We start from the raw sequence: 461373 nt of genomic DNA, 5'->3' as shown, positions 1-461373 counted from the left end.
CGTGCGGGCACTGTTCCTATTGCGCGCGGGGGATGGGGAACATGTGCGACTTGGGTGCCGCGCTCATGATGGGACCCCAGATCGACGGCACTTACCGTTTCCATGCCAGGGGTGAGGACGTCGGCCAGATGTGCCTGCTGGGCACGTTCTCGGAATACACCGTGGTCCCCAAGGCGTCTCTGGTCAAAATCGACCAGGGGACACCGCTGGACAAGGCGGCGTTGATCGGGTGTGGTGTGACGACCGGGTACGGGTCGGCGGTGCGCACCGGTGAGGTGCGTGCCGGGGATACCGTGGCGGTGATCGGAGCCGGTGGCATCGGCATGAATGCGATTCAGGGTGCCCGCATCGCGGGCGCGTTGAACATCGTGGCTGTCGATCCGGTGGCGTTCAAGCGTGAACAAGCCGGCGGTTTCGGTGCGACGCATGCCGTTGCCACGATCGACGAGGCCTGGTCACTGATCAGTGACATCACCCGCGGCAAACTCGCCGATGTCTGCGTCTTGACCACCGATGTCGCCGAAGGGTCCTACATCGGCGAGGCGCTGTCCTTGGTCGGTAAACGCGGCCGTGTGGTCGTTACCGCGATCGGGCACCCCGAAGACACCTCGATGTCGGGTTCACTGCTGGAATTGACGCTGTATGAAAAGCAGATCCGCGGCGCTCTGTACGGTTCTTCGAACGCCGCCCACGACATCCCGCGGCTCGTCGAGCTCTACAACGCCGGACACCTCAAGCTGGATGAGCTGATCACCCGTGAGTACACCCTCGATCAGATCAACGAAGGCTACGCGGATATGCGATCGGGCCGCAACATCCGAGGACTCATCCGATTCTGATAAAGCAGCCGAAGCGCGGGAGCGCGACCACGGGAGCAAGCGAGCTGAGTACAACGGTTGAGTGCTGCGCGTCTGTGGCTCTTACCGTTGACGTGTTGATGCAGGACTAGCGATCGAAAGTCAATGTGCCCCATCGCCATAGGCTGTCGAGATGCGCGGCTGAGGTTGGCTGCGGTCACGCGTGTTGGTGTTGGCACCTACTGTCAGCCGGGAAGCCGTGATGAAACGTAGCTTTTGACGAGTCTCAACAGTGCTACTGACAAGGAAGGAAGCGGCGATGACGAGGATTCAAGTTCCCTATCCCCATAGGAGGGGAGGGCACTGTGGTTCCGGTGCGCTTCGTGACCTTACTGAATGGGCCCAACTCGGATGGGGGACAGAAGCACTCAGTGAAGGATTGGTCTTCACCCTCGGCGGAGTCTTGGACTTCTCGTACGTCCGCTCTACGCAGTTGTTCCCCCAGGTGTACCTGGTAGGACGAGGAAGCGACCTGGAACAGGATTACCTCTCCCGGGTTGGCGCAAAGTTCGTCGTGCGATCGACCGATGACCCGGACGTGGGATGGGCATTTGTGACCGACGAAATCGACAAAGGTCGACCCGTCATGGTCTGGGCTGACATCGGCGAACTTCCTTACCTGCGCGTCCGATTGCACATGAGCCGTCACGACATTGTCATCACCGGATACGATGACGAACAACGGGTCGCCTATGTGGTCGATAATGACCGCGAGACAACCCAGACGGTGGCCTACGACGACCTACGCCGGGCGCGGTCCTCGGTCGGGTTTCCCACACCTACCCGGCACACCACATATCACGTCGACTGGCCAGAGCGAGTGCCAGACCTTGGGCCGATCGCGGCCGCTGCACTCGCCGCGAGCGCAGCGTTCATGCGCGGCGGTGCCGTAGGTGCGCCGCTACTGCGCATCGAGGCAGCTGAAGTCGAATCTTCCGGTTTGAAGGGTGTGCAGGACTTCGCCGATGACGTAGGGCATTGGCCAACGCTGTTCGATGACGATGCCCTGACCGCGGCATTGTTCGGGCTCGGGGCGTTCATCGAGAAAGCCGGTACCGGCGGCGGGCTCTTTCGTACGCTGCAGGCAGACGGTTGCCAGAACATCGCCGATCTCCTAGATGACGCCGCCACTGCCGAAGCGGCTGCCGCGGCCCGACATGCTTCCAAAGCGTGGTCTACGCTTGCGGCCGCAGCCACGGATGCCGGCACATCGCTACGGAGTCGTAGTCTAGCTGCGGCCAAAGTCGCCGCGACGATCCCGGACGCCGAAACGCGCCTCGTCGAAGCCCTCGAAACGGCCAGTCGATCCGTTGGCACTGTCGATACCGGCATCGAAGCTCATCTGAAAGGCTATCTGTGAGTGGCACTTCAAATCAATCGAGTTTCCTGAAGACTACTGGTTTCTCGATTGGCAGCATGACGATGTTCAGCGCTTCGCCCAGAACGCGGTCGGTGACGTTCGTGACCCTTGTGCAGAAGGCGAGGTTGACCGTCACCGCTGTGGGGGACAGGATTTGGTATGACCCCTATAGCACCGACGACGACCCCGAGCATTATCGGGCGAGCTATGCGGCGACAGCGTCGAGGGCGTATTGCGGGGCAGGACCAAATGGCTGATAGTGACGGAACTGGAAGGTGTACCGCAGCGATGATCTCGGCGGGCTAACGAGTCCTTTACATACTGTCTTCGGGCGATCAGCCCAGCCGACGTCGGCGCAGTTCTTCAGTCGCATGGTGGTCCATGCACTGCGTGGTCCTATTTAGGAGGATTTCGTCATCGACGAGCAAGCGGAAGAAGATTCGGCCATCGCGTGGTGGCATAACTTTCAGAATCGTGTTATCGCCGCCGACGGCGACTACCTCGATGCGCACCATCCGTGGTGCCTTGGTTGCGGCACAGACAATCCGCACGGTCATCGCCTGCGAGCGCGTCGGCGTGGCGACGGGGTGGGCGCCAGGCATATCTTCGACGGCCGACATCGCGGCGCACCCGGGATCGCACATGGCGGCGCAGTCATGACGGTTCTTGACGACACGGTGGGCATGCTGCTCTACGTCGTCGGTGAGATGGCCGTCACCCGTAAGCTCGACACCGAGTTCTTCGCGCCGGTATTGCTGGGGGTTCCCTACGAGGTCAGCGCGGAGCTCGTGTCCAGAACCGGCCGGAAACTCGAAGTGCGGACAGAATTGCGCGAGGAAGCCACCGGCCAGCTGGTCGCGTCCGCGTCCGGGTTATTCGTCGTCGTCACGCTGGATCACTTCACTAGCTCCATACAGAAGGCGTCGTCAATACGCTGCACTGCGCGACCACCCTGGGAAGGATGACTCAACCCGTAAATCTGCTCATTTTTCAACCGGCGCAGGCTGCTCAGGATTGAACCGGGGCCGACAGGGGGTTTGCTAAGCAAACGCGTACTCGACCACATCGTGGTGTACCAGCCTTCGGTAGCGTGACGCCGCAGCGTGTCGGCGAAAATACCGCCGGTCTCATCTGTTGTGGCCCGCCGGGGAGTTGATATCGACCTGGATGTGCGAAGCGGCCGGGTCAGGTTTCTGGCCGAGGGTATACAGGCCAAGACTGCCGAGAAAACCCGCACAATGCTCGATAAGCACTTCGGTCGATAGGTTTAGTTGTCCGTCTATCCAGCGACGGAGAATCTCGAACAGGCCCCCGACACCGTAGGTAGCGGCGAGATCTGCGACCTGAATCACCTCGCTGGGTATATCGAGATGCAGGCGGGCCTCTCTGAGGACGAGCTCCGCAAATTCGGACATCAGTTCGCTTCGCAGCTGCCGAAGCAGGGGTTCAGCGCCCGATTCGACAAACAATATGCGGGCCATGCTGGGATCGTTCTCGATCATCTGAACCAGGGCCTTTATCGGAGCGTAAGCGAGTTCTTGAGGAGCAACGGTGTCATCCGGTATCGCCTTGGTGATCACGGCTTGGAAGGTGGTGGAGATCTTGGTGAACATCGCACGCAGGAGCGCGTCTCTGTCGCGAAACTGCTGGTAGAAGTACCGGCTCGTCACTCCTGACTCCGTACACACAGCGGTCACGGTGCACGCGGCGGCTCCCTGCTTGCCCATGAGCGCGACCGCGGCGTCAATCAGCAGTGCGCGGCGCTGCGCATCGCGTTGAGTTGCGGACAGCCCGCCATAAACACGTGCTGGACTCATGCCCTACATTCTGGCAGTCTCATGTGACAAGGCCTAAAGTCAGATCACGCAACGGAGGAAGGACCCCGTCAAGATGCCGGAAGATCGAGCCTCGACCAAGAGCCGTGTATTGCCAAAACCCCGGCGCGTTCGTTTCCCCATGCCCACCTCCACGAAGCGGCGACACTTCGTGGATGGCGACCTGGTGATGAGCCATTTCATCTCGGTGCTTTCTGCGACCTTCCCGGAAGGGGAAGACTTCTTCATCCGCTCGGTCAAGTATTTCCAGAGTTCCATCGACGATCCCCAATTGCTGACAGCGGTCAAGGGTTTCATCGGGCAAGAGGCCACACACCGACACCAGCATCGGCTCCTCAACGAACGGCTCCAGGCCATGGGTTATCCGACCGCGCGGATCGACCGCCACGTCGCACGCCTGATCAAGCGATTGGAGCGGCGCTTTTCGCCAGAAATGCGGCTGTCGATGACCTCTGCATTGGAGCACTACACCGCGACGCTCGCTGAAATCATTCTCACCAGCGATGACGCGCAGAAGCTCATCGGACAGACAGAGGTTCGACCGATTCTGCTGTGGCATGCGTTCGAGGAGTCGGAGCACAAAGCCGTCGCCTTCGACGCCTATCGGCTGATTGGAGGCACCGAGCGCACCCGCGTACGGGGCATGCGGATCGCCTCTGCAATTCTGTTCGGCGAACTCATTCTGCAGACTGCGCTGTCGATGGCCTCTGACAAGGCCTCGTATAACCCGGTCACGTTGGTGCGTAGCCTACGTCGCTTCAGTCGCACCCCGATGTTCACCGCCGATGCGCTGCAGCGATTCCGTTCGTACAACCGCCCCGGCTTCCACCCTGATGATTGGGACAGCACCGCGGTCCTGGAGCGATGGAGCAAGGAACTGTTCGACCAAGACGGCTCACAGAAGGTCATCGCTCAGCCGGGGTAGCAAAAGTGCGTGAGGAGGGCGACGCAGAAAGACACTGTTTCTGCGTCGTTCCTCCAAACAATCGACAGCGCGCCTGTCGTCACGGATTGGATGCCCGGTGGCGGGTCAAGGCGACAGTCATACAGACAAGTGCAGTCGGCCTCGAAACTCACGGAAAGGTTAAGCCTCAGCCGCTGACGACGTAGCGTTGAGCCAAGGTTTCAGCCAGTCGGCTCGTGTGCGCGACCACTTCCTTTTCGGTCACCGCGAGCAAACCGGAGTGCCAGGCCGTGATGACTTCGACGAACCCCCCCACCGCAACCAAAGTGTCCATACGAAGGGCCGTCTCGTCGGCGTCTTCTCTGAGATGTGGCCGGCTTGCCTCGACGACCAACTGCGTTGCCTCCTGCAGCGCCACAGCGCGGCGATCTTGCAGCGGTGAGCTACCTACATGCTGAGCGAGGAGGATGTGCGCCCGGCCAGGATCGCGTGCGATCCGGTCGACCACGATGGCGATCGCCGCGGTGATGGTTTCGATCGGCGGCCGATCCACACGCTCGTCGAAGAGCGCGGAAACCTCGCCGAGCATGTCATTGCGAACGCCATCCCACGCTGCGACGAGAAGATCCTCGCGCGTCTTGAAGTCCTCGTAGAAGTATCGATCGTTGAGCCCTGTCCGGGCGCACACGCCGCGCATAGTCACTGCGGCCCAACCGCTCTCACTCCAAATCTCGGTCGCAGCCTCGATCAATTGCTGCCGTCGCTCTGCTCGACGCTCAGCACCGGTCCGACCACCCCAGCGCGTGTTTCTCGACCGCACATCAAACATCTTGACAAAACGTCGGGCTCACGACCAAACTGGTGGCATGCGACACCAATGGTGGCTGATGCCCCCAAATCAATGGTCTCCCGCACCGGAAATCAGTGTCGCGATCCGAAAGGCAAGCAGATGAGGTTCTTGCCGTTCGGTAGTTCACCAGGTAGAACCCACCGCGCCCACGCAGTAGTCACAGGCGCAGGGAGCGGTATCGGCCGCGCGTTCGCCGTTGAGCTTGCACGCCGAGGTGGACGTGTTGTGTGTGCGGACAAAGACCCCATCACTGCGAAAGAGTCGGCCGAGTTGGTGAGGCAGGCCGGCGGCGAGGGTTTCGACGTCGTATGCGACGTCACCGACCTTGAGCAGGTCCGTAACCTCGCTGATGCCAGTGAAGACTGGTTTGGCAAGGCGGCGAGCCTGGTGATCAACAACGCCGGAATCGGTGCGGGCGGCAATCGCATCGGCGCTACGTCGGTCGAGGACTGGAACGCTGCGATTTCTGTCAACCTTTGGGGTGTTATCTACGGGTGCGAGACTTTCGTTCCCCGGCTCCGGAGCAACGGCCGTGGCGGAGTGATCAATGTGGCGTCCGCCGCGAGTTTCGGCTCGGCGCCCCGAATGGGGGCATACAACGTGAGTAAGGCCGGAGTGCTCGCTCTGTCCGAGACCTTGGCGGCCGAACTGAGCGGTACTAACGTCAATGTCACAGTGCTTTGCCCCACCTTCGTCAAGACGAACATCGCCAAAAATCCTCAGATTGAGGAGTCGGCGGCGAAACTCGCGACCAACCTGATGAGGTGGACCGGCATTTCGCCGGATCAAGTGGCTCGAACGACCTTGAACGCGCACGATCGCGGACAAATCTATGTAGTGCCCCAACTGGACGCGAAAATTTTGTGGCAACTGAAAAGAGCTTTACCCGGTCAGTTTACGCGGGCGTTGGGGCTGGTGGAGCGCGTGGCCTCATGGAACGATCCAGCCGAACAGAGGGAGCAGTGAAATGGCGTTCGCATATAGCGACATGCTCGAGACGATCAAGAACAAGCAATGGGCTCTCGCCGATATCGATTGGGGCGCCCCTGGTGCGGAGTTGATCACCGACGAACAGCGTCCCAAACTCAAGCAATTCATGTCCGACGTGGTGTGGATTGAGCATGTCGGAGCGCGCGCCTTTGCTGCGATGGCCCCGAAGGCGCCCTTCGAAGCGCTCGGAGACATTTACCGTTACTTTCACGCCGAGGAGCAGCGTCACGCCAACGCCGAACTTGCTCTGATGCGTCGCTGGGGCATGATCGAGGAAGGCGAAAAGCCTGTACCGAATAAGAACATCCGTCTCGTGATCGAGTGGCTAGATCGGTACGCTGAGGCTCTTCCTCTGACTGTCATCGGCGCCGCGATTCCCGCACTGGAGACCGCGCTGGACGGGGCCCTGCTGAAATTTCTCCTTGATGAGGTCGACGACCCAATTTGCGGGGAAGTATTCAATAAGGTCAACAGCGACGAATCGCGGCACCTTGCAGTAGGTTTTCAAGTCCTGAATGACCTCGGCGCCAGTCCCATGCGAATCCATGCAATCCAAACGGTCGGCGCTGTGATGGACCCCCGTATTCTCACTGGCGCGTTGCTGTATATACCGCTTCTCACGCGCATGTTGATGAATCTCAACGCGATGGGGCTATCCGAAGAGAAGCTGTACAACGCGGTGACGCGATATGGCAATGTCGGGGACCGCAGTGAGCACACGCGGAGGGTGCCTGGATATCACATCTTGAAGGCCCACATGTCCTCCTCGATCAAGCGGTCCCAACCCCTTCACTTCGTTTCCCAGCGCTTAGGCAATGCGATCGACATCTTCCCCGTGCAAGTACTCGGGCGACCGCCTTCATGGACGGATGAACTGACCTATGAACCGGTCGCTAAATGACGGACACGGTAACGACTTTGATCGTCGGCGCCGGCTTCGCGGGTATCGGTACGGCGATGAGAATGCTTCAAGCGGGCGTTAACGACTTTGTCATCTTGGAGCGATCACATCGCGTCGGGGGCACCTGGCGTGACAACACTTACCCCGGCGCCGCCTGCGACATTCCGTCATTGCTGTACTCCTACTCGTTCGAGCCGAACCCAGGCTGGACTCGCGCATACTCGGGGAGCGCAGAGATCCTCGCCTATATCGACGCGATTGTCGCGAAATACGATCTTGGGAGGTTCATTCATTTCGGTGCGGACGTGAGTGCACTGGAATTCGACGAGGATGCCGGAGAGTGGGTTGTCGACACGACCGGCGGCAGGCGGTATCGGGGCCGTTCAGTCGTGATGGCTAGCGGACCACTTGCTGACGCCAGTTTCCCGGATATTCGTGGCATCGAGTCGTACGAGGGGAAAAAGATTCACAGTGCTCGGTGGGACCACTCCTATGACATGAGCGGTAAGAGGGTGGCGGTTATCGGGACCGGGGCGAGCGCTGTGCAGATCGTTCCCGAATTGGTCCAGTTGGCGGCGTCGGTCAAGGTGTTTCAGAGGACGCCCGGCTGGGTCCTACCGAGGGTGAATTTCCGGCATCCGGCCTGGGCGCGTTCGACTTTCAAGCGCATGCCGGCAACCGAACAGGCCCTACGAGGTGCGTGGTTTTGGGCGCATGAGGTCATGGCCGTGGGCATGGTTTGGGATACCGCTGCCACATCTGTCATCCAAGCGGCCGCGAAGGCGAATCTGCGTCGGCAGGTGAAGGATACCTGGTTGAGACGTCAGCTAACACCGCAGTTCAGACCTGGGTGCAAACGCATGCTTATGACTAACGACTATTACCCTGCTCTCCAGGCCGATAACTGCAAACTCGTCAGCTGGCCGATCGCCACACTGGCTCCGAACGGAATTCGAACCGCCGACGGCATCGAGCATGAGGTGGACTGCATAGTATTCGCGACAGGCTTCGATGTGTGTAAACGCGGTACGCCATTTCCGATCCTGGGGCGCGACGGGCGAAAACTCGAAGACGCGTGGTCTGAGGGGAGATTTGCCTACAAGAGCGTGAGTGTGGCCGGGTATCCGAATTTGTTCTTCACTTTCGGGCCTAATTCCGGTCCTGGCCACAACTCCGCTCTTCTATATATGGAGGCGGCAATCGATTACATCGTAAAAGCGATCGAGCTCTTGCGCGACCAAGGTAACGGAGTCCATACCCTGGATGTGAAAGAGAATAGCCAAAACGCGTACCACTCCAATATTCAGCGGCGGTTACGACGCACGACATGGAACTCGGGTTGCAGCAGCTGGTATTTAACAGAGGATGGCTATAACGGCACGATGTATCCGGGCTTTGCGACTCAGTTCACCAGGGAACTGTCCCGTCTGGATATGCGGGATTACGATATCACTCGGCGTGACGATGCTGACCTGAAGTTGACACAAACACGCTGAACTGCAGCAGCGGATAGGGTAAACATCAAAGCGCACGTGAGGAAGTAATGGGTTCTGAGTCTGGGCAGCACTACGAAATTGTAATAGTCGGAGCCGGGTTTTCTGGGATTGGTACAGCGATCAGCCTGTTGAAGGCCGGATTTGCGGACTTTCTTATAGTCGATGACGCCGATGGCGTCGGCGGTACATGGCACTGGAATACGTATCCGGGAATAGCGGTCGATATTCCGTCCTATAGTTACCAGTTCTCTTATGAGATGCGAACATCCTGGTCACGTACTTACGCTCACGGGGATGAGTTGAAGGCTTATGCAGAGCGGTGTGTAGAAAAATACGGACTCCAAAATTACATCCGGTTCAACACGACTGTGGACGAAGCCTGTTTCGACGAAGGCGCCGCACTATGGCGGCTGAGCTGCTCCTCTGGTCAGAATCTGACCGCGCGTTTTGTGATAAATTGCTCTGGCGTTCTCAGTCGGCCGAAGTGGCCTGATATTCCAGGAGTGCGCGACTTCGCCGGCGTGACGCTGCATACGGCCAGATGGGACCATACGAAAGATCTCACCGGTAAGCGGGTGGCGGTGATCGGGACTGGGGCATCTGCGGTGCAGCTGATTCCCGAAGTCGCGAAGATCGCATCAAGTCTGACGGTCTTCCAGCGAACGCCGATTTACTGCTTGCCGAAGCCGGATTTCTCCATACCGAGCTGGGCCGCGACAGTGATGCGGTTGGTGCCAGGGGCACAACTGATGACGCGCACTGCGAGTCAGGCGTTCGTCGAGTTCACATTTCCCATCGCAGCTCATTTTCACTCGTTGATCCCTGTGTCGGACCTCATGGAAGAGGCGGCGAAACGCTATATGCGTCGGGCGGTCGACGATCCGGTGACTCGAGACCAACTCATTCCTCGCTATTCGTTGGGTTGTAAGCGACCGAGTTTCCACAATTCCTATCTCGCAACGTACAACCGTCGCAATGTTTCGCTCGAGACCAGCGGCATCACCCATGTCGACCATGCCTCGGTTCACACTGAAGATGGCAAGAGTTATCCGATCGATGTCATGGTCTTGGCCACCGGGTTCAAAGTGATGGAGTCGGGCAATATGCCGACTTATGTGCTGAAGGGACGCGGTGGAGTGGAGCAGTCTGCCTGGTGGGATGAGCACCGCCTCCAAGCCTTCGAGGGTGTGAGCGTCCCAGGGTTCCCGAATCACTTCAATATCTTCGGTCCCTATGGTTACAACGGCTCCTCGTACTTCACACTCATCGAGGCGCAAAGTCGGCATATCGTCCGCTGTCTTCGTCGTGCGCGCACGCTGAAGGCTGATTACGTAGAGGTCAGACAGCAGGCGAACGATCGCTACTTCGGTGACATGGTTAGCCGCCGACATCGACAGGTTTTCTGGCAGCCGAGCTGTTCCAATGCCAACAGTTACTATTTCGACAAACACGGCGATGTTCCGTTGCGTCCGTCAACTACCCTGGAGACTTACTGGCGTAGCCGCACCTTCCGGCTCTCCGATTACCGATTTGAACGTCGCGCAGAATCCGTTGGCGCACGGTGACCAACACTGATGCGGCGGACCGGCGCCCCAGTCTTGCAAGTCATTTCGTGGCAATGACTTCGCGAAACACACTGCGTCCGCTGTCGCAACTCATCCCGTCGAGCGCCCACGGCCTCGCGGTGATGGATCGCGTACTCCGGATGGCGCTTGTGGGATCGCGGCCCCGCCGAAGCGTGGCGGTTCGCACAATAGATACCGAGTTCGCCGGGAATCAGATACGCGGGGATTGGATCACTTCTCCTGCAGTCGATCCACACGCGGTTCCGTTGCTCTACATTCATGGCGGCGCCTACTCCATGTGCTCACCGGCTACCCACCGCGGCCTGCTCGGTGAACTTGCCTCCGCGAGCGGTCGGCCCATCTTTGCGGTGAGGTATCGGCTAGCTCCACGCTATCCCTTTCCCGCTGCCGCCGACGATGCACTGAACGCATACCGCTGGCTCGTCACAGGGCAGCCTTCGGCTTCCGGCGAACGCGGTGTTGCGGTGGCCGGGGACTCGGCGGGCGGCCAGCTCACGATGGCCACCGCCCTTGGCGCACGTAGTGACGGACTGCCGCTGCCGGATTCGATGCTTCTCATGTCTCCGGTCCTGGATCTGACATGTGAACTCGCGAGGGCACGCGAACTTCGCCGCCGTGATCCTTTCGCCTCTGCTCGGTCCGCGGCCCGCGCTCTTGACCTGTACGTGGCTGGTGCAGATCACCGCAATGAGCGAATCAGCGTGCTCGACGCAGACCTCAGGTCCATGCCACCGATCCTGATTCAGGTAGGCGGAAGAGAAATGTTGATCGATGACTCGAGGCATCTTGCCGACCGCCTCCGATCGGCCGGATCAAGCGTTGAGATACAGGTGTACCGGGGACAGATCCACGTGTTCCAAGCCATGTTCCGAATCCTGCCCGAGGCTCGTGAGGCGATCCACCGCGCTGGAAACTTCCTGAAAGCTTCGGCCCACCGGTGAAAGTGTTGGGACCGTGGATGCTCCACTGCCACCGCGCCATCAACTGCTTCTTAGCTGTCTCATGACAGGCGGCTTTGCGAGGGATCCTCGAGGACACGATCCGTCGATAGTGATCATCGGGGCCGGCGTCGCGGGTATCGCCATGGCCCATCAGCTGAAGAGGGACGGATTCACCAACTTCACCATGGTGGAAAAGGCTGCAGACATCGGCGGCGTCTGGCGCGACAACACCTATCCAGGAGCGGCTTGCGACGTGCCGTCAGCGTTGTACTCACTCTCGGACAAGCCCAACACTCGTTGGTCGAGACGTTATGCAGAACAGCCCGAGATACTCCAATATCTTCGCCGACTCGTCCTGGCCGACGGAATGGACCTGCATTTGCGCACGCGGACCGAAGTCGTCGAGATGACCTTCGATGAACAGGCCGGCCGTTGGCGTTTGGTGACCGGATCCAGCGAGACGATCTGGTGCGATGTCGTGATTTCGGCCGTGGGGCAGCTCTCGCGACCTCATACGCCGAATATTGCCGGCGAAGACACCTTCGAGGGGCCGCGTTTTCATTCGGTGTCAATGGACAGCTGAAACTGCCCGTGGGTGGACATGAGAACTGCCCGTAGGTGGCCAGTAAGAACTGCCCAGTGGCGGACACGAATCTGCCCATGAGGGTGTGTCCGCCGCCGGTGGTTGTGGCCGTTGTTAGCTCAAGGGTTTGACTCCCTTCCCGTGCAGGGCTTGGGCCAGCCGCACGGAGTCTCCGCTGGTCTGGCACAGGTGCGCGTGATGCAGCAGCCGGTCCACGGTGGCTGTCGCCAACGTCTTGGGCATCAGCTCATCGAAGCCACTGGGGTGCAGGTTTGATGAGATCGCCACCGAGCGCCGTTCATAGGCGGCTTCGACGATGCGGTAGAGCCCTTCAGCGGCATCGGCGCCGACTGGCAACAGTCCAACGTCGTCAATCACCACGAGCTCGGCACGTACGATCTTGGCCACGGCCTTGCCCAACGAATCGTCAGCGCGGTGCGCCCGAACTAGGATCCCGATCTGCTCGAGGGTGAACCACGCCACCGGCATCCCGGCCTCGATGACCTTCTGCCCCAACGCTTCGAGGAAGAATGTCTTGCCGGTGCCAGCGGGCCCGCAGACCACCAGGTTCTCCCTACGACGCACCCACTCCAGGGTCTGCAGCGCCTGTTGGGTCGGTAACGGGATCGACGACGCATTCGGGTCCCACACGTCAAATGTCTTTCCGGTCGGGAAGCCGGCGGCTTTGCGGCGGGCGGCCAGCATGGATCGGGCCCGGCCGGCGGCTTCCTCGGTCAGCAGCGCTTTGATGACCTCGGTGGGGTCCCAGCGTTGAGCTCGGGCGGTGGCCAGCACGTCGGCGGCGATCGCGCGGGCGTGCGGCAACCGCAGCCCACGCATCAGCGCTTCGACGTCGGCGGGTAGCGGCTTGGTGGTCGTGGTGGTGGTCACGCGATGCCTGCCTCGTCAGCGTCGATAACGGTGCGCCCGAACAAGTTCCACCCGCTGGTGCCTTGCGCCAGGGAGGTGTCTTCGTCGGCGCCGCGGCGGGTGGGGTCCATGCCCTTGCTGGCGAGGATGGAATCGAGGTCGCCGGTGGCAAAGCGGCCGTGCACGGCGGCATGACCGAGCGCCCAGTCGACATCGGCGCGGCCGGCCAGCGCGGATAGTTCGACCGCGTGGGCCATCTTCTGCAGGATTCGTTCGGTGCCGACGGCGGCGGCTTCTTTGAGCCACACCGCCGCACCCGGCCCCAGCGCCAGGAACGTCTGCTCACTGACGGTGCGGGCCCGCACCCGGTAATCACCGGGCACCCTGTCCCGATGCTCAGGGAAGTGGTCATCGTTGATGGCGGGGCTACCGGGGGTGGCGCGGCGGTGCCGGGCCACCTCCACTGGGCCGCCGTCATCAAGGGCGCAGATCACCACCTCATCGGTGCTGTCGTGGTCGCGGATCCACACTGTCTGGCCCAGAAGGATTGCGGGCAGCGAGTATTGGCAGTGGTCGAAGGTGACCATCGGGGTGTTGTCGGGAACCCGGCGGGTCACCCCCAACGCGGCGGTGTGGGGCAGGTCAGGGACCGCGTGCAGGGCCGGGCGTTCCTGAGTGAGCATCTCGGCCGGCCGGCGTCCCGTGATTCGGTGCACGCGGGCGTTGATCTCGGTGGTGAACCCGGCGCATGCGGCTTCGACGTCGGCGAACGAGTCGTACTGCGGCAGCAGGTTGGTCTGGGTAGGGACGATGTCGGCTTTGGCGAGTTTCACCGCGTTCTCCACTCCACCCTTGGTGGCTGGGTCGGCGGGTTCACACGTCAGCACCGAAATGCCGTAGTAGCGGCCGAAGGTGACCGCGGCGCGGTTGCGGACCGGAACTCCAGCGATGTGTCCAGTTGTGACGGTCTTCTCGTTGTCGGTGAGCAGGTAGGTCGGAGCACCGCCGATGACGCGGAAGATCCGGTCCAGGCCGGCGAACACACTGGGCGCAGTGCGGTCGCGCAACGCGATCACCACCCGATAGCGGCTCCAGGCCAGCCAGGCCACGAGAAGCACGATCTTGCGGCCGGCGACAAGGGGGCCGTCGGCGAAGTCGTACTGTAGCCATAGTCCGGGTTCGGTAATCCAGGGCCGGTGCACGCGTGTATTGCCCAGTCGCCATTGCGCTTTGATCTCCGCCAGCGCGCGGCGGGTAGTGCGGTCGGTACCGGTGTAGCCCAACGCCACCAACTTGTCGTGGGCTTTGTCGCCGCGGATCTTGCCCTTCGAATCAGCCACCCAGGTTTCCAGCAGGTCGCGCCAGTCGTCGATCATTCGGGCCCGCCGCGTGGCCGGCGGCAGGCCGGCGTCGCGGTCTTCGACCGCTTTCTTCACGGTGTGGTGCGAGCACCCGCACAGCTCGGCCGCGGCGCGGTAGGAGCCGGTCAGGTCGTAGGCATTGAGTATTTCCATGAGTTCTCCGTCAGACTTCAAGTAGGTCTCTCCTGGGGTTGTCGGGTCGACTAGGCATCGACATCGAAACCGCAGGAGAGGCCGCAACGGCGCTGACGCGCCGAACGGCATCAAGTAGGTCTGGGCAGATTCATGGCCGCCTGCGGGCACTTTCGTGTCCGCCGGTGGGCAGTTCTTATTGGCCGCGAATGGGCACTTTCATGTCCGCCAGTGGGCAGTTTTTCATGTCCGCCGACAATTCGGCGCGTTGGGACCATTCGGTATCGCTGCGCGGCAAGGAAGTAGCCGTCATCGGGACAGGCGCAAGCGCGATACAGTTTGTGCCACGGATCGCACACGAGGCACAGCGCGTAACGCTGTATCAGCGCACGGCGCCTTGGATTTTGCCGAAGTGGGACAGCAGGTACGGACGTCTTCACCAACAGCTGATTAAGGTTCTGCCGCTGTGGCTGCGTCTTGAGCGTTTCGCGGTATGGCTGATTTTTGAAGTGCTCGCAGTGACGTTGGTCGACGCGAAGCCCTTGTCACGCATTCTCGGCGCGGTCGCCCGCTACCACCTCCATCGGCAGGTTGCCGATCCAATGCTGCGCCGGCAACTCACGCCATCAGATGCGCCGGGGTGCAAGCGGGTGTTGTTCTCGAATGATTACTACCCCGCGATTGCCAACGGTGAAGTCTCGTTGGTGACCAACGCGGTTGCGAAGCTTTGCGACAAGGGAGTCGTGACCGACGATGGCGTACTCCATCGCGCGGATGTCGTCATTTACGGAACAGGTTTCCGCGCTACCGACTTCCTCGCCCCGATGCGTGTTCGCGGCTGGGGCGGAGTGACTCTGGACGAGGTGTGGGGGACGCAGGCGCACGCATACCTGGGCATTACAGTCCCGATGTTCCCGAATCTCTTTCTCCTCTATGGCCCGAACACGAATGTCGGTTCCGGGTCGATCATTTACATGATCGAGTCTCAGGTCCGCTATGTCGGTGCCCTCATCAAGATTTTGGCGAGTGACCCAGGGCGTACGGTCGACGTCAGGCCAGACATCGAGCAAAGCTACAACACACGATTGAGCCGGCGGCTGCGAAGGTCGGTGTGGGCGCTTTGCGCGAGCTGGTACACGACCTCGAGTGGCGCGATCCCGACGAACTGGCCTGGGCCTACATTTGCCTACCGGATCCTCACCCGCAAACCACGCAGTCACGATTATCTATTCAGGCACGTTGAACGCCTTCAGTTAGACGGCCCGAGTGAGAACCGCGCGAGGCTGCGCAGATGATCCGGGTCGCAGGCGGTGTCTAACATTTCACTGTTAACTGTTCGAATATTGACATTCAGCACATCTATGTAAACTATTACCAGATACCCGTGCAGCAGAGCGCCCAGGAGGCATCGTGGCTAATCAGCTTCTCGCAATCACGCGTCACCCCAAGGAGCGGTTGACGTCTGTCCTGTTGGCGCCCGCCCCCCGCGTCGTCGATGACAAATGGCGACAGTGGAGTCGGGACTGGAGAGTCCGGGAACTTGCGCCGGCCCCCGCCGGATCTGGGCTGAGAGCCGTCCTAGGGGACGCTGGACTCCCGTTGCTGGGGCACACTGTCGACTACATCCGATTTGGTTCAGAATTCAGTCGGGAGCGTTACGAACGTTTGGGCTCGGTGTCGTGGATGGGCGCATTCGGTACCAAAATGGTGGTCATCGCCGGTCCAGACGCAACGCGTGAGGCGTTCACAAGCGAAGCCAAGGCCTTTTCTCAAGATGGCTGGTCCTTCCTGATCGATGCTTTCTTCCATCGCGGGTTGATGCTCATGAGCTTCGACGAACATTTGATGCACCGGCGCATCATGCAGGAGGCGTTCACGCGTCCTCGCCTGACCGGATATGTCGGGCAGGTGGCCCCGTGCGTTCGCGCAGCCGTGCCCGCGTGGCCGACCGGTCCGTCGGTCCGGATCTACCCGTTGTTGAAGAATCTCACCCTCGATATTGCCACGGATGTCTTCATGGGTGGCCGCGGCAAGGACGAGAGCGCTGCTGTCAACGAGGCGTTCGTGTCCACTGTTCGCGCGGCGAGTTCCTTTGTGCGAGTTCCACTCCCGGGCACCAGGTTCCGCGCCGGCGTGCATGGGCGGCGCGTGTTGGAGGACTACTTCTCCCGACACCTGCCGGCCGCGCGTGCAGGCGAGACCGACGATCTATTCGCCGCCCTCTGCCAGGCGACCACAGAAGACGGTGAACGGTTCTCCGACGAGGATGTGATCAACCACATGATCTTTCTCATGATGGCCGCCCATGACACCTCCACGATCACCACCACTGCTGTCACCTACTTCCTCGCTAAACATCCTGAGTGGCAGGAGAAGGCAGCGGCGGAGGCGCGGTCCTTCGGTCACGATTCGCCAGATATCGACGAACTGGAGCGGATGACGGTCCTCGATCTGATCCTCAAAGAAGCTCTGCGTCTGCTGGCGCCCGTTCCGCTGGTGATGCGCAAGACCGTCCGCGATGTCGCCATCGACGGCTATCACATCCCCCGTGAAACCTTGTGCGCAATCACACCCGCCGTAAATCACTTCGACCGCAGAATATGGAGCGACCCGGACCGTTTCGATCCGTCGCGCTTCGATGAGCCCCGGCGCGAGGACCAACAGCACCGATTCGCCTGGGTGCCGTTCGGCGGGGGGGCGCACAAATGCATTGGGATGCAGTTCGGCACACTCGAGGTGAAGGCAATCCTGCACCAGATGTTGCGTACCTACACTTGGACGGTCCCAAACGACTATCACGTGCGTTGGGACAACACCTCGCTGCCCATTCCCGTGGACGGACTGCCTGTGACGTTGCGGCACCGATGAGCGGTGAGAACTCGCCTTACCTGGAGCCCACGGAGTTCCTCGATTGGCAACATGAATCGGTACGCGACTTCGTTGCATCGGCGACCCGCGGCGCGGTCGACGACACCACGAAGGCCATAGCCATCTTCACTGCGGTCCGCGACTCGATTTGGTATGACCCCTACACCGTGACCGATGACCCGCATGCGTATCGCGCCAGCACCATCGCAACTGCAGACCGCGCTTACTGCGTCCCGAAGGCGGTGCTCTTGACGGCGGCCTGCCGAGCAGCAGGCATCCCAGCGCGGCTGGGGTTCGCCGATGTCCGAAACCACCTTCAGACCGAGACATTGCGTGAGCGGATGGGCGGTACCGACGTCTTCGTCTACCACGGATACAGCCTCATGCATCTCTGCGGTGTCTGGGTCAAGGCAACTCCGGCGTTCAATCGCGAGCTATGCGCACGGTTCGGCGTCCCGCCAATTGATTTCGACGGGCGCACAGACGCCCTGCTGCACGGGTTCGCCGGTGACGGCACACAACACATGGAATATCTGAGGGATCGAGGCGCCTTCGACGATCTACCGCTGGCAGAGATCCTGCAAGCGCTCAGAACCCACTACGGGACGCTCATAGGCGATGCGAGTCGCCATCCAGACCTGTTCGCCTGAAGGGCCGATGCGTAATGCACAGCACGATGCAAGACGTCCAGCTCACAATCTCGGCAATTGTCCGCCATGCCGCCTCCATTCACGGAAACAGCGAGGTGATCACCCCCGACGGAATTGGATACCGAAGTATGTCCTACCGTAGCGTCCTGGGGCGAGCGGGCCGACTTGCCAATGCGTTGCGCGGGCTCGGAATAACGGCAGATCAACGGGTGGCCACTTTTCAGTGGAGTAACCAAGAACATCTCGAGGCCTACTGCGCGGTTCCCTCCATGGGCGCGGTGCTGCACACCCTCAACATTCGTTTGGCTCCAGAGCAACTCGCGTACATCGCCAACCATGCCAGCGATCAGATCATCCTGGTGGATGCGTCGGTTGCGCCATTGTTGGCTAGTGCGCTACCAGCGATGGAGTCGGTGCATACGGTCATCGCCACCGGGGGCGGCGACCTCGCTCCGCTGCAGCGATGCGGGAAGACGGTGTTGCGTTACGAGGAGATCCTGGCGCAGCAACCGGAGACTTTCGATTGGCCCGAGATCGATGAGCGTTCCGCCGCGGCCATGTGCTACACCAGCGGGACTACTGGAAATCCCAAAGGTGTTGTCTACAGCCACCGTTCGACCTACCTACATGCACTGACCGCCTGCACGTCGAACGCCCTGGCAGTGAGCGAGGCCGACCGTATCCTGGCCATTGTCCCGATGTTTCACGCCAATGCGTGGGGACTGATCTACGCGGCGTTGATGTCTGGTGCGGACTTGGTATTACCCGATCGCCATCTGCAAGCCGCGCCGCTGGTGTCGATCATCGAAGAGACTCAGCCGACTATCGCCGGTGCAGTGCCGACGATCTGGAACGATGTCGATCGATACCTGGAATCGAATCCCGCCCGGGACATCTCCTCACTTCGGCTGGTTGCCTGCGGGGGATCGGCAGTCCCCGTCTCGCTGATGCGGGCATTCGAAGACAAGTACAACGTGCCTATCGTGCAGGCATGGGGCATGACCGAAACCTCGCCGCTGGCTACCGTCGCACGCGCAGCGCACGGAGTAGGCGAGACCCGTGCGTGGGAGATGCGCGAAAGCCAGGGTCGGCCGATGTGCGGTGTCGAGATCCGGTTGCGTGACGACCACAAGAAGACAGTGCCGTGGGACGGTCGATCAGCGGGTGAAATACAGGCGCGAGGCCCGTGGATCACCGGCGCCTACTTCGGCGACGATGATCCGGACAAGTTCGACGGAGGGTGGCTGCGCACCGGCGACGTCGGCCGGATCGACCCGGACGGGTATCTCACGCTGACCGATCGTGCGAAGGACGTCATCAAGTCAGGTGGAGAATGGATCTCCTCAGTCGAGCTGGAAAACACGCTGATTGGTCACCCGGCGATCTACGAGGCTGCGGTGGTGGCAGTTCCCGACGACAAATGGCAGGAAAGACCGCTCGCCCTGGTCGTGGTTCACCGTGGAGCCGAGGTCGACATCGACCGACTGCGCGCGTTTCTGTTGGACAAGGTCGCCAAGTGGTGGATCCCGGAGCGGTGGAGCTTCGTGTCTGAGATTCCCCGAACAAGCGTCGGGAAATACGACAAGAAGGCCATACGCGCGCGTCACTCCGCCGGCGAGTATCAGATCGAAACGTCCTAAGAAATCAAACCCATTGATATTGAACAGCCGAGAGGGAATCCTGTGACAGCATCAATTTCTCCCTGGATGAGCGCCGAATTGCTCGAGCTTCGTGACCTTGCCGCGAAGTTCTTCTCGACCGAATTGGCCCCACATGCGCAACGTTTCGCAGACCAGCACCAAGTTGACCGAGAATTGTGGCACAAAGCCGGCGAACTAGGCCTGCTCTGCATGTCCATACCCGAAGAATACGGCGGGGGAGGCGGCACATTCGCGCACGAAGCCGTCGTACTCGAAGAGCAAGCCCGAGTCGGGGACAGCTCATGGGGCGCAGGGCTGCACAGCGGAATCGTCGCGCACTACATCCTCCAGTATGCGGCCGAAGAACTACGGAGGCAGTGGCTGCCCAAGATGGCCTCAGGCGAAATGATCGGTGCTATCGCCATGACGGAGCCAGGGACCGGTTCTGATCTGCAGAGTGTCAAGACCAAAGCAATTCTTGACGGTGACGAGTACGTGATCACCGGCGCAAAGACCTTCATCACCAACGGTCAGCAAGCCGACCTGATCATCGTCGTCGCCAAGACAGATCCAAGTCAGGGCGCCGCCGGCATCTCGCTGATCGTCGCCGAAGCCGATCGACCCGGATTCCGGCGCGGCAAGGTCCTCGACAAAATCGGCCAACGCGGACAAGACACCTCCGAGTTGTTCTTCGACGACGTAAGAGTGCCCCGCTCGCACCTCCTGGGCGAGACCGAGGGTCAGGGTTTCATTCAGCTGATGACGCAGCTACCTCAAGAGCGGCTCATCGTCGCGGTTGGGGCGGTCGCGGCGATGGAACTTGCCGTGGAGCAGACACTCAAATACACCCGTGAGCGGGAAGCGTTCGGACGGCCCGTCTTCGGCTTCCAGAACACGAAATTCATCTTGGCCGAAGCTGCAACCGAAACGCGCATCGCACGAGTATTTTTGGACTACTGCATCGACCTACACCTCGCGGGCCAACTCGACGTCCAGACCGTCGCCATGGCGAAATGGTGGACCACTGAGCGAGCGATGAAGGTGCTCGATGACTGTTTGCAGCTCCACGGCGGATATGGGTACATGACCGAGTACCCCATCTCGAGATTGTGGGTGGACCAGCGCGTGCAGAAAATCTACGCCGGCACAAATGAGGTGATGAAGGAAATCATCTCGCGTTCCCTATGACCCTGAACGATTAGCCACCTGCACATTACTCACCTGGGAGGATTGATGGCATCTACAGAGGTGCCATATCGCCACGAAATGGGTGGACATTGCGGATCGGGTGCCCTTCGGGAGTTGATACCAGATGCTCCTATCTTCAGGCAATGAGTTCTTCAGGCAATGAGTTCGTTGGTTCTTCTGCTGGGTTGGCGGAGGGCGTGGTAGATCTCGCGGGCGATGTACGCTTGATGCAGCGCATGATCTCGTTCTTGGTTTTGCCTTCGGCCAGGCGGTGAACGAAGTAGTCGCGGGTGGGCTGGTGACGGCGCATGCGCACCACCAGGATGACGTGCAGGGCACGGTTGGCGTCGCGATTGCCTCCCCAATTGAGCCGGTGGCGGATCGTTTTGCCGCTGGAGGCTTCCAGTGGGCTGACCCCGCAGAGTTTGGCGAAAGCGGCGTCGCTGCCGATCCGAGCGGGGTTGTCGCCGAGGGCGGTCAGCAGCGTGGCAGCGGTGTCGGGCCCGACGCTGTAGCTCGGGTGCGGCGGTGGCGGTGATGGTGTCGACGTGGCGTTCGAGTCGGGCGGCTGCGGTGTCGAGCTGGTGGCAACGTGCCGCCATCGACTTGATAGCAGTAAAGAAAGTTCTCACATCGCAGGCCAGCGGCGGTCAGGCGGGCGTTGGTCGCGCCTGCTGCCCGCGGCGTCTCGATGCGGCGAGGAGCGAGGACAGTCCTGGCTTGTCGTGGTGCCAGGATGCCGTGGCCGTTGAGATGTACAGCGCTCGTCGTCGTGTGCAAGCTTGTGTGGCGGCGGACGGAGGGCGAAGCGTAGCGAGCGGCGCGGACGGGAGCGCCAGCGGACGGGAGCAGAGGGAGTGTAGCGAAGCCCGCAGGTAGCCGCCGGTTCCTCGCGGGCTATGGCGGCCCGGGCTCCGCTGAGCATCAGTTGCGGGTCTGCGCCATGGCGATGGGACTCGTAGGATGGCGGTTGTGAGCGGGATGCTGGCGCAGCGTGCACGGCGAGAGGCCGAGACGCGACTGGTGGGGCAGCTGCGGCGGTTGGCGCATGTGCGGGGTGTCGCGACGACTGCCGAGCGGCTGAGTCGGCGGTTCGATGCCCAGACAGCGGACTCTTTGGTGGCAGCGGCGTGGCTGCACGATATCGGCTACGCACCGTCGTTGCGCCGGACCGGGTTTCATCCGCTCGATGGCGCAGAGTTTGCCCGGGCGGCGGGTTTTCGGGAGCTGGTCGCCTCCCTGGTGGCGTTCCATACTGGGGCGCACGCGGAAGCTGCCGAGCGCGGCTTGTCAGGTTTAGCGGCGTTCAGCGATCCGCCCAGCGATGTTCTGGATGTGTTGACCTTTTGCGATCTGACGACCGGGCCGGACGGGGCGCCGGTATCACCGCGAGATCGATTGATCGAGGTGTTGGGCCGCTATGGACCCGAGGACCCGGTGCACCGCGCGGTCGACGCGGGGCGCGACGAACTGTTGGCGGCGGTCCGACGGGTACGCGATTGGCTGTAAACCCAGCCGGTTAGCCGAGGTAGGGGCTGTCGCGGTGTTGCAGGTAGTGCTCGATGCGCAGTCGCATCGACGGGTGCATGTCCAGATTGGGGATGTCGTCGGGATCGGTCCAGGCGATGTCGGTGCTTTCGTGATCGATGGCCAGGGTACCGCCGAGAACCTTGGTGGTGAAGGACAGAGAGAACTGTTGGCGGACTTCGCCATCGGTGAACGCGACGACATGCTGCGGGTTGGTGTAGACACCGACAAGGCCGGTGACTTCAATGTCGAGCCCGGTTTCCTCTTTGACTTCCCGGACGGCGGTGTCGGCAATCGTTTCGCCGATGTCGTGTCCGCCGCCGGGTAGCGCCCACAGGGTGTTGTCGCGGCGTTTGATCAGCAGGATACGACCCTGTTCGTCGGTGACGATGGCCGAGGCTGACGGAACGACGCTGTTGGGCAGCGGGGCGTTGGGGTCGTTGTAGTAGTCGGTTCGCATAGGGTTCAGCCTTTCGCGCTGAGCGGTCTGGCGCGATCCCAGACCTGGGTGAAAGCGTCTTCGAGGGTGGCCCAGAGCCGTGGTTCGTGGTGGCGCGACAGCACAAGCACGGGGTTGTTGCGCCCGGGTGAGCCGTAGATGTGGAAGTTGACGATCATGGCGTCGTCGACCCGGAAGATCGACGTGTAGAGCGTGGTGTCGTGGGTGCGGATATCCAGCCCCGGGGTATCGGCATGCGGGGCGAGCAACTCCACGGACGTGCGGCAGCGGGCGATGACGGCCTCGCCGATGCCTTCCTCCTTGCCGCGCAGGATCGTGGTGGCAGTGTCAGGATCCCCGACGAGAAACCGCACCGCCACACCGCGGGCGGCGGCGTCGAGCAGAATGTCGAGGAAGCCGTCGAGGGTGTCAAACAGGAACGTGGCCGCCAGGACGAGGATGTCGATGCCGGTGGTGGCGTCGCCGAAATGCTGCTGCCACGTCGTGATCGGCAGCTGGGTGCGGCTGGCATACAGCGTCGCGGTGAACGGACCACCCAGCGACGTCGTCGCCAGCGCGCTCGCGGTAGGGGCAGGATACTGGTTGGGCCACAGGTTGTGCGGTGTGCAGCCAAGCAGCTTAGCGGCGCGGCGGGCGTTGTCCTCGCGGACGTTGTAGTCGATGTTGGCCAGCCAGCGGCGCACCGTCTTGATATCCACGCCCACCGCAGTGGCGAACCTCTGTGGGGAGAGTCCCTTGGCGTGCAGCCGTTGGGTGAGGCGATCGTTGGGGATCGTGGCGGCCTCGGCGTCGCCGTCCTGATCGCCCGTCGTCTCAGCGCACATCTTTCCGTGTCATCCCTGTCCATCCTCAGCGCGTGGTTCCTAGTTTGCCATGCGACTGCCGCCGCCCCGCGGCGGTGATGCCCGTCCGATGCCCACGGGCATGTCCCTGTCGTGTCCGAAATGTCTGCGGCAGTGTCGGCAATGCCTGCCAACGTCCCTCGCTACGTCCGCGATGTCCACGTGAACTGAGCCCAGCGCCGCAACGGGCGCAAACAGATCACGAAAGGAACAGCGGGACAATGCGTTTAAGAATCGACACATCAGGCACACGGTTCATCGTCACCCGAGCGGCCGAGCCGCGGCTGAACTTCGAGACCGGCAGCCCAAAAGTGGACACCGCCACCGGCGTGCCACTGTATGCCGCGCAGCTGTTGGCGTTGGATGACACCGGTGGTGAAGTGCTCAACGTCACCGTCGCCGGGGATCCGAAAGTGACAGTCACCCAACCTGTTTCAGTCGCGGGTCTGGTTGCTATCCCTTGGGCTCAAGGTGATCGCAGCGGCGTGGCGTTCCGTGCCGACGCCATCACCCCCACCAACCCCGCGGCTGCGCCGAGCGATCAAGCGTCCCGCGCGCAGAAATAACCCCATTTGCTGGGGCGCGGCGCTCGTGGGTGTCGCGCCCCAGCACGTGAGCTGCTATCGACCATTCACTCACCAGAGGGACGCCTGTCATGGCATCAAACTACAAAAACAGCAAGAACTCTCAATCCAACGACGACGACTGGATCACCGACCTCATCCTCTCACTGTTCAAAGCGGCCGGGTATCTGCTGTGGTGGGCGGTCCTGTTCCCGGCCATCAGCATCCCGATCATCGCCAGCGTGGCGATGGCCATTACCCATGGCTCACGCGCGGGTCTGATCATCGGTATTGCTTTCGCTGCCGCGTATGCGGGCTGGGCGTGGCTGGACCCGCGATCGTTTCACGGATGGGTCACCGAGCCGGTGCGGCGGCGCTGGTTGACCTGGTCGCGCTACACCCGCACCTGGCAATCGGTGTGCACCCTGCACGGCCTGACCGCCACACTTGGCGAACGCACCTTGGTGCCGACCTTGCAGTCGGTGCGCATCGGCAAGACGACCGACGTCCTGGCGCTGCGAGTGGTCACCGGCCACTCCCTGGCTGATTGGCACAAGCAATCCGAGGCGCTAGCCGCCGCCTGGCGTGCCGACCGGATCGCCATCCGCGCGACCGCGCCCGGAGAGCTACGCATCACCCTGATGCGCGGCGACGTGCTGGCCGACCCGATTGCCCTGCCCATGCCCACGACGGCGACTGCGGTGGATGTGGGGTCGGTGCGGGTCGGGATCACCGAAACCCGCCACTGGTGGCACCTACCTCTGCTTGGCCACCACCTGCTCGTGGCTGGCGCGACCGGCGCGGGGAAAGGTTCAGTGTTGTGGTCACTGATCGCTGGCCTCGCCCCCGCCGTGAAAACCGGACAAGTGCGGCTCTGCGTCATCGACCCGAAAGGCGGCATGGAACTGGGCGCCGGAGCACCCATGTTCACGGTGTTCACCCACGACGCCACTGGCACCACCCTGTACCTGCTGCGGCAACTAGTGGAGGTGATGCACGCCCGCGCCAATCGGTTACGGGGCAAGACGCGCATGCACACCCCGACTCCGACTGAGCCGTTATTCGTGGTGGTGATCGATGAGATCGCCGCGCTGACTGCGTATGTGACCGACCGCAAGGTGCGCAGCGAAATTGAACAGCTGTTGGGCCTGCTGCTCTCCCAAGGCCGGGCCGTCGGCATTTCGGTGGTGGCAGCGGTGCAAGATCCGGCCAAAGACACCCTGCCGGTGCGGCAGCTGTTTACCGTGCGAATCGGGTTGCGGTTGACCGAAGCCACCCAAACCACCATGGTTTTGGGCCAGGGCGCCCGCGACGCGGGGGCCGACTGCGATCACATCCCCGACACCACTCCCGGTGTGGGCTACATGATGATCGATGGCACGGCCCAACCGGTGCGGGTACGGGCATTTCACGTCGCCGACCACGACATCGCCACTCTGGCAGCACGATTCCGGCCACCTCGTGCCGCGACCCGAACCAACCAGTCCAACAGCGGGCGCACCGACACCGCCCGGGGTCAACGGTGACTACTGCAACGACAGCCCCCACGCTGGTGTTGCCCGGGGTTCCCGGCTCGATCGACACCAATGCGGTGGTGGATCAGATGGTGCGCCGCGCGTCCTCGACGGGGTTCGAATCGTGGTGGCGGCGCGCGGAATCTGTTGGCTTCTGCGCCCACCCCATCCAACTCAGAGGTACCGACGAGATAGGCCGCGATCGGGTGGTGTGGACACGGTGCAACAACCGCCGCGCACAGGTATGCCCATCGTGCTCAGACCTGTACGCCCGCGACACGTGGCAGCTCGTGCACGCTGGCACCGCCGGCGGCCACCACAACATCCCCGCAGCAGTGGCCGATCGTCCGCAGGTGTTCGTCACCCTCACCGCACCTAGCTACGGGCCTGTTCACGCCGCCGCGCGTGCAGGCGACAAGAAGCAGCGTGTGTGTCGCGACCACCACCACACTGGCGGCTACCGCCGATGCCCGCATGGAAAACCACTGTGGTGCAGCACAACCCACGGCGAAGGTGATATCTATGCGGGACAGCCGATCTGCGCGGACTGCTACGACTACACCGGGCATGTCCTGTTCACATGGCACCTGCCCGAACTGTGGCGACGCTTCACCATCACCCTGCGACGCACACTGCGCCGAGAGCTACGTGCTTCGGGCGCCGACCCGGATGCGGTGCAGGTCAGCTTCATCAAAGTCGTCGAACTGCAAGCCCGGCTCATCCCGCACATTCATGCCCTGATCCGCCTCGACCCGCCCGACAGCGATGACTCTGGCGGTCATGACTGGCATGCGCCCCTTGCGGCAACCGAACTGGCCACCATCATCCAACAGGCCGTTCGAACCGTGGCCGTGACGGTCACCGACTCATCCTCAAATACAGCGACACGGGTGATCAGGTTCGGCACACAAGTCGACACCCAACCCATCGACAACCGGCACGCCGGCACGGACGGCTCTGCTGTGCAGGAGGATTCACCACACGGCGGGGTTCTTCCAGGCCGCCGCGTAGCTCGCTACCTCGCGAAATACGTCACCAAATCCTTAGCTGACGTCGGGATCAGCGCGCGACGCATCTCCACCGAGGCCATCGCTGACCTCGATGTCTGCGACCACGTTCGGGCGATCCTGACCGCCATCAGCCAACTCGCCGATAAGGGACTGGCCGGTGTCGGTCGGTGGCTGCACACCCTGGGCTACCGGGGCCACATCACCAGCAAATCCCGCCGCTATTCCACCACGATGACCGCGCTGCGCGAACGTCGCGCGGCCTGGACCCGTGAACAACGTTTAAAAAGCACTGCGCACCAACATGATCTCGGCCTCGACTCCACCGATGGCGATGATCTGGTGGCATGGGAATTCGATCGTGCCGGCCCCACCAGCCTCGGCGACCGGACCCTCATCTACTCCGCGGCCGTCCAACACATCCACACCCGCCGCATCGGACTGATCGAAGTCCGTGGCCAAGCCCGCAATCAACAATGGGATCCGCCAGGGGGAAGCGATGGCTGACAGGTCCCGAGCAGCACGTGCTCGCTCCGGGTGTGACGCTCGTCCCGATGCGCCGACGGTGTCAGAGGGGGGTGTTGAAATTGTTGTGCCCAACCAATATCGACTTCCGTCCGAGGCCAACCGCGCGCTGGTACACGTGATAATGGCTGTGCGGGACCGGATGCTTGGATCAGGGAGGGGAGTGGCGTGAGCCTGAGGTTCGCCTTCTATGGCCGAGTGAGCACGGAGGACGCTCAAGACCCGGAGGCGAGCCGCAGCTGGCAGAAGCGGCGTGCCATGGACCTGATCACTCCGCACGGCGGATTCATCGCCGCCGACTACTTCGATGTGGGACAGAGCCGTTCACTGCCGTGGAAGCGCAGGCCAGAGGCGTCACGTCTGCTTGCTGATGTCGCTTGTCGGGACCGTAGCTTTGATGCCGTAGTGATTGGGGAACCCGCCCGTGCGTTCTACGGGCCGCAGTTCGCGCTCACCTTCCCTGTCCTCACGCACTACGGAGTTGGCCTGTGGGTACCCGAGGTCGGCGGAGCGGTCGATCCCGGCTCCGAGGCACACGACCTGGTGATGACTCTGTTCGGCGGCATGAGCAAGGGAGAGCGCGCTCGAATCCAGATGCGCGTCCGTACGGCGATGTCAGCACTCGCGCACGACACCGCCAGATATCTCGGTGGTCGACCACCCTACGGTTACCGGCTCGTCGATGCCGGCCCGCATCCAAACCCTGCCAAGGCCAATCTTGGGCAGCGGCTTCACCGCCTCGAACCCGACCCCGCGACATCTTCGGTCGTCGAGCGGATCTACCGCATGTACGCCGACGGAGCGGGCCTGCGCTATATCGCGCAACGGCTCACCGACGATGGTGTACCGTCACCGAGCCAGTACGACCCGGCACGGAATCGGCATCGTGACCCACGAGGATGGTCCCATTCGGCGATCCGCGCGATACTCGACAACCCGGCGTACCGCGGTATCCGTGTTTGGGGCAAGCAGGAGAAATACGAGGTTCTGGTCAACCCCGATGATGTCGCTGCGGGGTATGAGACTCGTATGCGGTGGCGTGATGAGGCCGACTGGATCGCACCAGAACGCCGCACGCATGAAGCGCTGATCCGTGACGAACTAGCGCAGGCTGTTCGTCTTCGGATGCAGGCGCGGCGGGGTCCCGGTCTTGTTTGCAGCAGAGAGTCAACAGTGCCATATGCACTGCGTGGGCTGCTGTTCTGTGCCGCATGTGGACGGCGGATGCAGGGCGCTGCCCGCGCCGGGAAGCGAACAACACGCATCCTCTACCGTTGTGAGCTCGGTAAGTCGCGTTCGGTACCCGCGGACCTGAGTGATCACCCGCGCACCGTCTACCTCCGTGAAGATGAGGTGACTGCGCGACTTGACGAATGGATCGCCACCCTGGCCGATCCGGCCGACTTGGCACGCGGGCAAGACGCGGACCCGGTAGCAGGGGCTGGCTACGCGGCCTTGCGGCGCCAGCTCAGCGAGGCGAATGCGAAGGTTGCTGCTCTGGTTACCGCCGTGGAGTCTGGTGTGGCCGTTGAGGATTTGACTGTTGCATTGCGCCGCCGCACCGCCGAGCGCGACGAGCTGAAGGTCCGTCTTGAGCAAGCGGAGCGACCTCGCGTCATGACTGCCGCACAAATCAGCGAGTTGGTTGAGGAATTGGGCGGGCTGTCAGCAGTGCTTGGTGAGGCAACCGGGGCGGAACGCGCTCAGGTATACGCAAGCCTGGGCCTGCGCCTCGACTACGACCCGCATCTTCAGCGAGTCACGGCGACTGCCGACTTAAGTCGTGTCGCCGGACGTGTCCGAGGGGGGACTTGAACCCCCACGCCCATTAGTAGGGCACTAGCACCTCAAGCTAGCGCGTCTGCCATTCCGCCACTCGGACTCGACCAACCTCATGAGTTGGCAGCTAAGGCTATCGGATCGAGTCGCGTCGGCCCAATCGGCCTCGACCGACGCGCCTCACCGTCATCTCGCAGGCGTGGTAGGAAAGGTGACTGTGACCGGTGCGAGCGAGGCTGAGCCCAACAACCCTTTCAATCCGGCAGACGACGTGGCCGAAACCGTCAGCAAGCTGATCAGGTTCGACACCAGCAATACCGGCGAGCTCGAGACCACCAAGGGCGAGGCCGAGTGCGCCCAGTGGATCGCCGAGCAGCTCGCCGAAGTCGGTTACCAGACGGAGTACATCGAGTCCGGGGCACCCGGGCGGGGCAACGTGTTCGCCCGCCTGCCCGGCGCGGACCGTACCCGCGGCGCATTGATGATCCATGGGCACCTCGACGTGGTCCCCGCCGAACCGGCCGATTGGAGTGTGCACCCGTTCTCCGGCGCCATCGAGGACGGCTACGTCTGGGGCCGCGGCGCGGTCGACATGAAGGACATGGTCGGCATGACGCTGGTGCTGGCCCGGCATTTCCGGCGCGCCGGCATCGTGCCGCCGCGGGACCTGGTGTTCGCGTTCGTCGCCGACGAGGAACACGGCGGCAAGTACGGGGCGCAGTGGCTGGTGGACAACCGCCCGGATCTGTTCGACGGCGTCACCGAAGCGATCGGCGAAGTCGGTGGGTTCTCGCTGACCGTGCCCCGACATGACGGCGGGGAGCGTCGGTTGTACCTGATCGAGACCGCCGAGAAGGGCATCCAGTGGATGCGGCTGACCGCGCGGGGACGGGCGGGACACGGGTCGATGGTGCACGACAACAACGCCGTCACCGCCGTTGCCGAAGCTGTGGCCCGGCTCGGCCGGCATCAGTTCCCGCTGGTGTGCACCGACACCGTCGCCCAATTCCTGGCCGCGGTCAGCGAGGAGACGGGGCTGTCTTTCGACGTCGCCTCACCCGACCTCGACGGAATGATCGACAAACTCGGCCCGATGGCGCGGATGCTGAAGGCCGTGCTGCACGACACCGCGAACCCCACGATGCTCAAGGCGGGTTACAAGGCCAACGTGGTGCCGGCGACAGCCGAAGCGGTGATCGACTGTCGGGTGCTGCCCGGGCGCCTGGCGGCGTTCGAAGCCGAGGTGGACGCCCTGCTGGGGCCGGACGTGACCCGGGAGTGGATCAGAAGCCTGGGCTCCTATGAGACGTCGTTCGATGGCGATCTGGTGGACGCCATGAACGCCGCCGTACTGGCGCTGGACCCGGGCGCCCGGACGGTGCCGTACATGCTGTCCGGCGGTACGGACGCAAAAGCGTTCATGCGCTTAGGAATTCGCTGCTTCGGCTTCAGCCCGCTGCGGCTGCCGCCGGACCTGGACTTCACCTCGCTGTTCCATGGCGTCGATGAGCGGGTACCCATCGACGCGCTGAGGTTCGGCACCGAAGTGCTGGCGCACTTTCTCACCCACTGCTGATGACACGAGAGGACTGACAATGACAGTGCCCAACCCCTACGACGCGCTGCCCGACCTGCCGTCGTTCACCCTGACCTCGGAATCGATCACCGACGGTCAGCCGCTGTCCAACGCGCAGGTCAGCGGGATCATGGGGGCCGGGGGTGAGGACGTCAGCCCGCAGCTGAGCTGGTCGGGCTTCCCCCCGGAGACGCGCAGCTTCGCGGTCACCGTCTACGACCCCGACGCTCCGACGGCCTCCGGGTTCTGGCACTGGGCGGTGGCCAACCTGCCCGGCGACGTCACCGAGTTGCCCGCCGGCGCCGGAGACGGCGGCGAACTGCCGGGCGGCGCGCTCACCCTGGCCAACGATGCGGGGCAGCGTCGCTACATCGGCGCCGCGCCGCCCCCGGGACACGGCCCGCATCGCTACTACGTCGCCGTCCACGCCGTCGATGTCGACAAACTGGATTTGCCGGAGGACGCCACCCCCGCTTACTTGGGCTTCAACCTGTTTCAGCATGCGATCGCCCGGGCGGTCATCCACGCGACCTACGAGCAGACGTAAGCAGCCAACCGGTGCGCGCGTGCGTGCTGGTCCTCCCCGGCGGCAAGGTGCGCAGTAACGAGCCGTCACGATGGTGGCAGCCGGCCAATCTCCGGATGGTGTTCATCGCGCGCGCACTACGACGCCGACTCGGTTCCGACGTCGTCGTGCGACGAGTCCAGTACCGGCTGCGCGGATGGAACAGCCCGCAGCGCGACCCGGTGCGCGACGCCGAGGACGTGCTGCGCCGCTGCCGACACCGATGGCAGCCGGAAAGCGTTGTGCTGGTTGGGCATTCGATGGGCGGACGGGTCGCCGCGCAGCTCGCTGCCCAGGGCGGCATCGCGGCCGTGGTGGCGCTGGCGCCGTGGTGGGCGGGGGACAAGGGCGACCTGATTCCCAAGGGCACCCGGCTGCTGGTCCTGCACGGCACCGCCGACACCAGGACGGACCCTCTCACTTCCTACGAACAGACACGGCGGGCCGTCCGGCGCGGGCTGGACGCTGAGTGGGTGGGTGTCGCGGGAGCGGGACACGCGATGGTTCGCCGGTGGCGTCAATGGCACGGCCGCACGGCCGATTTCGTCGCCGAGTCCCTAGCCCGAAATCATCGCCGCGGGCGGTCCGGGCAGCAACAATGAGGAGGCGCCCGTCCGCGCCCGTCCGCGCCCGTCGGCGGGTGGGCGGGGACCGGCCCTAGGTAGAAGGCGCCGTCGAGGAAATACGTCTTCGGATAGGTGTAGCCGGGAATGGTCCACAACTGGCCACCCACCACCAGGGTTTGGTTGACCGGATTAGTCGATGCAATGTCGATGGGAACGGTCGGAATATCGATGGCGACGTGGGCGCTGATCTGGCCCTGGTTGTTGCCGGTGACGAAAAGGCCGTTGCTGTAGTTGCGCCGGATGAAGGCGCCGGTGTTGACACTCCCCGTGTTGTAGTAGCCAGTGTTGTAACTGCCCGCATTCAGCCCGCCGGTATTGACGCTGCCTGCGTTGTAACTACCGGTGTTGGTGCTGCCCGCGTTGACGAAGCCGCAGTTGTAGTTGCCGGTGTTGGCGATTCCGGTATTGGTGCTGCCGGCGTTGAAGAAGCCTGTGTTGTAGTTGCCGGTGTTCCCGATTCCGGTGTTGGTGCTGCCCGGATTCGCGACGCCCCAGTTGCCGGTGCCGGAGTTTCCGATGCCGACGTTTCCCGTGCCGGAGTTGAACAGGCCGATGTTGCCGGTGCCCGAGTTCAGTAAGCCGAGGTCGGCGTTACCGGAATTCGACGCTCCGAAACCGATTTCGCCGTTGCCGGTCAGGCCGACGCCGATGTTGCCGGTGCCGGTGTTGGCGATCCCGACGTTGGTGTCGCCGGAGTTGGCGATGCCGAGGTTGGCATTGCCGACGTTCCAGCAGCCTCGGTTTCCGCTGCCGAGGTTTGCCGGGCCGATATTGCGGTCGCCCAGACCGGCCAGGCCGCCGTTGTCGGTGCCAATGCTTGCCAAGCCGCGGTTTGCGTCGCCGATGTTTGCGCTGCCGAGGTTGGCGCTACCGATGTTCGCCGATCCGATGTTGAAGTTGCCGATATTTGCCCGACCGATGTTGCCCTGGCCCAGGTTCGCGAAGCCGAGGTTGGTAACGCCCCGATCGGTTGCCGCGGCAGGTCCGAGATGTGGTGGCGACAGGGGAGTCAGCGCCGAGGCGATTGTCGAAGCCTCGGCGTGATAGGCGAATAGTGCGGACACATCCTGCGCCCACATCCGTTCGTATTCGGCTTCGGTGGCGGCGATAGCCGGTGCATCGAGCCCAAGAAGGTTCGAGGTCACGAGTCGGATCAGTGCGGCGCGGTTGGTCGAGATGATCTCCGGGTGCACGGTCGCTGCTTGTGCTGCTTCGAAAGCGCCGGCTGCCAGTCGTGCTTGACTGGCGGCTTGATCGGCGTGTACCGCCGCCCTGCTCAGCCAGCCCACATAGGGCGTCACAGCGTCCTGCATCGCAGCCGCCGCTGCACCCTGCCAGGACGAGCCGGCCAGGCAGGCGGTCAGCATGGGCATTGCCGCTGCGCAGGAACGCAATTCAGCGCCAAGAGTCTGCCAGGCGGCCGCGGCGTTAAGGATAGGGCTGGGTCCGGGGCCGGCAAACATCCGCCAGGAATTGTGCTCGGGCGGAAACCTGGCCAAGTCCATCACATCTCCCTAAGCCGAAACAGCTGGTCCGCGCCGCATCAGGGCCGTGCAGTCAGATGGCTGCGGGGTAGGTCGTCCCGCCCTGCGATGAGTTAGCTACGCCGACCGGGATTCACCGACATTGGAAGGGAGTTGCGGGTTATCCGCAAACGGCTCGCGTCGAGGTTTCGATATCGGCCGCCCCACCGCGCGCTCGTCTATCAAGTTGCTTCCCTGATGCGAAAGCGACTTTAAAGCAATAACTTTCGGACTCGGTCGTCCATCCGAGGGGGTGGTCGCGGAATTGAAATGCCGTGTCATCCTCCCCCAAGGGGGGGAAGAAAATTCATCCGCCGAATCCACCCGCTGCCCGAAGTCGGAGCGGCGGTAGTCACGCGAAAGCCGTAGCTGAGCTGTGGCCCTGCCAGGCAATCCCATTACCGCGACGGATCCAAGCGATGTCGTTCATGTCGGCCAACACAGCAGCTTTGTCAGCGGCAGCAGCCGATGTCGTCGGTATCGGCTGGTCCCCACGCTCGGCACACGAGGCAGGCGCGGTCCCGACGATGTCGGTGTTGGCCGCGGGCACCGATGAAGTCTCGACAGCGGTGGCCGCATTCTTCGCCGACCATGGCCATGCCCGTCAACTGGTGAGCTCTCGACTGATGGCGTATCAGGACGAGTTGGTGCGCACGCTCGATGCCAGCGCCCGAGCGTATGGGGCACGGCGGCAACGGCGGACTGAGGGTACGGCCGGCGCCGGAGGTGCCGGCGGGGCGGGGACCGGCGACGGCGCAGCCGGCAGCGGTGGATTGGCGAGGGCGGCGGTGAGGGCGGCCGTGGGGGCAACGGCGTTAACGGCAACGGCGGTAACGGCAACGGCATCCCCACCAATCGCGGTGCCGGAGGCAACATCGGCGGGACCGGCGGCGGCGGGGGCTGGGGCGGCGACCGGCGGAGACGGTGGCGGTGGGAAGAGTTCCGGCCAGGTCGGCGGCCGCGGTGGCGAAGGCAACCCCGCCGACCCGCCGGTCGGCAGCACCGGCGGCTCCGGCGGTTCGGGCGGCGCGGCCGGCGCCGGTGGAATTGGTGGCGATCGAGCGACGTCGATCGCGTAGTGGCGAGGCCCGGCCTAACCCGGCGGCGTCTCCCGGTCGCCCACCGCCGACCCGACGGCCTGGCTCAGCGATGCGAACCCACCCTCGTGCAACCGGCGGGCGATGCCGTCGTGAATCTCCTTGGCCCACAGGCCTCCGCCGTAGATGAACCCGGTGTAGCCCTGCAGTAGCGAGGCGCCCGCGGTGATCCGCTCCCACGCGTCGTCGGCGGTTTCGATGCCGCCCACGCTGATCAGTACCAGTCGATCGCCGACCCGGTCATACAGCCTGCGCAGAATCTGCACCGCACGGCGCGCTACCGGCGGCCCGGAGATGCCGCCGGCGCCCAGCGCTGCCACGCCTGGGGTGCGCAAGCCGTCGCGCGAGACCGTGGTGTTGGTCGCCACGATGCCGGCCAGGCCCAGCTCCACGGCAAGGTCGGCGATCTCGTCGACGTCCGAATCGGACAGGTCCGGGGCGATCTTGACCAGCACCGGGGTGCTCGACGCTTCGGCGAGCACCGCCGCCAGGATCGGCCGCAGCGACTCGACGGCCTGCAGGTCGCGCAGTCCCGGGGTGTTTGGTGAGCTGACGTTCACCACCAGATACGACGCCAGGGGTGCCAATAGTCTTGCGCTCCAACGGTAATCGTCAACAGCCTGGCTGGGCGGAGCCATCTTGGTCTTGCCGATATTCACGCCCAGCGGGATATCGGGGACATGCATGGCCAGCCGTGCCGCCAGCGCGCCGGCACCGTGATTGTTGAAGCCCATGCGATTGAGCAGCGCCCGATCCTCCGACAATCGGAACAGCCGCGGTGTTGGGTTTCCCGGCTGGGCGTGCGCGGTGACGGTGCCGATCTCGGCGTATCCGAAACCCATTGCGCCCCAGACTGACAGCCCCGTTCCGTCTTTGTCGAACCCGGCGGCCAAACCTAGCGGTCCGGGAAAGTTCACCCCGAACACCGTGCTGGCCAGCACCGGGTCGGTCGGCCCCAGCCACCGGCCCAAACGCCGGCGCACCGGCGCTGCCGCCGTGGCGCCGCGCAATCCCGCAAACACCAGGGTGTGGGCGCGTTCGGCCGGAACCGTGAACAGCAGACTGCGCAGCAACCCATACATCGATGTCACGATTCCGGCTGTTCGGGCAATCGGTTCTCCATGCGACTCTTCTTGCGACGCAACAACACCCGTCTGCTCCCGTCGGTGTAGAGGCGCACCCTGGTCAACTCCCAGCCGCGGTACTCGGCCTCGATGGAAAGACGGGTGGACGCACTGACCCGCGTCACGTCGGGCGGCAGCCGCAGCGGCACCCACTCGTAGTCGTCGGACATGTCGGCTTCCCACCCGGCTGGTAGCCGGCTCCAGCGCGGCGCGGGCCCGGAGTTCACGGCCTGCGCCCCGCATGCTCGATGATCTGCACCCCGGCGCCCGACCCCGACACCACGTACAAGGTGTCCGACGCCTCGTCGAAGGCCAGCGAGTTCGGTTGCTGCACGGTTGGGTAACGCACCTTTTCCACGGGTATGCCGGTGCTCAGATCGTAACCAATGACGGTGTTGGACGCTGTCTGGGACACCCAGGCCAGGTCTCGTGACCCGACCAGACCGTACGGGGCCTGCCGCACCGGGAACGCTTGTCGCAAGATCAACGGGTCCACCCCGTACACCAGCAGTTGGCCCCCGCGGGTGTCGGCGACGAGCACCCGCCCCTGCGGGTCGGCGGCCAACGTGGTGGCGCCTTCGCCGGCCCGTAGCGACTGCGCGGCCCGGCCGTCGGGTCCGATTGTGGTCACCGATGTCTGGCCGCGATCCAGCACCACTGTCGTATTGCCTTGGGTGACAAGGGCATCCACGCGCGCAAAGATCTTGTTGCGGTTGGCGACCGTGCCGTCGGCGGCCAGTGAATACACCGCACCGTCTGCGCTGCCCAATACCAGCCTGCCGTCGGCGCGGCGCGCGATGGCGGTGAATTCGTGACCACCGTCGACCGTTGTCGCGATGCTCTGGCCGGTGCCCAGATTGACTGTGGCGTAGCCGTCGCGTCCCGAGAGATAGACCGTGCCCTGCCCGTCGCCGGTCAGGGCGGTGGCCGGACCCGGCAGGCTGATCACGCGCGCAGCGCCCTGCGTGCCGAGTACCGCGATGCTCGCCGGTCCTGCGGTGTCATCGGCAGGGGAGAGGACCACCAGCTGCCGGGAGCCGGCGTCGAACAGTGCGCTTTGTGGGCGCCCGCCCAGGGGTCGCACCGCCCCCGCGGGATTCCGGGCCGGTGGAGAGACGGCCGGCCGGGCGGGTTCGATCGTGGGCGGCGCCGAACTGAGCGGGTTCGTTGAACACCCGGAGACCGGCGCAATCAGAGTCAGCAAACTAAAGATGGCAACAAATGCCTGATGAAGACCGTTCCACTTCGCCGTGAGCAATCCGAATCTCCCATAGTTTCCGCCAGCACGTCAAATTCTAAGGAACGTCATCGCGCTCAATCTCGCCATGTTCGACGTATAAAACGGTGCAGCGGAGGTATTCTCACCGCATGACCGTCACCGCTGACCGGCATACCGCAGACCAAGAGTTTGCGGTCGAGGACATAACGCCTGGCATTTTCGCCAGTGGTTATGGACAAGTCGGAGATGGGCGCAGTTTTTCCTTTCACATCGAACACCGCTCACTCGTTGTAGAAATTTACCGGGCGGGTTTGGTTGCACCGGTTCCGCAGGCTGAAGACGTTGTCGCTCGCGCCGTGCGCAGCGTGCTGGACATCGACCTCACCGATGAGCGCAGCTTAGCTGCCGCGGTGCGCGACTCGGTGGCTCGCGCGGTGCCAGTCGCGCGTTAGCGCGACCGCACCGCGGCCGGGTGGCGGCCACACCGGGTACGGTCGTCGTCGTGTCTGCGGTAGCACCGATGTCCTGGGGGCAAGTCATTGTTCTGTCCGTGGTGCAGGGTCTGACCGAGTTTCTGCCGGTTTCCTCCTCTGGGCACCTGGCCATCGTGTCGCGGCTGTTCTTCAGCGCCGACGCCGGCGCGTCGTTCACCGCGGTGAGCCAGTTGGGCACCGAGGCCGCGGTACTCGTCTACTTCGCACGCGACATCGTGCGCATCCTGCGCGCCTGGTTCAACGGGTTGTTCGTCAAGTCGCACCGCAACGCCGACTACCGGCTGGGCTGGTATGTGATCATCGGCACCATTCCGATCTGTGTGCTCGGGCTGCTCTTCAAAGAGGTCATCCGCTCCGAGGTGCGCAACCTGTGGGTGGTGGCCACCGCGATGGTGGTGTTCTCCGCGGTGATCGCGCTCGCCGAGTACATCGGCCGTCGCAATCGGGACATCGAGCAGCTGAACTGGCGAGACGCGATCGTCGTCGGCTCCGCCCAGTGCCTGGCGCTGGTGCCCGGGGTGTCGCGCTCGGGCTCGACCATTAGCGCGGGCCTGTTCCTCGGGTTGGAACGCGAACTGGCCGCTCGCTTTGGTTTCCTGCTGGCGATCCCGGCGGTGTTCGCGTCGGGGTTGTTCTCCCTGCCCGACGCGTTCAAGCCGGTCACCGAAGGGATGAGCGCCACCGGTCCGCAACTGCTGGTGTCCATCCTGATCGCGTTCGTCATCGGCCTGGCGGCGGTGACCTGGTTTCTGCGTTTTCTGGTGCGCCACAACATGTTCTGGTTTGTCGGTTACCGCGTGATCGCCGGTGGTGCCGTTCTGATTCTGCTGGCGACCGGGACGTTGGCCGCCACATGACCGTCCTGCTGCTGCGCCACGGCCGGTCCACGTCGAACACCGCCGGAGTATTGGCCGGCCGCTCCGAAGGTGTCGACCTCGACGACAAGGGTCGCGAGCAGGCCGCCGGCCTGATCGATCGGATCGGTGACCTTCCCATCCGCGCGGTGGTCTCCTCGCCGCTGTTGCGATGCCGTCGCACCGTCGAACCGCTGGCCCGCGCGCTGTGCATCGCGCCTGTGATCGAGGACCAGCTCGCCGAGGTCGACTACGGCGAGTGGACCGGCCGCAAGCTCGGCGAGCTGGTCAACGAGCCTTTGTGGCGGGTGGTGCAGGCCCACCCCAGCGCCGCGGTCTTTCCCGGTGGTGAGGGCCTGGCACAAGTTCAGGCACGCGCTGTCGCGGTCGTTCGCGAACACGACCGGCGGCTGAGCGAACAGTACGGCGGTGACGTGCTGTGGGTGGCCTGCACCCACGGCGACGTCATCAAGTCACTGATCGCCGATGCGTACGGCATGCACCTGGACAGCTTCCAGCGCGTCAACGCCGACCCGGCCTCGGTCAGCGTCATCCGCTACACGGCGCTGCGGCCGTTCGTGCTCCATGTCAACCACACCGGTACGCGGCTGTCGGCGGGCCTGCGGGCCGCGCCCGCCGCCGAGACCAAGGAGCCGCCGACCGGCGACGCGGTCGTCGGCGGCTCGACAAATTAGCCGAGCCCGTGCTCAGCGCTCCGACACGCCCGGCCGTCGCCCGGACCGGCGGACGAAGCGCACGGCGGCGGCACTCGCACGGTATTTTGGAAGTGCCATGGCCCGCGCAATCCACGTATTCCGCACACCCGACCGCTTCGTGGCCGGGACCGTCGGGCAGCCCGGAAACCGCACGTTCTACATCCAGGCCGTGCACGATGCCCGGGTCGTCTCGGTCGTCTTGGAGAAGCAGCAGGTAGCGGTTCTCGCCGAACGCATCGGCGCGCTGCTTCTCGAAGTCAACCGTCGCTTCGGCACCCCGGTGCCCCCGGAGCCCACCGAGGTCGACGACCTCAGCCCGCTGATCATGCCCGTCGACGCCGAATTCCGGGTCGGGACGATGGGGCTGGGCTGGGATTCCGAGGCGCAGACCGTGGTCGTGGAACTGCTGGCCGTCACCGACGCGGAGTTCGACGCTTCCGTCGTGCTCGACGACACCGACGAAGGGCCCGACGCGGTACGGGTGTTCCTCACCCCGGAATCGGCACGACAGTTCGCGACCAGGTCCAACCGCGTCATCTCGGCCGGTCGCCCGCCGTGCCCGCTGTGCGAGGAACCCCTGGACCCCGAGGGCCACATCTGCGCGCGCACCAACGGCTACCGGCGCGAGGCGCTCTTCGGGTCCAGCGATGACGCCGAGGAATGACCAACACGAGATGCTGCGCGACGGCGAGCTGACTGTCCTGGGGCGGATCCGTTCGGCGAGCAATGCCACCTTCCTGTGTGAGGCAACGCTGGATTCGCAATGCGTGCACTGCGTCTACAAGCCCGTCTCCGGCGAGCAACCGTTGTGGGACTTCCCTGACGGGACGCTGGCGGGCCGCGAACTCGCGGCCTATCTGGTGTCGCGCCAGCTGGACTGGAACATCGTGCCGTACACCATCATTCGCGATGGTCCGGCGGGGCCGGGAATGTTGCAGCTGTGGGTGCAGCAACCCGGCGACGCCGCCGACTCCGAGCCGCGGCCCGGCCCCGACCTGGTCGACCTGTTCCCGACCGGCAAGCCGCAGCCCGGCTACCTGCCGGTGCTGCGCGCGTATGACTACGCCGGCGACGAGGTCGTCCTGATGCACGCCGACGACCGTCGGCTGCGTCGCATGGCGGTGTTCGACATCCTGGTCAACAACGCCGACCGCAAGGGCGGCCACATCCTCTTCGGCCTCGACGGGAACGTCTACGGGGTCGACCACGGAGTCACCCTGCACGTCCAGGACAAGCTGCGCACCGTGCTGTGGGGTTGGGCGGGCAAGCCGATCGACGACTCCACCATGGAGTCGGTGGCAGCCCTGGCCGATGCGCTGCGCGGCCCGTTGGCCGACGAACTCAGGGGCCACATCACCAGCGCCGAAATCGCGGCGCTGATCCGGCGTACGCAGGCGCTGCTGGCCGAGCCCGTGATGCCCGGACCCGACAGGCATCGCCCCATTCCCTGGCCGGCGTTCTGAGCGGGCGCACACCGTCGGCGATACTGGGGCGGTGAACCCGGCCGCGCGTGACCAGACCGACGCCGCGCTGGCCGCTGATCTCGCCGCCGAAGCGGGGGAGTTGCTGCTCAAGGTGCGCGACGAGGTCGGCTTCGACTATCCGTGGGAACTCGGTGACGCCGGTGACCGGCTGGCGAACTCGCTCATCTTGCGCCGCTTGCGGGCCGAGCGGCCCGGCGATGCGGTGCTCAGCGAGGAGGCGCACGACGACCTGGTCCGGCTCAAGTCCGACCGGGTGTGGATCGTCGACCCGCTCGACGGCACCCGCGAGTTCTCCACCCGTGGGCGCGACGATTGGGCGGTGCACATTGCGCTCTGGCAGCGAGGTGCAATCGGTCGGCCGCAGATCACCGACGCGGCGGTGTCGCTACCAGCCCGCGGCAATATCGTCTACCGCAGCGACACCGTCACCTCCCTGGTGGACCTGGCCGCTGCCGGCATCCCCGGCGTTATCAGGATCGCCGTCAGCGCCACCCGGCCGCCGGCGATTCTGTACCGGATCCGGCAGATCCTGGACATCGAACTGGTGCGCATCGGCTCGGCAGGCGCCAAGGCCATGGCGATCATCGACGGCGTCGCCGACGCCTACCTGCACGCCGGGGGGCAGTGGGAATGGGATTCGGCGGCGCCGGCGGGCGTGGTGCAGGCGGCGGGGATGCATGTGTCGCGCCTGGACGGGTCGCCGATGATGTACAACCAGCTCGACCCGTACCTGCCTGACTTCGTCATGTGCCGCGCCGAGCTGGCGCCGATCCTGCTCGACGCCATCCGCCAGTCCTGGTGGTGATCCTCAACGGCCGAATCGACGGCGCCAGTCTTTCGCCGACAGTGCTCTGACGATTTTTTCCACCGCGCGGCCCTTCCTGGGGCTGTAGGGATACCACAGCAGCTCCTTTTTCATGGCGACGCGGTCGGCGACGATGCTCTTGGTGCGGCAGTACTTGCGGATCCCCTCGGCGCCGCCCGAGCGCGAGCCGAGTCCGGATTCGTGCCACCCGGCCATTGGGACACCGAACTGCAACAGGCCGGTGATCACGTTGTTGATGTTCACCGTCCCGGTATTCCATTGCCGGGCAAGTGCGTTGGCTTTGCTTTTGTCGCGAGTCCACACGCTGCCCGACAAGCCGAGTTTCGAGTCGTTGGCTTTCGCTATCGCCTCGGCAGCGTCACGCACCTTCATGACCGGCAGGGTCGGTCCGAAAGTCTCCTCACGCATGCAATCCATCGTGTGATCGACGTCGACGAGCACGGTCGGCTCGTAGAAGAGGCCGGGCCCACCGGCCGACTTGCCGCCGATGAGCACCCTGGCTCCCTTGCTGACGGCATCGTCGACATGGCGAGTCACCATGGCGAGCTGCTGTGCGGTGGTCATGGCGCCGATCTCGCAGGAGTAGTCGTGGGCGGCGTCCATACCCTGGCGCAGCTGCGCTGTCCTGGCCACCAGCTTCTGCACGAACTCGTCGTAGACCGGCGCCTCGACGTAGACCCGCTCAACCGAGATGCAGACCTGACCGGAGTAGGCGAAGCCGCCCCAGACCGCGCCGTCGACCGCTCGGTCGATGTCAGCATCGGCGCAGACGATCATCGCGTCCTTGCCGCCAAGCTCCAAGTCGCATGGGATCAACCGCTGCGCGGCGCTCACAGCGATGCGTCGGCCGGTGTTGACCGAGCCGGTGAACATGACGTAATCGACCACGTCAACCAGCGCCGCACCGGTTTCGCCGTAGCCGAACACCACGTCGAGCACGTTCGGGGCTCCGATCTCTTTCCAGCCGTCGACGACCATTTGCCAGGCGAGCGGCGCGAACTCTGAGGGCTTGGACAGCACGGCGCAACCCGCCATCAATGCCGCTGGGATGTCGAGAAGCGGCACCGAAAGTGGACCGTTCCACGGGGTGATCACCCCGACGAGTGGGTACGGCTCGTAGGCGATCGTCAGCTTCTTGGCCGCGTTGGCCGCGCCGTAGGGTCGCACCGCCCGTTCTGCCAAGAAGGCGTCGGCGTTGTCGATCCAGTAGTTGATGATCTGCACGGCGGCGATCTCGACGCCGGCATCCGCCCACGACTTGCCCGTTTCCAGTTGCAGCAATGTCAGCACCTGGTCACGGTGGTCCAGCATCCAGTCGCGCCACCTGCCCAGCCAGTGGGCGCGGCCCCCGACACCGAGATGTCGCCACGCGGGCTGGGCGTCGCGCAGCCGTGCCGCCGCCGCCTGTACCTGATGGGGCCTCGCCACCGGGACGCTGCCGAGCGCTTCCCCGGTGGCCGGACAGGTGACTGCTACCTCGTCGGGTTCATAAGGCTGCTCTCGGTTTGCGACGCTCGCTCGATCTGAGCGACGAGTGATGTCGGTCGTCATCGGTTCTCCTGTGGTCGCCGTGCGAGTCGATGATCCTGCACCGCGCCCACAGACATCATCGGCAAAACCGCGTAGGTTTCCGGCTGAAGGCAAACGGAAAGCGGTAACCAGCCGTGCGCGGTGGCGGATTCGGAAGGTGCTAGCCACGCCGACCGTCCCGAGTCGGCGCGCACGAGCGAGACGTGGACTCGGCTCTGACGAGGTGGAGCGGTGTGAGTAGGCGTAGGCCGACCGGAACGGTGACCGTGCTATCGGCTGACCATATTGCGTCCCAACGAGCCAGCCGTGTCTTTGCCGAGGCCGTCGCTGACCACGACGGTGTGCAACTGCCCGACCCGGACGTGGAGCCGGCCCTGACTGCCGTTTCGGTGGCGGCCTTCGCCCGCGCCAGTGATGCGGTGGCAGCCGCTCTGCGGTTGGGCGCTTCGGCGAAACTTCAGGTTCGCATCGGGATACACACCGGCGAGGTTCATCGTTGCGACGCAGGTGAATACGCCGCGCCGACCCTGCGGGTCGCTGCGCGGCTGCGCGACCTCGCCGGTGACGGCCAGGTGCTGATATCCGCAGCCACCGCGGCGTTGGTGCAGGATCGACTACCTGACGCGGCGTGGCTGAGCGATGTGGGCGCTCACCCGCTCGCGAACTCTGCCAGGCCAGAGCGGGTGGTGCGGCTGTGCCACCCCGAACTCGCCGACGAAGCCCCGCCCCGCGTCGCATCGAATCCGCCCATGCCTCGGCAACTTCCAGTTCAAACGAGCAGCTTCGTGGGTCGTACCACGGAGCTTGCCGAGGTGAGGTGTTTGCTGCAGACCCACCGCCTGGTGACGTTGACGGGCGCGGGCGGAGTGGGAAAGACCCGGCTCGCGATCGAGGTAGCCGCACAGGTAGCCGACAGGTTCGGCGACGGGGTTTGGTTCGTGAACTTGGCACCGATCCGCGACCCGGGCATGGTGCCGATGGTGATGGCGCGCGCACTGGGACTACCCGACGCGCCGGACAGCTCGACCACAACTGCGATATTGGCTAAATTCATCGGCGAGCGCTGTGCGCTGGTGATTCTGGATAACTGCGAGCACCTGCTCGACGCGAGCGCATCGCTGATCGCCGCGCTCGCGTCCGCGGGAGGCAGATCGAGGGTGCTCACGACCAGCCGCCAACCGCTGGGCGCAGCCGGCGAAGTCAGCTGGAGGGTGCCGTCGCTCGCGCTGGGCGACGAAGCGGTCGAACTGTTCTCCCACCGTGCCGCTGAGGCTCGCGCGGGGTTCACGGTGACCGCTGAAGATGCCGAAAGTCTGGCCGAGATCTGCCGCCGCCTCGACGGCATACCACTGGCCCTGGAGCTGGCAGCGGCCCGGGTACGGGCGTTATCGCTGGCCGAGATACTGGACACGTTGCACGATCGCTTCCGGCTGATCACCGGCAGCGCCCGCGCAATCGTCGGCCGCCACCAGACGTTGCGTGCGTCCGTGGATTGGTCACACGAGCTGCTGACGCATCTCGAACGAATCCTTTTTCGCCGCCTGTCGGTGTTTCACGGCGGCTTCGATCTCGGCGCCGTCCAGGCGGTCGCATCGGGAACCGACTTGCCGCGCGGCGAGGTCTTGGAACTCCTGATTCTGCTTGTCGACAAGTCGCTCGTGCTCGCGGACCACGGTCGGCGACAAACTCGCTATCGGCTCCTGGAAACGGTGCGGCAATACGCCGCGGAGAAGTTGGGCGAATCCGGCGAGACGAACATGCTGCGCGAACGTCACCGCGACCACTTCACCACGCTGGCGACGGTGTCACCGGAGCCCGGACACCGTGACGACGAGCGGCTGATCGAGTGGGCCGACGCCGAAATCGACAATCTCCGTGCGGCGTTCACGTGGAGCCGGGAAACGTCCGACGTCGAGTCGGCGCTGCGATTGGCCTCCTCGCTGCAACCGCTGTGGCGCGGGCGTGGTCGCGCCGACGAGGGACGTGCCTGGTTCGACGCCATCCTCGAGAAAGGCGAAGACGATCCGGACCGGGCGCTGTCGGTGCGGGCCCGAGCGCTGGCCGACAAGTCTGTTCTGACCGCCTACACCAGTGGCCACGACAGCCTGGCGCAGGCGCAGCAGGCCCTGGCGATCGCTCGCGACCTCGACGACCCGGCGCTACTGGCGAATGCGCTCACCGCTTGTGGCTACAACACCGCCCACCAGGCGCAGATCGCTCAGCCGTATTTCGCTGAAGCTACCGCGATCGCACGGACTATGGACGACCGCCGAATACTTGCCCGCTGCCTCACGGTGCAGGCTTACGGAGCGGTCATGGCGGGAGATCCGAAGCAAGCGGGGATCGCCGCCGCAGAAGCAGGCCAACTCGCCGAAGAGATCGGTGACCGGGTCGAGTCGCGCCGGTGCCGGACGTGGCTTGCCTGGTCGATGATCATGCGCGGGCAGCTGGACCAGGCTGCCGCACAGCTGCGCGAGGTGCGGGTGGAGGCTGAGATCGCCCAGGACAAGATGTATGTGGTGCTGAGCCTGATGGGTTTGGCCCATGCACTTGCCTACCTGGGTGATGACCGTGCAGCTGGTGATGCCGCTCGCGACGCCGTCGCCGCCGCGGCGGAGCTCGGGGGACTGTCCGAGAGCGCGGCCGGTGTAGCCCTGGCCGTCGCGGCCATTGCCGCGGGTGATGTCGAGACCGCACGGGACGCGGCCGATTTGGTCCGACAGCGCATCGGCAGCAGCGGGCAGGGACCGATCAACGTTGTGCCGATCGCGCAGGTCGCCTACCTCGGCGGTGACCTGTCGGCCGCCCGGTGGTGGGCGGACAAGGCGGTGGCGACGACCGCGGGCTGGCACCGGCTGCAGGCGTTGGCCACTCGTGCCGTCGTCGCGCGGTCGGAAGGTGATTTCGAACAAGCCGGACGCGACGTCGACGAGGCATTGGCCTACGGCGCGGAAAGCGAGGCGATGGTAGGGATTGCCCACGTGCTCGAATGCAAAGCCGAGTGCAGTGCAGAAGACGGCAACTACCGGGACGCGACGCGCATGTTCGCTGCGGCGCACGCCCTGCGTCGGCGAATCGGTGAAAATAGCTTCCCGTTGCGCCGTGCCGACCACGAATCTTTTCTCGCCGAGATTCGAACATCAATGGGTAAACTGGACTTCGATGCCGCCTGGGCTGCGGGCGCCAATTCCCCGATCGCCGAGGTGATCTCCTACACACTCCGGGGTCGGGGCGGGCGAAAACGCCCGACCATGGGGTGGGCGTCGCTGACCAGGACTGAGCGCGAGGTGGTCCGGCTGGTGAACGAGGGACTGGCCAACAACGACATCGCAGGACGGATGTTCATCTCGCCGCGCACGGTGCAAACTCATCTGACACACGTCTACGCCAAATTGGGCCTTGCCTCTCGCGCCCAGCTCATCCGGGAAACGGCGCGTCGGGATGGCTAGCCTCGTGCCGCTTGATTGCCCGACTCCTTCTCGCCCCGCTGCGCGGGGCGCATCGTCGCCGGGCTTAGGTCGGATTGCCCGACTCCTTCTCGCCCCGCTGCGCGGGGCGCATCGTCGCCGGGCTTAGGTCGGATTGCCCGACTCCTTCTCGCCCCGCTGCGCGGGGCGCATCGTCGCCGGGCTTAGGTCGGATTGCCCGACTCCTTCTCGCCCCGCTGCGCGGGGCGCATCGTCGCCGGGCTTAAAGTCGACGCATGCGGTCGTGGTCTTCTCCGCCGGTCCTGGCGTTACCCGGACGCGGCCCCGAACTACGGCTGTACGACACTTCTGACCGGCAGATCCGCCCGGTTACCCCCGGCAGCAAGGCCACCATGTACGTGTGTGGCATCACGCCGTACGACGCGACGCACCTCGGCCACGCCGCCACCTATCTCACGTTCGATCTCGTGCACCGCCTGTGGCTGGATATCGGCCACGACGTGCACTACGTCCAGAACGTCACCGACGTCGACGATCCGCTGTTCGAGCGTGCCGACCGCGACGGTGTCGACTGGCGCGAGCTAGCCGACCGGGAGGTGGCGCTGTTCCGCGAGGACATGACGGCGCTGCGGGTGCTGCCTCCGCACGAGTACGTCGGGGCCACCGAGGCTATCCCCGAGATGGTCGAACTCGTCGAGAAAATGGTTGCCTCCGGGGCGGCGTACGTCGTCGAGGGCGAGTACCCGGACGTCTACTACCGCGCCGACGCTACCCAGCAATTCGGCTACGAATCGGGTTACGACCGCGAGACCATGTTGGACCTGTTCGAACAGCGTGGCGGCGATCCGCGCCGGCTGGGCAAGACCGACGGACTCGACGCGCTGCTGTGGCGTGTCAACCGGCCCGGCGAGCCCAGTTGGCCGGCGCCGTTCGGAGCCGGCCGGCCGGGGTGGCACGTCGAATGCGCGGCCATCGCGCTGAGCCGCATCGGCAGCGAACTCGACATTCAGGGCGGCGGCAGCGATTTGATCTTCCCGCATCACGAGTTCACCGCCGCGCACGCCGAATGTGTCAGCGGCGAACGCAGATTTGCCCGTCATTACGTGCACGCCGGGATGATCGGCTGGGACGGGCACAAGATGTCCAAGAGCCGGGGCAACCTGGTCCTGGTGTCTCAGCTGCGCGCCCAGGGCGTCGACCCGTCGGCGGTGCGCCTCGGTCTGCTGGCCGGGCACTACCGTGCCGACCGCTTCTGGAGCCAGCAAGTGCTCGACGATGCGCACGCCCGCCTGAACCGCTGGCGAACCGCCACCTCGTTGCCTGCCGGTCCCGATGCCGCCGACGTCCTGGCCCGGGTCCGCCGGTATCTGGCCGACGACCTTGATACGCCGAAAGCGCTTGCGGCGCTGGATGGTTGGACGACTGACGCGCTCGAGTACGGCGGCCACGACGAGGCGGCGCCCAGGCAGGTGGCCACCGCGGTCGACGCGCTGCTCGGAGTCGCGCTGTAAGTCCGCGGTGGTACCTTTTGCGCCATGACATCGGTGCAGGGCAAGGTCGTTCTCATCACTGGCGCAGGGCGCGGGATTGGCGCCGAGGTAGCCCGTCGGCTGCACAACAAGGGCGCCAAGCTGGTCCTGACCGACCTGGGCGAAGCCGAGCTCATGTCGATCGCAGCTGAACTCGGCGGAGACGGCCGGGTGCTGACCGTCGTCGCCGACGTACGCGACCTGAAGGCCATGCAGGCTGCCGCCGACCAGGCCGTACAGAAATTCGGCGGCATCGACGTGGTGGTGGCCAATGCCGGCATCGCCAGCTACGGCTCGGTGCTGACGGTCGATCCCGAGGCGGTCAAGCGGGTCATCGACGTCAACCTGATGGGTGTCTTCTACACCGTTCGCGCCGCGCTGCCGTCGATCATCGACCGCCGCGGCTACGTGCTGATCGTGTCGTCGCTGGCCGCCTACGCCGCCGCTCCGGGAATGGTGCCCTACGACATGTCCAAGGCGGGCAACGAACACCTGGCGCACTCCCTGCGGCTGGAGGTGGCGCATCTGGGCGTCACCGTCGGGTCGGCCCACATGTCCTGGATCGACACGGCCCTGGTGCGCGACACCAAGGGCGATCTGCCGGCGTTCGACGAGATGCTGTCCAAACTGCCTCCGCCGCTGAACGGGACCACCTCGGTCAACAAGTGCGCCGCGGCGTTCGTCAAGGGCATCGAGGGGCGCAAGATCCGGGTGTACTGCCCCAGTTGGGTGGGTGCGATGCGCTGGCTCAAACCGCTGCTGTCGACCCGGATCGGGGAGGCGGCGATCCTCAAGACCGCAGCCGAGATCATGCCGAAGCTGGACGCCCAGGTTGCCGCGCTCGGCCGTTCCACCAGCGCATACACCGAGGAGCTGGAGAAGTCATAGCCGAGCAGCCGTCGTGAAAGTCGTCGTTTGCGGCGCGGGGATTGCCGGGCTGGCCGCCGCAGAACGCATGTCCTCCCTCGGCGCCGAGGTGGTGCTGCTGGAACGCGCAGCCGGGCCCCGCGCCCACGGCTATCTCATCGACTTCTTCGGCGCCGGCTACGACGCGGCCGAGGCGATCGGACTGCTGCCCGCGATCCGCGACGTCGGCTACAACTTTGACGAAGCCAATTTGGTCGACGAACGGGGTCGCTGCCGCGCCGCCGTGTCCTACGTCAAGATCGACCGGGCGTTGCGCGGTCGACTGTGCAGCGTGATGCGACCTGACCTGGAAAAGGTGCTGCGCGACAACCTGCCCGACAATGTCGAACTGCGCTATGGCGCCGCGGTGACCGGGGTCCGCGATCACGACGACGGCGTGACGGTGACTCTGGACTGCGGGCAGACGCTGGACGCCGATCTGCTGATCGGCGCCGACGGAATCCACTCCACCGTGCGCGCCCTGGTGTTCGGTGACGAGGCGCAGTACCTGCGTTATCTCGGATTCCACACCGCCGCTTTCGTATTGGACGCTGCCAGCATCCGCGAGGCTGCTGGTGACGACGTGGCCCTGACCGACACCATCGACCGTCAGATCGGGTTCTACTCCTTGCGCAATGGCAAGGTGGCCGTCTTCGCCGCGCATCGCGCGCCGGATCGGCAGCTGCCCGAGGACACCCGGGCGGCGCTGCGCGCCACCTATGCCGACATGGGCTGGGTGGTGCCTGAAGCCCTGCAGCGATGCCCGCCGCCGGAGGAGATCTACTACGACGAGGTGGCGCAGATCGTCATGCCGCACTGGCACAAGAACCGCGTGGTGCTAATCGGCGATGCCTGCTCGGCGGTCTCCCTGCTGGCCGGCCAGGGTGCCTCACTGGCGGTGGGCGCCGCCTACGTGCTCGCCGAGCAGCTGCGCCGTACGTCATCGGTGGAGCGGGCGCTGGACTTCTACGAGCAACTGTGGCGCCCGGAGGTCGAGGAGAAGCAGAAAGCGGGTTGCGACGCGGCCAACCGGTTCCTGCCCTCGTCGCCGTTTCAGCTATGGACGCGCCGGACCGCGCTGCGTCTGGCGTGGCTACCTTGGGTCAGCCGGCGGATCACCGCGGCGTTGGTGGGCCCACCCTCTCCGGTGGTTGCCATGCTGCGCACCGGTGCGGAGGAGCTTCCTTAGTCGCGAGTGTCCACGTCGCGAGTGCCCGATTCGCGAGCGCCCGCAAAGTGCCGCCCCCACTGGCGTGTCGTTGGCAACACGCGGGCGCTCGTCAGCACTACCGGTGCCAACCCGCCAAACCGCACCAGCCAGCCCCGCTTACAGCCCGAATCCCGGCCGGCGCCGTCGCAGATACCGCTCGAACTCGGCGGCCAGCGCGTCACCGTCGATCTTGCCCAGCGCTTCGTTGACATCCACCGCCGCGTCGCCGTGCTGCTCGAGCGACTGCACGTATTCGGCCAGTTCCTCGTCGTCGGCGGCCATCTCAGTGATCTCCTGCTCCCACGCCTCGGCCTGGGCCGGCAGGTCACCCAGCGGCACCTCGACATCGAGCACTTCCTCCACCCGCCGCAACAGCGCCACCGTCGCCTTCGGGTTGGGTGGGTGCGACACATAGTGCGGCACCGCCGCCCAGAACGTCACCGCCGGGATACCGGCCGCCACGCAGGCGTATTGGAAGACCCCGGCGATGCCCGTCGGACCCTCGTAGCGGGTCTCTTCCAGGCCGAACAGCCGCGCCGATTCCGACGAGTACGCCGCGCCGGACACCGGCACCGGCCGCGTGTGCGGCGTGTCGGCAAGCAGCGCCCCGAGAATGACCACGGTGTCGACGTTGAGTTTGTCGATGACGGCCAGCAGCTCGTCGCAAAAGGTGCGCCAGCGCATGTTCGGCTCGACCCCGTGCATCAACACCACGTCGCGGTCGCTGTCGGGCGGGCGGCAGTGCGATATCCGCATCGCCGGCCACTCCAACTCCCGGGTGACGCCGTCGACCTGACGGATGACAGGACGGTTGACCTGGTAGTCGTAGTAGGCCTCGTCGTCGATCTCGACGATCGGCAGCGCATCCCAGATAGCAGCCAGGTGGGTCACTGCGTCGCTGGCTGCGTCACCGGCATCGTTCCAGCCCTCGAAAGCCGCCACTACGACGGTGTTGTGCAAGTTGGGCAGTCTGTCGTCGTCACCCGGCCCACGATCCGGCAAAGTCACCCAGTAAGCCTACGGCGTGGCGCGCGGGCGCTGGACGGCGCGCCGCTGCGATGACCCGGCGAATTTGCCACGACGGTCGCGATTCGCGGATCTGCCGCAACCCTGGTGGCAATGTCAACGAGGGCCGGAAGCCACGGGCGGGCCGACTATCCTTGGCATGTGACTGAAGCCGCCGGTCTGAGCCTCGACGAAGTCGACATCCGCCACCGACGCGGTCGAGACGAAATACCTGCGGCTGCAATTTGGTTAGCTTTGGTAACTACAACATGACCGACCCGATCCGCGAGCTGGCGCCTGGGGGCACCGCGACCAGCAAGCGGGCCCGGTCAAGGTGGGCGTCCGAATGTCGCGCGACGACGTAGACTTTTCTGGTCGAGAGGCGTTGCAACGGTTATCCGGGGACCTCGGTCCCCGAATAACCGCCACGCTCGACAGAGTCAAGGACGCCTTCCGTTATGGAAGGAACGTACGTGAACGCCTCTCTGAATGCTCCGGCGTCAAGCTTCGCGACGGACATCCGCCCGGACTGCACCGAGGAACTGACGGCTGCGCTGCGCCAGCGGATCATGGTGATCGACGGCGCGATGGGCACAGCGATCCAGCGGGACCGGCCGGACGAGGCAGGCTATCGCGGCCAGCGGTTCAAGGACTGGGCGAGCGATCTGGTCGGAAACAACGACCTGCTCAGCCTGACGCAGCCGCACATCATCGAGGGAATCCACCGCGAGTACCTAGAGGCGGGCGCGGACATCTTGGAGACCAATACCTTCAACGCGAACGCGGTCTCGCTCGCGGACTACAACATGCAGGAGCTGGCGTACGAGTTGAACTACGCCGGAGCCGCCCTGGCCCGCAAGGTTGCCGACGAGTTCAGCACCGCCGAGAAGCCCCGTTACGTGGCAGGCGCGCTGGGGCCGACGACGCGGACCGCGTCGATCTCGCCGGACGTCAACGACCCGGGCGCCCGTAATGTCTCCTACGACCAGCTGGTCGCCGCCTACCTCGAGGCCGCCAACGGCCTGGTCGACGGCGGTGCCGACATCCTCATCATCGAGACGATCTTCGACTCGCTGAACGCCAAGGCGGCGGTGTTCGCCGTCGAGACGTTGTTCGAGGACCGGGGACGCCGCTGGCCGGTGATCATCTCGGGCACCATCACCGATGCTTCCGGACGGACGTTGTCCGGTCAGGTCACCGAGGCGTTCTGGAACTCGATCCGGCACGCGAAACCCATTGCGGTGGGGCTCAACTGCGCCCTGGGTGCGCCGGAGATGAGGCCCTACATCGCTGAAGTGGCACGGATCGCGGACACCTTCGTCTCCTGCTACCCCAACGCCGGACTGCCCAACGCCTTCGGCGAGTACGACGAGTCCCCGGAGCGGCAAGCCGGCTACATCGCCGAGTTCGCCGAGGCCGGCCTGGTCAATCTGGTCGGTGGTTGCTGTGGAACGACGCCGGCGCACATCGCCGAGATCGCCAAGGTCGTCGAGGGTAAGCCGCAGCGCGAACTGCCGGAGATTCCGGTGGCCACTCGGCTCTCGGGCCTGGAGCCGCTCAATATCACCGACGACTCGCTGTTTGTGAACATCGGTGAGCGCACCAACATCACCGGCTCCGCCCGGTTCCGCAACCTGATCAAGGCCGAGGACTACGACACCGCGTTGTCGGTAGCCTTGCAGCAGGTCGAGGTAGGCGCGCAGGTCATCGACATCAACATGGATGAGGGCATGATCGACGGCGTCGCCGCGATGGACCGGTTCACCAAGCTGGTCGCGGCAGAGCCGGACATCAGCCGCGTCCCGGTGATGATCGACTCCTCCAAGTGGGACGTCATCGAAGCGGGCCTGAAGAACGTGCAGGGCAAGCCGATCGTCAACTCGATCTCTATGAAGGAGGGCGAGGAGAAGTTCATCCGTGAGGCGCGGCTGTGCCGCAAGTACGGCGCGGCCGTGGTGGTGATGGCGTTCGACGAAAAAGGGCAGGCCGACAACCTGGAGCGCCGCAAGGAGATCTGCGGGCGCGCCTATCGGATCCTGACCGAGGAGGTGGGGTTCCCGCCCGAGGACATCATCTTCGACCCCAACTGCTTCGCGCTGGCGACCGGCATCGAGGAGCACGCGACCTACGGGATCGATTTCATCGAGGCATGCGCCTGGATCAAGGAGAACCTTCCCGGGGTGCACATCTCCGGCGGTATCTCCAACGTGTCGTTCTCGTTCCGGGGGAACAATCCCGTGCGTGAGGCGATCCACGCGGTGTTCCTGTTTCACGCCATCAAGGCCGGACTGGACATGGGCATCGTCAACGCCGGTGCGCTGGTGCCGTATGACTCGATCGATCCCGAACTGCGGGACCGCATCGAGGACGTGGTGCTGAACCGTCGTGAGGATGCCGCCGAGCGGCTGCTGGAGATCGCCGAGCGGTTCAACAAGTCCGAGAAGTCCGAGGACCCCGCCGCAGCGGAGTGGCGCAGCCTGCCGGTCCGCAAACGGATCACGCACGCCCTCGTCAAGGGCATCGACGCGCACGTCGACGAGGACACCGAGGAACTGCGGGCCGAGATCGCCGCCGCGGGTGGTCGCCCGATCGAGGTGATCGAGGGCCCGTTGATGGACGGCATGAACGTCGTCGGTGACCTCTTCGGCTCGGGCAAAATGTTCCTGCCTCAGGTCGTGAAGTCGGCCCGGGTGATGAAGAAGGCCGTGGCGTATCTGCTGCCGTTCATCGAGGCGGAGAAGGAAGAGTCCAACGTCTCCGCGAAGGACACCAACGGCACCATCGTGATGGCGACCGTGAAGGGCGACGTCCACGACATCGGCAAGAACATTGTCGGGGTCGTCCTGCAGTGCAACAACTACGAGGTGATCGACCTCGGGGTGATGGTGCCCGCGAGCAAGATCTTGGAGGCGGCGAAGGAGCACAACGCCGACATCATCGGGCTGTCCGGCCTGATCACGCCGTCCTTGGACGAAATGGTCAACTTCGCCGTTGAGATGGAACGCGAGGGCCTGGAGATCCCGCTGCTGATTGGCGGCGCGACGACCTCGCGCGCCCACACCGCCGTGAAGGTGTCGCCACGTCGCAGCGGTCCGGTGGTCTGGGTCAAGGACGCTTCCCGCTCGGTGCCGGTCGCCGCCGCGCTCCTCGACGACAAGCAACGGCCGGCCCTGCTGGAGGCCACCGAGAAGGACTACGCATCTCTTCGGGAACGGCACGCCCAGAAGAACGAGCGGCCGATGCTGCCTCTGGAGAAGGCCCGCGCGAACCGGACGCCGATCGACTGGGACGACTACACGCCGCCGGAGCCCGCTCAGGGGCTCGGCGTGCGGGAGTTCGCAAACTACGACCTCGCCGAACTGCGCGAGTACATCGACTGGCAGCCGTTCTTCAACGCCTGGGAGATGAAGGGCAGATTCCCTGACATCCTCAACAACCCGGCCTCGGGTGAGGCCGCCCGCAAGCTGTATGACGACGCCCAGGAGATGCTCGACACCCTCATTAAGGAAAAGTGGCTGACGGCCAACGGGGTTATCGGGTTCTTCCCGGCGAACGCGGTCGGGGACGACATTGAGGTCTACACCGATGAGACCCGCAGCCAGGTGCTGACCACCTTGCACAACCTGCGCCAGCAGGGCGCGCACCGCGACGGCATCCCGAACCGGTCGCTGGGTGACTTCGTCGCCCCCAAGGACACTGGTCTGGCCGACTACGTCGGCGCCTTCGCTGTCACCGCGGGTCTGGGCAGCCAGGAAAAGATCGCAGAGTTCAAGGCTGCCCTTGACGACTACAGCGCGATCCTGTTGGAGTCGATCGCCGACCGGCTGGCCGAAGCTTTCGCAGAACGGATGCACCAGCGGGTCCGCAAGGAATTCTGGGGATTCCAGCCGGACGAACACCTGGACAACGACGCGCTCATCGGTGAGAAGTACCGGGGCATCCGTCCTGCCCCCGGCTACCCGGCATGCCCGGAGCACACCGAGAAGGTGACGCTCTGGAAGTTGATGGATGTCAAGGAGCGGACCGGCATCGAGCTGACCGAGTCGATGGCGATGTGGCCCGGCGCCGCCGTCAGCGGTTGGTATTTCTCGCACCCCCAGTCGCAATACTTCGTGGTCGGCCGGCTGGCTCAGGACCAGGTCGCCGACTACGCGCGGCGCAAGGGCTGGACGCTGCAGGAAGCCGAGCGCTGGTTGGCTCCCAACCTCGGTTACAACCCGGAGGACTGAGCTCGACGGTTCAGCGGCAGCGGACAGGCAGGTGCAGGGGCCCCCGGATGACACGGGACGGGAAGTAGCTCACGTCACCCGCGATTGTGAGATCCGGGTAGCGCGCGTAGAGCGCCCGTAGCGCGATCGTCCCTTCCAGCCGGGCCAGGCTGGCGCCTAGGCAATAATGCGCTCCGGCGGCAAAGGACAGATGCTCGTGGGAGTTGGGCCTGCCGATGTCGAACGCGTTGGGGTCGGCGAACACCGCCGGGTCGCGGTTGGCCGCCGCGAGGAGGGTGACCACCGGGGTGCCCGGGTGCAGCTCGTGACCTGCCAGCGTCGTTGACTCCCGCGCCAGGCGAACGCTGTACTGCGCGGGCGCCTGCAGCCGTAACACCTCCTCGACCAGCCGGCCCGCGCGATCCACATCCGCCGTGAAAGCCGCACGCTGCGGGGGGTTTTGGGACAGCGCCACGACGGCGTTACCGATGATGTTGGAGGTTGTGACGAAGCCGCCGATCAGCAGCGCCTGGCAGGTGGCGAGCAACTGGACCTCCGTGAGCAGGTCCGCTGCCACCGCGTCGATCAGGCTGCTGATCAAATCTTCGCCGGGATGACGGGTGCGGTCGGCGACGACGGCGGCGAAGTACTCGGTCATTTCCGCGAGCAGACGGTGGATGCGGCGTCGGTCGCGCAGGCCGCGCGCGCCGTCGATCGTGGCAGCGAATTCCACCCCCCACCGTGCGAACAAGAAGTGGTCCTGATGGGGCAAGCCGAGAAGTTCGGAAATCACCCTGCTCGGCACCTGAATCGCGAACTCGTCTATCAGGTCGACCGGTTCACCACAGTCGAGCCGATCAAGCTGCCGGTCGACCAGGTCTTCGACGAACGCACGCCGGGCCCGCAGGACTTCCGGGCTGAAATGCGGTGCCACGAGTTTACGCAGCCTGGTGTGCTCGGGTGGGTTCGCGGCGGCCAACGAGTCGTCGAGCGGATGCGCCAACACGCCGCTTCGCTGCCAGGGCAGGGGTTTGAGATTCAACCGCACCGCCGATGTCGGTGCGGCAACGAACTTTTCACTGCGAAGCACCTGATTGCACAGCGGGTGCGAAGCGGTCATGCACAGACCACTCCGGCCACGAACCAGATCGCCTTTCGCGCGTATCCGCTCATATCGCGCGTGACCGTCGCAGCCCCGCGGCATGCCCAGCACCCGCGCAATGGGATCGCCGAGCGCGGCCGCCGCGAGCAGTCGCAGTCGCGATCGATACAGCCGCAGGATCGCCGGCGGCCCGGTCAACGGAAGTGACCCGGCGCGTCTCGGGTCGGCTCGAGTCTGGGTGCCCGGACGATGTTCTTTTCCACCAGCTCGCTCCGGATACGTTCGCGCAGAACGTATTTCTTGATCTTGGTGCCCGACATCGGCCATTCGTCGACGAACCGGACGTACCGGGGTACCCGATAGGTGGCGATGTTGCCCAGGCAAAAGTCGATGATCTCCTGTTCGGTCGCCGTCGCTCCGGGTTTCAATTCGAGGTATGCCGCGGGGACTTCGACGTAGTAGTCGTCCGGAGCGGCGACGACTGCGGCGATGTGCACCGCGGGATGGCGCAGCAGGAAACCTTCCACTTCGGCTGCGGATACGTTCTCACCGCCCACCTTCAGCATGTCCTTGAGTCTGCTGACGAAAGTGATTCTGCCGTCGCCATCCATCATGGCTACGTCGCCGGTGTGGAACCACCCGTCGTCGTCGAATGACCTAGCGGTGAGTTCGGGATCGTGCAGATAGCCGTCAAAGCAGTGGGGACCGCGGAAAAGCAGTTCGCCCTCGGTGTCGGCCGGCACGTCTCGGCCGGTGTGCGGGTCTACGACACGACACTGCATGCCCGGTAGCGGGTGTCCGCCGGTGGTCATGCGCTGCTCCGGGGTGTCGGTCTGCTGGTTCAACGCCAAGAAGCCGGCGCATTCCGTCATTCCGAAGCACGAGACCTGCACCGCGGTGGGAAGCCGACTTGCCATGTCGCGAAGCCGTTCCGGCACCCCCACCGCCATCACCAGCCGCAGGTTGGACAGATCCCGCGCGGGGAAGTCGGGCTGGCTCAGCACGGGAAGCCAGATGGTCTCGAAACCGGGCAATGCGACGGTGCAGCGTTGGGATTCCAAATGGTCCAGAGCGGTGGCCGGGCGAAAGAAGCCGACGTGGCAGCAGCAGCAGCCGGCGTAGAGGCAGGTGATCACAAAGGTGATGCCACCGACATGGAACAGCGGCAACGCATTCCACACCCGGTCTTGCCCGGTGAGAAAGAACCGGGAGTCTGCGGTACCCGTGGCCACACCGAGGAACGCTTCGTGGCTCAGCATCGCCCCTTTGGGGCTGGCTGAGGTGCCGGAGGTGTATATCACCATGGCGGTGTCGTGCACCGTGACCTTTTCTTGTCGACGGCGCACCGACCCCGCCTCGATCCGGTTGGCTCCGGCCTGAAAATCCCTCTCGGACAATAGCCCTGGAGACGCATCCGGGGAGCCGAGCGATACGATCTGGAGGCCGGGCGCGATACCGGGCGAAGCTGCCACGGCCGCGAGCAGCGCCGGTTGAGTGACCAGTAGGCGCATCCGCGAGTGCGTGATCACCTCGGTCAGTTCGTACGTCTTGAACCGGGTGTTGATCGGCACCGGCACGGCGCCGATCTTCATCGCGCCGAACAACACCGCGATGGAGTCCGGCGAATTCGGCAACAAGATACCGACGGTCTCGCCGGGCTGCACTCCCAGCGCCAGCAATCCCCTCGCGACCGCGTCGGCGCGTTCAGCCAGGCGGGCGTAGCTTACCGTCGCATCCGGGAAGGCGAGGGCGTCTCGATCGGGGTGCTCGGCCGCTCGCAAGTCCAAGAGATCGCACAGAGTGATGGCCTGGTGCTGCTGACGTCCGTTGGCGTCGCCGTGATGTCGCACCACTGCTCCTCAACCCGTCTTCGGCGAAAAAACAAGGCCAGGCTAGCACCGTGCGAGACAGACATCGATGCTTCTCGCGTAGGTTCAAACCGCCGCCCTAGGTTGTATCCTGGCGACGATCGACACACCGCGTGCCAGAGGAATCCGGGATGTTCTCGACGGCTGTTGGGCTTCGCCATGTACCCATTGATCGAGTGGTCGCAGATGCGGTGGACTATTTCCGGCATTGTCTGCAACCTGACGGTTCGATTGCGGACGACCCTGCTTCGGCTATGTTCCGGGAATGGGACACGGTCAACGCCCTGAAGGCGATTGCGCTGTGGCAGGACATCATCCACCTCGAAGTGGTTGACATCGTCGAACCTGCACTGAAATTCCTTGCAAAACAGGAGAAACCGAGTGGAATGCTGAGTTGGGGCGGTGCCGAGATCGCATCGGACCGGTACTGCACCGAAACGAGCAGTGAGTACGTCACGGCGCTGACGCTGCTCGGCCGAACTGATGAGGCGCGGGTCAAGGCGCTCTTTCTGCGTGAACGACAACGGACAGACGGGGCGTGGGAGGAAACGCACAGCCATATCCCGAGAGCATTCCAGTTGGAATCCTCGGTAACCGGATTCGCATTGCTGGCGCTCGATGGTCTGGATATCGAACCGATGCACCTCGACGAAGCGCTGAATTTCCTTGTGAGCAAGCAGCACTACGAAGGCCATTTCGGAATCAACTGGTATTACTACGCGTCGTATTACTACCTGCTGCGGCCTACGGTGGCGGCTCTGATGAGGTTCGCCGGTTATCCGCAGGTCGCCGCGGCTCGCGATTTTGTGTTGGCCCGGCAGCGGCGCGACGGAAGTTGGTTCAGCCGGGCCGACGGCGCGGGCCAGACGGCGTCCACCGAACTGCACACGGCGCTGGCTCTCGGTACCCTGGCCTGCGCGGGTGTGCGTGCCGACGCGCCCGCCGTGGGCCGCGCTGTCTCCTGGCTGCTGGAGCGCCGTCGGGCCGACGGGTCGTGGTGCGGTGGTGACTATCCGTATCCGAAGACGGACGGCTACCGGGAGTTCCAGGCACCGCAGGACATTTTCACCACGGCACAGGTACTGGTAGCCCTCCGGGAGCTTGAGTCATCGTGAGCGCGACGGCCGACGAGCCGGTAGCCATCATCGGGATCGGCTGCCGACTGCCCGGGGGTATCACCGACCACCAGCTACTGTGGCAGGCCCTCGGGCAAGGCGTCGACGCGATCGGGCCGATCCCCGCCGACCGGTGGGACACTGACCGCTTCTACTCGGCGAGCCCACAACAGCCGGGCCGGATGAACACCCGATGGGGCGGCTTCATCGATCACGTCGATGCGTTCGACGCGGCGTTCTTCGGCATATCGCCGCGCGTCGCCGAACAGATGGATCCTCAGCAACGCCTGTTGCTCGAAGTCTGTTGGGAAGCGCTCGAGGATGCGGGCATCGTCCCCGCTGATCTTGCGGGTGGGCGAACCGGCGTGTTCGTGGGCGCCTGTAGCCAGGATTACGGCGGTTTGCAATCAGCGCCGGCAGAACTGCAGGGACTCGGACCCCATTCGGCCACCGGCACATTCATGAGCATCCTGTCCAATCGATTGTCTTACACGTTCGACCTGCGCGGGCCCAGCATGACGATCGACACGGCCTGCTCCTCGTCCCTGGTTGCCGTACACGCCGCGGTACAGAGCCTGCGCTGCGGCGAAAGCGAACTGGCCGTTGTCGGTGGCGTAAACCTCATGCTGACACCACAATTCAGCATCGCCCTGAGTCAGGCCGCGATGCTGTCGCCGGACGGTCGGTCGCGCGCGTTCGATGCGGCAGCCAACGGTTATGTACGCGGTGAGGGTGCCGGCATCGTGGTGCTCAAGCCGCTCAGCCGGGCACGCGCGGACGGTGATCGGGTGTATGCGGTGATCCGGGGGAGCGCGGTCAATCAGGATGGACGTACGCAGGGAATCACGGTACCCAACGGACAGGCACAGGAAGAGAACTTCCGGGCTGCGTTGGCGGCCTCCGGAATTGCGCCCGCCGAGGTGGGCTACATCGAGGCACATGGCACCGGCACCCCGGTCGGTGATCCGATCGAAGCCAACGCACTCGGGCGGGTGCTGGCTACCGGTCGCGGAAGGGACGGACCGGCGCTGTTGGGGTCGATCAAGACCAACATCGGCCACTTGGAGGCCGCCGCCGGTATCGCCGGTCTCATCAAGGCAGCCCTGTGCGTGCGCTATCGGCGAATCCCTCCCAGCTTGCACTTCCGCAGCGCCAACCCCGATATCGACTTCTCCGGGTTGCCCATCGCCGTCGCCACGAGTCCCCAACCGTGGCCCGATTGCCATTCTCGCGCCGTCGCCAGTGTCAACTCGTTCGGATTCGGTGGCACAAACGCCAACGTCGTCGTGACCGAAGCCCCCGATGAAGGCAAGCTACCGCCGACGACCCTGCCCCGGCATCCGCGCGTGTTGACGATCAGCGCCCGCACCGAGGAGGCCCTCGACGCCCTAGCCGCGAAGTACGCCGAACTGTTGCAGACGGGCTCACCCGACCTGGAATCGCTGGGTGCGGCGACAGCGTTGCGACGCGGCCACCACGAGCACCGGATGGCCGTGGTGGCTATCGACGCCGCTGAGGCGGCTGCCAAAATCGAAGCGGGGCATGTCGTTCGCGGACATGCGCCGCGCAGCGGCAGGAAGATCGCGTTTCTGTTCAACGGCCAAGGTCCGCAGTGGTACGCGATGGGGCGCGTGCTGCTGGAAACCTCGTCCGTGTATCGGGCAGCAATCCAGGACTGCGACCGGCTGGCCGGCCAGTACCTCGACTGGTCGATCTTCGACCTGTTGACTGCCGACGAATCCTCGTCACGGGTGGCAGAAACCCAGTGTCTGCAACCGGCCATGTTCGCGGTGCAGGTCGCCCTGGTCGATCTGTGGCGATCCTGGGGGGTGCACCCCGGTGCCGTGCTTGGGCACAGCATGGGCGAGATTGCCGCCGCGTACGTTTCGGGAGCGCTGAGCCTGTCCGATGCGCTGCGGGTCATCTGCACCCGGGCCCGGATTCAAGAGAAGGCCGACGCTTCCGGCGGAATGATGTATGTCGCTCTGCCCGCAGCCGAAGCACGCGAGCTCTGTCTGCGTCAGCCCGACGAGCTGTGGGTGGCGGCGGTCAACAGCCCGCGCTCGACCACCCTGTCGGGCCGCAGAGCGGCCTTGCAGGCCGTGGCAACCGAACTCGACGACCGCGGCGTCTATACCAAACTGCTGCAGGTGAACTGCGCCTGCCACAGTCCCGACATGGATCCGTTGCGCGACGAGTTGCTCGAGTCGCTGGCCGGGCTGCAGGGCAACGAGACGACCATTCCGATGTACTCGACTGCCACCGGCGGCAGGATCGACGGTCCCAAACTGAGCACCGACTACTGGTGGGACAACTTCCGCAATCCGGTGTTGTTCGAACAGGCGGTCCGCGCACTGGTTGCCGACGGCTACCACACCTTCGTGGAAGTCGGACCGCACCCGGTGCTGGCCAACTCCCTCAACGAAATCACCACCGGGGCAGTGGTGGTGCCGTCACTGGTCCGGCATAAGGACGACTGGGAGAGTTTCCTCAACGGATTGGCCACGCTTTACACCACCGGCAACCCGATCGACTGGCGACAGCGCTATCCAGGACGAGCCCCTGTCCTGGACTTGCCGAGGACGGTCTGGACGCGTCAGTCATTCTGGAACGAGAGTCCGCTGTCCCGCCGCGATCGTACTGCTGGACAGGAACATCCGATGCTCAGACGAGTCGATGGTACGCGGCCGTCCTGGGAGATCAGTTGGGACGACCACCGGTTGTCGTGGGTTCGTCACCATCACGTGCTCGGATCGGTCATCGCGCCGGGGGCCTGTTACGTCGAAGCCGCGCTGCATGCGGCGCGCGAACTGACCGGAAGACCGTGCGCCTTGGAGTTCGTAGAGTTCGAGCGGGCCTGTGTGCTTTCCGACGAACCCCAGGTGTCCAGGCTCGAACTCGACCCTGGACAAGGAGTCTTCGAGATTCACCAGCGCGCACTGCGCGGTGACGGTTGGATACGCAACGTCCGGGGGAGATTCCACCCGGAAGCCGCGGGGCGAACCGAAGAGTACGACGTCGGGGCGATCTTGAGTCGCTGCACGAAATCCTATGCGGCAGTGGACATCTACAGTCAACTCGCCGACAAAGGGTATGCCTATGGCCCGGCGTTCTGCGGAATCGACCGGTTACACGTAGGAATCGGTGAGGCACTGGCCCGCATCCGGCTACCGCGAATATTGCGAAACCATCTGAGCGGGTATGTCTTGCATCCTGCCGTCCTCGACGCCTGTTTTCAGAGCGCGATACTGCACCCGTCGCCTCACCGGCCCGATGAGCTGCTGCCGATCAGCTACTTACCGACAGGAATCGAGCGGGTCCGTCTTCACCGCGACGACGCAATGCCTGCGTGGAGCTACACCCGGCCCCGCCGGCGCGGCGATACTTTGGTTGTCGACATCTACCTGCTGGATGAGCGGGGGGAGTTGCTCGCAGAATTCACCCCGCTGACCGGCAGGGCGGTCCCGCGGTCGGCGGCACCCGGCCGCCGTATCGACGATGACTTCTACCGCTTCGTCTGGCAGCAATCCGGGACGTACACACAACCGCACTGCAGCGCATTGACATTGGGGCCCGCCGATCTGGCCGACGAGCTCGACCGCAATGCGCGCAGGTTCGCCGCACGCCTCGATCGACACGTCTACGCCACCGAGTATCAGCGGGACGTACGCGCCCTTTGCGCCGCGTATGTGACTGGGTGTCTTGACCGCATGAACCCGACCACCGAATTCACGGTGGCGGACCTCGGCCCGCTGCTGCCCAGGTATCACCGCGCCTTTCGCGGCATGTTGCGACTTCTCGTCGAGGACGGTTCGCTCACTGAGCGGGCGGGTCGGTATCGCCGGACGCCGCGCGCCGACTCCGATTCGCCAGAGCGCCAGGGTGACCCGCGCAAGCTCTGGGCCGAAATGTTCAACCGCTATGCCGAATGCGCGTGGGAGTTGCTGTTGTTGCAGCGCACGGGAAGTCGGCTGCACGAGGTGCTCACCGGTGCGGTCGACCCGTTGGAACTGCTGTTCGGGTCGGGCGCGGCAACGGACATCGAACCCATCTATCACAGTTCGCCGATCGCCCGGCTCTACAACATGTTGGCCCGCGACACTACGCAGCGGCTCGCCGAGAGTGCCGATCCGCGCCGAACGCTGCGCATCCTGGAAGTCGGCGCGGGCACCGGTGGGCTGACTGCAGCCCTGCTGCCCGTACTGCCGCCGCAGCGCTGCGAATACGTCTTCACCGATGTGTCGGCGGGATTCGTCGCAACCGCGCGCGAACGCTTCCGCGACTACGATTTCATCGACTACCGGGTGCTCGATCTCGAAGACGAACTGCCGGCAGAGGCATTCCCCCCTGGATCGTTCGATCTGGTAGTGGCTGCCGACGTCGTGCACGCCACCACCGACCTGCGGAGCACCCTCGCCCGGCTGCACAGAGTGCTCGCGCCGGGAGGTGCGCTGCTGCTCATCGAAGCCGCTCCGGACACTGCCTGGCTCGACCTCACTTTCGGTCTGACAGCAGGGTGGTGGACCGCCAGCGACCTGCACGTGCGGCCGGACGGTCCGCTGCTGGATCCGGATGCATGGCAGGAGCTCCTCCGCGACAACGGTTTTAGAGATGTCGCCGCTTTCGGGGATCCGGACCATGCCGGTCCTGGTTCCCAAACACTGCTGCTGGCGCGGCGGCCTTGGGACGCCGTAGATCAGCAGCAGGGCACACCCACTTCGAGACCCGTCGGAAACTGGCTGATTCTGACCGGCACCGATCCGGTGGCGGGGGAGCTGGCTGCCCGAATCGAGTCAGACGGTGGCCGGGCCGTCTTGTCGGACATCGTTTCTGACGAGCTTGTCGAGACGGTGAAACCGGTCGGGATCGTCGACGTGCGCGGTGCCGCCGAGCTGCCGCTGGACCAGGCGTTGACCGAGGCGTCGGTGCAACTCGTCGATCTGCTTCAGATCGCTCGACGCACCGATGACTCCGATCGGCCGCGAGTGTATGCGCTCACTCGCGGGGCACATTCCTTCCGCAACGACCACGTCAACCTCTTCGGCTCGCCTGCGTGGGGGCTGGTCGCTACGGTGCGCCTTGAGCTACCGCAATTGCGTTACGCGGTAATCGATCTCGATCGTGAACCGTCGCCGGAAGACGCGGACGCGATATGGGCGGAACTGTGCAACTCCGACGACGAACGTGAAATCGCGCTGCGCGCCGGTACTCGGTTCGTCCGGAGGCTGGTTCCCGCGGCAGTGAAGCCAGCAACGGTGTCCGCTGCCGACGTGGCGCCCGGTATCGGATTCGAACTCACCGCGGCCACCACGGGATCATTGGACGACCTGCACTATGACACGGTCAGTCGCCGTAAGCCCGACATCGGTGAGGTGGAGATCGAGGTGGCGGCCACGGGTCTGAACTTCCTTGACGTGATGACCGCCCTGGGCCAGGTGCCGCCGCTGGAATCCGCCGTAGGCTACCGGTTCGGCATCGAGTGTGCAGGAACCGTCACCCGGGTCGGCGCCGGCGTGTCCGACATCGCTGTGGGTGATGAAGTGGTGGCGATCAGCGCACTGCAGGGATCCGCGGCTGGATTCGTCACGCTGCCGACTACCGGGGTGGTCGCCAAGCCCGCGAACCTCAGTTTCGAAGCGGCATGCTCAGTGCCCATCGCGTTCCTCACCGCCTGGTATTCCTTGGCCAAACTCGCCCGGCTGGACGCCGGTGAACGGGTTCTGATTCACGCGGCGGCCGGCGGCACCGGGATGGCGGCCGTGCAGATCGCACGCCATCTGGGTGCCGAGGTGATTGCGACAGCAGGCAGCCCGGAGAAGCGCGAACTGTTGCAGATGCTCGGTGTCCAGCACGTATTCGATTCGCGCTCATGCGATTTCGCCGACCACATCAGGTCAGTCACCGCCGGCGCCGGGGTCGATGTCGTGCTGAACTCCATCGCGGGGGAGTCGGTGTCACGCAGCATCGCGTCCTTGGCGCCCTACGGCAGATTTGTGGAGCTCGGTAAGCGAGACCTGTTGAACGACAGCCGCCTCGGGCTGCGTCCGTTCCTGAACAATCTCGCGTATTTTAGCTTCGATCTGCGTCAGTTGATGGTGGACCGGCCCGCGGATGTCCACCGCGAGCTGGCGATGCTGATGGGACGCTTCGCCGCCGGCGACCTGCACCCGTTGCCCTACCGCGTCTTTCATCCGTCGCAGACCACGGCGGCGATGCGGCACCTGGCGGCCGCTCGGCATGTGGGCAAACTCGTTCTGGCGATGGCTGAGCGCGATTTCCCCGTGGTGCGGGCCCCGGAACCGCCGTTCGGGCACGAAACCTGGTTGATCACCGGGGGCCTCGGAGGTTTCGGCCTGGCAATGGCCGAACACCTGGTGGATGGCGGGGTGCGCCACGTCGTGTTGGTGGGGCGTGGCGGCGTGCCGGACGAGCAGTGCGCTGCCACGATTGACGACTTACGGCGACGCGGGGCCCAGGTCGAGGTCGAGGCGGCCGACGTCAGCTCGCGCGCCTCAGTCGCTGCGCTTATCGACCGGATCGAGGGCGACCTGCCACCACTGCGTGGGGTGCTGCACTGCGCGATGGTTCTCGACGATGCCCTGCTCGCCGACCTGGACTCGGCTCGCATCGCTAAGGTGTTGGCGCCGAAAGCAATTGGTGCCTGGCATCTGCATGTACTGACCTCACATCTGCCGCTCAAGGCGTTCGTACTGTTCTCGTCTGCGACATCGATGATCGGCAATCGAGGCCAGGGCAACTACGCGATGGCCAACGCCTTCCTCGACCATCTCGCCCACGCCAGGTCGGCTCGCGGACAGTGTGCGCTCTCGGTGAACTGGGGGGCCGTCTCCGACGTCGGCTATCTGGCCAGGCATGAGGAGGTCGGCCGGATCGTCGCGATGACCGGAATGCGATCGTTGACCTCGACCCAGGCGTTTGCTGCCATGACGACGCTGTGGGCCACTCGCCTGCCGCAGATCGGTGTGTTGCCGATGGACTGGCCGCAGTTCTTTCGCCATTACGGCCTGGACCCTCGCAGCCAGCCGGGGTGGGAGCACATCGGCGACCCCGGCCCAACTTCGCCAGATGCCTCCGGGAACACCGGATTCCGTGGTCAGCGGCTGGGCATTGAGCCGGGACAAACTGGCGGTGAGTCGGTGGCGGGGGCGATCAAGGCTCGTGTTGCCGCGATGCTCGGCATTCCCCGCGACGAACTCGACGACGACATGCCGCTGACGGACTATCTCGATTCGCTGCTTGCGGTCGAAATCGGCGCGTGGCTGGAGCGTGAGTTCGGGACCAAGATCACCATCATGGAGTTGATGCGTGGACCGAGTGCCAGCGAACTCTCGGCGTTAGTGATGACCCGCCTGAGCCTCAAGTAGTCGGCATCAGGTCGACGACGTTTCCGTGTCCAAGGTGCCGGACAGGACCGGGACGTCGCCTCGCTCGGGAACCGACGTGACGAATACGCACCGAGACCCGTCGGCCCACATGCGGGTGCGCAGGAGGTCACCGGGGAATACCACGCGCAGAAACCGCGCCGAGTAACGGTGCACCCGAGTCGGATCGTCGGCCAGCAACGTCCGCACCAACGCACCGCAGACGATCCCGTACGTGCAGACACCTTGGAGGATCGTTCGAGGGAAACCCGCCGCCTCCGCGAACGCCCGGTCGGTATGCACATTGTTGGTCATCCTGCTGCCGTGAATGTATTTGTGGTATTCGATCGCCTGGTCGGACACCGTCTGAATGTCGGCCACGGCGGTCGGCTCGCACGGCGGTACCGGGTGCGCGGCGTATGCATTGGCACCGACGGGAGTGCCCTCGACCCGGGCGTGGATGCGAGAAGTCGCGCTGATCAAGGGAGCGCCATTGCTATCCACGAGCACCGCCCGTTGGACCAGGACCGCCGCCCCCGCACGATCCTCGATGTCGACCACTTCGCCACAGGACTGTGAGCGGCCCTGCGCCGGGATCGGTCGGTGCACCACCACTTCTTGCTCTTCGTGCAGCAGATTGCCGCGGTTGAGTTGGATTCCCGGGAAACAGATCTCCGGTGGCTGTGGGCGCAGGAAGTCCGGCGAGGCCACCCCAAACACCCCCGGTGCCGTCATGGCGAAGGTGGGCAGGACAGCGTCGCCGGCGTCGAACCGGCACACAGCGCGGTGGTAGCCGCTCACATCCGTGGGTGACCACTGAAACCGCTGTTGCGGCCACCGCAGGCCGATGGCGGTGTCGCGATCGATGAGCATCGTTGTCAGTCCCCTAACCTCGTCCATAACCTACGCGTGAGGCGATCTCGGCACCCTGGCCCGTGGGGCCGACCAGCCGGGCGGCGGACGGCATTCGAGTAGCCCCGCACGGCATTCGCCGGCACATGAAACAATCGCTGGTCGTGAAGACCTTCGAGGAGCTGTTCGCGCAGCTCGGTGAACGTGCGCGTACCAGGCCGGACGGTAGCGCCACGGTGGCCGCACTGGACGCGGGCGTGCACACGCTGGGCAAGAAGATCCTGGAAGAGGCCGGCGAGGTGTGGTTGGCGGCCGAACACGAACCCGACGAGGCGCTGGCCGAGGAGATCAGCCAGTTGCTCTATTGGACGCAGGTGTTGATGATCTCCCGGGGGCTGTCCCTCGACGACGTCTACCGGAAGCTGTGAGCATGTTGCGAATCGCGGTGCCCAACAAGGGGGCGCTGAGCGAGCCGGCGTCGGAGATCCTTTCCGAGGCCGGCTACCGCCGTCGCACCGACCCCAAAGATCTCACCGTCATCGACCCGGTCAACAACGTCGAATTCTTTTTCCTCCGACCCAAAGACATCGCCATCTATGTCGGTTCGGGCGAACTCGATTTCGGAATCACCGGCCGTGACCTGGTGCTGGATTCCGATGCGCCAGTGCGTGAACGGCTCGCGCTGGGCTTCGGGTCCTCTAAATTCCGTTTTGCCGGTCCGGCCGGACGGGATTGGGCGGTGACCGACCTGGCGGGTAAGCGGATCGCCACCGCATACCCGAATCTTGTGCGAAAAGATCTGGCTGCCAAGGGGGTTGACGCGACGGTGATCAGGCTCGACGGTGCGGTGGAGATCTCGGTGCAACTCGGGGTCGCCGACGCCATCGCCGATGTCGTGGGTTCGGGTCGCACGCTAAGCCTGCACAACCTGGTGGCATTCGGTGAGCCGCTGTGTGATTCGGAGGCCGTGTTGATCGAACGGGCGCAGAATCAATCCAGCGCCGCGCGCGATCAATTGGTCGCCCGGGTCCAAGGTGTGGTTTTCGGCCAGCAGTACTTGATGCTGGATTACGACTGCCCGCGTTCGGCACTGGACCAGGCCACGTCGATCACGCCCGGACTCGAGTCGCCGACCATCGCTCCGCTCGCCGATCCGGATTGGGTGGCGGTCCGGGCGCTGGTACCGCGCCGCGGTGTCAACGGGATCATGGACGAGCTGGCCGCCATCGGGGCCAAGGCGATTCTGGCATCCGACATCAGGTTCTGCCGTTTCTGAGCCTGTGCCTGGGCCGTTGCTGTGTTAGCGTCCCGCTGGGACAACCGTGCTTCCTGCGGTCCTTCCCACTATCGTCGCCAGGCTGTACGTCTGTCCCAGGAGGGATCGCTGTGACGCAGGTTCTCGTACTTCTTCTCGCGCTCTTGATCGGGGTTGTCGCCGGGTTGCGGTCCCTGACAGCTCCCGCCGCGGTCTCCTGGGCCGTCTTTCTCAGCTGGCTCAACCTGCACGGTACCTGGGCGTCGTGGGTGGGCAACCTGGTGACAGTGGTGATCCTGAGCCTGCTTGCCATCGCTGAACTGGTCAACGACAAGCTGCCCAAGACCCCGCCGCGTACCGCGCCGCCGGTGTTCGCCGTGCGCCTCATCATGGGCGGGTTCGCCGCCGCGGTCATCGGCACCGCCTGGGGGCACAAATGGGCTGCCCTGGGCGCCGGCATCGTCGGCGCGGTGCTGGGCACTGTGGGTGGCTACCAGGCCCGCCGCGCGCTAGTCGCCAAGAATGGCGGCCATGACCTGCCGATCGCGCTGTTGGAAGACGCCGTGGCCGTCCTCGGCGCGTTCGCCATCGTCGCCGCGGCGGCCGCTCTGTGACTGGGGCGCAGCAGTTCGACGCCATCGTCGTCGGAGCCGGCCAGGCTGGACCGCCGCTCGCCGGGCGGCTGAGCGCGGCGGGGCAGCGGGTCGCGGTCATCGAGCGCCAACACGTCGGCGGGACCTGCGTGAATTACGGATGCATACCGACTAAGACGTTGGTGGCCAGTGCCCACGCCGCACACCTGGCCCGTCGGGGTGCCGAGTACGGCGTCGCGACCGGACCGGTCACTGTCGACATGGCGAAAGTCAAGGCCCGCAAAGACGACATCATGCTCAAGGACCGCCGCGGCGTCCAAACATGGCTGGATCGCATGGAGGGCACCACCTTCTTTCGCGGGCATGCCCGCTTCGAGGACCCGCACACCGTGAGGGTCGGGGACGAACTGCTCCGGGGTGACCGTATTTTCCTCAACGTCGGTGGCCGAGCGGTGATCCCGGACATCCCCGGCCTCGCCGACGTCGACTACCTGACCAACGTGACGATCATGGATCTGGATACGGTGCCGGAGCATCTCGTCGTCGTCGGCGGAAGCTACATAGCCCTGGAGTTCGCGCAGATGTACCGGCGGTTCGGCGCACCGGTAACCGTCGTCGAGCGGGGTCCACGGCTCGCCTCCCGTGAAGACGAGGACGTCTCGGCCACCATCCGGGAAATCCTCGAAGGTGAGGGCATCGATGTCGTCACGGGTGCCAATGACGTGCGGGTTACGAAGGTAAGCAACGGCTTTGAACTAACTCCGCATTCCGGAGCCGATCCCGTGCAGGGCAGCCACCTGTTGTTGGCGGTGGGGCGCCAGCCCAACACCGACGACTTGGGCCTGGGGGCGGCCGGAGTGCAGACCGACGCCCGCGGCTACATCGTGGTCGACGATCAGCTCAAGACCAACGTCGACCACATCTGGGCGCTAGGCGACTGCAACGGCAAAGGTGCCTTCACCCACACCTCCTACAACGATTTCGAGATCGTCGCGGCCAACCTCCTCGACGAGGATCCGCGCCGGGTCAGCGACCGTATCACCACCTACGCCCTGTACATCGACCCACCGTTGGGGCGCGTCGGGATGACCGTCGACCAGGCCCGCGCTGCCGGCCGCAAGGTGCTGGTGGGCAAACGGCCGATGACCCGAGTCGGGCGCGCAGTCGAAAAGGGTGAGACGCAAGGCTTTATGAAGGTCGTCGTCGACGCCGAGACCGACGAGATCCTCGGCGCCGCCATCTTCGGCGTAGGCGGCGACGAGGCCGTGCACTGCGTCCTGGACATCATGTCGGCCAAGGCGCCGTACACCACGCTGTCGCGCACCATGCACATCCACCCGACCGTGAGTGAGTTGATCCCCACGGTGCTGCAGGAGATGTCGCCGCTCGACTAGCCACCGTCGCTGGATGGACATCGCCGCGTGTAAAGCGAAGGGCTTTGCCCGGCAATCGAATTAGGGACGCGGGGGAGGTTTCGGCTGGCCCGCGCGTGGAACCACTCTTTGCGACACCGAGAAACGTTTATGGCTAGCTGCCGCGAGGAGATGTTCGATGAGTGATCCCAATCCGGCCAACCAGGCGCGAAAGGGCTTGGTTGATGCGGCGAAAGGCAAGGCGAAAGAGGTAGTCGGGGCAATCACCAATAACGATTCGCTTACGGCAGAAGGGCAACTCGAGCAGACGCAGGCCCAGGAGCGCAGGGAAGCCAACACCGTTGCGGCGGTCGCCGACGCCGAGGCAGAACAAGCGCGGGCTGCGAAAGCCAAAGCCGAGGCCAAGGCTGATCAAGAACGTATCGAAATGAACGTGCAGACCGCATCGGCCAAGAACACCATCGCCGCGCAAGAGGCAGAGCAAAAGCGGGCTGCCGAGCAGGTGGCCCAGCGGTCCGCTGCGGCGCACCAGGCGCAGGCCGATCTTGACGCAGAGCGAGAAGCCCAGCAGGCAAAGGCCGAAGAACGGCAGGGGATGCAAGACGCGGCCGAGGACGTAGCCCAGGCGGCTGCCGAGTTTCGCAGCGACGCCCAGGCGGCGGCCACCGACCAAACCGAAGCGGAGCGCCTTCGGCGCCACGCCGAGAACGTCTCAGACAACGTCTAGGAGTGCAACCATGACAATTTCCGAAGTGCCATTCGCCGTACTGCGCTTCCAATATCAACTTGCCCGTTATCCGCTGCAGGTCGTAGAAAATCGATTCGTTAATCGCATTCGGGCCGAAGCGCCCGCGCGCCTGTTCTACGAGCGTGCACTGGGCGTGCTCGACACCACGGTCGGCAATGCGCTACGCGATCCGGAGTTGGTCAGGCGCGGCACGGCCCTCGTGGAGCGCACCGACGCGCTTGGTCGGGCCGTGACGCTTGAAGCGCGGGCGGCGATCCGCAATGAGCAGGCGGACGCCAAACTCGGCCAGGCCCGCGAGCAGGCGGTCGAGGATCAGCGGCAAGCGCGCGCGGCCACGGTTCAGCAGCTCGACGAGGTGCGTGACGCCGCGCAGGATCGCAAACGCGAAGCGGCGGAGTCGGCAAGCAAGCGCATCGAGGCAGCCAAGAAGCGCGCCGAATCGGTCGCCGCCAGCCGCACGCAGGCCGCCGAGTCGGCTAGAGACCGGGTAGCGGAGCGAACCGACACCGTCGAGACGGTCGCCTCGCGCGCCTCCGAAGCGAAGTTGGAAGACGCCAGTGCGAAGCGCAGCGAGGCCGCCGCGAAGCGCGGCCAGGCGGATCGAGTCGAGGATCTGGCCGACGCCGAGAAGCAGAAACGCGAGGAAGACCGGGCCGGCGGGTCCACCTGAGCCGGAAACGCCCTACGCTGCCGGCTCGGTCGGCCGCGAGGCCGCCTGGCGTGCATACTCCGGCCAGCCCGGGTAAGGCGGGGGTGTCCCGCCGAAAGCCGGGCAATGCGCGTGGTGCGGGCACCAGTCGCACAAACGCGAGGGACTGGGCCGGAAATCTCCGCTCTGGCCGGCTGTCTGAATTGCGCGCCAGATCGCCATCAGCGTCTTCTCGAACCTCACCAGTTCGTCGTGTTCGGGCGCATAGTCGAGTACCTGGCCGTCGGCCAGATAGATCAGCCGAAGCCGGGCAGGCAGTACGCCCCGAGAACGAAGCAGCGCGATCGCGTAAAACTTCATCTGGAACATCGCCTTGAACTCGGCAAGAGCGCGTGCGGCCGGCGGCGCCTTGCCGGTCTTATAGTCCACGACGCGCACTTCGCCGGTGACCGCGACGTCGATCCGGTCGATATAGCCGCGCAATAGCGTGCCGTCGGCGAGTTCCACCTCTACCCGTTGCTCACAACTTTGCGGCTCGAACCGCGTCGGGTCTTCCAACCGGTAGTAACCGGACAGCAGGGCTCGCGCATCGGCAAGCAGTTCGGTGCGCAGGTCCGGGTGCAGAACGTCGGCCAGCCCGGGCTCGCCGGCGATCACCCGCTCCCACGCGGCGTCCAACAGCGAGTAAGCGGTGTCGGGTACTCGTTGCGGAGCCGGCAGCCCATAGAGCTGCTCGAGAGCGGCGTGCACGACCGAGCCGCGCAGCTGCGCCGTGGACGGCGGCTCCGGCAACCGGTCGATGGCGCGGAACCGGTACAGCAGCGGGCACTGTTTGAAGTCAGCGGCTCGCGACGGCGACAGCGCCGGCCGCGGGCGCGCCTCCGGTTGGTCCGACATACTCGCAGCCTAGGACGGGACTACGACAAATCATGGACAACCCCGGCCAGCACCGGCGGCGAGTCGGCTGGCACGCTATACGCCGTGTCAGCAACCGGTCCGTTCACTGTCGGCGAGCGTGTCCAGCTCACCGACGCCAAGGGCCGCCACTACACGATCACCCTGACGCCGGGCGCCGAATTTCACACCCATCGCGGGCGGATCGCGCACGACGCCGTGATCGGCCTCGAACAGGGCAGTGTCGTCAAGTCCAGCAATGGCGCCCTTTTCCTGGTGCTGCGGCCGCTGCTGGTCGACTACGTCATGTCGATGCCCCGCGGGCCGCAGGTGATCTACCCCAAGGACGCCGCGCAGATCATCCACGAAGGCGATATCTTCCCCGGTGCCGCAGTGTTGGAGGCCGGTGCCGGATCCGGCGCGCTGACCCTCTCGCTGTTGCGGGCGGTCGGGCCGCAGGGTCGGGTGGTCTCGTACGAAGCGCGCGCCGACCACGCCGAACACGCGCGGCGCAACGTCTCGAACTTCTATGGCGAGCCGCCGGAGAACTGGCAGCTGATCATCCATGACCTCGCCGATTCCGCACTGCCGGACGACTCCTTCGACCGCGCGGTGCTGGACATGCTGGCACCGTGGGAGGTGCTGGACGCCGTGTCGCGGCTGGTGGTTGCCGGCGGTGTTCTGCTGATCTACGTCGCCACCGTCACGCAGCTCTCCAAGGTGGTCGAAGCCGTGCGGGCTCAGCAGTGCTGGACTGAGCCACGGTCCTGGGAGACCATGCAGCGCGGCTGGAACGTCGTCGGTCTGGCCGTGCGGCCCCAGCACACGATGCGCGGGCACACGGCATTCCTCGTCGCGACCCGCCGACTGGCTCCCGGCGCTGTCGCCCCGGCGCCGCTGGGCCGCAAACGCGTGGGCCGGGACGGCTGATCAGTCGTCGCTTCGGTGCAACCCGCGCCGCACCGACAACAACTCGAACTCTGGGTGCGCGGCAACCAGGCGCTCGGCCGCATCGAGCACATCTACCGCGTGGGCGCGGTCACGCGACACCATGGCGACGCCGATCCCGCCCCTCCGGTGCAGATCGTGCGAATCGGTTTCGGCCGCCGACACGCTGAACTTGCGCTGCAACTCGGCGATGACGGGCCGGATCACCGACCGCTTCTGCTTGAGGGAGTGCACATCGCCGAGCAGCAGGTCGAATTCCAGCCAGCCGATCCACATCAGGGCGTCGGCGAGGCCGTTACCGTGGGTCCGGCCTCCGGACTCGGAGACGTAGGGGAGCCCGGTGGCGGGGCCGGTGGGGCGGGCGCGGGGGACGATGTCGCCGAACTTCTGGAGTTCTGCAGAGCCAGCAGCATCTCCGCGGTCTTGCGCGACAGCTGCCAGCCTGCGGGGCTCGACGTGAACTCCATAGGGAAGGTGAATTCCCGGCGGTCCGGGTTGGCGGTGGTCACGACCACGGTGGCCATGACGCATGACGCATCGGTCGCCGACCACGCGACGTTGTTCGCGGTGAACCTCATCGGCAGGTAGCCGCCGTCGCGTGCGGCGTTGGTGAACCTGTCCAGCGCCGCGGCTGCCTCCGGCGTCGAGCCTTGCACGAGGTTGAGCTTGTTGCTGCCCGGAACGGCGGGGTCGGTGAGGCGGGCCAGCACATCAGTGAGCGCTTCGGGTGGCGGCAGGGGAGCGGTGGGCGGCGCCGCAGCGGTGATGGACGTGGGCGGTGGTCCGGGTGTCTGAGCCGAGTCCAGCTGCCGCGCGGTGTTGTTGTGCGAACAACCTGTCACCATCACCACCGCCGCGGTAGCGGCGGCGCCGAGTGTTACACAGACGTTGCCGGGCATCCGGAACACGCTCAGTAACGGGCGGTGAAGCAGATTGCGTTGCACGTCACATAGGGGCCCGCGAGAGGTGCGGAGGCGGCGGTCAGAACGCCTGTGGCTAGGGATTTCACGGTCACAGAAGTCCTTTCGCTCGGCCCGAATAGAAGCCGAGATTACCAGCGTGACCCAACTTGTAACTTTCAAACGGCATTTGACTGCCCACATCAATCGCGGTTGACCGGTAGCGTTGAGGGTATCCGCCACACCTATTCCTGGTGCGGGAAAGGAGCGCAACATGGGTGAATCAGAGCGTTCTGAAGCCTTCAAGACCTCACGCGATATCCCCTTGTCCAGCGACGATGCTGCCGAACTCGAACAGCTGCGGCGCGAGGCCGCGGCCCTGCGCGAGCAACTCGACAACGCGGTTGCCCACCAGGGCTCGACGCGTTCCGCGCGCGACGTGCATCAACTCGAGGCCCGAATCGACTCGCTCGCGGCCCGCAATTCTAAATTGATGGACACTCTTAAAGAGGCCCGTCAACAGCTATTGGCGCTGCGCGAGGAGGTCGACCGGCTGGGACAACCGCCCAGCGGATATGGCGTCCTGCTCGGCACGCACGACGACGAGACCGTCGACGTGTTCACTTCGGGCCGCAAGATGCGCCTGACGTGCTCGCCGAACATCGACACCTCCGTCTTGAAGAAGGGCCAGACGGTCCGGCTCAACGAGGCGCTGACGGTGGTCGAGGCGGGGACCTACGAGTCGGTCGGCGAGATCTCCACGCTGCGCGAGGTGCTCGGTGACGGCCACCGTGCCCTCGTGGTCGGACACGCCGACGAGGAGCGCATTGTCTGGCTGGCCGAGCCGCTGGTCGCCGAGGACCTGCCGGAAGGCCACCCTGACTCCCTCAACGACGACACCCGGCCGCGCCGGCTCCGCCCGGGCGACTCATTGCTGGTCGACACCAAGGCCGGCTATGCCTTCGAGCGCATCCCCAAGGCCGAGGTCGAAGACCTGGTGCTGGAAGAGGTTCCCGACGTCAGCTACGAGGACATCGGCGGCCTGACGCGGCAGATCGAGCAGATCCGCGACGCCGTCGAATTGCCCTTCCTGCACAAGGAGCTCTACCGCGAGTACGCGTTGCGTCCACCCAAAGGTGTGCTGCTCTACGGCCCGCCCGGTTGCGGTAAGACGTTGATCGCCAAGGCCGTCGCCAACTCCCTGGCCAAGAAGATGGCCGACTTGCGCGGCGACGACGCCCGCGAGGCGAAGTCGTACTTCCTCAATATCAAGGGCCCCGAGCTGCTCAACAAGTTCGTCGGCGAGACCGAGCGGCACATCCGGCTGATCTTCCAGCGGGCCCGCGAGAAGGCATCCGAGGGGACCCCGGTCATCGTCTTCTTCGACGAGATGGACTCGATCTTCCGCACCCGCGGAACCGGCGTCTCCTCCGACGTGGAGACCACCGTGGTGCCGCAGCTGCTCTCGGAGATCGACGGGGTGGAGGGGCTCGAGAACGTCATCGTGATCGGCGCTTCCAACCGTGAGGACATGATCGACCCGGCCATCCTGCGGCCCGGCCGTCTTGACGTGAAGATCAAGATCGAGCGACCGGATGCCGAAGCCGCGCAGGACATCTTCTCGAAGTACCTGGTCGAGACGCTTCCGGTGCACGCCGACGACCTTGCCGAGTTCAACGGCGACCGCGGTGCCTGCATCAGGGCGATGATCGAGAAGGTCGTCGAGCGGATGTACGCCGAGATCGACGACAACCGGTTCCTGGAGGTCACCTACGCCAACGGTGATAAGGAAGTTATGTACTTCAAGGACTTCAACTCCGGGGCGATGATCCAGAACGTGGTCGACCGCGCGAAGAAAAACGCGATCAAGTCGGTGCTGGAGACGGGCCAGCCGGGTCTGCGCATCCAGCACCTGCTGGACTCGATCGTCGACGAGTTCGCCGAGAACGAGGATCTGCCCAACACCACCAACCCCGATGACTGGGCGCGGATTTCGGGCAAGAAGGGTGAGCGGATCGTCTACATCCGCACCCTGGTCACCGGGAAGAGTTCGAGCGCGTCGCGGGCCATTGACACCGAGTCGAACCTGGGGCAGTACCTGTAAGTCGGCGAGGGACGCCTGTCGGTGCGCGCGGCTGGCGTCGCGCGCATGCGGCTACGTTTCGGAACACATGATTTCCACCTACGCCCAGCTCCGCCGGTCGGGTAGTCGGCATCAAGGCAGTGGACTCATTCGACATCGAGGTGGTCGAACCGTGGGTGCGCCATGTGGACCGCGGTCTGATGATCGCGCATCAGCGCGCTGAGGCTAAGACGCTGGCGGAAGGCTGCCGTGAAACATCGGAGCTGGATGGCGGACAGCTAACTCACTAGGGAATAGCTGTTGGTCAGGTCGTCCTGCAGCACCTCGGCAGCCTGCGTGGTGGTGTCTACGCGCAGCGTCTCGGGAAGCACCCTGGTGTGGTAGGTCCAGCCTGCCGGCAGATTGAGCCGATCGCCGAGCTTGGGGAGGTCCGCGCGCGACAGCGTGGGGTCGACGACCTGACTCCACGTCTGCATGACCCACTGCCGGCCGTGCGGGTCCTGCAATTCGTAGACCTCTTGGCCAGCGTCGAAGACGAAGACCGTGTTGCGGCTGACCTGATTGACCGTGTAAGGGTTCGGGTTCATCGACGCCAGCAGGACCGTGGCCTGCAGCATCATGTCGATACCGCCGAAGTTCTTGATGATCTGCGGGCCCTGCGGCGTTTTTTCGATGCTGTTCATCAACCAGTAGCGAGGGCCGTTGAGCAGCGCCGTGGCAGCGCCGTGTTCGGTCGCGATGGCATGAGCGTCCAAGGCCGACCACAGCTCGGCGGGGCAGTCGTTGAGCGGAAAACTGTTGTAGACGGTGGCTTGCGGACCTGCCTCGCCGGGCGTTACGAGAAGCACTTCCCCGTAACGTTTTCCGGAAAGGTCACCCGCTTCTGGCTGGGCTGACGAGGGAGTTTGAGGGGCTGACACCAGGGTGAACCTAATCACCCAGGTCAGCGGCGTCAACAGTGGTCACCGGCGCGGCGACCATCCGGGTTCGGTAGCGGTTGCGCGCGGTCAGAGTGGCGTGCAGATCACCGATTAGGGGGTCAACGAAATTGGAGCGGTAATCGTCGTCGCCGGCCGCCCGGGCGCTGATGTACATGAACGTCAACGCGCCCAGGAAAAGGCACAGATGGATCAGCGAATCGGGGACCGGGACGGTCAGACCCAGCAGGGTGGAATTGCTGTCCGTGGTGCGGGCCCACTCCTGGAGCAGAGCGGGTGTCAGCACGATGAGGCCGAGAGTCACATATATGCCGGCCGTCAGCGCGGCGACCACGGCGATCTGGGCCAACTGCGAAGCGGCCAGCACGAAGACAACATTGATGCGCTCGAGCCGGCTCAACGCTGGAATGGACGGCGGATCCGGCATCGTCTCGAACGGCGTGCCGGCCAGGCGTTCGGAGTCTTGGGACACCGCCGCGGGCGATCGCAGCATCGGTTTGACCCGCTCGGTGGTCGCCGAGACCACGAAGGCTGCGGCGATGCAGATGAGGAAGAACATCGCCAGCCCCAGACGATCACCGCTGATGGTCGCCGACATGAGCCAGACGTTTCCGTTGAAGAACACGAGCGTGGTCAGCAGGACCACTGGCAGGGCGCGAACCGCCAGACCGCCGATCGTGGTGAGGTGCGAGAGCGTCATGCGTGTTGCCCAGCCAACCACCGATCCGACGCCGAAGCCGGTCAAGACCATGAGCACCACCGCGGTGATGATCGCGTTCGGAAGATGCGACGGGTCGCTCTCGATGACGATGACGACCCCGACGACAACAATCGCCGCCGTCGCCGCCAGCGCGCGGTCACGACGATCAGCCAGGCGTGACACTAGCCACCCCACGACCACCATCGCCACCGGCGCGAATCCGATTAGTCCGAGCAGCGTCCATTCCTCGGGCGTGGGCTTGTCGTCGATGACGACGTCTTTGCCCTTTGTGATGAACAGGATCGGCAAGGTCCAGCAGTGCAGGGTTGCGTAGGCCGCCAACATCGGCGCCGACCTTGACCACAGGCGTCGCCATCTGCCCCGCCTCGTCAGCACCGACGGCAGACCGCGTTGCAGAAACCAGCTTTCAGCCTCGTCGGTTACCGTCGCCCGGCGTGCCGGCGAGCGCAGTGAAGGCCTCATGGCGGCTCACACTAATGGTGGGCGGCCGCGCCGATTTCGTCGCGAGCTACCCGCTGCTGATCCGGGGCCACAGCGGGACCGTAGTCTTAACTCATGCAACGGATTATCGGGACGGAGGTCGAGTACGGCATCTCATCGCCGTCCGACCCGACCGCCAACCCGATCCTCACTTCGACTCAGGCAGTGCTGGCTTATGCCGCCGCCGCCGGCATCCAACGCGCCAAGCGAACCCGCTGGGATTATGAGGTCGAGTCGCCATTGCGCGACGCGCGCGGCTTCGACCTGAGCCGCTCGGCCGGCCCGCCACCGGTGGTGGATGCCGACGAGGTCGGCGCGGCCAACATGATTCTGACCAACGGTGCGCGACTCTACGTCGACCACGCGCACCCGGAGTACTCCGCGCCTGAGTGCACCGACCCGATGGACGCGGTGATCTGGGACAAGGCCGGCGAGCGCGTGATGGAGGCCGCGGCGCGGCACGTCGCCAGCGTGCCGGGAGCCGCGAAGCTGCAGCTCTACAAGAACAATGTCGACGGCAAGGGCGCGTCCTACGGCTCGCATGAGAACTACCTGATGTCACGGCAGACGCCCTTCTCGTCCATCATCGCCGGGCTCACGCCCTTCCTGGTGTCGCGCCAGGTGGTGACCGGTTCCGGTCGGGTCGGCATCGGTGCATCGGGGGACGAGGCCGGCTTCCAGCTGTCCCAGCGTTCGGACTACATCGAGGTCGAGGTCGGGCTGGAGACCACTCTTAAGCGCGGCATCATCAATACCCGCGACGAGCCGCACGCCGACGCCGACCGTTACCGCCGGTTGCACGTCATCATCGGCGACGCCAACCTGGCCGAGACGTCGACCTACCTCAAGCTCGGCACTACGGCGCTGGTTCTGGACCTGATCGAGGAAGGCATCGATCTCGCCGACCTGGCGCTGGCCCGGCCGGTGCACGCGGTCCACGCGATCAGCCGTGACCCCTCGCTGCGGCAAACCGTGGCCCTGGCCGACGGCCGGGAGCTGACCGGGCTGGCGCTGCAACGGATTTACCTCGATCGAGTGGCCAAGCTGGTCGACAGCCGCGACCCGGACCCGCGCGCGTCCCACGTGGTGGAAACCTGGGCCGAGGCGCTGGACCTGCTCGAACGTGACCCGATGGAGTGCGCTGAGCTGCTGGACTGGCCGGCCAAGCTGCGGCTGCTCGAAGGGTTTCGGCAGCGGGAGAATTTGAACTGGTCGGCTCCCCGCCTGCACCTGGTGGACCTGCAGTACTCCGACGTCCGGCTGGATAAGGGTCTGTACAACCGGCTGGTGGCACGTGGGTCGATGAAGCGGCTCGTCACCGAACAGCAGGTGTTGGCGGCGGTCGATAACCCGCCCACGGACACCCGGGCATACTTCCGTGGTGAATGCCTGCGCCGGTTCGGGGCCGACATCGCGGCGGCGAGCTGGGACTCGGTGATTTTCGATCTGGGAGGTGACTCGCTGGTGCGGATTCCGACGCTGGAGCCGCTGCGGGGAAGCAAAGCGCACGTCGGTGCGCTGCTGGACTCGGTGCACAGCGCCGTCGAATTGGTGGAACAACTGACCAGCTGAGCCGGGAAACGTCGGTGCTGACCGGTAGGGTAAAGAAAAGCCATCGGGCGACCGGACACACGCCCGCGGCGCATGACGAAGCAGGAGGCGGCGATGGCGCAGGAGCAGACTAAACGTGGCGGTGGTGGCGGCGACGACGACGACATCACCGGCGCGGCGGCCGCAGGCCAGGAGCGTCGCGAGAAGCTGACCGAGGAGACCGACGATCTGCTCGACGAGATTGACGACGTCTTGGAAGAGAACGCCGAAGACTTCGTGCGGGCTTACGTCCAAAAGGGCGGACAGTGACCTGGTCGTTGCCCGATCGCCTGTCCATCAATTCAATACAACCCGGATCCGTAGACCTGTCGTCCTTCGCCGACTTCCTGCGTCGCCAGGCACCCGATCTGCTGCCCGCGCGACTCAGCGGCCCAATGGTGGGTGACCAGCTTCCGCACGGCACCACCATCGTGGCGCTCAAGTACCCCGGCGGTGTGTTGATCGCCGGTGACCGCCGCTCCACCCAGGGCAACATGATCGCCGGCCGCGATGTCCGCAAGGTCTACATCACCGACGACTTCACCGCGACCGGCATCGCCGGCACCGCCGCCATCGCGGTCGAATTCGCTCGCCTGTACGCGGTCGAACTCGAGCATTACGAAAAGCTGGAAGGCGTACCGCTCACCTTCGCCGGCAAGGTGAACCGGCTGGCCATCATGGTCCGCGGCAACCTACCGGCCGCGATGCAGGGGCTGGTGGCGCTGCCACTGCTGGTTGGCTACGACATCCACGCCGCTGACAGTGACTCGGCCGGACGCATCGTCTCATTCGACGCCGCCGGCGGCTGGAACATCGAGGAAGAGGGATACCAGTCGGTGGGTTCGGGGTCCATATTCGCCAAGTCGTCGATCAAAAAGCTGTACTCCCAAGTCGCCGATGCGGACTCGGCGCTACGAGTCGCGGTGGAGGCGCTCTACGATGCCGCCGACGACGACTCGGCCACCGGAGGACCGGACCTGGTCCGCGGTATCTACCCGACTGCGGTCACCATCGACGCCGACGGCGCAATGGAGATTCCCGAACGGCGGATCGCTGAGATAGCCCGCAGCGTCATCGAAAGTCGTTCCCGTGCGGACACTTTCGGCCCTGACGGCGGTGAGAAGTGAGTTTCCCGTATTTCATCTCACCTGAACAGGCGATGCGCGAGCGCAGCGAGCTCGCCCGCAAAGGCATTGCCCGCGGCCGCAGCGTCGTGGTCTTGGCTTACTCCGGTGGCGTGCTGTTCGTGGCGGAGAACCCGTCGCGGTCGCTGCAGAAGATCAGCGAACTCTACGACCGGGTGGGATTCGCCGCGGCCGGCAAATTCAACGAGTTCGACAACCTGCGGCGCGGCGGAATCCAATTCGCCGACACCCGGGGATACGCCTACGACCGCCGCGACGTCACCGGCCGGCAGTTGGCCAACGTCTACGCCCAGACGCTGGGCAGCATCTTCACCGAACAGGCCAAGCCCTACGAGGTGGAGCTGTGTGTGGCCGAGGTCGCACACTACGGCGAGACCAAAGCGCCTGAGCTGTACCGGATCACCTACGACGGGTCGATCGCCGACGAGCCGCACTACGTGGTGATGGGCGGTACCACCGAGCCGATCATCAACGCGCTCAAGGAGTCGTACACCGAGAACGCCGATCTGGCCGACGCGCTGCGGGTCGCGGTGAACGCGTTGCGGGCCAACAGTTCCGACAGCGCGACCAACGGCCAGCCCACTCTGGGCGAGGCCAGTCTCGAAGTCGCGATTCTCGACGCCAACCGGCCGCGGCGCGCATTCCGCCGGATCAATCGCGCCGCGCTGGAATCACTGCTCGAGGAGACAGATTCCGGCGCCGCCGAGACCGAGGCCGCGGAGAGCGTTCCGGAGCCCGAAAGCCCCGCCAAGCCTGCAGAATCTGAGGGCGACTCGTCGTCCTAGGCTGGCACGGCCGACGAATTTGGAAGCGCTGACGCGAGTAGCTGCATAACATCTTCGCTGCATCGGTACGGCAGCAGGCAACGCCTGCTCGGAGACGCAGCAGGTGAGGTTGACTTGCGGTACGGCGAAATGAGAATGCGGTTGGTGGCGCTCGTTGATGCGCAAGTCGCGCGCGAGCAGGGCCGTCGCCCTATCGGGAGTGTGGCCAGCCTCGATGACGAGCAGCTCGCTGATGAGATCAATCGACTCTGCGCGGCCCTGCGTCTGGGTGCAGAAGAGAGCGTCGAGCTCGTCGAGAATCTTCGTGCGCGAAGCCGTGAAGGTGAGCCATGCGGGATCAAAGACGTCGATCCACATACCGAGGCCGTGCACTCGGCGACGTGGCATGCGTCCAGGTTCCACGTCCCGCCGTGGCGGTGGAGAATCCGCGACAAATGTGTTGTGCGGTCCTGCGATGTCGTGGGTTCGGTGCGCTTCAAAGCGCGCAAGACGGCGGCAGGCGTCTTGTCATCGATCGTGCTGCTGTATGCCGTGCCGTTCATCCTGTTGGTGGGCACGGCCGCAGCCACCGGGTACACGCTGCCTGGCGCTGAGTATGAGAAATTCCGCGCGATGATGGTGCTCCCGCTGTCGCTGCTTGCGGTGGCTTACCTGCACGCCCAGGTCCGACAGCGGCTCGCTGCCCAGCGCTGCGAGGTCAACCGCGACGGGACGATCACGCTGATCCGCAATCGGCGGGAGCGGCCGTTCGACGTCGCCGCTTACCCATACGTTCGGTTGCGCCGCTTCGTGTGGGGCGCCCCCCGTCGCCTGGTCCGTCATGTGCCGGGCATGTTGATCATGCGGCGCGATGGCCCGGTGACGTTTTGGAATGCGCTGAGCACCCACATCTATCCACGGTTCAACGACGAGTGCGTCATTGTGTTCTTCCAGAACTGGTGGACGGCAGACGGGGGCTGGGTCGCCCCAGATGCCATGGGGGAGGTTTTTCGCCAAGCCTGCATTCGTGCCGGCCGTAGACCGGTATTCGAGACCGAGATGGATCGAAGCGACTGGGAAGTACGCGACTGATCGCCGATCGCCAGCTACGGGTGGTCTGATCGCCGCCAGGTGCTCGGCAACATCGGGATGGTCGGCCCACCGCCGAAATCATCGTCGTCAAGGCTCGCCAAACCGGTCGCTTCAGCGACGGCGTCCTTGCCGACCGTGCCCGCCAGTCCGAGCCGGTGGGCACCCTGATGCGACGCGGCAGTCCCCGGTGGCTCCTCCCACTCCGGCTCCACCTCGACTTCCATGTCCATGAACTCGTCGCCGTACTGGCGTTGGGTCATCCGCTGCCGGTGCATTGCACGTGCCCGCCGACGGTTCGCCGCCTTGGATTGCGCCGCGGCTGATGCGCTGTCCGGTTCAGGAGCCTTCTTCTTTGCAGCGGCGCTCGCGCCGGCGGACATTCCTGAACCGAACCCGATGCCGGGTGGCCCCACCACGTAGGGAGGGGTGAAGCCGGCACCGGTGGCCGGCGGCGACAGTAGCCCCGCGCCGCCGGAGGCCGGAGCCGGGGCGGGGGTCGTGGTGGGCGCTGGGGCGGAGGCGGGGGCCGTAGCCAAAGCCGGTGCCGGAGAATTCATGGCCGCGACCGGCCACGAGTGGGGCGCAGCCAGGGTGGGTGCCGGCGCGGCTGCGGCGACCGGTTGCGGAACACCCGCCAATCCGGCCAGTCCCGCAAGCCCACCGGTCGCCACGGCCGGCAACGCCATGGCGCCGCCGGCCGCGGCTAGCAGGAGCGGGGACTGGCTGATCGCCGTGCCCAATTGGGCTATGTGGGTGGGCCAATCGAAGATGGCGAGGGCCAACATGTACTGCACAGCCTGCGCCGGATTCTGTGACATCTGCATGGAGTCCCCGATCAGCTCGAGGCCCCGGGCGAGATACCACATGGGTTGGGTGGCATCGGCGTAGTACTCGTAGTCGAGGCCGTTGAGCATTCCGGCGGCGGGATCCCAATAGACGCCGAAGTTTTCCAGCACATCGGCGATGAAGGTGGTCACGACGTTAGAGACCAACGGATTGCGGATGAGTGGGTTGATGCCGAAGCTGTTCAGGATCGGTTCGAGCGCATTGAGCGCGATCCGCACCGGATCGAGCGATGCCGCCGGCTGGGCTTCGGCTGTCGAGCGGAGGATCTGCGGAGGTGGTGCTGATGGCGGCGTCGATGTGACCGCTGCCCCCGCAGTGGCTTCATAAACGGTCATTGTGGTGGCCGCCTGGATCCACATCCGGACGTAGTCGGCTTCGTTGAGCGCGATCGGGATGGCGTTGATACCGAAGAGGTTGGTCGCGACCAGTGCCGCGTGCGTGACGTGGTTGGCGGCCAACTCGGGCAGGGTCGGCATGACGGCCAGCGCGGCGGAATACGCGATCGCGGCAGCCTCGTGCTGAGCGGCCCTGGCCAAGCTGTCGGCGCTGGTTTGCAGTAACCACGCCGCATAGGGCTCGTGCGCGGCCGTCCACGATTCCGCGCCGGATCCCTCCCACGCCGGCCGGGTCGCGGACATCAGTGCGCTGATCTGATCCGCCGCGGCTGCGTATTCGACGCTCAGGGAATGCCACCCTGCCGCCGCCGCCAGCAGTGGACCTGGACCGGGACCCTGGCCCAAGAGCGTCGAGTGAACCTCTGGCGGTGCTGCCATCCATACAGCCGCCGTCATTCAGCCAGCCCTCCGAGGACTCATCGAGCAAGTTTTCGGACAGCCTAACTTTTATATTCGTAGGTTCGACACCAGGGTCGGCCTCTAGTCGGCGCTGATCGCCAGCAGGGCGATGTCGTCCTGCGGCCCCAACTTGGGGATCAACGTGGCCAGTTCGTTGATCAGCCCCGTGGCATCGGCTCCGGCATGTTCGGCGGCGAAGGCGGCCAGGCTGTCCTCGTTGAACGGGTTCGCGCCGCGCCGGGCCTCCACGATGCCGTCGGTGTAGAAGAGCAGGGTCTGGCCGGGACGCAGAACTACGTCGCAGGTGTGGAATTTCGCATCGGCGCGTAGGCCGACCAGCGTTCCTTCGTCGGAGCGCACCTCGACCGCCGTCCGGTTCGTGGGATCGAGCAGCAGTGCCGGCGGGTGCCCGCCGGTGGCGATCGTGATCGAGAAGCCCTCGTGGTCCGATCGTCGTTGCAGGGTTCCGAACAGGACCGTGCAGAAGCGGCGCGGGTGCAGCTCTCGCAGCAGGACCGAGTTGAGTTCGGCAAGCCCCTTGACCGGGTCGCGGTAGTGCAGGGCCGCGGATCGCAACGTATACCGGATCAGCGACGTCACCACAGCTGCGTCGACGCCGTGGCCTTCGACGTCGCCGATGAAAAATGCCCACCGACCCTCACCGAGTGCGAACACGTCGTAGAAATCCCCGCCCACCCGACGAGGCGAGGCCGGGTGATAGTGAGCAGCCAGCGAGGCGCCCTCGACGGTCGGCAACATCGGTGGGAGCAGAGTCCGCTGCAGGACCGCCGCATACTCCTCGGTCAGGTCTCGGTCGTATTCCGCGATGTTGCGATCCCTGATCGCGACGTCGCGGTCCTGACGCGCGTCATCGCGCTCCCGTTGGGCGGTGTCCCGGGCCTGCTGGGCGTGGTGGCGCTGGAACCGGGCGTCGTCGCGGGCGTCCTCGGCGGCGCTGCGCAGACCCCGTTCCACCCCGAGCGCGTCCAGCGAGGCCAGACGCAGGTCGAGCTGCTCCATGACGATCGCCGCCAAGTCCTGCAGTACCGAGAGTTGCACGTCTGACACCGCGCGTGCCTCGGTGTCCATCACGGCTACCGTTCCCAGGCTGAACCCGTCGAACGTCACGATCGGGGCGCACGCGTAGAACTGGACCCGGTGCGCGCGCACGAATCGGTTTTCGGCGGTGCGGCTGTCTGATGTCGCGTCCTGCACGACGTACGGGGTGGTGTCCATGACTGCCGATGCGCACAACCCCTCGTCCCGCGGTATGTGCGCCATGTCCGACAGGCCGTGCGTGGCCATGAAGTAGATGTCGTTCTGGCCTACGATCGACACCGTCGCCATCGGCATCCCGAGCGACCTGGCTGCAAGACCGGGTATCCGGGCCACCAGGCGGTCGGGTGGCATGTCGAGCACGCGATAGCGCTTAAGTGCTTGTACGCGCAGATTCTCTGAAATGGTTCGTCACATTCCGCACCGGAGGACCAGTTCTGACGCCCCGGGAGGCCCGACAGGGGGGCACGGTCATCATATCCAATACTCACCCCTCGAGCCGGTGACCGCATGACCTGTCACCATCTGAGGGCGTGGCATGCACACCACCGCAAATCGACAACAAGTACCCTCGATTACGTGCAGCGACGAATTATGGGCATCGAGACCGAGTTCGGTGTCACCTGCACCTTTCACGGGCATCGCCGACTGTCTCCGGACGAGGTGGCCCGCTACCTTTTCCGGCGGGTGGTGTCGTGGGGTCGCAGCTCTAATGTCTTTCTCCGGAATGGCGCACGGTTGTATCTCGATGTGGGCAGCCACCCCGAGTACGCGACCGCGGAATGCGACAGCTTGGTTCAACTGGTCACCCATGACCGCGCCGGAGAGTGGGTCCTCGAAGACCTACTCATCGACGCCGAGCAGCGGCTTGCCGACGAGGGCATCGGCGGTGACATCTACCTGTTCAAGAACAACACCGACTCGGCGGGTAACTCCTACGGCTGCCACGAGAACTACCTGATCGTCCGGGCCGGCGAGTTCTCCCGCATCTCCGATGTGTTGTTGCCCTTCCTGGTCACCCGCCAGCTCATCTGCGGGGCCGGCAAGGTGTTGCAAACCCCCAAGGCCGCCACGTTCTGCTTGTCCCAACGTGCCGAACACATCTGGGAGGGTGTCTCCAGCGCCACCACGCGCAGCCGACCGATCATCAACACCCGCGACGAGCCGCATGCCGACGCCGAGAAGTACCGGCGACTGCACGTCATCGTCGGCGACTCGAACATGTGCGAAACCACCACCATGCTCAAGGTGGGCACCGCGGCGCTGGTCCTGGAGATGATCGAGGCCGGGGTCGCATTCCGAGACTTCTCGCTGGACAACCCGATCCGCGCTATTCGCGAGGTCAGCCACGACACCACCGGTCGCAGGCCGGTCCGCCTGGCCGGCGGCCGTCAGGCGAGTGCTCTGGACATTCAGCGTGAGTACTACAGCCGCGCCGTCGAGCATTTGCAGACCCGGGAACCGAACGCGCAGATCGAGCAGGTGGTCGACCTGTGGGGCCGCCAGCTCGACGCCGTCGAGAGCCAGGATTTCGCGAAGGTCGACACCGAGATCGACTGGGTGATCAAGCGCAAACTCTTCCAGCGTTACCAGGACCGCTACAACATGGAGCTGTCCGACGCGAAGATCGCTCAACTCGACCTCGCCTACCACGACATCAAGCGCGGTCGTGGCGTCTTCGACCTGCTGCAGCGCAAGGGTCTGGCGTCTCGGGTGACCACTGACGAGGAGATCGCCGACGCCGTCGACCGCCCGCCGCAGACGACCCGTGCCAGGCTGCGTGGCGAGTTCATCAGCGCCGCGCAGGCCGCCGGCCGCGACTTCACCGTTGACTGGGTGCACCTCAAGCTCAACGACCAGGCGCAGCGCACCGTGTTGTGCAAGGACCCGTTCCGGGCCGTCGACGAGCGGGTCAAGCGACTGATCGCGAGCATGTAGCCCTTAACCTGAACCAGATGCCCATCAACAAAGTCGAGCGACTGGTCAACCTGGTCATCGCCCTGCTGTCCACACGGGGCTACATCACCGCCGACAAGATCAGGTCCAACGTCGCCGGGTATGCCGACAGCCCGTCCGCGGAGGCGTTTTCCCGGATGTTCGAGCGCGACAAGAACGAGCTGCGCGACCTCGGCATCCCCCTCGAGGTCGGTAAGGTCTCCAACCTGAACCCGACGGAGGGCTACCGCATCAACCGCGACGCCTACGCGTTGCCTCCCGTCGACCTCACCCGGGAGGAAGCCGCCGCGGTGGCGGTCGCCACCCAGCTCTGGAAATCACCCGAGTTGATCACCGCCACCCAGGGCGCGTTGCTTAAACTGCGCGCGGCGGGCGTGGATGTGGACCCGGACGCCCCGGTGTCCATCGCGTCCCCGGCCGGCGTACCCAGCCAGCGGCATTCCGAAGAGGCGCTGGGAATCCTGTTGTCTGCCATCAACTCTGGGCAGGCAGTGCAGTTCCCGCACCGGTCGTCGCGCTCCGCGCCCTTCACCATACGCACCGTCGAACCGTGGGGCGTCATCACCGACAAGGGCCGCTGGTATCTGGTCGGTCATGACCGCGACCGCGAGGCCACCCGCACCTTCCGGCTCTCCCGTATCGGCCCCGAGGTTACGCCGATCGGGAAGTCTGGCGCGGTCACGGTGCCTGACGGTGTCGACCTGAAGCGGATCGTGGCCGACGCGGTCGCCGAAGGTCCCACCGGAGCGCTGGCCACCGTGTGGGTTGCCGACGGGCGGGCCACCGCACTCCGCCGCGCCGGACAAACCATCGGCCGGCGTCAATTGGCCGGCCGCGACGGCGACGTGCTCGAGCTGGACATCGGATTCAATGACCGGCTGGCGCGCGAAATTGCCGCCTATGGGGCCGATGCGATCGTGATGGAGCCGGCGTCGCTACGCGAGGATGTGGTGGCCAGACTGCGGGCGGCGGCTCAGGAGCCGCGCGCATGACACCCGTGTCCGACCGGCTCGTCCGGCTGCTCAATATGGTGCCCTATCTGCAGGCCAACCCGCGTATCACCAAGGCCGAGGCGGCGACCGAACTCGGCGTTTCCGAAGAACAGCTGCAAATCGATCTCGAACAGCTGTGGATGTGCGGCCTGCCTGGTTACGACCCCGGTGATCTCATCGATTTCGAGTTCTCCGGCGACACGGTCAACGTGACGTTCTCCGCGGGCATCGATCGACCGCTCAAACTGACGTCGCCGGAAGCCACCGGACTGCTGGTAGCACTGCGGGCCCTGGCCGACATTCCCGGTGTGGTCGATCCGGAGGCGGCGCGCAGCGCGATCGCCAAGATCGCCGCGGCGGCCGGTGCTGCGGGGCACCACGACGCGGGAGCGGCGGTCGACGACCCAGCCCCGCTGGAAAGTCGCGCCGCCGCCACAGTGCGCTCCGCGGTCCGCGACAGGCGGGCGCTGACGATCGACTACTACGCCGCATCGCATGACACCCTCACCACCCGCGTCGTCGACCCGATCCGGGTCCTACTGGTCGGCGACCACAGCTACCTGGAGGCATGGTCCCGCGAGGCCGAGGGGGTTCGGTTGTTCCGCTTCGACCGCATCGTCGACGCCACCGAGCTGGGCGAGCCGGCGGCGCCCCCGGAACCGGTGCTGCAGTCCCCGCCCGACACCTCGTTGTTCGACGGCGATCCGGCGCTGCCGTCGGCGACCTTGCGGCTGCACCCGTCGGCATCGTGGATGTTCGAGTACTACCCGCTGCGGGACCCACGGGAGTTGCCCGACGGGTCCTGCGACGTGACGATGACCTACGCCTCCGAGGACTGGATGACCCGGCTCATTCTCGGTTTGGGATCGGCCGTGCAGGTGCTGGCGCCGGAGTCGCTCGGGCAGCGGGTGCGTGCGGCGGCGGTGGCGGGCGTCGAGGCATATCAGGCGGCGCAAAGTAGTTCTGAGCAGCTCTGAGGCCCTAGGGGCAGCGGCGCGCGGCGCTGGAACCCTTCGCTTGTACCGGACAGGTCCCCCTGCTGCGGTAGCATCGGGTGAACGTCTGGAGGTAATCAAAGTGGGCAGTCTTCAACCGTGGCACTGGCTGATCCTCGCTGTCGTGGTGATCGTCTTGTTCGGTGCCAAGCGGCTACCCGATGCGGCACGCTCGTTGGGCAAGTCGCTGCGCATCTTCAAGTCCGAGGTCCGTGAGCTGCAGAGCGAGAACAAGACCGACTCGTCGATTCAAACCCCCGCTGCGGCACCCACCCCGGTGCAGGCTCAGCGTGTCGAGCCGCCAGCCCCGGCCGAGCAGGGCCACACCGAAGCGCGGCCGGCGTAGCCCGTCCGCACTTCTGACCGAATGTCGTGAAAGGTCCCAGGGTTTCAGCGCGCGCTTTTGGTCCTCTCAAACGACTCAACCCGCGTAATCGGCGCAGCCGAGTCAACCCCGATGGGACGATGTCGCTGGTCGATCATCTGACCGAGCTGCGTACCCGGTTGTTGATATCGATCGCCGCGATCTTGGCCACCACGGCATTCGGTTTCGTCTGGTACTCGCACCCGATCTTCGGGCTGGAAAGCCTTGGTGAGTGGTTGCGGCACCCGTACTGCGCGTTGCCTCAGTCGGCGCGAGCGAGCATCAGCGCGGACGGGCAGTGCCGGCTGCTGGCCACCGCGCCGTTCGACCAGTTCATGCTGCGGCTGAAGGTCGGGATGACTGCCGGGATCGTCTTGGCCTGCCCGGTGTGGTTCTACGAGCTGTGGGCGTTCATCACGCCCGGGCTCTACAAGAAGGAGCGCCGCTTCGCGGTGGCGTTCGTGATTCCGGCCGTGCTGCTGTTCGTCGCCGGGGCCTTCCTCGCGTACCTGGTGCTGGCCAAGGCACTGGGCTTCCTGTTGACCGTCGGCAGCGACGTGCAGGTGACCGCGCTGTCCGGCGACCGGTACTTCGGGTTTCTGATCAACCTGCTGGTGGTGTTCGGCGTCAGCTTCGAATTCCCGCTGCTGATAGTGATGCTCAACGTGGCCGGCATGCTGACCTACGAACGGCTCAAGTCTTGGCGGCGCGGTCTGATCTTCGCGATGTTCCTGTTCGCCGCGGTGTTCACGCCAGGCTCCGATCCGTTCTCGATGACCGCGCTGGGTTTGGCGCTGACGGTGCTGCTGGAATTCGCGATCCAGATCTCCCGGATACATGACCGGCGGAAGGCCAAGCGGGAAGCCGCGGCGATACCCGATGACGAGGCATCGGTCATCGAACCACCTTCGCCGATACCGGCGCCGTCGGTGATCGGCGGAACTCATGACGACGTCACCTGAGATCGGCCTGCCCGAGCTGGCCCGGTTCGCGGCCGAGCTGGCCTTTCCCCTCGACGCCTTCCAGCGGCGTGCCTGTGCGGCACTGGAAGGCGGTCACGGTGTGTTGGTGTGCGCGCCCACCGGTGCCGGCAAGACGGTCGTCGGTGAATTCGCCGTGCACCTGGCGCTGGCCGGCGGCGGCAAGTGCTTCTACACCACGCCGTTGAAGGCGTTGAGCAACCAGAAGCACACCGACCTGACGCTGCGTTACGGCAAGGACAAGATCGGGCTGCTGACCGGTGATTTGTCTGTCAACGCCGAGGCCCCCGTGGTGGTCATGACCACCGAGGTGCTGCGCAACATGCTTTATGCGGATTCGACAGCGCTACAAGGTCTTTCGCACGTAGTGATGGACGAGGTGCACTTCCTGGCCGACCGGATGCGTGGCCCGGTCTGGGAGGAGGTGATCCTGCATCTGCCCGATGAGGTGCGGCTGGTCAGCCTGTCGGCGACGGTGAGCAATGCCGAGGAGTTCGGCGGCTGGATCCAGACGGTGCGCGGAGACACCACGGTGGTGGTCGACGAGCACCGTCCGGTGCCGCTGTGGCAACACGTGCTCGTCGGCAAGCGGCTGTTCGACCTGTTCGACTACCGCTCTGACGGTTCGGGCAACGACAAGCCGCACGTCAACCCTGAGTTGCTGCGCCATATCGCGAATCGCCGGGAAGCCGACCGGATGTCGGACTGGCAGCCGCGTCGGCGCAACCCCGGACGTCCCGCCCGTCCGCGTTTCTACCGGCCACCGGCTCGGCCGGATGTCATCGCATCGCTGGACTCAGCCGGGCTGTTACCCGCCATCACATTCGTGTTCTCCCGTGCCGGCTGCGACGCCGCGGTACAACAGTGCCTGCGCTCGCCGCTGAAGCTGACCAACGAACAGGAACGGGCACAGATCGCGGAGGTCATCGAGCATCGCTGCGGCGACCTGGCTGACGCTGATCTGGCGGTGCTGGGTTATTACGAGTGGCGTGAGGGGCTGCTGCGCGGCATTGCCGCCCACCATGCCGGAATGCTGCCGGCGTTCCGCCACACCGTGGAGGAGCTGTTCACCGCGGGGTTGATCCGGGCCGTGTTCGCCACCGAGACGCTGGCACTGGGCATCAACATGCCGGCCCGCACGGTGGTGCTGGAGAAGCTGGTCAAGTTCAACGGCGAGCAGCACGTGCCGCTGACCCCGGGGGAATACACCCAGCTGACCGGCCGTGCCGGCAGGCGTGGAATCGACGTCGAAGGGCACGCCGTCGTGCTGTGGCATCCCGACGTGGAGCCGTCGGAGGTGGCAGGACTGGCATCCACCCGCACCTTCCCGCTGCGCAGCTCCTTCGCACCGTCGTACAACATGACGATCAACCTGGTGCATCAACTCGGGCCGGAACAGGCCCATCGGCTGCTGGAGCAGTCCTTCGCTCAATACCAGGCCGACCGGTCCGTCGTCGGTTTGGTGCGCGGCATCGACCGCGGCAAGACGATGCTCGACGAGATCGCCGCCGAATTGGGCGGGCACCAGGCCGCGGTCCTCGAATATGCCCGGTTGCGGGCGCAGATCAGCGAACTGGAGCGGTCCCAGGCCCGGGCGTCGCGGCTGCACCGTCGCCAAGCAGCCAGCGACGCCTTGGCCGCCCTAAAACGCGGCGACATCATCAACATCAACCACGGGCGGCGCGGTGGCTTGGCCGTGGTGCTGGAAACCGCACGCGACCGCGACGATCCGCGACCTCTGGTGCTGACGGAGCATCGCTGGGCGGGCCGGATCTCGTCGGCCGATTATTCGGGCGCGACTCCGCCGGTCGGGTCCATGACGTTGCCGAAGCGGGTCGAACACCGCCAGCCGCGGGTGCGGCGCGATCTCGCCTCCGCGCTGCGCTCGGCCGTCGAGGGTTTGACCATTCCTGCGGGCCGCCGCTCCAAAGAGGATGCGCACTATGACCCGGAGCTGTCTTCGTTGCGCGATCAGTTGCGCCGGCACCCCTCGCACAATGCGCCCGATCTGGAGGAGCAGGTCCGTCAGGCAGAGCGTTACCTGCGCATCGAACGCGACAACGCGCAGCTGCAGCGCAAGGTGGCTGCCGCCACCAACTCCCTGGCGCGCACCTTCGACCGCATCGTCGGCCTGCTCACCGAGCGTGAGTTCATCCAGGGACCGTCATCGGATCCCCACGTCACCGACGACGGTCGGTTGCTCGCGCGGATCTACAGCGAGAGCGATCTGTTGGTGGCCGAGTGCCTGCGCACCGGCGCATGGGCCGGGCTGAAGCCGGCTGAGTTGGCGGCGGTGGTGTCGGCGGTGCTGTACGAAGCCCGCGGGGCTGACGGGCCGGGTGCCCCGTTCGGCACCGACGTCCCGACGCCGCGGTTGCGGCAGGCACTCGGACAGACCGCGCGCCTGTCTTCGGCATTGCGCGCAGACGAGCAGACCCACCGCATCGGGCAGAGCCGCGAACCCGATGACGGTTTCGTCCAGGTGATCTACCGCTGGGCGCGCACCGGTGACCTGGCGGCGGCGTTGGCGGCGGCGGAGGCGTACGGCTCCGGATCTCCACTGTCAGCGGGTGATTTCGTGCGCTGGTGCCGCCAGGTGCTCGACCTGCTTGACCAGGTGCGCAACGCGGCGCCCGACCCCGACATGCGGTCGACCGCCAAGCGCGCTATCAATGACATTCGGCGCGGCGTCGTCGCAGTTGACGCCGGGTAGGCTAGGCCGGAGCTACGGTTACATCCGGAATGCGTACAGGGGCCACCGGGGGCGACGGTGGCGAGGACACATCAGACTGAGGAGCAACGATGAGTGGACCGCAGGGGCCAAACCAGTCATGGCAGCCGCCAGGGGGTTCCTCGGACCCGACCATGGCGGGCTCGCCGTGGCAACAGCAACCCGGTGGTCAGGACGCGACCTGGCATGCCCAGTCGTACCCGGCGGCGGAGTACCCCGGATACCAGCAGCCGGCTGAGCCTGCATATCCGCAGCAGTCACCCGGGTACGGCTCGGACTTCGGTTCGCAAGCCACTCAGTACGGCGCCACGCCGCAGTACGGTCAGCCGCCCCAGTACGGTCAGCCGCCGCAATACGGTCAGCCGCCCCAGTACGGTCAGCCGCCGCAATACGGTCAGCCGGGCCAACCGGGTCAGCCGGGTCAGCCAGGTCAGTACCCGCAGCAGCCTTACGCCCCGGCGCCGCAGGGGCCTAAGCGTTCCAAGGCGTTCCTCGGCGCTGTGATCGGTGGGATCGCGCTGCTGTTCGTGATCGTCATTCTGGTCCTCGGTTTCGTGGTGCCCGGGTTCTTCGTCACCACCAAACTGAACGTCAACAAAGCCAACACCGATGTGCAGTCGATCCTCACTGACGAGACCAACGGTTACGGCGCCAAGAACGTCAAAGACGTCAAATGCAACGGCGGTTCGGACCCGGTGGTGAAAAAGGGCGGCACCTTCGACTGCACCGTGAGCATTGACGGCGCGAACAAGCACGTGACCGTGACGTTCCAGGACGACAAGGGCACGTACGAGGTTGGCCGGCCCCAGTAGTCACAGGACGTCGAGCGCTTTCTGCAGCCTCGAGATCGAGGACCCGACGCCGTACCGGGTGGCCAGGTCGGCCGTACGCGTGGGGTTGGCCGCGTGCAACGGGAGCTTGTCGGTCGGTCTGGAAAGGGTGACGGGCGCGTCGGTGGCCACTCGCACCACAGTTCCGGCGGCCTCGATGTAGTCCGCAGCGGACTTCAATTTGGTCCGTATTCCCTTGGCCATCTTCGACTTCGGATCCTCGGCGGCCGCCACGATCTGCTCGAGCGAGCCGTGCGTGGCGAGCAGGGTGGCTGCGGTCTTTTCGCCGACGCCGGGCACGCCCGGCAGACCGTCGGACGGGTCGCCGCGCATCAGCGCGAGTTCGGCATAGGCAGCGCCGGCCCTGTCGACGGGCACCCCGTACTGCTCGGCAACTTGGGCCGGTCCGAACAATGTGGCCTTGGACAGGCCCCTGCCCAGGTAGAGGACCCTCACCGGCACCGGTTCGTCGGCGACCACCTGCAGTAGGTCCCGATCGCCGCTGACCACGACCACCGGGTCGTTGCGTTCCTGAGCGGCCAGGGTTCCCAGCACGTCGTCCGCCTCGAAACCGGGTGCACCGGCCGTCGGGATCCCGAAGGCGTCCAGCAACTCCATGATCATCTCGACCTGCGGAGTGAGGTCGTCGGGCACCTCCTCTACATCGGGCTCACCGTTGGGTTCTTCCTCGGCCACCCGGTGCGCCTTGTACGACGGGATGAGATCGACCCGGAACTGGGGGCGCCAGTCGAGGTCGAGACACACTGCCAGCCTGGTCGGCTTGTGCTGCGTGATCACCACGGCCATCGAGTCGATGAACCCGCGGACGGCGTTCACCGGCCTACCGTCGGGGGCCTTGATCGAGGACGGAACCCCGAAGTACGAGCGAAACCACATGCTGGCGCCGTCCAACAGCAACAGGGGTGCGGGCATGCCGGTAATCCTGCCAGGCCGTCCGGTTAGCCTGGCTGCCATGGACGCTGACCGATTCGAGGCCACGGTGTATGCCCGACGGCTAAGTGCTGCCGCTTCGCTGGCTGCCCGGGCCGGCCTGGCTGGTTTGGTGATTACACCGGGCTACGATCTGCGGTACCTGCTCGGGTCACGCGCGGAGACTTTTGAGCGGTTGACGGCCCTGGTGGTGCCTGCTGTCGGTGACCCGACGGTGGTGCTGCCACGGCTGGAGTTGGCGTCTTTGAAGGACTCGGCGGCCCTTGAACTGGGTCTGCGCGTGCGGGACTGGGTCGACGGGGAAGATCCTTATGCGTTGGTGGGGGCCGCGTCGGGTGGCTCTGGTGTCACGGTGGCCGTCACCGACTCCATGCCGGCGCTGCACTTGTTGCCGCTGGCTGCCGAGCTGGGCGTGATGCCGGTGCTGGCGACCGATGTGCTGCGTCAGCTGCGGATGGTCAAGGAGTCGGCTGAGATCGAGGCATTGCGCGCAGCTGGGGCTGCAATTGACCGGGTACACGCACGGGTGCCCGGGTTCCTGGTGCCAGGCAGGACTGAGGCCGACGTCGCCGCCGATATCTCCGAAGCGATTGTCGCAGAGGGGCATTCTTCGGTCGCGTTTGTCATCGTCGGATCCGGTCCGCATGGCGCAGACCCGCACCATGGCTACTCGGACCGAGCGTTGGCGCAGGGCGACATCGTCGTCGTCGACATCGGCGGTTCGTATGCTCCCGGATATCACTCGGATTCGACCCGCACATACAGCATCGGTGAGCCGAGTCCTCTTATTGCGCAGCAGTATTCGATTCTGCAGGCAGCGCAACGCGCGGCGTTCGATGCGGTCCGTCCCGGTGTGTCGGCATCTGAGGTGGATGCCGCGGCGCGCGATGTACTGGCCGCAGCGGGCCTTGTGGATTATTTCGTACACCGTACCGGGCATGGGATCGGGCTGTCCGTGCATGAAGAGCCCTATATCGTGGCAGGCAACGATCTGCCGCTGGCCGCAGGTATGGCGTTTTCGATCGAGCCCGGCATCTACTTCCCGGGCCGCTGGGGTGCTCGAATCGAGGACATCGTGGTGGTGACCGCCGACGGTGCATTGTCGGTCAACAATCAGCCGCACGATCTTGTCGTAGTGCCGGTGTCCTGAGCGATTCTCCGTGGGGCCCGCTAAGTCCCAATAGTCACTACTGTCACGGGATTTCTCGGGCCAACCGGGTCTGGAACGTGATAGCGCATGCGGTATCAGTGGTCGCCAGTTTTGGCGGCGAGAAACCAAGCGAGGTGATAATTGGCGGCCGCCTTGTCGCCAGCGACCAAAGCATCGATAGCGGCGAGCAGTTGCCAGTTGCCCACGTCATGGGTGTCGACGTTGTCGGGATAGCTGTCCAGCACCCTCTTGCTGGTTTCCCCGAGGTGTTCGGTCAGCAGGTCGATCTCGGAGTCCAGAACGCCGGTGCCGGCTGAGGCGGCTTTCGCGAGGGTGTGGGCCAGCCGAGGTAGGCCGTCGCGCCATTGAGTGGCCTGGCTGAGCTCCCAGCCGAGATCTTTGACGTCGGGGGCTGATCGGGGTCGCGTCGATGTCGGGATCGGATCACCGTCGTCGGACAGATGGTGAAGCGGGGTGTAGCTGGCGGTAACGGTGGCGGCGCCGAGTAGGGCTTCCAAGTCGGCGCAGCGGCGTGCCGGCGGAAGCAGGCTCACCGCTGACGGCAGTTCGATTCCGGGCGGGATCCAGCCGCCTGCCAGATCGGTGACGAGAAGAGTGGTGTTATCTGTGTGGTCTCCGGCCGCCCAGGCCAGGCGAGGCTGCTGGCGTGCGACGGCGGTAACCAGGCGCTGCAAGCGTTTTCGCGCGGTGTTGTCGGCCGAAGCTGTTCCTAATGCGGCGCCGGTCGCAGTGGCTGCGACGGCTTGGGTTCCAGGCGTCGATGGTGGGGACGGGGGAGTGGACGAGGTCGTCTGACGTACGACTGCGGGCTGATTCGCGGCGGACTGGCCGGCGGACGGCGTCACCGGCGCGGAAGTGGGTGTGGCCGGCGGCGGTAGCGGTGTGTTCGCTGGCGCCGGCGGGGTGACCGCTGTCGAGAGCGGTGGGCGTAGGTCGGAGCCGTAAGTCGGCAGCGGGCCCACGGGCTGCGGCGGTTGGGGCGGCGAAATAGGTTGCGGTGCTGCAACTATCGGGGTCGGCGGTGGCGCTTCTGGAGGAGGTGCATGGTGGGTTGGCGGCGGAGCATCAGTCACCGGCACGTGCACCTGCGAATTGACGGTTGGGGTTGGGATCGTCTGCGCGGCATGGGAAATCGGCGGCTCGGTCGACGTTATCGGAGTCGATGGCACGGCATGCGCGGCTGCGGATAATGGCGCGCCAGATTCCATGCCTTTGTTGAAGCTTTGAGCGAGTTCGGTGGGGGAGATGGGTGGGGTGGGGGCGCCTGAAATTGAGGGTATTGGCGCCGCCCTGGAAGGGGCGAGCGGTGCAGGCGCTTCCACAGAGGTCGCTGCTGCGGAGGGAATCCTAGGGTGATCAGGAACAGATACTGGCGTACTAGCCCCACCGCCTTGAGAACCTAGCAGAGGTAACTGTGCGAGCGATTGCCGTGCCGCGGAACCTATTCGCGGTCGCGTCGAGCTATTGATGGGAATTTCTGAACCCACGTTGGGATTACGCGAATAGGCTTCCATGTGAACAGAGTTCGACCCTGAGTTGAGGTTGGCCTGGACGGTGCCCCTGTTCTTGCTTTCGACTGCTTGTGTTGGAGCCGGCGAGTTGGGTTTAGTCGACTGATTGTCTGGGATGCCGGCAATATCTGAAGGTTCCCGCAGCCTCGTACTTACCTCGCTTTCTAATTTCTCTGAGCTGTATCTTCGCCTGAAAAGTTCGGGAATATCGACCCCCTTGCCACGGGCGAATTCGCGAGCTGACTGACCTAAGCCTTCGGCGGTCAATATCTCTTGCATTGCGTCGATAATATTGCTGCCGTATTTGGCCGCAGCGAGGCTTGCCAGCGCTCTATAATGTTGAATTAGTGAGGAGATTTGCGCCACCTTTAGTTGCTCCGGCACTTCAGAATGGGCAACCTCTTCTATGGCGCGGTTTCCTTCATCGGCCAAAGCGGTCAGATCATTTCGAAGATTAAGAATGTTTTCGTAAGCAGTATCGTAAGCACGTCTTTTGACGTTATTTTTTTGAGATAATTGGAGGGCTTGTCTTTCTCCGCTCTGAAATGACTGGTGGAGATCATCGATTGTTATTCCACGTTGGTCAGCGAGCGAAGATAATTGTGCATTGTGGAGTAAGTCTGCAAAATTCACATAACTAATATAGGCTCTGTCGCGGTTCGCTCGACCAAGCCGAAGTGCCTCGAGGTCGTGGTTCGTAGGCCACTGCTCGCCCACTATGAGTAGCGACCATTTCCCCGGGGGAAATTCACTCACTTGCACAACCTGTCAATATCTAGAGAAGGCTGTTCTGCCGCACGTCGTAACGGCTCTATCTCTGATTCATCGACCTCCGCCAGGTAGTTGATGGCGATTGCTTGATAGAGGCCTGCCAGCTTGCGAACCGACTCCGCTAGATCAACCGCAGTTGCCGGCGCCTCCTGCAGCGTGGAGCTTATGTACCGGCTACCGACTTCGAGCGCCTGTCGGGAACTTGTCGCGACCGCGAGAATGGCTGTGGGGTCTGCTCCGCCATCTCGGCTACCCGTCGCGGCTAGGGCCTTCCGAACCAGCCCATAAGCAGCGCACACCTTCGACTTCGCATCCGCGACCTCCTGACTTGAGTACGTCGGCGCCGGAGGAGGCTCGTTCTTCGGTGGCGGCCGAAACCACGCACCGATGGCGATACCGACCGCGACTAAAGCAATGCCCACCGACACCATCGCCAGCCCGCGTGGCGGGCGGCTCGCTGCTGGTTGCCACTGCGGTGTTGGAGGCTGTAGGGGAGGCACATTCGACACGCGTGGATAGTATCGTTCCTGCAAGAATTCGCCAGTCAGACTTTGCCACACGCTCGACTAAAGGTCTTGAACATTGCCAAACGCCGTTGACGAGTTAGCTGAACACCTTGTCAGCGGACCTCGTCATCTCGTTTGACTTCGGGCAGCGCTATCCGTCGAGTCGCTACCGGCTTGCCGTCGACATGTTTCGTTACCGTCGGCAAAGGCGGCGGCGCAGTGATGCGTCCCTGCACGGGTGCCCCGTTCTTCACCGTCGGTCCCACGATGCGCTTGGTGTCAGGCTTGGTCTCACCACTCGCACCACCTGCGCCGTGCATGCCTCCCGGCGGCATCATCGGCATTGCGCCCATCGCCCCGCGCTGGGCCGGCGCCGACTCTTGTGCGGCCGCCGGCATCGACGTGACGGCCTGCGAAGAGGCAGGCACGGTGCCGGCCGAGGGCGTCGGCGGGGGTCCCAGCATCGCCGTCGGTGTGGTCCCCTCGATACCTCCACCTCCGCTGCCACCACCACCGCCGCCAGCGGAGAAGTCACCACCTCCGCCACCCAGGTCGCCTTCGGCGCCGACGAGCTCTTCGGGTGCCTCGTGGGCCGCGCCTGCGCTTTGCTGCATCATGCCCATCCCTGCCTGCATGGCTTGCTGACCGGCCTGTGCAAGCTGCTGGGGGATTTGGCTCAATGGTTGGAGCACGCCCCCGAGGGCCCCGGCGATGCCCCCGGCGATGCCGGAGGCCATTTGCGGCATCTGTTGCAGCATCTGGCTCATATCGCCGGAACCTCCGACACCGGCCAGCTGCGCGGCGGCCTGCTCCTCGTTGGCCGGAAACTTCGCCAGCGCATCGGACGTCTTGGCTTCGCGCTCGTCATGTCCGGCCAGTGCCTCGCCATAGTCGCCAGGGTCGCCAGCGTTAGCCGCGGCGCCGAGGGCGCGTAGCAGTTGGCTGATGCTCGAAGATCCGGTCGCCAACTGATCGGGCGTGATCATCGGCGGCGGCGGTATCCCCAACACCTGTGACAGCTGGCCGAGGATGATCCTCAGCTGGTCGTCGTCTCCGCTCATCGCGTCCTTCCGAATGCCTAAATCGCGTCAGGGGCGGTAAACCAGTGGCGCGTAAGGCCTCTGGGATGCTATCTCCGTTCGAATGACTTAGTTATTCACCGTGCGCAAGACGCCACCTCACTCCTGTCCGCTAACGGCTTGAGTCTTTGGCGAACTGATTGTAGCGATTCATCATGTCCTGATCAGGCATGAATGGCCGGCCGGCAGCACTACCGGAATCCTGCGCGAACAGGTCGGTCAAGGCCTCGTTAAGAGCATGATCGTAGTGAGCGGACGTCAGATTCGGGTTTCTGCTAGCCAATTCGTCCGGCGTACCGATCCTGCCATCGATCAGAAAGTTCGGCTCAATGGTCACCTGCTGCCCGGACGCTATGACGGCATTGAGGATCTCGCGGTCGGCTGCACCGATGGACATGTAGGGCATGGAGTAGTCGCTGGGGGATGATGCGGTAGGGGCCGGTCCAAGGAAGTCTTTTTCGGCAACGATGGCCAGCACCCCGAGTCCGGTACCGATAATGGACCCGCCATCGGGTACTAAGCCCACCACCCCGGTAATTGCCCTGGCGGCGGCTTCGTAGGCGGACTTGCGATGGTCGTATGCAGTCTGCTGTGCCGCGTCCTGGCTCAGGGTGTGGTTGACCGTATCGGCCCGGGTTGCGCTGTCGATACCCAAATTGACCAACCCACGCAACGTCATGGCGTTGTGCAGGTTTTCGTTGTAGCTGGACAGATTCGTTGCGTGCGTTGCTAATTCCCGGGCGTAAGCTGCCTCGGCAATCAGAGCCTCGCGGTCGGCAGCGCCGTTGAAGTAGTCTGATGCCTCTTTGTCGGTGCTGAGAACCGAGAAGACACGCTTTGCGAAAGGCATCTTGCCGCTTTCCAGTTCATTAGGCGAGTCGTGAAAATCGCCGAAAACTGCCGAACCACCAGGAATTCCGGCGATGTTGCTTATGTAGGGTGTGAGTCCGTGCGCCATGCTCCGAACTAGTTGTGGGTTCACCTCGCCCATCGAGTGACCGCCGCGAAGACTCAGCAAGTCGGCGCCGTGCTCTCCCAGATACAACCCATAGCCCTTGGCTGTCTCGGCGGCAAGTTTCGCCTCGGGTCCGCACGCAGCACCTTCTACCCAGTTGAAAAGTGAGGCGGCACTCTTGCCGCCGTCTGACCAGAAGTGACGAGACATGTTGTCAAGAAATGCCTTTCCTTCGGAACCAGTTACCATGTCGTGCACCACCGGGTGATCCGGCGATACCGCCCTAAAGATGTTCCCGACGACCGAGCCCATGATCTCGTCCGTCGATTGGTGGACATTGGTGATTTCGAGATCACGCTGCCACGGGAGGAGGTCCATAACTTTGGCAGCGTGGCGAATCATTCGCCTATCGAGGTCTGTATTCACCTGGAACGCCGGATTGCCGGCTTTCATGATTTTCGCGATCACGTCAAGCTGCGGAAGGTATGCGGGCCAGGCCCAGTTCAAGCCCTGCAGATTTTTCGGCAGTTGAGCCTCACCACCTTTCACCATGTCGGTCCCCTGCACGGCACCAGGTTTGAGCTCGGTCCGTGGGAACGCAAGCGCGGGGTTACTCATCAACTGCCACGAGTTGGCAATCATCTCTCGCTGGTCACCGAGGCGTTGCTCGGCAGTCGACAGGGCATCGATCGACATCCCGTGCTGTTGAGCCTGCAACTGGCTCAACGCTGATGCCTGCTCCGGCGTCAGCGGCGCCTTTCCGGCCAGCTGTTCGGCGGTGATTGAGTTCAGCACAGCATTAACCCGCGATGCCGCCGACTGGTCACCGGCAAGTGCGGCGTGCACGTCCCGTTCGGCCTGGATGGGCGATTCGGGCGTCGCAGTCTCCGGGCCGTCTAGTGCTGCAACCGCCCCGTCGTAGCCACCCTCTACCCGCATCCGAGTCTTCACTCGGTGCAACAAGTCTGAATACATCTCTCGGATGTGTTCAATCTCGCGCAGTGCCGCGGTCGTGGCTCCGATGGCATGCTGCTCGAGGTCGTTGATGACGTCGTCGAGCGCCATTTCCTGCGTCAAGGGCAGGCCGCGTGAGTTCAATAGCGAGTGAGCCTCGCCAAGCTGCCGGTCGATGGCCTCCAGTTGAATCTCCAACATGTGGACCCGGCCGGCGGCCGCTCGCTGCGACTCCGCCAGCACCGCCGCCACCGATTCCAGGTCGACGGCGATCTGCGGTAGCTGCCCTGCCTGCACGCCCAGCGAACTTGTCGCGCGCTGCACCTCGGCCGCGTCGTTGATCGGGTTATCACCGTTCTCGCGGTTCCATGCCGCCTCGAAGCGACGACGCGCTTCGCTGAACGCCGACTCGGCCTCGCGCGTGAGCTGTCCCGCGTCATGAAAAGCCTTGGCCAGTGCCGCGATCGGCGCGGGTCGACCGCGTTGAAGGCTTCCATTGATTGCCCACGGGTCGCCCCCGGCCTCGTCGACCAGAAGCACGAGGCTTATGTAGCGGAGGTGCACCACACCGCCCGCACGCTCGCGGCGTTGATCTTGTCCATGTCGATGAACTCCGCCGCTGCCAGCAAGGCGCTGTCGCTCACGTCACCGAGGAATTCCCTGTGTCGCAGCAACAGCCGTGTATGCAGAACCTGGACCGACCCGGTGAGGGCATGAAGAGTCTCCGCGGCTGCGAAGTCGCCGAACATCTGCGGCAGTAACTCCATCCTCGAAAGCTGTTGCGCCGCTTGGTGTGCGTGGTCACCGGCCCGTTGAGTTTCACTACCGCCCCGGTGCAGAAGAGCAGGGTCGACGAACACGATTGCCCCTTTCTGGTCATCAGATCCTGGCGACGCTAGCCCGACGGCCACCGACCCGCAATTCACGCGCGCGCCCCCGCTGTCGCTGCAAGCCGGGCAGTCGCAGTGCCGTCCGTTCTAGAGACTAGAGATGCAGAAGGGGTCTATGGGAAACCAGTAAGTCAGAGTGGCCGAAGTTAACAAAGTGATTTCAACACTCGCACGGTTCGACAACATTTCTCGTCCGAGCCACCCAGCCGTGTCAATCTTTCGCGCATGTCAAGCGCCCCATGCGCCAGGTGGTTGAAATCCGCCGTCGTGATTTGTGCGTTCGTGCTGGCCCTGGCGTCGGCGCCGCCAGGGACCGCCGACGTCAACGATGTGCCGACTCCACCTTCTCCCACGGCACCCTGTAATGCCATCAGCCCCTTCGCATTTCCCTGCGTCGGCACCGGAAAGTTCACCGACGCGGTCGCCGCGGAATGTCGCCGCGCCGGGGTGGCCGACAACCTGTGCCAGGTGCCGTTGTCCGCCAAGGTGACCCAAGCGGCGACCGTCGCGTACCTGCAGTCGTGGGTACACCGCACGGCGCAGTTCCAATACGCCCTAGGAGACCCGGTGCCATTCGGAAACGCGCAATGGGTTGGCACCCACAACTCGTTCAACAGTCTGGCCCACGAGTTCACTCCGTCGCACGCGGATTCCAATCAACAGCTGTCAATGACACAGCAGCTGGATATCGACGCACGCAGTATCGAACTGGATCTTCACTACATTCCTCAGATCGGCCAGCTCGGTGGACGCGAAGTCAGCGTGTGCCACGGACGTCCCCCGGAACAGGCAAACCTTGGCTGCACCACGGAACCGCTACTCACTCAAGTGCTTCCGTCGATCGCGGATTGGCTGAACTCGCATCCTTCCGAGGTAGTGCTGATCCTCGTCGAGGACGCTTTGAAGGATCCGAAAGCGTACGCATCGGCTCTCGATACGTTGGAGCGTCAGTTGCGGCGCCCCAATGGCACCAGCCTAATTTTCCATCCCAACCCGGCCGACATCACCCCGACCGGTTGTGCCGCTTTCCCTCGCACCGTCTCGCGAAACGACGTCCGTTCCGCAGGCGCCCAGGTCGTGCTGGTAAGCGGCGGCACCTGTGTTCCGGTGTGGGGCAGTACCGTCTTCAACTGGCGGGGCGAGGAGGTGGAGAGCGGCTCGACGTTCGACTACCAGCCCTACCCGAAATGCGATGCGACGTACGGCCCCTCGGTCTATGCCACGAGCATCGTCCGCTACTACGAAGACTCCACGTTCATCTCGGCCCTCATTAACCCAAGCCGACCTCCTACCGACCCAGAAGCTCTCACACCACCCAAAGCGCAGTCGATGACGAACTGTGGCGTCAATCTGTTCGGCTTCGACCAACTCCTGCCCGAGGATGGTCGCATCCAGGGGACGCTGTGGAGTTGGGCGCCGGACGAACCGCACGCCGGCGTTGGCAACTGCGCCCTGCAGGGCACGGACGGCCGTTGGGTGGCGGCGCCGTGCGGCGCGGCGCATCCCGCGGGTTGCCAGAACGCTTCCGGAACCTGGGTCGTGACCGGCCCGGTGACGTTCGCCGGTGCCCCGGCGGCGTGCCCGCCCGGCTTCAGCTTCGGACTCCCACGAACCGGCGTGCAGAATTCCGGCCTGCACAGCGTTGCCGGGCCGGCCGGCGGGGCATGGGTGAACTACACCATCCCGTGAGTCGGCGTCGCGAAAGCTAGCCCCGGTCCAGCAGATCCGACGAGCCCAGTACCCGCTCGATCTGGACCTCGATTACTACCCGCCGGGGATTGGCGCGGGGCGTCCGATAGCGCTGGGCATAACGAAGCTCGGCGTCGCGCACCGCGTCAAGTTCCTTATTCACCAACGCCCGGCCCTCCAGAGAGAGCCACCGCGCCCCGTCCACCTGGCTGAGCACCGCGACTCCGGCTCGCTCAGCGTTGAGAGCCTTCTGAGAACCTCCGGTGGTGATCACCCGGGCAATATGGGTCTTGGGGTCGAAAGTGAAGCCCACGGCCACTACATGCGGGGAGTTGTCGGTGCGCAGCGTGGTCAACATGGCCAGATGGCGTTCGGAAAGGAACGCCAGCGCATCGTCGGTGAGACGGGTCGTGGTCTTGGCCATCGCCCTTCACGCTAGCGCAGGTCATAATCACAGCCGTGGACGACACCCGCGTTGGTCCGCTGGTAATTTTCGGCGGTCGCAGCGAGATCGGCATTGAACTCGCGCGGCGGCTGGCGCCGGGAGCGATCGTGGTGCTGGCGGCGCGCAACTCCAGCCAGCTGGAGCACCAGAAGTCCGCGCTCCTCGGCGCGGGAGCCGAAGCCGTGCACACCCTGGAATTCGACGCTGATGACGTCGCCTCGCACGGCCCACTGGTGCAGGCGCTCATCGCCGACCACGGTCCGATCGGCACCGCGGTCCTGGCCTTCGGGATCCTCGGGGACCAAGGCCGCGCCGAACACGATGCAGCCCACGCCGTCGAAATCGTGCACACCGATTACGTCGCCCAGGTCAGTCTGCTCACGCATCTGGCCTCGGCCATGCGCTCCGCTCGACAAGGGTCCTTAGTGGTGTTCTCTTCGGTTGCCGGGGTGCGGGTGCGCCGCGCCAATTACGTCTACGGTTCGGCCAAGGCGGGCCTGGACGGTTTCGCCAACGGGTTGGCCGACGCACTGCACGGAAGTGGGGTGCGGTTGTTGATTGCGCGACCGGGATTCGTGATTGGGCGTATGACGGAAGGAATGACGCCGGCGCCGCTGTCCAGTACCCCCGAAGAAGTCGCCGCCGCCACAACGCGGGCGCTGGCCAAGGGGCGACGCACTGTCTGGATACCATGGGCGCTGCGGCCCATGTTCTTCACACTGCGGCTGCTGCCGCAGCGCATCTGGCGCAGGATGCCCCGATGATCATCGTGGTCGGCATCGGCGCAGACGGCACGCCTGGGCTTTCCGCGGCATCCAAGTCCGAATTACGAAGTGCTACCGTAATTTACGGCTCGAAGCGGCAGCTCGAGCTCGTCGACGACACCATTGAAGCGCCGCGACGGGAGTGGCCGTCACCCATGTTGCCGGCACTACAGGCGCTGTCGGCTGACGGCCCAGACATTCACATCGTCGCCAGCGGCGATCCGCTGCTGCATGGCATCGGCGGCACACTGGTCCGCCTGTTCGGCGCGGACAAGGTCCGTGTTCTGCCGCACGTTTCGTCGATCACCCTGGCCTGTGCCCGACTGGGCTGGAACGTCCACGAGACCGACGTGATCAGCCTGGTCACGGCTGAGCCGCACACCGCGATCCGCCGCGGCGGACAGGCGATCGTGCTGGCGCGCAACAAGGACACACCCAAGGCGCTGGCGACGGCGCTGGACGCCTATGGACGCGGCGACTCGGAGTTCACCGTGCTGGAACTTCTCGGCGCACCAAACGAGCGCCGCCGCGGCGGCACCGCACGGCAATGGGCGCACACGGCACCTGGCGACATCGACGATCTGAATGTGATCGCGATTCGCTACCTGCCCGAAGACCGCACGGCGTCGTTGCCCGACGACGCGTTCATCCACGACGGGCAGATCACCAAACATGGCGTCCGGGCGCTGACGCTGGCGACCCTGAACGCTCGGCCGGGCCAGCGATTGTGGGATGTCGGCGCGGGTGCGGGCAGCATCGCCGTCGAGTGGTGCCGCAGCGCGCCTGGTTGCACCGCGGTGGCGTTCGAAAACGACGAACGGCGCCGGCTCAATATCGGCTTCAACGCCGCGGCCAGCGGCGTCAGCGTCGAGGTGCGCGGCGCAGCGCCAGATCACTTCACCGGAGCGGCGCACCCCTCGGCAATTTTCGTGGGCGGTGGTGTAACCCGCCCGGGACTGCTCGACGCCTGCCTGGATCACTTGTCCGCAGGCGGGCGCCTGGTAGCCAACGCGGTGACGGCTGAATCCGAAGCCGTTCTGGCGCAGCACTATGCCTTGCGCGGCGGCAAGCTCCGGCGGTTTCAGCATTACCAGGGTGAACCGCTTGGCGGCTTTACCGGGTGGCGACCGCAATACCCCGTGACGCAGTGGTCGGTGACCAAGCAGTGACGGTTTACTTCATCGGTGCCGGCCCGGGCGCCGCCGATCTGATCACCGTGCGCGGCCACCGGCTCCTGCAGCGCTGCCGGGTGTGTCTCTACGCGGGCTCCATCATGCCCAAAGACCTGCTCGCGCAATGCGCCTCCGATGCCAAGATCGTCGACACCGGGCCCCTGACGTTAGATGAGATCATCACCGAGCTCGCCCAAGCCGACGCGGCCGGCCACGACGTGGCGCGGTTACACTCCGGCGACCTGTCGCTCTACAGCGCACTCGCCGAACAGTGCCGGCGCCTGGACGTCTTGGGTATCGACTATGAGATCGTGCCGGGGGTAACGGCTTTCTCCGCCGCAGCCGCCGCGCTGAAACGGGAACTCACCGTCCCCGGCGTTGCGCAGACTGTCACCCTGACCAGGGTGTCGACCCTGTCCACCCCGATGCCGCCCGGCGAAGACCTCACCGTGCTCGCCCGATCCGGTGCCACCCTCGTCCTGTACCTGGCCGCTGCGCAGATCGACAATATCGTTCCCAAGCTGCTTGGTGGCGGCTACGGCCCCGAAACACCTACAGCTGTAGTGGCTTTCGCGAGCTGGCCGCAGGAGATCGTGCTGCGCGGCACCTTGGCAGATATCCCCGGGCAGATGCGCGAGGCGAAGGTCACCAAGACTGCCGTCATCATCGTCGGTGACGTGCTCGGCGCCGAAGGGTTCACCGACAGTTATCTGTACTCGATCGCACGGCGGCGGGGAGGCGCACACTGATGCGGGTGCTGCTGCTCGGCGGCACCGCTGAGGGGCGGGCGCTGGCAAAAGCCCTTCATCCTCAATTCGACATCGTCAGCTCGCTGGCCGGCCGAGTCCCCGACCCCGCCTTGCCGGTGGGTCCGGTGCGTATCGGCGGATTCGGTGGAATCGACGGGCTGCGCCGGTGGTTGCAGGACGAACGCATCGAGGCCGTCGTCGACGCCACCCATCCGTTCGCGGCAACCATGACCGCCCACGCCGTGCAAGTGTGCGCCGCACTGCATATTCCGCATCTGGTGCTGGTCCGCCCGCCGTGGGACCCGGCCGCGGCCACAGTCGTTGCTTCAGACCTGGACGCCGCGAAAGAAGTAGCGCAGCAGCGTTATTCGCGGATTTTCCTGACTACCGGACGCTCTGGGGTGAGCGTATTCGCCGACAGCGATGCGTGGTTTCTGATCCGCGCCGTCACCGCACCAGAAGACCAAGTCATGCCACGTCACCACCAACTCCTGTTGTCCCGTGGACCCTATGCATACGACGACGAGCTGAGGTTGCTTGAGGCGCACCGCATCGACGCGCTGGTCACTAAGAACAGCGGCGGTGAGATGACCCGCGGCAAGGTGGATGCCGCTACGGCACTTCATGTTCCGGTGATCATGGTGGCCCGACCCCCGCTGCCGCAGGGAGCCAGGACGGTCGACACCGTGGCCGCAGCTGCACGCTGGGTCACCGAAATCCGCTGAACGAAGATCCTCGAAACCGCGGTAAAGCTGAACGTGACGGCCGAACGGGTGTGACTTGCACAACTAAGCGCCCGGACTGGAACACGGCTGCGCCGAGAGCTGTGTGTGATACTGCGGCGTGGCTTTGCGGGAGAACGGCGGATTCGGGCGACGTGAAATGCTGGCAGTGGCGGCACTGTTGCCGTTGGCCGGCTGTTCTCCGTCGGGCGCTGACAAACACGCCGCGGCATCGACATCCACGTCGGTGCAGCCGCGGGACCTGTCGGCACAGTTCGCCCCGCTGGAGCGGCGTTACGGTGGCCGGGTGGGCGTGTATGTGCCTGCCAGCGGCACGACGGCACCGATTGCCCACCGGGCCGACGAGCGGTTCGCGTTCTGCTCCACGTTCAAGGCGCCGTTGGCGGCCGCGGTGTTGCACCAGTATCCGCTCGCCCATCTCGACATGACGGTCAGTTTCACCAAAGCGGACATCAACTCGACCTCACCGGTGACCGAGCAGCATGTCGACACCGGAATGACCGTCGGACAGTTGTGCGACGCTGCCGTCCGCTACAGCGACGGCACCGCGGCCAACCTGTTGCTCACGCAGGTCGGCGGACCTGCGGGGTTCACCGATTACCTGCGCAGCCTGGGCGACAACACCAGTCGGCTGGACCAGCTCGAGCCCGAACTCAATCGAGACCCGCCGAACGACGAGCGCGACACGACCACTCCGCAGGCAATCGCCGTTGTGGTCCGGCAACTCGTCCTCGGCGACGCACTACCGCCCGACAAGCGGACGATGCTGACCGATTGGATGGCCCGCAACACCACCGGTGCCAAGCGGATCCGCGCCGCGTTTCCCGCCGACTGGAAGGTGATCGACAAGACCGGTTCGGGCGACTATGGACGGGCCAATGATGTCGGCGTGGTGTGGTCGCCGGCCGGTGTGCCGCACGTCGTCGCGATCTACACCGACATCATCGGCGGCGGATACGACGCACAACCCAACGAGGCGTTCGTCGCCGACGCCGCACGCATCGTGGCCACGGCTTTGCAGAGCTAGCCCGGATAGCGTCGCGGCGTGAACACCCGATCACCGGAATCGCTTGCATGCCACTGGGTCTGGGACGAACCGATGATCAGCAGGCAGCGCATGTCAACATCGGCGGGGTTCAGGTCGGCCAGCCGCACCACCCGCACCTCCTCATCCGGTCCGGACACGTTGCGGCCGATCACCACCGGCGTGCCCGGTTCGCGATGGCCCAGCAGCAGATCCCGCATCGCGCCCACCTGCCAGGTCCGCGACTTCGATGCCGGGTTGTACACAGCTAGCACCAAATCGGCGGCCGCCGCAGCCGACAGGCGCGCGGCGATGACGTCCCACGGCTTGAGCCGGTCCGACAGCGAGATCACCGCATAGTCGTGCCCTAGCGGCGCGCCCACCCGGCTGGCCACCGCCTGAGCGGCCGTCATCGCCGGTATCACCCGAACCTGCACATCCGGCCACTGTTTGGCCTCCTCCAACACCGCGGTGGCCATCGCGAACACGCCCGGGTCGCCGGAGGACACCACCGCCACGGCGTTCCCCTGCTCGGCCAGCGAACACGCCAGCCGGGCCCGGGCCGGTTCGTCGGTGTTGTCGCTGGCGTGACGGCGTTGCCCGTCGCGCACCGGAACCCGATCCAGATACCCGGCGTAGCCGATCAGGTCTGTTGCCCCGGCGAGTTCGCGTCGGCTCTGCGGTGTCATCCACTCTGTGCCGCCGGGCCCGAGACCCACCACGGCAACCGTGCCGGCAACCCCCGATCGGCGCCGTCCACCCGGCAGCATGGCCAACGAAAAGTACGGCACGCCGGTCTCGTCGACCTCGGCGGCGGGCAGTACGCGCTGGCCCGGGGTGCTCGCCCGCTCCACGTAGAACGTGTCATCGAGCTGCCCGCTAGCCGAAAGCGCTTCGCGTACATTGCGATAGGAACGGCCGAGTTTGAGGATGACCGCGGCGTCGGCATCGGCAAGCCGGCGAGTCAACTCGGCTACCGGCAGCGTGCCCGGCAACACCGAGAGCACCTCGTCGCCGGCCACCAGGGGAGTGGCGACAGCGGCTGAGGCGGCGCTCACCGACGTCACGCCCGGGACGATCACGGCTTTGAATCGCTGCGTTAGGCGGGTGTGCAGATGCATGTAGGAGCTGTAGAACAGCGGGTCACCCTCGGCCAACAGTGCCACGTCGCGACCGGCGGCCAGGTGTGCGGCGATTCGTTCGGTGGCTGCGACGTAGAAGTCCTCGAGCGCACCGGAATAACCGCCGGGATGGTCGGTCGTCTCGGTGGTCACCGGGTACACCAGGTGCTCCTCGATCTGACCCGGCCGTAGATACGGTTCGGCAATGCCGCGCGCGATGCTGCGGCCGTGACGGGCGCTATGGTAGGCGACCACGTCCGCTTCGCCGATGAGCCGGGCGGCCTTGACGGTCACCAGCTCCGGATCACCGGGCCCCAGCCCGACCCCCCATAACGTGCCCGTCATTCGCGTTCGGTCGCTATCGCGTTGACGGCTGCGGCGGCCATGGCACTGCCGCCGCGACGGCCCTGCACCAGCAGATACGCCATCCCGCGCGGGCGTGCGATGAGTTCCTGCTTGGATTGGGCGGAGCCGACGAAACCGACCGGTCCGCCCAGCACGGCCGCCGGCGGCCGAACGCCGTCGTCGACGAGCTCCAGCAGGCGGAACAGTGCGGTCGGTGCGTTGCCGATGGCGACGACCGCCCCATCCAGCTCCTCCGCCCATACGTCCACCGCGGCGGCCGAACGGGTGGTTCCTTGCTCGACGGCCAAACCGGCCGCGCGCGGATCGGCCACCAACGACACCACCTCGTTGCCGGCCGGCAGCCGCGCCCTGGTGATCCCGGCGGCCACCATCGACGAGTCGCACAGCACCGGCGCGCCTGCCCGCAAAGCGGCACGCGCCCTGGTGACGACGTCGTCGGTGAAGGCGACGTGGTCAGCGACGTCGACCTGCCCGCAGGTGTGGATCAGGCGGACCACCACGCGTTCGACATCGGCGGGAAATCGGCTGAGGTCGGCTTCGGCGCGGATGGTCGCGAACGACTGCCGGTAGATCTCCGCAGCATCGCGGATGTAGTCGAGCACCCGCTCACCTTAAGACCTCAGCAGCCGGTAACCCGTGCCGGTGGCGACCAATACCTCACCGGACACCGGGCTGCCGCATGCGCGTTCACACCCGACGAAGTGCCGGTGCACCGGGTGGTCGGCGTCGAGCGCCTGCGCTGCATCGGCCCGGACGTCGGCGGCGGAGTGGGCGCAGCCGGGGCTGCCGGTGCACGCGCTGACGGACAGCCACGGGGAGTTCTCGTCGAAGATCAGGCCCAATGGCGCCAGCACCCGCAGCACGGTATCGGCGACCTCCTCGCTGAGGTCACACACCAGCACCGACCGCCAGGGCGTGATCACCAGGGGCGCCTCGATGGCGGCCAAGAATTCGGCGACCCGGGCGGGAAGAATTCCGAGCGGCACGGCCGCTCCCAAGGTGACGCGGCCGTCGTCCTGCGGAATCCAGCCCACCGGCGCCCTGCCGGAGGGAGGGAATTCGGCACCCGGAACGGCCCCCGGCGCCAGATCACCGGGGTTGTTCAATTCGGTTACCCGCCAGGCATTTCCCCGCACATCGAGAAATCGCAGCGCCGCGTCGACCAGGCTCTGACAGACGTCGGTGACCCGCACGCCCGAATCCCGGCCCGCCAACAGCAATACCGGGCCGTCGGGGAACACGTGAACGCCCACATCGGCGTGCAAACCCGAGACGTCGCCGCGGCCATCGTCGAGACTGAACCAGAACCGGCCGCCCAGTTGGGCCAGTCGGGGTTCGGCGCAGATCGCCGCGTCCAGTTCACCGATCCACGGTCGCAGGTCGACATTGCCTCCGACGCGGCCGGATAGCGGCGACGCCACGATGTTGCGTACGCGTTCGTGGGTGGCCGACGGCAGCAGTCCAGCCCCGGCGATCGCCTCGGCGACTCGCACGACATCGGCGACGGCCCGCAACTGCACATTGCCCCGCCCCGTGAGTTCTAACGTCGCCGACCCGAATTCACTTGAGATGCGTGCCAGCGTCGCCAACTGGCCGGCAGAGAGCATGCCGCCCGGCACTCGCACCCGCACCAGCGCTCCATCCGCAGCTTCATGCACCTGCAACGCTCCCGGGCAGGCGTCGGAGTCGCGGATTCTGGCCACCCGTCCAGGCTACTGACCGGCAAGCAGCCCGGCGGTACGGCCAAACCCAGCGTGACCGATCGGGGTTTGACGACCCGCCCCGCGGGCACACCGATGCCTGTGCGAACGGTGGAGTATGCCCCAGGGCGCCTGGCCGATGTCTTCGGCGATCCGGCGCGACCGACGATTCTGGTGTGGCATGGCATGCAGAGCGACGCCCGCGCCGCCGTCCGGCCGCTGGCCGCGACATTGGCCGATTATGGCGCCGCCGTGGTGGTGCCGGACTGGAATTCTCACGCCGACGACGGCGGACGCGCCGACCTGCTGCGATCGGTCGACTTCGCCCGCGAGCGGGCTACGGGCGCAATCCTGCTCGTCGGATGGTCCTTGGGTGGCGCTGCCGCAGCGGGCCTGACCCTGGATGCGCAGCACCACAACGTGGAGATCTCCCACACTGTGTGCCTCGCCGGAGCCTTCATGGCGAACGACCCGATTTCCGGAATACCGGTGACAGAACTCGTGTCCGCTGACCACATCGGCGCGCCGTTCACCTTGTTGCACGGGTTGGCTGACGACGTGGTCCCGGTCAGCGCCAGTCGCAGGTTCGCCGCGGCGCTCGAGAACGTCGGCTGGCCGGTGGACCTGCTGGGGCTGACGGCTGATCACGGGACGATCGCCGGTGCCGAGTATGACGCGGTCGCTGACCGCTACGTGTCGGGTGACGGCGACCAGGCGCAACGGGTGACGCGGGAGGTCGCGGCGCGCATCGCAGTGCTTGCCCGCCCCGAAGTTTAGTAGTCGACTACGCTAAGAGCAGGTCTCGATCCGCCCCATGACTTCGCCGAGATCCTCTCTTACGCAGCCGAACTGGTGCCAGAGGTGGTCAACGGCGTTGGGTCGGGCCGAGCCAGTCGGCGACGTCGTGCACCATCGGGTGACCTGCAATCGTTGGCGGCGCTAGGACAGGATGGACCAAACTTTCGACGGTTTGCTGGTTCTCGAAGACGCGGTGTGCGGCTTCAACCCGATTTAGGGCATGACGGTCGCCGCCATCGAGGCCACGGTCTGCGGGACTGCCTGCAGCGCGGGGGCCGCGGCCTGACACGCCGGTTCACCGGCGCCGCCGCCAAGAAGGTGCGTGTGGCCTGGCAGACCGCCGCCCGTGTGGATCCAGATCAACAACGCTTGCCGACAACCGGGTGATGACGGCGGCCGAACCCGCGAATCTCTGGGTACGCCGGCCCGATCGGCGTAACGTGCACGTCAGCGAAACACGGGGAGGCTGTCGTGAAGCAGCGTGCACTGAAGGTCGCGATCATCGGCGCCGGAATGTCCGGTATCTGTATGGCAGCCAAGCTGCAGGACGCGGACATCGAATCGTTCACCATCTTCGAGAAGGCCGACGACGTCGGCGGCACGTGGCGCGACAACACCTATCCCGGGCTCACGTGTGACGTTCCGTCACGCTACTACTCGTATTCGTTTCGACCCAACCCGAATTGGTCGCACTGGCTACCACCGGGAGGGGAGATTCAGCAGTACTTCCAGCAGGTGGCCGACGAACGGGGCATTCGTCCGCACATCCGGTTCGGCAGCACCATCACCCGGGCCGAGTACGACGACGGGAAGTGGCGGCTCACCACCCCCGACGGCGAGCAGACTTTCGATGTCCTGGTCACCGCCACCGGAGTGCTGCGGGTGCCGCGCTATCCGGACATTCCCGGACGCGACACCTTCGCCGGGCCGGCGTTCCACTCCTCGCGCTGGGATCACTCGGTATCGTTGCCGGACAAGCGGATCGGCCTGATCGGGACCGGTTCCACCGGTGTGCAGATCACCGCGGAGCTGGGCGGCAAGGTGCGTCAACTCAAGGTCTTTCAGCGCACCGCGCAATGGATCTACCCGTTGCCCAACCCCCGCTATTCCAAGCTTACCCAGAAGATGCTGACACGATTCACAGCCCTGAACCGGTTGCCGTACCTGTTCTGGGGATGGTTCTTCCGTTTGGTGTTCGGCCGCGCCCCGATCCAGCCGGGCTGGCAACGCCGGCTCGCCACTGCCGAATGTCGGTGGAACCTGCGGCTTTCAGTGCGGGATCCAGAGTTGCGCGCCAAACTCACGCCGAACTACCAGCCGATGTGCAAGCGGCAGGTGATGGCCGGGCGCTTCTACCGGTCGGTGCAGCAGCCAGGTGTCGACATCATCACCGAGCCGATCGACCACATCGAGGCGCGCGGCATCGTCACCGCCGACGGCATCCTGCACGAATTGGATCTGCTGGTGTTCGCCACCGGGTTCGACGCCCGGGCCTATGTGCGGCCGATGGAGATCATCGGTGAAGGTGGGCTCACTTTGGACGAGGCCTGGGCCGACGGTCCGAGGGCCTACCGGTCCATCGCGGTACCGGGATTCCCCAATCTGTTCATGATGATCGGACCGCACTCGCCGATCGGCAACCAGTCGCTGATTCCGATCGCCGAGGATCAGGCGGACTACGTCATGTGGTGGATCGAGCAGCTGCGCGCCGGCCGGGTCGTTGCCGCCGCGCCCTCCGAGGCAGCTACCAAGCAGTACAACGAAGACATGAAAGCCGCTATGCCGCAAACGATCTGGGTCAGTGGCTGCAACAGCTGGTATCTGGGCAAGGACGGGTTGCCGGAGCTGTTCCCGTGGACGCCGGAGACTCACCATGAACTGCTGCGTCACCCCGAGCTCGCCGATTTCGACGTGCGGACAGCCTGAACGTCGACTACAGGCGGCGGGGGACGCTGCCCAGTTCCCGCAACCAGCCCTTACGGGCCGCATCGTGCCATTTCAGCGCTGCGGGTATGGCGCGCCAACCCTGTCTGATGGTCGCGCGCACCGCGCGGTAACTGGTCTCGTCGACGCCGGACCAACCAATCCCGAACCGCTCGCGCACAATTGGCGGCAGGCCACCGAAGATCACCAGGCGCATGGGCGGAGCAAGCGCGGTGCGGACGGGCATGGTGGGCAGCAGAGCGTCCATGATCGGTTTCAGCAGGGGAGTGCTCGGATAGTCCGGCGAGGCACTCATGTCGGGGATCGCCGTGCGCTGGATGAACTCGATCAGAAAGTCCGACGCCGCGTTCGGCTGCAGCACCTCGGCGCAGTAGCGCTGATATTCCCGGTTGAACTCGATCAAAGTCGGGGGCAGCACCGATTCGGAAATGCCATATCGTCGATACCATTCGCAGCCCTCTTGGTAGAGCTGCTCGCGCTCGCGATCGGTGAGCCGGTGCACATCCCAGTACTCGGCGAGTCGGTGCACCATCACCTGGAAGGTGGCGTGCGCCCACCAGTACGTCTCCGGCTTCAACGCGTGATACCGCTGCCCGTCGGGCAACTGCCCCTTGATCTCCCGGTGGAAATCGCGCACCCTGTGTCCGGTCTCGTTCGCTTCGGCTCCGTCATAGATGGTGCCGAGAATGCCTGGCAGCGAACGGAACACCCGGTCGACCGGATCGTCGAAGAAGTTCGAGTGGTCGATGAGACCCTGGCCGATGGCGGGATGCATCGTCTGCATCAGCCCGGCCGTACCGCCCTCGAAGGCGATCCGCATGTCACCCGCCCAGCGCCACAACAGCGACGTCGGGCCCAAATCGATGCGTGTGCTCACCACAGGCTCACGCCAGTCCGGTCCGCCGGGTATAGACATCGTGCTGGTCGCGTTGTAGGTCGCTGGTGAATACCCGCCCGGAACCCAGGGCACGGCCGAGCGCTTCGGCGACACCCAGCGGCATGAGGCGCTGCGCCCACACCGTAAGACCCAACGAGCGGGGTATAGCGACCCGCGGGTGCGGCTTTTCGATCACGCCGACGACCGCCCGTGCAACGTCTTCGGGTTCGGCGTTCTTGAAGCCTTTGGCATGCCCGACACCGGCGACCATGTCGGTGTTGGTCAGCGTCGGCATGATCACCGTGAAGTGCACGCCCTTGCCCCGGTTCTCCATGCGGACGGCGTCGGTGTAGCCGAGCACGGCGTGCTTTGTGGCGCAATAGGTTGCGATGCCTTCGGTGGGGAGCACGCTGCCCAGCGACCCGATGTTGACGACGTGTCCGCGGCGCCGGGGCAGCATCCGTTGCGCCGCAAGTTTGGTGCCGAGGATGACGCCGTGGACGTTCACGTCGAAAAGGCGCCGGGTGGCGTCGTCGGCTTCTTCGACCGCGCTGCCCACCGTGATCACGCCGGCGTTGTTGACCACAACGTCCAGTGGCCCGAGTCGGTTCTCCACTGTGTCGAGGAACTCGGTGAACGAGGGCCGATCGGTGACGTCCAACTTCAACGCCAGCGGCAAACCCAGCCTGTCGCGCGCTTCGTCGGCGGCGGCTTCGTCGATATCGCCGATGGCCACCTTGGCGCCCACGCGGTGTAGGGCGGTGGCGATGGCCAGGCCGATCCCGCGCGCGCCTCCGGTGATAGCGACGACTTTTCCGGCAACCGAGGATGTCATCGCTTCACGCTACCGATCGCTGGATCTAGCCCAGCAACCCGCGGGCGCCGGCGTTGCCGGCATGGCCGGACTGGCCCGGGACATCGGAGAGCACGTTTAGGGTGCCTCCGGTCGAGCCCAACGGGACCGCTATTGACACAGAAGCGGTGGTACCTGGCTGTAGTGGTGGCACGACGGAAGGCGTATAGGAGAAAGCTCCAACGCCAAACAGGTTCACGTTAGCCGTGCTGCCGAGATTGTTGGTGACGGAGAACGTGAAAGCGACGGGGCTACCCCCGCCGGGGATTTTGACGAGGGCCACTCCCGGACTGCCGGCTCCGCCCTGGCCGGCAGCTCCGCCTGCGCCGTACAGCCAACCGCCGCGTCCGCCATCACCGCCGTCACCGCCGGCCAGCGCCAGGTCGGCCAGACGGATAGTTTGTCCGAGAAGTGGCGTGGTGTACGTTCCTCCGCTACCGCCCCGACCACCCGCACCACCGGCACCCCACAACCCGGCGGCGCCACCGGCGCCTCCGGCCCCGCCGTTGACACCCTGTGTGCTCGAACCGAATGCCGGGGCGGCGGCGCCCCCGGCCCCGCCGGCCCCGCCGTTGCCAGACAGATATCCACCTGCGCCGCCCGCTCCGCCGCGCGCGCCCACTCCGCCGGCCCCGCCGGCGCCGCCGTTGCCGATCAACCCCGCGGCACCGCCGGCGCCACCGGTCACCCCGGCGGTGGTCGCGGAAAATCCGTTGCCGCCATTGCCGAACAACAATCCACCCGCCCCACCGTTAGGACTGGCCGCCGTGCCGTCGGCGCCGTTGCCGATCAGCGGGCGTCCCAGCAGCGCGTTGGTGGGCGCATTGACGACACCCAGCACGTTGTCGAGCATGGTCTGCAGTGGTGAGGCATTAGCCGCCTCCGCGGCCGCATACGAGCCGGCCGCGGCGCTCAATACCCGGACGAACTGGTCGTGAAACGCCGCTGCCTGGCGGCTGAGTACTTGGTAGGCCCGCGCGTGGTCGGTGAACACCGAGGTGATAGCCGCCGAGATTTCGTCGGCGGCTGCGGGCAGCAGTTCAGCGGTGGGGGCCGACGTCGCCGCATTGGCTCGCGTCAGCGCCGATCCGAGATCGGATAGATCCGTTGCCGTTGAGGTCAACAGGTCCGGGATTGCCCACAGGTTCGACATCACTATCCTCCGTCGTCATTGACGCCTCGGTGAATCGGATGAATGTGCAGATTACGCCGGGTTGGGCCTGATGTCTGTGGGTTGGACGCAATTTGTTCCACGACGTTGAGCCGGTACCGCGGCGCCGGTCAGCTCAGCCGCCTATTCGATTGCGCTACAACAGGTTTCGAATCCAGGTCGCAGCGCGGGTAAAGTTGCGACGATGGTTGCCGCCCGGTCGAACGAGCGGATGCTTGCCGGGGTCGCCGCCGCATCCGTCGCACTCGGTGTCGCCCAGCTCGCGAGCATCCCGTTCGGCGGGCAGGCAGATGCGCGCACCGCCGTCGGCTCAGCCGTCGTCGACCTCACGCCGGGGCCCGTCAAGGAGTGGGCGATCCAGACACTCGGCACCCTGGACAAGCCCTTCCTGGCCGTCGTTGTGCTTGTGGTGATCGCGACTCTGGCGGCGATCGCCGGCACCCTCGAAACTCGGCGCCGACCGCTTGGCAGCGCGGTGATCGCCGCGGGCGGTCTTCTCGGGTGTGCGGCCGTGCTGTCGCGGCAAGGTGCGACCGCACTGCACACCATCCCGACTATCGCGGGCGCCGCCTGCGGCGTGCTGGTCCTGCGGATGCTCACCCGTCGACTCGAACCCGGCACCGATGCCCCGGACGAGGGCACTAACCGGACGGATGCCGGCAGGCGCAGGTTGATCGTTCTGGGCGTGCTCGGATTCGGAGTGGTCAGCGGCGTGGCCGGTGCGGTAATCGGTCGGCTGGCACATTCGGTGGCTGCCGACCGCAGGACGTTTGTGCTACCCACACCGAGGTCATCGGTACCTCCCGTACCTGCAGAGGTTCAACCGAAAGGTGTTGCGCTGCCGCGCTTCATCACACCCAGCACCGACTTCTACCGGATCGACACCGCACTCGTTGTTCCTCAACTCAGTCACGGCGACTGGCGGCTTCGCATTCACGGCATGGTCGACCGTGAAAGCACGTACAGCTTCGACGACCTCGCCCGCTTCGACATCGTCGAAACGGTGGCCACGCTGACCTGCGTATCAAATCCTGTTGGCGGGAAATTGATTTCGACGGGGATCTGGACGGGTTACCGGGTGGCGGATCTGCTGGCCGCCGCCGGGGTGCACAAGGACGCCGACATGGTGCTTTCGACGTCGGTCGACGGGTTCACCGCCGGCACGCCGGTGCAGGCGCTCACCGATGGCCGGGAAGCGCTGCTGGCCGTCGGCCTCAACGGTCAGCCGCTGCCCGTCGAACATGGCTATCCGGCCCGCCTGGTGGTGCCCGGACTCTACGGCTACGTGTCGGCCACCAAGTGGGTCGTCGATCTGGAGCTGACCCGATTCGACAGAGCACAGGCTTACTGGACGCGGCAGGGCTGGGCGGCGCAGGCGCCGGTCAAAAACGAGTCCCGGATCGACGTGCCGAGAAGCGGTCAGAAGGTGCCGCTCGGGCCGGTGGTGTTCGGCGGGGTTGCCTGGGCGCAGAATCGCGGGGTGCAGGCTGTGGAGGTCCGCATCGGTGACGGGGAATGGCGGCCCGCTGAACTGGGCGCAAGCTATTCCAACGAGACCTGGCGGTTATGGAGCTTTCCGTGGCTCGCGAAAACCCCTGGCAAGCAGACCATCACGGTCCGGGCGATCGACAACACCGGGGCTGTCCAAACGGAACAGCAGACTGATCCCGTGCCCGATGGCGCGACCGGCTGGCACACCGTCAGCTTCTCCGTAACGGAGAAGTAGGGCTATTTGGATGACAGTTTCCGCCAGCTGAAGACGGCAACGCCGGCGCCGATCAGGGCCGTGATCGGACCGATGACGGACCACGTGGTGGTGTTGCTCATCGGGCTGCCGCCGAGCACTCCGAAACCCTGCAGACTCCAGATCAGGCCGAACAGAGCGATGATCAACCCGACCGCGAAGGTGACGACGAAAGCCCTGCTCATACCCGAACCCTACTGCTGATTCGGAAGCTCGACGGCGCTGCTGTACGAATGAAGGGTGGTTGAGCCAACCGTCCTGCTGCTGTCGACATCCGATACCGACCTGATCAGCGCCCGGTCCAGTGAAAAGAACTATCGGTGGGCCAACCCGGCGCGGCTGTCCGATGTCGAACTCCCCGACCTGTTGGCCGAAGCCTCGATTGTGGTGGTGCGGATCTTGGGGGGCTACCGCGCCTGGGAGGACGGCATCGAGACCGTGCTGGCCAGCGGCGTGCCCACCGTGCTGGTCAGTGGCGAGCAGGCCGCAGACGCCGACCTGACCGGTCGCTCTACGGTCGCGGCCGGCATCGCGGTGCAGACGCACATCTACCTGGCTCACGGGGGCGTCGACAATATCCGCCAATTGCACGCGTTCTTGTCCGACACGGTGCTGATGACCGGGTTCGGGTTCACGCCGCCGGTGGCCACCCCTACCTGGGGGGTGTTGGAGCGTCCGTCGGTTCCGACGACGGGTCAGACGATCGCGGTGCTCTACTACCGCGCCCAGCAGCTGGCCGGTAACACCGCCTACGTCGAGGCTCTGTGCCAGGCGATCGAACGGGCCGGCGGGCGTGCGCTGCCGGTCTACTGTGCCTCGCTGCGCACCGCCGAGCCTGAGCTGCTGGACACCCTACGGTCGGCCGACGCCATGGTGGTCACCGTGCTGGCGGCCGGGGGAGTCAAACCCGCGGCGGCGTCGGCCGGGGGAGATGATGACAGTTGGAACGTCGAACACCTTGCAGCGCTGGATATTCCGATCCTGCAGGGACTGTGCCTGACCAGTTCCCGAGCACAATGGAGTGACAACGACGACGGACTGAGTCCACTCGACGTCGCCACCCAGGTCGCGGTGCCCGAGTTCGACGGCCGCATCATCACAGTCCCGTTCTCGTTCAAGGAGATTGACGACGACGGATTGATCTCCTACGTCGCTGACCCGGAGCGCTGCGACCGGGTGGCGGGCCTGGCGGTCCGACACGCGTGGTTGCGGCGCGTCGCTCCCGCAGACAAGCGCGTGGCGCTGGTGTTCTCGGCCTACCCCACCAAGCACGCGCGCATCGGTAACGCCGTCGGCCTCGACACCCCAGCCAGCGCGATCGCCTTGCTGCGGGCGATGCGCGACGCGGGTTACCAGGTGGGCGATCTGCCCGGCGTCGAATCCGGCGACGGCGACGCGCTGATCCACGCACTGATCGAACGGGGCGGACAGGACCCGGACTGGCTCACCGAGGCGCAGTTGGCCGGCAACCCGGTCCGGGTGTCGGCTGCCGGCTACCGCGAGTGGTTCGCCACCCTGCCCACCGATTTGACCGACGCGGTAACCCGGCACTGGGGGCCCCCACCCGGAGAGCTGTTCGTCGACCGAAGCAACGATCCCGACGGCGAAATCGTCATCGCCGCAATGCAATCAGGCAATCTAGTGCTGATGGTGCAGCCGCCCCGCGGATTCGGCGAGAACCCCGTCGCCATCTACCACGACCCCGACCTGCCGCCCAGTCACCATTATCTGGCCGCCTACCACTGGTTGGATGCCGGCTTCGGATCACACGCCGTCGTGCACCTGGGCAAGCACGGAAATTTGGAATGGCTGCCAGGTAAGACGCTGGGCATGTCGGCGGCCTGCGGGTCGGACGCCGCACTGGGCAACCTGCCGTTGATCTACCCGTTCCTGGTCAACGACCCAGGCGAGGGCACCCAGGCCAAGCGCCGGGCGCACGCGGTCCTCGTCGACCATCTCATCCCGCCGATGGCCCGCGCCGAAACCTACGGCGACATCGCACGTCTCGAGCAGCTGCTCGACGAGCACGCCAACGTCGCCGCGCTGGACCCCGCCAAGCTGCCCGCCATCCGCCAGCAGATCTGGACGCTGATCCGGGCCGCCAAGATGGACCATGACCTCGGCCTGACCGAACGTCCGGAAGAAGACACCTTCGACGACATGCTGCTGCACGTCGACGGTTGGCTGTGCGAGATCAAAGACGTGCAGATCCGCGACGGCTTGCACATCCTCGGTCAAAAGCCAACGGATGAGGGCGAACTCGATCTGGTGCTGGCCATCCTGCGAGCTCGCCAGCTGTTCGGCGGCGCGCATGCGTTGCCGGGTTTGCGGCAAGCGCTCGGGCTGGCCGAGGACGGCACGGACGAACGGCTATCCGTCGACCAGGCGGAGGCCGCGGCACGCGGGCTGGTAGCGGCGCTGCAGGAAACCGGCTGGGACCCGGCGGCGGTCGACGGTCTCACCGACGACGCCGACGTCGCAGCGGTGCTGCGTTTTGCGGCCACCGAGGTGGTGCCCCGCCTGGCCGGCACTGCATCCGAGATCGAGCAGGTGCTGCGGGCACTCGACGGTCGGTTCATCCCGTCGGGACCCTCGGGATCGCCGTTGCGCGGACTGGTCAATGTGCTACCCACCGGACGGAATTTCTACTCCGTCGACCCGAAGGCGGTGCCCTCCCGGCTGGCCTGGGAAGCCGGCGTGGCGCTTGCCGATTCGTTGCTGCAACGCTACCGCGCCGATCACGGGCAGTGGCCACAGTCGGTGGGCCTGTCGGTGTGGGGCACCTCGGCGATGCGCACCGCCGGCGACGACATCGCCGAAGTGCTTGCGCTGCTTGGGGTGCGGCCAGTCTGGGATGACGCGTCCCGACGTGTCGTCGACCTCGCCGCCATTCCGCTGGCCGAGCTGGAGCGCCCGCGCATCGACGTCACCGTACGGATCTCCGGATTCTTCCGGGACGCCTTCCCGCACGTCGTCACCATGCTCGACGACGCGGTCCGGCTCGTCGCAGCGCTCGACGAGCCGGAAGAGGACAACTACGTGCGCGCCCACGCGCAGGCCGACCTCGCCCAGCACGGCGACCAACGGCGCGCCACCACAAGGATCTTCGGCTCCAAACCGGGCACCTACGGCGCCGGGCTGCTGCAGCTGATCGACAGCCGCAACTGGCGCGACGACGCCGACCTCGCGCAGGTGTACACCGCCTGGGGGGGATTCGCCTACGGCCGCAACCTGGACGGCCGCGAAGCGGTCGACGACATGAATCGCCAATACCGCCGAATCGCGGTGGCCGCCAAGAACACCGACACGCGCGAGCACGACATCGCCGACTCCGACGACTACTTCCAGTACCACGGTGGCATGGTCGCCACCGTACGTGCGCTCACCGGCCAGGCTCCGGCCGCCTACATCGGTGACAACACCCGACCCGACGCCATCCGGACCCGCACCCTATCGGAGGAGACGACCCGCGTATTCCGGGCCCGTGTGGTCAACCCGCGCTGGATGTCCGCGATGCGCCGGCACGGTTACAAAGGTGCGTTCGAAATGGCCGCGACCGTCGACTACTTGTTCGGCTACGACGCGACGGCCGGCGTGATGGCCGACTGGATGTACGAGCAACTCAGCGAGCGCTATGTGCTGGACCCGGAGAACCGCAAGTTTATGGACGAGTCCAATCCCTGGGCGCTGCACGGCATGGCGGAGCGGCTGCTGGAGGCGGCCGGTCGCGGTATGTGGGCCGAGCCGCAGCCCGACACGCTCGACGGACTACGCCAGGTCCTGCTGGAGACCGAGGGCGACCTGGAGGGTTAGCTCGCGCAGGGTCGCTTCACACGAAATCGGAGCCGCCGTCCACGTTCACCGTCGCACCCGTGACGTAGCCGTAGCGCTGAGACGCCAGATACGCCGTGATTGGCGCGATCTCCTCGGGCAGCCCGGCCCGGCCGAGGTGCCATCACGTCCATCGCGGTCGAACCGGCAATGCCCAGATCCATCAACGAAATTGTTTGCTAAAGGTCCACACCCAACCCGCCCACACAGAACCGCACAATGCGGTCGCGGAGGTCCCCGGGGCTGGCAGTCACCTGACGTCCGGTGACGACGGTTGACAGAACGCACGTTGAGTGAAAAAGATTTTCGTTTAGGAGGTGGTGCGCGGAGATGTCAACGGCGCGCCGCGGCACTAGGTTGACAACGTGACCCCCTCCTTCGCCGACCTGGCTAAAGCGCAATACATCCTGCTCACCACCTTCACCAAAGACGGCCGGCCCAAGCCGGTTCCCGTCTGGGCCGCAGCCGACGGCGACCGCCTCCTGGTCATCACCGAAGGAAAAGCGTGGAAGGTCAAGCGGATTCGTAATACGCCACGGGTGCAACTGGCCATCTGTGACATGCGCGGCCGCCCCAAGAGCGATGCCGTCGAGGGCACCGCAGCCATCCTCGACAAGTCGCAGACGAAGCTCGTCTATGACGCGATCGTCAAGCGCTACGGCATCATCGGCAAGATCTTCAGACTGTTCAGCACGCTACGCGGCGGCATGGAGAACAACGTCGGACTCGAGCTGCGCGTGGCATAGTCGCAGTTCGAGGCGGCGAGCTAACCCGTCTCGGCGCCGTAACGCTGCCACCACTGGTAGAGATCGCCGAGGTCGGGCCCGCCGTTCACCGTGGCCAATAGCAGCTGCGAGTCGCGGGTCCACGCGATGACGGCCTGGTCCTCGACGGTGCCGCAGACGATCTTGCCGCCGGGGCTGGCCAACTGCGGTCCGTAGTTCCACGTGCCCGGTGAGGCGTTTCCGCCCGGGCAGGACGTCACGAACATGTTCTCGGCGCTTGTGAAAAAGTCGGCAGTCAGCGCGTCGGAGGAGTCGTAGAGCGTGAAGCGCGCATAGTCCGGCGTCTCGGAGTGCAGATCATCGGCGCAGTCCAGACTGGCGACGGCGGCAGGAAACGCATTGGTGGCCCGCTTGCACGAGGAAGCGGTGTAGCCGGGCGGCAGCATCGAGACGATCTGCTGCTCGGCGGGGGTGAACTGCTCGGCGCCGGCCTGCCCGGGCACGAGCCCGGCAGCAGCCAGGGCAACCGAGCAGGCTGCGGCGGCCCACCGCATCGGCGTCATCCCAGGTGCTCGCCGAAGAAGGCGAACACCCGCCGCCAGGCGTCTTCGGCGGCCGCGTCGTCGTAGCCGAATCCGGTGACACGCAAAAGCGGCTGGGCGGGCAGTTGGTTGGCGAAGCTGTGCCCGGCGCCGGGGTAGGACTTGATGTCGGCGGTGATGTTCTTGGCCGTGGTCACTTTGCGCAGGCGCTCGGCCGCGCCGATGCCCAGCGGGTCGCGGCGGCCGAAGCTCGCCACAATCGGGCACGCGCCGTCCAGCGTCTCACTGAGCTTGCGCGGCAGCGGGGTCCCGTAGAACGGGGCCGAGGCGCCAAACCCCTTGGTGGACAGCACAAGCGCGAACTGTCCGCCCATGCAGAAGCCGGCGATGCCGACGCGTCCGGAGCATTCGGGTAGGCCGAGCAGATGCTCCCGGGCCGCCATCACGTCGTCGATGGCGGGGCCGTGCTTGGTCAGCACGTCGCGCATCACCCGGGTGATGCACCGCGCCCGGCCGCCCCGCGCATACAGGTTCGGTGTGAGCGCCACATAGCCCGCTCGAGCCACACGTTCGGACACCGCCTCGTTGTCCGGCCCGTAGCCGATGGCGTCGTGGACTATCACCACTCCCGGCCACGTTCCCTGCCCGGCCGAGGGAACATTCAACAGCGCATCAATCGGTCCAGCAGGCGTGTTCAGCTCAATCGTCGTCATAGCGTCATCTAACTGCAGCCGCGCCGCGACCGTTCGAGGAACTCCTGGGTGCGACGCGGACGTTTGCCTGTCATGGTTGGACGGCTGTTTCTCATCTATGCCGTCGTCGAGCTCATGGTCACGATCGGGCTGGCGGCGGCAATTGGCGTCGGCTGGACCGTGGCGGTCCTGGTGGGCACCCTCGTTCTGGGGCTGGGCCTGGGTGCCCCGATGGGCGGATTCCAGCTCACCCGGCAATTCATGCAGTTGCGATCCGGTGTGCAGGAGCCGCGCAACGCGCTGAGCGACGGCGCGCTGACCGCGATGGCAACCGGGCTGGTCGTCATTCCCGGCTTGGCCACCACCGTGCTGGGGCTCTTGCTGCTGGTGCCGCCGATCCGGGCGGTCGCGCGTCCTAGTCTCACGGCGGTGGCGATGCGGGGGTTCTTGCGCCGCGTTCCGTTGATCGGCGCCACGCCGCCAGGCGTGCCGCGCCAGGACTACATCGACGGCGAGGTGATCGACGTCATCGACGGCGAGCCGCCGACCCTGACCCGCGCTCCGGGCACCGCTCAGCCGCCCCGGTAGCAGTCCGCACGCCGACCCGCCATCTAGGGTTTTGCCGTGACGTCTACCACGCTGCTCGTCAACGGCCGGGTGCACAGTCCCAGTCATCCCGACGCCACCGCCATGGCGGTGCGCGGTGATGTGATCACCTGGTTGGGCAGCGATGAAGTGGGGCGCAACCAATTTCCCGACGCCGATGTGCAGGATCTCGACGGCGCGTTCGTGGCGCCCGGATTCGTGGACAGCCACGTCCATGTGACGGCCACCGGCTTGGCCCTGAGCGGGCTGGAACTGCGTGCGGCCGGTTCCCCGGCGCAGCTCCTACAGATGGTTGCCGACCACGCGGCAGCGCACCCGGGGCGGCCGGTGTGGGGCCACGGCTGGGACGAGTCGACGTGGGCGGAGAACACCGCCCCCAGCACCGAGGACCTCGACGGGGTTCTGGGTGACCGACCCGCCTATCTGACCCGTATCGACGTACATTCGGCGTTGGCGTCCTCCGGTTTGCGGCGGCTCGTCCCCGGGCTGGCCGCGGCGGCGGGGTTCGCCGCCGAACAGCCGCTGACCGGTGACGCGCATCACCAGGTGCGCGCGGTCGCCCGCAGCCTGCTGACGCCCGACCAACTGACGGAAGCCCGCCTCGCGGCGCTACAAGGGCTGGCCGCGGCGGGCATCGTCGCGGTCCACGAGTGCGCCGGACCGCAGATCGGCGGGCTCGACGACTGGCTCGCTCTGCGCAACCTCGACCACGGCGTCGAAGTGATCGGCTACTGGGGAGAACCGGTGACCACCGCGGAGCGCGCCCGATCCCTGATGGCCGAGACCGGCGCCCGTGGGCTGGCCGGTGATCTGTTCATCGACGGTGCTCTGGGATCGCACACCGCCTGGCTGCACGAACCCTATGCCGACGCGCCCGGCTGCACCGGCACCCGCCATCTCGACCCGGAAACGATCGAGGCGCACGTCCGCGCTTGCAGTGAAGCCGAGGTGACCGCAGGCTTCCACGTCATCGGCGATGCGGCGGTCTCGGCGGTCGTGGATGCGATCGAGCGGGTCGTGGATGACCTCGGATTGGCCGCCGTCGCCCGATGCGGACACCGGCTGGAGCACCTGGAGATGGTCACCGCCGACCAGGCCGCCAAGCTGGGAGCATGGGGTGTCATCGCCAGTGTGCAGCCCAATTTCGACGCGCTGTGGGGTGGGTACGGTGGAATGTATGCGCAGCGACTCGGTCCGGACCGGGGCAGCCGGCTCAACCCGCTGGCGCTGTTAGCATCGCAAGGCGTGCCCCTAGCCTTCGGTTCTGACGCGCCCGTCACCGGTTTCCAGCCGTGGGCCACGGTGCGCGCCGCGGTCCACCACCGCACCCCGGGAAGCGGGGTGTCGGCGCGGGCCGCGTTCGCTGCCGCAACCCGCGGCGGCTGGCGGGCCAGTGGTACCCGCGACGGCCTCACCGGCAGCCTGGTTCCCGGGGCTCCCGCCTCCTACGCGATATGGGACGCCGGCCCGCTCGACGTCAGCGCACCTCGCGACGCCGTCCAACGCTGGTCGACCGACCCGCGGTCCCGGGTCCCCGCGCTTCCCCGCCTAGACGAGAACGACACCTTGCCGCAGTGCCGCCAGACCGTGCACCGGGGTGCGGTCATCTATGGCTGACGGCACGCCAGGCGCGGAGCAAACAACAAGTGATGTGCTGGGTGAAGCACCCGAAGATTTGCCAGCCGCTCGGCCCGGCGCTTCGGCCCGGCTGCGGCAATCGGTCCGCCGCGGGTTTGGGCGAGCACCGGCAGTCTGGGATCGGCTGCGCCCCCGGCTGGGGCGACTGTTCGTCACTCTCGCGGCCGGTCTGCTTCTGTACGCTAGCTTCCCGCCGCTGAGTTGGTGGTGGGCCGCCGTCGTCGCGATCGCATTGTTGAGCTGGGTGCTCAAGAATCCCGCCACCACACCGGCCGGTGGGCTCGGCTACGGCTTCCTGTTCGGTCTGGCGTTCTATGTGCCGCTGTTGCCGTGGATCGGCGCGCTCGTCGGCGACATGCCCTGGCTGGTGCTGGCGACGGCTTCGGCCTGCTTCCCGGCGTTGTTCGGGCTGTGCGCGGTCGTGGTGCGGCCGCTGCCGGGTTGGCCGATCTGGTTCGCGGTGCTCTGGGGTGCCCAGGAGTGGTTCAAATCGATTGTTCCGTTCGGTGGTTTTCCGTGGGGTTCGATTGCCTTCGGCCAAGCCGAGGGACCGCTGCTGCCATTGGCGCAACTCGGCGGTGTGCCCTTGTTGTCCTGTGCGGTGGTGCTGCTGGGTGCCAGCGTGACGGCGATCGCGCTGGAGATCGGCAAGTGGTTCACCACCGGAGGCAGCGCCGGGCCCGCCGACTACGCAGCCGAACCACCGGCCGTCCTACTGCCCGGCATCAGCATCTGCCTGGTGTTACTGGCCGCCACCCTCGTCTGGCCGCAGGTGCGGCACGCCGGCGCAGGGTCCGGCGGCGAACCCACCGTCACCGTAGCCATCGTGCAGGGCAACGTGCCGCGTCTCGGGCTCGAGTTCAACGCACAGCGCCGCGCGGTGCTGGACAACCACGTCGGTCAGACACTGCGGCTGGCCGAAGACGTGCGCGCCGGGCTGGCCCCGCAGCCCCGTTTCGTCATCTGGCCGGAGAATTCCTCGGACATCGATCCATTCGCCAACGCCGACGCCGGCCAGGAGATCTCCAAGGCCGCCGACGCGATCGGGGCCCCGATTCTGATCGGCACGCTGCTCGCGAAGCCGGGTCAGGCGAAGGACAACCCGGAATACACCAACACGATGATCGTCTGGAACCCGGGCACCGGACCCGCCGATCGGCACGACAAGGCGATCGTGCAACCCTTCGGCGAATATCTGCCCATGCGGTGGTTTTTCCGCCATCTCTCCGGCTACGCCGACCGTGCCGGCTACTTCGTCCCTGTTCCGGGTACCGGGACGGTGCGCATCGCCGGCGTCCCGGTCGGGGTGGCCACCTGCTGGGAAGTGGTCTTCGACCGCGCGCCGCGGAACTCCGTCCTCAACGGCGCGCAATTGCTGACGGTGCCGAGCAACAACGCCACTTTCACCAAGACGATGAGCGAGCAGCAACTGGCGTTCGCCAAGGTCCGCGCCGTCGAGCACGACCGGTACGTGCTGGTGGCCGGCACCACCGGGATCAGCGCCGTCATCGCACCGGACGGGGCGGAGTTGAAGCGCACGGATTTCTTCGTGCCCGACTACATCGACACTCAGGTCCGCCTCAAGACCAGGGTGACGCCGGCGACGCGCTGGGCCCCGATGTTGCAGTGGGTACTGGTCGGGGCAGCTGGCGCGGTGGTTCTCTTCGCGATACGGCACAATAGTTCTTCCTCCGGCTGGTTCCCACGCCTCGGGCGCTTTCGGTTGCGAAGGCGGTCGGGGCCGGCGGAGGAACCTGATGATTCCGATACGCCGTCAGCTGAAACGGACGACGGGAAAGTGGCGAACGAATCAACGAACGCACACGTTGAGACTGCGAACGGCACCCCGTCCGACGAGGGTGAGCGGACCCCTATCGGGCGAGATGAAGGAGCTACATGACCACCGGCCAGCCTGCGCACGAGGGTGCGGGTAACAGCCCCAGCCAGCGCGTCCTGGTGATCATCCCCACCTACAACGAGCGGGAGAACCTGCCGCTGATACATCGGCGCGTCACTGCCGCCTGCCCCGATGTTCACATCCTGGTCGTCGACGACAACAGTCCCGACGGCACCGGGCAGCTCGCGGACGAGCTGGTGGCGGCCGATCCGGAGCGCATCCACGTGATGCACCGCACTGTCAAGAACGGCCTCGGCGCGGCCTACCTGGAAGGTTTCGCCTGGGGACTGGGCAGGGGCTACTCGGTCCTGGTCGAAATGGACGCCGACGGCAGCCATGCGCCCGAACAGCTCTACCGATTGTTGGAGGCCGTCGATGCCGGGGCCGATCTCGCAATCGGCTCACGCTACGTGCACGGCGGCGCCGTACGGAACTGGCCGTGGCGACGCTGGGCGCTGTCGTGGACCGCCAACACGTATTCGCGCCTGGCCCTGGGCGTCGGGGTGCACGACATCACCGCCGGTTACCGGGCCTACCGCCGCGAAGTGCTCGAGACGATCGACCTGGCCAGCGTCGACTCCAAGGGCTACTGCTTCCAGATCGAGATGACCTGGCGGACCGTCAACACCGGATTCGTCGTCGTCGAGGTGCCGATCACCTTCACCGAGCGCGAGATCGGTGTGTCGAAGATGAGCGGCTCCAACATCCGCGAGGCCCTGGTCAAGGTCGCGCAGTGGGGCTTTGAAAGCAGGCGCGACCGCACCCGGTCCAGCCGCGCTCACACGTGAGAATCTAGCCGCGGCGCTTCGACCGAATCAGCTCCAGGCGCTCCTTGAGCAACTCTTCGAGTTCCTCGACCGAGCGGCGCTCCAGCAGCATGTCCCAGTGCGTACGCGGCGGCTTGACCTTCTTGGGCTCGGGCAGGTCACCTTCGATCAGGGTGCCTTCCATGCCGTTGCGGCACAGCCACGTGCCGGGAATCTCGGCGTCATCGGCAAACGGAACCTCGAACTCCTCGCCGTTCTCGGTGCGGTACCGGGCAATCTGGCGCGGTGCCAGGTCGTGGTTGCGGTCGGTCTCATAGCTCACGGCTCCGAGGCGACTACCTCGTAGGACACGATCAGCCATTGGCGCTGCTCCTTTGGGTCCGGCGAGCTTCTGCTGCTCCCGTAATTCTGGATCTGTCTAAGCAAACGTTAAGGCCGTCTGCACAAGTTCCCGGTTAGGCACGGTCGTGCGCGGTGCGCGACGCGACTGTCCATGATACCGGGATCACGGCCGGTATCGGACTAAAGTCGTCAGGCGTGAGTCGTCGCGTTCGTCCCCAGCCCTGTCGCTGGTGTGGTCGTGATGTCACCGATGTCGGAATGGGCCGCCGCCGCCAGTACTGCCGGCAATCGTGTCGGCAGCGAGCCTACGAACAACGGGCGATGATTTCCCGCGGCGAAGCGGCCGCGCTTCCCGCTGACGCGGTGGTGCTGTCGGCGGAGGAGGCGGCCGACCTGTCCGATCGCGTCTACCAGGTCAGATGTGCGGCCGAGGACGTCGTCACCGCGCTGGACGAAGGCGCGGCGGCGAGGGAACTGCGTGAATTGTGCGACGAGCTGCTGCGTGCTGCCAGGGCCGCCGACGGCTGGCGTCGCGTGGGAGTCTGAGGCGCACGCGGCACGCACGGCCCGGCCGGACCGGTACAGTCGCGAAATGGACGGCGGGCCGGGTGTACAAGGGAGTACAGAAGGCTCACGGTACGCGGGGTGCCCGTCCGTTCTCCTGCAAGCTGCTGGGAGTATTCGACGTTTTTGAAATCCTGCCGAAGTTGGCGATACTCACCAGCGAGATTCTTGGGTCGGAATGCTGCACCAAGCGGTCGCTTCGCGCAGCACCTTCTATGACTCGGCGAGAGCCGCATCCGGCGGGTCAGAGACGACCAAATTAGGCGAGGGGTTAGTAATGAGTGATCAGCTCCAGCATGCGACCGAAGCATTGCGGAAAGCGCTGGTCCAGGTCGAACGCCTGAAAAAGACCAACCGCGCGCTGCTGGAGCGGACCAGTGAGCCGATCGCCATCGTCGGAATGTCGTGCCGGTTCCCCGGGGGCGTGGACTCCCCGGACGGCTTGTGGCAGATGGTTGCCGAGGGCCGCGATGTCATCGCGGAGTTTCCGACCGATCGCGGCTGGGATGTCGGTCAACTTTTCGACCCGGACCCGGACGCGGCGCACAAAACCTATGCGAACACCGGTGGCTTCGTGGACGGCGTGGCCGACTTCGACGCCGCCTTCTTCGGCATCGCGCCGAGCGAGGCGCTCGCGATGGACCCTCAGCACCGGATGCTGCTGGAGCTGTCCTGGGAGGCCCTTGAGCGCGCCGGAATAGATCCGGGCGGCTTGCGTGGCAGCGCCACAGGTGTGTTTGCTGGAATCATTGCTCAGGGCTATGGGATGTTTGCTGAGGAGATCGAGGGCTACCGGCTTACCGGTATGACGTCCAGCGTCGCCTCCGGTCGGGTGTCCTACGTGCTGGGCCTGGAAGGGCCGGCGGTGTCGGTGGACACCGCGTGCTCGTCGTCGCTGGTGGCGCTGCACATGGCGGTGCAATCACTGCGGTCGGGAGAGTGTGACCTGGCGCTGGCCGGTGGTGCGACGGTCAACGCCACCCCGACGGTCTTCGTCGAGTTCAGCCGTCACCGCGGCCTCGCTCCCGACGGCCGCTGCAAGGCCTACGCGGGCGCCGCCGACGGAGTGGGTTGGTCTGAGGGTGGTGCCATCGTTGTGGTGGAACGACTTTCGGACGCGCGGCGGTTGGGGCATCCGGTGCTGGCAGTGGTGCGGGGCACGGCGGTGAACCAGGACGGCGCCTCCAACGGATTGACGGCGCCGAACGGTCCCTCCCAACAGCGCGTGGTGCGCGCGGCGCTGGCCAACGCCGGTTTGTCGGCCACCGACGTCGATGTGGTCGAGGGCCATGGCACCGGCACCACGCTCGGTGACCCGATCGAGGCGCAGGCGCTGCTTGCCACCTACGGACAGGGACGCACGGAGGCAGGACGGCAACCGCTGTGGCTGGGATCGATCAAGTCGAACATGGGGCACACGCAGGCCGCGGCCGGTGTGGCGGGCGTGATCAAGATGGTGCAAGCCATGCGTCACGAGCTGTTGCCGGCGACCTTGCACGTCGACGAACCGTCGCCGCACGTGGACTGGTCGGCGGGTTCGGTCGAGTTGCTCGCTCAGGCCCAGCCCTGGAAAGCAGGAGCCGCCGGTGCCCGCCGCGCAGCGGTGTCGTCATTCGGCATCAGCGGCACGAACGCGCACGTGATCATCGAGTCGGCGCCGGTCGAACAGCCCCACGAGGCTGTGCCGCGGCGCCCGGCGGTGCCGTGGACGATCTCGGCCAAATCGGCCTCGGCGCTCACGGCCCAGGCCTCCCGCTTGGCCGAATACATAGGCGGGCGTGACGATCTGGATGTGGCCGACGTCGCTTGGTCGTTGGCGGGCCGTACCTCGTTCGAGCATCGGGCCGTCATCGTCGGGGGAGACCGTGAACGGCTGCTGGCCGGATTGGCCGATCTCGCGGCCGACGAGCCGGGGGAGTACATCCGGGGCGCGGCCCAGCCCACCGGGAAGACCGTCTTCGTCTTCCCCGGCCAGGGGTCGCAGTGGGCTGGCATGGCCGTCGAATTGCTGGACTCCGCACCGGTGTTCGCTCGGCAGATCGAGGCCTGCGCCGCGGCCTTCGCCGAATTCGTCGACTGGTCGCTGATCGACGTGCTTCGTGGCGCACCCGGTGCTCCGGGGTTGGACCGCGTCGACGTCGTCCAACCCGTGCTGTTCGCGGTGATGGTGTCGCTGACCGAGCTGTGGCGGTCGATCGGCGTGCGCCCGGACGCCGTCATCGGTCACTCGCAGGGCGAGATCGCCGCGGCCTACGTCGCTGGGGCGCTGTCGTTGCGCGATGCCGCCAAAGTGGTGACGCTGCGAAGCCAACTCCTGACCGGGTTGGCCGGGCCGGGCGGAATGGTGTCGATCGCTTGCGGTGCCGAACAGGCGCGAGAGCTGTTGGCGCCGTTCGGTGATCGCCTCGACATCGCTGCCGTGAACGGACCGGCGGCGGTCGTGGTATCCGGTGAGGTGGCCGCACTCGACGAGCTCAGCGCCGCCTGTGTCGAGCGCGAGCTCCGAGTGCGCCGGATCGACGTCGACTACGCCTCGCACTCCGTCGAGGTCGAAGCGATTCGCCGCGATCTCGCCGAGGTGCTGGCCGGACTCGAACCGTCCTCATCGCGCATCGCCTTCTTCTCCACCGTCACCGGAAGTCGTTTGGATACCGCCGGTTTGAACGCCGACTACTGGTATCGCAACATCCGTCAGACCGTGCAACTCGACCAGGCGGTACGCAGTGCCTGCGAGCACGGCTACCGGGTGTTCATCGAATCGAGTCCGCACCCGGCCCTGATCGCCGGCATCGAGGGCACCGCCGCCGCCTGCGACACCGAACCCGTCGTGGTGCCCACCCTGGGGCGCGAAGACGGTGGACTGCAACGGTTCCTGTCCTCGGCCGCCACCGCATTCGTCGCTGGGGTAGCCGTGAACTGGCGCGGTCTGCTGGACGGCGCCGGGTTCGTCGAGCTGCCGACCTACGCTTTCGACAAGCGCCGATTCTGGCTTTCCAGCGAGGGGAGCGTAGCCGACGCCTCTGGTCTTGGACTCGAGGCCAGCGAGCATCCGCTACTGCGTGCGGTGGTGGAGTTGCCCGACTCGGGCGGCGTGGTCCTGACCGGTCGGCTTGCTCCGAGTGTGCAGGGATGGCTGGCCGATCACGCCGTCTCCGGCATGGTGGTGTTTCCCGGCACCGGCTTCGTGGAATTGGCGATCCGCGCCGGCGACGAGGTCGGTTGTTCGGTGGTCGACGAGTTGACTTTGCGGTCCCCGCTGGTGATCCCGGCATCGGGATCCGTTGCGGTACAAGTGATCGTGGGAGCGGCGGCCGACGACACCGGGCAGCGTGCTGTGTCGATCTACTCGCACACTGACGTCGACGGCGGTTCGGTATGGGTGTGTCATGCCGAGGGCACACTGAGCCGTGGAGCCGTGGAGCCGAGCGCCGACCTGTCGGAGTGGCCGCCGAAAGGCGCCGTCGCCATCGATCTTTCCGGTGGCTACGAGCGACTGGCCGAGCACGGGTACGGATATGGGCCGGCGTTTCGCGGACTGACCGCGTTGTGGTCGCGCGGGCCGGAGCTGTTCGCCGAGGTGACACTGCCGGATCCGGCCGGGGGTTCGGCCGCCTACGGGGTGCATCCCGCGTTGCTCGATGCCGCCCTGCACGCCGCGGTATTGGCCAACCCGGCCGCCGAACTCGTGCTGCCGTTTGCCTGGCAGGGCGTGACGCTGCACGCCGCGGGCGCCTCGGCGGTGCGGGCGCGGATCGCGCCCGCGGGCGACTCCGCGGTCTCGGTCGAACTGGCCGACGGCTTGGGGCTGCCGGTGCTCTCGGTGGCTGCCATGGTGGCTCGCCCCGTGAACGAAAAGCGGCTTCGAGCAGCGCTTTCCGGCTCGGGTCCGGACCGGCTGTTCGAACTCGTCTGGACACCGGCGACATCCACCGGCGCTGCCGCGACGTCCTATGAGATCTTCGAATCGGTTGCCGGTGACGAAGATCCGGTGACGGCAAGTTACGAACGCACCCACCGCGTCTTGGCTGCGGTGCAGTCGTGGCTGACCGACCATGAGACGGGTGTTCTCGTGGTGGCGACCCACGGGGCCATGGCGCTGCCCGGAGAGGACGTCACCGATCTGGCCGGCGCGGCGGTCTGGGGGCTGGTGCGCTCGGCGCAGACCGAAAATCCGGGCCGCCTGGTGCTCATCGATTCCCTCGTGGCATTGGATGATTCGGCTGTGGCCGCAGCGCTGGCCGTCGGTGAGCCGCAGTTGCTGCTGCGGGGCGGACAGATCTACACCCCGCGGGTCCGGGGCAGCCGCGCGGTCGATCACATCCTGGAGCCGCCGGGCGACGGACCGTGGCGGCTGGGCCTGAGCAGTGCGGGCACCTTCGAAAACCTTCGCCTGGAGCCGGTGCCCAACGCCGAGGCACCGCTGGAGCCTGGTTACGTGCGTGTAGCCCTGCACGCCATCGCGGCCAACTTCCGCGACATCATGATCACGCTGGGGATGTTTACCCACGAAGCACTGCTGGGTGGCGAGGGCGCCGGCGTGGTGGTCGAGGTCGGACCCGGGGTCACCGAGTTCGCGGTCGGCGATTCGGTGTACGGCTTCTTCCCCGACACCAGCGGCACCCTGGTCCCCGGTGACGTCCGGCTGCTGTTGCCGATGCCGTCGCACTGGTCATACGCCGAAGCGGCCGCCATCTCGGCGGTTTTCACCACCGCCTGGTTCGCCTTCATGGACCTGGCACCCGTCAAGCCGGGGCAGCGGGTGTTGATCCACGCCGCCGCCGGTGGGGTGGGCATGGCTGCCACCCAGCTGGCCCGGCATCTCGGTTTGGAGGTGTTCGGCACCGCCAGCAAGGGCAAGTGGGACACCTTGCGCGCCATGGGTTTTGACGACGACCATATCTCGGACTCGCGCAGCCTGGATTTCGAGGAGAAGTTCCGCACGGTCACCGGTGGCGCGGGTATGGACGTGGTGCTGGACTCGCTGGCGGGCGAATTCGTCGATGCCTCACTGCGTTTGGTTGCTCCGGGTGGCGTGTTCCTGGAGATGGGCAAGACCGACATCCGTGACCCCGGAGTCATCGCGCAGCAATACCCGAGTGTGCGCTACCGCGCCTTCGACCTGTTCGAGCCCGGCCGGCCGCGGATGCACCAATTCATGCTCGATCTCGCCGAACTTTTCGACGCGGGTGTGTTGCGTCCGTTGCCGGTGACCACGTTCGACATCCGGCGCGCGCCGGCGGCGCTGCGCTACCTCAGCCAGGCCCGCCACACCGGCAAGGTGGTCATGACATTGCCGGGCCTGTGGGCCCGCGGCACGGTGCTCATCACCGGTGGCACCGGCATGGCGGGTTCGGCGTTGGCCCGCCATGTCGTGACCCAGCACGGCGTTCGGCATCTGGTGTTGCTCAGCTGGCGCGGCCCGGACGCACCCGGTGCCGCCGAGCTGGCGGCTGAACTCGAGGCCGCGGGTGCGCAGGTGCAAGTGGCGGCATGTGACGCTGCCGATCGCCCGGCGCTGGCCAAGGTGATCGCCGACATCCCGGTGCAGCGGCCGCTTTCCGCGGTGATTCATGCCGCCGGCGTGCTGGACGACACGGTGGTCACCTCGCTGACACCGGACCGGATCGATTCGGTGCTGCGAGCCAAAGCGGACGCCGCGTGGAACCTGCACGAGCTCACCCGCGATCTGAATGTCTCGGCCTTCGTGATGTTTTCGTCGATGGCTGGCTTGGTGGGTTCGTCGGGACAGGCGAACTACTCGGCGGCCAACTGCTTCCTCGACGGACTGGCGGCACATCGTCGGGCGCACGGGTTGCCGGCGATATCGCTGGGCTGGGGACTGTGGGATCAGGCCAGCGCCATGACCGGCGGGCTGGACGAAGCCGACCTGGCCCGGTTGGGGCGCGAAGGCGTCCTGGCCCTGTCGTCGCAAGAGGCACTGGAACTTTTCGACACCGCCCTCATTGTCGATGAGCCGTTTTTGGCGCCCGCCCGGATCGACCTAGCGGCGTTGCGCGCCCACGCCGTAGCTGTACCGCCGATGTTCCGCGACCTGGTCAACGCACCGACCCGGCGCCAGGTCGACGAGTCGCTGGCCGCGGCGAAGTCGAAATCGGCGCTTGCGCACCGGTTGCACGGGCTACCGGAAAACGAGCAGCACGCCCTGCTGCTGGACCTGGTGCGCTCCCACATCGCCACGGTGCTGGGCAACGTCGCCCCCGAAGCCATCGATCCCGATAAAGCTTTCCAGGACTTGGGCTTCGACTCCCTGACCGCGGTCGAAATGCGTAACCGGCTGAAATCAGCCACCGGGCTCTCGCTGTCACCCACCCTGATCTTCGATTACCCGACCCCCAGTGGCCTGGCCACCTACATCCGTACCGAACTCGCCGGATTGCCCCAGGAGATCACCCACACCCCGGCCGTACGCGTGACCGGTGAGGATCAGATCGCGATCGTGGGCATGTCGTGCCGCTACCCCGGTGGGGTGTATTCGCCCGAGGACCTGTGGGACATGGTGATCCAGGGCCGCGACGTGCTTTCGGATTTCCCGGCCGACCGCGGCTGGGACCTGGCTGGTCTGTACAACGCCGATCCCGACGTGGTCGGCACCTGCTACACGCGAACCGGGGGATTCGTCGACGGCGTCGCCGACTTCGACCCCGCTTTCTTCGGGATTGCACCCAGCGAAGCACTGGCCATGGACCCGCAACAGCGCTTGTACCTCGAATTGTCCTGGGAAGCGCTGGAACGGGCGGGCATCGAGCCAGGCTCGCTGCGGGGCAGCGCGACCGGAGTGTTCGCCGGGGTGTACACCCAGGGCTACGGCATCGGCGCCGCCCAGGCCGCGGAGGGCTTCCGCTTGACCGGACAATCTTCCAGCGTTGCCTCGGGCCGGGTCGCCTATGTGCTCGGGCTGGAAGGGCCCGCCGTGTCGGTCGACACCGCCTGCTCGTCGTCCCTGGTGGCGTTGCACATGGCGGTGCAGTCGCTGCGGTCGGGCGAGTGCGACCTGGCGCTGGCCGGCGGTGTCACGATCAATGCGACCCCCGACATCTTCGTCGAGTTCAGCCGCATGCGGGGCCTCTCGGCCGACGGCAGGTGCAAGGCATTCGCCGGCGCCGCCGACGGCACCGGATTCTCCGAGGGCGGCGGAATGCTGGTGGTGGAACGGCTTTCGGACGCGCAGCGACTCGGGCACCCGGTGTTGGCGTTAGTGCGTGGGTCGGCGATCAACCAGGACGGCGCGTCCAACGGCCTGACCGCCCCCAACGGTCCCTCCCAGCAGCGGGTGGTGCGCGCCGCGCTGGCCAACGCGGGTCTGTCGGCGACCGACGTGGATGCCGTCGAGGGTCACGGCACCGGCACGATGCTGGGCGACCCGATCGAGGCGCAGGCGTTGTTGGCCACCTACGGCCAGGGACGCGCAGAGCCGTTGTGGCTTGGATCGATCAAGTCGAACATGGGCCACACGCAGGCCGCCGCGGGTGTGGCCGGGGTGATCAAGATGGTGCAGGCGATGCGTCACCAGGTGTTGCCGGCCACGTTGCACGTCGACGCGCCCAGCCCGCACGTCGACTGGTCGACGGGATCGGTGGCGCTGCTCACCGAGCCGCGGCCCTGGCCGGCCGAAGCGGTGCGAGCCCGGCGGGCCGGGGTGTCGTCGTTCGGGATCAGCGGCACCAACGCCCACGTGATCATCGAATCCGGTCCCGCCGCACCGGCCGTCGAAACTCGCGGGCCGAAACCGGCGGTGCTGCCGTGGGTGGTCTCGGCCAAGTCCGCCGCGGCCTTGCGTTTCCAGGCCGGACGGATTGCCGAATACCTGGGCCGGCGCGAGGAACTCGATCCCCTGGACGTCGGCTGGACATTGGCCGGCCGATCGTCGTTCGAGCACCGCGCCGTGGTCGTCGGTGGCAGCCGGGACGAGTTGCTCAGCGGGTTGTCCGAGCTGGCCGACGACGATCTCGGTGCCGTCATCCGCGGTGTGGCGCAGCCCGGCGGCAAGACCGTGTTCGTCTTTCCCGGCCAAGGTTCCCAACTGCTCGGTATGGGTATGGGTCTTCATGCGACGTACCCGGTGTTCGCCGAGGCGTTCGACACCGTTGTCGGCGAACTGGACCGACACCTGCTGCGACCGCTGCGCGAGGTGATGTGGGGTCACGACGAAAGTGTGCTCAATACAACGGAGTTCGCGCAGCCAGCGTTGTTCGCTGTCGAAGTTGCGCTGTTCCGCCTGCTGGAATCCTGGGGCGTGCGGCCCGATTTCGTGATGGGGCACTCCGTCGGTGAGCTGTCCGCGGCGCACGTCGCCGGGGTGTTGTCGCTGGAGAACGCCGCCGTCCTGGTCGCCGCCCGGGCACGGTTTATGCAGCGGCTGGAGGCTGGCGGGGCGATGGTGGCCGTGCAGGCCACCGAGGAAGAGGTGCGGCCGCTCCTGACCGCTGAAGTCAGCATCGCCGCGATCAACGGTCCGGCGTCACTGGTGATTTCGGGTGCGCAGGAGCAGGTGCTCGAGGTTTCCGAACGCCTGCGGGTGCAGGGCCGACGGGTCCACCAACTGGCCGTCTCCCACGCATTCCATTCACCGCTGATGGATCCGATGATCGACGAGTTTGCCGCGGTCGCGGCCGGGTTGCCGATCGCGCAGCCCACCATTCCAGTCATCTCGAACCTGACCGGACAACCGGTCGGCGACGACTTCGCGTCGGCCGCCTACTGGAAGCGCCATGTCCGGGAAGCGGTACGGTTCGAAGACAGCATCCGCTACGCGCAATCGGCCGGTGCGACAAGGTTTTTAGAGGTCGGTCCGAGCGGCGGTCTGACTGCGTCGATCGAGGAGTCGTTGCCCGACGTCGCGATCACCACCAGTTCCGCGCTGCGTAAGGACCGGCCCGAAGCCGCGACCCTGATCAACGCGCTGGCTCACGTTTTCGTGGCCGGCACCCCGGTGGACTGGCGGGCGGTGTTGGGGCCGGCGAACTTCGTCGAATTGCCGACGTATGCCTTCGAGCGACGCCGGTTCTGGCTCTCCAGCGCCAGTACCGCCGTCGACGCCGTGGGCCTGGGTCAGGCAGCCGGTGAGCACGCGCTGCTGGGTGCGGTGGTCGACCTGCCGGCCTCGGGTGGTGTGGTGCTGACCGGCCGACTGTCGGCCGCGACGCACGGCTGGTTGCGGGACCACGCGGTCGGTGGCGTCGCGATCTTCCCGGGCGCCGGTTTCGTGGAGCTGGCCATCCGCGCCGGAGACGAGGTCGGCTGCACGACGGTCGAGGAGCTCACGCTGGCCGCTCCGCTGATCCTGCCCGAATCCGGTTCGGTCGCCGTGCAAGTCGTCGTCGATGCCGCCGACGAGTCCGGTTCCCGTGGCGTTTCGATCTTCTCGCGGGCCGAGAGTGGCTGGCTGCTGCACGCCGAAGGACTGGTGAATTCTCAAGCGCCGGAACCGATCACGGAGCTGTCCAGCTGGCCGCCGGTAGGTGCCAGCCAGGTGGACGTCACCGGCACCTACGAGCAGCTGGCCGAGCGCGGGTACGGCTACGGCCCGGCCTTCCAGGGACTGACCGCGATGTGGCGTCGCGGTGACGACCTGTATGCCGAAGTGAACCTCCCCGACACCGCGGGGCTGTCGCCCGCGGGATTCGGGGTGCACCCGGTGGTGCTGGACGCGGCGCTGCACGCCCTCATCGCGGGTGCCGACAGCGATCTGGGACGCTCCGACGGCGTACTGGTGCCCTTCGCCTGGCAGGGCGTGTGCCTGCACGCGGCCGGCGCGTCGGCGGTGCGGGCTCGCATCACCCCGACCGGGCCGTCGTCGGTGTCGGTGGAGCTGACCGACGCGCTGGGGTTGCCGGTGCTGTCGGTGGCCTCGATGGTGGCTCGTCCGGTGACCGAGCAGCAGCTCAGGGCTGCCCTGGCCGGATCGGCCGGCGACCGGCTCTTCGAGGTGAACTGGTCACCCGCGCCATCGTCGGTGACGACGGGCACCCCGCCCTACGAGGTGTTCGAGTCGCAACCTGTCGCGGGCGACACTCTGGCCGGTGTGTACACGGCCACTCACCACGCGCTGGCAGCCGTGCAGGCATGGCTGGCCGAGCACGGCTCCGGGGTGCTGGTCGTATCGACGCGGGGCGCGATGGCGCTACCGGGTGAGACCGTCACCGATCTGGCCGGCGCCGCGGTATGGGGCCTGGTGCGCTCGGCTCAGACGGAGCATCCCGGCCGAATCGTATTGGTGGACACCGATGTGGCCATCACCGACGACGAAGCGGCCGGCATTCTCGCCGTCGGCGAGCCGCAGGTGCTGCTGCGCAACGGCACCATCCACATCGCGCGCGTGCACGGCAGCCGCGCGGTGCGCGGATTGTTGGCGCCTCCCGGCGACGTGCCCTGGCGACTGGGCATGAGCAGCCCCGGAACCTTCGAAAACCTGCGCATGGAGCCCATTCCGGACGCGGACGCCCCCCTGGGACCGCGGCAGGTACGCATCGCGACCAGCGCCATGGCCGCCAACTTCCGCGACGTCATGATCGCGCTTGGCCTCTACCCCGACGAAGCCGCGGCGATGGGGGTCGAGGCATCGGGAATGGTCATCGAAACCGCCTCTGATGCCACACTGTTCGCGGCCGGTGACCGGGTGACCGGATTGTTCCCCGAAGGCACCGGGGCCGTGGCGACCACCGACGAGCGGTTGCTGATCAAGATCCCGGCCGGATGGTCGGACACCGAGGCGGCCACCGCGCCGGTCGTCTTCGCCACCGCGTACTACGCGCTGAAAGTCCTGGCCGACGTGCAGCCCGGACAGCGGCTGCTGGTGCATGCCGCCGCCGGCGGTGTGGGCATGGCGGCCGTGCAGCTGGCCCGGCACTGGGGTGTGGAGGTGTTTGCCACCGCCAGCAAGGGCAAATGGGACACTCTGCGTGCCATGGGCTTTGATGATGCTCACCTCGGCGACTCGCGCAGCCTGGACTTCGAGGACCACTTCCGCACCGCCACCGGCGGACGCGGCATGGACGTCGTGCTGGACTCGCTGGCCGGCGAATTCGTCGACGCGTCACTGCGGTTGGTTGCCCCGGGTGGGATTTTCCTGGAGATGGGCAAAACCGACATCCGCGACGCCGACGAGGTCGCCGCGCTCGGCGTGCGCTACCGCGCCTTCGATCTGTTCGAAGCCGGGCCCGACCACATCCGGTCAATGCTCGGCGAGCTGGCCGCACTGTTCGAAACCGGCGTCCTACAACCCTTGCCCGCCACTGTGTTCGACGTGCGTCGGGCGGCGGCCGCGTTGCGCTACCTCAGTCAGGCGCGCCACGTCGGCAAGGTCGTGATGACCATGAACTCCGGCGTCGGTGACGGCACCGTCCTGATCACCGGCGGAACCGGCATGGCCGGCTCGGCGCTGGCCCGGCACCTGGTGCACAAACACCAGGCGCGACACCTCGTCCTGGTGAGTCGTCGCGGCCCGGAGGCCCCGGGCGCCGACGAGCTGACCGCCGAACTCGCGGCGGCCGGCGCTGACGTGCGAGTCGTTGCCTGCGACGCGGCCGACCGGGCGGCGCTGGCCGAGGTAATGGCCGACATCGAGGGACAGCGTCCGCTGTCGGCGGTGATCCACGCGGCGGGAACGCTCGACGATGCGGTGGTGACGTCGTTGACCCCGGAACGGGTCGACGCGGCGATGCGGGCCAAGGTGGATGCGGCGTGGAACCTGCACGAGTTGACCCGCGACCTGAAACTGTCGGCGTTCGTGATGTTTTCCTCGATCGCCGGGCTGGCCGGCGCGTCGGGTCAGGCCAACTACGCGGCCGGCAACTCGTTCCTGGACGCGCTGGCCCTGCACCGGCGGCAGCACGGGCTGCCGGCCGTTTCACTCGGTTGGGGGCTGTGGGATCAGGCCAGCAGCATGACCGGGGCGCTCGGCGCGGCCGATCTCGCCCGGTTCGCCCGCGACGGGATCGTGGCGATGGGTTCGCAGGAAGCGCTCGAATTGCTCGACACCGCTTTGGTTGTCGACGAGCCGTTCCTGTTGCCGGCGCACATCGACCTAGTGGCGCTGCGCGCCAAGTTCGACGCCGGAACGTTGCCGCCGATGTTCGTCGACCTGATTAACGCGCCCGCGCGGCGCCAGGTCGACGACTCACTGGCCGCCGCCAAATCCAAGTCGGCGCTGCTGCAGCGCTTGGAGGGGCTGGACGAGGAAGAACAGCACGCCGTGCTGCTGGACCTGGTGCGCTCGCACATCGCCACGGTGCTGGGCAACACGACGCCCGAAGCCATCGATCCCGACCGGGCATTCCAGGAGCTGGGCTTCGACTCGCTCACCGCGGTGGAGATGCGTAACAGGCTCAAAGCCGCTACCGGGCTGGGGCTTTCGCCGACGCTGATTTTCGACTACCCGAACTCGGCGGCGCTGGCCGGTTACTTCCACCGGGAGCTGATCGGCGCGGCACACACAGACACGCAGCCCGCCGCGGCGCCCGGCGAAGAGGAGTTGCGGCGCGTCGTGGCATCCATTCCGGTCAAGCGACTGCGCCAGGCCGGCGTGCTGGATCTGCTGCTGGCGCTGGCCAACGAGCAGGACGGCGACCGCAACGGCGCTGCGGGGACACCGAACGACGCGTCGAGCGCCAAGGACCTCGCGGACATGGACCTCGACGATTTGGTCAACGCTGCGTTCATGGATGACGACGAGTGAGAATCGCCGTCACCGGTGCCGCCGGCGTGCTCGGCCGCGGCCTGGTTGCCAGACTGCTGAGCCAGGGCCACGAGGTTACCGGCATCGCCCGCCGTCGTCCGGAAAGCTGGCCCAGCGCAGCTCGTTTCGTGGCAGCCGACATCCGGGACGCGGATGCGGTCCGGGATGCGGTCGCCGGAGTCACCGTTGTCGCACACTGCATCCCGGCGCGGGGTTCCGACGATATCCTGGGGGCCGCCAACCTGCTGGACGCCATGTCCGACGCCGGCAGCGGGCGGATCGTTTTCACGTCCTGCGCGCAGGTCTACGGCCAGCAGCCGCAGCCGGCCACCGAGGACGACCCGCTGGACCCGACGACGCGCGAGGGGCGGTGTGCGGCCCGGGTGGAGCGGATGCTGGCCGATTCCGGGTTCGAGTGGGTGGCGATCCGTCTCCCGCTCGTCGTAGGCCGCAGTGTCGACAACCGATTGCGTGCCTTCGCCGCACTGCCGGTGGTGCTGCGCGGGCCCGCGGAACGCCGCATCCAGGTTGTACACACCGACGACGCGCTCCGGCTGCTCGACCAGGCCGTGCTGCAAGACGAAATCATCAGCGGGGCAGTGAATCTCGCCGCTGCCGGAACGCCATCGGTTCGACAGGTCGCGGCGGCGTTGCGGCGCCCGTCAGTGCCGATCGGCCCTGAGCTCGCCGTTCCGCTGATGGACACCGGCCGGCTGCGCGACGAGTGGCATCTCGAGCCGGCCTGGACGGCGCAGGAATGCCTCGAGGACTTTTCGCTCGCAGTGCGCGGCCGAGTTGCATTGGGCGACCTCGTGCTGGCGCTGCCCTGGCGGCTGGCCCCGGTCCAGGACCTGCCCGCGGTCGACACGCCGGCCGACGACGGGGTCGAGCCGAAACTGGCCGGCCCCGAAGGGGTGAACGGTGAGTTCGACACCCCGATCGACCCGCGCTTTCCCACCTTCCTGGCCACCAACCTGTCCGAGGCACTACCTGGTCCCTTTTCCCCGTCGTCGGCCTCGGTGACCGTTCGTGGCCTGCGTGCCGGCGGTGTGGGCATTGCCGAGAGGTTGCGGCCCGGCGGGATAGTGCAGAAGGAAATCGCGATGCGCACCGTCGCGGTGTTCGCCCACCGGCTCTACGGAGCGATCACCTCAGCTCACTTCATGGCCGAAACCGTGCCGTTCGCCAAGCCCGCGACCATCGTGAGCAACAGTGGATTCTTCGGTCCCAGCATGGCCTCCCTCCCGATCTTCGGTGAGGAGCGGCCGCCGTCGGAAACCAACCCGATCCGACGGCGGTTGCGCACCATCCGCAATATCGGCGTGTTCGGGGTCAATCTGGTGGGTTTGAGCGCGGGCTCCCCGCTCGACACTCACGACTACCGCGCCGATATCGATCGTTTGGAGCAACTGGTCGGCGACGATGTGACGCGATTGGATGACCGCCGGTTGTCGAGCTTGATCCTGCTGGCTCGCGACCATGTGGTGCACGGGTGGTTGCTGGCCTCGGGATCGTTCATGTTGTGCGCGGCGTTCAACGTGTTGTTGCGCGGATTGTGTGGGCGCGAGACCGCTCCGTCGGCCGGTCCGGAATTGGTCAGTGCCCGATCAGTGGAGGCGGTGCAACGACTGGCATCGGCGGCTCGGCGTGATCCGACCGTGCTGCGGGTGCTTGCCGAACCCGGTGAGCGCCTGGACAAGCTGGCCGTGGAGGCGCCGGAGTTTCACCGTGCGGTGTTCGACGAACTGGCGCTGATGGGACACCGTGGTCCGGCCGAGGTCGAGATGCTGTCGACCAGCTACGCCGATGATCCCGAGTTGCTGATCCGGATGGTCACCAAAGCCTTGAGCGCCCCGCCGGCGCCCGAACCACGACACGCTCCGATTCCGTTGCGCGCCAAGCCTGTTGCCCTGCTCGCCGCACGACAACTGCGCGACCGTGAGGTGCGCCGCGACCGCATGGTCCGGGCGATCTGGGTGCTGCGCGGACTGCTGCGCGAGTACGGCCGCCGGCTGACCGCATCCGGGGTCTTTGAATCCGTTGACGACGTGTTCTATCTGTTGGTCGACGAACTCGATGCGTTGCCCGCCAATGTGTCTGAGCTGGTGGCGCAGCGCCGTGCCGAGCAGCGCCGGCTGGTGGCCGTCGTGCCGCCCACGGTGTTCAGCGGCCACTGGGAGCCGACCGCTTCCTCGCCCGCCGTGCTGGCCGGCGGGGACACCCTGCGTGGCGTCGGGGTCTGTGGTGGGCGGGTACGCGGCCGGGTCCGGATTGTGCGCCCCGAGACCATCGACGACCTGCAACCCGGCGAGATCCTGGTCGCTGAGGTCACCGACGTCGGCTACACGGCCGCGTTCTGCTACGCCGCGGCGGTAGTCACCGAACTCGGGGGGCCGATGTCGCACGCTGCCGTAGTGGCCCGCGAGTTCGGCTTCCCCTGTGTGGTGGACGTACAGGGCGCCACCCGGTCTTTGCCGCAAGGGGCGCTGGTCGAAGTCGACGGCGCCACCGGCGAAATCCGCGTGCTGGAGCCCTGACCGCGATACCCTGTGCTTCACATCCGGCGGGGCCGGGGGAGGTGCGCAATGTCGTCTATGTTCGCGATGCCGGAGATAATGGACTCTGCGGCAACACAGTTGACGTCGATCGAATCAGCGGTCAACGCCGCCAACGCAATTGCCGCACCATGCATCGCGGAGATTCTTCCCGCCGGCGCCGATGAAGTGTCTGCGGCCGTCGCCTCAATCTTCGGCCGGCATGCGGTGGGCTATCACGCGGTGAGTGCGCAGGCGCGCCTCTTCCACACCCGGTTCGTGCAGGCCCTCGCCACCAGTGCGACCTCCTATGCCGGTGCCGAGGCCGCGGGCGCGGCTGCACTGGGCCCCCTCAACGACCTGCTCAACCTGATCAACCTGCCTACTCAGCTGTTGTTGGGGCGCCCGCTGATCGGCAACGGCGCCGACGGCGCCGCAGGAACCGGCGCGGACGGCGGGGCCGGGGGCCTGTTGTTCGGCAACGGTGGGTCCGGCGGATCCGGCGGCGGTGTCCACCCCGCGGGCGGAAGAGGCGGTGCGGCTGGGTTGTTCGGCAACGGTGGGGCTGGTGGCCAGGGTGCCACTGGCGGCGTCGGTGGCACCGGGGGCAACGGCGGCTGGCTATTCGGTAACGGTGGGGCAGGGGGAGTCGGCGGCGCCGCGCCGGCCGGAATCGGAGGTCTCGGCGGCGCGGGTGGTCAGGCGATTCTGCTGGGCGCGGGCGGGATCGGAGGAGCCGGTGGCTTGGGCTCCAACGGTGGGGGTACCGGCGGCGCCGGCGGCTGGGGTGGATTGTTGGCCGGCAACGGGGGAGCCGGTGGCGCCGGCGGCATCGCAACCACCAGCGGTAACGGCGGCGCCGGCGGTGCCGGTGGCAATTCCTGGTTGATCGGTGATGGCGGAGCCGGCGGCCAGGGAGCTGCAGCGACGGCCCCGGCCGCGACGGGCGGGCTGGGCGGTACCGGAGGCGGCGGCGGCGCCGGTGGGCTGCTGTTCGGCAACGGCGGCAGCGGCGGCGCAGGCGGATCCAGCGCGGCCGGCGGCACCGGCGGGACAGGTGGTTTCGGTGGCAGCGCCGGACTCATCGGGGCGGGCGGCACCGGCGGATCGGGTGGCCTGGGCGGCGGTCACTTCAGCGAGACCGGTGGTGTCGGTGGCAACGGCGGCGCCGGCGGGTGGGTGTTCGGCAACGGCGGTGCCGGCGGGGCAGGCGGCGACGCGCTTTCCCAGGCCGCGGGCGCCGGCGGTGACGGCGGTTTGGGCGGCAACGGCGGCGGCGCGCGATTGTTGGGCGACGGCGGCACGGGCGGCGCGGGCGGAGCCGGAGGGCGGGCGGACGGTGCCGGGGACGCGGGCGGAGACGGAGCCCGTGGCGGCCGCGGCGGAGCCGGCGGCTGGGTCTTCGGCAACGGTGCAGCGGGTGGCCGCGGCGGCGCCGGGGGAGCAGCCGCGACCGGTTCCGGTGGGGCTGGGGGCGCCGGCGGCGACGGCGGGTCCACCACCTTGATCGGCGACGGCGGCGACGGCGGGGGCGGCGGCACCGGTGGGCCGGGCACACCCGACGGTGCTGCCGGAGCGGGCGGCAACGGCGGGTTGGGTGGATTGTTGTTCGGTAGCAACGGCACCCCCGGCTGAGCCGAAAAACTCAGAGCGGCCAGCTGTTCGGCTCGGGCACGTAGCACAGAGGGTGGGCGCCGGGGGGTAGCGGCTGGCGCTCGTCGCTGAATATCGCGTCGATCATCAGGGCGACACAGTGCCGCCAGTGACTAAGCATTTCGCAATCATCGCGGGGTCCGTCACGGGCAGCTGAACGCCAGGCCCACACCGTCGGGCGGGGGCACCGACCGCAGGCATCCGTACGGTTGAACACCCGCGGCGCTGAACCGGACCGCCGACTGATGCGCGTAGTTGACACACACCGGGCCACTCTGGTCGGCGCGGCAGCGAAAGTCGCCGAAAGACAACGAGTCTCCATCGGCCAATGTCGTTCCGGTGCCGGCCAGAAACGATCCCGGATCGGCACGGGCGGATCCGACTTGCAGGTGGGTGCCGTCGAAGTCCACCCAGCCGCCCTTCCATTCGCCGTAGGCGGTGTCCGGTCGGGGCGGGGGATTGGTCAGCGCGATCAGGCACGACAGCAGACCGGCGGTGTGCTTGGCATCCGTCGTGCATTTCGCTTTGCCGCCGTTAGCGCTGAACGCGACATTCGCGTCGAGTTGGTAGCGCGCCGGGTCAGCGGGGTGAGCTGCCTCCACCCAGGCGATCACGGCCGCGACCGGGGCACCGGCAGCCGGGGCGCCCGATGCCGGCGATGGCGGCGCCGTCTGAGTGGCGGTCGGGTGCCCAGAATTGTTGCCACCAATGTGCGCGCACCCGGCAAACAGTAACGGGATTGCGACGAGCGCGGCGATCCGCATCCCGTCAGGCTAGCCGCCGTACACCGCTTTCAGGCGCTGCGCGCGCCGTCCCCTCGGTGCGTCGGTTAACGTCGAAGTATGCATGAGCGCATCGTCCGCGCCCGCACCACCGCCGGTACCGTCGAAGGCTTCACCCGCGACGGGGTCAATCGCTGGCGTTCGATCCCCTATGCCAGGCCGCCGGTGGGCCCATTGCGCTACCGTGCGCCGCAGCCCGTCCAGCCCTGGTCAGGGGTGCGGCACTGCCACGGTTTCGCCAACTGCGCGCCGCAGCAGCGCCGCTACACCATGCTCGGGGTGGGTCGCTATCAGCCTATGAGCGAAGACTGCCTGACCCTCAACGTCGTGACACCCGAAGCCGGCGCATCCGAGCCTATGCCGGTCATGGTCTTCATCCACGGTGGTGGCTACATCCTGGGCAGTTCGGCGACGCCACTCTACGACGGCGCCGCGCTGGCCCGCCGTGGCTGCGTCTACGTGTCGGTCAACTACCGGTTGGGCGCGCTCGGTTGCCTGGACCTGTCGTCGCTGTCGACCCAGGACGTCACCATCGACGGCAACCTCTACCTGCGCGACCTGGTGATGGCGCTGCGCTGGGTGAAGGACAACATCGCCAATTTCGGCGGCGACCCCGGCAACGTCACCATCTTCGGCGAGAGCGCCGGCGCGCACATTACGGCCACGCTGCTGGCCGTGCCCGAGGCGGCGGGGTTATTCCACCGGGCGATTTCGGAAAGTCCGGCGGCCGGGATGACGCGTTCGACGGAAGTGGCCGCCGAATTCGCCACGCGCTTCGCCGAACTGCTCGGCGCGCGCAGCAGGGACGCCGCCAACGCGGTCATGCGGGCGTCGGCGGCCCAACTGATCCAGGCCCAGCACCGGCTGATCGACCAGGGCATGCAGAAACGGCTGGGCGCCTTCCCGATCGGTCCCGTTTTCGGCGACGACGTGGTGCCGATCGATCCCGTCGAGGCGATGCGTTCCGGGCGGGCGCATCAGGTACCGCTCATCGTGGGGACCAATGCCGAAGAGGGGCGTCTGTTCACCCGTTTCCTAGGCATGCTGCCGACCAACAAGACTATGGTCGAAGCGCTGCTGGCCGAAGTGGAACCGGCTGCGCGCGAACGTATTACCGCCGCCTACCCGAAGTATCCCAAACCGGAGGCATGCATCCAGCTGGGTGGCGATTTCGCATTCAGCACGGCGGCCTGGCAAATCGCCGAGGCCCACACCCACCACGCTCCCACCTACCTGTACCGCTACGACTATGCCCCGCGGACACTGCAGTGGTCGGGCTTCGGCGCCACCCACGCGACCGAACTCTTCGCGGTTTTCGACATCTACCGGACCCGGTTCGGGGCACTGCTGACCGCGGCGGCCGACCGGGGTCCCGCGCTGCGGGTCAGCAACGACGTGCAACGACGGTGGCGGTCGTTCAGCAGGTCTGGCGTGCCGGGTGAGGACTGGCCGGTCTACACCCACGACGAACGTGCGGTAATGGTCTTCGATCGCAAGTCGCGCATCGAGTTCGACCCGCACCATCATCGCCGATTGGCCTGGGACGGCTTCACCCTCGCACGCTGACCTGGCACGCTGACCCCATGGTTTCCAACACCGACCAAGCCATCGAGCGGCCCAGCGACCTCACCCCCGAGTGGCTGACCGCCACCGTTCGCGCCGGCGCAATTTCGCAGTTCACCGCCGAGCGCATCGGCACCGGCCAGATGAGCGAGTGCTACCGCATCGGGTTGACGTACAGCGAACCGGAAACCAAGCCCCGCCCGTCGTCGGTGGTCCTGAAGGTCGCCGCGACCGATCCGGTGAGCCGGCAGACGGGACTGGCGCTCGGCCTCTACGAGCGCGAAGTCCGCTTCTACCACGACATCGCCCCGCGCCTGGGCGGGGCGGTCGCGCCGTGTTATCACGCCGCCATCAACGTCTCCACCGGCGTGTTCGACCTGCTGCTCGATGACGCCGGGCTTGCCACGGTGGGCGACGAAATCGCCGGCGCTACAACCGAACAGGCTTTCCTCGGGGTCACCGGGCTGGGTCGGCTGCACGGCCCCCTGTTAGGCGACATGGCGTTCGCTGACATGCCGTGGCTGAATCGGGAATCACCGCTCAATCAGGCGATGATCACACCGCTGTACACCGCTTTCATCGAGCGGTACGCCGATCACATCGCGCCGGCGCACCTCGCCGTCTGCGAGCGCCTGGTATCCGCATTCGACGGGTACCTGGCTGAGGAGGCCACCCGCGGCGGCATCCAGGGCTTGGTGCACGGGGACTACCGCCTGGACAACCTGCTGTTCGGGGCCCCGGGCGCCACCCGGGCGCTCACCGTGGTGGACTGGCAGACGGTCTCCTGGGGCCCAGCGTTCACCGACCTCGCCTACTTCGTGGGCTGCGCCCTGCCGGCTGCGGAGCGCCGCGAACAGTACGAGGGGTTGTTGCAGGCCTACCACGAGGCGCTCGGGCCGCAGGCTCCGGTGAGCGTCTCCGATGTCCGTGACGGGGTGCGGCACCAGAGCTTCTTCGGGGTGATGATGGCGATCGTCTCGTCGATGCTGGTCGAGCGTACCGACCGGGGTGACCGGTTGTTCATGACGATGCTGGAGCGGCACTGCCAGCATGTGCTGGATATTGACGCGCTGGCTATTCTGCCGGACGCCGCCGCCCCGGAGCCGCTGCGGCCGGTGCCGGAGGACGAAGGAGCTCACCCGCCCACCGACGAGCCGCTGTGGAGCGAAAGCTGGTACGCCGACTTCGTCGATGCCGCAGAAGGATTGGGCGGCTGGTTCCGCATCGGGCTGATACCGAACCAGCAGATGGCGTGGATACACGCGCTGGTGTGCGGACCCGACGAGCCCACCGTCGTCGTCGACTACCAGATACCGATGCCGCCGGATGCCTGGACGGCGCAGGCTGACGGCCTGCAACTCGCTCACCACAGTGAGTCGCCGCTACGGACCTACCGGGTCGATATCAAGGCCAAAGGCCAGTCCTACCAAGACCCTTCGGCCCTGCTGCGGGGCGCGGCGGGCGAGCCGGTCGATCTCGCGATGAACCTGGTGTGGACCACCGGCGGCATCCCCTACCAGTACCGGCTGACCACGCGCTATGAGATCCCGTGTGCCGTCTCGGGCACCGTTACCGTCAAACATGCTCGCTACCAGATCAATTCGGTGCCCGGGCAACGCGATCACTCCTGGGGCGTGCGGGACTGGTGGTCGATGGACTGGATGTGGACCGCGTTGCACCTTCAGGGCGGAACTCATCTGCACGGTGTGCGGATCCAGATTCCGAACACCCCGGCGTTCAGTATCGGTTATGCGCAGGACGGCGCCGGCAAGATCATCGATCTGACGACGGTGGACATTCGGGAAGCCTTCGGCGCCAACGGTTTACCTGAGAACCAGACGCTGGAACTCATTCCCGCCGAGATCACCGCGGACGTGCGGATTCGTGCGCACGCACCGGTCCGGCTGGTCGGCGCGGACGGGCGGGTGAGCCACTTTCCGCGCGCGTGGGTCGACGTCACCACCACCGACGGCCGAACCGGCACCGGCTGGATGGAATGGAATCGCAGTCAAGTCGAACCTCGGTGAGCTCGCGCGGCGCAGTCGTGGTGATCGGGGTGTCCGGGTCGGGCAAGTCAACCGTCGGCGCCGCGCTGGCCCGGCGGTTGCGCGTGCCTTTCGAGGACGCCGACCATTTGCACCCGCCCGCCAGCATCGCGAAGATGGCCTCCGGCCAACCCCTGACTGACGACGACCGTTACCCCTGGTTGGCCGCGGTCGGCCAGTGGCTGGCAGCGCACCCCGACGGAGTGCTGAGTTGCTCAGCGCTCAAACGCGCATACCGGGACGTGCTGCGCCGCTACAGCCCGTCAGCGCAGTTCCTGCAGCTGCGGGGTCGACCCGAACTCATCGCCGCCCGCCTGGCCGCCAGGCCCGGTCATTTCATGCCAGCGACTCTGCTCCAGACGCAACTCGACACACAGGAGCCGCTCGGCGCCGACGAACCCGGCAGCGTTATCGACATCGACGACCGCGATGTGAACGCCGTCATCGATGCCTTCCTGGCCAGAACCGCCTAGCGTCCCCAGCGCTTGCGCGTGGTGCTGAGCTGGTCGTCGAGGCGGTCGCGCGCCGTCTCCGCCAACTCGTTGCCACGGGTCACCGCCGTGTCGGCGAACCGGCTGCCGCGGTCACGGGCGGTTTCGGCGAGTTCCAGGCCACGCTCGCGGGCGGTGTCGGCCAACTTCTCGCTCCGCTTGCGGGCGAGTTCGGCGTAGTCGGCACCGCGGTCGGCGGCCCGGTGGGCCAGCTTTTCACTGCGCTTGCGGGCCTTCTTGGCGTAGGGCCTACTCTTCTCGGCCGCGGTGGTGGCCAGTTCACGGCTGCGTTCCAGGGCGGCTTCGGCGTAGGGGGCGCTGCGTTCGGCTGCGGTGCTGGCCAGCTCGCGACCGCGTTCCAGAGCGGCCTCGGCGTAGGGCGCGGTCTTCTCGGCGGCAGTGCTGGCCAGTTCGCGGCCCCGCTCGGCACCGGCCTGCAGCCCGTGCACGATCTTTTCACCCAACTCCGAGTCGAGCACCTCGTGCGAGGACCCCGGCAGCGCGCCGGACACCTTGCCGGAAAGTCGCTCGGCGGCACGGCGCCCTCGCCAGCCCAATGACGGCTTGCCCGCAGTGTCGGCGGACGCGATGAGCAGCCCACCCAGCAAGCTCACATCGGCCAGGAATGCGCGCCGCTTGTCGGCCTTGAGCTGCGGGTCGGCTTCGTTCCAAAACATATGTGTCCCAAGGTTTCCCGGGATCACCGTCAGCGCCAACGCTGCCGACGCCAAGCGGGGCAGCTTGCCGGCGGCCAGCAGCACCCCACCGCCGATCTGCACGGCAGCGTTGATCTGGGCGAACGTCTCGGCGTCCGCAGGGATGTTGCTGCTCACCGAGTCCGGCAGCGACTGCAAGCCGCTCACCGTCGGTTGCGCGGCCTGAGCCGCGGGTTTCGGGTTGAGCAGGGCGTCCACTCCCTGACCGATAAACACAGCTGACAACATGGGTCGGGCGATTCTGCGGATCAACATGGGCGCTGTGTTCCCCGGCCGGCCAGCACACAAACCCGCCGGATCCTCGGTAATTCGGCGATAGGGTGTACGGCGTGCGGGCGTTGATAATTGTCGACGTGCAGAAGGATTTCTGCGAGGGTGGGGCACTGCCCGTCCCCGGCGCGCGCGCGGTGTCCCGGTCGATCAGCGACTATCTCGCGGGCGATCCCGGCAGCGCCGGGGTGGAGTTCGCGTCCGAACTCGACACCGAGCCCATCGAAGCCGTCTTCCGCAAAGGCGCCTACGGCGCGGGCTACAGCGGCTTCGAGGGCGTCGACGAGAACGGGATGTCCTTATCGGACTGGCTCCGGCAACAAGGGGTCGACGCGGTCGACGTGGCGGGTCTGGCCACGGATCATTGTGTGCGCCGCACCGCACATGACGCGGCCCGGGCCGGCCTGGTTCCCCGGGTTTTGCTGGATTTGACGGCCGGTGTGTCGGCCGCTGCGATCGACCACATGCTTCACAAGACGCGTAACGCCAATATCGAGTTGATCGGAAAGCACCCATGACGACATCCCACCGGGACGACCTGCTGGCCGCGGTAGAGCGTTCACCGCGCGCGGTTTCGGTGCATGACCGTGACGCGTGGGTCCGGGTGTTCACCGACGACGGCCGCGTCGAAGACCCCGTGGGATCGAGCCCACACGTCGGGCACGACGCCATCTACCGTTTCTACGACACGTTCATCGGGCCGCGCGGCATCACCTTCCACCGTGATGTCGATATCGTTTCGGGTCCCACGGTGCTTCGCGATCTTGAACTCGAGGTCGCGATGGGCGATGCGGTGACCATGTTCATTCCGGCGTTCCTGCGGTATGACCTGCGAGAGGTAGGCGGGGAGTGGAAGGTTGCGCACTTGCGCGCCTATTGGGAGTTGCCAGCCATGATGGTGCAGTTCCTGAGAACCGGATCCCGGGCGTTGGGGCCGGGTGTGCAACTCGCCAAAGGCCTGCTGGGCAATCAGGGTCCGCGGGGCGCCGTCGGCTTCATGACCGGGTTTCGCCGGGTGGGCGCACGCCACAAGAGATTGGTGGAGGGCTTTCTGCGGGCGGTTGCGCGGGGCGACGACTCTGCCGCGCGTGAGCGGTTGTCGCCCGCTGCCGCAATCACTTTGGGTGACAATGACGCACTGGACCTGGCTGGACTCGGTGAGCATCTGCACGGTGCCGACTGGGCCAAGGTGATCGGCGCGGGATCCACCGTGGCGGTATCGGTGGCCTCCGATCACGGGCGTGGCATCGTCTTCGCCGATGTGGCCTGGCGCGGCAACGAGATCGACGCGGTCCGCTACTTTCCCGCGTGCTCAATGCGTCGCGATAGCGCTGGTCAGAGCAGCGACAGCAGGCCGTTCTGAAGTCGCCGTCCTGAGAATTCACCGGGATAGTGGCGCATCCCAGGCAGCGCACAGGAGTGTCGGCTATGAAGAACATCAGACACCGCCATGGGAGTGCGGCAACGGGCCGGTTCCGGGAGCACCATGATCGAGAAGCCGTTTGGACGGCGCAGCCTGCTGCAGGGCGCAGGCGCGCTGGCCCTGTCACCCTGGTCTGGGGCTTGCGCTTCTGACGCCGACGACGCGCTGACCTTCTTCTTCGCCGCGAATCCCGACGAAGTCCGGCCGCGGATGAGAGTCGTCAACGAGTTCCAGCGCCGGCACCCCGACATCAAGGTCCGGGCGCTGCTGTCGGGACCCGGCGTGATGCAGCAGCTCTCGACTTTCTGCGCGGGTGGAAAATGCCCGGACGTGCTGATGACGTGGGAACTCACCTATGCCGAGCTCGCTGACCGTGGTGTGCTGTTGGACCTGAACCCGCTACTGGCGCGCGATGCCGATTTCGCTGCCCAGCTCAAGGCGGACAGCATCGACTCGCTCTACCGGACCTTCACCTACCCGGCCGGTCCGGAAGGCGGCCAGTACGCCTTCCCGGAGCAGTGGTCGGGAAACTATCTGTTCTATAACAAGGCCCTGTTCGACGCCGCCGGAGTGCCCCCGCCGCCGCGCACCTGGCAGCAGAGCTGGAGTTTCACCGAATTCCTGGATGCGGCAAAGGCTCTCACCAAGCGTGAGCGCTCGGGCCGGGTCACGCAGTGGGGATTCGTCAACGCCTGGGTGTCTTTCTACTCGGCCGGCCTGTTCGCAATGAACAACGGCGTGCGGTGGTCGTCCCCGCGGACCGACCCCACCCACCTGAACTTCGACGACGACGCGTTCATCGAGGCGGTGCAGTTCTACGCGGACCTGATCAACAAGCACAAGGTGGCGCCCGGCGCGTCAGACCAACAGTCGATGTCCAACGCCGACCTCTTCTCGGTGAACAAGGCCGCGATAGCCCTGGGCGGGCACTGGCGCTACCAGACGTTCGATCGGGCCGACGGCCTGGATTTCGACGTCGCCCCGCTGCCGTTGGGACCGCGCGGGCACACCGCCCGCTCGAACATCGGGGTCACGGGCCTTGCCATCGCGGCCACCAGCAAGCGCAAGGAGCAGGCGTGGGAGTTCCTCAAGTTCGCCAGTGGCCCCGCCGGCCAGGCCCTGATCGGTGAGTCTCGACTATTCGTTCCCGTCCTGCGGTCGGCGATCGGCTCGCCCGGGTTCGCCGACTCACACCGTAGGGTCGGCAACCTCGCGGTGCTCACTGACGGACCGGTGGTGTCAGAGGGCCTGCCGATCACACCGGCGTGGGAGAAGGTGGTTGCCCTGATGGACCGCAACTTCGGCCCGGTGCTGCGCGGTGCACGGCCGGCAACCTCACTGTCCGGCTTGTCGCATTCCGTCGACGAGGTGCTGCGAAATCCGTGAGCGCGGTCGACGCACCCATCCCGGCGAGAACCCGACCCTGGCGCCGACGAGCCTGGGCCGGACGGCTTTTCGTTGCACCGAACCTGGCCGCGGTGCTGCTCTTCATGCTGTTTCCGCTGGGTTTCTCGCTCTATATGAGCGTTCAGGAATGGGACGTGTTCACTCCGGCCAAGTTTGTCGGTCTGGCCAATTTCCGTCAGCTGTTCACCTCGGATCCGCTGTTTCTGATCGCGATGCGCAACACGGTGATCTACAGCCTGGGCACCGTGCTGCCGACCGTGCTCATCAGCCTCATTGTCGCCGGTGTGCTCAACCGAAAAGTCAAGGGTATCGGCATCTTTCGCACTATCGTGTTCCTACCGCTGGCAATTTCATCGGTGGTGATGGCGGTCGTCTGGCAGTTCGTGTTCAACACCGACAACGGGTTGCTCAACATCATGCTCGGCTGGGTCGGGATCGGTCCGATTCCGTGGCTGGTCGAACCGCACTGGGCCATGGTGGCGTTGTGCATGGTGAGCGTCTGGCGCAGCGTCCCGTTCGCCACCGTGGTTCTGCTGGCGGCGATGCAGGGCATTCCGGAAAACATGTACGAGGCAGCCAGAATCGACGGTGCGGGCGAGGTCCGGCAGTTCGCGTCCATCACGGTGCCATTGATCCGCGGTGCGATGTCGTTCGTCGTGGTCATCTCGATCATCCACGCGTTTCAGGCATTCGACCTCGTCTACGTTCTTACCGGCGCCAACGGCGGACCCGAGACCGGTACCTACGTGTTGGGCGTCATGCTCTTCCAGCACGCGTTCTCGTTCCTGGAATTCGGTTACGCTTCCGCACTGGCGTGGGTGATGTTCGCCATCCTGCTGGTGCTCACGGTGCTGCAGCTACGTATCACCCGCCGGCGCGCGTGGGAGTCCTCCCGTGGTCTCAGCTAAGCGCGCCGTTCTGCGTGCCGCGGCGTCCTACGCGGCGTTGATCGTCGTTGCCTGGTGCGCGCTGTTTCCCATTCTGTGGGCGATCTCCGGATCGTTGAAGAAGGAGGGCGAGATCGGCGACGCCCGGCTGCTGCCGTCCAGTCCGAGCTGGTCCAACTACTCCACAGTATTCGACCTGATGCCGTTCTGGCGGATGTTCCTCAACACCGTGCTGTACGCCGGCTGCGTCACCGGCGGCCAGGTGATGTTCTCCTCGCTCGCCGGATATTCCTTCGCGCGGTTGAATTTTCGCGGCCGCGACACCCTGTTCCTGTTGTATCTGGGCACCTTGATGGTGCCGTTGACGGTGACGGTGATCCCGCAGTTCATCGTGATGCGGACGCTGGGGTGGGTCGACACACCCTGGGCTATGATCGTGCCGGGTTTGTTCGGCAGCGCGTTCGGCACGTACCTGATGCGGCAGTTCTTCCGCACTCTGCCGACCGATCTCGAGGAGGCAGCGATTCTCGACGGATGCTCGCCGTGGCAGATCTACTGGCGCATTCTGCTGCCGCACGCCAGACCGGCGGTGATGGTGCTGGCCGTGCTGACCTGGGTCAGCGTGTGGAACGACTTCCTGTGGCCGCTGTTGATGATCCAGCGCAACAGTCTGGCCACCCTGACCCTCGGCCTCGTCCGGTTACGGGGCGAATACGTTGCCCGCTGGCCCGTGCTGATGGCGACCTCCATTCTGATCCTGTTGCCGCTGGTGATCATCTACGCTCTCGCCCAGCGTTCGTTCGTCCGCGGCATCGCCGTGACGGGGATGGGTGGTTAGCCGCAATGGCTTCGGTGAGTTTCGAGCAGGCGACACGGCGCTATCCGGGTAGCGATCGGGCCGCTCTGGAAAGCCTGGATCTCGTCGTCGGCGACGGCGAATTCATGGTCCTGGTCGGGCCGTCGGGATGCGGCAAGACGACATCGTTGCGGATGCTGGCGGGACTGGAAACGCTGGACTCCGGACGCATCCGGATCGGCGAGCGCGATGTGACGAACCTCGATCCCAAGGACCGCGACGTCGCGATGGTCTTCCAGAACTATGCGCTCTATCCACATATGACGGTCGCGCAGAACATGGGCTTCGCGCTCAAGGTGGCCAAAACGCCGAAAACCGAGATCCGCGAACGGGTGTTGGCGGCGGCGCGCATGCTTGATCTGGAGCCGTACCTGGAACGCAAGCCGAAAGATCTCTCCGGTGGGCAGCGCCAGCGGGTGGCGATGGGACGGGCAATCGTGCGCCGTCCGCAGGTGTTCCTGATGGACGAACCCCTGTCGAACCTGGATGCCAAACTGCGCGTGCAGACCCGCAACCAGATCGCTGCCCTACAGCGCCAACTCGGCACCACCACGGTGTATGTCACCCACGATCAGGTCGAAGCCATGACCATGGGCGACCGCGTCGCGGTGTTGCGGGACGGGGTGCTGCAACAATGCGCGGCGCCCCGTGAGCTCTACCGCAAACCGGACAACGTGTTCGTCGCGGGTTTCATCGGTTCGCCGGCGATGAATCTGTTCACTCTCCCAGTAGTTGGATCGGCTGTCTCGCTGGGTGACTGGGAAATCCCGCTGCCGCGCGAGATCGCCGGGACCGCTTCGGAAATCGTCGTCGGCGTCCGACCCGAACATTTCGAGCTGGGCAGTGTCGGTGTCGGTGTCGAGATGGAAGTGGACGTGGTCGAAGAGTTGGGCGCGGACGCCTACCTGTACGGCCGCATCACCGGGGCCGACACGGTGATCAGCAAGCCCATCATCGCCCGGACCGACGGCCAGGACCCGCCGTGCAAGGGCAGTCGGGTGTACCTGCATCCGCAACCCGGACACCTGCATTTCTTCACCACCGACGGACACCGAATATCGTGATGGACAACCAGTTTCGTGCGTAGTCGCGGCGTGCCGCGCAGGTGATCCGGGTGCCGGCTCCCTAGTATGGCCGGGTGGTTGATCGCTATGGAACAGATGTCCTGGCCGGCGGTGGGCGGCGCAAGCCTCGTTCGGTAGAGCACCCGGTAGAGCTGGGTATGGTCGTCGAGGACGCGCAGACCGGGTACGTCGGCGCGGTGGTCCGCGTCGAATACGGCCGCGTCGACCTCGAAGACCGGCACGGCAAGACCCGGGGATTTCCGCTGGGCCCCGGCTATCTGCTCGACGGTCAACCGGTGATTCTGACTCCACCGCGTCGATCGGCGCCCCCGGCCCCGGCCCGTACAGCGTCCGGATCGGTCGCGGTGCGGGGCGCTCGGGCCCGGGTCGCCCGCGCCGGGCGGATCTATGTGGAGGGCCGCCACGATGCGGAGCTGATCGCCCAGGTCTGGGGCGATGACCTGAAGATCGAGGGTGTCGTGGTCGAGCATCTCGGCGGGGTCGACGACCTGGTGGGCATCGTCAGCGAGTTCCGGCCCGGCCCGGGATGCCGGCTCGGCGTGCTGGTCGACCACCTGGTGCCCGGGTCCAAAGAGTCGCGCATCGCCGAGGCGGTGCGCAGAGGTCCCGGGGGAGAGGACACCCTGGTCGTCGGGCATCCCTACGTGGACATCTGGCAGGCCGTCAAGCCGCAGCGGCTCGGCCTGCAGTCCTGGCCGACCGTGCCGCGGCACATCGAGTGGAAGCACGGCATCTGCCGGGTGCTGGGCTGGCCGCACGCCAACCAGGCCGACATCGCCGCAGCGTGGCGGCGCATCAGGTCGCAGGTCCGCGACTGGAACGACCTGGAACCGGCGCTGATCGGCAGGGTGGAGGAGCTGATCGATTTCGTGACGCAACCATGTGACTGAGGTCACCGTCACGTTCTTGGAAGTGCCCGGCACTAACTCTCTGACCAGATCTTCGGGCAGCCAAGGAGGAAGTGCATGACCGACGCGCTCGTCATCGACGCTGCAGGTCTCGACCGGCTGTCTGGTAACGCCAAGGCCGACCCCGCCACCGGCAAGAAGACGTTCAAGGCCAGGACCGTACTCTGGCCGGCGACGCCGACGACGCGACCCTGAACGAGTTCCACGACAACGCCGTCGTATGGTCGCCCGTGGTGAATACATTCACGCGTCCGGTAGCTGTCGACTCCGTTCTTTCCATCGGCTAGGCAGGCACAATGACCAAGACGACCGATGCCGCGATCGGCTTGCTTGATCCGGAATTGTTATCAGACCTGCGTGCCCACGCCGGCGCGCTGGACCGGCGAGGCCACCGCCCGCCGTAGGTTCGCGGGTCTGGGAGCCGCGGGACTGCTCGGTGTCGGCGCGCCCGGCAATGCCGACGGCCGGTTACCCGAGATGGCCGACGTGATCAGGCTGATTTCCGGGCAGTGTATGAGCACCGGGTTCTCGGTCTGAGACAACCGCATGACGGTCGAGTATCTACTCACTGCCGCAACGCCGTTCAGCCTGGCGGTCGCCGCGCCGCTGTTGGCCGGGACCTCGGTGGGGGTGACCGGAATGGCGGCGGCCTTCAAGACGTTGGCGGGTTGCGGTCAACTGGAGCTCACCGCTTCGCCGGTGCCGGGCGGTTACCGGATCAGTGGTCCGATCCGGTGGGCCTCGAACCTGCACGACGATTCGCTGCTGGTCACTGCGGCCGCTACCGACGACGGCGCGAAGGTGATCGTCGCGTTGCCGTTGAGCAGTCCCGGGGTCACGGTGGGCGAACACTTCACGTTGTTGGCGATGGATAGCACCGCCTCGTCCTATCTGGAATTGGCCGACGTTTTCGTTCCGGACAGCCAGGTACTGTCCACCGACTTCGAGGCGTTTCTCGGTACGGTGCGGCCCACTTTCCTCGTCCTGCAGTCGGCCATGTGCGTCCGTCTGGCTGAGACGACGGTGCGACAGGCCAGGATCGGGTTGACCGGAGTGAACGCGGTTTTCGCTGCCGAGGTCGACGACATCGCGGACCGGCTGGTCTGGGCGCACACCATGTTGGCCCGCTTGGCCGCCGCGGTCGGCGGCCGGCGCGCGCCCAGCAAGAAGGAATTGCTGACATTGCGGCTCACGGTGGCCGAGATTGCCAGCGCCAGTGCCGCATTGGAGGTTCGCACCGCCGGTGGCAAGGGGTATGCGAGCAGGACGCCCGCCAGCCGCCGCTACCGTGAGGCGGCGTTCATCCCGGTGCAGTCGCCGTCGGGAGCCCAGTTGCGCTGGGAACTGGGCGGATGCCCTTGACGCCGTTGGCGTCTTTCGAGGGTACCGGACCCGAGCATCTGGTTGGCGGGATGCCGTTGGCGACCTGGTCCGCGACTACCACCGGCCCATGGTGAATTTCGCTTGCGCCATGGTGAATTCACCCGCGGTGGCCGAAGGGGCGGTGCAGGAGGCGTGGGTGCAGGTGCTCAAGTCCGGCCATGCGTTCGAGGGGCGCTCGTCGGTGCTCACCTGGTTGTTCGGCATCGTCAGGAACAGCGTGTCGTGACATCGGAATCGCCAGTGGCGGATTCGGGAGCACGAAGTCTTGGCCACCGAGGACGCCGATCCGTTGGCCGGGCGGATGCATCCGCCCGGCCACCCCGACGCCGGGCATTGGAATGTGCCGCCGTCGAGGCGGTTTCTCCCGGAAGAGCGCACTGTGGCAAGAGAATTGGTGGGATATCTGCGTGCCGCGCTGGACGCCCTGCCGGCGCGGCAACGACAACTGATCATCCTGCGGGCTCTCATCGGCATGTCGTCGGAAGAGGCATCAGAGGTGCTGGAACTCTCGCCGGACGCATAGCGGGCATTGCCGTACCGCGCGCGGGGGAACCTTCGTAATCAACTGGAAAAGCGGTACCAACGATGACCGTCCACGATTACACCGTTCCCGCGATCGATTGTGTCGAGTTCGTCCGGCTCGTCGACGATCTGGTCGATTCACACCCAGGGGAGTGGGGCGCGATTGTGGCCAAACACATCGAGGACTGCCCGCCGTGCTTGGTCTATCTGCAGCAGATGCTGGACCTTCGGGTCCTGCTGAATCATGTCTTTGACGGCGAAAGACTCACTGAAGGGCAGATTTCCGGGGTTATCGCCTCGATCGGCGATCTCAGGAATGGCGGTGCGTGAGCCGAAAAGTGTGCTCATCAAACGAAGACTTCCCTCAATCCTGCCCGCGGCTCCCGGCGTCGTCGCTAGTCTTCCGCTAACTCGCAGGAAAGGTGTTGTTGCAGTGATGATTCGCGTTCTGCTGGCCACAGCGGCCGCTTTCAGTATGCTCGGCGTCGGCGGGATGATCGCCGCGCCCGCAGCACAGGCTGATCCGCCTTACGCCAATTGCAAGGCGGCAGCTGCCGACGGCCGGTACAACATTCCCAGGGGTGACCCGGCATATGCGCCCAAGCTGGACCGTGACAACGACGGAATCGCCTGCGAGTCACACTAATACAGCGCATCTGCAGCGCTGTGCCGGGTCGTCCACTCAAAGGTGAGACCGGCTTATCCACAGTTGGCGTTTTCTCCACAGGTTGGCTTGGCGTGACGGCCGTGGTCGGCGTCGGCCGCTATGATTCGAAAATATGTTCGATAAGTTGTCGGAGGTTGACGATACTGCCGTGGTGGACGCCATGGCCGCGGCGACCCGCGATGAGGCGCTGGCCGCCGCTCGCCGGTTCGCCGCGATCGCCGAACTGGTGGCCCGGCGCGCGGTGGGCGCGACCGATCAAGCGCGCTGGTCTTGTGACAACTGGGATGCCATTGCCGCCCAGGTCGGAGCAGCGCTGAACATCAGCCACAGTCTGGCCTCCCACCAGATGTATCAAGCACTGGCCCTGCGCACCCGCCTACCCGCCGTCGGAGCGCTGTTCGCACAGGGCCGGCTGAGTCTGCGGCTGGTCATCGCCATCATCTGGCACACCGAATTGATCAAAGACCCCGTGGTGTTGCGTCTCGTAGACGCCGTGTTGGCTAATGACGCCCTGAGCTACGGGCCAATGTCCCAGCCCAAAACCGCCCGGGCCATTGATGCCATCATCGGGCGCTACGACCCCGCCGCGGTCCGGCGCGCCCGCAGCGGCGCGCGCTCACGCGAGGTGGTCATAACCGCCTCCACCGATGGTTCGGGTACCGCCCAGCTGTGGGGCACCCTGCTGAGCACTGACGCCGTCATCCTGGATCGCCGACTCAGCGAGATGGCCCACCAGGTCTGCCCCGCCGACCCCCGTACGTTGGCCCAGCGTCGCGCCGATGCGCTGGGCGTGCTGGCCGCCGACGGCGACCAGCTGGCCTGCCAATGTTCCGATCCCGATTGTCCCGCCCGCATCCCCGACGCTCGCGCGGCCGCGGTAGTCATCCACGTCGTGGCCGAATCCACCACCGTCTGCACCCCACCCGACCCGCACCTCAACGGCGAGCAGCCCCAGCGGGTGGACCGCGAGAACCCGCTACGCCCGGCGCCTGACCCCGAGCCGGCCGGGCTCAGCCGGCCTTCCGCCCAGATCCTGGGCGGACCCGTCGTGCCGGCGGCTCAGCTGGCCGCGCTGATTGCCGCCGGCGCCAAGACAGCCCCGATCGACTGCTGCCCCCGACCCAGCCCGGGCTACCGGCCGTCGGCGGCATTGGCCCGCTTCATCCGCGCCCGCGACATGACCTGCCGCTTCCCGGGCTGTGACTGCCCCGCTGATGCCTGCGATATCGATCACGCGATCGCCTACCCGTTCGGGCCCACCCACCGCACCAACCTGCGCTGCCTGTGCCGAAAACACCATCTGCTGAAAACCTTTTGGAGCGGAACGCGCGGCTGGCGCGACCGCCAACTTCCTGATGCCACTATCATCTGGACCGCACCCACCGGGCACACCTACACCACCCGCCCCGGCAGCAGGCTGTGCTTCCCCTCCCTGTGCGGCCCTACCGAGCCGATCCCGGCCACCTCCACACCACCGGCGGACGGCCCCCGGGGACTGATGATGCCCATCCGCCGTCGTACCCGTGCCCAACACCGCCAGGCCCGCGTCAACGCCGAACGCGCCCAGAACCTGGCACACCTCTCCGCCCCGAAATTCACCCTCCAAGCCCCCCGACCGCTGCGCCCATCCGAGTCCGACGAACCTCCGCCCTTCTAGTTGGTGTTTCGAAATCATCTGTGCGCCTTTAGGCCCTACACCGACGGCACCGAGCCTCGTAGGATGGGGGCTGCAACGGCAAGGAGCATGAGATGTCAGCGGAAACAACGAAATACGGAATAGTGGTGGCTGTCGATGGCTCGGAGGAATCTGACGCGGCCATCAAATGGGCAACCAGCGAAGCAGCTTTGCGCCGGGTGCCGGTCACCTTGCTGCATGTGGTCGCCCCCATCGTCGTCGGCTGGCCGGTCGGACAGCTCTATAAGGACATGCCGGATTGGCAGAAGGACATCGCGGACAGCGTTCTTGCACACGCCCGCAAGACGGCGTCGGAGAGCTTCGAGGGATCTGAACCACCTGAGGTACGTACCGAATTAGCCTATGCCAATGCGGTTTCGACACTCATCGAAGCCTCAAAACAGGCGCAGCTGGTCGTAGTGGGGAGCCAGGGAATCGGCGCACTCGGCCGCCTACTGCTGGGCTCGGTCAGCTCGGCGCTCGTCCAGCACGCCCACTGCCCCGTGGCTGTTGTTCGAACTGGAGAAGACGCCCTACCCGACGCTGGCAAAGCGGTGGTCGTCGGCATCGACGGGTCCCCGGCGTCGGAAGCCGCGACGGCTCTGGCGTTCGAGGAGGCCTCCCGCCGCGGCGTCGAACTGATTGCCCTGCACGCGTGGAGTGACGTCGGAGTGTTCCCGGCGCTCGGGATGGATTGGCAGGACAGGGAAAATCAAGGGCAAGAGGTACTCGCTGAACGCCTCGCCGGGTGGCAGGAACAGTACCCGGATGTCCATGTGCAGCGCTCTCTGGTGTGTGACACGCCGGCGAAATGGCTGCTCGAGGCTTCCGAGCAAGCGCAGCTGGTGGTTGTCGGAAGTCGTGGTCGCGGGGGATTTCCCGGCATGCTGCTGGGCTCGGTGAGCTCTGCGGTGGTCCATTCCGCCAAAGTGCCGGTGATCGTGGTTCGTTCATAGGCGACAAGGGCCTTTGGTCCCTGCCGACAAGTGGCTTTCGACCGACGCGATTGGCGCCGATCGCTTTATAGCGTTGACGTATGACCCATGTGATCGGCAAGGAATGCTTGGACGTGGCTGAGAAGTCTTGCGTGCAGGAATGCCCCGTTGACTGCATTTACGAAGGCGCCCGAACGATGTACATCAACCCGGAAGAGTGCGTTGACTGCGGCGCGTGCAAACCGGCATGTCGGCTTGACGCCATCCACTGGGAAGGCGATCTACCTGACGACGAGCTGCAGTTCCTCGCCGACAACGCCGCCTTCTTCCAGCAGGTTCTCCCAGGGCGGGATGCTCCGCTGGGCACGCCCGGCAGCGCAAGCGCTCTCGGGCGTATCGGCGTCGACACGCCGATGATCGCGGCGATGCCGGCCAACTGCGCCTAACCGGAGGTAGGACGAAATGACCGCAGCATCAACAGGAACGGACGGGAGCCTCGGCGTCCTCGTCGGTGTGGACGGCTCACCCGCCTCCAACGCTGCTGTCGTCTGGGCGGCGCGGGACGCCGAACTGAAGAACCTCCAACTGACCGTCGTGCACATCGTGAACACCGACGTGGCGACGTGGCCACCGATGCCATACCCGGAGACCTGGGGGGTTTGGCAGGAGGATGAGGGTCGCAAGGTGTTGGCCGAGGCGGTCAAGATCGCCGAAGAGGCGGTGTTGACCGACCGCAAGCTGAACATCAAAACCGATCTTGTGCACTCCACCCCGGTGTCCGCGATGATCGAAATGTCCAAGGACGCGGCCATTTTGGTACTCGGATCGGCCGGCCGGGGAGCGGTCGCGCGATTGTTGCTCGGTTCGGTGAGCGCAAGCCTGGTTCGTCATGCAAGTTGCCCGGTAGCGATCATCCACGACGAGGATCCGTTGATGCCGCACCCGCTGAGCGCCCCGGTGCTGCTGGGCGTCGACGGATCACCGGCTTCCGAGGCTGCCACCGCGGTGGCGTTCGATGAGGCATCGCGCCGAGGTGTCGAGTTGATCGCACTGCACGCGTGGAATGATCTCGAAGTGGTTGAGCTACCCGGCTTGGACTGGGACAAGGTGAAGGCGCAAGCCGAAGTCACTCTGGCCGAGCGCCTGGCAGGTTGGCAGGAGAGCTATCCCGACGTGAGGGTCTGCCGCGTGGTGGTGTGCGATCGACCGGCGCGCCAGCTCGTCGAGCGCTCCGAGTCGGCGCAACTCGTCGTCGTCGGCAGCCATGGTCGCAGTGCCCTTTCCGGCATGCTTCTCGGCTCGGTCAGCAACGCGGTCGTGCACTCGGCCCGGATGCCGGTGATCGTCGTACGCGCCTAGCGCGGTTGAAAATCAGCCACTGGGGAAACCCAGGACCCATGGCTGAATACCGAGTTATCGACCCGCGGGGCGAGGTCGTTGCCACCAAAGAGATCGAAAGCGCCGACGACGCGCATGCCTGGTTTGTGGACTCCCGTGCCGACAACTCCGAACTGGGGTGGCGGATGGAAGTGAACGCCGACGGCGAGTGGGCGTTTTTCGACGACACCGAAGGTGCGTCGAGCTAAGGCACCGACACGCGCGTATGCGCTGTCAGCAGCAATTGATCGAACTCCGGCTGCGCTGTAACGGCGTGCCGAACAGTCCGGAAATCCTCGGCAATCTGCTCGGCCAGCGGCCGCAGCTTGATGTTGGATTCCTGGGACAGCCACTTGAGAAGGTTGAACGCCGCGTCACCGTCGATGCCGTAAACCAGCATCAGCATGCCTTTGGCCTGCTCGATCCCGGCCCGGTTCTCGGCGATCTCCGCCAGCCGTTCGGTGACGACGTCTTGATCCGGCGACGTCGAGACGTCGACGTAGAAACCATGCGTGCCGACCACAGCCCCGCCATCGTCGACGATACGGTCGCCGACCACCACCACGTGGTGGACCTGGCCGCCGGTGTCGATGATGAGGTGGCGAGTGCTGAAGGCATTGTGGGTGTGCAGGATGTCGTCGATGGTCGCCGCGACCTGACCACGATCATCGGGATGCTTATGGGAGAGCACGAGTTCGGTGGTCGGCGTGACGCTGCCGGGCGCGTACCCGTGCATCTGCTGGACTTGTTCTGACCACTCCCAGCGTTGGTCGGCGAAGTAGAACCGAAACGAGCCCACCCGCTGTGGAGCCCCGCCGGCCAGGGCTTCTTCGACCGCGGTGGTTTGGCCGTCGAGATGCCAGGTCATCGTCTGAGGGCCTCCTCGGGATTGGGTCGCCGTAGGCAACCTCGGTGTGAGACCGGCGGCCGTGGCACCTACAAACACCGCCACGGCCGCCGCGGTTCACCGCCGCTCAGGCATTGACGGCTTCGCGGCTCTCACTGCGGCCGACGGTGATCTTGCGGGGCTTCGCCTTCTCGGCCACCGGAACCCGCAATCGCAGGACTCCTTCGCGGTACGAGGCGGTAATCCGATCGGTGTCGAGATTGTCGCCGAGCACCAACTGGCGGCTGAACACTCCGCGAGGCCGTTCAGCGGCCAGCATCTCCCGATTGGGGTCTGCCCCCGGCCGTTCGGCTCGAACTGTGACCACGTTGCGTTCGATGTCGATGTCCAGCGAATCGGCTTCAATGCCCGGCAGGTCGAATTCGACGACGAATTCTTCCCCTACGCGCCACGCGTCCATCGGCATCACGGCCGGCCGTGCGGCTGTCCCGAGCACTTGCTGGGCGAAACGGTCCAGTTCACGGAACGGGTCGGTACGCATCAGCATGGCAGTCACCTCAATACTCCAATCTTCCATTTCAAAGCGCGATTTCCTATGTCTCATAACATAGATTTGTTATAACACTGTCGACATGTCGGTGCAAGTGTGGTACACAATTTTTCCAGCGACGACTGAGGAGATTCGCGATGACCGTTCGTTCTGGCGACGCAGAACCGCCGTCTGATCAGGGCGTGTACGGGATCTCGGTCGCCGCTGAACTCTCTGGCGTCGCAGTGCAGTCACTACGCCTCTACGAGCGGTACGGGCTTGTCACGCCCGCCCGCAGTGACGGGGGGACGCGGCGCTACAGCGCCGACGATTTGGCTCGACTGCGACGCATCAGCGCACTGGTAGAGGCGGGGGTCAACCTCGCCGGTATCGCCCGCATCCTCAGCCTCGAGGATGACAACGCTGAATTGTCGGCTGCCAACAGCGACCTTCGATCGGCAAACCGATCACTGCGGGGTGCCGTCAAACAGGCTGCTGCAGAGGAGAACCCGAAGAATCCAGCGCGAAAGTCCGCGGCCCGCAAGGGTTAGGTGCCGGCACGGTTCGGGCGAGCACCATCCGCAGCGTATTCAGCTTCAGCTCGGCGGCCGGGGGTGGTGGTAGTCACGCAGCGCATCCAATATCGGGCCGCGGACTGGTCGATCCGGGTCGCGTACCCGGTTTACCGGTCCATATGCCGGGTATGGAGTTGCCATGAGTGATCAGCCGCTGCGCGCCATCGGTCTGGTGTGCAGCCTCAAACCCAGTCCAGCTGCGTCGAGCAGCGCGCTGATCGCCGAACAGGTTGTCGGCGAACTGAACAAGGCGAACGTCGAGTCCGAACTCATCCGATGCGTCGACCACAACATCGCTCCGGGCGTCGAGGCCGACATGGGCGCCGGAGACGAATGGCCCGACATTCGGCGGAAGGTACTCGATGCCGACATCCTGCTCATCAGCACGCCGATATGGCTCGGACACGCGTCCAGCGTGACCCAACGCGTGTTGGAGCGCCTGGATGCCGAGTTGTCCAACACCGACGACCACGGGACGCCCGCGATGGTCGGAAAAGTGGCCCTGGTCAGCGTGGTCGGCAACGAAGACGGCGCGCACAAGGTCGTGGCAGATCTTTTCCAGGCACTCAACGACATCGGGTTCAGCGTCCCGGCGCAGGGGTGCACCTACTGGAACGGTCCCGCGATGCAGGGCACCGACTACAACGACCTCGACCACGTGCCCGACGAAATCGCCTCGGCCACTGCGGCGGCAGCCCGCAATGCGGCGCATCTGGCCCACGCGTTGCGGGCACAGGGCTACCCGCCATACGAGGCGTAGAGCGTGTCGCCCTAACGTCCCCAAGGAGTTCGATGACCGAATTGACCGCAGAAAAGAACGGCGCCAGCGTGGTTGACCGCGCTCGGCGGGAAGCCGATGAATATCGCGGCGAGAATCCCCGCCCACTGGGCGGCTATCTCGCCGTGCTGGTGATCTACAGCTCGTTGGTGAGCGCGACGACACTGGTGGCGGTGCTGACCGGACGCCGGTTGCCCGTGCGTTGGCGGGTGCAGGACCTGATCACCGTCACGCTCGGCACCCACAAGCTGTCCCGAACGCTTACCAAAGACGCCGTCACGAGCCCCTTGCGCGCGCCCTTCACCCGGTACACCGGTACCGCCGGACCCGCCGAGTTGCACGAGGAGACGCGCAACGACACCCAGTTCCGGCACAGCATGGGCGAGCTGCTGACCTGCCCCTTCTGCCTGGACATGTGGGTGGCAACGATTCTTGTGATCGGCCTGGTGTTCGCGCCCCGGTTCACCCGCCTGGTCGCCGGGACATTCACCGCGCTGGCCGGAGCGGACTTTCTTCAACTCGGCTACGCGATAGCCCAACAGTGGGCCGAGAATCCCCCCGGCTCCTGACCCGTGAGGTGATGTCATGCCCAAGACAACCAAGAGCGGTGCCGCAAAGAAGGACGAATTGCCCAGCACGCTCAAGCGTTCCAGCGCCAAGGCGCAACGAACCTTCGCCAAGGCGCACGATGCGGCCGCCGAGCAGTATGACAGCGAGGAGCGGGCCCACCGTGTCGCTTATGCCGCGGTGAAGCACAGTTTCGAAAAGGTCGGCGACCATTGGGAAGCCAAGGACGAGAAAGGTCCATCCGACGCGCGGGCCGAACGCGGCGGCCTGGGCAACCCGCTGCCCTCGCAGGAAGGTGTCGACGCCAACGCCAGCAAGAAACATCTGCTGCAGATCGCTCGTCGGCTGGACGTGCGGGGCCGATCGACGATGACCAAATCCGAACTGGTGGAAGCGATCAAGAAATACAATCGCCGTGCCCAGCAGCGTTGACGAGCCGGGTGCCCAGCGCTTCCTGCCGGCCGATCGGCGGCTGAGTTCGCTCAAGCAAGGAGCGAGTGACTGCCGGGGTTGCGCGTTGTTCGAGGACGCCACGCAGACTGTGTTCGGCAACGGCAAACCCGACGCTGGGCTGATGCTGGTCGGGGAACAACCAGGGGATTGTGAGGACCAGCAAGGACTTCCGTTTGTCGGACCGGCAGGCAGCTTGCTGACGCAGGCACTGCACGACGCCGAGATCGACCCGACACTCACATACCAGACCAACGCCGTCAAGCATTTCGTTTCAATTTCAAACGGGTGGGCAAGCGGCGAATACACGCCAAGCCGGGCCGCATGGAAGTTGTCGCGTGTCAGCCGTGGTTGATCGCAGAAATCGAATCGGTGCAGCCCCAGGTAGTTATCTGCCTCGGCGCCACCGCGGCACAATCGTTGTTGGGCGGCGCTTTTCGCGTCACAGCCCACCGTGGCGAGTGGCTGCGGTTGCCGGCGCCCCTTGAGATGGCGTGGGAGCCGATGCTGATGGCGACAATCCACCCGTCGGCGCTGCTGCGCGGCCGCAGTGAACGGCGCAGAGAGAATTACGAGTCGTTCGTGGGTGACCTCCGCACTGCGAGTAGCGGGCCAGCGGCAATGTTTCGGGATAATCAGCCTGGGTAGTCGAACCTGATGAGCCTACGCAGCGAGGAAAACGCCCAGGTAGACGGGACGACGGCGGTCACGAAGGCCGACGCCGGCCAAGGGCGGGCCCGTCGCGGTGTGGTCAACTGGATACTGGCCGCGCTGACCGTGCCGGCGGCCGCTCTGATTATGATTTTCGCGGTCGGCGCCGCGATGAGCGTGGCGGCGTGTAGCACGGCGCAGTGTCCGAGCCTCGGCCCCGGCGGCGTGCTCTACGGTTTGCTTTTCTACGGCGCCCCCGTCATCGCCGGCTTGACGGTCATCGCCTCGTTCTTCACCGCTCTGCGGCGCCGAGGCTGGATCGTCCCCGTGGTGGCCCTGGCCCTGCTGGCGGCCGACTTCGCAGCCATCGCGATTCTGTTCTGATGTCGACCGCCACCAGGTATGCGTCCGCGGTGTTGTTCGACATCGACGGCACGCTGGTTGACTCCAACTATCTGCACATCGACGCCTGGCAACGCGCGTTCGCCGAAGTCGGCATCGACGTCGAGACATGGCGTATCCACCGATCCATCGGTATGGACGGTTCGACGTTGGTGAAATCACTGTCCGATGACGCGCCAGAGGACGCTCAGAAGCAGCTGAAAGATCTGCACTCCCGCTACTACCGGGAAGTCGCGTCGTTGCTGCGGCCGCTGCCCGGGGCCCGCGCGTTGCTGCGCCGGGTGGCCGATCTGGGAGTCAAAGTGGTGCTGGCCACTTCGGCGCCGGACGACGAATTGAAGTTGCTGCGTAAGGTGCTCGATTGCGACGAGCTGGTCGCGGCGGTGACCTCGTCCGCCGATGTGGATACCGCAAAGCCCAAGCCCGACATCATCGAGGTCGCGCTGGAACGTGCCGGGGTTACCGCGCAGCATGCGGTCTTCGTCGGCGACGCGATCTGGGATGCCGAAGCCGCCTCACGTGCGAAGGTGGTGTGTATCGGGGTGCTCAGCGGCGGAGTATCCGCATCCGAATTGCACGATGCCGGAGCGGCACAAGTTTTCGACAACGCCGACAAACTGTTGGCCAATATCGGGCAGACCCGGATTGCGGAGTTGGCGGTGCGGGGCTGACCACCTGCGCCAGCCACCGGCGCACGCGAATGGGCCCAGACCAGATTCGGCCTGGGCCCATTCGCGCAAAAGCTACCGAAAGCTACTGATTGGCCTTCTGGCGCTGTTCGGCCGCCTCGGCGCCGCCACGAGCGGCTTCGGCTTCTGCTTCCTTCTTGGCAGCGTCACGCTGGGCATCGGCCTTGTCCTGCTGGGCCTGGCCCTCGCGCTTTACGTCGTCACGGCCCGTCACTGCGCCGATGACTTCCTTCGCCTTGCCCTTGACACCCTCGACGACGCCTTCGATGCCCTCTTGCGGGCCACTCTTGTCCGACATGAAATCCTCCTGCATGAATTGCTCATATTGGCGACCTCGCGCTGTATTCGAACGCGCTCAGCCAGCAGGGTGCGAGAGCAACTTCTGCGTTGTCTCGTTGAATCCCCTGCAGCCACAGTGTTTCCGAACAGCCGAGCCCTCAAACCTGTGGGCTGGGTCACCCCGCAGACCGAAGTTCGTTTAGTGGCTTAGATTTTCTTTCACGGCCGAACGGATAAATGACGGACGCTGCGACTCAGCGTTGCTGCAGTCGCTAGGACCGGGGCTACGTCGCGACCGGCGGACATCACGGTGCGATCCGGACGAATGAAGGCCACCGCGGCCCGCCCATGACGCAGCCACACGTCGAGTTGGCCTCGCGGGTCTGCGTGGATGACGGCGATGTCGCGCGCGCTTAGCTGTGTTTCAACGGCTGTTTCCAACGGAATGCGGGTGACCAACGCGAAGCCGGACCCAGCGATGTCGTCCAGGCGTTTACCGTTGTCCAGCAGCGCATTCGGGCACATTTTTCCGGCGAGTTGTCCGGGCCGGCGGGTGCTGTGCACCAGGGCAGAGCGGCGCAGAGCCGGCGTGGTGGAGTCGACGATCTTCTTGCGCAATCCCGGAATGACGCCGACACGCGGCAATACCGTGCGTCGGGTCGCATCACCGAGCCGGCCGCCCCCGGTCATCGCCCAGCCAACGCTGAGCGCCAAGCGAATCAGGGCCCTGCAGTGCGGTTTACGTTCTTGCTGATACGTGTCGAGGGTGTCGGCGGGAAGGGTACCGTTGCGCACCGCTGCGATCTTCCAGCTCAGGTTGAACGCATCGCGCAACCCGGCGCACATGCCCTGGCCGATGAATGGGGGAGTGAGATGTGCGGCGTCACCGAGGAGGAAGATGTTGCCGCGGCGCCACCGATCGGCGATCTGGGCACGGAAGGTGTACTCCGTGACACGTAACAAGGTCATTTCGCTGTCGGCGAGATGCCGGGTCCACGGAGCGATGAGCGGGCGCAGCGTGTCCAGTGTGTCGAAGTCGCAGGCGCTTTCGCCTTCCAGCAGGCGAAACTCCCAGCGGTAGCGGGAATCTCCGATGCGCATGTAGGTTCCGGCACGAGCCGGGTCGCACATCTGATAGACACCGTCCCACTGCCGCAGGTCTGCATCGGTAGCGACATCGACCACCAACCACCGCTGCTCGAAGTTCAGATCCCGCATAGTGGAGCCTATTTGAGCTCGAACGATGCTGTTGGCGCCATCGCAGCCCAACAGGTAGTCGGCATCGATCTGGTGAACGGTGCCGTCGGTCCGGTCGGTGAAAGTGACGCGTGCACCACTGCCGTGGGCTGCGATCGCGGTAACATCCGCATTTCCGCGTAGTTCGGCGTTCGGGTAGCGCTCGAGGTTGGCCCGCAACAGCGTCTCCAACTCCGGTTGGTCGAACATGTTCGCCTGCGGGTAACCGTGCACGTTCTGGTTAGGGTCACGGTGAAATTCGGCCAGCACGTTGAAGTGATCGTCCAGCAGCCGCAGTCCGAGCGTCGGCCGCGAGATCGCCGCGAACTCCGCGGCAATGCCCAAGCGCGCGATGACCCGGTAGATCTCGTCGTCCAGGTGCACAGCACGCGGCTGCGGATATACCCCGGGCCAACGTTCGAGAATCAGGCTGTTGACTCCGTACTGCGCCAACAGAGTAGCGGCAGTGATGCCGGTTGGACCGGCGCCCACGATGACGACCGGGATATGACGAATCTCCTTGGCGTTCATGCGTATCGCACGGTGTTGCGCTGCATCCCCAGGTCGATGGCCCCGTCGTCGGTGGCTACCGAGGCCTCGACGACGTCACCGTGCTGCAGATACTTCGGATTGCCGGATTGACGCTTGAAGAAGGCCTTCCACTTCACCGCCGGCGGCATCAGGTTCCCGATGATTTCCAGCGGCTTCGGCGGGGCGCTCAGCGCGGTGCCGACCGGCGTCCCGGTGAGTATCAGGTCTCCCGGCGCGAGTTCCTGGAACTGAGCGAGCGACCGCAGCGCCTGTAGCGGGCGGTACAGCATGTCACCCTCGACGAGCGCGTTCTGCCGCTCCTCACCGTTGACCCGCAGCCGCAGGCGCAGATCGCCGAAGCGCTTGAGCTCATCGGCGCTGAGTAGCACCAATCTCGGACCGACTGGTGTGAACGTCGGATAGGACTTTGCTTCGTAGAACTGGGTCTGCGGCAGCTGGATGTCACGTGCCGACACGTCATTCGTGACAACCAGACCGGCAATGAAATCGGCGAGGTTGGCGTCGGAAATCTTGGTGCCGACCGGAATCGGGCGCCCGATTACCAGCCCGATCTCGACTTCGTAGTCGAGTAGCCGAACATGTGCGGGCTTGACGATGTCGGCGGAGGGACCGCAGATCGAGGCGGATGCCTTGCGGAAGAACGTCAGCGGAATCGATGCTGGATCCATCCCCGCGTCCTTGACGTGTGACCGGAAGTTCGTCATCTGCGCGACGACCCGACACGGTCGGGTCAGCGGCGCGATGAGATCCAAGGTCTCGACGGGCACCACATCGCTGGCCAGGGCTGCGGCCTCGATCGCGGCGTGGTCGGAAAGCAGTTGCGCGGTGCTGGTCGCGGTGGTGGCGATCCTGGCGGCGCCGGCGGCGGTCTCGACCCACCAGCCGTCGTCGGTGTGCAGTACGGATATGGTCATGCGGAAGGCACTTTCAGTAGGCCGCGCAGGCGGGTGAAGTCGAACTCATTACTTTGGCGGAGCGCACCGATCATCGAAACCACCTCGTGGCGTGCTGATTTGGGGTCGGTGCCGAGAAAGTCTCGGGTCGCGGGGGGTCCCCACTGGGCCAAACCCGAAGCGGTCAACGGCGCCCAGCCCGGTTCCAGGGTGTTGTCGAACATGTCGCCGTCGGTGAAGTGTTCGACCAGGAAACCGTCCGGGTCACGCCAGTAATCGAAGATTTGACTGCCTTGAATGTGTCTCCCTATTCCCCACGAGCGCACATAGCCCCGATCTTTGAGGTATTCGCCGCCGGCCGCCAAGGCATCGAGGTCGCTGACCTGATATGCCGAATGCAGGTAGCGGTTAGAGGGGCCCAAGGCCAACGCCAGGGTGTGGTGATCGGCCGGGGTCGACCCACGATCGCATCGGATGAAGCTCATGGTCGGGCCGCGCTCACGCTGCCCTGCGAAGTACTGGAAATCGCTGACGATCATCCCGAGGTTGTCGAGGTACCAGTTCAGCGATCGCAGATACTTCGTCGACTGCATAACCAGGTGCCCCAGTCGCTGCACCTGTGCCGGTGCCCGGCTCGGACGCTGAGGGTCGTTGATTCGCAGAGTTTTTGAGCCGAAGTTGAACATCGGCGGCTGTTGACCGGGCAATTCCGGCAGTTCGTGCATACCGGCAACCACCCGCACCCGCGTGCCCGTGGGGTCCCGCAGATCGACCGACAGCCCACCGATGGCTTCCGGCAGTGGACGGGTAGCGGCACCGGACTTATCGGCAAGGCGCAGCACGTCCACCTCTTCGCAGGCTCTGAACGCCACCGCGGTGAATCGCGAGCGCCGGCCGCGTCGCACGATTACGCACGGCGCGCCCGCGTCGGTACCGCGTAGCGCGATCTCGTCGGCTCCGCGATGGGCGGTCTGGAACCCGAATGCCTGCGCGAACGCCTCGCAACGGGTGAGGTCAGGCTTCTCGAACTCCAGCCACGCGAGGTCGGCGACTTTGATCACCGGGTTTCGGGATCGGCCGCAATGGTCGTCGGGGCGGCCACCTTGCTCGCTGTGCAAGTCGTGGTGCGCATCCGCGGGGGATCCGATCACATTCATCACCGTCTCTCATCAGTAACTGACGAAATCGTCACATACTTGGATGTCGCAAGTCAACTGTTCTGACGAATTCCTCAAATCGGAGGCATACTGCTCTAGTGACGATGTCAGGTGAGGGCCCCAGCCGCCTGGAGCGGCGTAAGCATCGCACCCGCTCGGCCCTCATCAAAGCCGCGCAACGACTGATCGCCGAGGGCAAGGTCAACGTGCCCGTGCTGGAGATCACCCAAGCCGCAAACGTGGGAATGGGGTCGTTCTACAACCACTTCGAGAGCAAAGAGCAGCTCTTCGAGGCTGCGGTGGCCGACGTGCTGGATGCGCACGGAGCGCTGCTTGACCGGCTGACCGAAGCGATTGAAGATCCGGCGGAGACGTTCGCAACCAGCTTCCGGCTCACCGTCTGGCTTTTCCGTCAGCGGCCGCGGGAGAGCGAGATCCTGCTGGCCAACGGCGTGGAGTTGTTATGGTCGGATCGGGGTCTGGCGCCTCGCGCGCTGCGAGATATCAAGGCGGCCGCGGAGGCCGGGCGGTTTGACACCGACGACCCCGAGTTCGCATTGGCGATGGCCGGCGGTGCGCTGCTGGGCCTCGGTGCGTTGTTGCGCAACGACCCGGAGCGTGACGGCGCGCTGGCGGCGGACAAGGCGACCGAAAACGTGTTGCGGTTATTCGGACTCTCCGCCGAGGAGGCGCACGCCGTCTGTCAGCGGTTGTTGCCGGACTTCGCCGCCGATTAGCGGTCGCGCGCATGGTCGGTAAAAGTGACATAGTCAAGGCCCCGCATGAGCGTCGAAAGGATCGGGCATGCCCACGATCACCACCAACGATGGCGTCGAAATCTTCTTCAAAGACTGGGGGTCTGGTCGGCCTTTGGTGTTCAGTCACGGCTGGCCGTTGTCGTCCGACGACTGGGACGCTCAGCTGTTGTTCTTCCTGGGGCACGGCTACCGGGTGATCGCCCACGATCGGCGCGGACACGGGCGGTCGGCCCAAGTTGGCGACGGACACGACATGGATCACTACGCCGACGACCTCGCCGCGGTGGTGGAGCATCTGGATCTGCACGACGCGGTGCATATCGGGCATTCGACCGGAGGCGGCGAGGTGGTGCACTATCTGGCCCGCCATGGCGAGAGCCGTGCCGCGAAAGCTGTTCTCATCAGCGCGGTTCCGCCGCTGATGGTCAAGACCGAGGCCAACCCCCTCGGCCTGCCCAAGGAGGTGTTCGACGACTTGCAGGCACAGTTGGCCGCGAATCGTTCCGAGTTCTACCGAGCGCTGCCATCGGGCCCCTTCTACGGATTCAATCGGCCCGGTGTCCAGTCCTCTGAAGCCAGCATCGCCAACTGGTGGCGTCAGGGGATGATGGGTGGCGCCAAGGCGCACTACGAAGGGATCGTGGCATTCTCCCAAACCGACTTCACCGCAGCGCTGGGGAAGATCGCCGTGCCCACACTGGTGATGCACAGCAAGGATGACCAGATCGTGCCCTATCAGGCTGCAGGCCCGTTGTCAGCCAAGCTGTTGCGCAACGGAGTTCTGAAGACCTACGAGGATCTGCCGCACGGGATGATCACCACGCACGCCGACACGATCAATGCCGACCTCTTGGAGTTTCTGCAGAGTTAGCGCTCAGCGAGCCCGGGCCAGCTGTGCCCTGGCCACGATGACCGGCACGTGCGTCAACAGCGCCAGACCCGCGCCATCGGAACCGGGCAGCATTTCGGCGAACCCGCTGCTGCCACCGCTGCCGACCACCACGAGCTGCGCTGTCCTGGCACCATCCACCAGTTCGGGGGTCGGATCGTCGCGTGTGACAGCCTGTTGGACCGCGACATCCGGATAATGTTCGCTCCACCCGGCCAGCAACTCCGCCGCGCCCTCGTCGTCGAGTGCCTGCACGGCAATGAGCCCCACTCCCCGGATCGCGGCTTCGTTGAACGCGATCGCGATCGCCGATTGCGCTTCCGGCGAGCCGTCGTTGCCCACCAGCACCGGGGCCGCGAGGCTTTCTGAAGTCAGTCGGACGTCGTCGTGGACGACGACGACCGGGCAGCGTGCGTGGTGGATCAGTGTCGAGCTGAGCGAACATAGCTGACGTCGCTGCGGTGCGCCGGCGCCCAGGCAGCCCACCACCACCAGCTCGGCATGCTCCGACAGGTCGGCCAAGGCAAAAACTGCTGTAGCGCAGGGCATTTCGCACCGCACGCGGACCTGTGTGCCGACGATCCGCAGGGCCTCGTCGAGCACGAGTTGTCCGCGCTCACGCTGGCTGCGTGTCCGGGCGGCGTGAACCAGGGTGAGCGGAACGTCGCGCAACGCCGCGTCGTGGGCGGCCCACTGGATCGCGATATCGGAACCCGGCGAGCCGTCCACGCCCACGACGATTCCGAGATGCGTACTGCGGTTCGCCATGCCACCGCTCCTTCCGCTTCGCCTCGGAGGTTAGGTAGCCGACGACGTCCGCGGATGGGCCATAGGTCACTGATGCAATGGTCTTCTGGCCCTAACGCCGACCAGTGCCGATCCGGTAAATAACAGCAGCGCACGAACCCATGGAAACCGGCCGTCGGGGGCGAAGCCGTCGGCGGCAAAGCATGCCAGGGCATAAGTCGTCAGGGCCGCTCCGGTCAGCAGCACCAGGGCGGTCCAGCTTTCGGGGACTGGCGCAGTGAGCATGGGCAGGGGCGCGGCAAACAATCGTCGACCCCAGAACAACAACGCTATCTCGACCGCCGTGACCACGACCAGGATGCCGATCCACTCGATGCGGAAGAGCCACCAGGCCGCGGTTCCCTCCGCTGGCTGCGGAAACAGCCCAGCCGGGTAGCCCACGACGGCTACCAGTACGACAGGCACCATGTGCCACAGGTACAGCGCCATCACGTTGTCGTTGACGATGGACACCACCCGCCGCAATCGCGGGGGTCGGAGGGCTCGGTTGAGGGCTGGAACCAGGGCCGTGCCGATCCCTATCTGTGCGCAGCCGAAGGCCAGCAACGCGACAGTTGGTGGCGTTGTGTTCTGCACCTGCTGGCCGGGAACGCCGATCATGCTCACCGGGTAATGCCCCCGGCCGACCAACAGGGCCAGCGCGATTCCCGAACCCGCGGCCAGCACGACAGGCCTGAGTCCGGCCAACTGGCCAGACTGCCAAGCGATTCCGAGTTGATAGAACGCTCCCCAGCACAACAGGTAGTTCAACAGACCGACGTGTGGCACGTGGTACACCACGGTGGCGACGTCGACGACAACTGCCCCGACGCCAAGTGCGACAGGTGCCCACAGGCCGCAACGGCGTTGCGCGGCAAGCGCGATGGGTGTCGACGACACCACTACGACGTAAACCGCGAGAAACCACAACTGCATGGCCACGGCCCAACCCGCATACTGCACCACGGCGCCGGCCATACCGGTGATGCGCAGGACGGCCACTACACCCAGAATCACTGCGACGTATACCGCCGTGGGGCCCAGGACCCGCGCCAGCCGGTGCCGCAGCCAGTCCTCGCGCGAGATGTCGTCGCGGCCGCGCCGGTGCTCCCACGACACCGCGGTGGCATACCCGGCGACCATAAAAAACGTCGGAACGGCTTGGAAACCCCACGTCAACCATTGCGTCCAGGGCTGGTCGACAAGCGGATTCTGGCGGCCGAAGCGTCCGTCGCGGTAGGTCACCGACGACGCCAGCCAATGCCCCAGCACGATCAGGATCACCCCTGATGCCCGCAGGAAGTCCACCGCGACATTGCGTGCCGGTCGAGTGGCATCCCGATGGTCCATCAGCGCGAGGGTACCCGGCTCAATGACGGCATGAGACCAGCGCGGCTCGCAGATCTGACAGTCGGGCGACTCGGACTTGGCGCCATGGGGATGTCGGGGGCGTACGCCGGCGCCGGTAGCGACGACGCCGAGTCGATTCGCACGGTGCACCGCGCCCTCGATCTCGGCGCGACGTTGATCGACACGGCAGAGGTGTATGAACCCCCTAGATGAACGAGGAGCTGCTCGCCCGCGCGTTACGCGGCCGCCGAGACGGCTGGTGCTGGCCAGCAAGTCCGGCATGATTTCGCACACCGGCCGGCACCGGCCGCGACAGCAGTCCCGCCAATATCGTTGCCGCACTTGATGGGTCATTGTGACGGCTGCAGACCGACCACATCGACCTCTACTACCAGCATCGCCTGGACCGCGACACCCCGATCGAGGACACGGTCGGAGCTCTCGCGGAATTGGTGCGAGTCGGCAAGATCCGGTACATCGTTCTCCCGGAGGTGGGCGCCCAGGCATCCGGCGCGCCCACGCCGTGCACCCGATCACCGCGGTGCAATCCGAATACTCGTTATGGACGCGCGACCCCGAAGACACGGTGCTGCCCGCTCTTCGCGAACTGGGCATCGGGTTCGTCGCCTACTCGCCGCTTGGACGGGGCTTTCTCACGGGGACCATACGGTCCACCGAAGGGCTTCCGGACACCGATTACCGCGTGACGAACCCGCGCTTCGCCGCCGGGAATTTCGAGCACAAGCTGCGCAGCGCCGGTGAATTGCGCGCTATCGCCGGCGACGTCGGCGCCACGCCGGCGCAGGTCGCGTTGGCGTGGCTGTTGGCGAAAGGACTCTCAATGACGATGTCAAGCCGCCGATTCGGTGATTGGGGGTGAGTCGGGTTGCCAGGTGCGGTTGTCGCGGATGAGGGCGTAGAGGACGTTGGTGCGGCGTCGCGCCAGGCAGATGGTGGCCGGGATCGGTCGTTTGGCTTCGTCCCGTTTGCGCTGGTAGTAGGCCTTCGAGTGCGGGTCGCAGCGGATTGCGGTGAGCGCGGACATGTACATGACCCGGCGCAGTCGGCGGCTGTAGCGCTTCGGGGTGTGCAGGCGTCCGGTGCGTTTTCCCGAGTCGCGCGAGACTGGGGCCAGCCCGGCCCAGGCGGCGAGTTGGTCGGCCGATTCAATCGGGGCGGGATCACCGACCGCGGCCAGGAATTCGGCGCCGAGCCGAAATCCCATGCCGGGCATGCTGGTGATCACGTCGGCGAGTGGATGGCGGCGAAATCGGCCCTCGATGTGCGGCCAGTCCTTTCAAGCCGCACCACCAGGCCGGCAACCAGACATGCAGCCACACCCGACCCACCCGGGTCACAGCACAACGTAACAACACGAAGTAACTGCACCTACGAACTTAAGGACCTGCCATCGTTCCCATCCCGGGCGCCAAGCGCGTTGTCCGCCTTGAGGAGAACGTCGGAGCCGACGCCGTCGAACTGTCCGCCGGGCACATGGCCCGGCTCGACCGTCTGACGCCGGCAGCAGGCGAGCACCACAGCGCCGCGCAGCTGCAATGGATTGACCGCGACTAAATCTTGCGCACCAGGGCCACCGCGCGCACGTCTTCGCCGACGGTGAAGTCGATGCGCACCGCGTCGCCGCTGCGTTCGGATCGGATGGTCAACGGTTCGCCGTACTTGATCGGGCTGCGGTACTCCAGCACGGCCCGATACGGGTTGTTCTCCAATTCGGGGAACTGCGCCAGGATTTCGTGCACGCCGTGCCAGTAGATGGTGTTGTTGACGTGTTCGAAAAGGTCGATGTCTGTGCGGCGCAGCGGAAATGGAGTGTCGGTGCCGGTTTGGACGTGTTCTGTCACCCACGGCCGCCACTTGAGCCGGTGATTGTCGGTGGTGCTGCCGAAGCGTTCGACGCAGTGGTCGGTGAGCCGCGACGGGGTCAAGGTGTCCTTGTTCATGCAGATCCAGAAGCCCTGCGTCTCGATGCGGCCGCCCCGGTCACCCTCGAGCTGCACCCGCATGTCGCACCACCTACTGGACAGCCCCGCGCACCAGCGGCGGAAGGTGATGTCACTGGGGATTTCGATCGGTTCCAACACGTCGATCACGGTGCGCAGCACGATCCAGTGCGGGTGAACTTCGGCCAGTTCCGCATCGGCCAGATGCTCGGCTCCCACTTCCTGGATGTAGCGGGCGACGCCATCCAGGCGCAGTCGGCGCTGCTCGTCGATATCCGAGGTGGCCAGCCGCCAACCAGTTTGGTAGACGTAGCCCTCGTCGGGAACATCGACAAGCGGTGCGTCGACCTCATGGTTGTGCGGCAAGGGGTCTCCTTTTCATGCGTCACTGAGCAGCTTTTCTAGCTGCTCGCTGGCCGTGTCCAACTTCTTCTGGAACATCGACACGACTCGATCGCGCAGCCGCGGCTTGTGCGACAGCGGTGGCAGCAGCTCGGCGAGCAGGTTCAGCCGCGCTGAGCTGAGCCAGTCCGTCAGGTCGGGATCATCGAGCCAACGTGCGAAATTACGCAGGTCCGAGTGCGTCAAGCGCAGCCAGTCGACATCACGGTCCGGGTGCGGAATCGGTGCGCAGAGCTCGTTTTTCAGCGCATCTCCGTCGTAGGCGAACTCCACGTGGGCGATGAACGCGGCGCTGAACACCTGCTGACAGCCGCGCACCGCCTGCAGGGTCAGTTGGTCGCCATCGAAGACCGGTACGGCGGGCCGTTCGGGTGCCCCGTCAGCGGTGCAGTCGATGTAAAGGGCCGACGGCGAGGTAGTGACGGACCCCTCGTCCAGCACGATTGCGGTCGGCTCGATGCGCTGGACGTGACCCATCCTGACCACATCGTCGATGCGGCGCAGTTGCTCGAACTCGGGTTCTGACACAGTCGCGCAGCGGTACATCCGGGGGCGGACCGAGGGGTCGAGGCGCAGCAACGTGCCGGCCGCTTCCAATCGGTCGAACAGGTCCTCGATCGAGGTGGCGGCCTCGATCGCTTCCAGGGTCGCGCCGTAGTTGTCGCGGAACCGTTTGATGAAGGTGGGGCCCGGCTGCAGGGTTGCCCGGTCCATCAGCCAGGAGTCGCGCGGCTTGATCCAGGTCAGTCGGTCGGGATCGACGTCGTGCCGCAGCAACCACAGGCACACATCCATGCCTGTCTTGCCCGCGCCGACGATCACGTACCGGTCCCGCGCGGCGAACTTGGGCAGGTCGTTCGGGGGAATGCAGTCGATCCCCGGGGCGACGGCATAGGGTGCCGGCCGCATGGACGGGACGATGGCACGCAGGTAGGTGGAGTCGACGACGCGCCGGCGGACGTTGACGACGTACTCGGCGCCGGAGAGGGTGCGAAACCGGCCGCCGCCGAGGTACTCCGACATCGGAAAGTACTCGACGCGACCCGTCGGCAGGAACTGCTGCTGCATGACCGCGTCGAAATAGGCGCAGACCTCTCCGACCGGCGCGAGTTCGTTGAGCCCCTGATTCCAGCCCACGATGTCGATGGTGTTATTGCCCAGTGGCCGTGAGTTCACGCCGTAGTACGCCGAGGGCTGATGCAGACGTACGAACGGGTAGGCGGTGGTCCAGTGTCCCCCCGGTTGATGGGCCCGGTCGACGATGACGACCCGCGCCTCCGACTCGGTGAGGACGGTGTCGCTGAACGCCATCCCCATGGCACCGGCGCCGATGACGAGGTAGTCGGTGTCCAAGCTGTGGACACTCATCGCGGCTGCTCTTTCATGCGCCCACGATAGTGCCTGGAATTAGGCAAGTATTCGGCTACCCACCCGGTAAGTTCGCTGGGATGGGAGCCGATCTCACCGTCGCAGTGGCCGACGGTGTCGCCCTGCTCACCCTGGACCGGCCGGAGCGGCGCAACGCCTACACCGCACGGATGGGCGCGCTGCTCAATCAGGCATACCGGGACTGCGACAACGATGACGAGGTGCGTGCGATCGTGCTCACCGGCGCGGGGGACACGTTCTGTGCGGGGGCCGACTTCGCCGCTCCGACAAACCCTTTCGATTCGCCGTCGGGTGACGCGTTCACCGCGTCGCCGACCGAGCCCGCGGCATTCGAACTGCGCACCCCGGTGATCGCGGCGGTCAACGGCCATGCCATCGGGATAGGACTGACCATCGCACTGCAAGCCGACATCCGGATCGTCGCCGAGGACGCCAAATATGCTGTGGCCCAGGTGCGGCGGGGTGTCCTGGGAGACTGCATGTCGCATTGGACGCTGCCACACCTGGTGGGCGGCGCCGTTGCGGCGGAGTTGCTGTTGACCGGCCGCACCTTCGACGGGCGGGAGGCGGTCGCTCTCGGGGTGGCCGCCCGGGCGTTGCCGGGACCGCAGGTGCTGGATTGCGCGATGACGATCGCGCGCGACATCGCCGTCAACGTGGCGCCCATGTCGGCGGCGCTGAGCAAGCGGCTGCTCTGGGACGCCATGGGCAACGGGTACACGGCCCGCCAGGTCGCCGACCTGGAAACACAGTTGCACCATCGGGTGATGGGGGCGCCGACGCGCGCGAGGGCGTCCAGGCGTTCCTGCAACGCCGCCCGCCACGCTGGACCGGGTCAGTGGCACGGGAGTGGCAACCGCTGCCCGAGATGGGGGGCGACCGATGACCAGCTGGAGGAGCCGGGCGATGCCCGCACTGCTTCGCCTCACCGGGAGGCACCGACCGTACGCAGGTGCGGACGCCGCCCTCGCGCACCTGCAACAGCGCGCCGCGCATCCTCAACCCTTCGGCCCGCCACCGCGGTTGCGGCCCAAGGTGGACATCAGCTTGCAGCATCGGTCGAGTTGGCCGATCTACACGTTGACACCCCTGGCCTCGACACCCGAACTCACCGTGATCTATCTGCACGGCGGTGCATGGGTCAACGAAATCACCAGTCAGCATTGGCAATTGGCAGCGCAGATCGCGCACCAGGCGGGCGCCACGGTGATCGTTCCGATCTATCCCTTGCTGCCGTCGGCCACCGCGGCCGACGTGGTACCCGCGATCGTCGAGATGGCGGTCCAGTACGCCGATGTCTACCTGGCCGGCGACTCCGCCGGCGGCCAGATCGCTCTGTCCGCGGCGCTCTTGCTGCGCGACGGACACGGCGTGGCCCTTCCCGGGACCGTGCTCATCTCGCCGGTACTCGACCTGTCGCTGCGCAACCCGGCCATCGCATCGGTCGAGCCGGCGGACCCGTGGTTGGGACGCGAGGCGCTGCAGTTCTTCGCCGACCGCTGGCGCGGCGACCTCCCGCTCGACGATCCGCGGGTCAGCCCGCTCGCCGCGGATCTGACCGGACTGGGCCCGCTGACCGTATTCAGCGGCACCCGAGACATTCTGAATCCCGATGCGCGACTGTTGGCCGAGAAGGCCGCAGCCGCGGGCGTCGACATCGAGTATCACGAGCAGGCGGGCTTGCTGCATGTGTACCCCTTGACCCCCACCCCGGAAGGCCGTGCCGCGCGGCGGATTATCGTCGAGCGGATCGGTGGCGCAACCGAATCGACGAGGAGGTAGTCGGCCATGGGTATCCCCGACCGTCAGCAGGCCATGGTGATGAACGGACCCGGCATAGCACCGGTCGCCGTGGAACGCCCCGTCCCCGAACCCGGATCGGGACAGGTGTTGGTCAAGGTCAACGCCTCGAGCCTGAACTTCCACGACAACGTCAACCTGATGGGTCTGCTACCCGGGCCCTGGCCACGGGTGCCGATGAGCGACGGAGCGGGCGAGGTGGTCGCCGTCGGCGCCGACGTCGCAGACCTGCGTGTCGGGCAGCGGGTGATGGGCGCCTTCAACCCCGGGTGGCAGGACGGTCCGCCGACACCGGAGAACAAGCGCGAATTGCCGGGCGACAGCTGCGACGGGTGGTTCCAGCAATACCGCGTCGCCGAGGCCACCGGTGTGGTCCCGACACCCGAACATCTCAGCGACGTCGAGGCCGCCACGATCCCGTGCGCGGCGGTGACGGCCTGGGCCGCCCTGACGGAGGCCAGTATCGGTGCGGGCGACGTGGTGGTGACGCAGGGCACCGGTGGGGTGTCGCTGTTCGCCGTGCAACTGGCTGCCGCGCTGGGAGCCACCACCATCCTGACGTCGTCGTCGGACGACAAGCTCAAGATCGGGTCCGCTTTGGGCGCAACGCATCTCATCAACTACCGCACCACCCCGGGGTGGGACGCGGAGGTGAAGCGGCTTACCGACGGCCGCGGCGCCAACCTCGTTGTGGAACTCGGGGGACCCGCCACCCTGGCGCAGTCGCTGCACTCGACCCGGATGGCCGGAACGATCGCGGTGATCGGTGTACTCAGTGGATTCGACATGACGCCCATCGCGGTCGGCGAAGTGATGCTGAACAACCTGCGCATCATCGGGATCACGGTCGGCAGCGTGCGCACTCACCGAGAAGTGTGCCAGGTGATCGCCGAGTCTGAAATAAAACCGCACATCAGTCACGTCTTCGGCTGGGAAAAGCTCGATGAAGCGCTGCGGGTGATGCGGGCCGGCGCACATGTCGGCAAGATCGCCCTCACCATCCCGTGACCCCCGAGCAGCGGTACTTCGACCTCGGCAGCTACCACCGCCGGGTCGAGACCGTCGCTCCGCAGGCACAGCTCTGGTTCGACCGCGGCCTGGTGTGGGCCTATGCCTTCAACCACGAGGAGGCGGTCCGCTGCTTCGAGCGCGCCTTGCAACACGATCCCGATCTGGCCATCGCACGGTGGGGGATCGCCTATTCGGTCGGGCCCAACTACAACAAGGCTTGGGAAGCCTTCGACCCGGTTGAGCTGGAGTCTTCCCTGTCGCGTGCCCGTGCGGAACTCGCGAATGCCAGTCAGGGCCGCGCCAGTGCCGTCGAACGCGGGTTGGTCACCGCTTTGCAAGCCCGCTTCCCGTCCCACGACCTCGACGCAGGGCGCCTTGCCTACGCCGATGCGATGGCGGCGCTGGCCGCGGCCCATCCCGACGACATCGACGTGCAAGCCCTGGCCGCCGACGCGCTGGTCAATGTCACGGCCTGGGCGCTGTGGGACACCACCACCGGCGCGCCCGCCGAGGGCTCGCGCGTGCGGGAAGCCCGGCGGATCCTCGAGCACGCGCTGGCCCGCCCGCAGGGGCGTACCCACCCGGGCATCCTTCATCTCTACCTGCACACCATGGAAATGTCGCCGACGCCCGAGGTGGCCCTACCGGCGGCGGACCTGCTGCGTGGCCTGGTTCCCGACGCGGGTCACCTGCAGCACATGCCGAGCCACATCGACGTATTGTGCGGCGACTACCGCAGCGCGGTCTTGGCGAATAGTGCTGCGGTACAGGCAGATCGGCATTTCGTTGAGCGCGAGGGTCCACTGAATTTCTACTCGCTTTACCGTGCGCACGACCTGCACTTCATCGTGTACTCGGCGATGTTTCAAGGCCAGTCGCAGATCGCGTTGGGTGCCGCCGACGAGCTGGCCGCGCAGCTGACGCCTGAGTTGTTGCGGATCCAGTCTCCGCCGATGGCCGACTGGCTGGAGGCGTTCGTTCCGTTGCGAACCCACGTGCTGGTGCGATTCGGTCGGTGGGACGAACTGATTGCTCAACCACTGCCGGATGACCCAGACCTCTACTGCACCACCGCGACGACCGTGCACTACGGGCGCGGTGTCGCGTTTGCGGCCACCGGGCAGCTCTCCCGGGCGCACGCCGAGCGCGCCGCCTTCGCCGACGCCTATGCGCGGATCCCGGAATCTCGGTACGTGTTCAACAACACCAGCCGTGACATTCTCAAGGTCGCCGAAGCCCTGCTCGATGGTGAAATCGCCTACCGCGAAGGATCTTTCGACGAAGCCTTCGAACATCTGCGACGCGCAGTGCAGCTCGACGACGGGTTGCCCTACGACGAGCCGTGGGGCTGGATGCAACCCACCCGGCATGCCTACGGAGCGCTGCTGCTAGAGCAGGGCCGCGTCGAAGAGGCCGCCGCGGTGTACGCCGCCGACCTCGGTCTGGACCCGACGCTGGCGCGGTGTTGCCAGCACCCGGGCAACGTATGGAGCCTGCATGGCTATCACGAGTGTCTGCGACGGCTCGGGCGTTCCTCCGAGGCGACCATCGTCGGCCGGCAGCTCGGCCTGGCCGCCGCGCGTGCCGATGTGCGGATTCAGGCGTCCTGTGCGTGCCGACTCGACGTCGTGTCCTGCTGCGACGACTGAAGTGGAACTCACCATGGTTTCGCGCAGTTGACGTTTGCCGGTGGCGCTGCCGGGGCAGTTCTCATCGATGCCTACCGATGCCGACCAGCTGAGTAAAGACCCCACACCCGACAGCGCCGAGGATAATGCGTTCTTTCCCTCGCCCTATTCGTTGAGTGAGTACACCCAACCGAAGACCGATTTCGACGGCGTGCAGCACCCGAAGGCCTACACCGGCGGGCGGTGGAAGGTGCTGATGATCGCGGCCGAAGAGCGCTACGTGCTGTTGGAGAACGGCACGATGTTCTCCACCGGCAACCATCCCGTCGAGACACTGCTGCCGCTGCATCACCTGATCGAGACGGGTTTCGAGGTCGACGTCGCGACGGTCGCCGGTTATCCGGTCAAGTTGGAGTTGTGGGCGATGCCGAGCGAGGACGAGGCCGTGCTGGGCACCTACGAAGCGCTTAAGCCGAAGCTGAAGCGGCCCCTGAAACTGTCCGATGTGGTTGCAGATGCGCTCGGTCCGGATTCGGACTACCTCGCCGTGTTCATCCCCGGTGGTCACGGCGCGATGGTCGGCCTGCCCGAGAGTCTCGCGGTGGGCCAGACGCTGGGGTGGGCGCTGAAGAACGACAAGTTCATCGTCACGTTGTGTCACGGCCCCGCCGCATTGCTGGCGGCCGCGCAGGACAACCAGGAATCGCCCTTCAAGGATTACTCGGTATGTGTTTTCCCCGATGCGCTCGACGCCGGTGCGAACATCGAAATCGGTTACCTGCCAGGACGATTGACATGGCTCGTCGCGGAGGAGTTGGGCAAGCAGGGGCTGCGTATCTGCAACGACGACATGACCGGCAAGACGCACCAAGACCGAAAGCTCATTACTGGTGACAGCCCGCTGGCCGCGAACGAGCTCGGCCGCATCGCCGCCGATGCTCTGCTGGAAGCGGTTCGGTGACTGTACTGCTCTAATGTTCTGCGCATGACAGAGGAGTCAGCGCGCAATTTCGTCTCGCTGCCGGACGGGACGCAAGGCCCACTCTCCGCCCCCGGTGGACGGCTGCTGATCACCGGCATCGACGCCGCCGGCCGGTCGTGCGCGGCGCAGGACGGCCCGGTCACGCTGAATGGTTTTCCGGGGTACGAGGGCATCCTGTTCGCCGTGCTCTACGCGACGCCGTCTGCCCCCGCGATCTCCCCCGGGGGGCGGGCCGCCGACGCGCTCGACCTCGGGGTCCCGCCCAGCTCCGTCAACTGGAAGTTGATCGATTACGGCCCAGGCGTAGCGTTTTCGATGCACCACACCGACACCGTGGATCTCGACCTCGTGTTGTCCGGATCAGTCGAACTGGTCCTGGGCGACGGGGCGCATCCGTTGCAGGTCGGCGACGCGGCCGTCGTCACCGGCGTCGATCACGCCTGGCGGACCGGACCGGACGGGTGTCGGCTCTCGGTCATGTCGGTCGGGGTGTCCGCGGAGACCAGCTCGACCGCCACGTAGCTGGAACTCAGCGCCGGAGTCTGGGATAGCGGATCCACGGGTTCGCCGTCGATCAGCAGGTTGCGGTTCACTCCGAAGACGTGTGGTGCCGCCGCGCCCCGCGGGTCGAAGACCCGCGACCCCCAGCCGTGAGCCATGATGAGGAGCCCGCGCCGGGGCCGGTCGCTCAGCGAAGCCCGCACCTGCACCGCGCCGACGGGGGAGTGCACCCGCACCTGGTCGCCCTCGCCGATGCCGCGATCGGCCGCGTCGGCAGGGTGGATGAGCACGGCGCTGCCCTTCCCGCCGGGGTGCAGGCCCGGCAGGTCGTTCAGAAACGAGTTCATCGAATGCCGGTGGCGGCGGTTGCCGAGCTGGAACGGGTAGCCGTCAGGTGCCTCGGGTGGCGGTGCGGCGAGCAGCTCGCGGGCGCGGGCGACCAGGGCCGCGGGCGCGATGTGCACCCGCTTGTCGGGGGTGCGCAGCGCGCGGGCGAAGTGGCCGTATTCCCGGGGGCCCAGCACCATGCCGTGCTCGCTGGCCACCACGTCACGCCATTTGAGCTTGTGGCCGTTGACTTTTCGTGACATCGCGATCAGCAGCCGGTTGATCCAGCGCGGGGAGAATTCCAGTGCCGGGCGTCGGGTGACGCGGGCCAGCCGGCGACTGGTCCTGATGAACGCGTTGACGCCCTTCACCCCGAACAGCGGCCGATCCATGGCAACGGTCAGGTCGACGAATATCCGCCATGCCTCGCGCGATCCCTCGGGCGGTTCGACGGCGCGCCGGCCGTAGTGCACGTACGGCTCGTCGTGCAGATTGCTGGTCAGCGCGAGCAGGTCGTCGCGTTCCAGCCAGTGCACGCTGGGGAGCAACCAGTGCGCATGGCGGTGGCTTTCGCGCTGCACCATGTCGATGACCACCAGCAGGTCGAGCTGTGACAGGGCCTGATCGAGGGCGGAACCGTGCGGACCCGACACCACGGGGTTGCCGGCATCGATGAGCAGAGCGCGAATCTGTCCGGGGCCGGGTGTGGTGATCTGGGCAGGCAGCTCGCTCAACGCATGGGCGCCGGCCACCATCGGGCGGCCGGTGACCCGGCTGCGGTGATCGGACGGCTTGATGGCGCCCGCCAGCTTCAACGCGTCCAGATAGCCGGGTTCGAAGCGCCGGCCGCCAGGGCGGTCCATGCGTCCGGTGATGACATTGAGCACCTGGCCGAGCCATTCGCCTACCGTTCCGGTCAGGTGCAGCGAGACTCCGGTCCGCGTCACCACCATGGCGGCTGGCGCGGTGGCGAAGTCCCTCGCGGTGATTTCGATCTGCCGGCGGGGTACATCACATCGGCGGGCCAGGTCGTCCAGCTGGGCTTCGGCGACTAGCTCCCGAAGTGCCGTCATCCCGGTAGTCAAGTGCGCGCAATCCGTTCGGTGTTCGAGGCCTTCGTCGATGATGACCTTGACCATCGCCAGCAGCAGTGCCCAGTCCTGGCCCGGGCGCACCGCGATATGGATGTCGGCTTTGTCGGCGGATTCGGTGCGCAGCGGATCGACCACGACGATCCTGGCGCCCCGCCGCTGCCGCGTCAGTGCGCGCTGCCACCCGCCGGGTGCGCTTTCCAGCCAGTTCCAGGCGCTCACCGCTGGATTGGCGCCGACCAGGAGGAAGTAGTCGCAGTGGTCGATGTCGGAGACGGGCACCATGATCGACGACCCGTACATCGCCTCCGCGACGAAGTGCACCGCATTCTGGTCCACCGATCCCACCGCGTAACGGTTCTGGGTGCCCAAAGCATCCAGCCAACCGTTCAGGAACATGAGATTGGACGCCGAGTATCCGGCCGGATTGCCGTAGTAGGCCCCAACGGCATCGGGCCCGTCGGCCTCGATCAACGCCGTCATCCGCGCGGCGATGTCCGACATCGCCTCGTCCCAGGTCGATTGGACATAGCGATCGCCCACCCGCCGCATCGGAGACACAATCCGGCGCGGATGTTCGACCAGTTCGGCGGCATTGCGGCCCTTCGCGCAGAAGTCACGCCAACTGTGCGGGTTATGCTTGTCAGCCGAGATCTTGATCACTCGGTTGCCCTCGACGTGGACCTCGATACCGCAGGATGCCAGACAGTAGCGGCAGAAGGTGAACACCGTCTGAGCGTCCCCCGCGGGTTGTCCCATGCTCCGAGCGTTACACTCTTGTCCATATTTGTATAGCTCTGATGGGGGACTAGGTGGCCGTTTCACCGTCCAAGATGATCGATGCGCGTATCGCGGAAATGGGTGACTGGCGCGCCAGGACGTCGGCCCATCTTCGGACGCTGTTCAAGCGGGCCGATCCCGTTCGAGCTGACGCCGCGCACACCGTGTCAGAGCAGGGCGCCAAATGACCGGCAAACCGCGAGACATCCGCGAGTTGCTCGGCGATGCCGACGCCTACCGTGACGAGCTGTACCGGCGCTGGACGGGTCTGCTCAGCTACCGCTACATCGGGCGCAACCACTCGTCGATGAACCTCGGCGAAGCCGACAACACGGTGACGATTCGCCGCGACATGCGCAACGAGGCGGGCGGCATCATGGTTGCTCCGCTTGCGATCTCGTCGCCGGAGGGCTGTCAGACCGACATGGTGGCGGTGCCGAACCCGGTGATCGCCTCGGTGCAGATCGTCGATCCCGGTTACGACGTCAGGCGAATCGAGATCGTGGATTCGGGCATCGTCCACCAGGGCCGCATGATGGGCTACGGACGGTGCAAGATCGTCGACGCCGACAACCCGGATCGGGTGATCGCCTTCAACGAGGGCCAGGGCGCGATCATCGGCGTACCGCCGGAAGGCCTTGACCGGATGGATGTTTCGGGCACCGAGCTGGTCGTCGAGGATTCGCCCGACCTGCCGCCGTTGTGGGGCGCTTTCGGCGCCGCCAAGCGCGCGGACGGGCATTGGATGTTGCCCGCGTTGAGTGCCGAATACGCCTCACCGGACGCGGCCCTGCACATCGGGCCGCAACACGTCGTGCTGGAGACCGCGGCGACCGATCTCGCCGCCGAGCTCGCCGGGACGCGCCGGCTGCAGGTCGTCAGCTGGCATGTGATGTTCATGTCCCGCGGCAAGGTGGGACCGTTCCGGGTCGAGGGCACCGCGCATGCCGGCAGGTCTGGACGGGTCGGCGTGCGCATGTTGCTGCACGACGAGGGCAATACCGACAAGGCGGTCACGTCGGCCGCGGCGGTTTTTGACGTCGTGGGCTGAATCCTGTCGCCACTCGCGCGTCAGGCCGTGGTCAGCGTATCCGTTTTGGCAGCGTCCTCGCTCGGCTTCGGCCACGGTGACGGCTTCGGTCGCTGCCGCACGCGTTGCGGCCACCAGAACCACTTGCCCAGCAGTGCGGCGATCGACGGTGTCATCAGTGACCGGACCACCAGCGTGTCGAACAGCAGACCCAAGCCGATGGTCGTGCCCACCTGGCCGATCACGATGAGCTCGCTGACCGCCATCGTCATCATCGTGAAGGCGAACACCAGTCCCGCCGAGGTGACCACCGACCCGGTCCCGCCCATGGCTCGGATGATGCCGGTGTTCAGGCCGGCGTGGATCTCCTCCTTGAACCGGGACACCAGCAGCAGGTTGTAGTCCGCGCCGACGGCCAGCAGGATGATGACCGACATCGCGAGCACCATCCAGTGCAGTTCGATGCCTATCAGGTGTTGCCAGATGAGCACCGAAAGCCCGAAAGATGCACCGAGAGAAAGCAATACCGTGCCCACGATCACCGCCGAAGCCACCACGCTCCGGGTCAGGATCAGCATGATGATGAAAATCAGGCACATTGAGGCGATTCCGGCGATCAGCAGGTCGTAGTTGCTGCCTTCCTGCATGTCCTTGAAGGTGGCCGCGGTGCCGCCGAGGAGGATCTTGGAGCCCTCCATCGGGGTGCCCTTCAGGGCCTCATAGGTGGCTTTCTTGATCGCGTCGATGTGCGAAATGCCTTCTGCGGACATCGGATCGCCGTCATGGCTGACGATGAACCGCACGGCGTGGCCGTCGGGGGAGATGAAGTTCTTCATGCCCTTCTTGAACTCGGGGTTGTCGAACGTCTCCGGCGGCAGGTAGAACGAGTCGTCGTTCCTGGACGCGTCGAACGCACGCCCCATGGCCGAGGAATCGCGCTGCGCCCGCTGTTGCTGCTCCAGCAGACCCTTCTGGGTCGAATACATGGTCAGCATCATCGTCTTCATGTTCTTCATGTTCTGGATCATCTCGGGCATCAGTGCCACCATCTTCGGCATCAGCGTGTCGAGGTGATCCATCACCGGCATCAGGCTCTGGATGTCGTCGGTCATGGTGTCGACACCGTCCAGGGCATCGAAGACCGACCGCAACGAGAAGCACACCGGAATGTCGTAGCAGTGCTTCTCCCAATAGAAGTAAGAGCGGATCGGCCGGAAGAAGTCTTCGAAATCGGCCATGTGGTCGCGTAGTTCGGCGACGTCGATGGTCATCGCATGCATCTTGCCGACCATCACGTGCATGTCGGCGGCCATCTGCGTGGTGATGCTCTGCATCTGCTCCATGCTGTTGATGGTCGTCTGCATCTCGTCGGATTGCTTGAGCATGTCGGCGATCTGGTCTTCTTGATACTTCTGGGTCATCTCCTGGGAGACGCCCTGCATGCTGATCTGGAACGGGATCGAGGTGTGCTCGATCGGCTTGCCCTCGGGACGGGTGATGGCTTGCACCCGACTGATTCCGGGCACCCGGAAGATCGCCTTCGCGATCTTGTCGATGACCAGGAAGTCGGCGGAGTTGCGCAGGTCGTGATCGCTTTCGATCATCAGCAACTCGGGATTCATCCGGGCCTTCGAGAAATGCCGGTCGGCGGCCGCATAGCCGGCGTTGGCCGGCAGGTCCGCGGGCAGGTAGTTGCGGTCGTTGTAGTTGGTCCGGTACCCCGGTAGCGTCAGCAGGCCGACCAGCGCGATCCCGATCGTCATCACCAGAATCGGGCCGGGCCAGCGCACGACGGCGGCGCCGATCTTGCGCCAGCCGCGAATTCGCTGGGCGCGCTTGGGTTCCAGAGTCTGGCGGAAGCGCGAGGCCACCGCGATGACCGCGGGCCCGAGAGTCAGGGCGGCGAGGACCACCACGACCATGCCGATGGCCAGCGGGACGCCGAGGGTCTGGAAGTAGGGCAGGTTGGTGAAGTGCAGGCAGAAGGTGGCGCCGGCGATGGTCATGCCCGACCCCAGCACGACGTGCGCCGTGCCGTGGAACATGGTGTAGTACGCGTCTTCGCGCGATTCGCCGACCGCCCTGGCTTCCTGATATCGACCGATGAGGAAGATCGCGTAGTCGGTCGCGGCCGCGATGGCCAACGTGACCAACAGGTTTGTGGCGAACGTGGAGAGTCCGATGATTTGGTGGTAGCCGAGGAAGGCCACCACGCCTCGGGCGGCGGCCAGCTCGAAAACCACCATGCCGAGGGTGAGCAGCACCGTGACGATCGACCGGTAGACCATCAGCAGCATCGCGATGATCACGACGAAGGTCGCCGCCGTAATCAGTTGCAAACTGCGATCACCGGCCAGGTGTTGGTCGGCTTCCAGGGCCGAGGGACCGGTGACGTACGCCTTGACCCCATTGGGCGGCTTGACGCTGTCGACGATGTGCTGGACAGCCTCGACCGAGTCGTTGGCCTTGGTCTCACCCATGTTCCCGACGAGATAGACCTGCACGTAGGCGGCCTTGCCGTCGCTGCTCTGGGCGCCGGCCCCGGTAAGCGGGTCGCTCCAGAAGTCCTGGACGTGCTCGACATGCTGTTTGTCCGCCTCGAGCTTGCGGACTATCTGGTCGTAATACGCGTGTGCGTCGGCGCCGAGCGCGTTTTGGCCCTCCAGCACGATCATCACCGAGCTGTTGGACTTGTACTCCTTGAACACCTCGCCGACCCGCTTGGTCGCGATCACTGACTGCGCGTCATCCGGGCTCATCGAGACAGAGCGCATCTTGCCGACCTCGTCGAGCTGCGGGACCACCGTGTTAAGGACGGCGATCAGCGCGATCCAGCCGATGATGACGGGCACCGCGAATTTCCGCAGGAAGCGCGGAATCGCAGGACGCGCCGCGTGTCGGGGGATAGGAGCGGTGTCGGTGTTGTCCGGCCGTCTGTCTTCGAGCGCGGTGCTCATGCTGATTTCACCAGGCAGGAGGTCAGTGCGTGCACGCCGTTGGAAATTTTCTCGTCCTTGACTTCGTCGTCGACGGTGATGCGGCAGCCGAGGTAGTCGCCGTCGCTCTGCGCCGAGATGTTGGGAAACACTGAGGGGGCGGTGGTGCTCAAGACCAGGGTCCAGGGCAGCGGCGCGTCGTCGAGGCGACGTGGCTCCGCACTGAGGTCCAGGTAGTTCACGTTGGCGCGGGCCGCCGACCCGAAGATCTCGTACTTGACGACCTTGGGCTTGAACGGTTTCGAGTCGTCGACCTTCGGGCTGGTCAACGTGTCCGCGTTCTCCGCGGTGAAGAATGACTTGACCCGGTGCACGGTGAATCCGCCGATCGCCACGACGGCCACGATCAACAGCGGCAACCAGGCGTTCCGCACCAACTTCGCCATCTGCACCTACGCGATCCCTTCCCGGCTCGGCGATCCGATCTGTTGATTCGAGTTGCGTTGCGCTGCAGAAGGTCTGAACCTGAGTCGGCTCGGCCGTGCGTCTTGCAGCCCAAAACGGCCCGACCTGACGTGGGCGGATATCCCGATACACCGAGGCATAGCCGAGTTCCGCCGCCGGACCATGGATACATGATCTGCACTTTTTGCAGATCATGCAAGTTCATGTGTCTTCGGTCACGCCGTTCACTTGGTGAAGATGCTGTTGACCAGGGCGGCGGCCCGCTCGACGTAGGGCATCGGCGTGTCGTCGGCGTCCTCGGGTTTGCCGCTGGACCAGCGCTCGATTCCCGAACGCACGGCCGTCAACGCCAAGGCGGAGATAAGTGCCGGGATCTCGTCGTCGGGCGGCATGCCTTGGCGTTTGGCGACGATCTCGGTGAGCTGGCTCTGAAATCGCTCCAGCTCGGCGAGGAAAGCCGCCAGCACGGCGGGCGTGGTTTGGGCCAGGTCGAGCATGCACACGGCCTGCTCGCGTTGCGGGGGCATGTCGCGTAGATGGTGCGCGGCCAGCGTGATCAGATCCGCCAGGACCACCGAGTAAGGCGCGGGGCCGGCGGCGACGAACTCATCGGCCAGTTCGGCCGGCAGATCGGAGGGGCCATAGGCGATGGCCGCCTCCTTGTTCGGGAAGTAGTTGAAGAACGTGCGGGTCGAGATGCCCGCCTGAACGCAGATCTCCTCGATGGTGACCTTGTCCCAACCCCGTGCCTGCGCCAGGCGCACGGCGGCTCCGCGGATGTCCGCGCTGGTCTGGCGGCGACGACGCTCGCGCAGGCCCATGTGATTCGCCATGTGCACATGTTTGCACAGACTGCAGACTTTGCACGCAAATCGAGGTGCAGCCCACCTCGGGTCAACGTTTGCCCCAGTCCCACGGCGGCGTCGTCAGCAAACTCTGTCCGGTGATTCGCGTCTCGCCGAAATCCTTGTACAGCTCGATCTCCGTCGCGCCGTCGAGGAGCTCTCGCAGCGAATCCGAATGGGTCACCACCACAACCTGGGTGTGCTCGGCGGCGACCCGGATCAGCGCCGCCAACGGGCCGACGAGGCTGGGGTGCAGCGAGGTCTCCGGTTCGTTGAGCACCATCAACGAGGGCGGTTGCGGGCTGAGCAGCGCTGCGGCCCATAAGAGGAATCGCAGTGTGCCGTCAGACAATTCGGCCGCGCGTAGCGGGCGGAGCATGCCACGCTGCTGTAGTTGGAGATCGAAAAGGCCATTGCTGACGTCGACGTCGAGGGTGGCGCCGTCGAACGCGTCGGCGACGATCCGGCTCAGATCGTCGAATCCTGCCTCGATGATCGTCTGAATGGCCGCAGCCAGGTCGCTGCCGTCGTCGGAGAGGACGGGAGTGCGGGTGCCCACTTGCGGTTGCCGGGCCGGCGCAGCGGCATCGACCCGGAAGCCGTCATAGAACCGCCAACCGCGGAGTCGTTCGCGCACGGCCGCGAGTTCTGGGAGTGCTTGTGGGTGAGCGTATTCCGTGAGCACACTGCGGTAGGCCGGTAGCGTCCGGCACAGCTCGTCGAATCCGGAATCGCCGCTGACTTCCGCGAAGTCGCGCGTTCGGCGCACCAGGGTGGTGGCGCGCCGCAGGATCGGACCGGCGAAAATCGCCTCCCGCTTGATCTCCGGGTCGCGGGAGAAGGCGGAGCGGTAACCGGCCATCTGCGGTATCCCTAGATCGACAAGATAGCCGAAATCGTCTGCGGCGAAACCGAGTTCGAGCGACAGAGGACGGGTACGGGCGGTGCCCTGGGCTTTTCCCTGTTTGCGGGCTCCGCCCAATTGCTCCGGACCGGCCCATAGCACCGACTCCAGCCCACCCTCCCGGGCCAGCGACCCGATGACTTCGCCGCGCCCGCAATCGGCCAGCAGGCGCAGTGCGCGATAGACCGACGACTTGCCGGTGCCGTTGGCCCCGGTGACCACGGACAGCGGGCCCACGGGCAGCACGATGTCGCGCAGCGAGCGGTAGCCGCGTACGGCGATCGTCTGCAGCATGGGGCCGACTCTAGCGGCGGGGGGTGACAGGGGTGGAATTAGCGGTCGCGAAACGGAATCCGCAGATTATGGGGGTGGTTGGTTAACAACAGTGGTGCCGACGCCGCCGGGGCTGTAGCTGGTGTACATCGGTTGGAGATAGAAGGGCAGGTATCCGGTGTTCATTAGCCCTGATGTTATTACCGTTGGGCGGTAATCGTTGGTGTTGTAACGATACAACTCTTGCGTCATCGCTTGGTTCGCGTACACGACGATCTCGGTATTTGCTGGCAGGCTGCCGGCGCCACCGATCACCGATGAAGGCATGGTTCCATACACGCCCCCGGAATCGACGATCGACGGTACGGCTACTACGGGATTGGCGCCGACCTGTACCCACAGGGTGGTGATCGGAGAGCCTGTCATCGAGAAGTTGACCGGTCCCGGGTTCGGACCGAATTCGAGCGTCCCGCCCTTCATATCAATCAGTGCCCCTTGGCTGAGGTCGCCTGGCAGGTACTGGTTCGGGATGCTGGGGCCCGGGCCCACGGCGTTCGGGCCGAGACCCCAGACGCCGTCCACACCGGCTGACGCGAAGTAGGCGTCGAAGGGGGTGACGAACGGGTTCTTCAAGAACTCGGTGAAGTAGGCCGAAATCGCGAACGGTGATGTCGGAATCGAGAACAGCACGACGTTCACGGCCGAAGGCGCACTGACGATGCCGTTGCCGAAGTCCACGGAGGTGGGGTAGCTGGCAAAGATGTAGGTCAGGCCGCCGCTGTAGCCGCTGATGTTGATCCCGTGCGGGATGCCCAGCTTGAGAAGCCCTGGTAGCCCGCCGATGTCTTTGATCTGCATGACCAGGCCGGCGGATCCCGTGTCGACCAGGATCGGGCCGCTGCCGTAGCCGTTGACCGAGAGATTGACCACCGGCTCGGTGGTCATGACGGTCGGCATGGAGATGGTCCTGCCGTCCCAGCCGGCACCGCTGAAGCCCTGACCGCCCCAAATAGCGCCACCGTGGCCGCCGGTGCCGCCGTAGCCGAGCGGCAACGTTGGACTATTTCCAAGCCCCCCGGCACCGCCGTTGCCTCCGGTACCCAGTAAGTAGGAGACACCGCCGGTTCCGCCGTTTCCGCCGGTACCCGCCATGTTCGCACCGCCCGCGCCGCCCCAACCCCCATTGCCGAACAACCAGCCGCCATTGCCGCCGGCCCCACCAACGGCGCCAGTCCCGCCAGTGCCTCCCGCGCCGCCGTTACCGATCAGCCCGGCCGAGCCGCCTGACCCGCCGGCTGCTCCGGCCAGAGTCTGCGAGAACCCATTGCCGCCGTTGCCGTACAGCAAGCCGCCGGCTCCGCCGTTAGGCGCCGCCGCCGTGCCCGCCGCGCCGTCGCCGATCAGCGGTCGTCCCAACAGCAGCTGGGTGGGCGCATTGATGATGCCGAAAACGGGGTCGAGCACGGACGCGGCCGTCGCTTCGGCACTCGCATACGCGCCGGCCGAATTACCGAGCGACAACACGAACTGCTGCTGAAATGCGCCGAGCTGCCTGTTCAGCGCCTGATACTCCTGGCCGAAGCCGGCGAACAGCGTAGCGATTGCGGTCGAGACCTCGTCGGCCGCCGCGGCCGCGAGACCCGTGGTCGGTAGGGCGGCCGCCGCATTGGCCGCACTCAGCGCCGAACCGATGTGCTCCAAGTCGGCCGCCGCCGACGTGACCCAATCGGGAGCCACGGCTAGAAACGACACGTCGCCCCCTAAACGTCAGTCACCGGTATGTGCGCCCCAGCGTATCGACTTCCCCGCCAGCCTTCCGGGCTTTTGGCACACCGGTTCGTCATCACATCGAATACTCACACGGATGAGTCGCTTCCGCAGCGTGGACACAGTTTGTCCCGCGACATGGCGGTGGTGGTTGTGCGCTGTCGGCCACCCGCGACCGTAGCGGCAATCTCGGTGCCGACCACCGCTGACCACCGCCGACCACCGCCGCCGTAGCGCGACGCGATGTCAGAGCGCCGCGAGGATCGCTTCCACGCGGTCGCGGGCATCGCCGAACAGCATCGCGGTGTTCTCCCGGAAGAACAGCGGGTTCTGCACACCGGCGTAGCCCGAGGCCATCGATCGCTTGAAGACGATAACGTTGTCGGCGTCCCAGACGGTCAGAACAGGCATGCCCGCGATGGGGCTGCTCGGGTCTTCGGCGGCTGCCGGGTTGACGGTGTCATTGGCGCCGATCACCAGGACCACGGCGGTGTCGGAGAAGTCGTCGTTGATCTCGTCCATTTCCAGCACGATGTCGTAGGGCACCTTCGCTTCGGCCAGCAGCACGTTCATGTGGCCGGGCAGACGTCCTGCCACCGGGTGGATGCCGAACCGGACGTTGACGCCGCGGGCGCGCAGCTTGCGGGTCAGATCGGCGACAGCGTTCTGGGCCTGCGCGACAGCCATGCCGTATCCGGGCGTGATGATCACCGAGTCGGCCGAACCGAGCATCTCGGCGGCCCCTTCGGCAGTGATCTCCCGATGCTCCCCGTAATCCTTGTCGTCCGCGGGGCCGGCCTCGATGCCGAAGCCCCCGGCGATCACCGAGATGAACGAGCGGTTCATCGCCTTGCACATGATGTAGGACAGGTACGCACCGGAGGAACCGACCAGAGCGCCGGTGATGATCAGCAGGTCATTGCTCAGCAGGAAGCCGGATGCGGCCGCGGCCCACCCCGAGTAGCTGTTCAGCATCGAGACCACGACCGGCATGTCGCCGCCACCGATCGATGCGACCAGATGCCAGCCCAGCAGCAGGGCGAGCAGGGTCACCGCGGCGAGCAGCCAGATGGTCGGGTTGATCACGAACCACACCGTCAGGGCGGCGAAGAGCACCAGTGCGCCGACGTTGAGGAAGTTCTTGCCCGGCAGCATCATTGGTGCGGATTTGATCCGCGCCGAAAGCTTGAGGTTGGCCACGATCGAACCGGTGAAGGTCACGGCACCGATGAAGACGCCGATGACGACCTCGGCTGAGTGGATTCCACCCAGGCCCTCCGCGCGCAGGGTGGCGGCCTCGGCGCCGCCGGGATTGTGCTCGACGAACAGGTAACCGTTCCAGCCGACCAGCACCGCCGCCAGACCGACGAACGAGTGCAGCAGCGCGATCAGTTCGGGCATGCCGGTCATCTCGACCACCCGGGCGCGCCACAGGCCGATCGCGGCACCGACCGCCACGGCGCCGACCAGCAGCGCCACCCCAAGCGACTCGATGTGTCCGTTGATGGCCAGCGCGATGGTCGCGACGAGCGCGACGGCCATGCCGAAGATGCCGAAAGTGTTCCCGGCCCGCGATGTTTCGTGCTTGGACAGCCCGGCGAGCGCAAGGATGAACAGCAGGGCCGCGACGACGTATGCCGCTTTGGCGGCGGTTTCTATCGTGAACAAGGGATGATCCTCCGTTTGGGTGCGCAGGCTCAGCTGCGGGAGAACATGGCCAGCATGCGTCGCGTCACCGCGAAGCCGCCGAAGATGTTGATGCTGGCCAGCAGGATCGCCGCACAGGACACCACGGTGATCGGGAGGTTCTCTTTTCCGATCTGCAGCAGGGCGCCCAGCACGATGATTCCGGAGATCGCATTCGTCACCGACATCAGCGGGGTGTGCAGGGCGTGATGGACGTGGCCGATCACGTAGTAGCCGATCACAATGGCCAGCGCGAACACCGTCAGGTGCACCTGCAGGGCGGCCGGTGAGATCGCGATCAGGCCGAACAGCACCGCGGCGGCGATGAGGGTGGTCGTCAGCCGGCGCTTGTTGGACATCGGCTGCTTGGCGTGCGACTCCTTGGCCGGCGTGGCAGCCGCCGCGACGGCGGGTGCGGCGGAGACCTGGACCGGCGGCGGAGGCCAGGTGGATTCGCCGTCACGGACCACGGTGATGGACCGCTGGACCACGTCCTCGAAGTTCAGGACCAACTGTCCGTCCTTCTCGGGGGTCATCAGCTTCAGCAGGTTGACCAGGTTGGTGCCATAGAGCTGGGAGGACTGAGCGGGCAGCCGTCCGGCCAGGTCGGTAAAGCCGATGATGGTCACGTCGTTGTCGGTGACGACGAGCTGGTCTTTGACCGTGCCCTCGACGTTGCCGCCGTTGGCGGCGGCCATGTCGACGATGACGCTGCCCGGGGTCATGGCGGCCACCATGTCCGCCGTGATGATCCGCGGCGCGGGTCTGCCGGGGATCAACGCGGTGGTAATGATGATGTCGACGTCCTGGCACTGCTCGGCGTACAACTGGGCCTCACGGGCCTTGTAGTCGTCGCTCATTTCCTTGGCGTAGCCGGTGGCGGATACTTCGGCTTCGCTGTCGTCCACCGAAATATATTCGCCACCAAGTGATTTCACCTGATCCGCGACCTCTGGGCGGGGGTCGGTGGCGCGCACGATGGCACCCAGGCTGCCGGCTGCCCCGATCGCCGAGAGCCCGGCCACTCCCGCGCCCACGACGAGCACCTTGGCTGGCGGCACTTTGCCGGCGGCGGTCACCTGACCGGTGAAGAACCGGCCGAAGGCGTGGGCCGCTTCAATCACCGCCCGGTAGCCGGCGATGTTGGCCATCGACGACAGCACGTCCAGCGACTGGGCCCGCGAGATGCGTGGCACCGCGTCCATGGCCAGCACGGTGATCTTGCGGGTGGTCAGTTTCTCGACCAACTCGGGGTGCAGGCCGGGGGAGATGAGGCTGACCAGGGTCGCACCATCGCGCACGGCCGCGATTTCGTCGTCGTTCGGGGCGTTGACCTTCAACACAACGTCGGCGGTCAATGCCTGCTCTTTCGACCCGATATCGGCGCCTGCCTCGACGTAAGCGCTGTCCAGGAAGCTCGCGGCGGTCCCGGCCTCGGATTCGACGACCACCGAGTAGCCGAGCTTGATGAGTTGCCCGACGGTCTGCGGTGTGGCGGCAACACGCGTCTCACCGGGGAGAGACTCACGTGGTATTCCGATGATCACTTGCTTGAAGTCCGTTCGGTCGGTTGAGCGCCTAGGGGTGCGCGTTTGCGTTCACAAATCGCCGCAAAGCCTACGGCACTGGTAGCCAAACCTAAGAAAACGGCTAGGGTGACCGGGCCGACGAACGCTCCGGCTAGCCTTGCCATGACCTGTTGCCGACGTCGGGAGCGCGTGTTGTCTGCGATACCTGTGATCGCGCTCACCGGTCATCTCGGCGCCGGCAAGACAACCCTGCTGAACCATTTGCTGCGTGCCCCGGGCACGCGAATCGGGGTAGTGGTCAACGACTTCGGCGAGCTCAACGTCGACGCCGCACTGGTCGCCGGCCAGGTCGACGAGCCCGCCTCGATCGCCGGAGGATGCATCTGCTGCCTGCCCGACGACGGCGGGCTCGACGACGCTCTGGTCAAGCTCGCGGATCCCGCCCGTCGGCTCGACGCCATCATCGTCGAGGCCAGCGGGCTGGCCGATCCGGTGTCGATCGCGCGGATCATCGGCTTCAGCAAGTTGTCTGGGGTCCGAAGCGGCGGCCTGGTCGATGTTGTCGACGCTGTCAACCACTTTGACACCGTCGATCGCACCGAGCTGCCTCCCGTGCGCTACGGCGTGGCCTCGCTGGTGGTGGTCAACAAGCTCGACCAGGTGCCCGAAGAACAGCGGCCAGTGGTGTTGCAACGCGTCAGGGAACGTGTGGCGCAACGAAACCCAAGGGTTCAGGTGGTGGGCACCACGGGAGGCCGCATCGATCCGGCGCTGCTGTTCGACTCGCTGCAATCGGCCGAAGAAGTGGGGCAACTTTCGTTCCGAGAGTTATGGCTCGACACCGAGCACACCCACGACCACGTCCACGCTGATGCCGTCACCGTCACCAGTACCGGATGTGTCGACCTCGATGCGCTGTTCGACCTGGTCGAACAGCCGCCCGACGGAGTATTCCGGCTCAAAGGTGTGGTGGCGGTGCGGCACGGGCGGTCGACCCGAACCTATGTCCTTAATCTCGTCGGTAGTGGCATCCACATTGCCAAGGCGCCGCCTCGGGCCGTCGGGAACTCTCTGGTGGCAATAGGCATGCATTTCGACGTCCCCGTCGTGCGCGCCGAACTGGTCAGAGCTCTACGACCGGTCACTGCTGCGGCGTCAGAGACGGCGCTGCGGCGGCTACAGCGATACCGGCAACTCAGCTGCTGAGTCTGGCTGGGTTGTGATCGGGCAAGATACGGGGCGATGTCATCCTCTCTCGGCGACGTGCTTGCCACGCTGAAGCTCGCGCGCGTCGATCCGTGGCTCTTCGTCGGCCGGCAACTGCCCGCGCCGGCCAACCACATCCTCGGTGGACACATTTCGGCCCAGGCGTTCCTGGCGGCGAGTCACACCGCGCCGGGCCGCACGCCACACAGCGTGCACACGTATTTCCTCCGCCCGGGCGACGCCCGCCGTACGGTGGATTTCGAGGTGGTGAATCTACAAGAGGGACGGACCTTTTCGGCGCGCCGGGTTACCGCGCGCCAGGACGGGAAAATTCTGATGGAGGCGATGTCGTCGTTCAAGGTCGCCGATCCCGCGTCCGCTCAGGTGGTCTACCAACCGCCGATTCCACCGGCGCCCGCGCCGGAGACGTTGCCTTGGGTGCCCCCGCACCTCGCTGAGTCCGATGAGAGTACCCGGGGACGCTGGGCCAGCCTGCGCTGGTTCGAACGCCGCCTCGTCGATAGTAAGAACGAGCCTCCGGCGCGGTCGGCGATGTGGTGGCGACCGGACGGCGCGGTTCCCGACGATCGGGTGCTGACCGCGAGCCTGGTGGTCTATCTGTCGGCGGTGACGTTGACCGAGCCGGCATTCGCCGCGCATGGGGGAGTTGGAGAGTCTTCGCAGCGGGACCATTCCGTGTGGTTCCACTCACCCGCCGTGTTGTCGGATTGGCTTCTGTTTGACCGCTCTTCGCCGAGCAGCGCGGACTCCCTCGCGCTGGCCAACGGAACCATGTTCAACCGCAACGGCGACTTGGTGTGTACCGTGCGACAGGAGATGTACTTCCCGCCGCAGCGGGTTTAAGAAGACAGAATCGTCACACTGGCCGCAATGTTCTGTGTGCTACTGGTGAACCGGTCGAATTCCTCTCTGCTGAGCGGGTCGCCGGAGAGAACGAGGTCGATCTTCGGCTGATCTGCAGTCTCACTGACCCGGACATCGACCACCCGCCGGAAAGCTTCGGCGAGCGCGATGATTTCGTTAGTGGTCCGCGAAACGTCCACCGAGCTTTGCCGAGACGTCATCATCGCTCGTCCTTCGGTTTGTGAACGGGTGAGCAGCGCCGGGTGATTGAGAATTTCGGCCCCTGTCGCGAGAAACTTTTCGCACCATGCCTTTCCGACCTTGCCGGCCCATTCCGGGAGCGCGATCGTCGTGGCGGTGTGTGGAAGATCCAGTGCGGCTTGGATCATCGGCCCGAGAACATCGCCGAACGCCGCCGCGTATCGCGGTCCGGTGTCGTCGGCGGGCGACAGCCAGGGCGCTAGCAGCCTCGTCAGGTCTCCGGCGGCTGCGCACGCCGCGAGGTATTGCCCGATGGCCAGTGGCGCGACGGGCCGACTGGCGACACCGGCGCGTTCGAGGGCCGTCGCACCCTCGCGGGTGTTGCGCCGTGCTTCCGTCTCGCGGAGGTCGAGCGAGCAGGATGCCACTCGTCGATAGTCGGAAGCCACCTGTTCCAGGAAGAGTTGCGACGTCATCGCGGGGTTTGCCCGGTCGTGGGTCTGCGTGCCAGACGGCAGGAGCGGAAGTGAGAAACGATCAACGCGGTCCAGTTGACCATCCCAGGCTAGTGATGCCGCCGAAACGACACGAACCATTTCCGCTTCGCGCGGGTCACGCGTCGAGGGTGGGTGCTTGACCATCCCGGCCCGCAATCTTCGCACCTCGTCTTCGAGTGTCCGCGGTATCCGTTGCTGCGCCATCAGATTCCCAAGATAGTGGCCACCGCTGCAGCCAGCTCCGCCAAACCCGCTCTGAGGAAGTCGAGTTGATCTTGATCCGTTTGGTCTGCCTTGTCACTCAGTGCGTCTGACGCGACGCGCAGGACAAGGACTCGCTCACACAAACCCAGCGACCGCATCGCCGAAGCGATACCGAAGGACTCCATGTCGACGAGTACCGGCATGGTCGCCATGTGAGAGTAGAGGGCAAGCGCCAAAGAGTACGACCAGTTCTCCTTGGCGTAGACCGCACCGCCCGATGACGAATTCAGCGGCGCCGGTGCCACACCTGGGGAAATCTTGATGACCTTGTCGGTGGCGAGAACGTGAGCGTCCGGGACGTCCAACCCCCACACGGAACCTGGAGCGCCTGCTGAGCCGGCCCGCAGCTCGATCGCTTCCAGCGGAGCTTGTTCGGCGGGTTGCGTGCGGACGATCCACTTGTTCTGCAACTTGACGACTTCGCCCTCGGCGGCGGCGGCCACCACCCCCAGCGACAGGTATGACACTTTCTCGGCCCGAAACACCTGGCCAATCAAGTCGGGGTCTACCGTTCCGCAGCAGCCATAGAAGACGTAGTAGTCGGCGCGATTGTCTCGGGTCGCCCTGCTCAGTGCGGCCGCGGCAACAACGTTCCCTTGGGCGCTCAGCGCATGGTGCTCCAGTCTGGCCGTGCGTCCGTCAGACAGGCGGCCCTGCAACGCCGCCTCGGCCGGTCCGGTCGGAGCCCAGACCGTTGTTCCGAAAATCGGTAGGTCGACACACAGGCGTGCCAGCAACTCCGCCACGGCCGTCGCTTCGTTTCGGGTGAACGTGAATATCGCCACCGTCACATCGGCCACGGCGTCATCGTAAACCCGCAGGAACAGCCGTTTGCTGGTGGACTCCGGGGGTTAACCTAGAACGAGCACGCTCGAATACGGCTACCCGATACCGAGCAGAAAAGGGGGCAGCCAACTGATGATTCGCTCGATCGCCACAGCCGCCTTGACGATGGCAGCCTGTGCGTCGTTCCCGCTCGCCCCGACGGCTCACGGCGACGTGCGCACCGTCCCGATCCCGAATTCGCCGTGCGATCTGCCGATCTCGAGTGGCCTAATCATCTGGCAACACGGACCCGGCATGCCCGACCGCGCCGTCTTCGCCAATCAATCCGACACTTACAACTGCCGGCCGACTTTGGAAACGTGGCGGGCCGCTCAGCCGACCGGCCCCGGTTACTGCTCCAAGATCGCCTGGTCCGCCGACAATCCCGGCTACGTTCCCAGTGTTACGCCCGCCGCGCCGTTGAAGAAGGTCATCGACCAGGTGGGCGATTGCGAGTAGGTGCGCCGGTGGCCAGCGCAACCGCTTGTCGACGCCGACGATCGCTCTGCCGGCCATTGCGACCACGAAGGTGCGTAGCCGGGCCGATCGGAGGCGTGTCCAACTACGCGGTCGCTCCGGGCCTTTCCTCTTCGGTGAGGTCATCCATCGCATGGCGTGCGCGACGGCCGGTGTGCACACCGCCGTTGATATGGACGGTTCCTCCGGTCGCCTGATGTCGTCGTTGCCAATCGGCAATCGCCTGATGTGCGGCATGGTCGAGGTAGATAACCGACATGGTGACCGTGACGGCCGTGCCCTCCGGGATGGCGGCCAGCACCTTGGTCAGCCGGGGTAAGGACAAGAATGTACACGCGCCCTCAACGCCTACGCGCCAATCGTCGCCATCGCGTTCGGCGTGGATCCTGAACCACATCACCTTCCACGCCGTCAACGCGATGGCCAGCGCGAGTCCGATCAGCACGCCCTGCATGAGGTTGAGAAAGACTACGCCGGCGACGGTCACCACATAGACCGCCAGGTCGCCGTTGCGCACGGCGGTTTCGATATGAGCCGGTTGCAGCAGTCGGATACCCACGAAGACGAGCAGTCCGGCGAGGGCGGCGGACGGGATCTGTTGGATCAGACCGGAGAAGAACAGGGTGAAGACCAGGATCCAAACGCTGTGCATGACCGTCGCGGCGCGGGTTCGGGCGCCCGCCTGGACGTTGGCGGAGCTGCGCACGATTGCTGCGGCGACCGGGAGCCCGCCGATCATTCCGGACGTCATGTTCGCGACGCCCTGTCCGGCCAATTCGCGATTGAAGTTGGTGGGCTTACCGTGATGCATCCTGTCGATCGCGACGGCTCCCAGCAGGCTCTCGACGCTGGCGATGAAGGCAACCGTGACGATGCTGATCGCTACCGCGCCCCAGTTTCCTTCGGGCAGGGCCGGCAGCGCGACTGCATCCAGCGGTGAGCCGGTGAGTTTGATGCGGTCCAGTTCGAACGGAAAGATCAGCGAGATGATGGTTGCCACGGCGATGGCCACGAGGGGACCGGGAATAGCGGCCACTTTGGGTGGCGCCCAGTGCCAGGCAACCATGATCGCGATCACCAGGACGCCCAGAAACACGCCCGGCCGTTCTGCGTCGGCAATCTGTGCCGGCAGCTGAACGATGTTTTCCCAGGCGGTACTGTGCGACTCGCCACCCAGCAGGACGTGCGTCTGCTGAAGGGCGATGGTGATGCCGATGCCGGCCAGCATCGCGTGTACGACGACGGGCGAGATTACCAGTACTGCCCGGGCAATCCGGCTGAGTCCGAGGATGAGTTGCAGGACACCAGCGGCCACGGTGAACAAACACGTCACGCGCCAACCGAATTGCGTGACGAGGCCGGCGGTGACGACCATCATGCCGTTGGCCGGACCGCTGACCGCCAGCGGCGCGCCACCGATGAGTCCGACGACGATCCCTCCGACGACGGCAGAGATCAGACCCGAGAGCACCGGCGCGCCCGAAGCGATCGCGATTCCGACCGAGAGTGGGAGTGCGATCAGAAAGACCACTAGGGAGGCGGGCAGGTCATGCTGCAGGACGGATCGCACACGGTCGCTTCGTGACGTCTGTGGCCCTTGGCCGCTGGCTTGATCGCCGTGCTGCTCGATGTGCTGAATCGGTCGCTCCTTTGTTCCGTAGGCGTTCCGTCGCAATGGCTGAGGAGCCGTCCCGGTATGGCAACCACCGTTGTGCCGATCGCGCCCACGTAACTCGTTTGCGCACAAGCGCAAACCAAGCGGACGTCGCTGGCCGCGTGGCTACTAGGCGAGGGAACGCTTGGTTAGTAGCCAGAATTATCTGAGCGACGCAGGTGGTCAAGCGGTCACGCCAGGCACATGACATACGCAAATGTTTCGGAGCATCGCCGTTCCGCCTGGCAGCCACGATTGCGGCGTCCGGACGCGGGTTTTGACTGTCGGGGGTACGCCCAGCCCGGTGGCGAAGGTAGTCATCGGGCGTTGCTCGAAAAGATCTGCGCCGCAGATCCATTCGTCACAGTGACGTTTTGATGTCGCGAGTGCGCTTGGCTGCGGCAGCACATACCGGTTGACTAAAGGGGGCTGGGGGGCGGTCGGTGCCCGTGGGCCGGTCCGTCGGCCGTCGTCGACATCCGTGTAGCCGAGCGGCCGTGGCAGTGCCGAGACGACTGCTCGGGTGGCCAGGGCGGCGCGGATGGCATCCAGTCGCGATCGTTGCACCTGCGTCAGAAGCCCTGCGCTGCAGACTAATTCGTCACAGTGACGTATTGCTGGTGGCGCGGAGGTGATAGGAGGCAGGATCGCCTGACTGTTGGGTCCGGGTTCGCCGGCGGTCGGCTTTTGGCGGCTGGGGCTTCGCCGGCGGTCGGCTATTGGCGCCTGGGCGAGTTCGGGCGCCTTCCGAGGAATGAGTGCCACGCAATCGGGCCGCCCGTAGGTCGCACGACATGCGACCGAGCCGTGGAGCACCGGTGTTGCCTGGAGCTCGGCTCGAGCCCTTCCGTTCGCCCAGGACGCGCCCTTTGCCGATAAGCGACATTATGTCAACTAAACGCCGCATCTCTCAACTTGAGCACCTATGCCGCCGCGCGTCTGCGTTGGGTTGATGAAGCTGGCGGACTTCAGATCGAACTGAGTCGGGGATCAGGGCGCACATGGTGGGTGGCATCGTCGATAAGAACTCCCGGCTGGGCGCGGCACACAGGGTCAATGGCGTCGATAATCGAGCGCACCGACATCTGCGTAACGGGATTGGGGGGGCCGAAGATCTCGTACTCGATCTGGCTCCGGAGCCGGGTACTGCTGTTGCGAGCTTCGATTGTGTAGCCGATCAGTCCCTGCTTCCAACCCTCGAATGGAAGATCGTCACCTCGAAAAGCGTTAGGGGCACCCAGGAACCACACTTCTTCGTTCGTGGCAACGAGATCGTTCCTGACGAATGCGTTGGTCGTCAGATGTAGTGCGCCGACGTTTCCTGGCTCCACAGTTATCTGCGGTAGCTGCAGTCGGTCGGCGACCGGGCGACCTACAAGCCGGCTTTCGGTGCGTATCTCTTCGTTGCTGACACCGCGGATGGCGAAGGCCAGGTTGGCCACGAGGTCCGCGTAATACATATCGCCGAATCGAGCAAGCATGTTGTCGTCGCTAAGTGATTCCGGTGACCCACCGAAGCCGATGGCCCCGAGTCCTCCCCACATATCGGCCGGCGCGAGGGAGAAATCGAGAGCCTCAACAACGCGAACGTGATCGACTGTTCCCAACCCAGCCGCTAGCGTCAACGCGACCCGCTCGGTCATGTACGACGGGTGGACCCCGGCGCCGTACAGTGATGCGCGTCCGCGCACTGCGGCTTCCTGAAGCTTCGCCGGGGATGGGCGGTGCACAGACGTCCAGTTTGGCCGCGCCACATTGTGATACGCGACGGTTGCGATGACGTTCTTCCCGGACAGCAACATGGCAATCACATCGTTGTCCAGTCCCCCGACAACCGCTGATGCGGCGCACGTCAACAGAACCACGTCGGCGTCCGAGGCCAAAAGATCATCGGTAGACCGGGTGGCAAGTACACCGCACGGGCCGACTCCAGCGAGTTCGCCCGCGTCCCGGCCTTCCTTACCGTGACTGAAAACCTTGACCCCCACTAGCTCTAAATGGTCGTCAGCCAGCACCGCGGCGATGGCGGCGGCGCCCACTTCGCCAGGTCCCCAGACAATTACACGGCGGCGAGTTCCCACGGCACCTCTTTAATAAATAGTTGTGTGGATACGAACAAATATAACAAGATGGTGACCTGGGAGGAACACCCGCAGCAGCGAACAGGGTGATCTCAGGAAGGTTGCAGGGTCCGCGCGAGTTTCGTCAGCCACGCTGCAAGAGTGCTGCCGAGGTCGAACGAGGCAGGGTTCACGATCCATAGGTACGCATAGCCGATAAGGGTGGACAGCAACTCCGTGCTGAGTTCATCAGGTGACACGTCCGCAACGATTGTTCCGTCCGCCTGCCCAATCCGGATAGCGGCCAGGAACTTTGTCGTGGACTTGTTGAGCCACTCTGTCACTCGTTTGCGTAGTAGATCGTCGGCTTGAACCGCCTCGAAATTCAACACGAACATTGCTCGCAGCAGGACCGGATCGGTGATGGCGAAATCACGAAGCGCGCGAATGGGTTCAAGCAGCATGTCGGCACCACTTGTGCCACCGCCAGGAGCGGCTGTAAGCCGGTCCTCGTAGAGCGTTTTCAAGATGGAATCGACGAGCGCTTCCTTTGTGCCGAACCGAACCCGGACCATGTCTCGGCTGTAACCCGCCCGAAGCCCGATTTGCTGGGCGGTCGTTGCTCCGTAGCCTTGCTCGGCAATCAGCGCGACTGCCGCCGCAGCAAGACGTCTCGACGACTCCTCGACCCGATCCTGTTGCGTGCGCCGGGGTCGGGTCGTCATCGTTGAAGGATAAATCCGGAGCAAGCAACCTCGCGCCACCGACGCCTCGGCGCTTCATCTCATCAATCAGAAGGCTTGCGAGTACGCCCCTCACCCGGCCCAGCCGTAGGCTCGCGGCGTGCACAACGTGACCCTTGCCAGCGCCGCCTCAACGGCAGCGCTCACAGTTGGGCTGGCGGCCTATGCCGCGTTGATTTTGGCCGGCATCGCGGTAGCGCTCTACGACCTACGCCGGCACCGACGCGGCCGGGCGATCGCCGCCGTGGTGATGGTCGGCGTGCTGACCGTGGTGAGTCTGGTTATCGCGATCGTCAGCAGTGTCGCGTAAACCGGTTCAACGCGTGACGGCGAACGAATGGTTGGCGTCGTCAAGCCGCCGGGCAGACAGGAATCGGTGACGATCCGCCGCCTACCAACCCATCGTCAAGATCGCGCCCGCGGAGAGGCCCATCAGTGTCATGAGGGAGACGAAAATCATGGTGATCGCCGCGCGCACGATCTCATCTTCGGTAAGTCGCCAGCGCGGCTTCAATTCGACGGAAACTGTGTCCCGCCTAGAGCCAATTGCGTTGATGCTTGCAACCGCCGAGATAAAGTCGTCATGCTCGTAGGCCGCGTATTTCTCGATTGGGTCAGACGTGCCGATCGTGGTGTTCATTTGACAGCCCCCAAGGCTTGCGGACGCCGATAGGCGTCATGGTGGGTCGAGCGCTCAGGTCAGGCGTTCTCGTACGTCCAAAGATAAGAGCGCGAAATCGCGATTGCGGTAACGATCCCTAACGGTCACAGCACAGAGTCATGACCGGTGCCAGCCATGCTCGGCTGGTGGCGCAGAGGAACATTTGTACCGTCTGTCGTTCATCCGAGGCCCGCTCGCCTGCCTGAGCACCGACAATCCGTTGGCGGATCCCCTGATCATCAGTGCGGCCCTCCGGTACGCTCCGGCGGTGGACACCGAGATCCCGCCGACCGGCCCGTCCGGCATGTTGCGCACGCACGAGCCCCCACCTGCCCAGCTAGTGATCGACGGTCGCTACCGGTTCGGCACCTACAACGGCCCGATCGCGCGGATCAACCCACTCGACGTTGTCACCGTCACCGGAGCTCGCGGTCGCCTGCTGCGCGTCGCCCGCAATGCCCGGCTCAAGGAGTGGGAGGCGTTCCAGCTCGGTGACGACGCGCTCTTCGTGCTTGGGGCCGTCTACGACACGAAGTCGATCTCGCTGGTGCAAGTGCTGGTCGTCGACAAGCAGGCGGCCACGATCCGTCGGTGGGAGCAGAGGGTGCCGACCTCGATGGTGCATGTTGCTCGCGGCCTGGACCACACCCGGTCCCACGGTCACGTCGGACGCTTCTCGCTCCAGCTGACAAACGAGATGGACTCGGGCCTGGTCGCGGTAGACGCCAGCCACCCGGGGCGCGGCGCACTACCGCCGCTGGAGCTGCACGGCGCCGGGCGCTGCGGCCCCGGTGAGGCGGGACACCTGGTGATCTGCCATCCCTTCGCCGACGACCGTGCGCTCTACTCGCACAAAACGATGATGCCGTTCGCCGGCACACTCCGCACCGGCGCCGAGGTCACCGTGTTCGACCCCGAGCATTCGTTCATGATCCTCGACGACCACCACGGGGACTACCCCTCGCCGATGCAGTACGACTGGGTGACGGCAGCTCGCTGCGGCGAGGGGGGCCGGGTCGAGGGCTTCAACCTGACCAACAATCAGGTGCGCGACCCGCAGCGCTATAACGAGAACGCCGTCTGGCTCGGCGACCGAGTCCATCGCCTACCTGCCGTCCACATGGAACGTCCCGACGGGCCCTGGGGTCCCTGGATTGTGCGCGATTCCGACGGGTCGGGGCAGGTCGATGTGCGGTTCACGCCGACTGTCCGCTCCGAGCTGCACGCCGGCCCCCGCCGCTTGCTCGCCGAGTACTACGGCCCCTTCGGCTGGTATGAAGGACGCATCCACACCGACGACGTCAACCTTTCGGTCGACGGCATGTTCGGCATGGGCGAGCAGAAGCTCATCCGCGTCTGAAACAGCCGGAAGGCCCGGAAATGCCCAGCCTTTCGCGTGGGACCGCTCAGGAGGCGTACTGGTTGGTCGGTGTGATCGGTCCCCAAACGCCGTTGGAGACCAACTCCCCTACCAGTTGCTGGTACTGCTGAGCCGGGATGAATTGGCTGCGTGTCAGGACGTAGCCGCTGAACCCCGTGGGATCGCTGACCAGGACCCAGCTGTAGTCGGGGGCGCGCGCGACGATGATGTAGTTACCGGTCGGGGCGCTGAGGCTGAACGGCAGTTTGAACGGCGAGAAGCTGACGTCCAGCGCGGTGTTGGTCGCATTGAGCGGCACCGCAGAACCGGTGATCGCCGACAGCGGGCCGCCGTTGAAGAAGTAATTCCCCGAGTTCTGAACGCGGATCGTGCCGTCGGGGTTGAGGCTGTACGTGGCCTTGGTGTTCACCAGACCGAGCGAGAAGAACTGCTTGACGCTGGCCTGTTCGTAGTAGGTGCCGGCGAACAGGGCGGGATCGACCGGCACCGAGGAGGGTACCGGCCGCGGTCCGAAGATCGGCGGGAGGTGTAGCGCCGCGGTGGCCGCCTGCAGGCGGCTGACGATCGCGCTCTCGGCGGCCGCGTATTGCTGGCCGGCGTTCGTCAGCGCCTGGGCGAAGAGGTTCTGGAACGACGCGGCCTTGGCGCCGACCGCCGCGAAGGCCTGCCCATGACCGGAGAAGAACTGGGCGATTGCGGCGGACACTTCGTCTTGGGCCGCGGCCGCCACCGAAGTGGTCGCCGGTGCCAGCGCTGCGTACGCCTGGTCGAGCGCCGCGCCGACACCCGCTACATCCTGTGCCGCGGCCACCACCACATCAGGCAACACATTCACCGATGCATTCATCACAGACAATGACTTCCTCTGCCATCGATGAGACCCTCAGACTGCATCAGGGTAGCGGAGGCCGCCGGGAACTGTCCGCGGTTCTGATCAGGCGCAGCGCAACGACAAGGGCGGCTCATGTGATGAGCCAGCTCCGATTAGCAGCGCTTGCTACGCCCGCTTGAGCTGGGCCATGGCCTCCTTGAGAGACTGCGCAGCTGCGCGGCCGGCCCGGCGAGCCTTTTCGTTGTTGCCCTCAGCGGCAGCCCTCGCGCGCTCTGCCTTCATGAGGTTTGCCGCTGCTTCGTCACGGCGCGTCCGGGCCGCGTCACGTTCGGCGCGTCGGTCAGCAAGCACGCTGTCGGCGTGCGCCGCTGCCTGCTCAGCGGCGGTGACCGCCGGATCTGCACGCCGTCCATCGCGGCGTGCGCGGTGCGCAGGCTATCCCCAAGCTCGGCCAAGCGACTCCGTGCCTCCCGACGCCCGATCACCAACCGGGTGACGATCCACGCCGCTGGGGTGGGTTTTACGGGCTGCTGAGATCCGTTTGGCCCGCAGCGGTATCGCCGCGCCGTCTGGCCGCTGCGGACAACTTTGTGCGTTCGGCGGTGAACTGATCCGGCGGGACCCCCTACAGGGCTTCCAGCTCGTCGTCGGGCATGAGGCCATGATCTCTCGCGTTCGAGTGAGCAATACAAGGGTTTGAAGCTCATGCCGTTGGCTAACTCACTCGCGGTGAGTTCCAACATGCCTTCCGGCCGGCGCCGCCGCTCTTTACTGTCCGAGCTTGTCTTGATCGGCGTGCTCGGCGCCACGGTGACGGCATGCTCAGCGCTCCATTCCCTGCGCGACCCGCCGACGGGTCCGGCGCGGGTGACGATCACGCCGAGTCCGGACGCGCATGACGTCCAACCGGCGACACCGGTGCAAGTGAAAGCCGACACGGGAACGCTGGTCAAGGTGGAGATGGTCAACGACGCCGGCAAGCCGGTCGACGGCGTCATGACACCGGACAGCACCGTGTGGAAACCGACGGGTCCGCTGGGTTACGCACACACTTATTCCCTGACCGTCTCCAGTCGCGGGACCAACAACGTTGAGAGCTCACAAGTTTCGTCTTTTTCCACGGTGCGGCCGTCCAACCAGACCAAGGTTTCGTTCACCATGACGTCAGAGGCCGCGTTGCGGGAAGGCGGCACCTACGGGATCGGGACAGTCCTCGTCGCGCACTTCGACGAGCAGATCACCGATCGTGCCGCCGCCGAGCGTCAGCTGGTTGTGAACACCAATCCCGCCGTGCCGGGATCCTGGTTTTGGGTCGACTCGCAGAACGCCCACTGGCGCCCCGAGCACTACTACGCGCCAGGCACCACGGTGACGGCCGATGCCAAGATCTACGGCATTGCGTTGGGCGGTGGCATGTTCGGGCAGGAGGACAGCCGGGTGTCATTTCGCATCGGTGATGCGCACGTGTCGATCGCTGACGATACGACCAAGCAGGTGAGCGTGTTCGACCACGGGAAACTGGTTCGGACCATGCCCACCTCCATGGGTATGGGCGGCACCGAGACCGTCGGCGGGCGGACCTTGTCGTTCTGGACTCCACCGGGTGTCTACACCGTGCTCGACAGGGGCAACCCGATCGTCATGGATTCCTCGACCTTCGGGTTGCCGAAGAATTCCCGGCTCGGATACCGCGAGACGATCAATTACGCCACCAGGATCAGCATCGATGGCATCTATCTGCATCAACTTGATTCGACGGTGTGGGCCCAGGGCCATACCGACACCTCGCACGGCTGCTTGAACCTCAACGGCGAGAACGCCAAATGGTTCTACGACTTCTCCGTGCCAGGCGATGTCGTGGAGGTGCACAACACCGGTGGGCTGCGGCTGAAGATCGAGCAGAACGGCGATTGGACGCTCAGTTGGGACGAGTGGCGCAAAGGTAGCGCACTGCCGCGCTCCTCGTAGCCGGCACCGCCGTTGCGGCGAACGCTTCGCGGGCGCGCGTTAACATTTGCCTCGTCGAGTGATTGCTCGAGAAGGCAGAGGAGTCCGGTGACGCGTCGAGGAAGGTTTTTCTTCTCGATATGGTCTGCGCTCTGGGTCGCGATGTCAGCGACCGCCGTCCATTTACCCGGGGGGCTGGCCAGAGCCGGCATCGGCGAGTTTTCCTACCCGTTTTCCTGTGCGCGGGCCTCGTTGACGGCAGATTTCGCCGCCCGCGACGCACTTCCCCAGTCGCGCGAGCCAGCTGCCGATTGGTACCGGACGGACGCTGCGAGCCACTACCTGAACGGCGGGTGGGGACCAGCAGCCGACACGTTGCCGACACCGGCAATCCCCCAAGACGCTCAATGCGATTCCACAACGTGGAAGCAGGAACGGATTGTCGCCGCTGCCATGCGCTACACCTACGCACCCGGCAATCCACTGGGCCTGCAGTACCGTCACCACCACATTCCTGGTTGGGATCCGCCAGCTTCGACATATACCGGTGCGCCCGCCGACAATCCCGATACCGATGACCCGAATGGGCCAACGGCCTGGGCTCCCGGGAAAGGCTTGGACTGCTCGAATTTCGCCGCCTGGGTCTACAACTACGGACTAGGAATCAAGTTCGGCGGCGACATCCACCGGCAAGCGGACGGAACCGCAGGTCCGATGGGCCGGCGCATTTCCAAGGACGCTTCGTTTCAGCCCGGGGATCTGGTCTATCTGCATCCCAACGGAGATGCCGGCCATGCCTCACACGTCGTGATATTCATCGACGACCAACACATCCTTGACAGCCGAGTCAACGCGCAGAATCGGATCGGGGTTCAGGTCCGCGATCGAGTGGGCTGGTACCGGGAAGCTGTTCTCGGTGCGTGGCGACCCATCGGCTGAGGCCATCGGCGGCGCCGGAACGCAGTGCGCAATTGTCTCTAGGTGCAGGCAAATTGACCGTTGAAAACGCAGTTCGACGGTGCCGTATACGTGCCACTCAACACGCCCCGCATGCCGCCGGTAGCCGTACCACCGGGGGCGATCACGCGATTCCAGTTTGCGGGGGTGATGACCCAGTGCGTGCCGGATTGGGTAGCAGTGCTGTTCCAGGTGTGTATGACGGACTGTCCCGCCGGCATGTCGAAATCAAGCCTCCAATCCGACAGCGGCGTCATGCTCATGTTCGTGATTGTGAAGCTGGCGATGAATCCGGTCTGCCAGGTCGATGTCACCCGCAGCGACGCCGCGACCGCGGCTGCATGAGCTACAGGCGTCACGGCGAACCCGGCGACCGCAACCATCAGCGCCGAAATGGCCGCGTGCAGCGCTGAGCGCCATCGCTTCACGCGATTAACCGGACTGGCCATAGCCGCCACGCTAAGACCGGCAACCGCTTTCGGGTCCTCGCGGCACGGGCAAGCTGCCGTACCTTTGCAGAACCGAAACCGTCATGAAATCTCTCGCCGGCTCGGCAACCGGGAGCCCGCGGCTGAGCGGTCGTCGCCACAGGCAACTTCAGTTCACGCCACATTTCGTAGGATTCGCGGGTTACCGACACCACGAAATCTGAGTTGCTGCGGAGCCAGTGCTGGTTGTTCGCGACCGGTTCATCCCTGTTCGCGGTCGGTACGGCTCCGGGATTCGCCTTGGTCGGTGGCGCTGGCGTGACCAGCCTGCTGTGGCTCCGATGGGCACCTGTCGAACTGGTCGCCTGCTACCCCTGATGACCCGACCACCGGTGGCTCCAGGCGCGTAGCCTCGCCTCCGTGACGGTTCGAGTGCAAGGCGGCTCCGGACATACCCCGTCAGCAGCGGAGGCAGCGCGCACCGTCGCTGCCGCCTCGAATGCGGCGACGCTGGCCACGCTGACAGCCGACGGCGACCCGTGGGCGTCGTTAGTGGCTTACGGGCTCCTCGGTGGCACGCCGGTGCTCTGCGTGTCCGACCTTGCCGAGCACGGCCGCAACTTGGCTGGCGACCCGCGGGCAAGCATGTCGATCGTCTCGGCGACCACCGATGACGACCCACTGGCCGGCAGCCGCGTCACCCTGGCCGGGATGGTAACCCGTCCCGCGGCCCGGGAAGTGGACGCGGCTCGGCAGGCATACCTGGACGCCGTGCCGGCCGCCAGTTCGTATCTGGATTTCAGCGACTTCACGCTGTGGCTGTTCACAGTCCAGCGCGTGCGCTGGGTAGGCGGATACGGCCGCATGGCCTCGGTCACCGGTGCTGAATACGCCGCTGCCTCGCCGGATGCGGTAGCGCTTGGGTCGGCCCGCGCCGTCGCGCATCTCAACGCCGACCACTCGCAGGCTTTGGTGGCGATGGCTCGGGCTTTCGGGGGCTATCCGGACACTGTGTCCGCGGTGTGCACCGGCATCGATCGCTACGGCGTGTACCTGACGGTGCACACCGGTGGCGGTAAGGCTCGCGCCCGCGTCGCGTTTCCGGCACCGTTGGACTCGGCCGATCAATTACGTTCGGCGACAGCCGACTTGGCACGCGCTGCGGACGGCGGCTGATCGTGGGCCTGTCCCTCGCTGGCGCTTGGGACAATGATCCACATGGCTGAACAAAGTCTCTGGATGCAGAAGGTCGCAGCGGATCCCGGACACTCGCACTGGTATGTCGAACGCTTTCGCTCCCTGGCGCGCGCCGGTGACGATCTGGTCGGCGAAGCTCGCCTGGTGGATGCGTTGGCCCCTCGCGCCGCCCGTATCCTCGACGCCGGCTGCGGCCCGGGCCGTCTCGGCGGGTATCTGGCGTCGGTCGGCCACCAGGTGGTCGGCGTCGACGTCGACCCGGTTCTGATCGAAGCGGCCGAGCAGGACCATCCCGGTCCGAGCTGGTTGGTAGCCGACCTAGCCGAACTCGACCTGCCCGCCCAGGGCATCGATGAGCCCTTCGACGTCATCGTCTCGGCCGGCAACGTCATGACGTTTCTCGCGCCCAGTACCCGGGTCGCCGTGCTGGCACGATTGCGTGCCCACTTGGCCGGCGGCGGCCGAGCGGTGATCGGCTTCGGCGCCGGTCGCAACTACGCGTTCGGCGAGTTCCTGGACGACGTCGCCCAGGCGGGATTCACACCGGACCTGTTGCTGTCCACCTGGGACTTGCGACCCTTCGGTGACGACTCGGAGTTCCTCGTCGCCATCCTTCGGTGAACTACCGGAAACGACTCTGTAGCGTGGCACCGGTGAATCTTCCCCGGGTGCCTTCGGCCTTGACGTTTGTTGCCTGTGTCGGTGCTTTTCTGACCATGACGGCGTGCGGCTCCCCCACGAATACGTCTTCGTCGTCGGCGAGTTCGTCGTCGATCTCCGATCTGTACACGCGGCCCTCAATGGCGGCCACGCCAGCGGTCGCCGGCGCCTGCCCGACTGTCGCTCCGCAGAACGGCGGCACACCGGAGTGGACGCTGGCCGGAACCACCGGCAACGTTGCCGTCACCGGGTCCACGGACGCGACTGCGCCGCAAGTGACGGTGACTGCACCATTCAGCGTGGCGCAGACTCAGGTGCACACCTTGCGCGCCGGCGATGGGCCGGTCGTCTCGAACACCGCCCGGGTTTCGGTGTGCTACATGGGTGTCAACGGTCGGGACGGGTCGGTGTTCGACACGACTTACGAACGTGGTGCGCCCGTCGATTTTCCGCTGACCGGGGTCGTGCCCGGCTTCCAGAAGGCCATCGCCGGCCAAAAGGTGGGGTCAACCGTCGCGGTTGCCATGACGTCCGCGGATGGCTATCCCGAGGGTCAGCCCAGCGCCGGCATCCGCCCGGGTGACACGCTCATCTTCGCCATCAAGATCCTCAGCGCCTCAAGCTGATTGCGCCCGTCAGCCAGGCAGATCCACCCGAAGCGCCAGGTGTTCATCGAGGATCCGGCGTAGCGCCGCGTCCATCGGATGAGCTGTCGCGAGGTCGCGCTCCAACCTGTTGTCCACCAGAACCGTTGCCTCGTGGGGTATTTCGGCAGTGTCGACTTGGTCGACGAACGGGTCGAACAACCCGTGCGGGGTGGCCAAGTAATACAGCTCCCGCCGAGACTCGGTCAACCGGGCGGCGTACATCAGTCCATGTTGGGTCGTGACGAAGAGCTCTGAAGCGATTCTCGCGTTCGGTGCCTCTGCCCTCCCCCACGCGGCTGCGGCGCTCCTGCTCTGCGCCAACCTGTCCGGTACGTCGTCTGTCAGCGCGAGTAACTTCTCGACAAGAGCGCGGCCCTTCCGCGGATAGGCGTCGATAGCGGGGATGAAATACCGGCGAAAGATCTCGCCGAAGAAGTCGTACAGTTGCTCGCTCATCGCGGCTCCCCAGATTCAAACGGACACCCCAATTGTGCGCCGTCGTGTCGGCTGGGTACAGGTTTTCCTTGAGACGGCCCCGGCCGAATCAGGCGCAGGGTGCGTCGCCGGGCGTGTAGTACGGCACACCCTCCCGCGTGTAGCACGGCGGCCGGCCCTGCCAGCGCTGCCGCGCCTCGTCCAGCGCGTCCGCTGCGGCGATGCTGCCGATCGGGCAGTCGGCGAGGTTGACGGACGCCCCGTTTTCGCCGGCGGGGCAGATGTTCGCGTTGGCCGAGGGCGCGACGGCCAACTGCAACGCCGCGGCGGTGGCGGTGGCCAGGAATGCAACCGTGAGCTTGTTCACGGCGGTAACTCTATCCAGCGTGCGCTCAATTGCGGAGTGCATCGCGCAGGCGTCCACCCGCCCGGTTCAGCCGGGTGGCGGCCTCAGTGACGTCGACGCGTGCCAACAGCGCGACTATCGCGGTCTTCACGTGACCCCCCGCGGCGTCCAGAGCAGCCGCCGCGACATCCTCGTCGACCTCTGCCGCGTCGCGGATCATCCGCACCGCACGGCGTCGCAGCTTTTCGTTGGTCACCCGCACGTCGACCATCCGGGGTCCATATGTCTTGCCCAGTGCGATCATGACGCTTGTCGAGAGAGCGTTCAGCACCACCTTCTGCGCAGTACCCGCGGTGAGACGCGTGGACCCGGCCAGCACCTCGGCGCCGGTAAGCACCTCGATCATCAGCTCGGCGGACGCTTCGCTGCCCGGGTTGTTGACGACAGCGACGGTCAGCGCGCCGAGTGACCGCGCGTAGTCGAGCGCTCCCAGCACGTACGGGGTGCGGCCCGAGGCAGTAATTCCGACGAGCGCATCGGCGGCAGCTAGATCGGCGAAATCGGTCGGGTTGAACGCGTCTTCAGCGCCCTCGATCGGATGGGTCAAAGCCGTTGGCCCGCCGGCGATCACACCGCGCACCAGGTCGGTGCCGAACGTCGGTCCGCATTCGGCTGCGTCCAGGACGCCGAGCCGTCCGGGCGTCCCTGACCCGGCATAGATCAGGCGACCGCCGCCTTTCAGTCGGGCGGTGATCGCCTCGGCTGCCGCTGCGATCTGCGGGACCGCGGCTTCAACCACGGCGTGCGCATCACCCTCGGCGCGGATGAGTAGGGCGACGACCTCACCGATGGGCCGGATGTCGAGGTCGTGCAGGCCGGGTCGTGCAGCCTCGGTGCTGAGGCTGTCGAGAGCGTGTCGGGCGGCGCCCACTTGCAGGCGTATCACATGCGGTTCATGGATCTTTCCCAGCAGCAGAGCACCATCGAGGGCGTCTCCGGCGGCGGGCAGCACGTCGAGTCCCGCACGTAACGCCGCCACCTCCCCGAGTCCGCCGACCATCGCGACGGGTCCAGCTCCGGCGCCACGCACGGCTGCGGCGAGCGCTTCGACAGCAGCGCTGACGATCGCCCGCGCGGTGGCGTCGTATGTCGCGGCCAGAACATCGGGCGCGAACGCTGCCAGGGCGGCTGCATCGGTGAACTGTGCCGGCCAGGACTGCGGTTCACCGAACCGTGCACGGGCAGCGTCCAGGAGGGTGGTCGCCGGCCCGCGGCCGTCGCTGGCGCGCAGCGCAGCCCGCAGCCCTGCGCCGCCGATCCACGCGCCACCTCCCTCGTCGCCCAACCATGGTCCCCAGCCGTCAGCGGTACGCAGGGTGCCGTCGGCTCTGATGGCGAGCGCTACGACGCCGGTGCCGACGACCAAGACGACGCCCGGCTGTCCCTTCAGAGCACCGGCGTGCGCAAGCACAGCGTCGCTGGTGACCGTGACGCGAGTGGCCTGTAGCGAACTCAGCAGCGAAATGCCCAACGCACGCGCCGCATCTGGTGCCGCCAGTGCCCCGGCCGCACCGACGACCACCTCGTCGACCGGTCCGAGTTCGCGGGCGACGGTGCGGACCGCCGACTCGGCGGCCAGTACCCCACCGGGCACCGCGAGCCCTGGTGCACCTGGCCCAACAGCCCGACGACCATGTGCGGCCGCTCGGCACGACGTCTTGCCGAGGTCGACGGCGAGGGTCCCCGCACGGTTGGCTTGCTGCCTCATGTAGATTCCTGCCTCCGTTGCTGTGGCCGAGCGAATCCGTAAGCGCCGTAATAGGACTCGACGACGCGACATTGTGGATCGGAAATCAGCTCAGGCCATGATCCGCCACTTCGCTGCTCTCGGCTATTTTTCCTGGCGATCTTCGGCGGAATCAGGCCGAATTCGCGTTAGGCTCCACCACGTCACGGTCACCGTCGATCAGGAGCCCGCTATGAAGGACGACGACGAGGAACTGCAGCGCGATATCGAGCGAGATGTCCGTCGCTTGAGCGAATTCAGTACCTTCGAGAAGTTTTCCGATGCTGACCTGGAGCGCCTTGTTCGCTCCGCGCACCACACGTCGCAGTCTGGGCCCTGGCCTTTGATCCGCGAGCAGACGCCGTCGGACGCCTGTTTCATCCTGCTCAGCGGCGAGGCCGGTGTGTATGTCGGTACGGACCGGGTGGCTGTGGTCGGTCCTGGCGAGGTGATTGGCGAATCGGCGCTTCGCCGTGGGCAATTGCGTTCCGCAACCGTCACCACCATCGGCCCGTCCGAGGTGTTGCGTATTGACCGCGATGATCTCGCGACACTGCTGAAGGAGTTGCCCGCGCTCCGGGACATGATGGACGAGACCGCTGCCCGGCACGTGGCGGCCGCTCCGCCGGCCAAGCCCAAGCCGTCGCATTCGAAATTGAACGTCGCTGTTTCGGCCGAGCTGCTCGATCGGTTCGAACAGGCCGCCAAAGCTGCCGGCGTGGGGGTCCCGGCCGCGACAGAGGACGCACTGTCCCAGTGGATCGAAAAGAACAGCAAGGCTTAGCCGGAGCGCACCGCGATACGGCATTCTGGCCGCAATTATTCTGGGCAGGTGCCCTGCAAGGTGGACCCGCAGCCGTCAGCGGGGCGGTGGCACGTCATCGGGCTGACGGGATACCTTGCCATGCTCGGCATCTACGCTGCCGGGGGTGGGACCCGGTTGCGCTGGTTTCTCGCCGGCGCGGCCGTTCTCGGTGGTCTGGTCTTGCTCCTCGGCTGGTTGCTCGGCTGGCAGGACCGACGCAGGTTGCTCATCGGGTGGTCAGTAGTGTCGTTGATCGTCACGATTGTCGCCGGAATGATGGATTCCCACGCGACCCGCGACTTCCCCGGCACCATCACCATTGCTTTCGCCTTCATCGGCCTCACTTGTCCGCGGTGGTCCTCATTAGCGGTCGTTCCGCTCGGCGTGGTGGCTTTAGTGGTGGGTGGCGGCAAGCAGCTTCCGGCGGACCTGGCGAAGGTGGTCTTGACCGCAATCATGTGGGTGCTGGTCGCCGAGGTTCCGGCTTGGCTCATCGCTCGACTCGAAGCGCAAAGCGCGCTGCTTGAGCAGATCGCACAGACCGACGCGCTCACCCAACTACTCGACCGGAGCACGCTCGGCCGCCGACTATCGTTGCATGCCGGTGAGTCGGCTGTGGTGTTGCTCGACCTCGACCACTTCAAGCGATACAACGACCATCACGGGCACGACGCCGGGGACGAACTCCTCGTCGCGTTCGCCGACGCCCTGCGTTGGTCCGTCCGCAAGGATGACATCGTCTTCCGTATTGGCGGCGACGAGTTCCTGCTCATGCTGATCGGTGCTGACCGTCGTGAGGCCGAGCAGGTTGTCAGGCGGCTCCGGCGCTACTGGGCCGATTCTGGCGGGCGGGTAGGGTTCAGCGCCGGCATCGCCTCTGGTGAAGGCGATTTGCTGCGTCTGGCGGATGAACACATGTATGCGGCCAAGAGGGCTCGTGGGCTGCCGGCCGACTGATTGATTCACCGGCTGATGCGAAAACGCTTCAGCCGCGCCGTGGCTCCGGACACCAATTCGATTCGGCTCCTTGGCACATCAAGGTGGGTGGCCAGTAATCGAGTGACTGCTTCGTTGGCTTTGCCGTCGACCGCTTGCTCACGGACATAGATGGTCAGTCCGCCGTCTGCCCCGACCTCGACAAGCGGGCCCTTACGGCTGCCCGGCTTGACCTTGACGACGACCGACTCCGTCATCCGCGTAAGGCTACGTCCTCGGCCTGGATGAGCCGAGGCGGCGCAACCTCCGCGGCGAAGCGTCTGGCTGAGAGAAACCTTAAGACACCTGAGAGGAACCTTACGGCTACGTGAGCAGATCGTATGTATTAGTAAATCGCATACGAAAACGCATGTAAATCGGTTCGCCATCGGATAGATTCGCGCATCACAAGCGAAAGCGGCCTCGCGACCGGCCGACAGCGGCGAGAAAGGCACAGGTAGATGAACTTTTCGGTGTTGCCCCCCGAGGTCAACTCGATGCGCATGTTCAGTGGAGCCGGCTCCGTGCCGATGCTGGAGGCTGGGGCCGCGTGGAACACGCTGGCTGCAGAGCTCGACTCCGCGGCGGAGTCTTTTTCTTCGTTGACTTCGGCGCTGGCGGCCGATGCCTGGCAGGGGCCGGCAGCTCAAGCGATGATGGCCACCGCTACCCCGTATGCGGGGTGGTTGAGCGCGGCAGCAGCGCAGGCCTCGGGTGCCGCGGCGCAGGCGCAGGCGGTGGCAGGTGCGTTTGAAGCGGCCTTGGCGGCAACGGTGCATCCGGCAGCTGTTGCAGCGAATCGTTCCGGTTTGGTGAACCTCGTGTTGTCCAACCTCTTTGGACAAAACGCGCCCGCAATCGCGGCTGTCGAGAGCCTCTACGAGGAGATGTGGGCTCAGGATGTCGCAGCGATGGTCGGCTATCACGCAGAAGCAGCGGCGGCCGCTGCGCAGCTGGTTGCACCGGCGGCGGCGGCGTTGCCGAACTTCGGTTACGGCAATGTCGGCGAGGGCAATATCGGGTTCTTCAACAAAGGCACGTTGAATGTCGGGTGGGGCAATGCGAGTCCGAACTTCACTCCGACCGACCCGATCAGTTTGTTTGGCGGGATCGGCATCGGCAACACGGGATTGGACAACCTTGGGGCGTTCAACACCGGCAGTGTGAATATCGGGATCGGCAATGTGAGTCCGCACTTCGTTCCGAGCAATCCGTTGAGCAATTTCGGCTCTCTAGGAATCGCCAACAACGGGATGCAGAACGTCGGGATCGCCAATGTCGGTACCGGGAATATGGGTTTGCCGGTCCCGCTGTTGGGTCTTCTTGGCGTGGGCAATCAGGGCAGCTTCAACCAGGGTCTGTTCAATACCGGTAACCACAATCTGGGTATCGGGCTGACCGGGGATCATCTGGTTGGCATCGGCCCGTGGCACATCAGCGGTACTGCGCTGCCGGCCGCGGCGGCGGCGGCGTTGCCGAACTTTGGTTACGGCAATGTCGGTGAGGGCAATATCGGGTTCTTCAACGAGGGCACGTTGAATTTCGGGTTGGGCAATGTGAGTCCGAACTTCACCCCGACCGATCCGATCAGCACCTTCGGTGGGTTCGGTATCGGTAACAATGGCCTCAACAATGTCGGGTTGACCAACATCGGCGCGGACAATGTCGGGGCCTGGAACAACGGCCGCCTCAACTTGGGTCTGGTCAACAGCGGGGTCGGCAACTCCGGTCTGCCGTTGGGTGCGTTGCAGTTGCTGGGCATCGGTAACGAGGGCAGCTTCAACCAGGGTCTGTTCAATACCGGTAACCACAATCTGGGTATCGGGCTGACCGGGGATCATCTGGTTGGCATCGGCCCGTGGCACATCAGCAGTACTGCGCTGCCGGCCGCGGCGGGGGCGGCGTTGCCGAACTTTGGTTACGGCAATGTCGGTGAGGGCAATATCGGGTTCTTCAACGAGGGCACGTTGAATTTCGGGTTGGGCAATGTGAGTCCGAACTTCACCCCGACCGATCCGATCAGCACCTTCGGTGGGTTCGGTATCGGTAACAATGGCCTCAACAATGTCGGGTTGACCAACATCGGCGCGGACAATGTCGGGGCCTGGAACAACGGCCGCCTCAACTTGGGTCTGGTCAACAGCGGGGTCGGCAACTCCGGTCTGCCGTTGGGTGCGTTGCAGTTGCTGGGCATCGGTAACGAGGGCAGCTTCAACCAGGGTCTGTTCAATACCGGTAACCACAATCTGGGTATCGGGCTGACCGGGGATCATCTGGTTGGCATCGGCCCGTGGCACATCAGCAGTACTGCGCTGCCGGCCGCGGCGGCGGCGGCGTTGCCGAACTTTGGTTACGGCAATGTCGGTGAGGGCAATATCGGGTTCTTCAACGAGGGCACGTTGAATTTCGGGTTGGGCAATGTGAGTCCGAACTTCACCCCGACCGATCCGATCAGCACCTTCGGTGGGTTCGGTATCGGTAACAATGGCCTCAACAATGTCGGGTTGACCAACATCGGCGCGGACAATGTCGGGGCCTGGAACAACGGCCGCCTCAACTTGGGTCTGGTCAACAGCGGGGTCGGCAACTCCGGTCTGCCGTTGGGTGCGTTGCAGTTGCTGGGCATCGGTAACGAGGGCAGCTTTAACCAGGGTCTGTTCAATACCGGTAACCACAATCTGGGTATCGGGCTGACCGGGGATCATCTGGTTGGCATCGGCCCGTGGCACATCAGCAGTACTGCGCTGCCGGCCGCGGCGGCGGCGGCGTTGCCGAACTTTGGTTACGGCAATGTCGGTGAGGGCAATATCGGGTTCTTCAACGAGGGCACGTTGAATTTCGGGTTGGGCAATGTGAGTCCGAACTTCACCCCGACCGATCCGATCAGCACCTTCGGTGGGTTCGGTATCGGTAACAATGGCCTCAACAATGTCGGGTTGACCAACATCGGCGCGGACAATGTCGGGGCCTGGAACAACGGCCGCCTCAACTTGGGTCTGGTCAACAGCGGGGTCGGCAACTCCGGTCTGCCGTTGGGTGCGTTGCAGTTGCTGGGCATCGGTAACGAGGGCAGCTTTAACCAGGGTCTGTTCAATACCGGTAACCACAATCTGGGTATCGGGCTGACCGGGGATCATCTGGTTGGCATCGGCCCGTGGCACATCAGCCGTTAGTTGCGCCGTTTCAGTTCGGAGATGAGATTAGCCAAGGCGAGGATCCGCTGGGCGTCGCGCACGTGCAGGTTTTCGATCATGCGACCGTTAACCGTGATCACGCTGCGCCCAGCGGCTCGCGCCTCCTCGTAGGCCGCTACGACCGTGCGGGCATGGGCGAGCTCCTGCTCGGACGGCCCATACGTGTCATTGGCCGGTGCGATCTGCGACGGATGGATCAAAGTCTTTCCGTCGAAACCCATCTCCCGCCCCTGCCGAGCCTCAGCGGCGAAGCCGTCGGCGTCGGTGATGTCATTGAACACGCCGTCCAGGACCGCTTTCCCGCCCGCTCGGGCACCCAGTACGGCCAGTGACAACGCCGGCATCACGGGAGCGCGTCCGGGTACGTGCTGGCCATGCAACTCGTTCACCAGATCATTGGTGCCGACCACCAGGGCCGCCAAGCGCTCGCTCGCCGAGGCGATTTCGTCAATGCGCAGGAACGCCCTGGGAGTTTCGACCATCACCCACAGCTGCAATGAAGCCGGGGCATCCAGCGCGCGCAACGTACCGACTAAATCCTGAACCTGTTGCCCTGTCTCGATTTTCGGCACCAATATGCCGTCGGCGTTGGTGCGCGCTACCGCGGCTAGGTCGTCGGCGTGCCAGTCGGTGTCCACGCCGTTGATGCGCACCACGACTTCCCGGGGCTGGTAGCTGCCGGACACAACGGCCTCACACACCCTGGTCCTCGACTCGGCCTTGGCGTCGGGGCCGACGGCATCCTCGAGGTCGAAGATCAGCACGTCCGCCGGGAGCGTTCTCCCCTTTTCCAGCGCCCGGCTCTTGTTGCCGGGTAGGTAAAGAGCGGATCGACGTGGGCGCAGTGTCGGAGCCATGGTGCCGTCCATCATTTCATCTGGCGTCGCCGGCGCCCTGCTAGGTCGGCAACCCGCAGTTACGCTGAGCAGGTATCGACATGCCCAGGCGGAACGGGAGCAGCGGATGTCAACATTTGGTACGGCGCGCGCCGATGGGGACAGCTGGGACCTCGCGTCCAGCGTGGGGGCTACCGCGACCATGGTGGCGGCCGCCCGGGCGCTGGCCTCCCGGGAACCCGATCCGCTGCTCGACGATCGATTCGCTGAACCGCTGGTGCGCGCCGTGGGACACCCCTTCTTCACCCGCATGCTGGACGGCGAAATACCTCTCGAAGACGACGAGATGCCGATGACCTTCCAGCAGCGCCGTGAGCAGATGGCGGTGCGCACCCGGTTCTTCGACGACTTCTTCAGCGCCGCAACCGGGGACGGTATACGCCAAGCCGTGATCCTGGCCGCTGGACTCGATGCCAGGGCCTATCGCTTGACCTGGCCGGAGGGCACGGTGGTTTTCGAAGTCGACCAGCCCGAGGTCATCACCTTCAAGAGCCTGACCCTGACCCAGATCGGTGAGGAACCTGCCGTCGAGCGTCGAGCGGTAGGGATTGACCTCCGAGAAGACTGGCCTACGGCCTTGCGCGACAACATGTTCGACACCAGCGAGCCGACCGCCTGGATCGCTGAAGGCCTGCTCCCCTATCTTCCGCCGGAGGCCCAGGACCGGTTGCTGGCCAACATCACGGCACTCAGTGCGCGGGGCAGTCGGCTGGCGACGGAGAACATCAGCGACATGAGCGTCTTCACCGACGAACGTGCCCGGAACATGCGCGCCAGTTGGCGCAAGTACGGACTGGACATCGACGTCGCCGAACTGGTGTGGCTTGGCGAGCGCAGGCAGGTTGCCGAGCACCTGACCGCCAGTGGCTGGACGGTCACTCGTTACCCGACTGAGCAGCTGTACGCCCAGCACGGCTTTGCGTTGCCGGACAACGAGATTCTGGCGAAGTTTCGCGACGCTGTCAGCTATGTCAGCGCCGAATTGAACTGACTGCCGAGCCATATCTCGCCCAGCGGTGTTGGGTTCTGGCTAGAAGTGGGCATCCCCTCCAGCGATAAGTCAAGAGACCTGGAGGCCGGAGCATGAGCACTGTCCCGTCAATCACGCTCAACGACGGGAACCCGATCCCGCAATTGGGCTTCGGCGTCTTCCAGATCGAGCCAGATCAGACGGCCGCGGCTGTGCGGGCCGCACTCGAGGTGGGCTATCGGCACATCGACACGGCGCAGATGTACGGCAATGAGAAAGAGGTAGGCGAGGGCGTCCAGGACACGGGGCTGGACCGCGGCGAAGTGTTCATCACCAGCAAACTCAACAACGGGTATCACCGGCCGGATGACGCGCGTCGGGCGTTCGACGCGACGTTGTCGGCGCTCGCATCGGACTACGTCGACCTCTTCCTGATCCACTGGCCGCTGCCGACGCTCTACGACGGCGACTTTCTCTCCACGTGGAATGCGTTGCAGGAATTCGCTGCTGATGGACGCGCCCGCAGCATCGGAGTCTCAAACTTTCAACCCGCTCATCTCGATCGGCTGGCTGACGGCGCGCAGACCGTGCCTGCGGTCAATCAGATCGAGGTGCACCCGTACTTCGCCAACGATGACGTGCGCGGCTACGGCAAGGCCCACGGCATCGCTACCGAGGCGTGGTCTCCGATCGCCCAGGGCAGGGTGCTCGATGACGAGGTGATCACCGGCATCGCCAAGGCGTTCGGAAAGACGCCGGCACAGGTGGTGTTGCGTTGGCACATTCAGCGCGGTGACATCGTCTTTCCCAAATCTGTCTCCGCCGAACGGGTGAAGTCGAACTTCGAGCTCTTCGACTTCGAGCTCTCTGATCACCACGTCGCATCGATCAGCGCGCTGGATCAGGGCGAGAACGGCCGCATCGGTCCACACCCGGACAAGTTCGACTACGTCCCGGACTGACCGAGGCGTGCGGCGGCACTAGGGCTCAGCGCGGCGCTCACGCCACTCCCGTTCGAACGGCAACCGCCACGCATTCGGAGCGATCAACTGATGGATGGCGTTAGGGCCCCAGGTGCCGGGCTGATACAGCTTCGCCGGCGGCGGGTCGTCCAACAGATCTTGTGATCGCTCCCAGAGCGATTCGATCCCCTCGGCGGTGGTGAACAGCGTGTGGTCGCCGCGCATCGCGTCCAGAATCAGCCGTTCGTAGGCCTCCAACACGTCTGCCGCGGTATCGATCTCCTGCGTCGAGAATTGCATGGACAGCTTGTCGAGTTTCATTCCCGGACCCGGCCGCTTTCCGTAGAACGACAGCGAGACTTTCGAGTTGTCGGCGAGGTCGAATGTGAGGTGATCGGGTCCCTGTGTGCCAACTCCAGATCCGGGCGGGAACATCGTTCGCGGCGCCTCTTTGAAAGCAATCGAAATGATGCGGATACCCTCGGCCATCTTCTTGCCGGTGCGCAAATAGATCGGCACGCCGGCCCAGCGCCAGTTGTCCACCCCCACCTTGAGCGCAATGAAAGTTTCGGTGTCGGAATCCTTTGACACACCGTCTTCCTGGCGGTAGCCGCTGTATTGTCCGCGCACCACATTGGCCGTCTTTATCGGCAGCATCGACCGGAACACTTTGTTCTTTTCTTCGCTGATCGCGCGGGGTTCCAGCGCGGTGGGCGGTTCCATCACGACGAATGCCATCACCTGAAGCAGATGGGTGACCACCATGTCGCGGTAGGCGCCGGTGTTCTCGTAGAAGTTCGCTCGCTGGTCCAGGCCGAGGGTCTCGGGAATGTCGATCTGAATGTGGTCGATGAAGTTGCGGTTCCAAATCGGCTCGAACAGCCCGTTGGCGAAGCGAAAAGCCAAGATGTTCTGCGCGGCCTCTTTGCCCAGAAAATGGTCGATGCGGAAAATCTGGGATTCATCGAAGGTGTCGTGCACGAAGTCGTTGAGTGCCACCGCGCTGTCGTAGTCAGTGCCGAACGGCTTCTCCATCACTACTCGCGAGCGATCGACGAGATCCGCTTCGCGCAGCATGTCGATGACGTCGTGCGCCGCTTTCGGAGGGACCGACAGATAATGAAGGCGCCGCACGTTCTCGCCAAGCGTGTCTTCGGCTTTCGCCACCGCATCGGCGAGTGCCTGCGCTCCCGCATCCTGCGGGACGTAGGCGAGAATCTTCGCGAATTCCTCCCACTGCTCAGAGGTGAGTTTGTGGGTGCCGAACTCGTCGATCGCGTTCTTGGCGATCTCCCGAAATTCGTCATCGCTTAGGTCTTCGAGTGACGTGGCAATGATCTGAATATTCGGTGCCAGTTCCGACTGGTCCAGGTGCGCCAGCCCGGGGATCAGCTTGCGTTTAGCCAGATCGCCTGTCGCGCCGAACAACACGATGACGTGGGGTTCCAATGGAGCGTTGTCGCGGTGGTGCGGACGCGCCTCGGGCGCCGGGTATGCGATAGTCTGCGGGTTCTTGGTGGCCACTCTCGCGATACTTCCATCGTGCGGCCCGATCTGCACGTGCTGGTCCGCGAATTCATCCCGCGCCGCTGCCCGCAAAGCGTTGCCGGTGCGGGCCCGGGTGGCGTCGCCTTGCCTGTGCCGCACTCAACTGCGTTCGCGCGCTGCGTCAATCGCCCGATAGATGCGTTGTTCGCTGACCGGACGCGGGGTGCCCAACTGCTGGGCCCACAGGCTCACCCGCAACTCCTCGATCTGGCGGCTGATATCGCGGATGTCGCCCGCATTCGTCCGGGTAGCCGGCAGCGCGCGCAGCAGCTGGTCGAATGCGTCCTGCACGGCCTGTACTCGCGCCATCCGTTCTCGATCTCCCTGTAGCCCCTGCGGCAGCCTCTCGAGTCGGCGTTTGATCGCCGTCAGGTAGCGGGCCAGGTCAGCAAGGTGGGCAGCCCCGGCGGCTGTCACAAATCCAGGTGGCAACAACCGGTTGAGTTGTGTCCGCACGTCGGAGATGGCTTGCGCCTGAGTGGCCGGCGGCTGGGCGGGCAACAGGAGCTGCACTTCTTGGGCCACGGACAATACCTTGGCGATGCGACCCACGACGTCGACGGTCGTCGGAACCAGTTTCGCCGCTATTTGATCGCACAGCGCCGTGAACGCATCACGCGTCCACACCGCCTGCGGTGTGAGCGTGTCCGCCGCCGCGTCAGCGCAGTCGTCGAGAAGGGCAGGCAGCGAACCGTCCGGATTGGTTCCGAGGATCAGGCGGGTTCGCGGATCAAGCTGACGCTCAACAGCTTTAACCGGTGACGGCACACTGAGGCGGATCAGCCGGCGCAGTCCCGGACCCATCGCGCTCCGCTGCTCGGCGGCCGTGGCGTACACCCGAAGGTCGACGGCGGCACCCGAATCGACGAAGGCGGGAAAGCCTCTGACGGATCGTCCTTCGACGGCGCGCTCGACGACGGGTGGCAGTTCTGCCATGTCCTCGGGCCAAGAATGTAATCTTGTCCGCTCGAGCTCCCCAGCGACCGCATGAGCGACGGCTCGTCGGGCCGGCGTTGCAAGGCGCTCCTGCAGGGCATGCAGATCCTTCCCGCGTGCCACCTCGGTCCCGTCCGCAGACTCGACGGCAAACGTCACCCGCAGATGCGGCGGTAGCGTGTCCAGGTCGAAAGCCTCGACGGGTACCACAACACCCGTGCGCCTGCGCAATTCACGCTGCAACGCGTTCAGCAGCGGCTCGCCGGACGGGTCGATGCCGAGCAGCACGGCCCGCGCGGTGTCGGGGGCGGGAACGAAGTTGCGTCGCAGATCTTTCGGCAGTGAGCGGATCAGGGCGGTGACCAGTTCCTCGCGCAGTGCCGGTACCTGCCAGGCGAATTCGTCACCTCCCAGGCGCGCCAAGACGTCGATCGGGACGTGCACCGTCACACCGTCATCGGTCGCCCCCGGCTCGAATCGGTAGGTCAGCGGTAGTGCGGCATCACCGGTCCGCCAGGTGTCCGGGCGATCCTTGCTTGCGGCCGCCTCGTCCGAGCGCAACAGGTCATCGCGCGAGAAGGTCAGCAGCTCCGGGGTCCGGTGCCGCTGCTTCTTCCACCACGCGTCAAAGTGTTGCGCGGACACGACATCAGCAGGAATACGTGCGTCGAACCACGCATGAAGGTCGTCGTCACCGACGAGCAGGTCGCGGCGACGAGCCCGCTCCTCGAGCTCCTCCAGTTCCGCGCGCCGTCGCGCGTTGTCGCGGAAGAAGTGGTGACGAGTCTGCCAATCGCCTTCCACCAGTGCGTGTCGGATGAACAACTCGCGCGCCACCACCGGCTCGACCTTGGCGTACCCGACTCTGCGGCGCGCGACCAGCGGCAGGCCGTACAGTGTCACCCGCTCGTAGGCCAGCACTTCACCACGTTTTGTTTCCCAATGTGGTTCGCTGTAGGTGCGCTGCACCAGCTCACCCGCGACTCGCTCGACGACCTCTGGCTGAATGCGCGCGGCGGTCCGGCCATAGAGTCGGCTGGTCTCCACTAATTCCGCGGCGACGACCCATTGCGGCGGGCGTTTGGTCAGCACCGAGCCGGGCGCGAGTACGAAGCGCGCATTGCGCGCGCCCAGATACTCGCGGGTGTCCTCGCGGCGCATTCCCACATGTGACAGCAACCCTGCCAGCAGCGCCGCGTGAATCCGCGCCGGGTCCGCCGTCTCGTCAGACTCCCTGATACCCAGATCGCGGGCGATGCTCCGCAATTGGCCGACCAGGTCCTGCCACTCGCGGATCCGCAGGTAGTGCAGGAACTCCTTGCGACACATCCGTCGAAAAGCGCTGCCCGACAATTCCTTTCGCTGATCTCGAAGATAACGCCAAAGGTTGAGGTAGGCGATGAAGTCGGAGCTCTCATCGGCGAACCTGGCGTGGCTCTGGCGCGCCGCCTCTTCGCGGTCGACGGGCCGCTCCCGCGGGTCCGGGATGGTCAGCGCCGCGGCGAGCACCAGGATTTCGCGCACGCATCCTTCGCGGTCGGCCTGCAGGATCATCCGGCCGAGACGTGGGTCGACGGGCAGCCGCGCCAGTCGACGGCCAAGATCGGTGATCGCGCCTTGCTGGTCGAAAGCGCCGAGTTCCTGCAACAGCTGCACCCCGTCACGGATGCTGCGCTGATCAGGTGGATCCAGAAAGGGAAATCTTTCGATGTCCCCAAGTTGCAACGCCGCCATCTGCAGGATCACCGAGGCGAGGTTGGTCCGGAGTATCTCCGGCTCGGTGTAGCGCGGGCGGGTAGCGAAATCCTCCTCGGAGTAGAGACGGATGCACACCCCCGGTGCCACCCGGCCACACCGGCCGGCTCGCTGGGCGGCCGATGCCTGCGAAACCGGCTCGATGGGCAGTCGCTGTACCTTCAATCGCCGGCTGTACCGCGAGATCCTGGCGTTACCCGGGTCCACGACGTAGCGGATTCCCGGCACGGTCAACGACGTCTCTGCCACATTGGTCGCCAGCACTACCCGGCGACTGGTGTGCGGCGCGAAGACCTTGTGTTGCTCGGCGGTGGGTAGCCGCGCGTACAAAGGAAGCACTTCGGTGTGTTTTAGACCCGCCAACGCCTCTGCGGTGTCCCGAATTTCGCGCTCTCCGGATAGGAACACCAAGACGTCGCCCGGCGGCTCCGCATGCAGCTCGTCGATAGCATCGGCGATCGCTTCGATCTCATCGCGCGTCTCGGTTCGAATGATCTCGTGATCGGGATCGTCGGGATCATCCTGCGCGCCAACCGAAACGGGCAGCTCCAGCGGCCGGTACCGGATCTGCACCGGATAGGTCCGTCCAGACACCTCCACGATGGGAGCCCCTGCGAAATGCGCGGCGAAACGCTGCGGTTCGATGGTGGCGGACGTGACGATCACCTTCAACTCGGGCCGGCGGGGCAGCAACGCTCGCAGGTAGCCCAACAGAAAATCGATGTTGAGACTGCGTTCGTGGGCCTCGTCGAGAATGAGCGTGTCGTACTGCAGCAGGCGGCGGTCGCGCTGGATTTCGGCGAGCAGGATGCCGTCGGTCATCAATCTGATCAGGGTGCGGTCGCTAACCTGATCGGTAAAGCGGACGGTGTACCCCACGACGTCGCCGAGTGGGCTGTGCAGTTCGTCGGCGATGCGTTGCGCGACGGTCCGGGCGGCCAGCCGACGGGGCTGCGTGTGTCCAATCGTGCCGCGCACGCCGCGGCCGAGATCGAGGCAGATCTTGGGTAACTGGGTGGTCTTGCCGGAGCCGGTTTCTCCGGCGACGATGACGACCTGGTGGTTGAGTATCGCTTCGCTGATTTCCTGGCGGCGCTCGGTGATCGGGAGGTCGGGGTAACTGATCGTCGGCACGGCGGCTTGGCGGGCGGCCACCAGCGATTCAGCGGCAGCGACCTGCTGGGCGAGCTGTCGCAACTTCTCCGGCCTGAAGCCGCCGCGAACATTCTGCAGACGCCTGCGCAAGCGGGCGGCGTCGCGAATCGTCAACTCGTCGAGGCGTCTGCGCAACTCGCTGACGGTCGGATCGGCCACTCGGGCCAGAGTAGTGGTCGCCCCAACCGGGCTAGGTTGGTCTCATGGGTCGGAAAATTGCGACAGCGGACGAAGTGGGTTTTGCCGAATTGCTGGAATTCGTCCGGCCGCGACACCGGATGGTACTGACCACCTTTCGTACGGACGGCTCGCTGCAGAGCTCGCCGGTAACCGGTGGAGTCGATGCGCAGGGCAGGATTGTCATCGCGAGCTATCCTCAGCGCGCGAAGAGCGTCAACATCCGACGGACGGGCAGAGCAAGCGTCGTCGTGCTTTCCGACGAATTTAACGGCCCCTACGTACAACTCGATGGCGGCGCCGAGGTGATCGATGCGCCTGCTGCGGTTGAACCCCTCGTCGATTATTACCGGCCGATCGCCGGGGAGCACTCGGACTGGGACGAATATCGCCGCGCGATGCGCGACCAGAACAAGTGTCTGCTGCGCGTCACTGCCAACCGGTGGGGACCGGTGGCCACGGGTGGCTTCCCGCCGGAGTAGCGCGATGTGGCCGCTATCTATCCCGCTGGTAACACCGGTGGCCGGCAGACGTTGGCTGCCGGGTCCCACCACCAACCGTTGTCGCAGGCCAGTGGTTGCGGCCCGACGCCCAAGGGCCGGCAGACGTTGGCGGTCGGATCCCACCACTGGCCCGCATCACAGTTGAGTGGTTGTGGCCCAACACCCAAGGGGCGGCACACCTTACCTGTGGGATCCCACCATTCGCCGTCGGCGCACTGCGCCGAACTGACGGCGGGTGTCGCGATCGTCATAACCGCCATCGGCGCAAGCATCATGGCGGCGACGGATATCAGCCGGTAGATGATCGTCCACATTGCACACCTCGAATCGCACGGGCAAATCTAGTGCCCGTCTTCCCCGTCCCGGGGTGATGCCAAACTCAGCAACCGCAGGAAACCGACCGGTTCGTTGAAACCTTTGAGCGCAACCGTCTCATGGCGCTGCGGTATGTCGGCCAGAAATTCCTGGACCGCAGGATCCGAAGCGATGGCTTCTGACAGCACGATGTCCTCGCCGGCACTCTGACCTTGCAGGCGCGCCGCCATATTGACGGTGGAGCCGAAGTAGTCCAGGCGGTCATTCAACGTCACGACCACACTCGGGCCGGCATGGACGCCCACTTTCAACACCAGATGCTCGGCGCCGTGCGCGGACGCGGCGATCTTGGCCTGCATGGCCAGCGCCGCGCGCACCGCCTGGGCGGGATCGTCGAACGACGCCATCACCGCGTCGCCGATCGTCTTGACGATCGCGCCGGCATGATCACGCACGATCTCGGCGAGCAAGGTGAAGTGTTCCCGGACCAAGTTGTACGCGGTGGCATCACCAACCCGTTCATAGAGCTCAGTCGAGCCACGCAGGTCGGTGAACAGCAGCGCGACCTGGCTGACGCCGGCATCGTCACCCGGGCGCAGCGTCGCCTCGGCGAACATGTCTCGAAATGCCTGCAACGAGATCACTTCCGGTGCCGTCAGGGCCTGCCGTGTCCACGATCGTTCTTCGATCAACGCCGCAAGTTCGTATCCTGTCTCGTTGACGAACGTCACGGTTCCCGGCTCGTCGTTGCCGTCCGGCTCCGCGAGCAGCTCCACACCGGTGGCCGTGATACGCAGATCGGGAAAGGCGTCGGCAGCGTATTCGACGTCGACGACGGCGCCCGGATGTAACGTGCGTCCACGATAGGAGCCGGGAAGCAGGTCGATTGGCACGGTGCGTCGCTCCCCCGGGCTCAGTAAGACCTGCACCACCACATGCGCGGTGCTCATCGGTCCGGAAAGGCAGAATTCGCCCTCCCGCAGCGGGCGCACCGTCGGTGACGGTGTGAATGTCAGCTCGACGTTGCGTTCGAAGTCGCGGTCGTAATCGATGTTGCACGACGAACAGTGCGCACCGTGTGGTAGGTCGGCCAGCGATGGGACGCTGACCTTGGCGCCCCGGCAATTGGGGCACAGCAGATCCCACTTCATGCAAAGCAGACCGCTCTTCACGGCGGTCAGACACGCCTCGGTGGCTGCGCGCACCGGCACCCCAAGCTGGCCCGCCAGGACCTTGGGTCGCAGCCGGTTGAGATCGGCCGCCATGGCGTGCAGCACCAGCTCGGCCAGGCGGTCACCGAGCCCGTTTCCGTACGCGCTGCGGTCGATTTCGCGTGCGATCGCGGTGGCTCGTTCGCGCGCACCCGGTGGCAGCATCGGCTCTGGCAACACGAACGGTGTGAGGCGGTCCGCAGCATCGTCACCCCGAAGATAAGCGACCGCCTCCAGGACGCGGCGGCGCACGTGCTCACCGGCCTGCGCCGCAAGTCGAGCGCCGAACAGGCGGCCTGCCATGTTCAGCGGCTCCCATTCGAGTGCATAGGAAACACGCGAGCCGCCGCAGCCGTCCGGTTCGACATCGAAGTCCGGGCCGAAGCGCCGGAACGGGCCCTTGCTGAACACGCGTGACTGGCGAAAATGTCGACCCGAGACCCACTCGTACGGCTTCTCTTCCCACTCCAGCGTGAAACCCGCTGCTTTACCCCGCCCACGTCGCAGGACTGTGCCGTTCGGTTGGGGCGTCTCGTCGAGTGTGTAGGGCGGCAGACCCAGGGCCTCGTTGAACCGGTTGGTGTCAGCCAGCACCGGCCAGAGTTGATCCGGCTGCAGGTCAAATGTCCAGGTCCACGTGCGACGCATCGATTGGAACTCTAGACCGGGCGGATCAACTTCGGGATGCCGAAGCGGCCGGAAAAATCAACAACGAATACATATGAGTATAGAATGCTTGACTGTATACGATACGTTGATGTAGCTTTTGAAGGGCCCGCGGGGACCCGCGCCCGCATCGATCCGCAGTCGAACCAACTCCCCTCACCTCACCGAGAGAACTCGATGAAAGTACAAAGTGCGCCTACGACCGAATGGTTTTCCGTGGTAGATAGCAAATTGTCGCCGCAGATCCGCGAGCTGATCCGCCAAGGAGCCTGGATCGCTCTCAACCCAACCCCAGAATGGCTGGAACAGCTCGACCGGGCATCCGTGGCCGGCAACTCCGCGATCGCCGGAGATCCGACCCTGGCCGCAGCGGTCAGTTCGTCCAATCGTGCGAACCTCGTGCACTTCGCCACCAGTCACTTGCGTGACCCCGGTGGCGTCGTGTCGGCGTACCTCGGGCCTGAGCCGTTGCGGATGGCTCGCATTCTGGTGCGCCGGGGCCTTGGCGCTTCGGCGCCCGACATCTACCGCATCGGCCAGAACGTGGCTTTGCAGCGCTGGATGGACATCGTGTTCGACCTCACGTCCGATCCGCATGAACTCAGAGAGCTACTCAATGTGATCTCGCGCTCAGCGAGTGATTTCGTCGACTTGACGCTAGCCGCGATCGCGCGGCAGATGAAGCTGGAGCACACCGAACTGGCCCAGGGGGCGATCGTCGAGCGGCGCAAGATCGTCGAATTCATCCTCGACGGCGAGTCCATGAACCACAAACGGGCTGAAGCGCGACTGGGGTACGCGCTCAGCGGATCTCACACCGCCGCCATCCTGTGGTGTGACGAGCCTGACGGCGATAGCCGGCTGATGGACCGGACGGTTGCCGCATTGGGGCAGGTTGTCGGATGCCCACAACCATTCGCGGTGGTCGCCAGCGAGGCGACTCGCTGGGTGTGGTTCAAGGATGTCGCCGAAATCGACGGTGAAAAGGTCCGTAGAGTGCTCGACGAAACTCCCAGGCTGCGCCTCGCGATCGGCGCCGGTGCGCGAGGCGTCGACGGTTTCCGCAACAGCTATGAGCAGGCCCTCACCGCGCAGCACATGATGGTGCGGTTGCGGTCACGACAGCAGGTAGCGCACTTCGAAGACATCCAGATGGTCGCGCTGCTCACCCAAAAGCAAGGTCAGGCAGATGCTTTCATCAGCCATACGCTCGGTTCCCTCGCCTCGGCCGGCTCGGTGCTTCGGGACACGTTGCTGACGTACATCAACGAGCAGTGCAATGCCGCCCGCGCGGCCCAACAGCTCTACATCCACCGCAACACCCTGTTGAGCCGGCTCGATGCCGCCCAACGACTGCTGCCGCGGCCGTTGGAACGCACCACCGTTCGCGTCGCGGTTGCACTCGAGGCGTTGAAGTGGTTCGGCAGCCGCGACCAGGACTCCACCTTGACGGCTGATTGAGCCGCGGCACGCGAGCACGCCGTCGGCGACCCCAGCCGCCGGCTACGGTCTTGCCGTCGGTATGCCAGGATCTTGGGCATGACCGCACGCTGCCTCGCACGAATCTCCGGTGTCTTCGTCATGACGACGTGGGCTCTGCTGAGCGTGCCACTCGCCACCCCGGCCACCGCATCGGCCGACCCCTGCTCCGACGTCTCGATCGTGTACGCCCGCGGCACTCACCAGGAGCCGGGGCTGGGCAATGTCGGCCAAGCCTTCGTGGATTCGCTCACTTCTCAGCTGGCCGGCCGTTCGGTCGAGGTGTACGCGGTCAATTACCCCGCCAACGACGACTACCACAACAGCGCAACCAGCGGTGCTGACGATGCGAGTGCTCACGTCCAGAGCACGGTCGCCAGTTGCCCCAGCACCAAGATCGTCATGGGTGGGTACTCGCAGGGTGCCACCGTGATCAATCTGGCCACCACCCAGATGCCGGCGCCGGTTGCCAACCACGTCGGCGCGGTGGCCTACTTCGGCGAACCATCCAGCGGTTTCTCTAGCGCACTGTGGGGCGGCGGCCCGCTACCGACGATCAGCCCGCTCTACAGCGGCAAGCTAATCAGCCTGTGCGCTACCGATGACCCGATCTGCACGGGCGGCGGCAACATCATGGCGCACGTCTCCTACATCGAGAACGGTATGACGACCCAGGCTGCGACCTTCGCGGCCAACCGGGTCAAGTAGCGACGCTGACCGAACATCCCAGCTGGGCGATCAGCCGGGCGGCCGGCGTCGCGTTCGGCGGCGCGGGCTTTTCCGCTAGGAAGGCGTCGGACCGGGGCAACGTGCCCTTTGCCCCGCGTCCAGCGTTGGCCTCCGCTCGTCTCAGCGCGGCAGCAGGCGTTGCTTCTGCTCGGTGAACTCTTCGTCGGTGAGGATGCCGGCGTCGCGGAGCGACGCGAGTTCACGGAGTTCGGCGGCGATGCTGGTGATCGGGCCGCCGGGCAGCGTCGGCGGCGGCGCCGCACTTTCCTCCGGTACCTCAGCCGCCGCCGTCGTCCCGCGCTTAGCGACCCCGACGCGTTCCTTCGTGCGAGGGCCGCCCGACCCGCCGGTGCCGATGGTGCCGGCCATAGCCCGCCCAGCCATCCCGGCCACCGCCATCTGGCCGAACAGCGCGCCGGCGCCCTCTGCCGCGGAAGCCTCTGCCGCGGCAGAGGCGCCGGCGGCAGGCGACGTCAGCGCCGCCAATCGGAAGCCGGGAGCGGCGGTGGTCCAGCCCGGGGGGACCGACAGTCCGCCGACCGATCCAGCCTCGCCGAGGCCCGCCGACACGGGCGAACCGAGGTTGGTGATCACCGGGAAGTCGGTCGGGGGCGCGGCTGCGGTGCCCGGCCACCCTTGGACCCCGGCCCACCCGCTGATGATGTCGTCGGTGTGGATACCCACGTGGTAGCCGGCGACATCGTACGGGAGGGCAGACGTCGCAAGAACTCCGTCTATCGACCCGCTGACGAGACCCGCGCCGAAGTCGAGGAGGGTCACGATGTCGAACGGCGAAATAGCTGCGGCCGGAGCCGGGGTCGCCAGGCCGGCCAACGCGTCGGGCACCGCGGCGAGCGCCTGCTGGGCCGAGGAGACGGCGCTCTGCACCTCCCCGGCGGCTGTTCCGGCGGCCTGGCTGACCGCGGCCGCTTGCGCTGACAACCCGCCTGAATCGGTGGTGGCGGAAGGACCGGCGAACGGCGTCAGCGTGGTCGCGGCCGCCGATGACGCCGCATAGCTCTGCATGGCCGCCGTGTCCTGTGCCCACATGTCGGCGTACTCGGTTTCGGTGAGTGCGATCAAGGGCGTGTTCTGGCCGAAGAAGTTGGTCGCGATCAGCGTCATCAACAGGCTGCGATTGGCCAAGACAACCGGCGGTGGGACCGTCTCGGCGAACGCGGTCTCGTAGGCGACAGCCGCTGCTTTGGCCTGATCAGCGGTGTGCTCAGCCTGGAGAGCGGTGACTCGGAGCCATGCGATGTAGGGTGACGCGGCCGCAGCCATTGCAGCTGCCGCCGGGCCGATCCACGGACCGGCGGTCAAAGCCGTGATCACCGACTGGTACGCGCTGGCCGTTGAATACAGCTCGGCTGACAGGTCGTCCCATGCCACGGCGGCCGCCACCATCGATCCAGAGCCGGGGCCGGCGTACATCAGCGTCGAGTTGATCTCTGGGGGCAACAACGCGAAGTCCATCACGCTTCCTCCGATCGGGTGTGGTCGGCTGGCCACCTCACTGTGGTGCATTCGATGCACGCTCGGCCCGAATCCCCCGGGGCCCGTGAGCGGACATCACCGCGTAGCGCGACTTCAGACAACGGCTCGCTGTCTGCTGTTTGCACAGCCTTTACCAATAAAGCACACATTCAGCTCATCGCCGAAATGGCGGTCCGCCGGGCCGCACCCGCGGAGTTACCTCTCGAACTCGAGATAGTGCCGGATTTCCTCGGCCGCGGCCTCCAAGTTTCGCGCGACCAGGCCGCGTCCGAGCCACTCGCTGAGCCGGGCGATTCCGAGACCGGTGGTAGAAAACGTCAGGGTCAGGGTCAGGCGGCTGCCGTCGCCGTCGGGTTCTACCAGCGCAGCGAAAGAATGTCGCGTCCCTTGCACCGCCCGCCACTTCAGTAGGCTGCCCGTCGGCGGTGTGATCAGCACGCGGCCGCCCAGCTGGATGGTGCCACTTTCCATGTACACGTCCCACAGCTCGCCGTCATCGCGCGCTTTGACGAATCGACATCGGCTGAAGGTGGACACCTTGGGAAAAAGACCGTGCGGGTCGGTGACGAACGTTCCGCTGACGTCGAGCGGACAGTCGATATGTCGGGTGACGGTGACGGTCTGGGTCATATCACCGGACCATGGGGACGATCGTCTTGCTGGCCAGCTTGGACAGTCCGACCTGCATGACGCTGGTGACATAGCCCAGGGCCCGGTCCCAATCCGGCTCGTCGCCAAATCTGGCGCGCACGTCGATCGGGTCGAGCACCTGCATGCGGATCTTCGCCGGAAGGGGAAAGTGCGGCAGCGGCAGTGGGGACAGTCCCCACGGAATGCTGAGCGTCATCGGCATGCTCTTTACGCGAGCCAGTTTGTCCAGCCGCAGCAGCTGGGCGGTGCGGCGACCGTCGTTGAGCACTATCAAGGTGTCATGGCCGCCGGTCGCCACCACCGGCACGATCTTCACGTTGCACTTGTGAGCAAGCCGCAAGAAGCCTTTGCGGCCTGAAAAGATGATCTTGTTGCGGTCGCGCCAGGGGCGTAGGGCCTCCACGTCCCCGCCCGGGTAGACCAGGGCCGAGCCGCCACTGTCGAAAATGCGCTCAGCGAAGGAATTGGCAGCCGGGACCACGCCGAGCTTGCGGGTCAGTTCGCCGATGACCGGCGCGGCCGTGACGGTGTCGTGCGCCAGTGCGTAGAGGGGACGGCCCTCGACAGTGAAGTAGGTGTTGTAGGCCAGCAGGAAGACGAAGGTGTCCGGGGTGGCTCCCCCGCCGCTGTGATTGCCCACGAACAGCACCGGCTCGTCCGGCACGTTCTCGAGGCCGTGCACCTCGGCTCGGAACCACACAGTGGAGGCCAACCACAGCGGAGGCAGCACTGCGCGAATGAACTCCGGGTCGCGATGACGAAGTTCTTTGGGAAGTCGTGGCCGAGTCATCACGATGAGACTAAACCGATTTGACGTGTTTTGACCGCGGTTGAGACCCCGCGGGTTCGCGCTTGCGCCGGTGATTGTCGTAGCTTGAGACGAGCCTGTCTCAGGCTCGACCGGTTCAGAACGGTAGCCGGGTGTGCGGCGCGGGTGCGATGGCCCGCCGCGTTGACAGGGCGTGGGGATCAGTCGGGGGTGCGGTTTGCGTCAATTAGCTGGCCGAACTATAATCTGGACACATGTCCAGTTTGCTGTCCTGCCGTTCGACAGCGCGTTGACAGCGATGAGATTGGCGCCTTTCTCCTCTCTTGCTGGTCGATCCCTGGCGGCGAAGGGTTGAATATGCGAATTGCGCTGCTGTCTTACCGGAGTAAAGACCATTGCGGTGGGCAAGGTGTCTACGTGCGGCACCTCAGCCGCGGCCTAGTGGACCTCGGCCACGAGGTCGAGGTGTTCTCGGGCCAGCCCTATCCAGAATTGCTCGATCCGCGGGTTCGGCTGACGAAGGTCCCCAGCCTCGACCTCTACCGCGAGCCGGACCCCTTCCGGGTGCCCCGGCCGAGTGAAATCCGCGACTCCATCGATCTGCTCGAACTGGCCACCATGTGGACCGCTGGATTTCCCGAGCCGCGAACCTTCACCCTCCGGGCAGCGCGGTTATTGGCGGACCGGGCTGGCGATTTCGATGTCGTGCACGACAATCAGAGCTTGGGAAGTGGGCTGCTGACCATCGCCGCGGCCGGCATGCCGGTGGTGGCTACCGTGCACCACCCCATCACGCGCGACCGTTTGCTCGATCTCGCTGCCGCGCAGTGGTGGCGAAAACCGTTGGTGCACCGTTGGTATGGGTTTTCCAGCATGCAGAAGCAGGTGGCGCGCCAGATCCCTGACCTGCTAACGGTTTCCTCGTCGTCGGCGTCCGACATAGTTGCGGACTTCGGCGTCTCGCCCGGGCAATTGCATGTGGTGCCGTTGGGGGTGAACACGGAACTGTTCAAGCCGGGCTCATCGCCACGGCAACCCGGCCGGGTGATGGCGATCGCCAGCGCGGACACTCCGCTCAAGGGCGTCAGTACCCTGTTGCACGCCGTTGCCAAACTGCGCACCAGCCGAGACCTCGAATTGCGGTTGGTCGCCAAAGTCGAAACCAACGGCCCGACCCATAAGCTCATCGCCGAGCTCGGCATCTCCGACATCGTCCACATTGCCAGCGGACTACCCGATGCCGAGCTGGCCGCGCTGTTCGCATCGGCCGAAGTGGCGTGTATTCCCTCGCTCTACGAAGGTTTTTCGCTGCCTGCGGTCGAAGCAATGGCGAGTGGGACACCCATCGTCGCCAGCCGAGTGGGTGCGCTGCCCGAAGTCCTGGGAACAGATGGTGCCTGCGCCGAGTTGGTGGCGGCCGCTGACGTCGACGCCCTGACTCACGCGCTTGGAAAGCTCCTGGATTCACCGGAGCGCCGACGCAGCCTGGGCGCGGCCGGGCGCAGCCGTGCAGTCAACGTGTTCAGCTGGGACGCGGTGGCCGCCCAGACCGTACGTGTCTACCAGCAGGCGATTCAGCGGCGGGCAGCCGAGGGCGGGCCGCAATGCTGACAGTCGATTTCGACCGGCTCGGAATCGGGCCCTCGACCAAGGTCATTGACGTGGGTTGTGGCGCGGGTCGGCATGCCTTCGAGGCATATCGACGAGGTGCGGATGTGGTCGCATTCGACCAGGATGCCGCCGAACTACGATCGGTGGACACCCTGCTGCGCGCAATGGCCGAGGCCGGCGAGGCTCCGAAAGCGGCCTCGGCGAAGGTAGTTCGTGGCGACGCACTCAATCTCCCCTACGCCGACGAAACTTTCGACTGCGTGATCGCCTCGGAGATCTTGGAGCATATTCCCGAAGACGATGCGGCCATCGCTGAGCTGGTCAGGGTGCTCAAAGTCGGCGGTGTTCTGGCGGTCAGCGTGCCGCGGTGGCTACCGGAGCGGGTGTGCTGGTTACTGTCCGAGGAGTACCACAGCAACGAGGGCGGCCATGTGCGGGTTTACCGGGCCAGTGTGCTACGCGACAAAATCACTGGCCGCGGAATGGATTTGATGCACACGCATCATGCCCATGCGCTGCACTCGCCGTTCTGGTGGCTCAAATGCGCGATAGGGCCATCGAACAACGACCATCCGGCCGTGACTGCCTACCACAAGCTGCTGGTGTGGGATCTCATGCAGCGGCCGAAAATCACCCGGTTGGCGGAGAGCGTGCTGAATCCGCTAGTGGGCAAGAGTGTCGCCATGTACTTCACCAAGCCCGGATCGGTGCAAAGTCCTGCTGTGCAAGGGTATTCAGTTGCTTTGGGATGACAATGCGCCGGGTGTCGCCGGGGTTCTGACCCCCGAGCAGTGCCGGCAGACGGCGATCTCCATCGCGGCCGCCCAGGAATCGTCGGGCGCGATCCCCTGGTTTGCCGGCGGGCACACCGATCCGTGGGACCACGTGGAAAGCGCCATGGCGCTTACCGCGGCGGGTCTGTTGGAACCCGCGCGTGCCGCCTTCGACTGGTGCCGTCGAATGCAGCGGCCGGACGGCTCGTGGCCGATCCAGATTCGGGCCGGCGTCATCGAGGATGCCAACAGCGACAGCAACTTCTGCGCCTATGTCGCGACCGGGGTGTGGCACCACGTGTTGGTCACCGGCGACGAGTCGTTCGCGGCCATGATGTGGCCGGTGGTGCAGAGGGCGATCGACTTCGTCATCGACTTGCAGGTCGGCTATGGTGAAATATGTTGGGCTCGAAGCGAAGCCGGGCCTCTGGCGGAAGCGTTGCTGACCGGGTGCGCCAGCATTTTCCACAGCATCCGGTGCGCGCTGGCACTTGCTGCCCTCATCGGGGAACCGCAACCGGAATGGGAACTGGCGCTGGGACGGTTGGGTCACGCTATCGTCGCCCATCCTGAAGCGTTCACCGAGAAGGACCGCTATTCGATGGATTGGTACTACCCGATCCTCGCGAGCGCGTTGCGCGGGCCGGCCGCCGCGGCGCGAATTCGGCAGCGCTGGAACGAGTTCGTGGTGGGCGATCTGGGCATCCGCTGTGTGGTCGACCGGCCCTGGGTCACCGGAGCGGAAACGTGCGAACTGGTGATGGCCCTGGACGCCATCGGTCACCGTTCAGCGGCGTACCGGCAATTCGGCGCGATGCAGCATCTGCGTGACGGCGACGGGTCCTACTGGACTGGTTTGGTGTTCGCCGACGGCAAGCGCTGGCCGGAAGAGCGCACCACATGGACGGGTGCGGCGATGATCCTGGCAGCCGACGCGTTGTCCGGCACCACGCCGGGCAGTGGGATATTTCGCGGACACGCGCTGCCATCGGGTCTGCAGACCGATTTCGACTGCGAATGCGTTACAGCCGGACCTGGCCGTTAATCGACCGGCTCGCCGGCCTCGCCGCCGGTGCGTTCCAGCACCCGCAGCGAACCGGTCGCGCCGACCTCCCGGAACTGGCCGGAAGCTAAAGCGCGACAATAGATTTGGTACGGCGCGCGACCCCCGTCATCAGGGTCGGGAAACACGTCGTGAATAACCAGACCACCACCGGCGACCACCCACTTGGCCCATCCCTCGAAGTCGCGCGCAGCGGCGGCCTCGGTGTGACCACCGTCGATGAACAGCAACTGCAGTGGCGAGCGCCATCCGCGGGCAACGATCGGTGATTTGCCCACGATCGCCACAACGTGGTCGTCGAGTCCGGCGGCGTCGAGGGTACGGCGGAACGTCGGCAACGTGTCGAAAAGCCCGGTCACCTCGTCCACGAGCGAAGAGTCGTGAAACTCCCAACCGGCCTGATGCTCTTCGGATCCGTGATGGTGGTCGATCGTGTAGACCACGCTGCCGCGCTGCAGCGCGGCAGCGCCGAGCAGCAGGGCGGATTTGCCGCAGTACGTGCCGATCTCCACGCCGACACCGCCGTCGAGATAGCGCAGCGCGGCGGCGTACAGGGTCTGCCCTTCGTCGCCGGGCATAAAGCCGCGCACCTGCTCGGCAAGCGCGAACAGGCGCGCGGTGGAGCCGGTGTCGTCATCGCTCATCAGCTGAACCTATCGCTCGCCGCAGGCGTGGTCCAAGGCTGGTCGGCGTCCTTGCTGGCGTTAATGAGACAGGGGTCCTTCTGGACAGCCGTCCGGCTGTCCAGAAGCCCTGTCGGTCAGCCGTGCGGGGCCTCGGAGATCTTGCTGTCCGGCTTGCCCAAAGTCTGGCAGTACGTCTGTGCCGAGAGACGGGTCGCGCTGATCTCCAGCGAGGTGGGCTCGGCGCCGCTCTTGTCTTTGAGCATCTTGCTGACCTCCTCGCTCTGCTTCTTCTCGTCCTGGGTGGTGAAGTCTTTGCACTTGGTGTCGCCACCGGTATTGATCACCTTCGACGCCGAACATCCGCTGAACATCAACGCGGCGATGACAATCGCGGCAGGTGCGAGGGGTTTCATCGGTAGCCCTTTCTGAAGTTGGGAGACGTAGCTATCTATAGACCGCAGCGTGCATTCTCAAACACCGGTGGAATTGCCCCCGGATCGAGGACGGTTACTTTTCCAGCGTGAACTGATTGACGTCGATATAGCCGGTGCGGAAATGATCGGCGCAGCCGGTCAGATATTTCATATACCGGTCGTAGACCTCTGGTGACTGAATTGTGATGGCCTCGTCCCGGCTGGCCTTGAGCGCTGCGGCCCAATGATCGAGGGTCTTGGCGTAGTGCTGCTGCAGCGATTGGCGTCTGGTCAGCCGGAAACCCGCCTTTTCCGAGAAGTCGGCGACGATCTCGGTATCCGGCAACCGGCCACCCGGAAAGATCTCTGTGACAATGAATTTCGCGAACTTGATGTGACGCATCGAGATAGGCAGGCCGCTCTGGGCGAGTTGCGCACGGGTCAAACCGGTGATTGTGTGCAGCAGCATGACACCGTCAGTCGGTAAGAGCTTGTAAGCCAGCGAAAAGAAATCCTGGTAGCGGTCGTGGCCGAAGTGTTCGAACGCCCCGATCGAGACAATGCGATCGACGGGCTCGGTGAATTGTTCCCAGCCTTGCAGCAACACGCGGCGACTGCGCGGGGTATCCATTGCGTCGAACGTCTTCTGCACATGCGCGGCTTGATTCTTGGAAAGGGTCAGGCCGATGACATTGACGTCGTACTTGTCGATTGCGCGGCGCATAGTGGCGCCCCAGCCACACCCGACGTCGAGCAATGTCATGCCGGGCTGCAGTCCGAGCTTGCCTAGCGACAAGTCGATTTTCGCGAGCTGAGCCTCCTCCAGCGTCATGTCGTCGCGCTCGAAGTACGCGCAGCTGTACGTCTGGGTCCGATCCAGGAACAGCCGAAAGAAGTCATCGGACAAGTCGTAATGTGCCTGCACGTCGTCAAAGTGCGGCTTCAAGTGCTGAGACAAGCGAGAAATGCCTTTCGTGGCGCCTGAGCTCCGAAGGGAGTCCGGCATGCCCGACGCCGGCGGCTACCTGGTTACCCGTCGGACCGGAAAGAAAACACCGCCCCGCGTGATTCGAGTTCGACGATGAGTTTCGGGACTCCGGTGAGTCACACCTATAGACCGACCGAACACATCAACAGACAAGCGTCAATACAGAAGGTGGATCTCATGCACAAGGCCATGCCGCCGATCGTCGACCAACAGACCTGGCGCGCGGAGCTCGATGCCCTGCGAAGGCGCGAGAAGGCTGCCACTCGGGAACTGGACGCGATCGCCGCCCAGCGGCGCCGATTACCGATGGTGGCGTTGCCCGACTACATGTTGATCGGCGCCGACGGGCCGATCCGCCTCGCGGACGTGTTCGACGGCCGCTCGCAGCTCGTCGTCTATAACCACATGTGGTCCCCGGGTGCTGAGTGGCAGTGCAGCGGCTGCACCGGATTCACGTCGCAGTTCACTCGGCTGGAGTTTCTCGACAACTACGACGCGCGGTTCGTCATCGTCACCAGCGGATCCATCGACGAGGCGCTCGCGTATCGCCGCAGGGTCGGAAATCGGATGCAGTGGTATTCGTCGTCGGAGAGTTCCTTCGGCACGGACATGGACGCACCGCCCGGCGGCGGCTTCGCGGTCAACGTGTTCTTGCGCGATGGTGACGCCGTCTACCGCACCTGGCACACTAACGGTCGCGGAACCGAACAGCTCAGCCACTCCTTTGCGCTCATCGACATCCTGCCCTTCGGGCGCCAGGAGGAATGGCTCGATTCACCGCCCGGATGGCCGTCGAAGCCCACCTACTCCGGGTGGCTGGACTCGCTCGACATCGCCAGCGCCTACGGACCGAAGGACCAAGAACAAGAATGAGTAGCGAATGCTTCGTGGCTACCCGGACCATCTCCGCCACGCCGACCGCAATCTTCGCCGTGCTGTCCGACCCGGCCCGTCACCGCGACACCGAACCCACCGACTGGGTTCGTGACGCGGTGAACCCCGAACGCATTACCGGCGCCGGCCAGATCTTCACCATGAACATGTACCTCGAGGCGGCCGGCGGTCACTATGTCACGCACAATCTGGTCACCGAATTCGACCCGGACCGTGTCATCGCGTGGATGCCGGGCCGGCTTGACAACGCGGGCAACCATGCCGGCGGTGGCTGGTTCTGGCGGTACGAACTCGCCCCGGTCGCTAACCGCACGGGCGTGACGCTCATCTACGACTGGACGGCCACGCCACAGGCGTTCCGTGACCAGATCGGCGGGATGCCGCCGTTTCCGGAGGATTACCTCAGCGCGTCGCTGGCCAGTTTGGAGCGCTCGGTCACGGATTGACGCCGAGGCTTCGTGAAAATTCGGTGAACGCGTCGCGCACCGCGGCGGGTTGCTCGATCCAGGGAAAGTGGCCCGCCTCGGATATGACCCGCCAGAGCACATTGTTGTGGTGAAACCGCTCGGGCTGCCACAGCGACTGCGTGACGATCCGGTCCGCCGAGCCGCTGAGGATCAGGGTCGGCAATGTGGTGGGCCACCAGGCCAGTCGGTAGTCACGGTCGAAATGATCCGCTGACCACCGCACGGCGTCGACGTTGAATGGCATCCGGCCCAGGAGTTCGGTTCCGGCGTCAAGACTGTCGGCGGTGAAGTTCCACGGCGCCGATCGGAGCGCAACGTCGCGCAGGTGTTCGTCGGTGGCGTCCGCCTCGTATCGGGCGGCCGCAAGGTCTAAACCCGGCAACGGGTCATTGGCGGTCATCTCTTCGTAGACCGAGATCCACGATGCGTCGGGAGCGGTGCTGATCAGCACCATGCCCGCGAGCAGCCCGGCCAACGCAGGAGTCGCCAGCAAATATTGGCCGCCCGTGGAATGTCCGACATAAACCGGATGCTCGACGGCCTGAGCCGCTTCGATTAGTACCTGTGGCCACCGCCGGTAGGGATCCGCCGTGGCGCCGGGAGCGTTCCTGTTCGAACCGTCGCCGGGCAGGTCGACCAGCCACGAGCATCCACACGCCGCGACGGCGTCGACCAGTTCTTCCAGCGACTCCGATCCGATACCCGGACCGCCTGGGAGGAAGAGCCAGTTCAGCGGGCCTTCACGACGCCCGTGGAGTCGTAACCGGACGCCCGACGGCGTCCAGTGGACATGCTGAGCAGCCATGGACTCCCCGGCGTTCGGTGACTGGGTCGGTCTCAAAATTACCTGCGCTGGTAGTGCATTTGGCTTCCGGCAAACTCTTGACTGACTCCAGATAAGTGCGGAGGATTGGCATGTGTCCTCGGATCACGCCGAGCAGTTGCGAATGGCCGATTTGCGGGTAACGCGGCCGCGGATTGCAGTGATGGAGGCGGTTCATGCCCATCCGCATGCCGACACCGACACGATCTTCTCCGCCGTACGAGTCGGGTTACCCGACGTGTCCCGGCAAGCCGTGTATGACGTGCTCAATGCGCTGACTGCGGCCGGTCTGGTGCGGCGTATGCAGCCCTCCGGCTTGGTGGCACGGTACGAATCGCGGGTCGGCGACAATCATCACCACGTCGTGTGCAGATCCTGCGGGGTCATCGGCGATGTCGATTGCGCCGTCGGGGATACGCCGTGTCTGACGCCATCAGACGACAACAACGTGTTGGATGGGTTCGTCCTCGACGAGGCCGAAGTCATCTACTGGGGCCTGTGCCCCGATTGCTCGAGTACTGATTCCCGATCACACCCGTGATCACAGCCCGTTTCAGATAACCCGGAAGGAATGCTGTGTCGTCCGATACATCCGAGAGCCGACCTCCGCACGCCAACGAGTCGGCGAGCACCAGCGAGAGCGAGAACCCGGCCATCCCGTCGCCCACTCCGAAGTCCGATGCACCTCGCACCAACCAGGACTGGTGGCCCAACCAGGTCGACGTGTCGAAGCTGCACCCGCACTCGCCGCAGGCCAATCCCCTCGGCGACGATTTCGATTACGCCGCGGAGTTCGCCAAGCTTGACGTCGATGCGCTCAAGGCGGATCTGGTCTCCGTGATGACGACTTCACAGGACTGGTGGCCGGCCGACTACGGCCACTACGGCGGCTTCTTCATTCGCATGAGCTGGCACGCGGCCGGCACGTACCGCATCTTCGACGGACGCGGCGGCGCCGGACAAGGATTGCAGCGGTTCGCACCGCTCAACAGCTGGCCGGACAATGCCAGTCTGGACAAGGCGCGCCGGCTGTTGTGGCCCGTCAAGAAGAAGCATGGCAACAAGATCTCCTGGGCCGACCTGCTGGTGCTGGCCGGCAACGTGGCCCTGGAAGACATGGGCTTTCAGACTTTCGGGTTCGCATTCGGCCGCGAGGATGTCTGGGAACCCGAAGAAATCCTCTTCGGCGAAGAGGACGAATGGATGGGCACCAACAAGCGCTACTCGGGCGAGCGTGACCTCGCGCAACCCTACGGCGCCACGACGATGGGGCTGATCTACGTCAATCCCGAAGGACCCGAGGGCAAGCCGGATCCGGTCGCCGCGGCCCGCGACATCCGCGAGACGTTCGGCCGGATGGCCATGAACGACGAGGAGACCGCCGCGCTCATCGTGGGTGGCCACAGTTTCGGCAAGACTCACGGTGCCAGCGCCGACCCCGTCGGCCCCGAGCCCGAGGGTGCCCCGATCGAGCAGCAGGGGCTGGGCTGGAAGAGCACCTTCGGCACCGGCAGCGGCAAGGACGCCATCACCAGTGGTCTGGAAGTGGTGTGGACGCCGACCCCGACGAAGTGGGACAACAGCTTCCTGGAGACCCTGTACGGCTACGAGTGGGAGCTGACCAAGAGCCCCGGCGGGGCATGGCAGTTCACCGCGAAGGACGGAGCCGGCGCGGGCACCATTCCCGACCCGTTCGGCGGTCCGGGGCGCAACCCGACCATGCTGGTCACCGACGTGTCGCTGCGCGAGGACCCGATCTACCGGCAGATCACCCAGCGCTGGCTGGAACACCCCGAGGAGCTCTCGGTGGCCTTTGCCAAGGCGTGGTACAAGCTGCTGCACCGCGACATGGGACCGCTCAGCCGTTACCGCGGGCCGTGGATTGCCGAGCCGCAGTTGTGGCAGGACCCGGTCCCGGTGGTCGACCACGAGCTGGTCGACGAAAGCGACATCGCGGCGCTGAAGTCCAAGGTGCTGGCGTCGGGCCTGTCGGTTCAGCAACTGGTCAAGACGGCGTGGTCAGCAGCGGCCAGCTACCGCAACACCGACAAGCGCGGCGGCGCCAACGGCGGACGGCTGCGGCTGGAACCGCAGAAGAGTTGGGAGGTCAACGAGCCCTCCGAGCTGGACAAGGTGCTGCCGGTTCTCACCCAGATCCAGCAGGATTTCAATGCCGCCGCCGGTGGCAAGAAGATCTCGCTGGCTGACCTGATCGTGCTGGCCGGCTCCGCCGCCGTGGAGAAGGCGGCCAAGGACGCGGGTTATGAGATCTCGGTGCACTTTGCGCCCGGCCGCACCGACGCCACCCAGGAGAGCACCGACGTAGAGTCGTTCGCGGTGCTCGAGCCTCGCGCAGACGGGTTCCGCAACTACTTCCATCCCGGCGAGAAGGCTCCGCTCGAGCAGTTGCTGCTGGATCGGGCGTACATGCTGGGCGTGTCCGGGCCGGAGTTGACGGTGCTCGTCGGTGGGTTGCGTGCGATCGGCGCCAACCACGGCGGTAGCAAGCACGGTGTGTTCACCACCCAGACCGGCAAGCTCACGAACGACTTCTTCGTCAACCTGCTCGACATGGGAACCGAGTGGAAAGCGTCGAAGAACTCCGAGAACGTCTACGAGGGCCACGACCGGGCAACCGGCGAACTCAAGTGGACAGCTACCGCGAATGACCTTGTATTCGGCTCGAACTCGGTGCTGCGCGCGCTCGCCGAGGTATACGCCCAGGATGACAACCACGGGAAGTTCGTCGAGGACTTCGTCGCGGCGTGGGTCAAGGTCATGAACAACGATCGCTTCGACCTGCAGTAATCCGCGTCAGCCAGGACGCCCCGCGAGTCGTGCGCTCGCGGGGCGTTCTCGGTTCACGGGGCAGCAGTGACGACGATCGACTCGGTGCCGGTCTGCCAGGCCGCGGCGAAAGTGGCGAGCGAAACTTGTTCGTCCGCGTGATCGGCCCCCGGGTCATTGAGATGAACGACGTCGGTGTTGGTGTCGATACCGGTGACGACCAGGAAATGGTCAGCTGCGGTGCGCTGGTCGCTGGTGTTCCAGATGACGGCGGAATTGACCCAGGCAATGATCTTGCGATTCTCGGTGAGGTACCGCCTTAGCGCGGGCAGCCCGGTCTGATCCGGATGCGTCGTGGCTTCGGTCATCACCGACTTGATGCCGTAATGCTTGAGAAGCACCACCTCGTCGGCCATTTCGATGCCGCCGGTGCCGTTCGCGTGGCTCGGGTCGTTCACCGGTGCATAGATGGGACCGGGGTTGGTTCCCGACGGTGTGCTTACCGCCAGCGCGATCACCTGTTGTTCGGTCGGCGCATGACCGGTGATCTCGCCGACTACGTCCGCCACCGAAAGCAGCCCACAGTTGTCCTCGAGCGACTGGGGTTGCCAGTATTTGGCGGCCGCGGCGGGATCGCCGTAAACCCCCGTCCGGGTCGTGGTCGTCGATGGGGTTGCCGGCGAAGGCGTGATGGTCGACGCGGCGACGGTTATCGACTCAATCTGCGGCGGCGCCTTCGCCAACGGAGGTGCCGAACCGCAAGCCGACAACGCGACGATGCCGACTGCGCCGATCAGTGCTGCTAGCGGGCGAGATCCCATTGCCCGTAGTCGGCCGCCAGGACGTCGTCGATGTCAATCTGCGTCCCGGCCAATAAGGGACCGTTGACCACTCCCTGGTACAGCACCGCAGCCGGTTCGCGCTCTCCGTTGGACCAGGACCTGGTCTGCCAGGCCCACCGATGACCCGGCGTGGTCGAGTTCCCGATCACGTTGTCGCTGATGGCCCAGCCGCATGCGCGGGAATGCCCGTAGATCCCGGTGCGGCTCACGCCGAGCACTGAGTTGATGCCCCGAAACCACGGCAGCGCAAGGCTGTTCCAGGTGCCTTGGTCGATGTTGTCGTCCACGCTGAAGAAAATCGGCGCCGAAGTTCCTCCCCCGGCCGCGTTGTGCAACGCCAGGGCGGTCTGCGCATCGGCAACCCCGCCGTCGTAGCCGCGGGTGAAATCGGAGGGCGCGGATCCGCCCGGCTTGCCGTACTGGAAATTGCTGACAATGTGCAGACCCGCCGCGCGCAGGGAATCGGCGTACTGGCGGGTGATCGGCTTCGCCTCGAAGTTCATCCCCGGACGCGACTCGGACACATAATTCACCACGCCCTCATAACCGGCCGCCTTGATCTCCTCAGCCGGGATTCTCTGCAAGGCGAAGTCGATCAACTGACCGCTGCCGGCTGACGCTCTGGGCGCTTCAGCCGTGGCTGCGAGCGCACCGAGCAATACCGGCGCCAGGGCATAGCCGAACACGGCGCGTCGGGACAGGTGACGAGGGCCACCGGATGAGGCAGATTCGGTCACCGCGCGATGGTAGCAACCGCGCGTTGGGATCGTTGAGAATTCAATCCGACCCCAGCTGGTGGTGCTGTCGGCGATCGCGCCGCACGACCTGGCAGCGGGCCGGGGGTATCTGATGATCATGGGTGTGCGTGTGGAGTTTATCGAGACGTCGAGTCTGGTCGACCGCAGTTATGTGGTGGCCGACGACCACGCGGCTGTGGTCATTGATCCGCAGCGCGACATCGACCGGGTGACGCAGGTGCTCGGTGAGCGCTCCGCAAGCATCACCGATGTTCTGGAAACGCATCTGCACAACGACTACTTAGCGGGAGCCGGGTCCGCCCGCGTCGCGCAGCTGTCGTTCGGCCTTTGCGGTGCGCGGGCCCGACTTGCACACCAGCACAAGATATTCGGTCAGATGAGGAGCTATCGCGGACAGGTGTCGGTCAAGCACATCGAGCGGGACGCTAGCGGAACCGGCGATGTGCGCGGTCTCGAATTCGGCCGGGGTACGCACATCGACAACGCGCGGCGGGGCGGGCGCGTCGAGCCGGCGGCCTAGCTCGGAGGCGGTGATGGTTGCCACGACTGATGTGCCCATGCCGATACCGATTCCCGCTGGCGGGCATTCCGGGGTCGTTTGAATCGTGGCGACCCTTAGTACGGTAGTTCTCTGCGTACGATCAGCCGTGCCGCCACTGGCCTCGGGACACGAGCACCTCGCGCAGCAGATCGGCGCGATCGGTGATGATGCCGTCGACCCCGATATCGAAAAGTGCAGCCATCTCCGTCGGGTCGTCGACCGTCCAGGCATGCACCTGACGGCCCATCTCGTGCGCCGTGCGCACCAGGCCCGGTGTGATGACAGGCACCGCTCCGAGTCGTGACGGTAGCTGCACGCAGTCGCTGTCGCGCATGAGCCGCCAGGCATATCCCTGATCGCGCGGTGCCCGGGCTGCTAGGACCGCCAGGACTGCGCCCGTTCCGGCCGCGCTGGCCACCCGCCTCGACAGCAACCGCAAAGCCCGCCGGCGGCGGCGCTCGGAGAACGATGTCACCAACACTCGGTCGTGCGCGTTCATCCGCTCGATGACGTCGACGGTGGGCTGCACAGCCGACGCGACCTTGATATCGATGTTGACTCGGATACTGGGATGGGCAGTCAACAGATCTTCCAGAGTGGGTATCGACTCCCCCGCGCCCAGGTCTGCCGTACGCGCCTCGCGCCAATCCAATTCGTCGATCGCGCCCCCCACGCCGCAGGCTTCGTCCAATCGCCGGTCATGCAGGACCACCGCAACGCCGTCGCGGGTCGCACGTACGTCGGTCTCGATGTAGCGAAACCCGAGCTGCACCGCCGCGTGGAATGCGGCCATGCTGTTCATCGGGTACTTGAACGAAGTAAAACCCCTGTGCGCCATAGCGATTGGGCCGACTTCGCGAAGAAACTCCACTGCCGGGGTCCCGTCATCGTTCACCAGGTAAGTATCGCTGCCGGCGGGCGAAAAATCAGGTGCCGGCAGTACAGATCGAACATGGTTGTAAGGGGCGCGCGGCCGCAGATCACTCGCTACCATGATGTGCTGTGCGCCAACTAGTTACCCGGAAATCGGCAGAACGCGGTCTAGCGGCGATCGCGACGTGTGCCGCGTTGCTCTTCGCCGTTGTGGTGCTGCCGGCAGGCACTCCCGGTGTGGCAGGGTATGCGATCGCCGCCAACTGCCCACAAGTGGAAGTCGTCTTCGCCCGCGGCCGATTCGAATCAGCGGGACCGGGCGCCCTCGGCAATGCGTTCATCAATTCGCTCAGCTCCAAGATGGGCGGGCGGAGCATGGGCACCTACGCTGTGAAGTACCCGGCCGACACCGAGGTCGATATCGGCGCCAATGATATGAGCCGACACATCCAATACATGGTGAACAACTGCCCCAACACCCGTCTTGTGCTCGGTGGTTACTCACTCGGTGCGGCTGTGACCGATGTGGTTCTCGCGGTGCCGATGTCAGCATTCGGATTCGACAGCCCCCTACCCGAAGGCACCGACCAGCACATTGCCGCGGTCGCCCTGTTCGGCAATGGGAGTCAGTGGGTCGGACCGATCACCAACTTCAGCCCCCTTTACAACGACCGGACCATCGAACTCTGTCACGGCGCAGACCCGGTCTGTAACCCCGCCGACCCCAACACATGGAAAGAGAACTGGCCGCAGCACCTGGCTAACGCGTACATCCAGGCTGGGATGGCCAACCAGGCGGCGGATTTCGTCGCCGGCAGGCTGTAGGCGCGGCGCTACCTGTGCCGGAGCGGCCGCCGTGCGGGACGGCCCCGAAGCCGGTGAAGATCCGCGGTCGGTAGGTGTCCCCATAGACCTGCGACGGCGGGCAGTGCGCGCTGCGAGATCACCATTCGCTGGATCCGTCGGGCGACCACCAGCACGACCAGGCTGGCTGTGAGCCTGCCCAGGGCGACTCGCGAGGTCCGCTTCCGCCACGACGGCTGCCGGGACCCGCTGCGTCGGCCCAGCTGAAAGCCGGTGCACAGGGCCGCTATCAGGGCGAGCCCAACCAGCACCGTCATAAGAGAAGAGCCTGCTTCGCCGCCGTCGCGATTCGGTCACGCGAGAGATACACCTCAGCCAATAAAGCTGAACGTCCCCGCAGCTGCCCGGGGCTGCGGCGATGCCGGGATCCGGATAACAATCATGGTGAGAATTAAGCCGGGTACCGGCCTCCCGGGTCTTGGAATTCCACAGCTGGGAGATATGTTCACGGTGAATTTAAAGGTGGGAGGCCGACATTCATATGATTAGCCAGCGCAATAATATTTAGTCGATCTCCATGGTCGTGGTAGCACGGTCGGCGCGGCGGCCGTCGGCGGCGGGTCAAGCGGCGTGCCCAAAAATTGGCAGTCCTCCTTTGTGGCGCGGCGATCTACGTTTACGCGGATGGGCAGCTGCGGACGAGAGGGCCGACCCGCGACGCCCGCGCTATGGGAAATGCATTGTTAGACAGATCTTTTCGCTCTATCGACAGTATCCGGACGAGCATCCCGGTAGGGCCCACCCCTACACCGAGGCGGCGCTGGGCGGTTGGCGCGTCGTGAGTGCGGCGATTATGCGGCCCCTTACTACACAGATGCTGCGCAGATCCTATGAAGTTGGTGTGACTAAAAATCAAGGTGAATGTTGGCTAAACATCAAGATCAGCGTCCATTCGGTGGGGTTAGCCGCATTGAACCCGCCATGGAACGGTCAATACCGTACGAGACAACGGCAACACGTTGACGTGTGAGAGCCGACCCCACAGCTTGTTCGGAGGAGACTATGTCTTTCGTACGCACTTATCCAGAGCACCTGGCAGCTGCGGCCAGCAACCTGCAGTCGCTCGGTGCGGCTTTGAACGTGGGCAATGCCGCTGCCGCCGCCCCTACGACCGGCGTCGTGCCCGCCGCGGCTGACGAGGTGTCGATCCTGACGGCAGCCCAGTTCGCCACGCACGCCGCACGTTTCCAGGAATTGCAGGCCAAGGCAGCCCAGATTCAGGCGGCGCTGGCCGCGACGCTCGGGACGAGCGCTGGTTCCTACGCAGCGACTGAAGCGGCCAACGCGGCTTCGGTCTGAGCAGTCACAAGAGGTTAGGGGAATAGACGCCAATGGCTGACTACGGCCTGTTGCCGCCCGAGATCAACTCCGGGCTGATTTACGCCGGCCCGGGGGCGGGCTCGTTGCTTGCCGCTGCCGCTGCATGGAGCGGGCTGGCCGCCGACCTCCAGGAGGCTGCGTCGGGTCATCGGTCGGTGATCACCGCATTGACCAGCGGTCCGTGGCTGGGACCGGCAGCCGCTTCGTTGACTGCCAGCGTCAGTCCGTTCCTCACCTGGCTGGAAAACAGTGCCGAGCAGGCTGCGCAGGCGGCAAGCCAGGCGACCGCTGCGGTGAACGCGTATGAAACAGCCTTTGCCGCGAGCGTTCCTCCCCCACTGATCGCGGCCAACCGTGCCTTGGTGCAGGAGCTGATCGCCTCTAACCTGCTCGGGCAGAACAGTTCGGCGATCTCCACCCTCGAGGCCCAGTACGCCGAATTCTGGGCCCAGGATTCCGGGGCGATGTACACCTACGCCGGCAGTGCTGCGGCCGCCACCAAACTATCGGAGTTGCCCGCACCGGCTGAGGTAGTGGATCCCATGGGGTTGGCCGACCAGGCCATCGCAGTCTTCAAAGCGCAGTACAACACCGGCTATACCAACGTGATGAATGTGGCGTCGCAGATCAACCCCAGGGTCTCCGATGTGCTGAAGACGTTGTCCAGCCCGATCAACGGCACCGCGATCGACCAGTTCCTGGTGGCGAATACGCCGTTGGACGACGTGGTCGCGTTGTACAGCAAGTACCTCTCTCCCTACGTCAACTCGCTCGCCGCGATGATCCAGTCGACGCAGTCTTTCGGCCAGGTCAGCAATGGTCTGACCGCCATGGCGAACTTCGCGAAGCCGGCGGCCTCAGCGGCCAAGGCGGCTGAAGGCGCTGCGTCGGCCGCGGGCGCGGCCGCGGCCAGCGCCGGGCAGGCCGCGGCCGGTGCCGCCGGCAATCTCGGAGGCGTGGCAGCGGGTTTGGGCAAGGCGATTCCGATCGGCGGCTTGTCAGCGCCGGCGAACTGGGTGCCGTGGCAGGCCACCACCAATCCGGGGATCGCCACCGCGATCCCGGCGGCCGCCGAGGGCAACAGCTTTCCGATGGCGCCGCCGTTCGGGCAGTTCTTCAACGGCGGTTACGGCCGCAATCAGCCGACCTACGGTTTCAAGCCTTCGGTCATGGCCAAGCCCCCAGCCGCCGGCTGACGGCCGCTACGCGAAGCAATGGTGGATTACGGGGCGTTGCCGCCCGAGGTTAATTCGGGCCGCATCTATACGGGTCCGGGGGCGGGGCCAATGCTTGCCGCCGCGGCGGCATGGAGTGGACTGGCGGCTGACCTGCAAACCGCAGCGTCCGGCCATCGGCTGGTGATTTCCGAGCTGACCAGCGGGCCATGGCTGGGCCCCGCGTCGGTGTCGATGCTGGCGGCGGCGACTCCCTTCGTCGTCTTCCTGGACAGCAGTGCGGTCGAAGCCGAGCAGGCGGGAAGTCAAGCCTTTGCAGCGGCCGCCGCCTATGAGGCCGCGTTCGCGGCCTCGGTCCCGCCGCCCGTGATCGCCGCGAACCGCGCGCTGCTGGCGGTACTGGTCGCCACCAACATCCTCGGGCAGAACACCCCGGCGATCGCGGCGACCGAGGCGATGTACGCCGAATTCTGGGCCCAGGACGCCGCGGCGATGTACAACTACGCCGGTAGCGCCGCGGCGGCGACCCAGTTCGGGGAGTTGCCCGAGCCGGCCGAGGTGGCCGAACCCTATCAGCTGGCCGACCAGGCCGTCGCGGCATTCAAAGGGCAGTACAACAACGTTTTCACCAACATCATGAACGTGGCCGGGCAGCTCAACCCCCGAGTCGCCGATGTGCTCAAGACCCTCTCGACGCCGATCAACAGCACCGCTATCGACCAGTGGCTCATCGCCAACACGCCGTTGGACGACCTCGTTCCGCTCTACAGCAAGTACCTCTCGCCCTACGTCTCGGCCGTCACCGCGGTATTCCAGTCGGGGCAGGCGTTCGGGCAGGCCAGCAGCGGCATGATCGCCATCACCAACTTCATGAACGGCCTGGCGCCTGCGGCCAAGGCGGCTCAGGGCGCGGCTCAGGCCGCCGGCGCCGCGGCGTCCAGCGTTGGGACGAACGTGGGAAGTGTGACGGCAGGTCTGGGCAGGGCGGTTCCGCTCAGCGGATTGTCGGTGCCGGCCAGCTGGACCTCCGCCGTGGGCTCGGCGACGGGTCCGGGCGCGACGGTGATCAGCAACGCCACCGGGATTCCGGCGACGTTGGAAACCACAGCTACGGGTGCAGCGGGCAACACTCCGGTGGCCCCACCGTTCGGGCAGTTCTTCAATACCGGCAACGGTCGCAAAACGCCCGCGTACGGGCACCGGCTGACCTTCATGACCAGGCCACCGGCGGCCGGGTAGGGCTTGTGAATTTCCACCGGCCTCGTCGTGGCTGCTAGGGTCCCTTGCTAATGCTCGAATTTGATCGCCGCCGCATGCTTGTGATGACGGGCCTGATGACCGGTGCGGCCGCCATCGGTGCAGTCTCCCTTCCATCGGCCGGTGCGGCTCCGAGCGGCGCGGCAGGTCCCTACCTGTTCCACGACGAGTTCGACGGGCCGGCAGGCTCCGCCCCCGACCCGGCGAAATGGACGGTGTCGAAGGCGCGCGAGACGATCAAGGACCCGACCTATTGGGAGCTCCCGGAGCACGTCGGGCAATACCGCGACGACCGGCAGAACGTCTTCATCGACGGGAACTCCAACCTCGTCATCCGCGCCGCCAAAGACGGCCCTACTTACTACGGCGGCAAGGTTTTCAGTCCCTGGCAAGGTGGCATCGGCCACACCTGGGAAGCCCGCATCAAGTTTGATTGCCTCACCCCGGGTGCTTGGCCCGCGTTCTGGTTGTCCAGTGACGCACAGGGCGAAATCGACATCGTCGAGTGGTACGGCAATGGCAGCTGGCCGTCCGCGACTACCGTCCATGCGAAGGCCAACGGCTCGGAGTGGAAGACGCACAACATCGCCCTGGACAGCGCATGGCACACCTGGCGGGTGCAGTGGGATGACGCCGGAATGCGTTTCTGGCAGGACTACACCGACGGCGCGCAACCGTACTTCACCGTTGCGGCCAACTCGCTACCGGACTGGCCGTTCAATAACCCCGGTTACCAGGTGTTCCCCATTCTCAACCTGGCGGTCGCCGGTTCCGGCGGCGGTGACCCGGGACCGGGCCACTATCCCGCGCAGATGCTCGTCGACTACGTGCGGGTCTGGTAACCACTACAGTTCGGGCATGACCGCCGCCCCGGGGCCGCTGATCACGCGTTACGCCCAGCGTTTCTGCCGGGTGCATGCCGACCGACACTCGGTGTCTTCCCCGTTGGGGGCCTGGTTGCTGCTGGCTCTGGCCGCCCCACTGGCAAAAGGCCCCGTCCGCAAAGATCTCGAAGACATCCTGGGCGTCGACGTCAGGAGCGCACGACGGGCATTGGACGAGTTGCTCGGCGACATCCCGGAGGTCATTCGCAGCGCGCTGGCAGTGTGGGGAGTGCCATCGTGGCCGGGCGCCCTGCCCGCCGCGGTGGAAACTGGACCGGTGCCGACGCAGGCACAGGCTGATGCATGGGCGCGCGATCACACCGACGGAATGATCGATCGCTTCCCGGTCGACGTGTCGGAGATGACGGCGGTGCTTGCCAGCGCCCTGGCGACTCGTATCGCCTGGCTGCGGCCCTATGACGTCACCGATGCCGCCGAATTACGCTCACCCTGGGGCAACCAGGTCGCTCAGGCGCTCAGCGGCGTAGACGGGTACCTCACCGACGTCGCGGGATTGGGTCCGACCGCGGTGCACACCGCCGTCGGGGGCGTCTACCTGCAGGTGACGTCGGTCATCGCCCGCGAAGACGCCTCCTCGGAGGCCGTCCTTGCCGCAGCCCACGATATCGCGCAGCGACAAGCCACCGGATCGACGGTGCGGCGCCAGTTGCTCTCCGATCTACCGCTGGGCGACGGTCCGTTCTGGACGATCACCGAGGACCGTCGCCCGGGCGGCGATCAGGTGCGGGTGGTGATGCCGGCGTGGAAAGCGTCGTCGAACCTCGAGCTGACCAGTGATCCCGGCCTCGGGTTCGGCGCGGCGGGACGGGCGCTTGCCGAGACGTTGCAGGCGGTGCCGGATATCGAGGCTCGCCAATCGGCGGTGGCTCGCTATAACCGCTGGGGATTCGAAGCGGCCGCGGTCACCGCCGTCTCGCTGCGCAGTGCGATGATGCCAATCGGCTTGTCGCGCACCGCCACAGTGCGCTTCGGCCATCCATATGCCGTGGTGGCCAGCGTCGGCAAGCGTCGCGCCCGGCGCGACCCCTGGGCCGGGGTGCCGGTCTTCGCCGCCTGGGTCGCTGAACCCGCCGACGTCGACTCCAGTCCTCCGCGCTAGCCGGGCCCTATTCGGGTCTCTGCCGCCACTCGCTGATTTTGCGTCCCAAGGAATCGGCTGCATTCGTCGCAGCCCGGCCGACCCCGTCGACGATTCCACCTAATCCGTCGCGGATGCCCTGAATCAGCGGGTCGTCGGACTGGTCGAAACCATCCTTGTAGTGCCGGGCGGCTTCGCTGAAGTCATCGGCGAACGAGGCGCCGTCGTCGTCGGATCGTCGCGGGTACTCCCCCGACAGCACTTTGGCGTAACCGCCGGTGTCCACCCACTGGGTCAGTGCGGCGGCCCGCAGCACCGAGAAAGGGTGTGTCTGCAGCTCCAGATTGAGCAGCTTGAGCACGCCGTCGCGCATGTCCCCCGACCTTTCGTACTCTCGCGCCTGAGCGAGGAACGCCTGCGAGTCCAGCTTGTCCAACCGACTGCCGCCCGCGAGCTTCATCTCCACCCGTATCGCGGTGTCCAGGTCTTGGCAGCACAGCAACCCGGCGCGGTCGCCGGACAGCTCCGACTTGCGTTGCCATTCCAGCAGCGCGGCCACGATGGCGCGTAACGCCCACCCACCGATCGGCATGAAACCGAATGACCCCGCCAAGCGCATGAGGTGCATCATCATCGTGCGGTAGACCGCGTGCCCGGAGAGCGCGTGGCCGAGTTCGTGGCCCACCACAAAGCGCATCTCGTCATGGGTCATCAGGTCATACAGGCCGGAGGTGATCACGATGAACGGCTGGTCCATCCCGATCGTGAAGGCATTGGCCAACGGAGACTGCGTGACGAAGAGTTCGGGCTTTTTTGGCGCATCCAAGACGTCGACGCACTCCTGAAGCAACGCGTCGAGGTCGGCGAACTGGCGCGGGCCCACCCGCGCGCCACTGGCCAGGTACAGCAGGCGGTGTTGGCGTTCGCGCAGCATCCCGGAGAGCAACTTCAGCATCTGGTCGAAGCCCTTGAGCCGGCGCAGCGCCGACAGGGCGGTCCGGTCGGCGGGATGTTCCCAGGCACGCGAGCTGATCTCTGGGAAATCGGCCCGGGTCGTGGCAGGTGGGTGTGACATGGCGGTCCCCTTATTGTCCGTCTCAGGATAGGGGGACGACGCTCGCAATATAGGGCAGCAAAGTTCCGCGTGCGGTGGCGGCGCGCGCGGACGATTAGCTATCGGATCGGGAGTTGAATAGGCCGAACTACGGTGCGGGAACGTTATGCAGGAGCGTCAGCGGTCGAGTACATCTCGAGGCTGCGACGACCAGCGGAAATCGAACCGCCCGCGGCGGCCGCCCGCTGCCTGCCGATATATGCGGGATGCCGGCGCATCGCCTCGTGGATTTGACGTTCTCGCCGGTGCGCCGCCATCCAGACCGGATGGGATTGGAGATAAATTACGTTAGCCTCTGATTGCTTCGCCACGATTGTCAACTCCTCTCCGACTTGCTGCGCAAAAGCTTCAACCGTGTGGTTTGCAGCTCTGTTCCTTCAGGATGCCCAGCAAAGCTGTGACCTAACCGTGTCCCAAGATGAGAATTTGCCGTGAATTCGAAACCGGACGATGACCTGCGTCACATACCGCCCGCACCGTGTCACCGGGCCAGGAGTGTGACTGCGCTCCAGGGTCTTCGGCCGGGACGGCGCGGATCGGGCTGCGGTAGCCAGGCGGTGGCACGCATCAACGTCGGCAAGCGATGAAAACGGCGCGCGGCGGAAAATAGCGATTCGGCGTTCACGACGCGCCAACCAAGGTTTTCGAAGTACGCCAAGCCGTTCTCGGGGGCGAATTTAAACGGTGCGTTCTGCAACAAGCCGGCCATCTTCCGATTCATCATCTGTTTGAGGCCCGGACCCGCGAAATCCAGCATCCACCAGGACACCTCATGCCGTTTGATCGCGCCGGAAAGCGCGACGACGTCATCCTCACCGAGGTACATCAGAAGTCCCTCGGTAAGCACCAGCGCCTTAGCGGCTCCGTCGAGAGCTTCGTCGAGGAAGGTGTCGCGCGCACTCGCGTCGGCGAGGTCGACGGCGGTCCGAGTCAGCCGGCATCGGGGTTCCTGGTCGGCGAGCAGTCGCGTCTTCTCTTCCAACAGTGCGGGCAGGTCGGCCTCCACCCAGGTGAGGTTGGTGGGCAACGGCAAGCGATAGGGACGGGTGTCCAGCCCCGCGGCAAGGTTCAGCACACGGTCGCAGCCGTCGGTGATTGCTCGCAGAATCGCCTCGTCGATGATTTTCGTGCGCGCGACCAGCCACCAGCCATTGCGTGTCGACCGCGGGACGTGGGCCACGATCGCCTGGCCTTGCTCGCCGGCGAGCCGCTCGGCGAGGGAGTCGTGGAACAGGGCATCCGGCCGCGCGGACTCGGTGGCACGGTGCAACGCCGTCCACCGCGCGGTGTCGGAAACATGAGTGATGACGTGTTCGTTGCCTGCCATACGAGCGTTATAGCACCGGCTACCGACAGCGCCGGTTCGGCCGTATCGGGCCGATCCGCGGTCGGGTACGGTTCGCACATGGCTGACCGAAACCGCCGCTTTCTCCTGCGTGAACGTCCGACCGGGCGCATCGGGCCCACGACCTTCGAGCTCAGCGAGGAGCCGGTCCCTGAGATCGGTGAAGGCGAGGCGCTCGTCCGTGTCGACTGGATTTCGCTGGACCCGACCAACCGCATGTGGATCACCGACGCGCCGACCTACCTCCCGCCCGTCGGAATCGGCGAGGTCATGCGGGCGGGCGGTATCGGCGAGGTGGTCGCGTCGAACAACTCGAACTATCCGGTGGGTCAGATCGTGCAGGGCCTGCTCGGCTGGCAGGAATATGTGGTGGCATCCGACCAGAACCCGTTGATGCCGGTCCAGGTCGCCGAGGGGGTGTCGCCCAGCGCGTACATGGGTGCGCTCGGCATGACGGGACTGACCGCCTGGATCGGCATCCGCGACATCGCCAAGCCCAAGCCGGGCGAGACCGTCGTGGTCTCGGCGGCGGCCGGCGCGGTTGGTTCAGTGGCCGGCCAGCTGGCCAAGGCCGACGGCGCGCGCGTCGTCGGGATCGCCGGCGGCCCGGATAAATGTGCGTTGCTGACCGAGCAACTCGGCTTCGACGCCGCCGTCGACCATAAGGCTGACGACTGGTACGCCCAATTGGTCGCGGCCACCCCCGACGGCATCGACGTCGACTTCGAGAATGTCGGCGGGCAGATCATGGACGCCATCTTCGCCCGGCTGAACATCAACGCGCGCGTCGCGTTGTGCGGCCTGATCTCCGGCTACAACGAGGCCGACCCACCGCCCGGCCCACGGGCGTTCGGCAACCTGCTCATTCAGCGCGCCACGGTACAGGGATTCATCGTGCTGGATCACTTCGGTCGTGCGCCGGAGGCGATCGGCGAGATCGCCGGGTTGATCGGCGCCGGCAAGCTCAAACCGCTGGAAACCGTAGTCGAAGGTTTCGAGCAGTTGCCGACGGCCATCAACATGCTGTTCGACGGCAAGAACGTCGGCAAGTTGATGGTGAAAATCGCCTAGCTGCGATCCCCTGCCGGACGGCTCAGGTAACCCCCTATGAAGTCGTGTAGCGCCGGTGCCAGATCGGAGACCGCCGAGCCGTGCAGCTTGGCGAGCAGGATTAACCCCTGGTAGTGCGCGAACAGGGCGTGGGCAAGTCGATCCGGATCGACGTCTGCGCGCAGCGTGCCGTCGGCCGCGGCGTCTCGGCAGATGGCTGCGAGATGATCCTCCAACGCCGCGAGTCGTGCGGCCAGGTGGCTGCGTACCGCCTCATCCGTGGTTGACAACTCGGCGGCCAGGTTGCCGAACGGACAGCCGACGAACCGGCCGAACTGGCTGTGCAAGCCCGACTGGATACCGGCGATCGCGTCCGGAATAGCCGAGAGTCGCGCAGCCGGGGTGGCCTCCGTGGTCGCGGTCAACCGCGCCTGAAACACCGCAAGATGCAGGTCCACAACCGCCTTGGCCAGGTCGGCTTTCGACGAGAAGTAGTGGTAGAAGCTGCCCTTGCGGACGTCGGCCGCCGCGCAGAGTTCCTCGACACCCACGTCGTGATAGCTCCGTTCGAGAAACAGGCGTGCGGCGGTCGACACGATGCGGCCGCGGGCATCCGAGGTGCGGGGCATGGTGTGAGCGTAAGTGATAGTTGACTGGTCGGTCAAAAATAATCTACCGTGAGATTCGGCTCGCCCACGAATGGAGACTCCGCCGATGAATTCGACCAACCCAGAGGTTTTTCGCACACCCGATTCTCGTTTCGCCGACCTGCCGGGGTACGGCTTTGCGCCGAACTATCTCGAGGTCGACGGGCTGCGGATGCACTACCTCGACGAGGGGCCGCGCGACGGTGTCCCCGTCGTGTGTTTCCACGGCGAACCCAGCTGGGCCTACCTCTACCGCAAGATGCTGCCACCACTGGTCGCGGCCGGGCATCGAGTGATCGTGCCCGACCTGGTCGGTTTCGGCCGCTCCGACAAGCCGACCGACCGACGGTGGTACACCTTCGACCGCCACAGCGAGTTGATCGCCAAGGTCCTGGGGGCTCTGGACCTGCACCATGCCACCGCGGTCGTCCAGGACTGGGGCGGCCCGATCGGTCTGCGATGGGCGACGGAGAACGCCGACCGGGTGGGGGCGCTGATGATCATGAACACCGGACTGTTCACCGGCCACGTGTCCAAGGGTTTCATGGCGTGGCGCAACTTTGCCGAGAAGAACCCCGATCTGCCAGTCGGTTTCGTCATCCAGGGCGCCACCACGACCCAACTGTCCGATGAGGTCGTCGCCGCGTATGACGCGCCGTTTCCCACCACCGAATCGAAGGCCGGGGCCGCTCAGTTTCCACTGCTCGTTCCGATCACCGAGGACGCGCCGGGCGCTGACCGGATGCAGGCAATCGGTGATGAACTCTCGCGCTGGAGTAAGCCTGCGGTCGTTGCCTTTTCGGACTCCGACCCGATTTTTCCCTATCCCAGGGCGGGGCAGTTGTTCTGCGATCTGATCCCGACGGCCGGCGAGCAGGTGCGCATCGAGGGCGCAGCGCACTTCCTGCAGGAGGACCGTGGTGAGCAATTGGCGGAGGTGCTGCTCTCCCGGCTGACGGTGCGCAACGGGTAGGTCTCAGAGCGGTGCGACGACCAGGACGTTGGCGAAGTCGTCTGGATCGACGCGCACCGGCACCTGCGCGTCAACCGTGATATGCGGGGCGGACGAGAGTTCCAGGGACACGCGGCGGGTGGCGCGGTAGGGGTCCTTGTCGGGCAGTCGAACGTCCAGCTCGACTTCGTGCCACCGGCCCAACGAGGTGGTCGCGACGTTTTCGCGGATGCCCACAATGGTGGCGACGCCCGCTATCCCGTCGCGCAGCAGCCGTTCCCGCTCCTTGTTGAGCGCGGTGAGTTCGGCCAGTGTGTCGGCGGCCTGCCGCTCGTCGGCCCGGCTGACCCGCTCGCCCGCGCTGGCCTTGCGTACTCGTTCGAACCAACTCACGGGGTCAGCGTACGGTTACCACGCTGAGGACGTCGACAGCCCCTGCTAGACCGCCGTTCGTCGAGCTGTATCCGGTGGGTGATTGACGACGAAATTGGTTGGGGACGAGTAGATTTCGGTGCTGATGAGGCAACCCGGCGCCCAGATCGCAACCGGTCCTGACCCGCCCAAGACCCGGTGGGTTACCCGATGAAGTGCGCAGCCGCAGGCCGATAGTGCGAATCGCCACGCTGATCGATTAGCGTGCCCTCATGTTCCGCATGACCGTTGAGGGTGTCTTCGCAATCAAAGGGCGTGGCACGGTGGCGACCGGCCGAGTCGAGTACGGGCAGCTGAGCGTTGGCGATCAAGTACGGATCAACGACGGTCCCCCGGTGCGAGTCGATGCGATCGAGGCCTTCCGCAAGAAGTTGGACACGGCTGCGACGGGCGACAACATCGGCATCTTGTTCCGCACGCTCGCAACGAGCGATCTGGCCGCGGGTGACGTGCTCACTTCGGGCGGGGTATACCTCGCTTAGCACCAATGTTGCGGTGTTGCAACAGCATTCCGCACAACTCGACAGGCGGCTGCTGGCCCATCCGCCCAGGGTCGACGGTTATCGCGCGAAAGTATGGGCAGTCCGGCGACGCTGCCCTTAATCTCATCACCATGGTGCCCCCCGATGTCGGCTGACGAGCAGGACGCAGCCGCAGTTCCCCACCTGCACCGCGACCTGTCCAATCGCCAGATCCAACTGATCGCAATCGGCGGCGCGATCGGTACCGGCCTGTTCATGGGCTCCGGACGCACGATCACACAGGCCGGGCCGGCGGTCGTCGTGGTCTACGCGGTTATCGGATTCTTCGTGTTTTTCGTGCTGCGCGCGATGGGCGAATTGCTGTTGTCGAACCTGAACTACAAGTCGTTCGTCGACTTCGCGGCCGACCTGTTGGGACCGGCGGCCGGCTTCTTCATCGGGTGGTCCTACTGGTTCGCCTGGGTTGTCACCGGTATCGCCGAAATAGTCGCGATCGTAGGCTATTCCAAGTATTGGTGGCCGAATCTACCCGACTGGATCCCGGCCTTGGTGACCGTCCTGCTGGTGTTGGCCGTCAACCTTTTCAGCGTGCGCAATTTCGGGGAGATCGAGTTCTGGTTCTCCTTGATCAAGATCGCGGCGATCTTGGGGCTGATCGTGGTTGGCATCGTCCTGGTCGCCACCGGCTTCGTCTCGCCGCACGGCGACCGCGCAGCGGTGGCGAATTTGTGGCAGGACGGCGGGTTCTTCGCGACCGGGTTCATGGGTATGGTCGGCGGCTTTCAAATCGCGTTCTTTGCTTTCGTGGGTGTAGAACTGGTCGGCACCGCGGCGGCGGAGACCGCTGATCCACATCGGACCCTCCCGCGGGCGATCAATGCCGTTCCGATGAGGGTGGCGATCTTCTACATCGCTGCGCTGCTGGCGATATTGGCCGTGGTGCCTTGGCGGCACTTCGCCAGCGGTGAGTCGCCCTTCGTCACCATGTTCGCTCTGGCCGGTCTGGGTGCCGCCGCGTCACTGGTGAACTTTGTGGTGATCACCTCCGCGGCCTCATCGGCGAACTCGGGGGTTTTCTCCACTGGCCGGATGCTATTCGGTCTGGCTGACGAGGGCAGCGCGCCGCCGATGTTCCGCCGACTCAACCGCGGTGGTGTGCCGGGGTCCGCTGTGTTGTTGACCGCTCCCCTGTTGCTGATGTCGGTTCCCCTGCTCTATGCGGGTGGTTCGGTGATCGGCGTCTTCACGGTCATCACAACGGTCGCATCGCTGCTGTTCATGTTCGTGTGGGCGATGATCGTGGTCAGTTACCTGGTCTACCGTCGGCGGCATCCCCGGCGGCACGCCGATTCGCACTACCAGATGCCGGGCGGCGTGGTGATGTGCTGGGCGATCCTGGCTTTCTTCGGATTCGTCATCTGGACGTTGTCGACCGATCGGGAAACCGCTGTGGCGCTGGCCTGGTTCCCGGCGTGGTTCCTGCTGCTGGCGGTCGGCTGGTTGCTGGTCCGACACCGCCCCGGCCACGCGGAGCAATATCGGATGTTCCAGGCTGAGATGAATCATCCGCAGATAGGAGTGCCCGAGCATGGTTGATCGTCCTGATGTTTCTGGAAACACCGCGATTATCCAGGAGTTCCGCGCGAACGGCGGAAAGGTCGGTGGTCCGTTCGAAGGGGCCACGCTGTTGTTGCTGCACACCACCGGCGCCAAGTCCGGCAAGCAGAGGATCAACCCGGTGATGACATTCGACATCGACGGCAAGCTGCTGATCGTCGGTTCGTACGCTGGCGCCGACGTGGACCCCGCATGGTTACACAACCTGCGCGCCAACCCGGTCGCTCACATCGAGATCGGCACCGACGCCTACGACGTGCGCGCTCGCGAACTGACGAACGACGAACGCGACGCCGTATACCCGCGGATTGTCGAGCGGGCGCCGGGGTTCGGCGGTTATCAGTCCAAGACCGACCGGGTGATCCCGGTCATTGAATTGCAGCGCTGCTGAAGTTCTTGGGATCGGTAGCGGAGCGGCATCTGTGTACTTCGTGTAACGACGACGCCACCAAGGCGGCGCGCCACGAAAGGAAGACCGCACATGAACATCGTCCCCGCCGGCATCCAGGCACAGATCAACCGTGTTGACCGCCAGTGGAGCCTGTGGATCGGAGTCAGCCTGGCGCTGGTAGCCGCCGGTTCCGTTTTTCGCTTGTTCTGGATGCTCTACATCTCGATGGCATTCGGCATGTTTGCCGGGGCGATGATCGTCAACATCGTCTTCTCGCTGGTCTTCGGCGCTGCGGCCGCCATCGGGGCGATCGGCTTCCTGAACCGCTACCGCAAGGACACCGAAGCCGAACGGCTCTGACGAGTCGATTGATGCGAATGGTCCCGAGTGATCGGGGCCATTCGGCGTTTCGCTGGGACGTTAGGCTCGCGTCAGTGTCAGGGTGGGGTTGCCGCATGTTGCGGTGGTTGGATCCTGATCACCTGGTGTCTGGCTCATAGGCTCGCTGCCGCCGTGGTTGGGGTTCATGCGTTTTGTCGGCATCAGGTGTGAAGGACCGGCCGGCGTGACTTGATGGGAGCGTGGCAACCGCCCCCACTGAGGTTTGTCCGCCGACCGGCCCAACCGTCACCTCACAGTGAAGGAGGCATCCACCATGGTTGTTGTTGGAGTTGGTGTACACAAGCGCACCCATACGTTTGTTGCGGTCAACGAGGTTGGGCGCAAGCTCGGCGGAAAGGTCGTCAAAGCAACGACGACGGGTCATGCCGAGGCGGTGATGTGGGCCCGCGAACGGTTCGGGGCCGAGGTGGTGTGGGCGATTGAGGATTGCCGGTACTTATCGGCCAGGTTGGAGCGCGACCTTGTTGGCGACGGTTGAAAGTCCGGCCACTCGCAACGGTTGAAAAGTAGGCCACCCAATCAGATTGGATGGGTGATCTCCTTGGAAGACTGGGCGTTGATCCGGCATCTTCATCGCAGCGAGGGTTTGTCGCAGCGGGCCATTGCACGCCAGCTCGGCATCGCGCGTGACACGGTGGCCGGGGCGCTGGCCGGCGATGGTCCACCGAAGTACGAGCGAGCTTCGGCGCCGTCGGCGATCAGCGAGGTGGAGCCGCGGATCCGGGCGTTGCTGTCGGCCTATCCGCAGATGCCGGCGACGGTGCTCGCCGAGCGGGTCGGGTGGACGGGTTCGATCTCCTGGTTCCGCGAGCGGGTCCGAGCGATCCGCCCGGAGCACCTGCTCGCCGATCCGGTTGACCGCCTCGACCATCCTCCGGGGCGAGCGGTTCAGTGCGACCTGTGGTTCCCGGCACCCAGGATCGCGGTCGGGTTCGGCCAGGAGGCGATGCTGCCGGTGCTGGTGATGGTCGCGGCGTTCTCCCGGTTCATCGCCGCAATGATGCTGCCCTCGCGTCAGACGATGGACCTGGTGGCCGGGATGTGGCAGCTACTCTCGGGCAGCTTCACCGCGGCACCCCATGAGTTGTGGTGGGACAACGAGGCCGGGATCGGACGCCGCGGTCGGTTGACCGATCCGGTCACCGCGTTGATGGGCACGCTCGGGTCGCGGCTGGTGCAACTCAAACCCTATGACCCCGAATCCAAGGGGATCGTGGAGCGAGCCAACCGCTATTTGGAGACCTCGTTCCTGCCGGGGCGCAGCTTCACTTCGCCAGCGGACTTCAACACTCAACTGGGCCAATGGCTTCCGACCGCCAACGCCCGTCGGGTGCGGGTCCTCGATGGTCGTCCGGTCGACTTCCTCGACGGCGATCGAGCCCAGATGCTGGCGTTGCCGCCCGTGGCGCCGGTCACCGAGGCGGTGACCTCGGTGCGGCTGGGGCGCGACTACTACGTGCGGGTGGCCGGCAACGACTACTCCGTGGACCCGCATGCGATCGGACAGCTCGTCGAGGTGAGGACCACCTTGAATCAGGTGGTGGTGACCCGAGCGGGGCGCCAGCTGGCGGCTCATGACCGCTGCTGGGCGGTACGACAAACGCTGACCGATCCCACCCACGTCGCGACTGCCGCAGCATTGCGTCGACAGTTCCAAACCGGCCCACCACCGGTGGTCGGTGATTACCTGGTCCGTGATCTGGCCGACTACGACCGCGCGTTCGGTGTCGACTTCACCACGGCAACAGTCACTTCCGACGGGGAGGTGGCGTGATCATGGCCGAGGATCCGATCAAATCCGTCCTGCATTACGCCCAGGCCCTTAAGGCGCCGCGCATCCGCGACGCCGCCGCCCGGCTCGCCGAGCAAGCCCGTGACGCCAACTGGACTCATGAGGAGTATCTGGCGGCGGTGCTTTCCCGGGAGGTCGCGGCCCGGGAAGCCTCCGGTGCGGCGACCCGCATCCGCTCGGCGGGGTTTCCGACGCGCAAGTCGTTGGAAGACTTCAACTTCGATCACCAACCGGCCTTGAACCGGGACATGGTCGCCCACCTAGGCACGGGTGCGTTCCTGGCCAGGTCCCGCAACGTGGTGCTGCTCGGCCCACCGGGAACCGGCAAGACTCACCTCGCCATCGGATTGGCCATCAAAGCCGCCCAGACCGGGCATCGCATCGCGTTCGCCACCGCGGTGGACTGGGTCGCTCGCCTCAAGGCCGCCCACACCGCGGGGCGACTGCCCGTCGAGTTGGCCAAGTTGCGCCGCATCGGCCTTCTCGTCGTCGACGAGGTCGGATACATCCCCTTCGAACAGGACGCCGCGAACTTGTTCTTCCAACTGGTCTCCAGCCGCTACGAACACGCCTCGCTGATTCTGACCTCGAACCTGCCCTTCGCCCGCTGGGGCGACGTGTTCGGAGATCAAGTCGTCGCCGCGGCGATGATCGACCGCATCGTCCACCACGCCGACGTCCTGACCCTCAAAGGCTCCAGCTACCGGCTCAAAGACACCGGAATCGACACCCTGCCCTCCGCCAGAGCCGACAACACGGCACAATAACCACCGACCACGTGGCCTACTTTTCACCGTCGTCTGTGGCCTAGTTTTCGACCGTCGTCAACAGACCTGATGGGCTTTGGCCAGAGGGTGGTGCGGGTACCGCCGAAGTTGATGGCTCAGACTCGGGCCAGTGCGCGCACCCAGGGCAAGTTGGACCCGATCGACGCGTTAGCAGTCGCGCGGGGGTGTTTGCGTGAACCTGACTTGCCGGTCGCCTCCCATGATGAGGTCTCGCGCGAGTTGAAGTTATTGGTGGATCGCCGGGAAGTCCTTGTGGCGCAACGCGCGGCGACGATCAACCGGCTGTTGTGGCGGGTGCACGAGCTACCTGACCGGAACCTTTCACTGCGCTCAGGTGGCACTTCCGGACATGGTCGCCGCACGCTGGGGCGGATAGTGATGATCTCCTCGTCGAGCGCGCAACGGGATCCCCGTACATGGCGCACTACGCAGCGGCCAAAGGCGGAGTTATCACCTTGACCAATTCGCTCGCCAACGAATACGCGGCGAAGGGAATCACCGTCAACAACGTGCCGCCGTCGAGCATTGACACGCCTATGTCACGGCAGTCGCAGGCCGAAGGCAAGCTAGGTTCGACCGCCTGTTCACTGCACAGCGCGTCGCGTAGCGTCGCCGCCATGGCTGATGACACCCAGTTCGTCGACGCGAACGGACTGCGCTTCGCGTACCTGGCAGAGGGTTCGGGGCCGCTGGTGCTGATGTTGCACGGGTTCCCGGACACCGCACATTCCTGGGACAATCTGCGACCCCGGATCGCGGCCAAGGGATACCGTGCGGTCAGCCCTTTCATGCGCGGATACCGTCCGAGCGAAATTCCGGACCGCGATCCCGATCAGGAGACCTTGGCGCGCGATTCCCTCGCCTTGATCGATGCGCTGGATGCGCGGGAGGCCATTGTCATCGGCCACGACTGGGGTGCCTCGGCCGCCTATGGTGCCGCCGCGCTCGGACCCGAGCGGGTGCGGAAGCTGTTCGTGATCGGCATCCCGCACCCTGCGGCGGTCAAGCCGTCGCTGAAGAAGATCTGGGGTGTTCGCCACTTCGCCGCCTATAAGCTCCCGGGCGCGCCTAACCGATTCGCGCGCAACGACTTTGCCGCACTGCCTGCCATCTATCGGCGGTGGTCGCCGACCTGGCGTCCCGATCCCGGCGAGTTCGCCGCCGTCCGGGCCAGTTTCGCTGATCCGGCGAGTTTGAAGGCGGCCTTCGGCTACTACCGGAAGCTCTCCCCTATCCCGTCGGCGTCCCTGAAGGCGAAGATCACGGTGCCCACCGTCGTATTCGCGGGATCGGACGACCCGATCGTCGAGCCGTCAGATTATCGATTCGCCGCGCGGATGTTCGAGAGTGAGTACACCGTCGAAGAACTACCCGGTGGGCACTTCATGCACCGGGAGCACCCCGAGGAATTCGCCGACCGGCTGCTACGCCATCTATGACTTGGCGCTGACCAATTCGGGGTGGAACTTCGCCGTCATCCGGCGCAAGCCGTCCTGCCAGTCGACGGTGCTGCCGGTCCCGATGAGTTCGCGAAGCCGGCTTACGTCGACGGGATTGCCGCGCAGGGCCTGGGGACTCTCGTCGAACACCGGCTCGCGGCCGGTCAGCGTCCCGAGGTAGGCGCACCATTGCTGAATGCTGACGACCTGATCACCGGCCCAGTTGACCGTCGTCGCCGGAACCGTCGCCACCGCAAGCAATTTGGGGATGGTGGCGATGATGTCGTCCTGGTGGATCGGGTTGTAAAGCGCAGGTTCGCCAGGCGGCACCGGGATCGGGATGCCGGCCAGCATCATCTCCATGTGGTAGTACATCCACCCCCCGTTGTCGCCGTAGGGAACGTTCAGGCGGGCGATCGTAGTAGGTACTCCCAGCACGCGCGACATCGAACGGGCGACAGCCTCCCCGGCAATCTTGGAGATCGAGTAGGTGGGGAACAGCGGTTTGTGGTTGTCTCCCAGCGCAGTGCGCTCGGTGCGCACATCGTCGTCGGGCGGGTCGTATACCGCCGCCGATGAGCAGTGCAGAAAGGCTTGCGCGCCGCGACAATGCGCCATCAAGAGGCCCACCGCGTCGGCGTTGGCCGCCAAGTCCTTCTCCCACCTACCGCTCTTGGCGACCGCAAGGTTGAGGACGTAGTCGAAATCGGACGGCAAGCCGTTGAAATCTCCGTCGGCCAGGTTGACCGTCGCGCAGCGCACGCCCGCTTGCTCGAGGCGGGTGCGCGCCGCGGCGTCGGTGAACCGGGCCGCGCCCCAGACTTCGTTGTCAGCTGCCAGGGCGACGGCAACCGGGGTGGCAACCTGTCCGGTCACCCCCGTGATCAGGATCTTCGAGTCGCGCATCCGCTGATGGTATCGGTGGGCAGGCGCCGCAGCGGCGGGTGCGCACGCCACGGTTTTGCGCATTGTGCTCACGCTGCATGGTAGAGTCCCCGCATGCCCATCCGGGGTCGCATCGACTTGCGGCTCGCCAGTCGGGTGCTGTTGCTGCAACTGGTCCTGGTCACTCTGACGTTGATAGTGGCTTTCGGGCTGTTCGCTGAGTTCAACCGCCATCGCCTGGACCTCCAATACGGCGAGCACGCAATGGATATCGCCCGTGTCGTGGCCTCGTCCCCTACCGTGCTCAACAACATCGGGCGCTACGAGAACATCCCGCTGACCCCGACCGTGACCGCGCCGTCAGCCCTGGTGAATGAACTGGCGACCGGGCCTCTGCAGTCGGTCGCGTCGCGCGTTGAGCAGCGCACCCACGTGTTGTTCGTAGTCATCACAAACACTCAGGGCCTCAGACTCGCCCATCCCCATCGCGACGAGTTGGGGCTGCGCGTCAGTACGGATCCCTCCAAGGCCCTTAGCGGCCAGGAAGAGGTGGTTCATCAGGCGGGCACGCTAGGACGTTCGATCGTCGCCAAGGTGCCGGTGGTGGAGCCCGGGACAAATCGGGTGCTGGGCATGGTCAGCGTCGGTATCTCCACAAAAGAGTTCGACGAACAGTTCTCCAAGAATCTGCGGGTGCTGGCCCCCCTGGGTGGGGCGGCGCTGTTGATCGGTGTGGTGGGTTCGGTGGCGCTCGCGCGGCGGTGGCGAGGGATGACGCTGGGTCTGCGCCCGGCTGAGATGGCAGAACTGGTGCGCACCCAGGCAGCAGTGCTGCACGGCATCGGTGAAGGGGTGCTGGCCGCAGACGAGACGGGCAGCATCACCTTCGTCAACGACGAAGCATGCCGGTTGTTGGAGATCGGCACCGACCTGGGCGGACGCATCGATGAGATTGGTTTGACGCCAAGGGTTCTGGATGTGTTCCACGCGGCCGATTCGGCGCCGACATTGGCCACCGTCGGCCAGCGCATCGTGGTGGTCTCGGCGCGCAAAGTGCAGCGCGACGGACGGCCGCTGGGCACCGTGTTGGTGGTGCGCGACCGCACCGACGTCGAGTCACTGACTCGGCAACTGGATGCCGTGCAGGTCATGAGCACAGCGCTGCGTGCCCAGCGCCACGAGTTCGCCAACCGGTTGCACCTGCTGAACGGGCTGTTGCACACCGGTCATGTCGAGGAGGGGTTGCAGTACCTGGAGGAGTTACTCGGATCCGGCCCGCTCGGATCGGCATTGCCAGGCATCGACGCCATCCGTGACACCCACCTGCAGGCGTTCCTGGGAGCCAAAGCCGCGGCCGCCCGGGAAGCCGGTGTGACGCTCAAGATCGGCGAGAACACGTGGGTGTCGGGCAGGCTGGAACTCCCCGTGGATGTCACCACCGTGGTCGGGAACCTGCTCGACAATGCGATCGACGCGGCCCGAACCGGTGAGAATTTAGCTAGAGAGGTTGAAATCGAACTTCTGCAGGAGGGTTCGACCTTGCATGTCACGGTCGCCGACAGCGGTGACGGCGTCGCGCCCGACTTCGTCGCGAAATTGTTCACCGAGGGCACGTCAACCAAACCTGACTCCGGGATTCCTGGTGGGCGCGGCATCGGACTTGCCTTGTCGCGCCAGATCAGCCGATCTCTGGGTGGTGAGCTCCGGTTGTCGAGTCCGGGGAGTCCGGCCGCACGGGAGGGGTTGATCGGTGCGGAGTTCATCGCCCGTCTGCCAGGGGTGATGACTGAGGAGGAGCAATGGGTGGAACAGAACTGACGGTTCTGGTGGTCGATGACGACTTCCGTGTCGCCAACATGCACGCCGGAATCGTTGACGCGATGCCGGGTTTCGCAGTATCTGCCACCGCCAACACCGTGGTGGCCGCACGTCAGGCCGCACCGGTCGACCTGGCACTCGTCGATGTCTATCTGCCCGACGGGTCCGGCATCGACTTCATCCGCGAATTGCGCGGTGACAGCATGGTTCTGACGGCGGCGACGGAAGCCGACACCATCCGCGCCGCAATGGCGGCAGGTGCGGTGAGCTATCTGGTCAAGCCCTTCGCCACCACCGAACTGGCCGCGCGGCTGGCGGGCTACGCGCGCTATCGCAAGATCCTGTCCGCTCCGAATCTCACTGCCGCTGACGTGGACTCGGCTCTGGATGCGCTGCGTCCCAAAGTGGTTCCGGCTCAGTCACCCACCACCGTGGCCTCGCCGACGAAGAAGCTGGTGCTGCAGGCTCTGCAAGCATCAGAGGTGCCGATGTCCGCGGCCGAGGTAGCTGCCGCCATCGGTATATCGCGGGCAACGGCGCAACGCTATCTGGCGTCGCTGGCCACCACCGGCGAGGTCAGCGTGGGGTTGCGCTACGGGACGACGGGCCGGCCGGAACAGGAGTTCGCCGCAGGCGATCCGGCGGCGCGACCGCGACGGTGAACCCTGTTTCCGGCCGAGCCCGGGCCACCGATGCGCTGTTGGGATGGGTGCGGGGCGAGCACGTCAAGCGGCCTCGTCGAGCGGTCCGGGGCGCGGCCAGCCGCAGGTGGGGGTGAGTGCGAACTCTCGCAGCGTGCCGAGCAGGTCCTGCCGCAGAACGCCATTCGAGTTGAACCGGTCTGGCTGATACGCAAGTACGGAGATGAACATGCGGCCGTACACGCGTCCGGAAGCCAGCGCCAACCGTCCGCCGGTGCTGTGCATCATCGATGTCGTCACACCGGGAAACAGCGACATCATCGCGAAACTGTCGGCCGGTGTGCCGTCGGCGCGGGTCACATCAGGGTCGATGGCGCCGAGGTTGGATGCGACGACGGTGCTGGGCGTACCCGCGGCCACCCCGACCAACCGCTTGACCAGTCGTTTGGGCAGGAACGGCACCAGCGGCATCAGGGCCCACCGCTCGTTGGGAATCTCGTTGTGGCGGAGCAGTGCTTCCTTGATCGTCGCGCGGATGTCGCGGAGATCGGTCGTCGTCGGCACCCGAGGGACGGTGATGTCGGCGTTGGTCACCGCGTTGGCGCGGGTGTCCCCCGGGGTGCGCTCGTTGACGGGCATCGCCAACACCAGGGAGCCATCGGCGGCGACTCGTCCCGCACGCTGGGCCAGCCGGGCCGCCACGGCGGCGAACAGCGCGTTGCTGGTGCCGCCGAGCGCGTGCGCGCGGGCATCCCACTCGTCACCGTCGAGAAAAACCGTCGTCATCGGCATCGCGATTGGTTCGTCGCGCACGACGAATCGGCCGGGTGATGGCGACGCGGAACCGCGTTCCCGCCAGGCCATCCGGGCGACTGCACCGACAGCGCGACCGGACGCCGGGAGGTCGCGCACCGTTTGGCGAAGGTCGGCCCGCAGCACCCGCGTGCGCCGACGCGAACGGGCTTCGGGCCAGCGGACGGCGTCGTCGCGGCCGGCAGCGGCGTCGGCCAACGCTTCGCACAACCCCAGCCCGTCAGCCAGGCAATGGGACAGCACCAGGCTCACTCCGGCGCCGCCTTCTGCGAACGGAAGTACCGCAAGGCGCCACGGCGGCCCGTGCTCGGCGTCCAGTCGCAGGTGGGCCTGCTCGACGAGCCAGGCGTCGAACTCCGCGCGCGGGCGGGCCTCCGCCACGATCTCGATGTCGGCGAAGCGTTGCGGACTGACCCAACGATGGCGGCCGAAAGGCAGAGGTGAGGGCTCAATGCTGCGCCGTAGCCGTCCCTGCTGTAGGTGGTGATGAAACATCCGGAGGCCGTCGACGTCGATCGTGTGGTGGTAATCCCAGGCGCACTGCAGCAAGCCGGTGGCTCCGGTGGCTCGTTCACCCAGGAACATGGCCTGGTCGGCCAGATCGATCACGTTGTCGGCAGCTCCAGGAATTGGCGATCGCTTTATTCTGGCGAGGCGGAATGCGCCCATTGTGTACTCCTTTTCGAGGGGTGATCGCGGACTATTCTGCGGCCCACGGATTTGACATCGGAAGCGCGCTGACAATGACGGCCTGCGCGGCTGACTGGTCGGCATCCGTGTAGGTCTGCGCGATCTGTGTCAGGGCCGCACCGGTCCGTATCAGCTCTTGCTGAGCGGCCCTGTGCAGCTCCAAAATCGAGCCGGCGTCTTGCTGAAAAGAAGCCGCTGCCAGCATCGATACTTCGTCGGAACCAGCGGGTGCCAGGCCGGTGATCGATTGCTGCGCGTGGTCTCCGGCCTGCAGGCTGCTGATGCCGATCTGGACGACCTGCGCGCCGATGTCACCGACGACCGGATCAAATGTCATGGGTTGCATTGGCTAACTCCTCTTCTGTGCAGTGCCGAATTCCCCCGCGCCGCGAAAATCGGCAGGAACTGCTTGCCGCGTTGCAAATTGCGTCATTGGTTGAGACCGAACCTAGGACGAGAGGGTGGACATGTCGCGGTTGTGGGCGATAGTCGGAGTAAGCGACGATTTCGCAGTTTTGCGCATTGTGCTCATCGCCGGTTCGGCCGCGGCAGAAAGTGCTTCGGGACCCTCGTCAGGGACCTTAGAATTGAGATGTTGTCCAGCGCGGTGGGACCGGCGAGGTCGCCGCGGTAGGCGCGCACAAACACAGGAGCAGCACGCAAATGGCAATGGATTCCATGTCGCATGATCCGGCCGCAGGTGACATCGGTTCGCAGCTGGTCGACATCGGTAGCCAGGGTCTCAGCGCCGCATCGACGGCGGCCATGTCGGTGTTGACTGGACTGATACCTGCCGGCGGTGAAGAGGTGTCGATGCAGGCGGTGATGGCTTTCGCGCAGGAGGCAGCGACCATGCTGGCGTCGAACACCGCAGCTCAGGAAGAGCTGATGAGGGCCGGCACCGCGTTGACCGACATCGCCCGGATGTACGGCGAATCCGACGACTCGGCGGCCGGCGCGGTGATGTTTAGCGCCGCCACGATGTCCCGGTTCGGCTCGGCCGGCGGGTCGAGCATGAGCGGTGGCGGCCTGGGTGTCGCCGCACTGCAGGGCCAACTCGGCGCAGCGGCGGGCAATCCGGTGCTGGCCGGGTTCACTTCCGAGGCGGCGTCGTCGTCAATGGCTTCCACGGCCGCCAGCGCGGGCTCGTCGGCGATGAGCGGTGCGGCACCGCTGGGCAGCGGCATGAGCGGTGCCGGAGCTTCGGGTGGGGCTTCCAAAGCGAGCCTGGCGTCGGCCACCGCGCCGGCTGACGACCAAGACGAACGTCAGCACGACGGCGAGGACGAGCAGGCCCGCGAGCGGCTGCTCTGACTTCGGCGATGTCGAGGCATCTACGCTAACGCGTGACACTCGACGTGAAGGAGCGCTGTTGTGACCGACGAGCCCGAGATGGCCACTGTCCTGCGGCAGATGAAAGTCCCCGAGAGAATGCGAGGCAGTCAGGCGCTGCGGGACTTTCTGCTCATCTATGTCGACGATGAGGAGTCGATTGCGGCCAACCCGGAACGACTCAAGCAGTTGAACGGATTGATGATCCTGTCGCAGCTCGAGATCATCAATGCCCTGGGTGCACTGGAAGACAGCGCCCAGAATTACAGCCGGAGAGCCCGCAGGCGGCGGTGGTTCTGAGGCTTCGTCGATCCGGGAGTCGTACCGTGAGGTGTGCGATGGATTGTCGACGGAATGAACGTGATCGGGAGTCGTCCCGACGGCTGGTGGAAAGACCGCCAGCGCGCGATGGTGGTGCTGACACAACGGCTTGACCAGTGGGCGCAAACCCAGCCCGACGCCGTGACGGTGGTGTTCGAGCGCCCGCCGTCAACGCCGATCCGCTCGACGCTGATCGAGGTGGCCTTCGCGCCGCGAGCCGCGGCGAACTCGGCCGATGACGAGATTGTCCGGCTTGTGCAGGCCGACCACCGACCCGAGCAGATCCGGGTCGTGACATCAGACAGGGCGCTGACCGAGCGTGTTCGGCACCTGGGGGCCACGGTGATCCGGGCTGAGGGGTTCCGCGACCTGATCGACCCGCGCGACGCCAAAACCGGAGAGCACCATGCCGATTGACCAGACGAACCGGCTCTGTGCCCTGGCCGACATCGACATTCCGATCATCCAGGCGCCGATGACCTATATCGCCGGCGCGCAACTGGCCGCGGCGGTGTCCAATGCCGGGGCGCTGGGCATCATCGAAACCACGTCGGAGCAAGGACGTGCCGATGTGCAGCGGGTTCATGAACTGACCGACCGGCCCGTCGGGGCTAACATCGCGCTGCTGTTCAATCGCGACCCCGCCGTCGTCAACCTGTTGGTTGACAACAATATTCGCTTCGTGACCACTTCAGCAGGTGACCCCTCGCTATTCACCGCCCGACTGCACGATGCTGGAATCTGCGTCTTCCATGTGGTCGGGACTTTGGCGGCGGCGAGGAAGGCGGTCGACGCCGGCGTGGACGGCTTGGTGGTCGAAGGTGTGGAGGGAGGCGGATTCAAGAGCCGCTTCGGAGCGTCGACGATGGTTCTGCTGCCATTGGTAGCGGCCCACGTGGACGTACCGATCGTGGCGGCGGGTGGCATCTGCGATGCCCGATCGATGGCCGCCGCATTGGTGCTCGGGGCCGACGGTGTGCAGATGGGCACCCGCCTGCTGGCCTCCGCCGACTCGCCGGTACACGGCAACCTCAAGCAGGCAGTCGTTGGCGCAGACGAGACGTCCACGGTGCTACTCCCCCTGGATGGCAGGCGAATGATGCGCGTGATCCGCACCTCTGCCGCGGAAAAGCTGGACGGCACCGCGTCTTTCGAGCAGGGCGCTGCGGCGCTGCAACGAGTGCAGCGGCTCTACTTCGACGGCGACATGGACGCCAGTGTTGCCAATGCCGGACAGGTGGCCGGACGGATCGACGACCTTCCACCCGCCGCCGACATCATCGCGCGCATGTGGAGCGGATGTCGGCAGGTGCTGGCCGCCACCGTTGATCGGCTGCCTAGCTCGGCCGGGAGTTGACGTCGAACAAGACGGTCTCGCCGTCGACCTTGGTGACTCGCATGTGTGCCGTGTAGGGCGTGCCCTCCGGCCCGGTGAAGTGACAGTCGAACTGCTGGCCCACTTTGGCTTCGACTCCTGACGGGCAATTTACCTCCGTCGGACGGAAGCCCGTCTGCTTGGAGACGACGTCGATGACCGATTGCGCGGCGCCCTCGGGTTTCACCGTCGGTTTGCCGCATGCCGATAATGACAGCGCCGACAGCCCGGCGAGTGCCGCTGCGGCGAGCCGGGTACCGGTCGAATGGGCGAAGATCATCTCGCTGCTCCTCAAGCTGACGGTTGGGCCTGTTCGACGAAACCTGGCCCTGAACGTAGTGGAGTAACGGCCTGCTCTCGGCGCTTTGCAGGGATGCGCCGTTATCTTCCCTCCGGTTCTCAAATCCGAAGGGATGCAATCCTAACGCAGTGGGTCTATCGGTTTGGTCGCGAAGTAGTGGTGTGTCTGCGCGGCCCAGCGGACGAACTGGGAGACGGGTACCACCTGCCCCCAGGAGGTGCGGGCCTGGCCTGCACCGCCTTCGAGGTCATTGAGGGTGGTGGTGACGATGATGCGCCGTTGTGGGTGCGGAGGTCGTTGGTGGCGAACACGGTGTGGAGGGCGGTGATCGTGGCGTCGCGGCTGCGTTGGGGTTGGCTGCGGGTGTCGGTGTCCCGTCGGGGGCAGCCGGCTCCGGGGGCGGTTCGGCGCAGAGTTCTCCTTGGTTGGCGCGCACCAACTCGGTGAGGGGACAGCGCCTCGATGGTCAACGCGCACAACCTGTCTTGGACGTCATCGGCCGCGTCGAAGACCTCCACGATCTCCTCGCGCGTGCCTGACGCCATACCAAAAAAATCTTGCGAGAGACCACCGACAAGTTCGGATCGTCACGAAACAGCGAATCCGTTGACATCACATGCGATATCAACTTCCAGAGCCGAGCGCCACCCGGCTCACGTTACGGAGGTGACTCTTGGGACGGCCCTGCGGCCGTGCTGTTCGCTGCTGTCTGCATCTGGACGAAGTCCCTTGAAATCTCGGGTGATATCAGGCTCCGGAGCCTTCATGCACCCGGCTCACGTGACGCATGTGCGATTTCACTCCGGCGGGATTCCGGGTGGCGGGTTCACCCCGCGCAGTATCCACGGGAACCAGTCGACGGCGTATTCGATCTCGTCGGTGGCGTCGTAATCCGGGCGGGGATCGAGAGGAACATTCTCTTGCAGTGCCACTACCGACGGCGGCTTGAGCGGTGTCGCGGCCGGGACAGCGGGTTGTCCGTAGACCGCTACCACGACGGTCCGGTCGGGGCTGTTCTCTGACCACACGCCGATCTGACTGTTGGCGCAATTGGACATGATCGCGAAATACGCTGGCTCGTAATACCATTGATTGATCAACTCGACACCGCTGATCGCCATGGCGGGATTGATTGCCACCGTTTCCGCGACCTTACCGCGATAGCCGGCAGCGGCGGCCCGGTCCTGGGGTCCGGACCCGTCGGAGCCGATGTCGCCGTTGAGGTTTCGGTTGTTCAAGACGTCGAGTGAGTGCCGCTGAGCGGCCAGCTGCAGTTGCGGACTGATCTTCACATCGTTGGTGCAGCCTGCCTGATGTTGAACGGTGAACACATTGGCGACCACGCTGTCATTGAGGCGCTTGTTGTCCGCGTGGGCCAACGGCACCCCCGACACGGCACCCAACGATATCGCGGAGATCGTGAGCAGCATTCGCCTCATGTCAGCCTCCAATTCGGTAGTCGGCTGCGGAGTGACGTAACTGCCAGATCAGAGCCGGACACAACTCGTTCACGGCCTGGTTCAGCAGATACGACGCCTGGTATTCGTCGGTGGTGCTGAAGTCGGACTTGACGTCGCCGATCAGCGAGGCATAGCTGCGTCCCCCAGATATCTTGTCGCACAATCCATTGCCATACTGGAGCGCATCGTCGGCGGTGGCGAAGTCGTAGCCGGGACGCATGGTTACGTTGACCAGATAGGCCACCGCGTCCGCATGGGCTCGCGGCGCCGTGCCAGCGACGAGTAACGAGCCCAGGAACAACACCACCGAACCAAAACGGCGCATCGCAACCACCTCAGACCGGATCGAATCGCGATATCAGCCAACGGCCGTCGCGCTTGTCGAGGGTGACCCGAACGTTGGACGCGGTGCTGGTCGGGGCATCCTGGCCGACCACGACGGTCTGGCTCACGAAGAGCAGGACCACGGCATGGTCGGCTGTCGCCGACACCGACGCGGCGCCCGGAACGGTCGCCACGGCTGAGATCTGCTTCTGCTTGGCACCCGGGATGACGACGTCGTGGGTCAGTTGGGTGTAGGCATTCAGAAACGTACCCGTCAACCGGCCGCGCGCGGCGTCAAGATCCTGTTGCACGGTGTCGGGTCGGTAGGACAAGAGTGCGATGGTGCCTTCGCTGGCTGCGCGGATGGATTCCGCCCGGGCCACCGCCGCGTCGCGGGCGGACATGTCTTGCCATTTCAGCCAGCCGGAGGCCGCTGCCAGCGACAACGCCAGCGCCGGCAGCAGTCCGTAGGTGAGCACCCGCGACCACCTGATCGCGTTCACGCCACGAATCCTACGTGGGAAACCTTCAGGTGATCACCGATCCTGGCAACTGCGATGCGCATTCGCCAGATGCGCGGAACCGGTTCGGGTTCGCCCGCATTGGATGTCTGCACCGACACCTCCACCAGCGCCTGCGCCGAATCAGCGGTCTGCGACTCCAACCCCGCTTCGGTGACGGTTCCGACCGTGCTGGCCTTGGCCTGTTGCAGCACCTCGATGAATGGGCCTGATCGCCTGGCGAAGTCGTTGTAGAACTCGCCCGTTGCCCCGTCGAGGACCCGGTGCACGTCAGCTTCGGCATGGTGCCAGTCGATGGTCGTCAGGTTAAGCGCACCCTGCCTGGCCACCTGGAGGAACTGAGCGCGTTGCGACTGCGCCTGTTGCGACTGGTGGACCCGGAATCCGAGCCAAGACGTCAGCGTCGCCAAACCCACCAGTGCGACCACGCCGAACACCGTTGCCCATCCTTGGGCCGAAATCGAACGTCGCGGGCGTGGGGCCGCAACGGTGTCCTCAGCCGCAACGGATTCGGGCCTCAGCTGCCCGGCGGCAGCAGCATCGATTGCCATGTCTTGTCCTTCGGAGCGGGTTGAGCCAGATCGGACCGGGTGTACTGGCGTCCGTCCGGCCCGGTGTACGTGCCGGTGGCGGGGTCGTACTCGGCGGCGGCGATCGGCGGGGGCACGGGTGCAGCCGCGGGCGGTAACTGGGGGATTCCCTGGCCGGACAATGTGGCGTTGGGGTCGCCTTTCCAGTTGAAGCCGTCGTTGAGCGGCACGTACTGCTCGCTGCTTTCGCAGAGCTTTACCGTGGGTGCCCGCTTGCTAGGCACCGTCTCGCATGGAATGTTCCGTGCACCTCGCACATTGAGCATCGAGTCCTGTGGCACCCGGCAGTACAGGTCGCCGGCCGGCCGGCCCGGGTAGTCCTCGAATGTCGGGACCCGCTGCTGCTGAGCCGGAAGGAAGCCGGTGGTGCACGGTGGCGGCAGGTTCAGGTTCAGGTTGAAGCTCAGATACTGCCCCCGATATGCCTGCTTGGTATTCAGATTGGCCAGTATCCCCGCCTGTTCGGCCTCGATCGATCGCGGGAAGACGACGAGCAGTTGTTCGATGTCGTTCTGGTAGGTGAGCGCCACCTGGCCGATGCTGACCAGGTTGGCCAACAGGATCGGCAGGGTCGGTTGTACGCGATCAATCAACTGTCGTACTTCTTGAAGTGCCGGACCACCGTGGTCGATGACTCCGGCGAGGGCTCCGTCGTGCGCCTGCAAATCCGCGGTGACCGCGGCCAGCTGTGACGCCCAGTCCGCAATCGCCTCCGAGGTGTGGGTCTGGGATTCGAGCACCCGCGGCGCGCGGTCGATCAGCGCCAGCATCGGGTCGAGATTCGTGCGGGCGTCGCTCGCCAGGGTCGTTGAACCGGTAACCAGCCGGGACAGTTCGGGACCCAGACCCCCTACGGCGGTGTATGACTCGTCGACGACGGTTTGCAGGTTGTCCCGCGGGATCGCCGCTATCGCGGAGTTCGCGGCGCTGAGTAGGCCGTTGATGTCAGGCGGCACCGAGGTGTTGGCCAACGTGATGACGTCACCGTCTTTCAGCGGCGGTGAGGTGGCGTTGCGCGGAAGCAGCTCGACATACGATTCGCCGATCGCGGTGTGGCTGTGCACCTCCGCTTTGAGGTCGGACGGGATATCGATGCCCGATTTCAGCGACAGCACTGCTTCCACCCCGGCATCGGTGAGCCGCACGGCCTCCACCCGGCCCACTTCGAAGCCGCGGTAGGTGACGTTGCCGGTGCCGTACAAGCCCCCGGACTCCGGTAGCTGCATCGTCACCGTGTACCGCCCGACGCCGAACAACATGGCCGGCAGTTTGACGAAGTGCAGGAATGTCACGGCCAGCACGCTCAGCGAGATCACGCCAAAGACGGCCAGTTGGATGATGATTCGTCGCGGTAGGTGCAGCATTCAGGGTCCCTGCTCAAAGTGATAAGGGGCTGTCAGCGGGTTGCCGGGCGTGCCTCGGAAGCCTCCGGTACATGGGCTGGGGAATTGGCCGATGGTGCGACCCCATTGCAGCTCGAGCTGTGTCAGATGGCACTCCCACCGGGTGCCAGTGAAGATTCCCTGGTCGATCCGGCTGAGGGTGAGGTCGACGATCGCCGTCAGATTGGCGTAATCGCCGCGCTGGAAGTTCTGGAACGTCTCGTTTGGGAACGGGAAGGTGCCCAGCAGGGACAGCGACCGGGTCAGGCTCGGACCGGCGTTGGCCAGCGACTCCAAAACCGGCCCCAGTTGCGATAATTCGCTGACCAGGCTCGCTTTGGTCGTGTTGACCGCGTCTGCGGTCAGGGCGCTGAACTTACTCAACTGGTCAGCAGCCTCGACGAGCTTGCCGCGCTCCTCGTTGAGGACCGTCAGTGCGTCGGGGATGGTGGCCAGTGCCCGGTCCAATATCGGTTGCTGGGCGGCGAACTTAGCGACAAGCCGGTTCAAACTCTCGGTGGCGCCGATGATGTCGTCTGACTGGTCGTTGAGGTAGGCGGAGAACCTGTCCAGCTGCCCGATCAAGCTCCGCACGTCGTGTTCGCGACCGCGGAACGCAGTACTCAATGCCTCGGTGATGTCCTGGATCTGGCCCAGCCCGCCGCCGTTGAGCACCAGCGACAGCGCGGCCAGCGTCTGCTCGGTGCTCGGATAGGCGCCGCCACGGGACAGCGGAATGACTGATCCGGCGCTCAACTTCCCCTGTGGCGCCTCGGTTTTCGGTGGTGCCAGCTCGATGTGGTACGAGCCCAGCAGGCTGGTGGTGCCGATCTTGGCTGTCGCGTTTGCGGGCAGACGGACGTCACCGTTGAGCTGCATGGTCACCAACGCGTGCCAGCCTTGGCGTTCGATCTTGGTTACGTGGCCGACCGTCACGTCTGCTACCCGAACCCGCGAATTCGCCTGAATGTTGTTGACGTCGGGCAGTTGGGCCGACACCAAGTAGGAGCCGGGGCCGTTGCCTTCGGTGCCGGGCAGTGGCAGTGAGTTCAGTCCGTGCCAGCCGCAACCGGAGACTCCGGCCACGACCGTGAAGGCTGCCACCAAGGCCACGAGCCGTTTCACGAGCCACCGCCGGGGGGCAGCAGCAGTCCCGGCAGGCCGGCCGCGGGGTCGGGATGCACCGGGGCGCCAGGTGGCACGAAGTCAGGGCGCATCCAGTCCTCGCTGTAGGTGATCTCGTTGGGTCTGGCCTGCGCACCCACGAAAAGGTTTTCCCCCAGTGGCGGAAAGTTGTACTGCCGGTTCTTGACGATCGGCGCCATGTACTGAGCGCAGAGTTTCGCCGCCTGTTCGCCCCCCAGCCGTGAGGCCGCCTGAATCGCCCCGCACAGGAACGCGATGGGATTGGCCATGTTGGATCCGGCCAGTGCGCCGGTCAGCGATCCATTGGCCGGCTCGAAGATGTTGTTGAAGTTCTGCAACACGGTGGGGCTGATGTGCAGTGTCTGCTTGATGTCGTCGAGGCTGGCCACCAGCATCTGGGTGATCGACGAGAGTTTGTCCGAGGCAGTGCCGATGGCCTCGCGGTTGTCCGCCGTGAAGCTCCGGACGTCGGCCACGACGGCGTTGAGGTCCTCGGCCGCCGCGGCGACTTTGTGGGGATCGTCGGCCAACAGGGACGAGACCGAGGCCAGGTTCTGGTTGAGGCGCTCGAGCAGGTCCGCACTGTCGTGCAGCGCCGTCACCAAGGTCGACAGGTTCTTCAGGGTGGCGAAAATGTCGTTGCTGTGATCGCCCAGGGCGGAAACCGCCTGAGAGAGTTTGATGATGGTGTCGCGGATGGTGGCACCCTGGCCCCGGAGGTTGTCCGCCGCGGTGTTGATGAGTGCGCCCAACGTGCTGACGCCCCCGGGCCGAGTGGGTTTGAGCAATTCGGTGAGCCGCTGCAGTTGGATCCGCAGGTCGTCCCACTCGACCGGCACCGCGGTACGGTCCTGCGGGATGACCGCGCCGTCGGCCATGGTGGGCCCGCCGGTGTACGGCGGCGTCAACTGAATCGCCCGGCCGGTCACCAATTGTGGCGACAGGATCGCCGCCTTCGCATCCGCCGGGACCTTGTGCCGGGGGTCGAACCAGAACGTGATCTTGGAGCGCAGCGGTTGTGGTTCGATCTTGACGATCTTGCCCACCGGCACGCCGCGGATGCGGATGTCGTCTCCTGCGAACAGGCCGCTGCTGTTGTCGAAATAGGCGACCACGACCGATCGCCCGGGCTCCCCCGCAGTCCGCATCGCCACGATCACACCTGCGACGAACGTCAGGGCGAGGGTGGTCGCCAGCACCGAGCGGGCCCGCCGCAGTTTCGTTGTCACGGAGTACCTCCCGCCGGCTGCTGCGCTGGTGGGCCGGGAGGCGGACCGCCGGGCGGCGGGGCCGGCGGCTCCGGACGGTACGGATACCGCGGGTCACCGGGGTTGCCGGTGATGGCGTCGGGCACAGTCAACCGTGGTTCGCCGCCCTGCCCGGTTCGCGGGTACGGGACCGGCAACGCCGGGGTTCCGGGCTGACCGGTCGGAGGGTCGGTCAGTTGCGACGGCAGCAGGGTGGCCGGATCCAAACCGAGGTCGGAGAAGGCGGCGCTGATGAACGGCTGAACAAACTGGCCCGGTAGGAGATTGACCACATAAGCCTTGAAGAACGGACCCGAGGACAGTGATTCACCCAGTGACATCACGTAGGAGTTCAGCAAGGGAATCGCCTGCTGCAGGCGTTCTTTGCGGTTCTCGACGATGGCCAGCACCCCGTTGAGCTTGTCCAGTGCCGGCCGCAATTGCTGCCGGTTCTCGGCGATAAAAGCCTGCAATTGCTTCGACACCGCGGACATGTTCGTCCAGATCTGATCCAGCGCCGCACTTTGGGTCCGCAACTGTGTGAGCACCGCGTTCGTGTCGCGCACCAGATCCACGATCTGGTCGGTGCGCTTGGCCAGTACTGCGGTGGCTTTGGCGGCATTGTCGAGCAGGCCGCGCAGCTGGGCGTCCCGCTCGTCGAGAGTCTGCGCGAGTCGGGCCACTCCCTTGACAGCGTTCCGGAAATCCGTCGGTGTGTCGGCGAAGGTCTTCGACAGCATGTCCAGCGAGGCGGACAGCTGGCTGGTGTTCAGCCCGCTGATCGTGGTGGCCAAATCTCCCAGTGCATCCGGCAATTGGTAGGGCGACATGGTCCGCTCGATGGGGATCGGACCGGTGAGCCGGCCGTCGCCGCGGGGCAGCACATCGAGGAACTTGCTGCCCAGCAGACCCTTGGTCTTGATCGCCACCTCGGTGCGCTCGCCCAGCCGGATGTCGTCCTCAATATTGAACGTGACCAGGACGCCGGGCCCGTCCAGCTCGATGCTGGACACCCTGCCCACCGGGTAGCCGGACACCTCTACGGTGTTGTCGGTCCGTAGCCCTCCCGCGTCCGCGAAGTAGGCGGAGACCGTCCTGCCGTGATCGAAGAACGGCAAACGCTGGTACTCCAAGGCGCCCACCACCGCTGCGGTCACGCCGACAATGCCCACCGCGCCGATGACGAGCCGATTGCGTTCGGCGAAGCTTCTCATTTTGGCGCGCACCGTCCCGTAGGCTGGCCGGCCACCTTGACGTAGACGGGTTGTCCCCCTTTGCCGTTGACCTTGAGCACGATGTCGCACAGATAGAAGGCGAAGAAGTCGCCGTACATGCCTTGGCGCACCAGTGCCTGGTACCGGTCCGGCAGGGTGTTCAGCAGATTGTCGAGATAGTCGTGGTCGGCCAGCGCTATACCGGCGACCCGATCCGTCTCCTGCACGACTTTGGTGAACGGCTTGCGGGCCTGTGACAGCAGGTCGGCGATCGATCCGGCCGCGGCGTTAGTGTAGGCCACCGCATTGGAGATGTCGGTCTTGCGTTCGGCCAGTCCGTGCACCAGCTGCGACAGGGAGAGCACTGCCTGGTCGAGCCGATCGCTCTGGCCGCCAAGCGAACCCAACACGACGTTGAGGTTGTCGACGACCTGCCCGATCAGCTGATCGCGGTCGGCCAGCGTGTTGGTCAGGACCGCGGCCTGGTCCAGGAAAGAGTCGATGGTGGGCCCCTGCCCCTGGAACGCTTGTAGTAGTTGTTCGCTCAGCGCGTTGACCTGATCGGGATTCAGCGCCCGGAACAGCGGTTTGAAGCCGCCGATCAGGGCATCCAGATCCAGGGCCGGCTTGGTGCGCGCCAACGGAATCGTCTGGCCGGGACGAAGTGCGGCCAGACCGCCGGGTCCTTCCTCCAGGGCCAGGTAGCGGTCTCCGAACAGGTTGTCGTAGCGGATGACGGCTTGGGTGCCTTCGGTGAGGGTGACCGAATCCTCGGCGGTGAATTCGACACGCACGGTCGCATCGGGGTTGATGGAGATCTTGGTGACCTTGCCGACCTCGACGCCGGCGATGCGAACGAGTTTGCCCTGCCGCAGGTTTGAGACGTTGGTGAACTCGGCGTAGTAGGTCTTGCCGGCTGCGAACCGCACCTCACCGAAGACGGCGACCAGCACGAAGGCGGTCAGCACGCAGATTGTCAGGAAGACACCGAGGCGCAGGATGACCCCTCTTAGATTGTCCCGCATGGTGTTTCCCCTGCTTTGGTGCTTACTCGGTTGATCATGGCGGGCCCGGTTCTGCCGGTGGCACCCCTGGCCAGAGCGGCACACCCCCAGGGCCGTAGAGCGCCGCCCCGTAAGGCGGGCCACCCGGGTTGGGACCGATGGCCGGGCCGGGGAGGCATTGCCGGATCGACGGCGGCTCGGGTACGGCGCGGGTCACCGGGAAGTAGTCGGCCCAACAAGGATGTCCGAGACCGGGATTGGGCCGGATGTCGATGCCGGTGCCCCATCCGGTATTGGTGACTACTTCGCGTACCGGGAAGTTCTTGCTGGCGTCGGGTAGTGACCCGCACCCGGGCCTGCCGCCGGGACCGCCCTTGGCGGCGACCAACGGCAGGTTGTCCGGGTATGCATACGGATCATTGCCCAGCAGCAAGGCGACGTCGAGTTGGAGGGTGCGGCCGTCACCACCACCCCACGCCTCGTAGCCGCCGTTGTTGAGATACCACGTGACACCCTGCAGGAAGCAGGTGTACTCGGGGCTGTATTTGCCCAGCAGCCGGGTCGTCGGCTCCAGCAGATTGACCGATGCGGCGAGGTTGTCTCTACTACCGCCCAGCAGGGTGGTGCCGGAGCTGGACAGGCCAATGACGCTGAGTAGCAACGAATCCAGCTCTTTGGCGTGGCCGACCACCGTGGTGCTGGTGGTGCTCGCGGCATCCATGATGGTCAAGATGTCCTGGGCGGCCGCGTTGTAGGTGTCGGAGAAACTTCGTAAGGACTTCCAGTCCCGGCGAATGGTCTCGCTACGGGCGTTGAGCGCCGTCAACACTTCGTTGAGATCGGTGGTGGCCCTGCCGATCCGTTCGCCCTGGCCTCGTAAGGCGTCGGCCACCGCGGTCAGCACCGCGTTGAGTTTGAGCGGGTCGATCACGTTGAGCAGGCTGACCACGTTCTCGAAGACGGTGTTGATCTCGGTACTCACGTTCTTCGAGTGCACAACCGCCCCGGCCGCCAGTCGCGCGCGACTCGGCTGCTGCGGTACCACCAGCTCAACGAACTTTGCGCCGAATGCGGTGGTGGCGCTGATCTGCGCCTCGACATTGGCTGGGATGTAGCGCATTTGATCAGGGTCAAGCTGCAGCGCCAGCCGGGTCCCCGACCGGTCATCGGCGATATGGCTGACCCGGCCTATTTGCACGCCGCGCATCATGACCTTGGCGTCGGTGTCCATGACCAGCCCGGAGCGGTCCGCGGTCAACGTGACCGGTACATACGAGCGCAGTGTTCCGTCGAAGGACACCGCCGTCACGACCACGACGATGCCGATGGTGGCCAACAGGATCAGCGTCCACCACCCGTCGTGCAGACGGTGCCGACCTGGACCACTGCTCATGTCGACTAGCTCGCCAGGTGGAAGTTCGGGGACTGGCCGTAGATGGCGAGCGTCATGATGACGATGGCGATCGATGCGATGACCATCGAGGCCCGCACCGCGCGCCCGACGGCCTCGCCCACCCCGGCCGGCCCGCCGTGCGCGTTGTAGCCGTAATAGGTGCACACCAGCATGATCACCAGGGCCACGACGACGACCTCGAACGACGACCAGAGCACGTCAGTAGGCCGCAGGAAGGTGTTGAAGTAGTGGTCGTAGACACCGGAACCCTGCCCGTAGACCGCGGTGGTGCCCAACCGGGCGGCCAGATAGGCCGTCATCAACCCGACGCAGAACAGCGGCACGGCGACGATCACTCCCGCCAGTACCCGGGTGCTCGCCAGATAGCTGACGCTGCGGATGCCGATCACCTCCAGGGCGTCGATTTCCTCGTTGATCCGCATCGCTCCGAGTTGCGCGGTGGCCCCGGCGCCCACCGTGGCCGCCAGTGCGACCATCACGGTTCCCGGCTGGATCTCCCGGGTGTTGAAGAATGCGGACGCAAACCCGGTCAGCGCCTCTACCCCGACCGAGGCGAATTGGTTGTAGCCCTGCACCGCAACGATCGCACCGGTGGTCATGGCCAGGAACCCGACGATGACGACCGTTCCGCCGATTACCGCGAGAGTGCCCACGCCCAAACCCATCTGGGCGATCACGCGGAGCAGTTCGCCGCGGTAGTGCAGCACCGCATCGGGAATACCGGTCAGTGTGCTGACGTAGAACCGCATCTGGGATCCCAGCCGATTCCATTCGGCAGCAACGCTTTGCGTCATCGTCATGGCTTCACCTCATGACACCATGAACGGCATGCCGACGGCGGTGACGATGATGTTGATGACGAACAGGACGATGAAAGCGAACACCACCGTCTCGTTGACGGCGCGACCGACACCGGCGGGACCCCCGCCGACCGACATGCCTTTGTAGCAGGCGATCAATCCTGCCATCAGACCGAACAGTGTCGCTTTGATCATCGAGATGACGACGTCGATCGTGTGGGTCAGCGTGGTCAGACCGCTGACCCAGGCGCCGGCCGAGACATGCATCAGGAACACCGAGCAGAAGAAGGCACCGATCAGACCGGTCGCGGTCACGATCGAACTCAGGGCCAGCGAGATGGTGGTGGCCGCCAAGACCCGCGGAACCGCAAGCGCCTGAATGGGATTGATGCCCATCACCCGCAGCGCGTCGAGTTCCTCACGGATGGTTCGCGCACCGAGATCGGCGCACATGGCAGTGGATCCCGCGCCGGCGACAACCAGCACCGTCACGATGGGAGCGCTCTGATCCACGGTGAAGATCGCGCAACCGGTGCCGGAGAAATCGGCGGCGCCGATGTCGGTCAGGAGGACATTGAAGAGGAAACCCGAAATCACCGCCCACGGAATGGTCATCAAAATTCCTGGGAGCGTGGACACCCGAGCGACGAACCAGCACTGCAACAGGTACTCCCGCCAGGCGAACGGGGGCCGGACCATGGCCATGAAGGTGTCCAGTGACATCGCGAAGAAGTCGCCGATCGCGCGGACCGGTGTGGCTGCTCGGCCGACCGCAATCACCATGTCGCCGCGCACCACCTGACAACGACTCTCTGTCGTCGCGTGCGGTAGGTCACGCTGGCCCCCGGGACAAGTCGAAGTGGATGGGTGACATCCGCGAGGGTACGCGGGGCGACACCATCATGTCCATAGACGATACGCAAAACTACACGTGTCGATGACGTAAATATCGATGCAAATAGCCACTTATGTGTGATGATGTATCTAGCTAGTATGGTCGATTCGTGACGGTACTGGCCAGGCTGCGGCGTGGCGGGCGGCCGCGTCACGGCACCAGTTGCAGCGCCCCCGAGGGGCACAGGGTGACGGCGTTGCGCGCCCGGCGCTCCTCTCCCGCGCGCACGTCCGGAGAGGCCACGACGACGATGCCGTCGGCGTCCTGGCTGAACACCGCATCGGCCGTCATCACGCAGATGCCGGCGGACATGCAGATCTCGCGGTTGGCCGTGACTCTCATGCGCTGAAAGCCTCGAGGGCGAGCGCGGAATTCGCGAAATCGCGAAAGTACAGCCAGCGGCCCTCGCGCAGCGTGATGATGTGCGCGAATTCTGTCTCCCACTCGTGACCGGTGGTACGGCGGCGGAAACGCTGCCGGCCCCAGGTCGCCAGATCGTCACCCTGCGCGATGAACTTCCACGGCGCCATCTCGATGATCTCGATCGCTTGTCCCACCTTGTCGAGGAACGTGATCGCCTCCTCGATGCCGTGGTAGTCGCCGGCATACGGGATCCTCGCGGTGCCGTAATAGCTGATGCGCACGTCGGAATCCAGATGTGCCAACACGGTGGGCATATCACCCAGCGGCACTGCCCGGTAGATCGCCTCGGTCGCGGCGATGTTGCGTGACTCGTTCATGAAAGATGAAGGGGCAGGCGGACATAAGCGTGAGTCAGCAGGCTCGCGGTCTGCTTTGTGCCCGGATCATCGGTGAGCGCGATCCGCTGATAGCGGTCCAAGACGGCGTTGAGCACCGCCAAGACCTCCAGCCGCGCCAACGACGCGCCGAGGCAGAAGTGCACGCCGTGTCCGAGGGAGAGTTGCTGGCGGATGTTGGGACGGTCGATGTCGAGGCGTCCGGGGTCAGGAAACACTGCGGGATCGCGATTCGCCGAGCCGAAGAACAGCGCCACCCAGTCGCCTTTGCGAATCAGCTTGCCGGCCACCTCGACGTCGCGGGTCGCAATGCGGAAGAGCCGCTGCGGCGGCCCGTCGAGCCGAAGCTCTTCTTCCACGAACAGATTCAGTAGCGTGCGGTCGGCGCGAATCCGCGCGGTGAGCTCGGGTTCGCGCGCCAGCGCGTGCAGCAGATTGCCGATCAGGAACGTCGTCGTTTCGCTGCCGGCGACCACGAGTGTGACGCAGAACCGGACGATCTCCGCCGGGGTGAGCCGCTGCCCGTCCACCTCGGCGCGTAGCAGCGCGGCGATCAGGTCCTCCGCGTCCTCGACGTCCTGACTGCTCGGGCATCCGGCTCCTTCTTCGGCCAGATGTTCGGTGCGCTCGGCCAACCGCGCCGCGAAGGCCGCCACCATCTCCTCGTTGCTGGCGATGCGTTCTTGTGGGGTCAGCGACGACGACAGCATGAATGCGTTGGCCCAGCGCCGGAACCGCACGTGGTCGCCGTCCGGTAACCCCAGGAGTCGCACCATGGCCCGGGTGGGGATCTCGGCGGCGAACTCCATGACCTCGGCGGCGCCGCCGTGGGAAGCCTCGTCAAGGTCGGCCAGCAGGCGCGGGACCAGCTCCGTGAGCCAGGCCTCCAGTCGCTTCACGCGGCGTGGAGAGAACGCCTGGCTGACCAGCTTTCGTTCCACTTCGTGCTGGGGTGGATCGGTATTGACCAGCATCAGGCTCGGTGCGGACGAGGCCTCCTGCAGCGGATCCCGCGACGAGAAGGTGGCGCTGTCGCGTGCGGCCTGGAATACCTGGTCGTAACTGAACAGCGCCCACGCGGTGACGGGTTCGTCGGCGCCGGGCACGGTCCCCGGCGGCCAATCCCGATATCCCGCAACCGGTGAGAATCCCCTGAGCCGGTCATAGAGCGGATAGGGGTTGGCGATGCCTTCAGGAGTTGTGAGCAACTGCAGGGCTTCGCTGGCTTCGCGGGTTTCAGGCGCGGAGTCGGTGTTCGAGACGGTCGCAGATGACATGTCGACCACCCTGGACCCGTGCCGGCAGCAAAGCGATCCCCCGATGGGGAGGACTCCTGCCCCCAGACGAGAGCAATTTGGATTTTCCGCCGCACTGCGGTAGCCCTGGGAGGACAGTGAGCAGGTGATGGTTGTCAGCGATACGCCCGATCCCGCCTCGTTCGCGACCTTGGCCGACGGAGACCACCCAGGTTGGGCATCCCGTCCGGTCAGAGAAACCAACGCCGCACGCCAGTACCGGGAAGCCTTTCAGGGATGCGCGGTGGATCCGACTGACGACCCGATGGCGGTGGTGGCCGAGGCCATCGACGCCAAGGCGGCCGTCGTGCGAGCCGCCCTGGAGTCTCTCGGCGACGTGCGTGCGCTCAACGCGCTCGAGGCGGTGCTGGACCTGTCCTCGCTGGAACGCGACCTGCTCGAGGACGGCGCCAAGCGGCGCACCTTTGCCCTGCTTCAGGTCCAGGAAGGCCTGAGCAAGCTGCGCGCCGTCGAGGATGTCGCGGCGATCGTCGACCGGGCACCGCGAGAACTGGTCGAGTCGTGCGGATTCGACCGCGCCGTGCTGTTCCGCGTCCACGAGGGCCGGATGGTGATGGAGTCCGCATATTTCGGTGACGACCGTGCCGGCGCGGAGAAGATGGTTGCCTTTGCCCAGTCGGTGGCACCGCCGCTGGACCATATGTTGTTGGAAACGGAGATGATTCGCCGGCACGCGCCCGCCATCGTGCGGGACGCCCGCACCGACCCGCGCGTCAACCGTCCGATCATCGATTTCTCGCTCACCCATTCCTACGTGGCCGCGCCGGTCATGCCCACCGGGAAGGTCATCGGCTTCCTGCACGCCGACCGGCTGCACTCCGGTCGGGTGGTTGACGAGATCGATCGCGACACGGTCTGGGCTTTCGCCGAGGGCTTCGGTTACGCCTATGAACGCACGGTGCTGGTGGAGCGGATGCGCCGCCAGCACGCGGAGGTGCGGCGCGCCCTGGCTTCCGCAGACGAGGCCGCCCGCGCCCTGCAGGACGCCGACCTGGATCTGCGCAAGATCGAGCCCGTCGAACGTGGTCCTGCCGCAAGGTCACTGGCCGAGGTGGAGACGAAGGTGATGACCGTTCTGACCCGCCGTGAGATCGAGGTGCTGCGGCTGATGGCGGCCGGCCGGACGAACCAGCAGATTGCCGACGAACTGGTGATCTCCTCGGGCACGGTGAAGTCACACGTCAAGCGAGTGTTGCGGAAGCTGCATGCGACGAACCGTGCGGAGGCGGCCTCGGCCTACGTGCGCCTCGCGACAGTTTCCGAATTAGGTTGACAGTCAACGCGTGAGCGATATCGCCGATGGGTGTGTCGCCAGCGGCGTCACCTCAATGTTCAGGAAGGGAAAGAGCGGCAAGCTGGACAGCAGTTGATGCAGTTCGTCAGCCGATTCGACATCGAAGATGGAGTAATTGGCGTATTCGCCGACGATGCGCCAGAGGTGTGGCCACTTGCCTGCCCGCTGCAGCTGCTGGGAGTACTCCTTCTCCCGCTCCACCAGGGCTGCCCGCCGCTGCGGGTCGAGGTTGTGCGGCAGGTGCACATCCATGCGTATGTGGAAAAGCACTGATCCTCAGACCTTCTCGGGGTCGAGGACGAAGTCGTAGACAACTCTCTGCGAACCGTCGGCCTGGGCCTGGGGCTCGAGCATCAGCTCCGGCTTGACGGCGGAGGCGATGTCGTCGCCGTTGTGCGGATCGTCGGGGAAGTACAGCTGCGTCGTCAGCCGCTGATGGCCGACGGCCGAAACCATCACGTGCAGATGCGCCGGGCGCCAGGCGTGCCAACCCGCGGCGGCGATCAACTTCCCGCAGGATCCGTCGGTCGGGATCTGATACGGAGCGGGCCGGATGGTGGTGATCTCGAATGTCCCGTCCGGATCGGCGGTAAAGGTCCCTCGCAGGTTCCACTCGGGCAGGTTCGGCGCGAACCGGGAGTACCGGCCGTCGGCATCGGCGTGCCACAGTTCGATGTCGCCCTGCAACGGGGTGCCGTCGACGGAGCTGATTCTTCCTGTCCAGTGCACCGGGGTGCCCTGCTCATCCTCGCGCATCGGGATAGCTCCGCGCGCACCGCATTTGGGAGAGCCCGGCACATAGTAGGGGCCCTCGATGGTGCCCTTGCTGCCGCTGCGATGTTCGGTGGCGACCTCCTCGACGACATGCTCGATCCAGACGTCCAGGAACAGCGGCCATTCGCCATCGGACCCGACGTCGATCAGCCACGCCTTGAGGGCGTCATACTCGGCGTAGGTCACCCGGTGTCGGCGGATGGTGTCGTGCAGCGCGGAAAGTGCCTCGCGCGCCAGCTCGCTCACCCGATCCTTCGGTGTGTCCGCGACTGCCGCGAAGGGTGACTTGTCGGTGCGAAATCGCTCCGTTGCCGATGCGCCCGACGCGGCCGCGGTCGGTTCCTCAACGGTGATCATTTCCTCCGGCACCTTTCTGCGCGGTAGCACTCATCGGTCCGTGCGGTAGCGGTCGAGCTTGTCCGGATCGATATCGACGCCCAGGCCCGGCCCTGCCGGCAGATGCAGCTCGCCGTCTCGGATGCACAAGGGTGCGACGAGCAGGTCGTCGGACATGTCTAAGAAGTTGGACAGTTCACCGGCCCGTCGTGAGGTCAGCTCGAACGCGGCGCCGAAGCTCACGGCGCATGCCGTGCCGAGCTGACCGTCGAACTGGTTGCCGATCACCACCTCGAGGCCCAGTCCTTCGGCGAGGTGATGAACACGTTGGGAGCCGGTGAAACCCGTGCGGGCCGTCTTGATACTGATAGCGGTCGCCGACCCACCCAGTACCTCGCGGGTCACGTCGGCCGGCGTGGGAACCGATTCGTCGGCGATGAAGGGCACGTCGATGTGCTGCAGCAGCCATCGTCGGCCCAACACATCGTCGGCCGGGCACAGCTCTTCGGCGAAGAGCAGGTCCAGGTCGGCCATCTCCTTCATCGCGCGCAGCGATTCCGAGGCCGTCCATCCCCGGTTGCCGTCGACGTAGAGTGCAACGGTGTCGCCGAAGCGTTCGCGCAGCGCTCGCACCACGGCGGTATCCACGGCGACCGGTCTGCGTCCGACCTTCACCTTGAAGGTGGTGATGCCGTATTCGTCGACCATGCGCTCCGCCTCGGCCACCGTCGCCGAGGGCGTGTCGAACCCGAGTAGGTGGCTGACCCGCATCCGGTCGGTGAATCCGCCCAGCAGCGCGCTCACCGGTAGGCCGACGCTCCGCCCCAGTGCGTCCCAGGCCGCCATGTCGATCGCCGCTTTCGCCGTCGGGTTGCCCACGGTGCGTGCGAGCCGGTCGGTGATGACCTCGCGTTCGGTCAGCGTCAGTCCCAGGATCTGGGGCGCGAAAACACCCCGGACGACCGCGAGGATCCCGTCTTGCGTCTCGCCGTAGGTGTAGGGGCGCGGCGGCGCCTCTGCCACGCCTACGACGCCTTCGTCGGTGTGTATCCGGACCAGCACGTGCTCGGCGGTCCGCACCTGTCCCGAGGCGAACTTCACCGGTTTGACATAGGGGATCGTGAACGGGATCGCCTCAACGGCAGTGATTTTCACCGCTCAGTCCCGGTCCGTCGACGGTAGGCGCCGGATTTGTCCATGACAAAGACATAGGCAGCCGGATATTCGTCGTCAATATCCGTCGATCAATGGCCTAGTCAGGACTAGCCAAACGCCCAGTGTGACCGCGGCTACCCGATGCGATGGTGCAGACCATGTCCGCGAGCCGCTCCGTGATGCAGGTGGCCTCCGTCCTGGCCGATGCGGTCGTCGATGATCCCGGGGCTGGGGTGTTCCGCGTCAACCGCCGAATCTTCACCGACGAAGACGTTTTCGAGCTGGAGATGAAATACATCTTCGAAGGCAACTGGGTCTATCTTGCCCACGACAGTCAGATTCCCGACCCCGGCGACTACTTCACCACCCACATCGGTCGTCAGCCGGTCGTCATCACCCGCGACAAGGACGGCCGGCTGCATTGTCTGATCAACGCCTGCGCACATCGCGGCGCGATGATCTGTCGCCGCAAGACGGACAACCGGATGACGCTGACCTGCCCGTTCCACGGATGGACGTTTCGCAACGACGGAACGCTGCTCAAGGTCAAGGACCCCGACGATGCCGGCTATCCACCGACGTTCAACGTCGGCGGTTCGCACGACATGACCAGCGTCGCGCGATTCGACGATTACCGCGGATTCCTTTTCGCCAGCCTGAGTCCCGACGTTGTCGGCCTTGCCGAGCATCTGGGCGACGCCGCCAAGGTGATCGACATGCTGGTCGACCAGTCCCCGGACGGATTGGAGGTGCTGCGCGGCTCGTCGACCTACGTCTACGACGGCAATTGGAAAGTGCAGGCCGAGAACGGAGCCGACGGCTACCACGTGACCGCGACCCATTGGAACTATGCCGCTACCACCAGCCGGCGCACCGTCGGACAGTCTACGAACGACACCAAGACGCTCGACGCGGGCAGCTGGGGCAAGTCCGGCGGCGGCTACTGGTCGTTTCCGCACGGCCACCTGTGTCTGTGGACCTGGGCCGCCAACCCCCAGGACCGGCCACTGTGGGACAGCCTCGACACCCTCAAGGCCACCTTCGGCGACGCCAGAGGCGAGTTCATGGTCAAGGGCTCACGCAACCTCTGCCTGTATCCGAACGTTTATGTGATGGACCAGTTTTCGACCCAGATCCGGCATTTCCGCCCGATCGCGCCGGATCGGACCGAGGTGACGATCTACTGCATCGCGCCGAAGGGAGAAGCCGCGGCCGCACGGGCGCACCGCATCCGTCAATACGAAGACTTCTTCAACGCGTCGGGCATGGCCACACCGGACGACCTGGAGGAGTTTCGTTCCTGCCAGCTGACATTCCGCGCCCGGGCCGCCGAGTGGAACGACCTGAGCCGTGGTGCGGCGCACTGGCTGCGCGGCCCGGACGAGGTAGCCACCTCCCTCGCCATGCATGGTGTCATCTCGGCCGGGATCACGAACGAAGACGAAGGCCTCTACCCCGTCCAGCATGGTTTCTGGCTGGAATCGATGCGCAGAGCCCTCGACAAGGAACTGGAGCGGTCTCCATGACGACAGCGCGCTCCACATCAGAGGCGTCCACCCTGATCACGCAGAACGCCATCGAGCAGTTCCTCTACCGCGAGGCTCGCTATCTCGACGACCGCGAATTCGAGAAATGGCTGGACTGCTACGCCGAGGACGTCGTGTACTGGATGCCCGCCTGGACAGACGACGATCAACTGGTGGACGACCCGCAACGGGACATCTCGCTGATCTACTACCCGAACAAAGGGGGGTTGACCGACCGGGTCTTCCGCATCCGCACCGAGCGGTCCTCGGCCACGTCGATACCTGAACCACGCACCAGTCACAACATCACCAATGTGGAAGTCATCGAGCGTCGGGGACCGCTCGTCGATGTCCGATTCAACTGGCACACCATGTATTTCCGCTACAAGACAGTGGACGTCTACTACGGGACCTCCTTCTGTTCCATAGACTTCTCCGGAACGAACCCGGTCATTCGGCGCAAGACGGTGGTGCTCAAAAACGACTACATCCACCATGTGGTGGACATCTACCACGTCTGAGGTGACCGCGGTGTCAGCACCCGCTTTCTCGGTGGCGCTCTCGTTCGAAGACGGTGTCACCCGGTTCATCACCTGCCGAACCGATCAGACGGTGGCTGACGCCTCCTACCAGCAGCGGATCAACATTCCACTGGACTGCCGCGACGGCGCCTGCGGGACCTGTAAAGCTTTGTGCACCAACGGCAGCTACGACGGCGGCAACTACCTCGAAGACGCGTTGTCGCGTGCCGAAGCCGCCGCCGGCTACGTCCTGCCGTGCCGAATGCGGCCCCGGTCCGATCTCGTGATGCTGATAGCCGGCACGTCCGGATCCGCCAAGACGGCGGCCACCACCTACGCCGGGACCCTGGTCCGGCTGGAACCGATGTCGGCCACCACGGTCAAGCTCGGGATCGACATACCCAACCGCGACGAACTGGCGTTCCTGCCGGGCCAGTACGTGAATATCGCGGTACCGGGCACCGATCAGACGCGGTGTTACTCGTTCTCCAACTCACGTCGAGACCACCGACTCACCTTTCTGGTGAAGCTGACGCCCGGCGGAGCGATGTCGGAGTACCTGACGCATCGTGCCGGTATCGGTGACACCATCTGCTTCACCGGTCCACACGGTTGCTTCTTCCTGCGGGAGAGTGGCCGCTCAGTGCTCCTGCTGGCCGGCGGCACCGGCCTGGCGCCGATCCTGGCGATGTTGCGCACCATGGGCGCCACCGGCGACGCGCGCAGAACACATCTCATTTACGGCGTGAGCACCGACGACGACCTCGTCGGCCTGGACGAGATCGGCGAAATCGCTTCGGCGTTATCGACGTTCACGTGGGACTACTGCGTGTACGATCCGGCCAGCACCGCACCGAACAAGGGACCCGACCGCGGCCTCGTCACCAGTCTGATTACACCCCGGCATCTCGACGGCGGCGACGTCGCCATCTACCTCTGTGGTCCCCCGCCGATGGTGGAGGCGGTGCGTGCATATGTCACGACCGCACACGGCGCGCCACCGGACTTCTATTACGAGAAGTTCACGCCGGCGCTGCCGCCGTCCAGTGCACTCGACCGCGACGATCCGCACCTGTACGAGTCGAGGGCCCGGTGCATCGCCGGTCAATTGGTGTTCCGGCCGAGGCGGCCGTGAGCCAACAGCCGTTCCTCACCCCGGGCCGCTTTGCCGGCAAGGTCGTCGTCGTCACCGGCGCGGCGCAAGGCATCGGCGAGCGCACCGCGCGGCGGATCCATGCCGAAGGCGGCGCACTGGTGCTGGCCGATCGGTCCGAATTGGTCACCGAAGTCGCCAGCGAGTTGACTGCGGTCACCCGCCCGGTGGCCTCTGTGATGACGGACCTCGAGCGCTACGAGGATGCTCAAGCGCTGGCGCACCAGGCTATTCGGGCCTTCGGTCGGATCGACGTCCTGGTCAACAACGTCGGCGGGGCGATCAACTTCAAACCGTTCACCGAGTTCAGCGCCGCCGAGATCCGCGCCGAGGTCGACCGATCGCTGATGACGACCTTGCATGCATGCCGCGCCGTGCTGCCCACGATGGTCGAGCGCCGACGCGGCGTCATCGTCAACGTCTCGTCCGCCGCCACCCGGGGCATCCACCGGATTCCGTATTCGGCCGCCAAGGGCGGAGTCAACGCGCTCACCGCATCGTTGGCCATGGAATACGCCGACGCGGGCGTCCGGGTGGTGGCCACCGCGCCCGGCGGCACGACGGCGCCGCCGCGGCGGATCGCGCGCGGCACGCCGGCACCGGCGAACGCCGCCGAGCAAGCCTGGTTCGACGCCCACATCGAGCAGACGATCGCTTCGTCACTGCTGAAGCGGTACGCAACCCTGGACGAACAGGCCGCGGCGATCTGCTTCGTGGCGTCCGACGAAGCTTCCTACATCACCGGCACCGTCCTGCCCGTCGCGGGTGGAGACATCGGCTGGCCGCAATGACGCCACGACCGGAGCGGTCAGACCAGCAACACATACGATGATGGACGTGACCGTCGCGCCCGTCGCGTTCGTCGGCCGCGCAAGCGAGTCCGACGATCTGTCCCGGCGCTTGACGGCCCGCGGAACCGACGGCCTCGAGGTCATCGCGGTGACGGGTCAGCCAGGTGTCGGCAAGACCGCGCTACTGCGCCGGTTCGCCGATCGGCAGCGAAACAGCCGGTGGGCCGCCGCGACCGCCTGGGAGAAATCACTGGCAGGGGGTGTGCTGGCCCAGCTCTCCCAGACATCCCCACCTTCCGACCCCGTGGCCGCGGCCGCCGCACTGGTGCGCGACCTGGCCGGCCAAGGTCCGACCCTGCTCGTCATCGACGATGCCCAGCACGCCGATGTGCTCTCCCTGCAGGCACTTTCGACACTGACCCGACACCACCGGGACCTGCCCTTGCTCATCGTGGTGATCAGCGACGGCGATGCATTGTCGGTGCCGGACCTGGCGGGCGGCGAGCTTCGACTGGCGGGGTTCTCCCCGACTGATGTCAACGACCTGGCGTCCGCATACGGCCGAATCCTGCACCCCTCAATGGTCGACCGGCTGACCCGCCACACCAACGGGAACCCTGGGCATATCCGCGCCCTGCTCGACGAGCTGCCGCCGGAGAGGTGGGCACAGCTGGACGCGGAGCTGCCCGCACCCAGGCAGGTGACGAGGCGGGTGGCCGGGCAGTTGAACGAAGCCGAATCCGATGGGCGAACACTGGCTCTCGCGCTGGCTGTGCTTGACGAGCGGGCGACTCTGGCCGATGCCGCGCGGTTGGCGGACCTCGGTCAGCCCCTCGCAGCGGTGGAAGCGGCCACCCGCGCAGGACTGCTCACGGCGGGCGACCCCCTGCTGCCCCGGCTGCGTGACGGTCTCACCCGCGCCGCGGTGCTCGATCTGGCCGGACCGCAGGCGGTCGCCAACGCCCATCAGCGCGCGGCCGACATCGTCACCGAGCCTGCTGCACGGTTGCGACATCGCGTCGCGGCCACGCCGCTGCCCGATCCCGTGCTGGCCGACGAGGTCGACGCGCTTGCCCGCGAATGCGGCGCGGACGGCGCCTGGGGGCTGGCCGCCATCCTGTTCCGCGATGCGAGCCGCCTGACCGCCGACCCGCTGCTACGCGATCGCCGCCTCGTGCATTCGGTCGACGCCTTGGTGGCTGCCGGGGATTGCGTCGGTGCCGGCACACTCGTGCCTGCGGTCCAAAGCCTGCGCGAAACACCTCTGCGCAATGCGGTTTTGGCTTACCTGGCGATCCTGCGGGGCAGGGCGACCGAGGCGGAACTGAGACTGCAGCGGGCGTGGGACATCGTCGACATAGATCGCGAGCCCGAAACGGCCGCGTTCATCGCCCAGCGGCACGTGCTGCACGCACTCGTGCACTGTCAGGGTGATCAGGTGGTGGAGTGGGCTGATCGGGCGGTCCGCTTGGCCGGCCGCGATTCTTCGGCGGGAGTCGAGGCCGCCGCGATCCGCGGTCTCGGCCTCCTCGCCGCCGGCCACCCGGAGCGGGCGGTCACCGCCTACGAGGACCTGAGGACACGGGTGCGCCATGGGGCGCAGGCACAACGGGTGGTGATGGGCCGCGGTTGGGTGCAGTTGATGTGCGACGACATCGAGGGGGCACGATCGAGCCTCGAGAGTGCTGTGGCGTCCGCCCCCCTCGGCGGCTCGACGCGAATCACGTTGTGGGCGTGGTCGTGGTTAGCCCGGGCGCAATTCGTGATGGGCGAGTGGGACAACGCCCTCGGCAGCGTCGCGCAGGGCCGCGCGCTGGCCCGGTCGAGTGGGATCGTTTTGACGACACCGCTATTGGAGTGGACGGCCGGCCAGATCGCCGCCTTGCGCGGGGATTGGGCGGCGGCGGAGTCGGCGGCGCGTACCGCCTCGGCGAACCGTGGTGAGTACGAGATGATGCGTATTCCGACACTGCTGCTGCGCGCTCAGATCGCGGAAGTGCAGACCGATTACGACACTGCCCGTCGGGTGCTGGAGCCGCTGAACCAGATCGCCGTGGGCACCTCACTGCAGGAGCCGGGTTACTGGCCTTGGGCCGACACGTTCGCAAATGCCTTGGTGCTCAACGGCGAACTGGAGGCCGCCGACGCTTTCTTGCGGCCCCATGAACAGCGCGCGCGGACACGCAGGCACCGCAGTTCGCAGGCCCGGCTGGGTTGTGCCCGAGGCCGGTTACTCGGTGCGCTCGGCGACATCGCCGGAGCCCGAGACGTTTTCGAGGTGTCTTTGACGCTGCTCGATGGGCTGGCGCTGCGCTACGACGCTGCGCGGGTGAATTTGGCCTACGGGCAGACCCTTCGGCGGGCGGGCAAGCGCCGCGCCGCCGACGCCGTGATCGGCACCGCGCGCGAGCATTTTGCCGCGCTGGGAGCCGTCATCGACGTCGCCCGGTGCGATCGCGAACTGAAAGCCGGCGGACTCCATCAACCTCGGGACCTGCGGGACAGCGCCGAACTTACTCCGCAGGAGGAGGCGGTGACGGTGTTGGTGGCCAGGGGGCTGTCGAATCGCGAAGTGGCTGCCGAGTTGTACGTCTCCCCCAAGACCGTCCAGTACCACCTGAGCCGTGTCTACGCGAAGCTGGGGGTGCGGTCGAGGTCGGAGTTGGCGGCGCTGCGGCGCTGACGGTCATCGGTGTTGCAGATGGTCGACGATGGCCGCCGAAACCTCGGTGGGTCGTTCGGCATTGGCCAGATGCGCGGCGCGGTTGAGGACCAGTAGCCGCGAGTCGCCGAGCCCGGCGACGATCTCCTCGAGTCTGGCAGGCGGGGTGGCCGGGTCGTCGGCGCCGGCGACGGCCAGCGTCGGCGCTCTGACGCTCGACAGCGCTGCCCGCAGGTCGACCGCGGAGATCGCTTCGCAGCAGGCCGCATATCCTTCGGCAGGCGTTGCCGCAACCATGCTTTCGTGCGCGGCGGCAACCGCGGGGTGAGCTCGCAGATAGTCGCGGGTGAACCAGCGCTGCACGACCGACGGCGCCACCGCGCCGGTCCCCTGCGCGCGCACCAGGGCAGCTCGCTGGGTCCATGCGCTAGCGGGTGCAAGCTGCACCGCGGTGCACAGCACGACAATTCGATTGACGCGTTCAGGGTTTCGCGCTGCCAGATTCAGTGCGGTCATGCCGCCGAGCGACAAGCCGACGAGATGGGCGCGTTCGATGCGGAAGCGATCGAGCAGCGCGACGACGTCGTCGGTGAGGGCTTCGATGCAATAGGGACCGTCGGGTACTGGTGAGGCGCCGTGGCCGCGGGTGTCATAACGCAACACCCGAAAGTGACGTTCGAGGGCGCCGATCTGGGCGTCCCACATACGGTGTGTCGCTCCCAGCGAGTTCGACAGCACCACGGCGTGGCCGTCGCGGCGTCCGCTGTCGATCGCACGTACTTCGACCGCGCTCATCCGTCGCGCACACTCGTGATTATGTCCATGAGCGATATGTAATATTGCAACCCAACTCGTAAGTAAACTCCGATGTAATAGCCGATTTACGCCGTTTGATGTATCTTAACAGTTCGATGATGTTGATCACGGTGAGCGCGGCGCGGCGCGAGGAGGAGCGATTCGGATGACCGACACCAAAGAAGCCAGCGAGCAGGTCGTCCGTGAATTCCTCGGGTCCTGGGAAGCGCGCAGCCTCGACACTATCTGCAGTGGTTTCGCCGACGATGCGGTCTACCACAATGTGCCGGTGGCGCCGATCGAGGGCATCGCCGGGATTCGGGGGATCTTCGAGGCCTTCCTGGACGCCTTCGCCGATGCCAAGCTCGATATCGTCACGCTGGCTGCTGAGCCCGGTCGGGTGCTCGTCGAGCGGGTCGACTACTTCACGATGAACGACGGCCGCAAGGTGGTGCTACCGGTCACCGGCGTGTTCGAGGTGAAGAATGGAAAGATCACGCGCTTCAGCGACTACTTTGACCTCGCAGACTTCGAGAGACAAAGCGGTATGAAGCTGTAGGTAGTTGGCCAATTGTGTGGCTCCATAGCGCAAGGAGGGGGGCGAGTTGACGCAGACGTCGCTTCCACCCGTTAAGCGCCGGCCGAAAGACCGGAAGCAGCAGATTCTCGAGCAGGCCGTCGGGCTCTTCATCGAGCGTGGCTTCCATTCGGTCAAGCTGGAGGACATCGCCGAGGCTGCGGGAGTCACCGCGCGTGCGCTGTACCGCCACTACGACAACAAACAGGCGCTGCTCGCTGAGGTGATCAGAGCCGGGCAGGATCAGTACCAGAGTGCCCGTCGTCTCACCGACGGACAGGCAGAGCCCGAACCTCGACCGCTGCACCTCGAACTGCCCAACCTCATCGCGGCCGCCGTCGAATCCCGCTCCTTGATGGTGCTGTGGCAGCGCGAGGCGCGTTATCTCAACGAAGACGACCGCGCGGAGGTCCGGCGCCGCATCAACGCCATCGTCGCGGGCATAAGGGACAACGTACTTTTGGAGGTGCCTGGTCTCGGCCCCCAGCATGCCGAGCTGCGAGCATGGGCGGTGTCGAGCACGCTCACCGGGTTGGGCGGGCACAATCTCACCCTTCCGACCGACGAGCTGGAAAGGTGTCTGTCTCAAGCTTCGATGGCCGCGGCGCGGACTGCGCCCGTGAGCGAATTGGCGCCTCTTGACCGGGCCGCCGACGACAACAGCGCCGACGTGCTTTTCTCGCGCTACGAGACCTTGCTGGCAACCGGTGCGCGGCTGTTTCGCGCTAAGGGCTACCCGGCTGTCAGCACAAGTGAGATCGCAAGGGGTGCGGGTATTGCAGGTCCCGGGCTCTACCGTTCCTTCTCCTCCAAGCAGGCGATCCTGGACGCGCTGCTGCGCCGCCTCGATGAATGGCACAGCCTCGAGTGCATCCGCGCGATACGTGCGGATTCCGAAGCGGCGCAACGGTTGCGGTGTCTCGTGGAGGGGCACGTCAGGCTCAGCCTGGACGCGCCCGACCTGGTGGCGGTTTGCGTGACCGAATTGCCGCACGCCTCGGCGGAAGTGCGCGACAGCTACTTGAGGAACAAGGCCGACCGCGAATCGGTCTGGGCCGACCTGATCACCGCGCTGAACCCGGCGACGACGACCATCGAGGCGCGGCTGCTGATCGCGGCCGCGATCACCCTGATCGAAGATGTTTCCCGCACTTGGCATCTCACCCGCTACGCGGGAGTCGCCGACGAGATCACCGCGCTGGCCCTGGCGATTCTGACGAGTCGGACCGAATCCGGCTGAGTTTCGGCCGATTTCCTGGTCACCCGCGTACGGGTCGCGACTGGTGGTCAGCGGAGGAGGTCGGCAGCAGCGCCCTCATCATCACGGACGGCCGCATCAGGGTCAGCGGCGCACGCTGCAGGTGCATCACGTCGATGAATTCCCGGGCGACCGCTGCGTCGTGCCAAGTCATTTCGGTGATCCCTGCCGAAGTAGCAGCTTGGGAGTTCGAGACCAAGTACGACGTGGCCTCGATCTGGGGCGCCGAAGCGATCGAGCGTGCCGACGAGAAGACGTGCGACAACCGCGGCAGCTACCTCATCCCCGGCGCGGGCCACTGAATTCAACAGGAGAAGCCCGGTGAGACCAGTCGGCTGCTCCTGGACTTTCTCGACCGGTTGCCATGACGGGCCGCTACCACAGGGCAGCGATGGTCCCGCCGTCGGCGATCTGCGTGGTGCCGGTGACCATTGATGCGTCGTCGGACAACAGGAACGCCACGATGGCGGCCATCTCCTCCGGGGCAGCCATGCGGCCCTGCAACCGGGCGATCAACGCCAGCGCACCGCCGTCGCCGAGTGCTTCGTCGAACATCGTCATCGCGGTCTGCTGCATCGGGGTGTCGACGAATGCCGGTAGTAATGCATTGGCGCGGATATTGTGCGGGCGCAATTCCGCGGCGGTGACGCGGCTGAGATGACTGATGGCAGCCTTGGACATGCCGTACGCTCCCGCGCCGTTGACCGCGATATGGCCGGCCAGCGACGACATGTTGACTATCGCTCCCCCGCCGCGCTCGATCATCCTCGGCGCGGCGTGTTTGGTGCACAGCCACGCACCGCGCAGGTTGACCGCCATGACGCGGTCGAAATCCGCCAGGGTGGTGTCGATGAGCGACGCGAAATGCACGACGCCGGCATTGGCGACCAGCTTGTCCACCCCGCCGAAAGCCGCGGCACACGCCGCGACCATGTCGACGACTTGGTCCTCGTCGCTGACATCCACCTCGCAGCCCACCGCTGCGGGTCCGATCTTGGCTGCGGCGGCGTCAGCGGTCTGCCCGTTGATGTCCGCGCACAGTACGTTGCAGCCCTCGGCCGCCAATCGCGTCGCGACCGCGAGACCGATGCCGGCGCCTGCGCCGGTGACGATCGCCGCCTTGCCGGCCAGGTCTGGATGACTCACCGATCTCCTCACGAATAGTGTTGCACCACTGGGCGGTCAGCCGACTCAGCCGGCCGCTGCCCAGGTGGCATCCGGTAGTGGGGACTCAATCCCGCTCTGCCGGATGGCTCCGAACAGCACCAGGCCGAATCCTGGCACGTCGTCGGAAAGCCGGATGGCGTACACGCCGAGATCCCGCAGCATCCATGTCACCGTCTCCGAGGTGAACTCCTCACGCGCGGAACGGCCGTCGAACAGTCCACAGGCCCGCGGTGCACCTGACGGCCGTAGATACAGGACCATTCCACCGCCCTGGGCCGCCATCCGGGACAGGGCATCCCGCAGTTCGCTGCCGCACCGGCAGGCGCATGATCCGAACACGTCACCGGTCAGGCACTCGACGTGGATGTGCAGCGGAACGGGAACCCCGGCGCCCGCGATTCCGACGATCACGGCCAGGTGCTCACCATCACCGTGGGTGTTGCGGAAGCCGATGACACGGGCAGATCCGGCCCAGGTGGGTATGACCGCCTCCGTCAGGCGAATCACCTGTGGTTCGGTCCGGCGTCGATAGGCCACCAGTTCGGGTATCGAGACCACGGCGAGCCCGTGTTCGACCGCGAACTCGATCAATTCGCCGCCGCGGGCGACCAGCACGGGATTGCGACGCGAGACGATCTCACAGAAACCCGCCGCCTGGCCGCGCCCGGCCAGGCGCGCCAGGTCGGCAGCGGCTTCGGCAGCGCCGCGTTGGCCCAGCACGCCATCGGGTCGGACCTGCACCGGGATCACGTGGCCGGGACGGTGCAGGTCCGCTGCAACGGTGGCAGCCGAACCCAGTGCCGCAATGGTTTTCGCCCGGTCCGATGCCGAGATACCGGTGCCGGTTCCCGAGACATCGACGGACACACAGTCCGGGCTGTCACCGTGACACATAGGCGGGAGTTGCAGTCGCGCACACTCGTTGCCGGGCAACGCGACTCGTAGGAATCCCGACGTGTGGCGGATGGTGAAGTGAAGCAGGCCCGCAGTGGCGGCATCGGCGGCGAACACCAAGAAACCGTCCCCGTCGGCGCCGTCGGTGACGACGACGGCCTGTCCGGCGGCGATCGCGGTGACGGCGCGCCGCACCCGCACGTCGGTGGTCTTCATGCGCGCTCCCGGGGGCTGAGTCGGCGAAATCGGCTGCCGTGGAAGACTAGCGGTGAGGTTTCGGGATCGGCGTGCAGCGAACAGATTTCGAGTAGGGCGATGAAGTGGTCGCCGGCCGGGATCTCGTCGCGCAGCCGGCAGTCCAGCCGGGCGCTCGATCCGTGGACGACCACGGCGCCGCCGGGCAGCTCCGTCCAGGCCACCTCCGCGAAGCGGTCGCCGGTCTTGCGGGACAGGCTGATGCACACGTCGTCGTGGCCCTCGGCGAGCACGCTGACACCGAGGTAGCGCAGCGGCCGCAACCGCGGCCACGTCGTCGAATCGTGCTGAATGCAGACCGATACCAAGGGCGGGTCGAGGGAGACCGGCGTGAAGGAACTCGCCGCCATGCCGACTGGCACGCCGTCAGCCATCGCGCACAATGCGACAACCCCGGACGGAAAGCAGCCGAACGCCCGTCGCAGCTCGGCGCCATCGAGACGATCGGTGGTCGCGACCATGATCAGCGGACTCCGTCGAGGAAGTTCAGTAATAGCCGGTTGGTCTCCTCGGGTGCTTCCTGCTGAATCCAGTGGCCGACATCGGCGACCAGGTGAGTGCCGTGGTAGTTCGACATCACTTCCTCAGCGCGTTCGACGGCCTCAGCTCCCCAGGTGGTGCCGACGTCGTATTGGCCGCCGATGAACAGCGCGGGTGGGGTGAGCGGTGTGCCTTCCTGGTCGGCAAGGTCGTGCCAGTCATTGTCGATGTTGTGGTAGAAGCTCAGCGGACCCCCGAAGCCGGAGCGCTCGAATTCCGCTGTATAGAAGTCGAGATCGGCATCGGTGAACCAGGACGGCATGGTCTCGGGATAGACGAACGCGTCCTTGAGTTTCGCGCCCTCGGCCATGCAGAGGGGGCCGGCGCGGATCACGTCGATCGGGTTCATGGAAGCAAGGACGCCCGCGTCCATTCCTGCCTCAATGGCGGCCTTGGTCGCCGCGATCATCCCCTCACCGGAGACGGTGTAAGTCAGGCCCAGCAGCCAGGTCCGAACGTCCTCTTCGATTTCGGCGATGATCCCGTCCTGCGCGGAGAAGTAGTCCTGATACCAGATCCGGCCTTCACCGGCCAGTTCCAGGTGGTAGTCGTTGGGGCGGTGTTCGCCGAAAGGGCTGCCCGGCAGCCCGATTACACCGCGACCGGCGAACGGAACGCTGATGCCGACGACACCGGCGCACCGCTCTGGATGCAGCCAGGCAAAGGTCCAGGCGACCGGTGCGCCCCAGTCGTGCCCGACGACGAACGCCTTGTCCTGGCCGTATGCGTCGACGACGCCGACGATGTCGTCCACCAATTGCTTGATGCGGTACGCGGAGTTCAGAAAATACTTCGACGAACGTCCGTAGCCCCGCTGGTCGACGGCAACCACGCGGTAGCCGGCGGCAGCCAACGCCGGAATTTGGTGGCGCCACGAGTACCACGACTCCGGAAAGCCATGAATCAGTATGGCCAACGGCGCGTCATCCGCTGCCGGGCTCTCCTCCACGGCGTGGATCCGGGTGCCCCGGCAATTCAGGATCCGATGAACCTGCGACATGGTGGCCTTTCTTCTAATGCCGGTCTTCTAGTGCCGGTCGACGCCTGCGCTTACCAGTTCGTTCGCGGGCTGCGCGGGTATCACGCGATTTTCGTAGTTGCGGGCGATCAGGGTCTTCTGCCCGGACAGCCGGGTCCGTGCCCACTTGCCGATGACGCGGCCGGCGATCCCGGGTTTCATCAGCGCCAGGGGCGGTTTGACGAGATGGACCACGGCCAGGAACTCGCGGTAGGCGTCCAGGTCGTCGTGCACCAACTCCAGCAGGCGATCCATGTACCAGGTGAGCACCCCGAAGTAGAACGGACGTTTCCGGTCCACGTCCTTGATCCAGTTGAACCGCAAGTTCTGTTCGCGGATGACGAACCAGGCCGTGTCGGCCATCTTGGCGATCGACCGGTAATAGCGGCGAGGCAGGTCTCGGTGCGCGGGACCGTACCTGGCCAGCAGCAGCTGCATCTCCCGAACTTCTTTGAGCGCCAAACTCATTCCCAGACCCGACACCGGGTCGGCGCTGGTGTAGGCGTCACCGACGGCCAGCAGGGCACGCGGCAGATTGCGCTTCTTCTCGTAGTGCAGCCGCAGCATGTTCGGATACCGGAAGTTGTAGATCGGTGACGCCGGTTCCAGGCCGTCGATGTTCTCCCCCACCACCGGTGAGGGCATCAGATCGGCGAATTCACGGAACTCCTTGGCTGTCCGCGGCGGTGAATAGCAGTTGTATGCCACCAGCGAGGTGGACAATACGGTGCGCGAGCTGTCGAGGTAGTACTGCGCGGCGTAGGTGTCCTCGAACGGACGGTACGCGTAACAGATGACCATAACCTTGTCGTGCCATTGACGCTCGGGCGGAACGTGGTGCTGCATCGTCGAGTAGAAGCAGTTGATGATGTCCTGCTCCACTTCCGGCGCGCCGATGCCGATGCGGTCCAGGAACTCCGGGACCCGGGTGTTCTTGCCGGAGGCGTCGACGACGAACTCGGCGGGTATCACCTCGGCTTCGGGCCCGACGGCAACCCCGATGACGGCATTGTCGTCCCGGTCGAAAACCAGGTCGGTGACCTCCGACTCGTATCGGAACTCGATGCGCGGTTCGTCGTCAAGTCGGCGACGCACGCACCATTCGAGTAGCGGCCTTCCAGCGCAGACGATCTCGATGTCGCTCGTCCCCGGCTTCTTCCACGCACCGCCCAACCGGATCCGGTACTGGGCGGCCATGTCGACCTTGAACGCGCCCTCGCGGACCATGTCGTCGACGATGCCGGGAAAGAAGCGCTCCAGTTCGATCTGCCCGGCGGTGAGCAGGTGGTGCAGATGCCAGCCCTGGGCGGCACCGGGCCTGCCCTCGCGCCGGCGGTGTGGGTCGTCCTTCTCGAGCACGACGACGCGCTCGAACGTTTCGCTGCACACCTTGGCCGCGGCGATGCCGGCGATGCTGCCGCCGATGACGACGGCGGTACCGCGGCCGCGCCGGCGTACCTCGCCGATGTCCATCCCGGTGTAGTCGACGCGTGCCGGGGCGCGCCGGCACGCGGCGCCGCTGGGGACGAACTTCTCGTAGTACAGGCCCACCCGTTGAAAACCGTTGTTGTCCAACCATTTCCGGGTGGACTCGACCATCGCTGCGGGACCGCACAGGTACACGTCGGCGTCACCGCCGGCCAGCATCCGCTCGTCGAGCAGATCGGTGACCAGCCCGGTGCGCCCATCCCAGGATGTGTCTGCGTTCGTCACGATGACGTGTAGTTCGAGCCCGGCGATCCGGCGGCGCAACGCCGTGAGCTCGTCGAGCTTGCACAGGTCCTCGGCGGACGTCACGCCGTAGAGCAGATAGACGGGCTGGCTGGTGTCGGCGTCCAGGCTGTCGGCCATCGCCAGGATCGCCGACAAGCCGGTGCCGCCGGCGACCAGGATGACCGGTCGCACGATCGGACGCAGATAGAAGCTGCCCTTGCTGCAGCGCATGGCGATTCGGTCGCCTGGCTTCGCCCGATCGCGAAGGTAGTTCGACATCACACCGTCGGGCAGCAGCCGGATGATGAATTCGAGTTCGGTGCGGCCGTCGGGATGGGCGTAGGAGTAGTTGCGCCAGGTGTCGGTGCCGGGCACCTGCAACTGCGCAAACTGGCCGGCCTTGTACCGCAGCGCGGCGCCGAAACCCGAAACGTCGACCCGCAGGATGGCCGTACTCGGCGAGACCAGGTCGACACCGGTGACGACACCGTCACCCGAGACCAGTAGCGCGGCGTTGTCGTCGGCCGGGTACTGCAATTCGATGCGACAGTCCGACGTGGCGAAGGTCTGGCAGGTCAGCACCTTTCGCGCCGAGCGCTCCACGTCGGACAGTCCCTCGGTGCGACCCATGTCGTAGGTGCCGGAGACGCAGCTGGCCACGCAGGTTCCGCAGATGCCGCTCTGACATTCGTTGACGATGGCGACGCCGTGCTCTTCGGCGGCATCCAGCATGGACTGGTCCGGCCGCACCGGCATCGTCCTGGTGGTTCCGTCCGAATAGCCGACGGTGACGTGGCGAACCGACATGGCGGTGCCCTTCCTCGATTGTGCTAGACGACCAGGGCCACAGGCTTCTTCGCGATGCGGGCGTTGAGTCTCGGCATGACCTCCTCGGCGAGCAGGCGTAGCGACTCTTTCCACGGCCCGGGGTTCTCCCGGTAGTCGAATCCCAGTACCAGCAGGTGCCCGAAGCCGCCGACCTGGTCGTAGGTGGCTTCGAGTTTGTCGACCACCGTGTCCACCGAACCGACCACGAAGGTGTTCTCCGCGAGGTACTCGGCGGTCACATCATCGTCGGCCACCGACGGATGGTGTTTGTAGAACTTGGTCATACCGAACATCCGGAACGTCGGCAGCGTGTACTCGCGCATGGCCCGGCCCATCGCGCCGTCGACGGCATAACGGAACGCCTGCTCATCGGTCTCGGCCACCAGCACCTCCCGCACCAGCCGCCAATCGCGACGATCCGGGGTACGGCCGCTGCGCTCGGCCCCCTCTAGCACTGCGTCCCAATGTGTAGCCACATATTCGGTGTTGAGGTCCAAACTCATTGGCAGGTAACCGCGTTCGCCGGCAAGCTTGAGCGTCTCGGAGCCTGCGCTGAACCCGGTGACACCGATCGGCGGGTGCGGACTCTGGAACGGCTTGATGTGCCGTTTCATCAATCCCTCGAACATGGGTGCAATTCCGTTGGCGTTCCAGTACTTTCCGCGATGCTCCCAGGGCTCGTCCTCGGTCCAGATGCGCAACATGATCTCCAGCGCCTCCCGCGTCATCTCGCGGTGCTCGCCGTTTTTGCCGTCGACGTCGTACAACGCCCAGTCGCCGGGGATGCCGCTGGCGCCCACGCCCAGCATGAAGCGACCCTGGGCGAGATGGTCGAAATAGGCCACCCGGTGGGCCAATTCCACCGGGTGGTGATACGGCAACAGGTGGGCCCCGGGTGCGAGTTTGATGTTTTTGGTCCGTAACAACGCCTGGGCCAGCAGCAGATCGGGGGCGCAGATCGGCTCCCACGGCACGGTGAAGTGTTCGCCGACCCAGGCTTCGACGTACCCGAGCTGATCGGCCAGTTCGATGATGTCCAGATCCCACTGGGTCGCGTCGTACAGAGTGCGCTCCGGTGGATGGGCCGGCATGAGGAAGATTCCGATCTCCATCGTTCACCCTTCTTGTTCGTGTGTAGCCGGGCCGGGATTCCGGCGCGCTGCGGTTGCCTCGTCTCTAGGTATAACACAGTACTAGCAAGATACTTCGTTGTACACAAGATGCTTCTTGCTTGGTAATTCTCCATGGAGAGCACGGCAATGACGCGTATCGGCTATGGACATAATGGTGACCGCCCGCGTAACCTCGCACAGGTCACCCGTTCTGCGCGCCGTCAGCAGCAAGGAGTCGCCATGAGTGTCACCGGGGTCGGTCCGGTGGATCACCGGTCCAATGGGGAACGTCCCGCGCGAGACTTCCGATTCATCCGCTACGAGACGATTGACGATGGGCTGATCGCGATCATCACACTCGACCGTCCGAAGCAGCGCAACGCGCAGACCCGCGGGCTGCTCGTGGAGTTGGGGGTCGCTTTCGAACTCGCCGAAACCGACGACAGGGTGCGGGTCGTGATTCTGCGGGGCGACGGTCCCGCGTTCTCGGCCGGACACGACCTGGGCTCGTCCGACGACGTGCGCGAGCGCACGCCTGGGCCTGACCAGCACCCCACCTACCAGTGCAACGGTGGCACCTACGGCGGGGTGGAGTCCCGTAACCGGCAGGAGTGGCACTACTACTTTCACAACACCAAAAGATGGCGAGATCTACGCAAGATCACCGTCGCCCAGGTGCACGGGACGGTGTTGTCGGCGGGCCTGATGCTGGCCTGGTGCTGCGATCTCATCGTCGCGAGTCAGGACACGGTGTTTGCCGACGTGGTGGGCACGCGGTTGGGCATGTGCGGTGTGGAGTACTTCGGTCATCCGTGGGAATTCGGACCCCGCAAGGCCAAGGAACTGCTACTCACCGGCGACTCCATCGGCGCGGATGAGGCGCACGTGCTCGGGATGGTCTCCAAGGTCTTCCCGCCCGACGAGTTGGTCGGCAGCACAATTGAATTCGCACGCAGGATCGCGAAAGTGCCCACCATGGCCGCACTGCTGATCAAGGAGTCGGTGAACCAGACCGTCGATGCGATGGGTTTCTCTACCGCGCTCGACGGTTGCTTCAAGATCCATCAGCTCAATCACGCCTATTGGGGCGAAGTCACGGGCGGAAAGCTGTCCTACGGCACCGTCGAATACGGGCTCGACGACTGGCGCGCCGCGCCGGAGATTCTGCCTGCGGCCAAGAACCGCCCTTGAGGTAGACCGCCGATGGATATCACCTATCCGCCGGAAGCCGAAGCCTTCCGCGAACGGATCCGCGGTTTCCTGCGCGAGCACCTGCCCGCCGGTTGGTCGGGTCCGGGTGCCCTGGCGCCGACGGCACGGGATGAGTTTGCGCGGCAGTGGCGGCAGTTGCTGGCGGACAATGGCCTGGTCGCTGTCTCCTGGCCTAAAGAGTATGGCGGCGCGGGTCTCTCCGCGATCTCGCAGGCCGTCCTCGACGAGGAGTTCGCCCGTGCGGGCGCGCCGGAGGGGCTGGAGAACGATCTGCTGGGAATCCAGTTGCTGGGCAACACCCTGATTGCTTTGGGCTCCGAAGAGCAGAAGGCGCATTACCTGCCACGCATTCTCAGCGGTGAGGACCGTTGGTGCCAAGGCTTTTCCGAGCCGGAGGCGGGCTCGGACCTGGCTTCCGTGCGAACCAGGGCGGTGCTCGACGGTGGCGAGTGGACGCTCACCGGCCAGAAGATCTGGACCTCGGCGGGGCCCACCGCGAATTGGATCTTCGTGCTGGCGCGCACGGATCCCGATGGGCCCAAGCACGCCGGCCTGTCCATGCTCCTGGTGCCGATGGACCAGCCCGGTGTCGTGGTTCGCCCGATCGTCAACGCGGCCGGACATGCGTCATTCAGCGAGGTGTTCCTGACCGGTGCCCGCACTCCGGCCGCCAACGTGATCGGGCAGGTCGGCGATGGCTGGCGGGTGGCGATGACGCTGCTCGGGTTCGAGCGCGCCTCACAGGTCACTACCGCCGCCATCAACTTCGGGCGTGAACTCGACCGGCTGTGCGAACTCGCCCGAGACCGTGGGATGCATGGAAATCCGTTGATCCGCGATGCTTTGGCGTGGTGTTATTCGCGGGTCCAAATCATGCGCTACCAGGGTTACCGCGGTCTGACCGCGCTGATCGCCGGACACCGACCCGGCCCCGAGGCCGCGATCAGCAAGGTCGTGTGGAGCGAGTTCTTCCAACGCTATACCGAGCTCGCGATCGAGATCCTGAGCCTGGAGGCGCTAGGTGGTCAGGGTGCCGGTAACGGCGCAGCGCTGATCGTGCCCGCGGTCGGCACACCCAACTCGGCCGCGTGCTGGCTGGACGAGTTGCTCTACGCGCGCGCCGCCACCATCTATGCCGGCAGCTCCCAGATCCAGCGCAACGTCATCGGGGAGCAGTTGCTGGGTCTCCCGAGGGAACCCCGCCAGGACCCTCGGCGCGAAGTGAAGATCTGACATGGATTTTCGTTACAGCACCGAACACGACGACTTCCGCGCCTCACTGCGCGGCTTCCTGCGTGACCGGACGCCGCAGTTGCGCTCTGCCGACGGCCACGACGATAGGCTCTGGCGGAACTTGTGCAGCGAACTGGAGTTGCCCGGTCTGCACGTCCCGCCGGAGTACGGCGGCGCGGGTGCCGGCCTCATCGAGACCGCCATCGCCTTCTGCGAACTCGGTCGGGTGCTGGCGCCGGTTCCGTACGCGTCCAACACCTTCGCGACGGAAGCGATCCTGCGCCTGGGCGACGAGGAACAGCGCAGGGCGCTACTGCCCGGCCTGCTCACCGGTGAACAGGTTGCGGCTTTCGCGCCTGTGGGCCAGGAAGTGGTGGAGGTCGGAGGGGACGGCCGGCTGACCGGCGCATGCAGTCCGGTGTTACACGGTCATGTCGCCGACCTGTTCATCGTGCCGGCCTCTCGTGCGGGTGACGTCAGCCTGTACGCCGTGCGGGCCGCCGCGCCAGGGGTCTGCATCGAGCGACTCCCCTCGTTCGACCTGACCCGGCCCGTGGCCAGGGTGCGGTTCTCCGAGGCCCCCGGCGAGGCGCTGGTCGCGGGCGGTCCCGAAGCCCTCGACCAGGTCCTGGACGTCGCCCGGGTGTTGCTGGCGGCCGAGATGCTCGGTGGGGCGGAAGCCTGCCTCGACATGGCGGTCGACTATGCCTGTCACCGAATGCAATTCGATCGGCCGATCGGATCGTTCCAGGCGGTCAAACACGCGTGCGCCGACATGTTGATCGAAATCGACGCGACCCGCGCTGCGGTGATGTTCGCGGCGATGAGCGCCACCACCGGCGACGAGTTGCACCTCGCCGCGCCATTGGTGAAGGCACAGGCCGCCGACACCTTCGTGCAGTGCGCCGGTGCGGCCATCCAGATCCACGGCGGTATCGCGTTCACCTGGGAGCACGACCTTCATCTGTACTTTCGGCGTGCCACCACTTCCGCGGCGCTGTTCGGCAGCAGCGCGCAACACCGCGCCCTGCTCGCCGACCGCGCAGGTCTCTGAGCGGTGGACTCCTACGCGGCCGGCCCGGTCGACGTCCCGCTGCTAGAGGAAACCATCGGTGCCAACTTCGAGCGCACCGCTCGAATGCACCCCGACATCGAGGCTCTCGTCGATGTGCCCAGCGGGCGGCGCTGGACTTATGCCGAGTTGGATGCCGACATCGACCGGCTGTCAATAGCCTTGCTGGCCAGCGGCATCGAGCGTGGCGACCGGATCGGCATCTGGTCACCCAACTGCCCGGAGTGGACGCTGCTCCAGTACGCCACCGCCAAGATCGGGGCCATCCTGGTGACCATCAACCCGGCGTATCGCAGCCACGAGTTGTCCCACGTGCTGCGTCACTCCGGCACGCGCTTGCTGGTGTCGGCCTCGGCGTTCAAGACTTCGGACTACCGGCGCATGGTTGACGAAGTACGCTCTGAGGCAACGGATCTGACCGATATCGTGTTCCTGGGCACCGGTGACTGGGAACGCCTCCACCGGCGGGCGAACGGATCGCACAGCGAGCGGCTGCGCGCCAGGATGGCCCGCCTGCGGCCGACTGATCCGATCAATGTCCAATACACCTCGGGCACAACGGGTTCACCCAAAGGCGTCACCCTGTCACACCGCAACATCCTGAACAACGGGTTCTTCGTCACCGAGCAGATCGGGCTCGGACCCGGTGACCGGTTGTGCATTCCGGTGCCGTTCTACCACTGCTTCGGCATGGTGATGGGCAACCTCGGCTGTACCAGCCACGGCGCCACCATGGTGATCCCGGCGGCAGGTTTCGATCCTGCGGCGACGTTGCTGGCGATTGAGCAGGAGCGCTGCACCGGCGTATACGGCGTGCCCACCATGTTCATCGCCTTACTCGGGCACCCCGACCTGGCCGAGCGCGATGTGTCGTCGCTGCGCACGGGAATCATGGCCGGCGCCGCCTGTCCCGTCGCGGTGATGAAGCGCTGCATCGCCGAACTCCACATGGCGCAGGTGTCGATCGCCTACGGCATGACCGAAACCTCTCCGGTGTCCTGCCAGACCATGGTCGACGACGACCTGGAGCGCCGTACTGAGACTGTCGGGCGGGTGCATCCACACGTCGAGGTCAAGATCGTCGATCCCGGCACCGGCCGGATCGTGGCAAGAGGACAGTCCGGGGAACTGTGCACCCGCGCCTACTCGGTGATGCTGGGGTACTGGCGCGACGACGAGCGGACCCGTGAGGTGATCGACGACGGTGGGTGGATGCATAGCGGTGATCTGGCGGTGATGCGTGACGACGGCTATTGCGAGGTGACCGGGCGGATCAAGGACATGATTATTCGCGGTGGGGAGAATCTGTCACCGCGGGAGATCGAGGACTTCCTGCACACCCACCCCGATGTCGAGGATGTCCAAGTGGTGGGCGTACCCGACGACAGGTACGGCGAAGAGGTCTGCGCGTGCATCATGATGCGCCCCGGCCGGACGCCGCTGGACGCCGACGCGGTGCGGGAATTCTGTGCAGGGCAGATCGCGCATTACAAGATTCCGCGCTACGTCCACGTCGTCGACGGGTTCCCGATGACCGCGACCGGGAAAGTCCGCAAGGTCGACTTGCGTGTACATGCGGCCCGAGCGATGGACTCGAGAGCGGATATGTCAAACGGTTAGACAAGTGAAGCTGGTGAAAAGGGGTGTACAGCAATGTTTTTCGCCCACAGGTACTTCCCGCCGCAGCGTTTGCGCGCTAACCTCGCTGCCATTGCGATATTTCGCCGGCCTTGGAGCGAGCCATGAGTGACAGGAACAGGGTGCGCACGATCCGCGTAGTGCTGGCCCTCTTGATGACCTTGATGGGCGGCATCATGCTGGCCGGTTGCCCCGTCAGCGCGCAGCCTCCTCTTGCGCCGCGCGCGGCAGACACGGTGGTCGTGCCTGCCGGTCTCCCAGGTCACAACAGCTAGCTACCCCAGGGCGGCGATCGCCGCGTCGTAGTCAGGCTCCTGGGCGATCTCGGGGACCAGCTCGGTATGCGCGACCTTGCCGTCGGCGCCGATCACGACGACCGCCCTGGCCAGCAGGCCGGCCATCGGCCCGTCGACGATGGTGACGCCGTAATCCTCGCCGAAGCTGTCCCGGAACGCCGATGCCACGCCGACGTTCTCGATGCCTTCGGTGCCGCAGAACCGCTTCTGCGCGAACGGCAGGTCGTTGGACACGCACACCACCGACGCGCCGCCGTCTGCGACGCGCTCGTTGAAGGTCCGCACGCTGGCGGCGCACACCGGCGTGTCGATCGAGGGAAAGATGTTCAGCAACACGGGCTTACCCTCGAACTGGTCGCTGCTGAAGGGGCCCAGATCGGCGCCGGTCATCGTGAAGGCCGGAGCCGGAGACCCGACGGCGGGAAGCTCGCCGACGGTATTGATCGCATTTCCGCGCAAAGTTATCTGTGCCATAGCCACAGTCTGCCAAAGGCGCTGCCGGCATCCCGCGGCTAGGGGTCATGTCCTGATTCGTGGGGTGCATGGCCTGGACGACATGAGCCATGGTGGCCAACACTGTGAGCATGGCTCGCACAGTGGTCATCGTCGGCTTTCCTGGGGTCCAAGCACTCGACATGGTGGGCCCGTACGAAGTCTTCACCGGTGCCTCGCTGCTCACCGAGGGCGGTTACGAGGTGTTCGTGGCCGCGCCTGGCGGGCAGCCGATCACCACCGCGACCGGCCTGGGTTTCACCGCGGTACCGCTACCTGACCCGCGCGAGCGAGTGGACACCGTGGTGCTGCCCGGTGGCTTCGGCATCGAAGCCGCGCGGGCTGACGCCGAGTTGCTGGACTGGATCAGAGCGGTCGCCCGCACCGCCCGCCGCCTCGTCACGGTGTGCACGGGCGCATTTCTGGCCGCCGAAGCAGGATTGCTGGACGGACTTCGCGCCACCACTCATTGGGCCTTCGCCGAGCAGCTGGCCGCTGAATTTCCCAACGTCGACGTCGATCCGGATCCGATCTTCATCCGTAGCGGCGAGCGGATCTGGACCGCCGCCGGTGTCGCCTCGGGAATCGACCTCGCGCTTTCCTTGGTTGAGGACGACCACGGCACCGAGGTGGCCCAGACGGTCGCACGGTGGCTGGTGCTCTACCTGCGACGCCCCGGCGGACAGACTCAGTTCGCCGCGCCGGTGTGGATGCCGCGCGCTAAACGGCCCTCGATCCGCGATGTCCAGGAAGCCATCGAAGCCGAACCTGGCGGCTCGCACAGCATCGACGAACTTGCCCGGCGGGCCGCGATGAGTCCGCGACATTTCACCCGGATCTTCACCGAGGAGGTCGGCGAGGCGCCCGGACAGTACGTCGAGCGTGTGCGCACCGAAGCCGCCCGCCGTCAGCTAGAGGAGACCGACGACACGGTGGTGGCGATCGCCTCCCGCTGCGGCTTCGGCACCGCGGAAACCATGCGGCGCAACTTCATTCGACGGGTGGGCATTCCACCAGACCAGTATCGAAAAGCGTTTGCCTAGAAAGGAAAACCCCATGACGCAGATCGCATTCGTGGCCTACCCGGGATTCACCGCGTTGGACATGATCGGCCCCTACGAGGTGTTGCGCCAGCTGCCCGACGCAGAGGTACGGTTCGTCTGGCATGACGTCGGGCCGATCACCGCCGACTCCGGCGTGCTGATTCTGGGGGCGACCCATTCATTCGCCGAAACCCCTTCCCCCGATGTCATTCTCGTGCCTGGCGGGCCCGGCACTCCGGTACACGCACGCGACGAGAAGCTGCTTGACTGGCTGCGGCGGGCCCAGCAGAACGCAACTTGGACCGCCTCGGTGTGCTCGGGTTCGGTCATTCTCGCGGCCGCCGGGCTGCTGCGGGGCAAGCGAGCCACTTCGCACTGGATCGCACTGCCGGCGCTCAAAGCGTTCGGCGTCACGCCGGTCGATGACCAGCGGATCGTGCACGAGGACAACATCATCACCAGCGCCGGGGTCTCCGCCGGACTCGATCTCGCCCTGTGGCTGGCCGGACAGCTCGGCGGTGAAGGCCGCGCGAAAGCGATCCAGCTGGCCATCGAGTACGACCCCGAGCCCCCCTTCGACTCGGGCCATATGTCCAAGGCGTCGGCGACCACGAAGGCCGCGGCTACCGCGTTGCTGTCCAAGGACAGTCTGAAGCCGGCAAATCTCAAGGCCACCACCCTGCTGGCCTGGGAGCAGGCGTTGGCGGCGGCGCGTTCGCGCCGGCGCAAGCGGCCGCCCGTCAGCGCTTAGGGGCGGGAATCGCGTCGGTGGCCAGCTTGCCGCCGGCCTGCATCCACGCTGCGACCACGCGCGGTGCGTCTCGGTTGGGGTTGTAGATGTCCTCCTCACTGGAGAACAGACCATCACCGGCGTAGACCAGCCGGGTCCAGTTGGGAAACCAGAACGGCTTCCCGCCCGGGTCACTCGGGTGGTCGAGCAGGTTCTTAATCATGATGACGACGGCGTCGTTGTCCTCGTCGTACGCCGTCCAATCCGACGGAAACCGCATGTGCGGGAACGGCGCCATCACGTCGACGATCCACTGCCGCACTTCCTCGCGGCCATGGAAAACGCCATAGTGGTGCTCGGTGTAGACGACGTCCTCGGTGAAGAGGTCGGCGAACGGGCGCCAGTCACCCGAAGCGCTGCAGCCCTCGACGACGGCGGTGTAGTTCCGGACGGCCTCTTCGATCTCTGCTTTGGTGAACCTGCCCATACCGGACACACTAGAGGCATGAGCGTGTTGGATCTGTTCGACCTGCACGGCAGGACGGCCCTGGTGACCGGGGCATCCAGTGGTATCGGCCGCACAGTAGCGCTGGCTTATGCGGAAGCCGGTGCCGAAGTAGCGCTTGTGGCAAGGCATTTGGATGCGCTGCAGGCGCTTGCCGAGGAAATCGCCGCGGCCGGCGGCACCGCCCTCCCGATCGTGTGTGACGTGACCCGGCAGGACCAGGTGGCGGCCATGGTCGATCGGATGACCGCGCAGTTGGGCGGGATCGACGTCGCGGTGTGCAACGCCGGCATTGTCTCGGTGACACCGATGCTGGACATGTCGGTGGAAGAGTTCGAACGGGTCCAGAACACCAACGTGACCGGCGTCTTCCTCACCGCTCAGGCAGCGGCCAGGGCGATGGTCGCACAGGACCGCGGCGGATCCATCATCGCTACGGCATCGATGTCCGGCCACATCATCAACGTCCCGCAGGAGGTGGGTCACTACTGCACGTCCAAGGCGGCGGTGATTCATCTGACCAAGGCGATGGCGGTGGAATTCGCGCCGCACCGCATCCGGGTCAACAGCATCAGCCCCGGCTACATCATGACCGAACTCGTCGAGCCCCTCGCCGAATACCACCGGCTCTGGGAGCCGAGGATTCCCATGCGCCGCATCGGCCGCCCGGAAGAACTCAGCGGGCTTTACCTGTATCTGGCCAGTGCGGCTTCCAGTTATATGACGGGTTCGGATCTGGTGATCGACGGTGGCTACTGCCTGCCCTGAATTCCGCTGCGCGCGTTGCGGGGAAGTCGCCGGCAGCGTGCGGTTCGTGACACCCGCTGACGCGGTGGCCGAAGCGTCGCCGGCTCTGCAGGCCCTGACCGAGTTGGATGTATTGGAGCGGCCCGACGATCAGGCCGCACTGGTGGTGCACACCTTCTTCGGGGTCGCCAGCCAGGCTGTGTCGGCGGAGCGCATCGGGCCGGTGAGCCACGCGATCGCTGAGGCCGACGCGGCGGCGTTGTATCGCATCGCCTACAGCTACGCGCCATTCCACTGCCCGGACTGCGCCGCGTCTTACTGCGGCGCGCACTGGAATTGGCGAAGATTCGAGGACGACCCGTACAGCGGTGTCGAAGGTGACTGTCCGAGCGGGCACTTCCACGTGCTGGCATACTGATCTGTCACTGGTTGAACCCTCGGCCGCGACGTGAATCTCATGACACCACCGCGGCGTGTCCCGTCGTGGGTTTCGCCCTCGGCGGGCAATCAGTCAACCGGGCAGGGCCGACCGAAATAGGTTTGCACACCGGGCGAATGCAGGGCGCGCAATCGGTCCCCGACAGGCTGGATCCCGGCGGCATCGACCAGTTCGTCGTGCAGTTCCGAGATTTCGGCCGCCCGCAGCGGCCACTCGTCGTGTTCGTTGGGGACCCACCAGGTTCGGCCGGCCTTGCGGGTGTGCGCACCCCAACGAGCGGTAAGCCAGACCTCCAGCGGTGTCGGCTCGACGACGTCGCCGACGGTGACCGTCATCAGGCTGCGCAATCCGCGCCGGGGCCAGCGGCGCACACTGTGGTAGGTGACCTGCCGACCGGCCCGCGTCATCCGCATTTTCGCCCAGGTGTACGGGACACCGAGCCCGATGCGGGTGACGGGCACGACGGCCAACCGTGCCGTCTCCAGCGACCGGAACAGCACGCCGTGCCGCCCGGAGTCGTCCACCGAGTACAGCCGGACGTTGGTCTCCAGGAAGCGGCCGAAGTACGGAAGGGGCACTGCAGTACCGAGTTTGGTGTAGGACATCGCGAATGGAATCAGCCCGACGTAGGTGGTTCCGTCGGCGAAGACATCGGGTCGGGTGCCGGGCGGGTAGAGATGCGCGATGGTCTCCGGCGCCACCGGCCAGTGCACGAAGGTCACGTCGCTCCAGTACTGGTCGAAGGTGACAGGACGGCGCAACGGCGGTGGCGTCACCGGGTAGCCGGACAGGACCGACTCCCGGTCGGCACCGGACCCCGGCAAGTCAGGAAAGACGGTCACCGCACCATCGTGGCACGGAGGCCGGGCCTACGGTGAGCCGGTTTGCAGCGCTTATCATTGCGCGCCGCCTACGACCCACTGCCGCGCCAGGTCCTGCTCACCGGCGGGAAAGTGGCGGATCTCGGCGGAGACGAAGTGCGACGCCAGATGTTCGGCGGTATCCCCGCGGTGCGAGTCGGTCACCACCGCGACCTTCTTGATGTGCCGGTGATCATCTCGAACCAACCGTGCCATGTGTCGCCCTTGACACCGGCGGATAAGAGGCCAAAGTCATCTCTATGTGGGCGCGTATTCGTCTGTCGCGGATCCGACGGCGGCATCTTGGGGCGCTGGCGCTGGCCGGATGCCTGCTCGCGCCGCCCGGCCACGCGGCAGCCCATCCCAGCTGTGCCAACGGGCAGCCCGACGCACAACCCGTGGGCAAGGGTCAGCAAGTCCTGGTGGACTACTTCGCGGCGGTGAACAATAAGGACTACCTCACGGCGTGGGGGTACCTGGGCCGGCAGGTACGTGCCGGCTACGGCGCGACGGCACCAGAGCAGGACGCTGACGGCCTCGCCCGCTTCTCCTCGGTCATGCGTCAGCATGTGAAGTGTGTGCGTGTGACCGCGATCGCCAACGCCCCGAGGAGCGACCCTGACGTGTCGGCATCGCTCGGAATCCAGTGGTACCGAGTAAGTTTCGACGCCGAGTACCTTGCCCGATTCGAGGCGGGTGCGGGAACGCTGCCACCGTTCTATAAGACGCAAGCCGATCCTCATGACGGGGCGGGGCCGCCGCCGCTCATCATCAGTCAGGCGACCAGTCCCTGACGCTTTAGGCCCAGTGTCTGGCCCCAGCTGACCGTTGGCATCACGTCAGAGGGCATTAGTCCCTATCCGGGCCGGCAACACGGTTGTGGAATTGGTTCCAGACAATGTGAAGGGACTGCCCATGACCACGACCGAGATCTCGACGACCGCTGTGGGGATGCCCCGCATCGGGGACCCGGCGCCGCAATTCACCGCCGTCACCACGCAGGGGCCGATCAACTTCCCCGCCGACTACGCCGGCAAGTGGGTCATCTTTTTCTCTCATCCGGCCGACTTCACTCCGGTGTGCACCAGTGAATTCATTACCTTCGCCTCGATGCAACAGCAGTTCGCGGCGTACAACACCATGCTGGTGGGATTGTCGGTGGACGGGCTCTACAGCCACATTGCTTGGTTACGCACGATCAAGGAGAAGATCTCGTTCCGCGGTATGCACGACGTGGACGTCACTTTCCCGCTGGTCGAGGATGTCTCGATGGAGGTCGCGAAGAAGTACGGGATGATCATGCAGGGTGAGGATTCCACCAAGGCGGTGCGTGCGGTCTTCGTCATCGACCCCGAAGGCAAGATCCGTGCTGTCATCTACTATCCGCTGAGCCTCGGACGCAACTTCGACGAGTTGCTGCGGGTGATCAAGGCGCTGCAGACGGCCGATCACTTCCACGTTGCGACGCCGGCCGACTGGCGCCCGGGCGACCGGGTGATCGTGCCGCCGGCGGGTTCCTGCGGCACCGCCAAGGAGCGGATGGAGGGCCACGCCGACGGTATCGCGTGCGAAGACTGGTTCTTCTGCACCAAAGAGATCAGCGCCGAAGAGGTCGAATCCGCGATCCGGGTGGGCGAGCACGCACGAATGGGCTGATCTTCGGACTATTGCCGTGGCAGGCTGTCCGTCGTGACGGTGGCAGATGCGGCAAAGCTGGCATTTCAGATAAGTCTGTTCGTGGTCATCCTGGGTTACGGGTTGACGGCGGAATTCGGCGACGTCCGGTACGTTCTGCAGCATCCGGGACTGCTGGCACGCTCGCTGCTGGCAGTGCTGGTCGTTGCGCCCGCGCTCGCAGTGCTGCTGGTCAACGTCGTGGATGTGCACCCACAGGTGGCGATTGCGCTTGTGACACTGGCTATTTCGCCGCTGCCACCGCTGTTGCCGCGGCGCGGGGCGAAGGCTGGCGGGCAAGTTCAATTCGGGCTGGGCCTGGTGATTGTCCTGGCTGTGCTCGCCGTGCCGGCGCTGGCCGTGGCCGGGAGACTGCTGGGCGATGTGTTCGGTAAGCAGTACGTCACCAATCCGTGGTCGGTAGGGGAATTGATGCTCGTCTCAGTGTTGCTGCCGCTAGTCGCGGGAATGGCGATCGGAAAGTTCTGGCCAGCACTGGCCGAGCGAATCGGGGGGCCGATTGAGCGCGCGCAACGCTGGGCATTGCCGGTGGCGATGATCGTGTTGTTGGTTGCAGCGGCTCCGCAGATGTGGAAGCTGATGGGTGACGTCACGGTGGTCGCCATTCTCATTTTTGTTTTGGGCGCCTTCACAATCGGACATGTGCTGGGTGGCCCCGATCGAGAGTTCTCGGCGGTCGTGGCCTTCGCGAGCGCCTGCCGTCACCCGGCGACAGCACTGACCATAGCCTCAGCGAATTTTCCCAATGCCGACGAACGCGGGGCCGTCGCGCTGTACGGCGTCGTGACGGCTCTGGTCGGTGTTGCGTACACACGGTGGCTGAGCCGCCGTGCCCGCGCGTCACCCGGGTGATTGCCACCATGCCTTGCCGGCAGCGACACGATGCATTGCGCGTATCTTCAGGCGCGCCATGGGTTCGGATCGTGCCCATCCTGTTCGGTGAAGTGGCTGCCATCGCGGCGTCGACAGCGAAAAATCCTGCAGCGCAAGCGAGCAGCAAGCGAACGATTGCGCCGACGCGGCTCGGCTGGCGCTCCCCCGTCTCGCACGGGCGACTACCAGTCAAGGGCAAGCTCCATCAGCCGCTGATCCCTGACACAGAGTTGCAGTTGAAGTTCGCCGGCGACACCGGCACGCCAACCCCCGCCCCGCCAGCCGGAACGTTGTGACCAGCCCTCGCTGACTACCCACTGATCACCGATACCGAGCCGCTGTTGAGGTTGGTGACGTACACCGCTCCCGTGACGGGGTCAATGGCGATTCCGCTCGGAGTGGTGCCCACGCCGATGGTCGCGCTGACGGTGTTCGTCACTGGGTTGATGACCGATACCACGCCGTTGTTGACGTTGGCGACGAAGACATAGCCGGTCGCTGGGCTTGCCGCCAGAGCCTCAGGCGTGTTCCCGACCCCGACGGTAGCGGTGACGGTGTTGGTCCCGGGATTGATTACCGACACCGTGCCGGTGCCGCTATTGGAGACGTAAATGTTCCCATTCGGGTTAACCGCTATGCCGGTCGGAGACTGACCTACGGTAATGGTCGCGGTGGTGGAGTTACTCGTCGGATCAATCACCGACACCGTGTTGTCAGAGAGGTTGGTGACGTAGACATTGCCGCCACGGCTCGCCGCGATCCCGTTCGGGAATTGGCCCACGTTGGCTGTGGCGATGACGTCGTTGGTAGCGGGGTCGATCACCGACACGGTGCAGCGCTCTATGGCTCGTTACGGCTTTGGTCGGCTATTGCGGAGATATGGTGGCTCAGCCGCTGTGCTGAGCAGTCCCATGACCTCTACACGATCCCGAAGCCGCGCAATGCTTTGAACCCGAACCAGATGCCGAAAACCAGCCCAACGAACACGACGATGGGCCGACTATTGTCCTGCAACCACCGCAGCGCCCGGTCCAGTGCGGCGCGTGACCGGTCGCCGAAGATCGCGGCCGCGCCGATGATGATCAGATTCGCGCTGGTAGCCAGCAACACGAAGGCGACGTAAGTAGCCATCTTGGCGGGGTGCCCCAGCTCCGCGCTGCCGATCACCCCGATCGCCGCCAGGGTGAACACCCACGCTTTCACCGACACCGTGACGACACCCGCCCCGACGAAAAAGGCCTTCGTGGGTGTCGCCGACATCAGCATCGCCATCCACTTGGGCGGTGGTGCGTCGGGGTCGTCGTCGCTGAGCAATTCCCGGGCGGCGGTGACCAGGAAAAGCAGCGCGACGACCAGGAGAACGGTGGACACGACCCAGTGGTAGGAGTGTTTGGACTCAGTGTTGCGGGCTCCCCAGTGCAGAATGGTGCCGAAGATGAGGCCCTGCACCAGCCTGGTGCAGACATGACCGGAGATCCAGGCGCTGGCGGCCCGGAGGCGTGCGGGCGTGCCAAGCAGCATGAGTGTGATCATGATTTCGATCGGTTCCAGTGCGCCGCCGAGAATCAGCGGGATAAGGCCGCTCCACACCGCTACTGCGATCCCATCGCCGATCGCATCTCCGCCTCGCTCAGCGCCGCCGCAAGATCGGCGGGCCGCGGGTCGATGGTGGCTTCGATTCGGTCGATATGCCCGGTGAACCGGAAGGCATGCCCATACGGCGCGACCGGTGAACCGCTATCGGTTCCGACGTCGAGTGTTTCGCCGCTCATCGAGAAGCGGAACGGGACGGTGCGCTCGACGCGGCCATCGGCCACGACGCGCTCGTTTAACAGCAACGAAATCGTTGCTCCGTTGCCCAGTCCCCCACCGTCGTAGTCGAACGAAACACCGATGACGGTCGGGCCTTCGGGTATCGGGTCCATGGCGGTGACTGTGGTGACTTCATGTCCGAGATAGTTGTAGGTGAACATCGGAACGCCGTACTGCAGATACAAGCTCCACCCGGACATCGCGCCACCGATGCAGATCACCACTCCTTGTGCCCCGCCGGCAGGGATCACCACGTGGGCCCGCAATCGAAACGATGTGCTGGTGTAACTCAGCGTCGATGTCTCGGGAATTCGTACATGACTCGGGTAATACGTCACAGACGCGCGGTCACCCAACAGGTTCGGCCGGTTGGTGGGCAGGGCCCGGGCCAGCGTGGCGTCGCTGAGTGGGTACACGTCGTATTTGCGGGCCTCGGAGTCGAATACGGACTGCAGTTGGACCAATTTTTCCGGGTACCGGGCGGCGAGATCGACCCCCTGGCTGAAGTCGTCGGCGAGATGATAGAGCTCCCAGCGTTCGGTCTCGCCGAACGGATGCTGCCCGGTGCGCACCCAGGGCAGCCGACCGTGGAAACACGACGCGATCCAGCCGTCGTGGTAAATCGCGCGATTGCCGAAAATCTCGAAATACTGTGTCGTTCGGCGGCTTTCGACATCCGGGTGATCGAAGGAGTAGCGCATGCTGACGCCCTCGACGGGCTTTTGCGTGACGCCGTTGACGCGCGCCGGCATCTCGATGCCGGCCGCCTCCAGAATGGTTGGCATGACGTCGATGACGTGGTGAAACTGGCCGCGCTGCTCCCCCGCCGCGGTGATTCCTCGTGGCCACGAGATGGCGAACCCGTTGCGGGTGCCGCCGAAGTGCGATGCCACCTGCTTCATCCACTGAAACGGGGCGTCGAGGGCCCAGGCCCACCCCACGTTGTAATGGTTCTCGCACCGGGCCGATCCGAAGTCGTCCAGATGGGCAAGCAGCCACTCCGGATCCTCCGGCAGACCGTTCTGAAACGACGGGGAACTCCAGGCGCCGTGGATCGTTCCTTCCGCCGACGCGCCGTTGTCACCGCAGATATAGATGAAAAGTGTATTCTCCCACTGCCCAAGGTCGTCGATGGCGTCGATGACCCGTCCGATCTGTGCGTCGGTGTGGGCCAGGAATCCGGCGTAGACCTCCATCAGCCGACGGGCTACCGGCTTGTAGCGGTCGTCGTATTCCGCCCACGCCGGAATCTGGTCCGGCCTCGGGGTCAGCCGGGTACCGGCCGGAATGATGCCCAGCTCGATCTGCCGCTCATAGATGCTCTCGCGCAATGCATCCCAGCCGTCATCGAACTGGCCTGCGAACCTGTCGGACCACTCCGGCCACACTTGGTGGGGGCTATGCGTGGCGCCCGGCGCGAAGTAGAGGAAAAACGGCTTACCGGGTGCCGAGGTCTGTTGGCGCTGGATCCAGTCGATAGCCCGATCGGCGAGATCTTCGGTCAGGTGGTAATCGTCGCGGCCCAGATAGGGCTCGACGGGTGTGTTCTGGTCGAACAATGCTGGCTCGTACTGCGACGTGTCACCGCCCATGAAGCCGTAGAAACGTTCGAAGCCCAACCCGGTGGGCCAGCGGTCGAATGGTCCGGTCGGGCCCAGCTCCCAGGTTGGCGTGAAGTGTGCCTTGCCGAACAAGGCCGTGTTGTAGCCGTTGTGCCGCAGGATCTCTGCCACGGTGGCGGTGCTCTGCGGCAGTACGCTGTCATAACCCGGGAAACCATAGGCAATTTCGCAGATCGTACCCATGTGTGCGCTGTGATGGTTGCGCCCGGTCAGCAGCGCGGCGCGGGTCGGCGAGCAGAGCGCCGTAGTGTGAAACTGGTTGTAACGCAACCCGGTTTGGGCCACGCGATCCAGCGCGGGCGTTGGCACGGGACCGCCGAACGTGCCGGACGCCCCAAACCCGACATCGTCGAGCAGGACCACCACGACGTTGGGAGCGCCTTCGGGTGGGTAGGTGATTGTCGGCTTGACTGGGGTCGAATCCGCCACCGACGGATTGATCACCCCGGCGAACGGTCCGGCTGTCCGCGGCAGATCCACCACTGTCCCTCCTTCTTGCCCGATGGCGTGGATCGTCTCACGAGGACGGCCGGATCGAAGAGGATTCCGCTTTGCCGGTGTCGCCGCCGGGTCGCGCTTGCTGATGCACGCCCAGGGTGCCGTCGAGGTATTCGGTACGGCACGCCACCCGCGCGAGTTTGCCGCTGGTGGTGCGAGGAATGGCGCCGGCCGGCAGAAAACGCACGTCAGCGACCGAAAGCCCGTGCCGAGCGAGCACCGCAGCGCGGATGGCCTCGATTGCGGGTTGCGGGTCGGCCCGGCTGGTGCCGGTGGCGCGCTCGGCAATGACGACCAGGCCCTGCCCGTCCTGCTGCGGGACCGCGAACGCGGTCACGTATCCCCGGCGCACCAACGGTGACGCTTCGGCGACCGTGGCCTCGATGTCCTGTGGATAGTGGTTCTTGCCGTCGACGGTCACCAGGTCCGCGATCCGTCCGGTCACATAGAGCTCGCCGTCGAGGTACACGGCCAGGTCACCGGTGCGCAGCCAGTGGCCGTCGACCTGGGCGCCGGTGGCGTGGCTGCCTTCCTCGAGCGTCGCACTCAGCTTGGCGCCGAACGTCACTCGCGTTTCCTCGGGCCTCCCCCAGTAACCGTGACCTACGTTGTTGCCTTGCAGCCAGGGTTCGCCGACGCGGCCGTCGGGCAGTTCGGCACCGGTTTCGGGATCGACGATCACCGCCCACAGGCTGCGGGCGACCCGTCCGCACGACACCTGCACGACGGCATTGGGCGCATCGGCCGGGACCGGCACCGCGCGGCCGGTGCCCAGTTGCTCGCGGTCGAGGTAGATCACCGATGTCTCGGCGGCGTGGTCGATGGTGGCGATCATCAGCGTCGCCTCTGCGATGCCGTAGGACGGCTTGAACGCCGTGCGCGGCAGTGCGTAGGGGGCGAACGCCTTGTTGAAGTTGGTCACCGCGTCGATACTGACCGGCTCGGAACCGATGATCAGCACCACGTTGGTGAGGTCGATGTCGTCGCCGGCCGCGGGCAGCCCCCGCTGCGCCGCCCACTCGTAGGCGAAATTCGGTGCGGCCGTCACCACTTGGCCGACCCGCGAGCTCTCCGACAACGCCTGGATCCAGCGCAGCGGACGGCGCACGAACGCCGTCGGCGACATCAGCGTGGTGTGGCCGCCGTACACCGTCGGGAAGCCAATCATCGACAGACCCATGTCGTGATACAGCGGCAACCAGCTGACGCCGTGAGTGTTGCGGTTCAGCAGGTCGATCGAGAGGATCATCTGCGCAAGGTTCGTCGCCACCGCCCGGTGAGTGATCTCCACTCCGATGGGCGGCCGGGTCGCTCCCGAGGTGTACTGCAGGTAGGCAACGGCATCCATGTCCAGGTGGACGGGCGTGAACTGGCGCTCGGGCGCGTCGGGAATCCGGTCAATCAGTAGGACTTGCGGCCGCTGCAGTTGCGGCATTGCAGTCAGGAACTGCTCGATGGCGTCCTGGGCCGGTGTCGTGGTGAGGATGACGGTCGGTTGCGAATCGCGCAGCGCCGTTTCGAGGCGTTCGGCGTGGCCGGGCAGTTCGGGCGCGAACAACGGCACGGCGATGGTGCCGGCTTTGATCGCGGCGTAGTAGCCGATGACCCAGTCAATGCTCTGGGGCGCCAGGATCGCCACCCGGTCACCAGGGCCCGCGACTTGCTGTACTTGCGTGGCCACGGCCCGCAACCGGACTCCGAAGTCAGCCCAGGTGATCTCGTCGGCGTGGACCTCGCCGGAGCCGCCGTAGTTCAGGAAGCGGTAGGCGGTGGTGTCACCGACGTAGGTGATGTTGCGGTCGATCAGCGAGATCAGTGTGGTGTCCGGCGGAAGGACGATGTTGCCGTTCGCGTCCAGGCAATCCTCAATCTGCAGCAGCCCGCCAGGTGCCGCGGGCGTCCCCGTGCCACGATTCATGCGCGCATTCTATAAACCGCTCGCCGGCGGTTCGGGCAAGCGCGCTGTGGTGGCGGCCACGCTCCGGCCGCACCCCGTACTCCCTGTCAACACACCACGCGAGGTGGTGTTTGTCATCCTTTCCGGCCATCCTGAACGGAGGTAGTCTTGGGTCGCTTTTCATGCGGAAGATCCAGGCCGGAAGGACACTCCGATGAGCACTGCAGCGGATCGAGCGGCTCAGCTTGCGCTGGTTTCCCGACTCAAAACGATCTACCCCGAGGTATCGGAGTGGCCGGCCCCGGACGAGATCACCCACGACCATTGGCTGGCCTACATGAAGACCAGCCACGACGTCGGCGGAGAATTCGACCACCCACACGCCTACGAGAACAAAGAAGAAGAGCAGTGGGAGCTCATGACCTACGTGCTGTGCGAAGTTCTCGCCTGGCGCGGTATCTGGGTCTCCGAGGAGCGGCGGAGGCTGGCCAATGTTGACGTTGGTCGGGCGGTCTACCTAGGGCTGCCCTACTACAGCCGCTGGCTGTGGTCGGTGGGACGAGTGCTCATCGAAAAGAAGCACATCACCTGGGGCGAGCTGACCGATCGGCTGGCCGAGGTGCAGGACCGGTACGCCGGCGGGCTGCAGGGTCGCCTTCCGGATGCGCAGCCGAGGTTCGAAGGGGACGGCGCCGGCGTCGAACGCAACGAACATCACCTCGCCGCCGCCGGTATCGGTGATCCGCAGCGCTTTGCCGGCCAGGCCGGAAAGGCGCAGTTCGAGGTAGGCGATCGGGTCAGAGTGCGGGAGTGGCCGGCGATGTTCTATACCCGCACGCCGGAGTACGTGCGCGGCGCGGAGGGGATCATCGCCGAGGTCTCGTACGAGAGTCCGGCCCCCGAGGACGAAGCTTGGGACCGCGAGGATGCCAGACCCGAGTGGTTCTACATCGTGCGGTTCAACCAGTCGCGGCTCTGGGACAACTACACCGGGCCGCCGAACGACACCCTGCAGACCGAGATCCCCGAGCGCTGGCTGCAAGCCGCCGATTGAAAGAAGCCCGATGACTGCACACGAGCACGAGCACCAACGCACGGTCAAGCCGATGGTCGACGAGATCACCGACTTCGAAGTTCTGGAAATCGCCCTGCGCGAACTGTGTATCGAGAAGGGATTGTTCACCGCGCAGGAACATCGCGTCTTCACCGAGTACGCCGAGCAGATCGGTCCCGCACCCGCGTCCCGGCTGGTGGCCAAGGCCTGGCTGGACCCCGCCTTCAAGGACCTGGCGGTGACCGACGCGGTGGCTGCGGCCAAGGAGGTCGGCGTCGACTGGTTGGACCCCACCGGATTCGGCACCCCTAGCGACTTCGTGGCGTTCAAGATCCTCGAGGACACGCCGCAAGTGCACCATGTGATCGTTTGCGCGCTGTGCTCCTGCTACCCACGCCCCATCCTGGGCAACTCTCCCGAGTGGTACCGGACCCCCAACTACCGCCGTCGCCTCGTGCGCTGGCCGCGCCAGGTGCTCTCGGAGTTCGGTCTCACGCTTCCTGACGACGTCGAGGTGCGCGTGGAGGACTCGAACCAGAAGCACCGCTTCATGGTGATGCCGATGCGCCCGGAGGGCACCGACGGCTGGACCGAGGATCAACTCGCCAAGATCATCACCCGGGACTGCCTCATCGGCGTTGCGCTGCCCAAACCCGGGGTGACCAACAATGTCACGCCATTGGTGCGCCGGGCCGTCCGCCCGATGAAAGCGTGATGGGATGACAAACGAATCCAGCTGTTCCACAACCGATTTCGCTGTCCTTGATGAGATTGCGCAGCGCCGCCAGACCTGGCCGGTCATGGCGGCCAAGTACGGTGTCGAGAATCCGCTGCCGCCGTGGAAGACGAGCCTGGACGGCCTGTGCGACGCGCTGGACCGGGCCTGTAACACCGATGGACCGGCTGCCCTGACCTTCAAGGAACGCCGTGCCGAGGAAGACGAGCTGTCGTCCGACCGCTTCGCCGATTTGCCGTTCCCGGAAAATCAACTGGTTTCGCTGGCCTACTCGCTGCTGGCCCGGGGCCTCATCAGTGAGGAGGATTTGCGCGAGCGGCTGAACACGGTGCGCGCCCGGCTCGAGGCATGATCTGATCGACTGGGAAACTCGTCGCCGACGCGCTAGATTCGGCGGCGGCCCATTGAGGCCTTCGAGTTCACGGACGCTTGTCTGCACCCACGTCCGGCATTGACCACAGGAGTATCCGTGGACACAGGCGAGCACCCAGTCATCAGCCGCCGGGCCGCACTCGATCGGGTGTACGCCTACCGGAAACGGGCCCGCGCGCGCTCGATTCCGGTGCGCGCGTCGCTCGCCGTGCTCGGCGGTCTGCTGTTGATCGCGTCGGTCCCCCTGATCGTGTTGCTCCCCGAGGCGGGCATCCCCGCACTGCTCGTTGCCTTGCGTCTGATGGCGGTCGAAGCAGACTGGGCCGCAAAAGGCTACGCGTGGACCGATTGGCGATTTACGCAGCTGCTGCACTGGTTTCACGGCCGGTCGCGACCTACTCGCTGGATGATCATGGCCGTCCTGCTGCTGATCGCTGCGGCCCTGGTATGGCTGCTGATCTACGAGCTGTGAAGTAACCGGAGATGGCGACCGAAGAAGAACCCCCCGAGGTCAAGGCGCGCGGCTTCATGCAGCGGCTGACCGCTGTCTGCGTGCGCTATGTCGAACGCTTCATGCCGGACCCCTACCTGTTCGCGGTCATCCTCACGGTCGTCGTGGCAGCGCTGGTCGCGCTACTCGTCCGCGGCGCGACACCCGGCGGCATGGTGAAGGCCTGGTACGGCGGAGTCTGGGGATCGCAGAACATCTTCACCTTCGCGTTCCAGATGGTGCTGATCCTGGTCACCGGCTACACCCTGGCCGAGGCGCCGGTGATCAAGCGGGCCATCACGCGCATCGCCGGCAGGCCGACGAATCAGGTGCAGGGCGCGCTGCTGTGCTTCGGCGTCAGCGCGGCGTTGTCGCTATTGAACTGGGGGCTAGGACTGGTGGCGGGTGCTCTGGTGGCGCGTCAGGTCGCGAAGCGTTTGGCCGCAACGCATTTCGGCTATCTCATCGCGGCCGCGTTCATGGGTTTCATCGTCTGGACACAGGGCTTGTCGTCGTCGATCGCGCTGGCGAACACCGACCCGAGTAGCCCGCTCAACGTGATACACAAGATGACCGGGCAGCATGTGGGGCTCGGGCTGACCATATTCCAGCCGTACAGCTGGGTGAGTGCGATCGTGCTGCTCGCGCTGCTCGCCGCCGCGATCCGCCGGATGGAACCGGCGCACTGCTTGGCGTCCGATCCGGCGATCTTCGTCGACGAGCAGCCCGTCGTGGTCGCCGTCGCCGGAAAGCGCAGCTTCGCCGAATGGCTGGAAAGCCAATGGATCCTCAACGTCTTGGTGTTCGGCGCCGGAATGGCGTACTTCTGGCTCAGCGGATTCGCGCTCAACATCTCCTCCATGGTGATGTTGTTCACCGTCACCGGTGCGCTGCTGCATCGCACGCCGATACGGTTCATCCGCGCGTTCTCCGAGGCTGCGAAGGTGTCGGGACCGCTGCTGCTGCAGTATCCGCTCTATGGCGGGATAGTCGGGCTATTGGCTTATCTGCCAACGCAATCGGGCAAGGCCCTGCAGACGGTGCTGGCGCAGGCGCTGGTGATCGGCGCCAACGAGTACACGCTGCCGTTTCTGACCTTCCTGGGTTCGGTTGTCATCTCGCTGTTCGTGCCGTCGGGCGGCGGCCACTGGGCGGTCCAGGGGCCCGTCGCGGTGGACTCGGCGCTTGCCCTCGGGCAACGCTCCCCGGCTTATCTCGGGCTGATCTCCATGGCCGTCGCGGTCGGTGAGTCAGTCGCGAACATGATCCAGCCGTTCTGGCTGCTTCCCTTGCTGGCCATCGCCCGGCTCAACGTCCGTCAGGTGATGGGATTCACGGTCATCGCGTTCGTGATCGGGCTCATCGTGTCCGGCGCCGCGGTCCTCATCGCCCCGCACGTGATTTGAGGTGCCGGTGAATTCGGCTGACTACATCGACGCCCTGCGACGCGACGGCGACCGCATCATTGATGTGGCCCGGGCCGGGCTGCCGCGCGTCGTGCCCAGTTGCGCCGGGTGGATCATCGCCGATCTGGTGTGGCACGTCGGCGTCGTCCATACGTTCTGGCGTCAGGTCGCCACGGGCGTCGTGGCCGGGCCGGAAAACTTCGGCGAGCCTGCGCGGCCGGGCGAGCGGGATCTTGTGCAGTGGTTCGCTGATGGTCTCGAGGAGACCGCGAGCACGCTCGCCGGAATCGACGCCGAGAGCCCCGCCTGGACGTGGGGCCGTCGTCACAATGTGGGCTTCATCCAGCGCCGGGTCGCTCACGAGACCTCCATTCACCGCTGGGACGCCGTCGGCGCGCTGGGACTCGACGAGGCCATCGAGCCGTGGTTGGCTGCGGACGGTGTCGCGGAGTTTCTCGAGGAGGTACTGCCGGGGATGTCCCGCGACCTGGAGGGGCCGTCCCAGACGATAGCGTTGCAATGCAGCGACATTGACGCCAATTGGACGGTCCGGGCGGGTGGCGGCGCCTGTCAGCTGCTGACGAGCTCTGACGATGCCCAGGCCCGGGTGCGCGCGGCCGCGTCCGACCTGGCGTTGTTGTTGTGGGGGCGCCGCCGGGTGGAGCAGGTGCGGGTGGACGGCGAGGTACAGGCTGTCCAGCGCTTTCTGGCCCGGGCGAGTTTCTGACGGCGGTGCTAGGTGCGCGCCACGCCGGTGCCAACGCCGTCGCGAGGCACCTGCGCGTAACCCCGTGGGCTACTCGCCGGCGGCGGGCTCGTAGTCGCCCGAATCCTGGTACGTGGCACCGAAATGCGGCACCTCCAGCGGGCCGTCTTTCTTCGCGGCGTTGACCGCGCTGGTCAGCAGCGGGGCCAGTCCCGCGAACGAGCCGACGTCGAACAGCAGCAGCGTCAACAGGCGGTTGTGCACATAACCGAATGAGCTGCCCGAGGCCGGATCCGCCCAACCGACCGTCCCGCCTAGGCCGATATGGCCGTAACCCTCCAAAAACCCTGGCACCGGCGACGATTGGTAGCCCTGGTGGTACGTGAAGGGCAGGCCCAGATTCAGGTCCGGCCACAGCTCCGCCTTGCCCTTCATGCCGGCCACCGCCTCCGACGACAGCAGCCGGGTGTCGTCGATGACACCGTCGTTCGCCAGCACTGAGTAGGCCTTGGCCAGCGCCCGTGCCGTCACCACACCGTTGACCGCCGGCAGTTCACCGTCCAGGAACGGCATGTCGTCCTGCAGCATCCCCATGATGCCCGGGAAGTAGATGGAGCCGAGCAGCCCCGAGAACGAAAGTCCGGCCACCTTCGGTGCGATGAAGTCCAGCAGCGGCGTCGGGATCTTCGACTGCGGCAATAGCGTCTGCGCCGCCTTCGTCGGCGAATCGGCCGGCGGCCGGCCGAGGTGCAATCCATCGGTGTTCAGTGGGCGGGCAAGCTCTTCGCGGAACAGTTCGCGCATGCCTTTTCCGGTGACGGCGCGGGCCAGGCCGGACAGCAGCCAACCATAGGTGATCGCGTGATAGGCCGTCTTGCCGTGAGCGTGGTCAACCGGGGCGGCCGCCAGCCGCTCCTCCATCTGGAGATGGTCCATGATGGTGTCCTTGTCGACGCCCTTGAGGTGCGACAGGCCGGCCCGGTGGCGCAGCACGTCGCTGACCGTGATCTCGGATTTCCCGTTGGCGCCGAACTCCGGCCAGTACTCGGCGACAGGCACGTCGTAGGCCAACAGTCCGCGGTCGACCAGCATGTGAATGATGGTGGCCGCCAGACCTTTTGTCGCGGAGAACACCATGGCGCCGGTGTCTTCGGTCCAGGGCACCTTGCCCTTGCGATCGGAGTAACCGGTCCAGACGTCCACGACCGGCTTGCCGTCGATGTACACCGAAAGACCGCCGCCCCCGAACATCTTGCCCGGGTAGAGCCCGGCGAACGCGCGAATGACATTCAAGAAATGCGGATCGGACGCTCCCTGCACGCCGGACGGGAGGCCATTGTCGGTGGTGAGCACGGTCGGTTTCGCCATACCGTGCATGATTGCAGCCCCGAGCGCGCCCAGCGCACCGGATCGACATTTTTCTGTTCGCGCGCCGCTACATCCAGATGCGGCTCAGTGCGTCGGCCACGGCTTCCGGGTCTTGCGTGTCGTTGTTGCAGCTGACCGCCACCGACGTGCGCCGGTCGCTGCTGACGCGAAACGCAGTGACGAAGCCGGCCCACGCACCGTCGTGATCGAGCATGCCGTTGGCCAGCGAGTAGATGCCCGCGCCGTAGCGGTCTCCGCCCCCCGGCTCGGTCTGCACCGAACCGGACAGTTGTGCATCGAGTAGGTTCGGGCCGCCCACTTTCCCGGTTCGGTAGTTGTCGGCCCAGCGGGCCAGCTGGCTCGGGGTGGTCTGGATGCCGCCGTCGCCGACCTGCTCCCACTTGGAGTCGGCGACCTGATAATCGGCGCCGCCCTCGGGTTCGGTGTACGACAACGCCTTGTTCGGAATTCTTGCGACGGGGTCCATCACCATCGTCAGGTTCAGCGGCGTGAAGATCTCTGCACTCAGATAGTCCGGCAGTGTCTTGCCCGACAGCCGGTGCACGACCTCGCCCAGCAGTAGGTAGTTGGAATTGGAGTACTGGAAGCGGGTGCCGGGCCTGAACATCAGCTCCGGCGCGGCGACCAGGGCCTGCAATGCCTGTGCCTCGGTGGTGCGGTCGGCGTAGCTGAAACCCTGTTGCTGCAGCAGTCCGATGTAGTCGGGGATCCCGCTGGTGTGGTGCATCAGCTGGGTGAGAGTGACATTGGTGGCCCACGGCGGCATCTCTGGCAGGTACTGGGCCAGCGCGTCGTCCATCGACAGCTTTCCCGCGGCTGCCAGCAACAGGACCGCGGTAGCTGTGAATTGCTTGGACACCGAGCCGATGTCGAAGACCGTCTCGGCGGTGATTTTCGCTCCGTTGGCGAGGTTCGCCAGCCCGGCTACCCCGGTCCAGGTGACTTTCCCCTCGACGCCGACCGCCGCGGAGCAACCCGGCCCGTCGGGTTTGACTGCGGTGTCCAGGACGTTCTGGCTGGTACTTGCCTTCACGGTTGAGGTGGCGGAAGTGGCGCCGCCGCCCGCGGCAATGGGCGGGGTGTGCGGATCAGTGCACGCGCCGAAGGCCAGCGTCGCCAGCATCGGCAGTGTCACCCACCGGAAGACCGAGGCCATGCGGCGGGTCGTGGTGAGAAGTGCCGAGGTGGACGGGCGCAGCCACAGCTCGGCATGAGCTTTGGCTCGCACTCGGTGGCTCATTCTTTCCGCATCACATGTCGCCGGTATCCCCGGGGCCTCTCCTTGGTGTTCGAGCGCCGACGCGCTCGGATGGCGGCTAGCTGTCGGAGCGCAGCAGCCGTCCGACCAGTGATCGGTTCGGGTCGGCTTCGCGCTCTGCCAGCATCAACTCGATGCCGTGCTCGACCGCCGCGGCGGTGCGCTCCCGCACCTTGCGTGCCGCGTTGTCGTTGGCTTCCTGCCCGTGCAAATGTGCGGTGTCGATCGGGTCGCCGAACCAGTAGTACTGGCGTTCGGGCCGGGGCACCGGGGACAACCCCACCCCGCGCACCAGCATTGGCCCATCGGGCGTGCCGAGCAGCTTCTCGGCCAGGAACTTCGTTGGCGCCAGTAACGGGGAGTCGTTGTCCAAGACGATGTCAATGCCATGTTCGGCCCCCACCGACGCGAATGGAATGATTGGGTAGCCAAACTGAATTGCCAAGCGCGCGAAGCCGAGTCGGTTCTTCCACACTAGCTTGTACTGCTCGTTCTTGCGCTTGGCGACTTCTCGACCACCGCCGGGGAACACCATCACCAAGTCTCCGCGTCGCATCAGTTCTGACGCGTTTTCGCGGGTGCCATCAACGACGCCCATGCGGGTGAGAAGTTCGCCCCAGCCAGGAATTTTGAAGTGCGCGTGATCGCCCAGGGATCGGACCATCCTGCCCCGCTCCCACAGTTCGGCGGCAAGCAACGGCGCGTCGACCACGCCGAGCGTGTTGTGGTTGCCCACCAGCAGGGCGTGCTCGGTCGGCACATTTTCTATTCCGTAGACCTTGGGCTTGATCACTTTCCGCAGCGGCTTGATCAGGTTCAGCGCTGTATCAATGTCACCTTTGGTGGGGGTGGGTGGCACGGTTATGGTATCGGAGTTCGGCACACGGAGAGTATGCCTCCGTCAACCGTATGGTGGCATCACTTTCGCTAGTCATATCCCCGGCGGGGCGGGCCTGTTCCTGCCGGGTAGGGTACCCGGCAGCACATTCTCGGGGTAGTCGTCACGGTGGGAGTCACGAATGTCGGGTCGCAAGTTCACGTTCGAGGTAAAGAAGACGACTAGTGCACCTCCCGCGACAGTGTTCCGGTTGCTGGCCGATGGTGGCAACTGGTCGTCCTGGGCGAAGCCGATCGTCGTTACGTCAAGTTGGGTACGCCAGGGTGACCCGGCTCCTGGCGGTGTCGGCGCGGTCCGGAAGCTGGGAATGTGGCCGGTCTTCGTGCAGGAGGAAACCATCGGGTATGAGCAGGATCGTCGGCACGCTTACAAGCTGGTCGGCCCGCGGCAACCGGTCACCGACTACCAGGCCGAAGTAGTCCTGACCCCGACCGCATCGGGCGGGACCAACATCCAGTGGAGTGGCTCGTTTATCGAGAAGGCGCGCGGCACCGGGCCGACTGCCCGCGCAGCGCTGGGCAGTGCGGTCAAGTTTTTCGCCGGCCAGCTGGTGAAGGCAGCCGAACGGGAGTCGGTCCGATAACCTACGCGCGCAACGCTTTCGCGCTAACTCGAGCCCAGTTCGTCCTGGTACTTTCGGGTCATGTGTGCGATCGCCTGCAGCTGGGTGGCAGCCAGGTCGTCGCGTATCTGACCAGCCCGGGTCGCCGCGTCCAGAGTGGGCTGCGCCTGCCCCTGGAAATGGGGCATTACTTCCGCGGCAAATAGTTCGGCGGACCGTCTGGTCGCCGCCGGGTTGGCCCATTCGTGACCCATCTGCAGCATGCAGCCGAAACCGCCGGACTGATCCCACAACCGCTGCACCTGCTCTCGGGCGCGCTCTGGCGTACCGATCACCCCGGCGCCGTTCTCGTTGATCATGTCGATCATCTCGTCCAGCTTGTCCCCCGGCATCGTCATTTGTGGGAACGCGGCGACCTTCTGGAAGTAGCGAAACCAGGGCTCGATGCCGAACTTCACGTCGGCGCGGGCCTGTCGGTCGGTCTCGGCGATGTGCATCGGACCCACCAGGCTCCAGTTGCTGCGATTGACGCGCGTGCCGAATGCCTGGGCTCGCTCTTCCACTATGCCCCAGTGGTACGCCAGCGCGTCGAAACCTTCTATCGTCAGCGTCGCGCCGATGGAAAGCAGGCCGATACCGTGCTTGCCGGCCAGCCGCGCGCCTGTCGGAGAGGCGACCGCCGCGACCGCCAGTGGGATGCCACCCGCGGAATATGGGGCAAGTTGCAGCTTCGCGTCATGGAGTTGGTGGGTGGCGGTCTTGGCCGAGACGGTTTGCCCCGCCAGCAGGCGGACGACGATGTCGAGGTTGGTTTCGAGCAATTCGCGGGTGTCGGTGGGAGTGAGGCCGATCATGGACGAGTCGGTGGGCAACGAACCCGGTCCTACCCCGCCGATAATGCGACCGTGGGTGAGGTGGTCGAGCAGCATCAGCCGATCCGCAACCCACAATGGGTTGTGGTAGGACAGCGATATCACGCCGGTACCGAATCGAATTCGCTTGGCCCGCTGCGCGGCTGCGCTGATGAACACCTCCGGTGAACTGATGATCTCGCTGCCGGCCGAATGATGCTCGCCAATCCACGCCTCGTCGAAACCGAGTGCGTCGAGATGCTCGACAAACTCGAGGTCACGTTGCAGGGCGAGGGTGGGGTTGGTGCCGGCGCGATGAAACGGGGCGATGAAGTACCCGAACCTGAGCTTCGCCATTGGGGCTCCCTTGTGATCGGCGATGTCCGAACGATAACCCCAGCGATAGCAGGTGAGGACTGGGTGGTCCCGGTCCTCACCTGACATATCGGTCGTCTGAAATCTCGGTCAGTGTGCGATCACGGGAAACTGCCGCAGATGTTGCCGACGCAGCCGCCGCCTCCACCCGGTCCGCCGCCGCCACCACCCACCCCGGGAATCGTGCCGCCACCACCGCCCGGTCCGCCGCCGCCGGTAGGTCCACCGGGAACGCTGCCGCCGCCACCGCTGGGGCCGCCTCCGCCGGTCGGGCCACCGGTGCCGCTCGGGTTGGGCGCGCCGCCGGGCGCCGTTTCCGAGGGAGGCGCGCCGCTGGACGGGGCGGTGCTTGGCACCGTTGTCGTCGTCGTGCTGGGGGTGGTGCTGCTGCTCGGTCCCTTATTGTCTCCGCCGCCACAGGCAACGGCCATGACGAGCATGGCTCCACCGCCGAAAACCGCGAAGGCAGTCCTAGCTCCAGTTCCCATCAGCCAATCTCCACTCTCGTGTTGCAGGGGTGCTTCGGGCGATTACCCCTTAACCTGCGGGTGGAAACTGGTCCGAATCTCAATGGACGGCTCCCGTGGGTGCCCGCCGCGCCTGGCAGTACGGCACGGCGGGCGCTGGTACCGACTGATGAATGGCGCTAAGCCGGCGGACACCCGACCGGTTGCCCGCGGTGCCGCCTACGGGGTGGACAGTTTTGTCGGGACGAGGCAGCGGCGGCGTTGACCGTTGCGCCACAATTCGTGTCGGCGGGATCAACGACCTTGCTGCCTTATATAGCGGAGTTCGTTATCTGCCGGCCCGATTTGTTATTGCACAATGACTGCGCATCTTGGTCGCCGCTGCTGGAGCATTGGCTTGGACGCGGTCAGGCGGCTTTCGCTAGTTTCCGTGTATTTTGACTACAGCGCTATTTCAGGGTTTTTGACACGCTAAGCGGAGTTCGGCCAGCGTCATGGCGGTTTAGCCTCCCGACAAGCCGACTATCTTTCGGTGGATTCAGCTTTAGTTACGGGTCGCTTATGCCCTTTATGGGAATCCGAAAGATGTTGTGTGAGTAGTTAACTCCCGCTACCGGTGTCTGCGTGATTGACATCTGCGGTGGAACCGCCGCTTCACGTTATGCTTGTAAAGCGATTGGTCATCAGTGGCGCGTTTGTTATCACGATTAGATAACGATTCTATCGATTTTTGATAAACTAGCCATTCTGTCTCGGTAACCCATGTACGTTGTCGGCTACTACATCAGCCTTGACGGCTAAGCGTGGGGTCGGGGGCCTTCCGGTTGTCGTCAGCCGCGATGGGCGTGAATGCCACATATTCAATCTTGCTGTGCGCTGCCATGAGAGAGGTTCTTGACGGTGAATTACTCAGTACTACCCCCCGAAATCAACTCGGCACTGATCTATGCTGGCGCCGGTTCGGAGCCCATGCTGGCGGCTGCGGCGGCCTGGGAGGCCCTTGCTGATGAATTAGGTTCGGCTGCAGAGTCTTTCGGCTCCGTCACATCCGGGTTGGTCAACGGGGCCTGGCAGGGTGCAGCGGCAACAGCGATGGCGGCGGCTGCCGCCCCGTACGCGGGATGGCTCCGTGCTGCCGCATCGCAGGCCGGTCAGTCGGCGACCCAGGCGGGCCTCATGGCTGCTGAATTCGAGGCGGTCCGGCTGGCGGTAGTCCCCCCGGGCTTGGTAACGGCCAACCGTAACCAGTTTGTGTCCCTGGTGTTGTCTAACATCTTTGGCCAGAACGCCCCGGCCATCGCGGGCGCGGAGTCGCTCTATGAGGAGATGTGGGCGCTGGATGTGTCGGCCATGTCCGCCTACCATGCTGGTGCCTCGGCGGTGGCCTCAGCGTTGTCGCCGTTCGCGCAACCGCTGCAGGGGCTAGCCGGTCTCCGCGCTCAGATCGCCGGCGTGGCCGCTGGTGTCCCTGCCGCGGCAGCGACGCCGACAATGACCGCCAATAGATTGCTCACCGTCAGTCTGGGACTAGCCAACATCGGCGGGGGAAACGTTGGCAATGGAAACTTTGGCTCCAACAACGTCGGCGGCGGCAACCTCGGAACCTCGAACCTCGGCTGGGGCAACTCCGGCGCGTCAAACTTCGGGTTCGCCAACCTCGGTGGCGGCAATGTTGGCTTGGGAAACCTGGGCAGCAACAACTTCGGGTTCGGCAACGCCGGCATCGGCAACTTCGGCTTCGGCAACAACGGCAACGGCAACATCGGCATCGGACTGAGCGGCACCGGCCAGATCGGCATCGGCGGGCTGAACTCGGGCGCCGGGAACATCGGCCTGTTCAACTCCGGCAACGGAAACGTCGGGTTCTTCAACTCCGGCAACGGGAACTTCGGCTTCGGGAACTCGGGCGGCTTCAACACCGGGCTGTGGAGTTCGGGGGCGGGCAATACCGGTTTGTTCAACGCAGGCTCCTTCAACACCGGTGCTTTGAACGTCGGCGACGCGAACACCGGCACCCTCAATGTCGGTAGCTTCAATTTGGGCAACTTCAATCCGGCGCCGTCGAATACCGGTTCCTTCAATATCGGAGCCGCAAACACCGGTTTCTTCAATGCTGGCAATATCAACACCGGCATCATGAATTTCGGCGATATGAATAATGGCCTTTTCAATACCGGCCAGATGAACAACGGCGTCTTCTACCGCGGCGTCGGGCAAGGCAGCTTTAACTTCGCGATTACGACGCCTGATTTGATGCTGCCGCCCCTCGAGATCCCGGGCACCACCATTCCAGCGTTCAACTTGCCAGCGTTGAGTGTGCCTTCGATTAATGTGCCGCCGATTACGATTCCGGCGGGCACGGTGTTGGGTGCGTTTGACTTGCCGGCGCTGACGGTGCCGGCGGTCAATGTGCCGCCGATTACGATTCCGGCGGGCACGGCGTTGGGTGCGTTTGACTTGCCGGCGCTGACGGTGCCGGCGGTCAATGTGCCGCCGATTACGATTCCGGCGGGCACGGCGTTGGGTGCGTTTGACTTGCCGGCGCTGACGGTGCCGGCGGTCAATGTGCCGCCGATTACGATTCCGGCGGGCACGGCGTTGGGTGCGTTTGACTTGCCGGCGCTGACGGTGCCGGCGGTCAATGTGCCGCCGATTACGATTCCGGCGGGCACGGCGTTGGGTGCGTTTGACTTGCCGGCGCTGACGGTGCCGGCGGTCAATGTGCCGCCGATTACGATTCCGGCGGGCACGGCGTTGGGTGCGTTTGACTTGCCGGCGCTGACGGTGCCGGCGGTCAATGTGCCGCCGATTACGATTCCGGCGGGCACGGCGTTGGGTGCGTTTGACTTGCCGGCGCTGACGGTGCCGGCGGTCAATGTGCCGCCGATTACGATTCCGGCGGGCACGGCGTTGGGTGCGTTTGACTTGCCGGCGCTGACGGTGCCGGCGGTCAATGTGCCGCCGATTACGATTCCGGCGGGCACGGCGTTGGGTGCGTTTGACTTGCCGGCGCTGACGGTGCCGGCGGTCAATGTGCCGCCGATTACGATTCCGGCGGGCACGGCGTTGGGTGCGTTTGACTTGCCGGCGCTGACGGTGCCGGCGGTCAATGTGCCGCCGATTACGATTCCGGCGGGCACAGCGTTGGGTGCGTTTGACTTGCCGACGCTGAACATTCCTTCGGTTAATCTGCCGTCGATTACGATTCCGGCCGGGACGGCGTTGGGCGCTTTCACTCTGCCGACGCTGACGGTGCCGGCGGTCAATGTGCCGTCGATCTCGATTCCGCCGGGAACCACAATCGGCGCGTTCAATCTTCCGGCGATAAATACTCCCCCGATAACCATAAGTGGATTGTCGACAAATCCATTCACCACTCCGAGGATCGTCGGGACACTAAGTACCGGAACCATATTCCTACCGGTGGCTCAGATCGACAACATTGTTATATTTATCCCCAATAACATAACGTTCTTGCAAACTGGGGTGGCAGGCGTATTCCCGCAGATCGGTGGGGGTACAACTAACGGCGGTAGCACTCCGTCCGCAGGCGGACCGCCCGCATACATACGAATCGGTGGCGGTTTCATCAGCGGCTTCGCTGTCCCGTACGGAATCGAGCCAATCAACGTGCCGGGATTGAGCCTGCCCACCATCAACATTCCGGGCATCCGCATTGAGCCGATCGCCCTGAGTGGCTTCACCCTGCCCGACATCACCACGCCGGCATTCAGCACACCGCCACTGACGATCAACCCGATTGGCGTGGGCGCGCTGGCCCTGCCCGACATCACCACACCGGCATTCAGCACACCGCCACTGACGATCAACCCGATTGGCGTGGGCGCGCTGGCCCTGCCCGACATCACCACACCGGCATTCAGCACACCGCCACTGACGATCAACCCGATTGGCGTGGGCGCGCTGGCCCTGCCCGACATCACCACACCGGCATTCAGCACACCGCCACTGACGATCAACCCGATTGGCGTGGGCGCGCTGGCCCTGCCCGACATCACCACACCGGCATTCAGCACACCGCCACTGACGATCAACCCGATTGGCGTGGGCGCGCTGGCCCTGCCCGACATCACCACACCGGCATTCAGCACACCGCCACTGACGATCAACCCGATTGGCGTGGGCGCGCTGGCCCTGCCCGACATCACCACACCGGCATTCAGCACACCGCCACTGACGATCAACCCGATTGGCGTGGGCGCGCTGGCCCTGCCCGACATCACCACACCGGCATTCAGCACACCGCCACTGACGATCAACCCGATTGGCGTGGGCGCGCTGGCCCTGCCCGACATCACCACACCGGCATTCAGCACACCGCCACTGACGATCAACCCGATTGGCGTGGGCGCGCTGGCCCTGCCCGACATCACCACACCGGCATTCAGCACACCGCCACTGACGATCAACCCGATTGGCGTGGGCGCGCTGGCCCTGCCCGACATCACCACACCGGCATTCAGCACACCGCCACTGACGATCAACCCGATTGGCGTGGGCGCGCTGGCCCTGCCCGACATCACCACACCGGCATTCAGCACACCGCCACTGACGATCAACCCGATTGGCGTGGGCGCGCTGACCCTGCCCGACATCACCACTGTGGCGTTCAGCACGCCCGCGCTCAACATTCCCCCATTTGGTCTTGCGGCGTTCAACACACCGCCGATTACCATTCCAAGCATTCATCTGCCCAGCACCACTATCGGTTCGTTCGCGTTCCCGCCGGCACCGGGCTACCTCAATACGACCGCTAATCCGTCGTCCGGCTTCTTCAATTCCGGCGCCGGGGGCAATTCTGGGTGGGCCAACAACGGCGCTGGTGTGTCAGGCTGGTTCAACTCCAACGGTCCGGGCCTGCTTGGCGGATCAGGCTTCCAGAACTACGGTGGCCAGATCTCTGGATTCAACAACCTGGGCAGCGGCGTCTCCGGCTTCGCCAATACCGGCGTGCTGGACCTCGCGGTACGCAGCTTCGTCTCCGGCCTGGCCAACATGGGCAACAACCTGACCGGCATCTTCTTTACCGGTACGACGTAAACCGGCTCTTCCGGAATTGGAGTGCAGGTGAGCGTAGCGGATCGCCACGATTGCAGGTCGTGTCGGTGAGCTGAAACGGGCCCCGGCAGGCAGAGGATGCAGGTTCTCACACCATTGCAGACCTGCCACCGGGGAGCCCTGTGCCTGACTCTACGTCCTTGCCTGCCGCTGTTGTCGCCGACACGATCGTGCGGACCGTGGAGTTGGGGGTGACGATCACCGACGCCGCGGTCGACGGTGAGGCCACGGTGGTGTTCTGCAACCTGCTCGACGATGGCCAGCGGAAGTGCCCCGGGTGTGGTGTCGATGGTGTCTACCGCGACACCGTGATCCGCCGGGTCACCGATGTGCCGGTGGTCGGCCACCCGCTGCGGTTGCAGGTCCGGGTTCCGCGCTACCGATGCGTGGCCGCCGACTGCGACCGAGAAGTGTTCGCCCACAACACTGATCGCCTCGCACGGCGCGGATGGTCGACTACCCGGCGCTGTGCCCGCTACATCTGCCAGCGGTTGATGATCGACCGGGCGACCGTGGCCGCGGTGGCCCGCGAGTTGGGATTGTCGTGGGACACGGTCAACTCGATCGCCATCGATGCCACCAGGACGATGGTGGCTGCTGACAACGGCCGGCTCGACGGGGTCCGGGTGATCGGCGTGGACGAACATCGCTGGTCCCATGTCCGCCGGACCGGCGAGGACGGCTATGTCACCGTCATCGTCGATCTCACCGCAGTGCTCGAGGGCACCGGCCGCGCCCGGCTGCTCGACCTGGTCCCGGGGCGTTCGGCGGCTGCGCTCAAGACCTGGCTGGCCGAGCGCACACCGGCCTTCCGGGACCGCATCGAGGTGGTGGCCATGGACGGATTCGGCGGCTACAAGACCGCTGCAGCTGACCAGGTTCCCGAGGCCACCTCGGTGATGGATCCGTTCCACGTCGTTGCGCTGGCGGGCCTGAAGTTGGACTTGTGCCGCCAGCGCGTCCAGCAGCAGACCTGCGGGCATCGTGGTCGCACCGGTGACCCGCTCTACGGTGTCCGCCGCACGCTGCGCACCCGCTACCCACTGCTCAACACGCGCCAAAAGACCCGGCTGGAAGCCGTTTTCGCCGACGAGAACCACATCGGCGTCGAGATCTGCTGGGCTGTCTACCAGAAGATGATCGCCGCCTACGCGCACCCCGACCGGCCCCGCGGCAAAACCATGATGAACGCAATCATCAACTCTCTGCGCAGCGGCGTTCCTAAGCCGTTGGAGGAACTGGCCCCGTTCGGGCGCACCTTATGGCGTCGCCGCGCCGATGTGCTGGCCTACTTCGACCACCACGCCTCCAACGGCCCCACCGAAGCAATCAACGGCCGCTTGGAAGCCCTGCGCCGCAACGCCCTCGGATTCAGAAACCTCACCCACTACCGAATCCGCTCACTGCTGCACTGCGGCAACCTCTCCCAGCAGATCGATGCACTCTGATTCCGGAAGAGCCCGTAAACCGGCTGGTACGTGAACAGGGTGAACGTCGGCACGTGGTCGGTCCACGCCGGGTTGACATGGTCTCTCGTTGCGGCGTCGGGTCGAGCGGTCGACCCTAGTCCTCTTTGAGGACCAGCCGGCGCAGCGCCACCTGGTCGGGGTTCAGCAGTTCCTCGATACGCGGCTTATTGACGTCGGCGACGATGATCTCCCCGACCTCTTGGTAGACCTCGGTGAAGATGCCGTGGGACTTCATCTTCTCTGTCTGGTACTGGTTGTCTTCGGTCGGCGTCACGTAGTAGACCGCGTCAGCCTTGAACCGGTGTACCAGCCACAGGTGGATCAGGGTCATCAGCCGCTTCTGCCGCAGTTTCTCGGCGAACGTATTCTGGTCGCGTACTTGCAGGATGCTGCGGCCGTGCCGGTCCTTGATCGGGTCGACGACGACGTTGGCCAGCTGTTCCCCAGGATCCGAGCCCTCGCCGTAGATCCCGAGTTCCAGCACGTCCGAGCCGGCGCGGCGGGGCCGCAAGGTGACCCGCAATTTCTCGCCCAACTGGTAGTGCTCGCTCCACAGCGCCAGCCACTCTTCCAGCAGCTTCTTGGGCACCTCGGTTTGCACCAGATGCTGATGCTGCGTGGAGCCCTTGCCCATCGACTTCGTCGTCGCCGTGCGACCGGACGACGCGGCCAGCGCCGCGTCGCTGCGTGGTCCACCGACCAGGGTCTGCGGCGTGCGGTAGGGCGATTCGACCAGGCGCATCTTGCGCTGCAAGCGAGCCAGCGCCAGCATGCCGTCCTGCCGGAGGTTGGTCGCGAACTCTTCGGCTGCCACACCGTCGATCTGGTGCCCGCCGTAGGTGATGAAGTTGAAGACGAAACCCATCTTGCCCAGCTCGACCGGGAACTGGCGCATCTCGTCGTCGGTCATCCCGGTGGTGTCCCAGTTGAACGACGGCGAGAGGTTGTAGGCGAGCATTTGGTCGGGGAACACGGCGTGGATCGCCTCGGCGAACTCGCGTGCGTCGGCCAGGTCCGCGGTCTTGGTCTCCATCCAGAGGATGTCGGCGAACGGCGCGGCGGCCAGGGACTTGGCGATCGCATAGGGGATGCCGCCGCGGATCTGGTAGTAGCCCTCCGGGGTCTTGGCCAGCTCGCAGTCCCAGCTGGCGTCGGCGCCCAGTTCTTTGGCTTTGGCCCGCGCGGCGTAGAGCGACGCGGTGGCGGCGAACTCCCGCCATTCCGCGGGTCTCATGCCCGACGGTTCACCTTCGCTCTCGCCGAATTCGAGTTTCTCGGCCACCGCCTCGCCGTAGGTCATGACGCCCGCGGCGTCTTCCCAGGCGGCGACGAACTTCGACTCCACTTCGTCGTAGACGTCGTCGATCGACAAGTCTGCGCTGTCGCGCCACTTGTTGATGGCCTCGGTGACGAGGTCGAGAATCCCCTGGCGTTCCAGCCAAGCATTGGCGGCCGCATATTCGCCGTCGCTGAGCGCATACAGCAGGTGGCCGTTGATCTCCTCGACGCCCTGGTCGTAGAAGCGCCGCATCATGGCCAGGAAACAGCTCTTATAGGACGGGATGCTCAGGTTGGTAGCGCCCAGCAGGAACGGCTGGTCGCGCTCGTCGCCGCGGCTGTCGATCAGGTTCGCGGCCTCGGCGTCGGTGCGTGCCACAATGATGCCCGGAACCCGCATGACGTCGAGCTGGAAGCGGGCGGCGTTGAGTCGCTTGATCTGCTCGTCGGACGGCACCAGAACCTTGCCGCCCTGGTGACCACACTTCTTGGTGCCCGGACGCTGGTCCTCGATGTGGTATCCGGGCACGCCGACCTCGACGAAACGGCGAATCAGGTTGCGCACGTGTGGATCTCCACCGTGGCCCGTGTCGGCGTCGGCGATGATGAACGGCCGGAAGTCGTACTTGGTGGCCGTCGCACGCTGCCGCTCGCTCATGTTGAGCCGTTGGTATTCCTGGTTGCGGTCGGCGGTGAGCAGGGCGCGCACCAGCACCGCGGCGTCGTCGGGCACCTGGCTGAGCGGGTAGCTGGCCAGGTCGGGTCCCGGGTCCTCGGTGGTGGAGCCCTTGGCCGAGGTCGCCCAGCCGCCGAGGTAAATCCCCTCGATGCCCATCCGCTTCATGCTCACGGCCTGGCCCGGTGAATAGGGGCCGAAGGTGGTGATGCTCTTCTGTTCGGCGTACAACTCGCGCAGACGCTCGTAGAAAGCGGCGGCGGCTTCCCGCGCCACGGTGTAGTCGGTGGGGATCGTCCCGCGTTGCTCGACGACCTGTCGAGCGGTGTACAGGCGGGTGATGCCGTCGAACCGCGAACTCTGGAAGTACCGCTGGGTGGCGGCGACGTCTTGCTCGAACGGTGATTGGACCGCGTTGTCCGTTTCAGCGATGGCCATAGCCTTCCGCTCCTCCTAAGCCCCGGTTCCCCTGACGCAGTGAGTGTATGCCCAATAGACGTGAGCTAGATCACCGGCCGAGGCCCTGGACTATCCGAACTCACCCGACGCTGACGGCGGAGCCTGGCGCGCCGCCCGCCAATACGGCTGACCAGCCGTCCAGTCCTGACTGAAGCCCTTCTCTCCCAACGATTTTTGTATTCAAAGCGGCCGTGCTACGGCCAGGCGGCAAGAGCCTCGTCTGGACTGCCGGACCGGCGTAGCGTCGTATCCGTGGCTACGGAATTGCGCTTTGACCGGTGGTATCTCCCGTTGGCGAGGGCGGTTGGACTCGGACCCAAGAACACAGAGTTGCGGATCGAGGGCGGCAACCTGCACGTCAAGATGGGCTGGGCCTTCACGGCCGACATTCCTGTGACGTCGATCAAGACCGCCGAGCCGAGCAACGAGCGGGTATTCACCGCCGGGGTCCACGTCATGGGCTCGCGCTGGCTGGTCAACGGGTCGGGCAAGGGTCTGGTGCAGCTGACGATCGATCCCCCGGTGCCGGCCAAGGTCTGGTTCAGGGCGATCACTCTGAAAGTGTTGGTGCTCAGCGTCACCGACCCCGACGCGTTGATCGCCGCCTGTACCGTGGCCCGGTAGCCGTCGCTCACCGGCACCTCGCCCGCAGCCAATCCTGTTGGCGTCGGACGAACTCGGCATCCACCACGCTCCCATGGCCGGGCACGAACACGGCTTCGGGTCCGCCGATCGCCAGCACCTGGTCCAGGGTGTCCGGCCAGGCCGCAAGATCGGAATCGGCATCGATCGCGGGGTCCGCGGATTCCTCGACCAGGTCACCGGTGAAAACGACGGTCGGCTCACCGGCATGGCGTGCGGGCACCACGACGACCAGATCGGAGCGCGTGTGGCCGGCGCCGAGGTGAGCAATCGTCACCGTGCGGTCACCGAGATCGACGGTCGCGTCCGAGATGCCGTGTGCCGGCACGCGCAGGCCCGTGATCGCGGCGTCGACCGCCCCGGCGTCCGCGCCGTAGGCCAGCGCGTCGGCGCGCAGCTGATCAGTGGCCGACGACAGGTAGTCGACAACATCCGGCGCACAATAGATCCGGGCCCCGGTGAACTCCGAGGAACCGAGAACGTGGTCAAAGTGTTTGTGGGTCAACACGACATCAGTTACGGGGCGAGCCGCAAGCCGGGCCACGTCGGCGCGCACGGTGCGCGCCTCCTCCAGAGTGGTCCCGGCGTCGACGAGTAGCGTCGCCGTGCGGCCGCAGACGAGGCCGACCGTCACATCGCAGAAGGCCAGCCGACAACGATAGACCCTGTCGCCCAGCACTTCCCAGTGGCGATACATCAGACCGGTCGCAGCACAGCCGAGCCATACCAGTGGCAGACGAACAACGCGAGTTGGACGTCGGCCCGATTATCGAGCGGCCGGCCGCGGCGCGTCACCGCGCGCTCGACCCGACTCCGCAGTTCATTGAAGCTGACGTTGAGTTCGCGGGCCGCGGCCTCCTGCGCGCAACCACGGTGCAGGAACAGCCGCAGGGTCTCACGCAGGACCGCGCCGTCATCGGTGTCGGATGCCAGGTCTCCGAGGACATCGGCTACCCACCCTCGGATCTCACCGATATCGGTGTCGGATTGCACGTCGTCCCTCTGCATCGCGACTACGCTGGCGACGCATGCGCGAACGCCTTCAGTCGCCGTACGGGCGTCGTCGGTCACGTGTGGAACGTTAGATGGCGGCTGCCCGGGCGGCCATCCGCAGTGTATTAAAGAGCGATGTTCGAGGACGCGAACCAGGAGCAGGCGCTCGGGATCCTTGCTGCGGCGCATCGTGTCGTCCGGCACGTGCGCGATCCGGATGATCCGCGCTCGGGGCGCGGTGACGGCGTCGTCGTCGCCGCCGGCCGCTTGCTGTTCCGCCCAGCAGTCGACGTCGAGCCGGCCGCCCTGCCCCGGATCGAACCTCAGGACCTGGCCCGCGCGGTCGGATCGAACCGTGACCTGGCAGAACACGCGGCCGCCCTGATCGCATGCGCGTCACTGGCCGACGGACAAATCTGCCCGGAGCGGCTACGCAAGGTGGTCGAGTATGCACATGCCATGCATGTCCGGACCGGCTGGGTGCGTGACATCCTGCAGGTGGCGCGCGGGCGGCTGGCCTGGGCGATGGCGGACATGGCCAGACGCAACGTGTCTACTTTTCCGGGCTGGGCGCGTCCGGATGACACCCTGCCGCCGATGCTGCCCTACGAGGCGCAGACCGACGCCGACAAGCGCCTGGCGGCACGCTTTCTGGCGCTCGAGGAGTTGCCTGCAAGCACCTTCGGCCATCAGTTCTGGGCGCACTTCCGTCGGCACGGGTTCGCATTTCCCGGTGAGAAAGAGGCATTCACAGGACTATTCGCCGTTCCGCACGACGGCTTGCACGTGTTGTCGGGGTACAGCACCTCGATTCAGGGCGAACTGCTGGTGAGCACCTTCACCGGTGCGATGCACCGCCGTGATGCCCTGCGCGCTCATATCCTGCCGGTCATATTCGAATGGCATGTGGGTCACGAGGTCAACGGCATCGGTGCCCGTCAAGGCGCACTGGACCCTGACAAGTTTCTGGTCAGCTGGCAGCGCGGCGACGCGACGACCGCCGACGTGCTGTCGCCGAACTGGGATTTCTGGGCCGCCGCCGCCCGCGAGCTCGACGAACTGCGTGCCGACTACGGTATTGCGCCCTTGCTGCCTGCGCACGCCGCGGTAGGCGAAGAGGTGACCGTCGCTGCCCGGGCCGACCCGACCGCGAAGTAATAAAAATGTCGGAAGAAGTTGACATGTCGGGAAAACCCGACATATATTGTGCGGGTGGCCAATCCCGACCGCATCTGTGATCGCATCTTCACCGCGTTGGCAAACCCGGTGCGGCGCAAGCTCCTTGAAATCCTGAGCTGTCAGTCCCTATCAGCCGGGGAACTCAGCGAGCGGTTCGAGCTGAGCCGTCCGGCCGTTGCCGAACATCTCAAGGTGCTGCGCGACGCCGGGTTGGTCGCCGACGAGGCGCAGGGTCGCCGCCGCATCTACCGGTTGACCGCCGAACCGTTGGCCGAACTCGGCGACTGGTTGCATCCGTTCGAAAAGCTCTGGCGGACAAGGCTTGCCGCGTTGGCCGAAAAGACGGACAACGAGTAACTCATCCGGTGGTCGCAGACCGCCGCCACGAAAGGACTCTTAATGCGCGCAGTGGTCATCACCAAGCACGGAGACCCGTCGGTACTGCAGGTCCAGCAGCGGCCGGACCCGCCGCCGCCCGGCCCGGGCCAGCTGCGGGTTGAGGTGCGGGCCGCCGGCGTCAACTTCGCCGACCACCTCGCCCGAGTGGGACTGTACCCGGACGCGCCCAAGCTGCCGGCGGTCGTGGGTTACGAAGTCGCCGGCACGGTGACCGCCGTCGGCGACGGTGTCGATCCGGCTCGGATCGGCGAAAGGGTCTTGGCGGGAACGCGTTTCGGCGGCTACGCGGAAATCGTCAACGTCGCCGCTGCCGACTCGGTAGCACTGCCCGACGCGGTCAGTTTCGAGCAGGGTGCCGCGGTCCCGGTGAATTATGCGACCGCGTGGGCCGGGCTGCACGGTTACGGCTCGTTGCGCGCCGGCGAGCGGGTGCTCATCCACGCCGCCGCAGGTGGCGTGGGCATTGCTGCCATCCAATTCGCCAAAGCCGCCGGCGCCGAAATCCACGGCACCGCATCTCCGGGCAAGCACCGCAGGCTCGCCGAACTCGGAGTGGATCATGCGATCGACTACCGTCAGGACGGCTGGTGGAAGGGCCTGGGACCCTACGACATGGTGCTGGACGCACTGGGCGGCACTTCGCTGCGTCGCTCCTATCATCTGCTGCGTCCCGGCGGACGGCTTGTCGGCTACGGGATTTCGAACATGCAAGAGGGTGAGAAGCGTTCGCTGCGTAAGGCCGCGCCGCACGCACTGGCGATGCTGCGCGGGTTCAACCTCATCGACCAGCTCTCGGACTCGAAGACCGTCATCGGGCTCAACATGCTCAAGTTGTGGGACGACCGCGGCTCCCTCGAGCCGTGGATCACACCGCTGAGCAAGGCGCTGCACGACGGGACGGTGGCGCCGGTCGTGCACGCGGCGGTCCCGTTCGCCGAGGCGCCGGAAGCGCACCGGATCCTGGCGGCCCGGGAGAACATCGGCAAGGTCGTGCTGGTTCCGTAAGCAGATGGTTTCATCCGGTGCCGGCGCGGTTATGTTTGCGGCATGGCTGTCACCGAATCCCGCGAGGTCGTCATCGAGGCGACGCCCGAGGAGATCATGGATGTGTTGCTCGACATGGAGACGCTGCCGGAGTGGTCTTCGGTGCACAAGACCGTCGACGTCCTCGAGCGCGATGACCAGGGTCATCCGCTCAAATCGCGGCAGGTCGTCAAACTCGTCGGGTTCACCGAAGAACAGGTGCTGGCCTACATGGTGCACGACGACGGGGTGAGCTGGACCTTGGTGGAAGCCAGGCAGCAGAAGGCCCAGGACGGGCGTTACACCCTGATTCCCGACGGCGACTCCACCCGCGTGCGTTTCGACCTGACCGTCGAATTGAGTGCGCCGGTGCCTGGCTTCTTTGTCAGGCAGGGTGCCAAAGCCCTGATGGACACCGCGACCAAGGGGCTGCGCAAGCGCGTCCTGAAGGTGAAGAAGGGCGCCTGAGAAGCTACGTCGCCGAGCCCGCATCCTCGAGGGCTTGGTAGGCGGCGTTGTATCCCGGCGTGAAAGTGATGCCGGGTCCGCCGTGGCATCCCGCACCGCCGAGGTAGAGACCGGCGATCGGGATCGGGAAATCGAGAAAGCCCCTGGGGCCGGGACGGTTTGGCCCCATCAGGTCCGGGTGCAGCAGCCCGTGACAGAAATCCCCCGCCGGGGCCGCGAACATGGTGCTCATGTGATAGGGCGCGAACGTGATGTGGCGGAGCACGATGTCCTTGAAGTTCGGGGCGAATCTGGTGATCTTGTCGATAACCCGTTGCGCCATCTCATTCTTGAGATGCCCATGCTGGTCGCGGGCGACTTCCACCGGGAAGGCGTACGCGTAGGCGCTGGCGGCGTGCTTGCCGGGCGGGGCGAGGCCCGGGTCGTGCACTGACGGGATCTGCATGCCCATCGACGGGTTGTCCGGGACGATGCCGCGCCGACTGTTCTCCCAGTGCCGCTGTTGCTCTTCCGGTGAGCCGAAAATGCCGATCGACATCTGCATGCCCTCCTCGTTCAGCAGCTCATAGGGCGCCGCGAACTCCGGCAGGCCGTCGAGGGCGAAGTGCATCTGGATGAACGAGGCGCGGTGGTCTCGGTCTGAGACGCGCGAAACAAGTTCGGCAGGTACATGTTCCGGGTCGATCAACTCGATCAGAGTGAGATCGGGCGCGAGATTGGACACCACGATCGGCGCGGTGATGGTCGAGCCGTCCCGCAGTCGAACGCCGGTCACTTTGCCGCGATCGACGAGTATCCGCTCGACCTTGGCGCGGAACCGGATCTCACCGCCGTGGGAACAGAAGAGCCCGCGCAGATGCTCGGTGAGTGCGCCGATGCCGCCCTTGAGTTTGGTCATCATTGGGGCGTTGTTGTCGGGCACCGCCAGGGCGAATGCCAGGCAGGTCGCGCTGCCCGGCGTGTAGGGACCCCGGTAGGTGGAGTTCACCGCCAGGAAGGCCAGCATGCCGCGCATCACCGCGTGCCTGTCCTGGTCGGGCAGATAGCGGTCGATGACGTCCATCGCCGAGCCGAACAGCATCTCGTGGATCGCCCGACGCTCCGCCTGGTTGGCCGCACAGGCGTACATCTCGTCGAGCGTCTTCGGCGGTTTACGAACATCGAAGCGGCCCAGCGCTTTCGCCGGCCCCTGGCTCCAGCCGACGAGTTCGGCCATTCCGGTGACCGCCTCGAAGCCGTGCTTCTCCCCCAGATGGGTCATCAGTTGCATCGGGTCGCGGTAGAAGACCAACGGTTCTTCGCCGTTTTCGCCGATGTTGGTGGACATCACGTCGGGTTCGACGGTGGGCAGTCTGTCCAGGCCGAGATCTTTGGTGATCTGGCTGGCCGTCGGGAACTGTACGGAACCGGCGATCTCGTAACGGAACCCGTCGATCAATTCGACGGTTGCCGCCATGCCCCCCGCGTAGGTGTTGGCTTCCAGGCAGACCGTGCGCAGTCCCGCCCGTTGCAGAATCGCCGCTGCGGTCAATCCATTGTGCCCGGCGCCCACCACGATCGCGTCGAAATCCGTCACCGTCCGACCTCCTCACCGAGACCCGCCCGGCAAGAATATGTCAGTACTGACAAAATTTGAAGATGTCAGCACTGCCGTCTTTGGGTCGGATACCATCCGTGTGGACATGAGCGCCCCGATGAACGGTCACCAGGTGCGGCGCCGGTCGACGCATGAGGCGCTTCGGCTGGCGGCGCTGAAATGCTTTGCGGGTAAGGGATTCGCCAACGTCACCGTGACGGAGCTGGCCCGCGAGGCGGGCGTCACCCAGCGCACCTTCTTCCGGCATTTCCCGACCAAAGAGGCGGTGCTGTTCCAGGACTACGAGACACAGCTGGAATGGCTGGCCGAGGCGCTGGCCGGTCGGCCGGCGTCGGAGCCGCTTTTCGACGCGGTGCTGGCCAGTGTCGGCGCCTTCCCGCACGATCTCGAAGTGGTCCGCCAAGCCGCGACCGCCCGCGCCGAGTTGATCAGTGCCGAGCGCATCGCCGGGCACCTACGGGTCGTGCAAGCCTCATTCGCCGCCGTGCTGACCGAATTCGTCCGGGCCCGGCATCCCGAAGTGCCCGACATCGACCTGGTCGCCGACGTGGCCGGCTCCACGCTGGCGGCGGCTCTTGTTGCGGCAGTGGAACACTGGGGCCGCGACGGCTGTCTTGGCGATCTCGGCGAATTGGTGGCCAAGAGCCTGGAACTGGTGCGCTCCGGGTTGGCGCCGCTGGCCTGATGGGCGTCAGCGGCGTTCGCCGGTGGCCAGGCGCTCCAATGCCTTGCGCAACGCCTCGTCCCGCTCGCCCCTGCTGAGTTCCATCAGCGCTGTCTCGGCGATCGCCGCAACGAGCAATACCGCGATCGATTGCGCTGAGGTCCAACCCAGTGCAGTCAGGTCGGGCAGCATGAGGGATGCGGCGTTCGCGTTGCGGTCGGCGACTAAGTCACCGAGGCTGGCCTCGGTGCGCGACTGGACCAGCAGCGCCTTGGTGGCCGGTTCGGCCAGACAACCGTCGAGGTAGGCATTCATTCCGGCTCTGAGCCGGTCTTTGCCGGGCGGAAGGTCTGCCGTGGCCGCGGCGATCAGTTCCTCCAAGCGAAGATGGAAGCGGGTATGGAGCGCGCGAATGTAATCGGACCGGCTGGTCCAATGCTGATAGAAGCTGCCCTTGGCCATGTTCGCCTCGCCGACAATGGCGTTGACGGAAATTCTGGTCAAGTCGGCGGTCCCTAACAGCCGCTGGCCGGCATCCAGCAGTGCAGTCCGGCCTGGCTCAGGCGATCTCACGTCGCGAAGCCTCCCATGGTGACTCTTGTCAACCTCCTTGTGGAAGCGTTCGGTGTGACCGACCAGTCGGTCAAGCACGACGGGAGATTGCCATGACCACTGTCCACACCAGGGCGGGCCGCGTCGCCTGTCGCGAACTCGGAAGTGGGCCAGCCATTTTGCTCTTGCACGCAACGTTGCACGATCGGCATGATTTCGACCCGATCGTCGACCGGCTCGCCCGGCATTACCGCACCATCGCCGTGGACTGGCCGGGGCACGGGGAATCGGATTCAGTGGCCGCCGGCGCCGCACCCACTGCTCCACTATTCGCCGATGTACTTGAAGACGTGGTCGACGGTCTCGCTCTTTCGCGCGTACTGGTTGTCGGAAATTCGGTCGGCGGGTTCGCCGCGGCGCGGCTAGCGATCAATCGCCCCGACTGCGTCGCAGGCCTGGTCCTGGTTAATTCCGGTGGGTTCGTTCCGTGGGATCCTCTGTCTCGTAGCTTCTGTCGCTTGATGGGCACGCCAGCCATATTCCGCCGCGCCGCGCCGCTGTTCGTTCGGAGTTACATGAAAGTCAGGACCGACAGCGACCGCCGGATCGCCGAGCGCGCGATCGCACGCGCTGAATCAGTCGACGGTGCCCGCGCCGCGGCGTCGCTGTGGCGTAGCTTCGCGACGCCCGAGCACGATTTGCGCAGCCGTGCCGCCGAGCTGACTGCGCCGACGCTGATCGTCTGGGGCGGGAGTGATATTGCGATACCGCTGCGCGCCGGGCGAGCTACTCAGGAGTCCATCAGCGGATCCCGTTTCGAGGTCCTCGATACCGGGCACGTCGTGTTTTCCTCGGATCCCGACGGCTTCCTCGCCGTCGCCGAGCCGTTTCTGGGGGCGGTCAGCTCTCGGAGGTGAGGGCGGACCCGCAACGAAGGCACAACGATGACACTCAAGACGCGCCTGACCGATTTCCTTGCCATTGAGCATCCGATCCTGTTGGCGCCGATGGCCATGGTCTCCGGTGGCCGGCTGGCCGCCGCGGTCACTGCCGCGGGCGGCCTGGGGCTCGTCGGCGGCGGCTACGGCGACGCGGCCTGGCTGCGTTCGGAGATCGGCGACGCAGACGGTGCCCGCGTCGGATACGGCTTCATCACTTGGAGCGTGGCGCGCAACCCGGAGCTGCTCGACATCGTGCTGGCCCAGCGGCCGCCGACGGTCATGCTGTCATTCGGCGAGCTCGAGCCACTCGGGGACCGCATCCGCCGGGCCGGTGTTCCGTTGACCGCGCAGGTGCAGACCCTGGCCCAGGCGCGGCGGGCGCTGGATGTCGGAGCAGACGTCATCGTTGCCCAGGGCGCCGAGGCGGGCGGGCATGGGATGAGTGCCCGCTCGACCTTCACGCTGGTACCGCAGGTCGTCGACCTGGTCGCCGAACGTGCGGCGTCGACACTGGTGGTGGCGGCCGGGGGCGTCGCCGACGGTCGCGGACTGGCCGCAGCTCTTGCGCTCGGCGCCGACGGGGTCTTGGTCGGCACCAGGTTCTGGGCATCCGCCGAAGCCCTGGTGTCAGCCGCGGCGCACCAAAGGGCTATCGCGGCCGACGGCGACGAGACGCTGCGGACAAGCGTCTTCGACCTTGTGCGACAACGTGATTGGCCCGAGGGCTACGATCTGCGGGTGGTGAGCAATGCGCTGATCCGCCGCTGGCATGCCAACCCGGACGAACTGCTCGCACGGCTGCCGGAGGCCATCACCGCTTACCGAAAGGGAGTCGCCGCCGAGGATTTCGACGTCGACACCGTGCTGGTCGGTGAGGCCGTCGGGCTTATCCACGACATTCGGCCCGCCGCCGATATCGTGGCGGCGATGGTCAGTGACGCGGCGCGAATCCTCAACCGAGACAACGCCTAAGAACGTTCGAGGATCAGATCCGCGAGTCGTCGGCGGTCGACCTTGCCGGTCGCGTTGTAGGGAATATCGTCGACTAGAGCCAGTCGTTCCGGCAGCTTGAAATAGGCGATCATTTCCCGGCAGTGGGCGCGTAGCTCGTCGAGTGTCACGGCTGCCCGGGCTACCACCGCGGCGCCCACCCGCTGTCCGAGTTCGTCGTCGGATATTCCGGCGACCGCGACGTCGCGGACCGCCGGGTGGGAACGCAACGCCTCCTCGACTTCGATAGGCCCGAACTTCTCTCCGCCACGGTTGATGGTGTCGCGCAGCCTGCCGCTGGGGAAGATGTAGCCGTCGGCGTCCACCCGGCCCAGATCGCCGGTGCGTAGCCAGCCCGCCACGGTGTTGACCGGGGAGTTCACCCACAACTCACCGACAGCCCCCGGCTTCACATCGGTGCCGGTAGCCGGATCCACCACGCGTACTCCGACCCCGGGCAACGGCCGGCCGACCGATCCCGCCCGTGCCGGATCGTAGTGGTCTTCCGGCGTCAGGTTGGCGTAGGTCCCCATCGTCTCGGTTTGGCCGAAGACGTTGGTGAACGCGACATGCGGCAGCTGGGCGATTGCTTTGCGCATCAACGCGCTCGGCGCTGCCGCGGCGCCGTACGTGATGGCGGCCAGCGACGACAGATCGGCGGCGGTGAAGTCAGGATGATCCAAAATCCGGTGCAGCATTGTCGGGACCAGGAACATGCCGGTGACCCGATGCCGCGCGACGAGGCGTAACCATTCCCCGGCGTCAAACCGCTGTTGCACCACCAAGGTGTTGCCCGAGTACAAGCTGGCGAGCAGTCCCAGGGAACCCCCGATGTGAAAGTAGGGCACACACATCATCACCGGTGTGGGTGGGATGTCCGGTGCGAACGGCCGCGATGTTCTGCTCAAACGCGCCGCCAGTTGGCGACTGCCGATCTCCACGGTCTTCGGCAACCCGGTCGTACCGCTGGTGAACAGGACCATGGCCGCGCGATCTGCCTGCGCCCCGGCGGTTTCGGCCGTCACCGGCGCGTCGGTCTCGATGAGTTCGGCGGCTGTCAGCGTCGTCACCGACGCGGGTAGCCGGTCAACGAACGTCTCCCCCGCCACCGCCACCGAACAGCACCCGGCGTTGGCCAGCAGCGCACGCACCTCCGCGGGGGTCAGCGCGGGGTTCATCAATGCCGCGGCGGCCCCGAGGCGCGCCGCTGCGAGAAGTGCGGCGATGGACAGCAGGCTCGCGGTGTCGACGACCGCCACCCGGTCGCCAGGGATGACCCCGGCGGCCGCGAGCCCGCCGGCGCACCGGCGCACGGCGTCATCAAGGGTCCGGTAGCTGATCTGGTGGCCGTCGATGATCAGGGCGGTCCGCTGCGGATCGGCGACCGCAGCGGCGTCGATGATGGTGCCGAGATTCATGAATCCTTAGTACAGGGGCGACCAGGAGGAGGTGCGCAGCAGCCGGCTGGTCCACTGGTCGCGCAGGTCCAGTGCGTCGTGCAGCCAGGTCCCGGGTGTCCGGTACTCCGCCGGAATATGGCTTCGGAGCAGGTCGAGCAGCGCTTCGGGCCGGCTGATCCGCTGCATCAGGATGACTTCACGGCGCAGATGGCTGCCGAGTGCCGGCTGGAAAGAGGCGTCCATCTTCAGCATGGAGGACGGCTGCTCGAGGCTGCGGGCGTACACCTCGCCGCACCGGACGATGTACTCCTCGAACTTGTCCTCGTAGGGCCACATGGTGTCCTCCATGTACAGGCTCATGTCATGCTCGCGGCCGTCGACGGGAACCTCGTCGAAGGCCACGTCCTGCATCGGCGACCAGGGCAGCGGAACCAGCAGTTTGGCGTCGACGCCGTGGCGCAGTTCGTCGGCGTGGTGCATCCAATCCCGCAGATCGCCCTGCTGGACCCGCTTGGTTAATCGCTCCCAGGCGGCTCCGTCGCGCACCGCCGTCACGGTAATGACGGTGTAGGCGGGTCCACTGCCCTGCGCCTGGTTGGTGTACCAGAGCAGTCGCGCCTCGTCGGCAGCGGCCAGCATCGGCATCCAACCATCACGAAATGCGGCCTCGAACTCGTCCTCGGAGCGGCCTCGCACCGTATGGACTTCGTGCATGAAAAGCAACGACCAGGACCTCCCACGCGGCGCTCGCTTCTGAACGCCCGCTCGCTCATCTACTGGCAGGACGTTAATTGCAGCGAATCGTCCTGTCCACGTGGGTCCCGACGCGAGCGTCAATTTTGCCTGGCGCGTGTTGCGGTCCTTCCAGTGTGTCGCGGTACGTTCGAACAGGCACGGCTGGTGAAAGGGACGGGATGGATATCGCTTCAGTGGACGAACTGCTCACCACTACCCGAGCGGTACGCAAACGTCTCGACCTCACCCGTCCGGTGGGTCGCGAGGTCATCATGGAATGCATCCGCCTGGCGATGCAGGCGCCCACCTCCCAGAATGCGCAGGACTGGCGCTGGGTCGTGGTCACCGATCCCGGCAAGCGCGCCGCGATCGCCGAGATCTATCGCAGCGTCGGTGCCGACTATCTGGTACATGCGGAAGCCAACGCCACCGATCCGCAGACCCAGCGGGTGTACCGCAGCGCGCTGAGCCTGACCGACACGCTGGCCAAGGTCCCGGTGCACGTCATCCCATGCCTGTTGCAGTCGATCGACGAGAGCAATCGACTTCTTGCGGCGTCGGCCTGGGCGTCGATCATCCCGGCCGGCTGGAGCTTCCTGCTGGCCTTGCGATCGCGCGGTCTGGGATCGGTGTGGACGACGATGCACCTAGCCAAGGAACGCGAGGTCGCCGACTTGCTCGGTATCCCCAACACCGCCACACAGGCCGCACTGTTCCCCGTGGCGTACACGATCGGGACCGAATTCCGGCCTGCGGCGCGGCCGCCCGCGGAAACGATCACTTTCTTCGACGCATGGGGCGACGACTGATGCAGTCCTACACGGTGCGTTTCCACGTCGATGCGCCACCGGCAAAGGTGTGGCGGGTTTTGCATCCTCCGGTTCCGCCGAATTCGCCGCGGCCGCGGGTGCTGACCTGGCCGACGGGCAGCATGGAAATACTCAACGAGGGCGACGAGGCGGGTGAAGGGCTGGTTCGTACCTGCATCTTCCCGGTGCCGAAGTATCTGCTGTCCGGCGGCCGGGGACGGTCATGGGAAACCGTCACCGAGGCGAAGATCAACAAGGTGTCGCGCTATATCGCCATCGGTAAGCCGTTGTGGTCCCGGGCCGAGGGCTACCACCAGCTCGAGGAGCAGCCGGACGGCACCACCGTGCTGACCTTTCACGAGACTTACCACGCCCACAACCCGGTGTTGCGTTTTCTGCTGGAGCGTCCGGTGCACGCCCGAATCTCGCGCGACAACCTCGACACCTACGAACATGCGCTCGGCTACGCCGGCGCCGTGCGCCGCCTGAGCTGACCGCCGCACCGACCCGCACCGAACGGCACTGACCGGTGTTAAAAAGACCAACATGGAATCGGCCTCTGAAATGCTGAAATCAGCAGTCACTGGCAAATCCAAAAAGCGGACGTATCCCGTGCCTGCCACTGGATGACAGCATCTGCTTTCGACGCCGAAATTCAGTTCTAGAACTCCATTTTGGACTAATTGATCGCAATGAATTGCTGCGCGTCTTTGGAAAGTAATGCAAAAATTTCCGTCGCGGCCAGCGAATACACCCGCAGTTTCATCGCGCGTCAACGGCGAGGAGTTGTCATCGTGACGGTACGGTCCCACGTGCACCCGCTCCGGCGCATCGCCGGCAGCGAAACCGTCCGGTCGGAGACGTTGTCTGCAGGGCGGCGTGCCGAACTGCTGGACCGGATGTACGACGTCTACACCCAGACGATGCACGGCCACACCCGCGAACAGTTCGAGCAGCACCTGTTCGGCGCCGGCGACCTGCGCCTGACTCTGTACCGCGGCGCTTCTGGCGAGTTCGCCGGTTTCGCCTATATCGGCATCCAGTGTGTGGAGCACGCCGGCCGACCGGTCGCCGCATTCTCGGCGGGCGGATTCTTCCGGCCGGGGTACCACGACGGCGGCGTCTCGGGGATGGCCTTCGGGCTGCGAGAAGCGTTGCGGTTCAAGCTACGGCGGCCGGGCACGGCACTGGGCTACCTGGCTCGCACGTCGTCACCCGTTGCCTATCGGCTGTTCACCCGGACGATGCCTCGGGTGTATCCGAGCCGTGGCCGGCCGATCCCACCCGACATCGATGCGCTGGTTCGCAAGCTCGCCGCCGGGCGCGGATACCGACCGATCGGCGCCGACCCGTGGATCGTGCGGTCCGATGCCGTCCCCCGCAACGCGGCGGGAATGAACCGGTTCGAGAGCCATCCCGACGTCCGGTTCTACCGCGAGCTCAACCCTCACCACGATGAGGCGCTACTGGTGTGGATTCCGCTGACGGCGGTGACCATGCTCGGCGGTCTGTGCCGCCAGGTCCGACTGCGTCTGTCACGGTGAGCGCCCCTGCGCCTGCGCGGTTGCGCGCCCGTCGGCTGCTGTTGGCCCTGGGTGCCGGCGCGCTGTACGGCGGTTGGGCTGCGGTCGCCAATTGCGCCGAAGGCCCCGCAGTGGCGTTGCGCGCAGCGGCGACGCAACTGTTGTTGAGTACCTTTGCGGCATTGGCGTTGGAGTTGCTCATCGAGCGGATCTATCGGTCGGCCCGCACATCCGGGCAGGGTTTCTGGCTTGCCGCTACCGGCGCGTCGACGTCCGCCGGCTCGGCGCTGGCCGCGGGTCACGGATTGATGGGCACTCCTCACATCGCACGAACGATCGCGCCGTCAGTCGTTATCGGCACGGTGTTCTGCTTCGCCTACGCTCGCACGTTGATCGCGGGCCGGGACTCTTCGGTTGACGGTTCGAAATGAGCTCCTCAGCCCGGTAAGCTCGTTACTTATGGGCTCTAAGCAAACGGCGGCGCGGGTCGCGGCCGCAGCGCTGATCGTCGCAGGCTGGCTCGGATTGGCAGGTATCGCCACCGCAGATCCCGAGCCGACGCCTTCGCCGGCTCCATCCCCTGCCCCTGCCGGGGCGCCGGCACCCGCAGGAGTACCGAAGACGACCATTGACCACGACGGCATCTACGCCGTCGGCACCGACATCGCCCCGGGTACCTACAGCACTGCTGGACCCGTAGGCAGCGGCACCTGCTACTGGAAGCGGACGGGCAACCCGGACGGCGCACTCGTCGACAATGCGATGACCAAAAAACCACAGATCGTCCAGATCGAGCCCACCGACAAAACCTTCAAGACCAGTGGTTGCCAGCCCTGGCAGCCCACCAGCGACGCCCCGCCGCCCAACGTTGCGGGTCCGCAGGTGCAAGCCGGGCTGGGGATTCTCAACGGCCTACTCGGGCCGCACTGACCCTGATTCAGGCAGGTGGGGCAAGAGCCGCCTCGACGGTGCTGTACATCGGCAGCAACCGGCGCAGTCCACACGCAGCAATGGTGCGGGCCACGATCGGTTGATTGCTCACCAGGCGCAGGTTGACGCCACGACGACGACAACGCACCGATTCCTGGGCAAGCACCGCGTATGCGCACGAACCCAGGAAATCCAGCTCGCGGATGTCGATCACGAATGGACCCGGGGCAATCGATATGGCTGCGCTCCTGTTGATCAACCGCTGCCAGATCACTTCGTTACTGGCGTCGATATCGCCGCCGACATGAACGACCACTGCCGACCCGGTGCATTCGGTGACCGCCCGCAAGCCGCTGTTCGGATCGCCTAGTTGGGAACTTAGCCGCGTAGTCGAAGGACCTGGCGATGATCCGATCGCGACAGTGTTCATGCGGCAGTATCCCGTCCTGGTGAGGATCTCGCGAGGAGCTCGTATGGAGTTCGTGCCGAGAGACAGCGTAATCGGTGGGCGGTGTCAGCAGGCGGTCTTCGTAAGCACGGTGCTACTTAGCATATGTGCAACAGGGCCTGACAACATAGGATGTCCGCGCGAAATTTCCCGATTGCCCGGGTGCGTTTATTGGCGGCGCCGGCTGGCCCGGCGGGTCAGTAGCGACAGGATCCAGCTAACGATCGACAATAGGATTGCCGCCCAGATTGCGGTCCACCAGAAGTGGTCTATCTGCAGACCCCAGTGGGTGGTGTCCTTGGTGATCTGCGCCGTGATCCACAGCATTAACGCATTGATCACGATGTGGAACAGTCCCAGGGTCAGGATGTACATCGGAATCGACAGAATCTGCACGATCGGTTTGACGATGGCGTTCACCAATCCGAAGAGCACCGCGACCACGAAGATGATGCCGATCCGCTGCAGCGTGCTGTTGCCGCCGACGAAGGTCAAGCCGGGCACGAAAAGGGTGACGACCCACAAGGCGAGTCCAGTCAATGCTGCGCGTACCAGAAAAGCCACCATGGGCAGATCCTGCCACCGACGGGTGCTTCGGGTCGTCTGATTCAGACTCGTCTACTTCGGCCCCGTCTAATTGAGCCCGTAGAAGCGCTGGGCGTTGAGTCCGCCGATCTTTTCCCGCGATTGCCTGCTGATATCGCGTCGCTGCCGCAACCGCTTCGTGCTTTCCGGCCACTCCCCGTCCCAATGTGGGTAGTCGCTGGCGAACATGATGAAGTCGTCACCCAATACGTCGATGACGCCCGGCAGGATCGGCTCTTCCGGTTCGCAGGTCACCCAGATGTTGCCGGCTCGCAGGTAGTCGTGCGGGTCACGGCGCCAGCCACCCTCGATCCAGTCACCGCGCTTCTCGTAATGCTCGTGCAGGCGATCGATGAAGAACGGAACCCACCCGGCCCCGGCCTCCAGAAACGCGACCCGGAGTCCGGGGTGACGATCGAACACACCGCCGGACACCAGCGCCGTCATCGCCGTCATCTGATCGAACGGAAAGCTGATGCAGTGCACCTGGATGTAATTGGTGAAGCGATCGACGCCGATCTTGGGCAGGTGTATGCCGGGCGCGCCGTGGATGCCCAGCGGCATGTTCAGCTGCACGGCAGCGGCGTAGAAACGGTCAAGGTCGGGGTGATCGAGATTGCGGGTTTTCAGCGCCGGAGGGACCAGCGTCGCGACCAATCCCAGCTCCTTGGCTTCGACCATGATGTCGACGGCCACCTCGCCGTGTTCGATCGGCGTCACGGCCACACCGCGCAACCGGCCATGCGTCGGTTCACAGAAATCGGCGATCCACTGGTTGTAGAGGCGCGCGAAACCGGCGGCGAATACCGGATCTTCGAGGCTGGGCACGCAGAGCCCGAGGCTGGGATAGAGCACCATGGTGTCCAGATGATCGCGGTCGGCGTCGGCGAGCACTCCCTCAGCCGTCGAGCAATTGATGCCCGGCGCCCTGGTGATGCCGTGCTCGGGCGGGCATCCGGCGCCCGGGCCGGTGTCTTCGGGATAGTTGCGGCCTTCGATCGTCAGCCGCGGCCGTCGATCGTTGCTCAACTGCACACGATCCGGCCAGCGTTTCAACGCCTCAAAAGCAAGAGTCGAGTTTTCGGCGACGTGTCCATCGGCATCGATGATCCGCATATGTCCGGAACATACCCGCATGCGCGGCGGACTCGCGATATCGCGACACGTAGGCCACGATGCTCTCGTGACGAGACAGCGGTTGACCAGCGACCAGCGCAACTCCTTCTTGGCAGCTTTCCTGGGTTGGACGATGGACGCCTTCGATTTCTTCATCGTCGTGCTGGTTTACGCCGACATCGCCGAGACGTTCCACCGCAGCAGGACTGAGGTCGCGTTCGTCACGACGGCGACACTCGTGATGCGTCCCGTCGGCGCGTTGCTGTTCGGGCTGTGGGCTGACCGGGTCGGCCGACGGCTGCCCTTGCTGGTCGACGTGCTGTTCTACTCGGTGGTGGGGTTCCTGTGCGCGTTCGCGCCGAATTTCACCGTGCTGGTGATCCTGCGACTGCTGTACGGCATCGGCATGGGCGGAGAGTGGGGGTTGGGCGCGGCGCTGGCTATGGAGAAGGTTCCCACCGAGCGGCGCGGGTTTTTCTCCGGTTTGCTGCAGGAGGGTTACTCGTTCGGTTATCTGCTGGCCAGCCTGGCCTCGCTGGTGGTCATGAACGGGTTCGGCTTGTCTTGGCGCTGGTTGTTCGCGTTGAGCATCGTCCCTGCCATGATCAGCTTGATCATCCGTTACAAGGTGGAGGAATCCGAGGTCTGGGAGGCCGCCCAGGACCGCATGCGGCTGACCAAAACCCGGGTGCGCGACGTCCTGCGCGAGGCCAAGGTCATCCGTCGGTTTTTCTACCTGGTATTGCTGATGACCGCCTTCAATTGGATGAGTCACGGCACCCAGGACGTCTACCCCACCTTCCTCAAGGCAACCGACGACCACGGTGCGGGTCTATCCAGCGCGACCGCGCGCTGGCTCGTCATCGTCTACAACGTCGGCGCCATCGTCGGCGGACTGGCCTTCGGCACGTTGTCCCAGCGCTTCAGCCGCCGCTACACCATCGTGTTCTGCGCCGTACTAGCCCTGCCGATCGTGCCGATCTTCGCCTATTCGCGCACCGCGGCGATGTTGTGTCTGGGTTCGTTTCTGATGCAGTTTTTCGTGCAGGGGGCGTGGGGTTGCATCCCGGCCCATCTCACCGAGCTGTCGCCGGACGCCATCCGCGGCCTGTATCCGGGCGTGACGTATCAGTTGGGCAATTTGCTGGCGGCGTTCAACCTGCCGATCCAGGAGCACCTGGCCGAAACGCACGGCTACCCGTTCGCACTGGCGGCGACGATTGTGCCGGTGCTGGTGATGGTGGCGTTGTTGACGCTGATCGGCAAGGACGCCACCGGAATTCGGTTCGGCTCGGCGGAAAGTGCGTTTCTCCCGGCTAAGAGCTGAGTGCCCGCAGCAGCATGTGCATGGCTACCGTGGTGGAGCGTTCCCGGACGTCGGAACGGTTGCCGGGTAGCCTCAGCGTGCGGGTGACGGTCGGACCGTCGCTGCATGCGACGGTGAAACAGACTGTGCCGACGGGCTTTTCCTCTGTTCCGCCGCCGGGCCCGGCGATTCCGGTGATGGCGACCGCGGTATCGGCGTCGAAGCGTTTGAGCGCACCCGCGGCCATCGCCTCGGCCACCGGCTCGGAAACCGCGCCGTATCGGCCGATCAGGGCGGCGTCGACGCCGAGTAGTTCCACCTTGGCCTCGTTCGAGTAGGAAACCACGCCGCCGGTCACGTATTCCGAGGATCCGGGGCGGTCGGTCGGCCGGGCCGCCAACAGCCCGGCGGTGCAGGATTCCGCCGTCGCGATCCGACGCCCGGCCAGCAGCCGCGCGACCAGATCGTCGACCTGCGAGCCATCCTCGGAGAACACCTGTTCGCCGTGGCGCTCGCGCAGCATTTCGGTCAGTTGTGCGTAAGTTTCCGCAGCGTCGGGTTCGTAGCGCGTCACGATCTCCAGTTCACCGCGTCTGAGGCAGGTGGTGATTTCCAGGGAAGCGAAGCCGGGAATCGCGGTCTCGGCGTCGCGCAGCGTCTCGGCCAGCCCCGACTCCGGCAGCCCGAACATTCGCACCATCTCCTGGCGATAGACGGTGCGGCCGGCGATCGCGTCCTGCACTCCGGAGGTCTCAATTGCTCTGCGCCACATGGGTTGCAATTCGCGAGGGGGGCCAGGCAGCACCAGCACGGTCGGCTTGCCTGGCACGACCACTCCCGGTGCGGTACCCACCGGGTCAAGAATCTGCGCACCAACCGGAACCATCGCCTGCTTGCGGTTGGCCGCCCGCACCGACTCGAACTTTCCCGGTTCCATCAGCGCGGCGAACGCGGGATTGCGCGCCATCAGGGACTTGAGGATCTCGGCGATCCTGTTCTCCAGCGCTTCGTCGAGCTTCAGCTCACGTCCACAGAACCGGGCTACCACCTCGACCGTCATATCGTCGGCCGTCGGGCCCAGGCCACCGCTGGTGATGATCAGGTCGACCCCTTGGTCGGCCATGAATCGCAGCTGCGCCTCGATGTCGGCCGGACGGTCACCACAGATGGTGATGTGCGCCAGTTCGACGCCCAATTCCAGCAGCCGGTCAGCGAGCCAGGGGCCGTTGCGGTCCTGTACTCGCCCGGTCAGAACCTCGGTGCCGGTGACTACGATTCCTGCGCGTGCGCTCACCGTGCCGAGCCTACGCAGGTGTCAGATGACGCTTCCGTTGGTGCCGTTGGTGCCGAAGCCGGCCGGCCCGTTGCCGCCGTTGCCGCCCTTGCCGACCGTTGTGCTGCCACCAGCACCCACATGGGCGTCGCCGCCGTTGCCGCCGTTGCCGCCCTTGGCGGTGGCCAGGCTGCTGGTACCCCCGTTGCCGCCATCTCCGCCGATGCCTTTGCCGGTGCCATCGGAGTAACCCAGGCCGCCGGCTCCACCAGAGCCGCCCTGTGCGCCGCTTCCGCCGAGACCTCCCAGGCCGCCGCTTGCGGCGGCGGCGCTGCCGGTATTGGTGATGAATCCGGTTCCGCCTGCCCCGCCGGCGCCGGCGGTGCCGCCATTCGCCCCGCCGCCGGCGGCTCCGGCGCCGCCGGCGGCGGAGCCGAGGCCCTGGTTGGTGGCGTTGCCTCCGGCGCCGCCATTGCCGCCGTTGCCGCCGGTCGCGCCGCCTGCCGCCCCGGCCCCACCCTTGCCGCCGGTGGCGCTGCCGGCCGAGGTTTGCTCGGAAACGAAAGCATCGCCGCCGAGACCGCCGGCCCCGCCGTTTCCAGTTGTCGAACCTGCGCTGCCTAGGCCGCCATTGCCGCCCTTCGCGTTGCCGGTTCCGCTGTTGGCGGCCTGCCCGCCATTACCGCCTGCGCCGCCGCTGGTTGTGCCGTTGCCGCCGTTGCCGCCGAGGCCGCCCGTGGCAGTACCGGCAGCGGTATGAATGGCCTGTCCGCCAGTGCCGCCGGCGCCGCCGGTGCCGTTGGTAGCGACGCCGCCGGTTCCGCCGGTGCCGCCGACGGCCCCGCTCGCGCCGAGGCCGCTCTTGCTTTGAGCGTTGCCGCCGTCACCGCCGCGTCCCAGGACGCCACTGTTGTCGGCGCCGCTGCCGCCGGAGCCGCCATTGCCGCCGGTGGCGGCGGCCGACGAGCCGGTGTTCGAGATGACGGCGTCGCCACCTCGTCCGCCGGCTCCCCCGCCGGCGATGGCACCGGTGCTGCTGCCGCCGGCACCGCCAGTGCCGCCATTGGCGCCCCCCAAGCCGGTCGTAGATGCTCCGCCTCCGGATCCGCCTTTCCCGCCGTTGAACCCGCTGCCACCGGCACCGCCGGTGCCGCCCTTCGCCACCGCCACGGAGCCGGAGTTGTCAACGGTCGCGGTGCCACCGTCGCCACCCAACCCGCCGCTTCCGGTCCCGGTTCCACCCGCGCCCCCGTTACCGGCGGCGCTGATTCCCACGCCGAAATTGGTCGCATCGCCGCCTTTGCCGCCTGCTCCGCCAGTGCTGCCACCGCCGCCCTTGCCGCCGTTGCCTCCGGTGGCCCCACCGGTCGACGTGGAGGTGTTGACCTGCGCGGCACCGCCGGCGCCACCGGCACCGCCGGCTCCGATGGTTCCGGCGGCGCCGTCTGCGCCGCCGCCACCGGTGGCGGGGCCTGTTCCGCCGATGTTGAGCGCGGAGCCGCCGCTGCCACCCGCACCGCCGTTGGCGCCGCTACCCGCTGCACCGCCCGCGCCGCCAGTGGCGCTGCCGCCACCGGCTTGAGTCGCCGCACCGCCGGTGCCGCCGGCTCCGCCGGTGCCGGTAACACCGGTGGCCGTGCCGCCGGCGCCGCCGGTACCGCCGATGGCGGCCGTCGTCGCACTGTTCCCCTCGCCCGAGCCCCCGTCGCCACCGCGACCGCCGCTGACGCCGGTACCGCCGGCACCTCCAGTTCCGCCCTTGGCGGTAGCCGCCGACGTCGTATTGGTGATGGCGGCGTCACCGCCTCGACCGCCGCTTCCGCCGAGACCCGTGGTCCCGGTACCGCCCGCGCCGCCGGTGCCCGGCGTGACACTTCCGGTTCCGCTCGTAGTCGCCGCACCGCCGGACCCGCCCTTGCCCCCGCTCTGGCCGTTGCCGCCGGCTCCACCGTCGCCACCGGTCGCAGCTGACGTGGAGTTGGGGTTGGAGATGGTGGCGGTTCCGCCGTCGCCGCCGGTTCCCCCGGCACCTGCGGTGCCGTTGGCGCCGGAGCCGCCGGCTCCGGCGATCGTGCTTCCCTTGCCGGTGTTCGTCGCGTCGCCTCCGAGCCCGCCGCCGCCGCCTGCCGGGCCAGCGGCGCCCGCGCCACCCTTGCCGCCGGTAGCGGTGGCGTTCGAGCCGCTGTTGTCGATCTGTGCGCTGCCACCGTTGCCGCCGGCACCGCCGACTCCGCCGGTTGTGGTGTTTCCGTCTGCGCCGTCGCCACCGACGGCGCTGCCAGTTCCGCTGTTGATCCCACTGCCACCGTCGCCGCCGGCTCCGCCGCCGCTCGCGCCCTTACCGCCCGCTCCGCCGGTGCCGCCCGCGCCGGTGCCCGCTCCGGTATGGGATCCCTGGCCGCCGGCGCCGCCACTACCGCCGGTGCCGGTCGTTGCGGTGCCGCCGGCGCCACCGGTGCCGCCCTTGGCAGTGGCCGCAGAGGCGGCGTTGGTGACGGTCGCGGCACCGCCTTGACCACCCGCTCCGCCGTCACCGAGGCCGGCGCCACCCTTGCCGCCAGCGCCGGGAGTGACATTTCCTATTCCGGTCGTGGACGCCGAGCCACCGGCTCCGCCGTTGCCGCCATTGGTGGCACCGACACCGCCGTCTCCGCCGGCGCCGCCGACGGCAGTTGCCGTGGAGCTGTTGTTGGAGATGCTCGCGGAGCCGCCGCCACCGCCGGCTCCGCCCACGTCGTCGATTCCCTGGCCGCCGGCCCCGCCGGCCCCGGAGAAGACTCCACCCGTGCCGTTGGTTGATGCGGCGCCGCCCGAGCCGCCGGCCCCGCCGATGGGACCATCGGCGCCTGCTCCGCCGGTGCCGCCTTTAGCGATGGCCGACGACGCGTTGTTGTTGATCTGCGCGCCTCCGCCGCTGCCACCCGCTCCCCCGGTGTCTCCGGCGGCGCCATTCGCACCGGCTCCGCCAGTGGCGTTGCCGGTTCCGGTCTGGATCGCAGAACCTCCGCCACCGCCGGCCCCACCTGTCGCGGACCCCTGACCGCCGGTCCCGCCGTCTCCGCCGAACGCGCGACCGACTCCGGCGTGTTCAGCGCCACCGCCGGCGCCTCCGCTTCCGCCGGAGCCGGACGGGGTGTTGCCGCCGAGCCCGCCGGTACCACCGGTCGCGGTCTGGTTGGAGGTGGTGTTGAGGATGCGTGCGGTGCCACCGATGCCGCCGGCGCCGGCGGAAGCGGTAGTGCCATCGCCACCATTGCCGCCTGTGCCGGCGGTGACGCCTCCCGTTCCCTTGGTGATCGCGTCGCCGCCAGACCCGCCCTTACCGCCGGCGGTGCCGGCAGCACCAGCGCCGCCCTTGCCGCCGGTAGCCGCGGCGCTGGACCCGGTGTTAGTCACCTCTGCTTGACCGCCGCCTCCGCCGGCGCCGCCGGTGCCGGTGAGGCCGCCGCTCGTGCCGTCCGCGCCCGCGCCACCGAATGCGGCACCGGTTCCGCCGTTGGTCGCCGAACCTCCCTTGCCGCCGGCCCCACCTCCGGTGGGACCCGTTCCGCCCGCGCCGGCGACTCCGCCGACGGCGTTCCCGGCTCCGTCGTTATTCCCGGCGCCTCCAGAGCCGCCGGCACCGCCGGTGCCCGCGGTGGCGGTGCCGCCGGCACCGCCGGTGCCGCCGGTGGATGTGGTTGTGGCGGTGTTGCTGTTGGTTTGTGCGGTACCGCCAGCGCCGCCGCGTCCGCCGGCGAGATTGTCGATACCGACACCGCCGGCACCGCCGGTGCCACCGATCGCATTGACTGTCGAGCTCGAGTTGGTGATGGTGACGCCGCCGCCGTCGCCGCCATTGCCGCCGCTGCCGGTGGTGGCGATACCACCGGTGCCGCCCTTCCCGGCGGTGACGTTGCCGGTCCCGTTGGTCGTGGCCGTCCCGCCGAGTCCGCCGTCGCCGCCATTGACGCCGGTGCCGCCGTCGCCGGCGTTTCCAGCGGAAGCGGTGGCTTTCGAAGTGGAATTGGCGATGGTCGCCGAGCCGCCGGAGCCACCCTGTCCGCCGTCGCCGGTGGTGCCGCTGCCGCCGTTGCCGCCCGAGCCGCCTGCTACGCCTCCTGTCCCCGAGGTCGTGCTGGTCCCGCCCTCACCGCCGTCGCCACCGGAAGTGCCGTCGGCACCCGCACCGCCTTTGCCGCCGGTGGCCGTCGCGGCGGAAGCGTTGTTGCTGATCTGGGCGCCGCCGCCGGCTCCGCCGTCACCGCCGGAGCCGGTAGACCCGCCGCTGGTGCCGTCAGCACCCGCGCCACCGATCGCGTTGCCCGTTCCGCCGTTGTCGGCAGACCCGCCTGTTCCACCGGCTCCGCCACCGGCAGGACCGGTACCACCCACCCCGCCCACGCCGCCGATGGCCGTGCCTGCCCCATCGTTGATGCCGGATCCGCCCTTGCCCCCGCTTCCACCGGTGCCGTCGCTGGCGTTGCCCCCGGCCCCGCCGGTGCCGCCGGTGGCTGTCGCCGCGGCGCTGCTGCTGTTGGTTTGCGCGGTCCCCCCGGTGCCGCCCAGTGCGGACAACTGGTTGTCGAATCCGGTGCCGCCAGCCCCGCCGGTGCCGCCGACCAGGCTCACCGTTGAGTTCGCGTTGGTGACGGTTGCGTCGCCGCCGGCGCCGCCGGTTCCGCCGGCGCCGGCAGAGCCGTTGCCACCTCTACCTCCGGTACCGGGATTGACAAGTCCCGTTCCGTCGGTCGTCGCTGACCCACCGGCGCCGCCGTTTCCGCCATTGATGCCGTCGCCGCCGATACCCGCGACGCCTCCAGTTGCTTTCGCCGTCGACAGCGCGTTGGCGATGGAAGCGCTGCCGCCGTCCCCGCCTTTGCCACCGTTGCCCGTGACGCCCCCGCCGGCGCCGTTGGCACCGGCGCCGCCGACAGCGTTTCCAGTTGCGATGTTTATGGCAACGCCGCCTGCGCCGCCGTCTCCCCCGCCCGCAGCACCGGTGCCGCCGGCCCCACCGGTACCACCGATTGCGTCGCCGGCGCCGTTGCTCAACGCGAGACCGCCGGTGCCGCCGTTCCCGCCGAGGCCGGTTGCAGCCTTACCTCCGGCACCTCCGGCACCGCCGACCGCCGGTCCGGTGATGTTGATCCCATCGCCGCCGATTCCGCCGTTGCCGCCGTTGCCGGCGCCGGCGCCGTCACCGCCAGCACCACCCGCACCGCCGACACCCCCGGACGTACCGCTACTGCCGCCCCACCCGCCGTCGCCGCCATTTCCGCCGGCCGTGGCGTTGCCGCCGGCCCCGCCAGCTCCCCCGCGCCCATGGCTGCCGCCGAACCCGCCTTGTCCGCCTTTGCCGCCAGATGTCCCGGCGGGAGCTCCGTCGGCGGCGGCGTCGTAGCCGTGGCCGCCTGTCCCCCCGGTACCGCCGTTGCCCGCGATGATGCTTCCGATCGCACCGCTGGCGCCGGGACTGGCACCCGGCCCGCCGGCCCCACCGCCGGCACCGCCGACTCCCACGGCGCCAGGGTTCCCGCCGTCGCCGCCGGAGCCGCCGGTGGTCACGACGGAATCACCCGCACCGCCGATACCGCCGTCGCCGGGTGCTCCGGCATTGCCTCCGACCCCACCGGCTCCGCCATTTCCGTTTGCTCCCGCGGCGCCGAAAAGCGTCGAGCCGCGTCCGCCGACACCGCCCAAACCGCCGCTGCCGCCATCGCCCCCGGCGCCACTGTTGCCGCCGTTGCCGCCGTCTGCTCCGGCGGTGGTCGCATTCCACCCCGCCCCGCCGACCCCACCCGCACCACCGGCGCCGCCCGTACCCCCGGTGCCGCCGGCCCCGCCCGCGCCGTACACCAGCCCGCCATTACCGCCCGCGCCACCCGGACCGGCGTCGCCGCCCGTACCACCGGGACCGCCCGTTCCGCCGGCCATCATCGAGGTGCCGGGTGCGCCCGCAGTGCCGATCGTGCCGGAGCCACCGGTCCCGCCCACGCCGCCGACCCCGCCGTTGCCGAATAACAGGGCACTACCGCCGAGTCCGCCCGCGCCACCATTGATTCCCACTGCCCCGGTACCGCCCGCTCCGCCGGCCCCCCCGTTGCCCCACAGCCACCCACCGGTGCCACCCGCGCCGCCGGTGCCCCCGCCGACTCCGCCGGCGCCGCCGATCCCGCCGGCGCCAAGTAGCCCGGCCGCTCCACCGGCACCTCCCGGTCCGCCGGGGGCGCCCGAGCCACCATTGCCGCCGTTGCCCAAGAGGATCCCGCCGCCCCCTCCGTTCTGCCCGCTTCCCGGCGCGCCGTCGGTGCCGTTGCCGATCAGCGGACGACCCAGCAGGAGGTTGGTGGGTGCGTTGATCAGATCCAAGATCGATTGCAGGGGTGACACGCTCGCGGCCTCGGCGAGCGCGTACGCCTTACCGCCCTGGGTCAGCGTCCGGACGAACTCCGTCTGGAATGCCGTCGCCTGCCGGTTAAGGGCCTGATAGGCCTGGCCGTGGCTGGAAAAGAGGGACGCGATGGCCGCGGACACCTCATCGCCCGCGGCGGCCAACACCTCGGTGGTCGGCGCCGCGGCCGCCGAATTCGCCGCGCGCATGGACGAGCCGATGCCTGCTATATCCGCTGCCGCCGCGGCCAATAAATCCGGTGCTGCCATTACGTATGACATGTGGTGCTCCCGTTGGTCGATGTGCGGCGTCCGCAGGAAAATTGCGCGGGTACCAGTATTGCGAATTGGTCGGCAATTCGTAAGCTTTCGGCCTAGTAGCGGCAAATCACTTTTCCCGGCCGGCGACGAGCGTCGGAAGCGCCGGCCCCCGCTCGAGTGCTAAGCCCAAAACCCTTGTCGTCGTGTAATTTTGGCGATCCTCGGCTGATGGCACTGAGTTCGAGCTGGTTCGATCGCTGGCCGATAACACCTTCCGGCTTGAATGAATTCATCATCGCTATGAAGCAAACGCGGTGGTCGAAAAAAGTGAGTCAGGCCGGACAACTCCCCCGCCGGTTTCGCCGTGCCGCCCGTTCCGCGGTTGCCGGCGGTGCCCTTACTGATAGCGCCCGGGTGGTCAACACACTGTGCCGATGCGTCAGACGATCGTTCCGTTGCTGCCTTTGCTGCCATTAACGGCGAGGGTCCCGCCGGAGCCGCCGGAGCCGCCGAAACCCGGGGTGGCGTTGCCGATGGAACCGGCGTGGGCGTTGCCACCGTTACCGCCATCGCCGCCGGCGATAAACGTGGCCGAGCTGTCGCCACCCATGCCGCCGTTGCCGCCGACACCCAATCCGGTACCGGCGGTGGATCCCAGACCACCCTTGCCGCCGGTCCCGCCTCGGTCGCCGTCGCCGCCGTTACCACCGATGCCACCCGTTGCCTTTGCCGCAGAGGTGACGTTGGTGATCAGCCCGTTCCCGCCGGCTCCGCCGGAGCCGGCGATCACGCCGCCGTCACCGCCTATGCCGCCCTTGCCGCCGGTGGCGGCGCCTTTTCCTTGGTTCAGCGCGTTCCCGCCCGCACCGCCGGCGCCGCCGTCCGCGGCGGAACTGGCGCCACCCGCGCCACCGGCGCCGCCGGTTGCGGTACCAAGCGAGGCGGAGTTGATCACTTGAGCTTCGCCGCCTCTGCCGCCGGCCCCGCCGGTTGCCGTAGTCCCGAACGGGGAGCCGGAAGCCCCGGCGCCACCAGTTGCATTGCCGGTCCCGCTGTTGATCGCTGTTCCTCCGTCGCCGCCCACTCCGTTGGCGGTGGTCCCGCTTCCGATCTTGCCGCCTTGGCCGCCGGATGCGTTGCCGGCGCCGGAGTGGGTAGCGGCGCCGCCGGTGCCGCCGGTGCCGCCGATACCGGCAGTGGCGTTGCCGCCGCCTCCGCCGTTACCGCCGATGGCAGAGGTCGTGGCGCTGAGACTGTCGATTTGAGCATTGCCACCAGCGCCGCCGCGCCCGTTCAGGGTGCCGTTGCTGGCGCCTTGGCCGCCGACTCCGCCACTCCCGCCCTTGGCGCTGACCGTCGACGCGGTGTTTTTGATGCTCGCGTCGCCGCCACGGCCGCCGTTTCCGCCGGCGCCGGTGGCGCTGGTGCCCGCGCCACCGGCGCCGCCGGAGCCCGGGTTGACGCTTCCGAGTCCGGTTGTGGAGGCCGAACCGCCGGCTCCGCCGTCTCCGCCGGTGATGCCGCTGCCCCCGATCCCACCGACGCCGCCGGTTGCGCTCGATGTCGATGTGGTGTTGCTAATGAGCGCGGCACCGGCGTTGCCGCCGGCGCCACCGGTGGTGCTGCCGTTGCCGCCCGCACCGCCATCGCCCGAGACCACCCCGCCCAGTCCATTCGTCGAGGCGTTACCGCCGCTGCCACCTTTGCCGCCGGTGATGCCGCTGCCGCCGGTGCCGCCCTTGCCGCCGGTCGCGGTGGCCGTCGAGGCGGTGTTGGAGGTGGTCGCGTCCCCGCCCCGACCACCGTTTCCGCCGGTCCCGGACGGCGCCCCGGTTCCGTCACCACCGGCACCGCCGACGGCGCCTCCGGTTCCGGTGTTGTTCGCGGTTCCGCCACTGCCGCCGGCTCCGCCGGCCCCGGGGCCCGTACCTCCGGTCCCGCCGACGCCGCCCGCGGCGGTGCCCGCCCCCGTGTGGAACGCCAGGCCTCCGGCTCCACCGGTTCCGCCGGTACCCGTCGTGGAGTTGCCACCAACTCCGCCGGTGCCGCCGACAGCTGAAGCTGTTGCGCTGTTGCTGGTGGATTGAGCGCTGCCTCCGGTGCCGCCCTGGCCGCTGGTGGCCCCGTTGTTGACTCCGGTACCGCCTGCGCCTCCGGTGCCGCCCTTGGCGGTGGCGGATGAGGCGGCATTCGCGATGTTGGCGTCGCCGCCCCTTCCACCGTTTCCGCCGACGCCCGTGGCGCCGGTGCCGCCAGCACCGCCGGTGCCGGGGTTGACATTTCCGGTTCCGCTGGTGAGGACCGATCCGCCGGCACCGCCGTTGCCGCCGGTTGCGCCGCTCCCTCCGGCCGCGCCGTTGCTCGCGGTAGCGGTGGCTGAAGAGGCGGTGTTGGAAATGGTCGCGCTACCGCCGGCGCCGCCGGCGCCACCGGCAGCCGTGGTGCCGTTCCCGCCGGCGCCTCCGGCGCCGGAGACGACGTTCCCTTTCCCGACCGTGGAGGCGCTACCGCCGCCACCGCCGGCTCCGCCTCCGACGCCGTTACCGCCGGTCCCGCCGTTGCCGCCGGTAGCGGTGGCGGCGGAGGCCGTGTTGTTGATTTGGGCGGCCCCGCCCGTGCCACCGGCTCCGCCGGTCGTCCCTCCGTTTGTGCCGGCCGCGCCGGCGCCCCCGAAGGCGTCGCCAGTTCCGGTGTTCGTCGCAACACCGCCCCCGCCGCCTGCCCCGCCGGCGGCGGGACCGGTACCACCGGCGCCCCCCACGCCACCGACGGCGTTGCCGGCTCCCGAGTGGAAACTGAAACCACCGTTACCGCCGGCCCCGCCAGTGCCGGTAATGGCGTTGCCGCCGGCTCCGCCGGTGCCGCCGATCGCAGCGGCGGTCACGTTGCCGCTGTTGCTCTGCGCGCCGCCTCCGTCGCCGCCGCGCCCCTGGAAGAAGCCGCCGTTGCTCGCACCGGTGCCGCCGGTCCCGCCCGTGCCGCCCTTGGCGCTAACGGACGAGCTGACGTTGGTGATGACGGCGTCGCCACCTCGACCACCGATGCCGCCGGCCGCACTGCCGCCGTTTCCGCCCGCACCGCCGGTGCCCGGCGTGACGGCACCGACCCCGCTGGTAGACGCCGACCCACCCGCTCCGCCGTCGCCGCCGGTGGTTGCGCCGTTGCCTCCTGCCCCACCGACGCTGCCGGTAGCAGTCGCCGCGGAGGCGTTGTTGGAAATCGCCGCGCTGCCGGCGCCACCCCCGGCTCCGCCTACACCGGTCACCCCGGTGCCGCCATCGCCGCCGGCGCCCGAAGTGACCGCTCCGGTACCTGTGGTAGTTGCTGCACCGCCGAATCCGCCCGCCCCGCCGATCTGGCCCACCGCGCCGGCTCCGCCACTGCCACCGGTAGCGGTAGCGGACGAGGCGGCGTTCACGATGTTGGCGTTGCCGCCCGAACCACCTGCTCCGCCTGTGGCTCCTCCGGCGGTACCGTTCGCACCAGCACTGCCGGTGGCGTTTCCGGTGCCGCTATTTGTTGCGGAACCGCCGTTGCCGCCTCTGCCGCCGGCGGCAGGGCCGGTCCCGCCGGCGCCGGCAACGCCGCCCACCGCGTCGCCTGCTCCTGCATGGAATGCGCTACCACCTGCTCCACCGGTCCCGCCCGCGCCGGTGAGAGTGTCGCCGCCGATCCCGCCGGTGCCGCCGGTCGCAGTCACGGTTGAGGTGGCGTTGCTGACTTGTGCGTTGCCGCCGCCCCCACCCGCACCCGCCGCACCCGTGGTGCCGTCCCCGCCGTCACCGCCGGCGCCGGCGGTGACGCTTCCGATGCCCGCGGTAGTCGCCGCGCCGCCAAAGCCCCCGGCTCCGCCCGCGGTCCCGTTGGCGCCGGTGCCGCCGTTGCCGCTGATGGCGGCGCCGGATGAAGCGGCGGAGGTGACCTGCGCGTTGCCGCCGTTGCCGCCCGCTCCGCCGGTGCCGGTGACTCCTCCGCCGGTGCCGTCGGCACCGGCAGCACCGATGGCGTCCCCGGTGCCGCCGTTGAATGCAGCGCCGCCTTGGCCGCCTGCCCCGCCTCCGGCGGGACCCGCTCCGCCGCTGCCGGCGATGCCGCCGAAGGCGGTACCGGCCCCGTTGTGCGTCGCGCTACCTCCGGTGCCTCCGGTGCCTCCGGTGCCGGTGGTGGCGTCGCCGCCGGCCCCCCCGGTGCCGCCGGTGGCGGTCGTCGCAGAGCTGCTGCTGTTGGTCTGCGCGTTGCCGCCACTGCCGCCGCGCCCTTGGAACAGACCGTTGTTGACGCCGGTACCCGCGGCCCCGCCGGTGCCGCCGACCGGATTGACCGTCGAGGAGGCGTTATTGATGAACGCTCCCCCACCGGAGCCTCCGAACCCGCCGAAGAGGCTGGTTCCGGTGCCGCCCGCGCCGCCGATGCCGGGGTTACGTTGCCGGTTCCGTTGGTCGTCGCAGTTCCGCCGAAGCCACCGTTTCCACCCGCGGCGCCGTTACCCCCGGCGCCGCCGTTGCCTGCGGTAGCCGTTGCATTCGACGCGCCGGCGGAAATATTGGCTGCGCCGCCACCGCCGCCGGCTCCGCCGGACCCCGTGGTGCCATTTCCACCCGCACCGCCGGCGCCCGCGGTGACGCTTCCCGTCCCGGTGGTCGAGGCACCACCGCCAAACCCGCCGAATCCGCCCGCGGTGCCGTCGGCGCCCGCCCCGCCTTTACCGCCGCTTGCAATCGCCGACGAGGCAACGTTGGACACTTGTGCGGTGCCGCCGCTGCCGCCGGCCCCACCCTTGCCGGTGCCCCCTCCTCCGGTGCCGTCCACGCCGGCGCCACCCGTGGCGGCACCGGTCCCGGAGTTGAAGGCGTTGCCGCCGTTGCCCCCGCCTCCGCCTCCGGCGGGCCCCGCACCGCCGGTCCCGCCGACCCCGCCGATGGCTGCGCCCGCTCCAGAGTGGATACCGAGGCCGCCGGTCCCGCCGGTGCCGCCCGTTCCGGCGGTGGCGTTGCCCCCGGCTCCGCCCGCGCCCCCGGTCGCTGAAGTTGCGGCGTTGCTGCTGTTGGTTTGCGCGCTGCCCCCAACCCCACCGCGCCCTTGGAACCCGACGACGGCGTTATCCACTCCAACGCCGCCTGCGCCGCCGTTGCCGCCGACCGGGCTGATGTCGGAGGCGCTGTTGGTAACCTCCGCGCTGCCCCCGCCACCGCCAATTCCGCCGCCGGAGGTGGTACCGGTACCGCCTGCGCCACCGGTTCCGGCTGTGACGGTTCCGACGCCGCTGGTTACTGCCGATCCGCCGAAGCCGCCGCTACCCCCATTGGCACCGGTGCCACCGGCCCCGCCGTCGGCCGCGGTCGCAGATGCCGTAGAAGTGGCATTGGAAATGGTTGCCTGGCCCCCGACGCCTCCGTTTCCACCGGCTCCCGTGGTGCCGTCTCCACCCTTGCCGCCGATACCCGAAGTGACGCTGCCCGTGCCGCTCGTCGCCGCCGCCCCACCGCTTCCCCCGCTGCCGCCGCTCGTGGCGCCGGAGCCCCCGGCTCCGCCACCGGCTCCGACGGCGGTGGCCGACGAGGCGGCGTTGCCGATACTCGCGGCACCGCCGGTCCCGCCCGCCCCGCCCGCCCCAGTGGTGCCGGCGCCTCCCGCACCACCCACGCTGGGGTTGACGTTGCCGGTTCCGGAGTTGGTCGCCGGACCTCCCGCACCGCCGTTCCCGCCGACGGCGCCATCGCCGCCGGCGCCGGCCGTGCCTGCCGTTGCCGAACCCGCCGAAAGGACATTGGTGACGGCCGCGCCGCCCGCCGCGCCACCGTTGCCACCTTGACCTGTCAAGCCGCCGCTTGCGCCCGCCGCTCCGTTGCCGCCGACGGCGTTGCCGGTGCCGTTGTTGAACCCCGGACCACCGGCGCCGCCGTCGCCACCGCCCGCAGCGCCGATACCGCCTGCCCCGCCGTCGCCGCCGATACCGTCCCCGCTGCCGTTGCTGGATGCCAGCCCGCCGTCGCCGCCGCGTCCACCGCGCCCGATCGCGGCGTCGCCGCCGGCGCCTCCGGCACCGCCGACCGCGTTCCCGGCACCGGTGTTGTAGCCGTCGCCGCCGCCGCCGCCGCTGCCGCCCAGGCCGGCAACTGCTCCGTCACCGCCCGCGCCGCCTGCGCCGCCGATACCGCCGGAAGCACCGCTATTGCCGCCGCGACCGCCGGCGCCACCATCTCCGCCGGCGAGCGCGGCGTTGCCGCCCGTGCCACCGGCTCCGCCTTTCCCGAAGTTGCCGCCTGCCCCGCCGGCGCCGCCTTTGCCGCCGGCGGTGCCGGCGACGGCCGAGAGGTCGCCGGCGGCGTTGTAGCCGTCACCGCCAGCGCCGCCGTCGCCGCCGGTGGTGGGCGCCGAGCCGGCGGAACCGTTCACCCCGGCGCTGGCACCGGGACCGCCGGCTGCACCGCCGCTGCCGCCGACACCTGCACCGCCGATCTCACCGCCGTGGCCGCCATCCCCACCCGCGGGATTGAAGGCATCGCCATTGCCGCCGCGCCCGCCGGCCCCTGATGTCGCGCCATCACCGCCGGCGCCCCCGATCCCGCCGCTGCCGTTCGGGCCCGCGGCGCCGAACAACATCGAGCCACGGCCACCCGCGCCGCCCGCCCCGCCACTGCCGCCATCGCCGCCGGCGCCGCTATCGCCGCCGGCGCCACCGCCGACTCCGGCGACGTTTGCGCTCCATCCGTCACCGCCGGTTCCGCCCGTTCCGCCGGCGCCGCCGGCGCCGCCGCTGCCTCCAGCGCCGCCGGCGCCGTACACCAGGCCACCGTTACCGCCCGCCCCGCCCGTACCGGCATTGCCGCCGGCGCCGCCGGCGCCACCGTTGCCGCCGTTCGGTACGGCTGCGGTGCCCAGGTCGCCCGCCTTTCCGATTGCGCCGGCCCCGCCTGCCCCGCCCATGCCTCCGGTCCCGCCGTTACCTAACAGCAGGGCGCTCCCGCCGATACCGCCGACGCCGCCGTTGACGCTGGTCCCGCCGATTCCGCCGGCGCCGCCTGCGCCGCCGTTGCCCCACAGCCACCCGCCGGCGCCGCCGCTACCGCCGGCTCCGCCGCCGACGCCGCCCGCACCGCCGGCGCCACCGGAACCCAAGAGCCCAGCCGCGCCGCCGGTTCCGCCGGCTCCGCCGGGCGCACCCGATCCACCGTTGCCGCCGTTACCCCACAGGATCCCGCCGCCCCCGCCGTTTTGCCCGGTACCGGCCGCGCCATCGGTGCCGTTGCCGATCAGCGGGCGCCCCAGCAGGAGGTTGGTGGGTGCGTTGATCACTGCCAGCACCTGCTCGCCCAGCGTCTGCAACGGCGACGCGTTTGCCGCCTCGGCTATCGCATACGAGCTCCCGGCGCGGGTCAGCGCCCTGACGAATTCGGCCTGGAATTCGACCGCCTGCCGGTTGAGGGCCTGATAGGCCTCCCCATGGGTGGAAAACAGCGACGCAATCGCCGTGGAGACCTCGTCCTGCGCGGCAGCCAACACCTCGGTCGTCGGCATCAAGGCGGCGGAACTCGCCAAGCGCAGAGACGAACCGATGCCGGCTACGTCCGCTGCCGCTGCTGCCAATAATTCCGGTGCTGCCACTACGTACGACACGTGATGCTCCCGTTGGTGGTATGCGGCGATCGTATGAAATTTACGCGTTGTTCAGTATTCCGAATCGATCCGGTATTTGTAAGCTTTCGGCCGGTTATTCTCGTCTTTCTGGATTTTCAATAGGCGCTATACGTCAAGCAAACCCAAGCGAGTACCGGAAGTGTCTATGGCCGAGGTGATTTGGTGAGTCTCAGCTGCTGATGCCCCGTTTTTCGGGTCGTGGTGTCGGGTCCTGCTGGTGGAGGTGTGAGCGGGTGCGGTCGATCCCGGTGGCGCCACTTTTCGTGAATGAATTTATTGTGGTCGCGAAAGCGGACTTTGGTGCATAAACACACGGGTCAATAGTGCACGACACGTATGCATAATCTGGACGATATTTCGGGGTCGATCAGCGGTGCTGGGCAAGTGTCAAACGACCGTGCCCGCGGCGCCGGTGGCGCCAGGCAAACCGCCGGGTCCGCCGCTACCACCCGTGCCGCCGAGGCCCGGTTCTGCCTTGGTTGGATCCGACGAATGGGCGTCACCGCCATTGCCGCCGTTTCCGCCGTCGGTCGAGGCGAGTGTGCTGTCGCCGCCCTGGCCCCCCTTGCCGGCGAGGCCAGATCCGGAACCGTCGGTGTATCCCAGACCGCCTGTTCCGCCGGCGCCCCCCGTTCCGCCTTTGCCGCCCGTCCCGCCGTTGCCGGCGGTTGCGGTGGCCGCGGACGCGGCGTTGTCGATAACCGCCTCGCCGCCGGTGCCGCCGAGTCCGCCGGAGATACCGCCCTGCCCCCCGGCGCCGCCATTGCCTGCGGTGGCGCTGCCAGAACCTTGGTTGGTGGCGGTGCCGCCCGGACCCCCGGCCCCACCGGCGAACAGACCATTGCCGCCCGAGCCGCCGTCACCAGAGAACGCGTTGCCCATAGCGCCCGGAAATACGATCGCGGAACCGCCAATCCCGCCGGCTCCGCCAGTGGTGCCCGATCCGCCGGTTCCAGCTTTGCCGCCAACGGCGGTACCGGAGGCGCCCGAAGTAGCGATAACTGCCGTGCCCCCCTGACCGGCACTTCCGCCCGTGCCGGTGGTTCCTCCACTGCCGCCGTTGCCCCCCGAACCGCCGAACGAATGCCCGGTCAACGATTGGTTAGTGGTATTACCGCCCTCCCCGCCATTCCCTCCACCTCCGACACCGCTGCCGCCGGCGCCAGCATTGCCGCCCTTCGCTGACGCGGTGCTCGCGGTATTCGTGATCTGCGCGTTACCGCCGTTTCCGCCCTTTCCGCCCGTGCCGCTGGTGGTGGCGCTACCGGCCTCCGCGCCGGCTCCGCCGACGGCGTTTCCGGTTCCGCGGTTTTCCGCGTCACCGCCGCTGCCTCCGCGACCGCCGCCCGCAACCCCGTTGCCACCAACCCCGCCGTCACCCGAGGTCGCATCCCCTGACGAGGACGCGACGGCCCTCCCGCCCAATCCGCCGTCCCCGCCCGTGAGTCCCTCGCCGCCGGCTCCACCCATGCCGCCGAAAGCGGTGACCATGCTGGTGCCGGTGGCGTTGCCCCCTGTGGCAGCGCCACCGGCGCCACCGCTTCCGCCTTTGCCGGTGGTCACGCCGCTGCCGCCGTCACCCCCGGACCCACCGACCGTGTTCCCGCTTTCGCCCACGTTGTCCGCGGCGCCGCCCGTCCCGCCGTTGCCGCCGCCTGCAGACCCGACGCCGCCAGCTCCACCGCGACCGCCCGTGGCGGTGCCATTAGCTGAGAGGTTCTGGATAGCGCCTTTGCCGCCGGCTCCACCGTTGCCGCCGGTGCCGGCGATGGTGGCGCTACCACCAGCGGCGCCGTCGCCGCCGATCGCGCTTCCGGTTCCACTGTTGATCGCCTGGCCGCCGATTCCGCCATTCCCGCCGCCCGTGGACCCGCTACCACCAGCGCCTCCACTGCCCCCGATCGCGGTGCCGGTCCCGGTGTAGGTCACGGCACCGCCAGCGCCGCCGTTTCCACCGATGCCGCCCGCGGAGGTGCCGCCTTTACCGCCGGCGCCGGCCACGGCGTTGCCGGATCCACTGTTTTGGCCTGCTCCGCCGGTACCGCCGTTGCCGCCGGTGCCGGTGTCGGTGGCGTCACCGCCGTCGCCGCCGGCGCCGCCGGATCCGGCGATCAATCCGCTCTTGCCACCGGTCCCTCCATTACCGCCAGCACCGGTACCGAAAGCGGAATTTCCTCCAGTCCCGCCACCGCCGCCGTTGCCGTGGCTGCCGCCGTTGCCGCCGTTGCCGCCCTTACCGCCGGGTGTGCCAGGAGCCGCCAGTGTTGCGTCGTAGCCATGGCCGCCGGCGCCACCGTTGCCGCCGTTGCCGGGGATGATGGTGCCGGTCAGGCCCGGCGCACCGTCGGTCGCGCCCGGGCCACCGGCCGTACCACCGGTGCCTCCAATGCCGACGTTTCCGGCGTCCCCGCCATCACCGCCGGTGCCGCCCGCAGAGGTAGGTTTGCCGACACCCCCGGATCCACCGTTTCCAGGTGCCCCCGGGTTCCCGCCGTCGCCACCGGCGCCACCATCACCGTTTGCGCCCGGCTGGCCGAGTGCCGCGAAGGCTTTGCCACCGGCTCCACCGCTTCCGCCTTTACCGCCGGCGCCGCCGTCGCCGCTGTCGCCGCCGTTTCCGCCTGTTCCGGCCGCAATGCTGGCGTTCCAGCCGGCGCCGCCATCACCGCCGGCGCCGCCTTCACCGCCCGCCCCGCCCTGTCCGCCGGCTCCGCCCGAACCAGAGTTCAGCCCTCCGTTACCACCCGCCCCGCCCGCTCCGCCGGCGCCTCCGGCGGTGCCGTTGCCCCCGGTGCCGCCGGCTGATGTCGCGCTACCCGGGGTGCCTGATTTGCCGTGTGCGCCGGTGCGCCGGCCCCGCCGGCTCCGCCGGCCCCGCCGTTGCCGTAGCTGCCGCCGTTGCCGCCGTTGCCGCCGTTGCCGCCGGGCGTGCCTGCAAGTGCGGTCGGATCGGTCGCGGCGTCGTAGCCCTGGCCGCCGGCCCCGCCGTTTCCGCCGATACCGGGTGCGACGGTGCCGATTGCCCCGGTCGCGCCGGCGCTGGCGCCCGGTCCGCCGGCCGCACCCCCGGCGCCGCCGCTGCCGCCTGTCCCGGGGTCGCCGCCGTTGCCGCCGTTGCCACCGGCAAGGGTGGGTTTGCCGATCCCTCCGGCGCCCCCATCCCCTGGTGTGCCCGGGTTGCCGCCGCTACCCCCGGCGCCGCCGCTGCCGTTTGCACCCGCCGGCCCGAGTAGCACCGAGCCTTGGCCGCCGGCGCCGCCCATCCCGCCGGTGCCCCCGTGCCCACCGTTGCCGCTGTTCCCGCCGTTGCCGCCGGCGGCGCCGGCGACACCCGCATCGGTCGCATCCCAGCCAGCGCCGCCAATTCCGCCGGTCCCGCCTGCTCCGCCCGCTCCGCCCTGCCCGCCGGCGCCGCCCGAGCCGTACAGGAAGCCTCCCTTTCCGCCGGCCCCACCGATACCTCCGCTGCCGCCGTTGCCGGCGTCGAATCCGGTGCCGCCGGCTGACGTTGCGGTGCCCGGGGCGCCTGGCGCGCCGTTGAAGCCGGATGCACCAGTCCCGCCGATACCGCCAGCGCCACCGGCGCCGAACAACAACGCGCTACCTCCGACGCCGCCGTTACCTGCTGCGCCCCCGAGCGCGCCGAGCCCGCCGGTCCCGCCCGCGCCGCCGTTCCCCCACAGCCATCCGCCGGCGCCGCCGGCACCGCCGGTGCCCCCGCCGACGCCACCAGCGCCGCCGACCCCGCCGGCCCCGATGAGCCCGGCGGCACCTCCAGTGCCGCCGGATGCGCCGGGCGCACCAGATCCGCCGTTGCCGCCGTTGCCCCACAGCAGCCCGCCCGCCCCACCGTTCTGGCCGGTGCCCGGCGCACCGTTGGTGCCGTCGCCGATCAAGGGGCGGCCCACCAGGAGGTTGGTGGGGGCGTTGATGAGTCCCAACACGGCGTCTTCGATGACTCCCAAGGGTGAGATGTTTGCCGCTTCGGCGGCAGCGTAGGACGCTCCTGCCTGCTTCAGCAGTTGCACAAACTGCTCTTGGAAGGTCGACGCTTGCGCACTCAGCAACTGGTACGCCTGCCCGTGGGTGGAGAACAACGCCGCTATGGCGGCAGACACCTCATCGCCGGCGGCAGCAAGGAGGTTTGTGGTGGGCGCCGAAACAGCGGTTCCGACTGCATGCAAAGACCGACCGATACCCGCCGTATCTACGGCTGCGTTGGTTAATGCATCGGGTGTTGCGAATAGATAAGACATTTTGCAAATCTTCTCTGTCCGTTGATTTGGGGCCTGTGGGATTTGAAGCGTCAGACGACTATTCCGTTCTTGCCTGGGCTGCCGGGGTTGCCACCGGGCCCGCCGCTGCCGCCGGCGCCACCGATGCCGCCGGCGGCCTTGCTGATACTGCCCGCGTGAGCGTCACCGCCGTCGCCGCCATTACCGCCGTTGACGGCGGCGCCGGTGCTATTGCCACCGAAGCCGCCGTTGCCGCCGATACCGAATCCTGTTCCGAGGTTGGATCCCAGCCCGCCCGTACCGCCGCTGCCGCCAAAGCCTCCGCCGCCGCCGATGCCCCCTTGGCCTCCCGTGGCATTGGTTCCATTGATGGCGTTGGTGACAGTGGCATTTCCGCCATTTCCGCCTTTGCCTGCGGGACTTGACGTGCTGGAACCACCACCAGCGCCGCCGGTCCCGCCAAGTGCAGCTCCGAGCCCCTGGTTCGTTGCGCTCCCAGCCGCGCCACCGTTGCCGCCGGTACCGCTGACAAGACCGCCCGGGGCCCCGGCTCCACCATTGCCGCCAGTGGCGCTGCCGGGAGCGGTGACGCCGCTGACCTCGGCGTCGCCGCCAACACCGCCAGCGCCGCCGTTTCCAGTGTTCGGCGCGCCTTTGTTGCCCTGTCCGCCGTTACCGCCAACGGCGCTGCCGGTCCCGCTGTTGACGGCAGCGCCGCCGTTGCCGCCGGCACCGCCGGTAGTAACGCCTAAACCGCCGGTGGCGCCGAGGCCTCCTGCTGCGGTGCCAGCACCGGAGTGCGTCGCCTTGCCGCCGGCCCCGCCGGCACCGCCGACAGCAGAGTTGCTGCTACCGCCGAACCCGCCACCGCCGCCCTTAGCCGTGACAGTTGAGCTGGTGTTCGAGATGGTCGCATCGCCACCACGACCGCCGGTGCCACCGCCGCCCGTGGCCCCGGTGCCGGTGCCGCCGGTGCCGCCCGCACCGGGCGTGACAGATCCGAGTCCCGTGGTCGACGCGGCTCCGCCGGCCCCGCCGTCGCCCCCTGACAGGCCGGTACCACCGGCCCCGCCACTGCCGCCTGCCGCGGTTGCGGTCGAGCCCGTGTTGTCGATTGACGAAACCCCGCCGTTGCCACCGGCTCCGCCTTTTCCGCTGTTGCTGGCGCCGCCGGCTCCGCCAGCGCCGGCCGTGGCATTTCCTGTCCCAGCGTTAGATGCCGCACCGCCGTCGCCGCCGGCGCCGCCGGCGCCGGCAGAGGTGCCGTCACCGCCCGCGCCGCCCTTGCCGCCGGACGCGAAACCCGCTGAGGAGTTGGACGAAATCGTCGCTTCCCGCCTGCCCCGCCGGCTCCGCCGGTGCCGAAGGTTCCGTTGGCGCCGTTACCGCCGGCACCCCCGGTAGCGGGACCCATTACACCTTCATTGATCGCAGCGCCCCCGCCGCCCCCGGCGCCGCCTGTAGCGCCTGTCCCGCCTATTCCGCCGTTGCCGCCGGAAGCGCTGCCCGAACCGGTGTGCGTCGCTAGGCCGCCGGTACCGCCGGTACCACCAACGCCGGTGGTGGCGCCGCCGCCCGCCCCGCCCGTTCCTCCGATGGCGGCCGTGGTGACACTACTGCTGTTAGTAGACCCACTACCCCCAGTGCCACCCGCGCCGCCGTTGAAGCTGCCATTGCCGCCGGCGCCGCCGGCGCCGCCTTTGGCTGTCGCGGACGAGAAGGCGTTCGCGACCTCTGCGGCGCCGCCGTGGCCACCGTTTCCTCCAGAGCCCGAGGAACCAACGCCTCCGGCGCCACCGCCACCGGGGGTGACACTTCCGAGTCCGGTGGTCGTTGCCGCGCCGCCGTTGCCGCCGGCGCCCCCAGCCGTGCCTCCGCCGCCCGCACCACCCTTGCCGCCGGCGCCCCCAGCCGTGCCGTCGCCGTCGCCGCCCGCACCACCCTTGCCGCCGACGGCGGCGGCCGCCGAAGCGTTGTTCGTGATCCTCGCGTCGCCGCCGGCTCCGCCTGCCCCGCCTGCCCCGGTAGTCACGTCAGCCCCGTCAGCACCGGCACCGCCTGTCGCGGCACCAGTTCCTGCGTTGATCGCCGAACCGCCACTTCCGCCGGACCCGCCGTTGCCGCCGGCCCCAGCCGAACCGCCTTTGCCGCCAACGGCACTACCTGCACCCGAGTGAGAGGCTCCGCCGCCGGTACCTCCGGTGCCGCCGGTTCCGGTGGGCCCGCCAATGCCGCCAGCGCCGCCGTCGCCGCCGATGGCCGGCGTGGTGCCACTGCCGCTGTTGGTTGACGCGTTACCCCCGGCGCCCCCTTTGCCGCCGTTGGTGCCGCCGCCTCCGGCGCCACCGGCGCCGCCCTTGGCTGTGGTCGAAGAGGTGACGTTCGAAATAGTCGCATCACCGCCGTTGCCGCCGTCGCCGCCGTTGCCACCGGTACCGGTGCCGCCCGTTCCGCCTGTGCCCGGGTTGACGCTGCCGGTCCCGGTCGTGTTCGCCGACCCGCCGGCTCCGCCATTGCCACCGAAGGTGGCGCCTTTCCCGCCGGCCCCGCCAGCTGCGGCGGAAGCGCTTGCTGCCGAGGCGCTGTTGTTGATGCTGGCCGTGCCGGCGTCGCCTCCCGCGCCGCCGAAGCCGATAGTGCCTTCTCCGCCGGCGCCGCCAACTCCGGCAAAAACAGGTCCGATGCCTTTGGTCGTCGCCCCGCCGCCGTTGCCACCGGCCCCGCCGACCACACCGAGGGAGCCGGCTCCGCCTTTGCCCCCAACGGCGGTACCCGACGAGGCAGAGTTCGAGATCTCCGCGCTGCCGCCCTTTCCGCCCGCACCGCCTTTGCTTCCGCCGGTGCCATCAGCGCCGGCTCCGCCGGTGGCGTTGCCGGTACCGCTGTTGGTCGCAGAACCGCCGTTGCCGCCAGCCCCGCCGCCTGCGGGACCCAGACCGCCGGTCCCGGCGTTGCCGCCGACTGCATTGCCGGCTCCGGAATGAGAAGCGCTGCCGCCGGCACCGCCGGTACCGCCCGGGCCGGTAAGGGTGTCGCCGCCGACTCCGCCGGTGCCGCCCGTAGCGGCAACGGTTGAGGTGGTGCTGGTGATCGTCGCCTTGCCGCCTGCTCCCCCGGCGCCAGCGGTACCGGTGGTCCCGTCGCCTCCTGCACCACCTGAGCCGGCGTCAACGTTTCCGGTTCCGCTGGTGGCCGCCTCGCCACCCACCCCGCCCGCTCCTCCGGCGATCCCGTTAGCGCCGGACCCGCCTTTGCCGCCAGTTGCGGTCGCTGCGGAAGTGGTGTTGCTGACCTGCCCTTTTCCGCCGGCTCCGCCGGCTCCGCCGGTTCCGGTGGTTCCCCCGCTGGTGCCGTCGGCACCGGCCGCGCCGATGGCGGCTCCGGTTCCGGTGTTGAGGGCAAATCCGCCGTTGCCGCCGGCCCCGCCTCCTGCGTCGCCGGTTCCTCCGGCGGCGGCATCGCCGCCAAGGGCGGTCCCTGCACCGTGGTGGACGCCAGAACCACCAAAGCCGCCGATTCCGCCGGTGCCGGTCGTGGCGTTGCCTCCGGCCCCCCCGGTACCCCCGGTGGATGTCGTCAAATTGCTGCTGCTGTCGGTCTGGGCGGTCCCACCCGTTCCGCCCCGCCCTCCGGAGAGGTTGTCGACGCCTTGGCCACCGGTACCGCCGGTGCCGCCGGTGACGTTGACGGTCGATGCGGTGTTGGTGATGGTGGCACCGCCACCGCCACCGCCGTTGCCGCCGGCGCCGGTGTTGCCGCTGCCGCCTGCGCCGCCGAAGCCGGGTGTGACGTTGCCGAGTCCGTCGGTCGTGGCCGTCCCGGCGAATCCGCCGTTGCCGCCGGTGGTGCCGACGCCGCCAGCTGCCCCGTTGCCAGAAAAAGCAGTAGCTTTCGAGGCGGTGTTGGCGATCTGCGCATTGCCGCCGTTGCCTCCGGCGCCGCCGGCACCGGACGTGCCGGTCCCTCCTATGCCTCCGTTGCCCGCGGCTACATCTCCCAGGCCTTTGGTGAGCCCATCGCCGCCTCTGCCGCCGGCGCCGCCGGTTGCGCCGGCGCCGCCGGTTGCGCCGGCGCCGCCGGCTCCGCCGTTGCCCGAGATGGCCGTGGCTGTTGAACTGGTGTTGGAGCTGGTTGCGTCGCCGCCATTCCCGCCTTTGCCGCCGGCGGCGGTGCCGGTGCCGCCTGAGCCTCCGTTGCCGGCTGCCAGGTTGCCTGATCCTTCGTTAGACGCGTCGCCACCGGCGCCGCCGGCGCCGCCGGTGGTACCGGTGGCTCCCGCGCCGCCATCGCCGCCGGTTGCGACGGCGGAGGAGGCGGCATTGGTGATCTCTGCGTCGCCACCGGCTCCACCGTCGCCGCCGGTTCCGCTGGTACCCCCACTGGTGCCGTCAGCGCCCGCGCCGCCGATCGCGTCACCGGTTCCGCCGTTGATCGCTATGCCGCCGTCTCCACCGGCACCGCCTCCGGCGGGGCCGGTGCCGCCCGTTCCAGCGGCCCCGCCGAGGGCGATGCCGGCCCCGTTGTTGACTCCGGCTCCGCCGGTTCCGCCGGTGCCACCGATGCCGGTGGTGGCGTTGCCGCCGGCCCCGCCGGTGCCGCCGGTGCTGGTGGTGGCTTTGCTGCTGTTGGTTTGCGCGGAACCGCCAGTGCCGCCGGTGCCGCCGGAGAGGTTGTCGACACCCTTACCGCCGGCTCCGCCGGCACCGCCGACCGGGTTGACCGTCGAGGCTGCGTTGTCGATAGTCGCTGAGCCGCCGGCACCGCCATTTCCACCGGCGCCGGTGGTGCCGTTGCCACCGTTTCCACCGGCGCCGGGGGTGACGTTGCCGGTTCCCAGGGTGGTGGCCGATCCGCCGGATCCGCCGTTTCCGCCGGTAGCGCCGGTGCCGCCGGTAGCGCCGTTGCCGGCGACGGCGGTGGCGGTCGAGGTGTTGTTGGTGATGACGGCGTCGCCGCCGCTGCCGCCGGTGCCGCCCGCGCCGGTGGTGCCGTTGCCGCCGAGTCCGCCGGCGCCGCCAGTTGCTGTGCCGGTTCCGTTGGTGGTGGTTCCGCCGCCGTTGCCGCCGGCCCCGCCGGTGGTGCCGTCCGCGCCGGCGCCGCCTTTGCCGCCCGTGGCGCTACCGGCTGAGCCGGGGTTGGCGATGTCGGCGCTGCCGCCCTCGCCACCGGCTCCACCGGTCCCGGTGGTGCCGCCGCTGGTGCCGGCGGCACCGGTGCCGCCGAACGCATCGCCGGTTCCGGTGTTGCCCGCGGCGCCACCGCTGCCGCCGGCTCCGCCTGCGGTGGGGCCGGTACCGCCCGCCGCGCCGGCGCCACCGATGGCCGTCCCGGCCCCAGCGTGAATGCCGATACCGCCGGCGCCGCCGGCACCACCGGCGAAGTTGGTGGCCTTGCCCCCGGCTCCGCCGGTACCACCGGTGGATGTCGTGGTGGCGCTGCTGCTGTTGGTTTGCGCGGTGCCCCCAGTCCCGCCACGCCCTGCGGACAGGTTGTCGATTCCCTGACCTCCGGCGCCGCCGGTACCGCCGACCGGGCTCACGGTCGAGGCGGCGTTGTTGATGGTGGCGTTGCCGCCGTCGCCGCCGTTTCCTCCGGCGTTGATAAAGCCGTCACCACCCTTGCCGCCGGTGCCGGCCTGAACCTGTCCGAGTCCGTCGGTCGCTGCCGATCCGCCAGTACCGCCGTTCCCGCCGGTGGAGGCAAGACCTCCGGCCCCGCCGTCACCTGCGCTCGCGGTCGCGGTGGAGGTGGCGTTGGAGATGGTCGCAGTGCCGCCGGCTCCTCCGGTTCCGCCGATGCCGCTGGTGCCGTCCCCACCTTTGCCGCCGGCGCCTGATGTGACGGCGCCGGTTCCCGCCGTGGAAGCGTTGCCTCCCGCACCGCCGCTGCCACCGTAGTTCCCGAAACCACCGGCTCCCCCGGCGGCGCCGGCAGCGTTGGCTGTCGAGGCGGCATTGGTGATGTTCGCGGCACCACCGGCACCACCGGCCCCGGCTTTGCCACCGAAGCTTGCGCCGCCGACCCCGCCCGCGGCCGGGGTGGCGTTTCCGCTGCCGGCGTTCGTTGCCGACCCGCCTGCCCCGCCTGCCCCGCCGTTGATGCCGTCGCCGCCGAATCCCGCCGCGCCGCCGGTAGCGGTCCCGCTCGACAACGCGCCGCTGACCGTCGCGCTTCCGCCGGCCCCGCCGGTGCCGCCGTTGCCGGTCAGGCCCGCGCTGGCGCCGTTTGCTCCGGCGCCGCCGATGGCGTTCCCGAATCCGCTGTTGAACGCCGGACCACCGGCGCCGCCGTCGCCACCGCCCGCAGCACCGGTGCCGCCGGCCCCGCCGGCGCCGCCGACCGCATTCCCGGCTCCGCCGTTCGACGCAGCCCCGCCGGAGCCGCCGTGCCCGCCGCGTCCGGTGCCGGCGTCGCCGCCGGCGCCTCCGGCGCCGCCCACCGATAGACCAGTGCCGCTATTGGCTGCGTCACCGCCTATTCCACCGTTACCGCCCACGCCGGTGCCAGCTCCATCGCCGCCGGCCCCACCCGCGCCGCCGATGCCACCCAGTACACCGCTAGCACCGCCCCATCCGCCGTCGCCGCCGTTCCCGCCGATGGTTGTGGAGTTGCCGCCGGCCCCACCGGCTCCGCCGTGGCCGTAGGTGCCGCCGAGGCCGCCGTGCCCACCTTTACCGCCAGCGGTGCCCGCTTTCGCGAGGGGGTCGCTGGCGGCGTCGTAGCCGTGGCCGCCGGTGCCGCCCGCGCCACCGTTGCCGGCGACGATGGTTCCGGTCCCCCCGCTGGTGCCGGGAGTTCCGCCGGGTCCGCCGGCTCCTCCTCCGTTGCCGCCGATGCCGACCCCGCCGGGGTTGCCGCCGTTGCCGCCGTATCCACCTGTGGTGATCAGGGCGTCGCCCGCGCCACCGGTGCCACCGTCCCCGGGCGCTCCGGGGTTGCCGCCGACCCCGCCGGCCCCGCCGTTGCCGTTGGCGCCGGCGGCGCCGAACAGGGTCGAACCCCGGCCGCCGGCCCCGCCCATGCCGCCGTTGCCGCCGTCGCCTCCGCTACCACTGTTGCCGCCGTTGCCGCCGTCGACCCCTGCGGTGGTCGCGTTCCAGCCTGCGCCGCCGACCCCGCCGACCCCGCCGGCTCCACCGATACCGCCGTTGCCCCCGGCTCCGCCGGCGCCGTAGACCAGTCCGCCGTTACCGCCCGCGCCGCCCATACCTGCGTTGCCGCCACCGCCGCCGGGACCACCGGTTCCACCGGCCACAAGCGCGGTGCCGGGCGTGCCTGGTGTCCCGATCGCACCAGCCCCGCCGGTCCCGCCAGCCCCGCCCGCTCCGCCGTTGCCGAACAACAGCGCACTACCGCCGACCCCGCCGGCGCCGCCGTTGATGCCTACCGCCCCGGTCCCGCCCGCTCCGCCGTTACCCCACAACCACCCGCCAGTACCGCCCGCACCGCCGGCGCCCCCACCGATTCCTCCGGCCCCGCCTACCCCGCCGGCGCCGAGCAATCCTGCCGCTCCACCGGCTCCGCCGGGTCCGCCCGGCGCGCCCGATCCGCCTGCGCCACCGTTGCCCCACAAGATCCCGCCGCCGCCACCGTTTTGCCCGGTTCCCGGCGCGCCGTCGGTGCCATTGCCGATCAGTGGACGTCCCAACAGCAGGTTGGTGGGAGCGTTGATCAGCGTCAGCACCTGTTCTTCCAAGACCTGCAAAGGCGAGGCATTGGCCGCCTCTGCCCGCGCGTACGCCTCCCCGCCTTGGCTCAAGGCCCGCACGAATTCGTTCTGAAACGCAGCTGCCTGCCGGTTGAGGGCTTGATAGGCTTCACCATGGCTGGAAAACAGTGACGCGATGGCCGCCGACACGTCATCACCCGCGGCGGCCAACACGGTGGTCGTCGGCGCCGCCGCGGCAACATTTGCCGCGCGCAATGACGAGCCGATACCCGCCACATCCGCTGCTGCTGCCGCCAGTAAGTCCGGTGCTGCCATTACGTACGACACTCTGGTGCTCCCGCCTCATGGATTTGCGGTGATGGCAAGAAATGCAGACGCTCATCAGTATTCCGAAGCGGAACTCTGATTGGGAGGCTTTCGGTCCAATACGGCGAGCCCAACAAGTGAGGTGGTCTGTCGTAATCGGAATTCTGTGAATTTCAATGGAATTCGGTGAGCGAACATGGCCGGCGCGCTTACCTGGGACTGTGCCTAATTTGAGTGATAGCTGGTGTCGGCCCCGTAGCTACCAGTACAAGGATTTTGACTAAGACCGCGGTTGTGGATTCGGGTCAGAATGAATTCATTAAGAGCAAATCATTATTCGCAATTGCCATAAAAGTGCAGCTCAATAGGGCTGTTTTGTGTATTCATGACGTGTCTACGATGTTGTCGCGGCACCGCCGCTGCCGCCGCTGATTCCGGCGCTCGAGCTCTCGCCGCGATCGCCGCCTGCAGCCAATGATTCATAGCTCCAACCGCTTCGACGGGCAGGTGAGCGCAAGCCACTGATCCACGCATGGCGGCGCTGCTCGCTGCCGCGGGCGTCGCAGTTGTCGAGTACAACCCTGTCGTCGGTGACGACCTAATCGATCAACCGTTCTGTCCGGATTTGCCCTGCGAACCGCCCGGGCCGCCGCTGCCGCCCGTGCCGCCAAGACCGGGTATGGCATGGCCCGCGATGGCGGCTTGAGCCAAGGCGCCGTTGCCGCCATTGCCGCCGTTGGCGCCGTTGGCGGAGCTGTTGCCGCCGTTTCCGCCGTTACCGCCGAATGCGAATCCAGTCCCGCTGGTGCTAACTAGACTGCCATTCCCACCGTTTCCGCCGGAGCCGCCGTTACCGCCGGCTCCGCCGTCGCCACCGGTGACATCCCCTGCTGAGCCCTCGGCTATCCCCGCGTTACCGGCATCGCCGCCGTTTCCGCCAGTGCCGGTGACGCCGCTGTCGCCCCCGGTACCGCCGGTTCCTCCAATGGCGCTCCCTGTCCCCAGGTTCGCACCGTTACCGCCAACCCCGCCGCGTCCGCCAGCCAGCGGCCCTGAGCCGCCGGTTCCCCCTTGTCCGCCCACTGCCGTGCCCGCTCCGAGATGTTGGGAATCACCACCATTGCCGCCACCACCGCCGGTGCCGGTGGTGGCGTCGCCGCCGGCACCGCCAGTGCCTCCGATGGCCTGTGTCCCCGCGTCCATACTGTTGGTTTGCGCGAAGCCGCCCTGCCCGCCGCGGCCTGCGGCGAATCCGGCGTTATCGACGCCCGTACCGCCGCCTCCCCCAGTGCCACCTACGACGGTCACTGTCGAGGCCGTGTTGTCGACCGTAGCGGCCCCGCCGCTACCGCCGGTCCCACCGACTCCGGTGGTGCCGGTGCCGCCCGCGCCGCCCGCCCCGGCGTTGACGCTGCCGGTCCCCTTGGTCTGCACGGCCCCGCCCTTTCCTCCGGCCCCGCCACTCGCGCCGTCGCCGCCGGCACCGCCTTGCCCGCCGGTTGTGACGCCGACGGAGGAGCTGTTGGTGATGGTCGCGTCCCCGGCCGCGCCTCCGGTCCCACCAGCACCGGTGGTCCCGGTTCCGCCCGCACCACCACTGCCGGAGGTTATGTTTGCGTGTCCAGCACTCGATGCCGCCCCGCCGGCCCCGCCGGCGCCACCAATGGTGCCGTTGCCACCGGCTCCACCTTTGCCCGCTATCGCCGGTGCTGTCGAGTTGGCGGCAGTGACTTGTGCTGTGCCGCCGTCGCCGCCGCCCCCGCCGAAGGCGGTGCCGGTTCCCGTCGTCGTCGCAGAACCGCCCTCGCCGCCTGCTCCGCCGCTCACGGGACTCCCACTTGAGGTGCTGCTCGAGCCGCCCGCTCCGCCCTTGCCCCCCACCGCATGAGCTGCCGAGGCCGCGTTATCGATCTGTGCAGTACCGCCGTTGCCGCCGGCTCCACCCTTGCCGGTGTCGGCGCCGCCTACTCCGCCGTTGCCGCCGGTTGCCGATCCGGCTCCGGTGTTCAGCGCGTTACCGCCGGTTCCGCCGTTGCCTCCACCAATGTTGCTTCCGCCTGCAGCGCCAGCACCGCCATTTCCGCCCATCGCGGAGCCGGCACCCGAGTGGATGCCAGAGCCGCCTGCGCCACCGTCTCCGCCGGCACCGACGTTGGGTGAGCCGCCGGCGCCCCCGGTTCCACCGGTGGCCGTCGTGGCCGCCACGTTGCTGTTCGTTTGCGCATTGCCGCCGGCGCCGCCGCTGCCTGCGCGGCTGTAACCTGATCCGCCTGCTCCACCTTTGCCCCCGACTGGGCTAGTAGTCGAGGCGATGTTGTCAACGGTAGCGTCGCCACCGGCGCCACCTCCGCCGCCAATGCCATCGTTCACAAACCCGCCCGCTCCACCGGTGCCGGCATTCACGCTGCCAGTCCCTTTTGTGGACGCCGAGCCCCCGGCGCCACCGGTCCCGCCGCTCGCGACAAATTGGTTGCTCGGAGCCGTGGTGTTGCCTCCGATGCCGCCGTCACCGCCGGTCGCGGTTGCCCCTGACACAGCATTTCCGATGTTGGCGCTGCCGCCCGTTCCTCCGTTCCCACCGTGGAAGCCGGCCCCACCCACACCTCCGTTGCCCGAGGTGACGTTTCCAAGTCCTTCGCTCGACGCCGCACCGCCGGCCCCGCCGTCGCCGCCCGTGGTGGTGCCGGCTCCGCCGTCGCCGCCCTTGCCGCCGGTCGCCGGTCCCGTAGAGGTGCTAGTGGAGAGTTGTGCAAGGCCACCGTGACCGCCGGCGCCTCCGGTGGCGGTGCCGGTTCCGGTGGTGGAGGCGTCCCCGCCGTCACCCCCGGCGCCGCCCGTAGCAACGTTGCCAGTGGTGGCTTTGCCGCCTGCGCCGCCGGTGCCTCCGACGGCGTTGGCTGCCGAGGCGGTGTTCTGGATGTGTGCTCCGCCACCGGCTCCGCCTGCGCCACCGGTGCCGCTGTTGGTGGCGTCGCCGCCCGCTCCTCCGTGGCCCGCGGTGAGGCTTCCTGTTCCCTGATGGGTTGCCGTACCGCCAGCTCCGCCGGCACCGCCCAGGGAGCCGGAGCCTCCTGCGCCGCCGTTGCCGGCGGTCGCGGTGGCGGCAGAGTTAGCAGCAGTGATGGTGGCGCCGCCGCCGTTACCGCCGGCTCCGCCGAAGCCGGTAGCGCCGGCGCTGGCGCCGTCGGCGCCGGTGCCGCCAGTAACGCTGCCGATTCCGTCGCTGGTGGCGCCCCCGCCGTTGCCTCCTTTGCCTGCACCGATGGCGCCGGTGCCGCCTTTTCCGCCGTTACCGCCTAGAGCGGCGGCGGCACCGCCGTTGACAATGGAAGCCGCGCCGCCGGCTCCACCCGCCCCGCCGGTGGCGTTGGTGCCGCCATTACCACCGGCTCCGCCCTGGCCGCCGGTCGCCGTGCCCGCATTTGCGGCGTTGTCGATGGTGGCACTGCCTCCGGCGCCTCCGTTGCCGCCTTTGGCGTTGGCGCCGCCGTCGGCGCCGGCCCCGCCGGCGGCGCCAATGGCGTTACCGGTGCCGTGGTTCGAGGCACTGCCGCCGAGCCCGCCGTTTCCGCCGCCCTTGGATCCGGCGCCGCCCAGCCCGGCGGTGCCGCCAATCGCGTCGCCGGATCCGCTGGTGGTGCCACTGCCGCCGGCGCCGCCGGTACCGCCGACGCCATTGGTGGCAGTGCCGCCGGCAGCTCCGGTGCCACCCTTTGCCGTCTGAGTCGATGCAGTGTTGCTGATCGTCGCGTTTCCACCATCGCCGCCGATGCCGCCGCTGGAAGTGCCCGTACCGCCTAATCCGCCCTTGCCGGGGTTAAGGGTGCCCAGACCTTTTGTCGACACCGAGCCGCCGTCCCCGCCGGCGCCGCCGAAGAGTCCGGTACCGCCAGCCCCGCCGGCGCCGCCCGTCGCGGCCGCCGTGGAGGCGCTGGTGTTGATCGTCACCTGACCGCCTGCTCCGCCGATACCACCGCTACCGGCGCTACCGGTACCGCCCGCGCCGCCGGCACCGGAAGTGGCGGTCGCTGTTCCGGTGATAAACGTCGCTCCGCCGTTGCCGCCATTCCCACCGTTGGCGCCGGACCCGCCATCACCGCCGTTGCCGCCGACGCCGAGTCCCGATCCCTTCGTGTTGCCCTGACCGCCGTTGCCGCCGGCACCGCCGGTTCCTGTGGCGCCGCCATCACCGCCGTGTCCCCCGACACCGCCGGTAGCGGTGGCCGCGGAAGCGGCGTTGCCGATCGCCACATCACCGCCACCTCCGCCGGCCCCGCCGTTCGTGGTACCGGTGCCGCCGGCCCCACCTGCACCCCCAGTCGCGGGTCCTGTTCCACTGGTCACGGCAATCCCGGCGGTGCCGCCTAAGCCCCCCGCGCCGTTAGTGCCCTGGCCGCCATCGCCTCCGGCACCGGAGGTGACGGCGCCCGCAGATGAGATCGCAGTGCCGCCCACGCCCCCGTTTCCGCCCGTGGCACCGCTGCCACCGGCCCCGCCTGTCCCGCCGATTGCATGGCCGCTTCCCGCGGTGGTCGCAAAGCCCCCGGCGCCCCCGGAGCCGCCGACACCGGTGGTGGCGTCGCCGCCATTTCCGCCGTTTCCGCCGGCGGCGTCGATCGCGGAGGTGGCGTTTTGGGCATGCGCATGGCCGCCGTTGCCTCCCTTGCCGCCGGTGCCGACGGTGGCATCACCCCCGGCGCCACCGATGCCGGCGATGAGATCCCCGGTGCCGGCGGTGGTGGCGGTACCGCCGGCTCCTCCCGCCCCGCCGCTTGTGCCGGTGCCGCCGGCGCCGCCGGTGCCGGCGGTGGCGTTGCCTGCGGAGGCGGCTGCGGTGATAGTGGCATCACCGCCGGAGCCGCCCGCTCCTCCGGCGCTGTTGAGGCCGCCGTCGGCGCCTTCGCCGCCGTCGCCGCCGTTGACGTCACCCGTTCCGTCGCTGGTGGCATGCCCGCCGTTGCCGCCGGCCCCCGATATGGCACCGCCGGCGCCGCCCTTTCCGCCCCCGCCCCCAAGGGCGGCGGCGTCGCTGCCGTTGACTACCGACGCATCCCCACCGGCTCCGCCTGCTCCTCCGGAGGCATTGGTGCCGCCGATTCCGCCGGTTCCGCCTGTTCCGCCGGTGGCAATGGAGCTGTTGGTGGCGCTGTCGATGGTGGCTTCGCCGCCGTTGCCGCCAGTGCCACCCTTCCCGCTGGATCCGCCGTTGCCGCCGGCCCCGCCATCACCGGCGGTAGCGGCCCCGGTGCCGTGGTTGACCGCCGCACCGCCGCGGCCGCCGTTGCCGCCGGGGCCGTTGGTGCTGGTGCCGCCGTTTCCGCCGACACCGCCCAGGGCGGTGCCGGTGCCGTCGTTGGTGCCGATGCCGCCGTCTCCGCCGGCGCCGCCGCCGGCGCTGCCGGTGCCGCCGTCGCCGCCGCGCCCGCCGGTGGCGCCGAGGGCGCCGCTGTCTCCGCCTTTGCCGCCACCGCCGCCGAGGCCCCCGGGTGCGGCGTTGCCACCGGCCCCGCCCGCACCGCCGGCGCCGTGGCTACCACCGTGACCTCCGACTCCACCAGCCCCGCCCGGTGTGCCGGCAGCGGCCAGGGCGGCGTTGAACCCGGCCCCGCCCGCACCGCCGTGTCCGCCGGTGGGAATCGCGGTGCCATCAAGGCCGCTGGCCCCGGCCAGGGCACCCGGGCCCCCGGCGGCACCGCCATTGCCGCCCAGACCACCCGCACCGGAATTACCGCCGTTGCCTCCGCTTCCGCCGCCGGGGTACCAGCATCCCCGGCTCCTCCGACGCCGCCGTTGCCAGCTGCTCCTACACCACCGCCGGTGCCGCCGGCCCCGCCACTGCCGTTGGCCCCCGCGCCGCCGAACAGCGCCGAACCCCGCCCACCGGCTCCGCCGATGCCGCCGCTGCCCCCGTTACCGCCGGTGCCGCTGTCTCCACCGTCCCCGCCGGTGGCTCCGGCCGTCACCGCATCAAAGCCGGCACCACCGATCCCGCCGGTGCCCCCGACACCCCCTACCCCGCCTTGCCCGCCCGCCCCGCCCGCGCCGTAGAGCAGGCCGCCATTGCCGCCCGCTCCGCCCATCCCCGCCGTTCCGCCGGTGCCGCCGGCGCCGCCTTTGCCGCCCGCCAGTACCGCCGTGCCCGGCGCACCGGGATCCCCGAGCACCCCCGCCCCGCCGGCCCCGCCGATGCCGCCGGTCCCGCCGGCGCCGAACACCAGCGCGCTACCGCCGGCCCCACCGGTGCCCCCGCTGCCGCCGATTCCCCCTACGCCGCCGGCCCCGCCTGCCCCGCCGTTACCCCACAACCAACCCCCGGTCCCTCCGGCGCCACCAGCACCGCCGCCGACACCGCCAGCTCCACCCATCCCGCCGGACCCCAACAGCCCTGCCGCACCGCCAACCCCGCCCGCACCGCCGGGAGCACCGGAACCACCGGCACCGCCATTGCCCCACAGGATCCCGCCGGCACCGCCGTTTGCCCCGGTCCCCGCAGCACCGTTGGCGCCGTCACCGATCAGCGGACGACCGAGCAACAGATTGGTCGGCGCATTGATCGCACCGAGCACGGCATCTTCCAACAGGCCCAACGGCGAGGTGCTGGCTGCCTCGGCCGCCTCATACGATGCCCCGGCATTGCTCAGCAACCGGGCGAACTGCGACCGAAATGCCGCCGCCTGCGCGCTCGCGGACTGATACGCCGCGCCGTGACCGGAAAACAGCACCGCTATCGCCGCCGACACCTCATCACCGGCAGCGGCTACGACCTCGGTGGTCGAGGCCACCGCCGCCACATTGGCTGCACGCACCGACGACCCGATCCCCGCCGCCTGCGCAGCCGCTGCCGTCAACAAATCCGGTGCTGCAATCACAAATGACATCGAAGGACTCCCTACGGATGCACGAGCCGGAACAAGGTGTTCATAAGTATCACGCTCGCGAGCCGAAAAGGCGGCACTTACCGTGAAGCTTTGTCGTGTCCGGCCGCCAATTACCATGTACCCCACGACAGCGGGCTCATCGACGGGTGCGCCAACGCCCGAGAGCGGCTTAGGGAAGCCGGTTCCAGAACCGTAAAGTTGTTGCAGTGCAGTGCAATACAGAAAAAAGAATCTGCGGAATACGCGATCATTCGCACAGGCGGCGATTCGATGCCTCAAATGAATTTATTATTATGACAGAATAATTTTCGATGTTGTCGGGATGGTTCAATCGACAACTCAAGAACAATGCAAACCCGACTCAAATATGTGTTCGCAAGATCAGCGGCTGGCAATACAGATAATCGGTGGCCGCGTGCAGAGACGACGGTGGGCGGCGCGTTGCACAAGGCGCGGCACGCGTCGCACCGCAGGGCTGCTGCGGCGGAAAATCGTGCCGCGGCAGCCAAGGACACGTCTCAACGGAAGGGCGCCTGAGCGCCACACGGTCAGACCCGGCTGACCGTCACGAACGATTAGCCAGGCCGCCCCGGCTGCCCCGGTTGCCCTGGCTGCCCCGGCTGCCCCGGCTCGCCCGGTTGACCGGGTTCACCACCGCGGCCGGGTTCACCACCGCGGCCGGGTTCACCTCCGGCCCCGCCCGGCCCGCCGGCGCCACCTGGTCCCCCATCGCCACCGCGACCACCGTCACCGCCGCGACCTCCGGCACCGCCTCGGCCACCCGCGCCCCCGCGACCGCCGGCACCGCCGGCGCCACCCCGGCCACCATCACCACCGCGGACGGCGTCGTCTGTCGGTTCGGTCATGAGATCCGCACCGATGTGTAAGCCGAGGACGTGGACATTGTGCTGCCTCCTGGTGGTTTGCCCGATGCAATTCGGTTGACCCTACGCGCACCGGCCGAGGGTGAGAAGGCGACGGCATCCTCGCCCGAGCAGCGTGGCCCCGCAAGCTATACCCTGCCGAGTCGGCCACCGCCGGCCGCGTCGTCCTAGCCGGTGCTGGTGCCACCTACCCCGTCGGCTCCGTCGATGGCACCGCCGGTTCCGTTGGTGAAAGCCGTCCCGCCGGCGCCGCCGGCCCCGCCGGTGGTGCCGGCCCCGCCGGTGCCGCCGTCGCCGGCGACAGCGTCGGCGCTCGACATCTGGTTCTTGATTTCGGCGTTGCCGCCGATTCCACCTGTGCCTCCGGTGCCATTCGAACCGCGGCCGCCGGCCCCGCCGTTGCCGGCCGCAGCCATGCCCATTCCCTCCTGGAAGGCCGCGCCGCCGTTGCCGCCGTCGCCGCCCACGGTCCCGTCCCCGCCCCGGCCGCCAGCGCCCCCGATGGCGCTGCCCGTGGCGTCGTTATTGACGACCCACGCCAGGCCCCCGCTTCCCGCTGCCCCGCCGGCAACGGTGTTTCCGCCGCTGACGCCGTCCGCACCCGCGCCGCCGATGGCGCCACCGGTCCCGCTGTTGAATCCCCTTCCGCCGGAACCGCCCCATCCGGCACCGCCGGGTCCTACACCTGCGACTCCGCCGTTCCCGCCGACAGCGGTCCCGGCGCCGAAGTGGACGCCCAGACCGCCGACGCCGCCCATCCCACCCTTGCCGGTGGTGGCGTTGCCGCCAGCACCGCCCTTGCCGCCGATGGCGAAAGTGGTGTCGACGTCGCTGTAGGTGCCCGCGCTGCCGCCCCTGCCACCGCGTCCGCTGGCGAAGTCTTCGTTGTCCACGCCCGAACCACCGGCTCCGCCGTCGCCCCCGACGACGTTGACTGTCGATGCGGTGTTGGTGACGGTCACGCTGCCGCCATCACCACCAAGCCCGCCGCCACCCACGCTCCCGGTACCGCCCGCGCCGCCGGTGCCGCCGTTGACGTGGCCGAGCCCATCGTTCCGCGCGGCACCGCCTGCGCCGCCGTTTCCGCCGACGGTGCCAGCACCGCCCGCCCCGCCGTCACCCGAGGTGGCCGTGCCCGTCGACAAAGAGCCCTCAGCACGCGCCTCGCCGCCGTTACCGCCAACTCCACCGACTCCGGTTGGGCCGCCGTCGCCGCCGCGGCCGCCGGCGCCGCCCACAGCGTCCCCGGTTCCGGAGTTGGTCCCCGTGCCGCCGACACCGCCGGCGCCGCCGGGGCCACCGCCGGCGCCGTTGCCTCCGTCACCGCCGTCGCCGCCTCTGCCGCCGAATGCTCCGCTGTCACCGCCGTACCCGCCGTACCCGCCGTGGCCGCCGGCCGCCGAAGCACCAGGAGCAGCGTCGCCGCCGCTCCCGCCAGCGCCACCACCCCCGTAGAGGCCACCCGCTCCGCCGTGGCCGCCCTTGCCGCCCGGGGTGCCGGACGGCGCCAGTGATGCGTCAAAGCCGTGGCCGCCGGCACCGCCTTGCCCGCCGTTGCCGGAGATGATGGCTCCGGCCGCGCCGCTGGCTCCGGCGAAGGCGCCGAGTCCCCCGGCGGGCCCGCCCGCGCCGCCCATGCCTACCGCGCCCGGGTTACCTCCGTTGCCGCCCGCGCCGCCATCGGGGGCGGTGGCGTTGCCCGTACCGCCGGTGCCGCCATTGCCGGGTATCCCCGCGTTGCCTCCTGTCCCGCCGGCGCCGCCGTTGCCGTTGGCCCCGGCGGGGCCTGTCGACGAGCCCCGCCCGCCGGCGCCGCCCATTCCGCCGTCACCGCCTGCTCCGCCCGCGCCGCTGTCGCCCCCGGTTCCGCCGGTCGCCCCGGGGGTGGTCGCGTGCCAGCCGGCGCCCCCGATACCACCCGTGCCGCCCGCCCCGCCCGCTCCGCCCTGGCCGCCGGCCCCACCCGCGCCGGAGAGCACGCCTGCGTTACCCCCGGCTCCGCCGATCCCGCCGTGGCCCCCGGCGCCGCCGGTGCCACCGGCGGCGGACACGGTGCCCGGGTCGCCCGGAGTGCCGACGGCGCCGGCAGCGCCGGCTCCACCCACGCCGCCGGCTCCGCCGTTGCCGTGCAACCATGCGTTGCCGCCGACTCCGCCCGCGCCGCCGTTCCCGCCAACGGCGCCGATTCCGCCGGCACCGCCGGCTCCCCCGTTGCCCCACAGCCATCCGCCGGCGCCGCCCACACCGCCGGCCCCGCCGCCGATCCCGCCGCTCCCGCCGGTGCCGCCCGAACCCAGCAGTCCGGCCGCGCCGCCGGCGCCCCCGGCCTGTCCGGGCGCGCCTGACCCGCCGTTGCCGCCATTTCCTAACAGGATTCCGCCTGCACCGCCGGCTTGACCGGTCCCCGGCGCTCCCTCGGCGCCGTTACCGATCAGCGGGCGGCCCGCCATCGCCTTCACGGGGGCATTGAGCACATCCCATGCCTGCTGATTGAGGGCCTGCAACGATGAGGCAGCGGCCGCATCAGCGGTTGCGTAGGACACCGAAGCGCCGCTCAACGCACGGGTGAACGAGGCCTCGAAGGCTGCCGCCTGGGCACCGACAGCCTGGTAGGCGCGGCCGTGGCCGGAAAACAGTGCGGCGATCGCGGTCGACACCTCATCACCCGCGGCGGCCAACACCCTCGTGATCGGCGCCGCAGCCATCAGCTCGGCCGGCCTCAACGCCGACCCAATTCGCTCCACGTGCGCCGCCGCGGCGGTCAAATGCTCCGGTACTGCGACGACATACGACATGGTGCTGCTCCCGGTCTGGCCACCTCGAAGTGAAGCGGCAGGCGCTGTCTTGTTTACGACCGGGAAAAATTTCCGGCGGAGCGCCAATTTAATACGCGAGCCTTCAGTCCGCCGGAAATTCGATAAACAAGAATTGCATTCCAATATTCACGATTGGGCTGGTGGCGCGATACGCAAAGCGCTAAAAGCTGCCTGCTGCAACCTATCTCAACATTTCATGCTTCACTCGCGATGCGTCCGGACAGTTGTCGACCCTACTGGTGGAAATGGCCAAGAGCGAGAACCCTGCGGCTGCGGCAGAATGCAAGAATATTCTAGAACGACGTTTCGACCGAGCCGTCATGAATTGCTGTGGTGGCCTACCCGGGCGGCGCGCGGGCTGTCATCGAGCGACAATGTCCACATGATCGAACTCGAGGTGCGCGACGCCGACATCACCCAACTCGACGTTGACGCCATCGCCAACGGTGCCAACACCCGGCTGCGTTATGGCGGCGGCCATCGCCCGCGGCGGCAGTCGGGCGGTCCAGCGCGAATCTGACGAGAAGGCGCCGATCGGCCGGGGCGAGGCGAGTGAAACCACCGCTGGTGGCATGGCTGCGCGCTACGTGATCCACGCCGCGACAATGGAGCTCGGCGGCCCCACCTCAGCCGACATCGTCAGCCGCGCGTCAGCGTCGAGGCTCTGCAAGGCCGACGAACTGGGTTGCCGATCGCGGGCGCTGGTCGCCTTCGGCGCCGGGGTCGGCGGCTTCCCGTTGCGTGAGGGCACGATTGATGGTCGACGCCGTCCGCCGCACCAACCGCAAGAACTGAACCGTGGCGTGTTCGCAGTTCACGGCGAGGCCGCGGAATAAGCGTTCACCGCTGCCATCCAGGGTTAGCTACCGGACAGATACCGCTCGACGGACTGAACCTTCTGCGTCATCGCATCGGTTGCTCCGGCACGCACGTCGGCCTTGATCACGGTGCTCACCCGGGGCGCCCGCGCGGCCACCGCCTCCACCGCCCGTTGCACCACAGCCATCACTTCCGCCCAGCTGTCACCTTCGATCACGGTGAACATCGAATCCGTCTTGTTGGGCAATCCCGATTCACGAACCACCCGGACGGCCTCGGCGACGATGTCGCCGACGGCCTCCCCCACGCCTATTGGGGTGACTGAAAACGCAACCAGCACAGACACCTCACGAGCCTACTCACCCCTGACGTGGCAGCATCGACGCTCATGCGGGTGTTGGTGCAGCGGGTCTCCTCGGCGGCGGTGCTGGTGGACGATGAAGTCGTCGGCGCCATCCGGCCCGCGGGTCAGGGCTTGCTCGCCTTCGTCGGCGTCACCCACAGCGACGCAGCCGACCAGGCTCGACGTCTTGCCGAAAAGCTGTGGACGCTAAGGATTCTCGACGACGAGAAGTCCGCGTCCGACGTCGGCGCGCCGATCCTGGTGGTCAGCCAGTTCACCTTGTACGCCAACACCGCCAAGGGCCGGCGGCCCTCCTGGAACGCCGCGGCACCCAGGCCCGTTGCTGAGCCGCTCGTGGCCGCCTTTGCCGATGCGCTCCGCGCACGAGGCGCACGCGTAGAGACGGGTACCTTCGGTGCGCATATGCGGGTGGAACTGACCAACGATGGGCCCGTGACAGTTTTGCTGGAGCTATGACGGGTACGTTTGCTGTATGACGACACCCTCATTTGGATCCCTCCGTTCCGACGACGACCAGTGGGACATTGTCAGCGGTGTCGGCTACACCGCGCTGCTCGTCGCGGGTTGGCGCGCGGTGCACGCCCTGAGCGCAAAGCCGTTGGTGCGCGACGACTATGCACAGCATTTCATCACCGCGACCGGCGACCCCTACCTGACCGGGCTGCTCAAGGACCCGGGCACCTCCGAAGACGAGACCACCTTCCCGCGTCTGTACGGCGTGCAGACCCGCTTCTTCGACGACTTCTTCACCAACGCCGGTGAAACCGGCATCGAGCAGGCGGTGATCGTCGCGGCGGGCCTGGACTCGCGGCCATACCGCCTCGACTGGCCCTCAGACGCAACGGTTTTCGAAGTCGACTTGCCGAAGGTACTCGAATTCAAAGCACGGGTGCTTGACGGACTCGGCGCCGAACCCAAGGGGCGCCGGGTCGAGGTCGCGGCGGATCTGCGCACCGACTGGACTGCCGAACTCATCAAGGCCGGCTTCGACCCTCGAGTCCCCACCGCCTGGTCGGTGGAGGGACTGCTGCCCTACCTGACCGGCGACGCCCAGGAAGCGCTGTTCGCTCAGATCCACGCAAACAGCGCACCGGACAGTCGGGTTGCCACCGGCGCGCTGGGTTCCCGTCTGGACCACGACCAACTCGCTGAACTGGAACGGGCGCACCCCGGCGTCAACATGTCCGGCGATGTCGACTTCTCCGCGCTGACCTACGACAACCCAGCGGACCCAGCGCAGTGGCTGCGAGACCATGGCTGGTCTGTCGAGCCCGTCCGGAACACACTGAATCTGCAAGCCGGTTACGGGCTCACCCCGCCGCCGGTGGACGTGAAGATCGACAGCTTCATGCGCTCGCAGTACGTGACCGCCACCCGCTGAACCGTCAAGAGACGGCCACGTGCCGTCGGTAATAGCGGCGACCGTGCACGCGTTGGTAGTGCCACACGGCGGATTGCAGCGCTCCTCGCGGATGCAGCCAAAACCGTTCCGGCACAGCCGAACGAGGAGCGCAACGCCCCACCGATATGTCCGCGACCACAACCCCTTCACCGTCGGTGAGCGAACCTAGCACAGTCCCGTCGGCGGCGACGATCATGGTGCCGCCCTCGAACCGGCCCGCATACCGCAACGGCAACCACGGCATCCGGCACCGCACGGTGCCCGCGTGTGCCGCATGCAGAATCGGGGCACCCACGTAACCGGCGAAGGTTGCCGCCGCCTGCCAGGCCGTCGACGCGTTGCGTTGTTCCAGGCGGCGAAAAGCCGCTCGGGGCCACCAGTCGGGGATCGACCACCAGCCCGAACCCGTCATCGCCAGGTCTATGCGACCACGTAAGCGACGCACCGTCTGGGTGCGCATCAGTTCCCAGCACACCGCGGCGCCTACCGTCAGCCCACCGGCGTCAATCACTCCGTCGTCATGCCCGCCGATGTAGAAAGCGTTCTCCCACATCGTCGGAAGATCCTTGTCGTGTCGGCCGGCCACGCCTTCCGACGTCACAACCAGATACGCATTGCGCACGTCTCCGTCGGTGTCGCGGATCAGCAACGAGCCGCCGATCATCACCTCGTGGCGACGCGCCAAAGCCAGGAGCAGTTCCGTGGCCTTGCCGTCGACCGGCTGTGCCGCGTCGGCAAGTTCGGGCCAGAAACCGATGCCGGTGGTGAAGAACTCCGGCAACGCGATGGTTTGCGCACCCGCGGCGACGGCGTCTTCGACCAGACGTTCCACGGTGGCAAGGTTCGCGTCAACGTCGGCCGGCGCCGCGTCGAGTTGAATTGCGGCACAGCGCATGAGGCCATGCTGCCACACCGGGCTACGGCGTCAACAGGATCTTCACGTCGTCACCGGAACGCGCCGCGGCGGTCGCGTAGCCCCTGGCCGCTTCGTCGAGCGGCAGCGTGCTGGTGAAAATGCCATCGACATCCAGCCGACCCGACTGCAGCAACGGAATCAACTCCGGCCAGGTGCGTTGCACCGGCGCAGTGGTCCATCGCACGGTGATGCTGCGGATCAGGCAGGCCAACGCCGGGAAGGGGAATGGCTGCAGGTCGTGCACACCGACCACCGAGACGGTGCCGCCCGGCCGCACCGCATACAGCGCGTCGGTCAGGGATGCGTCAGTTGCGACGGCATCGATCACCGCGTCCGCCCCGCGGCCACCGGTGGCGGCCAGGATCGTCTCCACCGTCGACGACGCCACTGGCGTCGCGCCCCAATCGACGGCGCGCTGCAGCCGGCCCGCCACCCGATCGACCGCGAAAACCGTTGCGGCGCCCTGGGCGAACGCGCTACGGAGCGCGCACAGACCGACCGCCCCCAGGCCGATGACCGCCACGGTGCCGCCCAGCGGAATGTCCGCTCGCTGGGCCGCCGCCCAGCCGGTCGCCAGATTGTCGGTGAGCAGTAACGCCTGTTCGGTGCTGATACCCTCGGGAATTCTCCGCACCTGGAAGTCGGCCGCGTGCACGGCGAGCAGATCTGTTTGAGCCCCGGGAAGCACACCACCGCCGAAGATCTGCAGACCCGAGTAACACATCACCGGGTCGTTGGTGGCGCACCCCGGGCACCTGCCGCACCCGGCCACCGAGGACACCAGCACTTCGTCGCCGACGTTGACCGATCGCACGTCGGGGCCGGCGTCGACGACGGTGCCGACGGCTTCGTGGCCCAGCGGCACGGGCTCGGCCAGCGGGTAGTCACCCTCGTAGAAGTGCAGGTCTGATCCGCAGATGCCGGCGGCCCGCACCGCGACGATCACGCCGTCCGGCCCGGTCAGCGTGGGGTCGGGACGGGTGTCCACCCGGATGCTGGCCGGCCCGTCGATGACTACCGTGCGCATGGGCTCAGTTCTCCTGTCGCAGAACGAAATCGGACCACTTCGGTTCGCGCACCGCGGCCCAGTATTCGTTGAGGCGCCACGGGCTGACGGTGTGGATCTCGCCGTCGGCGTTCTTGAAGTACGAATGCTTGACGGCCGGGTGCGACCAGACCATCTGCTTGATCTCGGCCTGGGTCCGCTGATGCCACCGCTCGGCCGCCTCGGCGGTGGGCTCCAGCGCGGTGATGTGTTCCTCGGCCATGTGCTGCAGACACTGATTGATATAGCGCATCTGCAGTTCGGATTGGAAGATCAGGCTGCCCCCGTGGGCCAGGTGCGTGCCCGGCCCGTAGAGCAGGAACAGGTTGGGGAATCCGGGCACAGTGATCCCCAGGTGTGCGTACGGCCGGCTTCCCCACAGCTCATGAAGGTCGATCCCGTTGCGGCCGGTGATCTTCAGCGGCCACAACACGTCGGTGTGCCGAAATCCGGTGGCGTACACGATGATGTCGACGTCGTGTGTCACGCCGTCTTCGGTGACGATGCCGCCCGGGGTGATCCGCTGGATCGGTGTCCGCACCAACTCGACGTTGTCGCGTTGCAGCGTCCGCAGCCAACTGCCGTTGTCCTGCAACGTGCGCTTGCCGGTGGCCGGGTAGTCCGGCAGTACCTTGGTCAGCAACTCGGAGCCCTCCGGAAGCTGGCTGGTGATCCACTGGCTGAACATCATCCGGGCCGCGGCGTTGATCTCACTGACCGCGTAGTCCTGGTCGGCGTAGTTCGGGTCGCCGCGCGCCGCGTCCAGGCCCTTGTCGGCGCCCGGCCACAACAGCAGAAACCGGTACCACCGTCCGTAGTACGGCACATGGCGCATCGCCCAGCGCACACCGTCGCCGACTTCGTCGTGATACATCGGGTTGGGAAACATCCATTGCGCGGTGCGCTGGAACACCGTCAGATGCGAGACGTCCCCCGCGATCGCCGGCGCGATCTGGAATCCGCTCGCCCCGGCGCCGACGAGGGCGACCCGCTTACCGGTCAGGTCCACCGAGTGATCCCAGGCCGCGGAGTGAAACGACGGTCCCGCAAAAGTGTCCGCGCCCGCAAAGTCGGGAAGGCGCGGCCGATTCAGCTGACCCACCGCCGTGATGACCGCGCGCGCCCGCGCCGTGCTGACCGCGCCGTCGGCGCCGCGTAGCGCCACGTTCCACACACCCGCCTCGTCGTCCCATTGCGCGCCCAGGACCTCGGTCCGCCAACGGACGGTGCCGCCCAGATCGTGCCTGGCCAATACCGCGGCGAAGTAGCTCTGCAACTCGGGTTGTTCGGCGAAGAAATGGGTCCACTCGTTGTTGGGTTCGAAGCTGTAACAATAGAAATGGTTGGCGACGTCCACCCGGGCGCCGGGATAGCTGTTCTCCCACCAGGTTCCGCCGGGTCCGGCGTTCTTCTCGACGATGGTGAACGGGATGTTGGCCTGTTTGAGCCGGATTCCGGCCAGGATGCCCGATTCTCCGCAACCGATCACCAGCACCGGGAAATCCGCTGCGCTGTCCCGAGGTAGGGCCGCCGGACGGCGCGGATCGACTCCCTCGAGGTCCATCTCCTCCCGCGCCAGGGGCAGGTAGTCGTCGGGAACGTGTTCGCAGGCCGCCCAATCCATCATTTCCCGGATGACGTCGTCACTCAGCGGCGGCGGTTCCGGACAGCCACGGTCGCGGTAGTCGGTCAGCACCGCAAGCGCTTCGGCCCGTGCCCGGTCCTTGTCGTCATCGGACATGAAACCCTGTACCTCGTTGAGGAACAGACCCATCTGCTTGAAGTCGCGCATGTAGCGGGGATCGCCGGTGATGTGGACCAACGACAGCAGCAAGGTCGGGACGCTGACGTCCTGCAGTGCGGCGGCGATCTCGGGTGTGGACGTGGTGAAGGGTTCTCCGGCGTACCGGCTGCGCATCGAACGCGATCCTTTCGGTGGATGCAATTACGCTACGCTACGGTTCGTAATTGACAACCCTACGCTACCCGCGCTGCCGCACGCTGATCAAGATGTCGTGGTGAGGGCCGGCGAAGTGCGAGGATCTGCCCGTGGGTAGACGACGCTTCGGAGATATCCCCGTCAAGATCGCACTGCTGTGCGGAATCTCTGCAGGAGGTGCGGCGGCGGTGATCGGACTGGCTCCCGCCAGCGCGCTGTGGACGGGTTTCTTCGTCTGCGGCAGCGGGAGCCACCTGGCGTACAACACCGCGAGGTTGACCGACATGTCCAGACGGTCGAACACCCGGGTGAACTTCCAATGCGTCGGCGACGCGGGCGGGCTCAACGCCAACCTCTTCGCCATCTACGCGATGCAGGCGGTGGTGGTGGCCGTCGTGCTGGGTGCTGTTCTGGGCGCCATTCGGCTGAGCTATCGGTGGCGGCGCTGATGTCGAACGGTCGCGAGAACCTGTTCTAATCGAGCGCCGGCGCCCGGGTGTGTCCCGGCGGTTTACCGCAGGCCGCGCCCGAGGTTTGTCCGAGTTACGAAACAATACGGAGGCTAGTCTTTCGACGCGCGGAGAAGGTGGGCACGCGATGACACCGCTGCTGACGGCTTGTGGCGGGTTTTTACTCGCCGTGGTGTGGATGGACCTGATCTTCGATGTCCAGGTGCTTGGACATCGCGAGGCCGGCGCCGAACTGCCCGAGCCACTACTGGCGTCGATCGCGGGCTACTACCGCCGGGCCACGACCACGTCCCAGCCGATGGGCCGGTTCATTGCAATGGTGATGCTGATCTTGTTGAGCGCGTTGGGCTTTGAGGCAGCCTACGGTCGCGAACCGGTGTGGTTACTGGTGGCATCGGCCGGTGCGGCAGCCATTCCGGTGGTGGTGGCCCTGGTGCACACCGTCCCCAGTGCGGTTCGGTTGGGCAGCCGCATCGATCCGCCGGACGTGCAGACTCACCTGGCGCGGGCAGTCTGCCGCGATCACCTGCTGTGCTTCGCGTGCATGCTCGCCTTTGTGGCGCTGCGGGTGGCATACGGGCTGGTTGTCTGAAGGGGCCTAGTCGCAGCGCGCCAGACCTGGCTGGCCTGGTCGACGAGATTGGTATTAAACTAGAACACGTTTCAATTATTGCATCGGTCCCGCGCCCCACAGGAGTAGGCATGCACACCGCCCTATGCGATGAACTCGGTATCGAGTTCCCGATCTTCGCTTTCACCCATTGCCGCGATGTCGTCGTCGCTGTCAGCAAAGCCGGCGGGTTCGGGGTGCTGGGCGCTGTCGGCTTCACCCCCGAACAGCTCGAGATCGAACTGAACTGGATCGACGAGAACATCGGCGACCACCCCTATGGTGTGGACATCGTCATCCCGAATAAGTACGAGGGCATGGATGCCCACCTGTCGGCCGAGGAGCTCGCCGAGACGCTGCGCAAGATGGTGCCGCAGGATCACCTCGACTTCGGTAAGAAGATCCTTGCCGACCACGGCGTGCCGGTCGAGGACAGCGACGGTGACAGCCTGCAGCTGCTGGGCTGGACTGAGGCCACCGCCACCCCCCAGGTGGAGGTTGCGCTCAAGCACCCGAAGGTGACGATGATCGCCAATGCGCTGGGCACTCCCCCGGCGGAGATGATCAAGCACATTCATGCTGAGGGGCGCAAGGTGGCGGCGTTGTGCGGTTCGCCGTCGCAGGCCCGCAAGCACGCCGATGCGGGCGTCGACATCATCATCGCCCAGGGCGGCGAGGCCGGTGGCCACTGTGGCGAGGTCGGCTCAATTGTGTTGTGGCCGCAGGTCGTCAAGGAGGTGGCGCCGGTTCCCGTGCTGGCCGCCGGCGGCATCGGCAGCGGCCAGCAGATCGCCGCGGCGTTGGCGCTGGGCGCCCAGGGCGCATGGACCGGTTCGCAGTGGCTGATGGTCGAGGAGTCCTCGAACACTCCGGTTCAGCAGGCCGCTTACATCAAGGCGGGCAGCCGCGACACCGTGCGCAGCCGTTCGTTCACCGGCAAGCCGGCCCGGATGCTGCGTAACGACTGGACCGAGGCATGGGAGCAGCCGGACAACCCCAAGCCGTTGGGAATGCCGTTGCAGTACATGGTTTCCGGCATGGCGGTGCGGGCCACCAACCGCTATCCCAACGAGTCGGTCGACGTGGCATTCAACCCGGTCGGGCAGGTCGTCGGTCAGTTCCAGAAGGTGGAGAAGACCTCCGCCGTCATCGAGCGCTGGGTACAGGAGTACCTGGAGGCAACGACCCGGCTCGACGAACTGAATGCCGCCGCCGCCATCTAGGACTCTCAGTCCAGGTCGTCGTCCTTGCCGGTGAAGACCTCTTTTACCCGGTCGACGGCGTGCGTCCCGATCTCGATGGAGTTCTGCACGATGCCGCTGGCGCCCCCGGCGATGTCGCCGCGGATGATGTCGCTGGCGTGCTCGACGATGTCGGATGCTTTCTCGACGGCGTTGGTGGCGATGTCGCGGACGGCGTCGACGGCATCTTTGGGATCGAAGGCCATGGTGAATCTCCTATTCATCGGCGTTCTGTGACGTTCGGTGGCGGACGTTGAGTATGACAGTAGGCGCCGGAGTCAGTAGTCGACGAGAGTGCGCCAATAGTCTTCGGAAATCTCGCCGCCGGACCGCAGTACCCGCGCCAGCCCGGCGGCCATCGCAATTCCGAGTAGACCGAGCCACAATCCTGCCAGTCCGATAACCCACCACAGCACGGTGGTCACCGCCGGCCAGGGCGACAGTCCGGCCAGCACGGGTGCGAAGAAGAACCCGGTGCCGACGTACCACGCAGAACCGGCACGGTCGGACGCCAAGACGAATCGCAACCATCGCGGAATCGGGGCGTCCGCCATCGGGTCAGTCGCTCAGATCAGGCGGGAAGAACCCGGCCCCGGTGAACCAGCCCTCCTGCCAGCCCTGGGCGCCCAGGCACAGCATCGGCAGACCGGCCGGCGACTGGGCCGCGACCTTGGGGCCGGGGCACGGCGCGCCGATCTGCTGGACACCGCGAAGCGGGTACGAAATGACCCAGTAGCCGGTGGTGGCCGCCGGGAACTGGTTGGGTGGCGGGAAATGACAGGCCTCAGCCTGGCCACTGGGGCCGCGTCCGAAGATGAACCGTTCGTAGTTGTCACACGGCGCACCGAGCGAAGCGTCGTAATTCATCCCGGGGACGTCACCCTCCCAACGTCCGTTGTCGGCACTGGCGACCGGCGCTACCCCGATCATCGACCCCGTGATCGCAGCGGCGGCGAGTAATTCGCGAATCATGTGTTCCGCTCGTCCTTTCCTGGCACCGGTGCCTTGTTCCTCAAGAGCATATCGTTTGCTGTAGTTGCCACAAGGCCATACCCGAAACCACGTAGGACGACGCCGCGGGGCACACGGCCAGCGGTCTGGCTGGGCGACGCATTCATTTGCCGAAGGTTGCGACTGAGCAACATAGGCCGCCCAGTGACTCCGCATGCTCTGCGAAGACGATGTGCATGTAGACCGAGCTTCGGCTTTCGGGCCGGGCGACAACGGCGGGTATGTCGTGGGCCGTGCGGGCAGATGTCCAACGTACCCCTTCGCGGAACGAGCGACGCAGCGGCGCCGATCCTTACTGTCATCCTCAGTTGATTGTCATCCATGGTTGACAATCACGGGTCGTGGTGGTAAGTCTTGATCTGCCGCAGCAATTACTGCGGACCGCGAGAATCGCTCGCGGGTTGTCAAACGATAATTCACTGAAAGGATCAGACCCGATGATTCCTGAAATCGAGCGAGCTGGAAATATCACCTACGTGGGTCGGCTCACTATCGTCGACCACAGCGGAATCAACAGCAATTGTCATCCCGTATTGTGCATGCCAATCGCCGGCACTCAGCAGCGGGCTTGAAAAGTTGACGGACTCTCTGCCTAGTGGGGCAAGGTCCGTAATGCCGTGCCCCACCAGGCAGTAGATGCCTCTGTCCATCATCTTTTCAGGCTCGCATCCGCCCAGTGGACGCGCTAAATGGCCTTGACATCGGTGATGTACTGCAATTGATCGAAATGGAACAGCACTGAGAACGGCATCGTGAAATCAGAAAACTATGCTACCGAAGATAGTATCAGCACAGCAGAGCCCCGATTCGGACGGCCGGCCCCTCGCTCCGGCGCTTATCGACAGGCGGCACCGCGAGGCCCTGGCGTTTGAAGCGCCCTATTTGATCGATCGCCTTGTTCACGATCGGGTGGCGCGCGACCCGGAGTCGGCCGAAAACCTGTTCAGCGAACTAAAGAAATACTTTGTGTTGTGTGCGGTCAGCGCTGACGAACACGTCGCCATGCACTCGAGAATGGTAGACGAAGCCTGGCACACCTTCATCTTGTTCACTTCAGAATACGCTGACTACGGCTACCGTTACTTTGATAAATTTCTGCATCACGCTCCGAATGTCGAAGCATCGCACATGGACTGGCTTTCAGCCGCTGCCGACGATGATGATCATCACAACAGTAGCCACCGGCAAAATTTCCGAAATACCAGCTTTCAGGACTTCGGCGATCGATATAAAGAATTGTTCGGAGAGGCGTTGCCTGCCGTCTGGTACGACGAGCATTTTCTTACACCCGCGAGCCGCGTGATCAATGATAGAGCAGGACAACTCGGTACAAGGATTCACAGTGGCACCGTCGAGCTGTTCGATGTCGTGCGCGGCCGGATCCTGTCAGTCAACGCACTCGGCGGCCCCGCGCTGAATTTCATCGCGCAGCACCAAGATTTTTATATTCGTGAACTGGGTGACACGCTCGCCGATGACGAGAAACTTGGCCTGAGCCGGGCTCTCATCGGAGTGGGCGTGCTGCGGATCGCCTTCTAGCGGTCTCTTGTTCGTTTCGACGAATTTCGATGGACCCTGCAATCGCCTGGACGGAGAGCGATGACGACTCTGGCTTCTGAACGGATACCTGGGCAGCGGGTCTTGCTGCGCCCGCCGCAGATCGATGATGCCGACGCGTTGTTCGAAAGGATCACGTGTGATCCCGAAGCGGCGCGGTACATGCGGTGGGAGCCCCACACCGACGTCGGCCAGACACGGCGGATGGTCGCACAGCGTATGCATGCCAGTGAGGACGACCAAACGTGGATGGTAGCTCTGCAGACCAGTGGCGATGTGGTCGGCTTCATCAGATGCTCGCGTTCGCCGCGCCACGCCGTCGAAATCGGGTGCTGTCTGGGTCGCCAGTGGTGGGGGACGGGACTGATGTTCGAGGCAATTGGTCTCATCGTTCCCGCGTTGGAGGCGGACGCCGAGGTGTACAGGGTATGGGCCACGTGCGCTGTCGACAATTCACGATCGGCAAGGTTGCTCGAGCGCTGCGGCTTTGCGATCGAGGGCAGGTTGGCGCGCTACGGAGTGTGCCCGGTTCTGGACGCAGAACCGCGTGACTTCTTCCTCTACGCAAAGGCGCTGCGGTGAGCGGCTTGGACTATCAAGTGAAGCAAATCAATTCGCCCGGCAGATACGACGGTGACGATTGGGACCCGGCATCCAGCGTCGGCGTCACCGCGACGATAGTCGCCTTGTGGCGGGCGCTTGCGTCCCGGCAACCTGACGCACTTCTCGATGACCCGTTCGCCGAACCGCTGGTACGGGCGGTCGGGCTGGAACCAATCGCCCGTGTTCTTGACGGTGAGGTCGTGATCGGGGCGATCACGAAAGAACGGATCACCGCTCGGACTCGCTTTTTCGATGACTATTTTGTTGTCGCGGGGAGCTCGATACGCCAGGCGGTCATCGTGGCCGCCGGTCTCGACAGCAGGGCATACCGATTGGCATGGCCGCCTGGGACGGTGGTCTACGAGGTGGACCGTCCATCGGTTCTGAATTTCAAGGTCGAGACGCTGGATGCTCTCGGAGCCGTCTCGAAGGTCGATCGACGCCTCGTCGGGGTCGATCTCCGGGACGACTGGCAGGCCGCACTACGTGATGCCGGTTTTGATCCGCATCAGCCAACGGCCTGGAGTGTCGAAGGCCTGTTGGTGTACCTACCGCCATCTGCCCAGAACCTACTATTCGACACCATCACCGTCTTGAGCGCGCCAGGCAGCTTGCTCGCCACCGAAGACGTCGCCGGTTCGGACGGCTTATTCGACCACCGATTGCCGACCCTCACCGAATACTGGCGGCGCGTGGGCCTCGACCTGGACATGGCCGAACTGGTGTATCGCGGCCAACGCGACAGCGTTACCGGCTACTTGACTTCCCGAGGCTGGGAAGTGAGCTCCCACACCGCGCAAGAAATATACGAGCGCAACGGCTTCTCGTTTCCCGCGGAGACGCCGGCCGCGTCCGGTGAGACGGGGTTCGTGACGGCAACACTTCGTAAGACGTGATCGGCAAGGCGCAAACGGCTTCGTAGAAATCTGCCGCTGCGGCCGTCGGAGTGCACGTGCGCGGCCCATCCTCTGCCTGGCTGGGCGGCACGCGCGATATGCCTCATACGGATTCCCCCGCGAGCTCGCGTGAGCGGCACGACGGTCTGGCCCCTCCCCAGCTGTTGGACCGGTCGGCATGTCCCGCTGAGAACACGTTCCAATTCAGCATTGACGGCTTTTCTTCCCAGGCTTCCCAAGTGTGGTGTAGCAAGGAATTATTGGCACCGGACGACCACGCGAACACGGTTACGAGGAGTAGGCAATTGTCAACGACGCCAGCCGAACCGCAAGCAAAGCCCAATCTGCCGCCCGGGTTCGATTTCACCGACCCGGACGTCCATGCCGAGCGGCTGCCGGTGGAGGAGCTGGCCGAACTCCGCCGAACCGCACCGATCTGGTGGAACGAGCAGCCCGACGGGGTGGGTGGTTTCGACGACGGCGGTTTCTGGGTGGTGACTAAGCACAAGGACGTCAAGGAGATCTCCCGGCGCAGCGACGTGTTCTCCAGCCTGGCCAAGACCGCACTCCCCCGGTACAAGGACGGCACCGTCGGCGAGCAGATCGAACGGGGCAAGTTCGTCCTTCTCAATCAGGACGCCCCACTGCACACTCACCTCCGCAAGATCATCTCGCGCGGCTTCACGCCCCGCGCCGTCGAGCGCCTGCGTGACGACCTTGCCGAGCGTGCCCGGCGCATCGTGGAAGTAGCGGCTTCCCAGGGGGCCGGCGACTTCGTCGAGCAGGTGGCCTGCGAGTTGCCGTTGCAGGCCATCGCCGGGCTGCTCGGTGTCCCGCAAGAGGACCGGATGAAGCTGTTCCACTGGTCCAACCAGATGGTGGGTGACCAGGATCCCGAGTTCGCCTCCAACGACGCCATCACCGCCTCGGTGGAACTGATCATGTACGCCATGCAGGTGGCCGCCGACCGGGCCCAGAACCCCGGCGAAGACATCGTCACCAAATTGGTCCAGGCCGACGTCGACGGCCACAAACTGTCCGACGACGAATTCGGCTTCTTCGTCATCCTGCTGGCGGTGGCCGGAAACGAGACCACCCGCAACTCCATCACCCAGGGCATGATGGCCTTCACCGATTTCCCGGACCAGTGGGAGCTCTACAAGCGTGAGCGTCCGGTCACCACGGCCGACGAAATCGTCCGGTGGGCCACGCCGGTGACATCGTTCCAGCGCACCGCGCTGAAGGACTACGAATTGTCCGGTGTGCCGATCAAGAAGGGCCAGCGGGTGGTGATGGTGTACCGCTCGGCGAACTTCGACGAGGACGTCTTCGACGACCCGTTCACCTTCAACATCAAGCGCGATCCCAACCCGCACGTGGGATTCGGTGGTACCGGTGCGCACTACTGCATAGGCGCCAACCTGGCCCGGATGACAATCGACCTGATGTTCAACGCGATCGCCGACGCCATGCCCGACCTGGAATCGGTCGGCAAACCCGAGCGGTTGCGATCGGGCTGGCTCAACGGAATCAAGCACTGGCAGGTGGACTATCACACCGAGGCAACCGCTTCCGGCCAGCAATGTCCGGTCACCCATTGACCACCGACGGGGGGATTCATGCCGACGCATAAAGCGATTCACGTCCAGTCCGCAGGCGCACCGTTGGAGCTCGCCGACGCTGAGACCACCGCGCCCGGCCGCGGCGAAGTGCGCATCGCGGTTACCGCCTGCGGCATTTGCGGCACTGATGCGCACTTCGTCAACGGCGGGTTCCCCGACATGTCCTGGCCGCTGACGCCGGGCCACGAAATCGCCGGAACCATCGCCGAACTCGGTGCGGGTGTCGAAGAATTCGCGGTGGGTGATCGCGTCGCGGTCGGCTGGTTCGGAGGCAATTGCAACCACTGCGATCCGTGCCGCAAAGGCATTCTGATCCACTGTGCCAACGCCAAGGTGCCGAGCTGGCACTATCCCGGCGGCTACGCGGAGTCGGCCACGGTGCCGGCCACCGCGCTGGCGCGCATCCCGGAGGGACTCTCCGACGTCGAAGCGGCCCCGATGGGGTGTGCCGGCGTCACGACCTACAACGCGCTGCGTCATACCCGGGCCCTGCCCGGTGACCGGGTCGCGGTCCTCGGCGTGGGCGGTCTGGGCCACCTGGGTGTGCAGTGGGCCCGCGCGATGGGATTTGAAACGATCGCCGTGGCGCGAGGCACCGGCAAAGCGGGGGACGCCAAGAAACTCGGTGCCCACCATTACATCGACTCCACCAGCGTCAACGTCTCCGAAGCGCTACGCACCCTGGGCGGCGTCGCGGTGGTGCTGGCGACGGCCGGCAATTCGAAGGCGATGGCCGATACGGTCGGCGGACTCCTGCCCCAGGGTGAACTGGTGACGATCGGGGTGACGCCCGAGCCGCTTCCAATCAGTCCGGTCCAACTGATCACCCCTGGGCTCAGCATCATCGGCCATCCCTCCGGGACAGCGAAAGATATCGAGGAGACCATGCATTTCGCTCTTCTGTCGGGCGTACGCGCGTGGATCGAGGAGTTGCCGCTGGCACAGGCAGCCGACGGCTACGCGGCGTTGGAACAGGGCCGGGCCCACTACCGCACCGTGCTCACGGTCTGACCCATGGCCGCCGACCAGCATGCCGCGTGGACATTCGACGCTGCCGACGGCGAACTGACGTTGCACACCGGGGTTGCCGGGCGTGCGGCCCGGATGGGTCACCGGCTAACGATTGCGATGACGCGTTGGCGGACAAGTGTGCATTGGGTTGCGGATCAACCTAATTCGGCGAACCTGGTGGTCGAGGTGGACTCGCTGGAGGTATTGAGAGGCGAAGGCGGCGTCAAAGGCCTGTCCGGGCCCGAAAAGGTGCTGGTGCGCTCGAATGCGCTGAAGTCGTTGTCGGCGAACAAGTTTCCCGAGATCCGCTTCGATGCTGACTCCATCGAGAAGACCGAGGACGGCTATCGACTCAGCGGAAAGGTGCGGATCCGAGGCACCGTGCGTGACCATGTCGTCGATCTGCACACCGAAGAACTCGCCGACTCCTGGCGTCTGTCCCTGCAGTCCACCGTTCGCCAGAGCGATTTCGGCGTCAAGCCCTACTCACTGTTGATGGGGTCCCTGCAGGTGGCCGATGAGGTGACAGTCTCCTTCACCGCTACCCCGGGCAAGCCCTGACCGGTTATTCCGGTGGGCGCCCGGGCTCCGAGAAGGTGCCGGGGATGTGTTCGAGCACCCGGCTCAGCCGCAACGGGCCGTCCGTCTGATCCGGTTCGGGCACGGCCGCCGGGGGTTGGCCGCCCGGCGTTGGATCCTCCACCTGTTCGCCGGAGGTAAGCCGCACCGGCTCCTGCTGTGCCGAAGGGGCGACCGGAGCGGCTTGCGCGGTAGGGGGCATGGGCGACGGCGCCACCGCCTCGGCCACCCGGGGGGTGGACCGGTGCGCGGGTTGGGGCGGAGCGGAATCCTTGTCCGGGGCGAATTGCAGGCCCAGAGCCAGTGAGACCGACGCAACGAAGGTCACCGCGGCGGCTGCCAGCGTGGTTGCCGCCCCGGCGTACTGCCGCGAGTGCACGGACGCGGAGGTCACGGGTGCGGCGGCGGCGCCGGCCGCGAGGAGCTCGGCGTCGGTGAATTCGGTGCTCTGTGCGGCCGCGAGTGCGGCGCCGCGTGCGACGGTCACCTGCGCCATGGTCTGGGCGAAGACCGGGACCGGCAGAGCATTATCCAGCTGCCAGGAGAAGTCGCTGACGTCGTCCTGAGACCCGACCACCACCACTCCGGCCGGGCGCCAAGTGCTGCGGTCGAACATTCCGGTGAGCCACGACGTCAAACCGTCGTAGCCGCCCCGGACGTGCTTGACCGCGGTCTGAGACTCGCCTTCGCGGGTGTCCACCATCACCACGGTCGCCCACTCGCGTTCGAGGATGCACACCGCGGTCTGCTCGTAACCGATCACCGGCGCGATGGCCTGGGCGAGCGTTTCGACGGCATCGAGCTGGCGGACGGGCACGACATTGTCGAACCCGGCATCGGTGAGTGCCTCCAGCAGCAGCGCGGCCTGAGCTGAGGCTTCGTCACTCCAGGTCACTCCGACGACCCGCAACCGGCGGTCAACGGAGTCGGCAACGTCACGGGCCCGCATGACTTCGGCGGTCACCTGCTGCGCGGTGCTCACGGCACGCACCCCGTGACTGTTCTGCGAGCCGTCCCCCAACGGCACCTCGCGGTGGTCGAGGATGGTGCCGTCAGCGCCGTGTCCTTCGGCAAGGACCCACCCGACGGTGGACGGCGTCACCGATAGCCCGAGTACCGTATCCAAATTTCGCACCTCAATCGGTCCCGTGACGCACCGCGTTGCTCAGCCCGGCCACAGGCACCAAGGGGCGAGGTGCTGTGGCTCGGGAGTGCCGGAATGGCCCGGGATAGCTTGTCTGCAGTCGGCTTGCTCGGAGCGAGCCTACGCGTTCGCGGCGAGTTCGTCTTGGTCGGTGTTCATCTGTGCGGAAACCCCCAGGTGACACTCAAACACCGGTGACCCGCGCACCCGATCGACCGAAAGCTGTGCCTGCGCCGGCGCGGTAAACGCCTCTCACGTTGCTCCACGCACCGGTTGGGACCCGGGTACAGGTTGGGTCGGCGCCCTTGCGGGTTTGCGACTCCACCCGATTTCAAGTGCGTAACGCCTGCATAACGCCGCGGCGTGTGTTGCGTCCGGGCGTGTCGGCCGAAGGCTATAACGAATGCGGTGATCCGGCGAGGCTTCGAGTAACACAGTTGCTGTATCCACGGCGGTAACCGATATGGAACTGAAATGTGATTGCGTCCGAATCGACATTCTGCCCAGTCACGCGGTAAGTTCTGCCGGGAACAAAAGACATAAGGACAAGGGGCACAGGTATGACAGACGTGAGCGGGAAGATACGGGCCTGGGGTCGCCGACTCTTGGTCGGTGCGGCTGCGGCCGCAACCCTGCCGGGCCTGATCGGACTCGCCGGCGGTGCGCCGACCGCGGGAGCGTTCTCCCGGCCAGGTCTGCCAGTCGAGTACCTGCAGGTGCCGTCGGCGGCGATGGGACGCAGCATCAAGGTGCAGTTCCAGAGCGGCGGCGACAACTCGCCTGCGCTGTACCTGCTCGACGGCCTGCGTGCACAGGACGACTACAACGGCTGGGACATCAACACCGCGGCGTTCGAGTGGTACTACCAGTCGGGTATCTCGGTGGTCATGCCGGTCGGTGGCCAGTCCAGCTTCTACAGCGACTGGTACAGCCCGGCCTGCGGTAAGGCCGGTTGCTCCACCTACAAGTGGGAGACCTTCCTGACCAGTGAGCTGCCCTCGTATCTGCAGAGCAACCGCAGCGTCAAGCCGACCGGCAGTGCCGCCGTCGGTTTGTCGATGGCCGGCTCGTCGGCCATGATCCTGGCCGCCTACCACCCCGCCCAGTTCATCTACGCCGGTTCGCTGTCGGCGCTGCTGGACCCCTCGCAGGGCATGGGTCCGTCGCTGATCGGCCTGGCCATGGGTGACGCGGGTGGTTACAAGGCCTCGGACATGTGGGGTCCGTCCAGCGACCCGGCCTGGCAGCGCAACGACCCCACGCAGCAGATCCCGACGCTGGTCGCCAACAACACCCGCTTGTGGGTTTACTGCGGTAACGGCAAGCCCAGCGAACTGGGTGGGGCGAACCTGCCCGCGGAGTTCCTGGAGAACTTCGTCCGCAGCAGCAACCTGAAGTTCCAGGACGCCTACACCGCGGCCGGAGGCCACAACGCCGTGTTCAACTTTTCGAACGACGGAACGCACAGCTGGGAGTACTGGGGCCAGCAGCTGCAGGCCATGAAGGGCGACCTGCAGGGTGCCCTAGGCGCCCGGGCCTGACCCGCACCACACCGCTACTACTGCGCTCGACGGCAACCGCCGTCGAGCGCAGTAGTGCTTTGAGGGCATTTCCGCGGGGGCTAACCGCCGATCTCCCCGGTGACGTCGACCCAGTCCGTCAGGTCGGCGCGGTGATCGCTCGTGTTGCGGCATTCGCCGTACACCCGGGCTACACCCAGGTTCGCGTTCTCGTCGTCGCGGTAGATCAGCGCGGTGACTGCACCCCTCGCCAGCGACTTGCTGTACGGGTGCCCGCCGGGTGAGAGGCCTTCCACCCAGCCGTCCGCAACCAGCGCCGTGGCAACGGCCGGCAGATAGCTGTCGGCGCGGGTGTCGGCGGGGATCGTGAAGGTCAGATACACCGCGCCCTGGTACGGCGGATTGTCGCGGTCCCGGCACGACATCAATAAATAGCCGGCCGAGGTCGTGTGCAGCCGCCCGGCCGAGACGACATCCTTCGCGGCACCGACGGTCTGGACACGGCTCTGCTCGTCGGAAAGGGGCGGACCCGGACGATTGAGGGCGTCGCCGGGGGTCGCGTGCAGTTGGTCCACCGCCAGGAATGCGCCGCCGAGCACCAGGGAGATGCCGAAAGTGGCGGCGAGCAGGGACCGGGCCCGGGTCGAGCGCAACCAATCTGCACGCATGCCACCATTGTTGGACAGAGCAGTCGCCGAGGAGGGGCCGGGATGCCGCAGTTCGCAGCGCGGGCGTTGCTGATCGCGCTGACCACGACTTGCCTCACCGCCCCGTCGCAGGTCCGAGCCGAGGGCGCCGGCTCGTTGACCGCGCTGGTGGACGCGCTCGAAGAACGGCTGGCGATCGCCGAACCGGTGGCCGCATACAAGTGGAGCGCACACGCCGCGATCGCGGATCCGGTGCGCGTGGACCAGGAATTGTCGATCCTGCGCGAGGACGCGGCGTTCGCGAACGTCGACCCGGACTACGTCGCCCGCGTTTTCGGCGACCAGATCGCCGCCACCGAAGCCGTGGAGTACCGCCGATTCTCGGACTGGCAGCTCGACCCGGCCGCGGTGCCGCCGGAGCCGACGGATCTGGGGGCGTCCCGGGCCGCCATCGATGCGCTGAACACTAAGATTTTGTCTCACATATCACTTAACTGGAGTTTGCTGAACTCTCCCGCATGCGCGGGTCTGCTGCAGCAGGCCCGTGCCGACGTGACGCGACTGCGCAACCTGGACGACCTGTACCGACGTGCGCTTACCGCAGCAACGGCCTCCTACTGCCGGGCTCACCCGCCCGCGTGAGACCTCCGCCGAAGCGGCGTTTGCGCCAATCTCGATGCGGTAGACAACTGATCTCATAATTTTTTCTAGTCGGTAACGCTTTGAACACGCTCGGCGAAATGCCGGGCATGATGCACATCACAAAGCCCCTCATCAAGTCGGCTATCACGGCGGGATTCATCGCCACCGGCATGTCGTTGTCCACCGGCACCGCCGACGCGGACGCCATGAACTGGGAAGCCGTCGCACAGTGCGAGTCCGGCGGGAATTGGGCCGCCAACACCGGCAACGGCGCCTACGGCGGGCTGCAGTTCAAGCAAGCCACCTGGGAGGAATACGGCGGCGTCGGCAACCCGGCAAAAGCCTCCAAACAGCAACAAATCGCCGTGGCGAACAAGGTCTTGGCCGGTCAGGGCCCGGGCGCCTGGCCGAAGTGCGCCAGCGCCGGCGGTATGGGGCCCGGGATCGCGCAACTGCCCAAGCCCGGTCAGACGCTGACCCAGACCATCAGCCAGATCATCGGGATGTTCACCCCCAAACAATGACTATCGGCGGGGCGGTGCGTTTCGTTACAGCGGACGTGATTGGATCCTCCTATGGAGGGTTCAGCAACAGTTCATATGGCGGCGCCGGCGGACAAGATCTGGGAATTAATTGCCGATATTCGAAATACCGGACGCTTCTCACCGGAAACCTTCGAAGCCGAGTGGCTAGGTGAGGCGACCGGACCCGAGCTCGGGGCGCGGTTTCGCGGCCACGTCCGCCGCAACGAGATCGGGCCGGTGTACTGGACCACCTGTGAGGTGACCGCCTGCGAACCCGCTCGCGAGTTCGGGTTTGCTGTCCTAGTCGGCGACCGAGTGGTCAACAACTGGCACTACCGGCTCGTGCCGGCAGGTGACGGGACGGACGTCACCGAGTCGTTCCGGCTCGCGCCGTCCCCGTTCAACAACGTCTACATGGTGTTGGGAGGCTTCTTACGTAAACGCCGCAATATACGAGACATGACGAAGACGCTGCATCGCATCAAAGATGTGGTCGAAGCAGGCTGAGGGGCTGGGCGGAGATCAGATCGATGAAGTCGATATTCATCACTGGTGCGGGCAGCGGGATGGGCCGGGAAGGCGCAAAGCTGTTCCACGGCAAGGGTTGGCGCGTCGGCGCCATCGACCGCGCCGACGACGGCCTGGCCGCGCTGAGCGTGGAGTTGGGTGCCGGGTTGTGGACGCGCACCGTCGACGTGACCGACAAGGCCGCGCTCGACGCGGCGCTGGCCGACTTCTGCGCCGGCAACGCCGGTGGCGGACTCGACATGATGTGGAACAACGCCGGTATCGGTGAGGGCGGCTGGTTCGAGGACGTGCCGTACGACGCCGCCATGCGGGTGGTTGACGTGAACTTCAAGGCTGTGCTGACGGGCGCCTACGGGGCACTCCCCTACCTGAAGAAGGCGCCGGGCAGCCTGATGTTCTCGACGTCATCGTCCTCAGGCACCTACGGCATGCCGCGCATCGCCGTCTATTCGGCGACCAAGCACGCGGTCAAGGGGCTGACGGAGGCGCTCAGCGTGGAGTGGCAGCGCCACGGCGTGCGGGTGGCCGACGTGCTGCCGGGGCTGATCGACACCGCCATCCTCACCTCGACGCCGCAGCACTCCGGCGGGTCGGAGACCCCGATGACGCGCGCGGAACTGCAGGCCGCGGCACCCAAGCGCGGGATGTTCCGCCTCATGCCGGCGTCCAGCGTGGCAGAGGTGGCGTGGCAGGCATACCAGCATCCGACTCGGCTGCACTGGTACGTGCCCGGCAGCATCCGGTGGATCGACCGACTCAAAGGCATCAGCCCGGAGTTCGTTCGAAATCGCATCCTCAAAGAACTGCCCAGGCTGGACCCCAAACAGCAATAATGTGTGCGAGCCGTGCGCGCTCGGCCCCAACATCGGAGGTGTCTGTGCAGAACCGGATGGTCGCAACGGCAGCAATCGGGCTGGCAGTGTCCGGCGTCGTGTCCGGCTGTGGAGGTGCCCAGATACTGCCCCGCAAGGCCGCTCACCTCACCCTCGACGGCGCCGCCCACACCACCCGTCCACCGGCGTGCAGCCAGATCCAGGCATACCGGACCATCGACATTCGCGACCGGGATGGTCAGGTGCAGGCGGTGGTACTGATCAGCGGCGACCGGGTGATCCCCCAGTTCGTGAAGATCCGCAACATCGACGGGTTCACCGGCAGCTATTACGAGGGCGGGGTGGGCGACGCGCACGTGGACGTCAACAAGAACTCCTACACGATCACCGGCAGCGCGTCCGGCATCAACAGCAGCAACCCGAACAAGGTCGTGACGACGGATTTCAAGATCAGCGCCGAGTGCTGAGCGGATACCCTGGCATCAGACCACTCGATCGATGGAGTAACGGTGAGGGACAGACTGCACTGGTTCGCGATGCACGGCGTGGTCCGCGGGGTAGCCAAACTCGCGGTCCGGCGAGGTGACCTGCAAGCCCGATTGATCGCCGATCCCGTTGTCGCGGATGACCCGGTGCCGTTCTATGACGAAGTTCGAAGCCGCGGCGCACTGGTTCGCAACCGGGCGAACCTGATGACGGTCGACCACCGCCTCGCCCACGATCTTCTGCGATCAGACGATTTCCACGTCATCAACTTCGGCGACAGCCTGCCAAAACCATTGCGCTGGCTCGAATCTCGTACCCGCGACCACCGGTTACACCCACTGCGGCCGCCGTCGCTGCTGGCGGTCGAACCGCCCGATCACACCCGCTACCGCAAAACGGTCTCGGCGGTGTTCACCTCGCGGGCGGTGGCCGCGCTGCGTGACCGTGTTCAGCAGACAGCGGACGAGTTGCTGGATCAATTGGTGGACCGGCCCGGCGGCGTCGACATCGTCGGGCGGTACTGCTCCCAGCTACCCATTACCGTCATCAGTGAGATCCTCGGCGTGCCGGAATACGACCGGCGGCGCGTCCTGGAGTTCGGCGAGTTGGCCGCTCCGAGTTTGGATATCGGCTTGCCCTGGCAACAGTACGTCCGCGTGCAGCGGGGCGTCTCAGGCTTCAACGCGTGGCTGGTGCAGCATTTAAGTCAACTGCGCCGTACTCCCGGTGACGACCTGATGAGCCAATTGATCCAAATCGCTCAAAGTGGTAGCGAGGAAAGCTATCTCGACGACACCGAGTTGCAGGCGGTTGCCGGCCTGGTACTGGTCGCAGGTTTCGAGACCACCGTCAACCTGCTGGGCAACGGAATACGGATGCTGCTCGATCATCCTGACCAGCTGGACAAATTGCGTGATCGGCCGGAACTGTGGCCCAACGCTGTGGAAGAGATCCTGCGACTGGACTCGCCGGTACAGCTCACAGCACGGGTCGCCGGCCGCGACGTCGAGGTGGCGGGGATGCCGATCTACCGCGGCGAGGTGGTGGTGATCTACCTTGCCGCCGCCAACCGTGACCCGTCGGTGTTCGCTGACCCGCACCGCTTTGATATTGAAAGGGTCAATGCGGGAAGGCATCTCGCCTTCTCGACCGGACGACACTTCTGTCTGGGCGCCGCGCTGGCCCGGTCCGAGGGGGAAGTGGGATTGCGCACCTTCTTCGACCGCTTCCCCGACGTGCAGGCAGCCGGCGCGGGCAGCCGGCGCAGCACGCGGGTCCTGCGCGGCTGGTCGACGCTGCCGGTGCAGCTTGGCCCGGCCAGGTCGCTGGCTACGCGCTAGTCCGCTCGGTGGCGGCGGCCGCTCACGCCGAGCAGAACCCGGCGACGCTGTGCTTCGTGCCTGTCGGCGGAGTTTCGTACTGATCGGAGGCGATTACCTCGGCGACATAGCGTTGCCGACCCCGCGGCTGCCGAACATGTGGTGCGGGCTGTGGTTGACACCCGTGCGGCGGCCGAGTTAATTGACGGGTATGACGGAAGTGATCACAGCTGAGAACGTCGTGACCGGAATGTGGCAAGCGCTGTCGAGGCGGGACTGGGATGCGGTCAAGACGTTTCTTTCCGAGGACTGCCTCTACGTCGACATGCCGGTCCCGGCCGTATCGGCTCGTGGCCCTCAAGACATCGTCGCGCGGCTGAAGATCGGACTAGAACAGCTGGCGGGCTACGAAAACCACGATGGCGTCCTGTTGGCCGACGGCTGCGACGTCATGTACGAGCACTCCGAGACCTGGACTTTTCAGACCGGCGAGCGAGGGGTGCTCAGGTTTGTCACGGTGCACAAGGTCGCGGACGGCAAAATCACTGTCTGGAAAGACTATTGGGACATGAATAGCCTGGTGGCGTTCGCGCCCCCGCAACATTTCGAAAACCTGGCGGGCGGCGACACGTCCTGGATCTTTGACGCCAGCGCCTTGGTCTAGATGCCCCACGCGGCCTATGAGGCGATGCGCGCGGCGCATCTCGCTGCCGTGCAGGCCGCTCTGACAGATCATGTCGGGCGCCTGAGTTGGTCGCGGCCACAGATCGTGCGGTACCAGCGCCACCGGTTGCGGGCACTGTTGACCTACGCCAAGGAGCGGTCCTCGTTCCATGCGCGGCGACTGGCGGCGCTCGATACCTCGCGCGCCACCGTCGCCGACCTGGCTTTGCTGCCCATGATGACCAAGCAGGACGCCCAACAGAACTGGGACACCATCGTCACCGCACCCGGGTTGAACAGGGCGGCAGCGGAGCGGACTCTCGCTGAGCAGCAATGGTTTCGCTACGCCGACGAGTACCAGATCTTCAGCTCCGGCGGGTCCAGCGGGGTGCGCGGAGTCTACGTCTGGGACTGGGACTTCTACATTTCGGCAGCCTGTCTGGCCTGGCGGGTGCAGGCCCACGAAGAGCAATCGGCGCACCGGAGTCCGGCCCGCTTGGCGGTCTTGACGGCCGGCGTTCCCCCACATGCCAGCACACCGTTGTTCGATGTGCCGACCGTCGCCGGCATGCAGACCGTCGTGATCGCCGCCGGCGCACCGTTCGACGAGGTGCTCGCGGCGGTCGAAGCCGCACAACCGACGCATCTGGTGGGCTATCCGACCACGATTGGACGCCTGGCGCGCGCCTCCGCCGCCGGCGATGTGCACCTCGCGCCGGTGCGGGTGAGTACTAATTCCGAGCCGTTGCTCGACGAGGACCGCCAGGCGATCTCCCGAGCCTGGCACCCGATGATCCACAACCTCTGGGGCTCAACCGAGATCGGGGTACAGGCGGTCGGCTGCGGCCGCGGTGGCGGGTTGCACGTATGCGAGGACGAGGTTGTGCTGGAGCGCGTGGACGCCCACGGGGCGCCGGTCGGTTTACACGAGCCCGCGGTGCGAACGCTTGCCACCGGATTGGCCAACCGGACGTTTCCCTTCATCCGCTATGACCTCGGCGATCAGGTGGCGCCGCTGACCGGCGACTGCCCCTGCGGCAGTGCATTCGCCCGGGTCGCCGACATCGGGGGCCGCCAGGACGACGACTTCCGCTACGCAGACGTCACGGTGCCCCCGATCGCCTTTCGGCACGTCCTCGGAACCGACGCCGGTATCTCGGAGTACCAGGTCATCCAGACCGGATCCGGCGCCGACATCATGGTGGTCGGCACGCCGGAGATCTCGGCGCTCACCGCCGCCCTGGTGGCCGCCCTGCGCCGGCACGGGTTGGCTCAGCCGGTGATCCGAATCCGGTTGACCGACAAGCTGACCCGTCACCAGGCCAGCGGCAAGCTGCGCCGTTTCATCCCCCTGGGCTGATCGGACCACGAGGATCGCCACTGGCAAGGCGGTAGATGCGGGCGGCGTTGTGGTGAGCGACCAGGTCGACCACCCTGATCGCATCCATCTCGGTCCAGTCGCCCGCCTCGACGAAGCCGTGCAGTACGCGGTCGATCCCGCTGCGCCACAGGGCAGCTCCCAGGAAATGCAACTCCGCGGGTCCGAATCCGTCCGACGAATAGAGGATCTTGCGAAACGGCGCCAGCTCTAGGAGCCGCGCGATGAAGGCCGGGGCCCGGGCAGCCAGATGGTTCACGGACAGCCCGCCGTCGACATAGACGTTGTTGAAAGCCTGAGCCAGGTACCCGGCTTCACGCTCGTAGGGGTAGCAGTGCAGCAACACGATCGGCGTCTGGCCCGAGTTGCGCAGAAAGTCGAGCAGATGAAGCGGATTCGTCTTGTGCAGATCACAATCGCGGTCGCCGAAACCCACATGGAATTGCAGCGGTTTGCCCAGCCGCAACGCCTGGTACAACCCGAAGCGCAGCAGCACCCGATCGCACAGTCGCACGCCACCCTGATCGCGCCAGCGCTGCGCCGCGGCCCGCACCTCACTCGCGGAGGGCTCGCTCAGGTCGCCTTCGAACCCGCCCCGGTAGGCCAGGATCGACTTGGTGCCAACGGCGCCGGCGGCGCGCCGGTTCAGAATCTCTTCGAACGCCGACGCGTAATCGTCGCCGGCTCGCGCGGCCTGCTCGGCCACCTGCTCCAAGCGGACCACTTCGTAGGCGCGGCGACCGGACAGTGCGCTGAATTCGGCGAGATCGGTCACGCCTTCGGCGAATCCGGTGTCGACTAGCCAGTTACTCACTCCCGCGGCAGGCAGGAACAGTCGGGCTAATTCAGTTTCATTGAACTGGTTGCGGCGTTCCCAATAGTCCTGTGCATCAACATGTCTGGGCAACCCCAGCACGGCGGCGCAGTGATTGCGCACCGCGAAACCAAGTTGGGTGTCGAAACCGGAATCGAAATCGGCGAGCGGCTGGGTGTTGGCCTCGTTGAGCGCGTTCTCGAAACGCCGGCGGTCGCCCGCGGTCGACCAACAGCCGTGTACATGCTGGTCGATCAGCGCCACCTGCCGAATGTGCTGCGACAAATCGGATTTCGCCGCGGATATCATAGGCTCCAGGCCATCCGGAACTTTTCGGTGAGCTCTGCCGGTTCAAGGTCGGCGTAGCGATCATGCTCCATCCGGCGTACCGCGGTGACCAAGTCGACCACCGGATCGCCGAGCAATCTCCGCATTAGCGCCGAATCATTCAGTGCGGCAATGGCTTGCATCTGATCGGCGGGCAGGAGCCGGGTTCCGGCGCACGCCCGGTCCGCTTCGGACTGGAGCGCCGGGTCGATCGTCGTTTCCGGCGGCAGCGGCGCCTCGGTGGTGATTCCGTCGAGTGCCAGCGCGAGAATCGCTGCCGAGGCCAAGTACGGATTGGCCGAGGGATCGACGACCTTCACCTCGACGTTGGCGCCGTGCGGGTTTGCCGGTCCGCCCTCGATGAACCGCACGGCGGCCTCCCGGTTCTCGATGCCCCAGCAAGCGTAGGCGCCGGCCCAGTTGCCGGGTTGCATCCGCAGGCCGGACACAATCGAGGCGGACAGAATCCCCTGAGCCTGCGGTAACCCGCGCAACACTCCCGCTACCGCAGACTGCCCCGCCTTCGTCATACCGCCTGGACCGGTTCCGCCCGAGAACAGCGGCCCCTCGGGCATGCTCAGGGAGAAGTGTTGGTGGGCGCCCGATCCCACACTGCCGGCGAACGGTGCGGGTGACAGGCTGATTCGCATCCCGTGCCGGCGGGCTGCGCGGCCGATGATGATCCGCATCAGCACCAGCTGGTCGGCAGCGGCCACCGGTGGCTGCGGCGGCAGCGAGAGCTCGAACTGATTCGGCCCGTACTCAGGATGGAACTGCTCGATCGCTACTCCGGCCGATGTCGCGTCGGCCGTCACCTCCCGGACGAACGCCTCGTACTCGAGGGCTCCGACCATTCCGTATGGCGCCCACAGCGCTGTCGGCAACTGGCCGCCCAGGGCATCAACCAGCAGGAACTCGATTTCGTGCCCGACGGCGGCCTCGATGCCGGCGGTCTCGAGGGCGGCTTCGATCCGCCCGAGCGTTCCCCGGCTGCAGGCCGGAACCGGCGTTCCGTCCTGCTCGAAGAATCCGGCTGGTGACCACGCGAGCCCGTCGCCGATGATGCGCAACCCGGACAGGTCCAGACGCAGGCGCTGATCGCCGACCACGCCAACATCGTCGGTGAATGCGATGCCGGTTTGGTCGATCGTGAGCGCGTTCCAGACCGGACTGGCCCCCAGGCCGGGATCGGCGAACGCGTTGGTCCGCCGGATCGGCACGGTCTTGGCCAGGGTGAGCCCCGCAGGGTTCACCACGGTGCCGATCACGGTGTCGACGCCCTCGGCCTCGAGTTGGGCGATGGCCGCAGCGGCGAGCGGGGTGGCAGTCATGCCAGCCATTGTGCGGTGCCGGCGGTTGCCGGCCTAGTCAGGCTCGGCTGGGCAGGGTGAGTTTGCACGCCTGGCCGATGTCCAGGGTCCGCAGCACCCGGCCCATGCCCACCCACAACGCGCACGAGATAGCGAGGTCGGCGAGCAACTCATCGGAGAAATGTTCGGCGGCCCGGTTCCAGAAGTCCTCGTCGTCGCGCAGTGCGGTGTGGTCGGTGGAGAAGCGGTGAGCGAACTCGGCCGCCAGCCGCTCCTGATCGCTGTAGCCCGCCCAGGTCCGCCACTCGTGCGCGTGATGGTAAAGGTCCTCGTCCACCCCAGCCGCCGGGCCGTCGGCGTCGCGCGTGTTGGCGCACACGATGCATTCGTTGTTGTTGGCGATCACGGCGCGGGCAATCTCGCGGGTGCGCAGCGGCAGCCGGTTACTGGTGTAGACCGCTCGGCTGAAATTGGCCATGGCCCCGCCGAGTTCAGGGGATTTCAAGACCCAGCCGGCTACATCGTCATCCGCGAAACTACCGATTCGGCTCATGGCGCGATGGTACGCCCGGCCGATCCGCTGTTGAACCGCCCACCTGGTCGGTGCTTGCCTCAGTGCAGATGACGACCGAGTTCGACGCATGCTGTTCTCGCGCAGACCCTGGCGGTGAGGTGTCCTGACCGGATGTGGTCGGTGGCTGGCCGCGGCGGCGGAGATGCACTCAGCGCTGCTGAACAGCGGGTCTGGGCCGGGCGCCCACAGTGTTGTCCGTGTGGTAAACCGACGGGTTGGGCGCCGGACAGAGGATGCCAATGTTGCCTGGCGGCTGGCATCCGATCAGCGACCCGCAATAACCTCGGGCGCGCTGCCTTCACTCCAATCGCGTTGCGCGATAACGCGGTACGCGACCCGGCCGAGCGCGGCCTCGACCTGGTCGCGGTCCGGTCGGACCGCGAATCCGGGTGATCGGAACAGTTTGTCGATGATCCAGGCCAGCAGCAGTGAATACACATACTGCACCTGTTCAACGCCCGCGGGTGTGAGCCGCAGCCGGTCGCCGTCGCGCATCACGTAGCCGGTGGTGACCAACCGGTTGAAGGTGGGTTCCAGCACCTCGAACGGTATCTGCAGGTGGTCACCGATGTCGGTGAGGCGCGCGGTGCCGAAGAACTGAAGGTAGCGGTTGACGCGCAGCAATGCCCACAGTCCGGCGACGTCGAGTCGGCAATCCGGCCGCAGGGCGATGCTGCGCAGCCGCACCCCCGGTTCGCCGCGCAGCATGCGCGCAATCGCGTTCTCCAACAGCTGTTCCGGGGTATCGGTGGTCGGCATGCCAAAGCCGTCGCCAAGATCGACGGAACTGTTGTGAATGTCGCGCAACGGCACCTCGCGCAGGAACAGTGCCAGGATGAATCCCGCCGCGGCTACCGGTGCGGCCCAGAGGAACACCTGGCAAAGCGACTCGGCGTAGGCGTGCACGACCGGTGCGGCCACGGCCGCCGGCTGCCGATGCAGCGCGGCAGGTGAGCTGACCGCGTCCCGGGGTGTGCCGGATGTGGCCAGCGCCGCGGCCAATCTCGAGCTCAGGAAGTTCACGAACAGCGAACCGAAGATGGCCGCCCCGAATGAGCTGCCGATGGTACGGAAGAAGCTCACCCCGGAGGTGGCCACGCCGAGATCCTCGAAGTCGGAGGTGTTCTGCACGATGAGCACCAGCACCTGCATCGACAATCCGATGCCGGCGCCCAGGATGAACAGGTAAACCGACTGGAGCAGCGCTGAGGTCGAGTTGTCCATGGTGGACATCGACAGAAAAGCCAGCGTCATCAGCGCGGTGCCGGCGACCGGGAAGATCTTGTAACGCCCGGTGCGGCCGACGATGCTGCCGCTGCCCGTGGAGGTGATCAGCATGCCGACCACCATCGGCAGCGTGCGCAGCCCCGACGTGGTGGCGGACACTCCGTTCACGTACTGCATGAAGGTCGGCAGGAACGTCATCGCGCCGAGCATCGCGAACCCGACGACGAACGACAGCACGCAGCACACGGCGAAGACTGGACTGGCGAACAACCGGATCGGCAGAATCGGTGCGGTCGCACGGTTTTCCACCCAGACGAACACGCCCAGGGTGACCGCGGCGCCGGCGAACAAACCGATGATGGTCGGCGACCCCCAGGGGTAGACGGTGCCTCCCCAACTGGTGGCCAGGGTCAGCGCGGCGGCGCTCAGGCCGATGAACACGATCCCGGCGTAATCCACCGCGGGTTTGGTCGTCCGCCCGGTCTTCGAGGTCAGCGCCGGGATTGCCGCGGTCGCCACACAGATTACGACCAGCGACACCGGCAGATTGATCCAGAAGGCCCAGCGCCAGGTGAGATAGTCGGTGAAATAGCCGCCGAGCAACGGGCCCACGACCGTGGTGACACCGAAGACCGCGCCAAGGATTCCCTGGTAGCGCCCGCGCTCGCGAAGCGGCACCACTTCACCGATCAGCGCGCTGGCGGTGACCGCGATGGCGCCGCCGCCGATGCCCTGCAGGGCTCGCGATCCCACCAGCATGGTCATGGACTGCGCCAGACCACAGAGCACCGATCCAGCGATGAAGAACAGGACCGCGGCCTGGAAAACCCGTTTGCGGCCGTACAGGTCGCCGAGTTTGCCGACCAGGGCGGTGACGATCGTGGAGGCCAACAGATAACTGGTGACCACCCACGACTGTCGGCCGGCATCGCCGAGGTCGGCGACGATGGTCGGCAGGGCGGTGGCGACGATGGTCTGGTCGAGCGCCGCGAGCAGCATCCCGAGCACGATGGCGACGAAGATGAGATTGCGTCGCTGAGCAGTGATCGGCGCGCTGCCGGGCCCGGTATCGGCAGGTGCGGCAACTGTCGTGGTCGTCATTCCCGTCTCTCGGTCGGCGCAAGGCGAAAGCGCACCCTGGATGCCCCCGATCGGCGATTTCTAACCGGTGCCAGTGCGCCGCTCCGCCAGGTCGTCCAGGTCCTGATACCAGTCGCGTGCCACCAGCACCCCGTCGGTGATGCGTTGCAGAGCCGCGTCGAATTCGGCGTGATCCGGTTGGACGGCGACGTCGTCCGATACCGCTAGGTGATCGGTGAGCCACCGGCGGATCAGTCCCGACACCGAGTCGACTTGGCGCTGCCCGGCCGCGGTGAGCGTCAATCGGTCACCGTCGCGCACGGCGTATCCGGCCTCGGCCAGACGATCGAAGACCGGCTGGAGGACCTGCGGCGGCACGTGCAGATGTGCGGCGATATCGGTCAATTGCGCGGTTTCGAAGAACCGCTGGTATTGGCAAATCCGGAGCGCTCCCCACAGTCCGGCCACGTCGAGTTCGCAACCCGGTTGCTCGGCAATATCGTCGAGCTTGACCTTGGGCGCCTCCGCCAGCAGGTGTCCGACGGCGATTTCCAGGATATCTTCGGGCGATTTGGTTCTGGGCACCGCAAAGCCGTCCCCCAGGCAACCGGGGCTGTCGTGAATATCGTTGAGGGGAGCCTCCCGCAGGCACAGCGCGAAGATGAATCCGACCAGCGCGATAAATGCGGCGCAGAGAAATACTTGTGAAAGCGACCCGGCGTAGGCCCGCACGATCGGGGCGGCCACGTTTTGCGGAAGCCGGTGCAGGGCGCTCGGGGAATGCGCGGCAGCGGCGGGCACACCGGCGGCGTGCAACGCCGCATCTATTCGTCGACTCAGGAAGTTGGCGAATAGTGCGCCGAATATCGCTGCGCCGAACGAACCTCCGACCACGCGAAAGAAGGTGACGCCCGAGGTGGCCACGCCCAGGTCTTCGAAACGCGAGGTGTTCTGGACGATGAGGATCAGGACCTGCATGGAGAAGCCGATGCCGGCCCCGAGTATGACCAGATAGAACGCCTGCACGGGCCACGGCGTCGCTTCGTCCATGCGTGCCATCAGTAGAAACCCCACGGCCATCAACGCCGTACCCGCCAGCGGGAAGATCTTGTACCGACCCGTCCTTCCGACCAGGATTCCCGCGGCCACCGATGTGGTCAGCAGGCCGAGCACCATGGGCAGCGTTCGCAACCCCGAGGTGGTTGCCGAGACGCCGTCGACGTAACGCAGGTACATGGGCACGAAGGTCAGTGCGCCCAGCATCGCGAAACCGACGAGCAACGACAGCACGGAGCACACCGCGAATACCGGGCTGCGAAACAGGCGGGGCGGCAGGATGCCGGCAGGAGCCCGGCTCTCCACCCAGATGAAGGCACCCAGCGTCACGACGGCCCCGAGGAACAGCCCGATGATTGGCGCCGAGCTCCAGGCGTAGTTGGTGCCACCCCAGCTGGTGGCCATGATCAGCGCCGTCATCGCCACCGCGATCAGCAGTATCCCCAGGTAGTCGATGGCCGGCCTGGGACGGCGGGGCAACGCGGGGATGGCGGCCGCGGTCAGGGCCATGATGCCGATCGTCACCGGCATGTTCACCCAGAACGCCCATCGCCAATTCATGTAGTCGGTAAAGATCCCTCCGAACAACGGGCCGGCGACCGTGGTGACCCCGAACACCGCACCCAGGATTCCCTGATAACGGCCGCGGTCGCGAAGTGGAAAGACCTCGCCGATCAGGGCGGCGGCCGTGACCGAAATGGCACCGGCGCCGATGCCCTGCAGCGCGCGGGAGACCGACAGCATGGCCATCGAGTCCGATAACCCACACAGCACCGAGCCGGCCAGGAACAGCGCGACCGAGCTCTGCAGCACCCGTTTACGGCCCAGTAGGTCGCCGAGTTTGCCCGCTACCGGAATGACCACGATGCCGCCCAACAGGTAGGCCGCGACCACCCAGGACTGGTGAATGGAGTCGCCCAGGTCTTCCACAATCGTGGGAAGTGCTGGCACGACCACGGTCTGGTCCATCGCCGCCATCAGGACGGCGAGCATTAGCCCCGCGAAGATGACATTGCGGCGCACCGGACTGATCGAGGCGCACGGGACCGGGGTGCCGCCGGAGGCGGTCGTCGGTGCGGTCGGGCTCGTCATCGTTGACTCCCGTCAGTGTCGGAGCCCGCGGGGTGGCCCCGGATTAAGTTGGCGGCCGGGAGACGCACTGCGCCGAGTACAGCGCCTCTCCGAGTTTGTCCATCAATTCCAGCTGCGTCTGAAGATAGTCGAGATGAAGTTCTTCGTCGGCAACGATTTTTTCTAACAGTTGGGCGCTGGTGGTGTCCTGCTTTTCACGGCACATGACGATTCCCGGTTTCAGCCTATTCAGCACCTCGATTTCGATCGCCATATCCGCTTCGAATTGCTCGCGCAGCGTCTGGCCGACGCGCAATGAGCCGATGCGCTGGTAGTTCGGCAGACCGTCGAGCAACAAGATGCGATCGGTGATCTCTTCGGCGTGCCGCATTTCATCGAACGACTCGGCCCGGGTGTGCTGCGCCAGTTCGGTGAAACCCCAGTTCTCTTGCATCTTCGCGTGCAGAAAATACTGGTTGATGGCCGTCAGTTCGCTGGTCAACTGCTCGTTGAGAAGACGTAAGACGTCTGGATCGCCTTGCATGATCACTCCTACGGTGTGGAGGCTGTCAGTCGATCCGCGGGCGGGCTGGGCTGGAGCGCGCCGTGCGGGTAGGACGGCACGGTTGAGTGCCGATCTCAATCTAGTGCAGCCGAGGCGAGTGAGCCCACGCTTAATTGCGTCGTCGGCGCGTCCCGCCGCGGCGCAATCGCGATCAGCGATTTTAAGTTAGGTTAGACTCGGCTAACCGACTTAGGTTAGACTCCACTAATATGACCACACAGTACGCGCTTCCCTCATTTGCGGGTGATGTTTGCTGATGTACGTGTGCCTGTGCGTCGGAGCCACTAACCAGACGGTGTGTGACGCCGTCGCCCGGGGCGCGTCGACCTCAAAGGAAGTAGCCGCTCTGTGCGGTGCGGGTGGCGACTGTGGACGCTGTCGCCGCACGCTGCGCGCAATCATCTCCGCTGCCCGCATGGACCAGCCTGAACTTCAGCCCGCATCGTCCGCCTAGCGCCGGCGGTTGCCGAAATCCGCCAACGCCGCGGCGTTGGCCTGTGCGCCCATCAGTTCGGCGAAGTGCGCGTTCTCTCGCGCTGTCGCGGCCGCGATCTGTGGCCGGATCGGCTCGACCATTGTGTGCTTGACCGCCATCAGGCTAGAAATCGGTCGGGCGGCAAGGATTTCCGCGTGCCGACGGGCTTCGGGCAGCAGTTCTTCTGGCGCACAGATCCGCCACACCAGACCCATTCGCAATGCCTCGTGGGCGTCGACCCACTCTGAGGACATCAGCAGCCAGGCGGCGTTCTGGCGGCCCACCAGCTGTGGCAACAGATACGACGATGCCGCCTCCGGGGCCACCCCGAGGCTGGTGAACGGGCATTTGAGCCGTGCGGTGGTCGACATGAAGGCCAGATCGGCATAGCCCAGGATGGTGGTCCCGATGCCCAGCCCGACGCCGTTGACAGCGCAGATCAGCGGTTTGGGAAAGGCGCTGAGTGCCTCGACCAATCCGCGGAAACCGTACTTGCCCGGCGTGAAGTCGGGGTCGGAGATCATCGCCTGCATGTCGGCCAGGTCGGTTCCGGCGCTGAAGGCGCGGCCGGCGCCGGTCAGCAGCACCACAGCGACCTCGGGATCCTCGGCGGCATCCAACAGGGCCTGGGCGGTGGCGTCGTAGAGCGCTTCATTGAACGCGTTGAGGGCCTCGGGTCGGTTCAATGTCAGCGTGCGCACGCGGTTTTCGTCATTGATCAGCAGCGTCACGGATACCAACCCTATCGGTTGCTGTACACCCGGCTCGGCTCGATCAACACCACCGCGCGCCGCTCCTGCGCCATGACCCGGTCGTACTCGTCCCAGTCGTCGTGGGTGCCACCGGCCGCGGTGAAGACATTACGCAGCAGCAGACGCAACAAGTCTGGATCGGTGAGCCAGGTGGGTGCGTCGTCCGGGCCGGCCAACTCCGCGCGGCCTTCCACGGTGGCCCATTGCCAGCCGGTGCGGAAGGTGACCGCCAGCTGTGGCCGGGCACGCAGGTTGGCCAGCTTGACCTTCCCGTAGGTCGTGAAGCCGAGGACGGGTTGTCCCCCGGCCGGATGCGGCAACAGGCCGACGTTGACCAGCGATGCCTGCACGGTGCCGTCGGCGCGGGCGGTGGAGATCACCGCGAGGCCGTTTTCGGACGTTGCCAATGCCACCGCGTCGTCGAGAGTTGTCATCTGCGCTTCCTCACTGGTCCCGGAAGGGTGTGCTGATCACGTAGCGGCTGGTCGGCACGGTGTCTATGTTCTGGTTGGCGCCGAAGGCGGACGTGCTCGCCACCATTCGGCCCACCCGGTGTTGCAGGTCGGCGTCGTCGGCGGCGCCGAAGAAGGCTTTAAGGTCGGAGACCGCCTCCAACGGGAACAATTCCTCGACGATGGCCGAGATTCCCGGCGCGTCCGGGGTGAGCGCGCGTACCACCCAGTTCTGGGTGTAGCCGAAGGTGGACTGAGTCTCGATGGCCACCTGGGTGTGGTTGAGCTGCCACCGGTCGAGCCAGGTTGCCTGGTCCAGCTCGTCTGGTCGCCGCAGTAGCGCGACGTTAGCCAAACCCGTTGTTCGAAGCCCGATCTCGAGTGGCGCGAGCATCGGGGCCGACTCGGTGACCAGGTAGGCGGCGAGGTGTTCGCATTCGGCGCCCAGCGCGGCCAGCGCCATCGTCATTTGTTCGCCGTAGCACTGCTGCGTCCAGACGGTCACCAGCGCGGCTACCGGCGGGTCCAGGGTCGTCAGCGTCATCAACGAGTCGCGAACGACGCTGTCGCGGACGTTGACCGTCAGCCCGGGCAGGCCCAGACGCGACAATTCGGTGGCCACCGGGCCTCGCAGCCGCGCACACCAGTCGTCGGCGGCTTCGGCCCGGCGCAGCACCGCGATCACTTTCTCCATGCGTTTCTCCTATGTCAAGCCGCTGCCGGTTGGCAAGGCTGGGTTCGGTTTTGGTGGTCGGTGTAGAGGTGGTGAAACACGACGCGGGCCAGGCGGCGTTTGAGGCAGCGCAGTGCCTCGGTTTTGGAGTCGCCGGCGTCGATGCGGTGGCGGTAATAGTCCTGGCCGAGTCCGTCGAGGCGGATCTGGGTGACGGCGATGCGGTGCAGGGCGGCGTTGAGTTGGCGGTTGCCTGAGCGGGTCATGCGCACCCGCCCGGCGGTGTTGCCTGACCACACCGGGACTGGCGCGACTCCGGCGTGACGGGCGAAGGCGGCCTCGCTTTTGAACCGGGTCACCCCGGCGGATTCGCCGACCAGTTTGGCCGCGGTCAACTCCCCGCAGCCGGGAAGGAAAAGCAGGGCCGAGGCGATGGGGCGCACTTGCTGGCCGATGCGCTTAGCCAAGGCGTTGATGGTTTCAGTGAGCCGCGTGATGTCGGCCAGCTCGTCGCGAGCCAACTCCGCGACCAGGCCGGGCAGGCTGGCTAACCAGTCACCGAGGATGCGCCGATGCTTGGCCAGATCCAACGAACGGGCCTTGGGCGCGTGGTCAGGGTCAAGCTCGTGCACCCGCCACAACAGCCGGTTGATCGTCGCCGCGCGTTGCGCCACAAGGACTTCCCGGCGATCCACCAATAACTTCAACTCGCGCGAGACCTCATCATGGGAGGCGACCGGCAAGTCAGGTTCACGCAAACACCCCCGCGCGACTGCTAACGCGTCGATCGGGTCCAACTTGCCCTGGGTGCGCGCACTGGCCCGAGTCTGAGCCATCAACTTCGGCGGTACCCGCACCACCCTCTGGCCAAAGCCCATCAGGTCGCGCTCCAACCTGGCCGATAAGTACCGGCAATCCTCAATCGCCCACACCACCTCGGCCCCGAACCGTTCGCGGGCCCACATCACCGCCTCGGCATGACCCGTCGTCGTTGCTTTGACGACCTTTTCGCCGAGCTTGCGCCCAACCTCGTTGACCGCAACAAACGTATGGGTGCGCTTGTGTACACCCTCCAACAACAACCATGGTGGATGCCTCCTTCACTGTGAGGTGACGGTTGGGCCGGTCGGCGGACAAACCTCAGTGGGGGCGGTTGCCACGCTCCCATCAAGTCACGCCGGCCGGTCCTTCACACCTGATGCCGACAAAACGCATGAACCCCAACCACGGCGGCAGCGAGCCTATGAGCCAGACACCAGGCGATCAGGATCCAACCACCGCAACATGCGGCAACCCCACCCTGACACTGAGGCGAACCTAACCCCTGATCAGTCCGGTGATAATCCCGGCCAGTCGCCGATAGGACTCCTCGCGGCCGGACGAGGAACGAAACACCAGACCGATGGTTCGGTGCGGGCGCGGGGCGGCGAACCGGGCGAGACCGACGCTGCTGCGCGCGGTTTCGACCCCGACGGCGCTCTCGGGGATCAATGTCACGCCCAATCCCCCGGCCACGCACTGCACCGCCGTCGCCAGCGAAGCCGCGCGGGTGTCGGCCGGTTCGGCGCGCACCCCGGCTTCCCGGCAGGCTTCTAGCGCCTGATCGCGCAGGCAGTGGCCTTCGTCCAGCAGCAGCAGCGGCAAATCCGCCAGCACGGCAGCCGATACTCGCTGCTTGCCCGACAGGGCATGGCCGGGAGGCAGTGCCAACACGAAGTCCTCCTCATACATCGCGAGCGTCGTCAGGCCCGCCGAGTCGATGGGCAGAGCTACCAGGGCGGCGTCCAGAACACCGTCGCGCAGCAGGCCCAGTAGACGCTCGGTCTTGTCCTCGACAACCCGCAGCGTCAGGTCGGGCAAGCGGCGCGGCAATCCAGCCAGCATGGCCGGCAGCACGTAGGGCGCCACGGTGGGGATCAGTCCCAGCCGGATCGTTCCGGCCAAGGGATCGCCGACCCCTGCGGCGGCACGGGTGAAGGCATCGGTCGCATCGACGACCGCGCGAGCCAGTGGAAGTAGTCGCTCACCTTCGGGGGTGACGCGCACTCGCCGGGTGGAGCGCTCGACGAGGTGGGCGCCCAGTCCGGTTTCCAGTGTTGCCAGAGCCTGTGACAGCGTTGACTGACTGAGCCCGAGAGTTGTTGCCGCGCTGCCGAAGTGCTGCTTCTGGGCGACCGCGACGAAAGCCCGCAAACCAGCCAGTGTGGGTTGAAAACTCTTATCGGACATACTAATCAGTGTAGTGCGACAAATCACCTTTACTTCACAGCCGGTCCCGGGCAATATGGTGCCAGTCCCCTAAATTTGAATGAGTCCAGATAAGGAGCGAATATGTCTCTGTTGACCATCGGCCGGCAATTCCCGGCCTACCAGCTGACCGCGCTGATCGGCGGCGACCTGTCCGCGGTCGACGCGCAGCAGCCGGGTGACTACTTCACCACCATCTCCAGCGATGACCACCCCGGCAAGTGGCGCGTGGTGTTCTTCTGGCCGAAGGACTTCACCTTCGTGTGTCCCACCGAGATCGCGGCCTTCGGCAAGCTGAACGACGAGTTCGAAGACCGCGACGCACAGGTGCTGGGGGTGTCGATCGACAGCGAGTTCGTCCACTTCCAGTGGCGGGCGCAGCACGAGGACCTGAAGAAGCTGCCCTTCCCCATGCTGTCGGATATCAAGCGGGAATTGTCGCAGGCTACTGGGGTTCTCAACGATGACGGGGTCGCCGACCGGGTCACCTTCATCGTCGACCCGAACAACGAAATCCAATTCGTCTCTGCCACCGCCGGTTCCGTCGGACGTAACGTCGACGAGGTGTTGCGGGTGCTGGACGCCCTGCAATCCGACGAGTTGTGCGCGTGCAACTGGCGCAAGGGCGACCCGACCATCGACGCCGGTGAGCTGCTCAAGGCTTCGGCGTAACAAAAGCCCTGACAGGAGAAACCATGAGTGTCGAGAATCTCAAGAACGCCCTGCCCGAATACGCCAAGGACCTCAAGCTCAACCTCGGCTCGATCACCCGCACCACGGTGCTGACCGAAGAACAACTGTGGGGTGCGCTGCTGGCGTGTGCGGCGGCGACCCGCAACGCGCAGGTGCTGGGTGAGATCGGCGCCGAGGCAGCCGACAATCTCTCCGAGCAGGCCTACAACGCCGCGCTGGGCGCCGCGTCGATCATGGGCATGAACAACGTGTTCTATCGTGGTCGCGGCTTCCTGGAAGGCGCCTACGATGACCTGCGTGCCGGCTTGCGGATGAACATTATCGGCAATCCCGGTGTGGACAAAGCAGACTTCGAGCTGTGGAGTTTCGCGGTGTCGTCGGTCAACGGGTGCGGTCACTGCGTGGTGGCCCACGAGCACACGCTGCGGGAGTCGGGCGTGAGCCGGGAGGCCATCCTCGAGGCACTGAAGGTGGCGGCTATCGTTTCCGGTGTGGCACAGGCAATCAGCGCGGCTCACACACTGGCGGAGGTAGGCTGACCACTTCGGTGTCCGGACCCTCCTGGATCGAACACTCGATCTGGTGGCAGGTGTATCCCCTGGGCTTTGTCGGAGCTTTCCCGTCGGAAACTCCACCGGGCCCGGGGGAACACCGGCTGCGCCGGCTCGTCGACTGGTTCGACCACGCCATTGCGCTCGGCGCGTCCGGTGTCGCGCTGGGGCCGATCTTCGACTCGCGCTCCCACGGTTACGACACCACCGATCACTTCCGCATCGATCCACGCCTCGGTGACGACGACGACTTCGACTACCTGGTCGGGCAGGCGCGTCAACGGGGCTGCGGGTGCTGCTGGACGGCGTCTTCAATCACGTCGGCGTGGACTTCCCCCGGCGTGACGACCCTGAATCCGCGGCCTGGTTCACCGGGGGCAGCTTCGAGGGCCACACTGAACTGATCGCGCTCAATCACCGCCACCCCGCGGTCGCCGACTACGTCGTCGACGTGATGACGCACTGGCTGCAGCGGGGCGCCGATGGTTGGCGCCTGGACGCGGCCTACACCGTGCCCCAACGGTTCTGGGCCGAGGTGCTGCCCAGGGTCCGAGACCGCCGGCCCGACGCGTGGTTCGTCGGCGAACTGATCCACGGTGACTACGCGGCGGTCGTCGAGGGGGCGCGATTCGACTCGGCCACCCAGTACGAGCTGTGGAAGGCTATCTGGAGCAGCCTCAACGACGGAAATTTCTTCGAGTTGGACTGGGCGCTGAAGCGGCACAACACTTTCCTGAAAACCTTTGTGCCGCAGACGTTCATCGGAAACCACGACGTCACCCGCATCGCCAGCCGGCTCGAGCATCCCGCGCATCCCGCGCACGCCCTGGTGATCCTGCTGACGATCGGTGGGGTGCCCAGCATCTATGCCGGTGACGAATTCGGCTTCCAGGGCGTCAAAGAGGAACGGTACGGCGGCGACGATGCGGTACGTCCCGAATTCCCATCTCCCCCAATGCAATTGGACGGAGCCGGGGCCGACGTCTGGGCTTTGCACCAGTATCTCGTCGGATTGCGGCGGCGCCACCCGTGGCTGCAGAGGGCGACCACCAGTGCGCTGCGCCTGGAAAACGAGCACTACGTCTACGAATCCCGCAGCGGCCAAGACGCCCTGGTGGTCGCGCTCAACATCGACGCCGAGCCGCTGCGGTTGTCGCTGCCCGAGCTAGGCGTCCCCCAGGCCCGGCTGATCGCCGGCTCGACGGCGCCTCCCGAGGAGGTGGTCGACACCGTGGAGATCGAACCGCACGGCTGGCGGATCCTGCGCCCCTAATCCAGCCGCCGCACCGTCAGCGGATCCGGCTCACCGTCGTAATACTTGTCGAGCAGCGCCAACAAATCATGGTTGTCGTCGGTGGCGCGGGCGAACAGCGTGACCGAGGAACGCAACTTCAGGTTGTCGGGCCAGCCGAAAATCTGCTCGGCGGAGCGGCCCTCGACCGCGTTGACCACAGCGACACACTCGCGCAGTCGCGGCCCGAGCACCGGGTGGTCGAGGTACGCGCGGGCCTCTGCGAGTGAGGCGATGCCGTAGTGCTGCGCAGTCGGGCTGCTGCCCAACACGCGTAGTTGAGGAAAGACGAACCACATCCAGTGACTCCGTTTGCGTCCGGCCCGCAGTTCGTTGAGCACGGTGTCGTAGACCGGGGCCTGCGCATCCACGAAGCGCTGTAGTTCAGACATCTCTCCACCGTCGCACACTGGTTAGATGAACCGATGACGGTCAAGCGGCAGGTGCCCAGAGTGCGGGACCTGGCTCCGTTGCTGCAATTCAAGAAGCCTCAGTTCGATCGCACCAGGCGGCGCCTGGACGCCGCGCTGACCATCGAGGATCTGCGCCGCATCGCCAAACGCCGCACCCCGAAGGCGGCGTTCGACTACACCGACGGGGCCGCCGAAGACGAGCTGTCCATCACGCGGGCTCGACAAGCGTTCCGCGACATCGAGTTTCATCCGGCCATTTTGCGCGACGTGAGCAATGTGTCGGCCGGGTGGGACGTGCTGGGCCGGCCGGTGGACCTACCGTTCGCGATTGCGCCGACCGGGTTCACCCGCTTGATGCACACCGAGGGCGAGATCGCCGGCGCGCGCGCCGCGGCGGCGGCCGGCATTCCGTTCTCGCTGTCCACCCTGGGCACCACCGCGATCGAGGACCTGGTGACCGCTGCCCCGCAGGGCCGCAAGTGGTTTCAGCTGTACATGTGGCGGGATCGCGAGCGCTCGATGCAGTTGGTGCAGCGGGCCGCCGACGCGGGTTTCGACACGATGCTGGTGACGGTGGACGTTCCGGTGGCCGGGGCCCGACTTCGCGATGTGCGCAACGGGATGTCGATCCCGCCCGCGTTGACGTTGCGTACCGTGCTCGACGCGGTGCCGCACCCGCACTGGTGGTTCGACCTGCTCACCACCGAACCACTGTCCTTCGCATCCCTTGATCGTTGGTCGGGAACCGTGGGCGAGTACCTTAATACGATGTTCGACCCCAGCGTCACCTTCGACGACCTGGTCTGGATCAAGTCGCAGTGGCCGGGCAAGCTTGTCGTCAAAGGGATTCAGACGCTCGAAGACGCCCGCGCGGTGGTCGATCGGGGTGTGGACGGCATCGTCTTGTCCAATCACGGTGGACGACAGCTCGATCGGGCGCCGGTTCCGTTCCATTTGCTGCCCGTGGTGGCACGCGAGCTGGGCACCGACACCGAGGTGCTGATGGACACGGGCATCATGTCGGGCGCAGACATCGTCGCGGCCATCGCCCTGGGCGCGCGCTGCACCCTGGTCGGACGGGCTTACCTGTACGGGCTGATGGCAGGTGGCGAGGCGGGTGTCCGGCGGGCGATCGACATACTGCAGAGCGGAGTCATCCGCACCATGGGATTGCTGGGTGTGAGCTGCCTGCAAGAGCTTTCGCCGAAGCACGTCACTCAGCTGAGACGACTGGCGCCGCGATAACGCGGTTGAGCACCAGGTCGTTGAACGCCTGACCCGGGCCCGACATAGTCGAACAGCGCCGGGTCGAACAGCGCCGGGTCGAACAGCGCCGGGTCGAACAGCGCCGGCGGATTGTGCGTGGCGCGGGGTGTCTGGGTCGGCGCCAGGCGGCACGGGTGTGAGCGTCACCACCCGATCATCGCCCGAGCACGCTGGCGAGTCGGAACAAATCGGCACGCGGCTGGGTTTAGCGAAGCAGACTCAACTTTTGGAGGATTGATGGCTGAAGCCAAATCGGTTCCCGTGCTGTTCGTCACCGACACCATCGTTTTGCCCGGGATGGTGGTGCCGATTGCGCTGGACGCGAGTTCGCAGGCCGCGCGCGCGGCAATCGACGCTGCCCGGGCAAGCGAATCGGGGCAGTTGCTGATCGCGCCCCGGCTGGACGACCGGTACCCGTCACACGGTGTGATCGCGAAGATCCTGCAGCTGGGACGTCTGCCCGGGGGCGGCAGTGCCGCTGTCGTGCGGGGCGAGACCCGAGCCCAGATCGGCGCGGGAGCATCCGGCCCCGGCGCTGCGCTGTGGGTCGAGGTGACCGAAGTCGTCGAGGCCGACGTGACCGACGAGATCAAAGCACTGGCGGCGGACTACAAGAAGTTGTTGCTGGCCATCCTGCAGCGCCGCGAGGCTTGGCAGATCGTCGACTACGTCAACAGCCTGACCGACCCGTCGGCGCTGGCGGACACGTCCGGCTACGCGTCGTATCTCAGCGATGTGCAGAAGCGGGAGCTGCTGGAGACGGTGGACGTCGCCGAGCGGCTGCGCGTGCTGATCGACTGGACCGGCGAGCATCTGGCCGAGACCGAGGTGAACGACAAGATCGCCGAGGACGTCCGAGAAGGCATGGAGAAGACGCAGAAGGAATTCCTGCTGCGCCAGCAGCTGGCGGCCATCCGCAAGGAACTCGGCGAGGGGGAACCCGACGGCTCTGATGACTACCGGGCCCGCGTCGAGGCGGCTGAGCTGCCCGAGAAGGTGCGCGTGGCCGCGTTGCGCGAGGTCGGCAAGCTGGAACGCGTGAGCGACCAGAGCCCGGAAAGCGGCTGGATCCGCACCTGGCTGGACACCGTGCTCGACCTGCCCTGGAACGTGCGGACCGAGGACTCGACCGACCTGACGGGCGCGCGGGGCATTCTGGACGCCGATCACCACGGACTGGACGACGTCAAGGACCGCATCGTCGAGTACCTGGCGGTGCGAACCCGTCGCGCCCAGCGCGGTCTGCAGCTGGTGGGCGGACGTGGGTCCGGTGCGGTGATGGTGCTTGCCGGTCCCCCAGGGGTCGGCAAGACGTCACTGGGCGAAAGCGTGGCCCGGGCGCTGGGCCGCGCGTTCGTCCGCGTCGCCCTCGGCGGCGTGCGTGACGAGGCGGAAATCCGCGGGCACCGGCGCACCTACGTGGGTGCGCTGCCGGGCCGGATTGTGCGTGCCATCGGCGAGGCGGGTTCGATGAACCCCGTCGTGCTGCTGGACGAGATCGACAAGGTCGGCTCCGACTACCGCGGCGACCCGAGTGCGGCGCTGCTCGAGGTGCTCGACCCGGCGCAGAACCACACCTTCCGCGACCACTACCTGGACCTGGATCTGGACCTGTCCGACGTGGTGTTTCTGGCTACCGCCAACGTGATCGACAACATCCCGTCGGCGCTGCTGGACCGCATGGAACTGGTGCAGGTCGACGGCTACACCGAGGACGACAAGGTCGCCATCGCCCGCGACTACCTGCTGCCCCGGCAGCGGGAACGCGCGGCACTGACCGACGACGAGGTCACGGTCACCGACGCCGCGCTACACAAGATCGCGGCCGACTACACCCGCGAGCCCGGGGTGCGGCAGTTCGAACGGCTGCTGGCCAAGGCGCTGCGCAAGGTGACCACGAAGCTCGCTCCCAAATCGGAGGGCGTCAGCGACCCGCTCGTCATCGACGAGCACGATCTGGTCGGCTACCTCGGCCGTCCCCGGTTCACGCCGGAATCGGCCGAACGCACCGCGGTGCCCGGGGTGGCCACCGGCCTGGCCGTCACCGGCCTGGGCGGCGACGTGCTCTACATTGAGGCGGGTGCCACCGACGGCGAACCCGGGTTGCAGCTGACCGGTCAGTTGGGCGAAGTGATGAAGGAGTCGGCGCAGATCGCGCTGTCCTATGTGCGCTCCCACGCCGAAGCGTTGGGCATCGATATCAAGAACGATCCGAAGCTGCTGGATCGCCGCATCCACGTGCACGTGCCGGCCGGT

The 461373-nt window shown here is 66.1% G+C and carries 397 protein-coding genes, 1 tRNA gene and 24 pseudogenes (2 of these 422 running past the window's edge); 240 read left to right on the top strand and 182 right to left on the bottom strand.

What is annotated here, in order from left to right:
• On the top strand, window positions 1-839 hold the 3' portion of the coding sequence (locus JX552_RS17895; RefSeq protein WP_012394825.1) for an NDMA-dependent alcohol dehydrogenase. Its footprint begins 268 nt before the window's first position; only the last 839 of its 1107 coding nucleotides appear in the window; the start codon falls outside the window, past its left edge; its stop codon occupies window positions 837-839.
• A gap of 277 nt (window positions 840-1116) precedes the next feature.
• Window positions 1117-2217 (top strand): BtrH N-terminal domain-containing protein, encoded by a 1101-nt coding sequence (locus tag JX552_RS17890; protein ID WP_042789224.1) that lies wholly within the window; start codon window positions 1117-1119, stop codon window positions 2215-2217.
• Between the two features lie 335 nt (window positions 2218-2552).
• On the opposite strand, the gene JX552_RS33740 is transcribed toward JX552_RS17890, so the two are convergent.
• Window positions 2553-2837, bottom strand: a complete 285-nt coding sequence (locus JX552_RS33740; RefSeq protein ID WP_012394823.1) for a hypothetical protein — start codon at window positions 2835-2837, stop codon at window positions 2553-2555.
• Here JX552_RS33740 and JX552_RS33390 point away from each other — a divergent pair.
• Window positions 2805-3182 carry a PaaI family thioesterase gene (locus JX552_RS33390; RefSeq protein WP_016889187.1) on the top strand — a complete coding sequence of 126 codons (378 nt, stop codon included), beginning with the start codon at window positions 2805-2807 and terminating at the stop codon, window positions 3180-3182. The genes JX552_RS33740 and JX552_RS33390 overlap by 33 nt on opposite strands.
• Window positions 3183-3344: 162 nt before the next feature.
• On the opposite strand, the gene JX552_RS17880 is transcribed toward JX552_RS33390, so the two are convergent.
• Entirely contained in the window at window positions 3345-4034 is a 690-nt protein-coding gene (locus JX552_RS17880) for a TetR/AcrR family transcriptional regulator (protein WP_012394821.1), read from the bottom strand.
• A gap of 73 nt (window positions 4035-4107) precedes the next feature.
• Between JX552_RS17880 and JX552_RS17875 the strand changes: the two genes are divergently transcribed.
• Window positions 4108-4977, top strand: a complete 870-nt coding sequence (locus JX552_RS17875) for a metal-dependent hydrolase (RefSeq protein WP_012394820.1) — start codon at window positions 4108-4110, stop codon at window positions 4975-4977.
• A 166-nt stretch (window positions 4978-5143) separates the two neighbouring features.
• On the opposite strand, the gene JX552_RS17870 is transcribed toward JX552_RS17875, so the two are convergent.
• Window positions 5144-5776 (bottom strand): TetR/AcrR family transcriptional regulator, encoded by a 633-nt coding sequence (locus tag JX552_RS17870; protein WP_074319847.1) that lies wholly within the window; start codon window positions 5774-5776, stop codon window positions 5144-5146.
• Between the two features lie 129 nt (window positions 5777-5905).
• On the opposite strand from JX552_RS17870, the gene JX552_RS17865 reads away from it, so the two are divergent.
• The 6 genes and pseudogenes from JX552_RS17865 to JX552_RS17840 form a co-directional block, all read left to right on the top strand.
• Complete coding sequence (locus tag JX552_RS17865; RefSeq protein WP_012394818.1) at window positions 5906-6772, top strand: SDR family NAD(P)-dependent oxidoreductase; 867 nt, start codon at window positions 5906-5908, stop codon at window positions 6770-6772.
• Between the two features lies 1 nt (window position 6773).
• Window positions 6774-7697 (top strand): hypothetical protein, encoded by a 924-nt coding sequence (locus JX552_RS17860; RefSeq protein ID WP_012394817.1) that lies wholly within the window; start codon window positions 6774-6776, stop codon window positions 7695-7697.
• Window positions 7694-9193 carry a flavin-containing monooxygenase gene (locus tag JX552_RS17855; protein ID WP_012394816.1) on the top strand — a complete coding sequence of 500 codons (1500 nt, stop codon included), beginning with the start codon at window positions 7694-7696 and terminating at the stop codon, window positions 9191-9193. The genes JX552_RS17860 and JX552_RS17855 overlap by 4 nt, the downstream gene beginning before the upstream one ends.
• 47 nt (window positions 9194-9240) lie before the next feature.
• The gene (locus JX552_RS17850; protein ID WP_012394815.1) at window positions 9241-10758 is read left to right on the top strand and encodes a flavin-containing monooxygenase; all 1518 of its coding nucleotides are present in this window, start codon (window positions 9241-9243) and stop codon (window positions 10756-10758) included.
• On the top strand, window positions 10755-11720 hold the full coding sequence (locus JX552_RS17845; protein WP_012394814.1) for an alpha/beta hydrolase: 966 nt from the start codon (window positions 10755-10757) through the stop codon (window positions 11718-11720). The genes JX552_RS17850 and JX552_RS17845 overlap by 4 nt, the downstream gene beginning before the upstream one ends.
• A 61-nt stretch (window positions 11721-11781) precedes the next feature.
• Window positions 11782-12297 (top strand): annotated as a pseudogene (locus JX552_RS17840) (flavin-containing monooxygenase); the annotation flags it as partial.
• A 120-nt stretch (window positions 12298-12417) separates the two neighbouring features.
• On the opposite strand, the gene JX552_RS17835 reads toward JX552_RS17840, so the two are convergent.
• Both JX552_RS17835 and istA (JX552_RS17830) read right to left on the bottom strand, forming a co-directional pair.
• Entirely contained in the window at window positions 12418-13143 is a 726-nt protein-coding gene (locus JX552_RS17835) for an ATP-binding protein (protein ID WP_065137472.1), read from the bottom strand.
• 47 nt (window positions 13144-13190) lie between these two features.
• Entirely contained in the window at window positions 13191-14708 is a 1518-nt protein-coding gene (gene istA / locus JX552_RS17830) for an IS21 family transposase (RefSeq protein ID WP_065137463.1), read from the bottom strand.
• A gap of 167 nt (window positions 14709-14875) precedes the next feature.
• On the opposite strand from istA (JX552_RS17830), the gene JX552_RS17825 reads away from it, so the two are divergent.
• The 5 genes from JX552_RS17825 (at window position 14876) to JX552_RS17805 (ending at window position 21012) form a co-directional block, all read left to right on the top strand.
• Window positions 14876-15961 carry a flavin-containing monooxygenase gene (locus JX552_RS17825; protein WP_241010605.1) on the top strand — a complete coding sequence of 362 codons (1086 nt, stop codon included), beginning with the start codon at window positions 14876-14878 and terminating at the stop codon, window positions 15959-15961.
• Window positions 15962-16076: 115 nt separating this feature from the next.
• Entirely contained in the window at window positions 16077-17534 is a 1458-nt protein-coding gene (locus JX552_RS17820) for a cytochrome P450 (RefSeq protein ID WP_012394812.1), read from the top strand.
• Window positions 17531-18184: a transglutaminase-like domain-containing protein gene (locus JX552_RS17815; RefSeq protein WP_012394811.1), complete on the top strand. Its 654-nt coding sequence runs from the start codon at window positions 17531-17533 to the stop codon at window positions 18182-18184. Before JX552_RS17820 ends, JX552_RS17815 begins: the two co-directional genes overlap by 4 nt.
• A 14-nt stretch (window positions 18185-18198) precedes the next feature.
• Window positions 18199-19824, top strand: a complete 1626-nt coding sequence (locus JX552_RS17810; RefSeq protein WP_016889183.1) for a fatty acid--CoA ligase — start codon at window positions 18199-18201, stop codon at window positions 19822-19824.
• Window positions 19825-19890: 66 nt separating this feature from the next.
• Window positions 19891-21012 carry an acyl-CoA dehydrogenase family protein gene (locus JX552_RS17805; protein ID WP_016889182.1) on the top strand — a complete coding sequence of 374 codons (1122 nt, stop codon included), beginning with the start codon at window positions 19891-19893 and terminating at the stop codon, window positions 21010-21012.
• Between the two features lie 136 nt (window positions 21013-21148).
• On the opposite strand, the gene JX552_RS32455 is transcribed toward JX552_RS17805, so the two are convergent.
• Window positions 21149-21463, bottom strand: a complete 315-nt coding sequence (locus JX552_RS32455; protein ID WP_231973737.1) for a transposase — start codon at window positions 21461-21463, stop codon at window positions 21149-21151.
• A gap of 521 nt (window positions 21464-21984) precedes the next feature.
• On the opposite strand from JX552_RS32455, the gene JX552_RS17795 reads away from it, so the two are divergent.
• Window positions 21985-22521, top strand: coding sequence for an HD domain-containing protein (locus JX552_RS17795; RefSeq protein WP_012394808.1), 537 nt, complete (start codon window positions 21985-21987; stop codon window positions 22519-22521).
• Between the two features lie 10 nt (window positions 22522-22531).
• Here JX552_RS17795 and JX552_RS17790 read toward each other — a convergent pair whose 3' ends face one another.
• Together JX552_RS17790 and JX552_RS17785 are read right to left on the bottom strand one after the other, a co-directional pair.
• The gene (locus JX552_RS17790) at window positions 22532-22999 is read right to left on the bottom strand and encodes an NUDIX hydrolase (protein ID WP_012394807.1); all 468 of its coding nucleotides are present in this window, start codon (window positions 22997-22999) and stop codon (window positions 22532-22534) included.
• 5 nt (window positions 23000-23004) lie between these two features.
• Entirely contained in the window at window positions 23005-23823 is an 819-nt protein-coding gene (locus JX552_RS17785) for a hypothetical protein (RefSeq protein WP_012394806.1), read from the bottom strand.
• Window positions 23824-24062: 239 nt separating this feature from the next.
• On the opposite strand from JX552_RS17785, the gene JX552_RS17780 reads away from it, so the two are divergent.
• From JX552_RS17780 to JX552_RS17765, 4 genes are all read left to right on the top strand, one after another.
• The gene (locus tag JX552_RS17780; protein WP_011893911.1) at window positions 24063-24407 is read left to right on the top strand and encodes an SCO3933 family regulatory protein; all 345 of its coding nucleotides are present in this window, start codon (window positions 24063-24065) and stop codon (window positions 24405-24407) included.
• 89 nt (window positions 24408-24496) lie between these two features.
• The gene (locus JX552_RS17775; RefSeq protein WP_012394805.1) at window positions 24497-25930 is read left to right on the top strand and encodes an FtsK/SpoIIIE domain-containing protein; all 1434 of its coding nucleotides are present in this window, start codon (window positions 24497-24499) and stop codon (window positions 25928-25930) included.
• Window positions 25927-27432 (top strand): replication initiator, encoded by a 1506-nt coding sequence (locus JX552_RS17770; RefSeq protein ID WP_012394804.1) that lies wholly within the window; start codon window positions 25927-25929, stop codon window positions 27430-27432. Before JX552_RS17775 ends, JX552_RS17770 begins: the two co-directional genes overlap by 4 nt.
• A gap of 186 nt (window positions 27433-27618) precedes the next feature.
• Complete coding sequence (locus tag JX552_RS17765; protein WP_012394803.1) at window positions 27619-29265, top strand: recombinase family protein; 1647 nt, start codon at window positions 27619-27621, stop codon at window positions 29263-29265.
• Here the strand turns inward: JX552_RS17765 and JX552_RS17760 are convergent.
• Window positions 29247-29332 (bottom strand) — tRNA-Leu (locus tag JX552_RS17760). The genes JX552_RS17765 and JX552_RS17760 overlap by 19 nt on opposite strands.
• 114 nt (window positions 29333-29446) lie before the next feature.
• Here JX552_RS17760 and JX552_RS17755 point away from each other — a divergent pair.
• From JX552_RS17755 to JX552_RS17745, 3 genes are read left to right on the top strand one after another with little or no spacing between them, the layout of a single operon-like run.
• A complete protein-coding gene (locus JX552_RS17755; protein ID WP_431195865.1) occupies window positions 29447-30805 on the top strand; it encodes a M20/M25/M40 family metallo-hydrolase in 1359 nt (452 codons plus the stop codon).
• A 19-nt stretch (window positions 30806-30824) separates the two neighbouring features.
• The gene (locus JX552_RS17750; protein WP_205873335.1) at window positions 30825-31352 is read left to right on the top strand and encodes a YbhB/YbcL family Raf kinase inhibitor-like protein; all 528 of its coding nucleotides are present in this window, start codon (window positions 30825-30827) and stop codon (window positions 31350-31352) included.
• Between the two features lie 11 nt (window positions 31353-31363).
• Window positions 31364-31972, top strand: a complete 609-nt coding sequence (locus tag JX552_RS17745; protein WP_205873334.1) for an alpha/beta hydrolase — start codon at window positions 31364-31366, stop codon at window positions 31970-31972.
• A 209-nt stretch (window positions 31973-32181) separates the two neighbouring features.
• On the opposite strand, the pseudogene JX552_RS17740 reads toward JX552_RS17745, so the two are convergent.
• Window positions 32182-33501: pseudogene (locus JX552_RS17740) on the bottom strand (PPE domain-containing protein); the annotation flags it as partial.
• 437 nt (window positions 33502-33938) lie between these two features.
• Here JX552_RS17740 and JX552_RS33385 point away from each other — a divergent pair.
• A complete protein-coding gene (locus JX552_RS33385) occupies window positions 33939-34598 on the top strand; it encodes a PE family protein (protein WP_205873332.1) in 660 nt (219 codons plus the stop codon).
• Window positions 34599-34612: 14 nt separating this feature from the next.
• Here JX552_RS33385 and JX552_RS17730 read toward each other — a convergent pair whose 3' ends face one another.
• Genes JX552_RS17730 through JX552_RS17720 form a run of 3 tightly spaced genes read right to left on the bottom strand, consistent with a single transcriptional unit; the run spans window position 34613 to window position 36998 of the window.
• The gene (locus tag JX552_RS17730; RefSeq protein WP_205878522.1) at window positions 34613-35698 is read right to left on the bottom strand and encodes a quinone-dependent dihydroorotate dehydrogenase; all 1086 of its coding nucleotides are present in this window, start codon (window positions 35696-35698) and stop codon (window positions 34613-34615) included.
• 5 nt (window positions 35699-35703) lie between these two features.
• Window positions 35704-35910, bottom strand: coding sequence for a DUF5703 family protein (locus JX552_RS17725; protein ID WP_205873331.1), 207 nt, complete (start codon window positions 35908-35910; stop codon window positions 35704-35706).
• 53 nt (window positions 35911-35963) lie between these two features.
• Window positions 35964-36998, bottom strand: coding sequence for a YncE family protein (locus JX552_RS17720; RefSeq protein WP_431195864.1), 1035 nt, complete (start codon window positions 36996-36998; stop codon window positions 35964-35966).
• 110 nt (window positions 36999-37108) lie between these two features.
• Between JX552_RS17720 and JX552_RS17715 the strand changes: the two genes are divergently transcribed.
• From JX552_RS17715 to JX552_RS17690, 6 genes are all read left to right on the top strand, one after another.
• Entirely contained in the window at window positions 37109-37411 is a 303-nt protein-coding gene (locus JX552_RS17715; RefSeq protein ID WP_205873329.1) for a hypothetical protein, read from the top strand.
• A gap of 68 nt (window positions 37412-37479) precedes the next feature.
• Window positions 37480-38310, top strand: a complete 831-nt coding sequence (locus JX552_RS17710) for an undecaprenyl-diphosphate phosphatase (protein ID WP_205878521.1) — start codon at window positions 37480-37482, stop codon at window positions 38308-38310.
• Window positions 38307-39002 (top strand): histidine phosphatase family protein, encoded by a 696-nt coding sequence (locus JX552_RS17705; protein WP_205873328.1) that lies wholly within the window; start codon window positions 38307-38309, stop codon window positions 39000-39002. Before JX552_RS17710 ends, JX552_RS17705 begins: the two co-directional genes overlap by 4 nt.
• A gap of 97 nt (window positions 39003-39099) precedes the next feature.
• Complete coding sequence (locus JX552_RS17700) at window positions 39100-39687, top strand: DUF3090 domain-containing protein (RefSeq protein WP_065132854.1); 588 nt, start codon at window positions 39100-39102, stop codon at window positions 39685-39687.
• Entirely contained in the window at window positions 39671-40486 is an 816-nt protein-coding gene (locus tag JX552_RS17695; RefSeq protein ID WP_346779281.1) for an SCO1664 family protein, read from the top strand. The genes JX552_RS17700 and JX552_RS17695 overlap by 17 nt, the downstream gene beginning before the upstream one ends.
• Before the next feature lie 31 nt (window positions 40487-40517).
• Entirely contained in the window at window positions 40518-41312 is a 795-nt protein-coding gene (locus JX552_RS17690; protein WP_205873327.1) for a 3'(2'),5'-bisphosphate nucleotidase CysQ, read from the top strand.
• A gap of 3 nt (window positions 41313-41315) precedes the next feature.
• Here the strand turns inward: JX552_RS17690 and JX552_RS17685 are convergent, their stop codons facing one another.
• The gene (locus JX552_RS17685; RefSeq protein WP_205873326.1) at window positions 41316-42884 is read right to left on the bottom strand and encodes an aldehyde dehydrogenase family protein; all 1569 of its coding nucleotides are present in this window, start codon (window positions 42882-42884) and stop codon (window positions 41316-41318) included.
• Window positions 42885-43096: 212 nt separating this feature from the next.
• On the opposite strand from JX552_RS17685, the gene JX552_RS17680 reads away from it, so the two are divergent.
• From JX552_RS17680 to JX552_RS17665, 4 genes are all read left to right on the top strand, one after another.
• Entirely contained in the window at window positions 43097-46312 is a 3216-nt protein-coding gene (locus JX552_RS17680) for a helix-turn-helix transcriptional regulator (protein ID WP_205873325.1), read from the top strand.
• A 254-nt stretch (window positions 46313-46566) separates the two neighbouring features.
• The gene (mshC, locus tag JX552_RS17675) at window positions 46567-47802 is read left to right on the top strand and encodes a cysteine--1-D-myo-inosityl 2-amino-2-deoxy-alpha-D-glucopyranoside ligase (RefSeq protein ID WP_205873324.1); all 1236 of its coding nucleotides are present in this window, start codon (window positions 46567-46569) and stop codon (window positions 47800-47802) included.
• Window positions 47803-47826: 24 nt separating this feature from the next.
• The gene (locus JX552_RS17670) at window positions 47827-48708 is read left to right on the top strand and encodes an SDR family oxidoreductase (RefSeq protein ID WP_205873323.1); all 882 of its coding nucleotides are present in this window, start codon (window positions 47827-47829) and stop codon (window positions 48706-48708) included.
• A 13-nt stretch (window positions 48709-48721) separates the two neighbouring features.
• Window positions 48722-49915 (top strand): FAD-dependent monooxygenase, encoded by a 1194-nt coding sequence (locus tag JX552_RS17665; protein ID WP_205873322.1) that lies wholly within the window; start codon window positions 48722-48724, stop codon window positions 49913-49915.
• 138 nt (window positions 49916-50053) lie between these two features.
• Here JX552_RS17665 and JX552_RS17660 read toward each other — a convergent pair whose 3' ends face one another.
• Window positions 50054-50905 (bottom strand): PAC2 family protein, encoded by an 852-nt coding sequence (locus JX552_RS17660; RefSeq protein WP_205878519.1) that lies wholly within the window; start codon window positions 50903-50905, stop codon window positions 50054-50056.
• A gap of 494 nt (window positions 50906-51399) precedes the next feature.
• Here JX552_RS17660 and metH point away from each other — a divergent pair, with 494 nt between their 5' ends.
• Window positions 51400-55170 carry a methionine synthase gene (gene metH, locus JX552_RS17655; protein WP_205873321.1) on the top strand — a complete coding sequence of 1257 codons (3771 nt, stop codon included), beginning with the start codon at window positions 51400-51402 and terminating at the stop codon, window positions 55168-55170.
• Window positions 55171-55180: 10 nt separating this feature from the next.
• Here the strand turns inward: metH and JX552_RS17650 are convergent, their stop codons facing one another.
• Entirely contained in the window at window positions 55181-56128 is a 948-nt protein-coding gene (locus JX552_RS17650) for a cytochrome P450 (RefSeq protein WP_205873320.1), read from the bottom strand.
• Window positions 56129-56445: 317 nt separating this feature from the next.
• Complete coding sequence (locus JX552_RS17645) at window positions 56446-58101, bottom strand: class I adenylate-forming enzyme family protein (RefSeq protein ID WP_205873319.1); 1656 nt, start codon at window positions 58099-58101, stop codon at window positions 56446-56448.
• Window positions 58102-58250: 149 nt separating this feature from the next.
• Between JX552_RS17645 and JX552_RS17640 the strand changes: the two genes are divergently transcribed.
• The gene (locus tag JX552_RS17640) at window positions 58251-59234 is read left to right on the top strand and encodes a prenyltransferase/squalene oxidase repeat-containing protein (protein ID WP_205873318.1); all 984 of its coding nucleotides are present in this window, start codon (window positions 58251-58253) and stop codon (window positions 59232-59234) included.
• Complete coding sequence (locus tag JX552_RS17635; RefSeq protein WP_205873317.1) at window positions 59231-66619, top strand: type I polyketide synthase; 7389 nt, start codon at window positions 59231-59233, stop codon at window positions 66617-66619. The genes JX552_RS17640 and JX552_RS17635 overlap by 4 nt, the downstream gene beginning before the upstream one ends.
• Window positions 66620-66625: 6 nt before the next feature.
• Here the strand turns inward: JX552_RS17635 and JX552_RS17630 are convergent, their stop codons facing one another.
• Window positions 66626-67489 (bottom strand): MaoC/PaaZ C-terminal domain-containing protein, encoded by an 864-nt coding sequence (locus JX552_RS17630; RefSeq protein ID WP_205873316.1) that lies wholly within the window; start codon window positions 67487-67489, stop codon window positions 66626-66628.
• Window positions 67490-67614: 125 nt separating this feature from the next.
• On the opposite strand from JX552_RS17630, the gene JX552_RS17625 reads away from it, so the two are divergent.
• The 6 genes from JX552_RS17625 (at window position 67615) to JX552_RS17600 (ending at window position 72107) form a co-directional block, all read left to right on the top strand.
• Window positions 67615-67896 carry a phosphoribosyl-ATP diphosphatase gene (locus JX552_RS17625; RefSeq protein ID WP_205873315.1) on the top strand — a complete coding sequence of 94 codons (282 nt, stop codon included), beginning with the start codon at window positions 67615-67617 and terminating at the stop codon, window positions 67894-67896.
• Window positions 67897-67898: 2 nt separating this feature from the next.
• Window positions 67899-68744: an ATP phosphoribosyltransferase gene (gene hisG / locus JX552_RS17620; protein ID WP_205873314.1), complete on the top strand. Its 846-nt coding sequence runs from the start codon at window positions 67899-67901 to the stop codon at window positions 68742-68744.
• 110 nt (window positions 68745-68854) lie between these two features.
• Entirely contained in the window at window positions 68855-69337 is a 483-nt protein-coding gene (locus JX552_RS17615) for a DUF4126 domain-containing protein (RefSeq protein WP_205873313.1), read from the top strand.
• A complete protein-coding gene (locus tag JX552_RS17610; protein ID WP_205873312.1) occupies window positions 69334-70710 on the top strand; it encodes an FAD-containing oxidoreductase in 1377 nt (458 codons plus the stop codon). Before JX552_RS17615 ends, JX552_RS17610 begins: the two co-directional genes overlap by 4 nt.
• A gap of 157 nt (window positions 70711-70867) precedes the next feature.
• Window positions 70868-71416: a CsbD family protein gene (locus JX552_RS17605; RefSeq protein ID WP_205873311.1), complete on the top strand. Its 549-nt coding sequence runs from the start codon at window positions 70868-70870 to the stop codon at window positions 71414-71416.
• Window positions 71417-71426: 10 nt separating this feature from the next.
• Entirely contained in the window at window positions 71427-72107 is a 681-nt protein-coding gene (locus JX552_RS17600) for an IF2 family translation initiation factor (protein WP_205873310.1), read from the top strand.
• A gap of 12 nt (window positions 72108-72119) precedes the next feature.
• Here the strand turns inward: JX552_RS17600 and JX552_RS17595 are convergent, their stop codons facing one another.
• Window positions 72120-72983 carry a RecB family exonuclease gene (locus JX552_RS17595; RefSeq protein WP_205873309.1) on the bottom strand — a complete coding sequence of 288 codons (864 nt, stop codon included), beginning with the start codon at window positions 72981-72983 and terminating at the stop codon, window positions 72120-72122.
• A gap of 84 nt (window positions 72984-73067) precedes the next feature.
• Here JX552_RS17595 and trmI point away from each other — a divergent pair, with 84 nt between their 5' ends.
• Entirely contained in the window at window positions 73068-73910 is an 843-nt protein-coding gene (gene trmI / locus JX552_RS17590) for a tRNA (adenine(58)-N(1))-methyltransferase TrmI (protein ID WP_205873308.1), read from the top strand.
• On the opposite strand, the gene JX552_RS17585 is transcribed toward trmI, so the two are convergent.
• Together JX552_RS17585 and lppK are read right to left on the bottom strand one after the other, a co-directional pair.
• Window positions 73911-74204, bottom strand: a complete 294-nt coding sequence (locus JX552_RS17585) for a DUF503 domain-containing protein (RefSeq protein WP_205873307.1) — start codon at window positions 74202-74204, stop codon at window positions 73911-73913.
• A complete protein-coding gene (gene lppK / locus JX552_RS17580) occupies window positions 74204-74827 on the bottom strand; it encodes a lipoprotein LppK (protein WP_205873306.1) in 624 nt (207 codons plus the stop codon). The genes JX552_RS17585 and lppK overlap by 1 nt, the downstream gene beginning before the upstream one ends.
• A gap of 274 nt (window positions 74828-75101) precedes the next feature.
• Between lppK and arc the strand changes: the two genes are divergently transcribed.
• Window positions 75102-76931 carry a proteasome ATPase gene (gene arc, locus JX552_RS17575; protein WP_205873305.1) on the top strand — a complete coding sequence of 610 codons (1830 nt, stop codon included), beginning with the start codon at window positions 75102-75104 and terminating at the stop codon, window positions 76929-76931.
• A gap of 257 nt (window positions 76932-77188) precedes the next feature.
• On the opposite strand, the gene JX552_RS17570 is transcribed toward arc, so the two are convergent.
• Both JX552_RS17570 and JX552_RS17565 read right to left on the bottom strand, forming a co-directional pair.
• Entirely contained in the window at window positions 77189-77830 is a 642-nt protein-coding gene (locus tag JX552_RS17570) for a hypothetical protein (protein WP_205878518.1), read from the bottom strand.
• Between the two features lie 10 nt (window positions 77831-77840).
• Complete coding sequence (locus JX552_RS17565) at window positions 77841-79031, bottom strand: hypothetical protein (protein WP_205873304.1); 1191 nt, start codon at window positions 79029-79031, stop codon at window positions 77841-77843.
• Window positions 79032-79124: 93 nt separating this feature from the next.
• On the opposite strand from JX552_RS17565, the gene dop reads away from it, so the two are divergent.
• The 5 genes from dop (at window position 79125) to JX552_RS17540 (ending at window position 83640) form a co-directional block, all read left to right on the top strand.
• Window positions 79125-80621: a pup deamidase/depupylase gene (dop, locus tag JX552_RS17560; RefSeq protein WP_205873303.1), complete on the top strand. Its 1497-nt coding sequence runs from the start codon at window positions 79125-79127 to the stop codon at window positions 80619-80621.
• A 93-nt stretch (window positions 80622-80714) separates the two neighbouring features.
• Window positions 80715-80909, top strand: a complete 195-nt coding sequence (locus JX552_RS17555) for a ubiquitin-like protein Pup (RefSeq protein ID WP_065132860.1) — start codon at window positions 80715-80717, stop codon at window positions 80907-80909.
• Window positions 80906-81766, top strand: coding sequence for a proteasome subunit beta (prcB, locus tag JX552_RS17550; RefSeq protein WP_205873302.1), 861 nt, complete (start codon window positions 80906-80908; stop codon window positions 81764-81766). The genes JX552_RS17555 and prcB overlap by 4 nt, the downstream gene beginning before the upstream one ends.
• Window positions 81763-82569, top strand: coding sequence for a proteasome subunit alpha (gene prcA, locus JX552_RS17545; RefSeq protein WP_205873301.1), 807 nt, complete (start codon window positions 81763-81765; stop codon window positions 82567-82569). The genes prcB and prcA overlap by 4 nt, the downstream gene beginning before the upstream one ends.
• Window positions 82570-82713: 144 nt before the next feature.
• Complete coding sequence (locus tag JX552_RS17540) at window positions 82714-83640, top strand: hypothetical protein (RefSeq protein ID WP_205873300.1); 927 nt, start codon at window positions 82714-82716, stop codon at window positions 83638-83640.
• Window positions 83641-83654: 14 nt separating this feature from the next.
• Here the strand turns inward: JX552_RS17540 and JX552_RS17535 are convergent, their stop codons facing one another.
• Both JX552_RS17535 and JX552_RS17530 read right to left on the bottom strand, forming a co-directional pair.
• Window positions 83655-85277: a PPE family protein gene (locus tag JX552_RS17535; RefSeq protein WP_205873299.1), complete on the bottom strand. Its 1623-nt coding sequence runs from the start codon at window positions 85275-85277 to the stop codon at window positions 83655-83657.
• 84 nt (window positions 85278-85361) lie between these two features.
• Window positions 85362-86690: a PP2C family protein-serine/threonine phosphatase gene (locus tag JX552_RS17530; RefSeq protein WP_205873298.1), complete on the bottom strand. Its 1329-nt coding sequence runs from the start codon at window positions 86688-86690 to the stop codon at window positions 85362-85364.
• A gap of 225 nt (window positions 86691-86915) precedes the next feature.
• Between JX552_RS17530 and pafA the strand changes: the two genes are divergently transcribed.
• The 7 genes from pafA (at window position 86916) to JX552_RS17495 (ending at window position 95166) form a co-directional block, all read left to right on the top strand.
• Window positions 86916-88274 (top strand): Pup--protein ligase, encoded by a 1359-nt coding sequence (gene pafA, locus JX552_RS17525; RefSeq protein WP_205873297.1) that lies wholly within the window; start codon window positions 86916-86918, stop codon window positions 88272-88274.
• A 17-nt stretch (window positions 88275-88291) separates the two neighbouring features.
• Window positions 88292-89284 carry a helix-turn-helix transcriptional regulator gene (locus JX552_RS17520; RefSeq protein WP_205873296.1) on the top strand — a complete coding sequence of 331 codons (993 nt, stop codon included), beginning with the start codon at window positions 88292-88294 and terminating at the stop codon, window positions 89282-89284.
• A complete protein-coding gene (locus tag JX552_RS17515; protein WP_205873295.1) occupies window positions 89281-90261 on the top strand; it encodes a helix-turn-helix transcriptional regulator in 981 nt (326 codons plus the stop codon). Before JX552_RS17520 ends, JX552_RS17515 begins: the two co-directional genes overlap by 4 nt.
• Window positions 90262-90361: 100 nt before the next feature.
• A complete protein-coding gene (gene tatA / locus JX552_RS17510) occupies window positions 90362-90625 on the top strand; it encodes a Sec-independent protein translocase subunit TatA (RefSeq protein ID WP_205873294.1) in 264 nt (87 codons plus the stop codon).
• Window positions 90626-90651: 26 nt separating this feature from the next.
• Window positions 90652-91605 (top strand): twin-arginine translocase subunit TatC, encoded by a 954-nt coding sequence (gene tatC / locus JX552_RS17505; RefSeq protein ID WP_205873293.1) that lies wholly within the window; start codon window positions 90652-90654, stop codon window positions 91603-91605.
• A complete protein-coding gene (locus JX552_RS17500; RefSeq protein ID WP_205873292.1) occupies window positions 91589-94336 on the top strand; it encodes a DEAD/DEAH box helicase in 2748 nt (915 codons plus the stop codon). Before tatC ends, JX552_RS17500 begins: the two co-directional genes overlap by 17 nt.
• A gap of 89 nt (window positions 94337-94425) precedes the next feature.
• Window positions 94426-95166: a DUF4333 domain-containing protein gene (locus JX552_RS17495; protein WP_205873291.1), complete on the top strand. Its 741-nt coding sequence runs from the start codon at window positions 94426-94428 to the stop codon at window positions 95164-95166.
• Here the strand turns inward: JX552_RS17495 and JX552_RS17490 are convergent, their stop codons facing one another.
• Window positions 95167-96117 carry a 5'-3' exonuclease gene (locus tag JX552_RS17490; RefSeq protein WP_205873290.1) on the bottom strand — a complete coding sequence of 317 codons (951 nt, stop codon included), beginning with the start codon at window positions 96115-96117 and terminating at the stop codon, window positions 95167-95169.
• Between the two features lie 40 nt (window positions 96118-96157).
• Here JX552_RS17490 and JX552_RS17485 point away from each other — a divergent pair, with 40 nt between their 5' ends.
• On the top strand, window positions 96158-97285 hold the full coding sequence (locus JX552_RS17485) for a M24 family metallopeptidase (protein WP_205873289.1): 1128 nt from the start codon (window positions 96158-96160) through the stop codon (window positions 97283-97285).
• Between the two features lie 95 nt (window positions 97286-97380).
• Here JX552_RS17485 and JX552_RS17480 read toward each other — a convergent pair whose 3' ends face one another.
• From JX552_RS17480 to JX552_RS17465, 4 genes are all read right to left on the bottom strand, one after another.
• Complete coding sequence (locus JX552_RS17480) at window positions 97381-99450, bottom strand: DUF5631 domain-containing protein (RefSeq protein WP_205873288.1); 2070 nt, start codon at window positions 99448-99450, stop codon at window positions 97381-97383.
• 757 nt (window positions 99451-100207) lie between these two features.
• The gene (locus tag JX552_RS17475) at window positions 100208-101155 is read right to left on the bottom strand and encodes a hypothetical protein (RefSeq protein WP_205873287.1); all 948 of its coding nucleotides are present in this window, start codon (window positions 101153-101155) and stop codon (window positions 100208-100210) included.
• A 130-nt stretch (window positions 101156-101285) separates the two neighbouring features.
• On the bottom strand, window positions 101286-103622 hold the full coding sequence (locus JX552_RS17470; RefSeq protein WP_205873286.1) for a putative alpha/beta hydrolase: 2337 nt from the start codon (window positions 103620-103622) through the stop codon (window positions 101286-101288).
• A 5-nt stretch (window positions 103623-103627) separates the two neighbouring features.
• Window positions 103628-103942, bottom strand: a complete 315-nt coding sequence (locus JX552_RS17465; RefSeq protein ID WP_205873285.1) for a DUF2563 family protein — start codon at window positions 103940-103942, stop codon at window positions 103628-103630.
• A gap of 255 nt (window positions 103943-104197) precedes the next feature.
• On the opposite strand from JX552_RS17465, the gene JX552_RS17460 reads away from it, so the two are divergent.
• Complete coding sequence (locus tag JX552_RS17460; protein ID WP_205873284.1) at window positions 104198-105661, top strand: phosphoinositide-specific phospholipase C-related protein; 1464 nt, start codon at window positions 104198-104200, stop codon at window positions 105659-105661.
• 16 nt (window positions 105662-105677) lie between these two features.
• Here the strand turns inward: JX552_RS17460 and JX552_RS17455 are convergent, their stop codons facing one another.
• Entirely contained in the window at window positions 105678-106085 is a 408-nt protein-coding gene (locus JX552_RS17455; protein WP_055579687.1) for a F420-dependent biliverdin reductase, read from the bottom strand.
• Window positions 106086-106120: 35 nt separating this feature from the next.
• Between JX552_RS17455 and dprE2 the strand changes: the two genes are divergently transcribed.
• The 5 genes from dprE2 (at window position 106121) to bla (ending at window position 110561) form a co-directional block, all read left to right on the top strand.
• Window positions 106121-106870 carry a decaprenylphospho-beta-D-erythro-pentofuranosid-2-ulose 2-reductase gene (dprE2, locus tag JX552_RS17450; protein ID WP_205873283.1) on the top strand — a complete coding sequence of 250 codons (750 nt, stop codon included), beginning with the start codon at window positions 106121-106123 and terminating at the stop codon, window positions 106868-106870.
• A complete protein-coding gene (gene cbiE / locus JX552_RS17445) occupies window positions 106867-108039 on the top strand; it encodes a precorrin-6y C5,15-methyltransferase (decarboxylating) subunit CbiE (protein WP_205873282.1) in 1173 nt (390 codons plus the stop codon). The genes dprE2 and cbiE overlap by 4 nt, the downstream gene beginning before the upstream one ends.
• Window positions 108036-108791: a precorrin-4 C(11)-methyltransferase gene (gene cobM / locus JX552_RS17440; protein ID WP_205873281.1), complete on the top strand. Its 756-nt coding sequence runs from the start codon at window positions 108036-108038 to the stop codon at window positions 108789-108791. The genes cbiE and cobM overlap by 4 nt, the downstream gene beginning before the upstream one ends.
• A complete protein-coding gene (locus JX552_RS17435) occupies window positions 108791-109516 on the top strand; it encodes a cobalt-precorrin-6A reductase (protein ID WP_205873280.1) in 726 nt (241 codons plus the stop codon). Before cobM ends, JX552_RS17435 begins: the two co-directional genes overlap by 1 nt.
• Before the next feature lie 157 nt (window positions 109517-109673).
• Window positions 109674-110561: a class A beta-lactamase gene (gene bla, locus JX552_RS17430; RefSeq protein WP_205878517.1), complete on the top strand. Its 888-nt coding sequence runs from the start codon at window positions 109674-109676 to the stop codon at window positions 110559-110561.
• On the opposite strand, the gene JX552_RS17425 is transcribed toward bla, so the two are convergent.
• The 3 genes from JX552_RS17425 to cobG are packed head-to-tail and all read right to left on the bottom strand — an operon-like array spanning window position 110558 to window position 113748.
• A complete protein-coding gene (locus JX552_RS17425) occupies window positions 110558-112024 on the bottom strand; it encodes a precorrin-2 C(20)-methyltransferase (protein WP_205873279.1) in 1467 nt (488 codons plus the stop codon). The genes bla and JX552_RS17425 overlap by 4 nt on opposite strands.
• A complete protein-coding gene (locus JX552_RS17420) occupies window positions 112021-112647 on the bottom strand; it encodes a precorrin-8X methylmutase (protein ID WP_205873278.1) in 627 nt (208 codons plus the stop codon). Before JX552_RS17420 ends, JX552_RS17425 begins: the two co-directional genes overlap by 4 nt.
• 9 nt (window positions 112648-112656) lie before the next feature.
• Window positions 112657-113748: a precorrin-3B synthase gene (cobG, locus tag JX552_RS17415; protein ID WP_205873277.1), complete on the bottom strand. Its 1092-nt coding sequence runs from the start codon at window positions 113746-113748 to the stop codon at window positions 112657-112659.
• A 99-nt stretch (window positions 113749-113847) separates the two neighbouring features.
• Between cobG and JX552_RS17410 the strand changes: the two genes are divergently transcribed.
• Together JX552_RS17410 and JX552_RS17405 are read left to right on the top strand one after the other, a co-directional pair.
• Complete coding sequence (locus JX552_RS17410) at window positions 113848-114522, top strand: alpha/beta hydrolase family protein (RefSeq protein ID WP_205878516.1); 675 nt, start codon at window positions 113848-113850, stop codon at window positions 114520-114522.
• Between the two features lie 492 nt (window positions 114523-115014).
• Window positions 115015-116469, top strand: a complete 1455-nt coding sequence (locus tag JX552_RS17405; protein ID WP_277395993.1) for a flavin-containing monooxygenase — start codon at window positions 115015-115017, stop codon at window positions 116467-116469.
• A 7-nt stretch (window positions 116470-116476) separates the two neighbouring features.
• Here JX552_RS17405 and JX552_RS17400 read toward each other — a convergent pair whose 3' ends face one another.
• The 3 genes and pseudogenes from JX552_RS17400 to JX552_RS17390 all read right to left on the bottom strand — a co-directional run.
• Window positions 116477-117403, bottom strand: coding sequence for an oxygenase MpaB family protein (locus JX552_RS17400; protein WP_205873276.1), 927 nt, complete (start codon window positions 117401-117403; stop codon window positions 116477-116479).
• Window positions 117372-118199 carry an SDR family oxidoreductase gene (locus JX552_RS17395; protein ID WP_205873275.1) on the bottom strand — a complete coding sequence of 276 codons (828 nt, stop codon included), beginning with the start codon at window positions 118197-118199 and terminating at the stop codon, window positions 117372-117374. Before JX552_RS17395 ends, JX552_RS17400 begins: the two co-directional genes overlap by 32 nt.
• Window positions 118200-118500: 301 nt before the next feature.
• Window positions 118501-119370 (bottom strand): annotated as a pseudogene (locus JX552_RS17390) (PE family protein); the annotation flags it as partial.
• 202 nt (window positions 119371-119572) lie between these two features.
• Here JX552_RS17390 and JX552_RS17385 point away from each other — a divergent pair.
• Window positions 119573-121114, top strand: coding sequence for a molybdopterin-dependent oxidoreductase (locus tag JX552_RS17385; protein WP_431195863.1), 1542 nt, complete (start codon window positions 119573-119575; stop codon window positions 121112-121114).
• A gap of 2 nt (window positions 121115-121116) precedes the next feature.
• On the opposite strand, the gene JX552_RS17380 is transcribed toward JX552_RS17385, so the two are convergent.
• Window positions 121117-121317 carry a hypothetical protein gene (locus JX552_RS17380; protein ID WP_205873273.1) on the bottom strand — a complete coding sequence of 67 codons (201 nt, stop codon included), beginning with the start codon at window positions 121315-121317 and terminating at the stop codon, window positions 121117-121119.
• Between the two features lie 55 nt (window positions 121318-121372).
• Here JX552_RS17380 and cobN point away from each other — a divergent pair, with 55 nt between their 5' ends.
• Complete coding sequence (cobN, locus tag JX552_RS17375) at window positions 121373-124945, top strand: cobaltochelatase subunit CobN (RefSeq protein ID WP_205873272.1); 3573 nt, start codon at window positions 121373-121375, stop codon at window positions 124943-124945.
• 16 nt (window positions 124946-124961) lie between these two features.
• Here the strand turns inward: cobN and JX552_RS17370 are convergent.
• A pseudogene (locus JX552_RS17370) lies at window positions 124962-125081 on the bottom strand (SDR family oxidoreductase); the annotation flags it as partial.
• Window positions 125082-125328: 247 nt separating this feature from the next.
• Here JX552_RS17370 and JX552_RS17365 point away from each other — a divergent pair.
• A complete protein-coding gene (locus JX552_RS17365) occupies window positions 125329-125709 on the top strand; it encodes a PPOX class F420-dependent oxidoreductase (protein ID WP_205873271.1) in 381 nt (126 codons plus the stop codon).
• 20 nt (window positions 125710-125729) lie between these two features.
• Here the strand turns inward: JX552_RS17365 and JX552_RS17360 are convergent, their stop codons facing one another.
• Together JX552_RS17360 and JX552_RS17355 are read right to left on the bottom strand one after the other, a co-directional pair.
• The gene (locus JX552_RS17360) at window positions 125730-126251 is read right to left on the bottom strand and encodes a hypothetical protein (protein ID WP_205873270.1); all 522 of its coding nucleotides are present in this window, start codon (window positions 126249-126251) and stop codon (window positions 125730-125732) included.
• Window positions 126248-126943: a dienelactone hydrolase family protein gene (locus JX552_RS17355; RefSeq protein WP_205873269.1), complete on the bottom strand. Its 696-nt coding sequence runs from the start codon at window positions 126941-126943 to the stop codon at window positions 126248-126250. Before JX552_RS17355 ends, JX552_RS17360 begins: the two co-directional genes overlap by 4 nt.
• Window positions 126944-127015: 72 nt before the next feature.
• Between JX552_RS17355 and JX552_RS17350 the strand changes: the two genes are divergently transcribed.
• From JX552_RS17350 to JX552_RS34145, 4 genes and pseudogenes are all read left to right on the top strand, one after another.
• Window positions 127016-127510 (top strand): FxsA family protein, encoded by a 495-nt coding sequence (locus tag JX552_RS17350; protein ID WP_205873268.1) that lies wholly within the window; start codon window positions 127016-127018, stop codon window positions 127508-127510.
• 102 nt (window positions 127511-127612) lie between these two features.
• Window positions 127613-129145, top strand: coding sequence for an amidohydrolase (locus tag JX552_RS17345; protein ID WP_205878513.1), 1533 nt, complete (start codon window positions 127613-127615; stop codon window positions 129143-129145).
• A gap of 145 nt (window positions 129146-129290) precedes the next feature.
• Window positions 129291-130940 (top strand): annotated as a pseudogene (gene lnt, locus JX552_RS34150) (apolipoprotein N-acyltransferase); the annotation flags it as partial.
• Between the two features lie 113 nt (window positions 130941-131053).
• Window positions 131054-131851, top strand: a pseudogene (locus JX552_RS34145) (polyprenol monophosphomannose synthase); the annotation flags it as partial.
• 4 nt (window positions 131852-131855) lie between these two features.
• Here the strand turns inward: JX552_RS34145 and rbpA are convergent.
• Window positions 131856-132191, bottom strand: a complete 336-nt coding sequence (gene rbpA, locus JX552_RS17330; protein ID WP_055579709.1) for an RNA polymerase-binding protein RbpA — start codon at window positions 132189-132191, stop codon at window positions 131856-131858.
• 176 nt (window positions 132192-132367) lie between these two features.
• Between rbpA and JX552_RS17325 the strand changes: the two genes are divergently transcribed.
• From JX552_RS17325 to JX552_RS17310, 4 genes are all read left to right on the top strand, one after another.
• Window positions 132368-132718, top strand: coding sequence for a hypothetical protein (locus JX552_RS17325; RefSeq protein WP_205873265.1), 351 nt, complete (start codon window positions 132368-132370; stop codon window positions 132716-132718).
• A gap of 295 nt (window positions 132719-133013) precedes the next feature.
• On the top strand, window positions 133014-145430 hold the full coding sequence (locus JX552_RS17320; protein ID WP_205873264.1) for a type I polyketide synthase: 12417 nt from the start codon (window positions 133014-133016) through the stop codon (window positions 145428-145430).
• On the top strand, window positions 145427-147967 hold the full coding sequence (locus tag JX552_RS17315; RefSeq protein ID WP_205873263.1) for a PEP-utilizing enzyme: 2541 nt from the start codon (window positions 145427-145429) through the stop codon (window positions 147965-147967). Before JX552_RS17320 ends, JX552_RS17315 begins: the two co-directional genes overlap by 4 nt.
• Before the next feature lie 48 nt (window positions 147968-148015).
• Complete coding sequence (locus JX552_RS17310) at window positions 148016-149599, top strand: PE family protein (RefSeq protein WP_205873262.1); 1584 nt, start codon at window positions 148016-148018, stop codon at window positions 149597-149599.
• A gap of 161 nt (window positions 149600-149760) precedes the next feature.
• On the opposite strand, the gene JX552_RS17305 is transcribed toward JX552_RS17310, so the two are convergent.
• Complete coding sequence (locus tag JX552_RS17305) at window positions 149761-150381, bottom strand: hypothetical protein (RefSeq protein ID WP_205873261.1); 621 nt, start codon at window positions 150379-150381, stop codon at window positions 149761-149763.
• A 78-nt stretch (window positions 150382-150459) separates the two neighbouring features.
• On the opposite strand from JX552_RS17305, the gene JX552_RS17300 reads away from it, so the two are divergent.
• Genes JX552_RS17300 through JX552_RS17290 form a run of 3 tightly spaced genes read left to right on the top strand, consistent with a single transcriptional unit; the run spans window position 150460 to window position 154480 of the window.
• Complete coding sequence (locus JX552_RS17300; RefSeq protein ID WP_205873260.1) at window positions 150460-151965, top strand: carboxylesterase/lipase family protein; 1506 nt, start codon at window positions 150460-150462, stop codon at window positions 151963-151965.
• A gap of 17 nt (window positions 151966-151982) precedes the next feature.
• On the top strand, window positions 151983-153989 hold the full coding sequence (locus JX552_RS17295; RefSeq protein WP_205873259.1) for a DUF7064 domain-containing protein: 2007 nt from the start codon (window positions 151983-151985) through the stop codon (window positions 153987-153989).
• Window positions 153959-154480 (top strand): gluconokinase, encoded by a 522-nt coding sequence (locus JX552_RS17290; RefSeq protein ID WP_205873258.1) that lies wholly within the window; start codon window positions 153959-153961, stop codon window positions 154478-154480. Before JX552_RS17295 ends, JX552_RS17290 begins: the two co-directional genes overlap by 31 nt.
• Here the strand turns inward: JX552_RS17290 and JX552_RS17285 are convergent.
• Window positions 154477-155469, bottom strand: a complete 993-nt coding sequence (locus tag JX552_RS17285; RefSeq protein ID WP_205873257.1) for a DoxX family protein — start codon at window positions 155467-155469, stop codon at window positions 154477-154479. The genes JX552_RS17290 and JX552_RS17285 overlap by 4 nt on opposite strands.
• A 74-nt stretch (window positions 155470-155543) precedes the next feature.
• Here JX552_RS17285 and JX552_RS17280 point away from each other — a divergent pair, with 74 nt between their 5' ends.
• The 17 genes and pseudogenes from JX552_RS17280 (at window position 155544) to JX552_RS17200 (ending at window position 168818) form a co-directional block, all read left to right on the top strand.
• Entirely contained in the window at window positions 155544-156002 is a 459-nt protein-coding gene (locus JX552_RS17280) for an isochorismatase family protein (protein ID WP_205873256.1), read from the top strand.
• Window positions 155999-156847 carry a nuclear transport factor 2 family protein gene (locus tag JX552_RS17275; protein ID WP_205873255.1) on the top strand — a complete coding sequence of 283 codons (849 nt, stop codon included), beginning with the start codon at window positions 155999-156001 and terminating at the stop codon, window positions 156845-156847. The genes JX552_RS17280 and JX552_RS17275 overlap by 4 nt, the downstream gene beginning before the upstream one ends.
• Before the next feature lie 123 nt (window positions 156848-156970).
• Complete coding sequence (locus JX552_RS17270) at window positions 156971-158293, top strand: ABC transporter substrate-binding protein (protein ID WP_205873254.1); 1323 nt, start codon at window positions 156971-156973, stop codon at window positions 158291-158293.
• Window positions 158294-158310: 17 nt separating this feature from the next.
• Complete coding sequence (locus JX552_RS17265) at window positions 158311-159222, top strand: carbohydrate ABC transporter permease (RefSeq protein WP_241011167.1); 912 nt, start codon at window positions 158311-158313, stop codon at window positions 159220-159222.
• A complete protein-coding gene (locus JX552_RS17260) occupies window positions 159209-160039 on the top strand; it encodes a carbohydrate ABC transporter permease (protein ID WP_205873253.1) in 831 nt (276 codons plus the stop codon). Before JX552_RS17265 ends, JX552_RS17260 begins: the two co-directional genes overlap by 14 nt.
• Window positions 160040-160044: 5 nt before the next feature.
• Window positions 160045-161121, top strand: coding sequence for an ABC transporter ATP-binding protein (locus JX552_RS17255; protein ID WP_205873252.1), 1077 nt, complete (start codon window positions 160045-160047; stop codon window positions 161119-161121).
• A 74-nt stretch (window positions 161122-161195) separates the two neighbouring features.
• Entirely contained in the window at window positions 161196-162032 is an 837-nt protein-coding gene (locus JX552_RS17250; protein WP_205873251.1) for a DUF3097 domain-containing protein, read from the top strand.
• Window positions 162033-162107: 75 nt separating this feature from the next.
• Window positions 162108-162337 (top strand): annotated as a pseudogene (locus JX552_RS17245) (hypothetical protein).
• Between the two features lie 9 nt (window positions 162338-162346).
• Window positions 162347-163412, top strand: a pseudogene (locus JX552_RS17240) (acyl-CoA dehydrogenase family protein).
• Window positions 163403-164022: pseudogene (locus tag JX552_RS17235) on the top strand (RNA polymerase sigma factor). Before JX552_RS17240 ends, JX552_RS17235 begins: the two co-directional pseudogenes overlap by 10 nt.
• Window positions 164019-164285 carry a hypothetical protein gene (locus tag JX552_RS17230; protein WP_205873250.1) on the top strand — a complete coding sequence of 89 codons (267 nt, stop codon included), beginning with the start codon at window positions 164019-164021 and terminating at the stop codon, window positions 164283-164285. The pseudogene JX552_RS17235 and the gene JX552_RS17230 overlap by 4 nt, the downstream one beginning before the upstream one ends.
• A gap of 145 nt (window positions 164286-164430) precedes the next feature.
• Window positions 164431-164601, top strand: coding sequence for an excalibur calcium-binding domain-containing protein (locus JX552_RS17225; RefSeq protein ID WP_241011165.1), 171 nt, complete (start codon window positions 164431-164433; stop codon window positions 164599-164601).
• 133 nt (window positions 164602-164734) lie between these two features.
• Window positions 164735-166279 (top strand): HNH endonuclease signature motif containing protein, encoded by a 1545-nt coding sequence (locus JX552_RS17220; protein ID WP_205873249.1) that lies wholly within the window; start codon window positions 164735-164737, stop codon window positions 166277-166279.
• A 92-nt stretch (window positions 166280-166371) separates the two neighbouring features.
• On the top strand, window positions 166372-167253 hold the full coding sequence (locus JX552_RS17215; protein WP_205873248.1) for a universal stress protein: 882 nt from the start codon (window positions 166372-166374) through the stop codon (window positions 167251-167253).
• Between the two features lie 80 nt (window positions 167254-167333).
• On the top strand, window positions 167334-167678 hold the full coding sequence (gene fdxA, locus JX552_RS17210; RefSeq protein WP_205873247.1) for a ferredoxin: 345 nt from the start codon (window positions 167334-167336) through the stop codon (window positions 167676-167678).
• A gap of 16 nt (window positions 167679-167694) precedes the next feature.
• A complete protein-coding gene (locus JX552_RS17205) occupies window positions 167695-168591 on the top strand; it encodes a universal stress protein (RefSeq protein WP_205873246.1) in 897 nt (298 codons plus the stop codon).
• 38 nt (window positions 168592-168629) lie between these two features.
• Entirely contained in the window at window positions 168630-168818 is a 189-nt protein-coding gene (locus JX552_RS17200; protein WP_069432688.1) for a hypothetical protein, read from the top strand.
• On the opposite strand, the gene JX552_RS17195 is transcribed toward JX552_RS17200, so the two are convergent.
• Entirely contained in the window at window positions 168815-169477 is a 663-nt protein-coding gene (locus tag JX552_RS17195) for a PAS and ANTAR domain-containing protein (protein WP_205873245.1), read from the bottom strand. The two genes, JX552_RS17200 and JX552_RS17195, sit on opposite strands and share 4 nt — an antisense overlap.
• A gap of 106 nt (window positions 169478-169583) precedes the next feature.
• Window positions 169584-170003 carry an Hsp20/alpha crystallin family protein gene (locus tag JX552_RS17190; protein WP_205878510.1) on the bottom strand — a complete coding sequence of 140 codons (420 nt, stop codon included), beginning with the start codon at window positions 170001-170003 and terminating at the stop codon, window positions 169584-169586.
• A gap of 140 nt (window positions 170004-170143) precedes the next feature.
• Between JX552_RS17190 and JX552_RS17185 the strand changes: the two genes are divergently transcribed.
• The 7 genes and pseudogenes from JX552_RS17185 to JX552_RS17155 all read left to right on the top strand — a co-directional run bounded on the left by JX552_RS17185 (window position 170144) and on the right by JX552_RS17155 (window position 174079).
• Window positions 170144-170536, top strand: a complete 393-nt coding sequence (locus JX552_RS17185) for a MerR family transcriptional regulator (RefSeq protein ID WP_205873244.1) — start codon at window positions 170144-170146, stop codon at window positions 170534-170536.
• A gap of 163 nt (window positions 170537-170699) precedes the next feature.
• A complete protein-coding gene (locus JX552_RS17180) occupies window positions 170700-171320 on the top strand; it encodes a flavodoxin family protein (RefSeq protein WP_205873243.1) in 621 nt (206 codons plus the stop codon).
• 32 nt (window positions 171321-171352) lie between these two features.
• Window positions 171353-171907 carry a DUF1360 domain-containing protein gene (locus JX552_RS17175; RefSeq protein WP_205873242.1) on the top strand — a complete coding sequence of 185 codons (555 nt, stop codon included), beginning with the start codon at window positions 171353-171355 and terminating at the stop codon, window positions 171905-171907.
• A gap of 16 nt (window positions 171908-171923) precedes the next feature.
• Complete coding sequence (locus tag JX552_RS17170) at window positions 171924-172337, top strand: ChaB family protein (RefSeq protein WP_205873241.1); 414 nt, start codon at window positions 171924-171926, stop codon at window positions 172335-172337.
• A 142-nt stretch (window positions 172338-172479) separates the two neighbouring features.
• Window positions 172480-173003 (top strand): annotated as a pseudogene (locus JX552_RS17165) (uracil-DNA glycosylase family protein).
• A gap of 9 nt (window positions 173004-173012) precedes the next feature.
• Window positions 173013-173390 (top strand): hypothetical protein, encoded by a 378-nt coding sequence (locus tag JX552_RS17160; RefSeq protein ID WP_241010601.1) that lies wholly within the window; start codon window positions 173013-173015, stop codon window positions 173388-173390.
• Window positions 173390-174079, top strand: a complete 690-nt coding sequence (locus tag JX552_RS17155; RefSeq protein ID WP_205873240.1) for an HAD family hydrolase — start codon at window positions 173390-173392, stop codon at window positions 174077-174079. The genes JX552_RS17160 and JX552_RS17155 overlap by 1 nt, the downstream gene beginning before the upstream one ends.
• An 82-nt stretch (window positions 174080-174161) precedes the next feature.
• Here the strand turns inward: JX552_RS17155 and mbp1 are convergent, their stop codons facing one another.
• The 4 genes from mbp1 to JX552_RS17135 all read right to left on the bottom strand — a co-directional run bounded on the left by mbp1 (window position 174162) and on the right by JX552_RS17135 (window position 178214).
• Entirely contained in the window at window positions 174162-174395 is a 234-nt protein-coding gene (gene mbp1 / locus JX552_RS17150) for a microaggregate-binding protein 1 (protein ID WP_205878508.1), read from the bottom strand.
• Between the two features lie 200 nt (window positions 174396-174595).
• Complete coding sequence (mhpA, locus tag JX552_RS17145) at window positions 174596-176143, bottom strand: bifunctional 3-(3-hydroxy-phenyl)propionate/3-hydroxycinnamic acid hydroxylase MhpA (protein ID WP_205873239.1); 1548 nt, start codon at window positions 176141-176143, stop codon at window positions 174596-174598.
• A complete protein-coding gene (locus tag JX552_RS17140; RefSeq protein WP_205873238.1) occupies window positions 176140-177078 on the bottom strand; it encodes a fumarylacetoacetate hydrolase family protein in 939 nt (312 codons plus the stop codon). Before JX552_RS17140 ends, mhpA begins: the two co-directional genes overlap by 4 nt.
• Window positions 177075-178214, bottom strand: coding sequence for a VOC family protein (locus tag JX552_RS17135; protein ID WP_431195990.1), 1140 nt, complete (start codon window positions 178212-178214; stop codon window positions 177075-177077). The genes JX552_RS17140 and JX552_RS17135 overlap by 4 nt, the downstream gene beginning before the upstream one ends.
• A gap of 104 nt (window positions 178215-178318) precedes the next feature.
• On the opposite strand from JX552_RS17135, the gene JX552_RS17130 reads away from it, so the two are divergent.
• Together JX552_RS17130 and JX552_RS17125 are read left to right on the top strand one after the other, a co-directional pair.
• Window positions 178319-178951: a TetR/AcrR family transcriptional regulator gene (locus tag JX552_RS17130; RefSeq protein ID WP_205878507.1), complete on the top strand. Its 633-nt coding sequence runs from the start codon at window positions 178319-178321 to the stop codon at window positions 178949-178951.
• A 67-nt stretch (window positions 178952-179018) separates the two neighbouring features.
• Window positions 179019-179843, top strand: coding sequence for an alpha/beta fold hydrolase (locus JX552_RS17125; protein WP_205873236.1), 825 nt, complete (start codon window positions 179019-179021; stop codon window positions 179841-179843).
• A gap of 3 nt (window positions 179844-179846) precedes the next feature.
• Here JX552_RS17125 and JX552_RS17120 read toward each other — a convergent pair whose 3' ends face one another.
• Both JX552_RS17120 and JX552_RS17115 read right to left on the bottom strand, forming a co-directional pair.
• The gene (locus JX552_RS17120; protein ID WP_205873235.1) at window positions 179847-180629 is read right to left on the bottom strand and encodes a universal stress protein; all 783 of its coding nucleotides are present in this window, start codon (window positions 180627-180629) and stop codon (window positions 179847-179849) included.
• A gap of 66 nt (window positions 180630-180695) precedes the next feature.
• A complete protein-coding gene (locus JX552_RS17115) occupies window positions 180696-181997 on the bottom strand; it encodes an acyltransferase family protein (RefSeq protein WP_205873234.1) in 1302 nt (433 codons plus the stop codon).
• A gap of 30 nt (window positions 181998-182027) precedes the next feature.
• Here JX552_RS17115 and JX552_RS17110 point away from each other — a divergent pair.
• Window positions 182028-182832: pseudogene (locus tag JX552_RS17110) on the top strand (aldo/keto reductase); the annotation flags it as partial.
• Between the two features lie 15 nt (window positions 182833-182847).
• On the opposite strand, the pseudogene JX552_RS17105 reads toward JX552_RS17110, so the two are convergent.
• Window positions 182848-183279 (bottom strand): annotated as a pseudogene (locus tag JX552_RS17105) (transposase); the annotation flags it as partial.
• 119 nt (window positions 183280-183398) lie between these two features.
• Here JX552_RS17105 and JX552_RS33735 point away from each other — a divergent pair.
• Window positions 183399-183572 (top strand): annotated as a pseudogene (locus JX552_RS33735) (aldo/keto reductase); the annotation flags it as partial.
• On the opposite strand, the gene JX552_RS17100 reads toward JX552_RS33735, so the two are convergent.
• Both JX552_RS17100 and JX552_RS17095 read right to left on the bottom strand, forming a co-directional pair.
• Complete coding sequence (locus JX552_RS17100; protein WP_205873233.1) at window positions 183569-184324, bottom strand: acyl-[acyl-carrier-protein] thioesterase; 756 nt, start codon at window positions 184322-184324, stop codon at window positions 183569-183571. The pseudogene JX552_RS33735 and the gene JX552_RS17100 sit on opposite strands and share 4 nt — an antisense overlap.
• Window positions 184325-184336: 12 nt before the next feature.
• Complete coding sequence (locus JX552_RS17095; protein WP_205873232.1) at window positions 184337-185728, bottom strand: NAD(P)-binding protein; 1392 nt, start codon at window positions 185726-185728, stop codon at window positions 184337-184339.
• Window positions 185729-185808: 80 nt separating this feature from the next.
• Here JX552_RS17095 and JX552_RS17090 point away from each other — a divergent pair.
• The 6 genes and pseudogenes from JX552_RS17090 to JX552_RS17065 all read left to right on the top strand — a co-directional run bounded on the left by JX552_RS17090 (window position 185809) and on the right by JX552_RS17065 (window position 191692).
• Window positions 185809-186635 (top strand): annotated as a pseudogene (locus tag JX552_RS17090) (enoyl-CoA hydratase/isomerase family protein).
• A 20-nt stretch (window positions 186636-186655) separates the two neighbouring features.
• Window positions 186656-187531, top strand: coding sequence for an alpha/beta hydrolase (locus JX552_RS17085; protein ID WP_241010600.1), 876 nt, complete (start codon window positions 186656-186658; stop codon window positions 187529-187531).
• 6 nt (window positions 187532-187537) lie between these two features.
• Window positions 187538-188557 (top strand): zinc-dependent alcohol dehydrogenase family protein, encoded by a 1020-nt coding sequence (locus JX552_RS17080; protein WP_205873230.1) that lies wholly within the window; start codon window positions 187538-187540, stop codon window positions 188555-188557.
• Window positions 188554-190209 carry a tetratricopeptide repeat protein gene (locus JX552_RS17075; protein WP_205873229.1) on the top strand — a complete coding sequence of 552 codons (1656 nt, stop codon included), beginning with the start codon at window positions 188554-188556 and terminating at the stop codon, window positions 190207-190209. Before JX552_RS17080 ends, JX552_RS17075 begins: the two co-directional genes overlap by 4 nt.
• Window positions 190210-190276: 67 nt before the next feature.
• Window positions 190277-191149 carry a glyoxalase III HchA gene (gene hchA / locus JX552_RS17070; RefSeq protein ID WP_205878506.1) on the top strand — a complete coding sequence of 291 codons (873 nt, stop codon included), beginning with the start codon at window positions 190277-190279 and terminating at the stop codon, window positions 191147-191149.
• A 24-nt stretch (window positions 191150-191173) separates the two neighbouring features.
• Entirely contained in the window at window positions 191174-191692 is a 519-nt protein-coding gene (locus JX552_RS17065) for a cupin domain-containing protein (protein WP_241010599.1), read from the top strand.
• Here JX552_RS17065 and JX552_RS17060 read toward each other — a convergent pair.
• A complete protein-coding gene (locus JX552_RS17060; protein ID WP_205873228.1) occupies window positions 191605-193848 on the bottom strand; it encodes a molybdopterin-containing oxidoreductase family protein in 2244 nt (747 codons plus the stop codon). The two genes, JX552_RS17065 and JX552_RS17060, sit on opposite strands and share 88 nt — an antisense overlap.
• Window positions 193849-194053: 205 nt before the next feature.
• Here JX552_RS17060 and JX552_RS17055 point away from each other — a divergent pair, with 205 nt between their 5' ends.
• Window positions 194054-194920 carry a hypothetical protein gene (locus JX552_RS17055; protein WP_205873227.1) on the top strand — a complete coding sequence of 289 codons (867 nt, stop codon included), beginning with the start codon at window positions 194054-194056 and terminating at the stop codon, window positions 194918-194920.
• Between the two features lie 20 nt (window positions 194921-194940).
• On the opposite strand, the gene JX552_RS17050 is transcribed toward JX552_RS17055, so the two are convergent.
• The 7 genes from JX552_RS17050 to JX552_RS17020 form a co-directional block, all read right to left on the bottom strand.
• On the bottom strand, window positions 194941-197856 hold the full coding sequence (locus tag JX552_RS17050; protein ID WP_205873226.1) for an MMPL/RND family transporter: 2916 nt from the start codon (window positions 197854-197856) through the stop codon (window positions 194941-194943).
• Complete coding sequence (locus JX552_RS17045) at window positions 197853-198281, bottom strand: MmpS family transport accessory protein (RefSeq protein ID WP_205878504.1); 429 nt, start codon at window positions 198279-198281, stop codon at window positions 197853-197855. The genes JX552_RS17050 and JX552_RS17045 overlap by 4 nt, the downstream gene beginning before the upstream one ends.
• Before the next feature lie 243 nt (window positions 198282-198524).
• The gene (locus JX552_RS17040; protein WP_205873225.1) at window positions 198525-199133 is read right to left on the bottom strand and encodes a TetR family transcriptional regulator; all 609 of its coding nucleotides are present in this window, start codon (window positions 199131-199133) and stop codon (window positions 198525-198527) included.
• Between the two features lie 61 nt (window positions 199134-199194).
• On the bottom strand, window positions 199195-200343 hold the full coding sequence (locus JX552_RS17035; protein ID WP_205873224.1) for an AAA family ATPase: 1149 nt from the start codon (window positions 200341-200343) through the stop codon (window positions 199195-199197).
• 66 nt (window positions 200344-200409) lie between these two features.
• Window positions 200410-202074: a PecA family PE domain-processing aspartic protease gene (locus tag JX552_RS17030; RefSeq protein WP_205873223.1), complete on the bottom strand. Its 1665-nt coding sequence runs from the start codon at window positions 202072-202074 to the stop codon at window positions 200410-200412.
• 261 nt (window positions 202075-202335) lie between these two features.
• Window positions 202336-203757, bottom strand: coding sequence for a Re/Si-specific NAD(P)(+) transhydrogenase subunit beta (gene pntB / locus JX552_RS17025; RefSeq protein WP_205873222.1), 1422 nt, complete (start codon window positions 203755-203757; stop codon window positions 202336-202338).
• A gap of 29 nt (window positions 203758-203786) precedes the next feature.
• A complete protein-coding gene (locus JX552_RS17020) occupies window positions 203787-205322 on the bottom strand; it encodes a Re/Si-specific NAD(P)(+) transhydrogenase subunit alpha (RefSeq protein WP_205873221.1) in 1536 nt (511 codons plus the stop codon).
• 174 nt (window positions 205323-205496) lie between these two features.
• On the opposite strand from JX552_RS17020, the gene JX552_RS17015 reads away from it, so the two are divergent.
• Both JX552_RS17015 and JX552_RS17010 read left to right on the top strand, forming a co-directional pair.
• Window positions 205497-206510 carry a CobW family GTP-binding protein gene (locus JX552_RS17015; protein ID WP_205873220.1) on the top strand — a complete coding sequence of 338 codons (1014 nt, stop codon included), beginning with the start codon at window positions 205497-205499 and terminating at the stop codon, window positions 206508-206510.
• Window positions 206511-206546: 36 nt separating this feature from the next.
• The gene (locus JX552_RS17010) at window positions 206547-207374 is read left to right on the top strand and encodes an acyl-CoA thioesterase (RefSeq protein ID WP_205873219.1); all 828 of its coding nucleotides are present in this window, start codon (window positions 206547-206549) and stop codon (window positions 207372-207374) included.
• Here JX552_RS17010 and JX552_RS17005 read toward each other — a convergent pair.
• Together JX552_RS17005 and JX552_RS17000 are read right to left on the bottom strand one after the other, a co-directional pair.
• On the bottom strand, window positions 207371-208276 hold the full coding sequence (locus tag JX552_RS17005) for an MIP/aquaporin family protein (RefSeq protein WP_205873218.1): 906 nt from the start codon (window positions 208274-208276) through the stop codon (window positions 207371-207373). The two genes, JX552_RS17010 and JX552_RS17005, sit on opposite strands and share 4 nt — an antisense overlap.
• Complete coding sequence (locus JX552_RS17000; RefSeq protein WP_205873217.1) at window positions 208276-209136, bottom strand: phosphorylase family protein; 861 nt, start codon at window positions 209134-209136, stop codon at window positions 208276-208278. Before JX552_RS17000 ends, JX552_RS17005 begins: the two co-directional genes overlap by 1 nt.
• A gap of 118 nt (window positions 209137-209254) precedes the next feature.
• On the opposite strand from JX552_RS17000, the gene JX552_RS16995 reads away from it, so the two are divergent.
• A complete protein-coding gene (locus tag JX552_RS16995) occupies window positions 209255-209620 on the top strand; it encodes a hypothetical protein (protein ID WP_205873216.1) in 366 nt (121 codons plus the stop codon).
• A 103-nt stretch (window positions 209621-209723) separates the two neighbouring features.
• Here the strand turns inward: JX552_RS16995 and JX552_RS16990 are convergent, their stop codons facing one another.
• The 3 genes from JX552_RS16990 to JX552_RS16980 form a co-directional block, all read right to left on the bottom strand.
• Complete coding sequence (locus JX552_RS16990) at window positions 209724-211277, bottom strand: SulP family inorganic anion transporter (protein WP_205878503.1); 1554 nt, start codon at window positions 211275-211277, stop codon at window positions 209724-209726.
• 983 nt (window positions 211278-212260) lie between these two features.
• Window positions 212261-213373 (bottom strand): hypothetical protein, encoded by a 1113-nt coding sequence (locus JX552_RS16985; RefSeq protein ID WP_277395992.1) that lies wholly within the window; start codon window positions 213371-213373, stop codon window positions 212261-212263.
• Window positions 213374-213465: 92 nt separating this feature from the next.
• Window positions 213466-214077 carry a TetR/AcrR family transcriptional regulator gene (locus JX552_RS16980; protein ID WP_205873214.1) on the bottom strand — a complete coding sequence of 204 codons (612 nt, stop codon included), beginning with the start codon at window positions 214075-214077 and terminating at the stop codon, window positions 213466-213468.
• Window positions 214078-214195: 118 nt separating this feature from the next.
• Between JX552_RS16980 and JX552_RS16975 the strand changes: the two genes are divergently transcribed.
• Window positions 214196-214405, top strand: coding sequence for a hypothetical protein (locus JX552_RS16975; protein WP_205873213.1), 210 nt, complete (start codon window positions 214196-214198; stop codon window positions 214403-214405).
• A gap of 81 nt (window positions 214406-214486) precedes the next feature.
• Here the strand turns inward: JX552_RS16975 and JX552_RS16970 are convergent, their stop codons facing one another.
• Entirely contained in the window at window positions 214487-214735 is a 249-nt protein-coding gene (locus JX552_RS16970) for a hypothetical protein (protein ID WP_205873212.1), read from the bottom strand.
• 289 nt (window positions 214736-215024) lie between these two features.
• Here JX552_RS16970 and JX552_RS16965 point away from each other — a divergent pair, with 289 nt between their 5' ends.
• Window positions 215025-216116, top strand: a complete 1092-nt coding sequence (locus JX552_RS16965) for a DUF2804 family protein (protein ID WP_241010598.1) — start codon at window positions 215025-215027, stop codon at window positions 216114-216116.
• Window positions 216117-216162: 46 nt separating this feature from the next.
• On the opposite strand, the gene JX552_RS16960 is transcribed toward JX552_RS16965, so the two are convergent.
• Window positions 216163-216984 carry a PE domain-containing protein gene (locus JX552_RS16960; protein ID WP_241010597.1) on the bottom strand — a complete coding sequence of 274 codons (822 nt, stop codon included), beginning with the start codon at window positions 216982-216984 and terminating at the stop codon, window positions 216163-216165.
• A 690-nt stretch (window positions 216985-217674) separates the two neighbouring features.
• Between JX552_RS16960 and JX552_RS16955 the strand changes: the two genes are divergently transcribed.
• Window positions 217675-218937 (top strand): L,D-transpeptidase, encoded by a 1263-nt coding sequence (locus JX552_RS16955; protein WP_205873211.1) that lies wholly within the window; start codon window positions 217675-217677, stop codon window positions 218935-218937.
• Between the two features lie 141 nt (window positions 218938-219078).
• Window positions 219079-219855: an NlpC/P60 family protein gene (locus JX552_RS16950; protein ID WP_205873210.1), complete on the top strand. Its 777-nt coding sequence runs from the start codon at window positions 219079-219081 to the stop codon at window positions 219853-219855.
• 38 nt (window positions 219856-219893) lie between these two features.
• On the opposite strand, the gene JX552_RS16945 is transcribed toward JX552_RS16950, so the two are convergent.
• Window positions 219894-220322 carry a cellulose-binding domain-containing protein gene (locus JX552_RS16945; protein ID WP_205873209.1) on the bottom strand — a complete coding sequence of 143 codons (429 nt, stop codon included), beginning with the start codon at window positions 220320-220322 and terminating at the stop codon, window positions 219894-219896.
• 399 nt (window positions 220323-220721) lie between these two features.
• Here JX552_RS16945 and JX552_RS16940 point away from each other — a divergent pair, with 399 nt between their 5' ends.
• Both JX552_RS16940 and JX552_RS16935 read left to right on the top strand, forming a co-directional pair.
• Entirely contained in the window at window positions 220722-221477 is a 756-nt protein-coding gene (locus JX552_RS16940; protein ID WP_205873208.1) for a HugZ family pyridoxamine 5'-phosphate oxidase, read from the top strand.
• 42 nt (window positions 221478-221519) lie between these two features.
• The gene (locus tag JX552_RS16935; RefSeq protein WP_205873207.1) at window positions 221520-222119 is read left to right on the top strand and encodes a class I SAM-dependent methyltransferase; all 600 of its coding nucleotides are present in this window, start codon (window positions 221520-221522) and stop codon (window positions 222117-222119) included.
• A gap of 1 nt (window position 222120) precedes the next feature.
• Here the strand turns inward: JX552_RS16935 and JX552_RS16930 are convergent, their stop codons facing one another.
• Window positions 222121-222288, bottom strand: a complete 168-nt coding sequence (locus JX552_RS16930) for a hypothetical protein (protein WP_205878772.1) — start codon at window positions 222286-222288, stop codon at window positions 222121-222123.
• Between JX552_RS16930 and JX552_RS16925 the strand changes: the two genes are divergently transcribed.
• Window positions 222215-222784, top strand: a complete 570-nt coding sequence (locus tag JX552_RS16925) for an FKBP-type peptidyl-prolyl cis-trans isomerase (RefSeq protein WP_205878500.1) — start codon at window positions 222215-222217, stop codon at window positions 222782-222784. The genes JX552_RS16930 and JX552_RS16925 overlap by 74 nt on opposite strands.
• Before the next feature lie 9 nt (window positions 222785-222793).
• Here the strand turns inward: JX552_RS16925 and JX552_RS16920 are convergent, their stop codons facing one another.
• The 3 genes from JX552_RS16920 to murQ form a co-directional block, all read right to left on the bottom strand.
• Window positions 222794-223261 (bottom strand): glucose-6-phosphate dehydrogenase, encoded by a 468-nt coding sequence (locus tag JX552_RS16920; RefSeq protein ID WP_205873206.1) that lies wholly within the window; start codon window positions 223259-223261, stop codon window positions 222794-222796.
• A gap of 88 nt (window positions 223262-223349) precedes the next feature.
• The gene (locus JX552_RS16915; protein WP_205873205.1) at window positions 223350-223607 is read right to left on the bottom strand and encodes a hypothetical protein; all 258 of its coding nucleotides are present in this window, start codon (window positions 223605-223607) and stop codon (window positions 223350-223352) included.
• A 25-nt stretch (window positions 223608-223632) separates the two neighbouring features.
• Complete coding sequence (gene murQ, locus JX552_RS32440) at window positions 223633-225354, bottom strand: N-acetylmuramic acid 6-phosphate etherase (protein WP_241010596.1); 1722 nt, start codon at window positions 225352-225354, stop codon at window positions 223633-223635.
• 211 nt (window positions 225355-225565) lie between these two features.
• Here murQ and JX552_RS16900 point away from each other — a divergent pair, with 211 nt between their 5' ends.
• Entirely contained in the window at window positions 225566-226156 is a 591-nt protein-coding gene (locus tag JX552_RS16900; protein WP_205873204.1) for a cyclic nucleotide-binding domain-containing protein, read from the top strand.
• 264 nt (window positions 226157-226420) lie between these two features.
• Entirely contained in the window at window positions 226421-227134 is a 714-nt protein-coding gene (locus JX552_RS16895) for a GGDEF domain-containing protein (protein ID WP_241010595.1), read from the top strand.
• 5 nt (window positions 227135-227139) lie between these two features.
• Here the strand turns inward: JX552_RS16895 and JX552_RS16890 are convergent, their stop codons facing one another.
• The gene (locus JX552_RS16890) at window positions 227140-227370 is read right to left on the bottom strand and encodes a DUF167 domain-containing protein (protein WP_205873202.1); all 231 of its coding nucleotides are present in this window, start codon (window positions 227368-227370) and stop codon (window positions 227140-227142) included.
• 243 nt (window positions 227371-227613) lie between these two features.
• Between JX552_RS16890 and JX552_RS16885 the strand changes: the two genes are divergently transcribed.
• Entirely contained in the window at window positions 227614-230325 is a 2712-nt protein-coding gene (locus JX552_RS16885; RefSeq protein ID WP_205873201.1) for a PPE family protein, read from the top strand.
• Here the strand turns inward: JX552_RS16885 and JX552_RS16880 are convergent.
• Entirely contained in the window at window positions 230322-231203 is an 882-nt protein-coding gene (locus JX552_RS16880; protein ID WP_205873200.1) for an HpcH/HpaI aldolase/citrate lyase family protein, read from the bottom strand. The genes JX552_RS16885 and JX552_RS16880 overlap by 4 nt on opposite strands.
• Window positions 231204-231309: 106 nt before the next feature.
• Between JX552_RS16880 and JX552_RS16875 the strand changes: the two genes are divergently transcribed.
• Both JX552_RS16875 and JX552_RS16870 read left to right on the top strand, forming a co-directional pair.
• On the top strand, window positions 231310-232233 hold the full coding sequence (locus JX552_RS16875; protein ID WP_205873199.1) for a class I SAM-dependent methyltransferase: 924 nt from the start codon (window positions 231310-231312) through the stop codon (window positions 232231-232233).
• 92 nt (window positions 232234-232325) lie between these two features.
• Entirely contained in the window at window positions 232326-233174 is an 849-nt protein-coding gene (locus JX552_RS16870; protein ID WP_205873198.1) for an aldo/keto reductase, read from the top strand.
• A gap of 18 nt (window positions 233175-233192) precedes the next feature.
• On the opposite strand, the gene zwf is transcribed toward JX552_RS16870, so the two are convergent.
• Together zwf and hrpA are read right to left on the bottom strand one after the other, a co-directional pair.
• Window positions 233193-234698, bottom strand: a complete 1506-nt coding sequence (gene zwf / locus JX552_RS16865; protein WP_205873197.1) for a glucose-6-phosphate dehydrogenase — start codon at window positions 234696-234698, stop codon at window positions 233193-233195.
• A 123-nt stretch (window positions 234699-234821) separates the two neighbouring features.
• The gene (hrpA, locus tag JX552_RS16860) at window positions 234822-238736 is read right to left on the bottom strand and encodes an ATP-dependent RNA helicase HrpA (RefSeq protein WP_431195989.1); all 3915 of its coding nucleotides are present in this window, start codon (window positions 238734-238736) and stop codon (window positions 234822-234824) included.
• A gap of 35 nt (window positions 238737-238771) precedes the next feature.
• On the opposite strand from hrpA, the gene JX552_RS16855 reads away from it, so the two are divergent.
• On the top strand, window positions 238772-239227 hold the full coding sequence (locus tag JX552_RS16855) for a PPOX class F420-dependent oxidoreductase (protein WP_205873195.1): 456 nt from the start codon (window positions 238772-238774) through the stop codon (window positions 239225-239227).
• A gap of 17 nt (window positions 239228-239244) precedes the next feature.
• Here the strand turns inward: JX552_RS16855 and JX552_RS16850 are convergent, their stop codons facing one another.
• Window positions 239245-239562: a hypothetical protein gene (locus tag JX552_RS16850; RefSeq protein WP_205873194.1), complete on the bottom strand. Its 318-nt coding sequence runs from the start codon at window positions 239560-239562 to the stop codon at window positions 239245-239247.
• 27 nt (window positions 239563-239589) lie between these two features.
• Window positions 239590-241422 (bottom strand): adenylate/guanylate cyclase domain-containing protein, encoded by a 1833-nt coding sequence (locus JX552_RS16845; protein ID WP_205873193.1) that lies wholly within the window; start codon window positions 241420-241422, stop codon window positions 239590-239592.
• A 234-nt stretch (window positions 241423-241656) separates the two neighbouring features.
• On the opposite strand from JX552_RS16845, the gene JX552_RS16840 reads away from it, so the two are divergent.
• Both JX552_RS16840 and JX552_RS16835 read left to right on the top strand, forming a co-directional pair.
• On the top strand, window positions 241657-242901 hold the full coding sequence (locus tag JX552_RS16840; protein ID WP_431195988.1) for an Rv1453 family transcriptional regulator: 1245 nt from the start codon (window positions 241657-241659) through the stop codon (window positions 242899-242901).
• Between the two features lie 78 nt (window positions 242902-242979).
• Window positions 242980-243627 carry a cutinase family protein gene (locus JX552_RS16835; protein ID WP_205873192.1) on the top strand — a complete coding sequence of 216 codons (648 nt, stop codon included), beginning with the start codon at window positions 242980-242982 and terminating at the stop codon, window positions 243625-243627.
• A gap of 141 nt (window positions 243628-243768) precedes the next feature.
• Here the strand turns inward: JX552_RS16835 and JX552_RS16830 are convergent, their stop codons facing one another.
• The 3 genes from JX552_RS16830 to JX552_RS16820 form a co-directional block, all read right to left on the bottom strand.
• Window positions 243769-245124, bottom strand: coding sequence for a PPE family protein, SVP subgroup (locus JX552_RS16830; protein ID WP_205878497.1), 1356 nt, complete (start codon window positions 245122-245124; stop codon window positions 243769-243771).
• Between the two features lie 216 nt (window positions 245125-245340).
• On the bottom strand, window positions 245341-245775 hold the full coding sequence (locus JX552_RS16825) for an SRPBCC family protein (protein WP_205873191.1): 435 nt from the start codon (window positions 245773-245775) through the stop codon (window positions 245341-245343).
• 1 nt (window position 245776) lies between these two features.
• Window positions 245777-246586, bottom strand: coding sequence for a lysophospholipid acyltransferase family protein (locus tag JX552_RS16820; protein ID WP_205873190.1), 810 nt, complete (start codon window positions 246584-246586; stop codon window positions 245777-245779).
• A gap of 336 nt (window positions 246587-246922) precedes the next feature.
• On the opposite strand from JX552_RS16820, the gene manT reads away from it, so the two are divergent.
• The 3 genes from manT to JX552_RS16805 all read left to right on the top strand — a co-directional run bounded on the left by manT (window position 246923) and on the right by JX552_RS16805 (window position 249994).
• Complete coding sequence (gene manT, locus JX552_RS16815; protein WP_205878496.1) at window positions 246923-248176, top strand: MMP alpha-(1->4)-mannosyltransferase; 1254 nt, start codon at window positions 246923-246925, stop codon at window positions 248174-248176.
• On the top strand, window positions 248170-248928 hold the full coding sequence (locus JX552_RS16810; RefSeq protein ID WP_205873189.1) for a class I SAM-dependent methyltransferase: 759 nt from the start codon (window positions 248170-248172) through the stop codon (window positions 248926-248928). Before manT ends, JX552_RS16810 begins: the two co-directional genes overlap by 7 nt.
• Before the next feature lie 145 nt (window positions 248929-249073).
• Window positions 249074-249994 (top strand): prenyltransferase, encoded by a 921-nt coding sequence (locus JX552_RS16805; RefSeq protein ID WP_241011162.1) that lies wholly within the window; start codon window positions 249074-249076, stop codon window positions 249992-249994.
• Here the strand turns inward: JX552_RS16805 and JX552_RS16800 are convergent.
• From JX552_RS16800 to JX552_RS16790, 3 genes are all read right to left on the bottom strand, one after another.
• Window positions 249991-250656, bottom strand: a complete 666-nt coding sequence (locus JX552_RS16800) for a class I SAM-dependent methyltransferase (protein WP_205873187.1) — start codon at window positions 250654-250656, stop codon at window positions 249991-249993. The genes JX552_RS16805 and JX552_RS16800 overlap by 4 nt on opposite strands.
• Before the next feature lie 116 nt (window positions 250657-250772).
• Window positions 250773-251051 (bottom strand): hypothetical protein, encoded by a 279-nt coding sequence (locus JX552_RS16795; protein WP_205873186.1) that lies wholly within the window; start codon window positions 251049-251051, stop codon window positions 250773-250775.
• Between the two features lie 94 nt (window positions 251052-251145).
• Window positions 251146-252009, bottom strand: coding sequence for a cyclopropane mycolic acid synthase family methyltransferase (locus JX552_RS16790; RefSeq protein WP_277395991.1), 864 nt, complete (start codon window positions 252007-252009; stop codon window positions 251146-251148).
• Between the two features lie 207 nt (window positions 252010-252216).
• Here JX552_RS16790 and JX552_RS16785 point away from each other — a divergent pair, with 207 nt between their 5' ends.
• Entirely contained in the window at window positions 252217-252912 is a 696-nt protein-coding gene (locus JX552_RS16785; protein ID WP_205873184.1) for a DUF899 domain-containing protein, read from the top strand.
• Entirely contained in the window at window positions 252909-253379 is a 471-nt protein-coding gene (locus tag JX552_RS16780; RefSeq protein ID WP_205873183.1) for an SRPBCC family protein, read from the top strand. Before JX552_RS16785 ends, JX552_RS16780 begins: the two co-directional genes overlap by 4 nt.
• Here the strand turns inward: JX552_RS16780 and JX552_RS16775 are convergent.
• Complete coding sequence (locus JX552_RS16775) at window positions 253369-254205, bottom strand: alpha/beta fold hydrolase (RefSeq protein WP_205873182.1); 837 nt, start codon at window positions 254203-254205, stop codon at window positions 253369-253371. The genes JX552_RS16780 and JX552_RS16775 overlap by 11 nt on opposite strands.
• A 142-nt stretch (window positions 254206-254347) precedes the next feature.
• Between JX552_RS16775 and JX552_RS16770 the strand changes: the two genes are divergently transcribed.
• Window positions 254348-254764 (top strand): Fur family transcriptional regulator, encoded by a 417-nt coding sequence (locus tag JX552_RS16770; protein WP_431195987.1) that lies wholly within the window; start codon window positions 254348-254350, stop codon window positions 254762-254764.
• A gap of 35 nt (window positions 254765-254799) precedes the next feature.
• Window positions 254800-257031, top strand: a complete 2232-nt coding sequence (gene katG / locus JX552_RS16765) for a catalase/peroxidase HPI (RefSeq protein WP_205873180.1) — start codon at window positions 254800-254802, stop codon at window positions 257029-257031.
• 53 nt (window positions 257032-257084) lie between these two features.
• Here the strand turns inward: katG and JX552_RS16760 are convergent, their stop codons facing one another.
• Both JX552_RS16760 and JX552_RS16755 read right to left on the bottom strand, forming a co-directional pair.
• Complete coding sequence (locus JX552_RS16760; RefSeq protein WP_205873179.1) at window positions 257085-257831, bottom strand: C39 family peptidase; 747 nt, start codon at window positions 257829-257831, stop codon at window positions 257085-257087.
• Window positions 257813-258589 carry a DUF1906 domain-containing protein gene (locus tag JX552_RS16755; protein WP_241010593.1) on the bottom strand — a complete coding sequence of 259 codons (777 nt, stop codon included), beginning with the start codon at window positions 258587-258589 and terminating at the stop codon, window positions 257813-257815. The genes JX552_RS16760 and JX552_RS16755 overlap by 19 nt, the downstream gene beginning before the upstream one ends.
• 124 nt (window positions 258590-258713) lie before the next feature.
• Between JX552_RS16755 and JX552_RS32435 the strand changes: the two are divergent.
• Window positions 258714-258899, top strand: a pseudogene (locus tag JX552_RS32435) (MBL fold metallo-hydrolase); the annotation flags it as partial.
• On the opposite strand, the gene JX552_RS32430 reads toward JX552_RS32435, so the two are convergent.
• Window positions 258891-259169, bottom strand: a complete 279-nt coding sequence (locus JX552_RS32430) for a rhodanese-like domain-containing protein (protein ID WP_241011161.1) — start codon at window positions 259167-259169, stop codon at window positions 258891-258893. The pseudogene JX552_RS32435 and the gene JX552_RS32430 overlap by 9 nt on opposite strands.
• A gap of 82 nt (window positions 259170-259251) precedes the next feature.
• Window positions 259252-260022 carry a glycerophosphodiester phosphodiesterase family protein gene (locus tag JX552_RS16745; RefSeq protein WP_205878495.1) on the bottom strand — a complete coding sequence of 257 codons (771 nt, stop codon included), beginning with the start codon at window positions 260020-260022 and terminating at the stop codon, window positions 259252-259254.
• A gap of 131 nt (window positions 260023-260153) precedes the next feature.
• Here JX552_RS16745 and JX552_RS16740 point away from each other — a divergent pair, with 131 nt between their 5' ends.
• From JX552_RS16740 to JX552_RS16715, 6 genes are all read left to right on the top strand, one after another.
• On the top strand, window positions 260154-260849 hold the full coding sequence (locus JX552_RS16740) for a cutinase family protein (RefSeq protein ID WP_205873176.1): 696 nt from the start codon (window positions 260154-260156) through the stop codon (window positions 260847-260849).
• Window positions 260850-261890: 1041 nt separating this feature from the next.
• The gene (locus tag JX552_RS16735) at window positions 261891-262187 is read left to right on the top strand and encodes a PE family protein (RefSeq protein WP_205873175.1); all 297 of its coding nucleotides are present in this window, start codon (window positions 261891-261893) and stop codon (window positions 262185-262187) included.
• A 32-nt stretch (window positions 262188-262219) separates the two neighbouring features.
• Window positions 262220-263404: a PPE family protein gene (locus JX552_RS16730; protein ID WP_205873174.1), complete on the top strand. Its 1185-nt coding sequence runs from the start codon at window positions 262220-262222 to the stop codon at window positions 263402-263404.
• A gap of 18 nt (window positions 263405-263422) precedes the next feature.
• Window positions 263423-264622 (top strand): PPE family protein, encoded by a 1200-nt coding sequence (locus tag JX552_RS16725; RefSeq protein ID WP_241010591.1) that lies wholly within the window; start codon window positions 263423-263425, stop codon window positions 264620-264622.
• A gap of 50 nt (window positions 264623-264672) precedes the next feature.
• Complete coding sequence (locus JX552_RS16720) at window positions 264673-265482, top strand: glycoside hydrolase family 16 protein (protein ID WP_205873173.1); 810 nt, start codon at window positions 264673-264675, stop codon at window positions 265480-265482.
• A gap of 16 nt (window positions 265483-265498) precedes the next feature.
• Window positions 265499-266644, top strand: a complete 1146-nt coding sequence (locus JX552_RS16715) for a hypothetical protein (protein ID WP_205873172.1) — start codon at window positions 265499-265501, stop codon at window positions 266642-266644.
• Window positions 266645-266651: 7 nt separating this feature from the next.
• On the opposite strand, the gene JX552_RS16710 is transcribed toward JX552_RS16715, so the two are convergent.
• Window positions 266652-267698, bottom strand: coding sequence for a M48 family metallopeptidase (locus JX552_RS16710; protein ID WP_205873171.1), 1047 nt, complete (start codon window positions 267696-267698; stop codon window positions 266652-266654).
• A gap of 520 nt (window positions 267699-268218) precedes the next feature.
• Window positions 268219-269064: a class I SAM-dependent methyltransferase gene (locus JX552_RS16705; protein ID WP_205873170.1), complete on the bottom strand. Its 846-nt coding sequence runs from the start codon at window positions 269062-269064 to the stop codon at window positions 268219-268221.
• A gap of 78 nt (window positions 269065-269142) precedes the next feature.
• Here JX552_RS16705 and JX552_RS16700 point away from each other — a divergent pair, with 78 nt between their 5' ends.
• Complete coding sequence (locus JX552_RS16700) at window positions 269143-270153, top strand: NADP-dependent oxidoreductase (RefSeq protein ID WP_205873169.1); 1011 nt, start codon at window positions 269143-269145, stop codon at window positions 270151-270153.
• Here JX552_RS16700 and JX552_RS16695 read toward each other — a convergent pair.
• The gene (locus JX552_RS16695) at window positions 270150-270761 is read right to left on the bottom strand and encodes a TetR/AcrR family transcriptional regulator (protein ID WP_205873168.1); all 612 of its coding nucleotides are present in this window, start codon (window positions 270759-270761) and stop codon (window positions 270150-270152) included. The genes JX552_RS16700 and JX552_RS16695 overlap by 4 nt on opposite strands.
• Window positions 270762-270846: 85 nt before the next feature.
• Between JX552_RS16695 and JX552_RS16690 the strand changes: the two genes are divergently transcribed.
• Window positions 270847-271752, top strand: a complete 906-nt coding sequence (locus tag JX552_RS16690; RefSeq protein WP_205873167.1) for a haloalkane dehalogenase — start codon at window positions 270847-270849, stop codon at window positions 271750-271752.
• Window positions 271753-271755: 3 nt separating this feature from the next.
• Here the strand turns inward: JX552_RS16690 and JX552_RS16685 are convergent, their stop codons facing one another.
• Window positions 271756-272124, bottom strand: coding sequence for a hypothetical protein (locus JX552_RS16685; protein ID WP_205873166.1), 369 nt, complete (start codon window positions 272122-272124; stop codon window positions 271756-271758).
• A gap of 251 nt (window positions 272125-272375) precedes the next feature.
• Between JX552_RS16685 and JX552_RS16680 the strand changes: the two genes are divergently transcribed.
• The 10 genes and pseudogenes from JX552_RS16680 (at window position 272376) to JX552_RS32425 (ending at window position 279074) form a co-directional block, all read left to right on the top strand.
• Window positions 272376-272645: an EF-Tu/IF-2/RF-3 family GTPase gene (locus JX552_RS16680; RefSeq protein ID WP_205873165.1), complete on the top strand. Its 270-nt coding sequence runs from the start codon at window positions 272376-272378 to the stop codon at window positions 272643-272645.
• Between the two features lie 144 nt (window positions 272646-272789).
• A complete protein-coding gene (locus tag JX552_RS16675) occupies window positions 272790-274241 on the top strand; it encodes an amino acid permease (RefSeq protein WP_205873164.1) in 1452 nt (483 codons plus the stop codon).
• Window positions 274234-274653, top strand: a complete 420-nt coding sequence (locus JX552_RS16670; protein ID WP_205873163.1) for a nitroreductase family deazaflavin-dependent oxidoreductase — start codon at window positions 274234-274236, stop codon at window positions 274651-274653. The genes JX552_RS16675 and JX552_RS16670 overlap by 8 nt, the downstream gene beginning before the upstream one ends.
• 90 nt (window positions 274654-274743) lie before the next feature.
• Window positions 274744-275013 carry a hypothetical protein gene (locus JX552_RS16665; RefSeq protein ID WP_205873162.1) on the top strand — a complete coding sequence of 90 codons (270 nt, stop codon included), beginning with the start codon at window positions 274744-274746 and terminating at the stop codon, window positions 275011-275013.
• A gap of 277 nt (window positions 275014-275290) precedes the next feature.
• Window positions 275291-275530: pseudogene (locus JX552_RS16660) on the top strand (IS110 family transposase); the annotation flags it as partial.
• Between the two features lie 57 nt (window positions 275531-275587).
• Window positions 275588-276829 carry an IS21 family transposase gene (gene istA, locus JX552_RS16655; protein ID WP_205873161.1) on the top strand — a complete coding sequence of 414 codons (1242 nt, stop codon included), beginning with the start codon at window positions 275588-275590 and terminating at the stop codon, window positions 276827-276829.
• 2 nt (window positions 276830-276831) lie between these two features.
• On the top strand, window positions 276832-277614 hold the full coding sequence (gene istB, locus JX552_RS16650; RefSeq protein WP_205873160.1) for an IS21-like element helper ATPase IstB: 783 nt from the start codon (window positions 276832-276834) through the stop codon (window positions 277612-277614).
• A gap of 63 nt (window positions 277615-277677) precedes the next feature.
• A pseudogene (locus JX552_RS16645) lies at window positions 277678-277951 on the top strand (IS110 family transposase); the annotation flags it as partial.
• Window positions 277943-278210 (top strand): annotated as a pseudogene (locus JX552_RS34140) (SDR family NAD(P)-dependent oxidoreductase); the annotation flags it as partial. The pseudogenes JX552_RS16645 and JX552_RS34140, both read left to right, overlap by 9 nt.
• 42 nt (window positions 278211-278252) lie before the next feature.
• Window positions 278253-279074 (top strand): alpha/beta fold hydrolase, encoded by an 822-nt coding sequence (locus tag JX552_RS32425; protein ID WP_431195986.1) that lies wholly within the window; start codon window positions 278253-278255, stop codon window positions 279072-279074.
• On the opposite strand, the gene JX552_RS16635 is transcribed toward JX552_RS32425, so the two are convergent.
• Complete coding sequence (locus JX552_RS16635) at window positions 279069-279980, bottom strand: NAD-dependent epimerase/dehydratase family protein (protein WP_205873159.1); 912 nt, start codon at window positions 279978-279980, stop codon at window positions 279069-279071. The genes JX552_RS32425 and JX552_RS16635 overlap by 6 nt on opposite strands.
• Window positions 279981-280073: 93 nt before the next feature.
• Here JX552_RS16635 and JX552_RS16630 point away from each other — a divergent pair, with 93 nt between their 5' ends.
• Both JX552_RS16630 and JX552_RS16625 read left to right on the top strand, forming a co-directional pair.
• Window positions 280074-281777, top strand: coding sequence for a sensor histidine kinase (locus JX552_RS16630; RefSeq protein ID WP_205873158.1), 1704 nt, complete (start codon window positions 280074-280076; stop codon window positions 281775-281777).
• A complete protein-coding gene (locus JX552_RS16625) occupies window positions 281759-282439 on the top strand; it encodes a response regulator (protein WP_205873157.1) in 681 nt (226 codons plus the stop codon). Before JX552_RS16630 ends, JX552_RS16625 begins: the two co-directional genes overlap by 19 nt.
• Before the next feature lie 63 nt (window positions 282440-282502).
• Here the strand turns inward: JX552_RS16625 and JX552_RS16620 are convergent, their stop codons facing one another.
• The gene (locus JX552_RS16620; protein ID WP_205873156.1) at window positions 282503-283900 is read right to left on the bottom strand and encodes a WS/DGAT/MGAT family O-acyltransferase; all 1398 of its coding nucleotides are present in this window, start codon (window positions 283898-283900) and stop codon (window positions 282503-282505) included.
• Window positions 283901-283931: 31 nt separating this feature from the next.
• Window positions 283932-284258 (bottom strand): PE family protein, encoded by a 327-nt coding sequence (locus tag JX552_RS16615; protein WP_205873155.1) that lies wholly within the window; start codon window positions 284256-284258, stop codon window positions 283932-283934.
• Window positions 284259-284599: 341 nt separating this feature from the next.
• Between JX552_RS16615 and JX552_RS16610 the strand changes: the two genes are divergently transcribed.
• The 4 genes from JX552_RS16610 to JX552_RS16595 are packed head-to-tail and all read left to right on the top strand — an operon-like array spanning window position 284600 to window position 286931.
• Complete coding sequence (locus JX552_RS16610; RefSeq protein ID WP_277395990.1) at window positions 284600-285235, top strand: PE family protein; 636 nt, start codon at window positions 284600-284602, stop codon at window positions 285233-285235.
• 60 nt (window positions 285236-285295) lie between these two features.
• Window positions 285296-285553, top strand: coding sequence for a hypothetical protein (locus JX552_RS16605; RefSeq protein WP_205873154.1), 258 nt, complete (start codon window positions 285296-285298; stop codon window positions 285551-285553).
• Between the two features lie 33 nt (window positions 285554-285586).
• On the top strand, window positions 285587-285991 hold the full coding sequence (locus tag JX552_RS16600) for an NYN domain-containing protein (RefSeq protein WP_205873153.1): 405 nt from the start codon (window positions 285587-285589) through the stop codon (window positions 285989-285991).
• A complete protein-coding gene (locus JX552_RS16595) occupies window positions 285981-286931 on the top strand; it encodes an NAD(P)H-dependent flavin oxidoreductase (protein ID WP_205873152.1) in 951 nt (316 codons plus the stop codon). Before JX552_RS16600 ends, JX552_RS16595 begins: the two co-directional genes overlap by 11 nt.
• Here the strand turns inward: JX552_RS16595 and JX552_RS16590 are convergent.
• Entirely contained in the window at window positions 286912-287229 is a 318-nt protein-coding gene (locus JX552_RS16590; protein WP_205873151.1) for a DUF4333 domain-containing protein, read from the bottom strand. The two genes, JX552_RS16595 and JX552_RS16590, sit on opposite strands and share 20 nt — an antisense overlap.
• A gap of 302 nt (window positions 287230-287531) precedes the next feature.
• Between JX552_RS16590 and JX552_RS16585 the strand changes: the two genes are divergently transcribed.
• Window positions 287532-287789 carry a hypothetical protein gene (locus JX552_RS16585; RefSeq protein ID WP_205873150.1) on the top strand — a complete coding sequence of 86 codons (258 nt, stop codon included), beginning with the start codon at window positions 287532-287534 and terminating at the stop codon, window positions 287787-287789.
• A gap of 258 nt (window positions 287790-288047) precedes the next feature.
• Here the strand turns inward: JX552_RS16585 and JX552_RS16580 are convergent, their stop codons facing one another.
• The 15 genes from JX552_RS16580 to JX552_RS16510 form a co-directional block, all read right to left on the bottom strand.
• Window positions 288048-288689 carry a CAP domain-containing protein gene (locus JX552_RS16580; RefSeq protein ID WP_205873149.1) on the bottom strand — a complete coding sequence of 214 codons (642 nt, stop codon included), beginning with the start codon at window positions 288687-288689 and terminating at the stop codon, window positions 288048-288050.
• Between the two features lies 1 nt (window position 288690).
• The gene (locus JX552_RS16575; RefSeq protein WP_205873148.1) at window positions 288691-289035 is read right to left on the bottom strand and encodes a DUF732 domain-containing protein; all 345 of its coding nucleotides are present in this window, start codon (window positions 289033-289035) and stop codon (window positions 288691-288693) included.
• 10 nt (window positions 289036-289045) lie between these two features.
• Window positions 289046-289528 carry a hypothetical protein gene (locus JX552_RS16570; protein WP_205878492.1) on the bottom strand — a complete coding sequence of 161 codons (483 nt, stop codon included), beginning with the start codon at window positions 289526-289528 and terminating at the stop codon, window positions 289046-289048.
• Between the two features lie 5 nt (window positions 289529-289533).
• Entirely contained in the window at window positions 289534-290106 is a 573-nt protein-coding gene (locus JX552_RS16565; protein ID WP_241010589.1) for a mammalian cell entry protein, read from the bottom strand.
• On the bottom strand, window positions 290073-291509 hold the full coding sequence (locus JX552_RS16560; protein ID WP_205873147.1) for an MCE family protein: 1437 nt from the start codon (window positions 291507-291509) through the stop codon (window positions 290073-290075). The genes JX552_RS16565 and JX552_RS16560 overlap by 34 nt, the downstream gene beginning before the upstream one ends.
• A complete protein-coding gene (locus JX552_RS16555; RefSeq protein ID WP_205878490.1) occupies window positions 291510-292640 on the bottom strand; it encodes a virulence factor Mce family protein in 1131 nt (376 codons plus the stop codon).
• Between the two features lie 8 nt (window positions 292641-292648).
• Window positions 292649-293902: a virulence factor Mce family protein gene (locus tag JX552_RS16550; RefSeq protein ID WP_205873146.1), complete on the bottom strand. Its 1254-nt coding sequence runs from the start codon at window positions 293900-293902 to the stop codon at window positions 292649-292651.
• A complete protein-coding gene (locus JX552_RS16545; protein ID WP_205873145.1) occupies window positions 293899-295134 on the bottom strand; it encodes an MCE family protein in 1236 nt (411 codons plus the stop codon). The genes JX552_RS16550 and JX552_RS16545 overlap by 4 nt, the downstream gene beginning before the upstream one ends.
• Window positions 295131-296159 (bottom strand): virulence factor Mce family protein, encoded by a 1029-nt coding sequence (locus JX552_RS16540; protein ID WP_205873144.1) that lies wholly within the window; start codon window positions 296157-296159, stop codon window positions 295131-295133. Before JX552_RS16540 ends, JX552_RS16545 begins: the two co-directional genes overlap by 4 nt.
• A gap of 34 nt (window positions 296160-296193) precedes the next feature.
• Window positions 296194-297531, bottom strand: coding sequence for an MCE family protein (locus JX552_RS16535; protein WP_205873143.1), 1338 nt, complete (start codon window positions 297529-297531; stop codon window positions 296194-296196).
• A 5-nt stretch (window positions 297532-297536) separates the two neighbouring features.
• Window positions 297537-298352, bottom strand: a complete 816-nt coding sequence (locus tag JX552_RS16530) for an ABC transporter permease (RefSeq protein WP_205873142.1) — start codon at window positions 298350-298352, stop codon at window positions 297537-297539.
• A gap of 9 nt (window positions 298353-298361) precedes the next feature.
• Window positions 298362-299135: an MlaE family ABC transporter permease gene (locus JX552_RS16525; RefSeq protein WP_205873141.1), complete on the bottom strand. Its 774-nt coding sequence runs from the start codon at window positions 299133-299135 to the stop codon at window positions 298362-298364.
• A 262-nt stretch (window positions 299136-299397) separates the two neighbouring features.
• Window positions 299398-299589 carry a ferredoxin gene (locus JX552_RS16520; protein WP_205873140.1) on the bottom strand — a complete coding sequence of 64 codons (192 nt, stop codon included), beginning with the start codon at window positions 299587-299589 and terminating at the stop codon, window positions 299398-299400.
• Entirely contained in the window at window positions 299586-299987 is a 402-nt protein-coding gene (locus JX552_RS16515; protein WP_205873139.1) for a nuclear transport factor 2 family protein, read from the bottom strand. The genes JX552_RS16520 and JX552_RS16515 overlap by 4 nt, the downstream gene beginning before the upstream one ends.
• Window positions 299984-301282, bottom strand: coding sequence for a cytochrome P450 (locus JX552_RS16510; protein WP_205873138.1), 1299 nt, complete (start codon window positions 301280-301282; stop codon window positions 299984-299986). The genes JX552_RS16515 and JX552_RS16510 overlap by 4 nt, the downstream gene beginning before the upstream one ends.
• 127 nt (window positions 301283-301409) lie before the next feature.
• Between JX552_RS16510 and JX552_RS16505 the strand changes: the two genes are divergently transcribed.
• Window positions 301410-302594: a LuxR C-terminal-related transcriptional regulator gene (locus tag JX552_RS16505; RefSeq protein ID WP_205873137.1), complete on the top strand. Its 1185-nt coding sequence runs from the start codon at window positions 301410-301412 to the stop codon at window positions 302592-302594.
• A gap of 3 nt (window positions 302595-302597) precedes the next feature.
• Here JX552_RS16505 and catC read toward each other — a convergent pair whose 3' ends face one another.
• Genes catC through JX552_RS16490 form a run of 3 tightly spaced genes read right to left on the bottom strand, consistent with a single transcriptional unit; the run spans window position 302598 to window position 304880 of the window.
• Complete coding sequence (gene catC, locus JX552_RS16500; protein WP_205873136.1) at window positions 302598-302885, bottom strand: muconolactone Delta-isomerase; 288 nt, start codon at window positions 302883-302885, stop codon at window positions 302598-302600.
• Between the two features lie 6 nt (window positions 302886-302891).
• Window positions 302892-303746 carry a catechol 1,2-dioxygenase gene (catA, locus tag JX552_RS16495; RefSeq protein WP_205873135.1) on the bottom strand — a complete coding sequence of 285 codons (855 nt, stop codon included), beginning with the start codon at window positions 303744-303746 and terminating at the stop codon, window positions 302892-302894.
• Between the two features lie 30 nt (window positions 303747-303776).
• Window positions 303777-304880, bottom strand: coding sequence for a mandelate racemase/muconate lactonizing enzyme family protein (locus JX552_RS16490; protein ID WP_205873134.1), 1104 nt, complete (start codon window positions 304878-304880; stop codon window positions 303777-303779).
• Window positions 304881-305038: 158 nt separating this feature from the next.
• On the opposite strand from JX552_RS16490, the gene JX552_RS16485 reads away from it, so the two are divergent.
• The 4 genes and pseudogenes from JX552_RS16485 (at window position 305039) to JX552_RS16470 (ending at window position 311554) form a co-directional block, all read left to right on the top strand.
• Complete coding sequence (locus tag JX552_RS16485) at window positions 305039-306406, top strand: Rieske 2Fe-2S domain-containing protein (RefSeq protein ID WP_205873133.1); 1368 nt, start codon at window positions 305039-305041, stop codon at window positions 306404-306406.
• On the top strand, window positions 306403-306927 hold the full coding sequence (gene benB / locus JX552_RS16480; protein ID WP_205873132.1) for a benzoate 1,2-dioxygenase small subunit: 525 nt from the start codon (window positions 306403-306405) through the stop codon (window positions 306925-306927). The genes JX552_RS16485 and benB overlap by 4 nt, the downstream gene beginning before the upstream one ends.
• Window positions 306902-308859, top strand: a pseudogene (gene benD / locus JX552_RS33380) (benzoate diol dehydrogenase BenD); the annotation flags it as partial. The gene benB and the pseudogene benD, both read left to right, overlap by 26 nt.
• Before the next feature lie 52 nt (window positions 308860-308911).
• Window positions 308912-311554: a helix-turn-helix transcriptional regulator gene (locus JX552_RS16470; RefSeq protein WP_205878489.1), complete on the top strand. Its 2643-nt coding sequence runs from the start codon at window positions 308912-308914 to the stop codon at window positions 311552-311554.
• A gap of 3 nt (window positions 311555-311557) precedes the next feature.
• On the opposite strand, the gene pcaD is transcribed toward JX552_RS16470, so the two are convergent.
• Window positions 311558-312328 (bottom strand): 3-oxoadipate enol-lactonase, encoded by a 771-nt coding sequence (pcaD, locus tag JX552_RS16465; protein ID WP_205873131.1) that lies wholly within the window; start codon window positions 312326-312328, stop codon window positions 311558-311560.
• Window positions 312329-312494: 166 nt separating this feature from the next.
• On the opposite strand from pcaD, the gene JX552_RS16460 reads away from it, so the two are divergent.
• Window positions 312495-312887 (top strand): limonene-1,2-epoxide hydrolase family protein, encoded by a 393-nt coding sequence (locus JX552_RS16460; RefSeq protein WP_205873130.1) that lies wholly within the window; start codon window positions 312495-312497, stop codon window positions 312885-312887.
• Window positions 312888-312933: 46 nt separating this feature from the next.
• The gene (locus JX552_RS16455) at window positions 312934-314145 is read left to right on the top strand and encodes a TetR/AcrR family transcriptional regulator (protein ID WP_205873129.1); all 1212 of its coding nucleotides are present in this window, start codon (window positions 312934-312936) and stop codon (window positions 314143-314145) included.
• Window positions 314146-314164: 19 nt separating this feature from the next.
• Here JX552_RS16455 and JX552_RS16450 read toward each other — a convergent pair whose 3' ends face one another.
• A complete protein-coding gene (locus tag JX552_RS16450; protein WP_205873128.1) occupies window positions 314165-314317 on the bottom strand; it encodes a hypothetical protein in 153 nt (50 codons plus the stop codon).
• A gap of 43 nt (window positions 314318-314360) precedes the next feature.
• Here JX552_RS16450 and JX552_RS34135 point away from each other — a divergent pair.
• Window positions 314361-314531: pseudogene (locus tag JX552_RS34135) on the top strand (alpha/beta hydrolase); the annotation flags it as partial.
• A 7-nt stretch (window positions 314532-314538) separates the two neighbouring features.
• Here JX552_RS34135 and JX552_RS16440 read toward each other — a convergent pair.
• The 6 genes from JX552_RS16440 to JX552_RS16415 are packed head-to-tail and all read right to left on the bottom strand — an operon-like array spanning window position 314539 to window position 321690.
• The gene (locus JX552_RS16440; protein WP_205873126.1) at window positions 314539-315309 is read right to left on the bottom strand and encodes a glucose 1-dehydrogenase; all 771 of its coding nucleotides are present in this window, start codon (window positions 315307-315309) and stop codon (window positions 314539-314541) included.
• A 45-nt stretch (window positions 315310-315354) separates the two neighbouring features.
• Window positions 315355-316440, bottom strand: a complete 1086-nt coding sequence (locus JX552_RS16435; protein ID WP_205873125.1) for a 3,4-dihydroxy-2-butanone-4-phosphate synthase — start codon at window positions 316438-316440, stop codon at window positions 315355-315357.
• Window positions 316437-316940: a flavin reductase family protein gene (locus JX552_RS16430; protein WP_205873124.1), complete on the bottom strand. Its 504-nt coding sequence runs from the start codon at window positions 316938-316940 to the stop codon at window positions 316437-316439. Before JX552_RS16430 ends, JX552_RS16435 begins: the two co-directional genes overlap by 4 nt.
• A 2-nt stretch (window positions 316941-316942) precedes the next feature.
• The gene (locus JX552_RS16425; protein ID WP_205873123.1) at window positions 316943-318019 is read right to left on the bottom strand and encodes an alpha/beta fold hydrolase; all 1077 of its coding nucleotides are present in this window, start codon (window positions 318017-318019) and stop codon (window positions 316943-316945) included.
• A 27-nt stretch (window positions 318020-318046) separates the two neighbouring features.
• Window positions 318047-320557: an FAD-binding oxidoreductase gene (locus tag JX552_RS16420; RefSeq protein WP_205873122.1), complete on the bottom strand. Its 2511-nt coding sequence runs from the start codon at window positions 320555-320557 to the stop codon at window positions 318047-318049.
• A gap of 23 nt (window positions 320558-320580) precedes the next feature.
• Window positions 320581-321690 (bottom strand): LLM class flavin-dependent oxidoreductase, encoded by a 1110-nt coding sequence (locus JX552_RS16415; RefSeq protein ID WP_205873121.1) that lies wholly within the window; start codon window positions 321688-321690, stop codon window positions 320581-320583.
• Between the two features lie 240 nt (window positions 321691-321930).
• On the opposite strand from JX552_RS16415, the gene JX552_RS16410 reads away from it, so the two are divergent.
• From JX552_RS16410 to JX552_RS16390, 5 genes are all read left to right on the top strand, one after another.
• Window positions 321931-322881: an enoyl-CoA hydratase gene (locus JX552_RS16410; protein WP_205873120.1), complete on the top strand. Its 951-nt coding sequence runs from the start codon at window positions 321931-321933 to the stop codon at window positions 322879-322881.
• Between the two features lie 12 nt (window positions 322882-322893).
• Window positions 322894-324135 (top strand): acyl-CoA dehydrogenase, encoded by a 1242-nt coding sequence (locus JX552_RS16405; protein WP_205873119.1) that lies wholly within the window; start codon window positions 322894-322896, stop codon window positions 324133-324135.
• 1 nt (window position 324136) lies between these two features.
• Window positions 324137-325189, top strand: coding sequence for an acyl-CoA dehydrogenase family protein (locus JX552_RS16400; protein ID WP_205873118.1), 1053 nt, complete (start codon window positions 324137-324139; stop codon window positions 325187-325189).
• A gap of 3 nt (window positions 325190-325192) precedes the next feature.
• The gene (locus JX552_RS16395; protein WP_205873117.1) at window positions 325193-326827 is read left to right on the top strand and encodes an AMP-binding protein; all 1635 of its coding nucleotides are present in this window, start codon (window positions 325193-325195) and stop codon (window positions 326825-326827) included.
• Between the two features lie 122 nt (window positions 326828-326949).
• Complete coding sequence (locus JX552_RS16390; protein ID WP_205873116.1) at window positions 326950-327120, top strand: hypothetical protein; 171 nt, start codon at window positions 326950-326952, stop codon at window positions 327118-327120.
• Here the strand turns inward: JX552_RS16390 and tpx are convergent, their stop codons facing one another.
• Complete coding sequence (gene tpx, locus JX552_RS16385; protein WP_205873115.1) at window positions 327121-327615, bottom strand: thiol peroxidase; 495 nt, start codon at window positions 327613-327615, stop codon at window positions 327121-327123.
• A 110-nt stretch (window positions 327616-327725) separates the two neighbouring features.
• Here tpx and JX552_RS16380 point away from each other — a divergent pair, with 110 nt between their 5' ends.
• A complete protein-coding gene (locus tag JX552_RS16380) occupies window positions 327726-328676 on the top strand; it encodes a GlxA family transcriptional regulator (protein ID WP_205873114.1) in 951 nt (316 codons plus the stop codon).
• A gap of 13 nt (window positions 328677-328689) precedes the next feature.
• Window positions 328690-329427 (top strand): DJ-1/PfpI family protein, encoded by a 738-nt coding sequence (locus JX552_RS16375; RefSeq protein WP_205873113.1) that lies wholly within the window; start codon window positions 328690-328692, stop codon window positions 329425-329427.
• Here the strand turns inward: JX552_RS16375 and JX552_RS16370 are convergent.
• Window positions 329417-329893, bottom strand: a complete 477-nt coding sequence (locus JX552_RS16370) for a nuclear transport factor 2 family protein (protein ID WP_205873112.1) — start codon at window positions 329891-329893, stop codon at window positions 329417-329419. The genes JX552_RS16375 and JX552_RS16370 overlap by 11 nt on opposite strands.
• Before the next feature lie 18 nt (window positions 329894-329911).
• Between JX552_RS16370 and JX552_RS16365 the strand changes: the two genes are divergently transcribed.
• Both JX552_RS16365 and JX552_RS16360 read left to right on the top strand, forming a co-directional pair.
• Window positions 329912-330679 carry an SDR family oxidoreductase gene (locus JX552_RS16365; protein WP_205873111.1) on the top strand — a complete coding sequence of 256 codons (768 nt, stop codon included), beginning with the start codon at window positions 329912-329914 and terminating at the stop codon, window positions 330677-330679.
• Window positions 330680-330725: 46 nt separating this feature from the next.
• A complete protein-coding gene (locus JX552_RS16360; RefSeq protein ID WP_205873110.1) occupies window positions 330726-331076 on the top strand; it encodes a hypothetical protein in 351 nt (116 codons plus the stop codon).
• Between the two features lie 89 nt (window positions 331077-331165).
• Here the strand turns inward: JX552_RS16360 and JX552_RS16355 are convergent, their stop codons facing one another.
• Together JX552_RS16355 and JX552_RS16350 are read right to left on the bottom strand one after the other, a co-directional pair.
• Window positions 331166-331939 (bottom strand): YqjF family protein, encoded by a 774-nt coding sequence (locus JX552_RS16355; RefSeq protein ID WP_241010586.1) that lies wholly within the window; start codon window positions 331937-331939, stop codon window positions 331166-331168.
• 54 nt (window positions 331940-331993) lie between these two features.
• Entirely contained in the window at window positions 331994-332173 is a 180-nt protein-coding gene (locus JX552_RS16350; protein WP_205873109.1) for a SpoIIAA family protein, read from the bottom strand.
• Window positions 332174-332217: 44 nt separating this feature from the next.
• Here JX552_RS16350 and JX552_RS16345 point away from each other — a divergent pair, with 44 nt between their 5' ends.
• From JX552_RS16345 to JX552_RS16330, 4 genes are all read left to right on the top strand, one after another.
• Entirely contained in the window at window positions 332218-332751 is a 534-nt protein-coding gene (locus tag JX552_RS16345; RefSeq protein ID WP_241010585.1) for a hypothetical protein, read from the top strand.
• A gap of 121 nt (window positions 332752-332872) precedes the next feature.
• Window positions 332873-333613, top strand: a complete 741-nt coding sequence (locus JX552_RS16340; protein ID WP_241010584.1) for a peroxiredoxin — start codon at window positions 332873-332875, stop codon at window positions 333611-333613.
• A gap of 33 nt (window positions 333614-333646) precedes the next feature.
• Entirely contained in the window at window positions 333647-334504 is an 858-nt protein-coding gene (locus JX552_RS16335) for a bile acid:sodium symporter family protein (protein WP_205873108.1), read from the top strand.
• A 71-nt stretch (window positions 334505-334575) separates the two neighbouring features.
• Window positions 334576-334821 (top strand): hypothetical protein, encoded by a 246-nt coding sequence (locus JX552_RS16330; protein WP_205873107.1) that lies wholly within the window; start codon window positions 334576-334578, stop codon window positions 334819-334821.
• A gap of 14 nt (window positions 334822-334835) precedes the next feature.
• Here the strand turns inward: JX552_RS16330 and JX552_RS16325 are convergent, their stop codons facing one another.
• From JX552_RS16325 to JX552_RS16310, 4 genes and pseudogenes are all read right to left on the bottom strand, one after another.
• Window positions 334836-335354, bottom strand: a complete 519-nt coding sequence (locus JX552_RS16325) for a YncE family protein (RefSeq protein WP_205873106.1) — start codon at window positions 335352-335354, stop codon at window positions 334836-334838.
• 89 nt (window positions 335355-335443) lie between these two features.
• Complete coding sequence (locus JX552_RS16320) at window positions 335444-336115, bottom strand: GAP family protein (RefSeq protein ID WP_241010583.1); 672 nt, start codon at window positions 336113-336115, stop codon at window positions 335444-335446.
• 2 nt (window positions 336116-336117) lie between these two features.
• Entirely contained in the window at window positions 336118-338442 is a 2325-nt protein-coding gene (locus JX552_RS16315; protein ID WP_205873105.1) for an arylsulfatase, read from the bottom strand.
• A gap of 100 nt (window positions 338443-338542) precedes the next feature.
• A pseudogene (locus tag JX552_RS16310) lies at window positions 338543-340375 on the bottom strand (fatty acyl-AMP ligase); the annotation flags it as partial.
• A gap of 193 nt (window positions 340376-340568) precedes the next feature.
• Between JX552_RS16310 and JX552_RS16305 the strand changes: the two are divergent.
• From JX552_RS16305 to JX552_RS16280, 6 genes are all read left to right on the top strand, one after another.
• Window positions 340569-341408 carry an SH3-like domain-containing protein gene (locus tag JX552_RS16305; protein WP_205873103.1) on the top strand — a complete coding sequence of 280 codons (840 nt, stop codon included), beginning with the start codon at window positions 340569-340571 and terminating at the stop codon, window positions 341406-341408.
• A 10-nt stretch (window positions 341409-341418) separates the two neighbouring features.
• A complete protein-coding gene (scnC, locus tag JX552_RS16300; protein WP_205873102.1) occupies window positions 341419-342123 on the top strand; it encodes a thiocyanate hydrolase subunit gamma in 705 nt (234 codons plus the stop codon).
• Window positions 342124-342127: 4 nt separating this feature from the next.
• Window positions 342128-342496: a thiocyanate hydrolase gene (locus JX552_RS16295; RefSeq protein ID WP_205873101.1), complete on the top strand. Its 369-nt coding sequence runs from the start codon at window positions 342128-342130 to the stop codon at window positions 342494-342496.
• 117 nt (window positions 342497-342613) lie between these two features.
• A complete protein-coding gene (locus tag JX552_RS16290) occupies window positions 342614-342988 on the top strand; it encodes a hypothetical protein (RefSeq protein ID WP_205873100.1) in 375 nt (124 codons plus the stop codon).
• A gap of 11 nt (window positions 342989-342999) precedes the next feature.
• The gene (locus tag JX552_RS16285; protein WP_241010582.1) at window positions 343000-344412 is read left to right on the top strand and encodes a TIGR00366 family protein; all 1413 of its coding nucleotides are present in this window, start codon (window positions 343000-343002) and stop codon (window positions 344410-344412) included.
• A gap of 7 nt (window positions 344413-344419) precedes the next feature.
• Entirely contained in the window at window positions 344420-345139 is a 720-nt protein-coding gene (locus JX552_RS16280; RefSeq protein WP_241010581.1) for a maleylpyruvate isomerase family mycothiol-dependent enzyme, read from the top strand.
• A gap of 69 nt (window positions 345140-345208) precedes the next feature.
• Here the strand turns inward: JX552_RS16280 and lipL are convergent, their stop codons facing one another.
• The 3 genes from lipL to JX552_RS16265 form a co-directional block, all read right to left on the bottom strand.
• Window positions 345209-346486 (bottom strand): esterase/beta-lactamase LipL, encoded by a 1278-nt coding sequence (gene lipL, locus JX552_RS16275; RefSeq protein WP_205873098.1) that lies wholly within the window; start codon window positions 346484-346486, stop codon window positions 345209-345211.
• Between the two features lie 67 nt (window positions 346487-346553).
• Window positions 346554-347663: a serine hydrolase domain-containing protein gene (locus tag JX552_RS16270; protein WP_205878483.1), complete on the bottom strand. Its 1110-nt coding sequence runs from the start codon at window positions 347661-347663 to the stop codon at window positions 346554-346556.
• 160 nt (window positions 347664-347823) lie between these two features.
• Window positions 347824-348648, bottom strand: coding sequence for a lysophospholipid acyltransferase family protein (locus JX552_RS16265; RefSeq protein ID WP_205873097.1), 825 nt, complete (start codon window positions 348646-348648; stop codon window positions 347824-347826).
• Window positions 348649-348784: 136 nt separating this feature from the next.
• Here JX552_RS16265 and JX552_RS16260 point away from each other — a divergent pair, with 136 nt between their 5' ends.
• Window positions 348785-349246: an SRPBCC family protein gene (locus tag JX552_RS16260; protein ID WP_205873096.1), complete on the top strand. Its 462-nt coding sequence runs from the start codon at window positions 348785-348787 to the stop codon at window positions 349244-349246.
• A gap of 23 nt (window positions 349247-349269) precedes the next feature.
• Here JX552_RS16260 and JX552_RS16255 read toward each other — a convergent pair whose 3' ends face one another.
• Both JX552_RS16255 and JX552_RS16250 read right to left on the bottom strand, forming a co-directional pair.
• Window positions 349270-350433: an LLM class flavin-dependent oxidoreductase gene (locus JX552_RS16255; RefSeq protein WP_205873095.1), complete on the bottom strand. Its 1164-nt coding sequence runs from the start codon at window positions 350431-350433 to the stop codon at window positions 349270-349272.
• Window positions 350434-350552: 119 nt separating this feature from the next.
• The gene (locus JX552_RS16250) at window positions 350553-350939 is read right to left on the bottom strand and encodes a hypothetical protein (RefSeq protein WP_205873094.1); all 387 of its coding nucleotides are present in this window, start codon (window positions 350937-350939) and stop codon (window positions 350553-350555) included.
• Between the two features lie 879 nt (window positions 350940-351818).
• Between JX552_RS16250 and JX552_RS16245 the strand changes: the two genes are divergently transcribed.
• Both JX552_RS16245 and JX552_RS16240 read left to right on the top strand, forming a co-directional pair.
• Window positions 351819-355979, top strand: a complete 4161-nt coding sequence (locus JX552_RS16245; RefSeq protein ID WP_205873093.1) for a PPE family protein — start codon at window positions 351819-351821, stop codon at window positions 355977-355979.
• A 158-nt stretch (window positions 355980-356137) separates the two neighbouring features.
• Window positions 356138-357445 carry an ISL3 family transposase gene (locus JX552_RS16240; RefSeq protein WP_205873092.1) on the top strand — a complete coding sequence of 436 codons (1308 nt, stop codon included), beginning with the start codon at window positions 356138-356140 and terminating at the stop codon, window positions 357443-357445.
• A gap of 115 nt (window positions 357446-357560) precedes the next feature.
• Here JX552_RS16240 and aceA read toward each other — a convergent pair whose 3' ends face one another.
• On the bottom strand, window positions 357561-359858 hold the full coding sequence (gene aceA / locus JX552_RS16235) for an isocitrate lyase ICL2 (protein WP_205873091.1): 2298 nt from the start codon (window positions 359856-359858) through the stop codon (window positions 357561-357563).
• Window positions 359859-360131: 273 nt separating this feature from the next.
• Here aceA and JX552_RS16230 point away from each other — a divergent pair, with 273 nt between their 5' ends.
• On the top strand, window positions 360132-360503 hold the full coding sequence (locus tag JX552_RS16230) for a hypothetical protein (RefSeq protein WP_205873090.1): 372 nt from the start codon (window positions 360132-360134) through the stop codon (window positions 360501-360503).
• A 7-nt stretch (window positions 360504-360510) separates the two neighbouring features.
• Here the strand turns inward: JX552_RS16230 and JX552_RS16225 are convergent, their stop codons facing one another.
• Together JX552_RS16225 and JX552_RS16220 are read right to left on the bottom strand one after the other, a co-directional pair.
• Window positions 360511-361218 (bottom strand): MBL fold metallo-hydrolase, encoded by a 708-nt coding sequence (locus JX552_RS16225; RefSeq protein ID WP_205873089.1) that lies wholly within the window; start codon window positions 361216-361218, stop codon window positions 360511-360513.
• A complete protein-coding gene (locus JX552_RS16220; protein ID WP_205873088.1) occupies window positions 361218-361529 on the bottom strand; it encodes a helix-turn-helix domain-containing protein in 312 nt (103 codons plus the stop codon). The genes JX552_RS16225 and JX552_RS16220 overlap by 1 nt, the downstream gene beginning before the upstream one ends.
• Before the next feature lie 120 nt (window positions 361530-361649).
• Between JX552_RS16220 and JX552_RS16215 the strand changes: the two genes are divergently transcribed.
• The 4 genes from JX552_RS16215 to JX552_RS16200 are packed head-to-tail and all read left to right on the top strand — an operon-like array spanning window position 361650 to window position 364583.
• A complete protein-coding gene (locus tag JX552_RS16215; RefSeq protein WP_205873087.1) occupies window positions 361650-362672 on the top strand; it encodes a hypothetical protein in 1023 nt (340 codons plus the stop codon).
• 54 nt (window positions 362673-362726) lie between these two features.
• A complete protein-coding gene (locus tag JX552_RS16210) occupies window positions 362727-363050 on the top strand; it encodes an ArsR/SmtB family transcription factor (protein WP_205873086.1) in 324 nt (107 codons plus the stop codon).
• A gap of 42 nt (window positions 363051-363092) precedes the next feature.
• Complete coding sequence (locus tag JX552_RS16205) at window positions 363093-364097, top strand: zinc-binding dehydrogenase (RefSeq protein ID WP_205873085.1); 1005 nt, start codon at window positions 363093-363095, stop codon at window positions 364095-364097.
• Window positions 364098-364139: 42 nt separating this feature from the next.
• Window positions 364140-364583: an SRPBCC family protein gene (locus JX552_RS16200; protein ID WP_205873084.1), complete on the top strand. Its 444-nt coding sequence runs from the start codon at window positions 364140-364142 to the stop codon at window positions 364581-364583.
• Between the two features lie 4 nt (window positions 364584-364587).
• Here JX552_RS16200 and JX552_RS16195 read toward each other — a convergent pair whose 3' ends face one another.
• Window positions 364588-366159, bottom strand: a complete 1572-nt coding sequence (locus JX552_RS16195; RefSeq protein ID WP_205873083.1) for a phytoene desaturase family protein — start codon at window positions 366157-366159, stop codon at window positions 364588-364590.
• A gap of 106 nt (window positions 366160-366265) precedes the next feature.
• Between JX552_RS16195 and JX552_RS16190 the strand changes: the two genes are divergently transcribed.
• Window positions 366266-366865: a TetR/AcrR family transcriptional regulator gene (locus tag JX552_RS16190; RefSeq protein ID WP_205873082.1), complete on the top strand. Its 600-nt coding sequence runs from the start codon at window positions 366266-366268 to the stop codon at window positions 366863-366865.
• Between the two features lie 6 nt (window positions 366866-366871).
• On the opposite strand, the gene JX552_RS16185 is transcribed toward JX552_RS16190, so the two are convergent.
• A complete protein-coding gene (locus JX552_RS16185; protein ID WP_205873081.1) occupies window positions 366872-367417 on the bottom strand; it encodes a TetR/AcrR family transcriptional regulator in 546 nt (181 codons plus the stop codon).
• A gap of 92 nt (window positions 367418-367509) precedes the next feature.
• On the opposite strand from JX552_RS16185, the gene JX552_RS16180 reads away from it, so the two are divergent.
• Together JX552_RS16180 and JX552_RS16175 are read left to right on the top strand one after the other, a co-directional pair.
• Window positions 367510-368313, top strand: coding sequence for an alpha/beta fold hydrolase (locus JX552_RS16180; RefSeq protein WP_205873080.1), 804 nt, complete (start codon window positions 367510-367512; stop codon window positions 368311-368313).
• 27 nt (window positions 368314-368340) lie between these two features.
• Entirely contained in the window at window positions 368341-369309 is a 969-nt protein-coding gene (locus tag JX552_RS16175) for an NAD(P)H-dependent flavin oxidoreductase (protein WP_205873079.1), read from the top strand.
• Here JX552_RS16175 and JX552_RS16170 read toward each other — a convergent pair.
• Together JX552_RS16170 and JX552_RS16165 are read right to left on the bottom strand one after the other, a co-directional pair.
• Window positions 369306-370745: a class I adenylate-forming enzyme family protein gene (locus tag JX552_RS16170; RefSeq protein ID WP_205873078.1), complete on the bottom strand. Its 1440-nt coding sequence runs from the start codon at window positions 370743-370745 to the stop codon at window positions 369306-369308. The genes JX552_RS16175 and JX552_RS16170 overlap by 4 nt on opposite strands.
• Before the next feature lie 6 nt (window positions 370746-370751).
• Window positions 370752-371441: a hypothetical protein gene (locus JX552_RS16165; protein WP_241010580.1), complete on the bottom strand. Its 690-nt coding sequence runs from the start codon at window positions 371439-371441 to the stop codon at window positions 370752-370754.
• A gap of 200 nt (window positions 371442-371641) precedes the next feature.
• Here JX552_RS16165 and JX552_RS16160 point away from each other — a divergent pair, with 200 nt between their 5' ends.
• From JX552_RS16160 to JX552_RS16140, 5 genes are all read left to right on the top strand, one after another.
• The gene (locus tag JX552_RS16160) at window positions 371642-372271 is read left to right on the top strand and encodes a nitroreductase family protein (protein ID WP_205873076.1); all 630 of its coding nucleotides are present in this window, start codon (window positions 371642-371644) and stop codon (window positions 372269-372271) included.
• The gene (locus tag JX552_RS16155; protein WP_205878482.1) at window positions 372271-372765 is read left to right on the top strand and encodes an SRPBCC family protein; all 495 of its coding nucleotides are present in this window, start codon (window positions 372271-372273) and stop codon (window positions 372763-372765) included. The genes JX552_RS16160 and JX552_RS16155 overlap by 1 nt, the downstream gene beginning before the upstream one ends.
• A gap of 300 nt (window positions 372766-373065) precedes the next feature.
• A complete protein-coding gene (locus JX552_RS16150) occupies window positions 373066-373815 on the top strand; it encodes a hypothetical protein (protein WP_241010579.1) in 750 nt (249 codons plus the stop codon).
• Window positions 373812-374225 (top strand): hypothetical protein, encoded by a 414-nt coding sequence (locus JX552_RS16145; protein WP_241010578.1) that lies wholly within the window; start codon window positions 373812-373814, stop codon window positions 374223-374225. Before JX552_RS16150 ends, JX552_RS16145 begins: the two co-directional genes overlap by 4 nt.
• A gap of 28 nt (window positions 374226-374253) precedes the next feature.
• The gene (locus JX552_RS16140; RefSeq protein WP_205873075.1) at window positions 374254-374724 is read left to right on the top strand and encodes an Rv1352/Rv1906c domain-containing protein; all 471 of its coding nucleotides are present in this window, start codon (window positions 374254-374256) and stop codon (window positions 374722-374724) included.
• A 7-nt stretch (window positions 374725-374731) separates the two neighbouring features.
• Here the strand turns inward: JX552_RS16140 and JX552_RS16135 are convergent, their stop codons facing one another.
• The 3 genes from JX552_RS16135 to JX552_RS16125 all read right to left on the bottom strand — a co-directional run bounded on the left by JX552_RS16135 (window position 374732) and on the right by JX552_RS16125 (window position 376873).
• A complete protein-coding gene (locus tag JX552_RS16135; RefSeq protein WP_205873074.1) occupies window positions 374732-375154 on the bottom strand; it encodes an anti-sigma factor antagonist in 423 nt (140 codons plus the stop codon).
• Window positions 375155-375340: 186 nt separating this feature from the next.
• Window positions 375341-375739, bottom strand: a complete 399-nt coding sequence (locus JX552_RS16130) for a phage holin family protein (RefSeq protein WP_205873073.1) — start codon at window positions 375737-375739, stop codon at window positions 375341-375343.
• Between the two features lie 66 nt (window positions 375740-375805).
• Window positions 375806-376873 carry an amidohydrolase family protein gene (locus JX552_RS16125; RefSeq protein ID WP_205873072.1) on the bottom strand — a complete coding sequence of 356 codons (1068 nt, stop codon included), beginning with the start codon at window positions 376871-376873 and terminating at the stop codon, window positions 375806-375808.
• Window positions 376874-376940: 67 nt separating this feature from the next.
• Between JX552_RS16125 and JX552_RS16120 the strand changes: the two genes are divergently transcribed.
• Complete coding sequence (locus tag JX552_RS16120; RefSeq protein ID WP_205873070.1) at window positions 376941-378200, top strand: MFS transporter; 1260 nt, start codon at window positions 376941-376943, stop codon at window positions 378198-378200.
• Here JX552_RS16120 and JX552_RS16115 read toward each other — a convergent pair.
• From JX552_RS16115 to JX552_RS32395, 6 genes are all read right to left on the bottom strand, one after another.
• Window positions 378190-379473 carry a competence/damage-inducible protein A gene (locus JX552_RS16115; RefSeq protein WP_205873069.1) on the bottom strand — a complete coding sequence of 428 codons (1284 nt, stop codon included), beginning with the start codon at window positions 379471-379473 and terminating at the stop codon, window positions 378190-378192. The genes JX552_RS16120 and JX552_RS16115 overlap by 11 nt on opposite strands.
• A gap of 21 nt (window positions 379474-379494) precedes the next feature.
• A complete protein-coding gene (locus JX552_RS16110; RefSeq protein ID WP_205873068.1) occupies window positions 379495-386106 on the bottom strand; it encodes a PE family protein in 6612 nt (2203 codons plus the stop codon).
• A 418-nt stretch (window positions 386107-386524) separates the two neighbouring features.
• The gene (locus JX552_RS33375; RefSeq protein ID WP_205873066.1) at window positions 386525-389785 is read right to left on the bottom strand and encodes a PE family protein; all 3261 of its coding nucleotides are present in this window, start codon (window positions 389783-389785) and stop codon (window positions 386525-386527) included.
• Window positions 389782-393702 (bottom strand): PE family protein, encoded by a 3921-nt coding sequence (locus tag JX552_RS16100; protein ID WP_205873065.1) that lies wholly within the window; start codon window positions 393700-393702, stop codon window positions 389782-389784. The genes JX552_RS33375 and JX552_RS16100 overlap by 4 nt, the downstream gene beginning before the upstream one ends.
• A 408-nt stretch (window positions 393703-394110) precedes the next feature.
• Complete coding sequence (locus tag JX552_RS32400; protein ID WP_241011250.1) at window positions 394111-395838, bottom strand: PE-PGRS family protein; 1728 nt, start codon at window positions 395836-395838, stop codon at window positions 394111-394113.
• Complete coding sequence (locus JX552_RS32395; protein ID WP_241011248.1) at window positions 395835-396002, bottom strand: hypothetical protein; 168 nt, start codon at window positions 396000-396002, stop codon at window positions 395835-395837. Before JX552_RS32395 ends, JX552_RS32400 begins: the two co-directional genes overlap by 4 nt.
• Here JX552_RS32395 and JX552_RS33370 point away from each other — a divergent pair.
• Window positions 396001-396528 carry a hypothetical protein gene (locus tag JX552_RS33370; RefSeq protein WP_277395989.1) on the top strand — a complete coding sequence of 176 codons (528 nt, stop codon included), beginning with the start codon at window positions 396001-396003 and terminating at the stop codon, window positions 396526-396528. The two genes, JX552_RS32395 and JX552_RS33370, sit on opposite strands and share 2 nt — an antisense overlap.
• On the opposite strand, the gene JX552_RS32390 is transcribed toward JX552_RS33370, so the two are convergent.
• Window positions 396450-397979, bottom strand: a complete 1530-nt coding sequence (locus JX552_RS32390; RefSeq protein ID WP_277395988.1) for a PE family protein — start codon at window positions 397977-397979, stop codon at window positions 396450-396452. The genes JX552_RS33370 and JX552_RS32390 overlap by 79 nt on opposite strands.
• A gap of 155 nt (window positions 397980-398134) precedes the next feature.
• Here JX552_RS32390 and JX552_RS16090 point away from each other — a divergent pair, with 155 nt between their 5' ends.
• Window positions 398135-398383: a hypothetical protein gene (locus JX552_RS16090; protein ID WP_205873063.1), complete on the top strand. Its 249-nt coding sequence runs from the start codon at window positions 398135-398137 to the stop codon at window positions 398381-398383.
• Between the two features lie 323 nt (window positions 398384-398706).
• Here JX552_RS16090 and JX552_RS16085 read toward each other — a convergent pair whose 3' ends face one another.
• The 4 genes from JX552_RS16085 to JX552_RS34130 all read right to left on the bottom strand — a co-directional run bounded on the left by JX552_RS16085 (window position 398707) and on the right by JX552_RS34130 (window position 412811).
• Window positions 398707-405954 (bottom strand): PE family protein, encoded by a 7248-nt coding sequence (locus JX552_RS16085; protein WP_241011247.1) that lies wholly within the window; start codon window positions 405952-405954, stop codon window positions 398707-398709.
• Between the two features lie 585 nt (window positions 405955-406539).
• Window positions 406540-410388 (bottom strand): PE family protein, encoded by a 3849-nt coding sequence (locus JX552_RS16080; RefSeq protein WP_205873062.1) that lies wholly within the window; start codon window positions 410386-410388, stop codon window positions 406540-406542.
• A complete protein-coding gene (locus JX552_RS16075) occupies window positions 410298-410882 on the bottom strand; it encodes a hypothetical protein (RefSeq protein ID WP_205873061.1) in 585 nt (194 codons plus the stop codon). Before JX552_RS16075 ends, JX552_RS16080 begins: the two co-directional genes overlap by 91 nt.
• Window positions 410883-410972: 90 nt before the next feature.
• Window positions 410973-412811, bottom strand: coding sequence for a PE family protein (locus JX552_RS34130; protein ID WP_205873060.1), 1839 nt, complete (start codon window positions 412809-412811; stop codon window positions 410973-410975).
• A 602-nt stretch (window positions 412812-413413) separates the two neighbouring features.
• On the opposite strand from JX552_RS34130, the gene JX552_RS33365 reads away from it, so the two are divergent.
• Window positions 413414-413698, top strand: coding sequence for a hypothetical protein (locus JX552_RS33365; RefSeq protein WP_205873059.1), 285 nt, complete (start codon window positions 413414-413416; stop codon window positions 413696-413698).
• A 164-nt stretch (window positions 413699-413862) separates the two neighbouring features.
• On the opposite strand, the gene JX552_RS16060 is transcribed toward JX552_RS33365, so the two are convergent.
• On the bottom strand, window positions 413863-416490 hold the full coding sequence (locus JX552_RS16060) for a PE family protein (protein WP_205873058.1): 2628 nt from the start codon (window positions 416488-416490) through the stop codon (window positions 413863-413865).
• A 403-nt stretch (window positions 416491-416893) separates the two neighbouring features.
• Between JX552_RS16060 and JX552_RS16055 the strand changes: the two are divergent.
• Window positions 416894-417347, top strand: a pseudogene (locus JX552_RS16055) (macro domain-containing protein).
• 23 nt (window positions 417348-417370) lie between these two features.
• Here JX552_RS16055 and JX552_RS16050 read toward each other — a convergent pair.
• Entirely contained in the window at window positions 417371-417676 is a 306-nt protein-coding gene (locus JX552_RS16050) for an MTH1187 family thiamine-binding protein (protein WP_205873057.1), read from the bottom strand.
• 42 nt (window positions 417677-417718) lie between these two features.
• On the opposite strand from JX552_RS16050, the gene dtd reads away from it, so the two are divergent.
• Both dtd and JX552_RS16040 read left to right on the top strand, forming a co-directional pair.
• Window positions 417719-418150 (top strand): D-aminoacyl-tRNA deacylase, encoded by a 432-nt coding sequence (gene dtd, locus JX552_RS16045; RefSeq protein WP_205873055.1) that lies wholly within the window; start codon window positions 417719-417721, stop codon window positions 418148-418150.
• A gap of 16 nt (window positions 418151-418166) precedes the next feature.
• The gene (locus tag JX552_RS16040) at window positions 418167-419075 is read left to right on the top strand and encodes a class I SAM-dependent methyltransferase (protein WP_205873053.1); all 909 of its coding nucleotides are present in this window, start codon (window positions 418167-418169) and stop codon (window positions 419073-419075) included.
• 4 nt (window positions 419076-419079) lie between these two features.
• Here JX552_RS16040 and JX552_RS16035 read toward each other — a convergent pair whose 3' ends face one another.
• Genes JX552_RS16035 through JX552_RS16025 form a run of 3 tightly spaced genes read right to left on the bottom strand, consistent with a single transcriptional unit; the run spans window position 419080 to window position 422975 of the window.
• Window positions 419080-419991, bottom strand: coding sequence for a carbon-nitrogen hydrolase family protein (locus tag JX552_RS16035; RefSeq protein WP_205873052.1), 912 nt, complete (start codon window positions 419989-419991; stop codon window positions 419080-419082).
• Between the two features lie 22 nt (window positions 419992-420013).
• On the bottom strand, window positions 420014-421039 hold the full coding sequence (locus JX552_RS16030; protein ID WP_205873051.1) for a zinc-binding dehydrogenase: 1026 nt from the start codon (window positions 421037-421039) through the stop codon (window positions 420014-420016).
• 4 nt (window positions 421040-421043) lie between these two features.
• Window positions 421044-422975 carry a flavin-containing monooxygenase gene (locus JX552_RS16025; protein ID WP_205873050.1) on the bottom strand — a complete coding sequence of 644 codons (1932 nt, stop codon included), beginning with the start codon at window positions 422973-422975 and terminating at the stop codon, window positions 421044-421046.
• Window positions 422976-423106: 131 nt separating this feature from the next.
• Here JX552_RS16025 and JX552_RS16020 point away from each other — a divergent pair, with 131 nt between their 5' ends.
• From JX552_RS16020 to JX552_RS16010, 3 genes are all read left to right on the top strand, one after another.
• A complete protein-coding gene (locus JX552_RS16020) occupies window positions 423107-423445 on the top strand; it encodes a hypothetical protein (protein WP_205873049.1) in 339 nt (112 codons plus the stop codon).
• Window positions 423446-423593: 148 nt separating this feature from the next.
• Entirely contained in the window at window positions 423594-424058 is a 465-nt protein-coding gene (locus JX552_RS16015) for a hypothetical protein (RefSeq protein WP_205873048.1), read from the top strand.
• 110 nt (window positions 424059-424168) lie between these two features.
• On the top strand, window positions 424169-425299 hold the full coding sequence (locus JX552_RS16010; RefSeq protein WP_205873047.1) for a nitronate monooxygenase: 1131 nt from the start codon (window positions 424169-424171) through the stop codon (window positions 425297-425299).
• A gap of 5 nt (window positions 425300-425304) precedes the next feature.
• Here the strand turns inward: JX552_RS16010 and JX552_RS16005 are convergent, their stop codons facing one another.
• The 3 genes from JX552_RS16005 to JX552_RS15995 form a co-directional block, all read right to left on the bottom strand.
• Window positions 425305-425523, bottom strand: coding sequence for an Rv1893 family protein (locus JX552_RS16005; RefSeq protein WP_055578922.1), 219 nt, complete (start codon window positions 425521-425523; stop codon window positions 425305-425307).
• A gap of 72 nt (window positions 425524-425595) precedes the next feature.
• Entirely contained in the window at window positions 425596-425871 is a 276-nt protein-coding gene (locus JX552_RS16000) for a hypothetical protein (RefSeq protein ID WP_205873046.1), read from the bottom strand.
• A 4-nt stretch (window positions 425872-425875) separates the two neighbouring features.
• Entirely contained in the window at window positions 425876-426289 is a 414-nt protein-coding gene (locus tag JX552_RS15995; protein WP_065135911.1) for a hypothetical protein, read from the bottom strand.
• 807 nt (window positions 426290-427096) lie between these two features.
• Here JX552_RS15995 and JX552_RS15990 point away from each other — a divergent pair.
• The 6 genes from JX552_RS15990 to JX552_RS15965 all read left to right on the top strand — a co-directional run bounded on the left by JX552_RS15990 (window position 427097) and on the right by JX552_RS15965 (window position 432578).
• Window positions 427097-427867, top strand: a complete 771-nt coding sequence (locus JX552_RS15990; protein WP_205873045.1) for a glycine-rich domain-containing protein — start codon at window positions 427097-427099, stop codon at window positions 427865-427867.
• Between the two features lie 60 nt (window positions 427868-427927).
• Window positions 427928-428467 (top strand): GNAT family N-acetyltransferase, encoded by a 540-nt coding sequence (locus JX552_RS15985; RefSeq protein ID WP_205873044.1) that lies wholly within the window; start codon window positions 427928-427930, stop codon window positions 428465-428467.
• On the top strand, window positions 428464-429384 hold the full coding sequence (locus JX552_RS15980; protein ID WP_241010577.1) for an SAM-dependent methyltransferase: 921 nt from the start codon (window positions 428464-428466) through the stop codon (window positions 429382-429384). The genes JX552_RS15985 and JX552_RS15980 overlap by 4 nt, the downstream gene beginning before the upstream one ends.
• A gap of 305 nt (window positions 429385-429689) precedes the next feature.
• Window positions 429690-430985: a cytochrome P450 gene (locus tag JX552_RS15975; protein ID WP_205873043.1), complete on the top strand. Its 1296-nt coding sequence runs from the start codon at window positions 429690-429692 to the stop codon at window positions 430983-430985.
• 18 nt (window positions 430986-431003) lie between these two features.
• Complete coding sequence (locus JX552_RS15970; RefSeq protein ID WP_205873042.1) at window positions 431004-432017, top strand: alcohol dehydrogenase catalytic domain-containing protein; 1014 nt, start codon at window positions 431004-431006, stop codon at window positions 432015-432017.
• A gap of 3 nt (window positions 432018-432020) precedes the next feature.
• On the top strand, window positions 432021-432578 hold the full coding sequence (locus tag JX552_RS15965) for a YceI family protein (protein ID WP_205873041.1): 558 nt from the start codon (window positions 432021-432023) through the stop codon (window positions 432576-432578).
• A 4-nt stretch (window positions 432579-432582) separates the two neighbouring features.
• Here the strand turns inward: JX552_RS15965 and JX552_RS15960 are convergent, their stop codons facing one another.
• The gene (locus JX552_RS15960) at window positions 432583-433722 is read right to left on the bottom strand and encodes a DUF7159 family protein (protein WP_205873040.1); all 1140 of its coding nucleotides are present in this window, start codon (window positions 433720-433722) and stop codon (window positions 432583-432585) included.
• A gap of 578 nt (window positions 433723-434300) precedes the next feature.
• Between JX552_RS15960 and ag85B the strand changes: the two genes are divergently transcribed.
• Entirely contained in the window at window positions 434301-435281 is a 981-nt protein-coding gene (gene ag85B, locus JX552_RS15955; protein ID WP_205873039.1) for a diacylglycerol acyltransferase/mycolyltransferase Ag85B, read from the top strand.
• Between the two features lie 80 nt (window positions 435282-435361).
• Here ag85B and JX552_RS15950 read toward each other — a convergent pair whose 3' ends face one another.
• On the bottom strand, window positions 435362-435928 hold the full coding sequence (locus JX552_RS15950; protein WP_205873038.1) for a hypothetical protein: 567 nt from the start codon (window positions 435926-435928) through the stop codon (window positions 435362-435364).
• Window positions 435929-435970: 42 nt separating this feature from the next.
• Here JX552_RS15950 and JX552_RS15945 point away from each other — a divergent pair, with 42 nt between their 5' ends.
• The 8 genes from JX552_RS15945 to JX552_RS15910 all read left to right on the top strand — a co-directional run bounded on the left by JX552_RS15945 (window position 435971) and on the right by JX552_RS15910 (window position 442262).
• Complete coding sequence (locus tag JX552_RS15945; RefSeq protein WP_205873037.1) at window positions 435971-436549, top strand: chorismate mutase; 579 nt, start codon at window positions 435971-435973, stop codon at window positions 436547-436549.
• Window positions 436550-436656: 107 nt separating this feature from the next.
• Window positions 436657-437073, top strand: a complete 417-nt coding sequence (locus tag JX552_RS15940; RefSeq protein ID WP_205878477.1) for a transglycosylase family protein — start codon at window positions 436657-436659, stop codon at window positions 437071-437073.
• Window positions 437074-437124: 51 nt separating this feature from the next.
• Window positions 437125-437580, top strand: a complete 456-nt coding sequence (locus JX552_RS15935; protein WP_205873036.1) for an SRPBCC family protein — start codon at window positions 437125-437127, stop codon at window positions 437578-437580.
• Window positions 437581-437603: 23 nt separating this feature from the next.
• Window positions 437604-438434 carry an SDR family oxidoreductase gene (locus JX552_RS15930; RefSeq protein WP_205873035.1) on the top strand — a complete coding sequence of 277 codons (831 nt, stop codon included), beginning with the start codon at window positions 437604-437606 and terminating at the stop codon, window positions 438432-438434.
• A gap of 56 nt (window positions 438435-438490) precedes the next feature.
• Window positions 438491-438901, top strand: coding sequence for a lipoprotein LpqH (locus JX552_RS15925; protein WP_241011150.1), 411 nt, complete (start codon window positions 438491-438493; stop codon window positions 438899-438901).
• Window positions 438902-438943: 42 nt separating this feature from the next.
• Window positions 438944-440260 carry a cytochrome P450 gene (locus JX552_RS15920; protein ID WP_205873033.1) on the top strand — a complete coding sequence of 439 codons (1317 nt, stop codon included), beginning with the start codon at window positions 438944-438946 and terminating at the stop codon, window positions 440258-440260.
• 199 nt (window positions 440261-440459) lie between these two features.
• Entirely contained in the window at window positions 440460-440903 is a 444-nt protein-coding gene (locus tag JX552_RS15915) for a limonene-1,2-epoxide hydrolase family protein (RefSeq protein ID WP_205878476.1), read from the top strand.
• Window positions 440904-442262: a phenylacetate--CoA ligase family protein gene (locus JX552_RS15910; RefSeq protein WP_205873032.1), complete on the top strand. Its 1359-nt coding sequence runs from the start codon at window positions 440904-440906 to the stop codon at window positions 442260-442262.
• Here JX552_RS15910 and JX552_RS15905 read toward each other — a convergent pair.
• The 6 genes from JX552_RS15905 to bfr all read right to left on the bottom strand — a co-directional run bounded on the left by JX552_RS15905 (window position 442246) and on the right by bfr (window position 450283).
• Window positions 442246-443403 carry an amidohydrolase family protein gene (locus JX552_RS15905; protein ID WP_205873031.1) on the bottom strand — a complete coding sequence of 386 codons (1158 nt, stop codon included), beginning with the start codon at window positions 443401-443403 and terminating at the stop codon, window positions 442246-442248. The two genes, JX552_RS15910 and JX552_RS15905, sit on opposite strands and share 17 nt — an antisense overlap.
• A complete protein-coding gene (locus JX552_RS15900) occupies window positions 443400-444752 on the bottom strand; it encodes a type I glutamate--ammonia ligase (RefSeq protein ID WP_205873030.1) in 1353 nt (450 codons plus the stop codon). Before JX552_RS15900 ends, JX552_RS15905 begins: the two co-directional genes overlap by 4 nt.
• A gap of 37 nt (window positions 444753-444789) precedes the next feature.
• Window positions 444790-445284 (bottom strand): carboxymuconolactone decarboxylase family protein, encoded by a 495-nt coding sequence (locus tag JX552_RS15895; RefSeq protein ID WP_205873029.1) that lies wholly within the window; start codon window positions 445282-445284, stop codon window positions 444790-444792.
• A 285-nt stretch (window positions 445285-445569) separates the two neighbouring features.
• The gene (locus JX552_RS15890) at window positions 445570-447633 is read right to left on the bottom strand and encodes an MDR family MFS transporter (protein WP_205873028.1); all 2064 of its coding nucleotides are present in this window, start codon (window positions 447631-447633) and stop codon (window positions 445570-445572) included.
• A gap of 60 nt (window positions 447634-447693) precedes the next feature.
• Window positions 447694-449760 (bottom strand): MDR family MFS transporter, encoded by a 2067-nt coding sequence (locus JX552_RS15885; RefSeq protein WP_205873027.1) that lies wholly within the window; start codon window positions 449758-449760, stop codon window positions 447694-447696.
• Window positions 449761-449803: 43 nt separating this feature from the next.
• A complete protein-coding gene (bfr, locus tag JX552_RS15880; protein ID WP_205873026.1) occupies window positions 449804-450283 on the bottom strand; it encodes a bacterioferritin in 480 nt (159 codons plus the stop codon).
• Window positions 450284-450560: 277 nt separating this feature from the next.
• On the opposite strand from bfr, the gene JX552_RS15875 reads away from it, so the two are divergent.
• A complete protein-coding gene (locus tag JX552_RS15875) occupies window positions 450561-450758 on the top strand; it encodes a (2Fe-2S)-binding protein (protein ID WP_205873025.1) in 198 nt (65 codons plus the stop codon).
• Here the strand turns inward: JX552_RS15875 and JX552_RS15870 are convergent.
• The 5 genes and pseudogenes from JX552_RS15870 to JX552_RS15850 all read right to left on the bottom strand — a co-directional run bounded on the left by JX552_RS15870 (window position 450755) and on the right by JX552_RS15850 (window position 454885).
• On the bottom strand, window positions 450755-451510 hold the full coding sequence (locus JX552_RS15870; RefSeq protein ID WP_205873024.1) for an enoyl-CoA hydratase/isomerase family protein: 756 nt from the start codon (window positions 451508-451510) through the stop codon (window positions 450755-450757). The two genes, JX552_RS15875 and JX552_RS15870, sit on opposite strands and share 4 nt — an antisense overlap.
• Before the next feature lie 11 nt (window positions 451511-451521).
• On the bottom strand, window positions 451522-451965 hold the full coding sequence (locus JX552_RS15865; protein ID WP_205873023.1) for a TIGR03618 family F420-dependent PPOX class oxidoreductase: 444 nt from the start codon (window positions 451963-451965) through the stop codon (window positions 451522-451524).
• Between the two features lie 10 nt (window positions 451966-451975).
• Complete coding sequence (locus JX552_RS15860) at window positions 451976-452677, bottom strand: EthD domain-containing protein (RefSeq protein WP_205873022.1); 702 nt, start codon at window positions 452675-452677, stop codon at window positions 451976-451978.
• 14 nt (window positions 452678-452691) lie between these two features.
• Window positions 452692-453760, bottom strand: a pseudogene (locus JX552_RS15855) (IS110 family RNA-guided transposase).
• 213 nt (window positions 453761-453973) lie between these two features.
• Window positions 453974-454885: a hydrogen peroxide-inducible genes activator gene (locus JX552_RS15850; RefSeq protein ID WP_205873020.1), complete on the bottom strand. Its 912-nt coding sequence runs from the start codon at window positions 454883-454885 to the stop codon at window positions 453974-453976.
• A gap of 102 nt (window positions 454886-454987) precedes the next feature.
• Here JX552_RS15850 and JX552_RS15845 point away from each other — a divergent pair, with 102 nt between their 5' ends.
• The 3 genes and pseudogenes from JX552_RS15845 (at window position 454988) to JX552_RS15835 (ending at window position 457420) form a co-directional block, all read left to right on the top strand.
• Window positions 454988-455575 (top strand): peroxiredoxin, encoded by a 588-nt coding sequence (locus JX552_RS15845; protein WP_205873019.1) that lies wholly within the window; start codon window positions 454988-454990, stop codon window positions 455573-455575.
• Between the two features lie 23 nt (window positions 455576-455598).
• Window positions 455599-456135 (top strand): alkyl hydroperoxide reductase, encoded by a 537-nt coding sequence (locus JX552_RS15840; protein WP_205873018.1) that lies wholly within the window; start codon window positions 455599-455601, stop codon window positions 456133-456135.
• Between the two features lie 8 nt (window positions 456136-456143).
• Window positions 456144-457420 (top strand): annotated as a pseudogene (locus JX552_RS15835) (alpha-amylase family protein).
• Here the strand turns inward: JX552_RS15835 and JX552_RS15830 are convergent.
• Window positions 457417-457830, bottom strand: coding sequence for a DUF1810 domain-containing protein (locus tag JX552_RS15830; RefSeq protein ID WP_205873017.1), 414 nt, complete (start codon window positions 457828-457830; stop codon window positions 457417-457419). The pseudogene JX552_RS15835 and the gene JX552_RS15830 sit on opposite strands and share 4 nt — an antisense overlap.
• Window positions 457831-457863: 33 nt before the next feature.
• Here JX552_RS15830 and JX552_RS15825 point away from each other — a divergent pair, with 33 nt between their 5' ends.
• Both JX552_RS15825 and lon read left to right on the top strand, forming a co-directional pair.
• Window positions 457864-459096 (top strand): alpha-hydroxy acid oxidase, encoded by a 1233-nt coding sequence (locus tag JX552_RS15825; RefSeq protein ID WP_205873016.1) that lies wholly within the window; start codon window positions 457864-457866, stop codon window positions 459094-459096.
• A 258-nt stretch (window positions 459097-459354) separates the two neighbouring features.
• Window positions 459355-461373, top strand: the 5' portion of a protein-coding gene (gene lon, locus JX552_RS15820) for an endopeptidase La (protein WP_205873015.1). The gene runs 336 nt beyond the window's last position; only the first 2019 of its 2355 coding nucleotides appear in the window; the start codon lies at window positions 459355-459357; its stop codon lies beyond the right edge, outside the window.

Origin of the sequence: Mycobacterium gordonae (genome assembly GCF_017086405.1) — a bacterium.
Classification (GTDB): Bacteria; Actinomycetota; Actinomycetes; order Mycobacteriales; family Mycobacteriaceae; genus Mycobacterium; species Mycobacterium gordonae_D.
This window is presented reverse-complemented; position numbering and strand designations above follow the sequence as displayed.

Bases quoted from the DNA above. Each gene is read 5' to 3' on its own strand.
- JX552_RS17890 (WP_042789224.1), top strand. From the start codon at position 1,117: ATGACGAGGATTCAAGTTCCCTATCCCCATAGGAGGGGAGGGCACTGT.
- JX552_RS33740 (WP_012394823.1), bottom strand. From the start codon at position 2,837: ATGTCGGCCGTCGAAGATATGCCTGGCGCCCACCCCGTCGCCACGCCG.
- JX552_RS17880 (WP_012394821.1), bottom strand. From the start codon at position 4,034: ATGAGTCCAGCACGTGTTTATGGCGGGCTGTCCGCAACTCAACGCGAT.
- JX552_RS17875 (WP_012394820.1), top strand. From the start codon at position 4,108: ATGCCGGAAGATCGAGCCTCGACCAAGAGCCGTGTATTGCCAAAACCC.
- JX552_RS17865 (WP_012394818.1), top strand. From the start codon at position 5,906: ATGAGGTTCTTGCCGTTCGGTAGTTCACCAGGTAGAACCCACCGCGCC.
- JX552_RS17860 (WP_012394817.1), top strand. From the start codon at position 6,774: ATGGCGTTCGCATATAGCGACATGCTCGAGACGATCAAGAACAAGCAA.
- JX552_RS17855 (WP_012394816.1), top strand. From the start codon at position 7,694: ATGACGGACACGGTAACGACTTTGATCGTCGGCGCCGGCTTCGCGGGT.
- JX552_RS17850 (WP_012394815.1), top strand. From the start codon at position 9,241: ATGGGTTCTGAGTCTGGGCAGCACTACGAAATTGTAATAGTCGGAGCC.
- JX552_RS17835 (WP_065137472.1), bottom strand. From the start codon at position 13,143: ATGCGTGGGCTGCGGTTGCCGCACGCCCGCGCGATCGCCGCCGACGTG.
- JX552_RS17825 (WP_241010605.1), top strand. From the start codon at position 14,876: ATGGGCACTTTCATGTCCGCCAGTGGGCAGTTTTTCATGTCCGCCGAC.
- JX552_RS17815 (WP_012394811.1), top strand. From the start codon at position 17,531: ATGAGCGGTGAGAACTCGCCTTACCTGGAGCCCACGGAGTTCCTCGAT.
- JX552_RS17810 (WP_016889183.1), top strand. From the start codon at position 18,199: ATGCACAGCACGATGCAAGACGTCCAGCTCACAATCTCGGCAATTGTC.
- JX552_RS17805 (WP_016889182.1), top strand. From the start codon at position 19,891: ATGAGCGCCGAATTGCTCGAGCTTCGTGACCTTGCCGCGAAGTTCTTC.
- JX552_RS17790 (WP_012394807.1), bottom strand. From the start codon at position 22,999: ATGCGAACCGACTACTACAACGACCCCAACGCCCCGCTGCCCAACAGC.
- JX552_RS17785 (WP_012394806.1), bottom strand. From the start codon at position 23,823: ATGTGCGCTGAGACGACGGGCGATCAGGACGGCGACGCCGAGGCCGCC.
- JX552_RS17780 (WP_011893911.1), top strand. From the start codon at position 24,063: ATGCGTTTAAGAATCGACACATCAGGCACACGGTTCATCGTCACCCGA.
- JX552_RS17775 (WP_012394805.1), top strand. From the start codon at position 24,497: ATGGCATCAAACTACAAAAACAGCAAGAACTCTCAATCCAACGACGAC.
- JX552_RS17750 (WP_205873335.1), top strand. From the start codon at position 30,825: ATGACAGTGCCCAACCCCTACGACGCGCTGCCCGACCTGCCGTCGTTC.
- JX552_RS33385 (WP_205873332.1), top strand. From the start codon at position 33,939: ATGTCGTTCATGTCGGCCAACACAGCAGCTTTGTCAGCGGCAGCAGCC.
- JX552_RS17730 (WP_205878522.1), bottom strand. From the start codon at position 35,698: ATGTATGGGTTGCTGCGCAGTCTGCTGTTCACGGTTCCGGCCGAACGC.
- JX552_RS17725 (WP_205873331.1), bottom strand. From the start codon at position 35,910: ATGTCCGACGACTACGAGTGGGTGCCGCTGCGGCTGCCGCCCGACGTG.
- JX552_RS17715 (WP_205873329.1), top strand. From the start codon at position 37,109: ATGACCGTCACCGCTGACCGGCATACCGCAGACCAAGAGTTTGCGGTC.
- JX552_RS17710 (WP_205878521.1), top strand. From the start codon at position 37,480: ATGTCCTGGGGGCAAGTCATTGTTCTGTCCGTGGTGCAGGGTCTGACC.
- JX552_RS17705 (WP_205873328.1), top strand. From the start codon at position 38,307: ATGACCGTCCTGCTGCTGCGCCACGGCCGGTCCACGTCGAACACCGCC.
- JX552_RS17700 (WP_065132854.1), top strand. From the start codon at position 39,100: ATGGCCCGCGCAATCCACGTATTCCGCACACCCGACCGCTTCGTGGCC.
- JX552_RS17695 (WP_346779281.1), top strand. From the start codon at position 39,671: ATGACGCCGAGGAATGACCAACACGAGATGCTGCGCGACGGCGAGCTG.
- JX552_RS17685 (WP_205873326.1), bottom strand. From the start codon at position 42,884: ATGACGACCGACATCACTCGTCGCTCAGATCGAGCGAGCGTCGCAAAC.
- mshC (WP_205873324.1), top strand. From the start codon at position 46,567: ATGCGGTCGTGGTCTTCTCCGCCGGTCCTGGCGTTACCCGGACGCGGC.
- JX552_RS17670 (WP_205873323.1), top strand. From the start codon at position 47,827: ATGACATCGGTGCAGGGCAAGGTCGTTCTCATCACTGGCGCAGGGCGC.
- metH (WP_205873321.1), top strand. From the start codon at position 51,400: ATGGAAGGAACGTACGTGAACGCCTCTCTGAATGCTCCGGCGTCAAGC.
- JX552_RS17640 (WP_205873318.1), top strand. From the start codon at position 58,251: ATGTTCTCGACGGCTGTTGGGCTTCGCCATGTACCCATTGATCGAGTG.
- JX552_RS17630 (WP_205873316.1), bottom strand. From the start codon at position 67,489: ATGCTCATCGATCGCGACACCGCCATCGGCCTGCGGTGGCCGCAACAG.
- JX552_RS17625 (WP_205873315.1), top strand. From the start codon at position 67,615: ATGAAACAATCGCTGGTCGTGAAGACCTTCGAGGAGCTGTTCGCGCAG.
- hisG (WP_205873314.1), top strand. From the start codon at position 67,899: ATGTTGCGAATCGCGGTGCCCAACAAGGGGGCGCTGAGCGAGCCGGCG.
- JX552_RS17605 (WP_205873311.1), top strand. From the start codon at position 70,868: ATGAGTGATCCCAATCCGGCCAACCAGGCGCGAAAGGGCTTGGTTGAT.
- JX552_RS17600 (WP_205873310.1), top strand. From the start codon at position 71,427: ATGACAATTTCCGAAGTGCCATTCGCCGTACTGCGCTTCCAATATCAA.
- JX552_RS17595 (WP_205873309.1), bottom strand. From the start codon at position 72,983: ATGTCGGACCAACCGGAGGCGCGCCCGCGGCCGGCGCTGTCGCCGTCG.
- JX552_RS17585 (WP_205873307.1), bottom strand. From the start codon at position 74,204: ATGTGGATCGGCTGGCTGGAATTCGACCTGCTGCTCGGCGATGTGCAC.
- lppK (WP_205873306.1), bottom strand. From the start codon at position 74,827: ATGCCCGGCAACGTCTGTGTAACACTCGGCGCCGCCGCTACCGCGGCG.
- arc (WP_205873305.1), top strand. From the start codon at position 75,102: ATGGGTGAATCAGAGCGTTCTGAAGCCTTCAAGACCTCACGCGATATC.
- JX552_RS17565 (WP_205873304.1), bottom strand. From the start codon at position 79,031: ATGAGGCCTTCACTGCGCTCGCCGGCACGCCGGGCGACGGTAACCGAC.
- dop (WP_205873303.1), top strand. From the start codon at position 79,125: ATGCAACGGATTATCGGGACGGAGGTCGAGTACGGCATCTCATCGCCG.
- JX552_RS17555 (WP_065132860.1), top strand. From the start codon at position 80,715: ATGGCGCAGGAGCAGACTAAACGTGGCGGTGGTGGCGGCGACGACGAC.
- JX552_RS17535 (WP_205873299.1), bottom strand. From the start codon at position 85,277: ATGACGGCGGCTGTATGGATGGCAGCACCGCCAGAGGTTCACTCGACG.
- JX552_RS17530 (WP_205873298.1), bottom strand. From the start codon at position 86,690: ATGCCACCCGACCGCCTGGTGGCCCGGATACCCGGTCTTGCAGCCAGG.
- JX552_RS17520 (WP_205873296.1), top strand. From the start codon at position 88,292: ATGCCCATCAACAAAGTCGAGCGACTGGTCAACCTGGTCATCGCCCTG.
- JX552_RS17515 (WP_205873295.1), top strand. From the start codon at position 89,281: ATGACACCCGTGTCCGACCGGCTCGTCCGGCTGCTCAATATGGTGCCC.
- JX552_RS17500 (WP_205873292.1), top strand. From the start codon at position 91,589: ATGACGACGTCACCTGAGATCGGCCTGCCCGAGCTGGCCCGGTTCGCG.
- JX552_RS17495 (WP_205873291.1), top strand. From the start codon at position 94,426: ATGAGTGGACCGCAGGGGCCAAACCAGTCATGGCAGCCGCCAGGGGGT.
- JX552_RS17490 (WP_205873290.1), bottom strand. From the start codon at position 96,117: ATGCCCGCACCCCTGTTGCTGTTGGACGGCGCCAGCATGTGGTTTCGC.
- JX552_RS17485 (WP_205873289.1), top strand. From the start codon at position 96,158: ATGGACGCTGACCGATTCGAGGCCACGGTGTATGCCCGACGGCTAAGT.
- JX552_RS17475 (WP_205873287.1), bottom strand. From the start codon at position 101,155: ATGAGCGGAGACGACGACCAGCTGAGGATCATCCTCGGCCAGCTGTCA.
- JX552_RS17460 (WP_205873284.1), top strand. From the start codon at position 104,198: ATGTCAAGCGCCCCATGCGCCAGGTGGTTGAAATCCGCCGTCGTGATT.
- JX552_RS17455 (WP_055579687.1), bottom strand. From the start codon at position 106,085: ATGGCCAAGACCACGACCCGTCTCACCGACGATGCGCTGGCGTTCCTT.
- cbiE (WP_205873282.1), top strand. From the start codon at position 106,867: ATGATCATCGTGGTCGGCATCGGCGCAGACGGCACGCCTGGGCTTTCC.
- JX552_RS17435 (WP_205873280.1), top strand. From the start codon at position 108,791: ATGCGGGTGCTGCTGCTCGGCGGCACCGCTGAGGGGCGGGCGCTGGCA.
- bla (WP_205878517.1), top strand. From the start codon at position 109,674: ATGCTGGCAGTGGCGGCACTGTTGCCGTTGGCCGGCTGTTCTCCGTCG.
- JX552_RS17425 (WP_205873279.1), bottom strand. From the start codon at position 112,024: ATGACGGGCACGTTATGGGGGGTCGGGCTGGGGCCCGGTGATCCGGAG.
- JX552_RS17400 (WP_205873276.1), bottom strand. From the start codon at position 117,403: ATGTCTATACCCGGCGGACCGGACTGGCGTGAGCCTGTGGTGAGCACA.
- JX552_RS17395 (WP_205873275.1), bottom strand. From the start codon at position 118,199: ATGACATCCTCGGTTGCCGGAAAAGTCGTCGCTATCACCGGAGGCGCG.
- JX552_RS17385 (WP_431195863.1), top strand. From the start codon at position 119,573: ATGGTTGCCGCCCGGTCGAACGAGCGGATGCTTGCCGGGGTCGCCGCC.
- JX552_RS17380 (WP_205873273.1), bottom strand. From the start codon at position 121,317: ATGAGCAGGGCTTTCGTCGTCACCTTCGCGGTCGGGTTGATCATCGCT.
- JX552_RS17360 (WP_205873270.1), bottom strand. From the start codon at position 126,251: ATGACGCCGATGCGGTGGGCCGCCGCAGCCTGCTCGGTTGCCCTGGCT.
- JX552_RS17355 (WP_205873269.1), bottom strand. From the start codon at position 126,943: ATGACGACGATTGAGCTGAACACGCCTGCTGGACCGATTGATGCGCTG.
- JX552_RS17350 (WP_205873268.1), top strand. From the start codon at position 127,016: ATGGTTGGACGGCTGTTTCTCATCTATGCCGTCGTCGAGCTCATGGTC.
- JX552_RS17345 (WP_205878513.1), top strand. From the start codon at position 127,613: ATGGCGGTGCGCGGTGATGTGATCACCTGGTTGGGCAGCGATGAAGTG.
- rbpA (WP_055579709.1), bottom strand. From the start codon at position 132,191: ATGGCTGATCGTGTCCTACGAGGTAGTCGCCTCGGAGCCGTGAGCTAT.
- JX552_RS17320 (WP_205873264.1), top strand. From the start codon at position 133,014: ATGAGTGATCAGCTCCAGCATGCGACCGAAGCATTGCGGAAAGCGCTG.
- JX552_RS17310 (WP_205873262.1), top strand. From the start codon at position 148,016: ATGTCGTCTATGTTCGCGATGCCGGAGATAATGGACTCTGCGGCAACA.
- JX552_RS17305 (WP_205873261.1), bottom strand. From the start codon at position 150,381: ATGCGGATCGCCGCGCTCGTCGCAATCCCGTTACTGTTTGCCGGGTGC.
- JX552_RS17300 (WP_205873260.1), top strand. From the start codon at position 150,460: ATGCATGAGCGCATCGTCCGCGCCCGCACCACCGCCGGTACCGTCGAA.
- JX552_RS17295 (WP_205873259.1), top strand. From the start codon at position 151,983: ATGGTTTCCAACACCGACCAAGCCATCGAGCGGCCCAGCGACCTCACC.
- JX552_RS17290 (WP_205873258.1), top strand. From the start codon at position 153,959: ATGGAATCGCAGTCAAGTCGAACCTCGGTGAGCTCGCGCGGCGCAGTC.
- JX552_RS17285 (WP_205873257.1), bottom strand. From the start codon at position 155,469: ATGTTGATCCGCAGAATCGCCCGACCCATGTTGTCAGCTGTGTTTATC.
- JX552_RS17275 (WP_205873255.1), top strand. From the start codon at position 155,999: ATGACGACATCCCACCGGGACGACCTGCTGGCCGCGGTAGAGCGTTCA.
- JX552_RS17270 (WP_205873254.1), top strand. From the start codon at position 156,971: ATGATCGAGAAGCCGTTTGGACGGCGCAGCCTGCTGCAGGGCGCAGGC.
- JX552_RS17255 (WP_205873252.1), top strand. From the start codon at position 160,045: ATGGCTTCGGTGAGTTTCGAGCAGGCGACACGGCGCTATCCGGGTAGC.
- JX552_RS17230 (WP_205873250.1), top strand. From the start codon at position 164,019: ATGACCGTCCACGATTACACCGTTCCCGCGATCGATTGTGTCGAGTTC.
- JX552_RS17225 (WP_241011165.1), top strand. From the start codon at position 164,431: ATGCTCGGCGTCGGCGGGATGATCGCCGCGCCCGCAGCACAGGCTGAT.
- JX552_RS17220 (WP_205873249.1), top strand. From the start codon at position 164,735: ATGTTCGATAAGTTGTCGGAGGTTGACGATACTGCCGTGGTGGACGCC.
- JX552_RS17215 (WP_205873248.1), top strand. From the start codon at position 166,372: ATGTCAGCGGAAACAACGAAATACGGAATAGTGGTGGCTGTCGATGGC.
- fdxA (WP_205873247.1), top strand. From the start codon at position 167,334: ATGACCCATGTGATCGGCAAGGAATGCTTGGACGTGGCTGAGAAGTCT.
- JX552_RS17205 (WP_205873246.1), top strand. From the start codon at position 167,695: ATGACCGCAGCATCAACAGGAACGGACGGGAGCCTCGGCGTCCTCGTC.
- JX552_RS17200 (WP_069432688.1), top strand. From the start codon at position 168,630: ATGGCTGAATACCGAGTTATCGACCCGCGGGGCGAGGTCGTTGCCACC.
- JX552_RS17195 (WP_205873245.1), bottom strand. From the start codon at position 169,477: ATGACCTGGCATCTCGACGGCCAAACCACCGCGGTCGAAGAAGCCCTG.
- JX552_RS17190 (WP_205878510.1), bottom strand. From the start codon at position 170,003: ATGCTGATGCGTACCGACCCGTTCCGTGAACTGGACCGTTTCGCCCAG.
- JX552_RS17185 (WP_205873244.1), top strand. From the start codon at position 170,144: ATGACCGTTCGTTCTGGCGACGCAGAACCGCCGTCTGATCAGGGCGTG.
- JX552_RS17180 (WP_205873243.1), top strand. From the start codon at position 170,700: ATGAGTGATCAGCCGCTGCGCGCCATCGGTCTGGTGTGCAGCCTCAAA.
- JX552_RS17175 (WP_205873242.1), top strand. From the start codon at position 171,353: ATGACCGAATTGACCGCAGAAAAGAACGGCGCCAGCGTGGTTGACCGC.
- JX552_RS17170 (WP_205873241.1), top strand. From the start codon at position 171,924: ATGCCCAAGACAACCAAGAGCGGTGCCGCAAAGAAGGACGAATTGCCC.
- JX552_RS17160 (WP_241010601.1), top strand. From the start codon at position 173,013: ATGAGCCTACGCAGCGAGGAAAACGCCCAGGTAGACGGGACGACGGCG.
- JX552_RS17155 (WP_205873240.1), top strand. From the start codon at position 173,390: ATGTCGACCGCCACCAGGTATGCGTCCGCGGTGTTGTTCGACATCGAC.
- mbp1 (WP_205878508.1), bottom strand. From the start codon at position 174,395: ATGTCGGACAAGAGTGGCCCGCAAGAGGGCATCGAAGGCGTCGTCGAG.
- mhpA (WP_205873239.1), bottom strand. From the start codon at position 176,143: ATGAACGCCAAGGAGATTCGTCATATCCCGGTCGTCATCGTGGGCGCC.
- JX552_RS17140 (WP_205873238.1), bottom strand. From the start codon at position 177,078: ATGACCATATCCGTACTGCACACCGACGACGGCTGGTGGGTCGAGACC.
- JX552_RS17135 (WP_431195990.1), bottom strand. From the start codon at position 178,214: ATGAATGTGATCGGATCCCCCGCGGATGCGCACCACGACTTGCACAGC.
- JX552_RS17130 (WP_205878507.1), top strand. From the start codon at position 178,319: ATGTCAGGTGAGGGCCCCAGCCGCCTGGAGCGGCGTAAGCATCGCACC.
- JX552_RS17125 (WP_205873236.1), top strand. From the start codon at position 179,019: ATGCCCACGATCACCACCAACGATGGCGTCGAAATCTTCTTCAAAGAC.
- JX552_RS17120 (WP_205873235.1), bottom strand. From the start codon at position 180,629: ATGGCGAACCGCAGTACGCATCTCGGAATCGTCGTGGGCGTGGACGGC.
- JX552_RS17115 (WP_205873234.1), bottom strand. From the start codon at position 181,997: ATGGACCATCGGGATGCCACTCGACCGGCACGCAATGTCGCGGTGGAC.
- JX552_RS17095 (WP_205873232.1), bottom strand. From the start codon at position 185,728: ATGAGTGTCCACAGCTTGGACACCGACTACCTCGTCATCGGCGCCGGT.
- JX552_RS17085 (WP_241010600.1), top strand. From the start codon at position 186,656: ATGCCCGCACTGCTTCGCCTCACCGGGAGGCACCGACCGTACGCAGGT.
- JX552_RS17080 (WP_205873230.1), top strand. From the start codon at position 187,538: ATGGGTATCCCCGACCGTCAGCAGGCCATGGTGATGAACGGACCCGGC.
- hchA (WP_205878506.1), top strand. From the start codon at position 190,277: ATGCCTACCGATGCCGACCAGCTGAGTAAAGACCCCACACCCGACAGC.
- JX552_RS17065 (WP_241010599.1), top strand. From the start codon at position 191,174: ATGACAGAGGAGTCAGCGCGCAATTTCGTCTCGCTGCCGGACGGGACG.
- JX552_RS17060 (WP_205873228.1), bottom strand. From the start codon at position 193,848: ATGGGACAACCCGCGGGGGACGCTCAGACGGTGTTCACCTTCTGCCGC.
- JX552_RS17055 (WP_205873227.1), top strand. From the start codon at position 194,054: ATGACCGGCAAACCGCGAGACATCCGCGAGTTGCTCGGCGATGCCGAC.
- JX552_RS17050 (WP_205873226.1), bottom strand. From the start codon at position 197,856: ATGAGCACCGCGCTCGAAGACAGACGGCCGGACAACACCGACACCGCT.
- JX552_RS17045 (WP_205878504.1), bottom strand. From the start codon at position 198,281: ATGGCGAAGTTGGTGCGGAACGCCTGGTTGCCGCTGTTGATCGTGGCC.
- JX552_RS17040 (WP_205873225.1), bottom strand. From the start codon at position 199,133: ATGGCGAATCACATGGGCCTGCGCGAGCGTCGTCGCCGCCAGACCAGC.
- JX552_RS17035 (WP_205873224.1), bottom strand. From the start codon at position 200,343: ATGCTGCAGACGATCGCCGTACGCGGCTACCGCTCGCTGCGCGACATC.
- JX552_RS17010 (WP_205873219.1), top strand. From the start codon at position 206,547: ATGTCATCCTCTCTCGGCGACGTGCTTGCCACGCTGAAGCTCGCGCGC.
- JX552_RS17005 (WP_205873218.1), bottom strand. From the start codon at position 208,276: ATGGCGCAGCAACGGATACCGCGGACACTCGAAGACGAGGTGCGAAGA.
- JX552_RS16995 (WP_205873216.1), top strand. From the start codon at position 209,255: ATGATTCGCTCGATCGCCACAGCCGCCTTGACGATGGCAGCCTGTGCG.
- JX552_RS16980 (WP_205873214.1), bottom strand. From the start codon at position 214,077: ATGACGACCCGACCCCGGCGCACGCAACAGGATCGGGTCGAGGAGTCG.
- JX552_RS16970 (WP_205873212.1), bottom strand. From the start codon at position 214,735: ATGAACACCACGATCGGCACGTCTGACCCAATCGAGAAATACGCGGCC.
- JX552_RS16960 (WP_241010597.1), bottom strand. From the start codon at position 216,984: ATGAATGCATCGGTGAATGTGTTGCCTGATGTGGTGGTGGCCGCGGCA.
- JX552_RS16955 (WP_205873211.1), top strand. From the start codon at position 217,675: ATGCCGTTGGCTAACTCACTCGCGGTGAGTTCCAACATGCCTTCCGGC.
- JX552_RS16950 (WP_205873210.1), top strand. From the start codon at position 219,079: ATGTCAGCGACCGCCGTCCATTTACCCGGGGGGCTGGCCAGAGCCGGC.
- JX552_RS16945 (WP_205873209.1), bottom strand. From the start codon at position 220,322: ATGGCCAGTCCGGTTAATCGCGTGAAGCGATGGCGCTCAGCGCTGCAC.
- JX552_RS16935 (WP_205873207.1), top strand. From the start codon at position 221,520: ATGGCTGAACAAAGTCTCTGGATGCAGAAGGTCGCAGCGGATCCCGGA.
- JX552_RS16925 (WP_205878500.1), top strand. From the start codon at position 222,215: ATGACGGCGTGCGGCTCCCCCACGAATACGTCTTCGTCGTCGGCGAGT.
- JX552_RS16920 (WP_205873206.1), bottom strand. From the start codon at position 223,261: ATGAGCGAGCAACTGTACGACTTCTTCGGCGAGATCTTTCGCCGGTAT.
- murQ (WP_241010596.1), bottom strand. From the start codon at position 225,354: ATGAGGCAGCAAGCCAACCGTGCGGGGACCCTCGCCGTCGACCTCGGC.
- JX552_RS16900 (WP_205873204.1), top strand. From the start codon at position 225,566: ATGAAGGACGACGACGAGGAACTGCAGCGCGATATCGAGCGAGATGTC.
- JX552_RS16890 (WP_205873202.1), bottom strand. From the start codon at position 227,370: ATGACGGAGTCGGTCGTCGTCAAGGTCAAGCCGGGCAGCCGTAAGGGC.
- JX552_RS16885 (WP_205873201.1), top strand. From the start codon at position 227,614: ATGAACTTTTCGGTGTTGCCCCCCGAGGTCAACTCGATGCGCATGTTC.
- JX552_RS16880 (WP_205873200.1), bottom strand. From the start codon at position 231,203: ATGGCTCCGACACTGCGCCCACGTCGATCCGCTCTTTACCTACCCGGC.
- JX552_RS16875 (WP_205873199.1), top strand. From the start codon at position 231,310: ATGTCAACATTTGGTACGGCGCGCGCCGATGGGGACAGCTGGGACCTC.
- JX552_RS16870 (WP_205873198.1), top strand. From the start codon at position 232,326: ATGAGCACTGTCCCGTCAATCACGCTCAACGACGGGAACCCGATCCCG.
- JX552_RS16855 (WP_205873195.1), top strand. From the start codon at position 238,772: ATGGGTCGGAAAATTGCGACAGCGGACGAAGTGGGTTTTGCCGAATTG.
- JX552_RS16850 (WP_205873194.1), bottom strand. From the start codon at position 239,562: ATGTGGACGATCATCTACCGGCTGATATCCGTCGCCGCCATGATGCTT.
- JX552_RS16845 (WP_205873193.1), bottom strand. From the start codon at position 241,422: ATGCGTCGCACGTGGACCTGGACATTTGACCTGCAGCCGGATCAACTC.
- JX552_RS16835 (WP_205873192.1), top strand. From the start codon at position 242,980: ATGACCGCACGCTGCCTCGCACGAATCTCCGGTGTCTTCGTCATGACG.
- JX552_RS16830 (WP_205878497.1), bottom strand. From the start codon at position 245,124: ATGGACTTCGCGTTGTTGCCCCCAGAGATCAACTCGACGCTGATGTAC.
- JX552_RS16825 (WP_205873191.1), bottom strand. From the start codon at position 245,775: ATGACCCAGACCGTCACCGTCACCCGACATATCGACTGTCCGCTCGAC.
- JX552_RS16820 (WP_205873190.1), bottom strand. From the start codon at position 246,586: ATGACTCGGCCACGACTTCCCAAAGAACTTCGTCATCGCGACCCGGAG.
- manT (WP_205878496.1), top strand. From the start codon at position 246,923: ATGCGAATTGCGCTGCTGTCTTACCGGAGTAAAGACCATTGCGGTGGG.
- JX552_RS16810 (WP_205873189.1), top strand. From the start codon at position 248,170: ATGCTGACAGTCGATTTCGACCGGCTCGGAATCGGGCCCTCGACCAAG.
- JX552_RS16805 (WP_241011162.1), top strand. From the start codon at position 249,074: ATGGCGCTTACCGCGGCGGGTCTGTTGGAACCCGCGCGTGCCGCCTTC.
- JX552_RS16800 (WP_205873187.1), bottom strand. From the start codon at position 250,656: ATGAGCGATGACGACACCGGCTCCACCGCGCGCCTGTTCGCGCTTGCC.
- JX552_RS16795 (WP_205873186.1), bottom strand. From the start codon at position 251,051: ATGAAACCCCTCGCACCTGCCGCGATTGTCATCGCCGCGTTGATGTTC.
- JX552_RS16785 (WP_205873184.1), top strand. From the start codon at position 252,217: ATGCACAAGGCCATGCCGCCGATCGTCGACCAACAGACCTGGCGCGCG.
- JX552_RS16780 (WP_205873183.1), top strand. From the start codon at position 252,909: ATGAGTAGCGAATGCTTCGTGGCTACCCGGACCATCTCCGCCACGCCG.
- JX552_RS16775 (WP_205873182.1), bottom strand. From the start codon at position 254,205: ATGGCTGCTCAGCATGTCCACTGGACGCCGTCGGGCGTCCGGTTACGA.
- JX552_RS16770 (WP_431195987.1), top strand. From the start codon at position 254,348: ATGGCCGATTTGCGGGTAACGCGGCCGCGGATTGCAGTGATGGAGGCG.
- JX552_RS16760 (WP_205873179.1), bottom strand. From the start codon at position 257,831: ATGGGATCTCGCCCGCTAGCAGCACTGATCGGCGCAGTCGGCATCGTC.
- JX552_RS32430 (WP_241011161.1), bottom strand. From the start codon at position 259,169: ATGGGCACATCAGTCGTGGCAACCATCACCGCCTCCGAGCTAGGCCGC.
- JX552_RS16735 (WP_205873175.1), top strand. From the start codon at position 261,891: ATGTCTTTCGTACGCACTTATCCAGAGCACCTGGCAGCTGCGGCCAGC.
- JX552_RS16730 (WP_205873174.1), top strand. From the start codon at position 262,220: ATGGCTGACTACGGCCTGTTGCCGCCCGAGATCAACTCCGGGCTGATT.
- JX552_RS16725 (WP_241010591.1), top strand. From the start codon at position 263,423: ATGGTGGATTACGGGGCGTTGCCGCCCGAGGTTAATTCGGGCCGCATC.
- JX552_RS16720 (WP_205873173.1), top strand. From the start codon at position 264,673: ATGCTCGAATTTGATCGCCGCCGCATGCTTGTGATGACGGGCCTGATG.
- JX552_RS16715 (WP_205873172.1), top strand. From the start codon at position 265,499: ATGACCGCCGCCCCGGGGCCGCTGATCACGCGTTACGCCCAGCGTTTC.
- JX552_RS16710 (WP_205873171.1), bottom strand. From the start codon at position 267,698: ATGTCACACCCACCTGCCACGACCCGGGCCGATTTCCCAGAGATCAGC.
- JX552_RS16705 (WP_205873170.1), bottom strand. From the start codon at position 269,064: ATGGCAGGCAACGAACACGTCATCACTCATGTTTCCGACACCGCGCGG.
- JX552_RS16700 (WP_205873169.1), top strand. From the start codon at position 269,143: ATGGCTGACCGAAACCGCCGCTTTCTCCTGCGTGAACGTCCGACCGGG.
- JX552_RS16695 (WP_205873168.1), bottom strand. From the start codon at position 270,761: ATGCCCCGCACCTCGGATGCCCGCGGCCGCATCGTGTCGACCGCCGCA.
- JX552_RS16690 (WP_205873167.1), top strand. From the start codon at position 270,847: ATGAATTCGACCAACCCAGAGGTTTTTCGCACACCCGATTCTCGTTTC.
- JX552_RS16680 (WP_205873165.1), top strand. From the start codon at position 272,376: ATGTTCCGCATGACCGTTGAGGGTGTCTTCGCAATCAAAGGGCGTGGC.
- JX552_RS16675 (WP_205873164.1), top strand. From the start codon at position 272,790: ATGTCGGCTGACGAGCAGGACGCAGCCGCAGTTCCCCACCTGCACCGC.
- JX552_RS16670 (WP_205873163.1), top strand. From the start codon at position 274,234: ATGGTTGATCGTCCTGATGTTTCTGGAAACACCGCGATTATCCAGGAG.
- JX552_RS16665 (WP_205873162.1), top strand. From the start codon at position 274,744: ATGAACATCGTCCCCGCCGGCATCCAGGCACAGATCAACCGTGTTGAC.
- istB (WP_205873160.1), top strand. From the start codon at position 276,832: ATGGCCGAGGATCCGATCAAATCCGTCCTGCATTACGCCCAGGCCCTT.
- JX552_RS32425 (WP_431195986.1), top strand. From the start codon at position 278,253: ATGGCTGATGACACCCAGTTCGTCGACGCGAACGGACTGCGCTTCGCG.
- JX552_RS16635 (WP_205873159.1), bottom strand. From the start codon at position 279,980: ATGCGCGACTCGAAGATCCTGATCACGGGGGTGACCGGACAGGTTGCC.
- JX552_RS16630 (WP_205873158.1), top strand. From the start codon at position 280,074: ATGCCCATCCGGGGTCGCATCGACTTGCGGCTCGCCAGTCGGGTGCTG.
- JX552_RS16625 (WP_205873157.1), top strand. From the start codon at position 281,759: ATGGGTGGAACAGAACTGACGGTTCTGGTGGTCGATGACGACTTCCGT.
- JX552_RS16620 (WP_205873156.1), bottom strand. From the start codon at position 283,900: ATGGGCGCATTCCGCCTCGCCAGAATAAAGCGATCGCCAATTCCTGGA.
- JX552_RS16615 (WP_205873155.1), bottom strand. From the start codon at position 284,258: ATGACATTTGATCCGGTCGTCGGTGACATCGGCGCGCAGGTCGTCCAG.
- JX552_RS16610 (WP_277395990.1), top strand. From the start codon at position 284,600: ATGTCGCATGATCCGGCCGCAGGTGACATCGGTTCGCAGCTGGTCGAC.
- JX552_RS16595 (WP_205873152.1), top strand. From the start codon at position 285,981: ATGCCGATTGACCAGACGAACCGGCTCTGTGCCCTGGCCGACATCGAC.
- JX552_RS16590 (WP_205873151.1), bottom strand. From the start codon at position 287,229: ATGATCTTCGCCCATTCGACCGGTACCCGGCTCGCCGCAGCGGCACTC.
- JX552_RS16580 (WP_205873149.1), bottom strand. From the start codon at position 288,689: ATGAGGCGAATGCTGCTCACGATCTCCGCGATATCGTTGGGTGCCGTG.
- JX552_RS16575 (WP_205873148.1), bottom strand. From the start codon at position 289,035: ATGCGCCGTTTTGGTTCGGTGGTGTTGTTCCTGGGCTCGTTACTCGTC.
- JX552_RS16565 (WP_241010589.1), bottom strand. From the start codon at position 290,106: ATGGCAATCGATGCTGCTGCCGCCGGGCAGCTGAGGCCCGAATCCGTT.
- JX552_RS16560 (WP_205873147.1), bottom strand. From the start codon at position 291,509: ATGCTGCACCTACCGCGACGAATCATCATCCAACTGGCCGTCTTTGGC.
- JX552_RS16545 (WP_205873145.1), bottom strand. From the start codon at position 295,134: ATGAGAAGCTTCGCCGAACGCAATCGGCTCGTCATCGGCGCGGTGGGC.
- JX552_RS16540 (WP_205873144.1), bottom strand. From the start codon at position 296,159: ATGCGGGACAATCTAAGAGGGGTCATCCTGCGCCTCGGTGTCTTCCTG.
- JX552_RS16535 (WP_205873143.1), bottom strand. From the start codon at position 297,531: ATGAGCAGTGGTCCAGGTCGGCACCGTCTGCACGACGGGTGGTGGACG.
- JX552_RS16530 (WP_205873142.1), bottom strand. From the start codon at position 298,352: ATGACGATGACGCAAAGCGTTGCTGCCGAATGGAATCGGCTGGGATCC.
- JX552_RS16525 (WP_205873141.1), bottom strand. From the start codon at position 299,135: ATGGTGATTGCGGTCGGCCGAGCAGCCACACCGGTCCGCGCGATCGGC.
- JX552_RS16520 (WP_205873140.1), bottom strand. From the start codon at position 299,589: ATGAGAGTCACGGCCAACCGCGAGATCTGCATGTCCGCCGGCATCTGC.
- JX552_RS16515 (WP_205873139.1), bottom strand. From the start codon at position 299,987: ATGAACGAGTCACGCAACATCGCCGCGACCGAGGCGATCTACCGGGCA.
- JX552_RS16510 (WP_205873138.1), bottom strand. From the start codon at position 301,282: ATGTCATCTGCGACCGTCTCGAACACCGACTCCGCGCCTGAAACCCGC.
- JX552_RS16505 (WP_205873137.1), top strand. From the start codon at position 301,410: ATGGTTGTCAGCGATACGCCCGATCCCGCCTCGTTCGCGACCTTGGCC.
- catA (WP_205873135.1), bottom strand. From the start codon at position 303,746: ATGATCACCGTTGAGGAACCGACCGCGGCCGCGTCGGGCGCATCGGCA.
- JX552_RS16485 (WP_205873133.1), top strand. From the start codon at position 305,039: ATGTCCGCGAGCCGCTCCGTGATGCAGGTGGCCTCCGTCCTGGCCGAT.
- benB (WP_205873132.1), top strand. From the start codon at position 306,403: ATGACGACAGCGCGCTCCACATCAGAGGCGTCCACCCTGATCACGCAG.
- JX552_RS16470 (WP_205878489.1), top strand. From the start codon at position 308,912: ATGGACGTGACCGTCGCGCCCGTCGCGTTCGTCGGCCGCGCAAGCGAG.
- pcaD (WP_205873131.1), bottom strand. From the start codon at position 312,328: ATGAGCGCGGTCGAAGTACGTGCGATCGACAGCGGACGCCGCGACGGC.
- JX552_RS16460 (WP_205873130.1), top strand. From the start codon at position 312,495: ATGACCGACACCAAAGAAGCCAGCGAGCAGGTCGTCCGTGAATTCCTC.
- JX552_RS16450 (WP_205873128.1), bottom strand. From the start codon at position 314,317: ATGACTTGGCACGACGCAGCGGTCGCCCGGGAATTCATCGACGTGATG.
- JX552_RS16435 (WP_205873125.1), bottom strand. From the start codon at position 316,440: ATGAAGACCACCGACGTGCGGGTGCGGCGCGCCGTCACCGCGATCGCC.
- JX552_RS16430 (WP_205873124.1), bottom strand. From the start codon at position 316,940: ATGGTCGCGACCACCGATCGTCTCGATGGCGCCGAGCTGCGACGGGCG.
- JX552_RS16425 (WP_205873123.1), bottom strand. From the start codon at position 318,019: ATGTCGCAGGTTCATCGGATCCTGAATTGCCGGGGCACCCGGATCCAC.
- JX552_RS16420 (WP_205873122.1), bottom strand. From the start codon at position 320,557: ATGTCGGTTCGCCACGTCACCGTCGGCTATTCGGACGGAACCACCAGG.
- JX552_RS16415 (WP_205873121.1), bottom strand. From the start codon at position 321,690: ATGGAGATCGGAATCTTCCTCATGCCGGCCCATCCACCGGAGCGCACT.
- JX552_RS16410 (WP_205873120.1), top strand. From the start codon at position 321,931: ATGAGTGTCACCGGGGTCGGTCCGGTGGATCACCGGTCCAATGGGGAA.
- JX552_RS16405 (WP_205873119.1), top strand. From the start codon at position 322,894: ATGGATATCACCTATCCGCCGGAAGCCGAAGCCTTCCGCGAACGGATC.
- JX552_RS16400 (WP_205873118.1), top strand. From the start codon at position 324,137: ATGGATTTTCGTTACAGCACCGAACACGACGACTTCCGCGCCTCACTG.
- JX552_RS16390 (WP_205873116.1), top strand. From the start codon at position 326,950: ATGAGTGACAGGAACAGGGTGCGCACGATCCGCGTAGTGCTGGCCCTC.
- tpx (WP_205873115.1), bottom strand. From the start codon at position 327,615: ATGGCACAGATAACTTTGCGCGGAAATGCGATCAATACCGTCGGCGAG.
- JX552_RS16380 (WP_205873114.1), top strand. From the start codon at position 327,726: ATGGCTCGCACAGTGGTCATCGTCGGCTTTCCTGGGGTCCAAGCACTC.
- JX552_RS16375 (WP_205873113.1), top strand. From the start codon at position 328,690: ATGACGCAGATCGCATTCGTGGCCTACCCGGGATTCACCGCGTTGGAC.
- JX552_RS16370 (WP_205873112.1), bottom strand. From the start codon at position 329,893: ATGGGCAGGTTCACCAAAGCAGAGATCGAAGAGGCCGTCCGGAACTAC.
- JX552_RS16365 (WP_205873111.1), top strand. From the start codon at position 329,912: ATGAGCGTGTTGGATCTGTTCGACCTGCACGGCAGGACGGCCCTGGTG.
- JX552_RS16350 (WP_205873109.1), bottom strand. From the start codon at position 332,173: ATGGCACGGTTGGTTCGAGATGATCACCGGCACATCAAGAAGGTCGCG.
- JX552_RS16345 (WP_241010585.1), top strand. From the start codon at position 332,218: ATGTGGGCGCGTATTCGTCTGTCGCGGATCCGACGGCGGCATCTTGGG.
- JX552_RS16340 (WP_241010584.1), top strand. From the start codon at position 332,873: ATGACCACGACCGAGATCTCGACGACCGCTGTGGGGATGCCCCGCATC.
- JX552_RS16305 (WP_205873103.1), top strand. From the start codon at position 340,569: ATGAGCACTGCAGCGGATCGAGCGGCTCAGCTTGCGCTGGTTTCCCGA.
- scnC (WP_205873102.1), top strand. From the start codon at position 341,419: ATGACTGCACACGAGCACGAGCACCAACGCACGGTCAAGCCGATGGTC.
- JX552_RS16295 (WP_205873101.1), top strand. From the start codon at position 342,128: ATGACAAACGAATCCAGCTGTTCCACAACCGATTTCGCTGTCCTTGAT.
- JX552_RS16285 (WP_241010582.1), top strand. From the start codon at position 343,000: ATGGCGACCGAAGAAGAACCCCCCGAGGTCAAGGCGCGCGGCTTCATG.
- lipL (WP_205873098.1), bottom strand. From the start codon at position 346,486: ATGGCGAAACCGACCGTGCTCACCACCGACAATGGCCTCCCGTCCGGC.
- JX552_RS16270 (WP_205878483.1), bottom strand. From the start codon at position 347,663: ATGGCCTCGGTCTTCCGGTGGGTGACACTGCCGATGCTGGCGACGCTG.
- JX552_RS16260 (WP_205873096.1), top strand. From the start codon at position 348,785: ATGTCGGGTCGCAAGTTCACGTTCGAGGTAAAGAAGACGACTAGTGCA.
- JX552_RS16255 (WP_205873095.1), bottom strand. From the start codon at position 350,433: ATGGCGAAGCTCAGGTTCGGGTACTTCATCGCCCCGTTTCATCGCGCC.
- JX552_RS16250 (WP_205873094.1), bottom strand. From the start codon at position 350,939: ATGGGAACTGGAGCTAGGACTGCCTTCGCGGTTTTCGGCGGTGGAGCC.
- aceA (WP_205873091.1), bottom strand. From the start codon at position 359,858: ATGGCCATCGCTGAAACGGACAACGCGGTCCAATCACCGTTCGAGCAA.
- JX552_RS16225 (WP_205873089.1), bottom strand. From the start codon at position 361,218: ATGTATCGCCACTGGGAAGTGCTGGGCGACAGGGTCTATCGTTGTCGG.
- JX552_RS16220 (WP_205873088.1), bottom strand. From the start codon at position 361,529: ATGCAGAGGGACGACGTGCAATCCGACACCGATATCGGTGAGATCCGA.
- JX552_RS16215 (WP_205873087.1), top strand. From the start codon at position 361,650: ATGTTCGAGGACGCGAACCAGGAGCAGGCGCTCGGGATCCTTGCTGCG.
- JX552_RS16205 (WP_205873085.1), top strand. From the start codon at position 363,093: ATGCGCGCAGTGGTCATCACCAAGCACGGAGACCCGTCGGTACTGCAG.
- JX552_RS16200 (WP_205873084.1), top strand. From the start codon at position 364,140: ATGGCTGTCACCGAATCCCGCGAGGTCGTCATCGAGGCGACGCCCGAG.
- JX552_RS16190 (WP_205873082.1), top strand. From the start codon at position 366,266: ATGAGCGCCCCGATGAACGGTCACCAGGTGCGGCGCCGGTCGACGCAT.
- JX552_RS16180 (WP_205873080.1), top strand. From the start codon at position 367,510: ATGACCACTGTCCACACCAGGGCGGGCCGCGTCGCCTGTCGCGAACTC.
- JX552_RS16175 (WP_205873079.1), top strand. From the start codon at position 368,341: ATGACACTCAAGACGCGCCTGACCGATTTCCTTGCCATTGAGCATCCG.
- JX552_RS16170 (WP_205873078.1), bottom strand. From the start codon at position 370,745: ATGAATCTCGGCACCATCATCGACGCCGCTGCGGTCGCCGATCCGCAG.
- JX552_RS16165 (WP_241010580.1), bottom strand. From the start codon at position 371,441: ATGCACGAAGTCCATACGGTGCGAGGCCGCTCCGAGGACGAGTTCGAG.
- JX552_RS16160 (WP_205873076.1), top strand. From the start codon at position 371,642: ATGGATATCGCTTCAGTGGACGAACTGCTCACCACTACCCGAGCGGTA.
- JX552_RS16155 (WP_205878482.1), top strand. From the start codon at position 372,271: ATGCAGTCCTACACGGTGCGTTTCCACGTCGATGCGCCACCGGCAAAG.
- JX552_RS16140 (WP_205873075.1), top strand. From the start codon at position 374,254: ATGGGCTCTAAGCAAACGGCGGCGCGGGTCGCGGCCGCAGCGCTGATC.
- JX552_RS16135 (WP_205873074.1), bottom strand. From the start codon at position 375,154: ATGAACACTGTCGCGATCGGATCATCGCCAGGTCCTTCGACTACGCGG.
- JX552_RS16130 (WP_205873073.1), bottom strand. From the start codon at position 375,739: ATGGTGGCTTTTCTGGTACGCGCAGCATTGACTGGACTCGCCTTGTGG.
- JX552_RS16125 (WP_205873072.1), bottom strand. From the start codon at position 376,873: ATGCGGATCATCGATGCCGATGGACACGTCGCCGAAAACTCGACTCTT.
- JX552_RS16110 (WP_205873068.1), bottom strand. From the start codon at position 386,106: ATGTCATACGTAATGGCAGCACCGGATTTATTGGCCGCGGCGGCAGCG.
- JX552_RS33370 (WP_277395989.1), top strand. From the start codon at position 396,001: ATGGCCGCCGGCGCCACCGTTGCCGCCGTTGCCGGGGATGATGGTGCC.
- JX552_RS32395 (WP_241011248.1), bottom strand. From the start codon at position 396,002: ATGGCTACGACGCAACACTGGCGGCTCCTGGCACACCCGGCGGTAAGG.
- JX552_RS32390 (WP_277395988.1), bottom strand. From the start codon at position 397,979: ATGTCTTATCTATTCGCAACACCCGATGCATTAACCAACGCAGCCGTA.
- JX552_RS16075 (WP_205873061.1), bottom strand. From the start codon at position 410,882: ATGCCACCAGCGACGGAACGGGTGACGTCAACGGCGGCGACGGCGGCG.
- JX552_RS34130 (WP_205873060.1), bottom strand. From the start codon at position 412,811: ATGTCATTTGTGATTGCAGCACCGGATTTGTTGACGGCAGCGGCTGCG.
- JX552_RS16060 (WP_205873058.1), bottom strand. From the start codon at position 416,490: ATGTCGTATGTCGTCGCAGTACCGGAGCATTTGACCGCCGCGGCGGCG.
- dtd (WP_205873055.1), top strand. From the start codon at position 417,719: ATGCGGGTGTTGGTGCAGCGGGTCTCCTCGGCGGCGGTGCTGGTGGAC.
- JX552_RS16040 (WP_205873053.1), top strand. From the start codon at position 418,167: ATGACGACACCCTCATTTGGATCCCTCCGTTCCGACGACGACCAGTGG.
- JX552_RS16035 (WP_205873052.1), bottom strand. From the start codon at position 419,991: ATGCGCTGTGCCGCAATTCAACTCGACGCGGCGCCGGCCGACGTTGAC.
- JX552_RS16030 (WP_205873051.1), bottom strand. From the start codon at position 421,039: ATGCGCACGGTAGTCATCGACGGGCCGGCCAGCATCCGGGTGGACACC.
- JX552_RS16025 (WP_205873050.1), bottom strand. From the start codon at position 422,975: ATGCGCAGCCGGTACGCCGGAGAACCCTTCACCACGTCCACACCCGAG.
- JX552_RS16015 (WP_205873048.1), top strand. From the start codon at position 423,594: ATGACACCGCTGCTGACGGCTTGTGGCGGGTTTTTACTCGCCGTGGTG.
- JX552_RS16010 (WP_205873047.1), top strand. From the start codon at position 424,169: ATGCACACCGCCCTATGCGATGAACTCGGTATCGAGTTCCCGATCTTC.
- JX552_RS16005 (WP_055578922.1), bottom strand. From the start codon at position 425,523: ATGGCCTTCGATCCCAAAGATGCCGTCGACGCCGTCCGCGACATCGCC.
- JX552_RS16000 (WP_205873046.1), bottom strand. From the start codon at position 425,871: ATGGCGGACGCCCCGATTCCGCGATGGTTGCGATTCGTCTTGGCGTCC.
- JX552_RS15995 (WP_065135911.1), bottom strand. From the start codon at position 426,289: ATGATTCGCGAATTACTCGCCGCCGCTGCGATCACGGGGTCGATGATC.
- JX552_RS15990 (WP_205873045.1), top strand. From the start codon at position 427,097: ATGCTACCGAAGATAGTATCAGCACAGCAGAGCCCCGATTCGGACGGC.
- JX552_RS15985 (WP_205873044.1), top strand. From the start codon at position 427,928: ATGACGACTCTGGCTTCTGAACGGATACCTGGGCAGCGGGTCTTGCTG.
- JX552_RS15970 (WP_205873042.1), top strand. From the start codon at position 431,004: ATGCCGACGCATAAAGCGATTCACGTCCAGTCCGCAGGCGCACCGTTG.
- JX552_RS15965 (WP_205873041.1), top strand. From the start codon at position 432,021: ATGGCCGCCGACCAGCATGCCGCGTGGACATTCGACGCTGCCGACGGC.
- ag85B (WP_205873039.1), top strand. From the start codon at position 434,301: ATGACAGACGTGAGCGGGAAGATACGGGCCTGGGGTCGCCGACTCTTG.
- JX552_RS15950 (WP_205873038.1), bottom strand. From the start codon at position 435,928: ATGCGTGCAGATTGGTTGCGCTCGACCCGGGCCCGGTCCCTGCTCGCC.
- JX552_RS15945 (WP_205873037.1), top strand. From the start codon at position 435,971: ATGCCGCAGTTCGCAGCGCGGGCGTTGCTGATCGCGCTGACCACGACT.
- JX552_RS15940 (WP_205878477.1), top strand. From the start codon at position 436,657: ATGATGCACATCACAAAGCCCCTCATCAAGTCGGCTATCACGGCGGGA.
- JX552_RS15935 (WP_205873036.1), top strand. From the start codon at position 437,125: ATGGAGGGTTCAGCAACAGTTCATATGGCGGCGCCGGCGGACAAGATC.
- JX552_RS15930 (WP_205873035.1), top strand. From the start codon at position 437,604: ATGAAGTCGATATTCATCACTGGTGCGGGCAGCGGGATGGGCCGGGAA.
- JX552_RS15925 (WP_241011150.1), top strand. From the start codon at position 438,491: ATGGTCGCAACGGCAGCAATCGGGCTGGCAGTGTCCGGCGTCGTGTCC.
- JX552_RS15910 (WP_205873032.1), top strand. From the start codon at position 440,904: ATGCCCCACGCGGCCTATGAGGCGATGCGCGCGGCGCATCTCGCTGCC.
- JX552_RS15905 (WP_205873031.1), bottom strand. From the start codon at position 443,403: ATGATATCCGCGGCGAAATCCGATTTGTCGCAGCACATTCGGCAGGTG.
- JX552_RS15900 (WP_205873030.1), bottom strand. From the start codon at position 444,752: ATGACTGCCACCCCGCTCGCCGCTGCGGCCATCGCCCAACTCGAGGCC.
- JX552_RS15895 (WP_205873029.1), bottom strand. From the start codon at position 445,284: ATGAGCCGAATCGGTAGTTTCGCGGATGACGATGTAGCCGGCTGGGTC.
- JX552_RS15890 (WP_205873028.1), bottom strand. From the start codon at position 447,633: ATGACGACCACGACAGTTGCCGCACCTGCCGATACCGGGCCCGGCAGC.
- JX552_RS15885 (WP_205873027.1), bottom strand. From the start codon at position 449,760: ATGACGAGCCCGACCGCACCGACGACCGCCTCCGGCGGCACCCCGGTC.
- bfr (WP_205873026.1), bottom strand. From the start codon at position 450,283: ATGCAAGGCGATCCAGACGTCTTACGTCTTCTCAACGAGCAGTTGACC.
- JX552_RS15875 (WP_205873025.1), top strand. From the start codon at position 450,561: ATGTACGTGTGCCTGTGCGTCGGAGCCACTAACCAGACGGTGTGTGAC.
- JX552_RS15865 (WP_205873023.1), bottom strand. From the start codon at position 451,965: ATGACAACTCTCGACGACGCGGTGGCATTGGCAACGTCCGAAAACGGC.
- JX552_RS15860 (WP_205873022.1), bottom strand. From the start codon at position 452,677: ATGGAGAAAGTGATCGCGGTGCTGCGCCGGGCCGAAGCCGCCGACGAC.
- JX552_RS15850 (WP_205873020.1), bottom strand. From the start codon at position 454,885: ATGTCCGATAAGAGTTTTCAACCCACACTGGCTGGTTTGCGGGCTTTC.
- JX552_RS15845 (WP_205873019.1), top strand. From the start codon at position 454,988: ATGTCTCTGTTGACCATCGGCCGGCAATTCCCGGCCTACCAGCTGACC.
- JX552_RS15840 (WP_205873018.1), top strand. From the start codon at position 455,599: ATGAGTGTCGAGAATCTCAAGAACGCCCTGCCCGAATACGCCAAGGAC.
- JX552_RS15830 (WP_205873017.1), bottom strand. From the start codon at position 457,830: ATGTCTGAACTACAGCGCTTCGTGGATGCGCAGGCCCCGGTCTACGAC.
- JX552_RS15825 (WP_205873016.1), top strand. From the start codon at position 457,864: ATGACGGTCAAGCGGCAGGTGCCCAGAGTGCGGGACCTGGCTCCGTTG.